This window comes from Streptomyces sp. NPDC007901 (assembly GCF_042959465.1).
Classification (GTDB): domain Bacteria; phylum Actinomycetota; class Actinomycetes; order Streptomycetales; family Streptomycetaceae; genus Streptomyces.
In genome coordinates, this window is record NZ_JBIBKW010000001.1 from 503,857 (window position 1) to 910,700 (window position 406,844).

The window sequence follows — 406,844 nt, forward strand, 5'->3', positions numbered from 1 at the left end:
CAGCTGGATCAGCCAGGGCGTACGGCGTTTCGAGGCGCCGAGCAGCCGTCGTACCGTCCGCGGATGGATCGCGTCGAACGTCGAGCCGTACGACTTGACCCGCGACAGCGGGGCGCCGGGCGCGTCCGCCAGTTCCTCCCACAGGACGAAGGTGTTGGGGTGGGTCTCGACGATGCCGGGGCGGTGCCGGGCCAGCATCGGGCCGACCTTCGCCGGGTCCGGGTCGGTGATCAGCAGCAGGGGGCTGCCGAAGTGCAGCAGGACGCCCAGCAGATGGTAGAAGCGCGAGTGCACGAACGACATGTGCAGCGCCGCGACCTCGCCGCGGGTGGGCCAGCCCATCGCCTGCTGCGGGACCAGCCGGTTCCACATGGTCTGCGGGCAGTGCACGGCGAGCTTGGGGACGCCGGTGGTGCCGGAGCTGTGGGTGATCAGGGCGGGTTCGCGCGGGTGCAGCCGGATCGGCGCCGGGACCTCGGCACCGGAGTGCTCCGCCAGGGAGACCGTCCCGGGGGCCGTGTCGACGGTCAGTGTCTGCCGCACCAGCCCCTTGACGTCCAGGCCCTTGAGTTTCGCCGCGTCCGTGACCAGCCACGGCTCCCGGAGCCTGGTGAGCAGCTGGCCGACCACCTCGCCGGCCAGCATGGGGGAGAGCAGCACGGGCACCGCGCCGATCCGCGAGATCGCGCAGGTCAGCAGCACGATGTCGACGTTGTCGGTCTTGTGGACGACGACCTGCTCGGCGGGCCGCACCCCGGCCGCCCACAGCCGCCCCGACAACTCGTCGACGGCGTCGGCGAGTTCCGCGTAGCTCAGCCGCACGCCGAGGTCGGGGTGGGTGTCCAGGGGCCGGTCGAGGGTGACGAACACCCCGCCGTGCCGCTGGGCCGCCCGCCGGAAGAGCGGGCCGAGGTAGAACCCGCGGTCGCCGATGAGGGACTCCTGCATGAGGGCGTTCCTTTCAGTCGAGGTCACCAGGCGCCCTGGCGGACCAGATGGCGGCGCAGCTTCCCGGTCGGGGTGCGGGGCAGGGAGGACAGGAGGCTGACACTGCGCGGCACCTTGAAGGCGGCCAGGCGCTCCCGGGCCAGCCGCAGCAACTCCTCCTGGAGCCCCTCCGGCGCCGGGGTGACGGCGGGCACCACGAAGGCGCGCAGCCGGGTGGAACCGGTCCCGTCCGGCACCGCCGCCACCGCGACCTCCCGCACCGCCGGATGGGTGCGCAGCACGGCCTCCACCTCCAGCGGGGAGACGGTGATCCCGCCGACCATCTCCATGTCGTCGGTGCGGCCCAGGTGCCGGTAGCTGCCGTCGGGTTCGCGGACCGCCCGGTCGTGGGTGGCCAGCCAGCCGCCGACCAGGGTCCGCGCGGTCTCCTCGGGCCGGTGGAGATAGCCCGGCGTCACCGTGGGGCCGCGCACCCACAGCTCGCCCTCGTGGCCGTCCGGCACCGGCCGTCCGTCGCGGTCGCGCAGCTCCACCTCGAAGCCGGGCACCGGACGGCCCACGGTGCCGGGGTGGTTGTGGTCCAGGCTGTTGGCGCAGAAGGCGTGCCCGGCCTCGGTGGAGCCGATCTGCTCCAGCACCGGCGCGCCCAGCAGCTCCGTGACCCGGGCCCCGAGCCCGGCCGGCAGTCCCTCGCCGGCCGACACGGCGGCCCGTACGGAGGCGAAGCAGGCCTGGTGCTGCCCGGTGCCCCGGTCCGCGACCAGTGCCGCGTACGCCGACGGGACCGAGTACAGCAGCGTCACCCGGTGCCGGGCGACCAGTTCGTCCACGGCGGCCGGCGTCGGGCGCCGGTCCACCAGGACCGCGCTCGACCCCGAGAAGAGCGGGAAGACGAAGGCGTTGCCGAAGCCGTAGGCGAAGTACAGCTTGGACACCGACAGGGTGACGTCGTTCGGGCGGATGCCGAGCAGTGGCCGGCCGATGAGGTCGTGGTACGCGGCCGGGTGGGCGTGGGTGTGCACGACACCCTTGGGCCTGCCCGTCGTCCCCGAGGTGTACTGCACATACAGCGGGCCGTCCGCGTGGACCGGGTGGACGGGCGCCGGTTCGGCGGCGGGCGCGAGCGCGAGCAGCTGGTCGGCGCCGAGCAGGGGGTGGCCGATGAAACGATCCTCCAGGCCCGGCCCCGTCAGACACAGCGCGGCCCCGGTGTCGGCGGCCATGAACGCGTGGTCACCGGCGGGCAGTTCGGGGTTGACCAGGACGGCGACGGCCCCGAGCCGGGCGACCGCGAGAAAGGCCACCACCCAGGCGATCCCGTCCGGCAGCGCCAGCACCACCCGGTCGCCGGGGCCGACCCCCTGTGCGGCGAGGACGGTCGCGGCCCGCGCCCCGAGGTCGTGCACCTCGCCGTGGGTCCAGGCGCGATGGCCCTGGTGGAAGGCGGGCCGGCCGGTCCAGCCGCCGCGCTCGGAGAGGTCTGCCAGCCGGCCGGCCAGGTTGACGGTGTCCGTGCGGTACAGGGGCAGCGTCATCGGGCGGCCTCCCGCACGGCGTCCGCCGCGGCCGTCGCCGTGTGCTCCCGCAGCGCCCGCATCTGCGCGGCCGTCTTCAGCAGCATCTCGTCGTACTCGGCGGCCGGATCGGAGTCGAGGACGATCGCCCCGCCCGCGCCCAGCCGCAGCCGGCCGTCCGCGATCACGGCCGTACGGATCACGATGTTCAGGTCCGCGCCGCCGCTGCACCCGAGGTAGCCGAGCGCCCCGGAGTACACGCCCCGGGCCTCGGTCTCCAGCGAGTCGATGATCTCCATGGTGCGCAGCTTCGGCGCGCCCGTCATCGAGCCGCCCGGGAAGCAGGCCCGCACGCAGTCCACGGCGTCCGTCCCGGCCCGCAGCCGCCCGGTCACCGTCGACACCAGCTGGTGCACGGTCGCGTACGTCTCGGTGGCCATCAGCCGGGGCACCCGGACGGTTCCGGTACGGCAGACCCGGCCCAGGTCGTTGCGGAGCAGGTCGACGATCATCAGGTTCTCGGCGCGGGTCTTGGCGTCCGCCGCCAGCGCGTCCCGCAGCCGGTCGTCCTCGAAGGGCGTCGCCCCGCGCGGTGCCGTCCCCTTGATGGGCCTGGCCTCGGCCACCCCGTCCCGGGTGATCCGCAGGAACCGCTCCGGCGAGGAACCGGCCACGTCCAGGTCGCCGAAGCGCAGGAAGGCCGCGTACGGCGCCGGGTTGACGCGGCGCAGCTCCCGGTAGAAGGCGTAGGGGTCGGCCGGGGCGGGCAGCCGGGCCGCGTCGGTCAGACAGACCTCGTAGCTGGTGCCGGCCCGCAGCTCCCGTTGGCAGGCCTCGATGTCCGCGAGGTAGGTCGCCCGGTCCCGTACCAGCCAGGGCTCGGCGGCCTCCAGGTCCGATCCCCCGGCGGCGGAGGCGGAGGGCGGGGCGGGGCGGCCGCCCGGGGCCAGGAAGGTGAGCTGGGCCAGGGTGGCCTCCAGCCACTCCTCGGCCTCCCGGGCGGCCTGCGGGGTGTCCTCCGCCAGACAGACCGCGTAGGTGACGTCCTCCTCGTGGTCCACGGCGAGCAGCCGGTCCGCGAACAGCCAGCAGGCGTCCGGGGTCTCGGCGCGGTGCCGGTTCGGGGAGCCGCAGTCGGCCTTGGTCTCGTACCCGAAGTAGCCCACATAGCCGCCGGTGAAGTCGAAGGGCAGCCCGTCGGCGTCCACCCGGCGGCTGGTCAGCTGCCGCTTCAGGTAGTCGAAGACGCTCGCCGACACCTTGCGCGCCGGCCGGCCCGCCCGCTCCACCTCGCACCGGCCGGCCGTCACGTCGTACCGCACGAACTCGGCGAGCGGACCGCTGTCGTCCCCGAGGAACGAGAACCGCGACCGGCTCCGCTCGACGAGCGAACTGTCCAGCCAGAAGGATCGGGCCGAGCCCGCGAAGAGACGGCTGAAGGCCGCCTCCGTGTCCACGGCACCGGCGATCCGGCGGGTGTGGAGGCGGTGGGTGGGGCGGGGGCGGTCGCTCTGGAGGGGGTGGGTTCCCTGCCGGGGGCGGTCGCCTCGCCGGGAGTGGTTCCCCTGGGGGAGGTCTCCACGGGAGCGGTCGCCCTGGCGGGGGCGCGGGATGGTCGCGGTGGGGCCTGCGGGGGGTGCGGCGGGTGTGGCGTCGGGGCCGGCGGGTGTGGCGTCGGGGCCGGCGGGTGCGGGTGCGGGTGCGGGTGCGGGTGTGGCTGTGGGTGCGGCTGCGGTGGACGTGGCCGCGGGCTCGGCGGGCACGGCCGGTGCGCCGGATGTGGCGGGTGCGGGCCCCGACCCCGGCGTGGCCGCTGCGGAGCCGAGCGCATCGGGTGCGGAGCCGGGCCTGGCGGGCGCGGACCCGGGTGTGCCGGGCGCGGAGTTGAGCGCACCTGTCCCTGTGCCGACCGCGCCTGTCCCTGAGCCGAGCGCACCTGTCCCTGTGCCAACCACGCCTGTCCCGGGCCCGGGCCTGCCCGTCGCCGACCTGGGCCTCGGGATCACGGCCGAGGTCGGGGGGACGGCGGTGTTCTTGGTGCGGGCTCGGCGGGCTCGGCGGGCCGTGAGGTTGCGGAAGTTGACCAGCATGCGGTGGCCGTACTCGGTGAGCACCGACTCGGGGTGGAACTGCACGCCCCACAGCGGCCGTTCGCGGTGGCGCAGGCCCATCAGGACGCCGTCCTCGGCCCAGGCGGTGGCCTCCAGGGCGGCGGGCAGCGGCTCGTGCACCGCGAGGGAGTGGTAGCGCACCGCCGTGAAGTCCTGGGTCAGTCCCTCGAACAAGTCCCGCCCGTCGTGCCGGACCCGGGTCAGATGCCCGTGTCTCGGCTGCGGCGCGGGCGCCACCCGGGCCTGCTCGCCGAGCGCGATGCCCTGGTGGCCCAGGCACACCCCGAGCACCGGGACGGCGGCCTCGGCGATCACCCGGGCGGAGATGCCGAAGTCTCGGCCGTTTCCCGGATGCCCGGGCCCCGGGGACACCACCACGTTGTCGAACCCCGCGAGACCGGGGAGAGCGGCGAGTGTGCCCGCCCCCTCGTCATTGCGGATCACCACCGGTTCCTCGCCGTTCACCTCGGCGATCAGCTGGAACAGGTTGTAGGTGTACGAGTCGTAATTGTCGATGAGCAGGGTCTTCACCCGCCCACCTCCCTCGGGTAGTTCCCGGGCCTATGCGGCCCGGCGTTTGTGCCGTCCACGCAGCGCCTGGAGCGGTGGATACAGCCATTTCCTGAAGAAACGCTGCAGCCGCGGCATGAGAATCCAGGTGACAAGCGCGGTCACGCAGAGGCAGAGCACCAGAGTGCGAATGAGCGGATTCACGCCGCCGAGATAGGGCAGCACGATCAGATTGAACAGCAGGACCGGTGGAAACACCGCGCTCATGTTGATGAACCACAGTTTCCATTTCGCCGGGGGACTGGGGGGCGGCGGCACGGGCGACGGCCCGGACAGCGCGTCGAACCACTCCTTCGACCCCTGGACGCTACGGCGCCCGGTGGGGCGGGCGATACCGTCCGTGCGGATCTCCCACTGCCCACGGTCCTGGGAGTTCTCCCAGGCCAGCGCCGAGTCCTCGGTGGCGAAGCGATACACGACATGCCATTCCGCCTCCTGGTCGACTAGGACGCCGCCGCCGAGGAACCCCGGCCGGCGGGCGCTCGCGCCCAGCATGGCCCACCCCCACGAGTGGAAGTCGGCCTCGCGACCCGGCATCACGTGATAGGCCACGGTGACGGTGACGGGATTACTGGTCACGGTGTCCTTTACGGAATGGACACATCACGCGTTCAAAGATTCAACGAGATTTTTTGGCGCCCGGAACGTGTCCGGAACGTAACTTTTTATAGCGCTTTCTATGGTGTTGGCGCCTTCTGTCGACCGCTACTTCGGGTAACTCTCCTGGAATTCCAGAAAGTGCTTGCCCGGGGGTCGTGAAAGTTGCACGATCGCCGTCCCGGAACAAAGGAGAGCCGCCATGTCGAGGTACGACTGGAATCTGACGCGAGAAGGCAGCGAGGCAATTGACCAGGCGCGTTCGGTGATCGAATCCGCGCGAAAAGAAGTGACCGCCCACCCGCTTTACCGGCGGATATCCGACCGGGACCGGCTGGCCACGTTCATGACCCACCACGTCTTCGCCGTCTGGGACTTCATGTCCCTGCTCAAGTCGCTCCAGCGCGAGCTGACCTGCGTCGACGTGCCCTGGGTGCCGCACGGCTCCGCCGTCGCCCGCCGGCTCGTCAACGACATCGTGCTGGTCGAGGAGAGCGACGCCCTGAACGGCGGCTTCACCAGCCACTTCGAGCTCTACCGCGCGGCCATGACCGAGGCGTCGGCCGACACCGTCCCCGTCGACACCTTCCTCGCGCTGGTCGCCGAGGGCCACGACGTCCCCGCCGCCCTCCGGGTGGCCCAGGTGCCCGCCCCCGCCGCCGAGTTCGTGCGCACCACCTTCGAGATCATCGACGACCGCCCGCTGCACTGCCGGGCCGCCGCCTTCGCCTTCTCCCGCGAGGACCTGATCCCGGACATGTTCGACCAGGTCGTCAAGGAGGAGGGCACCGACGGCTTCCCGCTCTTCCGCGACTACCTCGCCCGCCATATCGAGGTCGACGGCGAGGAGCACACCCCCATGGCCCTGCAGATGGTCGCCGACCTGTGCGGCACCGACGAACAGCGCTGGCGCGAGGCCGTGGAGACCGTCCTGGTCGCCCTGGAGGCCCGGTCCCGCCTCTGGGACGGGATCACCGACGCGATGGGCTGACCGGCTCCGCCGCCCCGGCGCCGGCGTCCTGCGCACCCGGTGCCTCCCCGAACCGGGCCAGCGCCAGCGCCCCCGCCACGGCCACCGTGAAACCGAGCACCGCGAGCCAGGTGAGCCCCTCCCGGGTGCGGTCGCCGAGCCAGACGACCCCCACCGCGGCCGGGCCGATCGTCTCGCCGATGACCATCCCGGCCGTCGCCGTGGTCACCGAGCCGCGCTGCAGCGCCGAGGTCAGCAGCATGAAGGCGCCGCCGCCGCCGATCAGCAGGGCGTAGGCCGCGGGGTTGGCCAGCAGTTCGGCCGGTTTCAGGGTGTCGATCAGCCGCACCGACACCTCCACCACCCCGAACCCGAACCCCGACCCGAGGCCGAGCAGCAGCGCCCGCCACCGCCCGGACAGCCGCCCGCCGGCGAGCCCGAGTAGCAGCACGCCCACGGCGGCCCCGAGCATCGTCCACTTCAACGTCATGGACCCCGCCCGGTCCCCCTCCGGCCCCGAGGCCAGCGCCAGCATCGCGAGCCCCGCGCACACCACGCCCACGGCGGCCCACTCCGCCCCGGTCAGCCGCACCCGCAGCAGCCGCGCCGCGACCACCGCCGTCACCGCGAGGCTCGACGCGAGCGCCGCGCTCACCGCGTAGATCGGGATCGATCTGAGGGCCAGCACCTGGAACACGAATCCGAGCCCGTCCAGCCCCAGCCCGACGACGTACCGCCACTGCCGCACGGCCCGCAGCAGCAGCGCGGCCTCCCCGCCCGCGCCGTCGCCGGCCGCCCGCGCGGCCATCGCCTGCAGGACCGTCGCCGTACCGAAGCAGATCGCCGCCGCGAGGGCGCACACCATTCCGAAGAGCACAAAAGGACTGTAGGGGAGGGGAGCAAACGGAGATCGGAGCGAAAGCAAGAGCGGGTCCGGGGCGAACCCCGGACCCGCTCTTGCTTTCGCTCCGGTGGGTCAGCTGGCGCCGGCCAGCCAGGCGGTGGCGTTGAGGGCGAGGGCGGCGTTGGTGGCGCCGCTGTCGTTCCAGCCGTCGTACAGCGTGTTGCCGGACTGGCCGGTGCCGTCGTCGATCGGGGAGCTGTCGCCCCAGAAGGCGACGCGCCCGCTGCCGTAGGTGGACGTGGCGAAGAAGGCGCCGGTGTTGCCGGAGTAACCGCTGCGGTACACCAGCCCCTTGACCGCCGAGTTGTCGGCGGGCTTGAGGGTGGCGGTGGTCCCGTTGGCGATCAGGCTCTTGGTGACGGTGCCGAAGGAGCCGTGCAGGACGGCGTTGCCGCTGTCGCTGATGGCCTTCGGGTAGCCGGAGCTGATGTTCAGGGAGTCGATGGAGAGGCCGAACGGGTCGTCGCTGTCCACGCTGTTGTTGGTCATCAGGTCGTTGAGGATCTCGACCGCGTCGTAGCCGTCGTTGTTCCGGTCGGCCCCGGTGTGGTCGGAGATCATGAACAGACCGCCGCCGGCCTTCACGAAGTTCATGATCGCCGTCTTCTCGGCGGTCGTGAACTTGGTGTTGGGCTCGGGGAGCACCAGCGCGTCGAACTCGGACAGGTCGGTCGTCGACGAACCGCCGTACGTCAGCGCGCCGGTGGCCGTCTTCAGGCTGTAGTCGCCGGTCTGCTGCAGGGCCACGCCCCACGACGACAGCGCGCCGGTCCAGTCCGTCTCGTCGGACGGGGAGGAGTCCTCGGAGAGCGGGTCGGGCTTGCTGGTGGAGATGATCCAGTCCGCGTTGCCCGCCTCCTCGGCGTGGCCGTCGTCGAACAGGACGCGGTAGGTGGAGGCCGCGTGGGCGGGGGTGGCGGCGCTGGTGGCCTGGACGGCGGCACCGGCCGCGAGCAGGCCGAACACCGCGGCGGCCGTGGTGAGTCTGCTGCGCGAGGCGGCGAAGCGGGGCATCTGTCATTCCTCCATCGGTGGGGGGCGAGAGGGATGGCGGTGCGGGTACGGCGTCGGTCGTACGCGTCCACGGGGTGGTCTTCGCGCGTAGAGTGGAAGTTGATCGTTCACCCAGGGACAGCTGGACGGTACCCGCGAGGCCCGGAACGCCGACAGGATCTCCCGCCACTTCACATGATTTTCTTACCCGTACATGACAACTCGGAAGTGGCTCGACCCGCTCGTCTAAGCTGTCGTCGAACATCTGGCCGACGATCACACGGGGGAACACGAACATGGCGGACGCACGCCGGCAACTGCGCTCGGGCACGGTCGTCCTCGGCGGGATGGGCCTGCTGGCCGCCGCCCTGACCGCCTGCTCCTCCGACCCCGACAAGCGCTGCGTCGACCGCGACAGCTACACCGCCGCCAAGGGCTACCAGGTCGTCTCCGACAAGAACTGCGGCTCCACCAAGTCCGCCCTCAACGCCGGCTAATACTACGGCGGCAAGAAGAGGAGCGGCTGGGTCAGCGGCGGCTCCTTCACCAAGCCCCGCAGCGGGTCCGGCGGTTCCTCCAGCGGCGGCCACAGCGTCCACCGCGGCGGCTTCGGCAGCGGCCACGGCAGCTCCGGCGGCTGACCGCCGCCATGGAGCGCCGCACCACCGAACCCCGCCCCGACTGGCAGCGGACCGTCGAGGAACAGGGCCTGATCTACCGTTCCTTTGGACTGAGCGGGGGTGAGCCCACTCAGCCGCACGCCCCGAACGGTCTTGGGCGCACTGGTCCCCGGCGTACTCGACCCGGGGCAGCGACACGGATCCTGTCCGTGGTCCGATCCCGGGAGGCCGGCTCCCTCACGACCTGGCCATGTGGGTGTGGCCAGAGGCGACGGGGAGGCCCTGAACCATCACTCCGGTGGAGCAGGGGCCCCGCACGCTGACGCCGCACCCGGTGTCCCAGGTCGCACGATCACCGTAGCCCGAACGGCCCAGACCGCCGCAAGCCCAGACGCCCACCGTCACACGATCGAGTTAAACCACCCTTACGTGCCCTCCCGCACGACCAGCTGGCGACCCCCACCTCCCTGGTGGAGGCGGCCTCGGCCCAGTGGTTCTGGATGGAGGACCGCTTCCCGGGCGCTGACCAGTGGAACAGCCTCCACGAACGCCTGGTCGCCACCTGGCGGAAACAGGCCCGCCTCCTCCCGCCCGGCGCCCCCCTGTACTTCGCCCACTCCGCCGCCGACGAACTCGGCGAGGACCTGATGACGGTCGCCTACCTCAAGGAGACCGCCGAACAGGCCGGCCTCGACACCGACTGGATCTCCATGGAGGAGATCGGCTGGGACACCCTCACCGGCCGCTTCGTCGACAACCGGCTCGGCTTCATCCGCAGCCTCTTCAAGCTCTACCCCTGGGAGTGGCTCACGACCGACGCCTTCGCCGGCCACGTCCTCGACACCCTCGACAACGGCGGCGGCACCGGCACCACCCTGTGGATCGAACCGGCCTGGAAGATGCTCCTCAGCAACAAGGCCCTGCTCGCGATCCTCTGGGAGCTGTACCCCGACCACCCGAACCTCCTCCCGGCCTACCTGGACGGCCCGAGGGAGCTGGCGTCCGGGAGGGGCTATGTCAGCAAGCCGCTGCTGGGCAGGGAGGGTGCGGGCGTGGTCGTACACGGGCCCGGCCACCCTCCCGTCGTACGCGAAGAGCCCTGCTGTTACCAGGAGTTGGCCCCCCTGCCCGACTTCGACGGCAACCGGGTGGTGCTGGGCGCGTGGGTGGTCGGCGAGGAGGCGGCGGGCCTGGGGATCCGCGAGTCACAGGGCCTGGTGACCGATGACTACGCCCGCTTCCTGCCCCACGTGATTCTGCCGGCTTAGGGGCGCGGGGCTGTATCGCATGTGCGGCTACCGCCGCGTGGGCGCGACCAACCCCCACCACCCGCAGTCGCGGACAACCTCGGGCGGCACCCCTCTAGGCGCTCAGCACCCCCCACAACTGCTCAACCCCCCACTCCAGATCCTCCTCCTCGATGGTCAACGGCGGAGCCACCCGCACCGTCGCCCCATGCGTGTCCTTCACCAGCACCCCCCGCTCCAGCAACCGCTCCGACACCACCCGCCCCGACCCCACCCCCGGATCGACGTCCACCCCCGCCCACAGCCCCCGCCCCCGCACGGCCGTCACCCGCCCGCTGCCCGCGATCTCCGCCAGCCGCCGGTGCAGCAGATCCCCCAGCTCGGCCGCCCGGTCCTGGAACTCCCCGGTCCGCAGCATCGCGATCACCTCGAGACCCACCGCACAGGCCAGCGGATTCCCCCCGAACGTGGACCCGTGCTCACCGGGCCGGAACACCCCGAGCACCTCGGCGCTCGACACCACCGCCGACACCGGCAGCACCCCGCCCCCCAGCGCCTTCCCGAGCACGTACATGTCCGGTACGACCCCCTCGTGCTCGCACGCGAACGTCCGCCCGGTCCGCCCCAGCCCCGACTGGATCTCGTCGGCGATGAACAGCACGTCCCGCTCCCGGGTCAGCTCCCGCACCGCCCGCAGATATCCGGCCGGCGGCACGATCACCCCGGACTCGCCCTGGATCGGCTCGAGCAGCACCGCGACCGTGTTGTCGGTCAGCGCGGCCCGCATCGCCGTGAGGTCGCCGTACGGCACGATCTCGAAGCCGGGCGTGTACGGACCGAAGTCCGCCCGGGCCTCCGGATCGGTCGAGAAGCTGATCACGGTCGTCGTACGGCCGTGGAAGTTCCCGCTCGCCACGACCACCTTCGCCATCTCCGCGAGCACCCCCTTGACCCGGTACCCCCACTTCCGGGCGGTCTTCACGGCGGTCTCCACCGCCTCCACCCCCGTGTTCATCGGGAGCACCATCTCCATCCCGCACAGCTCGGCCAGCTCCGTGCAGAACGCGGCGAACCGGTCGTGGTGGAAGGCCCGGGACGTCAGCGTCACCCGCTCCAGCTGCGCCTTCGCCGCCGCCACCAGACGCGGGTGGCCGTGCCCGAAGTTCAGCGCCGAGTAGCCGGCCAGGAAGTCCAGGTACCGGCGGCCCTCGACATCCGTCATCCAGGAGCCGTCGGCCGTCGCGATCACCACCGGCAGCGGGTGGTAGTTGTGCGCGCTGTGCGCGTCGGCGGCGGCGATGAGGGCTTCCGTAGTGGTCACGGCGACTCCAGTGAACGCGGCGAGGTGCCCCCTTTACTACCCTCTGCACCTGCCCGACTGGTGGACGCCGCGGCCCTTGGGCACGGCGTGCCGGGTAGGGTGACCTGCGGGCCGTGACTGGCGCGCTGGGATGGGACCGACCATCGGGGAGCGGCCCGTGCAGGACCGAGTGCCGTGCGCCTGGGCCGAACCGTGAATGCCGAACGCCATGTCCGGAGGTCCCGAATGTCCGACCAGCCCGCACCCCTGTCCACCGAGTCCACCGCGTACCGCGCCGCCCTCGACGTGATCCGCGCGGTCGAGCCGCGGGTCGCCGACGCCATCGGCCAGGAGGTCGCCGACCAGCGCGAGATGCTCAAGCTGATCGCCTCCGAGAACTACGCCTCCCCGGCGACCCTGCTCGCGATGGGCAACTGGTTCAGCGACAAGTACGCCGAGGGCACCATCGGCCGCCGCTTCTACGCCGGCTGCCGCAACGTCGACACCGTCGAGGGGCTCGCCGCCGAGCACGCCCGCGAGCTGTTCGGCGCGCAGCACGCCTACGTCCAGCCGCACTCCGGCATCGACGCCAACCTGGTCGCCTTCTGGGCCGTCCTCGCCGACCGCGTCGAGGTGCCCTTCCTGGCGAAGACCGGCGCCCGCCAGGTCAACGACCTCTCCGAGGCCGACTGGGCCGAGCTGCGCCAGGCCTTCGGCAACCAGCGGATGCTCGGCATGTCCCTGGACGCGGGCGGCCACCTCACGCACGGTTTCCGCCCGAACATCTCCGGCAAGATGTTCGACCAGCGCTCCTACGGCACCGACCCGGCCACCGGCCTGATCGACTACGACGCACTGCGCGCCCAGGCCCGTGACTTCAAGCCGCTGATCATCGTCGCCGGCTATTCCGCGTACCCCCGGCTGGTGAACTTCCGGATCATGCGCGAGATCGCCGACGAGGTCGGCGCGACCCTCATGGTCGACATGGCGCACTTCGCGGGCCTGGTCGCCGGCAAGGTCCTGACCGGCGACTTCGACCCGGTCCCGCACGCCCAGATCGTGACGACCACCACCCACAAGTCGCTGCGCGGCCCGCGCGGCGGCATGGTCCTGTGCGACGACTCCCTCAAGGACCAGGTCGACCGCGGCTGCCCGATGGTCCTCGGCGGCCCGCTCCCGCACGTCATGGCGGCCAAGGCCGTCGCCCTGGCCGAGGCCCGGCAGCCCGCCTTCCAGGACTACGCCCAGCGCATCGTCGACAACTCGCGCGCGCTGGCCGAGGGCCTGATGCGCCGGGGCGCCACCCTGGTCACCGGCGGCACCGACAACCACCTCAACCTGATCGACGTCGAGACCTCGTACGGCCTCACCGGCCGCCAGGCCGAGACCGCCCTCCTCGACTCCGGCATCGTCACCAACCGCAACGCGATCCCGGCCGACCCGAACGGCGCCTGGTACACCTCCGGCATCCGCATCGGCACGCCCGCGCTGACGACGCGAGGGCTGGGTACGGCCGAGATGGACGAGGTCGCGGGCCTGATCGACCGCGTCCTGACCGCCACGGAGCCGGGCACGACGAAGTCGGGCGCGCCGTCGAAGGCCTCCCACGTCCTGGACGAGAAGGTGTCGACGGAGATCGCCCAGCGCGCGACCGACCTGGTGGCGGGCTTCCCGCTGTACCCGGAGATCGACCTGGGCTGAGCCGACCTGCTTTTAGGGGCGCGGGGCCGCATTCATTTGCGGCTCCGCCGCGGGGCGCGACCAGCCACGACGGTGCCGCAGTCCCCCGCGCACCGTAACCGTCCCCCACGGGGGCCATTCCCACCCTCACCCTCTGAGAGAATGGTGAACATGGCCTCTGATCGACCCCGCGTGCTCTCCGGCATCCAGCCCACCGCCGGCTCGTTCCACCTGGGCAACTACCTCGGCGCCGTCCGCCAGTGGGTAGCCCTCCAGGAGTCCCACGACGCCTTCTACATGGTCGTCGACCTGCACGCGATCACGATCCCGCAGGACCCCGCCGACCTGCGCGCCAACACCCGGCTCGCCGCGGCCCAGCTGCTCGCCGCCGGCCTGGACCCGGACCGCTGCACCCTCTTCGTGCAGAGCCACGTCCCCGAGCACGCCCAGCTGGCCTGGGTCATGAACTGCCTCACCGGCTTCGGCGAGGCCAGCCGGATGACCCAGTTCAAGGACAAGTCGGCCAAGCAGGGCGCGGACCGCGCGTCCGTCGGCCTGTTCACGTACCCGATCCTCCAGGTCGCCGACATCCTGCTCTACCAGGCCCACGAGGTCCCCGTCGGCGAGGACCAGCGCCAGCACGTCGAGCTCACCCGCGACCTCGCCACGCGCTTCAACGGCCGCTTCGGCGAGACCTTCACCATCCCGAAGCCGTACATCCTCAAGGAGACGGCGAAGATCTACGACCTCCAGGACCCGTCGATCAAGATGAGCAAGTCGGCGTCCACGCCGAAGGGCCTCATCAACCTCCTCGACGACCCGAAGGCCACGGCGAAGAAGGTCAAGAGCGCCGTCACCGACACCGACACGGTGATCCGGTACGACGCCGAGAACAAGCCGGGCGTCAGCAACCTCCTCACCATCTACTCCACCCTCACCGGCAAGTCGATCGCCGAGCTGGAGCAGGAGTACGAGGGCAAGATGTACGGCGCGCTCAAGACGGACCTCGCCGACGTCATGGTCGAGTTCGTGACCCCCTTCCGGGAGCGCACCCAGCAGTACCTGGACGACCCGGAGACGCTGGACTCGGTCCTGGCCAAGGGCGCGGAGAAGGCCCGTGCGGTGGCGGCGGAGACCCTCGCCCAGGCCTACGACCGGGTGGGCTTCCTCCCCGCCAAGCACTGAGCGGACCGCCGCGGGCGCCGACGGCGCCGGGCGGAGCGCCGGGGGCGCCCGGGGCGCTCCGGGGAGCGCACGGGAGCGCTGCACATCACTTCGGCCACGGCTGCCCGGAAGGCGGCCGTGGCCGTACAGTCGATAGCCGGACGGCCGGGTACGAACCCGACACCGTCCGGCCATCACGACCGACCATCACGACCGACGGGAGATGACGTGGGGACCGTAACGATCGGCGTGTCGATCGCGGTCCCGGAGCCTCACGGCAGCCTGCTCCAGGAGCGGCGCGCGGGCTTCGGCGACGCCGCGGCCCACGGTATCCCCACCCACGTCACGCTGCTGCCGCCCACGGAGATCGCCGAAGGGTCGCTGGCCGCCGTCGAGGCCCACCTGAGCGAGGTCGCCGCGCTCGGCAGGCCGTTCCCGATGCGGCTGTCCGGAACGGGTACGTTCCGGCCGCTGTCCCCGGTGGTCTACGTCCGGGTCGTCCAGGGCGCGGACGGCTGCGCCTGGCTCCAGCAGCGGGTCCGGGACGCGTCGGGGCCGCTCGACCGGGAGCTGCAGTTCCCGTACCACCCGCATGTGACCGTCGCGCACGGGATCGACGAGGCGGCGATGGACCGGGCGTTCGCCGAACTCGCGGACTTCGAGGCCGAGTGGCCCTGTACGGGGTTCGCGTTGTACGAGCAGGGGGCGGACGGGGTGTGGCGGAAGCTTCGTGACTACGTCTTCGGGGGCTCTGTGGTGCCGCCTCAGGTGGGGCATGTGGAGCGGGGGAGTATCGCGAGTCGGTAGGCCGCGGGCCGGTGGGGGTTGATCGCGCAGTTCCCCGCGCCCCTGACGGGGCGCTCCAACTGGCCGGGGCTAGATCGGCAGCCGTCGGAACACCGAACGTGGTGCATGCCGCAGCGCCGACATCACCACCCGCAGCGTGCCCGGTACCCACACCACCTCCGAGCGTCTGCGCAGGCCCAGCTCGATCGCCGTGGCCACCGCCTCCGGGGTCGTCGCGAGCGGAGCCTCCTCCAGGCCCTGCGTCATCTTCGACCGCACGAACCCCGGCCGTACGACCATCACGTGCACGCCCGTCCCGTGCAGCGCGTCGCCGAGGCCCTGGGCGAAGGCGTCGAGGCCGGCCTTGCTGGAGCCGTAGATGAAGTTGGAGCGCCTCGCCCGCTCCCCGGCCACCGAGGACAGCACCACCAGCGAGCCATGGCCCTGCGCCTGCAAGGCCCGTGCGGCGACCAGGCCCGCCGAGACCGCGCCGGTGTAGTTGGTCTGCGCGACGCGTACCGCGTTCACCGGCTCGCGTTCGTCCGTCGCCTGGTTGCCGAGGACGCCGAAGGCGAGCAGGACCATGTCGACGTCGCCGTTGGCGAAGACCTTGCCGAGGGCCGTCTCGTGGGACTCGGGGTCGAGGGCGTCGAAGGCGACGGTGTGGACGTCGGGGCCGAGGGCGCGCAGTTGCCCGGCGGCCCCCTCGAGCGCGGGGGAGGGGCGGCCGGCCAGCCAGACCGTGCGGGTGCGGCGGGCGATCAGCCGGCGCGCGGTGGCCAGCGCGATCTCGGACGTACCGCCGAGGACGAGCAGCGACTGGGGCATTCCGAAGGCGTCCTTCACGGCGACTCCTGAGGGGTGGGGGAGGACGGGGGACTAGAGGCCGAGACGGCGGGAGAGGTCGGAGACGAAGATGCCCCGGGGGTCCGACTCCGCGCGCAGGGCGCGGAATTCGGCGAGCCGCGGGTACATCGCGGCGAGCAGGTCGGGACGGAGCCGGGAGTCCTTGGCGAGGTAGACCCGGCCGCCGGCGGCCGCGACCTCCTCGTCCAGTTCGTCGAGGAAGGCGGCGAGGCCGGGCAGCGCGGCCGGGATGTCCAGGGCGAGGGTCCAGCCGGGCACGGGGAAGGAGAGCCAGCCGGGGTCGGCGTCGCCGAAGCGTTTGAGGACGGCCAGGAAGGACGGGCAGCGGCGCTCGGCGATCCGGGCCACGATCCGGCGCAGGGCGTCCTCCTGGCCGTATCCGACGACGAACTGGTACTGGACGAAGCCGGCGCGGCCGTAGACGCGGTTCCAGTGCGGGACGCCGTCCAGGGGGTGGAAGAACGTGGAGACGCGCTGGAGCTGGCCGGTGCGGGCGCGGGGTGCCTTGCGGTACCAGACTTCGTTGAAGAGGCCGACGGTGGTGCGGCCCAGGAGGCCCTCGGGGACGAAGGCGGGGGCGGCCGGAAGCTGACGGGGGTGGAAGGCGAGTGGTGCACGCCCGGCGCGCGTGCGCTCGCCGAGCGCCTCCCGGGGCGCGTGGTCGCCCCGGGTGAGCACCGCGCGCCCGGTCGCCGCCCCACGGGCGAGCAGGTCGATCCAGGCGACCGAGTAGCGGTAGCGGTGGTCGGTGGCGGTGAGACGGGCCATCAGGTCGTCGAGGTCGGCGGCGCGTTCGGTGTCGACGGACAGGTACGACGTCTCGACGGGGAGGAGGCGGACGGTCGCCGTGAGGATCACTCCGGTCAGACCCATGCCGCCGGCCGTCGCCTCGAACAGCGGGGTGCCGCGGCTCACCGTACGGACCTGGCCGTCGGCGGTGAGGAGTTCGAAGGACAGCACGTGACGGGAGAACGATCCCGAGACATGGTGGTTCTTGCCGTGGATGTCGGCGCCGATCGCGCCGCCCACCGTCACCTGGCGGGTCCCCGGGGTCACCGGGACGAACCAGCCGAGCGGCAGCAGCACCTCCATGAGGCGGTGCAGCGAGACGCCCGCGTCGCAGAGCACGGTGCCGCCGTCGGCGTCGATGGCGTGGATGCGGTCCAGGCCCGTCATGTCGAGGACGACACCGCCGGCGTTCTGCGCCGCGTCCCCGTACGCCCGCCCGAGGCCCCGCGCGATACCGCCGCGCGCCCCGCAGGTGCGGATCGCGTCCGCCGCCTCCTGGTAGGTCCGGGGGCGGATCAGGCGGGCGGCGGTGGGGGCGGTGCGGCCCCAGCCGGTGACGGGGACGGTGGGCCCTCCGGGCATTCCAGGCATGGGAGTGACCGTATCGCTGCCGTATGGGTGTGATGAGCGCCTTGGGTGATTGGTTACGGAATATCACCTGACTCCCCGAAACGGGTGATTATCGGAATGTCGCTCAATATGGTCGTAGCTTTGGCGGGGTGAAGGTGAACAGTGAGTCCAATGGACGACATGGACCACCGGATCCTCTCCGCACTGCACGCCTGCGGTGCCGATCCACGCGTCGCGTCGGCCGCGCGCGGTCTCTCCCTCGCCGGTGAGCACGGCGCGCTCTGGCTCGCGGCGGGCCTCGCCGGGGCCGCCGTGGACGGTGCGCGGCGCGGCGCCTGGCTGCGTGGCACGGCGCTGGTCGCGGGCGCGCACCTGGCCAGCATGGGCGTCAAACGGATCGTGCGCCGTGCGCGCCCCGCGCATGTCCGGCCCCTGGTGCGTACCGCGGGCCGGCACTCCTTCCCCAGCTCGCACGCCACCTCCGCCACGGCCGCCGCCGTCGCCTTCGGGGCGCTCGGCGTGCCCGCCCTCGCGCCCGTCGCGACCGCGATGTGCCTCTCCCGGCTGGTCGTCGGCGTGCACTACCCGACGGACGTGGCGGCGGGCGCGGCCCTGGGGGCGCTCACGGCGCGCGCCGGGGCGCGGTGGATGCGCGCGGGAGTGCCGGGCACCTCGTGCGTGCCGGTAGCGGGTGTCCCGTACACGGGGAGGCGAGCGTGACCGAGACCGCGCAGGCCGCTGCGGAAGCCAGGGCCGACGGGGCTGCTGAAACGAATCTGCACGGGCAGCGCAGCCACCCGGGCCGCTCGCCGCACGGACCGGTACGCGTGCCGGTCACCCCCGCCGGTCTCCTCAAGGGCCTGCTGAGGACCACCCGCCCCAAACAGTGGGTCAAGAACACCCTCGTCATCGCCGCCCCGGCCGCCGCCGGCCAGCTCTTCTCCGTGCACGCCCTGGTCCGCCTCACCCTCACCTTCGTCCTCTTCACGGCCTGCGCCGCCGCCGTCTACCTGATCAACGACGCCCGGGACGCCGAGGCAGACCGCGCCCACCCCGTCAAATGCCGCCGCCCGGTCGCCGCCGGCCAGGTCCCGGTCCCCGTCGCCTACACCGCCGGAGCCGTCCTGGCCGTCCTCGGCCCGCTGCTCGCGGCCCGGCTGACCCCGCCCCTCGTCCCGGCCCTCCTGATCGCCTACCTGGGCATGCAACTGGCCTACTGCGTCACGCTGAAGCACGTCCTCGTCGTCGACCTCGTCGTCGTCACCACCGGCTTCGTGATGCGGGCGGTGATCGGCGGGGTCGCCCTCGGCATCCCGCTGTCCCGCTGGTTCCTGATCACCACCGGCTTCGGCGCGCTCTTCATGGTCGCGGCCAAGCGCTACTCCGAGGCCGTCCAGATGGCCGGAAAGGCCGGTGCCACGCGGGCGCTGCTCACCGAGTACACCACCGGCTACCTGCGCTTCGTCTGGCAGCTCGCCGCCGGTGTCGCCGTCCTCGCCTACTGCCTGTGGGCCCTGGAGAGCCACCGCACCCCCGCCGCGGGCCTGCTGCCCTGGCGCCAGCTGTCCATGGTCGCGTTCATCCTGGCCATCCTGCGCTACGCCGTCTTCGCCGACCGGGGCACCGCCGGCGAACCCGAGGACGTCGTGCTGCGCGACCGCGCCCTCGCCCTGATCGGACTGGCCTGGCTCGCGATGTACGGCCTCGCCGTGGCCCACTGGTGAGCACGGACCGGCGTGAGCTGGCCGGCTTCGCCGCCGTCGGCCTGCTCGCCTACGCCGTCGACCTCGCCCTCTTCAGCTGCCTGCGCGGCCCGGCCGCCCTCGACCCGCTCACCGCCAAGTCCCTGTCCTTCGTGGCGGGCTGCACGGTCGCCTACCTCGGCAACGCGCGCGGCACCTACCGCCACACCCGCGCGACCGGGGTGCGCCCCTACGCCGTCTTCGTCGCCGTGAACCTCGCCGGCGCCCTCGTCCAGCTGCTCTGCCTCGCCGTCAGCCACTACGGACTCGGCCTCACCTCGCAGCGTGCCGACACCGTCTCCGGCGCGGTCGTCGGCATGGCGCTCGCCACAGTTCTGCGCTTCTGGGGAACCCGTACATTGGTGTTCCGCGCGGAGGGCAGAGTCGGGTCATGGACTGGCTGAGAAAACTCCCCGTCGTAGGCCCGCTCGTCGGCTGGCTCATGACCACGCACGTGTGGCGGTCGTACGAGCGCCTCGACGAGGTCAAGTGGTCACGGCTGGCCGCCGCCATGACCTTCATCAGCTTCGTCTCGCTCTTCCCGCTGCTCACGGTGGGCGCCGCGATCGCCGCCGCCACGCTGAGCACGTCGCAGCAGGAGGACCTCCAGAACAAGATCGCCGACCAGGTCCCCGGCATCTCCGACCAGCTGGACATCAACTCCCTGGTCCAGAACGCCGGCACCGTCGGTCTCATCGCCGGCACCGTCCTGCTGTTCACCGGCATCAACTGGGTCGGCCAGATGCGGGACTGTCTGCGCACGGTGTGGGAACTGCCCGACAAGGACCAGAACCCGATCCTCGCCAAGGTCAAGGACACCGTCATCCTGGTCGGCTTCGGCGGCGCGGTGCTGGTCACCCTCGCCGTCTCCACGATCGCCTCGGCGGCGGTCGGCTGGGCGGCCGGCCAGCTCGGCATCCACCAGCACAGCTGGGGCAGCCTGCTGCTCCGTGTCGCCGCCTTCGTCGTCGCCGTGACCGCCGACTTCCTGCTCCTGCTCTACGTCCTCACCCTGCTGCCCGGAGTCGAACCGCCGCGCCGCCGGCTGCTGGTCGCGGCCCTGATCGGCGCGGTCGGCTTCGAACTCCTCAAGCTGCTGCTCAGCGGCTACATCCAGGGCGTCGCCGGGAAGAGCATGTACGGCGCGTTCGGCGTCCCCGTGGCCCTGCTGCTGTGGATCAACTTCACCGCGAAACTCGTCCTGTTCTGCGCGGCCTGGACGGCGACGGAGAGCACCGGCCTGTTCAGGGACGAGTCCGACGGCGCACCAGATCCGGCAGCGGCCACCGGCGGTTGACCAGGAACGCGGCGGCCACCAGCAGCACCAGCGCCCCGCCCGTGATCGCCAGCGCCACCCCGACCCCGCTGGAGCCGTCGGCCGAGGCGGCGGCCACCGGCCGCGAGCTCGCACCGCCGTCCTTGCCCACCGGGGTCGCCGACGGCGTCACCCCCGGCTGGGCACTGGAGCCCACGGCCCCCTTCGGCGGGACCAGCTCACCCACCGGGGTCACCTTGCCCAGCGCCTGGAACCCCCAGTCGAACAGCTTGGCGGTCTCCTTGTAGACCTCGTTGTGCTCCTTCTTCTCCGGGTTCATCACGGTGACCAGCAGCACCTTGCCGCCGCGCTCGGCGACCCCGGTGAAGGTGGCCCCCGCGTTGGTGGTGTTGCCGTTCTTCACCCCCGCGATGCCCGGGTAGACCGACACATCACTGTCCCCGCTCAGCAGCCGATTGGTGTTCTGGATCTCGAAGGAGCCCCGCACCGACTTGCCCTTGGCGTTCTTCGTCGTGTCGCCCGGGAACGTGGCCCGCACGGTCGAGCAGTACTCCCGGAAGTCCTTCTTCTGCAGCCCGGAACGCGCGAACAGCGACAGGTCGTACGCCGACGACACCTGCCCGGCCGCGTCGTACCCGTCCGGACTCACCACATGCGTGTCCAGTGCCTGCAGCTCGTCGGCGTGGTCCTGCATGTCCTTGACGGTCTGCTCGACCCCGCCGTTCATCGCGGACAGCACATGCACGGCGTCGTTGCCGGAGCGGAGGAAGACCCCGAGCCACAGGTCGCGGACCGTATACGTCTGGCCTTCCTTTATCCCGACCAGGCTGGAACCGGCGCCCATGCCCGCCAGATCCGCCGGCACCACCTTGTGCGGGGTCGACTTCGGGAACCGGGGCAGCACGGTGTCCGCGAACAGCATCTTCAGGGTGCTCGCCGGGGGCAGCCGCCAGTGCGCGTTGTGCGCGGCGAGCACCTCGCCGGACTCGGGGTCGGAGACGATCCAGGAGCGCGCGGTGATGTCCTTCGGCAGCACCGGCACCCCGGCGGCCAGGTCGACCTGGGTACCGGGCTGTCCCAGCCGGGTACCGCCGACCGTCGACATGGTCGCGGGCGGCGTGGCCGACGGACTCGTCGAGGGCGACGGCGCGGCGAGCGCGGCCGGGGCGGTGAGCGACAGGGACAGCAGGGCGGCGGAGACGACCAGCAGAGATCGACCGGCGTGAGGCTTCGGAGCGGGCACGGACGAGAACGTACCCGGCACGGACCGCGAAGTCCCACCACCGACCCCACCCCGGGGACGGAACCGGACAGCGGACGGCGATACTGAACCCATGAAGCTCAGCCGTCCGGTCTCCTGGTTCCTGCTCGCGTTCGGGGTGTGGAGCTGGTTCATCTGGATCACTTTCGTCAAGAATCTCGTCAAGGACGGCAGCGGACTCGCCTTCGACGACGGCCATCCCACGGCGTACTTCTGGATCCACCTGACGCTGGCCGTCGTTTCCTTCGTATTGGGGACGGTCATCGGGGTCATCGGGTTGCGCGGAGTACGCGCACTGCGCCGTACGTCATAGAAAGAGGCACGTCAGGGTGATCATCGTCCTCGGGTTCCTCGCCCTGACCGTGGTGACAGGCCTGTACTGGTACCTGTGGCGCCGCCTGGTCCGCGATACGACGACCGGTCCCGGCTGGGCACGCCGCGCGGGCACGAGCCTGTTCGTCCTCGGCCCGATCCTGATGTTCGCGGCCCTCTTCGCAGAGGTCGGCCACGCCCCCTTCCCCCTCCAGCGCACCCTCGCCTGGCCGGGCTTCCTGTGGATGGTCCTCTCCCTGTACCTGCTGCTGGTAGTGGTGGCGGGGGAGGTGCTGCGCCCCCTGCTACGCCGCGCACTGGAGCGCCCCGCCAGGGGCGCGGGGCTGTGTTCGATGTGCGGCTACCGCCGCGTGGGCGCGACCAGCCACGACGAAGCGCAACCGTCCCCACCCACCGAAGCCCCCCTCAAACAACTCACCCGCACCGAAACAAGAACCGAAACCCCCACCCCACCCCCCACCCGCCGCCTCTTCGTCTCCCGCGTGGTCGGCGGCGCAGCCGCCACCGCGGCCACGGCCACCGTCGGCCTGGGAACCTACGGAGTTCTCCGTGGCCCCCGCGTGAAGCGCGTCACCGTCCCCCTCGCCAAACTCCCCAGGGCCGCCCACGGTTACCGCATCGCTGTCGTCAGCGACATCCACCTCGGACCGATCCTCGGCAAGGGCTTCGCGCAGCAGGTCGTCGACACCATCAACGCCACCCGGCCCGACCTGATCGCGGTGGTCGGCGACCTCGTCGACGGCAGCGTGAAGAACCTCGGCCCGGCCGCCGCCCCCCTCGCCCAGCTGTCGGCACGGCACGGCGCGTTCTTCGTCACCGGCAACCACGAGTACTTCTCCGGTGCCGCCCAGTGGGTCGAGGAGGTGCGTCGCCTGGGCCTCCACCCCCTGGAGAACGCCCGCACCGAACTCGCCCACTTCGACCTCGCCGGGGTGAACGACCTCGCCGGCGAGAGCACCGGCCAGGGCCCCGACTTCGACCGCGCGCTGGCCGACCGCGACCCGGCCCGCGCCTGCGTGCTCCTCGCCCACCAGCCCGTCCAGATCCACGAGGCCGTCCGCCACCACGTCGACCTCCAGCTCTCCGGCCACACCCACGGCGGCCAGCTCTGGCCCGGCAACCTCATCGCGGCCGCGGCCAACCCGACGGTCGCGGGCCTGGACCGCTACGGCGACACCCAGCTGTACGTCTCCCGGGGCGCGGGCGCCTGGGGCCCGCCCACGCGGGTCGGGGCACCCTCGGACATCACCGTCATCGAACTCGCGTCGAAGCAGGCCTGACCACCGGACCCCTGTGGAAAGCCTGTGAAATCCGGTCGAAACAAGCGCTCGGTAAGTTCTTCATCATCTAGTCAGATCACTCTTCCCCCACATGAAACACCTGTGGTTAGGTGAGCCGCGTCACTTAGGGGAGTGGCACTTGTGGGGAGGGCACCAACCATGCGATCTGTTCGCATGCGGATTCTCGTGACGCTTCTCGTCCTGGCGATCGTGGGGATCGGCGGCTGGCAGCTGCTGCCGTCGCAGGGGAACAAGAGCAAGACGATCACCGTCGGTACGACCGACGCCGTCACCTCGCTCGATCCGGCAGGCGCCTACGACGCCGGCTCCTGGGCGCTGTTCAACAACGTCTTCCAGTCGCTGCTCGCCTTCGAGCCCGACGGGGTCCAGCCGGTCCCGGACGCGGCCGAGAGCTGCAAGTTCACGGACTCCGGCCTGCGGACGTACCGCTGCGAGCTCCGCGAGGGGATCACCTTCCCGAGCGGCCGGGAGATGACCGCCGAGGACGTCAAGTACTCCTTCGACCGGGTCAAGAAGATCAACTCCGATGTCGGCCCGGCGTCCCTGTTCTCGACGCTCTCCTCGGTGACCGCCTCCGGCCGGACCGTCACCTTCCACCTGTCCTCGCCGGACGCGACGTTCCCGTTCAAGGTGGCCACCGGCGCCGGTTCGATCGTCGACAAGGACAAGTACCCGGCGAACGGCCTGCGCACCGACAACGGGGTGGACGGCACCGGCCCGTACACCCTGACGTCGTACACGAGCAACAAGCGGGCGATCCTGCAGCCCAACACGCACTACAAGGGCGACCTCGGCGGCACCGGCCGCCCCATCAGGCTGGACTACTACACCGACTCGGCCAAGCTCGCCGCCGCGTACAAGGCCAAGGACATCGACGTCGCCACCCGGACGCTGCCGCCGGCCATGGTGTCCAAGCTCAATCCCAGCGACCCCACCCAGCGCGTCACGGAGTCCGACAGCTCCGAGACCCGCAACCTGTACCTCAACACCCGCAAGAAATCGCCCCTGCACGACCCCCTCGTCCGCCGGGCGCTGGCCTGGCTGGTCAACCGCGAGCAGCTGGCCCACACCGTGTACGACGGGACGGTCGAGCCGCTGTACTCGCTGATCCCGACCGGCCTCACCGGCCACACCACGTCCTTCTTCGACCAGTACCCGACGCAGAGCGTCGCCAAGGCGAAGGCGCTGCTGGAGCAGGCCGGCGTCAGCACGCCGGTCGAGTTCTCCTTCGGCTACGGCATCGGCCACGGCTCGGGAGCCGAGGAGGCCGCCGCGCTGAAGAAGCAGCTGGAGGCGGGCGGCCTGTTCAAGGTCGACGTCAAGGGGTACGAGTGGACCGACTTCCAGAAGTCGTGGGCCGAGGGCAAGATGGACGCCTGGGCCGTCGGCTGGGTCGCCGACTACCCCGACCCGGACACCTTCGGCGCCTCCCTGGTCGGCACCGACTCCGTGATGAGCACCGGCTACAGCAACAAGGCCGTCGACCACCTCATCCAGGACAGCCGGCAGTACCCCGACCGCAGCCGCGTCGACCAGGACTTCCGCACCATCCAGACGGACGTGGCCGACGACGTGCCGCTGATCCCGCTCTGGCAGCGCACGGACTACGTCCTCAGCAGCGAGGACATCGGCGGCAGCCAGTACCTCAACGACAGCACGGGCGTGTTCCGCCTGTGGAGTCTGAACTGGATCTGACGCCCCCGGCGGTGGTCCTCGGAGCAGACGTGCTGAGACGCAACTCCTTCCGGCTCCCCCGGCACCCGGCCTCCGTCGGCCTGGCCCGGCACCGGGTCCGGGACCACCTGGCCGACTGGGGCCACGGCCCCGACGACCCGGCGGTCGACGACGCCGTACTCCTGGTCTCGGAGCTGGCCACCAACGTCGTACGCCACGGCCCCCTCCTGGAGCGCGAGTTCGAGGTGGCCGTCACAGCCCTGGCCGACGGCTCGTGCCTGATAGAGGTCTCCGACGAGGGCCGCGTCGAGCCCCGGCTGAGGATCGTCCGAGAGGACGACGAGACGGGCCGAGGCCTCCACCTGGTGGAGACGATCGCGGCGGCCTGGGGGGTGTGGAGCAGAGGCTCGCACGGCAAGACAGTCTGGGTTTTGATCTTGGCCAACCCCTAGTGGAGCGCCCCTTCGGGGGCGCTGGGGGTACCCCCGGCCGAAGGCTGGGGGAGGAACTGCGCGACCAGCCCCCACCGGCCGTCAGCCGAATTCAGACCGATCGCAACGTAACCGTCACGGCCAGCCCCTCCCCAGGCGCCGTCCGCACCCCCACCTCACCCCCATGCGCCGCCACCACCCCCTGCACGATCGCCATCCCCAGCCCGCTCCCCTCCGCACTCCCCACCCGGAAGAACCGGTCGAAGATCCGCGCCGCGTCCTCCTCCGCCAACCCCGGCCCCTCGTCGGCCACACACACCCGCACCACCCCGTCCGACCGCTCCACCCCCAGGGCGACCCCCGCCTCGACCGGCGTATGCGTCCGCACGTTGGCCAGCAGATTCCCCAGCACCTGCCGCAACCCGGACTCGTCGGCCCGCACCAGCACCGCACCCTCCGCCGCCACGACCACCGGCCGCCCCGGCTGCTGCGCCCGCAGGTCCTCCGCCGCGTCCCGCACCAGCCGGCTCACGTCCACGTTCTGGAACCGGATCTCGGGCCGCTGGTCGAGCCGCGCCAGCAGCAGCAGTTCGTCGACCAGCCGCCCCATCCGGTCCACCTCCCCGTGCATCCGGTCCCAGGCCCGCCGCCGCTCCCCGGGCTCACGCAGCATCCCCTTGTCGTACAGCTGCAGATAGCCGCGGATGGCGGCGAGCGGCGTGCGCAGCTCGTGCGAGGCGTCGGCGACGAACCGGCGCAGCTGGGCCGCGCTGCGCTCGCGCGTCCGGTACGCCGTCTCCACCTGGTGCAGCATGGAGTTGAGGGCCAGCCGCAGCTGCTCGACCTCCTGCGTCGGATGCTGGCTGGACGGCACCCGCCGGGTGAGGTCCCCCTCGGCTATCGCCGACGACGTCTCCACCATGTCCTCCAGCGGCAGCAGCCGACGCCGCACGCTGTACATGGTCAGACAGCACAGCAGCGCGAGCAGCAGCGTGCCCACGGCGAAGTCGAGCCTGAGCGCCTTGGCTATGCCCTTGTGGAGCAGCTCGGTCGAGGTGGCCAGCAGGATGTAGGGGCCGTCGGCGAGCCGGGTCGCGGTCACCCGGTAGGACGCGCCGTGCACCTCGACGTCGTACGGGTCGGGCCCGGCGGCGAGGGCGCGCGGGTCGTGCACGGCGTCGGCGAGGGCCCGCTGGGCCTGCGTCGGCTTCATGTCGAAGACGGTGACCGGGTCGCCCTTGGCGTCGATGACGGCGAAGATCGAGTCCGGGGTCGGATCGGACTCGGCGGGGGTGATCCGCTCGCGGATCACGCCGAGCGCGCTCAGCGAGTCGACCTGCCGCAGGGTCAGCCCCGAACTCCCCAGCGAGGTCCGCATCTTGACCAGCTCGGAGTCCACCTGGTCGAGCAGGTACAGCCGCATGCCCATGATGCTCGCCGTGGTCGCCACGATGATGCCGATGGCGAGGAGGCCGACGTTGGCCAGGGTCAGCCCGCCGCGCAGCGAGTGGATCCCGTGCCGGTGCCGGCGCTTGGCGAGGCTCATGTCAGCCCGTATCCGACGCCCCGCCGGGTGGTGATCACCGGCGCTCCCAGGGTGTCCAGCTTGCGCCGCAGATAGCTGATGTAGGTCTCCACGACGGTCGACTCGGACGGCACGTGCTCGTACTGCCAGACATGCCTGAGCAGTTGCTCCTTGGGGACGATCCGGCCGCCGTTGCGCACCAGGAAGCGCAGCAGCGCGTACTCGGTCGGGGTCAGCTCGACCGTGCGGCCCGCGCGGTGCACGCAGTACGTCGTCTCGTCCAGCTCCAGGTCGCCGTAGCGCAGCGGCGGCCGCTGCTGGATGACGTCGGCCGGGCGGGTGCGGCGCAGCACCGCGCCGATCCGGGCGACCACCTCGTCGATGTTGAAGGGCTTGGTGATGTAGTCGTCGCCGTAGCCGAGGGCGCCGACTATCTCGGCGGGCGCGTCCCGCGCGGTGAGGAACACCAGCGCCAGGTCCGGCTGCCGGGCGCGCAGTTCCCGCGCCAGCGCCCGCCCGTCGCCGTCCGGCAGCATCACGTCGAGCAGGGCCGCGTCCGGCCGGGTGCGCTCGGCCAGCGCGAGGGCGTCGCGGACCGTGCCGGCCGTCATCACCTCGAACCGGTGGTAGCGCAGGGCGATGGCGAGGACGTCCGCGATGCTCGGCTCGTCCTCCACGATCAGCACGGTGCTGCCTGGAGCCGTCATGCCCCCAGTATCGACGCCGCCACCGACAGCCGGGGGCGCGCAGCTTTGGAGTTCCTTGAGAGTCATGCGCGCCCCGTGTCCCGGCGCGCGGCCCGCTGCCGATCCTGTTGCCCAGGACCTGGGGGGACCAACCGACCGAAGTGATCTACGACAAGGAGCTGTTGAGCGTGACGGCATTGGCACGGTGGTGCTATCGGCACCGGCTGGTGGTCCTGTTGCTGTGGGTGGGGGCACTCGTCGGCGTGGGCTTCTCGGCCTCCTCGGCGGGCACGAACTACGCGAACGTGTTCTCCCTCCCCGACACGGACTCCAAGACCGCGTACGACCTGATGGAGAAGGCCTTCCCGAACACCTCCGGTGACACGGACACCGTGGTGTGGAAGGCCGACAGCGGCTCGGTGACGGACCAGGCGGTCAAGGACCGCGTCCAGCCGGCCCTCGACAAGATCGCCAAGCTGCCCGGCGTGGGCGCGGTCACCAGCCCCTACGCCGGCGACCGGGGCGCGGCGCAGATCAGCAAGGACGGCAGGATCGCCTACGCCCAGCTGACCTTCACCAAGCGGGCGAACGAGATCCCGAAGGAGCAGGTCCAGAAGGTCCTGGACACCGCGCAGGCCGCCGAACGCGACGGCCTCCGGGTGGAGCTGGGCGGCCAGGCCATCCAGCGCGTCCAGGAGCCGCCGCAGGGCCTGTCCGAGATGGTCGGCATCATCGCCGCGGCCGTCGTCCTGTTCCTGGCGTTCGGCTCGTTCTTCGCGATGACCCTGCCCATCGCGATCGCCGTCTTCGGCGTCGGCATGGGCCTGTTCTCCACCCAGCTGCTCAGCCACGTCACCGACATCCCCGACATCGCGCCGCTGCTCGCCTCCCTGATCGGCCTCGGTGTCGGCATCGACTACGCCCTGTTCATCGTCACCCGGCACCGGCGCGGCATCCTGCGCGGCATGGACCCGGAGGAGTCGGCGGTCACCGCCCTCAACACCTCGGGCCGGGCGGTGCTGTTCGCGGGCGGCACGGTCTGCATCGCGCTGGCCGGCATGCTGGTCACACGCCTGCGCTTCCTGGACGGCGTGGTCATCGGCACCTCCCTCACGGTCGTGTTGAGCGTCCTCGCGGCCACCACCCTCCTCCCCGCCCTGCTCGGCTTCCTCGGCCCGCGCGTCCTCAGCCGCCGCCAGCGCCGCCGGCTGGCCGCCGAGGGCCCGGAGCCGGAGAAGGCGAGCGGCCTGGCGGCCCGCTGGTCGGCGAACGTGCAGAAGCGCCCGCGCCGGATCGCGGCGATCGCGGTGGTCGTCATGGCCGTCCTCGCCATCCCGGTCCTCTCCCTGCGCCTCGGCGCCACCGACCAGGGCAACGACGACGCGTCCACCACCACCAGAAAGGCCTACGACCTGCTCGCCGAGGGCTTCGGCCCCGGCTTCAACGGCCCCCTCCAGGTGGTCAGCGTCGGCGGCGACACGGCGAAGCTGGTCCAGGGCCTGAAGTCGACCCCGGGGATCGCCCAGGTCGCCGAACTGCCCCCGTCGCAGGGCGTCACGGTCATCCAGGTGGTCCCGACCACCTCACCCCAGTCGAAGGAGACCGACGACCTCATCGACACCCTGCGCGACCAGGTGATCCCGAAGGCGGGCGCCGAGGCCCACGTGGGCGGCGTGACGGCGGTGTCGAAGGACTTCGCCTCGGTCACCGGCGACCGGCTCCCGCTCTTCATCGCGACGATCATCACCCTGGGCTTCCTGCTCCTCCTGATCGCCTTCCGCTCCCTCGTGGTCCCGCTGACGGCGGCCCTGATGAACCTGATCGCGGCGGCGGCCTCCTTCGGCGTCCTCGTCGCGGTCTTCCAGTGGGGCTGGGGCCTGGACCTGCTGGGCCTCGGCAAGGAGGGCCCGATCAACGCGTTCCTCCCGGTCATCATGCTCTCCCTGCTCTTCGGCCTCTCCATGGACTACCAGGTGTTCCTGGTGAGCCGGATGCACGAGGAGTGGGTGCACACCAAGGACAACGCGCGGGCGGTCCGGGTCGGCCTCGCGGAGACCAGCCGCGTCATCAACTCCGCCGCCCTGATCATGGTCTGCGTCTTCCTGGCCTTCGTCCTCAGCGGCGACTCGGGCGCGGCGATGGCGGGCGTGGGCCTGGCGGCGGCGGTCGCCCTCGACGCGTTCATCCTCCGTACGGCCCTGGTCCCGGCGGCGATGCACCTGCTGGGCAACTCGAACTGGTGGCTGCCGGCCTGGCTGGACAAGCGGCTCCCGCACCTCGCCGTGGAGCCCCAGGAGACGGCCTCCGGGCCGGCCGAGCCGACCGGCCCGGCCACCGCGATCCACGGCTTCGTCCGCACCCCGGACGGCGACCCGGTGGAGGACGCCTCGGTGACCCTGATGTCCAAGGGCGGCCGTCAGCTGGACCGGGTGACCTCCCTCGCGGACGGCTCGTACATCGTGTCGGTCCCGTCCCCGGGCGCGTATCTGCTCGCGGTGTCCTCGGAGCCGTACGGCTCGAAGGCCCGGCACGTGACGGTGACGGAGGGGCCGCTGGTGTACGACGTGGAGCTGGCGGAGGGGGAGGTGGACGCGGTCAACCGGCCCTGAGGGGGGTCACCGACGCCTGCTGCCCCCCGGATCCGGCAGCACCCGGGTCATCCCCGGCAGGAAGTCCGTGAACAGCTCGTGCACCTCGAGCACGAGCGGTCGTAGCACCCGGAACCGCGCGAGGGAGACGCCTCGCGCGGTCAGCCGGGCCCCCCGCTCGGCCAGCCGGTAGCTGCGCTCTCGCCCCTCGGTCCGGTCGAAGATCCAATAAAGCACCAGGCCCATCTGCGAGAGCCACATCAACTCGGGCAGGATGTCCCGCAGTTCGGGCGCCACTTTGGTCTTCGCCCCGGCGAGCACCTCCCGGTGCACGCTGATCGCCTCCTCGCGCGCGTGCTCGCTCTCCGGGGAGAACGGGCTGAGCGGGCTGTCGGGGTCGGCGGCGTTCTTGAAGAAGTGGACCGCGAACTCGTGGTACGGCCGCGCGATGTCCAGCCATACCTTCAGCACGCCCGAGAGCCGCGCCTCCAGGTCGGTCTCCCGGTCCAGGACCTCGCGGACCGCCACCCGGTGCTCGGCGGCGAGCTGGTCGTAGAAGCCCTGGATCAGGTGTTCCTTGCCGGCGAAGTAGTAGTACGCGTTGCCGACGGAGACCCCGGCCTCCGTGGCGATGGCCCGCATCGTGGTCTTCTCGTAGCCGCGCTCCCGGAACAGCCGCATCGCGGTCTCCAGGATCAGCGCGCGGGTCTGCTCGGACTTGCTCTGGGCAGCGGCCTCGACGGGACCGTCGTTCTTCGCGGACACGGACAGAGCCTAACCAGTGGTGCAGACGCCGCCGGCACAGCCCGGAGGGTCGTAGATCCACCCGATGCCGGGTTCGTACGCCCACCCGTCGCCCGACCACCGCCCCTCGACGAGGCGCTTCGCGCCGCCCCTGTCGATGTCCTCCCGCCGGAAGACCTTCCCGTTCCCCAGCCCGCCCCGCCACCAGGCGGCGGCCAGCACCGCGCCCCGGGCCAGCCGCGCCCCCGCCGGCGTGCTCAGCCGGTGGGCCAGCGGCCGCTGTTCCCGCAGCGCCCACAGGACGACGATCCAGGCGGCGGTGTCCCGGTAGACCTGCCCCGCGTCGCCGACGACGGTGACCTCGTCGAAGGTGGCGGAGTGGTCCAGTGCCGGGAAGCGGGTCCGGGCCTCGTCCGACCCGGCCGGCACGAGCGTGAGCGGTACCAGCTGCGGCTGCCGGGCGAGCCAGTCGCGCAGGTGGGTGCAGAGGGTGCACTCCGCGTCGTAGAGCACGGTGAGCCCGCGGACCGGGACGCGCGCGGCGCCCCGGTCGCCGGTGGCGGTCACGGTGCTCACGCCCCGGCCGCCGGCGCGGTCCAGCCCTGCGGCGGGACCGGCGGGAGCTGCTCCTTCTCCATGACCCCGCGGCGCCGGATCCGGTTCAGCACGTACACGTTGCCGAGGTGCATCACACCGAGCACGAGCAGCACGACCCCGATCTTCGAGGACAGCGCCTCGAAGATCCCGCGGGTGTCCTCGATCGTGTCGCTGGTGTGCAGGTAGAGCGCGACGAAGCCGAGGTTGACGAGGTAGAAGCCGACCACCAGGAGGTGGTTCACGGCGTCGGCGAGCTTCTCGTTCCCCTGCAGGACGTCGGACAGGAAGATCCGCCCGTTGTGGCTGAGTGTGCGGGCCACCCAGATGGTGAGCCCGATGCTGACGAGCAGGTAGATGACGTAGGCGACGACGGTACGGTCCATGCCCCACCCCTTCTTGAACGCGTTCAAAACGCTGACAGGGATGACTGTAGACCTGCTTTTGAACGTGTTCAACTCGGTTGCGGAGTGACCCCGTTCACGCCCGCCGGCCGAGCTCCGGCCGCTTGATGTAGTCGGTGAACCCGAGGACGTTCCCCCAGGGGTCGGCGACCTCGACGGTCCACCCCGTGGCCACCGAGAACGGCTCGTCCAGCACCGCGATCCCGGCGTCCTTGAGCCTGCGCGCCGCGACCCGCGCGTCCGGCACCTCCAGCCACACCCGCGGCGCGGCCCACACCGCCGGCCGGTGCCCCAGCCCCTCCTCGACGCGCAGCAGGATCCCGGGGGTCTCGCCCCCGACCCGCAGCAGGGCGATCCCGCCCTCGTCGAACCGGAACCCGACCGCGAACCCGGCCCGCTCGTAGAAGGTGACTGCGGCCGTGAGATCCCCGACGGGGATCAGCACATTGTCGAAACCGAGCAGTTCGTACGACTCGTCATCTGACATGCGATCAGATTAGGAGCGAAGATGACGGTTGCCGGGCGGGCTGACCGTCGGGTCACTCAATGGGCCGAGACACGGTCCGCCCCGTCGGTACGCTGTGCCCTCGTCGGTGCCGCGCGAGCGAGGGGGCGGGGATGGCTCCGGGAGCAGAGGCCTTCTGCGGCGAGGTACGGGCGGCGTTCGCCGGGGTCGCGGAGCGGCTGGGCCTGGACGGACCGGGCGAGACCGACCCGGACCGGCACCTGGCCGTCGCCACCTACATCGGCCCGGCGGTCACGTACAAGGTCGTCCTCGGCCTCTGGCAGGGTGACGTCGAGATCCACGCCTGCCGCCGCACTGCCCTGACCGAGTGCAAGGTCGGCGTCGAGGGCCTGGCCCTCGCGGCGGGCGTCGTACCCCGCCGCGGCGGGGTCTCCTTCGGCGCCCGCACCCTCCGCCAACTCCGCAGGTCCCTGGCGGGCCAGGTCCGCTACGTCGAACTCGTCCACCCCCTCGTCTCCGGCGACCCCGACACCGCCCTCGCCCTCATGCGCGCGGCAGGCGCCCGCGAGTGGCACCGGCCTGCCGTGAGCTGACCCCGGCGCCGCCCCCATACTGAACACCGCTCAGAACTGTGGTGGTGTACGGGGAGGACGGGGCGCCGTGCGACGAGTGCTGTCGGTGCACTTCGCGCCGTCCGCCCTGTTCGTCGCCGGGGTGCTCGCCCTGATACGCGCGGGCAGCTTCTCGGGGCACAGCGACTGGGGCGCGGTGTGCCCGGCCGATCCCATGGCAGCGCTGGCCCTCCTCACGGCCATCACCGCCACCGCCGCACTGCTCGGCCTGCTGCTGCAGCCATTTCAGGTGCGGGCGGTGCGGGTGCTGGAGGGGTACTGGGACCGCTGGCCGCTCACGGCCCGGCTCGCGGGGGTGCTGGCCGCGCTGCAGCGCAGACGGTGGCAGGCGCTGCGGCGGCGGGCGGTGGCATCCGCGAACGGGGACGCGGACCGGAGAACACGGGCCGACGCGCGCCGTCGCCTCGCCGCCCTGCCGACGGCCGACATCCTTTTGCCCACGGCCCTGGGCAACGCCCTGCGCGCGGGGGAGGTGAGCGCCGGCGAACGCTACGGCCTGACGACGCTGACCTCCTGGCCGCGCATCTACCCCCAGGTGTCCGACCCCCTCGCCGAGGCGCTCCGCTCCGCCCGCGACGCGCTCGACAGCGCCGTGAACCTCTGCTGGGCGTTCTCGGCCCTCACGGCCGCGAGTGCGGTGGCCCTGTACGACGAACCGTCCGCCTGGTGGCTGTGCGCCGCCGGCCTGGTACTGGCGGCGGTGGCGTACAAGGGCGCGGTGACCACGGCGCAGGCCTACTCCGGCCTGATGCACGTCGTGTACGACCTGCACCGCTTCGATCTGCTGGACGCCCTGCACTATCCGCTGCCCGCGGATCCGGCGAGCGCCGAGGCACTGTTCGGCGAGGTGTCGGACGAGTTCACGGGGCGGCGGCGCCGGATACGGCCGTACGGTCACGTGCCGACGGACGACGGCGAAGACTCCACGGAGCCCTAACAGTCGTCGAGGACGGCCCAGACCTTTTGCTGCTGAGTGAGGAGTTCGTCATCCCCGCAGAGCGCGAGAACGGCTGGTGGCAGGCGCCTGAAGGGGCACGCGGGCAGGTGTTCCGTCATGGGGGCTTCGGATGCGTTCAGGAAGGCCCTGGCCGCGGCCGGTCCTTGTTGGAGCGCCGCTTCCCAGTCGTCGATCTCACGTCGGGCGAACTCCTGATTCCGGTATGTGGCCGGGCATTGAAGCTGAGGACACGGCACTACCCCGGGCCCATTGCCTGGCAGTATCACGTCGTAGAGCATCAGCTGGTACCTCCGTCGAGCGACTTGGGTTTGTCCGGAGTTTCGTCGGAGCTCTGGTGGAACAGGCGGTAGATCCACCAAGCCTCGACGAGAGCGCTCGCCAGCGTCATTCCCGAGGCGATCCAGCGCACCACGGCGTGGTTGTCGCGGGGAAACAGAGCGCTGGACACGGCGAGGATCAGCAGCGTGGTGCCGGCGTTGAAGGCGACCACCGCCCGGCGGTTGCGCACTCTCCACTGGATGAAATGCTCACTGTGCTTGGCCAGGGCCGCGCTGCGTTTGGCTTGTTCGTCCGTGTACCAGTCCTGGATCGTCGCCCGGTTGTACAGGTACTTGCGGGCGTCCGCACCGATCTGGATGCTCGCGATCAACGAGATGGAAGAGGCGACGACGAGGAGCAGTGTCACCTCGGGCCATCGGAATTTCGTGCTGTCCACGATGATCACACCGACCAGTGACAGTGCCGCTGCCGACAACAGCGGAGCAGCCACGGTCTGAGTGGAGGTCGTCGCCTCCGCATAACCGAGCGGATACGGAACCCGTGGTCCAATCTCCGGTTTCATGTTCTGTGCCATGAACCGTCCCCCACCTACTGGGCAATGTGCCCGGAGTGTGACAGACGGAACGACTCATTCAGTAGATGGCGATAACCGGCCAGAAACACCAGAGAGCCCCGTTTCCGAAGTGACGGAGACGGGGCTCTGAGGTGAGGGAAAGGGGATCAGAAGCGGCGGGTGATCAGGGCGCGCTTGACTTCCTGGATCGCCTTGGTGACCTCGATGCCGCGGGGGCAGGCGTCGGTGCAGTTGAAGGTGGTGCGGCAGCGCCAGACGCCGTCGCGGTCGTTGAGGATTTCGAGGCGCTGCTCGGCGGCTTCGTCACGCGAGTCGAAGATGAAGCGGTGTGCGTTGACGATGGCGGCCGGGCCGAAGTACTGGCCGTCGTTCCAGAAGACCGGGCACGAGGAGGTGCAGGCGGCGCAGAGGATGCACTTCGTGGTGTCGTCGAAGCGCTCGCGGTCCTCGGCGGTCTGGAGACGCTCGCGCGTGGGCTCGTTCGTGTCCTTCGTGATGAGGAAGGGCATGACGTCCCGGTACGCCTGGAAGAACGGCTCCATGTCGACGACCAGGTCCTTGAGGACCGTCAGGCCCTTGATGGGCTCGACCGTGATCGGCTTCTCGGGGTTGATGTCCTTGATCAGCGTCTTGCACGCGAGGCGGTTCTTGCCGTTGATCCGCATCGCGTCCGAGCCGCAGATGCCGTGCGCGCAGGAACGGCGGAAGGTCAGCGTGCCGTCGACGTCCCACTTGATCTTGTGGAGGCCGTCGAGGACGCGCTCCTTCGGGTCGATCTCCAGCTGGAAGTCTTCCCAGACCGCGTCCGCGGAGACCTCCGGGTTGAACCGGCGGACCCGGAAGGTGACGGTGATCAGGTGGTCCGAGGCCGCGGCCTCCGCCTCCACCTTGTCCAGAACGGGAGTTGCCATCAGTACTTACGCTCCATCGGCTGGTAGCGGGTCTGGACGACCGGCTTGTAATCGAGACGGATGGACTCGGCGCCGTCGTCGCCCACCTCGCGGTACGCCATGGTGTGGCGCATGAAGTTGACGTCGTCGCGGTTGGGGTAGTCCTCGCGGTAGTGACCGCCGCGGGACTCCTTGCGGGCCAGGGCGGAGACCGCCATGACCTCGGCGAGGTCCAGGAGGTTGCCGAGCTCGATCGCTTCCAGCAGGTCCGTGTTGAACCGCTTGCCCTTGTCCTGGATCGAGACGTTCTTGTAGCGCTCGCGCAGCTCCGCGATCTTCTCGACCGCCGTCTTGATCGTCTGCTCGGTACGGAACACCATGACGTTGGCGTCCATGGTCTCCTGCAGCTCCTTGCGGATCGTGGCGACCCGCTCGTTGCCCGTGGAGGTGCGCAGCCGCTCGATCTGGGAGACCACGAACTCGGCCGGGTTCTCCGGGATGTCGACGTAGTCCACCGTGTGCGCGTACTCGGCGGCCGCGATGCCCGCCCGGCGGCCGAACACGTTGATGTCGAGCAGCGAGTTGGTGCCGAGGCGGTTGGCGCCGTGGACCGAGACGCAGGCGACCTCGCCGGCGGCGTACAGGCCGGGGACGACGGTGGTGTTGTCCGAGAGGACCTCACCCTCGACGTTGGTCGGGATGCCGCCCATCGCGTAGTGCGCGGTGGGCTGGATCGGGATCGGGTCCGTGTACGGCTCGATACCGAGGTAGGTGCGCGCGAACTCCGTGATGTCGGGCAGCTTCGCGTCCAGCTGCTCCGGCGGGAGGTGGGTGAGGTCGAGGTAGACGTGGTCGCCCTCGGGACCGCAGCCGCGGCCCTCACGGATCTCCGTGTAGATGGAGCGGGAGACGACGTCACGGGACGCGAGGTCCTTCATGACCGGCGCGTACTTCTCCATGAAGCGCTCGCCGTCCTTGTTGCGGAGGATGCCGCCCTCACCACGGGCGCCCTCCGTCAGCAGGATGCCCATGCGCCAGATGCCGGTCGGGTGGAACTGGAAGAACTCCATGTCCTCCAGGGGGAGCCCACGGCGGTAGACCGCCGCCTGGCCGTCACCCGTCAGCGTGTGGGCGTTCGACGTCACCTTGAAGAACTTGCCGGTGCCGCCGGAGGCGTAGATGACGGCCTTCGCCTGGAAGACGTGGATCTCACCGGTGGCCAGCTCGTAGGCGACCACACCGGAGGACTTCTTGACGCCGTCCTCCTCGGTGATGAGCTGGTCCAGGACGTAGAACTCGTTGAAGAACTCCACGCCCTCCTTGACGCAGTTCTGGTACAGCGTCTGGAGGATCATGTGGCCGGTGCGGTCCGCCGCGTAGCAGGACCGGCGGACTGGCGCCTCGCCGTGGTTGCGGCTGTGACCGCCGAAGCGGCGCTGGTCGATGGTGCCGCCCGGCGTCCGGTTGAACGGCAGGCCCATCTTCTCCAGGTCGAGGACGGCGTCGATGGCCTCCTTCGCCAGGATCTCGGCGGCGTCCTGGTCGACCAGGTAGTCACCGCCCTTGACCGTGTCGAAGGTGTGCCACTCCCAGTTGTCCTCCTCCACGTTGGCGAGCGCGGCGGCCATACCGCCCTGCGCGGCGCCCGTGTGGGAGCGGGTGGGGTAGAGCTTGGTCAGGACCGCGGTGCGGCTGCGCTTCGTGGACTCGATGGCCGCGCGCATGCCCGCGCCACCGGCGCCGACGATGACGGTGTCGTACTTGTGGATCTTCATGATTCGCAGCCCCGTGCCTAGCGGATGTTCGGGTCGAAGGTGAAGATCACCAGCGAGCCCAGCAGGATGGTGAACACCGTGGCCGTGTAGAGCAGGCCCTTGAGCCACAGCCGGGTGTTCGCGCGCTCCGCGTAGTCGTTGATGATCGTGCGCAGACCGTTGGCGCCGTGCAGCATCGCGAGCCACAGCATCAGGAGGTCCCAGACCTGCCAGAACGGGCTCGCCCAGCGGCCGGCCACGAACGCGAAGCCGATCTTCGACACGCCGCCGTCGAGCACCAGCTGGATCAGCAGGTGGCCGAGGACGAGGACGACCAGCACGACGCCGGACAGGCGCATGAACAGCCAGGCGGCCATCTCGAAGTTGCCGCGGGTGGAGCGCGGGGTCTTCTTGGTGCGCTTGCGCGGGGCCTCGATGAGCGGGGCCGGGTTGTCGACGTTGAAGAGGGGGGCGCCCTCGACGGGGCCGACGCCGGCTGCGGGGGTTTCAGTGGTCGACATCTGCGTCAGCTCCCGAACAGGACACGAGCGGCGTGGCCGAGAACGGGGTAAATGGCCCCGGCCATCAGGACGACCCAGACACCGACGACCGTCCAGAGCATCTGCTTCTGGTAGCGCGGGCCCTTCGACCAGAAGTCGACGGCGATGACACGCAGGCCGTTGAGCGCGTGGAAGAGAATGGCGGCCACGAGGCCGTACTCCAGCAGTGCGACGATCGGCGTCTTGTACGTGGCTACGACCTTGTCGTAGTCCTCGGGGGAGACGCGGACGAGAGCGGTGTCCAGCACGTGAACGAACAGGAAGAAGAAAATGAGGACGCCGGTGACTCGGTGAGCCACCCAGGACCACATTCCTTCCCGGCCGCGGTACAGCGTTCCAGCCGGCACGGAAGTCCCTCCGGGAGCGGGGTATCGGGGCCGCGCCGGCTTGTGGGTGTCGGTCGGGCCCGGCCGGGTACGGTCCACCGGCCCCCAGCATCGTAGCGATGCGCTACCGCTGGGCTTACGCCGGGCCTACCGGTGTGATCAAAGTGGCACGCGTATGGGTTAGCCGGGCGGTTTCCGGGGTGGGTTGTTCGGTTATTTGCCGGGTGCGGCACGGTTTGGGCTGGTCGCGCAGTTCCCTGCGCCCCTGAGTAGGGACTCGAGCCGTCCCCTTGCAAGGCGTCGGAGTTCCTCCGCCGCGATGACCCGTTCCTCCTCCGGATCGTTTGTCAAACGTGACCGGATGCCTTCCAGGACGCGGTCCAGGGACTCCTCGGGCGGGGTGGCGCCGAGGTAGATGACGAACACGTGCCCGAACCGGGCCTCGTAGGCCGCGTGTGCCGCGCTCAGGGCGGTGTGGGCGGCGGAGTACATGCCGTCCGGGACGGGCGGCAGACATTCGCCCGCCAGTGCCTCCGCCAGGTCCGCCGGGGACAGGTCGTACGTGGCCTCGTCCGCCGCCGCGAGGAAGGAGTCCGCGTCGGGGTAGGGGCGGTGGTCGGCGATGCGGCGGGACCAGCGCAGGCTGTGGAGGCAGTGCAGGAGCAGCGCGCCGGCCTCGTCGTCGGGGGCGGCGTTGAAGGCGTCCAGCGGGGTGGGGAGATGGGGCACACGGTGGGCGGGCAGCGTGGTTCCTCGCGTCACATGCGGTGTGGCAGGGGATGCTGGGAGAGATGTGTCGTCGACGTTATCCAGGACGTTCACGGTGTGTCCGTTGGTTGCCTGAATTTCACCCGAACGGGAGAGTTTCAGAGCGGGTGGATGACGTCGGTGTGGTGGATGCGTCGTAGGTTGGGGCCGTGAGCCAGCACAGGCGCAGGCCTTCGGGACGGCAGGTCGCGCGGCGGCGGGCGGTGGTCGCCGCCGCCTTCGTGGGGACCGTCGCACTCGGTACGGGCATCGGGGTGTGGGCCGCCTCCGACGACGCCGACGGCGAGACGGCGGCTGGATCGGCCCGGCGGCCCTCCGGGAGCACCCAGGCCGCCTCGTCCGCCGCCCGGGCCGCCACCCCCACGCCCACGCCCACCCGCAGTTACCCCCTCTCCCAGGCCCCGCGCACCATCCCCGCCGTGCGCTCCCACACCGCCGCCCGGGGACCCGGCTGGCGCCCCGCGAAGAACGGGCGGGTCGTGGTGAGCGACCCGGCGCTGGTCGACGAGGGGCGGCTGACGGCGGGCGAGCTGGGGCTGACGTACGCCGGGCAGAAGGGCGCGAACGAGGACGTACGCGCCGGTGATCTGCGGCTCGACCTCGGCGGGACCGGGGACCCGGAGTCGTACACCATGACCGTGCGCGGCGGGTCGGTGCGGATCAGCGGGCCCGGGGACGCGGGCGTCTTCTACGGCACCCGGACGCTGAAGCAGGAGGTGCACGGCGGCGGCACCGCCCCCGAGGGGGTCGTGAAGGACCAGCCGGCCAAGCCGCAGCGCGGGTTCATGCTGGACATCGCGCGCAAGCCGTTCACCGCCGGGTGGATCGAGGCCCGGATGAAGGAGCTCGGCGATCTCAAGTACAACCAGTTCGGGCTGCACTTCTCCGACGACCAGGGCTTCCGGATCGAGTCCGCCACCCACCCCGAGATCGTCTCCAAGGACCATCTGACCAAGGCTCAGGTCAAGAGGATCGTCGCGCTCGCCGCGAGCCGGCACATCCAGGTCGTCCCCGAGATCGACTCGCCCGGCCACCTGGGCGCCGTCCTCGCCGCCCACCCCGAGCTGCAACTGCGCAACGCGCAGGGCGTCGCCGCCAAGGGCGCCGTCGACATCTCCCTGGACGCCTCCGCGAAGCTCGTCGACGACCTGCTCGACGAGTACGCCGACGTCTTCCCCGGCTCCTACTGGAACCTCGGCGGCGACGAGTACCAGGCCCTGACCGTCGCCGACCCGCAGGCCTCCTACCCGCAGCTCGCCGACGCCGCGCGGCAGGCGTACGGCGACTCGGGCACCGTCGCCGACCTCACCACCGGCTGGCTGGGCGACCGCGCCGACACCGTCCGCGCCCACGACCGCACCCTGCGGGTCTGGAACGACGGCTTCTTCCGGGACACCTCCGTGCAGCCCGCCGAGGACCTCCAGGTCGCCTACTGGACCGGCAAGGAGATCGGCGCCCGGCAGCCGGTGGAGTACCTGAGCGCCGGGCGCGAGGTCCTCAACTACAACGACGAGTTCCTCTACTACGTCCTCGGCGAGCCCAACACCTTCGTCTATCCGACCGGGCAGCGGATCTACCAGCAGTGGACCCCGCGCGTGCTGCGCGGCACCACGGCCGTCTCCGCCGCTTACGACGCGCAGATCCTCGGCGGCTCGTTCGCGGTCTGGTGCGACCTCGCGGGCTCCCAGACGCAGGACCAGGTGGCCGCCGGCATCCGGATGCCGCTGCGGGCCACCGCGCAGAAACTCTGGGACCCGCGCACCCCGGCGCTGTCGTGGACCGCGTTCAAGGGACTCGCGGACAAGCTGGGCTGATACGCGATCAGAGGTGGACGTACGGCGGTGGCGGGCCGTATGTTCCGCTTCCGCGCGCGGACCGGGGGAGGGTGCCGTGCCTACCCCGGGGGGACACCGCCTTGATCTGCGCCCGCTGTCACCACTTCGCCGCCGCGCCCGGCGCCACCCTGTGCCACCGCTGCCTGGGCGACTCGTCCGAGCCCGTCCCGGCGTTCGGCAGTTCACCGGGGCTGTGGCTGCGCTCGCCGGTCGGGCTCGGCTGGGCCGCCGTGGTGCTGCTCGGGGTCGTCATCGCCGCCGATCTGTTCGCCGTCTGCGCGGACCTCGTCCAGTACGACGCCGCGGGCGCGCTGGCCGACGGCGAGCCGAGCGCCGCCGCCTTCCGCCGGGCCGAGCGCGCCGACTCGCTCCTGGCCGCGGCCGCCGGGGCCCAGGCCGTCGCGCTGGTCGCCTGCGTGATCGTGTACCTGTGCTGGTTCCAGCGGGTGCGGGCCAACGCCCAGGTCTTCAACCCGCTGGGGCACAGCAGGTCGCCGGGCTGGGCGATCGGCGGCTGGTTCGTGCCTGTGGTGAACCTCTGGTTCCCGCGCCGGATCACCCTCGACATCTGGGACGCCAGCAGCCCCTGGGGCACGACCCGTTCGTACGCGCTGGTCAACGCCTGGTGGACGCTGTGGCTGGCCTCGCTGTTCGCCGACCGTGCCGCCACGACCGGCCACGGCGACACCGAGGGCGCGGCCCAGGTCCGCGACGGCGCCCTGCGGATGGTGATCTCGGACTCCCTCGACATCGCCGCCGCCGTCCTCGCCGTCCTCCTCGTGGTGCGGCTGACCCGGATGCAGCACGAGAAGGCGATGGCGGGCGCCGCCCCGGCCGCGCTCTGACGCACGGCCGCACGCGTCTGGCGGACTGCCCTGCCCCTGTGGTGTATTCGGCCCGGAAGACGAGGGGGAGGGGCCGGTATGGGCCACTGGGGGTATTTCGTCGTCGGACGCGGCGGACTTCCGCCCGACGGGGGCGTGCTGCGGACCTCGGCTCCCGAGGGCTGGCAGGTGTGGCAGTACGACAGCCCGGACGCCGACGTCGGCAGCATGAACGCCCTCGCCGCGCGCACCGGTTCGCCCGCGCTGTTCGGCTATGTGATGGACGGCGCCTGTGTGGTCGTCGAGGCGGCGGGACCGGAGAGCGGCGGCTGGACCACCTGCCTGGGCCGGGCCGCGGCGGGCCGGTATCTGGGGGTCGGCGAACAGGGACTGTCCCTGGAGGACTACTTCCTCGAACCCTGGGACGCCGCCGGCCGCGCCGTCGCCTGGGCGGCCGAGGCCGGGCACACCGTCGGCGCCGACGCGCTCCTCGCCGTCCTGGGCGCCGACCCCGACCCGTCGGCGCCGTTGGCCGAAAACCCCTTCTTCCGGCTGCTCGACCTGCTGGGCGTCGTACCGCTGTGACACTCCCGGCGGATCGCACGCAGTTAGGGGAAGTGCGGGCTCCGTAAAGGTCGGCGCCTTGGTATGGACCGGTGTGGGAGGCGTGGCATGAGCCTGGTGGAGCTGATCGCGCAGGCCGATGAACGCGGACTGGCCGCCAGCGGACTGGCCTGTTTGGATCGGTGCGTGCCGCTGCTCGGCGGGGACGACCTGGTGCTGCGGCCACTGTGGACGAGCCTCGCCGACGGCTCCGACTGGGGCGAGGGACTGGAGAAGGCGCGCGGCTCGCTCGGCACCGGTGAGACGGCCGCCGGGGACGCCGACGAGGCCGAGGTGCTCGCCCGCCGGATGCTCGCCGCCGCGCCCGAGTCGCACGACGGGGCCGGCATCCGGGTCTGGGCCGACGCCTGCTCCGTCGCCTCGCTGCAGATCCACCGGCTCCTGGACCCCGCCGAGGGTGCGGCAGCCCCGGCCGCCGCCCGCCGCGAGGGCGGCGCCGAGGGGATGTCCCCGCTGGTCGCCGCCGAACTCCGGCGCCAGGTCACCGTCCTCGAACTGATCGCCGGCCACGGCGCGGCCGGACTGCGCCGCGCGCTGGACGTCTCCACCGAGGGCCGCCGGGTGCTGCGCGCGGTGGTCTCCCGCCGGGCCCGCGGCCGGGCCTGAACTGCCGGACCTGAGAGATTCCTGTGCGTGCCGTGCGGTGGAGCTGCGGCGGACTTGAGGGGGTCCTGCGCCGGTTGCGGAAACAGCCCGGATCCGGGTGACGAAAACGCCGCTGACCTCGCTCTTCCCTATGTGACAGCCCACTACGTGACAGCACAGCAGCAGCCCAGGCCGCACGCAGCCGGGAAACCGGCCCGCTGGGCGGCGGACGCGGTGGCCATGATGCGCGAGGGTGCGCGGGTCCGGCTCGACTACTCGGCGCAGAGCCTGTGGCGGGTCGACCGGACGATCGAGGAGATACGCCGGGAGGGCGCGCCGTACGACGCCGTGCGGGAGATGCTCCGCGGCCTCGGGGCCTACGCCGGCGAGGTGATCGTCCGGCAGGGCGGCGGCGAATGGTGGGCGTCGGGCGGCGACCACTGGATCCGCACCCACGACGGACGGCTGTGGGACCCCATCGACGAGGCCCGGCGCTGCTACGGCGGCCACGGCTCGCTGCGGCTGCTGTGCCGGGACGCGGTGGCGTAGCCGACCCGGCGCCGGGGTTTCGGCAAAAACCCCGTAATTGGAGACGCGGCCGTTCCCAACTGGCCCTGGCGGAGGCACGATTGACCCATGGCCGAAAACCGACGCTGGTGGGCCCTGGTCGTCATCGCACTGGCCCAGCTGATGGTCGTGCTCGACATGACCATCGTCAATATCGCGCTCCCCTCCGCCCAGACCGCCCTGCACATGTCGGACGGGAACCGGCAGTGGGTCATCACCGCCTACACGCTCGCCTTCGGCGGACTGCTGCTGCTCGGCGGCCGGATCGCCGACCTGGCCGGACGGAAGATGGCGTTCCTGACCGGGCTCGTCGGCTTCGCCGCCGCCTCCGCGCTCGGCGGGGCCGCGGTCAACGAGGGGATGCTCTTCGGGGCGCGGGCGCTGCAGGGCGTGTTCGCCGCGCTGCTCGCCCCGGCCGCGCTGTCGCTGCTCGCGACCACCTTCACCGACCCGAAGGACCGCGGGAAGGCGTTCGGCATCTTCGGCGCGATCATCGGCGCCGGCGCGGCGGTCGGGCTGCTCGCGGGCGGCTTCCTCACCCAGTACCTGGACTGGCGCTGGTGCCTGTACGTCAACGTGCCGATCGCGCTGGTCGCGTTCGCCGGTGCCTGGGCCCTGCTGCCCGGCGGCGGCCGCCACCCGGACGCCCGTCTCGACGTACCCGGCGCCCTGCTCGGCTCGGCCGGCATGCTCGCCCTGGTCTACGGCTTCTCCGAGGCGGAGTCCCGGAGCTGGACCGACTCCCTGGTCCTGACGCTGCTGATCGGCGGGGCCGCCCTGCTCGGCCTCTTCGGGCTCTGGCAGACCCGCGCCCCGGTCCCGCTGCTCCCCATGACCGTGGTCCGCGACCGGCAGCGCATCGGCGCCTTCCTCACGGTGCTGCTCGTCACCATCGGCATGTTCGGCGTCTTCCTCTTCCTCACCTACTACATGCAGCGCGTCCTCGGGTACTCGCCGGTGAAGACCGGCGTCGCCTACCTCCCCATCACCGTCGGCATGGTCACCGGCTCCACCCAGATCGCCGCCCGGCTGCTGCACCGGGTCCCGCCGCGCGTGCTGATGGTCCCCGGGCTGCTGATGGCGGCCGGAGCACTCGCGCTGATAGCCCAGGTCGGGGTCGAACCCGCGTACGCCTCGCACATCCTGCCCGGCATGCTGATGCTCGGCCTCGGCATGGGTACGGCGATGATGACCTCGGTCTCCCTGGCCACCGGCGGGGTCGCCCCGCGCGACTCGGGCGCGGCCTCGGCCACCTTCAACACCGCCCAGCAGGTGGGCGGTTCGATCGGCACCGCGCTGCTCAACACCATCGCCGCGAGCGTCACCACCCGGTACGCCGGCGCGCACGCCGCGAGCATCCCGAACCGGGCGCTGCTCGAGGCGAAGGCCGCGGTGCACGGCTTCAACGTGGCGACCTGGTGGGCGATGGCCGCGCTGCTGCTGGGCGCGCTCGTCGCCGGAGTGGTCGTGAACGCGGACCGGGCGCCCGTCCCGCTGGAAGCGCGGGAGCGGACGCCCGAACCGGTGGACTCGGCCACCTGAGCCGCCTCTGCGGCTACTTGAGGTAAACCAGGCCGTCCGTCGTGACCGTCGGGCGGCCGCTGGTGCCGACCACCACGATCTTCACCGTGTGCTTGGCACTGCTGGACCAGCTCTTGGTCCAGATCGCCTGGCGGTAGGAGGTCGTCGCCGACTTCAGGTCGACGGTCGCGACCTTGGTGCCGTCGACGTACACGTACGCCTGGCCCGAGGTGGCCGCCCGGCTGACCACCCAGGAGGCGGACCGGCCGGTGAAGGTCCAGGTCAGGCTCGCGTTCTTGGAGCCGCTGGAGTACGACTTGCCGCCCAGGTAGTTGGTGGACGAACGGGCCGTCCAGGTACCGGACCTGACGGCCGAGGTCTCCTGGAGGATCACCGGGGTGAAGGACGGCGACGAGGTGCGGGTGTTGCCCGCGTAGTCGGACGCCTTCATCGACCAGGTGGACGCCGAGCCCGGCTTGGCGGTGCGGCTGGAGCTGGTCGTGGTCGGGCCGAAGGCGGCCGTCGTCGGGGAGAGCAGGCTCACCGACTTCAGCGCCGCGTCGTCGGCGGCCTTCCAGCCGAGGGTGACCGGGACGGCGGTGGTGCTGACGGTGCCGGTGCGCAGGGAGAGCTTCGGCGCCGTGGTGAAGGTGGGCGCGGTGGTGTCGGTGACGACGGTGACCGCGGCGGTCGTCGTGGTCCTGCCGGACTGGTGCACGGCCCGGACGGCGACGGTGTGGCTGCCCGCGGCGAGCGTGGCGCTCGCCGAGGTCGCCGTACCGGAGGCGGTGGCGGCCACCTTGCCGTCCACCAGCACCTGGAACGTCGAGATCAGCGAACCGGGCGTGGTCGTCGACCACTTCGCCGTGACCGTGCCCTTGGTGTAGTACGTCGAGCCGGACAGGCCCGCGCCGGACAGCGAGGTGAGCTTCAGGCCCTGCACCGGGCCGGCCGCCCAGGCACGGACGGTCGGCAGCTGCGGGTAGAGCGAGTTGCCGGGGCACTGGGTGTTGTAGCCGTCGCGGTGACCGGAGATCCGGTTGAAGGTGTACGCGGTGCCCGAGGTGAAGGCGGTGCCGAAGTAGTTGGTCTGGGTCGCGCCCGCCGTGAGCTTCACGGTGCCGGCCGGGTCGGCGCCGTACTGGCCGAGCTTCCAGGCCGCGAGCCGGGCGATCGACGTCAGGGCCGCGTCCGTGGCACCGGCGGTGGTGTAGTCACCGAGCACCGCGATACCGGCCGACTCCCGGTTCCAGCCGTAGGTGTGGGCGCCGAGCACCGGCAGGTCGACCCCGCCCTTGCGGCCCTCGAAGATCGTGCCGCACTTGTCGACCAGGAAGTTGTAGCCGATGTCGTTCCAGTGCTCGGTCTGCGTGTGGTACGCGTAGATGCCCCGGACGATCGCCGGGGACTGCGCGCACGTGTAGTCGTTGGTGCCGTCCGTGTGGTGCACGAAGACGGCCTTCACGTCCGCGTTGTAGTCCGACGGGTCCGGGCTCAGCGACTCGTCGGCGCCCCATCCGGCCCGCGAGACGATCGGCGGCTCGGGCACGGTGGACGGCGGAGCGGTGGGGGTACTGGCGGACGCGCTCGCCGAAGCCGAAGCCGAAGCCGACGCCGAAGCCGACGCGGATGCCGTCGCCGAGGGCGACTCGGAGACGGAGGCCGAGTCGCTCGGGGCGGCGGAGCCGGAGGCCGTCGCGGACTCGGCGGCCGAGGGGGACTCGGCGGGCGACTCGGAGTCGGCCGGCGACTGTGAGTCGGCGGGTGACGCGCTGTCACTCGGGCTCCCCTCCACCACGAATCCCGCGGGCTCGGCCTTCGCCTCCGCGTCGGTCACCACCCCGGGGTCGACCAGGTTCACCTGGAGCCCCCTGGGCAGCCCGGAGCTGGTGGAGCCGTCCCGGTGGACGACCTGGACCTGGACGCCGTCGGAGGGGCCGACCCACAGCGGCTCGGAGGCGCCGCGCGCGTCGGCGCCGGCCTCCGGGTCCTCCAGCGGGTCGGCGGCCTCCAGGTCGTGCCAGGCGGTCCACTCCCCGGTGCCGACGGACCGGGTGCGCACCTGGGCCGTACCGTGCAGCCGCTTGGTCGCACCCGTCCACGAGACGCCGAGCAGCGAGAACTGCCTGGTGTCCGTGCGCGGCAGCTTCCGCTCGCCGCTCGCGCCGCCCGTCAGCGCCAGGTCGTACACCTTCACCGGCCGCTTGGCCTGTCCGCCGGCCCCGTGACCGGCGGACGGGCTGGCGACGGCGTACGACACCACGCCCCCGCCGCCCAGGACCACCGCCCCCAGCGTCAGCCACACCCGCCGCTTCACGCTCAGCGGTCTGTACGCACGCTTCCCGCGTGGACTCACTCGTCCCCACCCCTAGAAGAAGACCATCACTGTCACACCTGTCAGGCCCTGTCACGCCTGTCACACAGGCAACGCTTAGACACAGCGTCCGGAGCTGACCAAACGTCACTCACCACAAACGGATCCGGCCGACTGTGACACTTCTGTGAGGCCGGACGCTGGTGATCGTGGGGGCTGTGCGCACCGCCGGACGGGGCGCACGGACGAGGTCGGGTTCGCGGAGCCCGATTCGCACTCGGTACGAACGAGGAACGTGTTGAGCCAGGGAGGGCGGACCCGCCGCGCGCAGGCCTACGACGGCGAGCTCGGCGACGCCGTGGCGCGCGCCCAGGAAGGCGACGAGGCCGCGTTCGCGGTCGCGTACCGGCTGGTGCAGCCCGGTCTGCTCGGCTACCTCCGCGGGATCGTCGGTGACGACGCCGAGGACGTGGCCGCCGACGCCTGGCTGGAGATAGCCCGGGACCTGGGCCGGTTCAAGGGCGACGGAGCGGGTTTCCGGGGCTGGACGGCGACCATCGGCCGGCACCGGGCGCTGGACCATCTGCGCCGGCTGAAGGTACGGCCCCGGTCGACGGCGCTGGAGCAGGACGTGCTGGACCTGCCGGGCACGTACAGCACCCATGACCAGGCCCTGGAGGCGCTCTCCACCGAGCGGGCCCTGGAACTGGTCCGCTCGCTGCCCCGCGACCAGGCGGAGGCGGTGCTGCTGCGGGTGGTGGTCGGCCTGGACGGCCCGGCCGCCGCCCGGGTGCTCGGCAAGCGCCCGGGCGCGGTGCGCACCGCCGCCCACCGGGGGCTGAAGGGCCTGGCCCGGCGGCTGGGTGCGGCGGGTGTGACGCAGGAGGATCCCCGGACGCTGGGGGAGTCGACATGAACGCCAAGGACGGCGCGCACGACGGGAACGCGATGAACGCCCACGACGGCAGGAACGTCAGGGGCGGCAGGAGTGGCCACGACGGGCGGCCGTCGGACAGGGATGGACAGGGACATGGGTGAACGGCGAAGCGACGATGCCGAGCGCGGCCGTCGGCACGCGCACCCCGACGGCGCGGTGCCCGAGGCCGGGGCCGCCGGTCCGGCGCTGGAGGTGCTGCTCGCCGCCGCCATCCGCGGGGACGGCCCCGACACCGAGGGCGAACGGCTGGCGGTGGCCGCGTTCCGGACCGCCCGGGACGCCGGCGCGCACCGGGCGCGGACCCGGCGCCGGGACGACTGGCGCCCGCGCGAGCAGCGGCGCACCCGCCGCTCGGTGAAGGCGACCCTGACGATGGCCCTGGCGAGCCTCACCCTGGGCGGGGTCGCGGTCGCCGCGATCGGCTCGGTGCACTCCTCGGACCACGGCCACGACGACGGCCGGCGGCCCGGCTCCGCGCCGAGCACGCCGGGCGGCTCCGCCGGCCGGCCGGCCACGGACGACCCCGGCACCCCCGGGCGCACCGGCCCGTCCGAGCGCCCCGTCACCGCGCAGGACACCGAGGCCCACTGCCGGGCCTACGAGAAGGTCAAGGACAACGGCCGGGCGATGGACTCGACGGCCTGGCAGCGGCTGATCCAGGCAGCCGGCGGTGAGACGAACGTAACCGCGTACTGTGCCGAGCTGCTGTCCCAGACGGCGACAACCGGGAAGAAGACCGCCAAGCCCGGCAACACGAAGAAGCCCGGCGACACGGGCAACTCGGGCAAGGGCAAGTCCGCGAGCGGCAAGGGCGACTGACTCCGCGAGTCGGCGGCCGGATGATCAACCGGCCCCGGGTGCCCCCGCGTTGGCGCGCCGAGCGGCACCGAGGCAACGGCCGGGGCCGCCACCCCCCACAGGAGAGGCCCCGGCCGTCGCGCGGCACGGACCGCGCGGCGGCCCGTACTCTCTTCAGCGCCATGAGTGCGTTTTCTGTCACACCCCACGGCGTCACGAGTTAGTTGCATCTTGTACGGACATGGACGGGGAACGGATTCAGTGCGTAACGTGCAGTTCGCGCCGGGCCGTAGAAGACGCATGACCACCGCAACCATCCACGGCCCCGAACACCGCAACCATCAATTGAGGAACCACGACGGCGAGGAACCACGTCCGCGAGAGCGGCGCCGGTTTAGGCGCAAAGAGGGATATCGGGTGCTGGGGGACGACGCGGAGCTGACCGCCGCGGTACGTGCGGCACAGGACGGGGACGAGACGGCGTTCCGCGTCGTCTACCGCGCGGTCCAGCCCCGCCTGCTCGGATACGTCCGAACGCTGGTCGGTGACCCGGACGCCGAGGACGTCGCCTCCGAGGCCTGGCTGCAGATCGCCCGGGACCTGGACCGGTTCAGCGGCGACGCGGACCGGTTCCGCGGCTGGGCCGCCCGGATCGCCCGCAACCGCGCCCTCGACCACATACGGATGCGCGGCCGCCGCCCCGCGATCGGCGGCGACGAGACGGAACTGACCGGCCGGGCCGCCGAGTCGGACACCGCCGGCGAGGCCATCGAGGCGCTGACCACCGACTCCACCCTCGCCCTCATCGCCCGGCTGCCGCAGGACCAGGCCGAGGCGGTCGTCCTCAGGGTGGTCATGGGCCTCGACGCCAAGACCGCCGCCGATACCCTCGGCAAACGCGCCGGCGCCGTGCGGACGGCGGCCCACCGGGGCCTGAGGAAACTCGCGGAACTCCTCGGCGCCGACCCGGACAAGGCGGGCGTCCTGGACGCGCTTCCGCCCCAGCGAGAACCGAATGATCGTGCGGTGACGTCCGCGAGTGTGACGCATACGCGTTCGCGGACGCAGAAGGACATGTGATGGCCGACGAGCAGGACAAGTGGCTGAACCGGGCGACGGCGGAACGTCTGCTGCGCGGTGAGTCGCTGGAAGCCGTCGACGCATCCGTCCGTGACCAGGCAGAACGCCTCGCGAGCAGGCTGGGCGCGCTCTCCGTGCCGGCCGTGCCCGCCGACATCGAACTTCCTGGTGAGGAAGCCGCTTTGGCTGCCTTCCGCAAAGCGCGCGAATCCGCCGAGGGCGAGCGGACCGCCCTGGCGCGGCAGCCGGGGAGGACCGGGCGGAGCGCCGACGCGGGGCTCTTCCGGATCGGCGCCGGTACCGGGCCGCTCCGTGCCCCGGGCTGGGCCCGCCCCGCTCGGTTCGCCCTCGCCGCCGCGCTGACCGTCGGCATGCTCGGCGGGGTCGCGGCGGCGGTGGGCACCGGTGTGCTGCCGACCCCGTTCGGCGACGACCGCCCCGCGCCGGGGGCCTCCGTCTCGGCCGCCGGCACCCCCGCGCAGCCGCAGGGTTCGACCTCGCCCGAGTCCCTGCTCGGCGGCGAGACCGGCACACCCTCCTCCGGCACCCCGTCCGGCGGCTCCGGGACGTCCTCGCCCGACCCCTCCGGCAAGCCGCAGGGGCGGGACACCGACTCGGCCGGCACCCCCACCGGCCGGTGGGGCGGTGCGCTGACCTCCTGCCGGGCCATCCTGAACGGCAAGCCGCTGGGCGCCGACCGCAAGCGCACCCTGGAAGGACTGGCGGGCGGCGCCGGCCGGGTGAACAGGTTCTGCAGGACCGTCCTCGGCTCCGGCCTGACCGCCGGCAGGGACGGCACCGTCGGCGACGACAAGGGCGGCTCGGGCGGCGGCCGGGGCAGCGGCAGCGGTCAGGGCGGCGACAACGGCCAGGGCGGTGACGGCGACGGCCGGCCGGGCCGGACCGGCGGTTCCGGCGACGGCAACGGCGAGGGCAACGACCACCACGAGGACGGCGCGGCCTCACCCGCCCCGACGGGCTTCGCACCCCTGCTGCCGAACCAGCCCGTCGCCACCCCCGCCCCGACGTACAGCGCGCTTTGACCTTTAGGTACCGCTGTGACCTGCGGTTTTGAAAGTCGCTGAACTTTTTTCCCGCAGGGTGTGACGTTTTCAGAGGCGGCGGCGCAGTAAAGAGTGAGCCGACTGGTCATCGGCCGTCGCACAGAGCCGGGGTTCCCCCCGTACCTGCGGCTCGTGCATTGGCGCGGGCGGGACACGTTCCCCCGGTCCCGCCCGCGCCCCACACTTCTTCGCGCCCCGCTCACCAGTACACGACGACCTTGTCGCCGTTGCGCACCTGGGCGAACAGCCGCGAGATCGCCGCCTCGTCCCGCACGTTGACACAGCCGTGCGAGCCGCCCGCGTAGCCCCGCGCCGCGAAGTCGTACGAGTAGTGCACCGCCTGGCCACCGCTGAAGAACATCGCGTACGGCATCGGGGAGTGGTAGAGCGTCGAGAAGTGGTGCCGTGACTTCCAGTAGACGTGGAACACCCCCTCACGAGTCGGGGTGAACTGCGTCCCGAACCGCACCGACATCGTCGACACCGTCCGCCCGTCGACCATCCAGCGCAGCGTCCGGCTGGTCTTGCTGATGCACAGCACCCGCCCGGTCAGGCAGCGCCGATCGGGCGCGGCGGCCGGCTGACCGCCCATCAGGTACAGCTCCCACTTCCCCGGCCGGTGCGTCATCCCGACCAGCCGCCGCCAGGTCACGGCGTCCGTCTCACCCGTCCGGGGCAGCCCGCGCTTGCCCTGGAACCCCTTGACCGCCTGGACCGTGAGGTCGTCGTAGGTCCCCGTCGGCCCGTCGAACAGCCAGGCGACCTGGCGCAGCCGGGCCTGGAGCTCCCGGACGCCGGGACCGGTGTCGCCGCGGGTGTACACGATGTGCGGCGGGGTGGTCTCGACGGCGGACGGGGCGGGGGTGGGCTTCGCACCGGCCGTCCTGCCGGGCGGGGAGCTGTGCGGGAGCTCGATGCGGATGGGCGAGTGCCCCTTGGCGTCCCCGCTCGTCGGCTGCGCGGTGCAGCCGACGAGCACGGCGAGGGCGGCGACCGCGACGGCGGGCCGCCCCACGATCCGGGAGGCGTCCGAGAACTCGGTGACCTTCATGCCGAGGATGCTTCCCCGCGTGACCGCCGTCGAACAAGAGGGCATGGTGGGAAGGAGGAGACACACCGGCGTACAGGCGCACTGCGGAGGTCACCCACCATGGCCCGTGAGTCGGAGTCCGGACTGCCCGTCGACCCGGTCTACGGCCCGTCGGCCCTGGCCGGCTGGGACCCGGCGGAGAAACTCGGCGACCCGGGGTCGTACCCCTTCACCCGGGGCGTCTACCCGACGATGTACACCCACCGCCCTTGGACCATGCGCCAGTACGCGGGCTTCGGTACGGCGGCGGAGTCCAACGCCCGCTACCGGCAGCTGATCGCCCACGGCACCACGGGCCTGTCCGTCGCCTTCGACCTGCCCACCCAGATGGGCTACGACTCGGACGCGCCGATCGCGCACGGCGAGGTCGGCAAGGTGGGCGTGGCGATCGACTCGGTCGACGACATGCGGGTGCTGTTCGACGGGATCCCGCTGGACCGGGTGTCGACGTCGATGACGATCAACGCCCCGGCGGCCGTGCTCCTGCTGCTGTACCAGCTGGTGGCGGAGGAGCAGGGCGTACCGGCCGGCGCCCTGACCGGCACGATCCAGAACGACGTGCTGAAGGAGTACATCGCGCGGGGGACGTACATCTACCCGCCCCAGCCGTCGCTGCGGCTCACCGCGGACATCTTCCGCTACTGCCGGACCGAGATCCCGAGGTGGAACACCATCTCCATCTCCGGCTACCACATGGCCGAGGCGGGGGCCTCTCCCGCGCAGGAGATCGCCTTCACCCTCGCCGACGGCATCGCGTACGTGCGCACGGCGGTCGCCGCGGGGATGGACGTGGACGACTTCGCCCCCCGGCTGTCCTTCTTCTTCGTGGCGCGTACGACGCTCCTTGAGGAGGTCGCCAAGTTCCGTGCCGCGAGGCGTATGTGGGCGCGGGTGATGCGGGAGGAGTTCGGGGCGCGGGACCCCCGGTCGATGATGCTGCGCTTCCACACCCAGACGGCGGGCGTCCAGCTGACGGCGCAGCAGCCGGAGGTGAACCTGGTCCGGGTGGCGGTCCAGGGCCTGGCCGCGGTCCTCGGCGGCACCCAGTCGCTGCACACGAACGCCTTCGACGAGGCCATCGCCCTGCCCACGGACAGGAGCGCGCGGCTGGCGCTGCGCACCCAGCAGGTGCTGGCGCACGAGACCGACGTGACGGCCACGGTGGATCCGTTCGCGGGTTCGTACGCGGTCGAGCGGATGACGGACGACGTGGAGGAGGCGGCCCTCGGCCTGATGCGCCGGGTCGAGGACCTGGGCGGCGCGGTGGCGGCGATCGAGCGGGGCTTCCAGAAGGGCGAGATCGAGCGGAACGCGTACCGCATCGCGCGGGAGACCGACGCGGGGGAGCGGGTGGTGGTGGGCGTCAACCGGTTCCGGCTGGACGAGGAGGAGCCCTACGAGCCGCTCCGCGTCGACCCGGCCATCGAGGCCCGGCAGGCGGAACGCCTCGCCCGGCTGCGCGCCGAACGGGACCGGCCGGCCGTCGACTCGGCCCTGGCCGCCCTGCGGAAGGCGGCCGGCGGCGACGACAACGTGCTGCCCCCGATGCGGGAGGCGCTGCGGGCCCGGGCGACGGTCGGCGAGGTGTGCGACGCGCTGCGGGAGGTGTGGGGCGTGTACGTCCCGACCGACGCCTTCTGACCCGGGCCGGAGGCGTTGTCGGACGTCCGTGCGAGACTTCTTCGCATGTTCGGCGTCATCGATCTCCCCACCTATCTGGCAGGACTCGTCCTGATCGTCCTGCTGCCCGGCCCCAACTCCCTGTACGTGCTCTCCGTCGCCGCCCGCCAGGGCGTACGGGCCGGTTACACCGCCGCCGCGGGCGTGTGGTGCGGCGACACCGTGCTGATGACGCTGTCGGCGGCCGGGGTGGCCTCGCTGCTCCAGGCCAACGCCGTGCTGTTCGGGATCGTGAAGTACGCGGGCGCCGGATACCTGACCTGGCTGGCGATCGGGATGCTGCGAGCGGCCCGGCGCATGTGGCGGTCGCGGAGGGAACGGGCGGCGGTGGAGGCGGCCCCGGTCGCCGCCGCGGCGGAGCGGCCGTACCGCCGGGCCCTGGTGGTCAGCCTCTTCAACCCCAAGGCGATCCTGTTCTTCGTCGCCTTCTTCGTGCAGTTCGTCGACCCCGGGTACGCCTACCCGGCCCTGTCCTTCGTCGTCCTGGGCGCCTTCGCCCAGCTGGCCAGCTTCCTCTACCTCAGCGCCCTCATATTCAGCGGCACCCGGCTGGCCGACGCGTTCCGCCGCCGCAAGCGGATGTCGGCGACGGCCACCTCGGCGGCGGGGGTGCTGTTCCTGGGCTTCGCGGTGAAGCTGACGCTCGCCGGCGCCTGAGCGCGGCGGTTCGTGACAGGCCTGGCCATGGTGCGGCCCGCCCATCATGCTGGGACCCGTCCACCAGTGGACCCTCGCCCCATGCCGCCCGTTCCGCCGCGCAGAAGGAAGCAACCGACGATGGCCGACACCCGTGCCGAGAGCACCGCCGGGACACCCGAGGAGACCGAGACGGCCGAGGCGGGGGAGGGGGCCGAGGAGGCAACCGGGGACCGGCCGGCGAGTCCGGAGCGGCTGATCTACTTCTCGGACGCGGTGGTGGCCATCGCGATCACCCTGCTCGCCCTGGAACTGCCCCTCCCCACCGGGGACGTCCACGGCAACGGCGAGGTACTGCACTTCCTGCGCGAGCATCTGTCCGAGTACGCCGCCTTCCTGGTCAGCTTCTGGGCCATCGCCGTCCACTGGCTGATCCACCAGCGGCTGTTCCGGTACGTCACCGGGCTCTCGGGCGGCGCCATCCGGTGGAACCTGCTCTGGCTGCTCGCGATCGTCGTCACGCCGTTCACCACGAAGCTGCTGACCAGCGAGGCCGACGCGTTCCAGGTCCAGTTCATCGTGTACGCGGCCAACCAGGTCCTGACCGGTCTGTTCTTCCGGCTGGCCTTCACGGACCTGCGCAGGTCCGGGGGGTTGCGCACCCCCGCGTCACCGGAGGCCGTGTCGGACGTCATGAGCTGGCTGACCGCGATGATCGTGGCCTTCCTGATCTCGATCCCGGTCGCGCTGGTCACCCACTGGGCGGCCGTGTGCTGGGCACTGATCCCGGCGATACGGGCCGGCCTCCGTCTCCTGCGGCGCACGCCCCGGACCGCCGCCGCGGCCTGAGCCCCGCACCGCGGTCGCCCCCCCCCGGCCCTACCCCGCGTCCAGGGCTCCGGTGCGCGCCGCGTACGCCCGCAGCCCCTCGGCCGTGTCGCCCGCCCAGCCCACATAGCCGTCCGGGCGGACCAGGAACACGCCAGGGCCGTAGGACTCCGGGGCCGGCAGGCCGCGCACCCCGTCGACCGGTTCGGGGGTCAGCAGGGTCCAGTGCGGTCCCCGGAACGCGTCGAACATCCGCACCCCGGCCGCGTTGCGCCCGTCGGGCGCGCGGTCTCCGGCCCGCACCGGGCCGGGGTCCTTCCGGGTCTCCTCCGTCAGCGAGGACTCCCGGTAGCCGAGCCCCAGCTGGACCGTCGCCTCGCCCCGCCGCACCTCGCCCCGGTGCACGCCCGTCGAGAGGTCCAGCATGGCGGCGGCGTTGGCGCGGCGCTCCTCCTCGTAGGTGTCGAGGAGTCCCTCCGGGGCTCTGCCGCCGAGCACCGCGCCCAGCTTCCAGCCCAGGTTGTAGGCGTCCTGGACGCTGGTGTTCAGTCCCTGGCCGCCGGCCGGGGAGTGCACATGGGCCGCGTCGCCGGCCAGGAGGACCCGGCCCGCCCGGAAGCGGTCGGCCAGGGCGGCACGGGGGCGGAAGTCGGAGGCCCAGTGGAGTTCGGTGACATCGGACGCGGCCAGCGGGGCGTACGCCGTCACCAGCCGCCGGACGCCCTCCAGGGACAGGTCGGCGTCCGTGCCCTCCGGCAGCTTCGCCGCCAGCTGGAAGTCCTCCGTGCCGGCCAGCGGGCAGAGCGCCACGCCGTACCCGTCGCCGCCGGCGAAGACATGCCAGTGGTCGCGGTCGAGGCCCCGTACCCGCAGGTCGGCGACCAGATACGGGCTCGGGTCCACCGACTCCCCGGTCATCCCCACGCCCACCGCGCGCCGTACGGCCGACCGCCCGCCGTCCGCCGCCACCACGTACCGCGCGCGAGCCGTCGTACCGTCGGCGAAGCGGACCGTCACCCCCTCCGTGTCCTGCTCCAGGTCCACCACCGCGCGCCCGAACGCGACCCGGCCGCCCAGCTCCCGCAGCCGCGCGTACAGGACCTCCTGCGTCCGCCACTGCGCGACCATCAGCGGTTCGGTGTACGGCGCGCCCTCGTCCGCCGCCACCGCGTCGAACATCGGCCCCGCCTCCTGCCGTTCGCCGTCCTTCCAGACCAGCCGCGGCGGGTAGAGCCCGCCGGCCGCGCGCATCGCCTCGCGCACCCCGAGGTCGTCGAAGACCTCCTGGGTCCGGGGCTGGATCCCCTTGCCGCGTGACCCCGGGAACAGCTTCTCGCCCGCCTCCACGACCAGCGCGTCCACCCCGCGCCGGGCGAGGTCGATGCCGAGGGTGAGTCCGGTGGGACCCGCACCCACCACCAGAACATCCAGCGCATCCATCGCATATCTCCTTAACGTCGTTAAGTGCCGTCGACGGCAAGGCTGCCCTTAACGCTGTTAAGCTGTCAAGTGTGAGTACGGAACGACGCGCACCCCTGGACCGCCGGCGGGTCGCCGACACGGCCCTGCGCCTGCTGAACGAGACCGGCCTCGACGGCCTGACCCTCCGGGCCATCGCCCGGGAACTCGACGTCAAGGCCCCGGCCCTGTACTGGCACTTCAAGGACAAGCAGGCGCTGCTCGACGAGATGGCGACCGAGATGCACCGCCGGATGCTCACCGGCACGGAGCCCGACCCCGCCGACACCTGGCAGGACCGGCTGCGCAGGACGAGCCGCGGCCTGCGCACGGCCCTGCTCGGCTACCGCGACGGCGCCAAGGTCTACAGCGGCTCACGCTTCACGGGCATCGACCACGCCCACCAGCAGGAGGCCGGCCTGCGTGTCCTGACCGAGGCCGGCTTCACCCTGGCCCAGGCGGTCCGGGCGGGCATGACGGCGCACGCCTACACGATCGGCTTCGTCACCGAGGAGCAGGGCGTCCACCCCCTCCCGGGAGAGCGCCGGGAGGGCTACGACCTCGACGAACGCGCCCGCCTGCTCGCCGACTTCCCCCTCTCGGCAGCGGCGGGCCGGGAGATCTTCACCGACCACGGCAGCCACTTCGAGGAGGGCCTGGAACTGGTGCTCGCCGGAATCAGCGCACGGTACAAGATCAACTGACGCGCCCCCCGGTTCCCCAGGGGCGCGGGGAACGGCGCGACCAGCCCCCACCCACCCGCACCCGCCCGACCACAACACCTGGCACCCCCCGTAGGCGCTACCGCACAGCCCTCCGCAGCGCCCGTGTCAGCACCGGCGGCAGCAGATCCACCGCCACCCGCCGCACCCGACTCCGCCCCCGCGGCACCGCCACCGGCGTCACCACGGGAGCCGGCGCCTCCACCGGAGGTTCCGGCAGATCCGCGTACCGGGACCCCGGAAACCCCACCCCCCGCATCCCCTTCGACTTCAGCCGGATGATCCGGTGCCCCGCCGCCTCCTGCATGCTCAGATGGCAGTCGGCCCGCCCCCGCGCCATCTCGATCAACTCCTCCTGCACCGGCCCGGGATCCCCCCACGTCCCGTACAGCTTCTGCGTGCTGAGGCAGACCGGGCTCAGCCCCCGGTTGAGGACCGCCTCCCACGCCGCTATGGAGACGCCGGGCGTGTGCTCGGAGCGGAAGTCGTCGAGGACCACGATCCCGTCGGGCAGCAGCAGGTCGTGCGCCGCCCCTATGTCGCCGTGCACATGCGCGTACAGGTGTGAGGCGTCGACATGCACGAACCGGCAGGAACGGGGCGGGACTTCGGCCGGCACCACGGTGCTGGGGCCCTGCAGTACCCGGGGCAGCTCGTCGTGGAAGGCGAGGTAGTTCTCCTCGAAGAGGCGCCGGGTCAGCCGGCCGTACGACTTCGTGGACTCCGCCCGGTTCGCGTCGTCGGGCGCGTCGCCCTCGAAGAGGTCGCAGACCGTGAAGGACTCGCCGGACCGCAGGTACCGGCCGGTGAAGATCGCGCTCTTGCCCATGTAGACCCCGACCTCCAGGAGGTCGCCGCGCAGGCCGGCGCTCTCCTGCCGGCCGAGGAACCAGTCGAAGAGCACCTGGTCGAGTACGGGGAACCAGCCGGGCACGTCGTCGAGACGGCGGGGCGGGCGGGTCGTTTCCTGGGTGGTGGCCATAGGGGGCGCATGCCCGCCGCACAGCTCCGAAATCGACGGAGAGATGAACGGCGGGCCAAGTCCGCTAAAAGTTAACGGGAAGTGAATTCAGTCCGAATTATGAATTTCGCAATGCCCTTTTCAATCTCGGCCCCACCGGTGTCTCCACGAAACGGTGGATCAGCCAGGCCAGTCCGAGCATTCCGCACACCGTGATCAAAAGGGTGGGCCAGGGCGGTACTGCCCAGCCTCGGTGCAGCACCCGGATCACGAACCATCCGAGGTGTTCGTGCACCAGGTAGAAGGGGTACGTCAGCGCCCCGGCCGTGGTCAGCCAGGGCCAGGACGCCCACCGGGTCAGGCCCGCCGCGACCGCCGCCACCGCGGCGAACGCGAGCGTGACGACCAGCATCACGACGTGCGGGTTGCGGGGTGAGCCGGCGTGCCACAGCCCCTCCGTGGCCATGCGCAGCCCGAGGATCCAGGAGAGCGCCACGATGCCCCAGGGCAGCAGCCGGTTCCCGAAACGGTGGACGAGGTAGAGGGCCAGGCCGCCGACGAAGTACGGGGCGTACCGGGGCATGACGACCAGCTCGGTCCAGGGGCCGCCGGCCGAGGTGCTCAGCACGGCGGCCAGGGTCCACACCGAGCAGAACAGCACCACCCGGCGGTAGGTGACCCCGGGCAGGACGACGAGCAGCGCGAACAGGGCGTAGAAGCGCACCTCGACCCAGAGGGTCCAGCAGACGCCGAGGACGCGGGGCGCGCCCAACGGCTGTTGCAGCATCGTCAGGTTGACCAGGAACTCGTCGGACCGGACCGCGTGCACGACGGCCGGCAGTAGCAGGGACGCGCCGGTGACCAGCACCACGGCGACCCAGTAGGCGGGGTAGAGGCGGGCGACGCGGGAGCGGAAGAAGTCGCCGAGGGGGCGGCCCCAGCTGCTCATGCAGATCACGAAGCCGCTGATGACGAAGAAGAACTCGACGCCGAGACAGCCGTAGACGGCCGCCCCGGACAGGGTCGGGAAGACGTGGGCGGGGTTCTGGTGCCAGGACGCGGAGACCACTCCGCCGCGTCCGGCGTAGTGGTAGAGGCAGACCATCAGGGCGGCGGCGAGCCGCAGTCCGTCGAGGGCCAGAAGTCGGGTGCGGGGGTGCCCGGGTGAGGCCGGGACGACCGGGATCTTCGCAGGCGGGGGCGCCAGTGTGGGGGTCGCGAGAGACATGGTCCGGGATGCCTACCCGGGCCCGGAAGGCTAATCATCCGATCTGTTCGCGAAGTCCCCGGGACGTGGGAAGTCCCATACCGTCACCTGGGGGAATCATAGAAAGTGTGCGGTGAACCTGCTAACCATTCTCTTACCCGTAGGGGTTCGTTAACCATATAGTCGTTTTGGCTTCCTAGTTTCTCCATCCATCCCCCCGATGCGGGTCACCCCACCACACACAGCGGTTGCACAAGCTTTGCTTGGCAAAATCAGGAGAGTTATGACGAGGGTCCAGAACAGGCGGGCACCTGCGCGCGGAGGGGAGCTGGACGACTGCCTACACGCCTGCGCTGTGCACAGCGGCAAAGTGGTCGGCAGCCTCGACCGCCGTCGCGCGGAACTCGCGGAGCAGCTGCGCAAGCTGCTGGTGGTCGTCGCCACGGAAGGCACCACCACGTCCGCGCCCGCCCCGGCCGGCGGTGCGACGGCGCTTCTGAAGCGCGCCGTCAAGGGCGCGGCCAGCCCCTCCGGCGGCATCAACAACGACCTGCTGGACGCTCTGCTCGCGGTCGCCAACAAGGCGCTGGAGTGCGGTTACAACGACGAGCTGAACCTCGCCCTGGTGATCAGCGACACCGTGCTCGCCCAGCGCAAGAACTCCCGCGCCGGCTGGCGGCTGCGCGCCCGCATCCTGGAGGGGCTCGGCGAGGAGCGCGAGGCCATCGAGGCCTACGAGCGCTACCTCGAGCTCACCACCGACGACGGTTTCGGCGTCGCCAACCGGATATCCGGCATGCGCCGTGCCGCCGAACGCGAACGCGAACTGCTCGACCTCCTGAAGAGCCAGGTCCCCGCCGCCGCGGACCACGTCCGGGCGCCCTCCACCGCCACCTGGGCCGAGGGCCTCGCCCTGCAGGCCGTCGGCGACTGGCAGGCCGCCGAGCCCCGCCTGGTCGGCGCGCTGCTCGCCCTCGCCGAGGACGAGGCGCCGGTGAACGACCGGCAGGAGCTGCTCAGCCAGTACCTGGACCTGCGCCTCGCCGAGGGCAACGACGCCGGTCTCACCGAGGCCGTCGGGCTCTACGCCGAGCAGCGCCGCATCCGGATGCGCGGCCCGGTCGGCAACCCGACCGTCGACGGCGTGCAGTGGATCAGCCTCGGCGAGTTCCGCAACCAGATCGCCGGCAAGTCGGTCTGCCTGATCGCCAACTCGGGCCGGGTGGGCGCGAGCGGCATGGGCAAGGAGATCGACAACTACGACCTGGTCGTGCGCTTCAACTCGTACAAGATCGACCCGAAGAACACCGGTGAGCGCACCGACATCCACGTCAGCATCCACAAGCACGCGTTCAACTGGGAGAAGCCGGTGACCACCCGGCTGATCTTCGGTGGCGTCTCGGGCGACTGGAAGCACTCGCTGCGCAACAAGCTGGTGCCGGGCGCCCAGAAGTACCTCGGCGACGAGTCGCTGCGCTGGCCGATGCGGAACATCGGGCAGATCGGCGCCGACGCCTGGTCGGGCATCCCGACCTCCGGCTTCAACATGCTCTGGCTGCTGGACTTCCTGGACGTCAGCCCGACCCTGGACCTGATCGGCTTCGACTTCTACGAGAGCGGCGCGTACCGCGTGCAGGAGGCCATGAAGCTCGCCATCACCTCCGTGCACGAATACACCAGCGAGAAGGACTGGGTCATGCAGCGGGCCCAGAGCGTGACGGACATGAGGATCTCCCTGCGATGACGACCACCTTCACCTCGGCGATACCGAACACCGACGCGACCGCCCTCACCAAGAAGCGCCGGGTCGCCTTCGCGTCCTACGTGGACGAGAACTACCTGCCCGGCTTCCTGGTCCTGCTGCGCAGCCTCGCCCTGTCCAACCCGGGCGTCTGCGAGGACTTCGTCGTGCTCTACGACGACCTGCGCCCGGCCTCCATCGCGAAGATCCGCGCCCTGCACCCGCGCATCGTGCTCCAGCGGGTCAACGACACGCACTACGACTCGTACGTCAAGGGCGACCAGGACAACTACCTGGTCCGCAAGGCGTACTTCATCCTCGACATCTTCCGGCTGCGGGACTACGACACCGTCATCACCCTGGACACCGACATGGTCGTCCTCGGTGGCCTCGGCGAGCTCCTGGAGCTGCGCGAGGGTCTCGCGGCCGTCCCGCAGTTCTTCTACGGGCAGCACAAGCTGAACTCCGGCCTCCTGGTGATCCAGAAGGAGTACCTGTCCGACGAGTTCTGCGCGAGGATCGACAAGACCGGCCGCAGCGGCGACTACGAGCTGGACAAGCACGACCAGGGCATCCTGAACGCCGTCCTGGACGGCGACTTCGTCCGCCTCGACGCCAAGTACAACTTCGTCAAGCGGCGGCTCTCCGGCGACCTCCCGGTCCCCGAGGAGACGAAGATCCTGCACTTCACCGGGCGGCACAAGCCCTGGCAGGGCGGCGAGTCCGGCTACGCGCAGGCCGAGGACCGCTGGCGCGAGTTCGAGATGACCGACGCCGAGTTCCACGCGGCCTACTTCGCCTCCTCCGGCGGCCTCCACCACGACCTGGTCGTCCACTACGGCACCCCGCACGTCAAGCGCACCGGTGACGTCGAGATCGCCCGCAAGGTGGCCGCCGCGCACATCTCGGCCGGCGACTACCAGGACGCCGTGGACGTCCTCAGCAGCGTCCGCATCCCGCTGGACGAGGCCTGGCCGCACGAGGTGCTCGGGCACGCCCTGATGAGCGTCTCCCGCTACGACGAGGCCAAGACCCAGCTGCTGCTCGCCAGCGCCGCCCCCAACCGGGCCGCCACCGCCTTCTCCCGGCTCGCCCAGATCGCCTGGGTGCACGGCGACAACACCGAGGCCCTGCGGTACGCCACGGCCGGTCTCACCGTCGACCCGACCCACCGCTCCAGCCGGCTGTGGGCCCAGCGCGCGGCCGCCGTCCCCTCCCAGGAGCAGGGCAGCGCCGAGGACCAGCTGGCGCACGTCGCGTTCTACATGGACCGGCAGGGCAACGCGGGCGACAAGCTGCTCCCGGAGACCGTCCGCCTCGGCTTCGGCCCGGACACCACCTCCCGGCGCTGGCACTCCGTGCACGCCCACCGCTACTTCGACCAGGCCGCCCTGGAGCGGGTCAACGCCCGCCGGGGTCTGGTCATCGGCGGCGGCGGTCTGTTCATCCCGGACACCATGCCCAACGGCAACAGCGCCTGGCAGTGGAACGTCCCGGACGAGCACCTGCGCGCCATCGACGTCCCGATCATGATCTACGCCGTCGGCTTCAACGCCTTCGACGGCCAGTCCTACCGGGCCCAGCGGTTCAACCAGAGCCTGCGCCTCCTGGTCGAGAAGTCCTCCTTCTTCGGCCTGCGCAACCACGGCTCCATCGCCAAGGTCCGCGGCATGCTCCCGCCGGAGCTCCAGGACAAGGTCGTCTTCCAGCCCTGCCCCACCACGGTCATGCGCCAGCTGGTGGCCGGCTGGAGCGACCCGCTGTACCGCGAGGACACGGTCATGCTCAACGCGGCCTACGACCGCGCGGGGCTGCGCTTCGGCCACGACTACGCGCACTTCCTCGCCGAGATGGCCAAGGCCGTCCGCAAGATCGGCGAGCACACCGAGGTCAAGTGCGTGGCCCACTCCCTCGACGACGAGAAGATCGCCTTCGACCTGCGCCGCGAGCACGGCATCTCGCTGCCGGTCATCCCGATGTACGACTTCTCCAACGACGAGATCCGCGAGACGTACGCCAAGACCCGCCTGGTCATCGGCATGCGCGGGCACGCCGGCATGATCCCGTTCGGTGTCGGAACGCCCATCATCTCGCTCATCTCGCACCCCAAGATGGCGTACTTCCTCAACGACATCGAGCGGCCCGAGTGGGGCGTCTCGGTGCACGAGAAGAACCTCGGCGACATCCTCACCGAGCGTGCCATCGGCATCCTCGACAACCACAGCCGTACCGTCGCCGACGTGCACGACCGGCAGGAACAGCTGTGGAAGGTCACCGAGGACAACCGCGCCACGATCAGGAAGATCCTGGGCAGGTGACGCCGAAGGGGCGGGTCCGATCCGGACCCGCCCCTTGGGGAGCGCCCCAAAGTAACAACGACAAGCCGCGGAACTTACCGGCGAACGACCCGCCGCAGGTTCCGCGCCTTACGGGCCATCCGCCGCACCGTCGCGTTGCGCAACGGGAACGACAACTGCGACGGCACCCCACCAGGCAGCCCGAGCGAGGTCAGCCGCTTGCGCTTGAAGTACCGGATGGTCGTGTCGTTCAGATGCTTCGTCAGATACCGCTCGGTCTCCGCCCGCAACTGCGGATGGATCCTCGGCTGCATCGCGAACCCCACCGCCCGGATCAGCTCGCCGAGCGCCTCGACGCTCATCCGCGGCCGCTGCTCCTCGACCGCCTTGCGGTCGGTGAGCTCGGGGATCAGCGCGTCGACGACGGTGACCGGGACGCGGTTGCTGTTCTCGTACGGCGTGAGCTTGTCCAGCAGGGTGTCGGTGCCGACACAGGCGGTCGGCAGCCCGTACAGCGCCGACGCGGTGAGCAGCGCGGTGGAGAAGCAGCCGACGACCAGGGCGGGACGCATCCGCTGGTAGAGCACCTCGGCGAGGACCGTGGTGTCCAGGACCGTGAGGTCGACCTTGAGCTTCTCGGCCTCCTGCTCCAGGGTCCGGGTGAAGCGGGCCGGGGCGGAGGGGTGCGGCTTGAACACGACCTTGGTGTAGCCGAGTTCGACGGCGCCCTTCAGCATCCGTACGTGCAGGTTCTCCTCCTGCTCGGCGGAGAGGATGCCGAGCGCGGAGAGGTACTGGCCGAGCAGCAGGGCCGGTTCGTCGATCTCGGGCAACTCGTCGCCGCTGGGCGCGAGTTCGGCGAGCACCTTGGTGAAGGCGGCGGTCGGTACGACCTCGCCGTCGACGCCGAACTCGGTGAGCAGCATGGGCTTGAGGCCCGGCACCAGGTCCAGGTGGAGGACCCGGTCCACCCGGGTGCCGACCAGCGGGTCGATCTTGTTGCGGGTCGGGCCGTAGCTCATGAGGCCGTCGGCGTAGACCGTGACCGGGGCGCCGGTGAACATCTGGGTGAGGCTCTGCGAGGGGTTGACCTGGATCGACTCGACGGCGAACTCGACGTCGTCGTCGCCCAGCTGCCACTCGTGGCGCAGGAAGCGTTCCCACAGCGGGAGGTCCTCGGGGCGCGGGGCCCAGCCGCCCGGGTGGAACGGGAAGATCGTCTCGTTGTACGAGATCACGTCGTCGAAGCGGTCGCGCAGCCGCTCGAAGCCGGGCGCCTCGTCCAGGCCCGGGGTGGTCTCGGGGGTCGCCGCGTTGTTGCAGACCAGCAGGATGCGCCGGTCGGCCGGGCGGAAGGCGCCGGAGTCCAGGGCGGCGGCGAGGGTGGCCGTGCCGTAGAGGGTGGACGCCTGGAAGATCTGGGTGGTCACGCGGCGGCTCCCGCGGGGGCGGGACGGCGGCGCAGCCGGCGCAGCTTGGTGGCGCGCTGGAGGTCCATGGAGTCCAGCGCGTCGTCCAGCACGTCCTGCGGCATGCGCCGCAGTGCCGCGGCACTCATTGATTTCAGCTTCTTCGCCACCGCGGGCTCGAACCTTTCGATGGATCCCAGGTGATGGGAAATGATGGCGCAATACGTACGGACGGCCTTCGGCAGGAGCTCCTTCGCGTCCGCGTCCTGTGCGGTTTCCTCGATCACCTGGTCGAACGCGCGAATGAAATCGAGCTGACGGACATCCCCGATCTGCGTGAGTGACGAGGCTACGCCACGCCGATAGAAGACGCCGAGCAGGTTCACCGCGGCGAAGGACTCGGCTTCCCGGTGCAGCTTCCAGATCCACGGCCGGTCCTCGGCCGTCCGCAGGCCGTCCGTGAAATGCACGAGGCCCTTGTCCACCAGACGGCGGTGATAGACCCCCGCCCATGCGTAGGCGTAGTCGACGGAGGTGGTCCGGTCGGTCGGCAGGATCGCGTCCCGCGGGTTGAGCACGACGCCGCGGCGGCCGACCGGCACCCGGTGCACGGTGCGGGCCCGGGCGGTGCACTGCACATGGTCGGTGCGCACGAAGTCGCAGCCCAGCGACTCGATGGCACCCACCAGTTGGGGGTAGTAGCCCGGCGCGAGCCAGTCGTCGCCGTCGAGGAAGGTCACGTACTCACCGCGCGCTTTGTCGATGCCGGTGTTGCGCGCGGTGGCCAGCCCTCCGTTCTTCTCGTGTCTGACATGGACGGCGCCAGGGAGCTCGCGCTCGGCTCGCGCGAGAATCTCTGGTGTCCCGTCGGTCGAGCAGTCGTCGACGAGAATGAATTCGAAGTCCTCACGCGCGTTCGCGCGCAGGCTCCTCAGGGTGTCGGGCGCGTATTGCTGCACGTTGTAGAACGGCACGATGACGGAGAGCTTGACCACGTGGGGGACGTTAGAGGAGCCTCCGTCGTGCGTCTTGACCGCCGCCTTGATACGAGGTGAACGACATGTGGCGAAGTCATGAACCAGGACTTTTTGATGGGTAATCCCGAGCTGATTCGCCGTCCGGAGACGTGTTGTTAACCTTTTGTTGGATTCGGGTTCGGGAGTTCCTCGGAATGGCTTCCTAGCGTCTGGGACGTGCCAGCAAGTGCAACGAAGTCCCTGCGGGTGGCCGTCCTGGCGGATTCCGACACTCGGTGGAAGTGGGGGGCGCTCACCGCGAAGCGTCTGCTCCCCAACGAAAGCGACAGTTCGGACATCCGGCTCGACGGTTTCCTCCTGCGGGGCCGTGCCACCCCCACCGCCCGCCAGCTCCAGGAGGTCGGCGTCCACGCGGACTCGCTCCGCGAGGTGACAGCCGTCGAGTTCCTGCGTGCCATGGAAGCCGGCCCCGGGGACCCCGACGGCGCGGAGTCGTACGACATCCTCGTCCTCTCCCTCGTCGGCGGCGGGGTCCAGGCCATGCTGCACGGGCTGCGCAGCGCCTTCGCCGGCCGGGAGAAGCGGCCCGTCGTCGTCACCGGCTATGTCGGCGTCGTCTACGAGAAGCTCGCCGACGGCCTGCTGCTGCGGCACGGCGCGGACCTGGTCCTCGCCAACTCCCGCCAGGACGCGGACCGTTTCCGCGAGGTGTACGACGGGGTCGGCGCCGACTCCTCGGCGGTCACCGAGGTCGCGCTGCCCTTCCTCGGCGGGGCGCCGTACGAAGGTGAACACGACCCCTACACCGTGGTGTTCGCGGCCCAGCCCTCGGTGCCGGAGAGCCGCAAGGACCGTACCTACCTGCTCAACCGGCTGATCGAGCACGCCCGCAAGCACCCCGAGCGCGAGGTGCTGCTCAAGCTGCGCTCCAAGCCCGGCGAGCACACCACCCACATCGAGGAACTGCCGTACCAGAAGCTGGTCCAGGGCAAGGACGTGCCCGCCAACTTCCGCCTGGTGTACGGGCACATGGGCGAGGTCCTCGACCGCACCGACCTCCTGGTCACCATGAGCTCGACGGCCGCCCTGGAGTCGCTGCACCGGCGGATCCCGACCGTGGTCCTCACCGACCTCGGCATCCGCGAGGGGCTCGGCAACCACCACTTCGTCGGCTCCGGCTGCCTCGCCTCCTGGGACCAGCTCGACGCCGGACACCGCCCGGTGCCCGACGCCGAGTGGGTCTCACGGCAGGGCGTCGCCGCTGGGGGTACCCCCTCTGGGGGAGGCACCTATGAGCAGGCCTTCGACGCGGGCCGCGAGCGGATCGCGAAGCTGCTCGCCCGGCCCGGCGGGCTGCCGCCCCTGAACCCGTACTACACACCCGAGACCGCGTCCGGCTATCTGCCCGGCATCCTGGCCCGCCACCACCTCGGCCCCGACGGCGTACCGCTCCCCGGTGCGCCCGCCGCCGACAAGGCCCCGGGACCCGTCCGCCAGATCGTGCGCCGGGCCGCGCGCGGCGCCTACCGCCACGGCGTCCAGCGGGTGGCCCCCGTGATCCGACGAATGGGAGAGCTGTGAGCGACCGGATCCCGAACCAGGCGTCCTCGGCGCCTGACGGACCTGAAGGAACAGAGCCGATGTCCCACCCCGAAGGGGCCGTACTGCCCCGCGTCCTCGCCGTGATCCCCGCCCGCGGCGGCTCCAAGGGCGTCCCCGCGAAGAACCTCGCCCCGGTCGGCGGCGTCCCGCTGGTCGCCCGCGCGGTCCGCGAGTGCGTCGCCTCCCGCCTGGTGACCGACGTGGTCGTCTCCACCGACGACCAGGCGATCGCCGCCGCCGCCCGCTCGGCCGGCGCCGAGGTCGTGCTGCGCCCCGCCGCCATCGCCGGCGACACCGCCACCTCCGAGGCCGCCGTCCTGCACGCCATGGACGCCCACGAGGCGCTGCACGGCGCCACGGTCGACGTCGTCCTGCTCGTGCAGTGCACCAGCCCGTTCATCGTCCGCGAGGACATCGACGGGGTGGTCGGCGCGATCGTCGAGAACGGCGCCGACACGGCCCTGACCGTCGCCCCCTTCCACGGCTTCGTCTGGCGCGACGAGGTGTACGCCCCGGTGCCGGTCGGCGCCGACGCGGCGTCCGCCAGCGGCGGCTTCGGCGTCAACCACGACAAGTCGTTCCGTCCGCGCCGGCAGGACCGCCCCCAGGACTTCCTGGAGACCGGCGCCGCCTACGCGATGCGCGCCGACGGCTTCCGCGAGCACCAGCACCGCTTCTTCGGCCACACCGAACTGGTGCGGACCGACCCCGCGCGCGTCCTGGAGATCGACGACCACCACGAGCTCGCGCGCGCCCGCGCCCTGGCCCCGCTCTTCGACGCGGACCGCCCCGGCGCCCTCCCGTCCGCCGACGACGTCGACGCGGTCGTACTGGACTTCGACGGCACCCAGACCGACGACCGGGTGCTGATCGACGCCGATGGAAAGGAGTTCGTCTCCGTGCACCGCGGCGACGGACTCGGCATCGCCGCCCTGCGCAAGAGCGGGCTGAAGATGCTGATCCTCTCCACGGAGCAGAACCCGGTCGTCGCCGCCCGGGCCCGGAAGCTACAGATTCCGGTCCTGCACGGCATCGACCGCAAGGACCTCGCACTCAAGCAGTGGTGCGAGGAGCAGGGCATCGCTCCCGAGCGCGTGCTCTACGTCGGAAACGACGTCAATGACCTCCCGTGCTTCGCCGTAGCCGGCTGGCCCGTGGCGGTCGCGAGCGCCCACGACGTCGTACGCGGCGCCGCACGCGCGGTCACCACCCTCCCCGGCGGTGACGGCGCGATCCGAGAGATCGCCAGCTGGATCCTCGGCCCCTCTCTCGATTCCCTCCCGAAGTAAGGACACCCCACAGTCATGAGCAACTCCCGTCTGCGCCAGTTCGGTTCCCGTGAGGTCGGCCCCGGCAAGCCCGTCTACATCTGCGGCGAGATCGGCATCAACCACAACGGTGAGCTGGAGAACGCCTTCAAGCTGATCGACGTCGCCGCCGAGGCCGGCTGTGACGCCGTCAAGTTCCAGAAGCGCACCCCGGAGATCTGCACCCCGCGCGACCAGTGGGACATCGAGCGCGACACCCCCTGGGGCCGCATGACCTACATCGACTACCGCCACCGCGTGGAGTTCGGCGAGGACGAGTACCGCCAGATCGACGAGTACTGCAAGAGCAGGAACATCGCCTGGTTCGCCTCCCCGTGGGACACCGAGGCCGTCGCCTTCCTGGAGAAGTTCGACGTTCCCGCCCACAAGGTCGCCTCCGCCTCCCTCACGGACGACGAGCTCCTCAAGGCCCTGCGCGCCACCGGCCGTTCGGTCATCCTCTCCACGGGCATGTCGACCCCGAAGCAGATCCGCCACGCGGTCGAGGTCCTGGGCAGCGAGAACATCCTCATGTGCCACGCCACCTCCACCTACCCGGCGAAGGCCGACGAGCTCAACCTCCGCGTGATCAACACGCTGGAGAAGGAGTACCCGAACGTGCCGATCGGCTACTCCGGCCACGAGACGGGTCTGCAGACCACCCTCGCCGCGGTCGCGCTCGGGGCGACCTTCGTCGAGCGTCACATCACCCTCGACCGCGCCATGTGGGGCTCCGACCAGGCCGCCTCGGTCGAGCCGCAGGGCCTCACCCGCCTGGTCCGCGACATCCGCATCATCTCCGAGTCCCTCGGCGACGGCGTCAAGAAGGTCTACGACTCCGAGCTCGGCCCGATGAAGAAGCTGCGCCGCGTCACCGGTGTCGTCGCCGAGGCGGAGATCGCCGCGGCCGCCGGCGAGCCGGTCCAGGTCTGATCCTTTTGTTACGACGACGGGACGGTCGTACGTCGATGAGCCCCCGCGCCGGGAACACCGGCCCCCACACACTCGCGTTCGTCGAGAGTCCGGTGCAGCTGCTGAACGTGCTGGAGTGGGCGCATGTCCACGCCCTGCGCGGGGCGGCGGAGCCGGTGCCGACGGTGCCTGCCCAGGCCCGTCGCGCATCGGCCGCCATATCGGCGGCGGCACCCGGCGCGGAACTCACGATCGTCATCCTGGCCCCGACAGACCCCATGACCCGGGGCCAGCTGCGCCGTATGGCGGACCTGGCCCGTGACGAGGGCTACCGGGTCCGCTGGGAGGAAGCACGGGGCGGCACCACCGCCCCCTTCCAGACGATCGGCGGCCTGGCGGGCTCCCTCCGCCGGGCCGACCGGATCGTCATGGGAGACCCGTTCTCCCGCTACGTACAACTGCTCCTGACGATCACCCGCGCCCATGACCTGGTCGTGGTCGACGACGGCACGGCCACGATGGAGTTCGTCGCCCAACTGGCGCGCGGCGAACGCCTGGTGCGCTGGCACCGCAAGGGCGGCAGACCCGGGGCCCGGGACCTGCTGTTCGCCCCGGTGTCCTCCTCGGCCCGCCGCCGCCTCACCCCCAGCGACCGCCGCCGGGTGGAGGTCTTCTCCTCCATGCCGATGACGGAGACGCCGGCCGGGGTGACGGTCACCGCGAACGACTTCGGCTGGACCCGGGCCCGCTTCGGCCCGCCGCGCATCACCAAGGGCGCCGACATGGTCGGCACCTCCCTGGTGGAGACCGGTGTCGTGGACGGCGACCGCTACCTGGAGGCCGTCCAGACCCTGGCGAAGGCGCACGGCGCGACCCGCTACTTCGCGCACCGCCGCGAGAGCACCGAGAAGCTGCACCGCCTCGCGGCCGAGACCGGTCTGGAGATAGTCCGCCCGGACCTCCCCCTGGAGCTGATCGCCCGCCGCGGCCCCATCGGCCGGACCATCCTGAGCTTCCCGTCGACGGTCGTGCACACCCTGCCGCTCGCCCTGGTCGGTACGGGCGTCCGCGTCGCCGTCTGCGACATCGACCCGGCCTGGCTGACGGAGAACGCGTCCCCCCGGGCGCAGGGATTCCTCTCCGGCGTCACCGGCACGGCGAAGGACGTGCACCGACTGGCGGCGGTGACGAGCCTGGCGTAGGGCGCAGGGGCGCGGCGCCCGCCGGCCTACTGGACCACCGGACTACTGCCAGGTGGGCATGACCCCCGCGGGGTAGCGGGAGCCGGCCGCCCCGTGCGGGAGGACCTCCTGGACGCGGGCGAGGTCCTCGGGCGTGAGGACGACGTGCGCCGCGGCCACGTTCTCCGCCAGCCGCCGCGGGCTCCGCGTGCCCGGGATCGGCACGATGTCGTCGCCCTGCGCGAGCAGCCAGGCCAGCGCGAGCTGGGTGACCGTGCAGCCCTTGCCCTCGGCGAGGGCGGTCAGCTCGCGCACCGCGGCGACGTTCTTCTCGTAGTTGCCGGGCTTCCAGCGCTCGTCCATGGTGTGCCGCATGTCGCCCGCCTCGTACTCGGCGGCGGGCTTGACCGCCCCGGTGAGGAAGCCGCGCCCCAGCGGGGAGTACGGCACGAAGCCGATGCCCAGCTCCCGGAGCACGGGCAGGATCTCGGCCTCCACGGCCCGCTCGAACACCGAGTACTCGGTCTGGAGCACCGACACCGGGTGCACGGCGTGGGCCCGGCGGATCGTCTCCGGCCCGGCCTCGCTCAGCCCGAGGAACCGGACCTTGCCTTCGGCGATCAGCTCGCCGACCGTACCCGCCACCTCCTCGATGGGGACGTCGGGGTCCACGCGGTGCTGGTACAGCACGTCGATACGGTCCGTGCCCAGGTACCGCAGGCTGTTCTCGGTGACCTCGCGGATGTGCTCGGGACGGCTGTCCAGAGAGCGTCCGATCTGCGTCGGGTCGGACAGGTCGAAGCCGAACTTGGTCGCGATCAGGATCTCGTCCCGGAAGCCCTTCACGGCCCGCCCGAGAAGCTGCTCGTTGCTGCCGGTGCCCAGGCCGTACAGCTCGGCCGTGTCGAAGAGGGTGACCCCGAGCTCATGGGCCCGGTGGAGGGTGTCGAGGCTGCTCCGCTCGTCCGGGGTGCCGTAGGCCATCGTCATGCCCATGGTGCCGAGACCGATCGCCCCGGCCGCGAGGCCCTGGCCGCCGAGGGTGCGCTGCGGAAGATGTGTGCTGTGCTCTGCCATGCCGTCAACGCTAGGCACGCGGCCCCCGGGGGTCATGGGGCGCCGCTCGCATAGAATTGCCTGATCCTCTCAAGGACCCTTCAGGGACGGAGTGCACTGTGCTGGACCGACTCGTCGCGGCCGTCGACCGGCACAGCGTGGCACCGGGCACGGACACCGCGGTGCCCCGGCTCTCCCTGGCCTCCGTGGACGAGCCGGTCGAGCCCGCCCACCTGCTGTACGAACCGATGATCTGCTTCGTCGCCGCCGGCACGAAACGCACCACCGCGGGGGAGCTGATCCGGGTCGCCCGCCCCGGCGAGATGCTCCTCACCACCATCGACCTGCCGGTCACCGCCGACCTGGAGCAGGTGCCGTACCGGTCCGCGTCCCTGCATCTCGACGGCGAGCCGCTCACCGAACTGCTCCTGGAGCTGGCCGACACGACCCCGACCACCACCCCGTCGGCCGCCCCCGCGCACGTCGCCGCCCCGATGTCCCCCGAACTCGCCGACGCGGTCACCCGCTGGGTCGAACTCCTCGACACCCCCGAGGACATCCGCCCGCTCGCCGCCCGCATCGAGAGCGAGATCCTCTACCGGCTGCTGCGCAGCTCCCTCGGCCCCGTCCTGCGCCAGTGGTCGCTGGCCGACTCCACCGCGACCCGGGTGCGCGAGGTGGCCCGCTGGATCCGCGCCCGCTACACGGAGCCGCTCAGCATCGACGAGATCGCGGCGGTGGCGCACATGAGCCCGGCCGGCCTGCACCGGCACTTCAAGGCGGCCACCGGCATGAGCCCGCTCCGCTACCAGAAGCACCTGCGTCTCCAGGAGGCCCGGCGCCGCCTCGTCGCCGGCGACGCCTCGGCGGCCCAGATCGCCCAGGCCGTCGGCTACGTCAGCCCCACCCAGTTCAACCGCGAGTACCGCACCGCCTACGGCCTCCCACCCGCCCAGGACGCCGCCCGCCTGCGCGCCCGCATCACCCGCACGGTGACCAGCGGGCTGTGACCGCGGCCCCGCAGGGGCGGGAGCGTGCGGCCACGGGGTGCTTTCGCCCGCGGCGGCTGAAGGTCTCCTGTGGGTCCCTGTGAGTTGCTGTGAATGATCAACTTCACCTCGTCACCACATCCGGCATTTCCTATGGTCTGTCCATGCCATATCGAAGACGGTTTTCCCGTACGACCGCACGACATACGGCCGTCGGGCTCTCCCTGCTGCTCCTTGCGACCGGCGTGGCCGAAGTGCCCCGCGGCTCCGGCACCTTCACTGCCGCCAAGCCGGCCCGGGCGGCCCAGCGGGCCGTTCAGGTCGCCCCCGCGGTGGACACGGGCGACGACGGCGCCGCGAAGGCCCTGTCGTTCCTGACACCGGACCAACTCGCGCGCAGGCAAGCCATGTTGTCGGGCGAAAGGGCGGAGCTGACCTCACAGCGCACCGCGGACACCACGACCTACGTCAACCCCGACGGCACGCTCACCACCGAGAGTTATGCCGGCCCCGTCCGGGTCCAGGACGGCGACGGGAACTGGGAGCCGATCGACACCGAACTCTCGGACACGGGACCCGCGTTGGAGCCTCAGGCCGCGGCCGCCGACATCACCGTCTCCGACGGCGGGGACACCAACCTCGCCTCCGTGTCGGCCGACGGCAAGTCCTTCGGGATGAGCTGGCCCGACGCACTGCCCGCACCCTCGGTCGACGGCGACACCGCCTCGTACGACGTCGGCGACGGCCAGAGGCTCACGGTCACCGCGCTGCCGCAGGGTTTCTCGGAGAACGTCGTCCTCGACTCCGCGCCGGCCGACGGCACCGTCTCGTACCGCATCCCCCTGGCCCTGCACGGGCTGACCGTCTCCAAGGCGGCCACGGGTCATCTGCTCCTCACGGACGACGACGGCGACCTGGTGGCCGAGGCACCCGCGCCGATGATGTGGGACTCCTCCAAGGACCCGGCCTCCGGTGAGTCACGGCACCTCGCGGCGGTGGACTACGCCGTCGAGACCGCCGCCGACGGCACCCAGACCCTGGTCCTCACCCCGGACGCGTCCTACTTCGACCAGGATCTGACCTACCCGGTCACCGTGGATCCGACCAGCACCCTCGCGGTCACCACCGACACCTGGGTCGCCACCAACTACCCCGACTCGCAGATCTCCTCGGCCGAGCTGAAGTCGGGCACCTACAACGGCGGAGACACGATCGCCCGCTCCTACCTGAAGTTCGATGTCTCGGACTTCGTGGGCACGGACATCATCGACACCAACCTGGCCCTGTACTCGTACTGGTCGTCCTCCTGCTCGACCGCCGGTTCGGGCACCCAGGTACGCCGCATCACCTCGTCCTGGTCCTCGTCGACGATCGCCTGGGGCAGCGAGCCTTCCTCGACCAGCACCGGCGCGATCACCAGCACGGCCGCCAAGGGCTACTCCGACGACTGCCCGGCCGGCACCGTCAACTTCGACATCGACGACATCGTGCAGGCCTGGGCGGACGGTTCAGCCAACTACGGCCTGAAGATCAAGGGCGTCAGCGAGACCGACAGCCTCACCTGGCGCCGCTGGCGCTCGGCCAACTACGTCTCCGGTGACGGCTCGACCGAACCGCACCTGACGGTGACCTACAACTCGTACCCGAAGACGCCGACTTCGCTGACCCTGTCGCCGAAGACCACGAGCGGCAGCGAGCAGATCGTCACCTCGCGCACGCCCGTGTTCTCCGCCAAGGCCACCGACGTGGACTCCGGCGCCAAGGTCCGTGTCCAGTACGCGATCGAGCCCGACCCGGACTACGCCGACACCACGTACACGCTGACCAAGTCCACCGCGTACGTCGCCTCCGGCAAGGCGGCCGCCCTGACCGTCCCCGCCTCCACGCCTCTGCCCGACGGCACGCACCTGCGCATCCGCGCCCGCGGCTACGACGGCACCGACTACTCCACCGCCTGGACGTCGTGGACGGCCTTCACCGTCGACACCGGCGCCCTCGACATCCCCGAGGTGCCGACCGGACTCCAGGCCGGCGCGACCGAGACCACCACACCGCTGCTCACGGGCGTGGTGAACGCGCCGGGACAGAGGAGCGTCCAGGCGCAGTACCAGTTGTACGACTCCGCGGGCACCGCGGTCGGCACCAGCCCGCTGGGCACCTCCACCACCGACAGCGGCGGCCGGGCCGCCCTCCAGGTCCCGGCCGGGCTGCTGACCGACGGGCAGACGTACTCCTGGAAGATGCGGGCCTGCGTCGGCACCGTCTGCTCGTCCTACACGGCGAAGCAGTCCTTCACTCTGGACGTCGTCTCCGACACCGACACCGAGGACGGCACCACCTCCACCGGTACCGCACCGACCGCCGTCACCGACCTGACGGCTCGTCCGGGCGAGCAAGGCGCGCTCGTCACCTGGAGTCAACTCGCCACCGGCGCCACCGCGGACGAGGACGTCACCTACACCGTCACCGCCCAGGTCAAGGGGAGCACCACGGTTACGGCGACCAAGACCACCGGCGGTGCCTCGGCGGTGTTCACCGGGCTGACCAACGGCACCGCGTACACCTTCACCGTGACGCCCGCCAACAGCTACGGCACCGGTCCCGCCACCACCTCGGCAGCGGCCACCCCGGTCGCGGTCACCGGCGGCACGGCGGCCTACCAGGCCGTGCTCCAGGACTACCTGGAGGCTCAGAACGCCCTGCTCACCGGTGACGCCGCCAACGCGTCGACGGCCGCCGCCGCGACGGACACCGGTGACGGCTTCAGCGGCCTTCTCGACACCGAGCAGACCGTCCCGCTCACCGACCGTGCCTCGCTCACCAGCGGAGACATGGACACCGAGGCACCCACGGTGACCCTGGCCGACGTCCTGGCGATGCCCGACGCGGGCGGCACGGTCACACTCCGGGCGGCCTCGACCGTCGCCTACACCACCACGGCCGGCGTCGACACGGACACGCCCGACGCCACCGACAGCGGGGAGGCCGACACCGGCCTGTACACCTTCACCCCGGGCAGCCCGCCCGCCCTCACCGCCCACACCGACGCCGCTGCCGTCGAGACCGTCGTCAGCGCGGGCGACGAGGCGCTCACCGCCTTCGCCGACCAGGCCTCCGCGGACAGCGGCCTCAGCGACGACGGTGCGCCGGAGGGCGTGACCATGGACGCGGACGGCAACCTCGTCGACGACACCGACACGACGTCGAGCACGTCGACTACGGCGGCGGCCGTGTCCTTCAAGGCCCAGCAGGCCTCGACCGGCATCTCGTGGAGCGGCGTCCGCGCCTACGCCAGGAAGCACTACAACGACTCCGCCGAGTACTCCGAGGACTGCACCAACTTCGCGTCCAAGTCACTCAACCGCGGTGGCGGAATGGCCATGAAGTACGGCCCGGCCTCCAAGCGGGCGAACATCGGTTACTGGTGGCGACGGAGCAAGTACCTTTACGTGCACCCGCAGTCGTACACCTGGGTGGGAGCTCCCTACCTGGCCAACTTCATCTCCACGATGGCGACCTGGAAGTGGCACACCGGCCCGAGCGGCGTCCAGATCGGGGACATCGTCTTCTACAACCAGGACGGCACGAAGTGGTCCGGAATCGACCACACGGCGGTCGTCACCAAGGTCGATTCCAAGGGCAACATCTTCGTCAGCCAGCATGGCAAGAACCGCATCGACTACCCCTTGAAGAAGCAGAAGACGAAGGCCCTGTGGATCGTCACGGTCTACCCCAACTACTAAGAGGAGCCGACCAGATGACCACTCCGATCCTGGCCCCTCCCGAGGGCCGAGCCGTCCTGGTGGGGGAAACCCTGCTCAGCACGGCCTCCGTCGTGTGGTGGACCTGCCTCGTGTGGGCACACCGCAACGTCCTGTACGCCGTCCCCGCAGCCGTGACGCTGATCCTCGCGGTGGTGCTGTCGCTGGCCGTGACATGGACCCTGTGGCTCCGCACCCGACGCCTCGGCGGCGCCGGCCTGGCACTGATCGCCGTCCGTGGCGTGGTGGTGCTGGCACTGTCTCTGCTGATCTTCCACGACCTGTAGTCCGGGTCCGCGGGCGGAAACCCGAGAGCAAGGCGGCCCGGGCCTCGTCGGAGACGGCGAGGTCCGGGCCGCCGGGGTTCCGGACGAGGAAGGAGCGAAGGGGACGGCGGGCCGCCCGGATCAGACGACGGTGATCACGGTCTTGCCGCGGGCGTGGCCCTGTTCCACGTGGCGGATGCCCGCGGCCGTGTCGGCCAGTGGGTAGGTGCGGTCGACGACCGGGGTGAGCCGGCCGGCCTCGACGAGTGCGGTCACGTCGAGCAGCTCCTGGTGGACCGGCCCGTCCGGGACCGAGGGGAGGAGCGGCCGCAGGCGCTGTCGGACGAACGGATCGGCCGCCACGATCCGCAGCAACGAGCCCAGCGCACCGAAGACATGGCCGGGTGAACCGCCGCCGTTGGCCACCAGCGTCCCGGCCGGTGTGAGGGCCCGGCGCAGGTGCCGCAGCGGTCGGCCGCCCACGTTGTCGAGCACCACGTCGTAGCGCTCGCCCCGGTCGGTGAAGTCCTCACGGGTGTGGTCGACGACATGCGCGGCGCCGAGGGACCGCACCAGCTCGACGTTCCGGGTGCTGCACACCCCGGTGACCTCCGCCCCCGAGGCCACGGCGATCTGCACGGCGAAGGTGCCGACGCCGCCCCCGGCCCCGTTCACCAGCACCCGCCGGCCCGCCGCCATCCGGCCCACGGTCCGCAGGCCGCGCAGGGCGGTCACCGCCGCCATCGGCAGGGCCGCGGCCTCCTCGAAGGTGAGCCCGGCGGGCTTCGGCACCAGCAGGTCGGCGGTGGTGCACGCGTACTCGGCGAAGGCGCCGGGACAGAAGCCCAGCACCTCGTCGCCGACCCGCAGCACGCCGACGCCCGCGCCGACCGCCACCACCTCGCCGGCCGCGTCGATCCCGGCCACCCGGGACTTCGGCCGGGTCAGCCCCACGCCCCCCATCAACCGCGCCACATACGGGTCCCCGCGCAGCATGTGCCAGTCGTACGGATTGACGGCCGCGGCCCGCACCCGCACCAGCACCTGCCCGGCCCCGGCCTCCGGTCGCTCGACCTCCGCCGTCCGCAGGACGTCCGGCGGACCGAAGCGCTCCTGCACGATCGCTTTCATCTTCGTCTTCGTCTTCATCGGAATCGCCCCCCTGTCGCGCGGTGTACGGCGTACACCGCCTTGAGGGCAAGGTAGGTGTACGCCGTACACCCGTCAAGGGACCGGGACCGGAACCGGGGTTCAGGAAGCGTTCAGCAGCCGCGCAAGGCCGTCCAGCGTCAGGTCCAGGGCGAACTCGAACTCGAACTGGTCGTCGCAGCCGGACCCGACGACGGACTCCGGGTCGTGGGCGACCGCCATGGCCAGCTCGGCGAGGTGGGGGAAGCGCGCCGCCATCTCGGCGGGTTCGAGCGAGTCCGCGTCCGTATCGGTGTCCGCCGGGCGGCCGGAGTCGTTGTCCACGAACAGCTCCTGGGAGAAGCCCAGCAACCGGCTGCCCATGACATGCAGGGCGTGATGGACCAGGTCGATCGGGAACCCCCCGGCCCGGAAGATCCCGATCATCGAGTCGAGGTACTCCAGGAGGGCCGGGGTCGGGGCGGCCCGCGTCTTCATCCGCGCCTCGATGACCTCGGGCGCCCACGGGTGGCGCAGCAGCATCCGCCGGGCCGACAGCACCCGGCGCCGTACGGCCGCCTTCCAGCCGATCCCCTCGACCGGCGGGTCGATCTCGCCGACGAGGACGTCGATCATGCCGTCCAGCAACTCGTTCTTGTTGGCCACGTGCTTGTACAGCGCCATGGGCACGACACCGAGCGCCTGCGCGATCCTGCGCATGCTCAGCGCGTCGACCCCGCCCTCGTCGGCGAGGGCGACAGCGGCGCTCAGCACCCGGGTCCGGTTCAGGGGCACCCGAGCCCGGGCGACGGCACCGGCCTGCGTGGCGATCTCGACCACCCCTCCCACTCGTCCGACGAATCTACAGGCCCCGGGACAGCGGCAGCCCGGTCACATTCGTTCGACGCGATCCGTCAGTGGGATGACAGCACCCCAGAAGCACCGTGAAGACGGAGACGGAGACCGAGATGACGATGGAAAAGCGTGCGATCACGGCAGAGGCACCGATGGGCCCGCGGATGTCCGAGGACCCCGCCCAGCTCGTCCCCGAACTGGCGGAGGTGTCGGCGGCGCTGTTCAGGGCCGCCGGCAACGGTTCGGTACCGCGCCCGACGATCAGCCTCGTCCAGCTGCGGGCCGGGCAGATCGTCGGCAGCACGTACCTGACGGTTCTGCACACGGGTTTCCTGCGCAAGGCCGGGGAGTCGGAGGAGCGGATCACCTCCGTGGCCTCCTGGCAGGACTCGCCGTACTTCACCGCCCCGGAGCGTGCCGCCCTGGCCCTCGTGGAAGCGGTGCTGCAGCCTTCGGCGGACGGCGAGCGCGTCTCCGACGACCTGTACGCCCAGGCCGCCGAACACTACGAACCGAAGGCCCTCGCCACCCTCATGTTCGTCATCGGCCAGGTCAACTTCTTCATCCCGATCGCCCTGATCGCCAAGCCGGCACCGGGCCGCTCCTTCAACGCACCGTGGAACTGAACCGTCCCGGCACCCGGTAGGAGCCCATCGGCGGGACACGGTCAGGCGGGCTGCCACAGTTCGATTCGGTTGCCCTCCGGGTCGGTGACCCAGCCGAAGCGGCCGATGCCGTCCATGTCCTGGGTCTCCTCGGCCACGTCCGCGCCCTGGGCGCGCAGCTGCGCGAGCATCGCGTCCAGGTCGCGGACCCGGAAGTTGAGCATGGTCTGCTGGGTGTGGGCGCCGAAGTAGTCGGTCCCCGACTCGAACGTCGCGAACACCGTGGGCCCGGTCTCCTGCTGCCACACCCCGTGGTCGTCGACGTCCAGGCCCAGACAGTCGCGGTACCACGCACCCAGCGCCGCCGGGTCGGCGGCCCTCATGAAGTAGCCACCGATTCCAAGCACACGTTCCATGCGGCCATCTTGCCAGGGCGGCGACGAGACGACTCCTTCACGGCGTCCGGAAGCCTGGTGGCCTGTCGTGGGGGTGCGGTGTGGCAGGTGTTCCACGGCCGGACCTGGGAAGTCGGCGGGTGGAGACGCTGTCGCGCTCGGTCGCGGCACGGAGGAAGGCGGTTTCGCGTGCGTACCGTCGGCGTGGAAGAAGAGCTCCTGCTCGTCGACCCGGAGTCGGGTGAGCCCAGGGCGCTGGCGGCGGCCGTGCTGGCGCGGGCCTCGCGCGCCGATCCCGGGCAGGCCGTGTTCGAGAAGGAGCTCTACGGGCAGATGCTGGAGTTCGCCACCCAGCCGCAGGCGGAGATGGCGGAGCTGGGTGAGGAGATCGTCCGGTGCCGTAAGGAGGCCGGCCGGCTGGCCGGGGAGCTCGGGTGTGCTGTTGCCGCGCTCGCCAGTTCGCCGTTGCCGGTCAGTCCCTCCGTGAGTGTGAACCGGCGGTACCGGTGGATGGCCGAGCAGTACGGCATCGCCACCCGGGAGCAGCTGGTGTGCGGGTGCCATGTGCATGTGGCCGTGGACAGCGACGAGGAGGGGGTCGCGGCCCTGGACCGGATACGGCCCTGGCTGCCGGTGCTCCTCGCGATCAGCGCCAACTCACCCTTCTGGCAGGGCGGCGACACGGGTTACGCCAGTTACCGCAGCCAGGTGTGGCAGCGCTGGCCGTCCGCCGGTCCGACCGGGTTGTTCCGCTCCGCCGCGCGGTACCACCGGCTGGTGGCGGACATGGTGGCCACCGGCGTCATCCTGGACGAGGGAATGGTCTACTTCGACGCCCGGCTCGCCCGGCGGTACCCCACGGTGGAGATCCGGGTCGCGGATGTGTGCCTGCGGGCCGAGACGGCCGTACTCGTGGCCACCCTCACCCGCGCCCTGGTGGAGACCGCCGTGCGGGAGTGGCGGGCCGGCCGGGAACCCGCCGACCACGGGGTGGGGCTGCAGCGGATGGCCGGCTGGCGGGCCGCGCGGTCGGGGCTCGGCGGGGAACTGCTCGATCCCGTCACGCTGCGGCCCCGGGCGGCGCGGGCCGTGGTGGGCTCACTGCTCGCGCACACCGAGGAGGCCCTCGCCGGAAGCGGTGACCTGGCAGCCGTCGAGGAGGCCGTCTCGCGCCTGCTGCGGCACGGCACCGGTGCCGACGAGCAGCGGCGGACGAGGGAGCGGCGGTCCGGGAGCCTGCGGGACGTCGTCACCGAGTGCGTGCACCGCACCCAGGACTGACGCCCCGCGAACGGGAGCCATATCCCGCACCCACCCACCCGCCCTCCGTCCGGCCGCGCCCGCTCAGCCCGGCTTGCGGGCCAGGACGAAGGCGCGGGGCCACTTCTCGGACTCGACCGGCTCGCGGATCAGGGTGGCCGCCACGTCCAGGCCGGCCTTGGCGAGCATGTCGCCGACGGCGTACGCGGGGCGCCAGTGGTAGTGGAGGTCGATCTCGTGGCCGAAGCGTTCGGTGAGGTGGAGTCCGGGGGTCTCGCCCTTCTGGAAGGCGAGGAGGACATGGCCGCCGGGGACCAGGACGCGGTGGAAGCCGGCGAAGGTCGCCGGGAGGTGGGCGTCGGGGATGTGGATGATGGAGTAGAGGGCGAGGATGCCGCCGAGGGTCGCGTCCGGGAGGTCCAGGGACGTCATCGAACCCCGGTGGAAGCGCAGGCCGGGGTGGGCCTCGCGGGCCAGGGCGACCATCGCGGGGGAGAGGTCGATACCGAAGGCCGGGACGCCCAGCTCGTCGTTCAGGTGGGCGGTGATGTGGCCGGGGCCGCTGCCCAGGTCGGCCACGGGGGCGGTGCCGTTCGCCTTCACCAGCGCGGCGAAGGCGGCGATCATCGACATGTCCACCGGGCGCTCGGGGAGGCCGGGGAAGGCGGCGGTGTAGTCCTTGGCGATCATGTCGTAGGACGTACGGGTGGTCTCTATGAAATCGGTGGTGTCCGAGTCCGTCACGGTCGCGCACGCTACCGGGCGGACGGGGGCCGTGTGGCGAAGTCGCCGTTCCGTTCCGGTCCTGTTTCGGTGGGTGGACAGGACGGGCGGGATCGTAGTGAGGCGTGGTATCCGTGGAAGAGGAAGCACAGGTTTTACCCAGCTACGTCCGGGGTCATGCCTCCGCGGTCAGATTTTCTTCCCCTAACGGGCTGAACTTTTGTTGATCTCGGGTCAGTTGACCCTCCGGGCGTCCTACCCTTCAGAGGGTGAACCAATTGATGTCCCTAGAGTCCGAGGCCGACCTCCCCGGGGATGTGCTCCCCGGCGTGCTCAGCGAGGAGCTGCACGCCGAACTCGTAGCCTTCCGGCGCGACTTGCACATGCACCCGGAGCTCGGCAACCAGGAGTTCCGCACGACGGCCGCGATCAAGGAACGGCTGGAGCAGGCCGGCCTCCGGCCTCGCGTCCTCTCCATGGGAACCGGGCTCATCTGTGACATCGGGCCGGTGGGGGACGGGCTGCCCGTGCTCGCCCTGCGGGCCGACATCGACGCCCTGCCCATCCCGGACATGAAGACCGAGTGCTCCTACCGGTCCACCGTCCCGGACCGGGCCCACGCCTGCGGGCACGACGTGCACACGGCGGTGGTGCTGGGCGCCGGGCTCGTCCTCGCCGACCTGCACCGCCGGGGGCTGCTGCCGCGGCCCGTACGGCTGCTCTTCCAGCCCGCCGAGGAGGTGCTGCCCGGCGGTGCCGCCGACGCCATCGAGTCCGGGGTGCTGGACGGGGTGGGGCGGATCATCGCCGTGCACTGCGACCCCAAGGTGGACGTGGGGCGGATCGGGCTGCGGACCGGCGCCATCACCAGCGCCTGCGACCGGATCGAGGTGGCGCTGGACGGCCCCGGCGGGCACACCGCCCGGCCGCATCTGACCACCGACCTGGTCACCGCCGCCGCCCGGGTCGCGGTCGACGTGCCCGCGGTCATCGGGCGGCGCGTGGACAGCCGTAGCGGACTGGCCCTGACCTGGGGACGGATCGAGTCCGGGCACGCCCCGAACGTGATCCCGCAGCACGCCGAGCTGTCCGGGACCGTGCGCTGCCTGGACCTGGAGGCCTGGCGGCAGGCGCCGGACGTGGTGCACGCCGCGATCGACGAGGTCGCCACCCTGCACCGGGCCAAGTCGGAGATCACCTACGTGCGCGGGGTGCCGCCGGTCGTCAACGACCCGGTGATCACCGAACTGCTGCGGGACGCGATGACCGCCCGGCGCGGTACCGACTCCATCGAGACCACCGAGCAGAGCCTCGGCGGCGAGGACTTCTCCTGGTACCTGGAGCACGTGCCGGGCGCCCTGGCGCGGCTCGGGGTGCGCACACCGGGCGAGCGGACCGTGCGCGACCTGCACCAGGGTGACTTCGACGCCGACGAGCGGGCCATCACCGTCGGGGTGGAGCTGTTCACGGCCGCCGCCCTGATCGACGCGACCAGGTAGTCGTATCGACGGCGATCTTATGAGGCGGCGGGAGAAACGGTCAGCTTCCCCGCACGTCACGCAAGTCCCCCAGGGGGCGAGAGGGTGCCCGTTCGATACCCCTTCGCCCCCTTGTGTCACCCCGTCGTAACCGGCGGCGGCTGCTTGTAACCCGGAGTCGGCACGGTTCGATAACGGCCCGGAGAAACCCCGTTCCCCTCCCCTTCTACGCGCGTTACTGTGCGCCGAAATCGCCACCGAGGGTGGACGGTTGGGGAAGCGGGCCGATGACGGTGCCGTGGGGACGAAGGGGTGCTTGCTGTGCGTTATATCTCGGGTCGGAGGACTCGGTTCTCCCAAGCTGCGGTGACCGTTGCCGTCATCGCCCTCGCGGCCGCCGGGTGCGGCAAGTCCAGCTCGGACAGCGGTGCCTCCAGCACCAGCCCGTCCGGCAAGTACAACGGCAAGGGCATAGGCCTCGCCTACGACATCGGCGGCAAGGGCGACCAGTCCTTCAACGACGCCGCCTACGCCGGCTTCCAGAAGGCCGAGAAGGATTTCGGCCTCGGCGGCCGGGACGTCGAGCCCGCCGACAACGAGACCGACGCCGACAAGGTGCAGCGGCTCGACCAGCTGGCCAAGGCCGGCTACAACCCGATCATCGGTGTCGGCTTCGTGTACGCGCCGGCGGTCAAGGAGATCGCGGCCAAGTACCCCAAGATCACCTTTGGCATCATCGACGACAACGAAGTGACGGCCAAGAACGTCGTCGACATGGTCTTCGCGGCGGAGCAGTCGTCGTACCTCGCGGGTGTGGCCGCGGCCTCGGCCACCAAGAAGGACCACATCGGCTTCATCGGCGGCGTGGACATCCCGCTGATCCACACCTTCGAGGCGGGCTTCGACCAGGGTGCCAAGTCGGTCAACCCGAAGATCAAGATCGAGTCGCAGTACCTGACCCAGACGCCCGCGGAGGGCGGCTTCTCCAGCCCCGACAAGGGCAAGGCCGCGGCGCAGGGCCAGATCGACGCCGGTGCCGACGTCATCTACCACGCGGCCGGTCTCTCCGGGCAGGGTGTGATCCAGGCCGCCGCCACCGCCAAGATCTGGGCGATCGGTGTCGACTCCGACCAGTACAGCCAGAGTGCGCTCGCCAAGTACAAGGACTACATCCTCGGCTCCGCGCTGAAGAACGTCGGCGGCGCCGTGTACGACCTGGTGAAGTCGGTCCACGAGGGCAAGCCGGAGAGCGGTGTCGTCAACGGCACCCTGAAGACCGGTGGCGTCGGCTTCGCGGACACCAACCCGAAGTACAAGGCCATGACCAAGGTCGTCGCTGCGGTGGAGAAGGCCAAGCAGGACATCATCTCCGGCAAGGTCACCGTCAACACCAAGTAATGCGACATATATATACGGCCGGATGATCGTCCGGCCGTATATGGACGGCCGGACACGCGGCCGCCCCCCCGCCGTTGCAGTCCGTACGCCCCTTGCCTCCTGCAAGGGGCGCACTGCTGTCCGTCACCTTGGCGGTGACTGTGGCCACAGCTAGATAACGGACCGGACATTGGGGGTTTTCCGTCTGGTCTACGCGCGTTACGCTGCCGCGGAACCAGCGCCTGGTTTGGGCGCTTGCACGAAGGAGTCTCGTTCCATGCGCCGGGTGTCCCGAATCGCCGTTGCGGGCGTTGCAACCGCAGCTCTTGCCGTCACCGTTTCCGCGTGCGGCAGCTCGTCCAGCTCGTCCACCGGCAAGGCCGGCGCGTCCAAGGGCGTCGGTCTCGCGTACGACGTCGGCGGCAAGGGCGACCAGTCCTTCAACGACGCCGCGTACGCCGGCTTCCAGAAGGCCAACAAGGAGTTCGGCGTCACCGGCCGGGACATCGAGCCGCAGGACGGCGAGTCGGACGCGGACAAGGTGCAGCGCCTTGAGACCCTGGCCAAGTCCGGCTACAACCCGGTGATCGGTGTCGGCTTCGCCTACGCGCCCGCCGTCAAGGAGGCCGCCGCGAAGTTCCCGAAGGTCACCTTCGGCATCATCGACGACAACCAGGACCAGGCGAGCAACGTCGCGGACATGGTCTTCCACGAGGAGCAGTCCTCGTACCTGGCCGGCGTCACCGCCGCGCTGACCACCAAGTCGAACACCGTCGGCTTCATCGGCGGCGTGGACGTCCCGCTGATCCACAAGTTCGAGGCGGGCTTCGAGCAGGGCGTCAAGGCCACCAAGAAGAACGTCACGGTCAAGGCCCAGTACCTGACCCAGACCGCCCAGGAGGGCGGCTTCTCCAGCCCCGACAAGGGCGAGGCCGCCGCCGAGGGCCAGATCGGCTCGGGCGCCGACGTGGTCTACGCCGCCGCCGGCCTCTCCGGCCAGGGCGTCATCAAGGCCGCCGCCGCGCACAAGGTCTGGGCGATCGGCGTCGACTCCGACCAGTACAACCAGGCCGCGCTGTCGAAGTACAAGAACTACATCCTGACCTCGGCCCTCAAGAACGTCGAGGGTGCGGTCTACGACCTCGCCAAGTCCGTCATCAAGGACAAGAAGCCGCTGTCCGGCGAGATCCGCGGCTCCCTGACCAACGGCGGCGTCGGCCTGGCCGACTCCAACCCGGTCTTCAAGAACAACGCCGCCCTGCAGGCCGCGCTCAAGAAGGCCGAGGCCGGCATCAAGGACGGTTCGATCACGGTCAAGACCTCCTGACCCAGGGGTCATGACCTTGTCGTAGGCATGGTCAAAAGAACGCTGTAATGGCAGCGTTACGGCCACGGAACGGGGTGCGGGAAGGATGTTCTTCCCGCGCCCCCTGCCATAGGTCCGGGGATCTCCACGGGGTCCCGGGCGCGGATCCGAGAGTTCGGTCAGGAAGCTCGGATGCGGGTCCGGGAGATCGGTCGGTGAGCCGGAGAGGGTGTCCGGGAGATCGGCGGAGATCCCGGGGACCGGCGGCAGGGGGAACCCTCGTTCGCGCGGCAGAATGCTCGGAACGGATCGAGAGTCGAAAAAGCTCGGTCAGGTCCGGGCACTATTTAAAGCAGGGGCGCTACGCGCGTAGAGCGACCCCTTTTCCGAGGAGAGTGCGCCATCGACGCGTCCAGCAGCCCTCCGCTCACCGCAGAGACCACAGCCGCGGTCGAGTTGGCGGGGATCACCAAACGATTCCCGGGTGTCGTAGCCAACCACGACATCCACCTGTCCGTCCGCAAGGGCACCGTGCATGCCCTGGTCGGCGAGAACGGGGCCGGCAAGTCGACCCTGATGAAGATCCTCTACGGCATGCAGAAGCCGGACGAGGGCACCATCGCGGTCGACGGCGAACAGGTCTCCTTCTCGTCCCCGGCCGACGCCATCGCGCGCGGCATCGGCATGGTCCACCAGCACTTCATGCTGGCGGACAACCTGACGGTGCTGGAGAACGTCGTACTCGGCAGCGAGAAGCTGTACGGCATCGGCGGCAACGCCCGGAAGAAGATCAAGGAGATCTCCGACCGGTACGGCCTCGGTATCCGCCCGGACGCCCTGGTCGAGGACCTCGGCGTCGCCGACCGGCAGCGCGTGGAGATCCTCAAGGTCCTCTTCCGCGGCGCCAACACCCTGATCCTCGACGAGCCCACCGCGGTCCTCGTCCCGCAGGAGGTCGACGCACTCTTCGACAACCTGCGCGAGCTGAAGTCCGAGGGCCTCTCGGTCATCTTCATCTCCCACAAGCTCGGCGAGGTGCTGTCCGTCGCCGACGACATCACCGTCATCCGGCGCGGCACCACGGTCGGCACCGCGATCCCGTCCGAGACCACCCCGCGCCAGCTCGCCGAGCTGATGGTCGGCAGCGAGCTGCCCACCCCGGAGACCTCCGAGTCCACGGTCACCGACAAGGCCGTCGTCACGGTGAAGAACCTCACCGTCTACGCCAGCGGCCCCTCCCTCGGCGAGGTCGGCGCGCAGCCCGAGACCGCCACGGTCGGTTCGTCCGGCGCCACCGCCCGCGGTGACGTCCTCGACGAGGCCACCGCCCCCGGTGCCGCCAAGCGCGTCCTCGACGACGTCACCTTCACCATCCACGCCGGCGAGGTCATGGGCATCGCCGGCGTCGAGGGCAACGGCCAGACCGAGCTGATCGACGCCCTCATCGGCACCCGCAACGCCGACTCGGGCACGATCGAGTTCCTCGGCGAGGACGTCACCCCCTGGGGCACCCGCAAGCGCCGCGAGGCCGGCGTCGGCTACATCCCCGAGGACCGGCACCGCCAGGGCCTGCTCCTGGAGTCCCCGCTCTGGGAGAACCGCATCCTCGGCCACGTCACCGAGAAGCCCAACGCCAAGGGCTTCTGGCTGGACATCAAGGGCGCCCAGGCCGACACCCGCCGGATCGTCGAGGAGTACGACGTCCGCACCCCCGGCATCGACGTCACCGCCGCCTCCCTCTCCGGCGGCAACCAGCAGAAGCTGATCGTCGGCCGCGAGATGAGCCACAGCCCGAAGTTCCTGATCGCCGCCCACCCGACCCGCGGTGTGGACGTCGGCGCCCAGGCGCAGATCTGGGACCGCATCCGGGACGCCCGCCGCGAGGGCCTGGCGGTGCTGCTGATCTCCGCCGACCTCGACGAGCTGATCGGCCTGTCGGACACCCTGCGGGTGATCTTCGACGGAAAGCTGGTCGCGGACGCCGACCCGGCCACCATCACCCCGGAGGAGCTGGGCTCCGCCATGACGGGTGCCGCGTCCGGCCACCTGGAACACGTAGAGACCGCCCCAGAAGGACACGAAGGCGCCGACGGCCCGGAGGACGAGGCCCGATGAAGAAGTTCGACAAGGAGCGGGTGCTCCTCGCGGTGGCCGGCCCGGTCATCGCGCTCGTCCTGGCGATCGCCCTGACCTCGATCGTGCTGCTGGCCTCGAACCGCAACCCGTTCGAGCCGTACGTGCTGATGCTCCAGCAGCTGCCGTACTCGGACATCCAGGTCCTGATCATCAACCAGGCGGCGATGTACTACATCGCGGCCATCGCGGTCGCCCTCGGCTTCCGGATGAACCTGTTCAACATCGGCGTCGACGGCCAGTACCGCCTCGCCGCCGTGATGACGGCCGTGGTCGGCGCCAACGTGGGGCTGCCCGCCTTCCTGCAGATCCCGATGCTGCTCCTGGTCGCCATGCTCACCGGCGCCTTCTGGGCCGGTATCGCGGGCGTCCTCAAGGTCACCCGGGGGGTCAGCGAGGTCGTCGCCACGATCATGCTGAACGCCATCGCCACCAGCGTCATCGGCTACGTCACCCTCTCCAACGTGTGGGGCGTCCAGGTCGGCAACAACATGACGACCGGCGTGATGAAGAAGTCCGGCTGGTTCCCCGGCATCAACCTGGGCTCCGACGTCGGCGAGATCTACGGCATGGTCTTCGTCGCCATCGCCCTCGGCATCGGCTACTGGGTCGTCCTCAACCGGACCCGCTTCGGCTTCGACCTGCGCGCCACCGGCGCCTCCGAGTCCGCCGCGGCCGCCTCCGGCGTCGACGCCAAGCGCATGGTCCTGATCTCCATGCTGATCTCCGGCGCCGTCTCCGGCCTCGCGGGCCTCCCGCTGCTGCTCGGCGACTCGCACACCTACAGCCTCGACTTCCCGGCCGGCCTCGGCTTCACCGCCATCGGCATCGCCCTGCTCGGCCGCAACAACCCGGGCGGCATCGCCTTCGCCGCGCTGCTGTGGGCCTTCCTCGACAAGGCCTCGCCCGCCCTCGACTACGCGACCCCGGTGGCGTACGAGAAGGAGATCGCCACGATCATGCAGGGCCTGATCGTCTTCTCCGTCGTCATCTCCTACGAAGCCGTACGGCAGTGGGGTCTGCGCCGCCAGCAGCGCCAGGTCGGCGCGGAGCTCGCCGCGGCCGCCGCCCAGAACACCAAGAAGGAGGTGGCGGCCTGATGTCCACCGCGACCATCGCCAAGCCGCAGGCGACCAAGCCCGGCAAGGGCGGCCGCCGAATGTCGCTCCCGGTACTCCTGCTGGTCATCGCCGGCGTACTGATCCTGACCTCGGCCGTGCGCCTGATCACCGGCGCCGACGGCATCACCTCGACCGGCCAGATGTCCACCGCGCTGCGCCTCGCCGTCCCGATCGGCCTCGCCGGCCTCGGCGGTCTGTGGGCCGAGCGCGCGGGCGTCGTCAACATCGGCCTCGAAGGCATGATGATCCTCGGCACCTGGTTCGGCGCCTGGGCCGGCTACCAGTGGGGCCCCTGGGTCGGCGTGGTCTTCGGCATCCTCGGCGGCGCGCTCGGCGCCCTGCTGCACGCCGTCGCCACCGTCACCTTCAACGTCAACCACATCGTGTCCGGTGTGGCCCTGAACATCCTCGCCCTGGGCGCCACCCGCTACCTCTCGAAGTTCACCTTCGAGAACGCCGAGGGCGGCTCCTCCAAGCAGTCCCCGCCGATCGACTCGCTCGGCACGTTCAGCGTCCCGGGCCTGTCCGACTGGCTGGACACGCTCAACCAGAAGCACTGGTTCTTCATCTCCGACATCGCGGGCCTGGTCGGCGGTCTGCTCACCGACCTCTCGCCGCTGACGGTCGTCGCGGTCGCCCTCGTCCCGATCACCTGGTGGGTGCTGTGGCGCACCGCCTTCGGCCTCCGCCTGCGCTCCTGCGGCGAGAACCCGGTGGCGGCCGAGTCCCTCGGCGTCAACGTCTACAAGTACAAGTACATCGCGGTGATCATCAGCGGTGGCTTCGCGGGCCTGGGCGGCGCGTTCCTCTCGATCGTCGCCTCCAACGTGTACCTCGACGGCCAGACCGCCGGCCGCGGTTACATCGGTCTCGCCGCGATGATCTTCGGCAACTGGATGCCGGGCGGCCTCGCCCTCGGCGCGGGCCTGTTCGGCTACACCGACAGCCTCAACCTGCGCGGCGGCACGGTGAACGTCCACGCGCTGATCCTGCTGCTCGCGATCCTGCTGGTGTTCGGCGCCGCGTACCTCGCCTGGAAGAAGAAGTACGTCCCGGCCGTCATCACGATCGTCATCTCGGTCCTGATGTTCGTCTGGTACGCCTCCACCAACGACGTCCCGCGTCAGCTGGTGACCGCGACCCCGTACATCGTCACCCTCCTCGTCCTCTCGCTGTCCGCGCAGTCCCTGCGGATGCCGAAGGCGGACGGCCTGCCGTACCGGAAGGGACAGGGCAAGTGACCGCCGAGGCCGCCGGTTTCGACTGGGAGACGCTGCGGGCCGAGGCGCGGGAGGCCATGTCCCACGCCTACGCCCCGTACTCCGGCTACCCGGTCGGGGTCGCCGCCCTGGTGGACGACGGCCGTACGGTCTCCGGCTGCAACGTGGAGAACGCGTCGTACGGCCTCGGCCTGTGCGCCGAGTGCGGACTGGTCTCCGAGCTGCAGCGCACGGGCGGCGGCCGGCTCACGCACTTCACCTGCGTGGACGGCACGGGCGGGCTTCTCGTCCCGTGCGGCCGCTGCCGCCAGCTGCTCTACGAGTTCGGCGGCCCGGACCTCCTCCTGGACACCCCGGAGGGCGTCCTGCCCCTCTCCGAGATGCTGCCCCAGGCCTTCGGCCCGGCCCATCTCACCAAGTAATCCCGTACGGCCCCTCCCCGCCCGTCCGCGCGGAGGGGCCGTACGCTTCGCACTTCTTCGAAGGGAACGCCATGGCCGCCATGGACGCCATCTCCGTCATCCGCACCAAGCGCGACCGCGGTGAGCTCAGCGACCAGCAGATCGACTGGGTCATCGACGCGTACACGCGCGGCGAGGTCGCCGACGAGCAGATGTCGTCGCTCGCGATGGCCATCCTCCTCAACGGCATGGACCGGCGTGAGATCGCCCGCTGGACGGCCGCGATGATCGCCTCCGGCGAGCGCATGGACTTCTCGTCGCTGTCCCGGCCGACGGCCGACAAGCACTCGACGGGCGGCGTCGGCGACAAGATCACCCTGCCGCTTGCTCCCCTCGTGGCGGCCTGCGGCGCGGCCGTCCCCCAGCTCTCCGGCCGCGGCCTCGGCCACACCGGCGGCACCCTCGACAAGCTGGAGTCCATCCCGGGCTGGCGCGCCCTGCTCTCCAACGAGGAGATGCTGAACGTGCTCGACACCACCGGCGCGGTGATCTGCGCGGCGGGCGACGGCCTGGCCCCCGCCGACAAGAAGCTCTACGCGCTCCGTGACGTCACCGGCACGGTCGAGGCGATCCCGCTGATCGCCTCCTCGATCATGTCGAAGAAGATCGCCGAGGGCACCGGCTCCCTGGTCCTGGACGTGAAGGTCGGCACCGGCGCCTTCATGAAGACCATCGAGGACGCCCGCGAGCTGGCCTCGACCATGGTCGGCCTCGGCACCGACCACGGTGTGAAGACGGTCGCCCTCCTCACCGACATGTCCACCCCGCTCGGCCTCACCGCCGGCAACGCCCTTGAAGTCCGCGAGTCCGTCGAGGTCCTCGCCGGCGGCGGACCGTCCGACGTCGTGGAACTCACCCTCGCCCTGGCCCGCGAGATGCTCGACGCGGCCGGGGTGAAGGACGCCGACCCGGCGAAGGCGCTCGCCGACGGCTCGGCGATGGACGTCTGGCGCCGGATGATCGCGGCCCAGGGCGGCGACCCGGACGCGGCCCTGCCGGTGGCGCGTGAGCAGCACGTCATCACGGCCCCGTCCTCCGGCGTCCTGACCCGCCTCGACGCCTACGACATCGGCGTCGCCGCCTGGCGCCTGGGCGCCGGCCGCGCCCGCAAGGAGGACCCGGTCCAGGCCGGCGCCGGCATCGAACTCCACGCCAGGCCCGGCGACACGGTCACCGCCGGCCAGCCCCTCCTCACCCTGCACACCGACACCCCGGAACGCTTCGAGTACGCCCTCCAGTCGGTCGAGGGCTCGTACGACATCGCGGCGGCGGGCACCGAGTTCACGGCGTCGCCCGTGGTGCTGGAGCGCATCGCCTGACGAGGGTGCGACAAGGCGCTGCCGGGGTGTCACCCCAGCAGCGCCGCAACCACGACCAGTACCGGCACTGACAGCACCGTCGACAGCAGGATCGAGTCCCGGGCGAGTTCCTCACCGACCCGGTAGGTGCCGGCGTACGTGTACAGGTTCTGCGCGGCCGGCAGCGCCGACGTCACCGTCACGTCGAGCAGGGGTGCTCCGTGCAGGTCGAAGACCACTGAGGCCAGCGCCCAGGCGATGAGGGGCTGGCCCACGGACTTCAGGGCGACGGACAGGAACACCGGACCGCGTTCGCGGCCCCGGCCCGGCGGTGTGCTGCCGCGCAGCGAGATGCCGAAGGCGAGCAGGACGGCCGGCACGGACATGTTGCCGATCAGGGTCAGGGGGTCCATGACCGGACCGGGGACATGGATGCCGAGGCCTGAGACGAGGACGCCGCCGAGGGAGCCGACGGCTATCGGATTGCGCAACGGCGTCAGCAGCCGGTGCCACCACGTGCCCTTCTCGCCCATGCCCGACAGGTCGAGGATCGTCAGGGCGATCGGGGTGAGGACGACGACCTGGAAGAGCAGCACCGGTGCCACCAGGGACGCGTCGCCCAGGACGTACACCGCGATCGGGATGCCGAGGTTGCCGGAGTTGACGTAGCTGGAGCAGAGCGCGCCGATCGTGGTGCGGCCCACGCCCCAGTGCCGTACGACACCCACCGCCACGAACGCGCCCGCCGCCGCTGCCGTGCTCAGGGCCGTCACCAGGAGGCGGCTGGAGAAGACCACCGCCAGGTCGGCCTTCGCGAGCAGGGTGAAGAGGAGGGCGGGGGAGGCGACATGGAAGGCGAGCTTGGTGAGGACCTCGCGGCCGTTCACGCCCAGGTGGCCACCGCGGCCGAGTCCGTAGCCGACGGCGATGACGATCGCGATGACCGCGAAACCGCTCAGCACCCCCTGCGCGGGACCCCCCTGGCGGTGGCCGGGAGGCCGTCGGACATCGGGGGCGGTGCTGATCCGTGGGGCATGCAGCTAACCCTCGGGTGTGGTCAGGTGCAGGTCAACGTTGTGATCCTTGTGATCTGCGCGACCATACGGCGACACGCTCCCTACCGATGAGTTGGGCGGCCGTCGGCGGTCTACCGCCCGTGGATGCCGTGACCCCCGCCGTGCTCATGCTGTCGGGCCCCGTCGCCAGGGACGAGGTGCCGGGGCTCTGCGACGACGTGCGTGTGCTGCTGCGGGCCGGCGCGGCCCGGACCGTCGTCTGCGATGTGGGCGGTCTCGGGCCGCCGGGGCTCGCCGCGGTGGATCTGCTGGCCCGGCTGGAGCTGACGGCCCGCCGGGCCGGCGGACGGATCCGGCTGCGGGACCCCGACCCGGCGCTACGCTCCCTCCTCCGTTTCGTCGGCCTTCGCCTCCAGGTGGAGGGGGAGGCCGAAGAGCGGGAACCAGCGCTTGGTGTCGAGGAAGAAGTGGAACCCGGTGAGCCGGCCGTCTGAGATCTCCAGGACCTGGATCGACCAGGGGCTCCAGCCGCCGGTGTCCGGGTCGGGCTTGTACTGGGCGAACCCGGGCAGGCCGTTGACCTGGACCGGGAACAGCCGCGAGCCCTCGCAGGCGGAGCCGATGGTGGTCATGAAGCCGGCGATGTCCTCGTGGCCGGTGAGCCACAGGTCGAACGGCGGCATCGTCATGATGGCGTCCTCGTGGAGGAGCGCCGTCAGCGCCGTCATGTCGTAGCCCTCGAAGGCCGCGACATAGCGTTCCAGGAGCTTCTGCTGTTCCTCGTCGAGGGCGTTGGAGACATCGGCCTCGGCGCCCGACTGCTGCTGCTCGGCCAGCGTGGCGCGGGCCCGCTGCAGCGCGCTGTTGACCGAGGCGACCGAGGTGCCGAGCAACTCGGCGACCTCGCTCGCCTTCCAGGCCAGCACCTCGCGCAGGATCAGCACCGCCCGCTGCTTGGGCGGCAGCTGCTGCAGGGCGGCCATGAAGGCGAGCCGGATGGACTCCTTGGCCACGGCCGCCTCCGCCGGGTCGTGCAGGGACGGCAGCACGCGCGCGTCGGGCACCGGCTCCAGCCAGGTGTTGTCGGGGCGGGGCGAGAGCGCCGCCTGGGCCAGCGGCGTCGACTCGGAGAGGTCCATCGGCCGGGCCCGCTTGTTGCCCGCGTTCAGCATGTCCAGGCACACGTTCGTCGCGATCCGGTACAGCCACGACCGCAGACTGGAGCGGCCCTCGAACTTCTCGTAGCTCCGCCAGGCCCGCACCAGGGTGTCCTGCACCGCGTCCTCGGCCTCGAAGGACGAGCCGAGCATGCGGTAGCAGTACCCGGTCAGCTCGGTCCGGTGCTTCTCCAGTGCGACGTCCAGCTCCGCCGTCGCCGTGCTGTCACTCATTGCCGTCCACCCACCCCTGTGGCCGTTCCTGTCCGCGCGCCGTTGCGCTCCAGCACTTCGGAAGCTACCGCAGCCCACTGACAATGACCCCAGGAGTGCGGAAAAGCCCAGCTCAGACCAGTTGCTCCACACGGCCCTAGCGAAGACGCCCCACTTTGCCAGGTGAAAATTGCTGTACGCCGATCGTCTTCAGGCCTCAGGCGGCCCAGCCGTTCGACCGCTGCCTGTCCTGGCAGTACGAGGCCCGTACCGTCTCGATCTGGACCGTGAGCAGGCGGATGAAAGAGCTCCGAAAGGGTGAGAGCGATCTCCTCCGGCGCGGCGGCAAGTGGTATCTGGTCGCCACAACATGACCAAATACGGGGAGCTCTTACGAGTGGGCGGGGACCAGGGCGCGGCGCGCGGCCAGCGAGCCGAGGACGGTGAGCGTCACGACGCCCAGGATCGCCAGCAGGCCGACGCCGACCGTGCCGGACCAGCCGCTCGCGTGGAAGGCCAGCGCGCCGACCGTGCTGCCCGCGCTGGAGCCGATGTAGTACGCCGACTGGTAGAGGGCCGAGGCCTGGGCCCTGCCGTGGGTCGCCGTCTTGCTGACCGCCGAGGAGGCCACCGCGTGGCCCGCGAAGAAGCCCGCGGTGATCAGGACCAGGCCCAGCAGGACCAGCGGGAGCGAGTCGGCCAGTGAGAGCAGCAACCCCGCGGCCGTCGTACCGCCGCCCAGGTAGAGGGCGCCCCGGCGGCCCAGGCGGCCGACCAGCCGGCCCGCCGTGGACGCCGACACCGTACCCACCAGGTACACCAGGAAGATCGAGCCGATGATGCCCTGGGGGAGCGAGAACGGCTCCTCGGTCAGGCGGTAGCCGATCACCGTGTACACACCGCCGAAGACGGTCATGAAGAGTGCGCCGATCGCGTACAGGCGGCGCAGCAGCGGGTTCGCGAGGTGGTCGCGGACCGTGGCGAGCAGCCGGCGCGGGTGCAGCGAGCCCGCCTTGAAGTGCCGCGGCGCGGGCAGCAGCAGCCGGAAGGCCACCGCGCAGCCCACCGCGATCAGGCCGATGGTGCCGACGGCGACCCGCCAGCCCCACTCCTGCGCGACCCAGCCGGTGATGACCCGGCCGCTCATCCCGCCGACGCTGTTGCCCGCGACGAACAGGCCGATCGCCGTGACCAGCGCCCGCGGCCGGACCTCCTCCGCCAGATAGGCGGTCGCCGACGCCGGCAGCCCGGCCAGCGCCGCTCCCTGCACACCGCGCAGTACCACCAGCACGCCGAGCGAGGGCGCGAAGGGGACCAGCAGACCCACGGTCACCGCCACCGCCAGCGAAGCGGTCATGACCGTACGACGTCCGAAGCGCTCGGACAGCGCGCTCATCGGGATGACGAACAGCGCCAGACCGCCGGTCGCCGCCGCCACCGTCCAGCTCGCGTCGCTCGCGCTCACCCCGAAGCCGTCCGAGATCAGCGGCAGCAGGGCCTGCGTGGAGTAGAGGAGGGCGAAGGTCGCGACACCGGCGAGGAAGAGCGCGAAGCTCATCCGGCGGTAGCCGGGACCGCCCGGCGTCAGACGGGAGTCGGGGGCGGCGAGGGACGGAACGGCGTCCATGGTGGTGGACGCCCCGGTACTGGCGGGAGACATGCTTCGAACGTACGGACCCGCCCGCTGATCCGTCCAATGCATGGAATCGCCATAATCGTTCCCATGGAGCATCAGCAGAGGTCGGCGCGGCGCCTGTCACCGTCCAGTGACACAGAAGACATGACGATGTTGCTGGCTCCACGCCTCGCGTACTTCGCCGGCGTGGCCCGCACGGAGCATGTCACCAGGGCGGCCCAGGAACTCGAGGTCCCCCAGTCCACCCTCTCCCGCGCGATGGCCCGCCTGGAGCAGGACCTGGGCGTCGACCTCTTCGCCCGCCACGGCCGCACGGTCTCCCTCACCCCCGCCGGCCGCACCTTCCTCACCTCGGTCGAACGCGCCCTCGCCGAGATCCGGCGCGCCGCCGACGAGGTCCGCGCCGACGCCGACCCCACCACCGGCAAGGTCGCCTTCGGCTTCCTGCACACGATGGGCGCCGAGACCGTCCCCGGCCTCCTCCACGCCTTCCGCGCCGACCACCCCCGCATCCGCTTCAGCCTCGTCCAGAACTACGGCGAGGCGATGATCGAGAAGCTCCGCGCGGGCGAACTGGACCTGTGCCTGACGTCCCCCGTCCCGGACGCCCCCGACCTCGTCGCCCGCCGCCTCGACGAACAGAAACTCCGCCTGGTGGTACCGGCCGACCACCCCCTGGCCACCCGCCGCCGCATCCGCCTCGCCGAGGCCGCCGACGAGACCTTCGTGACCCTCGAACCCGGCTACGGCCTCCGCCGCATCACCGACGACCTCTGCAACGAGGCGGGTTTCAGGCCGAGGATCGCCTTCGAGGGAGAGGAGGCGGAGACCCTGCGCGGCCTGGTGGCGGCCGGGCTGGGGGTCGCCCTACTGCCCCCACCCGCCTTTCCCCGCCCAGGAGTCGCCGAACTGACGGTCACGGCCCCGAGGGCGGCGAGAGAGATCGGCGTGGCGTGGCTGGAGGGCCATCCGGACACGCCCCCAGTGGCCGCCTTCAAGAAGTTCTTGCTTTCAAGGCGGGGGAGTCTTCTTGCCTAGGGGCGCGGGGCTGCATCTGATATGCGGCTACCGCCGCGTGGGCGCAAGACCACCCACGAACCCGCACCCCGACACCGGACATCAGCCCTTACGAAGCGACCGCCCGAAGCCCGCGGCAAGTGGCATCCGCAACCCGATCGGCGGCGGCGCGGCCAACGCGTCCTCCACCGGCCGCGACACCGCATGCCCGTACAACGCCCCCATCACGAAATCCGAGGCCAGCGCCAGCACTTCGTCCCGGTGCTGATGCAACCCGTGCCCGTCCGAGTGCACCTCGAACCGGCACACCTCCCGGTTGGCCTTCTTCGCCCGCGCCGCCAGCTGGAACGACAGCTCCGGATCGGTCCGTTCGTCGTTCGTGCCGTGCACGAACAGCACCCGCCGCCCCACCAGCTGGCGAACCGGTTCCTCGGGTACCGCCACATCCGCCTCCGGCAGCCAAGGGGCGATGGAGACGACGGAGTTGACGGCCTCGTGCCCGCCCGCGTGCAGCGCGGCCCGGCCGCCCATCCCCACCCCGAGCAGACACACCGGTACATCGCCGTACCGCCGTACCACCTCGTCGGTCGCCCAGCTCGCGTCCCCCGCGAGGTTCGCCTCGTTGCCGTTCCAGCCGCGATAGCGGTAGTGGACGACGTGCGCGGCCAGCCCCTCGTCCCGGCCGTCCCGGGCGAGCCGGCGGCCGAGCGCGCGGACGAAGGCCGTCGCCCATACGAGGGACGGACGGCGCGCGGAGACCTCCTCCCCGCCGGGGAGGAGCAGGACCGCCCCGCTCACCGTCGTCGGCTCCTGGCCGACTGCCCTGCTCAGGCTGGCCGTTCGGACCGGCGTCGCTTGCTCTGCCATGACAGAACAGTGTCAGAAGAAGCGGTGTACGCGACCCGTCCGTGCGGTCACCGTTGCGTATCGACGCAAAGGGAATTCACCGAGTACCGAGCGATCTACGCGCGTAGGAGTTACAGTGCGGAAATGACGAGCCAGAGCACCGCGAACACCCCGACGCCGGAGCAGATCCGCCGGGCACCGAAGGTTCTCCTGCACGACCATCTGGACGGCGGACTGCGCCCCGGCACCGTCGCCGACCTCGCCCGGGAGACCGGGTACTCCGAGCTTCCCGAGACCGATCCGGACAAGCTCGGCATCTGGTTCCGCGAGGCCGCCGACTCCGGCTCGCTGGAACGGTATCTGGAGACGTTCTCGCACACCGTCGGAGTCATGCAGACCCGGGACGCGCTCGTCCGGGTGGCGCGCGAGTGCGCCGAGGACCTCGCCGAGGACGGTGTCGTCTACGCCGAGGTGCGCTACGCCCCCGAGCAGCACCTGGAGCAGGGGCTGACCCTCGAAGAGGTCGTCGAGGCGGTCAACGAGGGGTTCCGGCAGGGCGAGGCCCTCGCCAGGGAGAACGGCCGGCGGATCAGGGTGGGCGCCCTGCTCACCGCGATGCGGCACGCGGCCCGCTCCCTGGAGATCGCCGAGCTCGCCAACCGCTACCGGGACCTGGGCGTCGTCGGCTTCGACATCGCCGGCGCCGAGGCCGGCTACCCGCCCACCCGGCACCTCGACGCCTTCGAGTACCTCAAGCGCGAGAACAACCACTTCACCATCCACGCCGGCGAGGCCTTCGGGCTGCCGTCGATCTGGCAGGCGCTCCAGTGGTGCGGCGCCGACCGGCTCGGGCACGGGGTGCGGATCATCGACGACATCCAGGTCCACGAGGACGGCACGGTCAAGCTCGGCCGCCTCGCGTCCTACGTCCGCGACAAGCGGATCCCGCTGGAGCTGTGCCCGAGCTCCAACCTCCAGACCGGGGCCGCCGACTCCTACGCCGGGCACCCGATCGGGCTGCTGCGCCGGCTGCACTTCCGGGCCACGGTGAACACGGACAACCGGCTGATGTCCGGGACCAGTATGAGCCGGGAATTCGAGCATCTCGTCGAGGCGTTCGGTTACACGCTCGACGACCTGCAGTGGTTCTCCGTCAATGCGATGAAATCAGCGTTCATTCCTTTCGATGAACGCCTCGCCATGATCAATGACGTCGTCAAGCCCGGTTATGCGGAGCTGAAATCCGAATGGCTGTTCCGGCAGACCGCCTCCACCAGCGGTTCTGTCGACTCGGAGGACTGAGCGGGCGTCCGAACGGGGCGCGGAATACGGGCAGGCTTTCACAAGTCGTCCGCATTTCGGTGTTTGCGGCGGGCGGTCCGGCATGTTTACGGTCGTGGACCGCTCAGCGTGTTATCGATCCCCGTCACCGCATTCCAAGGACGCATTAACGATGAAGCAGTCTGCTGCCAAGACCCTCGGTGTCGCCGCCCTCGGTGCCGCCTTCGCCGCCGTCGGCGCGGGCGCGGCCAACGCGGCCCCGGCCGTCTCGGACGCCCCGCAGGTCCTGGACACCGTCACCAAGACGCTGCCCGCCGAGAACGTCTCCAAGGCCCTGCCGGGCGCCGGTGCGGCCGTCCAGCAGGGGCAGACCGCCCTGGGCGCCGGTCTCGCCGCCGCCCACCCGGCCGTCCAGCAGGTCCTCGCCGAGGGCCCGACCAAGCCGGTCGCCGGCCGCCTCGGCGGGCTGCCGCTGCAGGGCCTGCCCACCCACGGCCTGCCGGTGAACGGGATCCCGCTCGGCTGACCCACCCGGCCGACGCGACGCCGTCGGGGCGCCCCGGACGATTCCGGGGCGCCCCGACGGCGTTGTCGCACCAGGGAATTGCCAGGTGCCGGAGGCCCGTCCGTCGAGGGAAGCGGAACCCACCGACGCACGCCGAGTCGGGCGGTACGATTGCTGCGGCGTCAGCGATAGCCAAGCATGCGCCGACTTGAGCAGTGCCTATGTCGCGGCGGGACACGCCGGAGGGGTGACAGCCCGAAAGGGTTCGAGCGCCCGTGAACCTCAGCCCGCGAGGTCTGGAATCCTTCGGCTTAGGCCGAGGGAGGATGTCAAAGCGCGATGTAGAGCAGGAACCACCGGGTCGAGGGGTCGCCCTAAGGGGCGATCCCGACCCTGGGAATCGTCGGGGTACGATCCTGAACCGCTTCCTCCTGGGGGAGGGCCGCAGGACGCAGCCGCTCACCCTGCCGACGGAGTCGGGAGCGGGCCGCCGGAACCACCGCCAGATGCGCGAGGACCACGCCGACGGTGTTGAGGAGAACCGAGTCGACGTCCACCACACGACCGGGCACCCCAGTCTGCAGCAGGGCGATGCCCAGCGAGATCAGGGCGCCCGCGGTGGCCGTACGGATCAGGGAGGCGAGCGGGGAGACCCGGAGTCTGCCGTGGGCCATCGGCAGCAGCACCCCCAGCGGGGCGAGCAGTGCCAGCCCCTCACCGATCCGGTGCGCCGCCTCGCGCCGGCCCAGCGCCAGATCGGCGCGGATGCCGGCGAACGGGTGCAGGTTGGCGGGCATCACCCAGGGCACGTCCAGCGGCCGCAGCATCAACCAGGCGACGAACGCGAGATGTGCGACAAGGAGGACACCCCCTGTCACACGGACGCGAATCCCGGCGCTGCCGCCGATGGAGCCTTGACGCTGCACGCCCCCCAAGACGCGCCCGCGCACACGATCGGTTCCGGATTCGACGATGAGGCCTCGGACACACGGCACGGACAGCGCTTCGTCACGGGCGATCAGGGAGCGCCCCACAGGGGCGCGGGGCTGTGTCGGCATGCGGCCACCGCCGCGCGGGCGCGACCAGCCACACTCCCACCCGCACCCGCCACACAACCCTCCCTGGCACCCCCCAGGCGCCCCAACGCCCCTCACGCAGAAGCGACCTCGCTGGACGGCGGCCAGTTCCCACTCGGCGCGTTCCGGACGGAATCCGTGCACTCGTACCGCCGCAACGGCTCCGTCCCCGGCCCGCCCAGGATCACCGACCCGTCCCCCTCCGCCGCCGCCGAGTCGGAGAGCGTGCAAACGATCTGGGCGAGCGCGTACGACGTCAGCTGCGGCGGCGACGTACTGAGCCGCAGCGTGTCGTCGGGGTCCCCGGGCCGCGGCCCGCCGACGCTCATCCCGCCCCGCACGTACGTCGTGTAGCCGGCGTCCTTCTCGGCGGCCGACGGCGTCTCGGCGAGCTGGTCCAGCAGTCCCTGCGCGACGATCACCCGCCGCTGCGCGTCCGCCGTGCCCTCCGGGACCCGCACCTCCCGGTCCACGGTCACCAGCGAGGAGCCGCACAGCAGGAACACCTGCACCGGCACCCCGCGTTCGGTCTGTGCCGACAGGTCCGGCTGGGCCATCGAGCACGGCACCCGCGACGGCGCCCCGCCGAAGTCGGTCGGCACCTCGGTGGCCCGGATCCCGCACCCGGAGAGCGCCAGCGCCAGCCCGGCGACGGCGAGGAGTCTTCGTACGTGCATCAGGCGTCCTTCTCCCCGGCAGTCCCGGACTCCCCGGCGTTCCCGGCGTTCCCGCCGTCCTTGCTCTCCTCGGCCAGCGCCGAGGCGTCCCGGGGCAGCCGCAGCGTGAACACCGCGCCCCCCTCGGGAGAGTTGGCGGCGGTGATCGAGCCGCCGTGGATCCGGGCGTTCTCCGTCGCGATGGACAGGCCCAGGCCACTGCCCTCGGACCGCGGCCGGGAGGCGCTGGCCTTGTAGAACCGGTCGAAGACGTGCGGCAGCACGTCCTCCGGGATACCGGGCCCGTGGTCGCGCACCGCGATCACCAGATCCTCCCCCTCGATCCGCACCGACACCCGCACCGGCGAACCGCCGTGCTTGAGCGCGTTGCCGATCAGGTTGGCGAGGATGACGTCGAGTCGGCGCGGGTCGAGGCGGGCGTGGATGCCGCGCTCGGCGTCCAGGTCCACCGCGTCCAGCCAGGCGCGGGCGTCGATACAGGCGGTGATCTGGTCGGCGAGGTCCACGTCGTCGAGGACGAGACGGGCCGTACCGGCGTCGAAGCGGGTGACCTCCATGAGGTTCTCGACGAGGTCGTTGAGGCGGCGCGTCTCGCTGACGACCAGCCGGACGGCGGGCTCGATCATCGGGTCCATCGACCCCGACTCCGCCTCCAGCTCCTCCTCCAGGATCTCCGTCACGGCGGTGATCGCGGTGAGCGGGGTCCGCAGCTCGTGGCTCATGTCGGCGACGAACCGCCGGGACGCGTCGTCGCGCGCGGCCATGTCGTCGACCCGTTTCTCCAGCGCCTCGGCCGCGTCGTTGAACGTCCGGGACAGATCGGCGAGTTCGTCGGTCCCGGAGACCTGCAGCCGGGTGTCCAGCTTGCCCTCACCGAGCCGCCGGGCGGCCACCCCCAGCCGGTGCACCGGCTTCAGCACGGTCGTGGCGGCGGCCTGCGCGAGCAGCGCCGAGCCGATCAGCGCCAGCCCGGTGGCGATCCCCAGCGACCACGCCAGCGAGTTGAGGTCCTTCGCCTCCGGCTCCAGCGACTTCATCATGTAACCGGTCGGCCCGCCGCCGATCAGCCGCGTCCCGGCGACGAGATACGGCGTCCCGTGGTCGACGACCCGCTGCCAGTACAGGTGGTACGTCGACTTGTCGGAGTCGGTCACCTTCTGCCGCTTGTCGACGGCCTTGCGCAGCGACGTCGGCACGTCGTCGAGCGCGAACGCGCTGAGCCCGTCCGAACTGCCGTACACCGTCTTGCCGTTGCCGTCCTCACCGACCAGCAGCACGCTGAAGCGCTGGCTGCTGTTGGCCATCTGCCCGGCCGTGCGCTGCAGTTCGTCCTGGGTCGGGTGCACGGGCAGCGCGCCGGCCCGGTTCTGCATCTCCTGCCGGAAGTCGCGCAGCACCGCGTCCTGGGTACGGGTGAGCACGGCCTCGCGGTTCAGCCAGTACGCGATGCCCGACGCGGACACGGCGGCGGTCAGCGCGACGAGCCCGAAGACCACCACCAGCCGCAGCCGCAGACTGGTGAAACGCAGCCGGGACACGGCTCCCTTGCGATCCGAGGCCCAGCCGCGGAAACCCTCTTGCCGGTCGGTCACTGAGGGGCGTCCAGGCGGTAGCCGACACCACGCACGGTACGGATCAGGGTCGGCGACGAGGGCACGTCCTCCACCTTGGCGCGCAGCCGCTGCACACAGGCGTCCACCAGCCGGGAGTCACCGAGGTAGTCGTGCTCCCAGACCAGCCGCAGCAGTTGCTGCCGGGACAGCGCCTGCCCCGGCCGCCGGCTCAGTTCGAGCAGCAGCCGCAGCTCGGTCGGGGTGAGCTGGAGGTCCTCGCCGTTCTTCGTCACGGTCATCGCGCTGCGGTCGATGACGACGTTGCCGAACGTCGCCGAGTCGGTGGACTCCCGCTCCCCGCGCCGCAGCACTGCCCGGATCCGGGCGTCGAGCACCCGCCCCTGGACGGGCTTGACGACATAGTCGTCGGCGCCGGACTCCAGGCCCACCACCACATCGATGTCATCGCTGCGCGCGGTGAGCAGAATGATCGGCAACTGGTCCGTGCGCCGGATGCGCCGGCACACCTCGAACCCGTCGATGCCGGGCAGCATGACATCGAGGACGATCAGATCGGGCCGCTGCTCACGCAACAGCTTCAGACCGTCCTCACCGGTCGCAGCGGTGGCCACCCGGTGTCCCTGGCGGGTCAGAGAGAGCTCCAGGGCCGTGCGGATGGCGTCGTCGTCCTCGATCAGCAACAGGGAAGGCACGGGCTCATTCTGGCCCATGCGGGCCCCGTCGTACGACCTGTGCGGCTGGTAGCCGCTCGCGAACCTCTGTAGCGCCACCACCTGTGCACCATCTGTCGACTCTCTGTGCCGGACCCCTGTGACAGGTCTGTGACAGTCGGCGGATACGGCCGTGAAGGTGGCCCGGCAGAGTTCTCGGCACAGGCAAGCGAGCAAGCGGCCAAGAGCCGGACGGCGCGGAGCCTGGGCAAGCCGAACTACCGGAAGTCCACGACGGGGGGCGCGAGATGAACACGCTGATCGGTCACAGCACCAGCGCAGTGATCACGCGTCTGCACGACGTGCACCGGGGTTCCGAGAGGTCCGGTGCCGTGAGCGGGCGGGGGTGCGCTCGCGGCACCGGGCGTCAGCACACCGGTTACATGACGGTGGTTGACGGCTTCACGGGGGAAGCACACGGGGGATCCGCATACGGGGAGGGCACGGGGGAGCGTCGCTCGCTGACCGAGGCGGAGTTCACCGCCTACGTCCAGGAGCGCCGCGCCTCCCTGTACGCGACCGCCTACCACCTGACCGGCGACCGTTACGAGGCCGAGGACCTGCTGCAGAGCGCGCTGTTCTCGACGTACAAGGCGTGGGACCGGATCAGCGACAAGGCCGCGGTCGGCGGTTACCTCCGCCGCACCATGACCAACCTGCACATCAGCGCCTGGCGGCGCCGCAAGCTCAACGAGTACCCGACCGAGGAACTGCCGGAGACGCCCGGCGACACGGACGCGATGAGCGGCACCGAGCTGCGCGCGGTCCTGTGGCAGGCGCTCGCCCGGCTCCCCGAACTCCAGCGCACCATGCTGGTCCTGCGCTACTACGAGGGCCGCACGGACCCGGAGATCGCGGAGATCCTCGACATCAGTGTCGGCACGGTGAAGTCCAGCATCTGGCGGTCGCTCCGCCGGCTGCGCGAGGACGAGGTCCTCAGCTTCGGCCGTGACGAGGAGAACGCCTTCGGGGAGCTCGTCGCCTGAAGGTAAGGGGATCCGGGGGGATCCTGACGGGGGAAACCGGGGGAACACGGGGGACCTGGGGGAGGGTCCGGGGGGACTCACGGGGGATACACGGGGGACAGACGGGTCCGGGGGGACCCGGGGGAAAGCACGGGGGAGCTCCGCCACGGGGGACACGGGGGTGTTCGGCGGAGCAACGGGGGAAGCGGGACTGGAGGGCCGGGGGGTCCATCCAGTCCCGCTTTTTTTGCGGCTCTTCTACGACTGCCGACTCCTCTACGACGGTTACGCCGGTGCCTGTGTGCGGTTCCGGCTCTGCCGGCCCACCGCGGCCGCCGCCATCCGGCCCAGTGCCTCGTCCCGGTCGCAGGGGTGCGCGCCCAGCGCCACCTGGCGGGCCACGATCGTGCGTTCCGCGCGCATCAGCCGCCAGCCGCGGCGCAGCAGGAACGGCACCGACTTGCGGCCCTCCCGGAGGTCCCGCAGGAAGCGGCGCCGGAACGTCTTCACCGGCCCCCGGCTCAGACACAGCGCGTCGGCCAGCAGCCCGAGCTCGCGGCAGCGCTGCACGATCTCGGCGGCGAAGATGCCCTCCGCGATGAAGAGCGGGGTGCGGCCGATGTCCAGCGTCTCCTCGCCGGTGCGGGCGCTCAGTGATATGTCATATACCGGTACGGCCGCCGAGCCCGTGGCGCACAGCCGCCCGATGGCCTCGACCGCGACCTCCGCGTCCCAGGACTCCGGGTGGTCCCAGTCGATGTCCGAACTCCCCGCCACCGACGGCAGAGTCGGGTCGTCGCCCTCCTTGTAGAAGTCGTCGAGGCGCAGGACGGGCAGCCCGGAACGGGCGGCGACCAGTGACTTGCCCGAGCCCGAAGGGCCGCACAGCAGCACGACACGGGCGGGGGACGGGGGATGAATGCTCACGGAACACCAGTTTGACGCATGGTGGGCCTCCTGCCGACCCCGCAGGTCGGCTTTGGAGCGTGAGTCACACCTCAACTACCCTGTGTGCCGACCTCATTACCCTGCGCACCGGAAGGTGGCACCAGCGATGTCCCGACACGCGTCCTCCCCCAACCCGACCGCTCGGCGTGCCCTGGCCGCCCTCGCCACGGCAGGGGTGGCGCTCGGCGCGGGCGCCGCGACGGCCGCCGCCGCGGACGCCCAGCCCGTACTGGACGTGGTCCGCACCCGGCCCACCTCGCTCGGCCAGATCGACCCGCAGGCGGGCATGCAGGCGCTGGGCGGCGTACTGCCGTACGTCACGGGACCGGTGGCCGGGCTCAAGCCCAACCCCCTGGCCGGGACCGGCGTCGACCCGCTGGACAACGGGGTGGGCACCCAGCTGGCCGACTTCAAGCCGCTGACGTCGAAGATGCTGACCGGGCCGCTGGCACAGGCGCCGTCGATCGGGTCGCTTCCGGTGGTGGGAAAGATCCTCGGAGGCGCCGGGAGCTGAGCGCCCCGCAAGGGGCGCTGGGGGGTACCCCCGGCCGAAGGCTGGGGGAGGAACTGCGCGACCAGCCACGAACGGCCCGCAGTTCCCCCCTCGTAGGGGCGAATCAGTACGAAGAGCCGGACGCTCCCAGCGCCCCCGTCGGGTGCCACACCGTCTTCGTCTCCAGGAACGCCGTCAGCCGCTCGGTCCCCGGAGTCTCGGAGTAATCCACAGGCTGTGGACGCAGGACGCGCTTCAGGTTGTCGGCCGCCGCGATCTCCAGCTCCTTCGCCAGCGCCTCGTCGGCGCCCGCGAGGTCGATCGCGTTGACGTCCTGGTGGGAGGCGAGAGGCGCCGCGATCTCCGCCGTACGGCCGGAGAGGACGTTGACGACCCCGCCGGGCACGTCGGAGGTGGCGAGGACCTCGGCGAGGGAGAGGGCCGGGAGCGGGGACTTCTCACTCGCGATCACCACCGCCGTGTTGCCCGTGGCGATCACGGGGGCCAGGACGCTCACCAGACCCAGGAAGGACGACTCCTGCGGGGCCAGGACGGCGACGACGCCCGTCGGCTCGGGGGAGGAGAGGTTGAAGAACGGCCCCGCGACCGGGTTGCCGCCGCCGACCACCTGGGCGATCTTGTCGGTCCAGCCCGCGTACCAGACCCAGCGGTCGACGGTGGCGTCCACGACCGCGGCCGCCTTGGACTTGCCGAGGCCCTCCGCGTCGGCGACCTCCCGCACGAACTGGTCCCGGCGGCCCTCCAGCATCTCCGCGACGCGGTAGAGGACCTGGCCCCGGTTGTAGGCCGTGGCCCCGGACCAGCCGCCGAACGCCTTGCGCGCGGCGACGACCGCGTCCCGGGCGTCCTTGCGGCTGGACTGCGGTGCGTTGGCCAGCCAGTTGCCCTTGGAGTCCGTCACCTCGTACACCCGGCCGCTCTCGGAACGCGGGAACTTCCCGCCGACGTACAGCTTGTAGGTCTTGAAGACAGTCAGACGCTCATTGGTGCGGTCAGACATCGAGGTACGCCTCCAGGCCGTGGCGACCGCCCTCGCGGCCGAAGCCCGACTCCTTGTACCCGCCGAACGGCGAGGTCGGGTCGAACTTGTTGAACGTGTTGGACCAGACGACACCCGCGCGCAGCTTGTTGGCCACGGCGAGGATGCGGGAGCCCTTCTCGGTCCAGATGCCCGCCGAGAGGCCGTACTGGGTGTTGTTGGCCTTGGCGACGGCCTCGTCCGGGGTGCGGAAGGTGAGGACGGACAGGACCGGACCGAAGATCTCGTCCCGCGCGATCGTGTGCGCCTGGGTGACGTTCGTGAAGAGCGTCGGGGCGAACCAGTAGCCGGAGGAGGGGAGTTCGCAGGCCGGGGACCAGCGCTCGGCGCCCTCCGCCTCGCCCTGGTCGGCGAGGGTGGTGATCCGGGCCAGCTGCTCGGCGGAGTTGATCGCGCCGATGTCCGTGTTCTTGTCGAGCGGGTCGCCGAGGCGGAGGGTGGAGAGGCGGCGCTTCAGGGAGTCCAGCAGTTCGTCGTGGATCGACTCCTGGACGAGGAGGCGGCTGCCGGCGCAGCAGACCTGCCCCTGGTTGAAGAAGATCCCGGTGACGATCCCCTCCACCGCCTGGTCGATGGGGGCGTCGTCGAAGACGATGTTCGCGCCCTTGCCGCCCAGTTCGAGGGTGAGCTTCTTGCGGGTGCCCGCGACGGTCCGGGCGATCTCCTTGCCGACGGCGGTGGAGCCGGTGAAGGCGACCTTGTTCACGTCGGGGTGCGCGACGAGCGCGGCGCCCGCGTCGCCGTAACCGGGGAGGATGTTGACGACGCCCTTGGGGAGGCCGGCCTGGCGGCAGATGTCCGCGAAGAAGAGGGCGGACAGGGGGGTCGTCTCGGCGGGCTTGAGGACGACCGTGTTGCCGGTGGCGAGCGCCGGGGCGATCTTCCAGGCCAGCATCAGGAGCGGGAAGTTCCAGGGGATGACCTGGCCGGCGACGCCGAGCGGCCGCGGGTTCGCGCCGTAGCCCGCGTGGTCGAGCTTGTCGGCCCAGCCCGCGTAGTAGAAGAAGTGCGCGGCGACCAGGGGGAGGTCCGCGTCGCGGGTCTCCTTGATCGGCTTGCCGTTGTCCAGCGTCTCCAGGACGGCCAGCTCGCGGCTGCGCTCCTGGATGATGCGGGCGATACGGAAGAGGTACTTGGCGCGCTCGGAACCCGGCAGCGCGGACCACTTCTCGAACGCCTTGCGGGCGGCCTTCACGGCCCGGTCGACGTCCTCGGCACCGGCCCGGGCGACCTCGGAGAGGACCTCCTCGGTGCTGGGGCTGACGGTCTTGAAGACCTTGCCGTCGGCGGCGTCGGTGAACTCGCCGTCGATGAAGAGGCCGTAGGAGGGCGCGATGTCGACGACGGAGCGGGACTCGGGCGCCGGCGCGTACTCGAATGCGGTGGTCATCTTTTCCTTGGCCATGGTGATCAGTCCACCGTCACGTAGTCGGGGCCGGAGTAGCGGCCGGTGGCCAGCTTCTGACGCTGCATCAGCAGGTCGTTCAGGAGCGAGGAGGCGCCGAACCGGAACCAGTGGTTGTCCAGCCAGTCCGCGCCCGCGGTCTCGTTCACGAGGACCAGGAACTTGATCGCGTCCTTGCTGGTCCGGATGCCGCCGGCGGGCTTCACGCCGATCTGGACACCGGTCTGTGCACGGAAGTCGCGGACGGCCTCCAGCATGAGGAGGGTGTTGGCGGGGGTGGCGTTGACGGCGACCTTGCCGGTGGAGGTCTTGATGAAGTCGGCACCGGCGAGCATGCCGAGCCAGGAGGCACGGCGGATGTTGTCGTACGTCGACAGCTCGCCGGTCTCGAAGATGACCTTGAGCCGGGCGGCGGTGCCGCAGGCCTCCTTCACGGCGGTGATCTCGTCGTACACCTTGCCGTAGTTCCCCGCGAGGAACGCGCCGCGGTCGATGACCATGTCGATCTCGTCGGCACCGGCGGCGACCGCGTCCCGTACGTCGGCCAGCTTCACGTCGAGCGCGGCGCGGCCGGCCGGGAAGGCGGTGGCGACGGAGGCGACCTTGACGGACGAGCCGGCCACGGCCTCCTTGGCGACGGCCACCATGTCGGGGTAGACACAGACGGCGGCCGTGGCGGGAGTCGTACGGTCCGTCGGGTCCGGACGGACCGCCTTGGCGCCGAGCGCCCGGACCTTGCCCGGGGTGTCCGCGCCTTCCAGCGTCGTCAGGTCGACCATCGAGATGGCGAGGTCGATGGCGTACGCCTTCGCGGTGGTCTTGATCGAACGGGTGCCGAGCGAGGCGGCACGCGCCTCCAGGCCGACCGCGTCGACGCCGGGCAGCCCGTGGAGGAAGCGGCGCAGTGTGCTGTCGGACGCGGTGACGTCAGCAAGTGCGTGGGGTGCGGTGGTGGGCATGGTCACCAGCCGAGCATATCTACGCGCGTAGCGGCTGTACACCCCGAGGGAACGGTTCTTGTGGAGGACGGTACGGCCCCGCGCCGCTTCAGGGGCGCTGGGGGAGGAACTGCGCGACCTGCCACGCACGACCCGCTCGCCTACCGGACGCACACCCCACGGCGCCCCCGTGCACGCCTGAGGCAGAATCGGCGACATGACCACGCCCCTCGTCAAGGACCGTATCTACCGCTCGCCCCAGGCGCTGATCGGTGGTGTCCTGCTCCTCGTCATCGTCGGCTGGCTCGGCATCGACGCCCTGTTCCGGGGGCGCGGCCACACTCCCTGGCTCGCGCTCGCCGCGCTCATCCTCATCGTGCCGCTGGTCGTCGCCTTCACGCTCCGCCCGGCGGTGTTCGCGGGCGAGGACCGGCTGCGGGTGCGCAACCCGTTCCGGGTGATCACGCTGCCGTGGGGGGAGATCGCGTCGCTGCGCTCCGGTTACTCGAACGAGGTGATCGTCAAGTCGGGCGCGAAGTACCAGCTGTGGGCGATCCCCGTGTCCCTGCGCAGCCGCAAGAAGGCGGCCCGTCGGCAGGCGCGGGCGGAGACGGACGCGCGGCGCGGTCGGACGGGGTCCGGCGCGGGCACGGGCGGCGGGCTGGGCGGGTTCGGTGGCTTCGGCGGCGGCCTGCGGGGCGCGGACGAGCCGGCCGGGCCGGTGCGCGCGGAGACCGACAAGGTGATGGACGACCTGCGGACCACGCTGGAGACCAGGGGCGAGGCGGAGTCGGCCCAGGGCGAGATCGTGGTGCGCTGGGCGTACGAGGTGATGGCGCCGGCGGTGGCGGGCGCGGTACTGCTGGTGACTCTGCTGGCGGTGGGGTAGCGCCGGTCGGGGGTGCGCCGTAGGGGTGCGGGCCGTTGCCGGGCGCGGGCCGTGAGCGGCTGGTCGCGCCCACGCGGCGGTAGCCGCACATCGATACGGCCCCGCGCCCCTGGGTGGGTCGAGGTGCTGCGTGTCGAAGAGCTCGGAAACGGCCCGGCGCCGTCCAGGTCCGCTCGTACGAAGTCGGCACGTCCGCCGAGCGCCCGGATCCCGTCCACCACCTCCGCACCGCGCCCGGCACCGCGCCCCGAGACGACGACCTGTGCCCCCTCCGCCGCGAACGCCTCCGCGATCGGCCGCCCGATGTTGCTGGTCGCACCCGTCACGAGCGCGGTCTTTCCTGCCAGTCGCATGGCCATGATCAGCTCTCCGTTCCCTGTGGTTCCCCGTCGGGTGCGGACCACTGTGCGTCGAAGAAAAGGACCGGCAAGTCCAGAAACGTGGTGCCTGCGGGGGCTACGGTGCTCCGATGACCGATTCTTCGCCACCCGGCGGCGAGGTTCTCGACGCGCACGAACTGACCGCTCGCTGGACGGACGCCTGGCGGCCGGAGCAGGTCGCGGAGCGGCTGGGCGGGGTCGGTACGCCCTGGTGCGTCGCGGCGGGGTGGGCGCTGGACCTGTTCCGTGGCGGGGAGTCGCGGCGCCATGGTGATCTGGAGATCGCGGTGCCCGCGGCGGGGTTCGCGGAGGTGCGCGACCGCTTTCGTGAGTACGCGTTCGACGCGGTGGGCTCAGGGCGTGTCTGGGCCGCGGCGGGAGACGAGGTGCTCGCGGCCACGCACCAGACCTGGGTGCGGGATCCGGCGAACGGTCAGTTCCTCTTCGACGTCTTCCGCGAGCCGCACGAGGGCGGGACCTGGATCTGCCGGCGGGACGAGAGCCTGCGGCTGCCGTACGGCGCGGTCGTCGAACGCACGGCGGACGGCATTCCGTACCTGGCACCGGAGTTGGTGCTGTTGTTCAAGGCGCAGGGGACGCGGCCCAAGGACCAGGCCGACTTCGACGGGGTGCTGCCGCTGCTGAGCGGGGCCCGGCGCGAGGCTCTCGCCGGGTGGCTCACGCGCGTGGACCCCGGGCATCCCTGGCTGGCGGGACTCAAGGGCCCGGCGAGGGGGTGACGGGAGCCGGTCGGGCCGTGCTCGGCGCCCCCATGGGCAACGTTGTCCCGGTCCGGGTGGGAGCGCTTTCTCCGTGTCTTGCCTACGGGTTACCTAGGGGATACCTCTACATGAAGCGTGGCCCCGGCAGTCAGTTTTGTCCGGGCGCCGCCACCTACGCCTCAGTAGATTGCTGGTGCCGCCCCAGAGTGCCGTACCTGCGGATTTTACTTACCTATTGGGCGGTGGGGGTGGGGACATGGAGCGGTCCGAGAGGGCGGCAAGACCTGCCGCTGGGACGACGGGCATGAGATGCCAGGTGGACATCGACGGGCAGGGCAGGTTCGGCTGGCGCCTGGTGGCGCCGAACGGGAGATCGGTGGCGGTCTCGCTCACCGCGCACGACAGCCACACCCGATGTCGCGCCGCGTTCCACCGCATGTGCGCGTTGCACTCCCGTACGGGGGGCGGAGTGCAGCACGGCTCCGACGGGGGCGGCTGGGTGTGGGTGGTCTGGGACGAGTCCGGCCGTCATCTGGCCGGCTCGGCGCGGACGTACGAGAGGCATGCCACCTGTCGTGCGTCCTACGACCGGTTCCGCGCGATGATCGCCGAACTGGTATATGCCGGGCCCGAGTTATGGGGCGAGTGAGCCAGGGCTGAGCCGCACGTCAACCGGGCCTGGAGAGGCCCTGGTCGGGGACGAGGCGTGCCGGTGCGGCGGGGGCCGATGTTGCCCTTAGGGAACCCGTAGTTCACACCTCAGGATGTGCATGTCAACCGATGACACGGAGTGTCGGGACCGTGCCTTCGCTGAGAAGAACCAGACAGCCGCAGCCCGTGATCGCGGGCGTCGGCTCCATCGACGCCGAAGCCGACGTGGGCGACCCCGACGTACGGCGACGCCTGTACGCCGATCCCGGGCTGCCCGACCGGGTGTTCCGCACGGTGCTGCGCTCGGGCGGCGGGCTCGTGCTGGCCGTGATGCTGCTCGTCGGCGGCTTCCTGCTGTACCGGGCGTGGCTCGCGCTGGACCGGGCCGGCTGGTCCTTCCTGACCACCGCCGAATGGGAGCCGGGCAGCGGGCGGTTCGGTATCGCGGCCGTGCTCGTCGGGACGATCCTGATCGCGGTCGTCGCGGTGCTGGTGGCCGTGCCGCTTGCCACCGGGGCCGCGCTGTACATCTCCGAGTACGCCTCGCCGCGGCTGCGCCGGACGCTGATCAGCGTCGTCGACCTGATGGCCGCCGTGCCCTCCGTGGTCTACGGCCTGTGGGGCGTGTTCTTCCTCCAGGACAAGGTGCTGCCCACGGCCCGCTGGATCTCCACGTACTTCGGCTGGATCCCGGTCTTCGACGTGCAGGGCGCCGACCCCGACGACCCGCTCGCGCCCGAGAGCATCTACACCTCCTCGACGTTCATCGCCGGACTCGTCGTCGGCATGATGATCGCGCCCATCATCTGCTCGATCATGCGCGAGGTCTTCTCGCAGGCCCCCGCCGGTGAGCGCGAGGGCGCCTACGCGCTCGGCGCCACCCGCTGGGGCATGATCCGCAGCGTCGTCCTGCCCTTCGGGCGCGGCGGGATGATCGGCGGCACGATGCTCGGCCTCGGCCGTGCCCTCGGCGAGACGATCGCCATCTTCATGATCATCTCGGTGACCTTCCAGGTCCAGTGGCACATCCTGCAGTCCGGTACCAGCTCGGTCTCCTCGCTGATCGCCCTGCGGTACGGCGAGGCGAGCGAGTTCAGCATGTCCGCCCTGATGGCGGCCGGCTTCTCGCTGTTCGTCATGACGCTGATCGTCAACTTCGCGGCCTCCTCCATCGTCGCCCGCTCCCGCTCGGGTGCGGCGAGCGACGCCTGACGAGCCCTTCCTCCCCGGTATCGCCAACCCCCCCACGGCGCCCGCAGTCCCTTACGCCATACAGGAATGAGCGACCATGACCGTTGCCCCTGAAGCGCCCGGCGCGCGTCAGGCGACCGGACGCCCGAGCACCACCCTGCCGGGCCCGGCCCGCGGCGCCGATCCGGCCGGTGAGCGCCGCCGCGCCCTGACGCAGCTGCACGCCACCGACGTGTACGCCATGGTCGGTGCCGCCACCGCCGCGCTCTCGATGACCTGGCTGCTCTTCCACTGGCTGCTGCCGTTCAACGGCGCCGTCGGCTTCGTCGTCATCGCCTACGTCCTCTTCCTGCTGGTCTACGCGCTGCTGGTCTCCTTCGACGAGGACGGGCCCGCGATCGTCGACCGGATCGCGGCGGCCCTGGTGCGGTCCATGGGGCTGCTGCTCGTCGTGATCCTCGTCTTCGTCGTGTGCTACGCCCTCGTCCAGGGCCGCAAGGCGCTGGTACACCTGAACTTCTTCACCCAGAGCATGGAGCTGGCCGGCCCGCTGGAGCCGCTCAGCGTGGGCGGCGCCCTGCACGCGGCGGCCGGCACCCTGATCATGATCACCATCGCGCTGCTGATCACCGTGCCGGCCGGGCTGGTCTGCGCGGTGTTCCTGAACGAAGTCCCCGGCGCCTACGCCCGGTTCGTGCGGACCATCGTCGAGGCGATGACAGCGTTGCCGTCGGTCGTCGCCGGTCTGTTCATCTACGCCACCGTGATCCTCGGCCTGGGCCTGGACCAGTCCGGACTCGCCGCCGGTCTCGCCCTCTCGGTGATGATGCTGCCGATCATCATCAGGGCCGCCGACGTCGTCATCCGGCTGGTCCCCGGCACCCTGCGCGAGGCCGCCTACGCGATGGGCACGAGCCGCTGGCGCACGGTCTGGCACGTGGTGCTGCCGACCTGCCGCTCGGGTCTGACGACCGCCGTGATCCTCGGCACCGCGCGCGGCATCGGCGAGACCTCCCCGGTCCTCTTGACCGCGGGCTTCACCAACGAGCTCAACCTCAACCCGTTCCACGACCCGATGGTCTCCCTGCCGCTGGTCACCTTCGAGTTCGTCAAGTCGCCCGAGCCGAACATGATCTCGCGCGGCTTCGGTACGGCGGCCCTGCTCATGGCGCTGGTGCTGCTGCTGTTCGTCGCCGCCCGCATCCTCGGCGGCCGCGGCCCCGGCCATCTCACCCGCCGCCAGGAACACCGGCGCGTCCTCGCGTCCCGGCGTGACGCGCGTCGATTCGCCGAGCGCCGCCCGACGGCCGACCTCGTCACCGCCCCCACCGCATCCGATCCCGGGAGTTCGTCGTGAAACCCGCCACTCGTTTCCGTCTGGCGGCCACCGCGCTGTCACTGATGTCCCTGCTGGGCGCCCTGTTCGCCGTCCAGACACCGCCCGCCGCCGCGGCCTCCTACGCCAAGATCACCGGCTCCGGCTCCACCTGGAGCTCCAACGCCGTCCAGCAGTGGGTCCGCAACGTCAAGGCCAACTACGGCATGACGGTCAACTTCACTGCCAACGGCTCCTCCCAGGGCCGTGAGCAGTTCAAGAACGGCACCGTCGACTTCGCGGTCTCCGAGATCCCCTACGGCCTCAAGGAACAGGGCGTCACGGACACCCCGCCGAGCCGCGGCTACGCCTACATGCCGATCGTGGCCGGCGGTACCGCGTTCATGTACAACCTCAAGATCAACGGCAGGATGGTGACCAACCTCCGGCTCTCCGGCGACGTCGTCACCAAGATCTTCACCGGGAGGATCACCCGCTGGAACGACCCCGCGATCGCCGCCGACAACCCGGGCCTGACCATGCCGGCCCGCGCGATCGTCCCGGTCGTCCGCTCCGACGGCTCCGGCACCAGCGCCCAGTTCACCATGTGGATGTCGAAGCAGTACGGCTCCCTGTGGGCCGACTACTGCTCCCGCACCGGCCGCGGCAGCGGCAACTGCGGCATGACCTCCAACTACCCGCTGCTCAGCGGCTCCACGATGATCGCCAAGTCCGGCTCGCTCGGCGTCTCCGGCCATGTCCGCCAGCCCTCCGGCGAGGGCGCCATCACCTACGTCGAGTACTCCTACGCCAAGAACACCGGCTTCCCAGTGGCCAAGGTGCTCAACAAGGACAACTACTACGTCGAGCCGACCGCCGCGAGCGTCGCGGTGGCGCTGACCAAGGCCGAGATCAACGAGAACAAGTCGTCGGTCAACTACCTCACCCAGATCCTCGACGGCGTCTACGCCAACCCCGACGCCCGCACCTACCCCCTTTCCAGCTACAGCTACATGATCCTGCCGACCAAGGCGGAGTCCGGCTTCACCGCCGCCAAGGGCAACTCGCTCGGCACGTTCGGCCGTTACTTCCTCTGCGACGGCCAGCAGCAGGCCGACGACCTCGGCTACTCGCCGCTGCCGAAGAACCTCGTCCAGGCCGGCTTCGACCAGCTCCGCAAGGTGCCGGGCGCGCCCACCGGCAGCATCAACATCAGCACCTGCCGCAACCCCACCTTCTCCGGCGGGGTCAACACCCTGATCAAGAACGCGCCGTACCCCAAGTCCTGCGACAAGAAGGGGACGACGCAGTGCACCACCGGCACGGCCGGCGCGGCGGGCACCGACACCCCGGTGAAGCCGGGCGCGACGGGCGGTGACTCCTCCGGCGGCTCCGGCTCGTCGACCGGCGGTTCGTCCTCCGGCGGTTCCTCCGCCACGGGCGGCACCGGCACCGGCGGAACGGACACCGACGGCGACGGCAAGCCCGACGCGAGCGCCGGTGCCGCCGCCGGGGGTACCTCGGGGGGCACCGTCGACCCCGACACCGGCGAGGTGGTCAGCGGCGACGGGGCGAGCACCGGCGACACGAACGTCGCCGCCAACCCCGTCGCCCTCGCCTCCGACAACAGCCTCGGGATGCGCGGCGCCCTGATGGCGCTGTCCGCCGTCCTGCTCGTCGCGGTGGTCGTCGGGCCACCGCTCACCGCGCGGCTGCTCGCGGCCCGTTCGCGCCGTAAGGGAGAGCTGTGATGAGACGGTCGACGACGGTACGGATGTCACCCGGCCGGCGCCGACGGGTGACCGCGGGGCTGGGGTGCCTGCTGTCCGCGCTGGTGCTGGCGGTGCTCCCGCTGCCCCGGGGCGTGGACCAGGCACAGGCGGCCACCGCCGAGAGCTCGGCGGTCACCAAGAGCGGGGCGAAGGGGACGTACGGCGACGACTTCTCGAACCTCAAGGTCACCGTGCACCAGACGAAGGACCTGACCGGGCAGGGCGTGCGGGTGACGTGGACGGGCGGGGTGCCGTCCGGCAACGCCGAGACGAACTTCCTGTCGATCATGCAGTGCTGGGGGGACGCGGACTCCGGGCCGGACCGTACGCAGTGCGAGTTCGGGCTGGCGGCAGGCGGGCAGAACGGGGACGGCCGGGCCGTGTACCGGGGTGACACCTCGGGCCATGACCCGCTGGAAGCCGATGCCTCGACCCCGGTCGACAAGAACGGCACCCACTATGTGCCGTTCCGGCCGGTCGAGGGGCAGGGGGACCCCACCACGGGCCCCACCGACACCACGTACTTCACCGAAGGGGACACCAACGCCGACCCGTTCATGCCGAACGACGGGGACGGCGGCGGCGACATCTCTTTCGAGCTGAAGTCGGCCGTGGAACAACCGGCCCTGGGCTGCGGCGCCCGCACCACGTCGGCCGGCGCGATCCAGCCGTGCTGGCTGGTGGTCGTGCCCCGCGGTACCCACGACCCCAACGGGCAGACACACACCGGGGGCGCCCAGGTCACCTCCTCGATCAGCCAGTCGAACTGGGACCAGCGCCTCGTGTTCCGGCTCGGCTTCGCGCCGGTCACGGACAACTGCGACGCGGACAAGCCCGAGCGCGGGATCATGGGTTCCGAACTGGCCACCGACGCCATCACGTCGTGGCAGACCGCGCTGTGCAGGACCGGAACCTACCGGTTCAACTTCACCCAGTCCGGTGAGCAGCAGGCCCGGGACGCCGTGAAATCGGGTGACGCGCTGGCGGGGCTCGCCATGACGGTGGACCCCGTCGAACCGGTCGCCGGGGCGGCCCAGGTGGTGCACGCGCCTGTCGCGGTGACCGGGCTGACGATCGGTTTCGTCTGGATGTACGACGCGACGGACGGCACCCGGCCGCTGACGAAGCTCAAGCTCAACCAGAGACTGCTGGCCAAGGTGCTCACGCAGTCCTACCCCTTCAGCGTGGTCAAGCCGGCCAACCAGGTGCCCGAGTACCTCTCCGGCAATCCGGATTCCCTCGTCAAGGACCCTGAATTCCTCCGGCTCAATCCCGATCTCGCGGGTCAGGCGGCCGGCAACGCCCCCTTGGGCCTGGCCGTGACGCTGGCCAACACGGACTCCGCCAACGTGGTGTGGAAATACATTCTGGCGAACACCGACGCGAGAGAGTTCATCGAAGGGAAAGCCGATCCCTGGGGAATGAAGGTCAACCCCTCGTACGAGGACGGGGTGGTCTCGGATTCCCTGGACTTCTTCCCCAAGGCGGACATCGCACCCAGAACACCGGACTGCGGGGGCGGCAGCACCGTCACCACCACGTACACCGGGCTGGACGTGGTCCCCTATGTCAACGACATGCACGATGGGGCGCTGAAGGTACGCCGTGGGGACATCGGCACCGCGTATGACTGCGTCGTCGTCGACAACATAGCGAAATTGACGCCGCTGGGCCGTCCGATCCCGACCAGGCAGCGCCAGTTCGGAGTCGTGGACAACGCCTCCGCGGTGCGTTACCAACTGGGCGCCGCCGCCCTGGCGAACGCCGACGGCGACTACGTCACGCCGACCGACGAGTCCCTGCTCAAGGCCGTCGCCGAGATGCCCGACTCGGACGTGGCCGGGGTCAAGGCGCCCGCCCCCGGAAAAATGAAGGACGGCGCCTACCCGCTGACCGCCGTGGTCTACGCGGCCGCCTCGCTCGACCAGGCCAAGGACGCCCGCCAGGACTACGCCAAGGTGATGCGCTACGCGGCCGGCGCGGGGCAGACCCAGGGCACCGCGAAGGGTGAACTGCCGTACGGCTACGCCCCGTTGCCCGCCGCCATGCGCACGCAGGCGAAGCAGGCCGCCGACCGGCTGGAGAAGGGCACGGCGGACGCCGGCTCGACGACCGGCGGCACCTCCGGAGGCGGCGACGACCTGAGCGGCACCGGCAGTGGCGGTGCGGCGGGCGGCGTGGCCGGCGGCACGGGCACCGGCGGCGACTCCGCCGGTACGTCGGGCGCCGCGGCCGGTGGCACCGGCGCGTCGGACACCCCCCGGCCCTCCGCCGCCCCGAGCGGGACCGACCCGGCCAAGCAGAACGTGGCGCAGTCCGGCGGCGCCACCCCCGCGGAGGTCCTCGGGTTCATCCGCTGGGTGCTGCTCGGAGTCCTCGTCGCCGGCGGCGTGGCGGCCCTCGCGGGGCCGGTGATGCTGCGGCTGTCGGTGCGCCGGACGAACCTCACCGGAGAGAAGTGATCGCCACCCCATGAACGGCGGATTCCCAATTCCGGGGTGAATTCAGCCCCGGGGAATCTGCGAACCACTCGGTGAACTCCCTTGGATTCACCTAGGAAACGGACTCGTAACCTGAAGACCGGTTGGATTTTGTGGCCGCTGGTTCGAGTCTGCGGAATTGTTCTGCGTGGCCGGCCGACGGGTCGGTGGCGAAAGAAAGAATCCGGATTTGCTTGCACGTCCATTGCTTGATCCGTTTCAACGGAGGAGAAATCAAGTGAACGTCAAGTCCCGCGTGCGTATCGGTGCCGCGGTCGGTACGGTCGCCCTGGGCCTGGGTGCCCTGGCCGCCCCCGCCGCCTACGCCGACCCGAGCTCGGCCACCGACTACCGTCAGCTGGCCGGTGTCGGCTCCGACACGACCCAGGACGTGATGAACGCTCTGGGCAACGCGATCACGAACAGCAACGGCAAGGTCATCGCCTCGTGGAACGCCACGGGCACCAGCCCGATCACGACCAAGGCCACCGGCAGCTGCACGATCACCCGCCCCGACGGCTCCGGCGCCGGCATCACCGCGCTGAACACCGCTCTGGACGGCAGCACCGGCTGTGTGGACTTCGCCCGTTCCTCGCGCGGCCCGAACAACACCACCACCACGGACCTGACCTTCATCCCGTACGCCAAGGACGCGGTGTCCTGGGTGAAGCAGGACGGCAGCGCTCTGCCGAGCGACCTGACCACGGCCCAGCTCAAGGCCATCTACGAGTGCACCCTGACCTCGCTCAACGGTGTCACCCTCACCCCGATCCTGCCGCAGTCGGCCTCGGGCACCCGCGCCTTCTTCCTCAGCTCCATCGGCGTGACGACCCCCGGCTCCTGCGTCACCTCGAACTCCACCATCCAGGAGAACGACGGCTCGGTCGTCGACAGCGCGGGCGACATCTTCCCGTACTCCGTGGCCCAGTACACCGCCCAGGAGACCTCCGTGGTGGACGACCGCCGCGGTGACGCCGTGCTCGGCTCGGTGAACACGGTCGCTCCGCGCAACGAGGACGACCTGTCGCTGAACCTCTCCTTCCCCTACCTGAGGAACGTCTACAACGTCGTCCCGACCGCCAAGCTGTCGGACGCGGTGATCGCCGACACCTTCGTGGGCACCGGCTCCAAGGTCTGCGCGAACACCACCACCATCACCGACTACGGCTTCGGCACCCTCGGCAGCGACTGCGGCAGCACCACCCTCAAGGGCGAGAGCTGATCGCCACCCGGTAGCCGCGCAACGGCCGGGCACCCCACGGGTGTCCGGCCCTGTCGGCGTATTCGTCCACGACCCAGACCCCGCGGGGGGACCACCACATGAATCACCGTCTCGCACCACTCAGATCACCGGTGGCGCTGCTGACCGGCATCGCCCTGCTGTGCGCCGCCCTGGCCGGGGTCCTCGCCTTCTCGGGCCGGGCCCACGCCGCCACCCAGCTCGGCAAGTTCACGATCACGCCCACCACGGGCAGCATCTCGACCTACCCCATGATCACGTCGGTGACGACGACCGCCGGCTGCCCCGACGACACCGCCGGCAAGGCGGCCATCCTCAAGGTGTTCAACCCCACGAGCGACACCACGCAGGCCACCCTCGGCCAGGGCGCCACCAAGATCGTGGCCGGCTCGGGTCCCTTCACCATGGACATCACGACCCTGGCCGCCGCGAAGAGCCTGGAGACCCGGCTGCGCACCTGGATCCCCGACGGATCCCTCGACGGCACCTACACCCTGGGCCTGGGCTGCGGCGGCGGCACCGACGTCCCGGTCTTCCTCGCCAAGGTCCGGATCACCGGCGACACCTGGTCCCTGCTCGAACAGCAGGCCACGACCCTCGCGGTGAGCGCGGCCTCCGGAGTCGTCGTGGGCGGCGACCTCAAGCTCACCGCCACGGTGTCGCCCTCCTCGGCGGCCGGCGCCGTGGAGTTCAAGAACGGCGGCACGTCGCTCGGCACGGCACAGGTCACCGACGGCAAGGCCGAACTCACGGTCAAGGCACCGGCGATCGGCGGCCCGCTGCCCTTCACGGCCGCGTTCACCCCCACCGATGCCGACTCCTACTCCAGCGCCGAGGCCGGCGGGACCGCGAACATCGGCTACGTCGTCTCCGCCAAGGACGCCGACGGCAACGCCCTCGCCGACAAGCCGACCCTGTACGTCGGCCAGAAGGTCAAGGTCACCGTCAAGGGCTTCACCCCGGCGGCCGCCGCGCAGGTGACCCTCACCAACTCCACGGCGACCTTCGTGGACGCGACAGCGAACGCCGACGGCGCCGTCGCGGACTACGCGTTCACCGTGCCCAACGCCCTCACCAACGGCGACCACACCCTGAACTTCTCCGAGAAGTCGGGCGTCTACGCGGCCTTCGACTTCGTCAGCACCGACGAGGCGCCCTCCAGCCCCTCCCCCTCCGACAACCCCGACCTCACCGTCACCGACGAGGACGGCAACACCCTCGACACCGACCCGAACCTCGAAGCCGGTCAGAAGGTGAAGATCACCGCCCGTGGCTACACCGCGAGCGCCGCGGTCAAGGTCACCCTCGCCGACAGCGACGCGACGTTCGACGACGCCAAGGCGGACTCCGACGGCACCGTGGAGAAGTACGCGTTCACGGTCCCGAAGGACATCCAGGACGGTGATCACACGCTGACGCTGGCCGAGGACAGGACCGACGGGCACAGCGTGGACTTCGCGTTCACCACCGGCTCCGACGACTCCACCGAGTCCCCCGAGCCCAGCGCCTCCGCCTCGGACAGCGGCGGCACGGACACCGGCGGCACCGGCGGCGGTTCGGACAGCGGCGGCGGCGCGTCCGGCGGATCCGGCGGTTCCGGCGGCGGCGGTTCCATGGCCTCCACCGGAGCCCAGGTCGGCGCCATCGGCCTGGCCTCCCTCGCGTTCCTGTCCGCCGGTGGTGCACTCGTGCTCCACATGCGCCGCAAGGGCCTGCTGACCTTCGGCGGCGACACCCCGCAGCACCGCTGACCGACCGATCGGCCGACGGGTCGGCCCGGGGACACACGCCGACGTGTCCCCGGGCCCGCCCGTTCGCCCAGGACCCGCCAGAGAACCCTCCGCCACGAGGAGCGCACCCCGTGACCACCCTCGCCCCGCCACCGGCCGGCGCGTCGGCGCCCGCCGACGGACCGCCCGCCCCGCCGCCCCCGCCGACCACCGAGCCGCGCCGCCGGACCCCGCGGCCCCCCGCCCGCCCCGGGCTCGCACTCGCCGGGGCGGCGCTGTGCGTTCTCGCCGCCGTGCTCCTCGGCTTCGCCGCGAACCTCACCGTCGTCGGCCACCTCCAGCACGCCCGCGACCAGCAGACCGCCTACGACGAACTGCGCAAGGAACTCGCCCTGGGCACCGCCCCCGTGGGCCAGCGCGACTACGAGGGCAAGCTGCTGAGGACCGGCGCCCCCGTCGCCCTGCTGCGCATCCCCGTCCTCGGCCTCAAGGAGGTCGTCGCCGAGGGGACCACCTCCGAGGTGCTGATGGCGGGGCCGGGGCACCGGAGGGACACCCCGCTGCCCGGACAGGCCGGGACCGCGGTGGTCATGGGCCGCCAGTGGGGATACGGCAGCCCCTTCCACGACCTGCACCAGCTGCCCGTCGGCAGCCGCGTCGAGATCACCACCGGGCAGGGCAGGTCGGTCTACGAGGTCACCGGCGTCCGCCGGGCCGGCGACGAACTGCCCGCGCCGGTCGCCGCGGGACAGGGCCGGCTCACCCTCATCACCGCGACCGGGGCGCCGTACACCCCGAGCGGGGTGCTCCGGGTCGACGCCAAGCTGGTCACCGCCGTGCAGCCCAACCCGCCGCGGGATCTGCGGGCGGGCTGGATCGCCGACTCCGAACAGGCCCTCGGCACCGACCCCGGCGCCTGGCTCGGCGTCTTCCTGTGGACCCAGGGGCTGCTGCTCGCCTCGCTGCTCGCGGTGATCGCCTTCCGCGTCTGGGGCCGCTGGCAGACCTGGATCTGCGCGGGACCGCTGCTGCTCGCGCTGGGCCTCGCCGACTCCCAGTCCCTCACGGCACTGCTGCCGAACCTGCTCTGAACCAACGGCCCACGCACGGAAGTTGACCCACCGCATGTCCGAGAACACCGATCTTGTCGACACCGTCGTCCAGCCGCCCGTCGAGAGCGTCCCCGGCGGCGGACCCCGCTTCGGCGACGGCCCCGCGACCCTGCGCGCCGACGCCGTCTCCGCCTGGTTCGGCGACCACAAGGTCCTCGACCGGGTCTCGCTCACCATGCCCGCCCGCCAGGTCACCGCGCTCATCGGCCCCTCCGGCTGCGGCAAGTCGACCTTCCTGCGCATCCTCAACCGGATGCACGAACTGATCGGCTCCGCCTCGCTGGCCGGGCGGGTGCTCCTCGACGAGGTCGACATCTACGACCGCGGGCGGCGCATCACCCACGCCCGCCGGGAGATCGGCATGGTCTTCCAGAAGCCCAACCCGTTCCCGGCGATGTCGATCTACGACAACGTCGTCGCCGGACTCAAGCTCAACGCCATCAGGACCGGGCGTGACGGCAAGGACGACCTGGTCGAGGAGTGCCTCACCAAGGCGGGGCTGTGGAAGGAGGTCCGGGACCGGCTCCGCCAGCCCGGCGGGGCGCTGTCCGGTGGCCAGCAGCAGCGGTTGTGCATCGCGCGCTCGCTCGCGGTACGGCCGCGGGTCCTGCTGATGGACGAACCGTGCTCGGCGCTCGACCCGACCTCCACCCGTCGTATCGAGGAGACCATCCACGACCTCAAGGACGAGGTGACGATCGTCATCGTCACCCACAACATGCAGCAGGCCGCCCGCGTCTCCGACAACTGCGCCTTCTTCCTCGCCTCGCACGGCACGCCCGGGGTGATCGTGGAGCACGGTGACACGCATGCGATGTTCAACTCCCCCCAGGACGAGCGGACTTCGGACTACGTGAACGGGCGCTTCGGGTGACGGGGGCGGGGGCGGGCGCGAGGGCGGGGTGGGTCGCCGGGGTGCCGGCGGCGGTGCTGCTTGTCGCCGGGTGCGGGGTCGGGGCGGGTGCGGGTGCGGGTGCGGGGTCGGGCGCCAGTGCGGGGGGCGGGGCTGGGGGTGGGGTGCGCGTCTCGGACACCGCTGATCGGGTGGCTACGCCCTCGGCGCCGATGCCGTCGCGGTCGGCTCCGTCGGCGTCCGTCTCCGCCTCCCTCGCGCCGCCGGTGCCCCGTGCCCCGCGGTCCGGCACGCCTCGTCCGTCGGCGAGCGCGAGGAGCCGGGTGCCGGGTCCTGACCTGTCCCGTCGGGTGCCGGTCACGTCGTCGTCCCGGGGTCCTGTCGTCAGTGCGCCGGCCTCGAAGGTGCCGAAGGCCGCGACCGGTACCACCCTCCGGATCGGCAGCTGGTCCGCGGGTGTGGTGCGTGGGGGGCAGGACGAGGTCGACGCCTGCGAGGACGCCGTGCAGTGGGCGGGGCCCGACATCGGCACCGAGGACGGCTACGAGATGCGGACCGTCGTGATCGTCGGTCACGACTACTGCGGGTTCGACCTGTTCGCCACATTGCGCGTCGGTACGAGGGTCACCATCGGCACCCCGCGCGGTACCTGGAGCTACACGGTGTACGCCAACTACGTCGCTCCGGGCCGTGGCGCCCCGGCGGCCGGGCTCTACTGGGGGGACCTCACCCTGCAGTCGTGCGTGGGGCCGGACACGGGGTTCAGTTATCTGGTGCGGGACTGAGGCCGGCGGTCAGGGGGCGCTCGGCCACACCAGGAGCATGTACGCCCCGCAGTAGGCCGAGCCGGCCACCGCCGTCGTCAGCAGGAGCACGCGGGAACGGGTGGAGGCGCGGGCGAGGTACCCGGCGATCGGCAGCAGAAGGGGGAAGCCGGGGAGGAGGAAGCGGGCGCGCGGGAAGTAGACGCCGCCGCTCGCCACCACGATCAGCAGCAGGACCGCGCTGAACACCAGCAGCGGCACCGGCTGGCGGTCCGCCACAGAGAGCCCGAACAGGAGGAGGGACACGACGATCGTGACGCTCACCAGGACCAGGAACAGCTCCGGCCGGGACTGCTGCCCGAACAGCTTGCGCAGCCACCGCAGGGTCTCCGCCCCGCCGTCCAGCTCGTTGTGCCACATCCGCTGTACGGCGAAGTAGCCGTCCCAGCGGCCGAGTCTGAGGCCCACCCAGCCGACGTACGCGCACCAGCCGAGGGGTGCCGTCAGGGCCGCCGTCAGGACGCGGGGCGAGAAGCGGGTGCGGAGGGCGAGCAGTGCGGTGACCGTCACGGCGGCGGCCACGGCGATGCCGGTCGGCCGGGTGAGTCCGGCGAGGACCGAGGCCGTCGCGGCGCAGAGCCAGCGTTCGGTCAGGACCGCGTAGAGGGTCCATGCGGCGAACGCCGTGAAGAGGGACTCCGTGTAGCCCATCCACTGCACCAGGCCCACGGGGAACGCCGCCCACAGCACGGTGAGCAGGACGCCGGTGCGGCGGCCGTGGAGGCGGTCGCCGACCGCGAACACGCCCCAGGCCGCGAACAGCGACGCCAGCCAGGCGAGGGCGAGTCCGGTGCTGGCCCGGGTGCCGGGGGTGACGACCGCGACGGCCTTCACCAGCAGGGGGTACAGCGGGAAGAACGCCAGGTTGTTGTGGTCGTACGCGAGGCCCAGCGTGTGGGTGTAGCCGTGGTCGGCGATGCCCAGGTACCAGCGGGAGTCCCACTGCGTCGCCAGCATCGGCCACACGCCGTGGTGGCGGCGGTGCGCCCAGACGGCGAGGAACGCCAGGCCCGTGAGGCGTACGGCGAGGTACGCGGCGAGGGTGGGGGCCGCGCGGCGCAGGGCGTGGCGCAGCGCGAGGTGGGGGGCGGCGGGGGTGGGGAGGTGGGGTCGTCGGGTGCCCGGGATGTGCCCGCGGGGGGCGGTGTCGGGGGCGGTCGGGGACACGGCGGCGGCTCCAGTACGACGGCTGCGGCGGGCGGTACCGGTTCGCGGTACCGGATCACCGTTCCCCGGGAGCCGGGGCGGGGTGCGGTGGGTGGGGCGGTCGCCGCCGTGAAATCACCCGTAGGGGTGCCCCTGGGCGGAGGGGCACCCCTACGGGGGCGGGGGATGGGGGGAGGGTGGTGGGGTGGGGTGGGGTGGGGTGGGGTGGGGGTGTCCTGTCAGATGCCCGCTGCCGTGGACAGGTCGTGCTTGATCGCCGCGAGGAGGGCGGTGGCCTGCTCGCGGGCCTTGGGCAGGGCGTCGTGGTCGGTCACGGGGACGACCACTTCCAGGTAGCACTTCAGCTTGGGCTCGGTGCCGCTGGGGCGGACGATGACCCGGGCGCCGGTGAGGGTGTAGCGGAGGCCGTCGGTGGGGGGCAGGGTGGCCGTGCCCTGGGTGAGATCCTCGGCCTTGGTGACGGGGAGGCCCGCGAGTTCGGCGGGAGGCTGCTCGCGGAGGCGGCGCATGGCGGCCGCGATGAGGGAGAGATCCTGGACGCGGACCGAGAGCTGGTCGGTGGCGTGCAGGCCGTGCTCGACGGCGAGGTCGTCGAGGAGGTCGAGGAGGGTGCGACCCTCTTCCTTGAGGACCGAGGCCAGTTCGGTGATCAGGAGGGCCGCGGTGATGCCGTCCTTGTCGCGGACGCCTTCGGGGTCGACGCAGTAGCCGAGGGCCTCCTCGTAGCCGTAGCGCAGGCCGTCGACGCGGGCGATCCACTTGAAGCCGGTGAGGGTCTCCTCGTAGGGGAGACCCGCCTTCTCGGCGATCCGGCCGAGGAGGGAGGAGGAGACGATCGACTCGGCGAACACGCCGGTCGCGCCGCGGCGGACCAGGTGGGCGGCGAGGAGGGAGCCGACCTCGTCGCCGCGGAGCATGCGCCATGCGCCGTCCTGCTTGACGGCGGCGGCGCAGCGGTCGGCGTCGGGGTCGTTGGCGATGATCAGGTCGGGGTCGGTCTCGCGGGCCTTCGCGAAGGAGAGGTCCATCGCGCCGGGCTCTTCCGGGTTGGGGAAGGCGACGGTGGGGAAGTCCGGGTCCGGGTCGGCCTGTTCGGCGACGAGGGCGGGGGCGGGGAAGCCGGCGCGGGCGAAGGCGGCGAGGAGGGTGTCCTTGCCGACGCCGTGCATGGCCGTGTAGACGGTGCGGGCGGTGCGGGGGGAGCCGGGGGACAGGACGGCGTCCGTGCGGGCCAGGTAGGCCTCCAGGACGGCGTCGTCGAGGGTTTCCCAGCCGGACTCCGGGCGGGGGACGTCGTGGAGGCTTGCGATCGCCTGGATCTCGGCGGCGATCTCGGCGTCGGCGGGGGGCACGATCTGGGAGCCGTCGCCGAGGTAGACCTTGTAGCCGTTGTCGCGGGGCGGGTTGTGGCTGGCGGTGACCTCCACGCCCGCGACCGCGCCCAGGTGCCGTATGGCGAACGCCAGGACCGGGGTGGGGAGGGGGCGGGGGAGGACGGCGGCGCGGAGGCCGGCGCCGGTCATGACCGCGGCGGTGTCGCGGGCGAAGTCGGCGGACTTGTGGCGGGCGTCGTAGCCGATCACGACGAGGCCGGTGCCCTGGCCCTGGTTCCTGAGGTAGGCGGCGAGACCGGCCGCGGCGCGGATGACGACGGCGCGGTTCATGCGCATCGGGCCGGCGCCGAGTTCGCCGCGGAGACCGGCGGTGCCGAACTGGAGGGTGCCGCTGAAGCGGGCCGACAGTTCGGTGAGGTCGGCGGCCTCGATGAGCTTGGCCAGCTCGTCGCGGGTGTCCGGGTCGGGGTCCTCGGCGAGCCAGGTCCTGGCCCGGGCGATGAGATCGTCTTGCACGGTCGGGTCTCCAGGTCTCGTGTGGATGCCTGCGGCGCCTGCGCGGCTTCGGTGGGGGTGTGCGTAGCGCCTACGGGTGGTGGTGGGTCGGGGCCGGGGGGGGGGGTGTCCGTCCTCGGACCGGCGATGACGCATCTCGGATCGTGAACGACGACGAACGTCGGCCGCTGCGGGCGGACACCCCCCACCCCGTCCCCTTCCCGCCGCGTGCGTCCGCGCCCCGTCAGTGGCACCCCCTACGGCGTCCCTCAGATCCTGCCCAGTACCTGCGCGAGGAGCGATCCCATGCGTGCCGCCGAGTCGCGGCCCGCCTGGAGGACCTCCTCGTGGTTGAGGGGCTCGCCCGTCATGCCCGCGGCGAGGTTCGTGACGAGGGAGATGCCCAGGACCTCGGCGCCCGCCTCGCGCGCGGCGATCGCCTCGAGGACCGTCGACATGCCCACCAGGTCCGCGCCGATCACGCGGGCCATGCGGATCTCGGCCGGGGTCTCGTAGTGCGGGCCGGGGAACTGGGCGTAGACGCCCTCTTCGAGGGAGGGGTCGATCTCCTTGCACAGGGCCCGCAGGCGGGGGGAGTAGAGATCGGTGAGGTCGACGAAGTTGGCGCCGACGATGGGGGAGGTCGCCGTCAGGTTGATGTGATCGCTGATCAGGACCGGCTGGCCGGGGCGCATGCCCTCGCGGAGGCCGCCGCAGCCGTTGGTGAGGACGATCGTCTTGCAGCCGGCGGCCACGGCGGTGCGCACTCCGTGTGCGACGGCGGCGACGCCCCGGCCCTCGTAGTAGTGCGTGCGGCCGAGGAAGACCAGCGCGCGCTTGTCACCGATGGTGTACGAGCGGATCGTGCCGCCGTGCCCCTCGACGGCCGGCGGCGGGAAGCCGGGCAGCTCGGTGACCTGGAACTCGGCGTCGGCAGCGCCCAGGGCGTCGACGGCCGGAGCCCAGCCGGAGCCCATCACGAGGGCGACGTCGTGGGTCTCGGCGCCCGTGAGCTCGCGCAGGCGAGCGGCGGCCGCGTCGGCGGCGGCGTGGGGGTCGCCCTGGATGTCGTCCGGAAGAAGAGATGCGTTCACGCGGATGAGAGTAGCCGGTCTGGGCCTACGCGCGTAGATGACGGAGCTCACGGGATGGCGATCGTTGTCTTGTCGTTTCCAACGAGTGGTGTGACGCGGGTGACCTTTGTGGCGGCTGTGGGGGGTCTGTGCGCCTTCAGCAGGGGCGCTTGCGGAGCTCCATCACGTAGTCGTGGGGGGCGCCGGCCGACTCCGCCGCGTCGGCGATCTCGCCGAGGTAGCGGGCCGAGGGGAGGCCGCCCTCGTAGCCGTCGAGGACGTAGAGCCAGGCGGTCTCCTGGCCCTCCAGGGTGTGGACCCGGACCCGTGCGCGGCGGTAGATGCCCAGGCCGACGCCCTCCCAGCGGTCCAGGGACTCCTCGTCCATCGGGGCGATGTCGTAGAGACCGACGAAGACCTGGGACATCGGGTCCTCGACGATCGTCGCCAGCGCGCCTTCCCAGCCCATGTGCTCGCCGCCGAAGGTCAGCCGCCATCCGTTCAGCCAGCCGGTGGCGCGCAGGGGGGAGTGCGGGGCGCGGCGGGACATCAGCCGTGCGTCGAGATTGCCGGCGTACGCGGCGTAGAGCGACGACATGGGGAGAGGGTACGGCAGCCGTCCCACGGGTCACTCCCGTCCCGGGGAGCGCCGGGTGGCGCCCCCGGGCAGTAGCACCTTGAAGCGTGCGGGACAATGGAGTACGTGACTCGGATCGTGATCATCGGTGGCGGACCCGGCGGCTATGAAGCGGCGCTGGTGGCCGCGCAGCTCGGCGCGGAGGTGACCGTCGTCGACTGCGACGGTCTGGGCGGAGCGTCGGTGCTGACCGACTGCGTGCCGTCGAAGACCCTTATCGCTACGGCCGAGGTCATGACGACCTTCGATTCGTCGTACGAGGAATTGGGGATCATCGTCGCCGATGACACTCCGCCGCTGGAGCAGGCCGCTCGGGTGGTGGGGGTCGATCTGGGGAAGGTCAACCGGCGTGTGAAGCGGCTCGCGCTGGCGCAGTCGCACGACATCACGGCCTCGGTGACGCGTGCCGGTGCGCGGGTCATGCGGGGGCGGGGGCGGCTGGAGGGCATGCAGGCCCTGGACGGGTCGCGGAAGGTCGTCGTCAGCGCGGCGGACGGGAGTGAGGAGACTCTTGTCGCGGACGCGGTGCTCATCGCCACCGGTGGGCATCCGCGGGAGGTGCCCGACGCCCTGCCCGACGGCGAGCGGATCCTGAACTGGACGCAGGTGTACGACCTGACCGAGCTGCCCGAGGAACTCATCGTGGTCGGGTCCGGTGTGACGGGTGCCGAGTTCGCCGGTGCCTATCAGGCGCTGGGGTCGAAGGTCACGCTGGTGTCGTCGCGGGACCGCGTGCTGCCCGGTGAGGACCCGGACGCGGCCGCTGTGCTGGAGGACGTCTTCCGGCGGCGTGGGATGAATGTGATGGCCCGGTCGCGTGCGGCTGCCGCCAAGCGGGTGGGGGACCGGGTCGAGGTCACGCTCGCGGACGGGCGGGTCATCAGCGGTACGCACTGCCTGATGGCGGTCGGTGCCATTCCGAACAGCGCGGGGCTGGGGCTGGAGGAGGCGGGCGTCAAGCTGCGCGACTCCGGGCACATCTGGACCGACAAGGTGAGCCGGACGAGCGCGCCGGGTGTGTATGCGGCTGGTGACGTGACCGGGGTCTTCGCTCTCGCGTCGGTGGCGGCGATGCAGGGGCGGATCGCCATGTACCACTTCCTCGGTGACGCGGTGGCGCCGCTGAACCTGAAGACCGTGTCGTCGAACGTGTTCACCGACCCGGAGATCGCGACGGTCGGGTACACGCAGGCGGACGTGGACGCCGGGAAGATCGACGCCCGCGTGGTGAAGCTGCCGCTGCTGCGCAATCCGCGCGCGAAGATGCAGGGCATCCGGGACGGTTTCGTGAAGCTGTTCTGCCGGCCGGGGACGGGGATCGTCGTGGGTGGTGTGGTCGTGTCGCCCCGGGCTTCGGAGCTCATCCATCCGATCTCGATCGCCGTCGACAACAATCTGACGGTCGAACAGATCGCGAACGCGTTCACCGTGTATCCGTCCCTTTCGGGGTCGATCGCGGAGGTCGCACGGCAGTTGCACACCCGGAAGACCGGCAGCGAACTCTGACGGCCGGAACCGACTCCCCGCTGGTCACGGGGAGTTGTCGAGCATGCGTACGGCATAGTCGGATGGACTGGGCTCTATACCACTTCTGACCCTGCTGTGCGAACAACTTCTGCTATTCGGCGCAAACTGCTGAAAGCAGACGGTCGTTGGGGTTACTGTCAGTTTCGTGTTCGCTGCAGAACGTCGCCAATTGATCCTCGAAATGGTGCGAGCGAACGGGGCCGTGTCGCTCCGTGAGCTCGCCCGCGTCGTCCAGACCTCAGAAGTGACCGTACGGCGGGACGTGCGCGCACTGGAGGCAGAAGGACTCCTCGACCGCCGGCACGGCGGTGCGGTACTGCCGGGCGGGTTCACGCGGGAGTCCGGCTTTCCGCAAAAATCTCATCTCGCGACCGCCGAGAAGACGGCCATCGCCGATCTCGCCGCGGGCCTCGTCGAAGAGGGCGAGGCCATCGTGGTTGGGGCGGGGACCACCACCCAGGAACTCGCGCGCCGGCTGGCGAGGGTTCCCGGACTCACCGTCGTCACCAACTCGCTGTTGGTGGCGCAGGCGCTGGCCCACGCCAACCGGGTCGAGGTCGTGATGACCGGCGGGACGCTCCGCGGGTCCAACTACGCCCTCGTGGGCTCCGGCGCGGAGCAGTCCCTGCAGGGGCTGCGCGTGTCGAAGGCCTTCCTGTCGGGCAGTGGCCTGACCGCCGAGCGGGGGCTCTCCACGTCCAACATGCTGTCCGCCTCGGTGGACAGGGCGCTGGTGCAGGCCGCCGCGGAGGTGGTCGTCCTCGCCGACCACACCAAGCTCGGTACGGACACGATGTTCCAGACCGTGCCCACCGATGTCATCACCCGGCTGGTCACGGACGAGCCGCCGGCTCATGACGACCGTGCCGCCACCGAGCTTCAGGCCCTCGCCGACCAGGGGGTGCAGATCGCCGTGGCCGGGGCGTCCGGAAACCCGGGGGGTGATCAGGTCCCGACGCGCCAGCAACAGCATCAACAGCGTCGGGACGTGTCCCTTCCGGGACCGCGGCGGGGCCAGGTGCCGGGGAACGGGCTGCGTTCGGCCTCGGTGCTGGGAGAGCCGCCGACGGGGGCCGAGCGGGCGCGGGTCGCCGATCTCCGGCGGCGGTGAGGGCGCGCGCCCCTCAGGTCAGTCCTCGCAGCGTCAGCTGCAGCAATCTGTCCGCCAGATCCGGGTCTCCGGGTGACTCCTCCACTGCCAGGGCGATGGCGTGGGTGAGTCGGAGCAGATCACCGATCCGTACGTCCTGTCGTACCGCCCCCGCCTCCTGAGCGCGGGTCAGCAGAGCCGCACCCGCCTCCGTCATCGGGGTGCCGCAGCGGGACAGGGCCGAGTCCGAGTCCGCCGATATCAGGGCCTTCGACAGGCCCCGGTACTCGGCCGCGTGGGTGACCACCTCGCGCAGCCAGGTCAACAGGGCCTGGCAGGGGTGGGAAGCCGACTGCAACTCCCGTGCCCGGTCCAGGAGTTCGTTCACCGCGCCCTCGAAGACCGCGCTCATCAGGGCGTGCCGGTTGGGGAAGTGGCGGTAGAGGGTGCCGATGCCCACGCCCGCCCGGCGGGCCACGTCCTCCAGCGAGGCGTCGGTGCCGTGTTCGGCGAACACGGTGCGGGCCTCGGCGAGCAGCCGGTCGTGGTTGCGGCGGGCGTCGGCGCGCATGGGCCGTTCCAGAGAACTCGGCGCCCGGCGAACGGTCGGATGCCGTTCGCCGGGCGATGCGGTTCGGGGCGTCGTCAGTCCTTGATCTCGCAGATCACGGCGCCGGAGGTGAGGGAGGCGCCGACCTCGGCGGCGAGGCCCTTGACGGTGCCGGCCTTGTGCGCGTTGAGCGGCTGTTCCATCTTCATCGCCTCGAGTACGACGATCAGGTCGCCCTCCTTGACCTCCTGGCCCTCCTCGACGGCGACCTTGACGATCGTGCCCTGCATGGGCGAGGCGAGGGTGTCGCCGGAGGCGACCGGGCCGGACTTCTTGGCGGCGCGGCGCTTCGGCTTGGCGCCGGCGGCCAGACCGGTGCGGGCCAGGGTCATGCCCAGGGACGCGGGGAGGGAGACCTCCAGGCGCTTGCCGCCGACCTCGACGACGACCGTCTCCCGGCCGTTGTCCTCCTCGGCCTCGGCGTCGGCCGGGGCGGCGAAGGGCTTGATCTCGTTGACGAACTCGGTCTCGATCCAGCGGGTGTGGACCGTGAACGGGTCCTCGGAGCCGGTGAGCTCGGGTGCGAACGCCGGGTCCCTCACCACCGTGCGGTGGAAGGGGAGGGCGGTGGCCATGCCCTCGACCTGGAACTCGTCCAGCGCGCGGGCGGCCCGCTGCAGGGCCTCGGCGCGGGTGCGGCCGGTGACGATCAGCTTGGCCAGGAGGGAGTCCCAGGCGGGGCCGATGACCGAACCGGACTCCACACCCGCGTCCAGACGGACACCGGGGCCCGAGGGCGGGTCGAAGCGGGTGACCGTGCCGGGGGCGGGCAGGAAGCCCCGGCCGGGGTCCTCGCCGTTGATCCGGAACTCGAAGGAGTGGCCACGCAGGGCCGGGTCGTCGTAGCCGAGTGGTTCGCCGTCGGCGATCCGGAACATCTCCCGCACCAGGTCGATGCCCGCGACCTCCTCGGTCACCGGGTGCTCGACCTGCAGACGGGTGTTGACCTCCAGGAAGGAGATCGTGCCGTCCTGCCCGACCAGGAACTCACACGTGCCCGCACCCTCGTACGCGGCCTCCTTCAGGATGGCCTTGGAGGCCCGGTACAGCTCGTCCACCTGCGCGTCGGACAGGAACGGCGCGGGCGCCTCCTCGACCAGCTTCTGGTGGCGGCGCTGCAGGGAGCAGTCGCGCGTGGAGACGACGACCACGTTGCCGTGCTTGTCGGCCAGGCACTGGGTCTCCACGTGCCGCGGGCGGTCCAGGTAGCGCTCGACGAAGCACTCGCCGCGCCCGAACGCGGCCACCGCCTCACGCACCGCCGACTCATACAGCTCGGGAACCTCCTCGAGGGTACGGGCGACCTTCAGGCCGCGTCCGCCACCGCCGAAGGCGGCCTTGATGGCGATCGGCAGACCGTGCTGCTCGGCGAACGCGACGACCTCGTCGGCGCCGGAGACCGGGTCGGGGGTGCCGGCGACCAGCGGGGCACCGGCGCGCTGGGCGATGTGACGGGCCGCCACCTTGTCGCCGAGGTCGCGGATGGCCTGCGGCGGCGGGCCGATCCAGGTCAGGCCCGCGTCCAGGACGGCCTGGGCGAACTCGGCGTTCTCCGAGAGGAAGCCGTAGCCCGGGTGGACCGCGTCCGCCCCCGCCTCACGCGCCGCGTTCAGGACCTTGTCGATGTCCAGGTAACTGGTGGCCGGGGTGTCACCGCCCAGGGCGAACGCCTCATCCGCGGCGCGGACATGCAGAGCGTCACGGTCCGGATCCGCATAGACGGCCACGCTCGCGAGACCGGCGTCCCGGCAGGCCCGGGCCACGCGGACAGCGATTTCGCCACGGTTGGCGATGAGCACCTTGCGCACGATTGAGGCTCCCTCCTTGAAACAAGCCGAGTTTAGGGACTGCCGACACGGCACTTCGACCCGTCCCCAATGGTGAGCTTGCCCACACGGAGCGTGATGCGAGGCTCGCCCGACCCGCGAAAGCCCTTGTCGCACCGAGTACGCAGGACTCCTTCGGAAAACCCTAGCCCCGCGATGTGCTCAAGGTCTCTGTGAGAGCGTGCCGCGCCCCACAGCGTTTCTTTGTCGAGTCCCTACGAATGGCCCAACGAATCTTTGCTGCCGCCCGAACCCTTGTCCCCCGGTTTACCCGTTAGTAGCGTTCGCGCTGTCTTGAACGAACTTCAGGTAACACCGGCTCGCAGCGGGTCGGGGACGAAAGTGGGTGGGGACCGGTGGTGCGCAGACCGGTGGCGTGGGTCGTGGCTGTCGTACTCCTCGCCGAGGCGCTCGGGATCGCGGCACTCAACTGGTTCATGGGGGTGGTCGTCGACCGGCAGAACATGTCGATGGCCGGCCTGGACCCGGACAAGATGTCGATGTCCGCGAAGATCGGCGGCGTGGTCTTCGGCCTCTACTTCGCGCTGTGCGCCCTGGTGGCCCTGCTGGTCGCCATCCGCAACCGCGCGCCCGCCGGCCTCGGCCGGGTCCTGCTGATCAGCGTTGCGGTCGTCCACGGCCTGCTGGGCGCGGTGGCCTGGGGCCTGGTCGGCTGGAAGGCCTTCCTGTACATGGTGGTCGTCCTCGCGCTCGTCGTGCTGCTGTTGATGACGTACGACCGTGAGAACGGGGCGGTGGCGGCCGCTGGGGGCGACGCGGGCGGGGGTGACGCCGGTGGGGGTGCGGACGCCTCGGGCTCGGGCTCGGAGGACGGCGGCCCGGCATCGGCACCAGAGCCGGAGCCGGTGACGAAGGACGTGCCGCCCGCCGCTCCGGTCACTCCGCCGGCGCCCACAACTCCGTGATGCCGATGCCCAGGTCGGCCAGCAGCCGGCGGACCAGGGGCAGGCTGATGCCGATCACGTTGCCGTGGTCGCCGTCGATGCCGTCGATGAAGGGCGCGCTGCGGCCGTCCAGCGTGAACGCCCCCGCCACGTAGAGGGGTTCGCCCGAGGCGACGTACGCGGCGATCTCCTCGTCGGAGGGTTCGCCGAACCGGACGACGGTGGACGCGGTCGCCGACACGTACCGCTTGGCCGTCGTGTCCCAGACGCAGTGCCCGGTCTGCAGGGTGCCCGCGCGGCCCCGCATCGACTTCCAGCGGGCGGTCGCCTCCTCGGCGTCCGCCGGCTTGCCGAGGGCCTGGCCGTCGATGTCGAGCACGGAGTCGCAGCCGATGACGATCGCGCCCTGGACGTCCGGACGCGCGGCGACGACGGAGGCCTTGGCCTCGGCGAGGGCGAGGGCCAGGTCGGCCGGGGTGGGGGCGGTGACGGCGTCCTCGTCGACGCCGCTGACGATCACCTCGGGGTCGAGGCCTGCCTGGCGCAGGAGGTTCAGCCGGGCGGGGGACTGGGAGGCGAGGACGAGTCTGCGCATGGCGCCAGCGTATCGGTGGGGGCCGGCAGGGGGGTTCTCACCTCACGCCGAGCACGATCATCGCCAGCAGCATGGCCAGGGCCAGGAGGACGCCGAGCCGCCGGAGGGTGTTCTGCATGTCTCGCAGTTCCTTCGGCGGCTCGTCATCAGGGTCCGACCACAGCATGTCACCAGCGTGTGGCCTGGCCGGGGGTGGGCGCCTGAGTAGGGGTACTCAAATCGGTGGACGGGGTTCCTCTTGAGTGCGCCCATGCGGCGGAGTCGCATATTGATACAGCCCCGCGCCCCCAAGAAGGTGGGTTGTCTCAGCTCGGCCAGTAGGTGCGGGTCCATGCGCCGGCGCCCGGGCGCGGTACCCGGTGCTGGGCGATGCGGGAGGGGTCGGACCAGGCGTCCCTTGTTGTCGGGGGGCCGGCAGGGGTGGCCGCCATGGCCGCTGCCCTTGCCCTTACCACCGCGAGTGCGGCGGCCAGCTCCTCCGGGGTCGGGTTGCCCCGTATGACCTTGATCGTCACAGCGGCTCCTTACAGGGGGATGTTGCCGTGCTTCTTCGGCGGGAGGGACTCGCGCTTGGTGCGGAGCTGGCGCAGGCCCTTCACGACGTGGCGGCGGGTGTCGGACGGCATGATGACGGCGTCGACGTAGCCGCGCTCGGCCGCCGTGTAGGGGTTGAGGAGGGTGTCCTCGTACTCCTGGATCAGGCGGGCACGGACGGCCTCGGCGTTCTCGCCGTTCGCCTCCGCCTCGGCGATCGTGCGGCGGTGCAGGATGTTGACGGCGCCCTGGGCGCCCATGACGGCGATCTGGGCGGTCGGCCAGGCGAGGTTGAGGTCGGCGCCCAGGTGCTTGGAGCCCATGACGTCGTAGGCGCCACCGAAGGCCTTGCGGGTGATGACGGTGATCAGGGGGACGGTGGCCTCGGCGTAGGCGTAGATGAGCTTGGCGCCGCGGCGGATGATGCCGTCGTGCTCCTGGTCGACGCCGGGCAGGAAGCCCGGGACGTCGACGAAGGTGAGGACGGGGACGTTGAAGGCGTCGCAGGTGCGGACGAAGCGGGCCGCCTTCTCGCTCGCCTTGATGTCCAGGCAGCCGGCGAACTGCATCGGCTGGTTGGCGACGATGCCCACCGGGTGGCCCTCGACGCGGCCGAAGCCGGTGACGATGTTCGGGGCGAACAGGGACTGCGTCTCGAAGAACTCGGCGTCGTCGAGGACGTGTTCGATCACCGTGTGGATGTCGTACGGCTGGTTCGCGCTGTCCGGGACCAGGGTGTCCAGCTCCAGGTCCTCGGCGGTGACCGCGAGGTCGGCCTCCTCGGGGAAGACCGGGGCCTCGGAGAGGTTGTTGGACGGCAGGTAGGACAGCAGCTGCTTGATGTACTCCACGGCGTCCTTCTCGTCGCCCGCCATGTGGTGGGCCACGCCGGAGACCGAGTTGTGGGTGCGGGCGCCGCCGAGCTCCTCGAAGCCGACGTCCTCGCCGGTGACGGTCTTGATGACGTCCGGTCCGGTGATGAACATGTGGGACGTCTGGTCGACCATGACCGTGAAGTCGGTGATGGCGGGGGAGTAGACCGCGCCGCCGGCACAGGGCCCGACGACCAGGCTGATCTGCGGGATCACGCCGGAGGCATGGGTGTTGCGGCGGAAGATCTCGCCGTAGGCGCCGAGGGAGGCGACGCCTTCCTGGATGCGCGCGCCGCCGGAGTCGTTGATGCCGATGACCGGGCATCCGGTCTTCAGGGCGAAGTCCATCACCTTGACGATCTTCTGGCCGTAGACCTCGCCGAGGGCGCCGCCGAAGACGGTGAAGTCCTGGGAGAAGACGGCGACGGGTCGGCCGTCGACGGTCCCGTACCCGGTGACGACGCCGTCCCCGTAGGGGCGGTTCTTCTCCAGGCCGAAGTTGCTGGAGCGGTGCTGGGCGAACTCGTCCAACTCCACGAAGGAGTCCTCGTCGAGGAGCAGCTCGATCCGCTCACGGGCCGTCAGTTTGCCCTTGGCGTGCTGCTTTTCGACGGCGCGCTCCGAACCGGCGTGTGTCGCCTCGTGGACACGACGCTGGAGATCCGCGAGCTTCCCCGCGGTCGTGTGAATGTCGATCTCTTCCGGCTCGGACATCGGGATGCGGCTCCCTGCCTGCTCAAAAGGGGGGACGGTTACTCATTCGTAGAGTAGTGGCGTGCCTACCAAACGGCGGTGCGGCGTACACCACACCTAGGGTGGCTTGCATGACGCCGCGAGATGCAGCAGACGAGAACAACCATCGCTGGTCCGACCTGGACCGTCCACCGCTCAACGGTGCCGGGCTGCGCCGGGCCCTGGTGCGGGACGGCGGGCACGAGGGCCTCTACTGCGACGTCGAGGTCGTGCAGCGCACCGGCTCCACCAACTCCGACCTCGTGGCGCGGGCGCTCGCGGGCGGCGCGGACGAGGGGGCGGTGCTGGTCGCCGAGGAGCAGACGGCGGGGCGCGGCCGCCTGGACCGGCAGTGGACGGCGCCGGCCCGCTCGGGCCTGTTCTTCTCGGTGCTGCTCAAGCCGGCCGAGGTGCCGGTGGCCCGGTGGGGGTGGCTGCCGCTGCTGACCGGGGTGGCGGTGGCGACGGGGCTGGCGCGGGCGGCGGGCGTCGACACGGCACTCAAGTGGCCGAACGATCTCCTGGTCACCGTGGGTGACGAGGAACGCAAGACCGGGGGCATCCTCGCGGAGCGGGCCGGCGAGGACGGTGTGGTGGTCGGCGTCGGCATCAACGTCTCGCTCCGCGCCGAGGAACTGCCGGTCCCGCAGGCCGGGTCGCTGGCCCTGGCCGGCGCGGTCAGCACCGACCGGGAGACCCTGCTGCGAGCCGTCCTGCGCTCCCTGGAGGACTGGTACGGGCGCTGGCGCGCGGCGGGCGGCGACCCGGCCGCCAGCGGGCTCCAGGAGGCGTACGCGGCGGGCTGCGCGACCCTGGGACGAACGGTCCGCGCGGAGCTCCCCGGCGACCGGTCGCTCGTCGGCGAGGCGGTGGCGATCGACGGCGACGGAAGGCTGGTGATCGCGACGGGGCAGGGTGTCCAGGAACCTGTGGGGGCGGGAGACATCGTGCACCTGCGGAGCGCCCCGTAAGGGGAGTGCCCCGTGAGGGGCGCGGGGCTGTATGCACGTGCGGCTCCGCCGCGTGGGCGCGACCAGCCCCACTCACCCGCACCCCGAAACTCGACCCCCACCACCCCAATGTCGGCTTACCTCACGAAGTGAGCTACCGCACAGCTGCCGTAGAGTTGAGGCCGGTCGGTATGCGACCGCGGTAGATCGGAAGGGCAGCAGGCGTGACCGTCGACGACACGGGCTCCGGCGAGGGCGCGGACGCCGCCGACTCCGGCGAGGACCCGCTCGCGCTGCGCCTCGAAGGCCTGATCCTCGGGGCCGACCGCCGCTACACCCCTTTCCAGGCCGCCCGCAGCGCCGGCGTGTCGATGGAGCTGGCGTCGAGGTTCTGGCGGGCGATGGGCTTCGCCGACATCGGGCAGGCCAAGGCGCTGACCGAGGCCGACGTCCTGGCGCTGCGCCGGCTCGCCGGTCTCGTCGAGGCGGGCCTGCTCAGCGAGGCCATGGCCGTGCAGGTGGCACGGTCGACCGGGCAGACCACCGCCCGTCTGGCGGAGTGGCAGATGGATTCCTTCCTGGAGGGCCTGACCGAACCGCCCGAGCCGGGCATGACCCGTACCGAGGTCACGTACCCGATCGTCGAACTGCTGCTGCCCGAACTGGAGGAGTTCCTCGTCTACGTCTGGCGCCGCCAGCTCGCCGCCTCGGCCGGCCGGGTCGTGCAGGCCACCGACGACGAGGAGATGGTCGACCGCCGGCTGGCCGTCGGCTTCGCCGACCTCGTCGGGTTCACACGGCTGACCCGCCGGATGGAGGAGGAGGAGCTCGGCGAGCTGGTCGAGGCCTTCGAGACCACCGCCGCCGACCTGGTCGCGGCCCGCGGCGGCCGGCTCATCAAGACCCTGGGCGACGAGGTCCTCTACGCCGCCGACGACGCCGGTATCGCCGCCGACATCGCGCTGCGCCTCGTCGAGACCATGGCGAACGACGAGACCATGCCGGAGCTCCGCGTCGGCATGGCCTTCGGCACGGTGACCACCCGAATGGGCGATGTCTTCGGTACGACGGTGAACCTCGCCTCCCGGCTGACCTCCATAGCCCCCCGGGACGCCGTCCTGGTCGACTCCGCCTTCGCCGAGGAGCTGATCCGCAGCGGTGAGGCGCCCGCCTCGGAGGCGGAGGCCGCCGAGGCCGCGGCCGCCGCCGAGAAGGAGGGCGAGGAACCCCCGACGTACCGCTTCGCCCTCCAGCCGATGTGGCAGCGCCCGGTCCGCGGCCTGGGCGTCGTCGAGCCCTGGCTCCTCACTCGCCGCGACGGCGAGTCGTAGCCGGCCCGGGCCGCCCCGGGCCCTAGCCGCGGCCGGACTGCGGCAGCGGGTTCACACACAGGCCGACGATCGGCAGGCAGACGCCGTCGTCGGGCTGCTGTGTGCTCGGGGCCGGGGCCGGGGCCGTAGTGGGGGTGGCCGCCGGGGTGGTGGCGGCCGGTGCCGGTGGCGGGCTCGTCGGGCGGGCCGGGCCCGTCGGGATGGTGGTCGGGACCGTGGTCGCGCCGGGCAGGGCGGTCGGGGAGGCCGTCGGTGACGGTGCGGTGCGGGGCGCGGCCGTCGGGGTGGGGCTCTCGCCGTCCATGAGGGTGCTCGCCGAGGGCGGGGCCGTGGGGGCCGCGCCGAGGGTCGCCGCCGTGTTCACCGGGCGGTCCGTCGCGTGCGCGGTCGGATCGAGCCGGGGCTCGGCCTCCGCCGTGCCCGGCACCCCGACGCCGCCGCCCTCCGGGGTCATCCGTACGAGGCTCAGCACACCGGCGGCCAGCGCCAGCCCTCCGGCGGCGAGCACCACCTTGCGCGGCCGGGGCTTGCGATGGCGTCCCCGGCGACCGACTGCGGACATTCCTGTCATGACGCTTCCCTCCCCGCATCTTCGCTCCCGTTGCGCGCCCCCGATGCGCCGTGGCGAGCGCACGTTATGCGCTGCTGTGGGGCCTGCGCCGGGAGTCTCCCGGGATGTCACCCGAACGAGGGGGCACGGGACCGGTCGGCGCCCCTTTCCCCGGGGCCGCCCCGGCTGCGATGATCGGGGAGTTAACAAGCGTTAACTCGTGGGTGCGTCGAGCGGAGGGTGACATGAGCGAGGAGCGGTACGGGGAGTTCGTGCTGGTACGGCGGCACGGTCACGTCGCGGAGCTCGTACTGGACCGGCCCAAGGCCATGAACGCGGTGTCGATGGCGATGGCCCGCTCGGTCATCGCCGCGTGCACCGCGCTCGGCGCCGACCGGGACGCGCGCGTGGTGGTGGTGACGTCCTCGCACGAGCGGGCGTTCTGCGTCGGCGCCGACCTCAAGGAACGCAACGGGATGACCGACGCGGAGCTGCTCCGGTCCCGGCCGCTGTCGCGCGGGACGTACACCGGTGTCCTGGAGCTGCCCATGCCGACGATCGCCGCCGTGCACGGCTACGCGCTCGGCGGCGGCTTCGAACTGGCCCTGTCCTGCGATGTGATCGTGGCCGACGACACGTCCGTGGTGGGCCTGCCCGAGGTGTCCGTGGGGGTGATCCCGGGCGGCGGCGGCACGCAGCTGCTGCCCCGCCGCGTCGGCGCGGCCCGCGCGGCCGAGCTGATCTTCTCGGCGCGCCGGGTGGAGGCCGCCGAGGCGCACGAGCTGGGCCTGGTCGACCAGCTGGTGGAAGCGGGCCGCGACCGCGAGGAGGCGCTGGCGCTGGCGGCGCGGATGGCCGCGAACTCCCCGGTGGGCCTGCGAGCGGCGAAGCGGGCCCTGCGACTCGGGCACGGACTGGACCTGCGCACCGGCCTGGAGGTCGAGGACGCGGCCTGGCGGGCGGTCGCGTTCTCGGGCGACCGCGCGGAGGGCGTCGCGGCCTTCAACGAGAAGCGGAGCCCGGAGTGGCCGGGGGAGTGAGGCGCCCCGAAGGGACGCGGGGCTGCAGTCGACATGCGGCTACCGCCGCGTGGGCGCGACCGGCCCCCACCGGCCCGCAGCCGACCCTGCTGCCGCAACACCTGTTCGCCGCACCAATGCCCCGAATCACTCAAACCATCCCTAACCTGGAGTAATGGGTGATGACAACCGGCTCGCCGCCGTAGTGACGCTGGCGCAGGGCATGGCCGCCGCTCACACCCCACGTGAGTGCTGGCACGCCGCCGCGGCCGGTGCCTGCCGCGCACTCGACGGCAGCTTCGCCGCGCTCTCCGTCTGGGAGCGCGAGCTCGGCCGGCTCCGGGTCCTGGTGAACGTCGGCGAGCGCGCCCCGGGCGAGGAGGAGTTCCCGGAGGCCGAGGCCTATCCGGTGCACCAGTTCCCGGAGATCACCGAGTTCCTGCACGAACGCTGGGCGGGCGGCGGCGGTCCCAACGCCTGGGTCGAGACGGCCGAGGGCCCCGCCGCCGGCCGCCCCGGCTACTCGCACCAGCGGGTCGCCGCCCTGCGCCGCCGGGGCCGCGGCTGCTGCCTGGTCGCCCCGATCGTGCTGCACGGCAGGGCCTGGGGCGAGCTGTACGTGGCGCGCGCCGTCCACGCCCCCGTCTTCGGCCGCGGCGACGCCGACTTCGCCACCGTGCTCGCCTCCGTCGTCGCCGCCGGGATCGCGCAGACCGAGCAGTTGGAGGAGGCCCGCCGGCTCGCGTACACCGACGCGCTGACCGGGCTCGCCAACCGCCGCGCGGTCGACGTCCGTCTCGACGAGGCGGTCGAACGGCACCGTGCCGAAGGGGCCGTGGTCAGTCTGGTGGTCTGTGACCTCAACGGGCTGAAGAAGGTGAACGACAGTCAGGGGCACGCCGTCGGCGACCGTCTCCTGGAGCGGTTCGGCTCGGTGCTGTCCCTGTGCGGGGCGATGCTCCCGGGCGCGCTCGCGGCGCGGCTCGGCGGGGATGAGTTCTGTCTGCTGGCGGTCGGCCCGCCGGCCGACGACGTGGTCAAGGCGGCCGGCGAACTCTGCCGCCGGGCCGGGGAGCTGGAGCTCGGCGAGGGGGTCGCCTGCGGGGTCGCCTCGACCGCGGACCCGATCGGGCCGGTGCGCTCCGCCCGCCGTCTGTTCCGGCTCGCGGACGCGGCCCAGTACCAAGCGAAGGCGCTGCGCGCGGACCGGCCGGTGGTGGCGGGCCGGGAGGGCCCGGACGATCCGGTCGTACGGCTGGCCGACGCGCCTCCGCCGGAGCGGGCCGAGCGGCGGAGCTTCCGTGGGCGCCGGGGGCTGTGACGTAGAAGTCATGGAGAAGTAAGGGGCAACCCGGTACCCCACTAGTGACAGCGACTGCATTCAGTGCGTACGCTCCTGAATATGGATATGCACACTGTGGTGGTGGGGACGTCCGGTGTCACCGCGTCCGACGTTCTCGCCGTGGCGCGCGGCGGCGCCCGGATCGAGCTGTCCGCGGAGGCGGTCGCGGCGCTCGCGGCGGCCCGCGAGATCGTGGACGCGCTGGCGGCCAAGCCGGAACCGGTCTACGGCGTCAGCACCGGCTTCGGCGCCCTCGCGACCCGGCACATCAGCCAGGAGCTGCGGGCCCAGCTGCAGCGCAACATCGTCCGCTCGCACGCCGCCGGCATGGGGCCGCGGGTCGAGCGCGAGGTCGTACGGGCCCTGATGTTCCTGCGGCTGAAGACCGTCTGCTCCGGACACACCGGTGTGCGTCCCGAGGTCGCCCAGACCATGGCCGACGTGCTGAACGCCGGGATCACCCCGGTCGTCCACGAGTACGGCTCCCTGGGCTGCTCCGGCGACCTGGCCCCGCTGTCGCACTGCGCCCTGACGCTCTTGGGCGAGGGGGAGGCCGAGGGCCCGGACGGGGTCGTACGGCCGGCGGGCGAGTTGCTCGCCGAGCACGGGATCGCGCCCGTCGAGCTGCGCGAGAAGGAGGGGCTGGCGCTCCTCAACGGCACCGACGGCATGCTCGGCATGCTGGTGATGGCCCTCGCCGACCTGGACATGCTGTACAAGTCCGCCGACGTCACCGCCGCGTTGAGCCTGGAGGCGCTGCTCGGCACGGACAAGGTGCTCGCGCCCGAGCTGCACGCCATCCGCCCGCACCCGGGGCAGGGCGACAGCGCCGCCAACATGCTCGCCGTGCTCAAGGGCTCCCAGCTCACCGGGCACCACCAGGACGACGCGCCGCGCGTCCAGGACGCGTACTCGGTGCGGTGCGCTCCGCAGGTCGCCGGGGCCGGGCGGGACACGCTCGCGCACGCCCGGCTGGTCGCCGAGCGGGAGCTGGCCTCCGCCGTCGACAACCCCGTGGTGCTGCCCGACGGGCGGGTCGAGTCCAACGGCAACTTCCATGGTGCGCCGGTCGCCTACGTCCTCGACTTCCTCGCCATCGCGGCGGCCGACCTCGGGTCCATCGCCGAGCGGCGCACCGACCGGCTGCTGGACAAGAACCGCAGCCACGGGCTGCCGCCGTTCCTCGCGGACGACGCGGGCGTCGACTCCGGGCTGATGATCGCCCAGTACACGCAGGCGGCGCTGGTCAGCGAGATGAAGCGGCTCGCCGTTCCGGCGTCGGCCGACTCGATCCCCTCCTCGGCGATGCAGGAGGACCACGTGTCCATGGGGTGGTCGGCCGCGCGCAAGTTGCGGACCGCCGTGGGCAATCTGGCGCGGATCGTCGCGGTCGAGCTGTACGCGGCGACCCGGGCGATCGAGCTGCGGGAGGGGCTGACGCCGGCACCGGCCTCCCAGGCCGTCATCGAGGCGGCGCGCTCCGCGGGGGTGCGGGGGGCTGGCCCCGACCGGTACCTGGCGCCGGACCTTGCCGCGGCGGAGGAGTTCGTGCGGGGCGGCGGCCTTGTGGCGGCGGTGGAGACGGTCACCGGGCCGTTGCGGTAGTTCGTCGGGCGCGGGGGAGCGTGGGGGCCGGTCGCGCCCCCGCGGCGGCAGCCGCACATCGATACAGCCCCGCGCCCCTACGGGCGCTCAGCCCAGCTTCGCCGACTGTGCCCTGATCACTGCCGTCGGCACGGTGTACGTCTTCCCGGCCATCATCGCCCCGATGTTCATCGTGAAGTACGTGGCGATCGTGTTGCCGTGGCGGACCACCTCGGCGTGCAGGGGGGCCTTGTCGCCGTCCATGTCGGTGATCGCGGTGAAGGCCACGGAGTCGTCGCCCTCGCCCGACGGCTTCACGGAGGTCACCTTGGTGACCTTCTGTTCGTCGCCGGAGGCGCCGCCGGTGAAGCCGGCCGCGCAGGATTCGACCGCTGTGGAGAGGGCCTTGAGGGCCTGTTCGGCGCCGTCTCCGTCGTACGACGACAGGTCGAGGGACGTGATGTCCAGGTTCATCGAGTCCTTGAGGGAGGACTCGAACGTGCCGTCGGCCAGGTCGTCGAGGGAGGTCGCGTCGTCGGTCGGGTCCTTCTTGTCCTCGCGTACCGTGCGGCCGATCTCCGTGGCCGGGGCGGCCGGGGCGAGGCCGGTGAGGACGTAGGCGAGCGGGCGGCACTTCTCGTCGCTGGTCTTGATGGCGCTCCTGCCCGGCGCGGCCTCGCCGACGGCGTTGACCTTGTAGCCGTCCACCTCGCCCTGCGCGAGGATCCGCTGCTTCAGCTGCGCGGTGCTCAGCGCCGGCACCGAGGGGGAGGAGTCCGCGGAGTCCGTGTCCTTCGAACTCCCTTCGGAGCAGCCCGCGATGAGGGCGAGGGACAGCGCGCCGCCGACGGCGAGGGCGCGGATCCGCACGCCCGATGATCTCTTCATGAGAGGACTGTGAGTCCGCGGTCAAAGGACGGTCAAGTTATTTAAAATTCCAGCCGTTCCCGGCGGACCGAATAGACCACGAAGCCCGCGCCGACGGCGAGGAAAAGGGTGCCGCCGACGACGTACGGGGTGGTGTCCGGGCTGCCGGTGTCGGCGAGTCGGGTGGCGTCCCCGGTCGCCTCGGTGGTGGCCTCGGACAGCGCCTTGGCCTGCTGGGTGACCGTGGTCGCCGTACCCTCCGACGTGCCGGTTCTCGCCGTGGCGTCCTGGGACGCGTTGGCGGACGGGACGAACCACAGCGCGCACAGCAGCGTGCCTGCGGCGGTGGCGGTCAGCAACGGGCGGCGAGCGGATGACACGGAATATCGATCCCCTTGTGGCGCTGGCGAATTGGCCGTGTGAGGTGATGTTAGTGAAAGTCGCGGGTCACGGGAAAGTCACGGGAGGTTTCAGTCGTACGCTCCGGGCATGAGCACTCCAGAGACATCACGTTTTGTGCGGCTTCGGGTGGAGCTGGTCGTCGAGGTGGAGGACGTCGACGCGGTCACCAAGGCCGCGCTGCTGCGGATCGCCGACGACCCCGACCTGCCGGGCGAGGAGCGGGCCCATGCCGAGGCCGCTGTGACGGAAGACACCGCCGAGGCCCTCGCCTATCTCGTCGATCCGTTCGACCTGGTCAGCGAGGTGCCGGGAGTCGATCTCCAGCAGGCCTCCTGGTCCAGCGAGCGGATTTCCTACGATCCGGATTCGCCGGACTGGGATCTCGACGAGGATGATGGCGACCGCGACGACGAAGAAGAGGTCGGCATCGGCTGAGCGATCCGGGGAACCTGTGGCCCCGGACGGCAACCGCCGTCCGGGGTTTCGTCGTCTCGGAGGGCGCACAGACCGGTCCCTGCCGCACCAGCCGCCCCGGCGGACGTGGTGTGCCCCACAGATCCGAAGAATGTGGAACGGGGCGGCACGGTCCTGGCGTTGAAGGTTTCTGACGGGGACTCCCGGCGTGTTCGCGGACTCGGCAACGATGGAGAAGCGTGTGATGACGGACAGTAAGCGGCGCAAGGGCCTGGTGGCCGCGTCCGCACTGCTCGGCGGTGTACTGGTGCTCACGGCGTGTTCCGGCAGCGACGACAAGGCGTCCGGCAGCGGTGAGACCTCGCAGTCCCAGGCGGACGAGGCCGCGGCCAAGAAGTCCTCCCAGGCGCAGATCACCATCACACCCAAGGACGGCTCCAGCGGCGCGTCCATCAACAACTCCGCCGCGGTCACGGTCAGCAAGGGCACCCTCACCGGTGTCACCATGACCGCCGCCGACGGCAAGACGGTCGCCGGCGCGCTGTCCGCCGACAAGACGAGCTGGAAGCCCTCCGCCCAGCTGGAGCGGTCCACCACCTACAAGGTCGCCGCCGAGGCCAAGGACTCCGCCGGCCTGGTCGCCCACGAGAACGCCTCGTTCACCACGGTCTCGCCGTCCAACAGCTTCATAGGCTATTTCACCCCGGACGACGGCTCCACGGTCGGCGTCGGCATGCCCGTGTCGATCAACTTCGACAAGGCGATCACCAACAAGGCCGCCGTCCAGAAGGCCGTCACCGTCACCTCCAGCAGCGGCCAGGAGGTCGCCTGCCACTGGTTCTCCACCCAGCGCATGGACTGCCGTCCCGAGGACTACTGGAAGGAGAACTCCACCGTCACGCTGAAGCTGGCGCTCGACGGTGTCGAGGGCGCCTCCGGTGTCTACGGCGTGCAGCAGAAGACGGTCACCTTCCACATCGGCCGCAACCAGGTCTCGTACGTCGACGCCAAGACCAAGCAGATGAAGGTCACCCAGGACGGCAAGGTCGTCAAGACCATCCCGATCTCGGCCGGCTCCCCGGAGAACAAGACCTACCAGGGCATCATGGTGATGTCGGAGAAGTACAAGGAGACGCGCATGAACGGCGCGACCGTGGGCTTCACCGACAGCGACGGCAAGGGCGAGTACGACATCAAGGACGTGCCGCACGCCATCCGCCTCACCAGCTCCGGCACCTTCCTGCACGGCAACTACTGGGGCGCCAAGTCCATCTTCGGCGCGGTGAACACCAGTCACGGCTGCGTCGGCCTGTCCGACACCAAGGGCGCCAACGACACCAGCACGCCCGCCTACTGGATGTACACCCACTCGATCGTCGGTGACGTCGTGGTCGTCTCCAACACCGGCGACAAGACCGTCTCCCCCGACAACGGTCTCAACGGCTGGAACATGAACTGGGCCGACTGGAAGGCCGGTTCGGCCGTCTGAGCCCTCCGTCCGCACGCACCTGAGGCGGCCGCCTCACGCGTTCGTGGCCCCGGTCCCGTGCGCCGAGGCGTGCCTGGTGCGCCAGGTGCTCTTCTTGGCCTGGTTGCCGCAGGTCTCCATCGAGCACCAGCGGCGGTTTCCCGGGCGTGAGGTGTCCAGGAACCAGGCGGCGCAGTGGGTTCCCGAACAGGCGCGCACCCGGTCCAGGGCGGGGGAGGTCGCCAGCACGAGCGCGTCGCGCGCGATGTCGGCGAGCACCGCGCCCACCGGATCCGCGGCGGTGTACGTCACGGTGCCGTCCGCGTCGAGCACCGGCACCGGGGGTGCCGCGGCGGCGGCCTCGTTCAGCAGTCTCCGCTCGTCCGCCGGGCAGCCGACGGGTCCGGCGGGCGAGCGGGCCGCCGTCAACAGGGCGTGCACCGCCTCCCGTACCGCCCGCGCCCGGTGGAGCACGTCCTCGGCCGGGGCCGGGACGGCCGTGCCGGCGGGGTAGGGGCCCAGCTGGGCGACCCAGGCGGTCAGGGCCTCGGGGGTGTCCAGTTCCTCGGTGGCGTCCGCCGTGCCGCGCAGCCGGAGCGTGCGCATGAAGTCCAGGCAGATCCGGCCGGCGCCGGTACGGAAGCGGGGGGCCGGGGGCACGGGCACGGGCGCGTCGGGCATGCCAACCACCCTACTGGGGAACCGGTTTTACTGGTACCGTCGGGAACCGGTTAAAGCGGTTCCCGACGCTGTGCCCTTCTTCTCTCTTCTTCTGTCTTCCTCCCCCTTCCTGGCGAGAGGTGTGCCGTGTCCGCCGGACCTTCCTCCACTGCCGCGCCGGCGCCGAGCCGGCGCCTGATCCTGCTGCTCTCCGTCGCCTGCGGTGTCGCGGTGGCCGACATCTACTTCCCGCAGGCGATCAGCCCGCTCATCGCCGACGACCTGCGGGTGTCCCCGGAGTCCGCGGCCGTCGTGGTCACCTGCGCCCAACTCGGCTACGCGGCCGGCATCTTCCTGCTGGTCCCGCTCGGCGACCGGCTGCGCCACCGCGGCCTGGTCACCACCCTGCTCATGGTGACCTGCGCCGGACTCGTCCTCGCGGGCACCGCGACCTCCCTGCCCGTCCTCGCCGTCGCCGGGGCGCTGGTCGGTCTGACCACCGTGGTCCCGCAGATCCTCATCCCGATGGCGGCGGGCCTGACCGCCCCCGAGCGCCGCGGCGCGGTCACCGGCACCCTGCTGTCGGGCCTGATCGGCGGCATCCTGCTGGCCCGCACCTTCTCCGGCACCCTCGGCGAGTGGCTGGGCTGGCGCGCCCCCTACCTGGTGGCCGCCGGCCTGGTGCTCGTCCTCGGCCTGGCGCTGGCCGCCGCGCTCCCGGCCACCACACCGAGCACCGACCAGCCCTACCCGGCCCTCCTGGCGGCCTCGTTGCGCCTGCTGCGCACCGAGCCGCTGCTGCGCCGCTCGGCCCTGTACCAGGTGCTGGTGTTCGCCGCCTTCAGCGCCGCCTGGACGGCCCTCGCCCTGTATCTCACCGGCCCGGCCTACCACTTGGGCACCCCGGTCGTCGGCGTGCTCGCCCTGGTGGGCGCGGCCAGCATGTTCGCCACGCCGATCGCGGGGCGTCGCACCGACCGGCGGGGGCCCGACGCCGTGAACCTGGTGTGCATGGTGGCTGCCGTCGCCGCCGGCGCCCTGCTGCTGACCGGTCGACTCGGCGGTGCCGTCGGCCTGGCCGGGCTGGGCGCGGGCATGCTCCTGCTCGACGTGGCCGTGCAGTGCGGCCAGGTCGCCAACCAGGCCCGTATCCTCGCCCTCCGCCCCGAGGCCCGCGCCCGGCTCAACACCGCCTACATGACCTGTGCGTTCCTCGGCGGCAGCGCCGGCTCCTGGCTGGGCGTGCGCGCGTACTCCGCCTTCGGCTGGAACGGCGTCTGCGGTCTGGTCGTGCTCCTGTCCGGCCTCGCTCTGCTGCGGCACCTGCTGCGAGCCCGGACGGAGGCACCGCCGCGCGCCGGGGCAGGTGCGCCGCGGACGTCCTCCCGGCCGGCTGCCGAGACGACGGACCGGGTGCCGAGACGGACCGGGTGAGCGGCCCAGGCCGGCAACTCCCGCGACCCGCCCGGCTTTCCATACGCCCCGGGCCGGTGCTGACAGCCCGGTATGGGGACTTTCCTGGCCTCCGTACAGCCTTCTCATGCATCTCTTATTTAGGCCTTATCGAGCCATCACGGTGCGTGCCTAGCTTGCGGGGCATGTTCTTCACCTACCTGAGGCGCGAACTGCGCCGCCGCAGAAAGGCGGCTCTCGTCGTCGCCTCCGGCCTTGCGCTGGGCATCGCACTCGTCATCGTGGTCAACTCCGTGTCCAACGGCATGGGGAAGGCACAGGACAAGGTTCTCCAGTCGCTGTACGGCCTGGGTACGGACATGACGGTCACCAAGGCCGCGTCGGCGTCCACGAGCGCGTCCCAGCGGCCCCGCTTCAACTTCGACGCGCAGAACAACGGCTCGTCGAGCACGCAGAGCAGTGACCGCGTCATCGTTCAGGGCTTCACCACCCTCGCCTCCTCCACCGTCACCAAGGTCGGCTCCCAGAAGGGCGTCGCGACCGCGGTCGGCGGGCTGAACCTCAACGTCGTCAAGATCAGCGGCCAGTTCACCCGCGGTCAGTTCCAGCAGAACGGGAACTCCGGCGGCGGCCAGGGCGGACCCGAGGGCGGTGGCAACGGCCAGCCCCAGGGCGAGGTCCAGGGCGGTGGCGCCAACTTCGACGTCAACTCGTACTCCATCTACGGGACCGACGTCTCCCAGACCGGGATCGGCCCGCTGACCTCCTCGAAGATCACCAGCGGCCGTACCTTCAAGACCACCGAGACCGACGCCAAGGTGCTGGTGGCCGACTCGGCGTACGCCAAGGAGAAGAAGTACAAGGTCGGTTCGACCGTCACCGTCAACAAGGTCAAGTTCAAGATCATCGGCATCGCGACGGCCGACAGCGGTGACGCGGCGGCCAACCTGTACATGCCGCTGAAGCAGGCGCAGACGCTCGCCGACGAGAAGAACAAGGTCACCACGATCTACGTCAAGGCGACCGACTCCAAGCAGATCTCCTCGGTCAAGAAGACCATCCAGAGCAACGTCTCGGGTACGACGGTCACCACCTCCGCCGACCTCGCGGACACCGTCTCCGGCTCCCTGTCCACGGCGTCCTCCCTCGCCACCAACGTCGGCAAGTGGCTGTCCATCGCGGTGCTCGTGGCCGCGTTCCTGGTCGCCGGTCTGCTGACCTCCTCGGCGGTCTCCCGCCGGGTCCGCGAGTTCGGCACGCTGAAGGCGCTGGGCTGGAAGTCCGGCCGGGTCACCCGGCAGGTCGTCGGCGAGGCCATGGTCAACGGCCTGGTCGGCGGTGCGCTCGGGATCGCGCTCGGCCTGGCGGGCGCGTACCTCGTCACCGAGATCAGCCCCACCCTGGAGGCCTCCCTCGGCAGCGGCGGCGGTGGCGGCAACGCGGGCGGTGGCGGCTTCGGCGGTGGCGGCGGTGGCTTCGGCGGCCCCGGCCGGCAGGCCGCCAAGACCCTGGAGGTCGCCCTCACGGCTCCGGTCAGCGTCACCACGATCGGAGTGGCGGTGGGCCTGGCCGTGGCCGGCGGCCTGATCGCCGGCGCGTTCGGCGGCTGGCGCGCGTCCCGCCTTCGTCCGGCGGACGCGCTGCGGCGGGTCGAGTAGCGGTTCCCCTGCCGCGCCGGTGGGGGCAACCCCCAGGGGCGCTGGGGGTCCCCCCCGGCCGAAGGCTGGGGGAGGAACTGCGCGACCAGCCCCCACCGGACCCGCGGCCGACAACGCACCGCCCCACCCCGAACCCTCCCAGGAGCCACCATGTACGAACTCAGAAACGTCACCAAGCTCTACTCACGCGGCAAGGACACGATCCGTGCCCTCGACGGCATCGATCTCACCATCGCCGACGGCGACCGCCTGGTCATCCAGGGCCCGACCGGCGGTGGCAAGTCCACCCTCCTGCAGATGCTGGGCGGACTCGACCGCCCCTCCTCCGGCGAAGTCGTGCTCGACGGCACCGACATGGCCAAGCTCTCCGAGGCGAAGCTCACGTCGGTCCGCAGCGAGAGCATCGGCTTCGTCTTCCAGTCGTTCAACCTGATCCCGACGCTCACCGCCCAGGAGAACGTCGAGACCGCCCTCGTCCCGCTCGGCGTCAAGACCAAGGAACGCCGGGAACGCGCCGCCGAGGCGCTGACGTCCGTCGGTCTCGGCGAGCGCCTCGGCCACCTCCCCGGCGAGATGTCCGGCGGCCAGCAGCAGCGCGTCGCCATCGCCCGGGCCCTGGTCAAGCAGCCCAAGGTCCTGCTCGCCGACGAGCCCACCGGCAACCTCGACGAGGGCATGCGCGACGAGATCATGGACGTACTGGAGCGCATGTGGAAGGAGCACGGGCTGACCTTCATCATGGTCACCCACGACTCCGCGATCGCGAAGAAGGCCCCGCGTCTGGCGACCATCCGCAAGGGCAAGATCACCGTCAAGGAGAACGCCGGCGCATAGCATCGAAGCCCCGCGCACAACCGCGCGGTTGTGTAACGGTGTTCACCCCGGCGCGTAACAGTTCTCACGCACTCTTCTTACCGGCCTCTCATCTCTTGAGCCCACTGATCACCCCCCGGCATACTCCGTATTCCGGGGGGTTGACGCATGCGCGTACGAGACTGCCCCCGGCCGGGTGAACGGGGAATTCGCCCGGCACACCGTCTCCCAGGGGGAGTCTTGCGCAGACAAGTGAAAAGAGCTGCCGCGGCCACGGTGGCCACGGCGGCAGCCGTCGCCCTCGCCGCGGGCATGACCAGCCCGGCCTCGGCGAAGCCGGAACAGCGCGCCGCCGCGACCGCGGCGGCCGCTTCTTCGCTCACCGCCAAGCACCACGTCACCCTCATCACCGGCGACCGGGTCGCCCTCGACGCCAAGGGCCGGGTCGTCGGCCTGGACCGGGCCAAGGGGCGCGAGGACATACCGTTCCGGATCAGCAAGGTCGACGGGCACACCCTCGTCGTCCCCGGCGACGCCGTCCAGCTGGTCGCCTCCGGCAAGCTGGACCAACGCCTGTTCGACGTCACGGAGTTGAACAAGTCCGCGAACCGCAAGGCACAGAAGAACGGCCTGAAGGTCATCGTCGGCTACACCGGTGCCGCCGCGGCCACCAAGGCCGACGTCCGGGACGCGGGCACCCTGCGGCACAGCCTCAGGACGCTCAACGCCGACGCCGTGCAGACCCCGGTCAAGGACACGCCCGAGCTGTGGGACGCGGTCACCAACGGGGACAAGGCCGCCTCCGGCATCGCGCACGTCTGGCTCGACGGCGTCCGCAAGGCCAGCCTCGACAAGTCCGTGCCGCAGATCGGCGCGCCCACCGCGTGGGCGGCCGGCTACAACGGCAAGGGCGTGAAGATCGCCGTCCTGGACACCGGTGTGGACGCCACCCACCCGGACCTCAAGGACCAGGTGATCGAGTCCAAGAACTTCACCTCGGCCGCCGACGCCACCGACCACTTCGGCCACGGCACGCACGTCGCGTCCATCGCGGCGGGCACCGGCGCCAAGTCGCACGGCAAGTACACGGGTGTCGCGCCCGGCGCGAAGATCCTCAACGGCAAGGTCCTGGACGACACCGGCTCCGGTGACGACTCCGGCATCCTCGCCGGCATGGAGTGGGCGGCCGCCCAGGGTGCCGACATCGTCAACCTGAGCCTCGGCGGTTACGACACTCCGGAGATCGACCCGCTGGAAGCCGAGGTCAACAAGCTCTCCAAGGACAAGGGCATCCTGTTCGCGATCGCCGCGGGCAACGAGGGCCCCCAGTCCATCGGTTCGCCGGGCAGCGCGGAGTCCGCGCTCACCGTCGGCGCCGTCGACGGCAACGACAAGCTGGCGGACTTCTCCTCCACCGGCCCGGCCGCCGACGGCTCCATCAAGCCGGACGTCACCGCGCCCGGCGTCGACATCACCGCGGCCGCGGCCAAGGGCAGCGTCATCGACCAGGAGGTCGGCGAGAACCCGGACGGCTACCTGACCATCTCCGGTACGTCGATGGCGACCCCGCACGTGGCGGGCGCGGCGGCGATCCTGAAGCAGGAGCACCCGGACTGGGGCTACCAGGAGCTGAAGTCGGCCCTGACGGGCTCCGCGAAGGGCGGCAAGTACACGCCGTTCGAGCAGGGTTCGGGCCGGATCGCCGTCGACAAGGCCATCAAGCAGACCGTGCTCGCCGACCCGTCGTCGGTGAACTTCGGTGTGCAGCAGTGGCCGCACACCGACGACACCCCGGTCACCAAGCAGCTGACCTACCGCAACCTCGGCACGTCCGATGTGACGCTCACCCTGAAGTCGACCGCCACCGACCCCAAGGGCGCGGCGGCCCCGGCCGGCTTCTTCAAGCTGGGCGCGACCCAGGTGACCGTCCCGGCGGGCGGCACGGCCTCCGTCGACGTCACCGTCAACACCAAGCTGGGCGGCACCCTCGACGGCGCCTACTCGGCGTACGTGACGGCGACCGGCGGCGGCCAGACCGTCCGCACCGCCGCCGCCGTGCAGCGTGAGGTGCAGTCGTACAGCGTCACCGTCAAGCACATCGGGCGCGACGGCAACCCGACGGGCGTCTACAGCACCGCCCTGATGGGCTACTCGGGCATCGGCAACGGACAGGCCATCAACGTCCCGCCGACCGACACCGGGACCACCACGATCCGGGTGCCGAAGGGCACGTACCTGCTCGACGCCTGGATCGCGAAGGACTTCACCACCTTCGACGGCGGTCTCGACTGGCTGGTCCAGCCGAAGCTGAGCGTCACCAAGGACCTCACGGTCACGATCGACGCCCGCACCACCAAGGCGGCCGACATCACCGTGCCGGACGCCCAGGCGAAGCCGCACTCCGCGACGATCGACTACATGTACGACCCGGCCGGCATCGGCTTCGGGATCGGCTTCGACACCTTCGACAAGATCCGGGTCGCGGGTCTGGGCGGTGAGGTCGCGAGCGGTCTGACCCAGACCTGGAGCGGCCAGTTCACCAAGGGTGACAAGGAGGAGTACGACGTCGCCACCAGCGCCCAGGTCAAGAAGCTCCAGGGCGACAAGGTCCGGCACTTCAAGACCGGCGAGCTCGCCACGGTGAAGAACACCGTCGGCGCCTCCGCCTCCAACAAGACCGGCTCGGTCAGCCCGTGGGGCGTCGTCGGCGAGGACTTCGTCGTGGGCGACGGGGTGGAGCAGAAGCTGCCCGGCACCCGCACCTTCCACGTCTCCACCGTCGACGGCGCCCAGTGGGCCTTCGACGTCGCCCAGTACTCCGGCCACGACGCCCAGGGCTTCCCGGTCGCCGACGCCTTCTACACGCTGGGCGACCCGAAGACGTACAAGGCGGGCCAGAGCTACAAGAACACGTTCAACGAGGCGGTCTTCGGCCCGCATCTGTCGTCCGAGTACGGCCTGTTCCGCGACGGCAACCAGATCTACGGTGTGGTCCCGCTGTTCTCCGACAGCGCCAAGCACGCCGGGTCCTCCGACTTCCTGTCGGTGAACACGACCCTGTACCGCAACGGCACCAAGGTGGGCTCCAACAAGGACCCGCTGTTCGGCGGCGAGGCGTTCACCGTGCCGTCCGCCGACGCCGAGTACAAGCTGACCACCTCGGTCATCCGCTCGGTCAAGGTCGCCGCCGCCTCCACCCGGATCGACGCCAGCTGGACCTTCCACTCCAAGAAGCCCAGCGGCGTGATCCCGGCCCAGCTCCCGGCCTCCACCGTCCACTTCGGCGCCAAGACCGGCCTGGACAGCCGCGTCGAGGCGGGCAAGAAGGTCACGTTCCCGGTCACCGTCGAGGGCGCGGCCGCCGGCCGTAACCTGAAGTCCCTCTCGGTGTACGTGTCGTACGACTACGGCAAGACCTGGAAGAAGCTGACCGTCAGCCACGGCAAGATCACCGTCAAGAACCCGGCCAAGGGCAAGGCGATCTCGTTCCACGCCAAGATCGCCGACAAGAAGGGCAACAAGTCGACGATCTCGATCTACAACGCGTACTACGCCAAGTGAGCGCGTCGACCGCTGAGTAGATCCCCCAGCGAGCGGCCCGTCGGAAGCGCGGCTTCCGGCGGGCCGTTCCCCATGCCCGAAGGTCCGTGCCGGCGGCTCAGGGCGCGGGGGCGACCCGGGTGGCGTCCGTGCCCCAGCTGGCCAGCAGCCGCAGCGCCTCCGCCGACGCCGAACCCGGCTCCGCGTGGTAGGTGACCAGGGCCTGGTCCGTGTCGTCCGGCATCCGGAACGACTCGTAGTTCAGCGACAGCTCACCCACCAGCGGGTGATGCATCCGCTTCAGCCCGTGGCTCTTCTCCTTGACGTCGTGCGTCGCCCACAGCCGGCGGAACTCCTCGCTCTTCACGGAGAGCTCGCCGACCAGCGCGGACAGCCGGGGATCGTCGGGATAGCAGCCCGCGTCCATCCGCAGCTGGCAGACGATGTCGATCGCCTTCTGCTCCCAGTCCACGAAGAGATCCCGGTACTCGGGGCGCAGGAACGTCAGCCGCGCCCAGTTGCGCTCCGCGGCCGGCAGCTCCCCCCAGTCACCGAAGACCGCCGCCGCCATCCGGTTCCACGCCAGGACCTCCGAGCGGCGCCCCACGATGTACGCCGGTACGCCGTCCATCGCCTCCAGCAGCTGCGCCAGCGCGGCCCGCACCTGCTGCGGCCGCGCCGACCCCTTCTTCTTGTGCTGCTTGCCCTTGGCGAGGTGTATGAGGTGCGCGTGCTCGGCGTCGGTGAGCCGCAGCGCACGGGCGATCGCGTCCAGTACCTCCGCCGACACGTTCCGCCCGTTGCCCTGCTCCAGGCGCGTGTAGTACGCCACCGACACCCCGGCCAGCTGCGCCAGCTCCTCGCGCCGGAGCCCGGGCACCCTGCGGTGCCGCCCGAAGTCCGGCAGCCCCACGTCCGAGGGGAGCAGCCGGGCCCGGCGGGTGCGCAGGAACTCGCTGAGCTCGGCACGCCGGTCCAGCGACGCCGGTTCGGAGGAGGGCAGGGGATGGTCTTCCATACATCCAGTATTCACGGTCGTACGTACAGGTACCTGACCCCGCCAGTGGTAGGCACGGCAGACGTACGCAGAGGCGGGGGCTGGGTGAGGGACGTAGCGTGGAGGAGTCTGTAAGCGTGCCCGGGGCGGAAGAAGGTGACCGGGCGCGAAGACACCCCTAGGAGAACCCCCCTCATGACCACTGTTGCTGCTTACGCCGCGCCCGCCGCCAAGGCCCCGCTGGAGCGGACCACGATCGAGCGGCGCGCGGTCGGCGAACACGATGTCCTCATCGACATCCAGTTCGCCGGAATCTGCCATTCCGACATCCACCAGGCCCGTGAGGGCTGGGGTACGGCGATCTTCCCGATGGTGCCCGGTCACGAGATCGCGGGCATCGTCTCCGAGGTCGGCCCGGGTGTCACCCAGTACGCGGTGGGGGACCGGGTAGGCGTCGGCTGCATGGTCGACTCCTGCCGCGAGTGCGACAACTGCAAGGCCGGCCTCCAGCAGTACTGCACCGGCGGCGGCGCCACCTGGACGTACAACGGCGTCGGCAAGGACGGGCAGCCCACCTACGGCGGCTACTCGCAGAAGATCGTCGTCGACGAGAACTACGTCGTCCGCATCCCGGACGGCCTCTCCCTCGACGTGGCGGCCCCCCTCCTCTGCGCCGGCATCACCACGTACTCCCCGCTCAAGCACTGGAACGCCGGTCCCGGCAAGAAGGTCGCGGTCGTCGGTCTCGGCGGCCTGGGCCACATGGGCGTGAAGATCGCGGCGGCACTCGGCGCCGAGGTCACCGTGCTCTCCCAGTCCCTCCGCAAGAAGGACGACGGCCTGAAGCTGGGGGCCACGCACTACCGCGCGACCAGCGACCCGAAGACCTTCGAGGAGCTCAAGGGCACGTTTGACATCATCCTCAACACGGTCTCGGCCCCCCTCGACTTCGACGCCTACCTGTCGCTGCTGCGCACCGACGGCGCCATGGTGAACGTCGGCATCCCCGAGGAGCCGGTCCACATCCTCCTGTCCTCCGTCTTCGGCAACCGCCGCACGCTGAGCAGCTCCGGCATCGGCGGTATCCCGGAGACCCAGGAGATGCTCGACTTCTGCGCCGAGCACGGCCTGGGCGCCGAGATCGAGCTCATCGGCGCCGACCAGATCAACGAGGCCTACGAGCGGGTCGTGCACAGCGACGTCCGCTACCGGTTCGTGATCGACACGGCGACGATCTGAGTCACCTCCGTCTGCCCAGCAGATACAGCAGATAGGGACCGCCGACCAGGGAGGTCAGCGCACCCACCGGGATCTCCAGCGGAGGCACCAGGGTGCGGGCCACCAGGTCGGCGGTCACCAGCACGACCGCGCCCGTCAGCGCCGAGCAGACCAGCGGCAGCTGAGGGGTGCGGGTGAGGCGCCGGGCCAGCTGGGGCGCGGTCAGCGCGACGAACCCGATCGGCCCGGCGGCGCCGGTCGCGGTGGCGGCGAGCACGACGCCGAGGGCGGTGAGGCCGAGGCGGACACGGTCGACGCGGACCCCGAGACCGGCGGCGGTCTCGGGGTCGAGCCCGAGCGGCCGCGCCGCCCGGCCCGCCCACACCAGCCCCGGCAGGGCCAGGACGAGGACGACGGCGAGCGGGCCGGCCTGCTCCCGGCCCCGCCCGTTCAGACTGCCGGTCAGCCACAGCTTGACCTGCTCGGCCGCGTCCAGCTCGCTGTCCGTGAGATACAGCTGGACGACGGCGGACAGCGCGACACCGATCCCCACACCGGTGAGCACGAAGCGGGCGGGCTGCATGCCGTGGCGCCACGCGAGGGCGTAGACGAGAGCGGCGGCGACCAGTCCGCCGCCGACGGCCACCACGGGCAGCGCGGCGGGCGACGCGACCACTCCCGTGGCCAGCGCGAGCACGGTCGCGGCGGCGGCGCCGTGCCCGACACCGATGACGTCCGGGCTGGCGAGCGGATTCCGGGTGACGGTCTGCACGAGGGCTCCGCCGAGACCGAGACAGACACCGACGAGGGCGCCCACGACGATGCGGGGGGCGCGGAGCTCGTTGACGATCAGGGTGTACGGGGTGTGCTCGCCGCGGAGGGTGCGCCAGACGGTGACGGGGGAGAGGGAGGTCTGGCCGAGGCAGGCGGAGGCGGTCATCGCGAGGGCGAGGAGGGTGAGCAGGGCGAGGGCGGTGATCGTTGATCGCTTGTGGAGGAGAAGAGAGAAACGGGGGTGGGGGCGTAGTACGACTACTGCCGGCCGGTGGGGGCTGGTCGCGCAGTTCCCCGCGCCCCTGGCGGGGCCGGCGCCGGTGAGCGACACGCCCCGGGTACGCCTCATGTCACGGCTCCTTTCCTTCGTACCAGTGCCACCAGCACCGGCACCCCCACCAGCGCCGTCATGACGCCGGCCGGGACCTCGGCAGGGGCCCGCACCACCCGCCCCAGCACGTCGGCCGCGAGCAGCAGGCCCGCTCCCAGGAGTGCGGACAGCGGCAGTACGCGGCCGTAGCCGCCGCCCCTCACCGCCCGCCGTGCCAGATGGGGGACCACCAGTCCGACGAAGGCGATCGGTCCGGCCGCCGCGACGGCCGCGGCGGTCAGGAGGGTCGCGCCCAGTGCGGCGCAGCCCCGGACGACATGGACCCGGTGGCCGAGTGTGCGGGCCGTTTCGTCGCCGAGGGCCAGTGCGTCCAGGCCGCGTGCGCAGGACAGCACCAGGACCGCGCCGGCCGCGAGGAACGGCAGCATCCGTACGACCGTCGCCGCGTCCCGCCCGCTGAGCGCGCCCACCTGCCAGAACCGGAACTGGTCGAGGGTGGCGGAGCTGGAGGTGAGGACGACGGTCGTGGCGCCCGCGGTCATCGCGGACAGGGCCGTGCCGGCGAGCGCCAGCTTGACGGGGGACGCCCCGCCCCGGCCGCGCGCCGCGATCCCGTAGACGAGGCACGCGGCGGCGACGGCCCCGGTGAAGGCGTACCAGACGTACGCCCCGAAGCCGTGGGCGGAACCGCCGAGGACGAGGGCGAGGACCACCCCGGCCGCCGCGCCCTGGCTCAGCCCGAGGATGCCGGGGTCGGCGAGCGGGTTGCGGGTGACCGCCTGGAGCGTGGCCCCGGCGAGGCCGAGCGCGGCGCCCGCGGTGAGGCCGATCTCGGTGCGGGGCAGCCGCAGGGACCGTACGACCAGGGCGTCCGGTGACGACCCGCCGTGCAGCAGGGCGTCGAGCACGGTGGCCGGCGGTACGGCACGGGTGCCGACGGCGAGGCTGAGCACGGCGACGACGGCCACCACGACGGCGGCCGTCGGCCAGACGAGGACGCGGCGCACTTACCGGAGGTGCTCGGCGAGCTGTCGTACGACGAGACGGGCGGCCGTGGGACCGGCGTTGAGGTACCAGGGGTCGTCGTCGACCTGGACGGCGTGCCCGGCCTCGACCGCCTTCAGGGACTTCCACAGCGGCCCGGCGAGCACGGTCGCCGCGTCCGTCTTCGCCGCGTCGCCCTGCACGGAGTAGAAGATCCAGTCGCCGTCGGCGGTGTCCACCTTCTCGGCGCTGATGTCCTGCGAAATGGCGTTGAACCGCTGGGACTCGGGGCGGGAGAGACCCATGTCGACGGCGATCGAGCCGGTGAAGGAGGAGACGCCGAACATCCGCGTCCGGTCGGGTGTGAAGCGGACCATGGACACCGTGGTCCGCCCGTCCAGCGCGGACCCGCTGGCCTTCGCGTCGGCGGCGATGCCGTCGAGCAGCTCCTGCGCCCGCTGCCCCTTGCCGACGGCGTCCCCTACGAGCAGCAGATCACGCTTCCAGTTGATGCCGTTGCCGGCCGTGACGACGGTCGGGGCGATCTTGGAGAGCTGTGGGTAGAGGTCGCCGAGCGAGTCGTTGACCAGGATGAGGTCGGGCCCGGCGGCGGCCAGCGACTCCAGGTTGGGCGCGGTGCGGGTGCCCGCGTCGGTCATCGCCGCGAGCTTCTCCCTGTCCTTCGGGAAGGCGTCGGCGAGGTAGTCGGGGACGAGCCCGGCGTTGTCGGCGCGGGTGCCGGCGGCGGGGACGATGCCGAGGGTGAGCAGGTCGTCGAGCTGCCCGGTGCTGAGCACGGCGATCTTCCTGGGCTGGGACCTGATGGTGGTCGTGCCCTCGAAGTGGGTGACCGTGCGCGGGAAGACGCCGTCGGTCTCGGTGTCGGAGCCCATGCCGTCGGTGAGGGCGCTCGGCGCGGCGGAGGGGCCCTCGGAGGCGCCGGCGACCTTGTTCACGGTTCCGTCGCCGTGCGCCGAACCGGTACCGCCGTCGCCGCTCTCACCGCCGGACGACGAGCAGCCGGACAGCAGCCCGGCCACCACGGACACGGCGGACAGGGCCAGGACGGCCTTCGACCTCAACGCACGCACGACAGCACTCCCGATCGACGACTAAGGCAAGGCTTACCTTATCTGATGTCGGGAGTACGTTGGACAGGAGGAGGTCCCACGATGACCGTGAACCTGAACCACACCATCGTCGCCGCCCACGACAAGCACGCGTCGGCCAGATTCCTCGCCGACGTCCTCGGACTGGAAGTCAGCCCGGACTACGGCCCGTTCGCCCCGGTCGCGCTGCCCAACGGCGTCACCCTCGACTACATGGACACCCCCGGGAACATCCCGACGCAGCACTACGCCTTCCTCGTCTCCGAGGACGACTTCGACGAGATCTTCGCCCGTATCCGCGACTCCGGCCTCGCCTACTGGGCCGACCCGTCCCACAGCCGCCCCGGCGAGATCAACACCAACGACGGCGGCCGCGGCACCTACTTCGACGACCCCAACGGCCACCGCCTGGAGATCCTCACCAGGCCCTACGGCAGCGGCGGCTGACCCAGCGGCACGGACTCGCCGGGTGCGTAGGACCGTACGACCGCACCCGCCGCGCGCCTTCGTGGCCGTCGTCCGAGGGTCCGGTGGTCGGCCGTACGACGTGCACCGGCCGTACGACGTGCGCGTGCCCGCGCCCGCCGACCCGGCCCTCCCCGCCGTCCACCTCCAGCACGGTGTTCTCGTCGAGCGCGACCCCGTACGGCACCGAGCCGCACGACACGGCCGCGACCAGCCGGCCCAGCGTGCCCCACTGCGCCGCGTGCACGTCCACCGCGAAGGGGACGAGCCCGAGCCCCCGCCGTACCTCGACCTCCTCGAGATCCTCGGCGGTGTCCGGTGGGCAGACCGGGACGCCGTCCACCAGCCAGCCGCCCAGCACGGCCCGCCGGGCGGCGAGGGCGGCACCGGCGGAGAAACCGGCGTACGGGATGCCGTGTTCGGCGAGCACCTCGGGCAGCCGCTCCAGGCAACCGGCGAACACGTCCTGGTAGGCGGGCGTCAGACCGCCGCACACCAGGACCCCGTCCCAGCCGTCCTTCACGAGGACATCCGCCTCGAACCGCCCGCCCACCGGGACCGGCGACGGCACCGGCTCACACTCCCCGGCCCGCCGCAACGCCCCCGCGTACCGCGCGAACTGCTCCTCCCCGTCGCCCTCGTCGACGAGCACACAGCCGATCCGCCCGCCACCCGCGGCCCGCAGCAACGGCCCGTACACCTCGGGCGCGTCCCAGCCCCCGCCGATGAGGAAGACCCCACCGCTCATTCCGTTCCCTCCCCCTGCGAAGCCCTCCGCCCGTTCAGGCGCGCAGGCCCTTGAGGCCGTCCTGTGCGGCCATGACCAGCTCGATGCCCCGGTTGTCGGCGGCGGGTTCGCGCATCTGGTTCGTGACGTACGCGAGCGTCATCCGCTCCTCCGGGTCCACCCAGACGAGGGCGCCGCCCCAGCCGCCCCAGCCGAGGGCGTTGCCGAACAGGCCGTAGCCGAGGCCGTACCGGGCCGGCATGCCCAGCACGCGGTCCTCGCCCTCGAACTGCACCTCCCGCGCCCGTTCGCACCCCTCCGGTGACAGCACGCGCACCCCGCCGACGGTTCCGCCGCAGGCGAGCAGCGACTGGATGAGAGCGACCGAGCGGGCGTTGCCGTAGCCGCTCGCCGCGGGGATCTGCGCGCGCCGCCAGGCGAGGCTGTTGCCGTCCCGCAGGCGGAGGGTGGTGGCGGTGCGGGCGGTGGCGCCGGTGTCTTCGGCCGCTTCGCCGCCCGCCGCGCCGGCCGCGTAGTCCTCGTCCTCGCCGGGCGGCGGCACGGTGAGCGCCACCCGCCCGTCGTGCTCGGCACCCAGCCCGATGTGGAAGTCCGCGCCCAGCGGCCCGGCCACCTCGGCGGCGAAGAACTCGCCCAGGCCGCGGCCGGTGATCCGCCGCACCACCTCGCCCACGAGGAACCCCTGGGTGAGCGAGTGGTACCCGGCGGCGGTCCCCGGCTCCCACCGCGGCGCCTGACCGGCGAGCCGCGCCGTGGCGGCGGCCCAGTCGTACAGCTCCTCCACGGGGCCCTCCCAGTCGGGCAGCCCCGCGGTGTGCGCGAGCAGATGCCGTACGAGCACCCGCTCCTTCCCGGCCGCGGCGAACTCCGGCCAGTACCGCGAGACCGGAGCCTCCGGATCCAGCTCGCCCCGGTCGACGAGCACCAGCGCGCACAGCGCGGTCATCGTCTTCGTCACGCTGTACACACCGACGAGCGTGTCCCGCTCCCACGGCACACTCCGCCCGGCGTCGACGCACCCGCCCCACACGTCCACCACCGGCTCCCCGTCCACGAACACGGCGACGGCACCGCCCGCGTCCCCCTCGTCGAGCAGTCCGGAGAGCAGGGTGGGCACGGCGGCGAAGAGGTCGTCGTAGGACCCGTGAATGTCGGCCATGGGCGCCATTGAGCCCGCCGCCACCCGCCGGACGCAACCGAATTCCCGTCACGCGGTGCGTCGGCGCTGTCACAATGGGGTCGTTCGGGAGGACCGGTCCGGGGGGCCACGTGAACAGTGCTCACTCACTGCACGACGCTCACTCACTGCACGACCTGATCCGGCGCCGCCAGCGGGCACGGTTCGTCGGACGGCAGGGCGAGCTGACCCGGTTCGCCGAGAACCTGGCCTTGCCGCCCGAGGATCTGCGGCGCGCCGGCGCCCTGGAGGACCTGGGCGCGGCCCAGCAGATCGATCCCGACAACACTGTCGTGCCGGCGCAGCGCGCGCTGACATACCTGGCCATCGGGGATGTGCCGTCCGCCCGCGACTGCCTGCGGATCGCGCGGGCACGGGAACCGGAGTCCGGCTTCGCGCTCTACGTCAGCGCTCTCGCCCATCACCAGGAGGGGGACCTCGCCGGGGCCGTCGCCTGTATGGACGCCGCGATCACGGCCAGTCCGCACTATCTGTGGGCGTACGTGGTCCGCGCGATGCTCCGCTTCGCCACCGGAGATGCCGCGGCCGCCCTGCGCGACCTCGACACCGCCGTCGCCCTGGCGAAGTCGGCGCAGGACAAGTACATCAGCCTGGGCTACCGGTTCCTGCTCCGCCATCTCCGACGGGACTACCGGCCCGCGCTCGACGACCTGTTCGCGGTCTGCGACACCCTGAGCGCGGACGAGGCACAGTTCCTCTTCCACCTCCTGCTGGACGCCGACTCCCGTCCGCCGGCCACCCGCCTCATCGCCAGGATGGCGGCCGCCCGGATCGACCCCGCGAACGCGGGCTGGCGGGAGGCGACGAAGAGACTCGTGCGCCTTTTCATCCGCTACTGGGGACTGGACTCGGACACCCCGACCGCGCGACAGCTGAGAAGACGGGGAGGGGTGAGCGCGGCCGAGTTCGTCGGCGCCGAGATCGAGGCGACCGTCCGTAAGCACCTCGGATCCGGTCCGCACGACTTCCCGTTCATGAGACTCGTCTCCTCTGTGCTCGCGTCTCCTTCCGTGCTCTCGTCGTCCGGTGCCGAGCCCCCCCCGTGTGCGGAATTGCGGAGGGTCCTCGCGCGTTGAGCTGGCAGGTGACTGACCGAGCTGACAGATATGGGAGGAGCCGGAATGACTGCGCAGACGCAGCGGGCCGTACTGGCGGGCGGATGCTTCTGGGGGATGCAGGATCTGATCCGCCGGCTCCCGGGGGTGACGGCGACCCGGGTCGGATACACCGGGGGTGACGTGCCGAACGCCACGTACCGTAACCACGGCACGCACGCGGAGGCCATCGAGATCCTCTTCGACCCCGAGAAGACCGACTACCGCGCGATCCTCGAGTTCTTCTTCCAGATCCACGACCCGAGCACCAGCAACCGCCAGGGCAACGACATCGGCCTCAGCTACCGCTCGGCGATCTACTACGTGGACGACGAGCAGAAGCGGATCGCCGAGGACACGATCGCGGACGTGGACGCCTCCGGACTGTGGCCGGGCAAGGTCGTCACCGAGGTGGAGCCGGTCGGCCCCTTCTGGGAGGCCGAGCCCGAGCACCAGGACTACCTGGAGCGCTACCCGGACGGCTACACCTGCCACTTCCCGCGCCCGGGCTGGCGCCTGCCCGCCCGCGCGGAGGGCTGACAGCGCGTTTCCGGAGCGGGGCGGGTGTCAGGACTCGCGGGACTCGCGGACGGGGGCCGTGGCGACCCAGCGCCGATAGGCGTCCGGGTCGACGTTGCTGCCGCACACGATGGTGACCACGTGCCGGCCGGCGAAGCGGTCGCGGTCCTCCAGGATCGCCGCGACGCCGAGGGCGGCCGACGGTTCGACGACCAGGCCGGCCTGGTCGAGGAGGGTCCGCATCCCGGCGACGATCGATGACTCCCGGACCAGGACGGCGTCGTCGGCGACCAGGAGAAGGTCGTCCAGGACGGCCGGGACGGGGTACCGGCCGGCGACGCCGTCGGCGATGGTGTCTGCCGAGTCGGTGGTGACGACGCGGCGCCGGTGCCACGAGTGCGTCATCGCCGGCGCGCCCAGCGGCTGGACGCAGATCACCTCGGCGTGCGGCGCGCAGGCCTTCACCACATGCCCCACACCGGTGGCCAGCGCCCCGCCGCCCAGGGCGATCAGCACGGCGTCGAACGACGGCGCGGCCTCCACCAGCTCCAGGCCGATGGTCGCCGCGCCCTCGCAGGTCTCGAGGTCCAGGCTGTCCTCGACCAGCCGGATGCCGTCGTACCGCGCGATGGCCGCCGCCCGCTCGCGAGCCGCCTCGTGATCGCCGTCCACCAGCTCCAGCCGCGCCCCCAACGCGCGGATGCGCTCCAGCTTGGCCGCGGTCGCGAACCGCGAGGCCACCACGGTCACGTCCAGCCCCCGGCCCCGGCCGGACCAGGCGAGCGCCTGGCCGAGGTTGCCCGCGCTGGCACACACCACGGCCGACGAACCCTGCCCGGCGAGCAGGCTCGCGATCACCTCGGTGCCGCGGGCCTTGAAACTGCGGACCGGGTTCGCCGTCTCGAGCTTGATACTCACCGCGCACCCGAGGACCGGTTCCAGCGCCTCGCAGCGGTACAGCGGACTATCGAGAAAAACCGGGTCGATCACCTGCCGAGCCGCCCGGATCCGGGCGGTGTCGAGGCGCGTCTCCTGCATGACAGAGCAGCGTAGCGCCGCCGGCACGGCCTCCTCCGGCGGGACGGGACATGGGCGTTCCCACGGCGGCGACCGGGTCGCGGACGCCAGGTGACCACCGCTGAGGAGGGCGTGGATCTCGTGGACGGGTGCCGGACGCGCCTTCACCGCGTGCATCGGGAGATGCCGCATACCCTCAGCCCGTTGCCCAGAGCCTCACCGTTGTCTCGACGCCGCAACCGGCGAGCACCCGTCCGTCCGGGCTGAACGCCACCGCGTTCACCGCTCCGTTGTGCCCGCTGAGGGGGGCGGCCGGTCCCCACGGCGGAGGCGGCGACGGCCGTCCCGGGAATGCCATGGTGCAGTCTCGCGCGATCCGCAATCGCGGGGAAGGCGGAGCACCGGCTTCCGCTGTGAGGTCTCGCCCGACGGACGCCCACTCGGTACAGCGCCTTCGACGGCGCTTTCGACGACCCTTCGGCCTGTCCGATTCGCGGCGAGTTGTCTTGCTCGCCCAGTGGGCCGTTGCTAAGCCTTTTGGGCACTCAACCCAAGGGAGCACGCTGTGCATCAAGAGCCCCCTCTTCCCGTTCCTCCCGCTCCTCCGCGTTCACGTGTCCGGGGATTCGTCTGCGCCGTCGTGGCCATCGCCCTCGTGACGCTCACCGCCGCGACAACTCCCCCTGCAACTCCCTCCGAAACTCTCTCCGACGCGCACCCCCGGACCGCGGCGGACCCGGCAGCCGTGGTCCGCGAGTGGAACGCCATCGCCACCGACACGATCAAGACCAGCCTCGGCCCACGCCCCTCCGGGCAGGCGGCGATCTGGGAGGGGTTCGTCTCCGTCGCCGTGTACAACGCCGTGGTCGGGATCGAGGGCGGTTACGCCCTGTACAAGTGGCACGAGCGCGGTCCGGCCAAGGCGTCCGCCACCGCGGCCGCCGCCACCGCGGCCCACGACGTGCTGCTCACCTGCTTCCCCGCCTCCAAGGCGCGACTCGACACCGCCTACGCGGACTCGCTCGCCGCTCTCCCGGCCGGTCACGCCAGGGACCAGGGCGTGGCCTACGGAAAGCGCGCCGCCGCCCGCATCCTCGAACTCCGGGAAGGGGACGGAAGGTTCGCGGACGTTCCCTTCACCGCTTCCCCGGCACCAGGGGTCTGGCGGCCCACCCCACCCGCGTTCCAGCCCTTCATCGACACCTGGCTCGCCAGGCTCCGCCCCCTCCTGCTCTCCTCCCCGCAGCAGTTCCGCCCCGGCGCACCACCCGCCCTGTCCTCGGCCGCCTATGCCGAGGACATCCAGGAGCTGAAGACCATGGGTGCGAAGACCGGCTCGGGCCGGAGCGCGCAGCAGACCGAGACCGCCCTCTTCTTCAGCGGCAACCTGGTCGAACAGGTCCAGGCGGCCGTACGGGACCACGCCGCCCGGCACCGGCTCGGTATCACCGAGACGGCCCGGCTGTTCGCCGCGGTGAACGCGTCGGCGACCGACGCCGCCGTCACGGCATGGGACGCCAAGCTCCACTACGGCACCTGGCGGCCGATCACCGCCATCCGCCTCGCCGACACCGACGGCAACCCCGCGACGACGGCGGACCCTGCCTGGGAGCCGCTGCTCGTCACCCCGTCGCACCCGGACTACGTCGCCGGCCACACGACCGTCGCCGCCGCCGTGGGCCGCGCCCTGACCGGCGTCCTCGGCACCTCGCACATCGACCTCCACGTCCCCTCCGACGCCACCGGCACCACGCGGTTCTACGGATCTGCCGACGACTTCAACCGCGACGTCATCGACGCCCGCGTGTGGGGCGGCGTCCACTCCCGCACCGCGGACGTGGCCGGCTGCCGAGCCGGCGCCCACGTGGCCGCCTGGGCTCTGGCCCACTACTTCCAGCCGACCCCGCCGAAACGAGCGGCTCGGCCCCACACCCTCGCCGAGCCGAAGTGCGGCGAACCCACCGACTGAACCACCGACCCGAGGAGGCCCCGGCACCCAGCCGGGCCTCCGCCCCGGCCTCGAGCACCGGACCAGCGGGCAGACCTCTCTGATCTCATCCGGGCGGACTGCGTGCCTGCCCGTATCGCGGGCCGTCCCGGCGGGCTTGTGCTGCCGTGTGGCCCGCTGCCTCAGACGGCGACGCCAGGTATTCAGCTTCTGCCAGCGGTGTTGACGGATGTGGCAGCCCATGAGGATGCCCGTGGCGTTGCCCCGTAGGTTACTGGAGCTTGAAAGAACGACCAGAGGAGAACCACGGCTGACAGGGTGATGATCACCACTGGGCCTGCCGCTTCGTTGATCCACGCGGCAATGAGGAGGGCTCCGGCTATGACGCCCCACCATTGTCCTAAGTCGCCATGCCTGTAATCGTGGCTATGGGCCCGACGAATCATGCGGCGCGTGGACGGTATGGCCGAAACGGGGATCCAGGACGACCGCCGCGCAGCGGGACGGCTCCCCGGCGCACGGTCAGCTGTGCCGCTGCGAGCAGCACTGCGGCGTCGGTCGGCGCGACCGCTCGGGGGAAGCCGTGGTGGGGGAAGGAAGTCCGATGACGGAGCCCGGTCTGTTCGAGCGGGATGTCGTCGTGGTGGGGCAGCCGAAGCGGTCGCGGTGGCGCAGGTATGTGGGTCCCGACCTGGGGTTGTCCACCGTGGAGGGGGATCCGCTCGCCTGGGTCGCGTACACCGATGACACGTTCTCCGTGCTCACGACGGCGTCGGGCGAGTTCGTCGTCCGTATCGAGCAGTTCGGGCCGGTGGAGTTCCGCTTCACCGATGCCGCGGACCGGGAGGTCGGCACCGCCGGTGCGTGTGGGCGCGTCAAGACCCGGCAGTTCGGTCTGCAGACGGAGCAGGGCCGCCGGTTCCTTCTCACGCGGCTGGGTCTCCTGTCCGCCGAGTGGCATCTCACAGAGACCGATACGGACGAGGGTCCGGCGCCGGAGATGCTCGGCCGGGTCACGGTGAGCACTGTCGACTCGTGGCTCGGGCTGCAGCAGTACGTCGTCGAGCTGGGCCCTGACCTGGACGCCTCCGAACGGCTGGCCTTCGTCGCCTCCGTCGTCTGCCTGCACCGGCTCCGCCGGCCTCCGCGAGACGACGGCTCGTCGGCGTGAGAGCGGCCCGCACTTCCGCCGGGCGTCGGAGAAGCCCGGCGAGGGCGGCCCTGGGGGGCTTGGGGGTACCGCCTGGCAGCCGATGATCACTTGCGGTGATCTCGGGCCGGTCCGGGAAGAGCCGACGGATCCCGGGGGCGAGGCTCAACCGTCCGTCTTTGCCGGCAAGTCCGTTACCCCAGCAAGTGGGCAAGTGATTCGTCGCCGACGGGGTACGGGCGTTCCTGGGGCAGCAGGCGGGCGGCGGAGGCCAGGTCACCACTGCTGACGAGGGCGTGGATCTCGTGGACGAGCGGGGTCACGTCGTGGATGGCGACCGTCCACTCGTCCGCGTAGCGTCGTACGGCCTCACCCGAGAGCCCCAGTTGCAAGGCCCGGTGCGACAGCGGCCGGAGGCGCAGGTCCCGTTCGGGATCCCACTGCACGCGAGCGGGCGCACGCTTCAACTCACGCTGCCAGGCGGCCCGATCGGGGTGCACCTCGCGGGCGTAGCTCGACAGACATGCGTGGCGCAGCGCCCACTCGAATCCGGCACGGCTGATCTCGACAGCCAGAACGGTCTCCTGCCCTACCTTCCCGCCCCAGCCGCACCGGTACATCATCCACAGGAACGTCGGCTTGATCCAGGTCAAGCCTCGCTCACAAACCATTTATGGCGACACCCCGCTGCCGACCGCAGGACAGCGCAACGGGCCATACCTGGAACCTCGAAGCCTGCGCGTGGTGGTCAGCGAGAATCAAGCAGACTGACGACCTCAGCTCTCAGGTCCTTAGCTGATCATCAGTCGCTACTACTGCGACTGTGGCCGGCGCTGCGAGTCCACAGGGACAGGTCGCTGCTCGTCGCTACGGCAAGGGTCTGCCCGGAGGGCGAGAATCCAGCGGCACGGAGCTCGGAGTAGTCGGAGTGGAAGATGTGCCACCAGCGCTCCCCGTGCGGGCCGGAGTGCGGCAAACCGCCGTCGCGGGAGAGCAGGACGCGCTCGTTCGGCCAGGCCGGGGCAACGACCTCCAGCTTCCAACCGTCTCCGCTGGTGGTGTGCAGCCCTCCGCCGAAAAGTCCGGCGATGCGCACCCTGTTTCCGGCGACCGGTCCCAACCCAGGACACCACAGAGCGGGATCCGCGTCGCGGCTACTGTCCTCGGGGTCCGCGTCACGATCCCGCGCGATCTTCTCTCCCGTGGCGGCGTCGAAGAGACCGTGACCGTCGTGCGAGAGGACCATCACCAAGTCCTGGCCGCTGCCGGGGTGCGGGGCGAAGCCGATACCGAGAAGTCCGCCGACCGGGGTGTACGCGATGCGCCGCCAGGGGGCGGGAGCCTGTACCACCGGGGCGGCGAGGAGCCTTTGCCTCATCGCCTGCTGGTACGGGGAAAGCTCCGGCTCAGGAACTGTCTGCTCGACCGGAGGTCCGTCCTTCGTGTACTTCGTCACGCAACCATGATCCACTCTTCGCCAGGCTCACCAGGACGGTTCAGGGATACCCCCGGGCGGTGACGATTCGGGCGGTAGTAGCTGGAGCAGGTCTCGCACGGGTGATGGCGCACTACGTGGGCAGTCCAGCAGCAGCCGTGCGCCATCTGGCGGGTGCCATCGGCTCCGCGCCCGAGAACGTCGAGCCGTATACACGGCCAACTTGCCCGCTCGGATGCCGCCGACGGTACTCGAGACGATCAGTTCGTGCTCTGACATCGACGTGTACGCGTGCCCAGCGGGACCCACTGGCGCCGACGCACCGCTTCGGACAGGCTGCGGCACATGGACTGGATGCCCTTGCTCTCCACACTGGCTGGTGCCGCCATCGGGATTGCAGCCACTCTGATCGCCGATCGCAATCGGTGGCAACGAGAAGAAGACAGGCACGCGCTGGAGATACGGCGCGAGGTGTACACGGTGTTCGTCGCCGCCCTCAAAGACGCGGGTGAAGAGATACGGGCCGTCGCCCTGGGCGATCACATGTCGGCGTCGGCACGTGACGCGGCCGTACGAGAGGCCGTCCGCGGCACCGGCATCTACACAGCAAGTGAACGGCTTTGGCTCGTGGGGCCGCCGCAGGTCGTGACGGCCGGAAACGAGGCGTTCCACGGTCTGCGCGCACTCCGCGACGCCTACGCCCGAGGAATGGCTGTCGGCTCCGCCGAGGAAGCGCCCCTGATAGCGCAGCGGCGCGCGGCCACTGCGCGCATGCGCGACATCATGCGTGAGGACCTGGGCATCGGACCGCTGGGCATCGAGTGATCCTCACCGCTCCCCGAGAATTGCCGCTTCCCGCCGCAGCCTTCGCCCCTGAGGGACGCGCTGCCTATCGACGTCGTCGGCACGACACGATCGTCGTTGCGGCTCGGCGTACTCCGACGCGGCAGGCGTGTTCCGTTCGGCAGGTGCCGGACGCTCTTGCGGAGCTCCCGTGCGCGATCGGAGTGAGCTGTCGGCGGGACAACCGGGGGTGGTGGGTGAGCACATCATCGGATCACGATTCCGAAGGGCCACTGGCCGAATTCGTAGCCCTGAGGCAGGAGATCCTTCAACGGCAGACCACTCAGCACAACATCCCCGCGTTGCAACTGACCATCTCCGGTGCGGTGTTCAGTTTCTCGCGTTTCGTCGAGGACCATGTCGGTATCGGACAGCTGGGCCGTTACATCCGCGAACATCTGAGTCCACGCGTACCGGGAGGCCTCGGCTGGGAATCCTGGGTCGCCCCGGAACCCAGCCAGGTTCGGCATTCCGTGGTTGCTGTGGATCTATGCGTACTTCGTCACCTGTCCAGGGGTAGCGCTGCTCGCTCTCGGAGCGGCAGCTCCCGCAGCGTTCACGACGGACCATGGTCACCAGTCACTCGGTACGACGGTCGGCCTGGTGCTCGTGTGGCTGCTCGGTCTGACAGTGACGGTCCTGTGCTGTCTATTGCTGTGGCGAACGGCCAAGTCCACCCGGGCCCCCGACCCGGGCCAGCGCATCCGCCCACCGGAACCGCCCAGCGAGCCGGTGGACTGACGTCCGAGGACCTGCCTGCCGTCGATCGACGCAGGAAGCCGGGGCGATGCCCATCGGTACGAGACGCCAGGATGGGTGCAGGTCAGAGGCCACCCAAGCCACTGGAGTCTGTGAAAGCGGCTTGATGACCCATGTCAAGCCTCGCTCACAGACCTTCGCCGGACGGAGCGGCGGCACTCTGCTCTCTCCGCGGACTCCCGAGTGCTTGTCCTGGGTGGCAGGATGGTCATCATGGAGATCATTCCAGGACAAGGCGTAGCCCTCGTCAGAATCGGCGATCCGCGATCGCAGGTCGAGGAGCGCGTCGGGTCTCCGTATCACGGCCCGGGTGGACAGCGGGCCGTGTACACCACCTCACCCACACTGGTGATCACCTACGCGGCTGACGAGACGGTCGAACTCGTGGAGATCGGCTACGGCGGCGAAGGCGGCGATGCCGAAGCGCACTACGACGGGGTTCAGCTGACCCATCGCTTTCTGGATGACGTTGTCGCGGACCTCCACGCCCTCGGGCACTCAAGCACACCCTCGGACATCGGCCACGACTTCCACGCCGGCTTCTCCGTGTGGTCCATGCATTCGCTGTGGGCGCGCGACCTCGACCCGGAGGCCGGCGAGGACGACGAACGCGCGGTCTCCGAAGGAGTCTCGGTGGCGCCGTATACGTACTTCACTGAAGGGTAGGGAGAGGCAAGGAAGTGGCGGGCGTGTCCGGCGAGCGAAGGCACTCCGGTGCCACCTCTCCGCAGCTCAGCCAGTGCGCCGGTCCGTGGAGAGTAGCCACTGCCAGCGTTGACGTTCCGTGACGAGGGTGGCGGCCACGAGGAGAGACACGAGGACTGCCGCATAGATGGGCCACGCCAACCATGCGGCGATCGCGGCAGCAGCGAGCTGAAGCAGCACGAGCAGGATCGTGACCGTACCCGGAACAGGGATGATCACCTGCGCCTTGTCTCCCGGAGTGGAGAAGACGGCCGGGAGGCCGATCAGTACCGCCACCGCCAAGACGGCAAGCAGCCATGAGTACTTGGACAAGGCCCAGGGACTGGCCACCCAGGCGACGAGTTCCGCAGCGAAGCGCAGAACGGATGCGATGCGGTCGTCCGGTCTCTCCAAGTTCGCCCCCACAAGCTGTGTCGACCACCAGCGGGGGATCTTACGACCACGCCTTGGTGGTCCACGTCAAGGCGTGTTCACAGACCCTTTCGCGTGGCGGTGTCCAGGGCTCCGTACGCCTCCGTAGAGCCCCCAGTCATCCAGACCGGAGTAAATCAACACGGTGCGGCACGAGGGGGCAGAGAGGGACTCGGCCTCTCTCGCGTACAGGGCGACCAAGGAGTCGTTGCCCCTCCATCAGTTGTCCGTCATCCCCTTGACCTCCGCGACCGGCTCGAAGCCGTCCAGAGCGATCTCATCGACGCGATCGCCGATGACTCTGGTGACCTGCTGCGCCCACATCGACGCATGGTGGGCGAGAGCGACGGACTCCACCCACCCCTCGACGGTTCGGTGCAGGGGCGTTCAGCGATAGCCGTACACCCCGAACTCCCCGCCCGGTCCGATCATGAACGAGTAGGGGGTTGCAGTCCGATCGGTCCCTGCCGGGTACAACCATCCCTCGTTCAGCGAACCCTCTGGAAGATCGGAGTCCAGATACCTGGGTCCACCGTCATAGTGCGGAGCCGGAGGCAGCACGAGACCTCCCCAGCGCTCCTGATACTCCTTCACACGGTTGATCTGCACAGGCGGGACGCCGAGCGCAAGCCACTGCTCCGCAAGCCGGCTGACCGGCGGCACGTCGATCCTGATGCTGTGCGCGGTGATGAACGACCGCGCCCGACGCGTCAGTCCATCGAGTACGGCTTTGCTGAGATGTCGCTCCATGTACCGGACGCTACTTGGCCCGCACGGGCAACTGCCTGCCGTTTGCGGCCGACGTGCTCCGTCGGCTCGGGCAACGGGTCGAAAATCGGTGGTCACCTGAGCTGACCGAGCCCACGCTGTACGCCATGGAAGAACCGCTCCGCAGGATTCGCGCGCTCCACACGGCGTCCACGATCACCGTCTACCAGGCGTACTCCCCTGAGATCGGACTGCCCGCCATCCGAGACGGCCGTTTTCCGGCAGCGTGGAAGCCTGGCCGCATGACGTGGATCAAACCCAGTTTCATGTGGATGATGTACCGGTCCGGCTGGGGTACGAAGGAGGGGCAGGAGACCGTCCTCGCCGTCGAGATCACCCGCGACGGCTTCGACTGGGCACTGCGCCATGCCTGCCTGTCGAGTTACGTCCGCGGACTGCATCCCGACCGCGGCGTCTGGCAGCGTGACCTCAAGCGTGCACCGGCCCGTGTCCAGTGGGATCCCGAACGCGATCTGCACCTGCGTCCCCTGCCGCACCGCTCGCTGCAACTGGGGCTCTCGGGTGAGGCATCGTCGCGCTATGCGGACGAGTGGATCGTGTCCATCAACGACGTGACTCCGCTCGCCAACGAGATCCACGCACTCGTCAGGAACGGTGAACTGGACTCAGCCACCGGACTGCTCCCCCAGGAGCAGGGGTACCCCGCCAGTGCAGAATTCCTGGCCCACCTGTGTCCCTGACCTGCGATCACGGCACAACTGGGGCCATCATCCACGGGTCACATGGCGGCGCAGGTCTGTGAACGCTGCTTGATGACCCATGTCAAGCCTTGTTCACAGCCCATTTGGCGATACTCCTCTGATTTAGCTGGACCAGCATCAGGCATCAGGCGCGTAGTACGCGGCGTACCAGGCCGAGTGCGCTGCTACGGAGAAATCATCGAAGTCGCCGGCCGCTGCGCAGCGGAGCAGTCGTTGCAGTGCCGCTTCGGCTTCGGGCAGACGCCGACTCGACAGGAAGGCCTTGGTCGTGGCCAGTCCGCTGCCGCACAGCAACTGGACGTCGATCGAGCAGTCGGCGTCCATACTGGCGGACTTGGCCTGCCAGATGAGCAGCACGTCCTCGAGGACCGCGGCGTTGAACAGCTGCACACAGCAAAGCTTCATCAGCTCAGTGTCGCCGTCTTTCTGCGCACGCTTCTCCAGCCGCGTGTGTGCGGTGAGCAGACCTCGTACTTCGTCCAGGTTCGCCCCGGTGGGGTGAAGGCCGTACCGGTGCAGGCTCTCGTCGTCGTTCATGGCGGTGATTATCAGGTCGCCGCCGGTCGGGCCCGCTGATAGACAGATGCGATGGCGGATGAGGACGCGCAGGGATTCCAGGCAGGGCAGTCGGGGCTGATCGTGAGGGTTCCGGAGGTGGAGCCCTTGGTGCGAGCATGGCGTGACCGGCTTGATCCCTCAGCCCGAGCGGGCGTTCCGGCGCATGTCACCGTGCTCTTCCCGTTTCTCGACGCGAGCCGCATTGACGAGGGTGTCTGCGCCGCGATCGGCAAGGTACTCGGTCGGCACCAGCCCTTCGAGGCCCGGTTCGACCATTGCGGCCGGTTCCCTGGAGTGCTGTATCTCGCACCCGAACCGGTCACTGGCTTCAGGCGTCTCACCGAGGCGATCGTGGAGCGGTGGCCGGAAAACCCGCCGTTCGGCGGGCAGTTCGAAGATGTAGTCCCGCATCTGACCGTCGCCCAGGGCCAGGACGAGGCCGTGGTGGAGAAGGCCGAGGCCGATCTGCTCACCGGTCTTCCCGTCGTCGCGCAGGTCTCGTCGGTCGACTTGCTGGTCCACGACGGGACGCGGTGGCGGCAGCGGGCTTCCTTCCCGCTGGGTGGATAGGCGCGGTTGCGCAGGTCGATATCGCCTGTGAGTGCACCCAACAGAGTTGATACAGGCCAGGCGTCAGGTATATGTCCCTGGAGGCTGTGAACGCGGCTTGATGGTCCACGTCAAGCCTCGTTCACAGACCTTTGGCTGGTATCGACATGAGGGGCTGCGCATCAAGCGGAACGCGGCCCCGCTCTGTCGCTGACCTTCAATAGCGGTGCGTCGTGTAGGCCACGGCCGTTAGGGTGCGCCGTCATGGGCACGGACATATACGGCGGGATCGAGTTTCGTCATACCTATGCCGGTACCGACGACTACGACGGCGAGCCATGGGTGGCTGCCATGGATCTGTGGCCGCTGTATGACGAGACCGACTACACGGCCTTCGGTCTTCTCTTCGGAGTACGCAACTACGCGGGCTTCCTGCCGCTTGCACCCGCTCGTGGTCTTCCCGCTGACCTGTCGAGCGGTATGCGCTTGCAGCTGGGCTCCTGGATCGAGCGGGGTGAGATGGACGCTGCGAGCTGGGTCAGCTGGGGCGAGCTCGCTTCCCTCGATCCCGCGACCGGGCCTGAGCATTTCGTCGGCCGCGTGACCTGGTACAAGAAGTCGCTGCCGTCGATACTGCACCGCCAGCCGGTATCCCATCAGTGGCCGTCGGAGTTCGTGTCCCTGGTGGGCGTGCCGCCTCTGGACTGTCACAACCCTTCAGAACGTGTTGAGTGGTTCACCGACGATCTGGTCTGTGTCTACGAACCACTGACCGCGGGCGCTGTCTTGGGTTCGGAGACTCAGTGGCCGCACGTCTTCGCTGTGATGAAGGCTCTGGCCGGCCGATTCGGTGACGACGGAGTCCGCTTGGTCGTGGCGTTCGACTGACTGCCGTCCCGTCTCGAAGGATCCGGTCCCATCTCAAGTGGCCTGATCTGACGCTTCGTTGGTCTCACTTGATCTGGTTCGCGATCCTGATCACTGCACTACTCTGTCGAGCCATGAACGCGGACCGCTGGTTGGCAGACACCCGGACCTCCTACGACACGGTAGCGGTCAGCTATGCCGACCAACTACGCGAGGCTCTGGCTGGGGCGCCGTATCTTCGGGCGGCTCTGGCGCTGTTCGCCGACTTGGTGCACACCGCTGGCGGTGGGCCGGTGGCGGACGTGGGCTGCGGACCTGGGCACGTCACCGCTCACCTGCACAAGCTGGGATTGGACGCTTTCGGTGTCGACCTGTCATCCGGAATGATCGACGTGGCTCGACGTGACCACCCCCGCCTGCGGTTCGAGGTGGGCTCGATGACGGACCTCGACCTCGCCGATGCTTCAGTGGTCGGCCTGCTCGCATTTTGGTCGTTGATTCACGTCCCCGACGAAGCAGTGCCCACGGTCTTCGGTCACTTCCGGCGCGTGTTGCGTCCCGGCGGACCACTGCTGCTCGGCTTTCACGTCGGCGACGGGTCGAGGCTGAAGACACAGGGCTACGGCGGCCACCCGATGAACGTCCACGTTCACCGCCGCCGGCCTGACCAAGTGGCGGCCTGGCTACGCGATGCCGGGTTCTCCGTCGAGGCCCACATGCTGATCGACCCCGACGAGAGCGTTCCAGGTGCAGTCCTCTTCGCACGCCGTCAGTCCTAGCCATGTCAGCGGTCCGGTTGCGGCCGACGACACAGCGAAGTCGCGCCACACAACTGGGACAGCCTCCGGCATCCGCTCGCACGGGGCCACATCACTTGAGCTTCCCGGTTTTCCCGCGTCTCAACTGAACTGGCCGCCACAGGCCAGCGGCCCGACTCGGAACCAGATCATTCAAGACGGAACAACTGCGCAGAGCCTCCCCGCAACCCGGCGAGCGATCCCTTGCGTGCCACCACTGCCGTGGAAGGGTCTGTGAACGCGGCTCGAAGACCCACGTCAAGCCTCGCTCACAGACCTTTCCGTGTGCCCAGCCTGCCTGAGTCAGAGCCGGGAGGCTTCCATCATCACGATGGAGACTGCGCCGTCGAGGGCATCTCGCCACAGCGCGGCGCGCTCCTCGTCGCTGGCGACATTGATGACCAAGTCAGCTAGCTCATGAGGTTCAGGCTGGGCAGCGGACCGTCCGCCCGGGGCTTCGACCGGTTCCAGCACCAACCTACGGAGGAGACGGCGAGTCTTGGCATCCAGTTCCTTTAGTACGACCGGGGGGAAAAGCTCGTCGGCGGCGTCAGCCGGCGGAAGGCCCTGAGAAGCGCGTACCTGGGCGTAGGAGCACAACCAAACTGCGGTTATCAACACGGTCAAGGTGCCGTCGTCGAACGTGACCCGTCTTTCCAGGTCGGCCTTGCACGGCTCGCAGCCCTCGTAAGCGGCGGCGAGTGCCTCGGCGATGTTGTTCTCATCTCCGGTGATCATCCCCTGCGCGCCATCGGGCAGGACGTGGCGGCCGTTCTTAGGACATGCGGTGATCTCAGGCGCGCGGGCTGGGCCCTCTACTGGGGCCGAACCAGACTCCTTGCCGGTGTCGAGTCTGTGGAACACCCAAGGGGGGATGCGAGTTCCGCGGTCGCAGGTGTTACACCACCACTGCTCGCTGTTGGTCCGCCGGTAGCCGTTGGTGGTTCCGCAGTGGCGACAGCACATCGAAGGTGTCATGGGACTCCTTCCCCCACATCCCACGCCATTTTCGAGGACAACTCTACGGTTCCATACGTCGCTTCACAGTCAAAGCATGTGCGTTCTCGGTTAGCGAGATGGCCGGCCCACGGACCCTCGCCCCGCGTTTCGAGCCCCGCGAGGCAGCGCCATGAGTAGTCGCCACACTGCGATCCCTCTGGCAAGCCCAACGAACCGAACCCTCGGGAGACCTGTGAAGGTACACCTACGTCACCGGAACGGCACGTTGCACCTCAGTCACGGATGCAGTCTGTGAGCGCGGCTTGATGACTCACGTCAAGCCGTGTTCACAAACCATTTGTCGAGTTGAAGCGGGCTGGAATCGTTGCGTTTGACGGGCGACCCGGCCGTACAGCGGCTATGCGGGCACGCAGTGAGGGGTGGCAAGCAGGGCGCGTAGCGGAGCGGTGTCGGGCGTGTCGGCGACGGCCGCGTCGATGGCATCGTCCATGCCCTTCTCCCACGACTCGGGCAGGAAGAGTCCGGGCTGCCCCGACCAGGCGATGTCCGGTTTGGCGTGTCCGGACTCGGCGAGGCGCAGGTGGACCATGCCCGCGAGTCCGTCGAAGATCTTGGGCCGAATGAAGTTGCGGGCGGACGGCCCGATCAGCCGCGCCGCCTGATACGGCTTGGGCATGCAGTCGGCGACCGCCATCCAGAGCAGGCCGCGGTCGAACGCGTCGAGTATCTCCTCCAAGCCGGGCAAGAGGCCGTCGGCCACCTCCTCGGCCGAGGCATCTCGGCGTACGGCCGCCGAATCACCTGCGCCTTGCGCCGATGAGCGAAGCGCCCTGGCCACGGCGACCCGCAGCGGCCGAGACCAGCCCTCGGCGTCGGCGACCGCGCGGGCCATGACGAGGTCGTCCCAACTCATGCGCCGCAGCCGCGCCGCCTCCTGCGGCAGCGTGCGCGCCTCCAGCGTGGCGAACACCCCGTCGGGGTCGCGCAGCAGGGTCAGCCCGGTCGGCTCGTCGGCCGATTCATCCGGCCGGCCATCGGTGGGCAACTGCTCGACAAAGGCGATCCGCTCGGCTATCGGCGGGTGCGAATCGTACTGGTGCGGCCGCGGCGGACGCTGCCCGGCGGAGAGCGCAGTGAGCCGCTCCCCTGTGCGGGCGGCGAGCAGCCGACGGAAACCGCCGTGCGTCTCGCCAACTGGCGGTAGCGCTCCCAGCGACCTACCCATCGCGGCGTACGTCTCCAGGTAGTGGGTGTAGGCCCCGGTGAGCACCGGAAGCATGCGCAGTGCAGCGGCCGTCGCGTCACGGCCCGCGTGCCGGGCGGCCATCTGGTCCGCGGCCAGCTCCTGGTGGCGAGCCATGGACTGCGAGGTGCGCAGGAACATCCGGGCGTAGCCGACGTACAGGGCACCGATCGCGTAATGCAGCCGGGTGCTGCCCTTCTGGAAAACCTCCACCGTGTGCAGTACTGCTTCCCGGCCGCGCATCGTGACACCGCCGAGCCGAGTGCCGAGGTTGCCGTAGTGCCCGAACTCGTGGGCGAGGACGGCGCGCAGCTGTGGGACGGTCAGCCCGGTGAGCAGCGGCAGGCCCAGGAGCATGCGGCGTCGCCCGTGGAGCAGGCCCAGCAGGCGGCTTTGTTCGGCGACCCCCGCGTTGACCTCAGCGACCAGGTAGAGCTCATCCGGCGGCCGCTGCCCCGTCGCTTCGGCAGCGATCTGTATCTGTTCCCACAGCTCGGGCTGGTCCTGCGGAGCGACCGCCACCGCGTGTGGCACCGGGCCCAGACGCCCGGCCCGTAGAAAGGCGAAGAGACCTCGCAGAATCGCCGCTGCCAGCAGAACGGTGACGGTCAGTACCGTGCCTTCGAACCAGGCCGCCTGCGCCGTGAACAGTCGTGTCATCAGCAGCCAGTCAAGTACCGCCATGGCCGACAGCAGAACCACGCCCATCAGAAAGAAGCCGACCAGCAACGCGAATGCGCGGACAGCACGCAGTCGAAACGTCATCGAGGAATCCCCCACTCACATGGTTCAGCAGCCCGAGGAGGCCAAAGCGCTCGCGGATACTACCTGCAGCTTTCCGAACGGGATACGTGCGGTGTTCGGCTACGTCAGTACCAGCGGACTTGGCCGGCAGCCCCATGGCCCGTGGAGGCGGCGTGGCGGAGAACGCGGAGCGGGCCGTCAAGTAGTTCGTCCGCGTTGTGGTCGGGGTCGTCACCCAAGCCGGTCATCCACGCGTGGATTCGCTCGATCGCGTCGCGACGTGGGGTTCCGGTCAGGACGAGGGTCTCCTCGACCGCGGGCAGTTGAGCACGGACTTGCTCGGCATCGAGAAGGAAGTCCCCGAACCAGCCCGGCAGCCGCAGCGTCGCATCGGGACCCAGTGCGTAAGCCAAGGCGGAGAACGGGTCGGCCTTGCGCGCCGTGGCCACGAACAAGCCCTCCTCCACATCGGGAGGAAACTGATCCATGACCGCGTCACGCAACTCCTCCGCGTGGTCGGAGTCGTCGTGGCAGGCGTCGAAGAGGGCGCTCAGCCGGAAGGCGTCATCGTCGGCGCTCCAATCGCCGGGAGAACTCGTCGACGGAGTGAACATGGACGACTGCGCCTTGCTTCGCCACCAAGCCAGCTCCCCAGGCACGTCAAAGTGCACCGTTGCCGACGCCGAGCTCTGGCCCCAAGCGCTCGGCAAATTCCGTACCTCCTGTTCAGGCACCGCGCCGACGATCCACACACCTGTGACGCTCAACTCCGCCTCCTTCTGCTCTTCCACCCGAACTCGGGCATGTCTCAGCCGCCGGTATGACGGTCGTCCGTACTGCGGGTCCACAGGGAGAGGTCGCTGCTCGTCGCTACGGCGATCGTTCGGCCGGAGGGGGAGAAACCGGCTGCACGGAATGTGGAGTAGTTCGAGTGGAAGAGAAGATGTGCCACCACTCCTCTCCGTGCGGACCCGCGTGGGGGAGCCCGCCGTCGCGGGACAGCAGGACCCGTTCGTTTGGCCAGGCCGGGGTGACGACTTCCAGGGCCCAGCCGTCTTCGGTGGTGGTGTGCAGCCCGCCGCCGAAGAGCCCGGCGATGCGTACGCGGCTTCCGGTGATCGGCCCAAGCCCGGGGCAGGACAGGTCGGCGACCGCGTCGGGGGTGCTGTGCTCGGGAGCGGGGTCGCGGTCCCTGGCGATCTTCTCGCCGGTCACGGCGTCGAAGAGACCGTGCCCGTCGGAGGAGACGACCATCACCAGATCGCGGCCGGTGTCGGGGGCCGTCGCGAAGCCGATCCCGAGCAGTCCGCCTACAGGGACGCCGTACTCGTACTCAAAGACGGGCCGCCAGGGTTCGGGCGCGGGCATCACCGGGGCCGCGAGAAGCCGGTTCCGCATCACCCGCTGGTAGGCCGAGAGTTCGGGCTCATGATCGGACTGCCCGACCGGGGGCGTCTCCTTCGTCCACTTCATCACGGGACCATGATCCTCGCCCCGGCAGGCCGGCCCGAAGGTGGCCTCGGTCCAGCGCGTAGGCATAGGTTCTTGTGGGTTGTGAACGCTGCTTGATGACTCACGTCATCCTGTCCCGCTTCCACGTGGTGGGAAACCTTCCTTCGCGGACGGCGGGCAGACCCAGTTCGGGAGAGTAGGCCTGGTGGACGGTGATGGTGGATGCTCCGTAGGTTGCGCGGATCTCATGTTGCGGTCGTTCCATGAGGTACAGGGTCGGCCCGGTCCGCACGGGCGGCCACCGATTTTCGATGCGGGGATGCAGGGGAGAAGTGTCACTTGGTCAACGACGTGCCGGACGGGCTGACCCGAAGAGCCCGGTCCTTCGTCAGTGTGCACGGCATCAAGGTCGATGTCCGGCCGGTCGCGGAGCACAGGCAGTGGTGGCTCGACCGGGAGGTCCCGTCGGCGGTGATCGACCGGATGGCGGCCTTTCAAGAACGTTGGGGCGGCCTGTGTCTGCCGCCCGCTCCGGCGTACGACGGAGGCCCCAAGTACTTCCATCCCGACGTGCCCGAAGGGTCGCCGGCCGAAGGATGGTCCTTTGAGGCAGGCGACCAACGGACCGCCGTCCCCTACTCGTTCATGATCGGGCCGGGCGGTGAGTTCGGCATCCATGCCGAGCGGTGGACACCCCTGCACGCGACCGTCGAGGGATGGATCGAGTCGCTCGCACTGGCCCACCATGCGTCCATGTGGGCCAGGCAGATCACCAGGGTCACCGGCGACGACGTCGACGGCATCGTCCTGGACGGTTACGAGCCTGTGCACGAGGTGAGGGGACTCGCGGACACCTGGTGGCGGGGACGGGACTCGTTGGTGGCCGTCTACTCCGGCGAGGCCGAGTGCCTGTCCTACCCCCGGGGCCGGACGGCGCTCATCTACTCGGGGCTCGACGAGTGGGGAATGCGCGGGGGAGTCGAGCCGTAGCAAAGCCGCGCACCGGTCTGCGTACTTTCTCCGGCCTGGCCGAACGGCAGGCGGGCGGCGGTCACCGAGTCGACGTGCGGCAACGAGCCCGCGTTCACGGCGACTTTCGGCTGCCAGGCAACCTGAGCCGACTTCTCACCCTTTTCACAAGTGGCACACAAGCACCTCTTCCCGTGCCTGCGAAACGTGCACGAATCGTCCCGACCAGACGCAGAGAGAGCACTCATGACCAGACACCACCCCACTGCCTTACGGCGTTCGGCGATCATCGCCGCCGCCGCCCTCACCGTCGGCGCCGCCGGAACCCTCGCCGCGCCCGGCGCGGGAGCGGCGACACCGGCGGGCACGCCGAAGCTCGCACTGATCGCCGCCACCCCCGCGGTGACCGTCGACCGATGGGAAGGCGAGCCGGGGGTCTACCTGGACCTCGGCACCTACGTCACGGTCGACGGGGGGCCGCTCGAGCTGCGGGTGACGCGCAAGTCCTACAACGACCCCGTCGTCGCGTCGCAGGTGATCCGCTCCGGCGGCCGGACGGTGACCAAGACCCTCCCGAAGGGCCTGGTGAAGGACTTCTCGGGTCTGCCGGGCTTCCTCAAGGTCAGCATCAGCGACGCGTCGGGCGCGAAGGTGGCGGACACCACGCAGTCGTTCTGCCCGAACAACCGGGCGGGCCGGATCCGGCCGGACGCCCCGGCCACCTCGAAGTACCCCGACGGTTGCTCCGACAACCCGTTCGCGCTCGGCGGGGTGTGGGGTGTCGAGAAGGGCTGGGCGGCCGCCACGTCCCAGGGCTTCCGCAGTGACAACGCGATCGACTTGCCGACCGGCGTCTACACCGCGAAGGTGTCGGTGGCGAAGAAGTACCGCGACCTGTTCGGAATGCCGGACAAGACCCAGACCGTCAAGGTGACGGTCCGCCAGCAGGACTCCGGCGGTGGCCAGGGCCTGGCCGGCGCCAAGCGCGGGCAGAAGAACGCGTCGAAGAGCCTGAAGCCGGCCGCCGGACGCCCGGTCGGCAGGGTGGCCGTGGCCGCCGACGTGCCCAAGCCCGACCTGCGTGCCCTCCCCGCGTACGGCATCGCGATCACCGACGGGGGCGAGGGCGGCGAGGGTGCCGTCGCAGGCAAGGATTACCTCGCCTTCAGCGCCACCGTCTGGAACGGTGGCCCCTCGCCGCTGGTCGTGGACGGGTTCCGCAAGCCGGGCGCGGAGAAGATGGACGCGTACCAGTACTTCTACGACGCCAAGGGCAAGCAGGTCGGGTACACACCCACCGGCACCATGGAGTGGGACCCGCGGGACGGCCACCAGCACTGGCACTTCAGCGACTTCGCCAGCTACCGGCTGCTCGGCGCGGACAAGAAGGAGATCGTCCGCAGCGGCAAGGAGGCGTTCTGCCTGGCCAACACCGACGCCATCGACTACACGGTGAAGAACGCCAACTGGCACCCGTACAACACCGACCTCGCCACCGCCTGCGGTGAGGAAACCGCCGTCTCGGTGCGCGAGGTGCTCGACGTCGGCAACGGCGACACCTACAGCCAGTACCGGCCCGGTCAGTCCTTCGACGTCACGGACCTGCCGAACGGCACCTACTACATCCAGGTCATCGCCAACCCGGACCACCGGCTCAAGGAGCAGAGCACGGCCAACAACGTCACGTACCGCAAGGTCGTCCTCGGCGGCACGCCGGGCGCCCGCACGGTGACCGTGCCGAAGTACGGCCTCATCGACGCCCCCTGATCCCCCGGCGGGCGGAGGCAGCCACCTCCGCCCGCTCACCGGCAGGACGCCCCCCGGTTCGTCCCGAACACGTCACTTGGCTTGACCCCCGTCCCACCAAGCCCGCAGTACCCACCCGGGTTTTCGCCGCTCGAAAGGTACTGCTGGTGCCGGCTCTCGATCGGGTAGCGGCTGGTCGCTCCCCGATTGCCGTTTCAGAGGCCGGCGGGGTTTCGAGGCAGCCGGTCTTGGTGGCTGTCACGCATTCGGTCGCGTTCGGCGGAGCTCGTTGCGATGACGTCTGCGCCGCCGTCGTATGGGTGGTGGATGCGGCCGAGTCCGCTGTCGGTGATGATCACTCCACTGAGTACGTCGTCTGCCACTTCGCGGAGGATGCTGTCGACCGTGCCTGGTCGCCAGGGGCGGCGGTCGGCGTAGAGGTGTGTGCAGCTGTGGAGCTCGGAGTCGGGATCGTCGTCGTACGCGAGCGTTGTCCATCGGGTGCCTTGGGGGTGCACCTTGTGCCGCTCTGGGGGGAGTTCCGGGACCGTTCGGTCGCCGTAGGCAGTGCGCAGTTCATGGGCGATCGGAGGGCCCTTCGGGAACTGGCGCTGCCACAGTGCTGACAGACGGTCTCTGTCCAGGTCGCTGCTCATCCCTCGGCCGGAGCCACGCCGATCGGGCAGGACACGCCCGTACCGCCCAACCCGCAGTAACCCGCCGGGTTCTTGTCGAGGTACTGCTGGTGGTATGCCTCGGCGGGGAAGAAGGGGCGGGCTTCGGCGGGGAGGATTTCTGTGGTGATGGGGCGGTGGTGGCCGGAGGCGGTGAGGGAGTTCTGGTAGGTCGTGCGGCCGGCCTGGGCGGTGGCTGCTTGTTCGGGTGAGTGGGTGTAGATCGCGGAGCGGTACTGGGTGCCGACGTCGTTGCCCTGGCGGAAGCCCTGCGTGGGGTCGTGGGACTCCCAGAAGGTCTTGAGGAGGCGGTCGTAGGAGATGAGCTTCGGGTCGTAGACCACGCGGACCGCCTCCGTGTGGCCGGTGAGGCCCGAGCAGACCTCCTCGTAGACGGGGTGCTCGGTGTAGCCGCCCTGGTAGCCGACGAGGGTCGTCCAGATGCCCGCCGGGAGTTGCCAGAACTTTCGTTCGGCGCCCCAGAAGCAGCCGAGGCCGAAGTCGGCGATCTCCAGGCCCTCCGGGTAGGGGCCCTGGAGCGGGGTGCCCAGGACGGTGTGGCGGTCGGGGACCTCGAACGCGGGCCCGGGCCGGCCCCGGAGCGCCTGCTCGGGGGTGGGCAGCTGAGGCGTGCGGCCGAAGAGCATGGGGTCTCCCTGTCGGTCTGGGGACGGGGCGGGTGGGGCGGGGCACCTGCTCTGCTGCGGCACCTGCCCTGCTGCGACACCCGCGACACTGGCGACAACGTGGTGGGTGCCGTGCGTATTTCGTTCAGGCGGGCTGGGGGGCCGGTGGCAGCAGGGCGCGCAGCGGGCCCGTGTCGGGGTGGTCGGCGAGCGCCGCGTCCACGGCGGCGCCCAGCGCGGCCTCCGTGCCCGCCTCGCCGTCGAGGTCCGACGCCGATCCGGGCAGACGCACCGCCGCCGGCCGCGACCAGGAGAACTCCCAGTGCAGCAGCGACCTCGCGCTGAACTCGGCCAGCACCATGCTCTGCAGCGAGTCCCGCAGCACCGGCCGTACGTACTTCCGGAACTCCTCGCCCTGCGCGGCCGCCGCCCGCTCGGACAGCGGCAGCCGCTGGGCCAGCTGCCACAGCTGACCGTCGTCGATCAGCGTGAGCAGCGCGGGCAGGGTCGGCAGGGCCTGGGTGTGGAAGGCCAGCGCACGGTGCAGCGGAGTGTCGAGCGTGGCCAGCCCCACCGCCATCGACGAGTCCAGCAGCGGCTCCCACCCAGGCGCGCGCTCGAACTGCCGTACCTCGTCGCACAGCACCTCGTCCTCCAGCGCGGCCAGCGTCCGGGCCGGGTCGGCGAGCAGCGCGAGCGCCGGGCCGCCGTCCTCGGCGCCGCGCCCGTCGGCGGGCAGCTCCTCGACGCGGGCCACCCGGTCGGCGATCGGCGGGTGGGAGTCGTACGGGGAGGCGGGCTCCGTCGGCAGTTTCTCCCGGAGCCTTGCCAGCTCCGCCTCGCGTGCGGTCAGCATGCGGCCGAAGCCGCCGAAGAACTGTCCGCGCGGCGGCAGTTGGCGGGCCGGGAGGCCGAGTGTCGCGTACGACTCCAGGTAGAAGCCGTGCGCCGCGGCCAGGACCGGGATCTCGCGCAGCGCCGAGGCGGTCGCGTCCCGGCCGGCGATCCGCGCGGCGGCCAGGTCGGCGGCGTACTCCTGCGCGCGGGCCGTCGACAGTGTGGCCCGCATGTAGAGCTTCGCGTACGCCGTGTAGACCGCCGCCATCATCCGGTACGTGAATCCGGCGCCGGCGGTGTCGACCTCCTTCGCCTTCTTGCCCTTCGCGGCCCGCTTGGCGGCGGCCTGCTCCTGCCGGGCGCGCTCGGCCGCCTCCTTGGAGTCGGCCTTCGCGTGGAAGTGGCCGACGGTCCGCCCGATCTGCACCCGGCCGCGCACGACGAGGGCCGACAGCCGGGTGTCACCGCCGGTGAAGTGGCCGTACTCATGGGCGAGTACGGCTCTCAGCCGGGCCTCGGTCAGGCCCGTCAGCAGCGGTACGCCGAGGTAGAGGCGGCGCGGTCCGGGGCGCAGGCCGAGCAGCCGGGGCTCCTCGCTGACCGCCGCGTTGACGTCACCGGTGAGCACGATGGTGTCCGGTGCGGGCGTGCCCGTCGCCGCAGCCAGCTCCCGTACCAGGGCCCACAACCGGGGCTCGTCGGCCTCCGTGACCACGAGGCCGGCCGGGCCCTCGCCCTTGGGTGTGCGCAGCATGAACATGCCCCGCACGATCGGGACCGCCAGCAGCAGCGAGACGATCACGGTCTTCCCGGCGACGGCGCCGGGCGCCCAGCCGAACGCCGCCACGTCGAGCGCGGCCAGCGCCGCCAGCAGGACGAGGCTCAGCAGATAGAAACCGCAGAGCAGAACAAGGGCGCGCAGCGCGCGCAGAGTTGCGCCCATCGGGCAGATCCCCCCACAGGACCCCGGAAACGGGAACCGACAACGAACGACATGCAGAACGGACTCAGCAGAACGGACTCAGCAGAACGGACTCAGCTGAGCAGCGACGCCGGAGTGCCGCCGTTCGCCTCGTATCCCGCCACCGCCAGCGCGCGGTAGAGGGCGAACTCGGCGGCCGGATCGGCGGACAGCGTCCACGGCAGGGCCCCCACATGCCCGTCCACGCGTATCAGCTCGCCCATGGCCTCCGCCCAGCGCTCGGAGCGCACCAGGAAGAACACCAGCAGATGACGGACGTGGGCGAGCATCGGGTCGTCCTGGCGGGCCGAGTGCACCGCGTGCAGGGCGCCGTGGATCGCCTTGGTGACGACCTCGCTCTGGTAGAAGCTCACCACCAGGTTCACCTCGGGGAGGTGCTCGAAGACCGCGAACAGCGGCATCGCGGCCAGCAGCGAGCCCTGCGGGGCGCGTGCGGCGGCGGCCTCGGCGAAGGAGTACGCCAGCTCGCGCGAGCCGTGCCACTTCTCGCACCAGTAGTGCAGCGCCGCCAGATGCGCCCCCATGTGCGTGGGTGCGCGGTCCAGGATCTTCAGCCACAGCTTCTCGAACTCCGACTGCGGGTAGTTCAGCCCGCGCGCCACCGACAGCTCGATGATGTACGGCACCGGGTCGCCGGGGGAGAGCAGCGCGGCCTGCCCGCAGGCGTCCCTGGCCTCCTCCATGATGATCCGGAAGTCGTCGGTGCCCGGCGTCGACGTCCGCCACGCCTGCTGGACCAGGAACTCGGCGTGCACGGCGGCGCCCCCCGCGTCCTTGGGCTGCTCGGCGCGCCACACCCGCAGCCACTGGCCGCCCGGCGTCTCACTGACCCCGCCGGGCCGCTGCTTGAGCTCCAGCGCCGCCGCGCCGGCGAAGGCCTGCACCCGCTGCCAGCGCACCTCGCCCGCGATCTCGGTGCCCGCGAGCAGCTGCGAGGCCGCGCGGTAGTCCTGACTGCGCTGCACGACGTCGAGGACGTCGAGCAGGTCCTGGTCGGGGCCGGGCATGCGGATGTCCAGGTCCTCCTCGCGCACGAAACCGTAGTCCGCCGGGTCGGCGGCGTCCGGGTGGCTCGGGTGGACCCGCTCGATCATGCCGCGCCGCCGCCGCAGGACGGGGAGCAGCGCGAAGCTCAGCAGGAGCAGCGCCATCAGGGTCCAGAGAATCGCCATGTCACAAGCGAACCAGACGGCGCCGGCAATTGGCCAACCGGTGCCCCGGCCTGTGGACGAGCGGCGCCCCGCCCTGTGGACAACGCGCCCGGGCCGCCGGAGCACTAGGCTCGTCAACCATGAGCGACAGGCACCACATCAGTCAGCACTTCGAGACGCTCGCCATCCACGCGGGCAACACGGCGGACCCCCTCACCGGTGCGGTCGTACCGCCGATCTACCAGGTCTCGACCTACAAGCAGGACGGCGTCGGCGGCCTGCGCGGCGGCTACGAGTACAGCCGTAGCGCCAACCCCACCAGGACCGCCCTGGAGGAGAACCTCGCCGCGCTCGAGGGCGGGCGGCGCGGGCTCGCGTTCGCGTCCGGGCTCGCGGCCGAGGACGCCCTGCTGCGCACGCTGCTCAGCCCCGGCGACCACGTGGTCATCCCGAACGACGCGTACGGCGGCACGTTCCGGCTGTTCGCGAAGGTCGTCTCTCGGTGGGGCGTGGAGTGGTCGGTGGCCGACACCAGCGACCCGGCCGCAGTGCGCGCCGCGATCACCCCGAAGACCAAGGCGGTCTGGGTGGAGACCCCCTCCAACCCGCTGCTCGGCATCACCGACATCGCCGCGGTCGCCCAGGTCGCCCACGACGCGGGCGCGAAGCTCGTCGTCGACAACACCTTCGCCACGCCGTACCTCCAGCAGCCGCTCGCGCTCGGCGCGGACGTCGTCGTGCACTCGCTGACGAAGTACATGGGCGGTCACTCGGACGTGGTCGGCGGTGCGCTGATCGTGTCGGACCAGACGCTCGGCGAGGAGCTGGCCTACCACCAGAACGCGATGGGCGCGGTCGCCGGGCCGTTCGACTCGTGGCTGGTGCTGCGCGGCACCAAGACGCTGGCGGTGCGCATGGACCGGCACAGCGAGAACGCCACGAAGATCGCCGACATGCTGAGCCGGCACGCGCGCGTGACGCGGGTCCTGTACCCGGGCCTGCCCGAGCACCCGGGGCACGAGACCGCCGCCAAGCAGATGAAGGCCTTCGGCGGCATGGTGTCCTTCCAGGTCAGCGGTGGCGAGGAGGCGGCCGTCGAGGTCTGCAACCGCGCCAAGGTGTTCACACTCGGCGAGTCCCTGGGCGGTGTCGAGTCGCTGATCGAGCACCCGGGCCGGATGACGCACGCCTCCGCGGCCGGTTCCGCCCTGGAGGTGCCCGCCGACCTGGTGCGGCTGTCCGTGGGCATCGAGAACGTCGACGACCTGCTGGAGGACCTGCAGCAGGCGCTCGGCTAGATCACCGGCTCATCACCGGCTGACCACCTGCTCACCGTCGGTTCACCAGCCGACGACGGGCGGGGTCGTCGTGGACGGCGGTTCCGCCCACGGGTGGACCGTCGCCGCCCAGACGGTGAACGCCACGGCCGCCGCGCACAGCAGCAGCCACAGCAGGCGGCGGGCCCGGCGCCTGCGCCGCAGGAGGCGACCGCCCCGGCGCAGGGCCTCGCCGTAGAGGTCGGGCGGCAGCGGGGGCGGTGTCCGTTCCATGATCCGCCGGGCGGCGGCCTCGCGTTCGACGCGGTTCACGACGGCGCCACCTTCGCCCCCACCACCCTGGGCGCGGCCTTCCTCGGCGGGTGCAGCAGGGTGGCCGTCGCCCGTTCGCAGAGGATGTGCACGCGTTCGGTGGGCAGGCCGAGCAGGGCCGCCGTCTGCTCCTCGGCGACCCCCTCGTACAGGCGGAGCACCAGGATCAGGCGTTCCCGTGGGGTCAGGACGGCGAGGGCGCTGCGGGGGTGCGGCCGGGTGCGGCTCAGCGGGCCGCCGTACTCGTGCCACGCGGAGTTCGCGAAGCGCAGGGCGAGGAACTGCCGGGCCTTGTCGTACGGGTCCTCGCCGTGCAGCCGGTCCCAGCACGCGTACGTGTGCGCGAGCGCACGGGTCAGCAGGCGGCGCGCGCGGGGGTTGGCGTCCGGGGCCTCGGCGGTGAGCAGGGTGGCGGCATGCAGCAGCCGTCCTGCCGCGCCCGCGACGAATGCCTCGAACTCCCGGGCCCGGCAGGCGTCTTGGAACGCCTGCCGATCGCGCACCGTGCCTCCCCGTCCACGGGCCCCCGGGACACGGGTACGGCGGGGCCCGGTCTCATATGAGGCCAGGGGCAGGCCCACGGTCAAGAGCCGCGCAGCACACGCGCGTGCCGGACACGCGGGTTCCCGTGCGCGGCGGCTGCACGAGGGCCGGTGGGTTCCCGTGCGCGGTGGCGGTACGAGGTTCGGCGGGCGCTCGTACGCCGTGGCGGTGCGCGGGGCGGGCGGTCAGGTGGCGGGCGGGGTGTCCGTGCCGGGCGGTACGGCCATGCGCGCGGAGAGGGCGGTGTTGAAGCGCGTGAGCAGCGCGCAGAACGCCTCGCGCTCCTCCGGCTCCCAGTCCTGCGTCAACTCCGCCATCAACTGGCGCCGTGACGAACGCACTTCCTCCAGCCGGGACAGCCCGCGCGGGGACAGCTGCAGCACCACGGCCCGCCCGTCCTCGGGGTGCGAGGTGCGCTTGACGAGCCCGGTGTCGACCAGCGGAGCCACCTGCCGGGTGACCGTCGAGGAGTCGATCCCCATGCTCGCGGCGAGCGCCTTGACCCCCATGGGGCCCTCGTTGTCCAGGCGGTTGAGCAGCAGATACGCGGCGCGGTCCATGGAGTTGCGCACCTGTCCGACACCGCCGAGCCGGGTCTGTTCGGCACGGCGGGCGAACACCGCCACCTCGTGCTGCAGCGTGTCGAGAAGACCGCTGTCACCGACGGTCGTCATGTCCATCGACATTTCAGGTGTTGTGGGCATGGCCGGGGGCTCACTTCATGAAGAGTGCTGTGGTGGGGGACAGAGTACGCGGACGGGGGGCGAGCCGTACCGGCGCTGCGCAAACCGGTCTCGGAGCTTGGTCACACCCGCGGCGGCGGCCTGTGAACTGCGAGACTTGAGTCATGAGCTACGGCACGGCTGACTCCTTGCGCCCCGTCACCCTCGACGACGTACGCGGCGCCCAGAAGATGCTCACGGGTGTCGCGCGGGCGACCGCGATGGAGGGCAGCAGGCACCTGTCCCAGCTGGTCGGCTCGCCGGTGCACCTCAAGTGCGAGAACCTCCAGCGGACCGGTTCCTTCAAGCTGCGCGGGGCCTACGTCCGGATCGCCGGGCTGCTGCCCGAGGAGCGGGCCGCCGGGGTCGTCGCCGCCAGTGCCGGCAACCACGCCCAGGGCGTGGCGCTGGCCTCGTCGCTGCTCGGTGTGCACGCGACGGTGTTCATGCCCAACGGCGCCCCGCTGCCCAAGATCAGCGCCACCCGGGAGTACGGCGCGGAGGTGCGGCTGCACGGCCAGGTGGTCGACGAGACGCTGGCCGCCGCCCAGGAGTACGCGGACGAGACCGGCGCGGTCTTCATCCACCCCTTCGACCACCCCGACATCATCGCTGGTCAGGGCACCGTCGGCCTGGAGATCCTGGACCAGTGCCCGGAGGTCGGCACGATCGTCGTCGGGGTCGGCGGCGGCGGGCTCGCGGCCGGGATCGCGGTCGCGGTGAAGGCGATCAGGCCGGATGTGCGGATCGTCGGCGTCCAGGCGGCGGGCGCGGCCGCGTACCCGCCCTCGCTGGCGGCCGGGCACCCGGTCACGGTGCGGCACCCGGCGACGATGGCCGACGGCATCAGGGTCGGACGCCCCGGTGACGTGCCGTTCACGATCGTCCGGGATCTCGTCGACGAGGTCCGCACGGTCAGCGAGGACCAACTCTCCGCCGCGCTGCTGCTGTGCCTGGAGCGGGCCAAGCTGGTCGTGGAACCGGCCGGCGCCAGCCCGGTGGCGGCGTTGCTCGCCGAGCCGGGCGCCTTCCCCGGACCGGTGGTCGCGGTGCTGTCCGGCGGCAACGTCGATCCGGTGCTGATGCAGCGGGTGCTGCGGCACGGCATGGCCGCGCAGGGCCGCTACCTGGCGGTTCGGCTGCGGCTGACCGACCGGCCGGGTGCCCTCGCCACGCTTCTGGGGGTGTTGTCAGTGGTCGACGCTAACGTCCTGGATGTGAGTCACGTCCGGACCGACCCTCGGCTCGGGCTCGCGGAGGCGGAGGTCGAGCTGCACCTTGAGACCAAGGGACCCGCACACTGCGTCGAGGTCGGCCACGCCCTGCGCGAGGCCGGATACACGGTCATCGACTGAATTCCGCCAGAATCCGTTCATTCACTCGTTCGGGAAAATCCGTCGACGGACGCGATACATCGCGTTATGGTGTGCCGCAGGGTTGTGGCCGTGCCCGCCTGCCGTCCCGCCGGCGAGAAACCATAGGCGGCCCCAAGAGTGCGAACCAAGCCCTTTTCCGAAGCATCCCCAACGACGTGGAGACTGATATGCCAGGCGCCATCTATGCCGAAGGCCTGGTCAAGACCTTCGGCGACGTAAAGGCACTGGACGGCGTCGACCTCGATGTCCCCGAAGGCACGGTCCTCGGACTGCTCGGGCCGAACGGCGCGGGCAAGACCACGACCGTCCGCTGCCTGACCACCCTGCTCCGCCCCGACAGCGGCAAGGCCGTCGTCGCGGGCATAGACGTGCTGAAGCAACCGGACGCCGTACGCCGCTCCATCGGCCTGTCCGGACAGTTCGCGGCGGTCGACGAGTACCTGACCGGCCGCGAGAACCTGCAGATGGTCGGCCAGCTCTACCAGATGAAGGGCAAGCAGGCGAAGGCCCGCGCGGTCGAGCTGCTGGAGCAGTTCCATCTCACGGACGCCGCCGACCGCCCCACCAAGACCTACTCCGGCGGCATGCGCCGCCGCCTCGACCTCGCCGCCGCCCTGGTCGTCTCACCGCCCGTGATGTTCATGGACGAACCCACGACCGGCCTCGACCCGCGCAACCGCCAGCAGCTGTGGGAGGTCATCAAGGACCTCGTCTCCGGCGGTACCACCCTGCTGCTCACCACGCAGTACCTGGAGGAGGCCGACCACCTCGCCCACGACATCGCGGTCGTCGACCACGGCCGGGTCATCGCCAAGGGCACCTCCGACCAGCTCAAGGCCCGCACCGGCGGCGAGCGCGTCGAGGTCGTGGTGCACGAGCGCGAGCACATCCCGACCGCCGCCGAGGTGCTGGCCGGCTTCGGCAAGGGCGAGACCTCCGTCGAGGAGCACACCCGCAAGCTGACCGTGCCCGTCACCGGCGGCGCCAAGCTGCTCGCCGAGGTCATCCGCGAGCTGGACACCCGGGGCATCGAGATCGACGACATCGGCCTGCGCCGCCCCACCCTCGACGACGTCTTCCTGTCCCTGACCGGACACGCGGCCGAGGAGAGGTCCGCGGACGACGGCGAAGCGGGCGGCCAGAAGAACACCCGCAAGGACAGCCGCAAGGAGGCCGTGAAGTGAGCGCCGTGAACGACTCCATGGTGGTGGCCCGCAGGAACCTGATCCGCATGGGCCGGATTCCCGAGATGCTCATTTTTGGGCTGATCCAGCCGATCATGTTCGTGGTGCTGTTCACCTATGTGTTCGGCGGTTCGATCACGGTCGGTTCGTCCAGTTCCACGCAGGCCTACCGCGAGTTCCTGATGGCGGGCATCTTCGCGCAGACGGTCACGTTCGCCACGGCGGGCGCGGGTGCGGGTATCGCCGACGACATGCACAAGGGGCTCATCGACCGGTTCCGGTCGCTGCCGATGGCGCGTGGTGCGGTCCTGACCGGGCGCACCCTCGCCGACCTGGTGCAGACGGCGCTCACCCTGGTGGTGCTGGCGGTCGTCGCGCTGATCGTCGGCTGGCGCACGCACGAGAACCTCGGCAAGGTGCTCGCGGGCTTCGGGCTGCTTCTGCTGCTCGGGTACGCGTTCTCGTGGATCGGCGCGCTCATCGGCCTGACCGTGCGCACCCCCGAGGCGGCGACCTCGGGCGGTCTGATCTGGCTGTTTCCGCTGACGTTCATCTCGAACGCGTTCGTGGACGCGAACCATCTGCCGGCCTTCCTGCGGCACATCGCGGAGTGGAACCCGTTCAGTGCCACGGTGCAGGCGTGCCGCGAGCTGTTCGGCAACCTTCCGCCGGGCTTCAACGCGTCCGACGCCTGGCCCATGCAGCACCCGGTCTGGGCCTCGCTGATCTGGTCGGTCGTGATCATCCTGGCCTTCCGGACGCTCGCGGTCCGCAAGTACCGCCGGGCAGCCGGCTGATCACGGCGGCCCGGCACACCGGGCCTACCAGGCCACCGGCAGCTCCAGCGGGAACCGCCTGATCGTCTTCGTGTCCCAGCGCAGTTCCTGCGGCTCCACCGCGAGCCGCAGGCCGGGGAATCTCTCCACCAGGCGGCCGATGGCCACCTCCAGCTCCGCCATGGCCAGCGGCATCGCGATGCACCGGTGTCCGCCCCAGCCGAAGGTCATGTGCGGAGCGCTGGGCCGGTCCAGGTCGATGACATGCGGGTCCGGGTAGCGCTCCGGGTCACGGTTGGCCGTCAGGTACGACACGTGCACGAAGTCGCCCGCCCTGATCCGCGCACCCTCCAGTTCCACGTCCTCCAGAGCCACCCGGGGGATTCCGACGCCCTTGCGGAACGGGATCCAGCGGAGCAGCTCGTGCAGGACGTCGGTGATGCTCTCGGGCCGGCGCCTCAGGTGCCGCATCAGCTCGGGACGGGTCAGCAGCAGATAGGTGATGTTGCTGATCTGGCAGGTCGCCGTGTCCTGGCCGCTGAGCGCCAGCGTCAGCGCCATCACCGCCAGCTCCCTGTCGTCGAGCTGCTCCTCGCCCTCCCGCGCCGCGGCCATCACGCTGATGAGGTCGGGGCCGGGTGAGGTCCGGCGCTGTGCGACGAGTCCGGCGAAGTACTCCGTCACCTCGGTCTTGGCCCTCGCCGCGGCCTCCTTGTTGCCCGCGCCGACGACGAGCAGCTGGAGCACGGAGGCCTGGATCCGGGGCCAGTCCTCCCGTTCGACGCCGAGCAGGTCCAGGACGGCGTGCTGGGGCAGCTTCTCGGAGAGGTGCCGGACCAGGTCCGCCGGCGCGCCCTCCTTCTCCATGCCGTCCAGCAGGCGGTCCGTGAGCCAGCTGATCCGCTGCCGCATCTCGTCGACATGTTGCTGGATGAAGGCCTGCGAGGCCAGGTGGCGGACGCGGCTGCTGTGCGGCGGGTCCACCACGTTGATCGATTCCGGCGAGACGATGGGCTCCGCTGTCATCCGGGGGTAGTCGTGACCGATGACGCCCGCCCTGCTGAACCGGGGGTCGATGGTCACCTGCTTGACGGCGTCGAAGCCGGTGACCAGCCAGGCGTCCGCGGCGCCATAGGGGAGCCGGATGCGCGCGGGGGAGCGGCGCCGCATCAGGGCCGCGAGCTCAGGATCGAAGTCGAGTGCTTCGCTGAAGTCGAACGAGCAGGTGATTGTCTCGTTGTCCGCGGCCATCAGCCGGTTCCTCCAGGCATGGGTGCGACGTCGGCGGTGCGGAGGCGGTCGAGCCTCCTTGCAGGATGCAAGCACGGGATACCGCCTCGGTCGTTGACCGGCACAGGTGCACCCGGCCAGGTGGGCTAACACCAGGGCCCCGGCTCAGGGCAGGGTCCAGAACCGGACCGTGACGAGGTAGAAGACGACGGCCCAGACGGCCACCGCCACCGCGACGATGCTCAGGCCGCGGAGGTTGCTCCGGCCCGCCGGCTCCTCGGGCGGCGGTCGCAGCCAGCGCCCGAGCAACGGGTTCACGTAGTAGGGCATCGTCAGGAAGCTCATGAGGAAGCTCGACAGCAGATTGCCCACGAGCAGGCCGATCCAGAGCTTCAGATGTAGCGGGGACAGCGCGAGCGTCAGCAGGACGACGGTCGGGTACAGGCCGACCCAGATGGCGAGGGAGGTCCTGGTCTCGGAGGGCGGCGGCGGTGCCTCCTTGCCGTTGCCCTCGAAGGCGAACCAGCTGCCGAACGAGTTGTCGATCGTCCGGAGGGTGAAGTCGCTGAACTTCTCGCCCTCGGCCAGGATCTCCCGCCGCTGGGGCGAGGTCAGCCAGGCCTCGAGGTGCTCGGCGTTGTCGTAGCGGTACAGGGTGGTCCATTCCTCCTGGAGCCCCTCGACGGGGCGGAAGAGCTCGGTCCCGCGGAACCCCTCGAACCTGCTCTCCTCCTGGACCATGTGGCGCTGCCAGTCGAGGAAGTCGTCGACCTGTTTCGGGTGGACGTGGTGCGTGACCACCACGGTGACCAGCGGATCCAGTGACTGGGTGCCGCTGCTGACCACCTGCTGGGTGGCCGGCCCGTCGAAGTACTCCGTGCCGGCGTCCAGATACGTCTGCCTGGTCCCGCTGTTGATCCACGCCTGCAGATGGGCCACCGAGTCGAACCGGTAGACGATGACCCAGTCGGGCTGCAGGGGGGTCGGCGGGGAAACCTCGGCGCCGAGGAACCCCGGGTAGGAGGAGGCCGCGGTGTTGAGGCCCTCCTGCCAGGACTCGAACTCCCGCTCCCGCCCCGGCAGGACCTTCTGGCCGATGATCGCCGTCGCCGCCGCGGCCACGTTCTTCTCGGCGTTCATGACGGCTCAGCCCGCCGGCACCGACTGCTCCGCGGGGAGCCGGCCGTAGACGCGTTCCGGGGTCAGCGGCAGCGCGCGGTAGCGGACGCCGGTGGCGTCGTGCACCGCGTTCGCCAGCGCCGGGGCGACCGGGTTGATGCAGCACTCGGCCATCCCCTTCGCCCGCAGGGGGCCCACCGAGTCCGCCGAGCCCACCAACAGGACCTCGGTACGGGGGATGTCGGCGTAGGTGGGGATGCGGTAGTTCCGCAGGTTCGGGTTGACCATGACGCCGTCGTCGTCGACGTGGTGGTTCTCGGTGAGCGCGAAGCCGATGCCCTGGGCGACACCGCCCTCGATCTGGCCCCGGACCTGCGCCGGGTTGATGATCACCCCGGCGTCCGCCGCCTGCACGCTGTGGAGGATCCGGATCTCGCCGGTCACCCGGTGCACGGCGACCCGGAACCCGTGTGCGTTGGAGGTGATGCTGCGGGGCGAGCCGTAGGCCTTGCGGGCGGCCGTGAAGCGGATGCCACGGCCGCGGGCCAGCGCGACGAGTTCGGCCAGCGACACCCGCCGGTCCCCGCAGCGGACACCGTCGTCGTCCATCGTGCAGAGCACGACATGGACGCCCGTGTGGGCCGCGGCGAACTCCAGGATGCGGTCGCGCACGGCGCCTGCAGCCCGCAGCACCGCGTTGCCCGCCACGAAGAGGCCCGCGCTCGCGAAGGCGCCGGTGTCGAAGCCCGTGCGGTCGGTGTCGGACTGCACCAGACGGATCCGCGAGGGCGTCGTGCCCAGCTGGTGGGCGGCGATCTGGACGTGGGCCGTGGAGGTTCCCTCGCCGAACTCGACGGTGCCGACGGCCAGTTCGTAGATCAGGTCGTCGCCCAGGGTGACCCAGGCCTCGGAGAGGTGGTCCGTCGGGGGCGCGGTCTCGTGCAGGGAGCTCGCCACACCGGTTCCGAGGAGCCACTCGGGACCGGGAGGCGGCCGGCCGGCCGTACGGGCCAGGGCGGTGCCCACCAGGTCGAGGCACGTGGCCAGTCCGTCCTCGGTGAAGATCACGTCGTCGGGGCCGTCGTGCAGGGCGACCAGGGGTTCGCCCGGCCGGACGATGTTGCGCCGGCGCAGTTCCAGCGGGTCGAGGTGCAGGGCGCGGGCCAGTTCGTCCATCGCCGACTCCACGGCGAAGGCCGGCTGGGTCATGCCGTAGCCGCGCAGCGCCCCGCTCGGCACGGTGTTGGTGTAGACGGAGTACGCGTCGTACTTCTTGTTGGGGCAGCGGTAGATCATGACGGCGGCGCTGCCCGCGTACGCGGTCTCGCCGCCGTGGTTGCCGTAGGCGCCCGTGTTCGACACGTTGCGCACCTGGAAGGCGGTGAGCGTTCCGTCGGCCTTCGCGCCGAGCCGGACCGTCAGGGTCATCGGATGCCGCGGCGAGGCCGTGGTGAACTCCTCCTCACGGGTGAACTCCAGACAGGTGGGCCGCCCGGTGTCCAGGGTGGCGAGCGCGACCAGGTCCTCCGTGATCACTTCCTGCTTGCCGCCGAACCCGCCGCCGACGCGCTTGCAGAACACCCTCAGCTGGTCCGGGCGCAGCGCGAACAGGTACGCCAGCTTGACCTTCGCGATCGACGGCGACTGCGAGCTGGTGCGGACGTTCAGCCGCCCGTTCTCCATCCAGGCGATCGAGCCGTGGGTCTCCAGATGCGCGTGCTGCACCCGCGGGGAGAAGTACGTGCCCTCGTGGATCACGTCGGCCGCGGCGAATCCCGCGTCGACGTCGCCGATGTGCGAGTGGAGTTCGAGCAGGATGTTGTGGACGGGGTCGCGGGCGAACGGATCGTGGGAGCCGTGCAGCTGGGGCGCGCCGTCGGCCATCGCGGCCTCGGGGTCGAACACCGCGGGCAGCACCTCGTACGCGACCGCGAGCCGCCGGCAGCCCTCCTCGGCCGCCCCGACGGTGTCGGCCAGGACGGCGGCGACGCGCTGGCCGGCGAAGCGGACCGTGTCGTCGAGGACGTAGGTGTCGTCCGGGTCGACCAGGTGGTCGGTGTGGATCGCCGTGCTGAAGCGTCTGCGCGGTACGTCCTCCCAGGTGTAGACCCGGTGCACGCCGGGCACCGCGAGGGCCGCGCTCTTGTCGGTCGAGAGGATCCGGGCGTGCGCGTGGGGCGAGTGCAGCACCTTGAGGTGCAGCATGCCCTCGATCTTCGTGTCCATGGTGAACTCGGCGTGCCCGGTCACCACGTCGTGGCCGGCGGGCGCGCCGACGCTGGTCCCGACGGCCTTGCCCGGTGCCGCCGTCTCCACCGCGGTGACGCCCTTCACGGCGTCCTCGATCGCCCGGTACCCGGTGCAGCGGCAGAGGTTGCCCTTCAGCGCCCGGGGCAGATCGGCCTTCTGCTCCTCGGTGAAGGTCGCCGACGTCATGATCATGCCCGCGGTGCAGAAACCGCACTGGAACCCCGGGGCGTCCTCGAACTGCCGCTGCATGGGATGCGGGGCGCCGGGCCGTCCGAGCCCCTCGATCGTGGTCACCTCCCGGCCGTCCGCGCGGAAGGCGGGGGTGATGCAGCTGTGGACCGGGGTGCCGTCCAGCCACACCGTGCAGGCGCCGCAGTCGCCCGCGTCGCACCCCTTCTTCACACCGAAGTGGCCGAGTTCGCGCAGGAAGGTGCGCAGACACTGGCCCGGGGCAGGTTCCCGGTCGAAGGTCCGGCCGTTCACGACGTACGTCATGGCAGGTCCCCAGCCGTGAGCTCGCGGCGGATCTCCTCGGCGAAGTACCGGGTCAGATGTCTGCGGTGGTCAGGGGTGCCGTTGGGGTCGGCGAACCAGACGCCGGCCGGCAGGGCGTCGACGCGCTGCCGCAGGGTGTGGGCGTCGGGCAGCGAGTCGAAGGCGAGGCGGACCGGCCGCGTGGTGCCGGCGGTGACGGTGAGCAACAGGTCGTTCGCTCCCGGCCGTTGCGTGCCGACGAGGAACACCGTCGAACGGCCGAGCCGGGTCAGCGTGAAACGACGGTGTGCGGTGCGCTTGCGCAGCGCGTGCGCCGGAACCGTGACGCGCCGCAGGATCTCCCCGGGGGCGAGGACGTTGCGGTGGTCGCCCGTGACGAAGTCCAGGGCGTCGACGGTCCGCACGGAGCCGTCCGGAGCCCACAGTTCGTACCGCGCCTCCAGCGCGACGGCCAGTGTGATCATCGGGCCGGCCGGCAGGGACATGCAGATGTTGCCGCCGACGGTCGCCGCGTTCCAGACCTTGAACGAGGAGAGGAACGCCTCACAGCTGCGGCGGAAGAGGATCGCCGCGGTCCACTCCGGCGGCCAGGGGAACGCGTACAGGTCGCGCACGGTGCAGGTGGCGGCGATCTCCAGGCCCTCGGCCGTCGGGACCAGGGGCTCCCAGCCCAGCGCCGTCAGGTCGATGAGCCGCCGCAGGTCCGGCTGGTCCGTGGAGTAGAGCCAGGTGCCGCCCGCGAGCCAGGCGTCGCCCTCGTGCCAGTCCGTGCCCGGCCGCTCGGAGGGGCGCCGGACGACTTCGGTGATGGTGCTGAGGTCCATGGGAACCGACCTACCGGAGAACGGAGCTGAGGTACCGGTGGTGACGGAGGCGGTTGTCGCATTTTATCGCAGTATGCGCACCCCTGATGGGTGAGGCGGCGGCACGACAAGGCCCCCGGCGTCACGCGGACACCGGGGGCGGACGGCTGTCGTGCCGGTCGGGATCAGCCCGAGTACGGCTCGGCCTTGAGGATCTTCACCGAGGCCTTCTTGCCGTTCGGCAGCTCGTACTCCGCGTCCTCGCCCACCTTGTGACCGATCACGCCGGTGCCCAGGGGGGACTGCGGGGAGTAGGTCTCGATGTCGGCGCTGGCGTACTCGCGCGAGGCGAGGAGGAACGTCATGGTGTCGTCCTCGTCACCGTCGAAGGCGATGGTCACCACCATGCCGGGCGCGACGGCGCCGTCCGCCGAGGTCGGAGCCTCGCCGACCTTGGCGTTCTCCAGGAGCTGGGTCAGCTGGCGCACACGGAGCTCCTGCTTGCCCTGCTCCTCCTTGGCCGCGTGGTACCCGCCGTTCTCGCGCAGGTCGCCCTCCTCGCGCGCGGCCGCGATCTTGGCGGCGATGTCCGTGCGCGCAGGACCAGACAGGTACTCCAGCTCGGCCCTGAGCTGGTTGTACGCCTCCTGGGTCAGCCAGGTGACGTTCTCGCTGGTCTGGGTCACAGGTGCTCCTCGTCGGTACTGGGAATACAAAGCATCGCCCTACCCAGAAGCATGTTCCTTCACGGAAGGGCGAAACCACGAGCCTAACAATTCAACGGCGGAAGGGGGAGGACATAAGCCATCAGAATCACGTCAACGCAGGTCAGCGTCTACGTATTGTGGCTGACGTCAGTCGGCGTGGCAGCCGAGCAGCTCCGCCGTGGTGCCCCGGGCCGTCGTACGGAGCGTGACCACCTTGTCGATCTGGGTCGCGGAACCGGTGAAGCGGAAGTCCGCCCGGCCCACCTCGGAGCCGTCCGCCGCCTGGGAGCGCAGGGTGCAGTAGCCGGAGGTGCCGGAGTCCTTGTGGACCTCGAGATGTACCTTGACGGCGTCGGCGGAGGCGTCGAAGGTGACGACCTGCGCGCTGATCCTGCTCTCCACGACGTAGTGGTACGCCCAGTACCCGACGAGGACGAGGAACAGGGCGCCCAGGATCACACCGGCGGTCCTGAGCCTGCGGTCGGCGCGCTCGTCCGAGGTGCCGCCGTAGCGCCCCTCGGGCAGCCGCGTACTCGCGGTACTCATGATCGACCTCCCGGCAAGAACCACCCCGGACCCGGACCCCGGAATTATTCGCCCCCCGCTTCGGTCACTATAGAAGCCGCCGATTGCCCCCGAGCTACCGGGGCGCCGACTTACCAAGGATTGAGTCTTGACTGACCAGCTGCGACTGATGGCCGTCCACGCCCACCCCGACGACGAGTCGAGCAAGGGCGCGGCCACCATGGCGAAGTACGTGTCCGAGGGGGTGGACGTGCTGGTCGTGACCTGCACGGGCGGGGAGCGCGGCTCCATCCTCAATCCCAAGCTGCAGGGCGACAAGTACATCGAGGAGCACATCCACGAGGTACGCAAGAAGGAGATGGACGAGGCCCGCGAGATCCTCGGGGTCAAGCAGGAGTGGCTCGGCTTCGTCGACTCCGGTCTGCCCGAGGGCGACCCGCTGCCCCCGCTGCCCGAGGGCTGCTTCGCGCTGGAGGACGTCGACAAGGCGGCCGGCGAGCTGGTCCGTAAGATCCGCGCGTTCCGCCCGCAGGTGATCACCACCTACGACGAGAACGGCGGCTACCCGCACCCCGACCACATCATGACCCACAAGATCTCGATGGTGGCCTTCGAGGGCGCGGCCGACGCGGAGAAGTACCCCGAGGCCGAGTTCGGCCCCGTGTACCAGGCGCGGAAGCTCTACTACAACCAGGGCTTCAACCGCCCCCGCACCGAGGCGCTGCACAACGCCATGCTGGAGCGCGGCCTGGAGTCGCCGTACGGAGACTGGCTGAAGCGGTGGAACGAGTTCGAGCGCGCCGAGCGCACCCTGACCACGCACATCCCGTGCGCGGAGTTCTACGAGATCCGTGACAAGGCGCTGATCGCCCACGCCACGCAGATCGACCCCGACGGCGGCTGGTTCAAGGTCCCGATGGACCTGCAGAAGGAGGTCTGGCCGACCGAGGAGTACGAGCTCGCGAAGTCGCTCGTCGACACCTCCCTACCCGAGGACGACCTCTTTGCGGGCATCCGCGACAATGCCTGACATGAGCGCAAGCCTGGCACTGACGCACCTCGTCCCCCTCGCCAAGGAGGTCGACGAGAACAAGGTCACCCCCGGCGTCCTCGGCTTCATCGTCTTCGCGGTGATGGCGGTGGCGGTCTGGGGGCTGATGAAGTCCATGAACAAGCACATGCAGAAGGTCGACTTCAAGGAGTCGTCCCCGGAGTCCAGGGCGGACTCCGGGACTCCGGCGGCCGATCCCAAGGTCTGACCGGCGTCACGCGCCGCCCGGCACCGGCACCCCCATCACCTCACGGGAGTGCCGGCTGGGCACCATGCCCAGCCGCCAGGCCTGCCAGCCCGCCTCCAGGTTCACCCCGCGCTCAAAGAGCAGTCCGTACGCCGTGACGTACTCGGTCAGCTTCTCGTCGCGCAGCGGGTGGGCGTTCCGGGCGAGCTGGGCCAGGTCCTCCTGGGCGACGGCCGTACCCACCTCCACGCCGCCGGGCGCGGCGTAGGGGAGCAGGGTGCAGCGCAGGAAGCGCGCCCAGTCCTCGCCGCGGCGGTCGCCGTAGGACGTGAACAGGGTGATCGCCTCGTCGCACAGGGCCAGAGCCTGCTGGGTGCGCGTGTTGCCGGCGTCGACCACCGCCAGCTCCAGGCAGGTCCAGGCCTCGCCGTGCACGACGCCGATGCGCTGGAAGTCGGCGCGGGCGTCGACGAGGAGCTGCCGGGCGAAGCCGGAGTTGCGCAGCGAACCGGTCTGGGCCGCCCGCTGGTCCCGGGTGACCCGGGCCGAGTGGTGGCGGGCACAGGCCAGCCCGTAGACGTCCCGCATCCGGGAGAACATCGTCCGCGAGCGTTCCAGCTCGCGGACCGCCCGGTCCAGGGTCCCGGACTCCTCCAGGGCCTGGCCCAGGTAGTAGACCGTCCAGGCCTCGCCGCGCGCGTCCTCGTTCTCCCGGTGCCGGGCGGCCGCCTGCCGCAGCCCGTCGACCGCCGGTGACGCGTCGCCGGCCACCAGCCGGGCCCGGGCCAGCTGGGTCAGCGCCCAGGCCTCGCCACGGGCGTCACGGGTCCGGCCGTAACGCTCCAGCGCGGCCCCCAGCTCCCGCTCGGCACGCGGTACGTCACCCATCCGCAGCGCCAGCTGGCCGAGCTGGAAGTGCGCCCAGGCCTCGCCGTGCACCGAACCGCCCTCGCGGTGCTGGACCAGCGAGCGGGTGAGCAGGTCCATGGCCTCCGGCAGCCGGGCCCGGTCGCGCTGCACCGCCGCCAGCGCGTGCATCGTCCACGCCCGGTCGGTCGCCAGCTCGGGCGCCGCCTGGAGATCCAGCGCCTCCTGCAGCTTGGCCGCCGCCTCGGTGAGGTTGCCCTGGTGGTGCAGGGTGATCCCGAGCGAGCACAGCGCACGTGCCACGCCGGCGTCGTGGTGCGCCTCCCGGTAGAGGTCGACCACCGAGGTGAGGGTGGTGCGGGCCTTGTCCAGCTCGCCCAGCTGACGGGCCGCGATACCCGTCCGCCACTGCACCGAACGCACAAGGAGGCCCTGGTCGACAGCCTGGGCCAGTTCGCTGATCTCACCCAGCCGGTAGAGGTCACCGCGGAGCAGGCAGTAGTCGCACAGGGCGCCCAGCAGGTTCTGCACGGCCGCCTGGTCGACGCCCTCCGCGTGCCGCAGCGCCGCCGTGATGAAGCTCGACTCGTCGTCCAGCCAGCGCAGCGCCTCGTCGAGCGAGGTGAACCCGTGCGGGCTGAACCGGTCCGAGCGGGTCGACATGTTGCCGTCCACCAGCCGCAGCACCGAGTCGGCCAGCTCCGCGTAGTTCACGATCAGCCGCTGCTGCGCCGCCGTCCGGTCGGCCGGCTCCTCCTCGTCCAGCAGGCGGGCCTGCGCGAAGGACCGGACCAGGTCGTGCAGCCGGTAGCGGCTGCCCCGGACGTGGTCGATCAGGCCGGCCCGGGAGAGCGTCACCAGCTGGCGGGTCGCCTCCGCCTCGTCCGCGCCCAGCAGGGCGGCCGCGGCCGCCGCGCCCAGCGAGGCCCGCCCGGCCAGCGCCAGCCTTCTGAGCAGCCGGCGCCCGGTGTCCGACTGGTCGGTGTACCGCAGCCACAGCACCCGCTCCACCGGCCCCACCGGGCCGTACGCGCCGAGATCCGTGGCCAGCTGCAGCGGGGAGCGCGAGCCCAGCGACGAGCCCGCGACCCGCAGCGCCAGCGGCAGCCCGCCGCACAGCTCCCGGATCCGGTCCGCGGACTGCGCGTCGTACGGCCCCGACACGTCCTGCGCCGAGGCGTCCAGCAGCTCCTCCGCGCCCGCCGCGTCCAGCGCGGTGACCGGCAGCTGGTGCACCCAGGCCGGCAGGTCCAGCGGCAGGTCCAGCTGCTCCCGGGCCGTGACCAGGACCAGGCTGTCGGAGCGTTCCGGGACCAGGGTGCGCACCTGGTCGGAGTCCGAGGCGTCGTCCAGCACGATCGTCACGGCGAGGCCCGCGAGGTGCTGGTGGTACAGCTCGCTCAGCCGCTTGAGCTGCTGGTCGGGGGAGGAACGCTCACGGAACAGCAGCTGCTCGCGCGGCGCCCCCAGCCGGTTGAGCAGATGCAGCAGGGCGTCCCGGGTGGGCAGCGGCGCCTCGCCTTGGCTGTCCCCGCGCAGGTCCACCACGACCGCACCCCGGAAGAGGTCCTTCAGCTCGTGGGTGGCCCGGACCGCGAGCGCCGTACGCCCGGAGCCCGGCTCCCCGTACAGGACGACGACCGTCGGTCGGGTCTCGGTGGTCGCCCGGGCCGCCTGCGCCCACTGCCGGATCCGCGCCAGTTCCTGATGCCGGCCGGCGAACGGGCCGTCCGATTCGGGGAGCTGGCCGAAGGACTGCTGCAGCACCGTACGCCTGCGGGCCGCCGCGCTCTTGTCCGCGCCGCGCAGCCCTGGGGCCTGCTTCTTCGGCCCCGTGGACGCGCTGAGCACCCGCTGCTGGTCCAGGAACGGGCGGATGCCCCGCACCTCCAGCGCGGTCAGCCACTGCAGCCGCAGCTGCTCCGGACCGCCGGGCTGACCGGCCGCGCCGGCGTGGTGATGGGCGGCGGGCAGATGCGAACCGGCGACCTTGACGACCGTGGCGGCCGCGCCGATCACCCCGACGGCCACGCCCGCGCCGAGCGCGGTGCCCGCACCGGTGCCCAGGGAGAGGTCGGCCACGGTGGCGGCGACCGCCGCGACGGCCGCGACCAGCAGCGGAGTTCCCGCGCCGTCCCGGGCGTACCGCTGGCCGAAGCTCTGCCGGCCCGCCTCCGACGCGTCCAGGGCGTGGGTGTAGGCCTCGTACTCCTCGGCGGCCGTCCGCTCCATCTCCTCCAGCCCGCCGCGCGCGCGTGACAGCAGCACCTGCCCGTCGACGCGCCCGCCCGCACGGCGGACCTCCTCCTCCACGGCCCGTTCCAGCAGCCGATCGGCATCGGCCCGGTGGGCGTCCCGCATGTCCCGTCCCCCTCCAGCGGCAACTCCGTTGTGTACGAGTGTCCTTGTGAAGGGGCGCGATGGCGAGGGGGCGACGATCAGGTGGCGCGTGAGGAATTGGTGCGGACCCAGCCCTTGGACAGCGCAAGGAACACACAGGCCGCCGCGAGTCCCGCCTCCGCGACCGCGCTCGCCAGGGCTTCCAGCAGCTCCGTGCCCACCGCCGAGGTCGTGATGTCGAACCACGCGTCCAGGACCGCCACCGAGGCCGTGGCGGAAGCGGTCAGGCGGGCCCTGGGATCACCGCGCAACCCCAGTAAGGCGGTTGTCGCGCAGCCGAGCGCCATCAGCACGTCCAGGCCTATCCAGGCCAGGGACCAGTTGTGCACCTCGGTCTTGGCGGGCAGCGTCAGCGCGAGCACCACCATCCACGGCACGAGCAGCACGGAGGACGAGCCGAGCAGGATCAGGGCCCACCGCTTCGTCCGCTTCATCAGCCGCGCCTTCGTCGTAGTCGACCTTTGCAACGCGATCAGCCCCCGTCTTGTTCCGTCCCGCCGCGGTCCTTCCGCATGCCCCCACGCTAGACCGCAGAGAAAATTCTGCAAAGAAAATTCGGCAGACATCGGGGATGTCTCAGGGTTCTCAGGGTTACGGTGGATCCATGACCGACGGCACGTCCGAGATGACCAGCGTCGAACGCACCGCCCTCTACAAGTCACTCGGCAACCCGCTGCGCCGCCGGATCCTCGACTACCTCGGCCGACACGGCGAGGCCAACTCCACGGTGCTCGCCCGCGAACTCGGCGAAAGCTCCGGCACCACCAGCTACCACCTGCGCAAACTCGCCGAGCAGAAGCTCATCGAGGAGATCCCGGAGAAGTCGGGCGGCCGGGAACGCTGGTGGCGGAGCCTGCCGTTCAGGCACACCACCCCCGACCCGGCCACGATGGCCCCGGAGGAGTACGCGGCGGCCGAGCAACTCGCCCTGCTGAAGATCGAGCTGGACACCCGGCTCTTCCGCCGCGCCCACCAGGAGTACCGGGGACCGGAGGGCTGGGCCCAGGTCCGGCGCGCCGGCACCTGGATGACCAAGGACGAACTCCACGCCTTCGTCCGCGGCTACCAGGAACTCCTCGACCGGTACGGCCACCCCGGCGAGACGGCCCCCGACGGGGCGCGCCGGGTCGACCTGCGCTTCTATGCGGCCCCGGACCCCGTGGGAGAGTGGGAGGGTGAACCGACTGGCCCATGAGACGTCCCCGTACCTCCTCCAGCACGCCGACAACCCCGTCGACTGGTGGCCCTGGTCGGCCGAAGCCTTCGAGGCCGCGCGGACCGCGAACAAGCCCGTTCTGCTGAGCGTCGGATACAGCTCCTGCCACTGGTGCCATGTGATGGCCCACGAGTCCTTCGAGGACCGCGCCACCGCCGACTACCTCAACGAGCACTTCGTCAGCGTCAAGGTCGACCGCGAGGAACGGCCCGACGTCGACGCCGTCTACATGGAGGCCGTGCAGGCCGCCACCGGCCAGGGCGGCTGGCCCATGACCGTCTTCCTCACGCCCGACGCCGAACCCTTCTACTTCGGCACCTACTTCCCGCCCGCCCCCCGCCACGGCATGCCCTCCTTCCGGCAGGTCCTGGAGGGCGTCCGGGCCGCCTGGACCGACCGGCGGGACGAGGTCGCCGACGTCGCCGGGAAGATCGTCCGGGACCTCTCCCAGCGGGAGCTCAGCCACCAGGGCGACGGGCCGCCCGGCGAGCAGGAACTCTCCCAGGCACTGCTCGGGCTCACCCGCGAGTACGACGCGCAGCGCGGCGGATTCGGCGGCGCCCCCAAGTTCCCGCCGTCCATGGTCCTCGAGTTCCTGCTGCGCCACCACGCCCGCACCGGTGCCGAGGGCGCGCTGCAGATGGCCGCCGACACCTGCGAACGGATGGCCCGCGGCGGCCTCTACGACCAGCTCGGCGGCGGCTTCGCCCGCTACTCCGTCGACCGCGACTGGGTCGTGCCGCACTTCGAGAAGATGCTGTACGACAACGCCCTGCTGTGCCGGGTCTACGCCCACCTGTGGCGGGCCACCGGGTCGGAGCCGGCCCGCCGGGTCGCGCTGGAGACCGCCGACTTCATGGTCCGCGAACTCCGCACCGACCAGGGCGGGTTCGCCTCCGCCCTCGACGCGGACAGCGACGACGGGTCCGGCGCGCACGTCGAGGGGGCGTACTACGTCTGGACGCCCGCCCAGCTCGGCGAGGTCCTCGGCGAGGACGCGGACCTCGCCGCCCGGTACTTCGGCGTCACCGCGGAGGGCACCTTCGAGCACGGCCAGTCCGTTCTGCAACTCCCGCAGCAGGAGAATGTGTTCGACGCCGGGAAGGTCGAGTCGGTCAGGCAGCGGCTGCTGGCCGCACGGGCGCGGCGCCCCGCCCCCGGCCGGGACGACAAGGTGGTCGCCGCCTGGAACGGCCTCGCCATCGCCGCGCTCGCCGAGACCGGCGCCTACTTCGACCGGCCCGACCTGGTCGAGGCCGCCCTCGGCGCCGCCGATCTCCTCGTACGCCTGCATCTCGACGACCACGCCCGGATCGCCCGCACCAGCCGCGACGGCCGGGTCGGGGCCAACTCCGGCGTGCTGGAGGACTACGGCGACGTGGCCGAGGGCTTCCTCGCGCTCGCGTCCGTGACCGGTGAGGGGGTCTGGCTGGAGTTCGCCGGGCTGCTGCTCGACCATGTGCTCACCCGCTTCACCGACCCGGAGAGCGGTGCCCTCTACGACACCGCGGCCGACGCCGAGCGGCTCATCCGCCGCCCCCAGGACCCGACCGACAACGCCACCCCCTCCGGCTGGACCGCCGCCGCGGGGGCCCTGCTGGGCTACGCGGCCCACACCGGTGCCGAGCCGCACCGCACCGCGGCGGAACGGGCGTTGGGGGTCGTGAAGACGCTGGGCCCGCGGGTGCCGCGCTTCGTCGGATGGGGGCTCGCCGTCGCCGAGGCGCTGCTCGACGGACCGCGCGAGGTCGCGATCGTCGGGCCCGGGGCGGACGACCGCAACACCACCGCCCTGCACCGCACGGCACTTCTCGCAACCGCCCCGGGCGCGGTCGTGGCCGTGGGGACTCCGGAGAGTGACGAGTTCCCGCTGCTGGCGGGCCGGCCGCTCGTCGACGGCGCGGCGGCCGCGTACGTCTGCCGCCACTTCACCTGCGACGCCCCGACCACCGACCCGGAGCGGCTGAAGGCGGCCCTTCAGAGCTGAAGGCGAAGGGGGCAGACCTGACAGGTGAACAGACGGTCGGAATTGTGCGTCTGTTCGGATAGATACCGCTTACGGCAGTGCCGTTCCGAAACATGCTATTTATCGGAACGGCTCCCCTGCTTCACAGAACCCCCCTAGGCTCTCCACAGATGCGCGACGGGTGTGACTCAGCGTCGCGTACAGGGGGCTTTGGGATCTGGGGGGATCTTTCCTTGCTGACGTCTGTCTTCATCGCTGCCGTTTCACTGGCCTTGTTCTGGATGGCTGCCTTCACTCTCTGGTGGCAGATGCACGCGTGGCGTACGCCCGAAGTGCTGGCCTCCACCCGGTTCGGCAGACCCGACGGCGACGAACACCTGTCGTTCTCGCTGCTGCTGCCCGCGCGGCACGAACAGGCCGTGCTCGACCACACCATCCAGCGACTGCTGGAGTCCAGCCACACCGACTTCGAGATCATCGTCATCGTCGGCCACGACGACCCCGAGACCACGGCGGTCGCGGAGCGGGCCGCCGAGCGCGACCCGCGCGTCCGGGTCGTCGTCGACACCCACGAGAAGAAGAACAAGCCGAAGGCCATGAACACGGCGCTGCCGCACTGCCGCGGCGACGTCGTCGGGGTCTTCGACGCCGAGGACCAGGTCCACCCGGAGCTCCTCGCCCACGTCGACCACGCCTTCCGCACCACGGAGGCCGATGTCGTCCAGGGCGGCGTCCAGCTCATCAACTTCCACTCCAGCTGGTACAGCCTGCGCAACTGCCTGGAGTACTTCTTCTGGTTCCGCTCCCGGCTCCACCTGCACGCGCAGAAGGGGTTCATCCCGCTCGGCGGCAACACCGTCTTCGTACGGACGGCCGTGCTCAGGGAGGCCGACGGCTGGGACCCCGACTGCCTGGCCGAGGACTGCGACCTGGGCGTACGCCTCTCGTCCGTCGGCAAGAAGGTCGTCGTCGCCTACGACTCCGACATGGTGACCCGGGAGGAGACCCCGGGCTCCCTGATGTCCCTGCTCAAGCAGCGCACCCGCTGGAACCAGGGCTTCCTGCAGGTCTACCGGAAGCAGGACTGGAAGCAACTCCCGGGCTTCGGCCAGCGGTTGCTCGCCCGCTACACCCTGATGACACCGTTCCTGCAGGCCTTCTCCGGCGTGATCATCCCGCTCAACGCGGCGGTCGCCCTCTTCCTCGACGTCCCCGTCGGGATCGCCTTCCTCACCTTCCTGCCGCTGGTCACCGCCGCCGTCACCTTCGTCTTCGAGGTGGTCGGGCTGCACGACTTCGGCAAGCAGTACGGGCTGCGCGTCCGCTTCGTGCACTACGTGAAGCTCGTCGTCGGCGGCCCCTTCTACCAGGTCCTCCTCGCCGGAGCAGCGATCCGCGCAGTGTGGCGTGAGCAACGCGGCCGGAACGACTGGGAGTTGACCACTCACGTCGGCGCGCACCTCACCGCGGCCGAGACGATCCGAGAGGACGTTCCTGCGTGACCTCCACCCTTCCCGCGGTGACCGCTCCCAAGGTCCCCGCGCAGCACCGACCTGTGCCCACAACAGGTCCGACCGGTCGAACGTCCCCGCCGCTCCGGCTCCGCTCCTCCCGCCCGGACCTGCTCCTGTGCGGGGTCCTGCTGGTCGTGATCCTCGTCGTCCAGGGCTGGAACATCGCCGACTACCCCACCCTCAGCGACGACGAGGGCACCTACCTCGCCCAGGCCTGGGCCGTCCAGGAGGGCCGGGGCCTGGCCCACTACACCTACTGGTACGACCACCCGCCGCTCGGCTGGATCCAGATAGCCCTGCTCACCTGGATACCCTCCGCCCTCGACCCCTCCCTGATGACCGTCGGCTCGATGCGCGTGGCGATGCTCCTGGTCAGCGGCGCCAGCGCGGTCCTCGTCTACGTCCTCGGCCGCCGCCTCTCGCTGCCCCGCTGGGCGGCCGGACTCGGCATGGCCCTCTTCGGACTCTCGCCGCTCGCGGTCGTCCTGCAACGCGAGATCTTCCTCGACAACATCGCCGTGATGTGGCTGCTGCTGGCCTTCTGCCTCGCCGCCTCGCCCAGCCGCCATCTCTGGCACCACTTCGGCGCCGGACTCGCCGCGGCCGCGGGGGTGTTGACCAAGGAGACGATGCTCGTCGTCCTCCCCGCCCTGCTGGTCACCATGTGGCGCCACGGCCATGCCGACACCCGCAAGTTCGCCCTCACCGGCGCCATCACGGCATGCACCCTGGCGGGCCTCTCCTACCCCCTGTTCGCCCTCCTCAAGGGCGAGTTGCTGCCGGGCGCCGGCCATGTCTCCCTCTGGGACGGCGCCAAGTACCAGATGTCCCGGCCCGGTTCGGGCTTCATCCTGGACACCACCTCCGGCTCGTACGGAGTGCTGCACTCCTGGCTGTACTACGACCACGTGCTGCCCGTCGGCGGCCTCGCCGGAGCCCTGCTCCTGATCGTCGTGCACCGCTGGTCGGTCACCGCCCGCGCCCTCGCCGGACCGGCCCTCGCCGTGGTCATCCTGACCGCCGTCGCCATGCGCCCGAACGGCTATCTGCCCGCGATGTACATCATCGGCGCGCTGCCCTTCCTGGCCCTCGTCCTCGCCGGCGCCACCGCGTCCGTCGCCCACGCCACCCTGCGCAGGTGGCGTGCCGAGAGCGAGAAGCGGGCCCTGACCTACGGCCGGTACGCGCTGGCCGTCGTACTCGCCCTCGCCGCCGGCGCATACGTCGTACCGAAGTGGTACGACGGAGACCACACCGCCGTCACCGCCGACGCCAACGCGCCCTACCGGCAGGCCTCGAAGTGGCTCGGCAGCAAGGTCGCCGACCCCGCCGACACCCGCGTCCTCGTCGACGACGCGCTCTGGCTCGACCTCGTCCACCAGGGCTACCGGCCCGGCCTCGGCGTCATCTGGTTCTACAAGGCCGACCTCGACCCGGCCGTCACCAAGACCCTGCCGCACGGCTGGCGCGACCTCGACTACGTGGTCGCCTCGCCGACGGTACGGCGGGACGCCCGCGACCTGCCCAACGTCAAGGCCGCGCTCCGGCACTCCACCCCGGTCGCCGTCTTCGGCACCGGTGCCGACCGCATCGAGATCCGGCAGATCGCAGGGGGCGTCCGATGAGCGGCCACGAGTACACCGTCCCCGTCCCGGGGCTGAAGGCCACCGAGGTTCCCGAGCCGGGCGCCGTCACCATCGTCGTACCGACCTTCAACGAGTCGGGGAACGTGCGGCAGCTGCTGCACCAGATCACCGAGTCGGTGCCCGCCCGGCTGCCCTGCGAGGTCGTCTTCGTCGACGACTCCACCGACGACACCCCCGAGGTCATCCGCGAGGCCGCGCAGGACTGCCCGTTCCCGGTGGCCGTGCTGCACCGGGAGGAAGCGGTGGGCGGACTCGGCGGCGCGGTGGTGGAGGGGCTGAAGGCCGCCACCTCCGACTGGATCGTGGTCATGGACGGCGACTGCCAGCATCCGCCGTCCCTGGTACCGGAGCTGGTGGCCACAGGGGAGCGGAGCAACGCCGGGCTCGTCGTCGCCTCCCGGTACATCAAGGGCGGCAGCCGGGCCGGGCTCGCCGGCAGCTACCGGGTCGCCGTCTCGCGCGGGGCGACCTGGCTGACCAAGTCCCTCTTCCCGCGCCGGCTGCACGGCATCAGCGACCCGATGAGCGGCTTCTTCGCGATCCGGCGGAGCGTGGTCACGGCGGACGCGCTGAAGCCGCTGGGCTACAAGATCCTGCTTGAGCTGGCGGTACGGAGCCGGCCCCGTGACGTCGCCGAGGTCCCCTTCGTCTTCCAGGACCGGTTCGCCGGGGAGTCCAAGTCGACCGCACAGGAGGGCCTGCGCTTCCTGCGCCATCTGGCCGGGCTGCGCACCGCCTCGCCGGCCGCCCGCATGATCGGCTTCGGGCTGATCGGCCTGAGCGGCTTCGTGCCGAACCTCGTCGGGCTGTGGGCGCTGACCGCCCTCGGCCTGCACTACGTCCCCGCCGAGATCCTCGCCAACCAGCTCGGCGTCGCCTGGAACTTCGTCCTCATCGAACATCTGCTGTTCCGCGACCGGCGGGCCCATCGCCGCTGGTGGGACCGGGCCGGCCGGTTCGCGCTGCTCGCCAACGCCGACCTGGTGCTGCGCATCCCGCTGATCGCCCTGTTCGTCGGCCGGTTCGGGATGGGGGCGCTGCCCGCGACCGCGCTGGCGCTGGTGACGACGTTCGTCCTGCGCTTCGTGGGGACCGAGGCGCTGGTGTACCTGCCGCGACGCAAGAAGGACGCAAGGAGAGCCGCGTGAAACCGTACCGAAGAAGGACGGCACTGGTCGGGGTGGGCGCCCTGACCGCCGGACTGCTGCTCACCGCACCGCAGTCCGCCGAGGCCGCCAACCTCGTGAAGAACCCGGGCTTCGAGACGACGGGTACGGACGGCATGCCGTACTGCTGGGAGAAGTCCGGCTGGGGCGACAACGACTTCGACTTCGCGACCGTCGCCGACGCCCACTCCGGCTCCGCCGCGATGAAGGTGACGCTGACCCGCCGGGTCGACGGCGACCGCAAGGCCCTGATCACCGAGTCGACCGACTGCGCGCCCGTCGTCACGGCGGGCAAGCAGTACGACCTCTCGCTCTGGTACAAGTCGACGACCCCGGACACCGCCGTCACGCTGTTCCGGCACGACACGACGGCCGGCTGGCAGTACTGGACCGACCTCAAGACCCTCGACATGGCGTCCGCGTACACCCAGGCGACGGTCCGCACCCCCGAGGTGCCCGCCGGTACCGACCGCATCACCTGGGGTGTCTCGGTCTACGGCACGGGCTCGGTGACGACGGACGACTACGCGATGGACCAGGTGCCCGACGTCGTGCCGCCGGCCTCGTGCACGGGCACCACCACCCAGTGCGCGGACGGCAGTTGGGAGGTCCTCCCGACCCAGAACCCGGTCCGTTCCATGCACTCCGTCGTCCTCAACAACGGCAAGGTGCTGCTGATCGCGGGCTCCGGCAACAGCGAGGAGAACTTCGCGGCGGGGAGCTTCACCAGCGCGGTGTACGACCCGGCGAACGGCACCTACAAGGTGATCCCGACGCCGAAGGACATGTTCTGCTCCGGGCATGTGCAGCTGCAGGACGGCCGGGTGCTCGTGATGAGCGGCAACAAGGCCTATCCGGTCGCCGGCGGGCACGGCTACGAGGGATACAAGGACTCGTACATCTTCGATCCGGTCACCGAGACCTACAGCAAGACCAACGACCTGAACGACGGCCACTGGTACCCGTCGGCGACCGAACTGGGCAACGGTGACGTCATCTCCTTCGGCGGGCTGCGGGAGGACTCCTCGGGGTCGGTGACGGCGGAGTACTGGTCCGACGCCCAGCAGGAGTGGCTGGGCCTGGGGGACGTGCACCAGACCTGGTCGTACTGGGGGCTGTACCCGTCGATGATCCTGATGCAGGACGGGCGGCTCTTCTACTCCGGCAGCCATGTCTTCGGCAACAACATCCCCGGGACCGGCTCCGCGATCTACGACTACGACGCCAACACCGTCACCCAGATCCCCGGGCTCCAGAACAAGGACGAGCGCGACCAGTCGGCGAGCGTGCTGCTGCCTCCGGCGCAGGACCAGAAGGTGCTCACCCTGGGCGGCGGCAACATCGACTCCAACCCGGACGCGAACCGGCTGACGGACGTCATCGACCTCAAGGCCGCGAACCCGTCGTACGTCGCCGGGCCGCCGCTGCCGCAGGGCACGGTGGACCTGGGGAACGGCAAGGTGGCCGAGACCGGGAACCAGGGCAAGATGTACGTCTCCGCGGTCCTGCTGCCGGACGGCAACGTGCTGGAGACGGGCGGCGCGCTGCACAACCGGGCCGATCCGGTGTACGAGTCGTCGCTCTACGACCCGGACACGAACGCGTTCGACTCCGTGGCCGCGGACCCGGAGGCCCGGGGGTACCACTCCTCGGCGTTCCTGCTGCCCGACGGGCGGGTGATGGCCACCGGCGACAACCCCGGCAACGGCACCTGGAACCACAACGTGTCGATCTACTCGCCGCCCTACCTGTACAAGGGCACCCGGCCGACGATCACTTCCGTCATCAACCAGGAGTGGAAGTACGGCGACACCCAGCGGATCACCGTCGACCGGCCCATCGCCAAGGCGGAGCTGATCCGTCCGGCGGCGGTCACGCACTCGTCCGATCCGAACCAGCGGTTCGTGGACCTGCCGTTGTCCGTCGACGGCAACAACGTCGACCTCAACGTCACCAGCAACCCGAATCTGGCGCCGCCCGGGTGGTACATGCTGTTCGCGGTCGACGCGAACGGGGTGCCGTCGGTGGCCAAGTGGGTGCATCTGCAGGGGCCGGCCGCGCTCGGGGACGCCTCGGCGCACGTCCACTCCTTCGCGGACGCCCTTTCGGGGGAGACCTCGGGGGCGGGGAAGAAGCGGGCCTCGCAGCCGGTGAGTACGACGATCTCCGGGTGCGACCGGCACTACGGGTCGGTGAACGTGTGTGTGCCTACGGCGTTTCCGAGTTCCGTGAAGAAGACGGCGGCGGCGCGGTGTGCGTGGTTGAAGACGAACCAGTACGGGCGGTTGAAGGTGAACGGGAAGGACGATCCGCTGGGGCTTGACCGGAATCGGGACGGAGTGGTGTGCGAGCGGGCTGACGTGCGGTAGTCGGCCGCCCCTGACGGGGCGCTCCAGGAAGGGGCGTTGAAAGGTCAGGGGCGTTGGAAGGTGAGGGCGCGTTCCACGATTGCTTCCAGTTGGTCGTGGTGCGCGCCCTTCCAGTAGGCGCGGCCGCACTCCGTGCACTGGGCGAAGACGTCGTACGAGCGTTCCGTGCCGCCCTTCAGCTGGTCGGCGACCTGCTCCTTGGTGGCTTTCTCCAGCAGGCCGTTGCAGGCCGTGCAGCGGGTCCAAGGGCGCAGTTCGGGGCGGAAGCGGTCGAGGATGTCGTGGAGTTGGTCGTCGGGGGCGGTGCTGTAGACGTAGGCGCCGGCCCAGAGTTCGCGGCGGCGCAGCAGGCCCCGGTCGCGGCTGAGCATCACGCGCTTCTCCGTCGCCGAGCGGGTCGCGAGGGCGGGGTCGCCGATGTCGGTGGACTCGTAGGCGGTGTCGACGCCGAGGAGGCGGAGACGGCGGGCGAGGGTGCCGAGGTGGACGTCGAGGAGGAAGCGGAGCGGGGCGCCGGGGACGGGCTGGGGGCGGGTGACCGGGCGTACGGTCACCCGCTCGCCGTGCGCCGGGATGTGGGCGACGGGGACTTCGCGGCCGTCCACCAGCAGGGCGCCCACCTCGGTGAGGGGGACGCCGAGGGACTCGATGACGTGGCCGAGCGTCGAGACGCCGTCGACGGCGAGCGGGTGGGTGCCGGCGCGCCGGGCGTGCGGGACGAACAGGGCCAGCTCGGGGGCGACTTCGACGTGGATCTCGGAAGCGTTCACCTGGTCAGGATGGCATGGGCGACGGCCGTGACCTCAGGGGTTTTCGGTGGGCAGGCCGTGCTCGATGACGTTCAGGGCGCGGTCGACGAGGGACTCGAAGTCGTCCTCGTGCTCGTTCTCCGCCCAGTACATCGAGGTCTCCATGAGCCCGCCGATGATCGACATCGCGTAGACCCGGACCTCCAGGCTCTGCGGGTCCCGGCCGGTGCGCTCGCCGATGGCCCGGCAGAGCATGCGGCCGGTCTCCGACATGCTCTCCATCATCCGGGAACGGACCGCCGGGACCTCGGCCATCAGCCGGGTGCGGAGCCGGGAGACCCGGAGGGGTTCCTTCATGCCCAGCTGGACCGCCCGGCGCATCACATGGCGGAGGGAGTCCGGCCACGGCTCGTCGCCGGGCCGGGACCGGAGCTCCTCCACCATGAGCGGGTCGTACTCGTCGGTGAGGACGATGTCCTCCTTGGTCGGGAAGTACCGGAAGACGGTCGACGGTGACACCTCGGCCCGCTCGGCGATCTGCTCGATCGTCGTGGCGTCGTAGCCCTGCTCCTCGACCAGTGCGTAGGTCGCGGAGCGGATGGCCTCGCGGGTCTTGATCTTCTTCCGTTCGCGCAGGCCGAGCCGGGGGTTGTCGGCGGCGGAGAGGGAGGTGTCTGGTGCCGTCATGCTGGTCATTGTCCGGCATCGGCGGTGGCGGAGGCCACGGCCGGGGACTCGTTCCCCTCGGTACGGCGGTCGGTCGGGGCGTTGGGCAGGAGCGCGGCGGCCGGCAGCGCGGTGGCGAGTGCGGCGATGCCGCAGACCAACAGGACCAGGCCCATGCCGTGGACGTACGAGGCGTTCGCCGAGGCGACGAGGTGGGTCGAGCCGGTCTTCCCGGCGACCAGGTGGGCGGCGACGACGGACTCGCCGGCGGTGTGGCCGAGCGGGGCGGGCAGGCCGGTGATGTCCAGGCGGTCGCGGAAGGCGCCGGCCAGCAGGCTGCCGAGCAGGGCGATGCCGATGGCGCCGCCGACCTGGCGCAGGGTCATCAGCAGCCCGGAGCCGCTGCCGGCCCGGTCCGCGGGCAGGGCGGCGAGCGCGCCGTCCATCGAGGGGACGACGGAGAAGCCGAAGCCGAGGCCCGCGACGGAGAGCCACAGCGCGGTGAAGCCGTAGCCGTCGTGGACGGTCGTACGGCTGCCGAGGAGGGCGGCGAAGGCGAGGACGACCAGGCCCGCGGCGACCACGGCCCGGGCCCCGAAGCGTTCGACGAGCGGCTGCGCGGCCCGCGCGGCGATGATCAGGCCGCCCATCATGGGCAGCATGCGCAGGCCGGTGCCGAAGGCGTCGTTGCCGAGGACCGCCTGGAGGTAGGGCGGCAGCACGAACATCAGGCCGGAGAGCACGAACATCACCAGGGTCGCCGCGGACGCGTTCAGCAGGAAGCCGCGGTGGGTGAGCAGCGCCATGTCGAGCATGGGGCGCTCGACCTGGCGTTCGCGCAGCACCAGGGCCCCGACGAGGACCACGGCGAGGGCGAACAGGGCCAGGACCAGCGGGTCGCCCCAGCCGCGGTCGGGGGCCTCGATGATCGCGTAGATCAGGGCGCCGAGGCCGGTCGCGGTGAGCACGGTGGACAGGACGTCGACCTTCGGGGAGGCGGGGTCGCTGGTCTCCGGGAGCAGGAAGACGCAGGCGGCGACGCCGATGGCGACCATCGGCACGTTGATCAGGAAGACCGAGCCCCACCAGAAGTGGTTGAGCAGCCAGCCGCCGATGATCGGGCCGAGCGGCAGACCGAGCGCCGAGGCGGCGGAGACGATGCCGACGGCACGGGTGCGCTCGGCCGGGCCGAACAGCGAGGGCAGCACGGACATCGCCAGCGGCATGACCAGGGCCGCGCCGACGCCCATCACGGTGCGGGCGGCGATCACCCAGTTCACGTCGCCGGCGAGGGCGCCGATCACCGAGCCGCCCAGGAAGATCACCAGACCGGTGACGAGCATCCGGCGGCGGCCGAAGCGGTCGCCGAGCAGTCCGGCCGGGAGCATCAGCGAGGCGAAGACGACGACGTACGCGTCGGCCATCCACTGCTGCTGGCTGGTGGTGGCGCCGAGCTGCTCGGCCATGGTCGGCAGCGCCACGTTGAGGATCGTGGTGTCGAAGCCGAGCACCAGCATGCTCGCGACCAGGGCGCCCAGCGCCCACCAACGGCGGGGGTCGAGACGTGTCTCTTCGGTATGAGTGACAGTAGCCATGAAATGAGAGTAGCTCTCAAAATCGAGGGACTGTCAATGGGGAGTCGATGTCAGGGCATGAAAAAGTGGCCACGGCTGGGGAGCCGTGGCCACTCGGAGGAGGGGTGGGGGAGCTACGCGTGCTGGTACGCCACCAGGGAGATCCCCACGTAGTGGACGACGAACGCGGCCAGCGTGAGGGAGTGGAAGACCTCGTGGAAGCCGAAGTAGCGCGGGGACGGGTTGGGGCGCTTGATGCCGTAGATCACGCCGCCCGCGCTGTAGAGCAGGCCGCCCACGATCACCAGGACCAGCACGGCGATGCCGCCGGTGCGCATGAAGTCGGGCAGGAAGAAGACCGCCGCCCAGCCCATCGCTATGTAGCAGGGCGTGTACAGCCAGCGCGGGGCGCCGACCCAGAACACCCGGAAGACGATGCCCGCGGCCGCCGCGCCCCAGATGCCCCACAGCAGCCACTGCCCCTTCGCTCCGGGCAGGAGCAGCATGGTCAGGGGCGTGTAGGTGCCGGCGATGATCAGGAAGATGTTGGCGTGGTCGAGTCTGCGCAGGATGCCGTCCATGCGCGGGCTCCAGTCGCCCCGGTGGTACAGCGCGCTGACGCCGAACAGCAGGCAGGCCGTCAGGGCGTAGATCCCGCAGGCGATCCGGCCGCGCGGTGAGTCCGCGAGGGCGGTGAGGACGAGTCCCGCGATGAGTACGGCCGGGAACATGCCCAGGTGCAGCCAGCCGCGCAGCTTGGGCTTGACCTGTTGTGACAGGGAGGAGAGCGCGGCGGGGGCGGACGCAGTCATGCACCGCATCGTACCTACGGAACCGTAGGTTACGGGTCGGTCTCGCTCGATGACCTTGCCGGAGTGGCCATCGTCTCATGTCTCCCCGGCGCCTGGGTGGTACGTGGGCCCCGCATGGACGGGTGAGGGCAAAAAGATCTCAAGTTGAACTCAATGTGGACGCAAAGAAGCGCAGGAAAACACGGAAACCGTGGTGTTCCTCACGTCGCTCATCTGTGACTCCCTCTGGACAGATGGGTGATCGAGTCGGAGGATCAAATGAGTGCGGTCGGCACCGGATGAGCGGCTACGAAGCATCCGGGTCGCGGCCCCCACGGGGCAATGAGGTCCTCAGCGGACCAAAAAGATCAAAAAAACCCTCATTTAGGAGCAATCGTGGCGCGCGACATCGCGGCTCCCACCACCGTCATCCCCACCAACCATCAGGAACTGATCTCGTGGGTCAACGAGATCGTCGAACTGACGCAGCCGGACAGCGTGGTCTGGTGTGACGGATCCGAGGCCGAGTACGAGCGACTGTGCGAAGAGCTCGTGGCGAAGGGCACCTTCAAGAAGCTCGACCCGATCAAGCGCCCCCACTCCTACTACGCGGCCTCCGACCCGACCGATGTCGCCCGGGTCGAGGACCGCACCTTCATCTGCTCCGAGCAGGAGAAGGACGCGGGCCCGACCAACCACTGGAAGGATCCCGCGGAGATGCGGGAGATCTTCTCCGGTGAGCAGGGCCTGTTCCGCGGCTCGATGAAGGGCCGGACGATGTACGTCGTCCCGTTCTGCATGGGCCCGCTGGGCTCGCCGCTCTCCGCGCTCGGCGTGGAGATCACCGACTCCGCGTACGTCGCCGTCTCCATGCGCACGATGACGCGCATGGGCCAGGCGGTCCTCGACGAACTCGGTGACGACGGCTTCTTCGTGAAGGCCGTGCACACCCTGGGCGCCCCGCTCGCCGAGGGCGAGGCGGACGTCCCCTGGCCGTGCAACCGGACCAAGTACATCTCGCACTTCCCCGAGTCGCGCGAGATCTGGTCCTACGGCTCCGGCTACGGCGGCAACGCCCTGCTCGGCAAGAAGTGCTACGCCCTGCGCATCGCGTCGGTGATGGCACGCGACGAGGGCTGGCTCGCCGAGCACATGCTGATCCTCAAACTGACGCCCCCGCAGGGCGAGTCGAAGTACGTCGCCGCCGCCTTCCCGAGCGCCTGCGGCAAGACCAACCTCGCCATGCTGGAGCCCACCGTCTCCGGGTGGACCGTCGAGACCATCGGCGACGACATCGCCTGGATGCGGTTCGGCGAGGACGGCCGCCTCTACGCGATCAACCCCGAGGCCGGCTTCTTCGGCGTCGCGCCCGGCACCGGTGAGCACACCAACGCCAACGCGATGAAGACGCTGTGGGGCAACGCGGTCTTCACCAACGTCGCCCTCACCGATGACGACGACATCTGGTGGGAGGGCATGACGGAGGAGACTCCGGCCCACCTCACGGACTGGAAGGGCAACGACTGGACGCCGGGTTCCGAGACCCCGGCCGCCCACCCCAACGCCCGCTTCACCGTGCCCGCCGCGCAGTGCCCGATCATCGCGCCGGAGTGGGAGGACCCGAAGGGCGTGCCGATCTCGGCGATCCTCTTCGGCGGCCGCCGCGCCACCGCCGTACCGCTGGTGACCGAGTCCTTCGACTGGAACCACGGTGTCTTCCTGGGCGCCAACGTGGCCTCCGAGAAGACCGCCGCCGCCGAGGGCAAGGTCGGCGAGCTGCGCCGCGACCCGTTCGCGATGCTGCCGTTCTGCGGCTACAACATGGGCGACTACATGGCCCACTGGATCGACGTGGCCAAGGACAAGGACCAGGCCAAGCTGCCGAAGATCTACTACGTCAACTGGTTCCGCAAGAACGACGCGGGCAAGTTCGTCTGGCCCGGCTTCGGCGAGAACTCCCGCGTCCTGAAGTGGATCGTGGAGCGGCTGGACGGCAAGGCGGCGGGCGTGGAGACGCCGATCGGTGTGCTGCCGACCCGGGAGGCCCTCGACACCAACGGGCTCGACCTCGCCGACAGCGACCTCGACTTCCTGCTGACCGTCGACAAGGAGGTCTGGCGGGAGGAGGCGGCGCTCGTTCCCGACCACCTCAACACCTTCGGCGAGCACACGCCGAAGGAGCTGTGGGACGAGTACCGGTCGCTGGTCGAGCGCCTGGGCTGAGTCCCGTACGAAGGACTCCGCGGCCGGTTGGGGGATGTGCCCTGACCAGCGATCGTCACGACCGGCCGCGGTGTGAACCGGCGAGGCCGCGCACAACGGCGTGTGCGGCCCACGGGCCTGCCGTCACCTGCTCCGTTCGCCTTGACGGTCGCGGGGACGGCAGGCCTTCGCCTGTGTGGGTGGGGCCCGGTCGCCCGCCCGGCTGATTTCCTGCGGCCGGTGGGCGCAAGGCGGCTCGTGGCGAGCCGACCCGGGGACCGGTGCCGGAACGCTGGCGGCCGTGATCACACCATATGTTCGGTCGTTCACACCTGGTGTTCGATCGCTCACGGTCCGCGCCGGAACCGTGACGGCCGCCCTCCTGGCGCTCGTCCTGGCCCTGCCCGGCACCGCGGTCGCCGCCCCCGGCGACCTGGACACGGGCTTCGGCAACGGCGGCACGGTCCTCACCGACGTCGGCTCCTCCGCCGACGACTCGGTACCGGAGAGCGACTTCGCGCTGACCCGGCACAACCCCGACGGCACCCTGGACCCGGGCTTCGGGGGCGACGGCAAGGTCACCACCCCCATCAACAACATGATCACGGACGGCGACCTCCAGTGGAGCGAGGCCCACGCCGTGGCGCTGCAGCCCGACGGCAAGATCGTGGTGGCGGGCGAGGTCGGCTCCACCCGCGGTGTCCGGTCCGCCCGTGCTGCGGCACACGGTGGCGAGGTCGCTCGATCGGGTGACGCATGGTGAACGTACGGTGGGCAGTCGGACGCGTGTGTAAGTTCGGTGATCGTGAAGCTGGTGATGCAGGTCCGATTGCTGCCGACGCCCGTGCAGGCGGCGGCGCTGGAGGCGACCCTGCGTGCCTGCAATGAAGCGGCAACCTGGGCCAGCGGCGTTTCGAGAAGGACGTGAAGAACAACTTCGCGCTTCGCAAGCACACCTACAGTGAGATCAAGGCCCGCTGGGGGCTGGGCGCGCAGGCAGCCCAGCACGTCATCAAGAAGACCTGCGACGCGTACGCCACACTCAAGGCGAACCTGAAGGCCGGCTACCTGGGCAGGCCCGGCTCGAAGCGGTATCGCAGGGCTGTGGAGAAGCCGGTCGCCTTCCGTCCGCAGGGCGCGCAGCCTTACGACGACAGGATGCTGTCCTGGCAGATCGACCGGCGCCGGATCTCGATCTGGACTACCGCCGGGCGGATCAAGGACGTGGCGTTCATCGCCTCGCCGGAGCAACTGGCCACGCCGGCGCTCTACCGCAGAGGCGAGTCTGACCTGGTGTGGCGGGACGGCATGTGGTTCCTCAACGCCACCTGCGAGGTGCCCGAAGCGCCACCGAACACCGATCCGGTGGACTTCCTCGGCATCGACCTGGGCATCGTCAACATCGCCACCACCAGCGACGGTGGCATCATGGCCGGACGCGAACTTAACCGCATCCGCACCCGGGCGCGCACGCTCCGCGCCAAGCTGCAGAAGAAGAACACCCCGTCCGCCAAGCGACGTCTGAAGAAACGGCGGCGCAAGGAAGCACGGCGGGCACGGGACATCAACCACAAGATTGCCAAGTATGTGGTGGCCGAGGCAATGGGGGTACCTCCCACGCCCTTAAGGCAGTGGGGGAGCACCGGTCGTGGGATTGCCCTGGAAGACCTGACGGGCATCCGTGAACGGGTACGGCTTCGAAAGCCCCAACGGGCCACCCACTCCAGCTGGGCCTTCGCCCAGCTGGGGCAGTTCATCGCGTACAAGGCCCGCCGTGCGGGGGTGCCCGTGGTGTATGTCGATCCGGCATACACCTCCCGCACCTGCGCTGAGTGCGGGTACGTCGACAGGGCGAATCGGGTGAGTCAGGCCTGGTTCGCCTGCCGGTCCTGCGGATTCGTTGATCACGCAGACCGGAACAGCTCCCGCAACATCCGCGCCCGTGCGTGGGAGTTGTGGCGACGCGGGGCGCAGTCAACCGCCCCAGAACCACTCCCCGAACCGGGGCGTGGGACAGGACGCAAACGCAGCACCGCCACCAGTGGCGCCCGTTGTGCAAGCCCGGGACTAGTCCAGGGGTGTTGACTTGTTGCGGTCCTCCAGATACCGGGTGTGCGTCTCCTGGCGGCGGGCCTCGGCGTCCCTGAGGTCGGCCGCCAGCCGTTCCGCCTCCTCCTTCAGGAGGGCCAGCTGGCGCTCCAGGTGCCGCTCCGGCGGCTCCTGCCCGGGGGCCAGGCGCGTCCACCACCGGGTGCGGACGAAGCTGTCGACCGCCTCCGGGATGTCCTGCCGTACCGTCCGCGACAGGACATGGACGCTCTCCGGGTCCTGGGCGAGCAGCTCGGCGGGCCGGCCGGGATCGAGCAACGCCGTCAGCAGGTCCGTCAGTTCCGCCAGCCGCGCCTCGGTCGAGGCCGGCAGGCCCACCTCCGCCAGATAGGTCTCCAGCTTGCGGAAGTCCGCCCGCACCTCGCCCAGCTGGGCGGACGGGGTCGGGAACTCCGGCAGCGGCGGGCGTTCCGGCGGGGCGATCAGCGCGCCCGCGCCGTACAGGCCCGCCACCACGACCGGCCAGTACGTGCCCGCCACCCCGGTGAAGGTCAGGACCAGGCCGACGAGTCCGGCCGCGCCGCCCGTGAGGTTCTTCCGGGACTCGAGGTAGGCGAGGACCCCATGGGTCTTATTGGTAGCCACGGATCTCCTCGAAGGCGCCGTCCAGGGAGCCCTGCTGCGCGTCGAAGAGACGGCCGCCGGTCAGGGTGGCGATGTGCTGGAGTTCGGCGCGGGAGGAGTCGCCGAAGAGGATGGGGAAGACGGGGATCTGCTGCCGGTCGGCGGAGAGCTTGTTGTAGAAGGCGTCGAAGTCACCGACCTTGGCGCCCGTGGTGTTCTCGCCGTCGGTCATCAGCACGATCGACGTGAAGGTCTCCTGGGAGGGGTTCAGCTGCGCGTACGCCTTCTCCAGGGAGGTGTAGATGGCCGTGTTGCCGTCGGCGTGCAGGGCGTCGGTGTCCTTGCGGATCGCGGCGAGGTCGGACTTGTCGTCGACCACGTGGGTGCTGACGCTCTTCACGTCCGAGCCGAACGGCATCAGGGTGACCTCCTCGCGGTCGCGGAAGTCACCGGTGAGGCCGGTGAGGGCGGCTTTCAGGCGGGAGAGGCGGTCGCCCTCCATCGAGCCCGAGGTGTCCAGGACGTAGACGGTGCGGGAGGGCCGGCGCAGGTCGTTCTCGTAGGCGGAGATGAGCCCGTCGGCCACCGACTGGCTGCCGGGGAAGGGGAGTTCGCGGCGGCGGCTGGTGTCGAGGCCGGCGGCCGGCGGGACGGCGGCCACCACCGGGCGGCGGTGCGTGGTGTCCGTGATGAGTTTCTGCACGGCCGCGGTGCGCAGGTCCTCCGTCACCCGGCGGACGTCCTCGCGGGTCGCCGAGGAGGTCGAGGCCAGGGAGGAGAGCGGGTAGTCGGCGGTGACCACACCGTCGGTCGGACGGATCACCGTCAGGCCGGGGATCTCCTGGAGGACCGACTCGTAGTTGAGCAGCGCGTCGACGTTGCCGCGCCGCTTGTAGGCCGAGGCCAGCCAGCCGGAGGAGCCCGAGGTCAGGGTCTGGCCCTGGAAGAACTTCTTCAGCCGGGGCGTCGCCTTGGTGACGTCGTCGTCCGTGAGCGCCGACTGGGCGCCGGAGAGCGCGGAGGCCACCGAGACCAGCGTGGAGAAGCCGGAGTTGGAGCGGGCCGGGTCGGTCATGCCGTACGTCAGTCTGCCCGCCTCGACGGCCTGCTCGACCTGGGACCAGGTGACGGCGGCCGGCTTCCAGCCCAGCGACCGGACGGTGGCCGTCTTCACGCCGATCGCGACCGGACTGGACATGATCGAGGTCTCGGAGACGACCTTCTTCGCCGCCTGAGGGCGCAGCCGCAGGTAGTCGTCGGAGGACAGCCACAGCGCGTCGTACCTGCCGTCGACCTTCCCCTTGGCCAGCAGGTCGACGGCGTCCAGGGTGCCCATGTAGGTCGGGCGGATGGTTACCCCGGTGTCCTTGCGGACGCGGTCGAACACGGCGGTCATGTCGCTGAGTTCGGAGGAGGCGAGGACCCGCAGGGTGCCCGCCTTGGGGGCCGTGGAGTCGTCGTCGCCGTGGTCCTCGGGGGTGCAGCCCGCCAGGACGACGGCCGCCGTCGCGAGGAGGGCGGAAAGGGCGTGGAGCGTGCGTCTGTTCATGCGAGGCCGCCCTCCAGCGCGCCCTTCGCCCGGCTGCGCTCCAGGTAGGCGCTCGCCTGCTGGAGTTCGTCCGTGAGGGACTGCACGGTGTTCGCCATCACCTCGGTCGCCTGCACCTTGTAGGTGTCGATGGTGTCGAGGGTGCGGTAGATCTGCTGGAAGGCGGCGCGCAGGGTCTCGGCGCCGACCGCCGGGTCGGCCGCGATCCGCTGGATCTCGCCGCTCTGCGTGGCGAGCATCTCGGCGTTGCCGCGGATCAGGTCCTCCGTCGTCCCGCGCAACGCGTTGACCTGCTCGATGACCTTTTTCTGGTTGTCGAGCGCGGAGGCCAGCATCACCGAGATGCGCAGGGCGGACACGGTGGTGGTGGCGGCCCGCTCGACGCCCTTGATCAGCTCGTCGTTGTTGCGGCGTACGACGTCCATCGCCAGGTAGCCCTGCGCGGAGACCGCGAGTTGGGTGAGCAGGTCCTGGTGCTTCTGCCGGACCGGGAAGAGCACGTCCGCGCGGACGGCGTCGGCCTCCTGGGGGTCCGTGAGCCGGACGATGTGCTGCTCCACGGCGGTGTCCAGGGTCTGGGTGAGGACCACGTACTCCTGGAGCTTGCCCATGGTCTCCCAGAGCCGGACCCGCTCGGTCTGCAACGCGGCGTTGTCACGGCGGAGTTCGTCCTGCCCGCCGCGCAGCGACCCCACGATCTTGTTCAGCGTGCCCTGCGCGGTGGCGTATTTGGCGACGTGGTCGCGGAGCTTGTTGCCGCCGGGCAGCCGGGAGAGGAACGTGCGGCCCTTGCTCGCGGGCAGGTCGCGCGGGTCCAGGTCCTCGACGACCCGGCGGAGTTCGACGAGCGAGCCGGCCACCTTGGTCTGGGCGTCGCCGCCCTTGTCGGGCAGGCTGCGCACCGCGCGTTCCAGCATGCGGTTGGACTGCGAGGCGGCGGTGCGCATCTCGCCGGCGCCGAGGCCGGTGATCTCGCCGACCTTGCTCGCGAACTCCGGTGACCGGGCGTCCAGGGCGGCGAGGTCCCGGACGTAGCCGGCGGCCTTGTGCGCCATGTCCGCACGGACGCTGTCCTCCACGGGCACCAGTCCGCCGGCCTTCTCCCGCGGTACGGGCGCGACGGCCTCGGGCGGGGTCAGGGTGAAGACGTCCTCGCCGCTGAGGGTGGGCGCGTGTTCACCGCCGCTCGGTGTCATCTTGTCGAAGTTGCTCACAGGATCCCCCCGTCAGCCGCGCGCCCGGCGGGCCATCTCGTGCAGCACCGCGGAGGTGGGCACGGGCGCCTGCCGGACGCCGGTCAGTGTCTGGTTGAGGTAGGCGGCGTGGTCGGCGGTGGCCCTGACGAACTCGGCGGAGTCGCCCTGGGGCCGGAAGCCGTGCTTGACGGCGAGCTTGCGCAACGTCGGGTCGGTGCTGAGGAGTTGGCCGAGCCCCCGGCCGGCGTCGTCCAGCGGCACGATCGTGTGGTCGCTGTTGACCGTGGTGTCCGGGTAGAGGACCACGAGGTCGTCGGCGCCGTGCTGTTCGGCGAGCAGCGACACCACCTGCGACTCGTACAGGCACACCAGCGGGTTGCCGGCGCCGCTGATGAAGTCCCGGAACACCGAGTCGCTGCTGGGCTGCTGGGCGCCCTGGACGCTGACGAGCTTGTGCAGCAGCGGGGCGGTCCTCGCGACCTCGGCGGTGCTCGCCACCACCCGGCCGCCGTTGGCGACATAGGAGGCGGCGGCCAGGTAGAGGGCACCGGAGTTGGAGGTCTCGGGGTCGGTGCTGGTGATGTACAGCGTCCCGGTCAGCTCTCCGTGCGCCTTGGCCCCCTTCAGCTGCTGCCAGGTGCGGTCGTGCTCGGCCGCGGCCAGGTAGGCGCTCATCTTCAGGGTGCCCTTGCCCTTGCCGTCGAGGACGGCGAGCCCGTTGGCGGCGAGCACCTCGGCCGCGCTGCGGTGGGCCACCACCACGAGGGGCGAGTAGAAGGGCCGGGGGAGGGGCTGGCGGGCGTGGTACTTCTCGGCCAGCTGGTCGGCGGGTGCCGAACTGGACGGGAAGGCGAAGTCGTAGCCCTTCAGGTCCAGGTCCTCCATGGCCCAGGACCCCGACGCCTCCGTCTTCACGGTGTAGCCCTTGGCGGCGAGGGCCTTCACCACATCGGGATCGGCGAAGAAGTCCGACTTCTCCGAACCGATCACACCGCGCACGGTCTTCGTTGCCGTGCCCTTGTCATCCCCATGTCGGCCTGCGACGACGGCAGCCACCACGCCACCGATCAGCAGCACCGCCAGGATGATTCCCGCGATACGTCTCACGCGGGGGAGCGTGCTCACGGAACCCCACGTTCCTGGGCGTCCGGGGTGAACGGGGGGTGAATCGGACGTCCCGGATTACAACGGGGGGACGAGGATCGAGCAGAGGTGCGCCGACCGCGCGGGCCACCGGGGGGCGCGGGAGGTCAGGAGGGTATGGCAACCCGGTCCGCGCGTCGCTGCGGGAGCGCGCGGACCGGGGCCGTTCGGGGGTGCGGGCGGGGGGTGCCCGCTGGGGTGTTGCGGGTCAGCCGGCGGTGGTGAGTTCCGTCGCCGCCGCGTGTGCGTCCATGCGCTCCGCGGCGAGGATCGCCGCCGCGGTGTCGGCGCGGGACGCCGCGACCACCAGGGCCCGGCCCGCGAGTGCGTGGGCGCGCTCGTGGAGCGCGGCCGGCTGCCCGACCGCCGCCGGCGCGCGGACCGGGGTCCGTCCGCCCCGCAGCCGGGCCACCTGCTCGGCCAGCCGGGTCGCGGCCGCGTCGAGGTCGGTGGACGGCGTGCGGGAGCGCAGCTCGTCGGTGACGGCGAGCAGTGCCGCGAGATGTCCCGCGAGCTGGATGTCCAGCTCCTCCTCGCGCGTGCGGTGCGGGAAGTCGGAAGGGGCGCCGGCCATCGTGCTGTGCACCGACTTGGTGCGGATCGGTTCGTACATGGGAGATGGCCTCCTGTGCTGTGACAGGAAACCATCCTAGCTTAGATCTCGTCTAAAGTTGACCCGTGTCACGGTCGGTGGCCCGGCGGCTACCTATGGCTGGCCGTACCCGTCCAGGAACCGGCCGATCCGGGTGATCGCGTCCCGCAGGTCGCCCACCGTCGGCAGGGTCACCACCCGGAAGTGATCCGGCTCCGGCCAGTTGAAGCCGGTGCCCTGGACGACCATGATCTTCTCCTGCCGCAGCAGGTCCAGGACCATCTGCCGGTCGTCCTTGATCTTGAAGACCTGGGGGTCGAGCCGCGGGAAGAGATAGAGGGCGCCCTTGGGGCGGACACAGCTCACGCCCGGGATCTGGGTGAGCAGCTCGTAGGCCGTGTCCACCTGCTCCTTCAGCCGCCCGCCCGGCAGGACCAGGTCGTTGATCGTCTGGCGCCCGCTGAGCGCGGCCACGACACCGTGCTGGCCGGGCATGTTCGCGCACAGCCGCATGTTCGCGAGGATCGTCAGGCCCTCGATGTAGGAGTCGGCGTGCGCGCGGGGGCCGGAGATGGACATCCAGCCGACCCGGTAGCCGGCCACCCGGTACGCCTTGGACATGCCGTTGAAGGTGAGGGTGAGCAGATCGGGGGCGACCTTGGCGGTCGGGGTGTGCGTGGCGCCGTCGTAGAGGATCTTGTCGTAGATCTCGTCCGAGCAGACCAGCAGGTTGTGGCGGCGGGCGATGTCGGTCAGCCCGCGCAGCATCGCCTCGTCGTACACCGCGCCCGTCGGGTTGTTCGGGTTGATGACGACGATCGCCTTGGTGCGGTCGGTGACCTTGCGCTCTATGTCGGCGAGGTCGGGCATCCAGTCTGCCTGCTCGTCGCAGCGGTAGTGCACGGCGGTGCCGCCGGAGAGGGAGACCGCCGCGGTCCACAGCGGGTAGTCCGGCGCCGGTACGAGGACCTCGTCGCCGTCGTCCAGCAGGCCCTGCATCGCCATCACGATCAGCTCGGAGACGCCGTTGCCGATGAAGACGTGCTCGACGTCGGTCTCGATGCCGATGGTCTGGTTGTGCATGACGACCGCGCGCCGGGCGGCCAGCAGGCCCTTCGCGTCGCCGTAGCCGTGTGCCGAGGAGACGTTGCGGAGGATATCCTCCAGGATCTCCGGCGGGCACTCGAAGCCGAAGGCGGCCGGGTTCCCGGTGTTCAGCTTGAGGATGCGGTGCCCCGCGGCCTCGAGCCGCATCGCCTCCTCGAGAACCGGTCCCCGGATCTCGTAACAGACATTGGCGAGCTTGGTCGACTGGATCACCTGCATGCCGCTGAGCTTACGGGGAGGTAACACGCGCCGTGTCGTGTTTTCCGACACGTGAGACACGGGCGTGGTGCGCGCGGGGCCCTGCCGGGGTCCCGCCGGGGTGCCGGTGAGGCGTCGGTGCGGCCCGGCGGTTTGGCCTGTTATCGCCGGTAGCTGTCTCAAAGGCTCCTCCCCTCCCTACAATCCGCGTCCATGCCGAGACCTGCCGAGGACGAGACCGGGGCGCCCAGCGTCTACCAACCCCAGGGCGAACCGGCCCCCCCGTACGGCGAGTACCGGGACCCCGCGTCCGCGCACGGCTGGCTCAACGCATACGACGAGACGCGCGAACTGCCCCGGATCGCCTCCACCGCTCCGCAACCGGGCCGCGCGGACCGGCGGCGGGCGGCCCGCGACACGGCCGCCCGGCGCTCCAGGCGCGTGGCGGTCGCCGTGGGGGCGGTGGGTGCCGCGTCCGTGGCCGCGCTGATCGCCGGCTTCGCCCTCTCCTCGTCGCCCGACGGCACCCAGGGAGAGCAGGACCGTACCGGGCACGCGACGGACGGGTCCTCGACGCGGGCGCAGGCGCCGGAGGGGGGTCCGGGCAGCGCGTCCGCCGCCTCGCCCTCGGTGAAGTCGGCCGCGCCGGTCGCGCGGACCCCCTCGGCCCGGGCCACCACGCCGACGGCCGCGGCCTCCACGGCCGGGGCGTCCGCGTCGGCGAGCGGCTCGCCGAGCGCCACCTCGACCCGCGGTGCGAGTACGACGCCGACGCCGACCGCCACCGCGGCGACGTCGGCCCCGACCTATCCGGGGCACGGCTGGGGGCACGGGCGGGGCGGCGGCGGCAGGTCCCACTAGCGGGCCGTACGGAAATCCGCCAACGCCGGGCCGGAAACAACTCCTTGCTCTCGCGGCCTGTTGTGCTGAGAATGCACATGACAAAAACAACGGGTGGCCGGAAGATCTCCGGTCACCTCGTCGTATAGAGGGGACCCCCACATGAACAAGCCTCTCGTCGCCGCGCTCGCCTCCCTGGCCATCACCGGGATCGGCACGGCACCGGCGGTCGCCGCACCGCAGGCCAAGGCGGCCGCGGCGGTGACCGTCAACTTCGCGGGCACCGTCTCGCTCAGCAACTGCTCCGGCTCCGTCATCCGCTTCCCGAACTCCGCGGACACCGACCCGGCCCTGGTGCTGACCAACGGCCACTGCCTGGAGACCGGCTTCCCGGACCCCGGCGAGGTCATCACCGGCCAGTCCTCCAGCCGTACCTTCGGACTGCTGAACTCCTCCGGCACCCGTGTCGCCACGCTCCGCGCCAACCAGGTCGTCTACTCGACGATGACCGACACGGACGTCACGATCTACCGCACCACCACGACGTACGCGGCGATCAAGAGCTCCTACGGCATCAGCCCGCTGACCGTCAGCGACACCCACCCGACCGCCGGCACCGCCATCAAGGTCGTCTCCGGCTACTGGAAGACGATCTACAGCTGCAACATCGACGGGTTCGTGTACCGGCTGAAGGAGGGCGACTGGACCTGGAAGGACTCGGTCCGTTACACCTCCGCGTGCAACACGATCGGGGGGACCTCGGGGTCGCCGGTGATCGACACCACCACCGGGCAGGTCGTCGCCGTCAACAACACGGGCAACGAGGACGGGGAGCGGTGCACCGTCGACAACCCGTGCGAGGTGGACCAGAACGGGACCGTGACGGTGCGGCAGGGGATCAACTATGCCGAGGAGACGTACAACATTCCGGCGTGCTTCACGACGGGGAATGCGCTGAACCTGAGCGCGAGTGCGTGCACGTTGCCGAAGCCGTAGGGGGGTCCGGTTTTCGGGTGCGGGTTCGGTGGGGGCTGGTCGCGCCCACGCGGCGGAGCCGCACATCGATACAGCCCCGCGCCCCTAAAGGGGCGCTCTTCGTACCGCTCGTCCAGCCAGTACGTCCGTCCTGTGGCCGTCCTCGATCACGAAGCCGCCGTTGATCAGGACGTGGGGGATGCCTGTCGGTAGCCGGCGGGGCTCTTCGAACGTCGAGCCTGCCGCCACTGTCGTCGGGTCGAAGAGGACGAGGTCGGCGCGGTGGCCTTCGCGGATGAGGCCGCGGTCCGGTAGGCGGAGCCGGGCCGCGGGGCGGGAGGTGAGGTGGGCGACGCACTCCTCCAGGGGGAGGATGCCCAGGTCCCGTACGTAGTGGCCGAGGTAGTGCGGGAAGGTGCCGTAGGCCCGGGGGTGGGGCTTCGCGCCGTGCAGGATGCCGTCCGAGCCGCCGGTGTGGACGGGGTGGCGCATGATCGTGCGGACGTTCTCCTCGTGGCCCACGTGCTGGAGGATCGACGGAGCGAGGCGGTCCGCCAGCAGGAGGTGGCGGGCCGTCGTCCACGGGGTCTCGCCTCGCTCTCGCGCCGACTCCTCGACCGTACGGCCGACGAAGTCCGTCAGCGCCGGATCGGCCACGCCCGAGATCTCGATCGTGTCCCACTCGATGGGGACGCCGTGGCAGCCGTCGGAGCCGAGGGCCTCCAGATGGTGGCGGATGCGTTCGGATGTGTCGTCGTCCGCCAGGCGGGCCAGGGCCGCCTCCGGTCCGCCCTCGTTCGCCCAGCTCGGCAGCATCGCCGCGAGGGTGGTGCTGCCGGGGGTGTAGGGGTAGGTGTCGAGGGTGATGTCGGCGCCGGCGGCCAGGGCCTCGTCCAGGAGGGACAGCAGCTCGGGTGCCCGGCCCTTGTTCACGCCGAAGTTCATGGTGGCGTGGGCGAGATGGAGGGGGCAGTTCGCCTCTCGGGTGAGGGCCAGCATCTCCTCGTAGGCCTCGAGGGCTCCCGCGCCGTACGAGCGGTGGTGGGGGCAGTAGTAGCCGCCGTACTCCGCCACCACCCGGCACAGCTCGGTCAGTTCGGCGTCCTTGGCGTACATGCCGGGGGTGTAGGTCAGGCCGGAGGACAGGCCCACCGCGCCCTGTTCCAGGCCCTCCGCCACCAACTGCCGCATCCGGTCCAGCTCTTGTGGTGTCGCCTCGCGGTCCTCCCAGCCGACGGCGAGTGCGCGGACCGTGCCCTGGGGGATCAGATAGGCCGCGTTGACCGCGATGCCCCGGTCGAGACGGTCCAGGTACTCGCCGACCGACCGCCAGTCGAAGTCGATGTCGTCGCCGTGGCCGTTCCAGCCGGCGATCGCCCGGCGGACCTCGGCCAGGGTGCGGTCGTCGACCGGGGCGTACGACAGCCCGTCCTGCCCCAGGACTTCGAGGGTGACCCCCTGCGCGGCCTTGGCGCTGTGGTCGGGGTCGCGGAGCAGCGCCAGGTCGCTGTGCGCGTGCATGTCGATGAAGCCGGGGGAGAGGACCAGGCCCTCCGCGTCCAGTTCGCGCACCGCGCGCGGGCGCTGGCAGCCGGCCGCCGCGGCCTCCTTGACGATCGACACGATCCGGCCGTCGTCGACCACCACGTCCGCGCGGTAGGAGGGTGCGCCGCTGCCGTCGACGACGTCCGCGTCCCGGATGACCAGATCCTCCACTGGGCGCTCCCTAGAAGTAGGTGCGGATGTAGTCGACGACCGTTCCGTCCGCCTCCGCGACCGGGATCAGCTGCCACTTGTCGAACGAGGTGCACGGGTGGGACAGGCCGAGGCCCACCCAGTCCCCGACCTCCAGATCCGCCCCGGGAGCGGTGCGCAGCCAGGTGTGCTGGTCGGAGAGGCCGGTGACCTCGATGCCGGTCGCCGGGCGCTCGCCGCCCTCCCGGCGGACCACCTGGGCGAAGGGGAGGTGGAGGTCGTAGGCCGCGTCCCGCTTGCCCGCGTTGGCGAAGGCCTGCTCGGGGGAGGGACGGGAGACGACCTGGGCCCAGAGCCGGAAGGCCGGTTCCAGGGCGCCCTCCCCGGGGACCCGGTTGAAGGGGGTGATCTCGCGGTAGTGGCCGTCGTCGTGCGAGACGTACGCGCCCGAGCGCAGCAACTTCAGGACGGGGCGGGAGAGTTCGGGCACGGTGGCGAAGACGTCCGCCACCGCGTCGAACCAGGCGCTGCCGCCCGCGCTGACGACGATCTCGTCCGTCCCGGCGAACCGTCCGGCCCCGTCGAACTCCACGGCGAGCGCGACGAGGCGGCGCAGATAGGCGTGCACCCGGTCCGGGTCCGCCTGCGGCACCTCGCCCTCGTACCCGGCCACCCCCACCAGCCGCAGGGTCTCCGTCCCGGCCACCGCGTCGGCGACCGCCGCGCACTCCGCCTCCGTACGGACGCCGGTGCGGGCGCCCTCCCCTGCGGCCAGCTCGACGACCACGTCCACGGGACGCGAGGTCCCCTTCAGGGCCGCGTCCATCAGGCCGACCCCGCGCACGGAGTCGACGTAGCAGACGAAGCGGAAGTCCGCGTCCCGCTCCAGCTCGGCGGCGATCCAGCGGAGCGCCGGGGCGTCCACGAGCTCGTTGGCGAGGAAGACCCGGCGGGTGCCGAACGCCCGCGCCACCCGCACCTGGTGCGGCACGGCGAGGGTGATGCCCCACGCCCCGTGCTCGACCTGGCGCTGGAACAGCTGCGGGGCCATGGAGGTCTTGCCGTGCGGGGCGAAGGCGAGGCCGTGCCGTGCGGCGTACGTCTCCATCAGCGCGAGATTGTGCTCCAGGCGCTCGGCGGACAGGGCCAGCACCGGAGTGGCGAAGCCGTCGGAGAAGAGGTTGCGGCGCTGGGCGGCCAGCTCGCCGACGGTCAGTCCCTCGGCGTCCGGCGGAAGACCCTTGAAGCGGTGGTCCACGCGCTCCTCCGCGAGCCGCGCGAGCGCTTCGGTGCCGGGGTCGAGGGTCACGGAGCCTCCCTGATCGGGGTGGTTGCAGTATGTGCAACGTCCATTGCGTATATCGCTTACCGCTGTCTAACATCCACGCCAACGCCGGGTCAATGGAGCCCGCAACGACCCTTCCCCGACGACGAGGAGCCCGACCATCGTGAAGGCCACGGACGCGGTCGACGCCGTTGACGCACCGGACGTCGTCGCGCTCGGCGAGTCCATGGTCACCTTCCTGCCCAGCCGGCCGGGCCGCCTCGCGGACGTACCGTCCTTCGACCGTGCGATCGGCGGCGCCGAGTCCAACGTGGCCTGCGGGCTGGCTGCCGCCGGCCACGCGGTGCGGTGGGTCAGCCGGGTCGGGGCGGACGGGTTCGGCGACCACCTGGTCGAGACGGTCGCGTCGTACGGCGTCGACGTCTCGTACGTGGACCGCGATCCGGCCCGTCCGACGGGGGTGTACTTCCGTACGGCGGAGGACCGGACGACGGACGCGCACGAGGTGGCGTACTACCGGGCGGGGTCGGCGGCGTCGGTGATGTCGGTGGCCGACGTGGACCTGGCGGCGGCGCGTGCGGGGCGGATCCTGCATCTGTCGGGGATCACGGCGGCGCTGTCGGAGGGCTGCCTGGGGCTGCTGCGCGAGCTGACGGCTCCCGCCGGGGGGCGGCCGGTGGTGTCGTTCGACGTGAACCACCGGCCGGGGCTGTGGACCGGTTCCGGCGGCGCGGAGGTGCTGTTGGAACTGGCTCGGCGGGCCGACATCGTCTTTGTGGGGGAGGACGAGGCGGAGCTGGCGTGGGGGGTGACGGGAGGGCCGTCGGCGGTCCGGGAACTGTTGCCGGAGCCGGGGGTATTGGTGGTCAAGGAGGGGGCGAAGGGGGCGACGGCGTTTCAGCGGGGTGGTGCGGGCGGTGCGTCGGCCGCGGGCGGGTGGGGGCTGGTCGCGCAGTTCCCCGCGCCCCTTGCGGGGCGCAGCGGCACCCCGCAAGCGCGGGCGAGCGAAACCCCGCCCCCGGCCGACCCTCACGGCACCTTCGAACCCGCCCCCGCCGTCGACGTCGTAGCGACCGTCGGTGCAGGGGACGCCTTCGCCGCCGGATTCCTCTCCGGCGCCCTGCGCGGACTGCCCGTACGGAAGGGACTCCGGCTCGGGCATCTCTTCGCCGCCGCCGCCCTCACCACCCCCGCCGATCTCGCCCCGCCGCCCGCCCGCGACACCACCGACCGCCTGATCGGTCTCGACGACGCCGCGTGGGAGAGACTTCGACTCGGCCCCGGCTGGACGCAAGCCGGTATGGCCGAACAGGAGGTACGCACCCCATGAGCCAGACCGTCGACCGAGCGCTCAGCATCCTGCCCCTGCTCGCGGAGGGCCCCGCCGACCTCGGCCGGGTCGCCGACCGCCTCGGCGTGCACAAGTCGACCGCGCTGCGGCTGCTGCGCACCCTCCACGAACACGGCCTGGTCTACCGCCAGTCCGACCAGCGCTACCGCCTCGGCGCCCGGCTCTTCGCCCTCGCCCAGGAGGCGATGGAGAACCTCGACATCCGCGAGATCGCCCACCCCCACCTGGCCCGCCTCAACTCGGCCTGCGGACACACCGTGCACCTCGCCGTGTTCGAGGAGGGCGAGGTCCTCTACATCGACAAGGTCGAGAGCCGCTACCCGGTGCGCATGTACTCGCGGATCGGCAAGCCCGTCGCCATCACCGTCGCCGCCGTCGCCAAGCTGCTCCTCGCCGACCTGCCCGAGCCCGAGCGGCGGGCCCTCACCGACAAGCTCGACTACCCCATGTACACGGCCCGTTCGACCCCCACCGCGGAGGCCTTCCGCAAGGAACTGGCCCGGGTGCGCGAACAGGGCTGGGCCACCGACCTCGGCGGCCACGAGGAGTCCATCAACTGCGTGGCCGCACCGATCCGCGGTGCCGACGGGCGCGTCGTCGCCGCGATGTCGGTCTCCGCGCCCAACGTCGTCGTCACCGCCGACGAACTCCTCACCCTGCTCCCGCAGGTGCGCCGTACGGCGGACGCGATCAGCGGCGAGTACTCAGGCAGAACCCCGATCAAGGAAGCCGGCAACTGATGACCGAGAAGATCGCCCTCACCCCCACGACCCACACCACCCCGCCCGCGAAGTTCTCGCACGGGGTGAAGAAGGGCAACATCCTCCAGGTCGCCGGCCAGGTCGGTTTCCTGCCGGCCGAAGAGGGCAAGCCCCCGACCCCGGCCGGACCGACGCTGCGCGAGCAGACCCTCCAGACCCTCGCCAACGTCAAGGCGATCCTGGAGGAGGGCGGCGCCTCCTGGGACGACGTGATGATGATCCGCGTCTACCTGACGGACGTGGACCACTTCGCGGAGATGAACGGCATCTACAACACCTACTTCGAGGAGCAGGGCCTCACCGCCCCGCCCGCCGCCCGCACGACCGTCTACGTCGGTCTGCCCGCCGGCCTCCTCATCGAGATCGACGCCCTCGCCGTACTCGGCTGACGTCCCCGCAGCACCCCCCGCACCACCCCCGCACCACGGCACGGCACCCCGCACGGTCCCGTGCCGCGCTCCCCCCTGCCCGAAAGCACCATGTACTTACGCAGAGGACCCCCACATGTCCCTACCGCTCGCCGCCCCCACCACCCCCGCAGCCCCACCCCACACCGGTGGCCTGCTCCTCCTCCTCGACGGCACCGCCGGTCTCCTCACCGTCGCCGCCATCGGCATCGCGCTTCTCCTCTTCCTCATCATCAAGGCCCGGCTGCAGCCCTTCGTGGCCCTGCTCGCCGTCTCCATAGCCGTCGGCCTGCTGGCCGGACTCTCGGTCACCGAACTCTTCGGCACCGTCCAGCGCTCGGACGCGGTCTCCACCGTCGAGTCCGGAATGGGCGGCATCCTCGGCCATGTCGCGATCATCATCGGCCTCGGCACCATGCTCGGCGCGATCCTCGAAGTCAGCGGCGGCGCCGAGGTGCTGGCCACCCGGCTCCTCAACCTCTTCGGCGAGAAGCGCGCCCCGCTCGCCATGGGCCTCACCGGCCTCATCTTCGGCATCCCGGTCTTCTTCGACGTCGGCATCTTCGTGCTCGCCCCCCTCGTCTACGCGGCGGCCAAGCGCGGCGGCAAGTCGATCCTGCTCTACTGCCTTCCGCTCCTCGCCGGTCTCTCCATGACCCACGCGTTCCTGCCGCCGCACCCCGGCCCGGTGGCCGCCGCCGCGCTGCTGCACGTCCAGCTCGGCTGGGTCATCCTCATGGGCGTCGTCTGCGGCATCCCGGCGGTGCTGGCCGCCTGGGCGTTCTCGGCGTGGATCGGCAAGCGGATCTTCGTCGCCGTACCGCAGGACATGGTCGAGGCGGCGGAGGAGGCCAAGCAGGCTGTGGTGGCGGAACAGCGGGCGGCCGGGGTGGAGCCCCAGGAGCAGCCGGTCCCGCTCGGCACGGTCCTCGCCATCATCGGCACCCCGCTCGTCCTCATCCTCGCCGCGACCTTCTCCTCCATCGCCCTGGACCCCTCCACCGGCCGCTCGGTCATCGAGTTCTTCGGCACGCCGATGGTCGCCCTCACCCTCGCCCTGGTCCTCGCCTACTACCTGCTCGGCATCCGGCGCGGCTGGTCCCGCAGGTCCCTGGAGACCGTGTCCACCGCGTCCCTCAAGCCGGTCGGCAACATCCTGCTGGTGGTCGGCGCGGGCGGCATCTTCGGTGCCGTGCTGAAGGCCAGCGGGGTCGCCCAGGCACTCTCCGACACCTTCAACGGCGCCGGCCTCCCGGTGATCGTCCTCGCCTACCTCATCTCCGTCGTGCTGCGGGTCGCGCAGGGCTCGGCGACGGTGGCGATCGTGACGACGGCCGGCATCGTCGCCCCGCTGCTCGCCGAGGGCGACCACTCCCAGGCCTTCGTGGCCCTCGTCATCATGGCCGTCTCGGCGGGCTCCATCTTCGCCTCGCACGTCAACGACGGCGGCTTCTGGATGGTCGCCAAGTACTTCGGCATCAGCGAACGCGACACCCTCAGGACCTGGACCGTGCTGGAGACGGTGCTGTCGGTGGTGGGATTCACGGTGGCGGCCGTGCTCAGCGTCTTCGTGTAGGCGCGTTCGTGTAGGCGTCTCATAACGAAGTTGGGGCTGGCTGTGTCCGGCACAGGTTCTTCGACCATACTGCCCGCTGTGGAGCAGCGCATAGGAGCCAACAGCAAGCCCCTGGAAGGCGCCGGATTCGACCCGGCCTTCATCCCCGGGCTCACCTCGCCCGCGTCCGCCGAGCCGGAGGACGCGGCGCCGGAGGCCGCGGCGCCCGAGGCCGCCGAGGCCAAGGCCGCCGAGGTGGAGGAGGCCGAGGCGAAGGCCGTCGAGCCGGAGGCCGAGGACGCGGCGGACGACGCCGAGGAGGCGGAGCCCTCGGAAGGGCCCGCCTTCGAGGCCGCCGACCGTCGCGCGCGGATAGTGGCGGACGCCACCGGTGTGCGGCTCGCCCTCGACGAGGAGAAGTGCGAGTTCCGCTGGGAGGAGATCGGGGCGGTCGAGACCGAGGCCCCGCGCTTCGGCAAGCGGTTCACGATCACCGTCCACACCCCGGACCGCCGCTGGTACCCGATCGAGATCGAGGCGACGTCCCGGGCCCGCTTCAAGGAGTGGGAAGAGCAGCTGGACGCGGTCCTGGACGCGTACTTCGACGACGGTGCCGACACGTCCGAGGACGACACCGACACCGACGCCGAGTAGAGGTACCGGTCAGCTGCAGTACTGGGCTTCCTTCCCGATCGTCCGGTACACACAGTCCGCGTTCTCCAGCAGCTGGAACACCGCGTCCCGGTTCCGGGAGGTCTCCCGCTCGATCACCTCGTCGGGCGGGTAGAACCCACCCCCGGAACTGGACGTCGGATACATCTCGAAGGTGTAGTCGAAGATCCTCTGACTGCCCCACAGATAGTCGTCGATCGACCCGTCCGTGATGTACAGATCGCTCGACTGCTCCGGCGTGTAGCCGTTGCTCGCCGCCATCTTCTGGCCCAGCGCCTTGAACGCGGCGGCGTCGTCCGCGGTCATCCCGGTCGCCGTGTCCGCCGTCGTGTACCCGTACGGCCACAGCACCAGTTCGCTGTACGTGTGGAAGTCGATCCCGGCCTTGATCTGCTGCTTCCCGCCGACGACCCGGCTGCGCACGAAGTCGGCGACCACCTTCACCTCGGGCGCCGACTCGGCGGACGCGCCCCGGTAGGTCTCGGACGACGTCGAGCCCGACGAGCCGCCGCAGCAGCCCCACTTGTAGTTCCAGTTCCGGTTCAGGTCCGTGCCGACGTACGACGAACCGGAGTTGGGCTGCCGGTTCTTGCGCCAGGACCGGTAGGAGCCGGTGGCGATGTCGTACTCGCCGCCGTCCGGGTTGAGGTCCGGCACGATCCAGATCTCGCGGCTGTTGACGATGTTCGTGACCCGGGAGTCGGAGCCGTAGCCGGCGCCCAGTTCGCGCAGCAGGTACAGCGCCATCTCCACCGTGAGGTGCTCGCGGGCGTGCTGGTGGAAGGTGAGCAGGACCTCGGGCTCGTTCTCGTCCGTCGCCACGTTGTCGCTGACCTTGATGGCCACGATGTCCCGGCCCTGGTACGACTTGCCGATCACCTGCTTGCTCATGATGCCCGGGTAGGCGGCCAGCCGCTGGTCGATCTCGGCGTTCATCTCGGCGTAGTTGTGGTACTTCGAGTCGGCCGTCGGGAAGTCGAACAGCCGCAGCGCGTCGGCGGCGGACGACCGGTCCGGGGCCGCGCCCAGCGGGGTGACGTCGTAGCCGAGCCGCTTGAGCGCCGCGATCTGCGCGGCGCGCCCGGAGACGACCACCGTCTCCTCGTCGGCCTCGTCCACGGTGACACCGGTCTGCTGGATGGCCGCGCGGGTCACCGGGGTGGTGTGCTGGTGGATCTCGTACTGCCGGACGTCGTCGGGCGAGGGTGCCGCCGGCCGCGCGCTGTCGGCGGTGGCGTGGGTCGCCGTGGCCGACAGCGGGGCCGCGAGGGCGAGGGCCAGCAGGGCGCCGAGCGCGGCGGTCCGTCTGCCGCCGCGGGTACCGGAGCCGCGGATGCGAAGTCGCATGAAGTCTCCTAGAGGGGGAGGTGGGGGTGGTTCAGTGCGACGGTTCTGTGCCTTGCGGGTCTTCTCTGTCCTCTGTGGATCTGTGAACTTGCTGTGCGGGTGCCGCTCATCGTCTGGGAATGGCATGGACAGGTCAAGACGGTAAAATCAGCCGCTCCCGGCGCAGCGTAAATCAGCCCCTTGGCACAGCCGTGTAGCCCGGCCTGTGCGATCGGCCGCGCAGTGTACGCCGGACCCCGCCCGCGCAAGCAGCCCCCGCCGAAGTACACCCACCCGCGTGACGCCGGTGTGCGTTCCCCCGGTCCGCCGGGGGACGGTGGACGGACGGCCAAGAGGAGGGCTGGCTGATCATGGGCGGATCAGCGCCGCGCGGGGGCTGCCATCTGCCGGTCGAGACGACCAGCTTCGTCGACCGGCGCACCGAACAGAACGCGGGCCGCGAGCTGGTGGCCAAGGCCCGCCTCGTCACGCTCACCGGACCCGGCGGCGTCGGCAAGACCCGGCTCGCCGCACACATCGCCGGCCGCGTCGAACGTGCCTTCCCCGACGGCATCCGCTATGTCGCCCTCGCCGGTCTGCACGACCCTGAACTGGTCCCGCTGGCCGCCGCCGACGCCCTCGGGCTGCACGACCACTCCGACCGGCCCCCGCTGGACACGCTGGTGGAGCGGCTCCGCGAGCGCCGGCTGCTGCTCGTCCTCGACAACTGCGAGCATCTCCTCGCCGCCTGCGCCGGCCTCGCCGCGGCCCTGCTGCGCGGCACCACCGGTGTCCGGGTCCTCGCCACCAGCCGGCACCGCCTCGGCCTCACCGAGGAACACCTCATGGAGGTACGACCGCTGCCGGTCCCCGACCCGGACGGCGACCTCTCCGCCGCCGAGGCGCACCCGGCCCTCGCCCTCTTCGCCGACCGCGCCGCCGCCGTACTCCCCGGCTTCCGGCTCACCCCCGCCAACCGGGGCGCCGTGGCCCGCCTCTGCCGCCGCCTCGACGGACTCCCGCTCGCGATCGAACTGGCCGCCGTACGGATGCGCGTCCTCGGCCTCGACCAGCTCCTCGCCCGCCTCGACGACCGCTACCGCCTCCTCACCGCCGGCAGCCCGGCGGCCCTGCCCCGCCACCAGACGCTCCGCGCGGCCGTCGACTGGAGCCACGACCTCTGCACCGAGCAGGAACAGTCCGCCTGGGCCCGCCTCTCCATCCTCCCCGGCAGCTTCGACCTGGAGACAGCCGAGGCCGTATGCAGGACACCGCGTGCTGAAGCGGGAGCTGACGTCGGCGCCGGACTCAGAACCACAGCGACCGCCCCCACCCCCCTCGACGCCCTCGAAGTGGTCGCCGGGCTGGTCGACAAGTCCGTGCTCGTTCGTGAGGAGGGCGTGTCCGGTGCCGGGGTTCGTTACCAACTGCTCGACACCCTTCGGCATTACGGTCTGGACCGGCTTCGGGAGCGGCCCGGTGAGGAGGTCGCCGCGCGGCTTCGGCATCTGGGGCGGGTTCAGGCGCACGCGTCCGCCTGTGAGGCGGCGTGGTTCGGGCCGGGGCAGCGGGAGATCGTGGCGCGGCTCCGGGCGGACCAGGACAATCTGCGGGCGGCCCTCGACTTCTGTCTGGGCGCCGGCGGCGAGGCCCGCGCGGGGCTGCGGCTCGCGGGCACCCTCTGGTTCTACTGGCATGCGTGTGGCGCCCCGCGGGAGGGCCGGTACTGGCTCGACCGCGCCCTGGACGCCAGCCCCGAGCCGACCCCCGAACGGGCCCGCGCCCTGTGGGTCTCCGCCCTGCTGGTCGGCAGCCCCGAGGACCTCACCCGGGGCCTGCGCCGCGCCCGCGAGGCCCGGGCGCTCGCCGAGCGGCTCGGTGACCAGGCGGAGGCCGCCCACGCCGACTACGTGATCGGCGTCGTCCAGCTCTTCGCCGACGACCTGCCCGCCGCCCGCGCCCACTACGAGACCACCGTCGCCCGCGGCCCCGTACCCGGCCAGCACCTCAGTCTGCGCGGCCTGGACCTGGTCGAACTGGCCTGCGCCCACGCCTTCCTGGGCCGGGCCGACCGGGCCACCGCCGTCTGCGAGGAGGCGCTGCGGCTCTGCGAGGCGCACGGCGAGGACTGGGTCCGCTCCTACGTGCTGCGCATCCTCGCCCTCGCGCACGCCGTCCGCGCCGACTGGCGCCGCGCCGAGCCGCACGCCCGTGAGGCGCTGCGCCGCAAACGCGAGGTCCACGACGTCATCGGCATCGGGCTCACCCTCGACCTGCTCGCCCGGATCGCCGACGGCCTCGGCGCCGCCGAGCGCACCGCCGTCCTGCTCGGCGGCGCCGACCGGGTCTGGTCCGACATCGACCGCGACCGCTGGGGCTCCACCGCCCTCAACTCGGCCCGCCGTGACTGCGAGACCCACGCCCGCGCGGCGCTGGGAGCGGTGGCGTACGAGCGGGCGTGCGGCCGGGGCGGGGCGCTCGACCTCGCCGGGATCACGGGCTTCGCCCTCGACGAGCAGCCGCGAATACCCGACTTGCGGCCGGAGGTGCGGACCGCACCCGTCCGGCTCACCCGCCGGGAGACCGAGGTCGCCGAGCTCGTCGCCGAGGGGCTGGGCAACCAGCAGATCGCCGACCGCCTGGTCATCGCCCGCCGCACCGCCGAGGGCCATGTGGAACGCATCCTCGGCAAGCTCGGCTTCAGCAACCGCAGCCAGATCGCCGCCTGGGTGACCGCCCGGCGCTGACGCACAGGAGACCCGATGAGTAGCAGTACCAGCGTGCATCCCGCCGCGGCTCAGGGGCAGTTCGACCACCGGATGGCCGTCTTCGGCTCGGACGACGCGTTCGTCGCCGCCGCCCTGCCCTTCCTCGCCGAGGGGCTCGCCGCCGCCGACGAGCCCCCGCCCGTCGCCATCGCCGCCCCCGCCCGGCTGGCCGCCCTGCGGGACACGCTCGGCAGCGACGCCAAGGAGGTCGGTTTCATCGACCACACCGACTGGTACATCGGTACGGCCGCCAACGCGGTGGCCCAGGGCGCCGGTTACCTGGCCGCGCACGCCGGGCCCGGCGGCCGTATCCACCTCCTCATGGAGCCCGACTGGGCGGGCCGCGCGGGGCGTTCGGCGCGGGAGAGCGCCGAGTGGATCCGCTACGAGTCCCTCGCCAACCTCCTCTTCGCACCCTTCGCCACCACGGCGCTGTGCGCCTACGACACCCGGACGGCGGGCCCGGCCGTCGTCGACGCGGCCCGCCGCACCCACCCGGGTACGGGGGTGTACGAGCAGCCGCCCGTGCTGGTGCGCGAGCTGGACGCCGTACCGCTGGCGCCGGTCCCGCGGACGGCCGAGCGGCTGCCGGCCCCGGAGGCGGTGGACGCCTGGTCGGCCGGGCTCGGACTGCCCGCGGCGGACGCCGCGTTGTTCGCCCGGGCGGTGGTGGAGGCGGCGGCCGCGCACGGACCGGTGATCGAGATCCTCGCCTGGGGCGAGGCCCCGGCCTGCCTGGTCGAGCTGCGGTTGTGCCGGGCCGTGGACGATCCGCTCGCCGGGTTCGTGCCGCCGCCGGGCGGTGCACCGGAGCCGGGGCAGGGGCTGTGGTTCACACGCCAGGTGTGCGCGTACGTCGATGTCCGGGACGGGGCGCCGGGGGACGTGGCGAAGATCCGCGTCCAGTACGCGTGAACGAGATGCCGTACGCGCGTACCCCCGTATCGGCGCATACGCGGGTATCGGATCAGGTATTCCTCCCCGTGCGCGGGGAGGCGGGCACCGGCACGCTGGTGGGCATGCTGCAGCCCTCCGGGAGTCGGCTCCCGGACGCCGGCCCCCCGTACGCCGAGTACCCGCAGCCCCCGACCAGGGCCGGGCATCTCAGCGTCGACTACGACCCCCGGCCCACGGCGGCGCGCGAGGCCCGGGTGGCGGTGCGACGGCAGCTGGAGGAGTGGGGGCTGGCGGACCAGGGGGAGGTGGCCTATGTGGCGGAACTCCTGGTCGGCGAGCTGGCCGCGAACGCGCTGTGCCATGCGGAGAGCCGGTTCCGGCTCACCCTGTGGGCCTCGCACGGCGTGCTGCGCTGCGAGGTCGCCGACGAGGACCACCGTCCTCCGAGGCTGCTGGACGCGGGCCTCTCGGAGGGCGGCAGAGGGATGTACCTGGTGGATGCGCTTGCCCGGCGCTGGGGCTGTCACCAGGACGGGCCGGGCAAGACGGTGTGGTTCGAGCTCGGTACCTGCGGGTGCGACGGATGCGGTCGGCGACAGCCGTAGCACCCCACAGCCCGGGTCCCGGCGGCCTGCCCGGCCACCGGGACCCACCCACGTGTTACGGCGCTACGGCGTCACGGCAGGGCGTGGACGTGGGCGCCCACCGAGGACGACCACGCGTTGCCGGCCGCCGCGTCCCAGTTCGTCGACCAGGTCATCGCGCCCCGCAGGTCGGGGTACGCCGTCGACGGCTTGAACGAGCCGCAGTTGGTGAGCTTGGTCAGGCAGTCCAGGGCGTTGTTCACCACGGTCGGGGAGACGTAGCCGCTGCCCGCCGCGCTGGTCGAGGCCGGCAGGCCGAGGCCCACCTGGGACGGGGCCAGGCCGCCCTGCAACTGGATGCAGGCCAGCGCGGTGAGGAAGTCCACCGAGCCCTGGCTGTACACCTTGCCGTCGCAGCCCAGCATCGAACCGCTGTTGTAGTACTGCATGTTGACGACCGTGAGGATGTCCTTGATGTTCAGGGCCGTCTGGAAGTACCCGTTGGACGTCGACTGCATGTCGATCGTCTGCGGGGCCATCGTGATGATCAGGGACGAGCCCGCCTTCGACGACAGCGAGCGCAGCGCCTGGCTCATGTAGGTGGCGTTGATGCCGTTCTCCAGGTCGATGTCGACGCCGTCGAAGCCGTACGTCTGCATCAGCGAATAGACGGAGTTGGCGAAGTTCGTCGCGGACGCCGAGTCGCTCACCGAGATCGTGCCGTTCTGGCCGCCGATGGAGATGATGACCTTCTTGCCGGCCGCCTGCTTGGCCTTGATGTCGGCCTTGAACTGGTCGACCGTGTACCCGCCGAGCCCGGAGGAGTCGAGGGTGAAGCTCACCGCGCCGGGTGTGCTGGTCGCGTCCGCGAAGGCGACGGCGATGATGTCGTAGGAGGACGGCACGTCCGAGATCTTCTGGACGGTGGCGCCGTTGTTGAAGTTCTGCCAGTAGCCCGTCACCGCGTGCTTGGGCACGGAGCCGCCGCCACCCGTGCCGGTCGCGGTGGTCGTCGCCGTCACCGCCGTCGACTTCGCCGACTCACCCGCCGAGTTGGTCGCGGTGACCTGGAAGGAGTACGACGTCGAGGCCGCGAGTCCGGTGACCGTGGCCGAGGCGCCGGTGACCGCCGAGACCTTGGTGCCGTTCTGGTAGACGTTGTAGCCGGTCGCGCCGGACACCGCGCTCCAGGACAGTGAGGCCGAGGAGGACGTCGTACCGGAGACCGCGAGGCCGGTGGGGGTGGCCGGGACGGTCGGGGCCGGGTCGGTGCCGCCTCCGCCGTCGGGGCCGTAGACCGAGAAGTCGTCGGCGTAGTAGGCGGGCTGGCCGTACCAGCCGTGCGTCCAGACCGTGACCGAGGTGGTCGAGGCGCCGGTGGTGAAGGTCGTCGACAGCTGCGTCCACGTCGTGTTCGGGGTCCAGGTCGACACGTCCGTGGTGCCGGTGCCGGTCACACCGAGGTAGGTGTAGGAGCCCTGCACCCACGCGCTGAGCGTGTAGGTGGAGTTGGCCTTCACCGCCACCGTCTGGCTGCACTGGGCGTAGTCCTGCCCGGCCGGGGTCGCCTTCAGCGCGGCGGCGCCGGAGTGGACGGGGGAGGAGACCGTCGTACCGCTGCCGTTGGAGCAGGTCCAGTTGGCGAGGGCCGACTCGAAGCCGGCGTTCTTCACGTTGTTGACGTCGGCGGCGGAGGCCGGGGCGGCGGACAGGCCCGCCATCGCGAGGGCCGTGGCGAGGGCGGCCACGGCCGACCAGGTGCGGATGGCTCGCCGTCCGGCATACCGGGACGCGAGTCGGGGGATGAGTCTGGGCATGACAATCAAGGTGGTCCAGACCAATTCAACTGTCAATAGGTCCAGACCAAATTCAAAGGGAGGGGCGGGGAGGGCGAACCGGCCTCGGTCATCTGCTCAACCTGTCCTGATTTGGCGCTACTTGTGTGGTCACGGATCCCAGACAGCTGCACAAACGCTGTTCTCCGGTCACAGAGGCGTGGTTACAGTGCTGAGGTAGTCACGCAATGAAGTCGTCCCGGCTCATTGGAGTAACACCGGTGGGCCGCCGGGGTGTGAACAGCGGGGAGCTGCCGGTGCCAACTGCCATTGCCGTGACCAGCGCCGACATGGCGCTGCCGGCGCAGGACGAGCGGACCGTGCCCGCGGTCGTCCTCCGCGACCTGGACCGGCGCCCCCTCGACCAGACCCTCGCCGAGTTCACGGCCCTCATCGAACAGCACGGGCACGTGATCGTCGTCTGCTCGGCCGCCGTACCGGAGCCCGTGACCCGGCGCCTGTACACGCTCCGCTCCCTGCTGGAGAGCGACCGCATCGCGCTGTTCCGCCCCGACCTGCCGCCGCTCGGCATCGCCGTCCTGGCCCGGCAGTTGCGGCAGCTGGCCTCCTGCGACCTCAGCCCCGGCGTGCTCGCGTCGGCCGGCCGGCTGCTCACCCACTACATCCACGCCGGCGCGGTCCTCGGCTCGGTCGCCAGACTGGACCGCGTCCCGGTCACCCTCAAGGCGCACGCCAAGTCCTGGATGCCCGGCACCCAGTTCGGCGTGATCGCCCACCCCGAGCCGCAACTGGTCCGGATCGGCCCGGAGGCCGCACTGAACGGCCCCGAGTTCAGCACCTGGATGCTGGTCGCCAAGGGACAGCTGCAGTCGGACTGGGTCGCCGGGCTCGCCAAGGCCTGGGGCGCGTACGGACTGCGCGAGACCCCGCTGCCCGCCGAGTCCGCCGACTGGTGGGGCACCGGCCGGATGATCGAGTTCACCAGCTACCTCGCCGACCTGTCGGTCCTCTACCAACTGGTCACCTCGGTCCGGCAGACCAGCTGCCACTGGTGCGGCATCGACGTCATCGGCGACCGCTGCGTCTTCTGCTCCGCCACCCCGCCCGACTACGACCCGCCGGCGCCCCGCGCGCTGGAACAGCGCACGCCCGCCTGACACCCCGGGCCACCCCGCACCACTCCCCGCTCGGCTCCCTCACTGCCCCCACTTCCCCGATGAGGTCGCACGGTCCATGAACTCCCGTCAGCGCCGCGGCGTGATACTCCTGATCCTGTCGGTGATCTGCGCGCTCGCCGCGTTCGCCGGTGTGCTCTCGGTCATCGACAACGCGAAGTCCGAGGTCGGTCCCAAGGTCACCGCGTACGAACTCCGGTCCGACGTCACGCCGTACACCACGCTGAGCCCGAGCCAGTTCAAGAGGATCGCGCTGCCCAAGCGGTGGCTGTCCGCCAACGCGGTCACCAGCCTCAGCCAGATCCAGGGCAAGATCGCGGTCACCACGCTGAAGAAGGGCTCGCTGCTCCAGACCGACATGATCGTCGACCAGCCCGAGCTGAAGCCGGGCGAGCAGGAGGTCGCCATCATGATCGACGCGGCCACCGGCGTCGCCGGCAAGATCACCCCGGGCTCGCTGGTCAACGTCTACGCCACCTTCGAGGGCAGGCAGCAGACCGACCCCGACCAGTCGAAGATCATCGTGACCAACGCCCGGGTCCTCGACGTCGGCCAGCTCACCTCACTGGAACCCGACAACAAGAACCAGCAGCCCACCGACGCCGTCCCCATCACCTTCGCGCTGTCCACGCTCGACGCCCAGCGCCTCACCTACGCGGAGTCCTTCGCCCAGCGGGTCCGGCTCGCCCTGGTCGCGCCCGGCACCACGACCACCGTGCCGGACAAGGACCGTACGTACGAACTCGCGACGGACAAGTGAGAGGCGCCCCGCATGCCCATCAGGATCCTCCCCGCCGTCGGTGACGCGGACGCCGTCCGCACCCTGGTCTCCCTGCTCAGCCAGCTCCCGGACACCGAACCCCTGCCGCCCGTCGTCGACTCCACCCAACTCGTCGACACCCTGGCCCGGGCCGCCGCCGAGTCCGTCGACGAACTCCCCGAGGTCGTCGTCGTCCACGAACGCATCGGCCCGGTCCCGGCCCTGGAGCTGATCCGCGAGGTCGCCCTGCGCTTCCCCGCCGTCGGCGTCGTCCTCGTCACCACCGACACCAGCCCCGGCCTGTTCGCCGCCGCGATGGACTCCGGCGCCCGCGGACTGGTGGGCCTGCCACTCAGCTACGAGGAACTCGCCGGCCGCGTCCAGGCGGTCGCCCAGTGGTCCACAGGCGTACGACGCCACCTCGGCCACGGCGCCGACGTGTTCGCCGGCGTCGGCGGCACGGTCGTGACGGTGAGCGGCGCGAAGGGCGGGGTCGGCGCCTCCCTCGTCGCCATCCAGATCGCCCTCGCCGCGCAGGCCTCCGGCCACCCCACCGCCCTCGTCGACCTCGACCTCCAGACCGGCGACGTCGCCTCCTACCTGGACGTCCAGTTCCGCCGCTCGGTCGCCGACCTCGCCGCCGTGGGCGACATCTCCCCGCGCGTCATGGCCGAGGCCGTCTTCCGCCACGACTCCGGGCTCGCCCTGCTCCTCGCGCCCGCCGAGGGCGAACGCGGCGAGGAGGTCACCGACCGCGCCGCCCGCCAGATCCTCAGCGCCCTGCGCTCCCGCTACGAGATGGTCATCGTCGACTGCGGCGCCCAGCTCGGCGGCGCGGGCGCGGCGGCCGTGGAGACCGCCGACATGGCGCTCCTCGTGACCACACCGGACGTCGTCGCCGTCCGCGCCGCCAAGCGCACGGTCCGGATGTGGGACCGGCTGCAGATCCGCAAGGCCGAGGAGACGACGGTCGTGGTCAACCGGCACACGAGGAGTACGGAGATCCAGCCGGCCCTGATCCGGCGCATCACCGGCACGGCGCTGGCGGGCACCGCCATCCCCGCCAACTTCAAGGAGCTCCAGGGCGCGGTGGACGCGGGCCGGATGCACGAACTGGACGCACGGAGCACGGTCAAACAGGCGATGTGGGCGCTGGCGGGGGAGCTGGGGCTCGTACGCAGCGGAGAGGCGGCGCCACCACGCAGGGCCGCGAGGGCGCGTGCCGCGGAGCGGGGCGCGGTGGGGTTCAGACGGCGGAAGGAACTTCCGTGAGGTGCCGTGGGGTGAGGTCGGGGTCGGGTTCGGGGTCGGGTTCGGGGTCGGCCGGTCGTCGGTCGGTAAAAGCAGGGCGCCAGGGTGAGCGCCCCTTCAGGGGCGCGGGGAACTGCGCGACCAGCCCCCACGCACCCGCACCCGACCGACGACCCACCTCCCCCTCCCGGCCCGCACGCGACCGCGGCCAGGTCTCCATAGAACTCCTCGGCATGACCCCGATCATCATCCTCACCCTCGTCCTCGTCTGGCAGGCCGTCCTCACGGGATACGCCTTCACCCTCGCGGGGAACGCTGCCGACGAAGGCGTACGCGCCGGCACGGCCGTCCCCCGGGCGGAGCGCTACGCGGCCTGTCAGCGCGCCGCGCTGGAGGACCTCTCCAGCGCCTGGCGGGAGGGAGCCACGGTGGACCAGTGCGGCGGCACCGGCACGGTGACCGCGGACGTCTCCCTACGCGTCCCGGTCCTCTTCCCCGGCACGATCGACTTCCCGGTCACGGTCCACGGCCACGCCGGCACCGTGGAGGAGGTGAAGCGCTGACATGCCCCGTCTCCGGCGCCCCCGCGACCGCGACCGCGGCCAGGTCGCCATCGAGTACCTCGGCTTCGTCCCGATCCTGCTCCTCGTCGCCCTGGCCGGCATCCAGCTCGGCGCCGTCGCCTACGCCGCCGAGCAGGCCGGCACGGCGGCCCGGGCGGGGGCCCGCGCGGCCTCGCTGCAGGAGGACGTCGGCGCGGCCTGCGCGAGCGCCGTCAGCGGCGGGATCGACGTCAGCTGCGCCTCCTCCGGCGGCGGCGACTCGGTCACCGTGACCGCCACGGTCCACATCCCCAAGATCGTCTGGGAGCTCGGCAACGCCACCAAGTCCGCCACGATGCCCGTCGACCACTGAACGTCGAGCACTGAACGAGGAGCACGGCAACCATGAGCGTCTCTGATCAGCTGAATGATCCTGTGTCAGACGTACTGTCCGGGATCTGTTCCCACCGGGGCGGGGAAGCGTGAGCGTGGAGATGGAATCCCGCGCCCAGTGCTGCTCCGCGTGGCCTGTGTGGGCCGCATGGGGGTCTCCCCGGCCGGGGGCCGGCGGTGGGTGTGCTGATCGTCGTCACGCCCTGGTACCGCTGGGCTGCGCGGGGCAGCTGCATCCGGCCCGGTGGTACGTGTCCCTCCGGACGCTGGCCCGCCAGACCCGAAGGGCTGGTGGGGGAGGGTACCCTGCGTCGCCTGGGCGCGGGGCGTGTGCGTCGTTGCCGGGTGGGACCTGTCTTGGACCGGTCCGTCCGGCTGGCTTGTGGCGCGGTTGGAGTGATGACCGCCTGCGCTTCGAGATTGTCCACGACTGCGCGGACGACCATCTGCCCGGTGGTGCGGTCGACGACGGTCATTGTTTGGTGGGTAAGGCCACGTGCGGCGATGCGCCGCCACGCACCGGTGTCGCGGTCGCCCTGCCAGCCGCAGCCGTCACGGTCGGGACATACGGCCCACTTCCAGCCCGGGGCGCTGGGCCGGTCGGGTGCCTTGCGGTGGCGCAGCGGGGTGAGGCACCGGGGGCATTGCTTGGAGGTGTTCCGGGCCGGGACGGTGACGATGGCGATACCCACCTCGGCAGCGAGGTGCCGCATGTGGTTGGCGATCTGCCCGCGTACCTGCTGGGACAGGCGGGCCTTCATGGTGCGGCCCATACCGCGAGCCTCCAAGGAGCGCAGGTCTTCGAGGTAGATGACCGTGGCACCGGCCGTGATGGCCTGATCCACGGCCCAGCGGGCCGCGGCCCTGGCCAGGGCATTGTTGAGGTTCGATCTGCGCTCGAACACCGCGTGGGTCTCGCTGGTCAGGACCGTGAGCCTGGAGGCCAGGGGATGTTCGGCGTCTTCGCCGATGAGCCGCTGGTAGTGGTCGGCTTTGGCATGCAAGCACTCGGACAGGCGGCGCAGCCGGTGCTGCTTGGCCAGCACGCCAGCGGCCCGGAACTGCGCGCCGGTGCCGAGAGCGGTGATGCGGTCGTTGTAGTGCAAGCGGGCAGCGCCCGCGCTGAGGAGCGTGTTCAGGCCCCAGTCCACGCCCAACGCGACCCGGTGGCCGGAGCGCTGGGCCTTTGGAACGGCGTGGGTGAAGGCGAGGTCGGCGCGAACTACTCCCTGGTGGAGGCGCAGGGTGGGCAGGTGCAGCGCCGCGTGGGCCGGGATGGTGGGCGGCAGCGCGATCGGACAGGACACCCACGTCCAGTCCCGGTAGGAGTGCGGGGCAGGGCAAGTGGGCAGCTGCAGGCGCAGCAGTGCCCGCGCGGAGTCGTCGCCGCGTTCGATGGTGGCCTGCTGTCCGTCGCATGCGGAAAGCAGCAGCATGCGCGCGGCGCGCGGCGTTGCCTCGGCTTCGAACACGTCGCCAGGCAGTCGCCCGTGCTTGCGCTCGAACGCGGAGATCTGCCGGGTGCGGGACTTGATGACACTTCCTGGCAGATGTTGCCCGCCCGGCACCGCCGCGCGTACGGCATCCCATTCCTCAGGAGTGCGTCTGTCCGGATCGGCGGGCCATGTCGCCAGCACACCGGAGGTGAGGTCGGCCCGCCACTTCGCGGAGCGCAGAGTCCGTCCGGCCTGCTCCTGCGCCATGCGCACGAGACGGTCGTTGACCTGGACGCCCTCCGGCGCGGCAGCCGCCCAGCCCAGGCGGCGCAGTGCCATCCAGGCATTGGACGGCAGCTTCCTGCCGCCCGCGTCCTGACCGGAGGCCAGCACATCCACATCGGTGCTGTTCCAGTGCGTGGCCAGCAGATCGGACGTCAAGCCGGACACCAGGTCGGCCGCCCAGCCAACCCGAACAGTCAGCACAGCAGCAGGCAGGAGTTCGCCGCTCTTCTCATCCCGCCCGGTACGCAGCACACCACGGGCACACGCGGTACGGAAGGTTTCGCCCTCGGAGACCAAGAGTTTCCGGCTCATCGTTGCCTCCTCCCACTCGTGGTGCTGTCATCCGATCAACGACACCCTCCCTGAAAGGTCACGCATTCGATCCGCGCACTTACATCCGACGCCGAGGTCGGTGCCGAACACAAGGCATCAGTCCGATGACTGAGGCATCACTACGGATCCCGAAGGAAACGCATGAGCCTGCGGGCACGCATCAACTCCCCCGAGGAGAACGGCAGCCGGGGCGAGGACGGCCACCTGGTCTCCTCGTACCGGGCCAAGCTCCTGGAGGAGATCGACCTCGCGGAGATGAGCGCGCTGGCCGCCGCCGAGCGCCGGGCCCGTCTCGAACGCGTCCTCGGCCACATCATCAGCCGCGAGGGCCCGGTCCTGTCGACCGTCGAACGCTCCCAGCTGATCCGCCGGGTCGTCGACGAGGCGCTGGGGCTCGGCATCCTGGAGCCGCTCCTCGAGGACGCGTCGATCACGGAAATCATGGTGAACGGCCCCGACGCGATCTTCGTCGAACGCGGCGGCCGCGTGGAGCAGTTGCCGCTGCGCTTCGTCTCGGCCGACCAGCTGATGCAGACCATCGAACGGATCGTCTCGACGGTCAACCGCCGCGTGGACGAGTCGAACCCGATGGTCGACGCCCGCCTCCCCTCCGGCGAGCGCGTCAACGTCATCATCCCGCCGCTCTCGCTCACCGGCCCGATCCTCACCATCCGCCGCTTCCCGCGCTCCTTCACCCTCCAGGAGCTGATCGCCTTCGGCTCGCTCGACGAGCACATGGTGTTCCTGCTGGCGGGCCTGGTGCAGGCGAAGTTCAACATCATCGTCTCGGGCGCCACCGGCACCGGGAAGACGACCCTGCTGAACGCCCTGTCCGGTCTCATCCCCGCCCACGAGCGCATCATCACCATCGAGGACTCCGCCGAACTCCAGCTCCAGCAGTCGCACGTGGTCCGTCTGGAGTCCCGCCCGTCGAACGTCGAGGGCAAGGGCCAGGTCACCATCCGCGACCTGGTCCGCAACTCGCTGCGGATGCGCCCCGACCGGATCGTGGTCGGTGAGGTCCGCGGCGGCGAGTCCCTGGACATGCTGCAGGCCATGTCGACGGGCCACGACGGCTCCCTCGCCACCGTCCACGCGAACAGCGCCGAGGACGCGCTCACCCGGCTCCAGACCCTGGCCTCCATGTCGGACGTGGAGGTCCCCTTCGTCGCCCTGCACGACCAGATCAACAGCGCGGTCGAGGTCATCGTCCAGCTCACCCGGTTCGCCGACGGCGCCCGCCGGATCACCGAGATCGCGATGCTGGACAGCCACGGCAGCGAGCCGTACCGGCTGGTGACGGTCGCCCGCTTCGACGCCCAGCCGATGACCCACGACGGCCATGTCCACGGCGTCTTCCAGTACTTCCCGCTCCCGCGCCGCACCGCCGACCGCCTCTACATGGCGAGCCAGCCGATCCCGCAGGCGTTCGGCGTGGCCCAGCACTTCGACCAGCTCACCACCCGAGAAGCCCGGTAGGCGGCCCATGTCCCTCCACGACCTCGTCTCCCTCACCACCGGCGTCACCCTGCTGGCGGGCCTGCTGGCCGTGGTGGGCCTGCACACCTACGCTTCCGGCCGGGCCCAGCGCGCCGCCCTGGTGGACCGTCTCTCCTACACGGGCGAGGCCCCGCTCAGCGGCCGCCGGCGCCGCTTCCGCAACCTGGACCGCCGGCTGCGCGGCACGGGGATCGGCCGTCGCCTCGAACTCCGGCTGGCGGCCACGGGCCTGGACGTCACCCCGGGCGAGTTCTTCGTCTACATGCTGGCCGCGGTGGTCGCCCTCTGGCTGATCGGCCAGGCCGCGCTGGCCCCCTTCTTCGGCCCGATCGCCGGTCTCCTCGGGGTCTTCGCCGCCGTCCAGTTCCTCAACTGGCAGCGGCAGAAACGCATCGAGCGGTTCATCAACCAGCTCCCCGAACTGGCCCGCATCCTGGCCAACGCCACCCACGCCGGCCTCGCCCTGCGCACCGCGATCGGCATGGCGGCGGAGGAGCTGGAGGCCCCCGCCGGTGAGGAACTGGCCAAGGTCGCCGACCAGTTGGCGATCGGCCACTCCATGGACGACGCCCTGGGCGAGCTGGCCGACCGGCTCCCGTCCCGCGAGCTGGTCGTGCTGGTCACGACCCTGGTCCTCTCCAACCGGGCGGGCGGCCAGGTGGTCAGCGCGCTGCGCAACCTCACCGAGACCCTGGAGGAGCGCAAGGAGACCCGCCGCGAGATCCGCACCCAGCTCTCCCAGGTGACGATGACGTCGTACGCCGTCCCGGCCCTGGGCATCGGCGCCCTGTTCCTGATGAACGGCGTCAAGGACGGCACCCTGGACCGGATGACGGGCACCACGCTCGGCCAGGCGGCCGTGCTGATCGCCTTCGGGCTGTACGCGGTCGGGTTCGTCCTCATCCGCCGTCTGAGCCGGATCGACGTGTAGGTGGAATGTGATATGGCACTGGACGGTATGTGATGGGTGATATGTGACATGGCACTGATCCTGGCCCTCCTCATGGCCCTAGGCGTCTGGGGCGCCTTCGCCGGCCTCCGCATGTACCGCGCGGACGCGAAGCTCCCCGCCGACCTGGCGATCGCCCTGGAGGTGGGCGCCACCCGCACCGGCGCCGCCAACTCCCTCGTCGACCGCATGGGCATGCGCTACGCCCCCGCCGTCCTGCGCCTGATGGGCCCGCGCCTGGTGACCCGGTACCGCCGCAGGATCGACCTGGCGGGCAACCCCGGCGGCCTGACCATCGACCGCTACGCGGCCCGCCGCGCGGTCTACGGCGCGCTCGGCGGCGTGGGCTGCCTGGTCTTCCTCCTCCGCGGCCAGTACCTGATGGCCCTGATCCTGCTGCTCTTCGGCGCGTTCTGGACGGAGGTCGGCATCTGGTCGGCGATCCGGATCCGCAGGGACGTCATCGAACGCACCCTGCCGGACTTCCTGGACGTCCTCGCGGTGGTGGTCGGCGCGGGCCTCGGCTTCCGCCAGGCCCTGGACCGGGTGGCCACGCACTACGAGGGCCCCTGGGCCGACGAACTCCGCATCACGCTCCGCCAGATGGACCTGGGCATGAGCCGCCGCCAGGCCTTCGCGGAGCTCAGACGGAGGAACGACTCCGAGCAGGTCGCCATGTTCGTGACGGCGTTGCAGCAGGGCGAGGAGCTGGGCGCGCCGATCGTGGACACCCTGGTCGCGCTGGCCAAGGACATGCGCCGCACGGACGCCCAGAACGCGCGCCGCAAGGCGGCCCGGGCGGTCCCGAGGGCCACGCTGATGATCACCACGTTCATGGTCCCGGCGACGATGCTGCTGCTGGCCGCGGGCCTGCTGCTGGGCTCGGGGGTCGACTTCGGGTCGATCACGGGGAAGTAGGCGGGGCGACGGCCATGGCGACCAGGGAGGACGACGGGAAGGTCGGGACGCGGGTCGAGCTGCGGGCCCTGCAGGCCATGTGCCGCCAGGTCTTCGGCTTCCGCCTCGCGATGATCGCCGTGGCGGCCCCCGCGGCCCTCCTCAACGCCGCCCCCGGCCTGGGCGCCCGCCTGGTCGGCTCGGCGGTGGTCGTCACCTTCATGATCTCCTACGTCCTCTTCCGCGACTGGCAGCGCTTCGGCCCCCTCCTGCTCCGCCACCCCACCCTCCTGGCCGCCGACACCGTCTTCGGCTCCTTCCTCCTGATCTCGGCGGGCCCCGACACCACCCTCGCGTACGTCAGCGTCTGCACACCGCTGCTCGCCGGCCTCCTCTACAGCTGGCGCGGAGCGGCGGTCTTCGCCTCGTTCCAGTCCCTGATCCTGCTTCTCGTCCAGGAGACCCTGAAGCAGCACGCGAGCGTGGCCGAGTCCCTCCTGCTGCCCGGCCTCTGTGTGATCACGGGGGCGATGGGCTCGACCCTGCGCACACTGATGCTCCGCTTCGGCACCGCCACCGAGGCCCTGGCCGAGACCCGCTCCCGGCTCGCCGCGACGGAGGCGGTGAGCGCCGAACGTGCCCGGCTGGCCCGCGAGATGCACGACTCGCTCACCAAGACGCTGTACGGCGTCGCGCTGATCGCCGACGGCCTCGCGGAGTCGGCGTCCGCGTCCCCGGACCGCCTGGACCCGGCCCTCATCCGCCGGCAGGCGGAACTGGTCGCGGACGCGGCGCGCAAGGCGGCGGCGGAGTCCCGCGACCTCCTGACGGACCTGCGCGCCGGCACGGACGACACGCCCCCGGACGTACTGGACGAACTGCGCACCCTGACGGGCGACTTCACCGCCCGTACGACCCTCCCCGCCACCTACGACGGCCCCGCCGCCCCCGTCCCCCTGCCCTCCGCCACCACCCGCCAGCTGCTCAGCGTGGCGGCGGAGGCGCTGGAGAACGCGCACCGGCACGCGCGGGCGACGAGGGTCGACGTACGGGCCGAGACCACCCCCACCCACCTGGTGGTCACGATCCACGACGACGGCCGGGGGCTCCCCCCGGACACCACCCTCGAAGGCCTGCGCCGCACCGGCCACTTCGGCCTTCTCGGCATGACGGAACGCGCGGCGTCGGTGGGCGCCCGCATCCGACTCACCACCGACAAGGGCACCCAGGTCCGAGTGGAGGTGCCCCTGACATGACGGAGCCGAGGGGAGGCCCCCCGATGCCGTACCACCCCTTCGAGGGAGACCAGGAGCATCCGCCCCCGCCCCTGCGGGTCCTGGTGGCCGACGACAACCCGGTGATCCGCGCGGGCCTGACGGCGGTCCTCTCCGCCTCGGACGACCTCACGGTGGTGGCGGAGGCCGACGACGGCCGCGCCGCCTACGAGGCCGCCCTGCGCCACCGCCCCGACGTCATCCTCCTGGACGTCCGCATGCCGGGCGTCGACGGCATGGCGGCCCTGCCCCACCTGGTGCGCCTGGCCCCGGTCATGATGCTCACCTATAGCCACGAGACGGAGATCGTGCAGGAGGCCGTCCGGCTGGGCGCCGGGGGCTACCTGGTCCACGGCGAGTTCACCACCCAGCAGCTGACCGAGGCGGTACGGGACGTGGGCGGAGGGCGCCCGCACTTCACACCGACGGCGACGAACGCGTTGCTGGCACATATCAGAGACCACGCAACTGCACACGCGAAACCCGAACTCCGTTTCCTGTCCGCGCAAATCTCTTCACAAAACCTTTCGCAACTGCAATCCTCTAGGGGGCAGTCGGCACAGTCCCGGTTTCAACTGAGCGGCAGAGAGGCGGAGATCATGGACCTCATCGCGTCCGGCATGAACAACCAGCAGATCGCCGCCGTCTGCTTCATCAGCGAGAAGACGGTCAAGAACCACATCAACCGCATCTTCGCCAAGCTCCACACCACCACCCGCGCCCAGGCGACGGCCAAGTGGCTGGGGGTGGCCTGAGATGAACAGGATGAACTGGGTCCGCATTTGGGCCCTGGGACCCTCCGCCGATGGGTATGTTCCGTCGTACGTTGCGACGATCGGAACCGAACCCGGAGGGGAGCACCATGAGCGACCTGATGCTGAGGATGCTTGTCGCGATGCAGCGCCGCGCCGACGACCGGGGGCAGACCGCGGTCGAGTACCTGGGGATCATCGCGGTGGTGGTGGCGATCGTGCTGGCGGTTACGGGTACCAGCATCGGCAACGCGATCTTGCAGGCCATCCTGAACAAAATCGGCCAAATCGTGTGACGCGCGTCCGCCGTTACGGCGACTCCGGGCAGGCCTTCCCCATCTACATCACGGTTGTGGGGGGCCTGCTCTTTCTCGCGTTCGCCTACCTCGCGGTCGGCCAGGCCGCGGTGAACCGGAACGGCGCTCAGACGGCCGCCGACGCGGCGGCGCTCGCCGCGGCCATGAAGACCCGTGACGAGCTTGCGGACCAGTGGGTGACGGACGTACTCGACCCGACCAAGTGGCAGGACATCTTCGACGGCAATGTGACGGTGGTCGGCTCGTGTTGGCGTGCCTACGAACTGGCCGCTCAGAATGATGCGACGGCACAGTGCACGGCCGCGTCGCCGCTGAGCTACAAGGTCGACGCCGAGACGAACAAGACCGTCGGCGATTCCGTCGTACCGGGTACCGAGAACATGAAGTCGACGGCACACGCCACCGCCGTGATCGAGCCGCTCTGCACATTCACGTTGTCCGGTCCGGGCGGCGTACTGCCGGAACTCACCTGCAAGGACCGCAACTGGACTCTGGACCCGGCCGATCTCAGCGATCTCCCGGGCCCCGAGGACCTCTTCGACGTCCACCTGGCCGACTGACAAACGGAATCGACGAGTGAAGGAGGAGGCGGAGCGATGAGTGTTCGGTTCACTGCGAAGGCCCGCAAGGGGACGGTCGCCTTGGCCGTCGCGGTCGGCCTAGCCCTCGGCGCGGCCGGATGCGGCGGTGGAGATGGCGGTGGTGACAAGAAGCCCGGATCGTCGGCATCGGCCTCCAACAGCACCGGCTCCCAGCCGAGCGCGCAGGACGGGCAGTCCGCGACGCCCCTCGCCGAACTCTCGGGTCCCTCCGGGCTCCTCCTCCAGGTCACTTCCGCGGTTCGGGACTCGGGCGGCTTCCTCACCGTCAACGCGAACATGAAGAACGACGGCTCCCAGACGGTCGTGGTCCCGGTGGCACTGCGTGGCGACGAGACGGAGATCGTCAAGCACGGTACGTCGCTCGGCGGTGCCACGCTCGTGGACTCCCAGGGCAAGAAGCGTTACTACGTCCTGCGCGACACGGACGGACGACCGCTCACCACGACCGATCTGAACCAGATCCAGGCCGGCCAGACCATCCCCGTCTTCATGCAGTTCCCGGCGCCGCCGACCAGCACCACCGAAGTCACCCTCCAACTCCCCACCTTCTCCAGCGGCACGATCAAGATCTCCGGGTGAGGGCGAAGTGACCACACCACGCCTGCCCCTGACGCTGAGCGCGGCCACGATCCTCGTGGTCACGCAGCTCTACGGTGCGACGGCCGCGAACGCCGACGGCGGCGACCCGAGCGTCCCCCCGGGCACCGAGCCCTCCGCCTCCGCCCCCGTGAAGATCGACCCCACCGATCCCGACCTCAAGCTCCCCGAGGGCGCCACCCTCGCCGAGCCTAAGGTGCTGGACATCAAGTCGGTCGTGGAGGACCAGAGCGGTGACGAGCGGCGGGAGGACACCAACGCGGACGTGACCTTCGCCCTCCAGGCCGAGGTGCTGTTCAGCAAGGACAGCGCGAAGCTGAGCGCGGCGGCGAAGGCGCGGATCGACGCGATCGCGGACGAGATCAGGAAGCAGAACGCGACCCAGGTCCGCGTCTTCGGCTTCACGGACAACCTGGGTTCCTCGGCCCACGGAGACGTCCTCTCCCGCCAGCGCGCCAACGCCGTACAGGGCGTCCTCGACCAGGACCTGAACGACCCGAACATCACCTTCGACGTCCGCGGCTACGGCGAGCAGTACCCGATCGCCGACAACTCCACGGAGGAGGGAAGGAAGAAGAACCGGAGGGTGGAGGTCACGTTCCCCCGGACGGGGAGCTGATGCGCGGTGCGTACTCGGGGCCCGACGAAGCCGTAACCAGCTAGCCGCCGTGGCGGAGGTGGGTGGGATCGGTCTCCGCGCTCTCATGTAGGAAATGGCGGCACAGACTCTGGCCCCGAGCAGATCAGGCCACGGGTCGAGCGCACTCGTGCCCTGCTCGCCAAGCGGTTCGGGCGATACGTGACCGACGAGCAGTCCGCAGAGGTGCGGGCCAAGATGCGGGACGCCGGCGCCGCCCACCGGACTGGACCGCTGACGGAGAGTTGTGGCGACGGTCATAGTTCCTGGAGCGCGTCCAGGGCGTACGCCTTGGTCACGGGGCCCTCCAGACATGGGCCTTGCACGCCTACCTGTGCTGGCGCAACGCCAACGCCCGCCACCGCGACGTCCTGGCTGCCGAACGCAAGGAACGCGCCCGCATCCGCAGCGGGAAAGGCATCCGCTGGGGTGGACGTCCCCTCACCACAGCGTGAGCGCACTTCCTACCCAGTGCGCAGCTCATCGTGAAAGGCTGGACGCATGATGGGGGGACCGTCTGAGAACCCAGAACTCTGGGCATTCCTGGAGTCACTGCACCGCGGCGAGTTCCTTTCCGGCACCGTCACAGCGATCGAACGGTTCGGAGTGTTCGTGGCGCTGGACGACGGGCCCGCCCACCCGGTCTTCCCCGGCGTCGGATTCATCTCCTTCGCTGAACTGTCCTGGCGACGTTTCGAGGCAGCCTCCGACGTCGTGCAGATCGGACAGCGCGTCTCATGCGAGTTCCTCCAGTTCGACACGTGGAACCTGGAGGCCAGACTGTCCTTGAAAGCCACACAGCCGGACCCCTTTCAGGTATTCGCCGACACCATCGCGGTGGGGCAGAAACTGCCTGGCCAGGTCACCAAGCTGATCCCGTTCGGCGTCTTCGTCCAGGTCGCCGACGGAATCGAGGGACTGGTTCACCTGCGAGAGCTTGCCCGGACACCGGTGGAGACTCCATCAGATGTCGTCCAGGTCGGCGACAAGATCACGGTGGTCGTCACCGAGATCGACCGACAGCGACGCAGGCTAGCCCTCTCCCGACGACAGAGCTCATCCGCCGGCGTGTGACGCGCTGCGTTCCCGCGACAGTTCCCTTGCGCGAGTGCCGCTGAACGTCTGTTCAGCCACAGGAAGACACACGCCCCAGGCCGGTGAACCTTTGCGGTCACAGCACCAGAGCCACCCTGGCCGAGGTTGTCCGCGTCAGCCAGGGCGACTGGGGATTCGGCGAGGCAAGGCAACCAGGCGGCGGCACCCGCGTGTGGGCGGTACTGCCACGAGCGCGTGCCGGTGCACACCCCGGCGTCAGAAGGGTTGGCCTACTCCACCTCGATCGTCACCCGCGTGCTGGCCTTCATGCCCCAGGTCGCCATGGCCCCGGCCTCCGCCTCCAGTACATGCCGGGAGCGCAGACGGGGCCGGCCCAGGCGGCCGGGGCGCATGGTGCGCACGGCGATCACGGTAAGGCGGCGGTCGAGATAAGCGACGTCGATCGGGATGCGCATCCGGAACGTGTGGATCCCGTTGGCGGGGGACAGCAGGATCGCACCCTCAAGGCCATCACGCCCCAACAGCCCTTTGGCGCGGGCGCGATAGGAGGTGGCGATCTCCAAAGGGACGGTCGCCTTCGTGCCACCGTGCCCATGTACGACCAGCGTTCCGAATCCGTTCCGCCAGCGTCCCACTGCAGGTACCTCCCACCGCCCGGCAGTTGCATGCGTGACGTGAACGAACGTACAGGAATTGGTGTAGGCGGTTGGTACCTGATCAGTCACCGCTGCGGCTGCTGGTTGGGGGGCGGGTTACCGAATGCCGCTGCGGTTGTTGGCCGTGGTCGGCTGGTGTGTCGTTCGATTGGGTGAACGGGACTGCTTCTTGGGGTGTTGCGCGGGTGGGGAATGCATGATCGGTGGTGGCGGGTTCGTTCGAGATGCTTGGGGGGCTGGTGGCACGCAGGCGGGGGAGGAAGCGCGTGTTGCGCGTGCTGGCTGCCCCGTTCACGGTGGCCGCTCCGTCAGGGGCGAGGATCCGGGACCGGCTGAAGGACCTGACAGTGGTGGACGTGAAGGTTCTGGCACTGGTCGGTGAGCACTTGGGCCGCCATCAGCGAGCGGATCTGGCCGTCCGTGTCCGGATCGGAAACGTCCCGGCGAAGCAGACCGGCCGCGCGGGGCGGAAGAAGCGGTTGACGGCCCTTTCCTCGTCTCGGTGGGCGGGGGCGATGACTCGGGCTTCGGAGGATCAGTACCAGCTGTCGATGCGCTGCCTGGCGGATGAGCGGGCAGGTCTGCGGCGCCGGATCCGCAAGATCGGGCAGCGGCTGGCGGTGGCATGCGGGCAGAAGCATGGCCGGGTACGTGGTTACGCCGACCGGGCCGAGCGCTGGCAGAAGCAGCGGCACCTGAGCAAGCTTGAGGCCCGTCTTGTGGTGGTGGAGCAGCAGATCGAGCATGGGCGCCCCGCGATCACGCTAGGCGGGCGCAGGCTGGCCGGGACCCGTCACCACCTCGCCGAGGCCGGCCTGACCGAGGCCGACTGGCGAAAGCGGTGGGCTGCTGCCCGGCTGTTTCTGACCGCCGACGGGGAGTCCGGTGCCCCGCACGGCAACTACACCATCACCGTCGATCCCGAGGACGGCTCGGTCACGTTGGTGCTGCCGGAGCCCCTGCGGTATCTGGCCAACGCCCCGCGCGGCCGCTACCGGCTTGCCTGCACGGTCACCTTTCACCACCGTCATGCCGAGTGGCTGGACCGGGTCAGCGCCAACCGGGCCGTTCGCTACGACATCGTGCATGACGCCGCGCGCGACCGCTGGTACCTCGACGCCTCCTGGTCCACCAGCACTCCTGTCGTTCCGACGCCGGAGGAGATCCGGGCGTCCGGCGCGAAGCTGCTGGCTGTTGACCTCAACGCCGACCACCTCGCCGCCATCGTTCTCGACCCGCACGGCAACCCGGTCGGCGAGCCGCGCACGATTCCGCTGGAGTTGACCGGTTCCACCACTACCAGGGACGGGCGGCTGCGAGCGGCGATCACCCGCCTCATCGCCGTTGCCCACGACAACGGCTGTCCAGCGATCGTGATCGAGAACCTGGGCTTCGCCGACGCCCGTGCCACCGGCCGGGAGACCATGGGCCGTGGGCGCGGGGGCAAGGCCTTCCGTCGCACGGTCGCAGGCATCCCCACCGCACGCTTCCGGGAACGGCTGAGCTCCATGGCCCACCACCAGGGCCTGGCTGTCATCGCGGTGGACCCCGCCTACACCAGTATCTGGGGCGGGACGTACTGGAAGCGCCCGCTCCAGCAGCAGACCAAGACCATCGTCACTCGGCACCATGGTGCTTCGGTGGCGATCGGACGGCGCGGCCTGGGACACAGGATCCGGCGTCGGCCAGGTGTGACCGCACCCGACCAGAGGATCGGGCGACGGAGAGCTACCGGCCAGGCCGTATCCCTGGCCAGGCCGCGCGGGACCACGGGCCCACCCAGGACAGCGGGCACGCCTCACCAGGGCGGCAAGACCCGACCGTGCCGAAGTGGCCAGCTCGTGCTGTTCCCGGACCTCGAAGACCGTTCGCGAGGTCACCGGGCCCCAACCGGCCCGGTTCGCGAGGAGTTGGCCAACATTGGCCAACTCCCTCAGGAATGGTAGGACGTCCCCATGACTTCACTCGGTGCTGTGTTCCGTCCCCAACTGCCCCCCGAGCGGCTGCGCGATGTGGTCCGGCTCGCTGACGAGGTGGGGCTGGAGGAGTTGTGGCTGTGGGAGGACTGCTTCCGGGAGGGCGGGATCTCCACGGCCGCCGCCGCGCTCGCCTGGAGCGAGCGGGTGCGGGTCGGGGTCGGCCTGTTGCCCGTGCCGTTGCGGAACGTGGCCATCACCGCCATGGAGGCGGCGGCGCTGCACCGGATGTTCCCGGGGCGTGCCGTCCTCGGCGTCGGGCACGGTGTGCAGGACTGGATGGGCCAGGTCGGCGCCCGCGCCGAGTCCCCGCTGACCCTGCTGCGTGAGCATCTCGACGCGTTGCGCGCGTTGCTGCGCGGGGAGCGGCTCACCGTCGCCGGGCGGTACGTCCGGCTCGACGACGTCGCCCTCGACTGGCCGCCGGCCGGTCCGGTCCCGGTGTTCGCCGGCGGCGAGGGTCCCCGCACGCTCCGCCTCACGGGTGAGGCCGCCGACGGGACCATCATGACCGCCGCCACCTCGCCCGACGGCGTCCGCCGGGCGCGCCGCCTCATCGAGGAGGGCCGGGCGGCGGCGGGGCGGGACGCGGGCGAGCCGCACCGGGTCGTCGTCTATCTCCTCACCGCCACCGGCCCGGACGCCGCCGCCCGGCTCCGGGCCGAACTCGTCGCCGAGGGGCTGGAGTCCGTCCCCGACCTCGGTGTCGCCGGAGACGCGGACGCCGTCGCCAAGGCCGTGCAGCGGCTCGCGGAGGCCGGCGCCGACAGCGTCGTCCTCCAGCCGACGGCGGACGAGCCCGACCCCGAGGGCTTCGTACGGTTCACCGCGGAGGAGGTCCGGCCGCTCGTGCCGTGAGGCCGACGGCGTTGTCAGTGGCGGGTGCCACACTCGCCGCATGACGACCGACAAGAGGACCGACGAGGCAACCGACAGGACGAACAGCGACGTCCGGCTGCGGCCCGTGCTGGACGACGACCTCGAACTCTTCCTCGCCTACGAGCACGACCCGGAAGCCGTCCGGCGGTCGAGGTTCACGCCCCGGCCGCGGGAGGCCTTCCTCAAGCACTGGAGGGAGCGGGTGCTCGGGGACCCGACCGGCAGGGTGCGGACCGTCCTCGTGGACGGGGCGGTCGCGGGGAACATCGTCGCCTGGTGGGAGGGGGAGCGCCGGTTCACCGGGTACTGGCTGGGGCGGGCCTACTGGGGGAGCGGCGTCGGCAGCCGCGCCTTCGCCCTCTTCCTCCAGGAGGAGACCGTACGGCCCCTGTACGCCGACCCCTTCGCGGAGAACACCGCCTCCGTACGGCTGCTGGAGAAGAACGGCTTCGTCCCGTACGGCGACCCGGAGCACCCCGTGGACGAGGAGGGGTACGTCCTGCTCGTGCTCGGCGGTGGCGGCTCCCCTGACGCCCCCTGACCCCGTCAGGCCGTGTCCGTCACCCGCGGGTGATCACCCGTCGCCCCGTCGATCAGCTCCCGCACGATGTCCATGTGCCCCGCGTGCCGGGCCGTCTCCTCGATCATGTCGACCAGGACCCAGCGGAGCGAGACGGTGATGTCGCGCCAGGACGGCCGGCCGAGGGTCTCCAGCGGTCGTCCGGCGATCACGCGGTCGGCGGCGGCGCGGGCCCGGCCGTAGAAGTCGACGATCTGCCGGGTGGTCTCCCCGGGGCCGACCGTCATGTCCTCGGTGGCGGGGTCGAACCACAGCGGCTCGGCCTCCTCCCCGAAGGACTCGACGAACCAGCCGTACTCCACCGAGGCCAGGTGCTTCACCAGCCCGAGCAGGTTGGTGCCGGACGGGGTCATCGGGCGGCGCAGCTGTTCGTCGTCGAGGCCCTGCAGTTTCCACAGCACCGCGTCCCGGTGCCGGTTCAGGCTCGCGTGCAGGGTTTCCTTCTCACCGGCGGTGTACATCTCACTGGTCGTCATGGCGGGGGAAATTATCAGCGGCCACTGACAACCGGCTGGGAGCATGCCGACCATGACAGAGCAGCAGCGCTCCTTCGAGGACCTCGTCGCCGAGGGCACCGCCGTGCCGACCGAGGGCTGGGACTTCTCCTGGTTCGAGGGCCGCGCCACCGAGGCGCGCCCCTCCTGGGGCTATGCCCGGGCGGCCGGTGAGCGGCTCGGCCGGGCCGCCGCCGCGCTGGACATCGAGACCGGCGGCGGCGAGGTGTTCGCCTTCGCCCTCGGTACGGCGGCCCCGCACCGGCCGGCCCTCCTCGCCGCCACCGAGGCCTGGCCGCCGAACGTGGCCAAGGCGAGCGCCCTGCTGAGCCCCCGCGGTGTGGTGGTCGTCGCCTCGTCCGAGGGCGCCCCGCTGCCGTTCGCCGACGAGACCTTCGACCTGGTCCTCAGCCGGCACCCGGTGCGGGCCGACTGGACCGGGATCGCGCGCGTGCTGCGGCCCGGCGGCACCTACTTCGCCCAGCACGTCGGGCCCGCCAGCGCCTTCGAGCTCGTCGAGCTCTTCCTCGGCCCGCAGCCGGAGGCCGTCCGCGCCGGCCGCGACCCCGCCCGCGAGCGCGCGGAGGCGGAGGCGGCCGGGCTGGAGATCGTCGGCCTGCGGGCCGAGCGGCTGCGGATGGAGTTCCACGACATCGCCGCCGTCGTCCACTTCCTGCGCAAGGTGGTGTGGATGGTGCCCGGGTTCACGGCCGAGGCGTACGAGCCCGAACTCCGCGCCCTGCACCGGCGGATCGAGAAGGAGGGCCCCTTCGTCGCGCACAGCGCCCGGCACCTCTTCGAGGCCCGCAAACCGGCGGTCCGGGCCTGATGCACCGGCCTTGGAATGCCAGGCGGCGAAGAATGGCCAAGAACCGCCGTTCGGCTCCCCGGACGTGCCCCCGGCCCCCAGCCACCCCAAACGATCAACACCGGGCATGTCGTGATGCTCTGGTCCAATAAGGTCAACCTGTGCCGTAGCTCGTAGATCTACGCATAAGCGAACGCGAGACCCGTCCGTTCATGTTCCATTTCCACGGAGTTCCCACATCGTTACCACCATCGCTTCGCATGAACCTGTCCGTTCACGTAAGTTCAGACCAAGGTAATTCGCGTGAGCAAAGCTGCGCGGTCGGCACCGCGCAGTGGAGGGGGCTGCGCGGTGCCGTGTTGCCCCGCGGGTCCGCGTCAAGCCGCCGTTCGCAGCGGGGGTAGCCCGTCGGAGGGACGGGCGGACAACCCGCCGAGGCGTCCCCAAGACGGCCCAAACCCTCTTGATCTCCCCGTATGCGGCCACTTTTCCTGGGATTCCGCTGCGAATCGGCCATGCGAGGCCCTTGGATCCAGCGCTTCTGGCCCATCGGGGCGTCGCCGGACGACTCCGGAGAGTAGTTGTGGCACGCCGATGCACGCAGCATCACTTACAAAGGGTTATGGTGGAAACCCCCCCTCGGGCCGGTCCGTCTCCCCCCCACGGACCGGCCCGTTTTTTCTGCCCCGGTTCTTGAGCGTCCCGTCAGGGGCGCGGGGCTGTGACGATGTGCGGCTGCCGCCGCGTGGGCGCGACCGGCCACCCCCCACCCGCAGCCGCGCGACAACCGCACCCTCCTCCCCCCTGGGCGCCATCCCCACCGAACCCCCCTCAACTCCCAGCGGGGTAGGCTTCGGCGGGCGGACCCCCGCATCCGAATCACGAGGGGCGGACTCAAGTGACCCTGCGCGACAAGCTGCGCGGCCTGCTCGTCAGGCTCTACGCACGCCGGGTGGAAGGCCACCTGGACCACGCTCAGGTGCCCAAGCACATCGGCGTCATCATGGACGGCAACCGCCGCTGGGCGAAGGCCGCCGGCTCCAGCACGGTCCACGGCCACCGCGTCGGCGCCGACAAGATCGAGGAGTTCCTCGGCTGGTGCTCGGAGACGGACGTCGAGGTCGTCACCCTCTGGCTGCTGTCCACGGACAACTTCGACCGCGCCAAGGAAGAACTGGTCCCCCTCCTCGGCATCATCGAGGACGTCGTCCGCACCCTCGCCGCCGACGGCCGCTGGCGCGTCCACCACGTCGGCACCCGCGACCTGCTGCCCTCCCCGATGCAGACGGCGCTCAAGGAGGCCGAGGAGTCCACCGCCCACGTCGACGGAATACTGGTCAACGTCGCCATCGGCTACGGCGGCCGCCAGGAGATCGCCGACGCCGTCCGCTCGATGATCCTCGACGCCCACGACAAGGGCGTCGCGATGGACGAGCTCGCCGACTCCGTCGACGTCGACATGATCGGCCGTCACCTCTACACCGGCGCCCAGCCCGACCCGGACCTGGTGATCCGCACCAGCGGCGAGCAGCGGCTGTCCGGATTCATGCTCTGGCAGACCGCGCACTCCGAGTACTACTTCTGCGAGGTCTTCTGGCCCGCGTTCCGCAAGGTCGACTTCCTGCGCGCCCTGCGGGACTACGCGGCCCGGCACCGCCGCTACGGCGGGTGACGCCATCGTGACGGCGGACGTCAACACGGCATACGACCCCCGCCACCGCCGCCACGCTGGATAACCCCGTCATTACGGTGGATGACCCCACCTCGCCCATGAGGCGTAAATCACCCGTTTCGGGGCGTGAGTAACGTGGAGTTCACCTGCGCGTCGTTGCAGTCCGTGGCATGGCGGCGCATGTTCGAGGGCATAAGGCAAGCAGGTCGATGCCCGAACCACGGGCATCGGATCTCAGTGGGCGGCTCGGGGCCGTCCACCCGGGAGGCCCTTTGCACCAGCCCGACCGTGCGGTCACGGCACGGAAGAAGCAGCGGGGGGCCGGTTTTCGGCCCGTGCAGGGCGGCCGTCAACCGGTCCAGCTCCTCTTCGTCGCTCCCCGACCTCATCCGAGGGGGTACGTCCTTCCGTGGTGACCAGCACAACGCGCCGCAAGTCCGACCGGCGCACCTATGTTCTCGACACCAGCGTCCTGCTGGCCGATCCGAACGCCATGGCCCGCTTCGACGAGCACGAGGTCGTGCTCCCGATCGTCGTGGTCACGGAACTGGAGGCCAAGCGGCACCATCCCGAACTCGGCTACTTCGCCCGGCAGGCCCTGCGCCTGCTCGACGACTACCGGGTCCGGCACGGCCGTCTCGACGCCCCCATCCCGATCGGGGACCTCGGCGGCACGATCCGTGTCGAGCTCAATCACTCGGACCCCAGCGTGCTGCCGAGCGGCTACCGCCTGGGGGACAACGACTCCCGCATCCTCGCGGTCGCCCGCAACCTGCAGGCCGAGGGGTATGACGTCACGGTCGTCTCGAAGGACCTGCCGCTCAGGATCAAGGCCTCGTCGGTCGGCCTCCTCGCCGAGGAGTACCGCGCCGAACTCGCCATCACGGGCACCTCCGGCTGGACCGGAATGTCCGAACTGACGCTGTCCGGCGAACAGGTGGACATCCTCTTCGAGGAAGGCCATGTGTACGCGCCGGAGGCCGCGGACCTCCCCGTGCACACCGGCCTGACCATCCAGTCGGAGCGCGGCAAGGCGCTCGGCCGGGTGACGGCCGAGGGCAACATCCGTGTGGTGCGCGGCGATCGTGAGGCGTTCGGCATCAAGGGGCGCAGCGCCGAGCAGCGGATCGCGCTCGACCTGCTCCTCGACCCGGACGTCGGCATCGTCTCGATGGGCGGCCGGGCCGGCACCGGTAAGTCGGCGCTGGCGCTGTGCGCGGGCCTGGAGGCGGTCCTGGAGCGCCGCCAGCACCAGAAGGTGATGGTCTTCCGTCCGCTGTACGCGGTCGGCGGCCAGGAACTCGGTTATCTGCCGGGCTCCGAGGCGGAGAAGATGAGCCCCTGGGCGCAGGCGGTCTTCGACACGCTCTCCGCGGTCACCAGCCGCGAGGTCATCGAGGAGGTGACCGCCCGCGGGATGCTGGAGGTGCTGCCGCTCACCCACATCCGCGGCCGCTCCCTCCACGACGCCTTCGTGATCGTCGACGAGGCCCAGTCGCTGGAACGGAACGTCCTGCTGACCGTTCTGTCCCGGATCGGCGCGAATTCACGGGTGATTCTGACCCACGACGTGGCGCAGCGGGACAACCTGCGGGTGGGGCGTTACGACGGTGTGGTCGCCGTCGTCGAGAAGCTGAAGGGGCATCCGCTCTTCGCGCACGTCACCCTGACCCGGTCCGAGAGGTCCCAGATCGCCGCCCTTGTGACCGAAATGCTGGAGGACGGACACATCTGATCCGTGTGTCCAAGTTGGGTTGATTACCCGTCGGTTGGCGCCGTCCGGCAAAGGCCTTGAGCCTAGTCGGGCGGCGCCTTCGCGCGTGCTGCTTTCCTGAAATCCCCTGGGGGAAACAGGATGTGAGCTTTCACACGCAACTCAGAATTGCCACCCGGCGTCTGGTTACGGCAGAGTCTCACTCCTGTCAGGCCCCGCATACGACACACCTGTACCCCCAGCGGTACGGAAACACAGCAGCACCACAGCTAATTCCATAGCGACGTCGTATGCCGCCCGAGCACCACGCGGCGCTCCCTCCGGGGAGTTGCCCACCGGGCCCGTGTCTCCCGTGACCCAGTAGTGAGGAGGCCAGCGCCAGGGGCAAGATTGCGTCCGCCAGGGTCACCGAAGCGGGCGATGCTGGAAGGAAACCGTGTGAGCCGGATTTCGGTCCGGGGATTCGCAGTGGCCTCGGCCACCGCGGTCACCGCTGTCGGAAGCGTCGTCGGTGTTGCCTCGGGCAGCGTGGCGCAGCCGAACAACGACGCAGAGGCGACAGCAGCCGACACCACGCTGCTCGCGGACCTCCCCGCGGGTCAGCAGGCGACGGTCCAGACCGCGTCCCTCACGCAGCAGGCCGACGCCGTGGCCATCCAGGCCGACGCGACCGCCAAGAAGGACGCCGAGCAGTCCGCCCGTGTGGCGGCCGCCAAGAGCGCCGAGGCCAAGAAGGCCGCGGCCGAGAAGGCGGCCAAGGAGGCCAAGGAGCGCGCCGAGGCGAAGGAGGCGGCCAGCCGGTCCTCCGCGTCCAGCTTCCCGGTCCAGAGCTCCTACACCGTGGCGCAGATCCAGGCGATGGCGCAGCAGATGGTGGCCAGCGGCCAGTTCCAGTGCTTCAGCAACATCGTGGACCACGAGTCCGGCTGGAACTACCGGGCGGTCAACGCCTCCTCCGGCGCCTACGGCCTCTTCCAGGCCCTGCCCGGCTCCAAGATGTCGTCCGTCGGCTCCGACTGGCAGACGAACCCGGCCACGCAGATCAAGTGGGGCCTCAACTACATGAACTCCCGCTACGGCAGCCCGTGCGAGGCGTGGTCCTTCTGGCAGGCGAACCACTGGTACTAGAGCCCACTCGGCTTCTCAACCTTTGACAGCCCCTCCCCGTCCTAGGGGGAGGGGCTGTCGCCCTGTACGGTCGGACCGAACGACTCCAGGGGGGAGTGGTGAGGAGCACCCGGGGACGCGGGGGAAGAGGGCGGATCATGTCGCGAGTGCCTCAGTGGCTCGGCCGGCTCGGTGCCGGCCTGACCGAGATGGGCGAGCGATTGGACGAGCGCCGGGCCGAGGTGGAGCGCGAGCAGACCGAGCCCGAGCCGTCCGCTCCGGCGGTGCCCGCGCCGGCGCCCGCACCGGAGACCCCCGTCGCCGTCGCCGCGCCCGCGCGGAAGCCCGTACCGCGTCCCGACCCCGTGACGGCCATCCCCTGGGGGGTGCGGGTCGCCGCCGAGGCCGGCTGGCGGCTGCTGGTCCTGGCCGGCACCGTCTGGATCCTGATGCGGGTCATCAGCGCCGTCCAACTCGTCGTCTTCGCCTTCGTCATCGCGCTGCTGATCACCGCCCTGCTGCAGCCCACGGTCGCCTGGCTCAGCCGCTCCGGGATGCCCCGCGGCCCGGCCACCGCGCTCACCGCCATCTCCGGGTTCGTGGTGATCGGCCTGCTGGGCTGGTTCGTGACCTGGCAGGTCATGGAGAACATCGACACGCTCTCCGACCAGGTCCAGAACGGCATCGACGACCTGCGCGACTGGCTGCTCAAGGGCCCCTTCCACGTCACCGACAAGCAGATCAACCAGATCGCCAAGAACCTCCGCGAGGCGATCGGCGCCAACACCGACGAGATCACCTCGTTCGGGCTGGAGGGCGTGCAGGTGGTGGTGGAGGCCCTGACCGGCATCCTGCTGGTCTTCTTCTCCACGCTCTTCCTGCTGTACGACGGCGCGCGCATCTGGCAGTGGTTCCTGAAGCTGGTGCCGAGCGCGGCCCGGGAGGGCGTGGCCGGCGCCGGCCCGCGCGCCTGGCGCACGCTGACGTCCTACGTCCGGGGGACGGTGCTCGTCGCCCTCATCGACGCCATCTGCATCGGCCTCGGCATCTACTTCCTGGACGTGCCCATGGCCGTCCCGCTGGCCGTCTTCATCTTCCTGTTCTCGTTCATCCCGCTGGTCGGCGCGGTGGCCTCCGGCGCCCTCGCGGTGGTCGTCGCGCTCGTCACCCAGGGCGTGTTCACCGCCGTCATGACCCTGGTCGTGGTCCTCGCGGTGCAGCAGATCGAGGGTCACATCCTCCAGCCGTTCATCCTCGGCCGCGCGGTCCGCGTTCACCCCCTCGCCGTGGTCCTCACGGTCGCGGCTGGCGGCATGGTCGCGGGCATCGGCGGCGCGGTGGTGGCCGTACCGCTGGTCGCGGTGATGAACACGGTGGTCAGTTATCTGCACCAGTACTCGCGCGAGCGATACGTGGACGTGGACGAGGGTGTGGAGCCCGAGGACGTGGAGCCCGAGGATGCGGAGCCCGAGAACGCCCCCAGTTCGATCAAATGAGTGTCGAACAAAGTGATTTGAGCGGCCGAACATTCCAACTTCCGTCAGCTCGGGACAGCTGGGAAATCCCCGGCTGAAATATGCCATCGAACTGATACACATACCTCCTCGGTGCGAAAGCGCGAAAAAGAGGGGGGGCGATGTCGGAGGTTCGGGATCCCCTCGGCAGGGCCGGTTACGGCCGGCTCGCGCACGCCCTCATCGCGTGCGGGCGCGAGGGGTTCAGCGGCGAACTGCGAGTGCCGGGCAGCCCGGGCGGCGCCTTCCATCTGCGCGGCGGCCTGGTGGTCGCGGCCGACAGCCCCGGCTCTCCCGGCCCCGAGGCGCTGCTGCTGCGCTCCGACCGTATCGACGGCGAGCAGTGGGCCGAGCTGGTGCGGGCGTCCGGCGGGGCGCGCTGGCCGGTGGCCGGCCTGATCGCACGCGGCTACGCGGGAGCGGCCCAGCTCAGAGTGGTGTGCGTGATGGCGCTGCAGGACGCGGCCTTCGCCATCGTGGCCGGCCGGGTGGACGGCTGCGAGGCCGTCCTCGGCACCGAGCCGTACGCCCCCGTCGCCGTCGGCGAGGCCCCCGCCCGGCTGCTGCAGGAGGCGAACCGCAAGCTGGCCGCCCTGGCCGCGCTGCCGCACCCGGTGCGCCCCGACCGGGAACGCCCCCGGCCCGTCTCCCTCGCGGCCGACCGTCCCCGCACCCCCCTGCAAGAGGAGCTGCTGAGCCACGCCGACGGCCGCCGCACCGCCCGTGACCTTGCCTTCCGTACCGGCCGCGGGGTCTACACCGTCACCGTGGAGGTCGCGCGGATGCTCGGCGAGGGGCTGCTGGAGTGTGCCGCGCCGACCGCCCCCATCCGGATGCCGGTGGCGGCCCCCGTCGTACGGCACCGGGAACCGCCGCCTCCGCCGCCGCCCCCGGAGCCGATCACGGTCCCCGCCCAACTGCCCCGCCGTGAGCCCGGCGCCAGCGGCATCACCGAAGCCCTCGGCCCGCAGAAGAGCGGGGCGAGCTGGAAAGGGTTCTTCCGGCTGCGGCACGGAACGGCCAAATGAAAACGGAACGGCGGAATGAAAAAGGACGCGTCGACCGCCGCAGCGGTCGAATTCAGTCAGGAACGAGGGAGTTGAGCACATGAATCATGAAGCCCTGGCGCAGGAAATGCGCGGGCTGCGCGAACGGGTCACCGGAATCACCGACACGGCCCTGGCGGCCGCCGACGGAATGCTCATAGCCGCCGACACCGCCGATTCCATCGACCCGGAGGGCCTCGCCGCCCTCGCGGCCGCCGGCCTCGGCCTGGCGCGCCGCACCGCCGAGGCCACCGCGCGCGGTGTGCTGCGGCAGACGGTGACGTACGGCAGCCACGGCTGCGTGGCGTTCTACGCCGTCGGCGACACCGCCCTGATGGTCGTGCTCGGCGACGAGGGGATGGACCTGGACCGCCTGCACCGGGCGACCCATCCGGCCCTCGACCGCATCGGCTCGATCCTCACCGCGAAGGCACCAGAGGGAGTGTGAAGGGATGGCGACGAAGCGTATGGCCACGGGGTTCTCCGACCAGGTGATGAGCCTGGTCAAGTCACTGCGGAACGAGACGCCGGAGTGCGTCGCGTCCGGGGTGGTCGACATGTCCACCGGGATGCTGCTCTCGTACGAGACGATCGACAACCATCCGCCCGAGGTCCTGGACCTGCTGGCGGGCGCCACCCTGGACCTGTTCCAGGGGCGCACGGTCGTGATGATCGAGGACGTCTTCAAGGAGCGCCGCGGCATCACCGGCGACAACCACTTCTTCCAGGAGATCCTGGTCAACAGCGACAACCTCACCCACCTGTTCATCCGCATGAACGAACAGCAGGACGTCGTGGCCGTGATCGTCTGCCGCAAGTCGGTGAACGTCGGCATGCTGCTCGCCCAGGCCCGGAGGGTGGTGCGGGAGCACAGCCTGTGACCGCGCGGCACGTGGGCCCCTCCCGGCGGGGGAGGGGCCCACGTGCCGTGCGGCGAGGACCGGCCGGCGCTACTCGGTGCGCAGGCCGTCCGGGCGCATCAGGCGCAGCAGCGCCGGGAGGCTGAGCAGGGTCACGGCGAGCACGATCGCCGCGCCGATGCCGGTCATGGACAGCACGCTCGCCCAGTCCACCCGCAGCGGCACCGCCGTCATCTTCATCAGCACCCCGCCGAGCGCCAGCCCGACCGCCATGGCGAGCAGCAGGCCCAGCGCGATCGGGATCGCCGCCTGCCACAGCACGGACAGCGTGAGGGTACGGCGCCGGGTGCCGAAGGCGATCAGCGCCGACAGCAGACGCTTGCGGTCCCGCAACTGCTCCAGCTGGGAGACCAGCAGGCTCGCCCCGATCAGGGCCAGGACGGCGGCGGCACCGACGAACAGGCCGGTGCGGATGGCGCCGTACTTCTCGTCCCGGGTGGTCGCCGTCCACGTCCAGGCGTAGGTGAGCGGGGCGATGCCCATGGCGACGGTGCGCACCTGCTCCTCCGCGTCCGGCACCGCCGGGTCCAGCCGCAGGTACACGCTGCCGCGCAGGGTCGTCAGCGCCTTCGCGGGCAGCGCGGACGGGGTGACCAGGATCCCGCTGAGGTCGGTGTTGAGCGCGTCCTTGCGCGTGGTCACCTTCGGCAGCTTCGCCGGCACGGTCCAGGGGACCTCGGCGCCGGGGGTGTCGTCGGCGTAGGACGGGGCGACCACCACCGAACGGCCCGGGGTCAGCAGCTTGCGCGCCGCCGGTTCGTCGGCCCAGTCGGCGGACAGGAAGGCGTCCCCCTCGCGGCAGGAAGGCAGGGCCGCCACCTCGCGCAGGGCCGCGCAGTCACCGACGATGACCTGCATGGTGTAGTCCGGGTCGTGGCGCTGCACGGCGTACTCCGTCCGGGACAGCGCCGCCGCCGCCTTCACCCCCTTGGTCCGCTTGAGCGCGGCCCCCGCGGCGGCCACCTGGACGCCGTCCGGCAGGTCCACCTCCATCTGGGCGCGGTTCGGGTCCTGCCCGGTGTCCTTGGTGTAGTCGGCCTGGACGCCGGCGAACAGCATCTGGAGGGCGATCGCGCCGGCCACCGCGACCGCGACGCCGTTGACCATCCGGGCGGCCGTACCGCTGCTCAACTGGAGCCTGCGCACGGCCAGTTGCCAGGAGACGGCGCCGTCGCCGAGTCGGGCCACGGTGCGCTCCACCACCCAGGGCAGCAGCGCGGTGATGCCGACCAGCAGGGCCAGGACGCCACCGATGACCAGGTACTGGTTGAAGTTCCCGTTGTCGCCGCCCTGCCCGATCATCGGGGCGAGCATCGCGAGGCCGCCGACCGGCAGCAGCAGCCGCCACCACAGCCGGCGCCGGGTGGGCCGGGCCGTGCGGACCACGCCGAGCGGTTCGATGACGACCCGGCGCAGCGCGAACAGGGTGACCAGGACCGCGGCCGCGGGCACCGCGAGGGCGACCAGCGTGGCCAGAGCCGGCGTCGGGTTGAGGTAGTCCGGGTAGATGCTGACGTCGAACAGCTCGATCGTGGCCGCCGCCTGACTGCCCAGCAGGAAGAACCCGGTGCCGAGCACCAGGCCGAGCACGGAGCCCGCCATCGCCTCCCCGGCGGCGATCCGGCGGACCATCCGGCCGTCGCAGCCCACCAGCCGCAGTGCCGCGAGCCGCTGGTCGCGACGCTCACCGCCGAACCGTACGGCGGTGGCGATGAAGATGCCGACCGGGGCCAGCAGCACCACGAAGACGAGCAGCACGAGCAGCAGCAGGATCGGGTCGAGCCCTTCGGACGACTGGCCGGAGACGTCCCCGAACCGCTTGACGCGGCCCACCTCGGGGTTGTGCCCGATCTGCCGGTCCAGCCCCTTCGCGCCCATGTAGTAGGCGAGTTCGGTCGGTCCGATCAGCCCCCGCTCCCCGATCGTGCCGACCACCTTCGCGGGCAGCCGCTCGCGCAGCAGCCCGTTGCCGGGCGCCTTCAGCAGCTTGTCCAGGGCGGGGGAGACGTACATCTCGCCGACCGCCGGGACGCGGTCGATGCCCACCGGCACCGGCGCGTGCGGCCCGTCCGGGGCGACCAGCCGGGCCCGGATGTCCGCGCCGTACCACGAGGTGTTCACATGGGCGACGACGATCGTGTCGTCCGCCGCCGGGATCTTCGCCGGGGTGATCGAGAAGTCCTGCCGCGCGTCCTCCTTGGCGTGCCGGGCGTCCAGGATGTTGGGCACCGCCGAGGTCAGCAGCAGCAGTGCCACCCCGAGGCCCACCCCGACCGCGGTGAGCACCGCCCGGATCCAGCCCTCGCGCCCGCCCGTGAAGGCGAACCGCGCCCCCATGGCCAGATCCCCGGCCCAGCGCCGCCCCCCGCTCATACGGTCCGCTCCATGTCCCGGGACTTCCCGTCCCGTACGACGATCTCGCGGTCGGAGTAGGCGGCCACCCGTGCCTCGTGCGTGACGAGCACGACGGCCGCGTTGGTGGAGCGGGCGGCGTCGGTCAGCAGCTCCATCACGCGCTCGCCGTTGAGGGAGTCCAGCGCGCCGGTCGGCTCGTCCGCGAACAGCACCCGCGGCGAGGTCACCAACGACCGTGCCACCGCGACGCGTTGCCCCTGGCCGCCGGAGACCTCGCCGGGCCGCTTCTTCGCGAGCTCGTCGACCTCCAGGCGCTGCATCCAGCCCAGCGCGGTCTTCTCGGCCTCCTTGCGCGAGGTGCCGTTCAGCCGCAGCGGCAGCGCCACGTTCTCCACACAGGTCAGTTCCGGCACCAGCTGCCCGAACTGGAAGACGAACCCGAACTCGGAGCGCCTGAGCGCGCTGCGCTCGGCGTCGTTCATGGTCGCCATCTCCCGCCCGGCGTACCGGATCGACCCGGCGTCGGGCGGCACGATCCCGGCGAGACAGTGCAGCAGGGTCGACTTCCCGGACCCGGACGGGCCCATCACGGCGACGACCTCGCCGGGATGTATGGAGAACCCGGCGCCGTCTAGGGCGACGGTCGGGCCGTAGGCCTTGCGCAGGCCCTCGGCGGCGAGCAGCGAACCGGCGGGGGCGTTCACCTGGCCACCTCCGCGCGGAGCTTGTCGAGCCGGGCCGCGGTCAGCTCCAGCCACCGCAGGTCCGCCTCCAGGTGGAACAGCGCGTGGTCGCAGACGAGCTGGTCCGCGAGATCGCCGTGGCGCTTGCGGTCGGTGAGGATCCGCATGCTGCGCAGGTGCTCGGAGCGCTGGCTGTCGAGGATGTCGCCGGCGTTGCGGTGCGTCAGCAGCGCCAGCACGACCTTGGTGTACAGGGTCGACTGGAGGTACTCCTCCGGCTTCTCCGGAGTCGCCAGCCACTTGTCGACGTCGGTGACGCCGGCGTCGGTGATGGCGTACCGCTTGCGCTCGGGCCCGCCGCCCGCCTCGATGCCGTCGACTTCCACGAGCCCGTTCTTCAGCAGCCGGGACATCGTCGAATAGACCTGGCCGTAGTGGAGCGGCCGGTCGTGACCGAACTTCTCGTCGAAGGCCCGCTTCAGGTCGTAACCGTGGCGCGGGCCGGACTCCAGGAGCCCCAGAAGGGTGTGACCGATGGACATGCCAGCACTCTACACACGGTGTATACGCGGTATGTATACGCGCAGTGTGCAGATCATGGCGGGGTGTGTGTCCCCGCAGGTCGAGGCCGATTGTCACGGTTCTGCGACAGCGGAAGTCCGCCGATGTCACAGGAGCGGGGGCCTGCTTCGTCATCTCCTTCGTGAGTCGGTTTCCCGGATCCGGAAGGTGATGACCGTGCGGGTGTTCGTGGCAGGTGGCAGCGGGGTTCTGGGACGGCGGCTGGTGCCCCGGTTGGTGGCGCGGGGGCACCGGGTGACGGCCACGACGACCAGTGCGGCCAAGCTGGGGCTGCTGAGGGAACTGGGCGCGGAGGGGGTCGTCATGGACGGCCTGGACGCGCTCTCGGTCGGGGCGGCGGTGGCCGAGGCCCGCCCGGACGTGATCGTGCACCAGCTGACCGCGATCTCCGTGGCGCACGCGGGCAAGCCCGACATCAAGCACCCCGACCGCTGGTTCGCCCTCACCAACCGGCTGCGCACCGAGGGCACCGACCATCTGCTGGCCGCCGCCGAGGCGGCCGGCGTCCCGCATGTCGTCGCCCAGAGCCACGCCAGCTGGAACGGCATCCGCGAGGGCGGCTGGGTGAAGACGGAGGAGGACCCGCTGGACCTGATGGAGGGAACGCCCGCGCACGGCGGCATGCTGGCCCTGCGTCACCTGGAGGACGCGGTGCTGCGGGCCGGCGGCGCGGCCCTGCGCTACGGCGCCTTCTACGGCCCGGACGCCATCGACGACCAGGTGACCCTGGTCCGCAGGCGCCAGTACCCGCTGGTCGGCCGCGCCACCGGGTACAGCAGCTGGATCCACCTCGACGACGCGGCCGACGCCACCGTGCTGGCCGTCGAGCAGAAGGCGCGGGGCGTGTTCAACATCGTCGACGACGAGCCGGCGCCGGCCGCCGACTGGCTGCCGTATCTCGCCGAGTGCGCCGGGGCGAAGCGGCCCTACCGGGTGCCGGTCTGGCTGGCCCGGCTGCTGGCCGGCGAACAGGCGGTGGTGATCATGACCCAGGGGCGCGGCTTCTCCAACGCCAAGGCCCGGCGGGAGCTCGGCTGGGAGCCGCGGTACCCGTCCTGGCGGCAGGGGTTCAAGGAGGAGCTGGCATGACCCGGGACGAGGAGTTCGAGGAACTGCGCCCGCTGCTGTTCGCGATCTCGTACCGCATCCTGGGCAGCGTCGGCGAGGCCGAGGACGCCGTCCAGGACACCTGGCTGCGCTGGACGGCCGCCGCGACGCGACCCGCCTCGACCCGGGCCTACCTCTCGGCCGTGGTCACCCGGATCTCGATCGACGTCCTGCGCTCCGCACGGGTACGGCGCGAGGAGTACGTCGGCGCGTGGTTCCCCGAGCCGCTGCTGACCGACCCCTACGAGGACCCGGAGCGCTCCGCCCAGCTGGCCGACTCGGTCTCGATGGCGGCCCTGCTCCTCCTGGAACGGCTCTCCCCGCTGGAGCGGGCGGTCTTCGTCCTGCGCGAGGTGTTCGGCTTCTCCTTCGGCGAGGTCGCCACGGCCGTGGAGCGCACGGAAGCGGCCTGCCGGCAGCTCGCCGTCCGCGCCCGCCGTCACATGGAGGCCGGCCGCCCCCGCTTCGAGGCCGACCGCAAGGAGCGCGAGGAACTCGCCGGACGCTTCTTCGACGCGTTCCGCGAAGGAGACGTGGAGGGCCTGCGGGCACTGCTGGCGGCCGACGTCCGGGTCACCGGCGACGCGGGCGGCAAGGCGCCGCTGTGGGGCGAGGCTCCGCTCGTCGGCGCGGCCCGGGTGGCCGAGGTGATGGAGGTGCTCCTGCGGCGGTTCCGCGCGGCGGGCGTCGTACTGGAGCCGCACGAGGTGAACGGGCAGCCGGGCGCGGTCCTCCGCGACCGTGCGGGCAGGGTCGTCAGCATCATGGCCCTCGACATCGCCGACGGCCGCGTGCAGGCCATCCGCTCGGTCCTCAACCCGGACAAGTTGGGGCATGTGGGTCCGGTGGTGGACGCGTGGGCGCTGTCCAGGGAGGTGGGATCGGACTGACGGGGAATCCCGAGGCAACCCTCCGCCTGCTCTGCTCGTCGGTTCCGTTGGACGGGGTGCTGATTGTCACGTCCGTAAAAGGACGGATCGTGCGCTCTTTGTCATAGACAGCGGTGTTAGTTTTCTGGACTGACCTGAGCCACGTACTTGTGTGACACCCGTACACACGTGTGACAGCCGAGACGAAGCGGAGCAGACGGACTCATGGGACGAGCGGAAGAGAGAAGAGCGCGACAGCGTGGCGGCCGCCGCGCCGCGCCGCCCCGGCGCCGCCCGTCGCAGCAGCCCGAGCCCGAGACGCCGGCGACGGCGGGCGGCACCACCACGGTGGTCGAGTCGCCGGAGGCCGAGGGCGGCACCCGCGCGGAGCGCCGCCGGGCCGCCGCGAAGAAGCCCGGCAAGGACGGGAAGAGCGGCAAGGTCGGCAAGGACGGCAAGCCCGTCCGGGGCCGCATACGCAGGCTGTTCACCTGGAAGAAGATGCTCGGTGCCTTCTTCGCCTGCTGTCTGCTGGGCATCGGCGCGTTCATCCTGCTGTACGTGATGGTGGGCGTCCCCGAGGGCAACGCGCTCGCGCAGACCCAGAGCAACGTCTACAAGTACAGCGACGGCTCGGTCCTCGCCCGCAAGGGCACCGTCAACCGCGAGATCGTGGACCTCTCCAAGGTCCCGAAGGAGGTCCAGCACACCTTCGTCGCGGCGGAGAACAAGACCTTCTACAACGACAACGGCATCGACCTGAAGGGCATGGCCCGCGGCCTCTACAACACCGTGCGGGGCCGCGGCACCCAGGGCGGTTCGACGATCACCCAGCAGTACGTCAAGAACTACTACCTCGACCAGGACCAGACCGTCACGCGCAAGCTGAAGGAACTGGTCATCTCGCTGAAGGTGGACCGCGAGAAGTCCAAGGACGACATCCTCGCCGGCTACATCAACACCAGCTACTACGGCCGGGGCGCCTACGGCATCCAGGCCGCCGCCCAGGCCTACTACCGCGTCGACGCCCAGGACCTCAACGTCCAGCAGGGCGCCTATCTGGCCGCGCTGCTGCAGGCGCCGAGCCAGTACGACTGGGCGGTGGCCGGGCCCATCGGCAAGAAGCTGGTGCAGCAGCGCTGGAACTACGTCCTGGACAACATGGTCGGCCAGGGCTGGCTCGACAAGTCCAAGCGGGACGACATGAAGTTCCCGATCCCCAAGGCCCCGAAGGCCGCCTCCGGTCTGGAGGGCCAGAAGGGCTACCTGGTCGAACTGGCCAACACCCAGCTGGAGAACCAGCTGATGAAGGCCCAGGGCATCACCAGGTCCGAGGCGGAGGCCCTGGTCGTCGACCAGGGCTGGACGATCACCCTGAACATCGACCCGAAGAAGCAGACCAAGCTGGAGGCGGCCGTCAAGAGCCAGCTCACCAGCAAGCTCGACGGCAAGAAGCGCAAGGTCGACAAGAACGTCCAGGCGGGCGCCGTCTCCGTCGACCCCAAGACCGGCAAGATCGTCGCCCTCTACGGCGGTGTCGACTACTACAAGCACTACACGAACAACGCGACCCGCGCCGACTACCAGCCGGCGTCCACCTTCAAGCCGATCATCCTCGCCGCCGCGGTCGACCAGAACGCCGAGACGCAGGGCGGCAAGGCGATCAACGCCAACACGATCTACGACGGCACCAGCGGCCGCGCGGTCAAGGGCAGCGACATCGCCTTCGCACCGCCGAACGAGGACGACGCCGACTACGGCAACATCACCGTGCAGACGGCGATGAACAAGTCCGTCAACTCGGTGTTCGCGCAGATGGGCGTGGACGTCGGCATGAAGAACGTGCTGAAGACCGCCGACGACCTCGGCCTGGACACCTCCGACCTCCAGGCGGTGCCCGCGATGACCCTGGGCACCATGGGCGCGAGCCCGCTGGAGATGGCCGGGGTGTACGCCACGCTCGACAACCACGGGGCGAAGGTGACCCCGTCGATCCTCGCGTCGGCGGAGAAGACCGGCAAGAAGGTCGACCTGCCGAACCCGATCGGCGGCCAGGTCATCAGCCGCACCACGGCCGACCAGGTGACCTCGGTGCTCACCGGTGTGGTCGACGACGGTACGGCCAAGCTCTCGGTGGCCCAGAACCCGCTGCGCAAGGGCCAGCAGGTGGCCGGCAAGACGGGTACCTCCGACTACAACAGGTCGGCCTGGTTCACCGGTTACACGCCGGACCTGGTCACCTCGGTCGGCCTGTTCGGCGAGGACGCCAAGACCCACAACCAGGTCTCGCTGACCGGCGCCACGGGTCTGATCCCCGGCACCGGCCGGATCAACGGTGGCGGTTACCCGGCACAGATCTGGGCGGCGTACACCTTCGGCGTCACGAAGAAGCAGAAGTTCGACCTGAACACCACGCTGGGCGCGGCGGTCAAGCCGACGGCGACCCCGACGTACAGCTCCACCCCGTCGGAGACCCCGTCCGAGACTCCGAGCCAGACGCCGACCAAGTCCGCGACCCCGTCCCAGACCCCGTCGCAGACCCCGAGCCAGAGCCCGACCAAGTCCGCGACGCCGACCACCACCGCCCCCTCCACCCCGGTGGAGACCCCGACCGGCGACATCACCGACAACCCGCTGGACCCGGCGGACGGCCAGTAACGAACGACCGGCACCCGATGTCCCGAGACGGGGCCATCGGGTGCTTCGTCGGGCCCGGGAACTGCGCGACCAGCCACAGCCGGTCCGCAGCTCCCCGACGACCTGAAGCCCTGCGGCGCTATCTGTTCAGCTCGAACCAGACGACCTTCCCGGTGCTGAGCCGGGTCGCTCCCCACCGTCTGGCCAGTCTGTTGACGAGGTACAGGCCCCGGCCGCCCTCGTCCGTCGCCCGTGCCTGCCGCAGCCGCGGCAACTGGGGCACGTCGTCACCCACCTCGCACCGCAGTACGTCGGTCCGCAGCAACCGCAACGTCACCGGCCGCGAGGCGTACCGCACCGCGTTGGTGACCACTTCGCTGACCAGGAGCTCGACGGGGTCGGAGAGTTCCTCCAGCCCCCAGCGGGCCAGCGCCCGCCGCGCGAGGCGCCGGGCCCGGCCCGGCGCCGCGTCCTCCGGCTCCAGGAACCAGTACGCGACGTCGCTCGGCGCGATCCCGTCGAACCGGGCCGCGAGCAGCGCGATGTCGTCGTCGCGGTCACCCGGCCCGAGCATGTCGAGCACCTCGTCGCACAGCGCTTCGAGCGGCGGCGGATGATCCGGCCCGGTCAGCTGGGCCGTCGCGGCGAGCTTCTCCCGCAGCTGCTCTATGCCGGTCCACACGTCCCGCAGCCGGGACTCCACCAGACCGTCGGTGTACAGCAGCAGCGTCGCCCCGGCCGGCGCGTCCAGCTCCACCGCCTCGAAGTCGACCCCGCCGACCCCGATCGGCGCCCCCGCGGGCACCCGCAGCACCTCGGCACGCCCGCCCAGGTGCAGCAGCACCGGCGGCGGATGCCCGGCGTTGGCGATGGTGATGCGGTGCGCCACCGGGTCGTAGACGGCGTACAGGCAGGTCGCCATCCGGTCGGAACCGAGCCGCTGGGCCTGCTCGTCGAGGTGGTGCAGCACCTCCTGCGGCGGCAGGTCGAGCCCGGCCAGCGTCTGCGCGGTGGTCCGCAGCTGCCCCATGATCGCGGCCGAGGTCATCGAGTGCCCCATGACATCGCCCACGACCAGCGCCACCCGGCTCCCCGGCAGCGGGATCGCGTCGTACCAGTCACCGCCGACCCGCGCGGTCTCCGCGGCCGGCAGATAGCGCGAGGCCAGCCGCACACCCGTGGCGCTCGGCAGGTTCTCCGGCAGCATGGTGCGCTGCAGCTCGTCGGCGATGTAGGCCTCCCGGCCGTACAGCACCGCCTTGTCGATGCCCAGCGCGCTGTGCGTGGCCAGCTGGGCGGCGACGAGGAGATCGTCGGCCTCGAACGCGAGCCGCTCCGGGCGGCGCAGGAACAGCGCCGCGCCGATCACCCGGCGGCGGCCGCGCAGCGGGGCGAGGATCGCGTGCTGGGCGCCCGGTACGAGCGACTCGTTGCCCTCGCCGAGGAGTTCGGGGAGGGCGGCGCGCGCGGCGGGGGAGTCGGCGAAGACCGGCCGTACGCCCCGCAGCACCTCGTTCAGGGCGCCGCCCGGCCGTACCTCGCACAGCTCCGCGGTGAGCGCGGCCAGGCCGATGTCGGCCGGATCCGGTTCCGGCACCGGCAGCGGCGGGAAGCCGCCCTCGGTGTCCCGCTCCTCCGGGATCCGGTCGGTGCGGCGCAGTCGCAGCACCACCGGACCGACGGGCCGTTCGTCGCCGACCGGCAGCGGGTCGCGCAGATAGACCAGGATCGCGTCCGAGAAGGTCGGCACGGTCGCCCGGCACAGCCCCATCACGATCTCGTCGAGATCGATGCCCCGGGCGATCCGCCGGGTCGCGGCGCCCACGAACCGCAGCCGGTCGCCGTCCCGCCGCATCGGCATCGGCCGGCCGGGCGGCAGCCCGCGTCCGCTGCGGCGCTCCTGGGGGCCCACCGCCCGCTCCGGCTCGGCGCCGGGCTGCGGGGGGATGCCCTCCGGGGTGGGGCGCGGCCGGTGTGGATCGGGCTCAGCGCTGGTGGGCTGGGCGTGCTCGGGGCCGTTGACGGAGTGCTCCTTGGACGTACTGGTACCGGGACCGGAGGGCGTCTCGCCCGCACGGGCCTGCGCCGGTAAGCCGGCGGCACCGAGCGGCGGGGACTGCGCCTGGGTCTGTCCCTGTGGTGGTGGCTGCGAGGAACGCAGGAGCGCCCCGCGGGCCTGAGCGGGGTCGGCGCCCGGCTGTGGGCGCTCGTAGGAGGTGGGGTGCTCCGTCACGCGAGTCGAATCCGTCCGTCCGGGGCTGCGCGCCGCGCGCGCAGATGGTCCCGCCGAAGTCCCGATACCCGGATTAGGTGCCCCAGGAACGGAATTCCGGCGTGGCTGGAGGCTGTTCCTGTGCCACCGGCGAACGATCTGCGGCCCGCGCGCCGTTCGCCCGTGCTGCCCTCGTACCCCTCGCTCACGTCCTGCCGCCCCTCGGTGACGTTCGGTCAAGCCCGGCGCATGATCCGGGAGTTGTGCTCACGCTTCCTTGCGGAGGACGATCCTACGGTTGTGGACCGGGGGCGCATCAAGGGTCTCATGAGGACACGTGCGCGGGCGTACGGTCCCAGTCCTCCGGCAGTGACGGTACCGCCCAGGACGGGTCCGGGCGCCAGTGCTGCCAGCCGTCCGAGAAGGGCGGCTCCCAGGCCCGTACGGCGGAGACCGCGGCCAGGGGCCCGCCGCCCGTACCGTTTCGGCCGTCTGAGCGTCCATCAGGCCGTCCCGCTGGGCCTGCGCGAACTCGTCCTCGTCGAGCCAGCGCCAACTGCGGTCCGGGTGCACGGAGATGTCCAGGAAGTGGTCCTCCGAGTCCACTCCGCCGCCCCAACGAACGAGCGGCTGCTCAAGATTGACGTACCAGTTCTTGAACCGCCAGCCCGGCTCCCAGAACAGCCACACCGACCAGGGCTGACCGGGCCGGGCCAGCTTCAGCACGCCCGTGCCGTGCCAGTGGCCGCGGGTGACGGTCCGGGGCTTGGTGTAGCGGGACTCCAGCGGCTCCTCACCGACAGACGAGCCGTCGGCGAGCACGGGCCGGACGCACTCGGTGCCGGGGGCCAGCCAGACGGCGAGCAGCTCCTCGTCGTCCCGGACGACGGTGACGGGGCGCGCGATGTGGAAGCCGGGCCCGGCGTTCTCCCGGTACCGCCACAGGATCCGGCTGCCCGGAGCCCAGAAGCCGGTCCCGTTCCCGGTCGCACCGCCCGTTTCCCCGCGCGTCACGCGTCTCACCGCTCCACCGTCTGCCATGCACAGATATTAGGTGCCACAGGCATACGACGCTGCGGCGGACGTCACGGTTCTGGCCGGGCGGCGCGAAACGTTCGTACCCGGTTACGGCCGCGTCATCCGCAGGACATCCAGCGCCTCGTCCAGCTGCCGAACGGTCAGGTCGCCCCGCTCGACGTACCCGCCGTCGAGGACGACCTCACGGATCGTCCTACGTTCCGCCAGCGCCTTCTTGGCCACCTTGGCGGCCTCCTCGTACCCGATGTACTTGTTGAGCGGCGTGACCACGGACGGCGAGGACTCGGCGTACTCCCGGGCCCGCTCCCGGTTCGCGGTGATCCCGTCCACGGTCCGGTCGGCGAGCAGCCGCGACACGTTGGCGAGCAGCCGGACGGACTCCAGCACGTTCTTGCCGATGACCGGAAGCATCACGTTGAGCTCGAAGTTGCCGGCCGCCCCGGCCACGGCGATGGTCTGGTCGTTTCCGATCACCTGCGCGGCCACCATCAACACCGCCTCGGGAATGACCGGGTTGACCTTGCCCGGCATGATCGAGGACCCCGGCTGCAGATCCGGCAGGGCGATCTCGGCGAGCCCGGTGCGCGGTCCCGAGGCCATCCAGCGCAGATCGTTGGCGATCTTCGTCAGGCCGACCGCGATGGTCCGCAGCTGCCCGCTGGTCTCCACGATCCCGTCCCGGGCGCCCTGCGCCTCGAAGTGGTCGCGGGCCTCGGTGAACGGCAGCCCGGTGGCCCGGGCGACCTCCTCGATCACGGCGGCGGAGAAGCCGGGCGGGGTGTTGATCCCGGTCCCGACGGCGGTGCCGCCCAGCGGCAGCTCGGCGAGCCGGGGCAGCGAGGCCCGCAGCCGCTCCACCCCGTACCGCACCTGCGCGGCGTACCCACCGAACTCCTGTCCCAGGGTCACCGGAGTGGCGTCCATCAGATGGGTCCGCCCGGACTTCACGACGTCGGCGAACTCCTCGGACTTCCTGGTGAGCGCGTCGGCGAGGTGTTCGAGGGCCGGGATCAGGTCCCGGGTCACGGCGGCGGTGGCGGCGATGTGGATCGACGACGGGAACACGTCGTTCGACGACTGCGAGGCGTTGACGTGGTCGTTCGGGTGGACGTCCCGCCCGAGCCGCTCGGTCGCGAGCGTCGCGAGAACCTCGTTGGTGTTCATGTTCGAGGAGGTCCCGGAGCCCGTCTGGAAGACGTCCACGGGGAACTGGTCGTCCCAGCGCCCCTCGGCCACCTCGGCCGCCGCCTCCTCGATCGCTTGGGCCAGGTCCTTGTCGACCACCCCCAGCTCGGCGTTCACCTTGGCCGCCGCCCCCTTGATCCGGGCCAGCGCCTCGATGTGCGCGCGCTCGATCCGCTGCCCGGATACGGGGAAGTTCTCGACGGCCCGCTGCGTCTGGGCCCGCCACTTGGCGTGGGCGGGGACCCGGACCTCGCCCATGGAGTCGTGTTCGATGCGGTAGTCGCTCATGCCCTTGTCAGCGATCGGGGCGCGGCGGTTGTTCCGGACCGTGGGCCCATTGGCACCACCGACGTCACCGGGTCGGGGGACCGCGCCCCCGCCCGCCGGGCGGTACATCACGGACAAATGTGAATATCGACCCAAGGTGGCTCGGCGACTCCCGCCGTCACCACGGCTGGCAGGAGGACCAACCGATGAACTTCACTCCCAAGGGTCTGCTCGGCGCCATCGCGGCGGTGTCCATAGGCACGGCGACCCTGCTGGGTGCGGGAGCCGGCACCGCAGGCGCAGCGGGCGGTGCCCACCGGGCCCACTGCGACCGCGCCGAACGCCCCGTCTGGAGCGGCGACCCCAGCCGCAACATGACCGGCCACGGCTGCAGCCTGCCGTCCGGCGAGCGCCGCTGGTACCGCGTCGAGGTCGACGATCTCGTGGAGGCCCACCACAAGACGGACTACCTCGCCGGCCCGGTCGACCGCACCGAGAAGCTGCACGACCGGACCATCCGATGCATGGGCTACACCGCCGACGGCGACACGGTGAACTGGTTCGGCTGCGTCCCTCACTGAGGCGCGACGGCACCATCCAGCCCCCAGGACGGTGCGCAGGCGGGGGCGAAGGGGGCGCGGCCCCCTGGTGACGGGACGGGTAGGGGCGGCGGGGGCGAGATCCGCTCCCCGCCGCACCCGAGGCACTACGCCAGCCCGGGTCCCCGGACCGGAATCGTCGTGAACGTCGGCGCGGGCGCCGGGTCCTGGAAGAAGTCGTTGCCCTTGTCGTCGACGACGACGAACGCCGGGAAGTCCTCGACCTCGATCTTCCAGACCGCCTCCATGCCGAGCTCCTCGTACTCGACGACCTCGACCTTCTTGATGCAGTCCTGGGCGAGCCGGGCGGCCGGCCCGCCGATGGAGCCGAGGTAGAAGCCGCCGTGCGCGTCGCACGCGTCGGTGACCTGCTTGCTGCGGTTGCCCTTGGCGAGCATCACCTTGGAGCCGCCGGCGGCCTGGAACTGCTCGACGTAGGAGTCCATACGGCCGGCGGTCGTCGGGCCGAAGGAACCCGAGGCGTAGCCCTCGGGGGTCTTCGCCGGACCGGCGTAGTACACCGGGTGGTCCTTCAGGTACTGCGGCATCTCCTCGCCCGCGTCGAGGCGCTCCTTGATCTTGGCGTGCGCGATGTCACGGGCCACGACCAGCGGACCGGTGAGGGAGAGCCGGGTCTTCACCGGATACTTGGTCAGCTCGGCGAGGATGTCGTCCATCGGCTGGTTGAGGTCGATCCGCACCACGTCCTCGTCGGACAGGTGCTCGTCGGTGGTCTCGGGGAGGAACCGCGCGGGGTCCCGCTCCAGCTGCTCCAGGAAGACGCCCTCGGCGGTGATCTTCGCGACGGCCTGGCGGTCGGCGGAGCAGGAGACCGCGATGGCGACGGGACAGGACGCGCCGTGCCGCGGCAGCCGCACCACCCGCACGTCGTGGCAGAAGTACTTGCCGCCGAACTGCGCGCCGATCCCGATCTTCTGCGTCAGCTCGAAGACCTTCTGCTCCAGGTCCTTGTCCCGGAAGCCGTGCCCGAGCTCCGAGCCCTCGGCCGGGATCTCGTCCAGGTAGTGCGCGGAGGCGTACTTGGCGGTCTTCAGCGCGTACTCGGCGCTCGTACCGCCGACGACGATCGCCAGGTGGTACGGCGGGCAGGCCGCCGTACCGAGCGAACGGATCTTCTCCTCCAGGAACTTCATCATGGAGGCCTCGTTGAGGACCGCCTTCGTCTCCTGGTAGAGGAAGGACTTGTTGGCGGAGCCGCCGCCCTTCGCCATGAAGAGGAACTTGTAGGCGCCGCCGTCGGTGGCGTACAGCTCGACCTGGGCCGGCAGGTTCGACCCGGTGTTCTTCTCCTCCCACATGGTGAGCGGAGCCATCTGCGAGTAGCGCAGGTTGAGGTTCAGGTACGCGTCGTAGATGCCGCGGCTCAGCGCCGCCTCGTCGCCGCCCTCGGTCAGCACGTTCTGCCCGCGCTTGCCCATGACGATCGCGGTGCCGGTGTCCTGGCACATCGGCAGCACACCCGCCGCCGCGATGTTCGCGTTCTTCAGCAGGTCGAGCGCGACGAACTTGTCGTTGCTCGACGCCTCCGGGTCGTCGATGATCCGGCGCAGCTGGGCGAGGTGGGCGGGCCGCAGGTAGTGCTGGATGTCGTGGATCGCCTCCTCGGCGAGCTTGCGCAGTGCCTCCGGCTCCACCTTGAGGAACGTCCGCCCGTCCGGTCCCTCGACGGTGGACACACCCTCCGAGGTCACCAGCCGGTACGGGGTGGTGTCCTCGCCCTGGGGGAGCAGATCGGTATACGCGAACTCAGGCATCTCAGCCCATTCCTCACTCTGACGGACGGCCGCCCGCCGACGCTGGCGGGCGCTCACCAGCGTAGAACCTGCCGCTGACGGAGAGCCTGTGAGGTAAGGCTCAGTTCGAGAACCGCACCGGTTTTCCACAGGTCGCGACGAGGGGTAGTCGCGATCTATCGCGTTTCGGTACTCTGCTGCCGTGGACCTTCAGAAGCAGACCCTTCAGGAGCGTGCCGGAGCGCCGGTGGCCGAGTTGCGCGCCTCGGACGCCGACCGTGACCGTATCGCCGACATCCTGCGCGAGGCCCTCGCCGAGGGGCGCCTGACCGCCGACGAGCACGCCGAGCGCGTGGAGGGGGTGCTGAACGCAAAGACGGTGGGCGAGCTGGAGGTCTTCATACGGGACCTGCCCGCGGCCCACGCCGGCCCGGCCGGCCCGGCCTACACCCCGGTCCCGCCCCGGCCGACGCCCGGCGCCATCCCCGTCGAGGCGGACAGCAACGTGGTGGCCGTGTTCAGCAGCGCACGCCGCCGCGGCCGCTGGCGGGCCGGCCGCCGGCTGCACGCGTACGCCGTCTTCGGCTCGATCGAGCTCGACCTCACCGAGGCGATCTTCGAGTACCAGCAGGTCGTCATCAAGGCCGTCTCGGTCTTCGGCGACGTCCAGATCCGCGTCCCGGAGAACGTGTCGCTGCGCGGCACCGGCGGCGGGGTGCTGGGCAACTTCGAGGCGGACACCCTGGACTCGGTCGACCCCGACGCCCCGGTCGTCTACGTCGACGGCTGGGCCGTCCTCGGCAACGTGGAGGCGCGGCCGAAGCGCGGGAAGCTCATCGAGGACATCCTGGAGCGGGTGCAGGACAAGGTCGACAGGAAGTTGCGCAAACACCTGGACCGTTGACGGTCGCGAATCCCTCCACGGCGAGCGGCGCCCGGGGGTGTGAACAAGCCGCCGCACGACGGCCGTTGGGGACGCTGTGCATAGGCCCGCGCACAGCGGGTAGGCCTTGCTGCATCGTCTCTCGCTCGCGAAGCCGTCGTCAGGAGTAGACCGTGCTGCAACCGCCGCATTCGTCCCTGCAGGTCGCTGCCGTTCCGGCCCAGCGGGTGCCGGTGCGGGACAGGGACCAAGACGCACCCTGGCACACCGAGGCGGTGTGCCGGCGCGACGAGGCAGGCCTGTTCTTCGCACCCTCCAAGGAGCCCACCGCCGCCCGGCTGTCCCGGGAGGAGGCGGCCAAGCGGGTCTGCGCCCGCTGCCCGGTGATGGTCGAGTGCCGCGAACACGCGCTGCTCCAGCCCGAGCCCTACGGCGTCTGGGGCGGCCTCACGGCAGCCGAGCGCCGCGTGGTCCTCGCCCGCCGCAGGCGCCGCGACATGGAACTCAAAAAGGCAGCACGAGCGACGGCAGCAAACCGCATACCCCAAGCAGGCTGACAAAAGGCGCCCTCTCCGCACAGAGGGCGCCTTTTGAATTCCGCAGAGGGCCAACGCGCCCCTTGGGGGCGCGGGGCCGTGTCGATCTGCGGCTGCCGCCGCGCGGGCGCGACCAGCCACCGCACACCCGCAGTCGCCGACGCACCGGCAGCCCCTCCCCCGAAGGCGCCGCAGCCCTACTTCGCCTTGTCGAAATCGATCGTGCTGTACGCCCGCAGCTTGCGCAGCCGATGCTCGGAGTCGATCCGCCGCACCGTCCCCGACTTCGACCGCATCACGATCGACTCGGTGAGCGCGGTCTCCGACCGGTACCGCACCCCGCGCAGCAGCTCTCCGTCGGTGATCCCCGTCGCGACGAAGAAGACGTTCTCCCCGGTCACCAGGTCCTCGGTGGTCAGCACCCGGTCCAGGTCGTGCCCGGCGTCGATCGCCCGCTGCCGCTCCGCGTCGTCCTTGGGCCACAGCTTGCCCTGGATGGTCCCGCCCAGGCACTTCACCGCGCAGGCCGAGATGATGCCCTCGGGCGTGCCGCCGATGCCGAGCAGCATGTCGACGCCCGTGCCCTCGCGCAGCGCGTAGATCGAGCCGGCGACGTCACCGTCGGAGATCAGCTTGATGCGGGCCCCGGCCTCCCGGATCTCCTTGATGATCCCTTCGTGCCGCGGCCGGTCGAGGATGACCACGGTCACGCCCTCCGGCGAGGACCGCTTCGCCTTGGCGACCCGGCGGATGTTGACGGAGATGGGCGCGTTGATGTCGACGAAGTCCGCCGCGTCCGGGCCCGTGACCAGCTTGTCCATGTAGAACACGGCGGACGGGTCGAACATGGCCCCGCGCTCGGCCGCGGCCAGCACGGAGATCGCGTTGGGCATGCCCTTCGCGGTCAGCGTCGTCCCGTCGATCGGGTCGACGGCGATGTCGACCTCGGGCCCGGTGCCGTCACCGACGTGCTCCCCGTTGAAGAGCATCGGTGCTTCGTCCTTCTCGCCCTCGCCGATGACGACCACGCCGTTCATCGACACGGTGGAGACGAGGGTTCGCATGGCGCGCACGGCGGCGCCGTCGGCGCCGTTCTTGTCGCCGCGGCCCACCCAGCGACCCGCCGCCATCGCGGCGGCTTCGGTCACCCGGACGAGCTCCAGGGCGAGGTTGCGGTCGGGGGCCTCGGAGGGGACATCGAGTTCGGACGGCAGGTGATGATGATTCTCGGTCATCGGAGCGCACCTTTCTGATACGACGACGGCCGGATGAGGGTTTCCCGTCGACTCTATCGTCAGGCTGACAAAATGAGCAGGGGACCCCACGGATGAGCGCAAGGGGCACCTGCGACGATAGGGGGCGTGGCAGGCACGAACGGCAAGCAGAAGACGGTCCGGGACATGATTCTCTCCCTGGCCCTGATCGGTCTCGCGGCGGGCTTCATCTACCTGCTCGTCCCGCACGACGATCACGCTCCCGACATCCAGCGCGTCGACTACCGGGTCGAGCTGCTGACGGCACGGCGCGCGGCGAGCTATCCGGTGGCCGCGCCGGAGGGCCTGTCCGCCGACTGGAAGGCCACCTCGGTCCGTTTCCAGGGCGAGGACGGCGACCGCTGGCACCTCGGCTACCAGACCCCCGACGGTCAGTACGTCCAGATCGAGCAGTCCACTCAGAAGCCCGCGGACTTCATCACCGACGCCAGCCAGGGCGCGACGGCCACGAAGAAGACCGAGAAGATCGGCGACCGCACCTGGACGCACTACACCGGCGGCCGCTACGACGCCCTGGTGCTGGACGGCACCCCCGGCTCCACGACGGTGGTGGCCGGCACCGCCTCCTTCACCCAGCTGACGAAGATGGCCGCGGCGCTGAAGATGTCCTGACGCCCCTGACCTGACGCGAGAGGCCCCCGGCGCCGTTGCCGGGGGCCTCTCGCGTCAGGTCAGGGGCGTGACTCAGACGGTCGTGATGACGTCGTCGTAGTCCAGTCGCGGGGAGCGCGGGAACCAGGCGTCCGGGCCCGGCTTGCCGATGTTGACGACCATCAGCGGGGCGTGGTCGTCGTCCAGGAACTCCTTCTGGACGCCCGCGAGGTCGAGGCCGGTCATCGGACCGGCGGCGAGACCGGCGGCGCGGACGCCGATGATGAAGTAGGCGGCCTGCAGGGTGGCGTTCAGGGCGGCGCTGCCCTCGCGCACCGCGCGGTCGCCGAAGACGGCGTCCTTCGCCTGCGGGAAGTGCGGGAAGAGGGCCGGCAGCTCCTCGTGGAACTCGTTGTCCGCGGACAGGATCGCGACCAGCGGGGCGGTGGCGGTCTTCTTCTGGTTGCCCTCGGCCATGTGCCGCACCAGGCGCTCACGGGCCTCGGGGGAGCGGACCAGGGTGACGCGCAGCGGCGACTGGTTCATGGAGGTCGGGCCGAACTTGACCAGGTCGTAGATCGCCTGGACCTGCTCGTCGGTCACCGGCTCGTCGGTGAAGGTGTTCGCGGTGCGGGCCTCGCGGAACAGCAGGTCCTGGGCGGTGGGGTCAAGGACGAGAGACATTGCGGAACTTCCTCGGGGGGTGACGTCCGATCCGTACCGGACCGCGGTCCGGATAGGCTGACGGCATCACCGTACGCGAGGAAGGTTCAAGTTTCAACAAAAAGCGGGGCGTGGTGATCCACTTCACATTCGCCCGCCCGTTCACTCCTCCTCGGCGGTCTCTTCCTCCCCCTCTTCCTCGGCCAGCGCGGCGTCCAGCCGGGCCCGCGCACCCTCCAGCCACCGCCGGCACACCTTCGCCAGCTCCTCGCCCCGCTCCCACAGCGCGAGGGACTCCTCCAGGCTCGTCCCGCCGGCCTCCAGCCGCCGTACGACCTCGATCAACTCGTCCCGAGCCTGCTCGTAGGAGAGCGCTTCCTCGGTCCTGCCGCTCATGCACTTGCCTTTCTGATCCGCCCGTACGACAACGCCCGGGACATCGCTCTAGCCATCGACCCGCACCGTGAACTCACCCTCGGCGACCCGTGCCCGCAGGGCCTCGCCCGGTGCCGCGTCCGCCGGGTCCCGCACCACCTGGCCGTCGTCCTTCTGCAGCACGGCGTACCCGCGCTGCAGCGTGGCCGCGGGGGAGAGGGCCACCACGCGCGCGTGCGTGTGCGTCAGCTCGGAGTCGGCGCGGTCGAGCAGGTGCCCGACGGTGCGCCGGGAACGGTCGACCAGCGAGGCGATGTGATCGGCCCGCTCGTCGACCATCCGGTGCGGGTCCTCCATGGCCGGACGCGCGAGCGTATGCGCCAGCCCCCGCTCCTCCCGCGCCACGAGCCCGTCGACACACCGCCGGGCCCGGTCCCGCAGCATCCGCACCCGCTCCAGCTCCTCCCCGACATCCGGCACGACCTTCTTGGCGGCGTCGGTGGGGGTGGAGGCGCGCAGGTCGGCGACGTAGTCGAGCAGCGGGGTGTCCGGCTCGTGCCCGATGGCGGACACCACGGGCGTACGGCACTCGGCGACCGCCCGCACCAACTGCTCGTCCGAGAACGGCAGCAGATCCTCCACGCTGCCGCCCCCGCGCGCGACGATGATCACATCCACCTCCTCGATCGCGTCGAGCTCCTTGACGGCCTGCACGACCTGCGGCACGGCGTGCACGCCCTGCACCGGCACGTTCCGCACCTCGAACCGCACCGCCGGCCACCGGTGCCGGGCGTTCTCCAGGACGTCCCGCTCGGCGGCCGAGGCCCGCCCGCACACCAGCCCGATCAGCTGCGGAAGGAACGGCAACGGCTTCTTCCGCCCGGCGGCGAACAGCCCCTCCGCGGCCAGCGTCTTCTTGAGCTGCTCCAGCCGCGCCAGCAACTCCCCGACCCCGACGGGCCGTATCTCGACCGCCCGCAACGACAGCTGTCCGCGCGGCGCGTACCACTCCGGCTTCGCGTGTACGACGACCCGGGCGCCCTCCCCGACCACATCGGCCACGGTGTCGAACACCTGCCGGAAACAGGTGACGCCGATCGAGATGTCGTACGACGGATCCCGCAGGGTCAGGAACACCACCCCGGCCCCCGGCCGCCGCGACAGCTGGGTGATCTGCCCCTCGACCCAGACGGCCCCGAGCCGGTCGATCCACCCGCCGATCAGCCGGGAGATCTCACCGACGGGGACAGGGGTCTCGGCGGACGTGTTCAAAGCCATGCGGCGAGCGTAACGGCGCCGACTGACAGCACCCGCCCTCCCGCCCAGCTCAACTGCCCGCGCCCAGGTCGGCTGCCCGGCAACCCCCGCAGCGCCACCGGCACCGTCCCGCGGCCGTATGTCTCCCGCTCGTCCGTTCTTCCGCCGGTCTCCCCGGGATCGTCACCCGGACGCGATCTTCGACCCCCCGAACGCGGCCTTACGATGGGTGCCATGACTGCTTCGCCTGGCCGCCGTGTCCTGCTCGCCGCCCCCCGTGGCTACTGCGCGGGTGTGGACCGCGCCGTGATCGCCGTCGAGAAGGCCCTGGAGCAGTACGGGGCCCCGATCTATGTCCGGCACGAGATCGTCCACAACAAGTACGTCGTGCAGACCCTGGAGAAGAAGGGCGCGATCTTCGTCGAGCGGACCGAGGAGGTCCCGCCGGGGAACATCGTGATGTTCTCCGCGCACGGCGTCGCCCCCGTCGTCCACGACGAGGCCGCACGCGGCCGGCTCGCCACCATCGACGCCACCTGCCCGCTGGTCACCAAGGTCCACAAGGAAGCCGTCCGCTTCGCGGGCGAGGACTACGACATCCTCCTGATCGGGCACGAGGGCCACGAGGAGGTCATCGGCACCTCCGGCGAGGCCCCCGACCACATCCAGCTGGTCGACGGCCCCGCGGACGTCGCCAAGGTCGAGGTCCGCGACGAGTCCAAGGTCGTCTGGCTCTCCCAGACCACCCTCTCCGTCGACGAGACCATGGAGACGGTCGACGCCCTCAAGGAGAAGTTCCCCCAGCTCATCTCCCCGCCCAGCGACGACATCTGCTACGCCACGCAGAACCGTCAGCTCGCCGTGAAGCAGATGGGCGCCGAGGCCGAACTCGTCATCGTGGTCGGCTCCCGCAACTCCTCCAACTCCAAGCGGCTCGTCGAGGTCGCCAAGCTGGCCGGCTCCCGCGCCGCCTACCTGGTCGACTTCGCCGGCGAGATCGACGAGGCCTGGCTGGAGGGCGTCACCACGGTCGGCGTCACCTCCGGTGCCTCCGTCCCGGAGGTCCTGGTCGAGGAGGTCCTGGAGTGGCTCGCCGGGCGCGGCTACGGGGATGTCGAGATCGTCAAGGCGGCCGAGGAGTCCATCACCTTCTCGCTGCCCAAGGAACTCCGCCGTGACCTGCGCGAAGAGGCGGCCACTCTGGTCGCCGAGCGCGGCGGCAGCGGCGCCGGGGCGTGAGGGCCGGTCGTACGACGGTGTGACCGCGGGCCGTCCGGCGTCGTGACTGTCAGTCGTACGACGTAACGTGGAGCCATGCAGATCTTCGGTGTGGACATCGGTGGTTCCGGGATCAAGGGCGCTCCCGTGGACCTGGACAAGGGCGACCTGGCCCAGGAGCGGTGCAAGGTGCTCACCCCGCATCCGGCGACGCCCGACGGCGTCGCCGACGGGGTCAAGCAGGTCGTCGACCACTTCGGGTGGAGCGGCCCGGTCGGCCTCACCTTCCCGGGGGTGATCAGCGACGGCACGCACATCCGTACGGCGGCGAACGTCGACAAGAGCTGGATCGACACCGACGCGCGGACGCTGTTCAGCGAGCGGCTCGGCGGTCTCCCGGTGACCGTGGTCAACGACGCGGACGCGGCCGGGGTGGCCGAGGTGGAGTTCGGCGCCGGCCGGGGCCGCAAGGGCGTCGTCCTCCTCCTCACCTTCGGCACCGGCATCGGCAGCGCCCTGTTCGTCGATGGCGAGCTGGTCCCCAACACCGAGCTGGGCCACCTGGAGCTGGACGGCCACGACGCGGAGAAGAAGGCCTCCAGCAAGGCCAAGGAGGACGAGGACCTGAGCTGGGAGCACTGGGCCCACCGGGTCAACAAGTACCTGGCCCACGTCGAGATGCTGTTCACCCCGAACCTGTTCATCATCGGCGGCGGGGTGAGCCGCAAGGCCGACAAGTTCCTCCCGTACATCAAGGGCATCAAGGCCGAGATCGTGCCGGCGCAGCTGCAGAACAACGCCGGGATCGTGGGCGCGGCGATGCGCGCGGCGCACCACGCGTCCTAGCCCGTCCGGCCCGTCCGGCCCGTCCGGCGGACCGCCGGTCAGCCCCTGAACCGGCGTCGGCGTCGGATCAGCCGGATCCGGCGGACGATGACGATCACCCCGGCGATCAGCGTTCCGCCGTAGAGCCAGCCGGCCTGTGTGGACAGGGCCGTCACCAGGCCCATCAGGCCGCCGAGGAAGCCTCCGCCGCCGTCGGAGACGGTCAGCAGGCCGGCGGCGAAGGCGATCGGGACGACGACGGGGGCGGTCAGCAGATCGCCCCCGCGCACCCACAGCGCGGTCAGCGCGCACACCGGCAGGAACAGTACGCCGTACACCGTCAGGGACGCGCCGAAGAGCAGGTCGTCCAGGAAACCGAGCAGGAACATCGCGGCCAGGCAGAACAGGCCGCAGCCGAGCCCCGTGAGCCGTGGGTTCGGCAGCCTCTTCGGACCTTCCGCCGGCGCGGTGCGGGACCTTCCCCCGGCGGGCCGGCGCTCGGCCGTCGCCGGCCGCCGTCTGGCCTGCGGTGGCAGCGGCGCCCGGGGGGCGCCACGGCGTGGGCCGTGCTGTCGGGGTCGGGTCCTGTGATGCTCCACCGGACCAACTTAGGTCGGTTAATGTGCCCAATCGCGACCCGGACACGCCGAAACCAAGCCGAAGAGCAGAGCCTGTCCAGGTGTTCGACGCGGCCGCCGGCCCGGGGCCCCGAACCCCGTAAACTGGTGGATCGGCCGGCCCGCCGGCACTGGCAGCCCCCCGGCTCACTCACCCACTCACTACGGGAAGTCGCAACGTGTCGCTCACGATCGGAATCGTCGGCCTGCCCAATGTCGGCAAGTCGACCCTGTTCAACGCCCTGACCAAGAACGACGTGCTGGCGGCCAACTACCCGTTCGCCACGATCGAGCCCAACGTGGGTGTGGTCGGCGTCCCCGACGCCCGTCTGACCAAGCTGGCCGAGATCTTCGCCTCGCAGCGGATCCTCCCCGCCACGGTCGACTTCGTCGACATCGCGGGCATCGTCCGCGGTGCCTCCGAGGGTGAGGGCCTGGGCAACAAGTTCCTCGCGAACATCCGTGAGTCCGACGCGATCTGCCAGGTCATCCGTGCCTTCAAGGACGAGAACGTCGTGCACGTCGACGGCAAGGTCTCGCCGAAGGACGACATCGAGACGATCAACACCGAGCTGATCCTCGCCGACCTCCAGACCATCGAGAAGGTCCTGCCGCGCCTCCAGAAGGAGTCGCGCATCAAGAAGGACGTGGCGCCCAAGGTCAAGGCCGTCGAGGAGGCCAAGGAGATCCTGGAGAAGGGCGACACCCTGTTCTCCCAGGGCATCCTCCAGGGCTCGGACCGCGCCGAGCTCCTCCACGACCTGCACCTGCTCACCACCAAGCCCTTCCTCTACGTCTTCAACGTCGACGAGGACGAGCTGACCGACGACACCTTCAAGGCCGAGCAGCGCGCCCTGGTCGCCCCCGCCGAGGCGATCTTCCTCAACGCCAAGCTGGAGCAGGACCTCGCCGAGCTCGACGAGGCGGACGCCCTCGAACTCCTGGAGTCCGTCGGCGCCGAGGAGCCCGGCCTCGCCACCCTTGCCCGCGTCGGCTTCGACACCCTCGGCCTGCAGACCTACCTCACGGCCGGCCCCAAGGAATCCCGCGCCTGGACCATCAAGAAGGGCGCCACCGCCCCCGAGGCCGCCGGCGTCATCCACACCGACTTCCAGAAGGGCTTCATCAAGGCCGAGGTCATCTCCTTCGCCGACCTCGTCGAAACCGGCTCCGTCGCCGAGGCCCGCGCCAAGGGCAAGGCGCGCATGGAGGGCAAGGACTACGTCATGCAGGACGGGGACGTGGTGGAGTTCCGCTTCAACGTGTAGTCGTCGCCTCACCTACGCAGGTCAGCAGGGGTCCGACCGTTCGAGGTCGGACCCCTGGCCTGTTCCCGTGCGGGCTCGCGGGACAGGGGTACCTACTAACGTCATTGTTGCTAACATTGACGTTAGTGTCATGCGTGGAGGTGGGCGGCCATGGTGGACTTCGTGGGGCGTCGCCAGGAGCTGGCGATCTTGGAGCGGGAGCTGCGGAAGGTGGCGGCAGGGGTCGGCGGGGAGCGGCCCGGTCGGTGCGTGATGTTGCGTGGGCGGCGACGTGTGGGCAAGTCGCGGCTGGTGGAGCGGTTCGCGGAGCGCTCGGGGGCGCCGTTCCTCTTCTATGCGGCGACCGGTGCGTCCCTCGGGGATGATCTCGCGCGGCTCGCCAGGGACGCTCAGGCGTCGACGCTGCCGATGGCGCGGCTCGTGGCCGCCGCGCGGCCGGAGAGCTGGGATGCCGCGTTCGATGTGCTGGCCGCGGCGCTGCCCGCCGACCGGGCGAGCGTGCTGGTCATCGACGAGGTGCCGTACCTGATGGATGCCGAGGGCGCCTTCGAGGGGATGCTGCAACGGGCCTGGGATCGGCTGCTGGAGACCAAGCCGGTGCTGCTGGTTCTCATCGGCTCGGATCTGTCGATGATGGAGGCCCTGAACAGCTACGGGCGCCCGTTCCACCAGCGCGGCCGGGAGATGGTGCTGGGACCGCTGAACCCCGCCGAGGTGGGGGAGATGCTCGGGCTGGAACCGGCGGAGGCCTTCGACGCCGCGCTGGTCACCGGCGGGCTGCCGCTGATCTGCGCGGAGTGGCCGCGAGGTGCGGGGCTGTGGGACTTCCTCGACGAGGCGCTGAGCGACCCGGTCTCGGCCCTGCTGGTGTCGGCCGAGCGCTCGCTGGCCGCCGAGTTCCCTCCGCAGGCCCAGGCGCGTACGGTGCTGGCGGCCATCGGCAGCGGCGAGCGGACCTTCACCAACATCGCCCGGGCGGCCGGCGGAATCGGGGCCACGCCCCTGCAGCGAGCGCTGGAGCTGCTCACGGAGAAGCGGATCGTCGCCGCGGAGCTGCCCGTGTCGCTGCGGCCGTCGAAGGACCGCCGCTACCGGGTGACGGATCCCTATCTGAGGTTCTGGCTGCACCTGCTCGGCCCGTCCATGGAGGAGATCGAACGGGGGCGGGGCGATCTGACCCTGGCACGCATCCGGGAGCACTGGACCAGCTGGCGCGGCAGAGCCGTCGAGCCCCTCGTCCGGGAGGCCCTGGCGCGGATGCTGCCCGACGACCGGCTGCCCGCGGCCCCCGCGGTGGGCGGTTACTGGACCCGCACCAACGATGTCGAGATCGATGTCGTCGGGGCCGACCGCGCCCCCGTCGCCCAGGAGTTGTTCTTCGTCGGCTCCATCAAGTGGCTGGAGCGGTCGCCCTTCGACCGACACGACCTGGCGGCGCTCCACCGGCACCGGGCCGCCCTGACCGGAGAACCCGTTCCGGTCGTGGCGGTCTCGCGCAGCGGGGTCGACTGTCCGGGGCTCGATGCCGCCTACGGCCCCGGCGATCTGCTGGCCGCTTGGTCGCGGTGAGCGGTGAGCGGTGAGCGGCGGACGGCAGGCGAGGGGCCGCTGAGTCGTTCCTGTCGTGACCCCGCGCGTCGGCGGTCCCTCAGCGGACGTCGACGTAGTCCGTGACCCTGGCGCTGTTGAGGTAGTGGTCCCCGGTCTGGCGGTCGAGGGCGATGGCCCAGGTGCCGTCGCGGTCGGCGGTGACGCTGCCGAGGAGGTGGCCGTGACGGTCGGTGGCCAGGTCGGTGACGAGACGGTAGGTGCGGGAGCCGCGGGGCTTGAAGTAGAGGGAGGGCGTGCCCTTGGCCAGGGGCTTCCAGGTGGTGCCCTTCTTGTACTGGAGGGTGCCGCCGAAGGTGACCGGGTGCCCCTTGCGGACCGGGTCGGGGGAGACGTGGAAGCCGGTGACGCGGGTGGCGTAGCGGTAGAGGTGGACGGGCTTGCTGGTGCTGGTCGCCAGGTCGGGGTTGCCGTCGAAGCGGGCCCGCCAGTAGGCGTCGGTGTCCGGCGCGGTGAGGGTGCGGGCGAACGTCTCGTCCATCAGCGGCTTGTTGTGGCGGACCGTGAAGGGAACGGTCGCGGCGTTCTTCCAGCCGGTCCTGCCGTCCTGGGAGTACTGCAGGGTGACGGTGGGCCTGGCGGGCCACTTCGCGCGCGCGTCCTCGAAGAGGACGTACCCGGAGGCCTTCAGGGACCCGTCGTCGTTCAGGAACGCGCCCATGTCGGTCTCGGTGGTGTAGGCGACATGCAGGCTGAAGGGCTCGGCGGCGAGCTGCTGAAAGGGCAGGCCGTCGGCCCCGGCGAAGAGTTCGGCGTCCGGGGCCGGGTTCTCCGAGGAGACGTGCAGCGTGTAGGAGCCGTGGCTGTCGGTGGTGGTCTCGCCGGCCACGACCCCGTCGCCCTGCAGTGTGATCGCGGTGTGCGGCAGCGGCTGCCAGCCGGCGGTGGTCTGGATCTCCGCGCGGCCGGTGACGGTCCCGGTGGTGCCCTGCTTCAGGTCCAGGGCGTGGGTGCTGGCCGTGAAGCGGACCGGTGCCTGCGTGGTGTGCAGGTACTGCGGTGACGTCGGCACGTCGACCGCCCCCGGGTGGGCGCTGGAGGCCTGCGGCGCGGCGGAGAACTGGACGTACGGTGCGGTGGGCACGAAGGCGGTGGTGAAGCGGCCGTCGGCGCCGGCGGTCGCGGTCAGCCGGCCGTGACCGGTGTCGACGGCGACGGTCGTCCCCGCGGTGGGCTCGGGGGCGTCCGGGTCCCGGGGGTCCTTGGCCACCACGGTGCCGCCGACGGTGACCTCCTGGTGCAGGTAGTCCGGCACGCTCGGGGTCGCGGTCAGGTCGGGGATCGTGACGGTGGTCCGGTACTCCAGGGGGTACGGGGAGACGACACCGGCGACGGTGGCCCCGGAGGCGTCCTGGAGGTCGACGGTCACCCGGTAGTCGCCGAGGTCCGCCAGGTGGACCGGCGCCCGCCAGGTACCGGACCGGGCGTCCTGCCCCAGGTACTGGGTGAAGTCCTCGGTCGATCCGGCCTCCGGTGCCCCGTCCGGCGCGTCCACTGCGGTGAAGTGGGCCGTGATACGGGTGATCGGGCTGTCGGAGTGCGCCGTCACGAAGAGCATGCCCGGCTGGCTGTACCAGCCGTCGGCGACGGTCAGCACGGGGCCGCCGGCGGCGCCGTCCGCGTGGGCCGGGGCGAGCCCCGTGAACAGCGAGGCGGACAGCGCGGTCGCGGTGGCCGCCGTCAGGAAGATGCTGCGTCTCATGGTGCTCCCCCGGAGGATCGGTCGGCCGCGCACGGGAACGCGCGCCCGGGAACGCGCGGACGGGGAAGGGCAGTTCCCTGTGGCGTTCCTGTGCCGGTCATGTGATCGAGAACTGTAGCGGTGCGCCAGGTGGGGCCCGGGAGGCGGGTGCCCCGTACAACCGGTGGGGCCCGCGGGGGCGGTGGGAGGATGGGGGAACGGCGAGAGGCGGGGGGCGGGCGCGTGGGGCGGGACGAGCGGGACGTGGTCGCGAGGGGCGTGCGGCTGGCCGAGGCGGCCCGGAACGTGGTCGGCGACCACGGCAGGGCCGTCGAGGCGGTACGGGCGGTGCTGACACCGATTCACGACGCGGCGGTACGACGGGAACTCGACGCCATTCCGGTCGCGCGGCTGCGGGACGTCACCGGAGGGCGGCTGCGGCTGGGCGGCGTCGAACAGAGCGGGCTGCGCACGGTGGGCAGCGTGCTCGACGCCGGTCCCTACCGGCTGCGGCAGATTCCCGGTGTCGGCCAGCGCACCGTCGACCAGATGCTCGCCGCGGCCCGCAGGCTCTCCGAGGCCGCGCACGAGACCGTGGCCGTCCATATCGACGTGGACCGGCCGGAGCCGGACACCACCGCGCTCGTCACGGCACTGCACACCCTCGTGGAGGCCGGCCCGGACGCGCGGCGCGCCGTCGACCGGGCGGGTGCCCTGGCGGAACGCCTGGACCCGCTGCTGGCCGACGCCAGGCCCGCCGCCGGGCGGCTGCGGATGCTGCTGGCGGGCCGGAAGAAGAAGGCCCGCGCGCTGGCGGCGGTGACCGCGATCCGCGCGCTGGCGGACGAGGCGGAACGGGCCCGGCTGCCGGAACTGTTCGCCCAGGCCTCGGTGGACCTGCTCCGCGGCCCGGCCTCCGACCTCGCCGCCTGGGCGGACTTCGAACTCCGCTCCGCCGAGTACTACAGCCTCCTCGCGCAGATCTCCGGACGGGCGCCCGACGCGGCCGCCGCCGAGGGCTTCCTGCCCGACGAGGTCGCCGAACGGGTACGGACCCAGCACCTCGACGACACCCACCGGCGGGTCTCCCTGCGCGGCTACCAGGCGTTCGGCGCACGGTTCGCGCTCGCCCAGCGCAAGGTGATCCTCGGCGACGAGATGGGCCTCGGGAAGACCATCCAGGCCATCGCCGTCCTGGCCCACCTGGCCGCCGAGGGGGAGAGCCACTTCATGGTCGTGTGCCCGGCGAGCGTCCTGGTGAACTGGACCCGGGAGGTCGAGGCCCGCAGCGCCCTGCGCGTCCTGCTGCTCCACGGCCCCGACCGGCACGACGCCTTCGCCGACTGGAAGGGGCGCGGCGGGGTCGCCGTGACCACCTTCGACGCCCTGCGCGGATTCCCTGTACCGGGCGGCGGCGAGGTCGGCCTGTTCGTGGTCGACGAGGCGCACTCCGTGAAGAACCCGAAGGCCAAACGGTCCCAGGCGGTCGCCGAGTGGGCGGAGCGCTGCCCGCGCACCCTCTTCATGACGGGCACCCCGATGGAGAACCGGGTCGCGGAGTTCCGCAGCCTGGTCGGGATGCTGGACGGCGGGGTCGCGGACGCGCTGGGCGAGGGGGACGCGCTGGCCGGCTCGGTCGCCTTCCGCAAGGCCGTCGCCCCCGTCTACCTGCGGCGCAACCAGGAGGACGTGCTCACCGAACTCCCCAGCCTCCAGCACACCGACGAGTGGGAGGAGCTGAGCGCCTCGGACGAGGAGGCGTACCGGGAGGCCGTGCGCGCCGGCAACTTCATGGCGATGCGCCGGGCCGCCTATCTGCGCCCGGAGAAGTCGGCCAAGCTGGAGCGGCTCCGGGAGATCGCCCGGGAGGCCGGCGAGAACGGGCAGAAGACCGTGGTCTTCTCCTACTTCAAGGACGTCCTGGGCGTGGTCCGGGAGGCGCTCGCCGACGGCAGCGCGCTCTTCGGCCCGCTCACCGGCGCGGTCCCCGCCGCACGGCGGCAGCAGATCGTCGACGACTTCGCCGCCGCCCTGGGTCCCGCGGTGCTCCTGGCGCAGATCCAGGCGGCGGGCGTCGGCCTCAACATGCAGGCCGCCTCCGTGGTCGTCATCTGCGAACCCCAGATCAAACCCACCATCGAGCACCAGGCGGTGGCCCGGGCCCATCGCATGGGCCAGGTCAGACCGGTCCGGGTGCACCGGCTGCTGGCCACCGGGGGAGTCGACGAGCGCCTGGTGCGGATGCTGGAGAAGAAGACCCGCCTCTTCGACGCCTACGCCCGCCGCAGCGCCGTCGCCGAGGCCACCCCGGACGCGGTCGACGTGTCGGACACCGACCTGGCCCGCCGGATCGTCGAGGAGGAACAGGCCCGCCTGGGCATGGCGGACGGGACCCCCGTCGCGACAGCGGAGGTGTGAGAGGCGTGACCGTGGTCCACGCGCTGATCCACCTGCACGACTTCGACGACGGGAGCGCCGACTTCAAGCTGATCGGGGTCTACTCGTCGGAGGGGAGGGCGGCGCGTGCCCGGGCCGTGAGCGCCGGACTCCCGGGGTTCCGCGACTCCCCGGACGGCTACGACGTCCTCCGGCTGGAGGTCGAGCCGGCGGGGGCGGAACAGGGGCCTCTCCCCGGGGAGCTGCACCTGCTCTTCCGGATCCTCGAGTCCGACCGCGGCGAAGAGGTCCTCGTCCTGGGCGCGTTCCGCTCCGAGGAGCGGGCCCGGGCGGCGGCTTCGGCCTACGCCCAGGGCCCGCCGGAGGCCGAGCTGGAGGTCGCCCCGGTGGGCCTCGACGAGAGCACCTGGACCGACGGGTTCTTCACCTGCTGGTCCGACGAGCAGTAAGCCCCCTCCCCCCTCCGCCGGTCCACGGTCCCTACGCCGACTCCCGCAGCCGCAGTTGCGCCCCCACCGTCAGTTCGTCCGGGGGCAGCGGGCCGGTCCCGGTGAGCAGCCGTGCCGCCTGTTCGACGGCGAGCGCGCCGAGACCGCGGGTGTCCAGGGCGACGGTGGTCAGCGGCGGCTCGACGAGGGCGCCCAGCCGCAGCCCGTCGAAGCCGATCACGGCGAGGTCCCGGGGCACCTCGCGGCCCAGCCTGCGGGCGGCCCGCAACGCCCCGATGGCGATGATGTCGTTGAAGATGAAGACCGCGGTGAGGTCCGGGTGCCGGCCGAGGAGTTCCTGCAGCGCCTGCTCCCCGCCCTCGACGCTCTGGTCCGCGCGGGCCACCGCCCCGGAGTCCAGTCCGCACGCGGACATCGCGCCGTCGAACCACTCGTGCCGCACGCTCGGCTCGGACCGCTCCGCGTGGTCCAGCATGCCGATGTTCCGGTGGCCCGCCCCGGTGAGGTGCCGTATCGCCGCGTGGACGCCCGCCTCGCCGTCGATCCGGATCGAGCTGAACCGCTCGGTGCGGTGCTTGCGGTCGATGAGGACGACGGGCAGCCCCCGGGTCAGCCGGGCGATCTCGTCCTCGGGCAGGCTGAGGTAGCCCACCACGGCGTCCACCTGGGAGGCGATCACCTCCAGGGTGCCCCGCTCCTCCTCGACGCGGTCGCCGGTGTCGTACACGACCACGTGCCAGCCGCGTCCCCGGGCCGCTTCCAGCGCGGCGGCGGCGACCTCGGTGAAGAACGGGTTGAGCAGATCGGGGATCACCAGTCCGACGCTGAACGTGTCCTGCCGGACCAGCCCCCGGGCGAACCGGCTGGGCCGGTAGCCCAGTTCGAGGGCCGCGTCGAGGACGCGCTGCTTGGTGGAGACGCCGATCTCGCCCTTGTCGTTGAGCGCCCGTGACACGGTCTGCCGGGACACTCCGGCGGCCTCGGCCACATCGTCGATCGTCACCCTGCGGGGTCCGGTCCCCGACGACGCCATCACTCACCTCCGCGTAATTGCCGACGCGCCCGCGTCGCAGGGACACCGAGTATGCCCCCCGTCCGCCGTCCTGAGTCTTGACACTCGGCCGGAGCGGAGCCCACACTCCCAATCGATTCCCGTTACCGCTCCCGTGAGCGCTCACGGTACCGCTCCCGGCCCCTTATTCCAACCAGAAGGCATCCGCCTCCAGGTGTCAACGTCGACCCGCCTGACAACGTTTGCCAGGCGATCTCTGGAACGGAAGATATGAGCAGCACAGCCACGAGAACCCGCCTCGCCGTCGCCGCCGCCACGGCCGGCATCGTCGTACTCGCCGGATGCTCCTCGTCCGATTCGTCGGACAAGGCGTCGGCCGCCTCCTGCGCGCCCGGCAAGGGCAAGGTCACCCTCCAGTACTGGAACACCGTCAACGGCATGGACAAGGTCGTCGACCTCTGGAACCAGAAGCACCCCGACATCCAGGTCGAGACGAAGAACATCTCCAACGACCAGTACGGCGCCATCGGCAACGCGCTGAAGGCCGGCAAGGCACCGGACCTCGCCCAGGTCGGCTACGACGAGCTGCCCACCCTGCGCTCCCAGGACGCCTTCGTGGACGCCTCGGCCTGCAAGGCCGCCACCGCCGCCGAGTCGAAGTTCGTCCCGTGGACCTGGTCGCAGTCCAGCTTCGGCGGCACCGGGGTGTTCGCCCTTCCGCAGGACACCGGCCCGATGGCCATGTACGTCCGCACGGACCTCTTCAAGAAGTACGGCGTCGCGATCCCGACGACCTGGGACGAGTACGAGAGCGCCGCCGCGAAGCTGCACAAGGCGGACCCGAAGCTCACGATCACCTTCTTCGACCCGAACAACGCCGAGTGGTTCAACGGGCTCCTGTGGCAGAACAACGCGAACATGTACAGCTACTCCGGTGACCAGTGGCACGTCACCGTGGAGTCGGACAAGAGCAGGGAAGTCGCCGACTACTGGCAGAAGCTGATCGACGACAAGCTCGTGCGCACCGACCTCGCCAACGGGTCGACGCAGATGTTCGCCGCCTACCAGGACAACCAGATCGCCACCCAGATCGGGGCCGCCTGGGGGTACAGCGGTATCCGGGACAACCTGCCCAAGCAGGCCGGGAAGTGGTCGATCGTCCCGATGCCGACCTGGGGCGCGAACGGCACGTCCGGCGACTGGGGCGGCTCGACCGTCGCGTTCATGAAGGGCGCCAAGCACCTGTACGAGTCGGTCGAGTTCAACACCTGGCTCAACACCGACCCCGAGGCCCTCGCGATGGAGAACCAGCTCGGCGGCCTGTACCCGGCGGCCGACGACGGGCTGAAGCTCCCGGCGCTGTCCAAGGGCGTGCCGTACTACGACAACGAGAAGATCTTCGACGTCTTCGCCGAGTCGTCCAAGAAGATCGACACCGACTTCGCCTGGGGCCCCACCCAGAAGACGGTGAACCTGGCGCTGCAGGACGCGATGGCCAAGGCGGCGGCCGGTGACGGCACGCTCACCGACGCCCTCGCGACCGCCCAGGCCGCCGCGCTGAAGTCGATGAAGGACCAGGCGATCCCGGCGACGGCAGGCAAGTGACCGCTCGATGACCGACATCGCCACCCGTCCCACCGACGCGGTGCCCGCACCGCCCCGGGGCCGCCGCCGTCCGCGCCTGGACGTCGGCGGCCCCCGGGCCGGCACCGTCGTCGCGTTCCTGACGCCCTTCTTCCTGCCGTTCGTGCTGTTCTACCTGGTGCCCATCGGCTACGCGCTGTGGCAGAGCTTCCGCGTGGTGCGCCGCTCCGGCGGCCAGTACGGCACCTCGTACACGACGTTCGGCGGCTTCGAGCAGTACACGCAGGTGTTCCAGAACGACGAGTTCTGGTCCAGCATCGGCCGCATCGGCCTGTTCGGCATCGTGCAGGTGCCCGTCATGCTGTTCGCCGCGCTGGTCATGGCGCTGCTCCTGGACACCCCCCTGCTGAAGCTCAAGGGCTTCTTCCGCGTGACCGCGTTCATGCCGTACGCGGTGCCCGGTGTCATCGCCGCGATCATGTGGTCGTATCTGTACTCGCCGCAGCTCAGCCCGGTCGTCGACCTGCTGAACGGCATCGGTCTGCACCCCGACTTCCTGGGCCCGGGTGCCGTGCTGTGGTCGGCGGCGAACGTCTCCACCTGGCTGTGGACCGGCTACAACATGCTGATCATGTTCTCGGCGCTGCAGTCCATCCCGCAGGAGCTCTACGAGGCCGCGCGGATCGACGGGGCCGGCAACTGGACCATCGCCTGGCGCATCAAGGTCCCGATCATCGCCCCGTCCATCGTCATGACCACGGTCTTCTCGATCATCGGGACGCTCCAGCTGTACTCCGAGCCGGCGGTGCTGCGGCAGATCTCCTCGAACATCTCCAGCACGTTCACCCCGAACATGCTGGCGTACACCGTGGCGGTCGGGAACAACTACCAGCAGGCCGCCGCCATCTCGGTGGTCATCGCGGTCATCACCTTCGTCCTGAGCTTCGGCTTCATGCGACTGACCTCGAAGAGGGCGGGACTGTGAGCAACCGACCCCGTGTCCAGGAAAGCGGCATGAGCCGGACGGCCGTCATGGCCCTGATGTTCGTGCTGGCGCTCTACTTCCTGCTGCCGCTGTACTTCCTGATCGTCGCGGCGACCAAGCCGCAGGGCGACCTCGCCGCCACCAACGGCCTGGTGTTCTCGCACTTCCAGCTGTTCGACAACCTGCGCACCCTGTTCACCTTCAACGACGGCATCTTCGTCCGCTGGATCCTCAACACCGTCGTCTACGCGGTGCTGGGCGCGGCCGTGGGCACCCTGATCTCGGCGTTGTGCGGCTACGCGCTCGCCAAGTTCCGCTTCCGCGGCCGGGAGTTCCTGTTCTCGGTCGTCCTCGGCGGGGTGCTGGTCCCCTCCACCGCGCTGGCGCTGCCGCTGTTCCTGCTGTTCTCGCAGGTCGGACTCGTCAACACCTACCTCGCGGTGTTCCTGCCCAGCATCGTCAGCCCGTTCGGCGTCTATCTCGCGCGGATCTTCGCGAACGCCGCCGTGCCGCAGGAACTCATCGAGTCCGCGCGGCTCGACGGCGCCGGCGAGTTCCGCACCTTCTTCTCGGTGTCGTTCAAGCTGATGTCGCCGGCGCTGGTGACCATCTTCCTGTTCCAGTTCGTCGGCATCTGGAACAACTTCTTCCTCCCGATGGTGATGCTCCAGAAGGAGTCGCTGTTCCCGATCACGCTCGGCCTGTTCACCTGGAACGGGCAGACCGCCCGCTCCCCGCTGCTCCAGGAGTCCGTGATCACCGGCTCGCTGGTGTCGATCGTGCCCGTGATCATCGTGTTCGTGCTCCTGCAGCGGTTCTGGCGCACCGGCCTCGCCGCCGGCTCCCTCAAGTGACCCCCCACTCACCCCCACGCACAGAAGGCGTTCCCCACCATGACCGACCCGGCTGTCTTCGTGCCCCACTTCCACTGGGACCGGGAGTGGTACGAGCCGTTCCAGGTGTTCCGGCATCGGCTCGTCACCGCCCTGGACACCGTGCTGGAGACGGCCGAGTCGGACCCGGACTTCCGGTTCACCGTCGACGGGCAGATGGCCGCGGTCGAGGACTACCTGGAGATGCGGCCGGAGAATCGTGACCGGGTCGCCGCACTCGTCCGGGAGGGGCGGCTCGCGGTCGGCCCCTGGCTGATCCTGCTCGACGAGTTCCTCTGCTCCGGCGAGACCATCGTCCGCAACCTCCGGATGGGGTGGGCGGCGGCGGAGCGGCTCGGCGGCGCGATGCCGATCGGCTATCTGCCGGACATGTTCGGCCACATCGCGCAGATGCCGCAGATCCTGGCCCGGGCCGGCATCGAGCACGCGGCGCTGTGGCGCGGGGTGCCCGGCTCGGTCGACGGCCACGCCTTCCACTGGCGCGCGCCCGACGGCTCCGAGGTCCGCACCGAGTTCCTCTTCGACGGCTACGACAACGGCCTCGACGTGCTGCTGGTGCCGGACCGGATCCGGCAGGCGCTCGCCGAGTACGCCCAGATGACGGCCGAGCGGTGGGGCGGCGACCCGGTCCTCGCCATGTCCGGCACCGACCACAACGCGCCCGACCCGCGGCTCGCGGAGTGGCTGCGGCAGGCGTCCACCGAGGAGCGGCCGATCACCGTCGCGACGCTCGACGAGTACATCCGCAAGCACGTCAGGGACGAGGCGACCGCCGTCGTCACCGGTGAACTCCGCAGTCATGTCCGGGGCAACATCCTGCCGGGCGTGCTGTCCGTACGGCTCGGGCTCAAGCAGCGGATGGCCGTGGCGGAGCGGACCGTGGACCACGCCGAGCGGATGAACGCCCTGTGGTCCGGGCGCGACGACTCCGGCTTCCTCGATCTCGCCTGGCACAAGATCATCGAGTCGACCGCGCACGACTCGGTGGTCGGCTCCGGCACCGACGAGACCTGCGACCAGGTCGCCGCCCGCCTCGCCGAGGCCGCCCAGACCGCCCGCGCCGTCCGGGACGCGGCCCTCGCCGAGCCCGCGGCCCGGGTGCCGAGCGACGGCTACCTGGCCGCCAACCCGCTGCCGTCCCCTCGTACCGCACTGGTCGAGGTGGACGTGGTGGCCGCACCGGAGGGGAGCGCGCTCGTCGCGACCACCGCCGACGGCTCGGCGCACCCCGTGCAGCTGGTCGCGCAGGCCCCGACCGTCCTCAGCGACGAGCGGCTCGACGCCTCGCAGCTGGAACGCGTGCTCCGCCGGATCCACCGCCGTGAGCTGTTCGGGCTGCTCATCGACCGCTACGAACTCACCCCGAACGCGCTGGTCTTCCATCTCGCCGAGGTGCCGGACGGCCCCTTCGACCTGATGACCCTGCGCGGCGAGGCGGCCGCCGCGGCCGCCGCCCACCCGGGGGAGTGGCGGGTGCGGACCCTGGCCCAGCCCCGGGCCACCGCGCTGGTGGCGCTGCCGGTCCCCGCCACCGGTCTTGCCGCCTTCCGGGTCGGGCCGGGCGAGGGACCCGCCGCCCCCGCGCCGCGGCCGGTGACGGCGACCGCGGACACCCTCGCCAACGGCCTGGTCGAGGTCGCCGTCGCCGCCGACGGCACCCTGGACGTGACCGGCGTCGACGGCACCGTCCTGACCGGAGTCGGCCGGCTCGTCGACGGCGGCGACCGCGGCGACAGCTACAACTACGCACCCCCGGCCCACGACGTGCTGGTGTCCGAGCCGACACGGGTCGCCGTCGAGCTCCGCGAGGACGGCCCGCTGCGCGCCAGGCTGCTGGTCACCCGGGTCTACGACTGGCCGGAGGCGCTCGTCGCCGAGGACCGCGACCGGCGCGCCGCCCGCACCGTGCCCACCCCGGTGGAGACGCTGGTGGAAGTACGCGCGGGCGAGCCCTTCGTCCGGGTCTCCACCGCGTTCCTCAACCGCTCCGCCGACCACCGGCTGCGCCTGCACGTACCGCTGCCCCGGCCCGTGACCACCTCCGCCTCGGCCGGACAGTTCGCCGTCACCGAGCGCGGACTCACCGCCGAGGGCGGCTGGGGCGAGCACCCGATCCCGACCTTCCCCGCGAGCACCTTCGTCTCGGCCGGCCCGGCCACCGTGCTGCTCGACCACTCCGCCGAGTACGAACTCGTCGACGGAGGCCGCGAACTCGCCGTCACCCTGCTGCGCGCCATCGGCTCGATCAGCGTCAACATCCACCCCCTGCGCGACGAACCCGCGGCGAGCGAGATCCCCGCCCCGGGCGCCCAGGACCTCGGCATGCGCATCGAGAACCGGTTCGCCGTGCTGCCCTGGGCGTCCGGCTGGCAGGGCGCCGACGCGGTCGCGCTCGCCGAGGAGTTCCGCGGCGACGTCCTGGTCACCCGCGGCACCGCGCCGTCCGGCGGCCACCTGCCCCCGGACACGGCCGGCCTGCGGGTCGACGGCCGGGACGTCCAGGTGTCGAGCATCCGCCGGGTCACCGACGACCCGCACGGGCCCGGCATCGAACTCCGGCTGGCCGCGCTGAGCGACACCGCGCGGGCCGTCCGGGTGACCGGCGCCTTCACCGCGGCCACCACGGTCGACCTGCTCGGCCGGCCGCTCGCCGCCGAGCCGGTCCGGGACGGACTCGACCTCGTCCTCGGGCCCTGGGAGATCCGCACCGTCGTACTCCGCTGACCCACCACCCCCCCCATCACCGAGAAAGTTGAGCACTCTTGCCCTCCCAGCTCTCCGCGTACGTATCGGACCCCGCCCCCTGGCACGGCGCCCTGCGCCCGGCCCGCTCGTGGCTGCACTCCGACGCCCCCTCTCGCTCGCTGAACGGGCTCTGGCGCTTCCGGCTGTCGCCCACGGCGGCGGTGGCGGAGGACTTCCCGTCCGAGGACTTCGACGACCACGGCTGGGACAGCATCCCGGTGCCCGCCCACTGGGTGCTGGAAGGCGACGGCGCCTACGGCCGGCCCGCCTACACGAACATCCAGTTCCCGTTCCCGATCGACCCGCCGCACGTCCCCGACGAGAACCCCACCGGCGACTACCGCCGCCACTTCGACGTCCCCGACGACTGGTCGGACGCCGAACGGATCGTCCTGCGGTTCGACGGCGTCGAGTCGCTGTTCAAGGTGTGGGTGAACGGCGTCGGGATCGGCAGCGCCAGCGGCAGCAGGCTGGCCCACGAGTTCGACGTGACCTCCGCCGTCCGCCCCGGTGCCAACGTCGTAGCCGTACGGGTCCACCAGTGGTCGGCGGCCAGCTACCTGGAGGACCAGGACCAGTGGTGGCTGCCGGGCATCTTCCGGGACGTCACCCTGCTCGCCCGCCCGGCCGGCGGCATCGAGGACGTCTGGCTGCGGACGGCCTACGACGACGGCCGCGGCCGGATCGAGGCGGAGGTCACCGCCGACGCGGCCGCGTTCCCCGTCACCCTGCGCATCCCCGAACTGGGCGTCGAGCAGGTGTGGGCGACGGCGGCCGACGTGGCGCCCGTCGACCTCGCGCGCGTCGAGCCGTGGTCGGCCGAACTGCCCCGCCTGTACGACGTCACCGTGTCCTCGGCCGCCGAGACCGTTGCCCTGCGGGCGGGTTTCCGCACGGTCGAGATCCGGGGCGACCGGTTCCTCGTGAACGGCCGCCGGGTCGTCTTCCACGGGATGAACCGGCACGAGGCCCACCCCGAGCGCGGCCGGGTCTTCGACGAGACGCACGCCCGCGCGGACCTGGCCCGGATGAAGCGGTTCAACGTGAACGCCATCCGCACCAGCCACTACCCGCCGCACCCCCGGCTGCTCGATCTCGCCGACGAACTCGGCTTCTGGGTCGTCCTCGAATGCGACCTGGAGACCCACGGCTTCGACAAGGTCGGCTGGACCGGCAACCCGACCGACGACCCGGCCTGGCGCGCGGCCTGCCTGGACCGCATCGAGCGCACCGTCGAACGGGACAAGAACCACCCCAGCGTCGTGATCTGGTCGCTCGGCAACGAGGCAGGGACCGGCGCCAACCTCGCCGCCATGTCCGCCTGGGTGCACGCCCGCGACCCCGAGCGCCCCGTGCACTACGAGGGCGACTACACCGGTGACTACACCGACGTCTACTCGCGCATGTACGCGACGGTGCCCGAGACCGAGCAGATCGGCACCGACGGCTCCACCTTCCCGCTGCTGGGCTGCACCCCCGCCCAGGGCGCCCGGCAGCGCACCAAGCCGTTCCTGCTCTGCGAGTACGCCCACGCGATGGGCAACGGCCCCGGCGCCCTCGACCAGTACGAGGAACTCGTCCACCGCCACCCCCGGCTGCACGGCGGCTTCGTCTGGGAGTGGCGCGACCACGGCATCTCGGCCACCGCCCCGGACGGGACGCCGTACTACGCCTACGGCGGTGACTTCGGGGAGGTCGTGCACGACGGCAACTTCGTGATGGACGGGATGGTGCTCAGCGACGACGTGCCGACGCCCGGCCTCCACGAGTTCAAGGCGGTCGTGCAGCCGGTCCGGTTCGCCTTCGACGGCGGCAAGCTCGCCCTCACCAACCTGCGGCACTCGGCCGACACCTCCGACCTGCGCTTCCGCTGGCGCGTCGAGCACGACGGAACCCCCGTGGACGCGGGGGAGTGGGAGGTCCCGGCCGTGGCGGCGGGCGAGTCGGCGCGGGTGGCGCTGCCGCCGGTCGCCGTGGCGGCCGACGCCGAGACCTGGCTGACGGTCGAGGCCGTCCTGGCGACGGAGACGGCCTGGGCCCCCGCCGGGCACGAGATCGCCACCGCCCAGCTGGACTGCTCGGCACCCCGTCCCGTCCCCGCCGTACGGCCGCGGACCGGCTGGCGGCCCGCCGAGGGCACGCTGACGCTCGGCATCGCCGAGTTCACCGGCGGCTCCCTCACCCGCCTCGCCGGGCGCCCCGTGACCGGCCCGCGGCTGGAACTGTTCCGGGCGCCCACCGACAACGACGAGGGCACGGCCGACCGGCTGGAGGGCAGCGACGCCAGCCTCGCCGACGTGTCCAGCGCCGAGCTGTGGCGGCGCGACGGCCTCGACCGGCTGACCGCGCGGCGCGTCAGCGTGGAGCAGGCCGCCGACGCCCTGCGCACCGTCGACCGGGTCTCGGCCGCGGACTCCGCCCTGTCGGTGACGGTGGAGTCGGTCTGGACGCTGGACGACGGCGAGCTGGAACTGCGCGTGGAGATCCAGCCCGCGAGCGGCTGGCGGACGGTGTGGCCGCGGATCGGGGTGCGCTTCGAACTGCCCGACGGGAGGGCCCCCGTGGACGGCGCGGAGTGGTTCGGCCTCGGCCCGCTGGAGTCCTACCCCGACAGCCTGCGCGCGGCCCGCACCGGACGCTTCTCGGCCGGCGTGCGGGACCTCTCCGTCGACTACGCGCGCCCCCAGGAGACCGGCCACCGCTCCCAGCTGCGCCGCCTCACCCTGACCAGCGACGGCACCGCGGCCCTGCGCGTCGAGGCCCTCCCCGACACCCGCGGCCGGCGCCCCGGCTTCACCCTCGCCCGGCACACCCCGCAGCAGATCGACCGCGCCGCCCACCCCTTCGAACTCCCGGAGTCCACCGCCGGCCACCTGATCGTCGACGCGGCCCAGCACGGCCTCGGCTCCCGCGCCTGCGGACCGGACGTCTGGCCCGAGTTCGCCCTGCGCCCGGAGGCCCGGACCCTCAGGCTCCGCTTCACCGGCGGCGCCTGAGCAACAGAACCCGACAGGTCTTTCACAGTCCGCACCCACGCGTCTCACGGCCGGAGGTGGACGGTCACCGGCCATGACGTTATCCACCGGTACCCCACGGATCCTGGCCGTGGACGACGAGGAAGACCTGACCGACCTGCTGGCCACGGTGCTGCGCGCCGAGGGCTGGCAGACCGGCCGGGCGCTGGACGGCACGGCGGCGGTCCGGGCGGCCCGCGGTTTCCGGCCCGACGCGGTCGTCCTGGACCGCGGGCTGCCCGACCTGGGGCCCACGCCGGCGAGGTGCACCCGCTCCGGAAACCCGTTGGACGTGAACTCCCCTTCGAATGAGGGAGGCCGGCCGAGCAGGTCGAGTGGCCGCGCCCCGAAGCGGCGCTGGGGGCACCCCCGGCCGAAGGCCGGGGGAGGAAATGCGCGACCAGCCACGACGGCGTCGCAGCCGAACGACGGCGCATCGCGGCCCTTCCAGCGGTGCGCTCAGCCCGTCGCCGTCGGCTCCGTCACCCACCCCGCCGCCAGGATCAGCCGCGCCTTGCGGTGCACGGCGAGGAAGCCGAACGGCCGGTCGAAGGCGGCCCGCACCACGGTGGACTCGTGCCGCTGCTGCGGCGGGCCGCCGCCCGGCGCCGCCACCACCGCCGTCACCGCGGCGGCGCGGAAGCCCAGCGGCCCGAACTCGGCGACGGCGGACTGCCCGGCCGCCCCGATGGCGAGCGGTGCGGGGCTGATGCCGGGGAAGTGGCCCTCGCGGGCGTTAGCAGCCGTGGACAGGCCGAACAGGCCGTGGAGTTGGAGCAGATCGTGGTCGGCGCGGACGGCGAAGGCCGGGGTCGTCACATCGAGGCGGATCGGATCGGGGGTGACGGACGGCTGCCGCTCCACGACCACGCCCGGTCCGGCGGGCCCGTAGGGGAGACGGCCGCCGGTCGTGACCGGGAGGGCGCGTTCCAGGACGGCGATGCCCGTGTGCAGCACCTGTCCGGGCGCCATCCCCTCCGCGCCGAGCAGGAGGTGGACGTCGATGCCGTTGTCGCCCGGCACCTTCAGCGTGGTGACGTGTCCGTCCGCTCCGACGGCCACCCCGATCCGGTCCGGACGGACGCTGCTGCGGTGCAGACCGGCCAGTGTCCGGCCCTGCCAGGGCCCGGAGCCGGGCCGCAGCACCGTCTCCCGGAACGGGTGCCGCCAGTCCGTGCGCAGCGCCAGCGCGGTCGCCAGCACCATCCGCGCGCCCTCGGCCGGCTTGACCGGCATCCGCTCGACCAGCCCGCCGGTGCGCTTCGCCGCCCACTCGTCCAGCGCCTCCTGGGAGGCCGCCGCATCGGGGCCGAGCACCCCGTGCGCGTCGGCCGGCAGCCCCGCCGCCCACGGCTCACGCACCTCCAGGGCCCGGTCGGTCCACAGCCCGAGGGCCGACTCGACGCCGGACATCGCGTCGAGCCCGGCGAGTAACTCCCGCGCACCGGCGACCGCTTGGTCCGTCGGCATCCCCACGGCGCGGGTCAGCTCGTCCCGGGCGGGTCCGCCGGCGCCGTCGGCGAGAAAGGCCAGCAACGGCCAGACACCGGCGGCCGAGAAGACCGTGCCCTGTCTGGTCTGCCGCGCCCAGCGCGCGGTGAGCGCGTTGACGGCGCTGACGGTGTCGTTCATTCGTCGTCCTCCCAGGAGTGCTCGGGGAAGGGCAGAGAGCCGAAGGGACGGCCGAAGGCCAAGGCGCCCGGCGAGGCGGCCGCCTTCCCCACCCTCATTCCGCCCCCGTTCACGGCGCGCTTACGATGCGCGCAGTCGTACGTCAGTCCAGCCGTCCGTTTCCGCGCGGCCCGACGCCCCCTCAGGAGCACGGTACCGGTGTCCATACCTCCGCCCCCCGGCCCCCACCAGCCACAAGGGCCTTATCAGCCGCCTCAGTCGGGCCTGCCGCAGTACCCGCAGTACCCACAGGCGCCGTACGGGCAGCAGCCGCCCCCCTACGGGCAGCAGCCGCCGTACCCGGGGCCGTACCAGGGCTGGGGGCAGGGCTACAGCCCCTACGCCGTCCCGGCGCCCGTCAACGGGCTCGCCATCGCCTCCCTGGTGCTCGGGCTGCTGTGCTGCCTGCCCGGGGTGGGGCTGGTGCTGGGGCTGGTCGCGCTCGGCCAGATCCGCCGGCGGGGCGAGCGGGGCAGGGCGATGGCGGTCACCGGGTCGGTGTTCTCCGGGCTCGGGCTGGCCCTGTGGGTGCTGGTGCTGGCCACCGGCGGTGCGGGCGACTTCTGGGAGGGCGTCAAGGAGGGCGCGAACGACAGCTCCAGCCTCTCCCTGTCCACCGGCGACTGCTTCAACACCCCCGACGGCACCCTCACCGGCGACCTGGTCTCCGACGTCACCGTCGTGGACTGCGCGAAGGCGCACGACGGCGAGGTCTTCGCCACCTACCGCCTCAAGGGCTCGTCCTACCCGGGCGACGACAAGGTCGGCGACTCCGCCAGTGACCGCTGCTACGGCCTGGAGGACGGGTACGCGATGGACGGCTGGGCGATCCCCGGCGATGTCGACGTGTACTACTTCACGCCCAGCGAGGACAGCTGGCAGTACGGCGACCGGGAGGTCGCCTGCGTCTTCGGCAACACCACCGAGGGCAGGACCCTGTCCGGCTCGCTGCGCAACGACGAGAGCGTGCTCGACGCCGACCAGGTCGCCTATCTCGACGCCGCGCACGTCCTCAACACGGCGCTCGACACCGTCCCCGACGCGGAGTACGTCGAGGACGACCTGCCCGGCTACCGCGACTGGGCGGACCGGGTGACCACGGCCCTCGCCAGGCAGACCGCGATGCTGCGCGCCCACACCTGGGACCAGGGCGCGAAGCGCCCGGTGGACGACCTGGTCGCGGACCTCGGCAAGGCCCGCGCGGAATGGGCGAAGGCCGCCAAGTCCACGGACGTGGACGCCTATTACGGCCACTACGACAAGGGCTCGGCGCTGCTCGACCCGAAGCGGACGGTCACCGCCCGCAAGGCTCTGGGCCTCGCCACGACCCCGCCTTCGTACGACGACGGAGGAAGTGGCCCCGGCAGCGGAGGAAGTGGCTCCGGCATGGAGGTGTGATCGCGGCTATAACGGGGAGAAAGTGCCTGCGTAAAGCCTCCCCCGGCCCTATGTCATCACATCGAGTGATTCTCTGGCCTTTGCTTGCACGGCACAACCCACGGTTGCCAGGCTGTAGCTGTCTGTACAACCTGATGGGAGCGGCCAGTGACTTTCGGTGAGCAGCCGGCGTATCTGCGTGTCGCGGGTGATCTCCGCAAGAAGATCGTCGACGGTTCGCTGCCGCCTCACACCCGGCTCCCCTCCCAGGCCCGCATCCGCGAGGAGTACGGCGTCTCCGACACCGTCGCCCTGGAGGCCCGCAAGGTGCTGATGGCCGAGGGGCTGGTCGAGGGCCGCTCCGGCTCCGGGACCTATGTGCGCGAGCGGCCGGTGCCCCGGCGGGTGGCCCGCTCCGGGTTCCGGCCGGCCGGAGGTGCCACCCCGTTCCGCCAGGAGCAGTCCGACGCCGCCGCGCGCGGCACCTGGGAGTCCAGCAGCGAACAGGCCGAGGCCGGCGCCGCGATCGCCGACCGGCTCGGCCTGCACCTGGGCGACCGCGTGATGCGCACCCGGTACCTGTTCCGGGACGCGGGCGAGCCCATGATGCTCTCCACCTCCTGGGAGCCCCTCGCCGTCACCGGCCGCACCCCCGTGATGCTGCCCGAGGAGGGCCCGCTCGGCGGGATGGGCGTGGTCGAGCGGATGCGCGCCATCGACGTCATCGTGGACAACGTCACCGAGGAGGTCGGCGCCCGCCCCGGCCTCGCCGAGGAACTGCTCACCCTGGGCGGCGTCCCCGGCCATGTCGTCCTGGTGATCCAGCGGACGTACTACGCCTCCGGCCGCCCGGTGGAGACCGCGGACGTCGTCATCCCGGCCGACCGCTACCGCGCCTCGTACCACCTGCCCGTGAAGTAGCGCACACCCTTGCGATAGTTGACGCTTTCACCGCCGAGATACGGACCCGTGCCCCGCCGTCGCGATCCGGCCGTTCTCCCAGGTGGCCCCGGCTCTTCCCGGTATGCCCGCGACCCGAAGCTGGAGGCGCGCGAACGGCGCACTCGTCATCGTGCGCCCCCACCGTTCTGGCTGGTTGCGTACCTCTTTGTGAAAAGACGTATTCGCTGCGTAAAGGTTAGGCGTACGCTCGGGCATATGCGGAGTGCGGTTTCCTTAGCGGGGCGGGGATGGGCGGGAGCCGGGAGAATCGGAGGGGCGCGATGACGGAAGGCACGGTCTCTCTCCCCTGGCTTGTCATACGGCAGGACGACAACGGCAATCGCTACCGGGTCGGCCGGTACGCGACCCGGGCCGAGGCGCAGAAGATCGCCGACAGTCTCGACGACCGCGGACACAAGCAGCTCTACTGGGTCGAGCGCATCGGCCACAGCAACGGGGACGGCGTCAGCCGTAACTGACCCTCCCGTAGGCTCCGGCCCATGAGCGAACGGATCGTGGTGGTCGGAGCCGCCCTGCTCGATGCCGGCCGCCTGCTCGCGGCCCGCCGCAGCGCGCCCCCGGAGCTGGCCGGCCGCTGGGAGCTTCCCGGCGGCAAGGTGGAGCCCGGCGAGACACCCGAACACGCCCTCGTGCGCGAGCTCCGCGAGGAGTTGGGCGTGGAGACCGAGACGCTGGCGCGGGTGCCGGGGGAGTGGCCCCTGCGGGACCCCTACGTCCTCCACGTCTGGACGGCCGCCCTCCACCCCGGTTCCCCCGGCCCCAAGCCCCTCCAGGACCACGACGAACTCCGCTGGCTGACACCGGACGAACTCTGGGACGTCGACTGGCTGGACCAGGACGTCCCGGCGGTACAGAAGATCGCCGCGACCTGGAGCGCTCCATAGGCGCGCGGGGCCGTATCGAATGTGCGGCTACCGCCGCGTGGGCGCGACCAGCCCCCCTCCTACGCCGTTCGCACCACAGTGCGCCCTCCCGTGCGGTACTCCATCCCGGATATCGGGTATGTGCCCATTAACCCCATGAAACCGGACATGGGCGGGCACGCTGCACGGGAAGTGATCGGTGTGATCGACACCGAAGGTGACACCGCCGAGTGGACCTTTCCCGCGGAACCGGGCGCCGTGCGCACCGCCCGTACCGCGGTCCGAGACCAACTGCGCGGCTGGGGCCTCGACACCCTCGCCGACGTAACCGCCCTGCTCGTCAGCGAGCTGGTCACCAACGCGCTGCGGCACGCCACCGGCCCCATCGGCGTCCGCCTCGTCCGCCCCGCCGACCTCGCCGACACCCTGCGCGTCGAGGTGTCCGACCCGCTGCCCGACCCGCCGCTCGAACGCGCCGCCAGTCCCGACGACGAGAGCGGCCGCGGCCTCCAGCTGGTAGCCGGCTCCTCGCGCAGCTGGGGCACCCGGCCCGGCGACACCGGCAAGACGGTCTGGTTCGAGCTGGCCGTACCCGGGTGAACGGGGTGAACGGGGTGTACACGCCGTACCGCGTCGTCCACTCGCGGGAGTGGCCGGGGAACGGGTGCCGGAGTGCGTGATTCGACGGCGTGTTCCCTGGTTAGAAGACTGGGAGTGTTGTCACGGTCCGGTCCGGAAATCGCCTGGACCGTGCTGTGATCGTGAACACCGTGTCAGGCGGCACCGTAGTGCTGGATACTGCGGGCAGCCGCATCCGGTGACCGGTGCCGGGCGCGGTGAGCTGGAGGGGACGGTTCGCGTGAGCGAGATACCAGCTGAGGCCACGGAGTCCGAGGACCCGTCGGACGGCGTGAGGGCGGGGACCGCGGAGGTCGTCGCGGCCCCTGGCGACGCCATGTGGCAGAGCAGTCCGCCCGGCTCGATCTACGACTACATCAAGGTCGCCTCGTTCTCCATCGGCGCAGGTGGCCTGGTCGACCAGTGGAGCCTCCGTGCCGAACAGGTCTTCGGCATCCCCGCGGAGCGCGCCGTCGGCATGGATCCCATCGAGGCGTTCGTCGACCCCGACCTGCGCGAGCGCGGCCAGCGGAAGATGGCCGAGATCCTGGACGGGCGCGAGTGGACCGGCGTGGTGCCGTTCCGGATGCCCGACGGCCCGGACGGCGAGCGCGGCGAGGAGGGCCTCGCCGAGGTCTACGTCATGCCGACCCGCACCGCCGAGGGCGAGCACGCCGCCGTCTGCATCGTGGTCGACGTCCGTACCCTGCGCAGAATCGAGACCGACCTGGCGGCCTCGCAGTCGATATTCGGTCAATCTCCCTTCGGCTTCCTGCTGATCGACCCCGACCTGCGGATCCGCCGCGCCAACGTGCGGTTCTCCTCCATCTTCGGCGGCACCCCCGACGACCACCGTGGCAAGGGCGTCCACGACTACCTGCCGCGCTCCGAGGCCGAGCGGGTCGCCGCCACCCTGCGCCGGGTCCTGGAGACCGGCAACTCCATCACGGACATGCACGTCACGGGCTTCGTGCCGGGCTCCGAGGAACGCCGGCACTGGTCCATCAACCTCTACCGGGTGCACAGCGGCACCGGCCGCCCGATCGGCATCGCCTGGCTCGGCCTGGACATCACCGCCCGCCGCGCCGCCGCCCGCGAGGCCGCCGCCGCCCGGCGGAATCTGGCCCTCCTCAACGAGGCCGGTGCCCGCATCGGCAACTCCCTCGACCTGGAGACCACCGCCCGCGAACTCCTCGACGTGGTCGTGCCCGGCTTCTGCGACCTCGCGACGGTCGACCTCTACCAGGGCCTGCTGGCCGGCGACGAGACCCCGCCCGGGCTCGCCGACGGCAGCGCCGAGCTGCGCCGGGTGGCCTTCGCCAGCGCGGTCTCCGACGAACCCTTCGTGGGCGGCGGCGCCCCGGTCGCCGTCGGCGCCGTCCACCACTACCCCTTCAACTCGCCGTGCGCGGACGCCCTGCGCACCGCCCGCCCGCAGCACGTGCCGGCGGAGGAGGGCGGGCTCGTCCAGTCCACCCTCGCCGTCCCGATGGTCGCCCATGACACGGTCGTCGGCCTCGCCCAGTTCGCCCGCACCAAGGGCAGCGAGCCGTTCGGTGACCGCGACCGGGACCTGGCCGTGGAACTGGCGGCCCGTGCCGCCGTCTGTATCGACAACGCGCGCCTGTACCGCCGCGAGCACGAACGCGCGTTGATACTGCAGCGGTCCCTGCTGCCGCCCGGCGACCCCGAGGCCTCGGGCCTGGACATCGCCTGCCGCTACCTGCCCGGCAACGCGGCGACCGAGGTCGGCGGCGACTGGTTCGACGTCATCGAACTCCCCGGCCACCGCACGGCGCTGGTGGTGGGCGACGTGATGGGCCGCGGCCTGCGCGCGGCGGTCGCGATGGGCGAACTCCGTACGGCGGTCCGCACCCTGGCCCTGCTGGACCTGGAACCGGCGGAGGTCCTCTCCGCGCTGGACGAGATCGCCCGCGGCCTCGGCACCCCCGGCGGAGTCCAGCAAGCCACCCGCACGGCCCGCCAGCCCCGCGACGCCGACCTCTCCGAGGTCTACCTCGCGACCTGCGTGTACGCCGTCTACGACTCCGTCACCAGGCGCTGTACGTTCGCCAACGCCGGCCACCTGCCCCCTGTACTGGTCGAACCAGGCGAGGACGCCCTGATGCTCGACGTGCCGCCCGGCATGCCCCTGGGCGTCGGCGGCGAGCCCTTCGAGGAGGTCGAGGTCGAGCTCCCCGAAGGCGCGTTGCTGGCGCTCTACACCGACGGCCTGGTCGAATCCCGCGACCACCCCCTCGACGAGGGCCTCCAGGCGTTCGTCGGCGCCCTCACCGACCCCTCCCGACCGCTGGAGGACGTCTGCGACCACGTCCTCAACACCCTCGACACGCACCACGGCGAGGACGACATCGCGTTGCTGATGGCACGTGTCCAGGGGCTGCCGGCCGACTCGGTCGGCGACTGGACGCTGCCGCGCGAGCCGCGCAGCGTGGGCCGCGCCCGTGAGTACGCGCGCGGCCAGCTCCTCACCTGGGACCTGGAGCCGCTGGTCGACACGGCCGAACTCCTGGTCAGCGAACTGGTCACCAACGCCCTGCGGTACGGCGAGGGCGAGATAAGGCTCCGCCTGCTGCTCGACCGCACCCTGGTCTGCGAGGTCTGGGACTCCGGCCTGGTCCAGCCCAGGCGCCGTAGGGCCCGGGACACCGACGAGGGCGGCCGGGGGCTGCAGCTGGTCGGCCTGCTCAGCGCGGCGTGGGGCTCACGCCGGACGCCGCGCGGCAAGACGGTGTGGTTCGAACTGCCCCTGCCGGACGGGGAGACGGGCCTGACCGACCCTGCGGAGGCTCTGCTCAGTCTGTTCTGAGAAGGGGCGGTTCCCGCCGGTTGTCCGGTGCCGCACGGTGGGGGTCGCTCGCGCAGTTCCCCGCGCCCCTAAAGGGGCTTTTAGGGGCGCGGGGAACTGCGCGACCAGCCACAACCCACCCACAGCCGCCCGACAACCCGCCGCCCCACCCCCTACCGCGCTACCCCAACCGACCCCGCGTATCCGGCCCCCCGAACGCCACCACCGGCCCCCCGTCGGCCTCCTCACCCAACTGCACCCCCCCGAGCACCGCCCCCGCCACCCCGCTCCCCTGGGCGGCGCCCTCCCCGGCGAACGGGTTCCCGTGCGCCCGCACATCCCGCTCCGCCAGCTCCCGCGCCTTCCGGGCCAGCCGGTCCGCGTCCGCCGCCCCAGCGCCCCGCGCAGCGGCCAGCAGGGCCCGCGCCTCCGTCCCCACCGCCGCCCGGTGCGTGCCCACGAAGTCGTCGGCGGCGCCGCTCGTGCTCCGCGCCACCAGCTCCGCCCCCGCCGCGATCACCCCGGACCGCCCGCCCCCGGTCCCCTCCACCGCCCGCACGACCCGGCGCAGGGCGTCCAGCGGGTCGTGGGGCCCGCCCGTCAGCTCCTCCCGTACGGCGGCCAGCACCCCGTCCGCGTGGGTCAGCCGCGGCGGGAAGCCCGTCGCCCGCACGGCCGCCAGTTCCGCCTCCGCGCCGGTGAGGGCGGCCGGCAGCAGCCCGGCCGCCGTGCGCAGTTCCTCCGTCAGCCGGGCCACCCCGCCCAGCAGCACCCCGGCCTGCGCCACGGCGCCCTCCGCGGCGCGCAGCCCCCGCCGGAATCCGTCACCGTCGCCCGAATCGTCGTCCCGGCGGGCCCGGTTGAGCCGGGAGGTCGCGAACACCAGCCGGTCCTTGGCCTGTTCGACGTATCCGACGACGGAGGCGACCGCGGACGCCCCGTACCGCCGCTCCGCCTCCGTGAGTGCCCGCTCCACCCCGCCCGTCCGCCCCGCCAGCTCCCGGAACCGGCCCTCGGCCACCGCCAGCGCGTCCCCCGAGCCCCACTCGGCGTCGAACCCCTCCGCCTCCCCGTCCAGTTGCCGCCCCGCCTCCGCGCACCGCCCGACCACCCCCACCAGCGCCTGCCGCCGGCCGGCGGGATCCTCCGGGATCCCCTCCTCGTACCGCCGCCATATCGCGAACGCGGCCGTCAGCTCGGTCTCGGCCACCCGCAGGGCCCGCAGGACCGGCTCGGCCGCGGTCACGTACCCGAGCGCCTCCCGGCTGGTGCGGACGCAGTCGTCGGCGAGGACCAGGGACGCGCGGGCCTGCCGTTCGACGTCGACGGGGGACGGCGCCGGCGGGGCGGGGGAGACGAGCCCCGGTGTGGTCCGCGAACGGGCCCGGCGTATCCGCCGTACGTAGCCGTAGCCGCCGAGCGCCCCGGCCGCCGCCACGGCGACGAGGGGCAGCACGTAGTCGGCGGCGGAGGCCCCGTCCGCCTCGGCCGTGACGACCGTCCCGCCGCGGGCCGCGGGAACCGGATCTTGAGTGGTGCTCGTCATCACCGGCAACACCAGCCAGACCACCCCGGCCGCCCCGCCCAGCACCGCGTGCCCCACCCGCACACCTATGTGCCCGGTGGCATGCCTCGGCCGACCCCGGAACAAGGATGACGTCACATTTCGGAGCGTATGGGCAGCAAGTCCGGTTCGCGACCTGGGCGAGGGCAGGCGGGGGACGACGAGAACAGGGGGACCGAGCATGGAACGGAGCACGGAGGAGGAGAACAGCCCCGCACCCACCACCGAGGAGACGGAGCCCACGGGGCCGGAGAAGCGGGAGAAACCGAAGAAGTCGACGAAACCCTGGATCCGGCGGACTCGGCGCATCGCCCTCGCCGCCGTACTGCTCCTCCTGGTCCCCCTCCTCACCGCCGAAACCGCCCTCCGTATCAACTACACCGGCGACCCGAAGGCCGGCACCCGCACCCGGGACAAGGACGCCCTCTGGCTCGGTCACGCCTGGGTCGACGGCCGTAAGACCGACGCCGACGTCACCGCCCTCGCCGAACGGCTGGCGGACACCGGCATTCGCGACCTCTACGTCCATGCCGGACCACTGGAACACAACGGCACGCTGCCCAAATCGGCCTATCCCAAGGCGCGTTGGCTGATAACAGCCGTGCATCGAAAACTCCCCGGCGTCCGGGTCCAGGCCTGGCTCGGGGACGAGATCGCGCCCGAGAAGCCGGACGCCATGCATCTGGAGCGGAGCGCGACCCGGGCCGCCGTCGTCGCCTCCACCCGGCAGGTGGTCGCCGCCGGGTTCGACGGGGTGCACTTCGACCTGGAGCCCCTGCACTCCGGCGACCGGAACTACCTCGCCCTGCTGGACGCCCTGCGCCCCGCGACCCCGCTGCTGTCCGTGGCCGCCCACCAGATCGACCCGCTCCCGGCCTTTCACTCCTTCTGGGGTACCGTCACCGGCCATCCCAAGTGGTGGTCGCAGGAGTATTTCGGGCAAGTCGCCCGCCGGGTGGACCAGATCGCCGTGATGTCGTACGACACGATGCAGCCGCTGGAGAGCCTGTACGGCGGGTACGTCGCCCAGCAGACCAGCCTGGCGATCGAGGTCACCCCGGCCGGGACCGATCTCCTGATGGGGCTGCCCTTCTTCCACGAGAACCGGTTCGGGCACCGGGCGCGCGCGGAGACCGTGCCGGCGGCCGTGCGCGGGGTTCGGCTGGGACTGTCACGGACGGACGCGGATCGCGCTAACTTCGGCGTCGCGCTGTACGTCGACTTCGCCGCCACCGAGGATGACTGGACCTCTTATCGGAAGGACTGGGTTCGTACGCCATGACAACCGCTCGTGCCCACCTCACCCGTGACGACCTCGCGCCGCTCGCCCGCGAGGCCCTCGGCCGTGCCCCCGCCGCCGTCACCCGGCTGCGCGGCGGCTCCAAGAAAGGCGTCTACCGGCTCGCCCTGGACAACGGAAGGAGCGCGATCGCGTACGTCTGGTCGCCGGAGGAGGACTACTGGGGCCCCGCCGACGCCGACATCCGCGACCCCTTCGCGCACGCCTCCGGGCTCGGGCTCTTCCTGTCCGCCCACGACCTGCTGACCGAGCTCGGCGTACGCACCCCGCGGCTGCTCTTCGCCGACGAGGACGCCGAGCACCTGCCCGCGTACGCGGCGGTCGTCGAGGACGTCCGGGGCGGCAGCCTGGAGATGCTGCTGCGCAGCGACCCCGGCGCGGCCCGGGTGCCGCTGGCCCGGCTGGCGGGGACGCTCGGCGCGCTCCGGGAGTGCGTCTCGGCCGGGTACGGCAAGGCCGCCCTGGTCGAGGAGGGCAGCAAGCCGATCGGCAACTCCTGCGAGCAGGTCGTCGCGGACCGCGCGGTCCACGACATCGCGGAGGTGGCCGCACGCGACCCCCGGGTGCGTGCGGTCCGCGACGCGCTGGCCGAGCGGGTGCACCAGCTCTACGACAGGATCGAGCCGCGCGAGCACGCCTCCCTCGTGCACGGCGAACTCGGCCCGGACCACGTCCTGGTGACCGAGGACGGCGATCCCGCGCTCATCGACATCGAAGGCCTGATGTACTTCGACGCCGAATGGGAGCACGTCTTCCTCCAGCTCCGCTTCGGGCCCGCCTACGACCTGCTGCGCACCGCCGACCTCGACGAGGACCGGATGGAGCTGTACCGGCTCGCGATGCACCTGAACCTCGTCGCCGGGCCGCTGCGGCTGCTCGACGGCGACTTCCCGGAGCGCGAACCGATGCAGGAGATCGCCGAGTCCAACCTCCGGCGGGTGCTCAGCCTCCTGTCGGGCGCCTCCTGATCTTCGAGCCGAGCCACACCAGCGGGTCGTACTTGCGGTCGACGGCCCGCTCCTTCAGGGGGATCAGCGCGTTGTCGGTGATGTGGATGCCCTCGGGGCACACCTCCGTGCAGCACTTGGTGATGTTGCAGTAGCCGAGGCCGTGTTCGTCCTGGGCCGTGCGCTTGCGGTCCAGGCCGGAGGCGTCCGCCGCGTCCAGCGGGTGCATGTCCAGTTCGGCGACGCGCATGAGGAAACGCGGGCCGGCGAAGGCCGTCTTGTTCTCCTCGTGGTCGCGCACGACGTGACAGGTGTCCTGGCACAGGAAGCACTCGATGCACTTGCGGAACTCCTGCGAGCGGTCCACGTCCTCCTGGAACATCCGGTACTCGCCGGGGGCGACCCCGGCGGGCGGCACGAAGGACGGGACCTCCCTGGCCTTCTGGTAGTTGAAGCCGACGTCCGTGACCAGGTCGCGGATGACCGGGAAGGCGCGCAGCGGGGTGACCGTGATGGTCTCGTCCTGCTCGAAGACGGACATCCGGGTCATGCACATCAGGCGCGGGCGGCCGTTGATCTCCGCCGAGCACGAACCGCACTTGCCCGCCTTGCAGTTCCAGCGGACGGCCAGGTCGGCGGCCTGGGTGGCCTGGATGCGGTGGATGATGTCGAGGACCACCTCGCCGTCGTTCACCTCGACCTTGAAGTCCTCCAGGCCGCCGCCCTCGACGTCGCCCCGCCACACCCGGAAGTGGGCCGTGTAGCCGCTCATTCGTACAGCTCCTCTTCGGCGAGGTACTTGACCAGCTCCTCCTTCTCGAAGAGGGCGAGCAGGTCGGTTCGGATGGGGTCGGTGGTCTCGCGGGTGAGGTCGATCTGGCCGCGCTCCGGGTCGGTGGCGGCGAGCCCGCCGGTGGGGTCCGCGAGCCGGCAGAGCAGGTTGACGGGGCGCCAGCGGCGGTCCATCGTCGGGTGGTCCTCGCGGGTGTGGCCGCCGCGCGACTCGGTGCGCTCCAACGCCGCCCGGGCCACGCACTCGCTGACCAGCAGCATGTTCCTGAGGTCCAGGGCGAGGTGCCAGCCGGGGTTGAACTGGCGGTGCCCCTCCACCCCGGCCCGGCGTGCCCGTACCCGCAGCTCGGCGAGCTTCTCCAGGGCCTGCTCCATCTCGCCCTCCCGGCGGATGATGCCGACCAGGTCGTTCATGGACTGCTGGAGCGCCTGGTGGAGGGTGTACGGGTTCTCCGGCGGGCCGGAGTCCGGTTCCTGGCCCTCGGCGGAGAAGGGCCGCAGCGCCTCGGCGGCCGCCGCGTCGATCTGCTCGTCGTCCACCGCCGGCCGCTCGTCGAGGTCCGCCGCGTGGTCGGCCGCGTGCCAGCCCGCCCGGCGCCCGAACACCAGCAGGTCGGAGAGCGAGTTGCCGCCGAGCCGGTTGGAGCCGTGCATCCCGCCGGCCACCTCACCGGCCGCGAACAGCCCCGGTACCCCGCGGGCGGCGGCGGTGTCGGAGTCCACCGCGACCCCGCCCATCACGTAGTGGCAGGTCGGCCCGACCTCCATCGCCTCCGCCGTGATGTCGACGTCCGCCAGCTCCTTGAACTGGTGGTACATGGACGGCAGCCGGCGCCGGATCACCTCGGCCGGCATCCGCGTCGACACGTCCAGGAAGACCCCGCCGTGCGGGGAGCCGCGGCCCGCCTTTACCTCGGAGTTGATCGCGCGGGCGACCTCGTCGCGGGGGAGCAGCTCCGGGGGACGCCGGTTGTGGTCCGGGTCCTCGTACCAGCGGTCGCCCTCCTCCTCGGACTCGGCGTACTTCTCCTTGAAGACGTCCGGGACGTAGTCGAACATGAACCGCTTGCCCTCGGAGTTGCGCAGCACCCCGCCGTCGCCGCGCACCGACTCGGTGACCAGGATCCCCTTCACCGACGGCGGCCAGACCATGCCGGTCGGGTGGAACTGCACGAACTCCATGTTGAGCAGCGGCGCCCCGGCCAGCAGGGCGAGCGCGTGCCCGTCCCCGGTGTACTCCCAGGAGTTCGACGTCACCTTGAAGGACTTGCCGATGCCACCGGTCGCGATCACCACGGAGGGCGCTTCGAGGACGAAGAAACGGCCGGTCTCCCGCTCGTACGCGAAGACCCCGGAGACGCGTGTGCCGTCCTTGAGGATCCGGGTGACCGTGCACTCCTGGAAGACCTTGAGCCGGGACTCGTAGTCACCGGTCTCCTTCTTGTCCTCCTGCTGGAGCGAGACGATCTTCTGCTGCAGGGTCCTGATCAGCTCCAGGCCCGTGCGGTCGCCGACATGGGCCAGGCGCGGGTACTCGTGGCCGCCGAAGTTGCGCTGGGAGATCTTCCCGTCCTTCGTGCGGTCGAAGAGGGCGCCCCAGGTCTCCAGCTCCCAGACCCGGTCCGGGGCCTCCTTGGCGTGCAGCTCGGCCATCCGCCACTGGTTGAGGAACTTGCCGCCGCGCAGGGTGTCGCGGAAGTGGACCTGCCAGTTGTCGTGCTCGTTGACGTTGGCCATGGCCGCCGCGATCCCGCCCTCGGCCATCACCGTGTGCGCCTTGCCGAACAGCGACTTGCAGATCACCGCCGTACGGGCGCCCCGCTCGCGCGCCTCGATCGCGGCGCGCAGTCCGGCCCCGCCGGCGCCGACGACCACGACGTCCCACTGCTGCCGCTCCACCGCTGACATCAAAAGCCCCTGTCCTTAAAAGAATCGCGGATCGTCGAAGACACCGGACGCGAGCAGATAGACGTAGAAGTCGGCGAGCGCCACGCTCACCAACGACGCCCAGGCGAGCTGCATGTGCCGGTTGTTGAGCCGGCCGACGAACTGCCACGCCTTGTAGCGCACGGGGTGTTTGGAGAAGTGCTTGAGCTTGCCGCCGACGATGTGCCGACAGGAGTGGCAGGACAGGGTGTACGCCCAGATCAGCACGATGTTGACCAGGAAGACCAGGGTGCCGAGGCCCATGTGGCCCCAGTTCTCGTGCGTGTCCCGGAAGGACAGGACCGTGTCGTAGGTCAGCACACAGGCGACCAGCAGCGCGAAGTAGAAGAAGTACCGGTGGACGTTCTGCAGGATCAGCGGGAAGCGGGTCTCACCGGTGTACTTCGCGTGCGGCTCGGCCACCGCACAGGCCGGCGGGGAGGCCCAGAAGCTGCGGTAGTACGCCTTGCGGTAGTAGTAGCAGGTCAGGCGGAAGCCCAGCGGGAAGATCAGGATGATGATCGCCGGGGAGATCGCCCACCAGCTGCCGAAGAGGTCGGCGTTCGGGCCGGACGGCATGGTCTTGCAGTTCTCGGCCAGACACGGCGAGTAGAACGGCGAGACGTACGGCGCCGAGTAGTAGTGCGCGTTCGAGAAGGCCCGCCACGTCGAGTAGACGACGAACGCGAACAGACCGGCCGCGGTGACGGCGGGTGCCAGCCACCAGCGGTCGGTCCGCAGGTGCGGGGCGGAGATCGCGGCGCGCGTACGGGCTCGTACGCCGCCGCTGTTCGGATGTGGTTCCGTACCAGTGGCCAACGGATGACTCCGGTCGGGTCGGGGATCTTGGGCCTGCGGGCGGCGCTCCTAGGGTGCGCGCCGGTCGCGGGCGCCGAGACCCTCGTCGTCCGTGTCCGTCCACAGGTTGATGTCGTACGGATCGTCGGAGATGGTGACGAGCTCGGGGCGCTTGCCCGGGACGCCGGAGTTGGCCGTCTCCCGCAGCAGTGCCACGCTCTCGCGCAGGTGATCGGCGTCGGCACGGACGCGGCGCATCTCCAGTCCGCCGCTCCCGAGCTGCTGCTCCAGGCGGCCGACGGACCGGTTCAGGTCCTCTAGGCAGCGCTGGACTGACGTCAGGTCGTCGTGCACGGACATGACGTGACCTCACTTCCGGACCCCGTGGTCCTGGGTGGCAACGTTCATGCGCCTGCGAGTGTTGCGCGTCACACCTGCCGATGTGAAGCCATGTGCAGCGATTGGCGGATTGCGCGCCTCCGACGCACGCCCGCACGCGCTCTGTTTGCGCCGGGATTGCGCCGCACGGGTGGGGTTTGGCAGCCCCCGCCGCCGTGTCGTCCCCGGCCGACGGACCCCGTCCATTTCAGTGGGGTCCGTACTTCTACGTACATGTGATCAACTCCAAAATACCCCCAAATGTGAATAAAGCGCACTCGTGTCACGGGGCCTTCCGGAGGTAGCAGAGATGTCTCATCACGGTGTCGGGTCGCGCCCCGTAGGGGCGCGGGGCCCCATTGAATGTGCGGCTACCGCCGCGCGGGCGCGACCAGCCACAACGGCGCCGCAGCCGAACAACAACCCCTCACGGCACCGCCAGCGCAGCGCCCTCGCGTTTCTCGCGGCCGGTGCCCTCGCCGTGCCCCTCCTCGCCGGCTGTGGCTCCGACGAGGAGAAGAGCAAGCCGCTGGCCGTCCAGGACATCGCCGCGGTCGGCCGTGACGTGGTCGCCGAGGGCGGCACGCTGAAGATGGCCGTGGACGCCGTACCGGAGACCCTGAACACCTTCCAGGCCGACGCCGACGCGGGCACCACCCGTATCGCCCAGGCCGTCCTGCCGTCGATGTTCACCATCGACGCCGAGGGCCGCCCGGTCCGCGACCCGGACTACCTGGAGTCCGCGAAGGTCATCGAGACCGAGCCGCGCCAGGTCGTCCTGTACAAACTGAACCAGCAGGCCGTCTGGAGCGACGGCCGCGAGATCGGCGCCGCCGACTTCGCCGCCCAGTGGCGCGCCCTGTCCGGCAAGGACTCCGCCTACTGGACCGCCCGCAACGCCGGCTACGACCGCATCGGCAAGATCGAGCGCGGCGCCAACGACCTGGAGGTCCGGGTCACCTTCGACCGGCCGTACGCGGACTGGAAGTCGCTGTTCTCCCCGCTGTACCCGAAAGAGGTCATGGGCACCCCGGACGCCTTCAACGACGGCGCCCGCCGGAAGCTGGCGGTCACCGCCGGGCCCTTCCAGGTCGCGAGGATCGACGCCGCGAAGAAGGACGTGGCCCTCACCCGCAACCCGCGCTGGTGGGGCCGCCCGGCCAAGCTCGACGAGATCGACCTGCACGCCGTCCCCCGCGGGCAGCGGGCGTCCGCGCTCGCCGACGGCACGGTCGACGTCGCCGACATCGACGCCTCCGAGGCCGAGCGGATCATCATCGCCGGCCGCGAGAAGGGCACCTCGTTGCCCCTGCAGGGCGCCGGGAAGACCTCCGCCAAGAAGCTGCGGTCCTGGGCGCTCACCCTCGGCATGGACGAGGAGAAGCTGCCCGACGGGCCGAAGAAGCTCGGCAGGACCATCGCCAAGTGGCTGGAGACGCAGCACGAGCTCCGCGACTTCGACGTCCGCAAGTCGCTGGAGCCCGCCTACACCCAGCTCGCCCTCAACGGCTCCGAGGGCCCCCTCGCCGACGAGCGGGTCCGGCGGGCCGTCGCCCGCGCCCTCGACCGCACGGCCCTCGCCAAGCTGGTGCTCACCCCGCTGGGGCTGCCCGCCGTCCCGGTCGGCAGCCATGTCGCCCTCTCCGGTCAGCCCGCCTACGCCGACAGCAGCGGGGCGATCGGCGGCCTCGACACCCACGAGGCGCAGGCGCTGCTCGCCGACGCCGGGTGGGTGGCCGGCGGGCCGATCAAGGCCGGCGGCAAGGCGGCCGGCGCGGAGACCGAGAAGAAGGGTGCCAAGGGCGACCAGTCCGACGGCGGGCACGACGGGCAGTTCATCGTCGGCGAGGACGACCGGGACCCCGACGGCAAGGACACCCGCGACCACCAGAAGGACCACGCCCACGGGCAGCCCGGGGCGTACGCGCCGAAGGGCACGGCCGCGCCCAAGGGTGCGCAGGCCGCGTCCGCGCCGCTGGCCAAGGACGGCAAGGCGCTGAGCCTCCGGTTCGTGGTGCCCTCCGGGCCGGGGTCGGAGACGCTCCAGTCGGTCGCCGGGCGGATCCGGCAGATGCTGGCGGCGGTCGGGATCCAGGCCGAGATCAGCAAGGTCTCCGACGACAGCTACTTCAAGGACCACATCGCCTCCGGCCAGTACGACCTCGCGCTGTACTCGTGGCCGTCGTCCGCGTTCCCGGCGACGGACGCGCGGCCGATCTACGCGAAGCCGGTGCCGGCGGCCGACGGGTCGCTGAACGTCGAGCAGAACTACACGCGGGTCGGGACCGACCAGGTGGACCAGCTCTTCGACCAGGCGCTGGGGACGCTGGACGAGGACGAGGCGGACGGGCTGCTGCGGAAGGCGGACTCGCGGATCTGGGCCTCGGCGGGGTCGCTGCCGCTCTACCAGAGGCCGCAGATCGTCGGCGCCCGGAAGGGGCTGGTGAACGTGGGGGCCTTCGGGTTCCAGACGCCGGTCTACCAGGACATGGGATACCTGAAGAAGGGCGCGAAGGTGTCGGCGAGCCCGAGCAAGGGGTAGCGCTCTTCGGTTCGTGGTCGGGTGCGGGTGTGTGGGGGCTGGTCGCGCCCACGCGGCGGAGCCGCGTATTGATACCGCCCGCGCCCCTGGTTTCTCCGGTGATCGCTCATTGATATGCGGCCTGAGCTGCATATATGTAGCCCCGCGAGCCGCCGGTCGATTGGCCCCGTACCATGGGGTGAGGCCGTGGCGTGTTCAGCCCGGCAGGGTCCGCGTAACACCGATGTACGCGCAGGCCCCTTCCTCATACTCCGGGAGTACGCCGCACTATGGCCACGCGCCACGACATCCGCAACGTCGCCATCGTCGCCCACGTCGACCACGGCAAGACGACCCTCGTCGACGCCATGCTGAAGCAGGCCGGTGCCTTCGCGGCGCACGCCGCCGAATCGCTCGACGACCGAATGATGGACTCGAACGACCTGGAGCGTGAGAAGGGCATCACGATCCTGGCCAAGAACACGGCCGTGAAGTACCACCCGAAGGATGGCGGCGACGTCATCACCATCAACATCATCGACACCCCGGGCCACGCCGACTTCGGTGGCGAGGTCGAGCGCGGTCTGTCGATGGTGGACGCGGTGGTTCTGCTCGTCGACGCCTCCGAGGGTCCGCTGCCGCAGACCCGCTTCGTGCTGCGCAAGGCCCTCCAGCAGCGCCTGCCCGTCATCCTCTGTATCAACAAGACGGACCGCCCGGACTCCCGGATCGACGAGGTCGTCAACGAGACCTATGACCTCTTCCTGGACCTGGACGCCGACGAGGACCAGATCGAGTTCCCGATCGTCTACGCCTGCGCGCGTGACGGTGTGGCCTCGCTGACCAAGCCGGAGGACGGCACCGTCCCGGCCGACAGCGACAACCTGGAGCCGTTCTTCTCCACCATCCTGTCGCACGTCCCGGCCCCCGAGTACGACGAGGCGGCCCCGCTCCAGGCGCACGTCACCAACCTGGACGCCGACAACTTCCTCGGCCGTATCGCGCTGCTCCGCGTCGAGCAGGGCGAGCTGCGCAAGGGCCAGACCGTCACGTGGATCAAGCGCGACGGCACGATGTCCAACGTGCGCATCACCGAGCTGCTGATGACCGAGGCGCTCACCCGCAAGCCCGCCGAGGTGGCGGGCCCGGGCGACATCTGCGCCGTCGCCGGTATCGCGGACATCATGATCGGCGAGACCCTCGCCGACACCGAGAACCCGATCCCGCTGCCGCTGATCACGGTCGACGAGCCGGCGATCTCGATGACCATCGGTACGAACACCTCGCCGCTGGTCGGCCGGGGCGGTACCGGCAAGGGCGCCGACAACAAGGCCGCCGTCAAGGACCGCAAGGTCACCGCCCGCCAGGTCAAGGACCGCCTCGACCGCGAGCTGATCGGTAACGTCTCCCTCCGCGTGCTGGACACCGAGCGCCCGGACGCCTGGGAGGTCCAGGGCCGTGGTGAGCTGGCGCTCGCCATCCTGGTCGAGCAGATGCGCCGCGAGGGCTTCGAGCTGACCATCGGCAAGCCGCAGGTCGTCACCAAGCAGGTCGACGGCAAGACGTACGAGCCGGTCGAGCGCATGACGATCGACGTGCCGGAGGAGCACATGGGCGCGGTCACGCAGCTCATGGGCGTCCGCAAGGGCCGGATGGACAACATGTCCAACCACGGCTCGGGCTGGGTCCGCATGGAGTTCGTGGTGCCGTCCCGCGGTCTCATCGGCTTCCGTACCGAGTTCCTGACGCAGACCCGCGGTACGGGTATCGGGCACTCCATCCACGAGGGCCACGAGCCCTGGTTCGGTACCCTGCAGACCCGTAACAACGGCTCGCTGGTCGCCGACCGCTCCGGTGCCGTCACCGCGTTCGCGATGACGAACCTCCAGGAGCGCGGTGTGCTGTTCACCGACCCCGGCACCGAGGTGTACGAGGGCATGATCGTCGGCGAGAACTCGCGCTCCGACGACATGGACGTCAACATCACCAAGGAGAAGAAGCTCACGAACATGCGGTCGTCCTCGGCCGACTCGTTCGAGGCGATCGTCCCGCCGCGCAAGCTCTCCCTGGAGCAGTCGCTGGAGTTCTGCCGTGACGACGAGTGCGTCGAGGTGACCCCGGAGGCCGTTCGCATCCGCAAGGTGAACCTGGACGCCCGCGAGCGGGCCCGCGCCGCCAGCCGCGCCAAGCACGGCTGATCGCAGGACACCTGAGCCCGGGTGCCCCCATGATGGGGGTGCCCGGGCTTTTTGCAACCCGTTTTCCGATGGACAGCAGGCGGGCGATCTTCAGCCATTGTCCGAAATGCGGAGATCCGCGCCCGATAGCCATGTAACAAGTCCGTTTCGCGGCCTTCTCCCGTCGAACGCTTTGTCCATTTTTCGGAAGAACTACGCATCAGCTGTGACTGAATTGAGATTTAAAGACAGTGGTCGGCACCTTGCTCATGGCAGATAGTTAGCCGCGTAGCGCTCGGGTCAATGGGTCTCGCGCTGTGGGGACAGCGCCCGACTCACGAGCACCAGGGGGTGTCTGACCCTCCGTCAGGGGTGTCGGAGGGTGAGGACGGAACCTCCTGTTGGTGAACACGTGAAGTCATGAGGAGAAGTCCCATGTGCAGTGTCACAGGCACCAGGTGGATTCCGTCACCCGTCGTGTCCGGTCACCCTTGTTCGTCCGGTGGTTGGTCCTGAAGAAGCGGTCGGCCCTCTAGCGCCGCCGTACGCCTACGCGCGTCCGGCTGCGGGCTTCTCCCGTACCCCGGGGCGCCCTGACGCTTCATCAGAACATGCCTCCGCGGCCGCGCCGACCCCGGCCGGCCGCCGGTTCGGCACATCCACACCTGTGAATTGGACGAACTGTGACAAGTCCTACGGACATTGAGGGTGGCGGGAGGCCGGTCGCCGTCGACGGCGGTCCGCAGCCCGACGCGAAGACCCAGGTCAAACAGCTGGAAGGCCGGTCTCCGGGCCAGCTGATGTGGATGCGCTTCAAGCGCGACCGCACCGGCGTCATCTCCGCCTACGTCGTGGGCTTCTTCTTCCTGATCGCCGTGCTCGCCCCGCTGATCTCGAAGGTGTACGGCAAGAACCCGTACACCGTCTACGCGGACGAACGTCCCGAACTCTTCGACAGCGCGGGCGTGCCGATCCAGCCCAACGGCGGTATCAGCAGCCAGTTCTGGTTCGGTCTCGAACCGGGCAACGGCTACGACGTGTTCACCAAGCTGATCTACGGCATCCGGACCTCGCTGATGATCTCCGTGGCGGTGACGATCGCGACGGTGCTGACGGGCATCCTGCTGGGCACCGCGGCCGGCTACCTCGGAGGCAAGTCCGACTACTGGATCGGGCGGGTCATCGACTTCCTGCTCGCCTTCCCCGCGCAGCTGTTCTTCATCGCCAGCATGCCGGTCGTGGTCTCGCTCTTCGTGAGCCCGCGCGACGAGACACCCACCTATGTGCGGGTGGTCGCCCTGATCATGGTGCAGTGGTTCCTCGGCTGGATGAGTCTCGCCCGCATCCTGCGCGGTACCTCGCTGGCGCTGCGGGAACGCGAGTTCATCGAGGCGGCCAAGGTCAGTGGGGCGTCGCCCGGGCGGATCATCCGCAAGGAGATCCTGCCGAACCTCGTCACCCCGATCCTCGTCCAGTCGACGTACATGCTGCCGAACTTCGTGACCGCGGAGGCCGGGCTGTCCTACCTCGGGGTGGGCATCGTCGAACCCACCCCGGACTGGGGCCAGATGTTCTCCAAGGCCTCCACCGAACTCGTTCTGCAGAACGACATCACCTACATGTTCTTCCCCGGCGTCTCGATGATCATCTTCATCGTGGCCTTCAACCTGCTCGGGGACTCGGTCCGTGACGCGTTCGACCCGAAGACGGCGCGCTGACCGATCGTTCGTGGGCGTCCTCGCCCGGATACCGCACGGCAATTCCCTTTGTGTACCGGTGACACGGAGATAGGTGGAAATTCAGTGATGAGTAGGGGCGGACGCCACGCATACACGGTGGTCTCAGTGCTCGCGGCCGGAGCTCTCGTGCTCACCGGTTGCAGCAAGGGCGGCAGTGATGCGAGCGACGACAGCAAGAAGGACCAGGACAACGCCAAGGCACAGCAGGCGGCCATCAAGTTCGGCGACGCGGCGGACTCCACGGGCCCCGCGAAGCAGGTGCCGGGCGCCAAGAGCGGCGGCAAGATGGAGGTGCTCCAGCGTGACAGCTACGCGCACCTCGACCCGGCCCAGATCTACGTCTCCGACGAGGGCTCCCTCGCGAACCTGATCCACAGAGGGCTGACGGGCTACAAGTCGACCGACGACAAGGGCGTGGGCCACGAGGTCGTCGGCGACCTCGCGACCGACTCCGGCACCACCACCGACGGCGGCAAGACCTGGAAGTACACCCTCAAGGACGGCATCAAGTTCGCCGACGGCACGCCCATCACCTCGGCGGACTTCCGGCAGACCTATGAGCGGCTCTTCGCGCCGTTCATCAACCAGGGCCCGACCTACCTCCAGCAGTGGCTGGCCGACACCACCGGCGCCGACTACCGCAAGCTGCTGCCGGACGGTCCGTACAAGGGCAAGCACCTGCCGGACAGCATCCTGGAGACGCCGGACGCCAAGACCATCGTCTTCCACTTCAAGACCGCCCACCCCGACCTGCCGTACGCCCTCGCCATGGCGGGCTACGCGGTGGTGTCCAAGAAGGGCGACACCCAGGCGAAGTACGACAAGAACCCGGTCACGAGCGGCCCGTACAAGATCCAGTCGTTCAAGTCCGGCAAGTCGATGGTCCTGGTCAAGAACACCAACTGGGACCCGAAGACCGACCCGATCCGCAACCAGTACCTGGACGAGTTCGACTTCACCTTCAACCAGCAGTACGAGACGTCCACGAAGGCCCTCCTCGCGGACACCGGCGCCGACCAGACCGGCGTCAGCTTCAACAACCAGGTCGACGCGGGCAACCTGTCCAAGGTCCTCAGCGACTCGACCCTCAAGGCCCGTACGGTCGCCGGCTACCAGCCGTACGTGGGCCAGATGAACATCAACATGAACCACATCAAGGACAAGAAGATCCGTGAGGCCATCGCGTACGCGCTGCCCATCACGCCGTTCATCCGCGCCTACGGCGGCAACGACGCCATGGAGGTGGCCGGCGGTCTGATCTCCCCGACCGTCACCGGCTACGACGCCAAGTTCGACCCGTTCGGCAAGAAGGCGAAGCCGGCCGGCGACCCGGACAAGGCCAAGAAGCTCCTCACGGAGGCCGGCAAGGTCGGCATGAAGCTGACCTTCGGCTACATCAACACCCCTGAGGGCCAGCAGTACTCCACGGCCATGGCGGCCGGTCTGAAGAAGGCCGGCTTCAACGTCCAGCGCCAGGAGATCCCGGCCGAGACGTACTACGACCAGATCGGCAAGGTCGACAACAACTACGACATCTACCACACCGCCTGGGGCGCCGACTGGCCGTCCGCCTCGACCGTGATCCCGCCGCTGTACGACGGCCGCGCGATCGCCGACGGCTCGCCGAACTACTCGCACGTCAACGACCCCAAGGTCGACAGCGACATCGACGCCGCCAACGCGCTCACCGACCCGGCCAAGTCGGCCGCGGCCTGGGAGAAGATCGACAAGTACCTGCTCACCGACGTCGTGAACGCCGTTCCGACCGCGTACTACAAGCAGGTCCAGATCGCCGGCTCCAAGGTCGGCGGGCTCGTGTACGACAACGTGATCGGCGGCATCGACCCGCGTCGCCTCTACATCAAGTAACCGCCGCCGTCGGTCCGGTACCCGGTACGTCCGTCCGCCCCGCGCGGGTGACGGCGTACCGGGTCCCGCCCGGCCCGCCGACGCGAGAGAGCTGCCCCTGTCATGCTGCGTTTCCTCGTCCGCCGGACCCTCGGTGCGATCGTCATCCTGTTCCTGCTGAGCATCGTCACGTTCCTGCTGTTCTTCGGGATGCCCCGGGACCCGGCGCTGCTGATGTGCGGCAAGACGTGCAACCCGACGTCGCTCGCGAACATCCACCATGTGCTCGGCCTCGACAAGTCGATCCCCGAGCAGTACGGGATCTTCCTGCACAACCTGGTACTGGGCAGCAACCAGTTCGACCAGGGCCCCTGCCCCGCCCCGTGCTTCGGGTACTCGTACCACACCAACGACCCGGTCTGGCAGACACTCATGGACCGGCTGCCCACCACGGTCTCGCTCACCCTGGGCGGTGCGGTCTGCTTCCTGATCATCGGTCTCGGCACCGGCCTCACGGCCGCCTGGAAGCGCGGCACACTGATCGACAAGACCGCCACCGCCGGGGCGATGGTGCTCAGTTCGATGCAGATCTACTTCCTCGGCCCGCTCGCGCTGGCCGTCCTCGTCTACCAGACCCACTGGTTCGACAAACCGGCGTACAACAACTTCACCGCCGACCCCGTCACCTGGTTCGCCGGGCTGATCATCCCCTGGGTGGTGCTCTCCACGATCTTCGCCGCGCAGTACACCCGTATGGCGCGCTCCGCGATGATCGAACAGCTCCAGGAGGAGCACGTCCGCACGGCCCGCGCGAAGGGCATGTCCCGGCGGTACGTCTTCTTCCGCTACGCCTGGCGCGGCTCGCTGATCCCGATCGTCACCATCTTCGGCATCGACCTGGGCTCGCTGCTCGGCGGCGCCATCATCACCGAGTACACCTTCGGTCTGCCGGGCCTCGGCCAGCTCGCCGTGCAGTCGGTGTTCTTCAGCGACCTGCCGCTGCTGCTCGGCGTGATGCTGTTCTCGGCCGCCATGATCCTGCTCTTCAACATCATCGTCGACGCGGCCTACGCGTTCATCGACCCGCGCGTCCGGCTGGCCTAGGCCGGACAAGAGGAGAACCGTCGTGACCACTCTGACCAAGGGCGCCGGCACCCCCGTACCGGCCGACGCGGGCAGCTTCCTCTCGGTGCGGGATCTGCACGTCAGCTTCAAGACCGAGGACGGCGTGGTACGGGCCGTGGACGGCCTCTCCTTCGACGTGGAGCGGGGCCGCACCCTCGGGATCGTCGGCGAGTCGGGCTCCGGGAAGTCGGTCACCAACCTGACCGTCCTCGGCCTGCACAACCCGCAGTTCACCACGGTCGAGGGCGAGATCCTGCTGGACGGACAGGAGCTGATCACCGCCCGCGAGTCCGAGATGGAGAAGCTGCGCGGCAACAAGGTCGCCATGATCTTCCAGGACCCGCTCACCGCGCTGTCGCCGTACTACACCGTCGGCCGGCAGATCGCCGAGCCGTTCATGAAGCACCGGGGCGCCTCCAAGCGGGCGGCCTGGGAGCGGGCGGTCGAGATGCTCGACAAGGTCGGCATCCCCAACCCGAAACAGCGGGCCAAGGACTATCCGCACCAGTTCTCCGGCGGTATGCGCCAGCGCGCGATGATCGCCATGGCCCTGGTCTGCGACCCCGACCTGCTGATCGCCGACGAACCGACCACCGCCCTGGACGTGACCGTCCAGGCGCAGATTCTCGACCTGCTCAAGGACCTGCAACAGGAGTTCGGATCGGGCATCATCTTCATCACCCACGACCTGGGGGTGATCGCCGACATGGCCGACGACATCATGGTGATGTACGCGGGCAGCGCGGTGGAGCGCGGCTCGATGGACGAGGTCCTGCGCGCGCCCCAGCACCCGTACACCTGGGGCCTGCTGAACTCGATGCCCCGTCTGGACTCCGACCTGTCCACCCCGCTGAGCCCCATCCCCGGCTCCCCGCCGTCGCTGCTGAGCCCTCCGAGCGGCTGCCGTTTCCACCCCCGTTGCACGTTCCAGGACCGGGTCGGCGGCGCGCGCTGTGTCACCGAACGCCCGCTGCTGGCCCCCGACCGCTCCGCGGCCTGCCACCTCACCGCGGACCAGAAGCACACCATCTTCCTCGAAGAGATCAAGCCCCGTCTGGGCTAGGAGACGACACGTCATGACCCAGGACACGGTCCTTCCCGCCCCCCGCGAGGCGACCGCCGGCGAACCCCTCCTGGAGGTCTCCGGTCTGACCAAGTACTTCCCGGTCAAGGGCGGCTTCCCGATCCGGCGCACGGTCGGGCACGTCCAGGCCGTCGACGGCATCGACCTGACCGTGCGGGTCGGGGAGAGCTTCGGCCTGGTCGGCGAGTCGGGCTGCGGCAAGTCGACGACCGGCCGGCTGATCACCCGCCTGCTGGAGCCGACCAGCGGCTCGATCGCCTACCGGGGCCAGGACATCAGCCACGCCTCGCGCCGCCAACTGGCCCCGATCCGCTCCGAGATCCAGATGATCTTCCAGGACCCGTACTCGTCGCTGAACCCGCGCCAGACGGTCGGCAAGATCATCTCCGGCCCGATGGAGATCAACGGCATCGAACCGGACGGCGGCCGCGAGAAGCGCGTCCGCGAGCTCCTCGAAATCGTGGGCCTCAACCCCGAGCACTACAACCGCTTCCCGCACGAGTTCTCCGGCGGCCAGCGCCAGCGCATCGGCGTCGCCCGGGCCCTGGCCCTCGAACCGAAACTGATCGTCGCCGACGAGCCCGTCTCGGCCCTCGACGTCTCCATCCAGGCCCAGGTGGTGAACCTGCTGCAGGAAGTGCAGCGTGAACTGGGCATCGCGTTCCTCTTCATCGCCCACGACCTGGCGGTGGTACGGCACTTCTCGCAGCGCGTCGCGGTCATGTACCTCGGCAAGATCATCGAGGTCGGCGACCGGGAGGCGATCTACAACCGCCCCCGCCACCCCTACACCCACGCCCTGCTCTCCGCCGTACCGGAGGTCAACCTCACGGCCGAGCCCGACGCGGCCGGCCGCGAACGCATCCGCCTCGCCGGAGACGTCCCGTCCCCGATCTCCCCGCCCTCCGGCTGCCGCTTCCGCACCCGCTGCTGGAAGGCCCAGGACAAGTGCGCCACGGAGGAACCCCCGCTGGTCCGCATCTCCGGCAACCACGAGGGTCACCTCACCGCCTGCCACTTCCCGGAGGAGCCGACGACGGAGGCCCGCGACGAGGACATCGTGCTGGACCCGGCGCTGGCGGCGCTGGAGGAGGACTAGCCGGCCAGCCGGGGCGTGGCGATGGTGATGATCTCGGGGCAGCCGGGAGCCAGCGGTCCGCGCCCCCAGTCGCCGTACTGCTCGACGACCTCAAGCCCGGCGTCGCCGAGATGGTCGGACAGGCTGTCGGCGCCGAGGAAGCGCAGGGTGGAACGGGACACCCGGGGCTGGGACCAGGGTCCGCCCTCATAGGTCTCCGTGAAGGTCACCCGGTCTCCGCCCGGCGTCCCCTCGACCTCGTGCCAGACCCGGACCGGCCGGCCGTCCGGGCCGGTGACCCGGTGCACACGGTCGGGCGTCCAGCGCTCCCAGGCCCGCGCGGCCGGGTTCCGGGTCTCGAACACGAACCGTCCGGTGGGGGAGAGGGCGGCGCGTACGGCGGCCAGCGCGGCCCGCAACTCCTCGTCGCCGACCAGCTCCTGGAAGGCGTGGCCGGTCATCACGACGAGGTCGAAGCCGTGGCCGTCCCACAGCCGGGAACGCAGATCGCCGAGAACCCATTCGACGGCGGGTTCCCCGCGCCGGGCCTGCACCAGCATGGCCGCCGCCGGGTCCAGCCCCATCAGCCGCCCCCCGTGCCCCTCCCCACGCGCCCGCCGCAGCAGCCGGCCGGTACCGCAGCCGACGTCGAGCACGGACCCGGCCGACATCACCAGATCCAGGTAGAAGTCGTCACCCGGCCCCCACGGGTTGAGGCTGTCGTAGAGCGCGGCGAGTGAAAGATCCGCGAACGAATGATCGACCACCGCGGCAGTGTGGCACATGATGTTGAACGAGGGGCCGAGAAACGGCTTTCTTCTTGACTTTCCATCAACTTGCCGTGCGGTGAGGGTCTTTGAGCGCCGCGAGGAAGGGGGCGAAGGCGGAGGTGGGGAAGGTGAGGGTGGCGGCGGTGGGGGTTTTGGAGTCGCGGAGGGATATGTGGGCGGGGGAGGTGGCGATCTCCACACAGGCGTTGCCGTCGCCGCTCCCGGAGTAGGAGGACTTCCGCCAGTTGGACAGGGTGGTCACTGTGTGCCTCACAGTTCCTTGATCAGCCTGTGGATGAGGTCACGCGATCGTGCGGGGTCGAGTGACGCCCCCTCAACTCTACGGAAGAGTGTTCGGAAGACCCCGAGTTGCGCTTCGGCGTCGATGAAGAGGGAGCCGTGAGGGCCGTCGCGGACTACGGTGTCCAACTTGGGGACGCGGCCGCCGGAGTAGGCCATGGCGGCGGTGATGTCGGCGAAGTCCTCCAGTCCGAAGGGGATGACGCGCACCGTCACATGGTCTGCTTCCGAAAGCTCCAGGATGTGAGCCAGCTGGGTCAGGTTGGCGGCACGGCCCCCCACTCTGATCCGCAACGCCGCCTCGTGCACCAGCGTCTCGTACGGCACGGGGTCCGCACGCTCGATGATGACCCGTCGCCGCATTCGATGGCGGACACGCAACTCGGTCTCGTGCGGAGGCAGTTCGGGAAGGCGGCGGGAGAACAATGCCCGCGCGTAGTCCGCGGTCTGAAGCAGGCCCGGGACATGCAGAAAGTCCACGTCCCAGCGGTGGGCCGCGTGGTACTCCAGCTCGGACAGGTCCAGGAACGGGGTGGGCAGCAGCCCCCGGTACTCCTCCCACCAGCCCTTGGTGCGGTCCGTCGCCATGGTCGCCAGAGCGTCGATCAGTTCATGGTCCGAGCAGGCGTAGTTGGCCGCCAGTCGGCGAAGCCGGTCCTCGCTGACGCCGGTGATGCCCGCCTCGATCTGGCTCATCTGGACGGAGTTCACCCCGAGCAGGCTCGCCGCCTCCGTTGCCTTGAGCCCTGCGGCTTCGCGGAGCTTCCGGAGCTCGGCACCTAGTCGTACCTGACGTGCGGTGGGGTGCCGTCGTGCCGGCAACGCGTCCCCCTTCGTTCAACTGCCCTGGTGAGCCCGACTCGTTCGGAGTCAGAATACGCGACCGGCTTGCTCGGACTGAAATTTATGCCCTACGTTCGGTGACGTAACGAGCGCACTGCGGAAGCGCACCGCAGGGTCATGCGGCGATGCCACCGTGCGTGAAATCCCTTCCACCACCCCGGAGTTGATGACGCATGCCCGAAACCTGGGACTACACGCTCTCCGTCCCCAACGACCTCAGAGCGGTCACTGTCTGCCGCCGCACCCTCCGCCTGATCCTGACGATGCACGGCCTGATCGGCCTCGCCGACACGGCGGAACTGCTGGCGGCGGAGCTGGTGTCGAACGCCGTACGGCACACGAAGGGGCCGGCGGCGTTGAGGGTCCGGCGCTCCAGGGAGGGGGTGGTGTGGATCGGGGCGTGGGATGCGGATCCCGTGCCTCCGGAGCCGCCTGGGTCGTTGGAGGGGGTGACGGGCCTCGAAGAGGCGGGGCGGGGGTTGGGGCTGGTGGTGGCGTGTGCCGACTGCTGGGGCTGGCAGCCGTCCGCTCGGTTCGGGGAGCGGGGCAAGTACGTGTGGTGTGAGTTGGGGGTGGCGTGATGGTGGGGACGACGCACGAGTCGTTGCACCGGATCTTCCAGAAGGATCCGGGGCTGCTGACCAAGGCCTTGCAGAAGGTGCTGGGTGTCGAGTTTCCCGAGCCTCGGGAGATCGCGGCGATGAACGTGGACCTGACGGAGATCGAGCCGGTCGAGCGTCGGGTGGACACGTTGCTGCGGGCGGAGACGGAGGAGAAGACGTATCTCCTGGTCGTCGAGTCGCAGGGAAAGACGGACGACCGGAAACGGGGGAGCTGGCCGTACTACCTCGCATACCTGCATGAGAAGTACCGGTGTGAGCCGGTACTGATCGTGATCACGCAGAGCAGTGCGACGGCGAAGTGGGCGTCACGCCCCATCCAGCTGGGCTTCCCGGGGTGGGAGTCGCTGATCGTGCGTCCGTTGGTGTTGGGGCCGGACAACGTGCCGATGATCGCTGATGAAGGGGAGGCGGTGGCGGATCCATCCCTTGCGGTGCTGTCGGCCATGACGCACGGCAAGGGGAGGAACGCGGCGGCCATACTGGAATCGGTGGCAGCCGCCCTGAAGACCCTTGACAGTGACAGTGCCGCGGCCTTCGCGCAGTTCGTCGACTCGTGCCTGGCTGATTCCCGGGCGAAGCAGATGTGGAGGGACCTGATGACGGACATCCAGTACTTCTGGCGGCATCCGCTGGCGGAGCAGGTGCGGGAGGAAGGGCGCGAGGAAGGGCGGGCCGAGGCCAAGGCCGAGACGGTTCTCCAGATCTTGGAGTGGCGCGGGATTCCGGTGAGCCTGTCCGTTCGCGAGCGGGTGACGGCCTGTACGGAGTTGGACCGGCTGGAGGTCTGGGCCCGGCGTGCGCTCCAGGTCGCGGATTCCGCGGAGCTGTTCGTCGAGGAATGAAGAAAGGCCCGCACCGGGGAAGGTGCGGGCCGATCTCCCCTGGAGCGGACGTTCAGGGCTCGGGTCAATGGGCCGGTGAAAGTCCGTTCCGCAGGCGGCGGCTGACGGAAAGGGGTGTGTCAGGCCGCTGCCTCGGGGTCCTTGGCGAGGCGCGGGGCGGGAACCGTGTCCTGCACCTCCGGGTAGTGGCAGGCGGTCAGGTGACCGGCCTTGTTGCCGTCGGCCTGGACCAGCGGCGGGGCCTCCGTCGCGCACTTCTCCGTGGCCTTCCAGCAACGGGTGCGGAAGCGGCAGCCGGACGGCGGGTTGATCGGCGACGGCACGTCTCCGACCAGGCGGATGCGCTCGCGCGGCTCCGCCTCCACCGTCGCCTCGGGTACGGCGGACAGCAGGGCACGGGTGTAGGGGTGGCGCGGGTTGTCGTACAGGTCCTCGCGATCGGCGATCTCCACGATCTTACCGAGGTACATGACCGCGACGCGCTGTGAGAAGTGCCGCACGATCGCGAGATCGTGGGCGATGAAGACGAACGCGATCCCGAGTTCCTTCTGGACCTTCTGGAGAAGGTTGACCACCTGGGCCTGGATGGAGACGTCGAGGGCCGAGACGGGCTCGTCGGCGACGATCAGCTTCGGTTCGAGGGCCAGGGCCCGGGCCACGCCGATGCGCTGGCGCTGGCCGCCGGAGAACTCGTGCGGGAAGCGGTTGTAGTGCTCGGGGTTGAGGCCGACGATTTCGAGGAGCTCACGGACGCGGTTCTCGCGGCCGCCCGCCGGGTTGATGCCGTTGATCTCCATCGGGCCGGAGATGATCTTGCCGACGGTGTGGCGGGGGTTCAGCGAGGCGTACGGGTCCTGGAAGATCATCTGGATCTCGGAGCGGACCGGCGCCAGTTCCCGGCGGCTGGCGTGGGTGATGTCCTGGCCCCGGTAGCTGACCTTGCCGGCGGTCGGCTCCAGCAGGCGGGTGATCAGCCGGCCGGTCGTCGACTTGCCGCAGCCGGACTCGCCGACCAGACCCAGGCTCTCGCCCTCGGAGACCTGGAAGTCCAGCCCGTCCACGGCCTGGACCGCGCCGACCGTGCGCCGGATCGGGAAGCCGCCCTTGATCGGGAAGTGTTTGGTCAGCCCGGAGACGTCCAGGAGGGGAGTGGTGTTGCTCATGGTGGTGAAATCCCGTCTCTTGTACGTCAGTGGCCCTTGGCCGCGGCCAGGTCGGCGAGGTGCTCGGTCCGCTGCTCCTGGGTCAGGTGGCAGGCGCTGCCCCGGCCGTCCGCGATCTGCAGGACCGGGCTCTCCGTGGCGCACCGGTTGCCGCCGACCTTCTCGGCGAAGGCGCAGCGCGGGTGGAAGCGGCAGCCGGAGGGCGGGTTGAGGAGCGAGGGCGGGGAACCCGGGATCGGGTTCAGCGGGACGTCCACCGGGCCGTCCAGGCTCGGCATGGAGCCCAGCAGACCCCAGGTGTAGGGGTGCTGCGGGCTGCGCAGCACCTCCTCCTTCGTGCCGCGCTCCACGCACCGGCCGCCGTACATGACCAGCACCTCGTCGGCGATGTCCGCGATCACGCCCAGGTCGTGGGTGATGAAGATGATCGCGGTGCCGAACTCCTGCTGGAGGTCCTTGAGGAGGTCCATGATCTGGGCCTGGACCGTCACGTCGAGCGCGGTGGTCGGCTCGTCGGCGATCAGCAGCTCGGGGTCGCAGACCAGGGCCATGGCGATCATCGCGCGCTGGCGCATACCGCCGGAGAACTCGTGCGGGTAGTTGTCCACCCGGCTCTCCGGCTGCGGGATCCCGACCCGCCGGAGCATCTCGATCGCCCGCTCCCGGGCCTCCTTCTTGGAGGCGCCCTTGTGCTTGCGGTACACCTCGCCGATCTGCGCACCGATGGTGTGGTACGGCGACAGCGAGGCCAGAGCGTCCTGGAAGATCATCGCCATCTTGTTCCCGCGGAGCTTCTCCAGCGTCTTCTCCGGAGCGCCGTTCAGCTCCTGGCCGTCCAGCTCGATGGAGCCGTCGACCGTGGTGCTGTCCGGGTGGTGCAGTCCCAGGATGGTCAGGTTGGTGACCGACTTGCCGGACCCCGACTCGCCCACGATGCCGAGCGTCTTGCCGCGCATGAGGTCGAAGGAGAGGCCGTCGACGGCCTTGACGACGCCGTCCTCGGTCGAGAAGTGCACCTTCAGATCCTTGACGGACAGGAAGGGCTGCTGATCGGTGCTCGTCACGGGGACGCTCCAGAGGGGGTGATGCGGGGGGTAGCGAGGGGTAGCGAGGGCGGTGCGGGGTCAGGCGAGCCGGATCCGCGGGTCGATCAGCGCGTAGACCGCGTCGACGACGATGTTGGCGATGACCACGAAGGACGCCGTGATCACCATGACGCCGAGCAGCATGGGCAGGTCGTTCGTCGTCACGGACTTCACCGACAGCATGCCGATGCCCTGCAGGCTGAAGGTCTTCTCGGTGATCATCGCGCCGCCGAGCAGCACACCCATGTCGATGCCGAAGATGGTGACGATCGGGCCCATGGCACCGCGCCAGGCGAAGCGGAAGAAGACCTTGCGCGCGGACATGCCCTTGGCGCGGGCCGTGCGTACGTAGTCCTCCGAGAGCGTCTCGACCAGTTGGGAGCGCGTCATACGGGTGTAGTTGGCGGTCCAGATGAGCGCCAGCACCAGCCACGGCAGCAGCAGGCCGTTGAACCAGGAGACCGGGTTGCTGGTGAAGTTCGTGTACGACGGCTGGTCCAGGATGTGGAACTGGTACACGAAGAAGTACAGGGCCAGCGTGCCCACGAAGTAGATCTGCATCGACGAGGCGATGAGCGAGGCGCTGCTGGCGATCTTGTCGGTGGCCTTGCCCTGCTTGACGGCGGCGAGCATGCCGGCGCCGATACCGAAGATGAGGAAGACCACGGACGAGCCGATGGCCAGCGAGAACGTCGTCGGGAACCGGTCGAGGATCGTCGAGAGGACGGGCTCGCGGTTCACGAACGAGTAGCCCAGGCAGGGCGCGTTGCAGTGGCCGAAGGAGGAGTAGTCCCGTCCCACGAAGATGGCCGAGAGCCAGTGCCAGTACTGGACCGGCAGCGGCTCGTCGATCCCCATGTTGTGGCGGATCAGCTGGAGCGTCTCCGGGGTGCAGAGCTTGCCGCAGGCGATCCGGGCCGGGTCGCGCGGCACCGCGTAGAAGAGCATGAACGTGATCACGCTGATGATCAGCAGCGTGACCACGGCGCCGAGGAGCCGGCGGACGAGGAAGCGAAGCATGGGGGTGGCTTTCCTGGGAGGGCCGTCGTGTGGAGCGGGCCCGACCGGGGGTGACCCGGGGGGTCCGGTGGACGAGCCGAGGGTGGGGCGGCCGGAGCCGCCCCACCTCTCAGGTGATGGATCAGGCCTTGACGTACAGCTTGTAGAGCATGCAACCGTCGAAGTTCGGGTCCATCTTCACGTTGCCGAGCTTGGAGCCGTGCAGGTACAGACGGCGCATGTAGACGTCCGGGATGAACGCGCCGGTCTCGGTGACCTGCTTGTCCAGGGCGGCCCACAGGGCGTTGGCCTTGTCGTTGTCGGTCTCGGCGGTGGCGGCCTTGATGGCGGCGTCCACGGCCGGGTCCTTCAGGTGCGAGTAGTTCGAGCCGCCGTCGGTGATGTTGGAGCTGTCGAACAGCGGCTGGAAGACCGAGTAACCGGTCGGCCAGTCGGAGGACCAGCCACCCCAGTAGATGTCGTACGGGTTGGCGACCTTGCCGGTCTGGTCGTACCAGGTGGTCGAGTCGATGCCCTTGGTGACCACGTCGAAGCCGGCCGCCTTGAGGGCGTTCTCGATGACGACCTTGATCTTCGCCTGGGTGTCGTCCTGCTGGTACGCGTAGACGATCTTGGCGCCGGTCTTGCCGGCCTTCTCCAGGATCTTCTTCGCGGCCGCCGGGTCGCCCGCCGGGTTCTTCAGCTTGCCCCAGACGTCCTGCGACTTGTAGCCGGCGACGAGCGGGCTCATGATGCCGGTCGCGTAGTCACCGCGGACCGAGCCACCCTGCAGCTGACGGATCGCGGCGGTCGGCCAGGCCTTGATGATGGCCTCGCGGACGTCCTTGTCGGCGATCCGGGTGGTGTTGATCCAGTACACGCTGACGCCGCTGCTCAGACCCTGGAAGATGCGGTCCTTGGCGTCGGTCTGCGCCTTCTGGACGCGCTCCTGCGGGATGGTGCGCCAGGAGACGGCGTACTGGTCGTTGCCGGAGTCGGCCAGCAGCCGGTCGATCGCGGTGAGCTGCTCGATACCGAAGGAGAAGTCGAACTCGTCAGGGTAGGCGTTGCGGATCGGGTCCGTGTCGGCGTCCCAGTGCTCGTTGCGGACGAGGACCATCGACTTGTCGGTGACGTGCGACTTCACCTTGTAGGGGCCGTTGGAGAACGGCTTCTTGTCGTAGTCCTGCTTGGTGTCGTGCTTGACCGGGGTCGGGGCGTACGACTGCATCGCGACGACGTAGTTGAAGTCGGGGCGGGCCTCGGCGAGGTGGAAGGTGATGGTCTTCCCGCTCGTCGTGATCGACTTCAGGTGCTTGTTCGAGTACGGGCCCGAGTAGGACTTGCGGTAGTCCGTGGAGCCGGTCAGCCACGTCTGGACGTACATGGCGCCCTCGGTGATGTAGCTGGCGAAGGCACGCTCGAAGCCGTGGCGGACGTCGTCGACGGTGACGTCGGAGCCGTCCTCCCACTTGACGCCGTCCTTCAGGGTGAAGGACCAGGTCTTGCCGCCGTCCTTCATGGTGCCCGTGTCGGTGGCGAGGTCGCCGACGAGGGTCTGGGAACCGTCGTCCGCGATCTTGTAACCGGTCAGGGTGCGGTTGATGACGATGACCCCGAGGGAGTTCCAGGCGTAGTAGACGCGCTGCGGGTCGAGGTGCGAGAAGTCGTCGTCGTTCAGAAGGTAGACCTTGCCGCCCTTCTTCGCGCCGGTGACCTCGGGAGCCGGGCCCTTGGAGTCCTCCGCCGTGCCGATCTTGACCGTCGTGGTCTGCGCCTTGGCGGCCTCCTGCTTGCCGCCGCTGCTGCCGCCGCTGCTGGAGTCACCGCTGCTGCACGCGGTCAGCACGGAGCCCGCCGCGGCCGCGACACCGGTGGCTATCAGGAAGTTTCTGCGCGAGAAGGACATCGCAATCCTGCCTAGGTGAGAGTTGATGAGAGAAGTCCGGCACCCGGCGTCTTTGCCGTGGTCCTGAAGAGGGCCGGACGGTCAGCGCTTGGTCTTCGGGTCGAGGGCGTCACGCACCGAGTCGCCGAGGAGGTTGAACGCCAGCACGAAGATCACCATCGCGAGGCCCGGGAAGAGCAGGAAGGTGATGTCGTCCTGGTAGTACTTGGCGGCATTGCCGATCATGACGCCCCAGTCGGGGGTCGGGTCCTGGATGCCGACGCCGAGGAACGCGAGTCCCGCCTCCGTGGTGACCATCAGCGGCAGGTTGAGGGTCGCCTGGATGAGGATCGGAGTCCACAGGTTGGGCAGCAGTTCCTTGAAGATGATGCGTGCCGGGGACGCGCCCGTGACCTTGGCCGCCTCGACGAACTCCCGCTCTCGCAGCGCCAGCACCTGGCCGCGCAGCAGGCGGGCGATGGAGGCCCAGCCGAAGACCGTAAGCAGGCCGATGAGGCAGGCGACGATGAGCCAGGTCGGCGTGTTCTCCTCGGGCGTCACGAACAGGGCGAGCACCACGGGCGTGAAGGCCACGAAGAACAGCTGGGAGGGGAACGCCAGCAGGATGTCGATCACACGGCCGATGAACCAGTCCGTCTTGCCGCCCGCGTAGCCGGCCGTGATGCCGACCACCACACCGATGACCACCACGAGCAGCGTGATGGCGGTGGCGATCAGCAGGGAGTTGCGGATCCCGTACAGCAGGAACGTGAAGATGTCGCGGCCCAGCTGCGGCTCGATGCCGAACCAGAAGTCGCTGCTGATGCCGCCGTTCGGCTTGACGGGGAAGCTGTTGTCCCCGAGCAGGCCGGGCGTGTTCAGCCCGTACGTCGTGTACGGATCCTTGCCGTACAGCTTGGCGATGAGCGGAGCGGCCAGGGCGATCACGAAGAAGAAGATCACGATGACCGCGGATATGACGCCCGTGCGGTCCCGCTTGAAACGGCGCCACGCGAGCTGTCCCGGCGACCTGCTCTCGTTGCCCTTCGAGCCGTCAGAAGTGATCGACTTCTTCTCGGTCTCGTCGGTCACCTCGAGCGGGGCAGCCGCGGATGGAGTTGGGGGGGTCATGGTGCTCCTGGCCCAAGGGAGGGTCTGATGACTCCGCAGGGCACACTCCCCTACGGGCTACGCCGGACTTTTTCAACGCAATTCATTCAAGGTCAATAAATTCTCGGTCGACTTGGGGTTCTCTTTACTTTCTTTGCCTGGTCTTGACCATTCCGTAGCTACGCGGGTAGCGCCTTGTGATCGCACCGTGCTTTAGTTCGGGCGAACTGCGCGAAACGGGCAATGAGTTCGTTATGCGGACGCGAGGGTGCCGAAATGCGTACATCGGCGGGCCGCAATCCAACGTTTCGGCATCGTTACGCGGAGATCCATTGCGTCGCCGCCCCAAGATCCCCGGAGGGCTCCAGAGGGCCTGTCTGCAATCGGGTGACGTGTCCCTCTAAAGGTCGTCATGGGGTCCTCGCAAGGCCTCCGTTCGGCGCACCGGGTGAGCGGTATCGGCCGATTGTGTCGATATTGACCGGTAACGGATCACCCTTCACGGAGGAGGCACGCCATGCGTTCAGCCACGCCCGCCCGATGGGCGGCCTGCGCGGTGGTGACGGCGCTCGCCGCCACGGCCTGCGGGGGCGGCGGCAGCAGTGGTGGCGGAGGCGGCAGCGGTGTGCTCAGCTCCTCCTGGGGCGACCCGCAGAACCCCCTGGAGCCGTCCAACACCAACGAGGTCCAGGGCGGCAAGGTCCTCGACATGATCTTCCGGGGCCTGAAGAAGTACGACCCGAAGACCGGCCAGGCCCAGAACATGCTCGCCGACAAGATCGACACGAGCGACTCGCAGAACTTCACGATCACCCTCAAGGACGGCTGGACCTTCTCCAACGGCGAGAAGGTCACCGCCAAGTCCTTCGTCGACGCCTGGAACTACGGGGCGAGCCTCAAGAACAACCAGAAGAACGCCTACTTCTTCGGCTACATCCAGGGCTACGACAAGGTCCACCCGGACACCGGCACCCAGACCGCCGAGATCCTGAGCGGACTCAAGGTCCTCGACGACAAGACCTTCACCGTCCAGCTGAACCAGAAGTTCTCCGGCTTCCCCGACACCCTCGGCTACGCGGCCTTCGCCCCGCTGCCCCAGTCCTTCTTCACCGACCACGCCGGCTGGCTGAAGCAACCGGTCGGTGACGGGCCGTACAGCATCGACTCCTACACCAAGGGCTCACAGATGGCCCTGAAGAAGTGGGCCGGCTACCCCGGTGCCGACAAGGCGCAGAACGACGGGGTGACCCTCAAGGTCTACACGGACAGCGACACCGCCTACACCGACCTGATCGCCGGCAACCTCGACCTCGTCGACGACGTGCCCGCCTCGCAGCTGAAGAACGTCAAGAACGACCTCGGTGGTCGTTACATCAACACCCCGGCCGGGATCATCCAGACGCTCGCCTTCCCCTACTACGACAGCGCCTGGAACCAGAGCGGATCGGCGAAGGTCCGCACCGGCCTCTCCATGGCCATCAACCGGAAGCAGATCACCGACACCATCTTCCAGAACACCCGCACCCCGGCCACCGACTGGACCTCGCCGGTGCTCGGCGCCGAGGGCGGCTTCAAGGAGGGGCTGTGCGGGAGCGCCTGTGACTACGACCCGGCCCAGGCCAAGAAGCTCGTCCAGGAGGGCGGAGGACTGCCCGGCGGACAGCTCAAGATCACGTACAACGCCGACACCGGCTCGCACAGGATGTGGGTGGACGCCGTGTGCAACTCCATCAACAACGCGCTCGGCAACGACAAGGCGTGCGTCGGGAACCCGGTGGGCACCTTCGCCGACTTCCGCAACCAGATCGGCCAGCACAAGATGACCGGCCCGTTCCGCGCGGGCTGGCAGATGGACTACCCGCTCATCCAGAACTTCCTCCAGCCGCTCTACTACACCAACGCCTCCTCCAACGACGGCAAGTGGTCCAACAAGGACTTCGACAAGCTCGTCGACCAGGCCAACGCCGAGACCGACACCGCCAAGGCCGTGTCCACCTTCCAGCAGGCCGAGGGGGTCGTCCGCGACAACATGGCGGCCATTCCGCTCTGGTACCAGAACGGCAGCGCCGGCTACTCGGAGCGGCTGTCGAACGTGGCCCTCAATCCGTTCAGTGTTCCGGTCTACAACGAGATCAAGGTGAGCTGAGCCGGCATGGGACGCTATGTCGTCCGGCGGCTGCTCCAGATGATCCCGGTGTTCGTCGGGGCCACGCTGCTGATCTTCCTGATGGTCAACGTCATGGGCGACCCGATCGCCGGGCTGTGCGGCGAGCGCGCCTGCGACCCGGCGACCGCCGCCCAGCTGAAGAAGGAGTTCGGCCTCGACAAGCCGGTGTGGCAGCAATACCTCACCTATATGGGGAACGTCTTCACCGGCGACTTCGGTACGGCGTTCAACGGGCAGCCGGTCACCGAGCTGATGTCCACCGCGTTCCCCGTCACCATCCGGCTGACGATCGTGGCGATCCTCTTCGAGATCGTCATCGGCATCACGCTCGGCGTGCTCACCGGTCTCAAGCGCGGGCGGCCGGTCGACACCGGCGTGCTGCTGGCCACCCTGGTCGTCATCTCCGTACCGACCTTCGTCACCGGTCTGCTGCTGCAGCTCCTGCTCGGCGTGGAGTGGGGCTGGATCAAACCGTCCGTCTCCCCGGAGGCCACCTTCGGCGAGCTGATCGTGCCGGGACTCGTGCTCGCCTCCGTGTCCCTCGCGTACGTGACGCGACTGACCCGCACCTCCATCGCGGAGAACAAGCGGAGCGACTACGTCCGTACGGCCGTCGCCAAGGGGCTGCCGCGCCACCGGGTCATCACCCGGCATCTGCTGCGCAACTCCCTCATCCCTGTGGTCACGTTCATCGGCACCGACATCGGCGCGCTGATGGGCGGCGCCATCGTCACCGAGCGGATCTTCAACATCCACGGCGTCGGCTACCAGCTCTACCAGGGGATCCTGCGGCAGAACACCCAGACGGTGGTCGGCTTCGTGACCGTCCTCGTCCTCGTCTTCCTGGTGGCCAACCTCCTCGTCGACCTCCTCTACGCCGTACTCGACCCGAGGATCCGCTATGCCTGAGCAGCCGTTCGAGCCCGACCGGGCGATCGCGGGCACCGGCGCGGGCGGGGCGATGGACCTCGCGACGAGCGAGGCCGAGACGCTGGAGCGGACACCGGGAGGACCGCTCGGCACCGGCCCGGCGGCCAAACCGCGCTCGCTGTGGTCCGACGCCTGGCGGGACCTGCGCCGCAACCCGGTCTTCATCATCTCCGCGCTCGTCATCCTCTTCCTGGTCGTCATCTCCCTGTGGCCCTCGCTCATCGCCTCGGGCAGCCCCCTCAAGTGCGACCTCTCCAAGGCCCAGGAGGGCTCCCAGCCGGGCGCGCCCTTCGGATACGACGGGCAGGGCTGCAACGTCTACACCCGGACCGTCTACGGGGCCCGTACGTCCGTCACGGTGGGCGTCTGCGCCACGCTCGGGGTCGCGCTGTTCGGGTCGGTGCTCGGCGGGCTCGCCGGGTTCTTCGGCGGTGGCTGGGACGCGATCCTGTCCCGGATCACCGACGTGTTCTTCGCGATCCCGGTCGTCCTCGGCGGTCTCGTCCTCCTCTCCGTGGTGACCAGCAACACGGTCTGGCCGGTCATCGGGTTCATGGTGCTGCTCGGCTGGCCGCAGATCTCCCGGATCGCCCGCGGCTCGGTGATCACCGCCAAACAGAACGACTACGTCCAGGCCGCCCGCGCCCTCGGCGCCTCCAACGCGCGGATCCTGCTGCGGCACATCGCGCCCAACGCGGTGGCCCCGGTGATCGTCGTGGCGACCATCGCGCTCGGCACCTACATCGCGCTGGAGGCGACCCTGTCGTACCTCGGCGTCGGCCTGAAGCCGCCCAGCGTCTCCTGGGGCATCGACATCTCCGCCGCCTCCCCGTACATCCGCAACGCCCCGCACGCGCTGCTGTGGCCCTCCGGGGCCCTCGCGCTCACCGTCCTGGCCTTCATCATGCTCGGCGACGCGGTGCGCGACGCCCTCGACCCGAAGCTGAGGTGAGCGCCGCCGTGCTGCTCGAAGTGCGCGACCTGCACGTGGAGTTCCGGACCCGGGACGGCGTCGCCCATGCCGTGAACGGCGTCTCCTACGCCGTCGACGCGGGGGAGACGCTGGCCGTGCTGGGCGAGTCGGGGTCCGGCAAGTCGGTGACCGCCCAGGCGGTGATGGGGATCCTGGACATGCCGCCGGGGCGGATCGGCGGGGGCGAGATCCTCTTCCAGGGGCGGGACCTGCTGAAGCTGAAGGAAGAGGAGAGGCGGAAGATCCGGGGCGCCGGGATGGCGATGATCTTCCAGGACGCGCTGTCGGCGCTGAACCCGGTGCTGAGCGTGGGCGACCAGCTCGGCGAGATGTTCGTCGTGCACCGGGGGATGTCGAAGAAGGACGCGCGGGCCAGGGCCGTCGAGCTGATGGAGCGGGTGCGGATCCCGGCCGCCGCCCAGCGGGTGCGGGACTATCCGCACCAGTTCTCCGGGGGCATGCGCCAGCGCATCATGATCGCCATGGCGCTGGCCCTGGAACCGGCGCTCATCATCGCCGACGAGCCGACGACGGCCCTGGACGTGACCGTCCAGGCCCAGGTCATGGACCTGCTCGCGGAGTTGCAGCGCGAGTACCACATGGGGCTGATCCTCATCACCCACGACCTCGGCGTGGTCGCGGACGTCGCCGACCGGATCGCCGTGATGTACGCGGGACGGATCGTCGAGTCGGCACCCGTGCACGACATCTACAAGGCGCCGGCGCACCCCTACACGCGCGGGCTGCTCGACTCCATTCCGCGGCTGGACCAGAAGGGCCAGGAGCTCTACGCCATCAAGGGCCTGCCACCCAACCTCCTGCACATCCCTCCGGGGTGCGCCTTCAACCCGCGCTGCCCCATGGCCCAGGACGTCTGCCGCACCGACGAACCACCGCTGTACGAGGTGGATCAACACCGGGGCAGCGCCTGTCACTTCTGGAGGGAGTGCCTCAATGGTTGACGCCGTGGTTGAGCCGATCCTGGAAGTGAGTGGACTGGTCAAGTACTACCCGTTGACCCAGGGCATCTTGATCAAGAAACAGGTGGGCTCCGTCAAGGCCGTTGACGGTGTCGACTTCACGCTCAACAAGGGAGAGACCCTCGGCATCGTCGGGGAGTCCGGCTGCGGCAAGTCGACCATCGCCAAGATGCTCGTCCACCTCGAACGGCCGACGGCGGGGTCGATCAGGTACAAGGGCCAGGACATCACCAAGCTGGGCGGACGGGCGCTGAAGGCGGTCCGCCGCAACATCCAGATGGTGTTCCAGGACCCCTACACCTCCCTCAACCCCCGGATGACCGTGGGCGACATCATCGGCGAGCCGTACGAGATCCACCCGGAGGCGGCCCCCAAGGGCGACCGGCGCCGGCGGGTCCAGGACCTGCTGGACGTCGTCGGTCTCAACCCCGAGTACATCAACCGCTATCCGCACCAGTTCTCCGGCGGCCAGCGGCAACGCATCGGCATCGCGCGCGGGTTGGCGCTGCGCCCCGAGGTGATCGTCGCCGACGAGCCGGTCTCCGCCCTCGACGTGTCCGTGCAGGCCCAGGTGATCAACCTGCTGGACCGGCTCCAGAAGGACTTCGACCTGTCGTACGTCTTCATCGCGCACGACCTGTCGATCGTGCGGCACATCTCGGACCGGGTCGGGGTGATGTACCTCGGACGGATCGTGGAGATCGGCAAGGACGAGGAGATCTACGACCACCCGACCCACCCCTACACCCAGGCGCTGCTCTCCGCGGTGCCGGTACCGGACCCGGAGGCGCGGGAGCACCGGGAGCGGATCATCCTGAGCGGGGACGTGCCGTCGCCGACGAACATCCCGTCCGGGTGCCGGTTCCGGACCCGGTGCTGGAAGGCGCGGGAGCGGTGCGCCGTGGAGGTGCCGCTGCTTGCGGTCCCGGAGGAGTTCCGGCTCGCGTCGGGGCCGGCGGCCCATGACTCCGCCTGCCATTTCGCGGAGGAGAAGCAGGTGGTGCCACCGGAGGAGCCGGCTCAGGAGGCGCCGGACGATCTTGGTGACGGGGGTGTGTAGCGGGGCATATCCGGGCCAATCGCGTTAACACGCAGGCAACTTCTCCGACCCGGTCTCGATATACGGACGCGGCACTCTAATGAGCGTACGGCCGTGCGGGTGCCGTAAACGGGCCGGGGCGCGCCATGTCGCCCCGGCCCGTTGCCGTACCCCTAGCCGACGAGCCCCAGTGACCTCTTCAGGAAGTCGAGCTGGAGCAGCAGCAGGTTCTCCGCCACCTGTTCCTGCGGGGTCATGTGCGTGACGCCCGAGAGTGGCAGCACCTCGTGCGCGCGGCCCGCCGCGAGCAGGGCCGAGGAGAGCCGGAGCGAGTGGGCCACCACCACGTTGTCGTCCGCCAGGCCGTGGATGATCATCATCGGGCGGTGCGGGTCGGCCGCGTCGACCAGGCCCTCGTCGTCGATCACGGAGTTGCGGCGGTAGACCTCCGGCTGCTCGGCCGGGTTTCCGAGGTAGCGCTCCTGGTAGTGGGTGTCGTACAGGCGCAGGTCGGTCACCGGGGCGCCGACCACCGCCGCGTGGAAGACGTCCGGGCGGCGCAGGGCCGCGAGGGCGGCGAGGTAGCCGCCGAAGGACCAGCCGCGGATCGCCACCCTGGCGAGGTCCAGGGGGAAGTCGGCGGCGAGCGCCTGGAGCGCGTCGACCTGGTCCTCGAGGACGGTCGCCGCAACCTCGTCCTTGATGGACTTCTCCCAGGCCGGGGAGCGGCCGGGGGTGCCCCGGCCGTCGGCGACGATCACCGCGAAGCCCTGGTCGGCGAACCACTGCGAGGTGAGGTGGGCGTTGTGCGCGGCGACCACCCGCTGGCCGTGCGGACCGCCGTAGGGGTCGAGCAGAACCGGAAGGGGAGTGTCCCCGTGGTAGTCCCGTGGCATAAGCACGGCGCACGGAATTCGGCGTGCGCCCCCCTCGGTGAGCGTCACGCGCGGGGACAAACCGGGATCTTCGGCGTACGACGTGACAGTGGCGACGGCCTTTCCGTCACTCAGCACCTGGACGCGCGCGCCTGGACGGTCCAGGGCGGCGGACACCAATACGGTCACGCCCCCGGCGCGCACCGCCGTGTGCACGCCAGGCTCCTGTGACACGCGCTCCACGCCGAGTTCGTTGACCCGGTAGACGTGCACCTCGCCGATCTCGGGGGACTCGGCCTCCTCGCCGGCGGACGCGGAAACCAGCACGTCATCGGCGGTCACGTCGAGCACCGCACGGATGTGCAACTGGGCTCCCGTGAGCGGTCGTTCACCCACCGCGAGCACCCGGGCCCCACCCTCGTCGGCGATCCGCACCAGCTGTCCTGAGGGGCTCCAGCAGGGCACTCCTGCGAACAATTCAAGCCATGTTGGATCTTCGTCGGCATGCACCATCCGGGTCGCCCCCGACCCCGGGTCCACGGCGAGGAACAGCTGGCTGCGCTGGTCGCGCGCCTGTACGAGCAGTAGCGGTGCACCCGCCTCTGACCAGTGCACATGCGCCACATACGGATAGCGCGCCCGGTCCCAGGAGATCTCCGTGCGCTCCCCGTCCAGGCTCTGGACGAACAGCCGTACGTCCGCGTTCGCGGTGCCCGCCGCCGGGTAGGCGACATGATGTGGCTCACGCTCGGGGTGGGCGGGGTCGGCGATCCACCACCGCCGTACCGGCGTGTCGTCCACGCGCGCCACGAGCAGCCGGTCGGACCGGGGGGACCACCAGAAGCCGCGCGAACGGCCCATCTCCTCGGCCGCGATGAACTCGGCCAATCCATAGGTGACCTGTTCCGACTCCGGCTCCGCCAGCGCCCGGTCGCCCTCGCCCTCGGCGCCCACCACCCGCAGGGCGCCCTCCGCGACGTACGCGACATGGCGGCCGTCGGGGGACGGACGGGGGTCGATCACCGGTCCGGGGACGGTGAGTTCGCGTGCCGTGCCGGCCCTGAGCTCCGCCGTGAAAAGCCGCCCTGACAAGGCGAAAGACGCCAGCTCCAGGGCCGCGTCGGTGGCATAGCCGACGATGCCGGCGCCGCCCTCGCGGCTGCGTTCACGTCGGGCCCGCTCCTGTGGCGAGAGGTGCTCCTCGGTGCCGTCGAGCAGGGCGCGGGGGTCCGCCGCGAGGCGCTCCCGGCCCTCCGGTACATCGAGAACCCACAGGGAGTTGGCCCGGTCCGTACCGGAACCCGAGCGCAGAAACGCCACGCGGGAGCCGTCGGGGGCCACGGTGAACGCGCGCGGCGCGCCGAGCGTGAAACGCTGGGTGCGGGCGTGGCGGCGGGGGAATGAGACAGCCTCGGTCGTCATGCCCCGACCATATTGGCCATGCGCCCCCTTGTGCGGCCGTGCGCCGAGCGATGCGCGAGCACGCATAGTTATGATCACTACCGCTGAGTGGGTATGAACCTGCTGGCTTGAGCATGGAATTGCTGTACCGATCTACAACCCCCATACCCGAACCCCCCGCGTCCCTGGGATCTTTGGAGGTGAGCCGCCGTGGCACTCTCGATTTCGGCGGTGGTGCTGCTGGCGATCATCGTCTTCTTGTTGATCAAGAAGTCAGGTCTGAAGGGCGGCCATGCGGTTGTCTGTGTCCTACTCGGCTTCTATCTCGCCTCGTCGACGATCGCGCCGACGATCAGCGATCTGACGACCAACGTGGCCAGCATGATCGGCAGCATCAAGTTCTGACCCCGGCCGGTCGGGCGCCGGGGCTGCGCGGCACTGTCGGTGTCGTTTCGTAGGGTGGGGCCATGACGGAAGACCCTGCCCGGCGCCTGCTGCTCGTGCACGCACACCCGGACGACGAGTCGATCAACAACGGCGCCACCATGGCCCGCTACGCGGATCAGGGCGTCCATGTGACGCTGGTCACCTGCACGCTCGGCGAGGGCGGCGAGGTCATCCCGCCCGAGCTGCGGCATCTGACCGGCCCCGCCCTGGGCGAGTACCGGCTGGGCGAGCTCACCGCCGCCATGGGCGCACTCGGCGTCGGCGACTTCCGGCTGCTCGGCGGCCCCGGCCGCTACCGCGACTCCGGGATGATGGGCCTGCCCGGCAACGACGTGCCCGGCTGCTTCTGGCAGGCCGACCTCGACGAGGCCGCCGGACACCTGGTCGAGGTCATCCTGGAGACCCGCCCCCAGGTCCTCGTCACCTATGACGACAACGGCGGATACGGCCACCCGGACCACATCCAGGCCCACCGGGTCGCCATGCGGGCCGTCGCCCTGGCCGCTGAGGCCGGCCATCGCGTCCCCAAGGTCTACTGGAACCGCGTGCCGCGCTCGGTCGCCGAGGCCGCCTTCGCCCGGCTCCAGGACGAGCTGCCGGGGCTGCCCTTCGACAAGCCCGCCGCCGTCGACGACGTACCGGGCGTGGTCGACGACCACCGGATCACCGCCGAGATCGACGGCACCGCGTACGCCACCGCGAAGACCGCCGCGATGGCCGCCCACGCCACCCAGATCGAGGTGGCGCCCGGCGGGGCACCCTGGTTCGCGCTGAGCAATGAGCTGGCCCAGCCCGTATTCACCACCGAGTACTACGAGTTGGCGGTCGGCGAGCCGGGCGCGGCGCGCGAGACCGATCTCTTCGCCGGTATCGGGGAGGCGTCATGAGTTCCGCCGGACGTGGATCGATGCTCGCGCAACCGTTGCAGGCGCCCTCCGCCGGGCGGGTCGCCGCCCTGATCGGGCTGATCGTGCTCGGCGCCGTGGTCGGCGCCGCCGGAGCCCTGGTCCAGGCCGGCTGGTTCCCGGGCGGGCTGCTGCTCGCCCTGGCCGGTGCCGCCGGGCTCTTCCTCGGCGGCTCCCGGGTCACGGGCAGCCGCGGCGGGGCCGTGGCGCCCGCCGCCGGCTGGGTCGTCGCCGTCATCTTCCTCACCGCCAGCCGGCCCGAAGGGGACTTCCTGTTCGGCGCGGGAGTGGGCTCGTACCTCTTCCTGCTCGGCGGCATGGCGCTGGCTGTGATCTGCGCCACAATGGGTTTGGGGCGGCAACCCGACGCCGACGACGCCCGACTTGGCAAGTGACGTACCACTTCGCCATGGGGCGCACGTGCGAGTCCGGTGTGGGTTTCCCCAGCGGTCATGGGATAAGCGCCAGATGTGGCCAGTATGGTGGTGCGCGCCGCCGAGCCGCCCTCGCAAGGTCGCCACGGGCGGTGGAGCCAACCGGGAGAACCTGCCTTGAGTCGTGAAACTGACACTCCGTCCTCCGGACCCAACGGGCGCGGCGGAGCCGCATACCCCTCGGGCACGCCGCCGTACGGGACCCCCATGGTTTCCGACGACGGTACGGACGCGAGCCGTTCGGCCGCGCAGCCGGAGGAGCGCAAGACCGAGACCACGCTGACGACCCGGATCCGGATCAACATCCCCGGATCCCGGCCGATTCCGCCCGTGGTCGTCCGTACCCCCGTCACGGACGCGGCCGAGGCCGGCGTGAGTGAGGAGACGGGCACGCACGCGATGCCGGCGGCCCCCGCCATGGCCAACGGCACCACCGAGCCGCCCGCCGCCGATCCGGCGCCCGCGCCCGCCCCCGACGAGAAGGCCAGCGACTGGTTCGCGCCCCGCAAGTCCGGCCCCGCCAAGGGCCCTCAGCGCGGCGGCGCCACCAACGGCGCCGGTACGCCCGGCACTTCGCCCGCCGCCCCGCCGAGCGGCCCGGCGGCCCCGGGCGGTGCGCGTCCGGGCGTCGGCCGTCCCGGCGGTGTCGTCGGCTCCATGAGCGTGCGGCCCGGTGCCACGAACGGCGCGGGGCTGCCCACCGGCGCGACCGGCGGCCCGGTGGCCCCCGGGCACGGTGGCGGCACCGGCTCCTTCGACGTGACCGAGGCGCTCGCCGCGGGCCCGCTGGGCGGCTCCCGGGGCGGCGCGCAGGGCGGCGGCGAGACCCGCCGCGACGAACTCCCGTACTTCTCCGACAACGGCGGCCAGAACGGTGCCCCGGCCGGCCCCGGGGCGCCCGGCGGCGGCCCGGCCGGTCCCGGCGGCCCCAGCGGCTTCAACGGCCCCGGCCTGCCCGGCGGCCCCGGCGGCCCGCAGGGCCCGGCGGGCCCCACCGGCGGCCCGGTCACCGGCGACGGCCCGTTCGTCCCGCCGGCCACCGGCGGCGAGCCCTTCGGCCGCGGTGAGCCCTTCGGCGCGCCGAACGGCACCGGCCGCCCGGGCGTCGGCCCCGCCGCCCGCCCGGGCGCCCAGGCCGGACCCGGCGCGCGCACCGCCCCCGCCGGTGCCGGCCTCGGCCCCGGCGGCGGCCTGAGCGACGACACCGCGATCCTCACCCCGCAGAAGCCCGCCCCCGAACCGGGCACGCCCGGCTACGGCGCACCGGCGGACAACGTCTCCGGCCACACCGTCACCAGCGGCATCCCGGTCGTCCCGCCGGGCGCCGGCTCCCCGTTCGCGCCGGGCGCGCCCGGCGACGGGCCGCTGCCGCACACGCCCCCGAAGCTGCCCGAGCCGGTCTCGCCGCCGCCCGCCGGGTCCAAGGGGAAGGCCAAGGCCAAGAAGAAGCGGAGCAAGCTGCCGCTGCTCGTCGGTGTCGTGGTGGTCGCCGGCCTCGGCGTCTACGGCGCCGGGCTGCTGATGAACCACTCCGACGTGCCCAAGGGCACCACCGTGCTCGGCGTCGACATCGGCGGCGGCACCCGCGACGACGCCGTCAAGAAGCTCGACGACGCCTTCGGCAAGCGGGTCAACCAGCCGCTGAAGCTGTCCGTCGACGGCAAGACCGTCTCGCTGCCGCCGGACCAGGCGGGCCTGCAGTTCGACATGCAGAACACGGTCGAGGCCGCCGCCAAGAGCGACTACAACCCGGTCTCCGTGATCGGCTCCCTGTTCGGCCAGAAGCGGGTCGTCGCCCCCGTCATGCCGGTCGACGAGGAGAAGCTCCAGGCCGCCCTCAAGGACCTCGGCGGCAGCTCCGGCTCCGTCACCGAGGGCACCATCAAGTTCACCTCCGGCAAGGCCGTCGCGGTCTACGGCAAGGCGGGCAAGGGCATCGACGCGGCCGGCTCCACCAAGGCGATCGAGCAGGCGTACGAAACGATGGTCGAGACCGGCACCGCCTCCGCGGTGAGCGTCCCGACGACCACCGTGCAGCCGACGGTCTCCAACGCGGAGGTCGACCGCGAGATGAAGGCGTTCGCGGAGCCTGCGATGTCCAAGAACGTCATTGTGCAGACCGACGCGGTGCACAGCATTCCGTTCGGTGCTCTGTCCCTGCCGAAGATCCTCAGTTTCAAGGCCATCGACGGCAAGCTCGTGGAGACGTACAACCTAGAGGCGCTCAAGAAAGCGTACGGCAGCACCTTCGACGGCGTACTGATCACCCGAGCCACGGGACAGAAGACGGCCGTCACGCCGCAGGATGTCGTTTCCGCGCTCCGCAAGGCCCTGGTCGGCAAGACGGCGGCGGAGCGCATCGGAGTCATCGACACCAACCCGAACTGACGCTTCGCAACGGGGTGTCCGGTGCTCGCCGGGCACCCCCTTCTTTGTGGTCCGCGATCTGCGTCAGCGGTGCCGATCGGCTTCTAATTAAAGAGAGTTGAGCCTGTGAACAGTGCTACGGTGCTTCGGCTCGCTGCAAGATCAACGTCGTTTCGGTAACCGACTCGGACAGGAATCTGCATGCACTCGATCCGTCGCGCCATGGTCTTCCTCTCCAGCTTGCTCATGCTCGCCGGAGCCGGTTTGTTCCTCGCGTCCCCGGCGCAGGCCGCCACCTCGTGCTCTGGCACCATCACCTACGACGGGACCGTCTCCCGCAGCGGCAGCGTCATAGGTGAGCTGGTCATCTACTACAACAGCAGTAACGGCGGCACCAACAGCGCCTGCTTCTACCACCGCGGTGTGTCCTACGGCGTCGCGGCCTCCACCTCCGTGCAGATACTCCGGTGCTCGCAGACGTCGGGCACAGGCGACGCCTGTCATATAGCCGCCACGTCGCCCGTGGACCAGGGTTCCTACTCCTACCAGGCTGGTCCGGTCGGAGTGACCGGTACAGCGAACTACTGTGTCTCGGCGATCGGAGACGTCTGGTGGGGCGGTAAGGACTACTACGTGGACAGCGGCACGCGAGGATGCTGATCAGCGTGTCCTGAGGAATGGAGCCCAGGGGGCGCCCGGTACCCGCCGGGTGCCCCCTCTTGTCGTGTCAGGTGCTCCTCATGACATCTGTCATGCGGCTCTCCGGACGGTCGGCACTGCCCCCGGCCCCGCCCTCGCCGCCAGCATGGACGCATGACAACGACAGCGGCGACGACGGCCACCGGGACCCCGGTGGTGGTCGGGTTCGAGCAAGTGAGCAAGACCTACGGGAACGTGCGGGCCGTCGACGGGCTCTCGCTGCGGCTGCACCCGGGGGAGACCGTGGCCCTGCTCGGGCCCAACGGCGCGGGCAAGTCGACCACGCTCGACCTGCTGCTCGGCCTCAAGCAGGCCGACGCCGGCACGGTCAGCGTCTTCGGCACGAGCCCGCGCGAGGCCATCGTCGCCGGACGGGTGGGCGCGATGCTGCAGAGCGGCGGCCTGATGGACGAGGTCACCGTGCGCGAACTGGTCAAGCTCGCCTGCGACCTGCACCCGAAGCCGTACAAGGTCGCCGACGTCCTTGCCCGCGCGGGCATCTCGCAGATCGCCGACCGCAAGGTCAACAAGCTCTCCGGCGGCCAGTCCCAGCGCGTCCGCTTCGCCCTCGCCACCGCCGGTGACAGCGACCTGATCGTCCTGGACGAGCCGACCACCGGCATGGACGTCTCCGCCCGCCAGGCGTTCTGGGCGACCATGCGGGAGCAGGCCGACCAGGGCCGTACGGTCCTCTTCGCCACCCACTACCTCGAAGAGGCCGACGCCATCGCCGACCGGGTGCTGGTGCTGCACCGGGGCCGGCTGCTCGCCGACGGGACCGCCGCCGAGATCAAGGCGAAGGCGGGAGCGCGGCGGATCTCCTTCGACCTGGAGGGCGAGATCGACGAGGCGCCGCTGCGGGCGCTGCCCTTCCTCACGGTCATCGACGTCAGCGGCCAGACCGTCCGGATGCAGTCGTCCGACGCCGACGCCACCGTCCACGCGCTGTACGGCCTCGGCGTCTACCCCCGCAACCTCGAAGTCGCCGGGCTAGGCCTGGAGCAGGCGTTCGTCGCCATCACGGAGGCCGAGGAGGCCAAGCAGTCATGAACGCGCTCATCAAGCTGGAACTCGCCCGCGCCCTGCGCAACCGCAAGTTCCTGTTCTTCTCGGTGATCTACCCCTCGATCATCTTCCTGCTGGCCGCCGGCCAGGGCGGCACCGGCGGCACCGTCGACAACTCCGGCCTGTCCGTCGCCGCCTACGTCATGGTCTCCATGGCCTCCTTCGGCGCCCTCACCGCCGTCCTGATGGGCAACAGCGAGCGCATCGCCAAGGAGCGCGAGAGCGGCTGGGTACGACAGCTGCGGCTGACGACCCTGCCCGGCCGCGGCTACGTGCTGGCGAAGACGGCGAGCGCGGCCGTGGTCAGCCTGCCGTCGATCGTCGTCGTCTTCCTGGTCGCCGCGACCGTGAAGGACGTACGGCTGGACGCCTGGCAGTGGCTGGCGCTCACCGGCGCGATCTGGGCCGGCAGCCTGGTCTTCGCCGCGCTCGGCGTCGCCATCGGGTACCTGGCGAGCGGCGACGCGGTCCGCCCGATCACGATGATCACCTACTTCGGCCTGTCGATCCTCGGCGGCCTGTGGTGGCCGTCCTCCTCCTTCCCGACCTGGCTCCAGGACATCGCGAAGTGGCTGCCCACGCACGCGTACGCTGCCCTGGGGCGGGCCATCGAACAGAGCCAGGCCCCCAAAGCCCAGGACATCGCCATCCTCGTCGTCTTCTTCGCCCTCTTCGTCGGCGGCGCGGCCTGGCTGTACCGGAAGGACACGCTGAAGGCGTGAGCACCATGACGGAAGACCTGCGGTCCGAGGACGAAGCCCGGGCGGACCGGCTGGTGCGGATCGGCCAGCCGCCCCGCAGCCGGGGCGAGGCGATGCGCAAACTGGTGTGGATCCTGCCCTGGCTGTTCTTCCTCGCCTCCCCGGCGCAGGACCTGGCCTCCGGCCACCACTCCACCGGGGCCACGGCGGCCGGCTGGGCGGGTCTGACGGCCTTCGTCGGGATCTACCTGACCATCGTCTTCCGCTCCATGGGCAGGCCCTTCCGGGGCGGGATCGTCACCGCCGCGATCGCCGTGGAGTGGACGCTCGCGGTCACCCTGGCCTTCAGCCTCGGCGGCTCCTGGTTCGGCCTGTTCGTGTACGTCTCCGTGATGTGCGGAGTGACCTTCCCGCTGCGGGTCGCCTACTGGACGATCCCGCTGACCACCGCCGCCATGATGGGGGCGGGCTGGTACCACCACGACACGGACGAGGCCTGGGGCCTGTTCCTCGTGGTGCTCCTGGTCGGCTTCTCCATGACCGGCGTACGGCAATTCGTCGCCACCACCGTCGAGTTGCGCAAGGCTCGCGCCCGGGTCGCCCAACTGGCCGCCAACGAGGAGCGGTTGCGCCTCGCCCGCGACCTGCACGACCTGCTCGGCCACTCGCTCTCCCTCATCACCCTGAAGAGCGAGCTGGCCGGCCGGATGCTCCCCGACCACCCCGACAAGGCGGCCCAGCAGGTCTCCGACATCGAACAGGTCAGCCGCCAGGCCCTGGTGGACGTCCGGGAGGCCGTCACCGGCTACCGGCGGCGCCGGCTCGCCGCCGAACTGGCCGGTGCCCAGGTCGCCCTGACCGCCGCGGCGGTCACCGCCGAGGTCCCGGTCGACCCCGACCTCACCGGCGTATCCGAGGACTGCGAGGCGGCGCTCGCCTGGGCGCTGCGCGAAGCGATCACCAACGTCGTACGGCACAGCGGCGCGAGCGTCTGCACGGTCGAGCTGCTGCGCCGTCAGACCCTGGACGGGCTGGTCCTCGAACTCGCCGTCGAGGACAACGGATCCGGCGGCTCGGGCAAGGGCCCCGGCAACGGTCTCACCGGGCTCACCGAACGCCTGGAGAAGACGGGCGGCACGCTGGAGGCGGGCCGGGTGAAGCGCGGTTTCCGGCTGGTCGCCCGGGTGCCCCTCGCCTCCGGCCTGGCCGTAGGATCCGGTGCATGAGCAGCACGATCAAGGTCCTCCTCGCCGAGGACCAGTCGATGGTCCGCGAGGCACTGGCGGCCCTGCTGGGACTCGAGGACGACATCGAGGTCGTGGCCCAGGTCGCGCGCGGCGACGAGGTGCTGGCCGCGGCCCGGGCGAACGACATCGACGTCGCCCTGCTCGACATCGAGATGCCGGGCTGCACCGGCATCGAGGCGGCCGCCCGGCTCCACGAGGCGCTGCCCGCGGTGAAGCTGGTCGTCCTCACCACCTTCGGCCGTCCCGGCTACCTGCGCAGCGCGATGGAAGCGGGCGCCGACGCCTTCCTCGTCAAGGACGCCCCCGCCGCCCAACTCGCCCAGGCCGTCCGCAAGGTCCTCGCCGGCGAACGCGTCATCGACCCCACCCTCGCGGCAGCGGCCCTGGCCGAGGGCGCCAACCCCCTCACCGACCGCGAACGCGAGGTCCTCCGCGCGGCGGCCGACGGCTCCACCAACGCGGAGTTGGCAGCGGCGCTGCACCTTTCCCAGGGGACGGTACGGAACTACCTCTCGACGGCGATCCAGAAGCTGGCCGTCCGCAACAGGGCGGAAGCGGTCCGCATCGCGCGGGAGAAGGGCTGGCTGTAGGCCGGTTCGGGGGTTGCAGAGACCGGCGGTGACGTGTCGGCGCCGGCAGGGCAGCCAACCAAGGGGCGCGGGGCTGCATTCGATGTGCGGCTACCGCCGCGTGGGCGCGACCAGCCACAACGCACCCGCACGCGCCCCACCACACGCACCCCTACGGCGAACAGGCCCCCAACCCCCCTCAGTTGAGACGAGCCCGAGCCGCCCGCGCCTCCCCCCGCACCTTCTCCGCCGCCCCCTCGTCGACGACGTCGATCAACCCCGCGTACTCCTCCAACTCCTCGGCCCCGTCGACGAAGTCACCCCGCTCGACCAGCAACCGCGCCCGCTCGTACCGCAGTCGCGCAGGATGCGACGGCAGCAGCAGCGAGAGGTCCACCGCCCACAGCCCCACCTCCGACCGCTCGGGACGGGCCGCCGCCCACGCCCGTACGTTGTTGAGGATTCGGCGTACGACGTCCAGGGGATCGGCCGGCTCCAGCATCGCCGGTTCCAGCGGCACCCCCGCCGCCCCCACCACCAGCATCTCCGCGTCCGCCCCGGTCAGCACCCGCCCCCCGTCGAACGGATCGGCCAGCACCTGCTCCGCCGCCGCACCGAAGCCGACCACGAAGTGCCCCGGCAGCGCGACGCCGGACACCGGTGCCCCGGCCCGCCGGGTGACCTCCAGCCACACCACGGACAGCAGGATCGGCAGCCCGCGCCGCCGCCGCAGCACCTCGTGCAGCAGCGAGGACTCCAGCCGGCGGTAGTCCGCGGCGGCGCCATGGAAACCGAACCGTTCGCCCAGCACCCGGCGCGCCGCCGCGGCCCAGTCGTGCGGCCCGCCCGGCCGGTACGGCAGCTGCCCGGCCAGCCGGTCCAGCTCCATCTGCGCGGCGTCGATCCCGTCCTCGTCGAGCGAGCCGTCGGCCGCCGCGCCCAGCAGCAGGCAGAGCATCGCCAGATCGGGCCGCTCGGACCGCGCCTCCTCGGCGAACCGCCCCCGTACCTCGGCGGCCCGCTCGGACGACGGCGGGCATGGATGTGGTCGACGGGAGTGCATAGCTGTCTCGTGCCCCTTCGGAATGATCCGTACCGCTGTGCCGCCCGGACTCAGCGCCCGTCCGCCCCCGGCTCGCGGTAGTAGTGGTACGCGTGGTGCGCCGCGAAGCCCAGCCGCGTGTACATCGCCCGAGCCGCTTCGTTGTCCGTCTCCACCTGGAGCCAGGCGGCCGACGCGCCCTCCTCCAGCGCGCGCCGGGCGAGCGCGGCCATCACCTCGCCGGCCAGCCCCCGCCGTCGTAGCGCCGGATCCACCTCGACGGCGGCGAACCCGGCCCACCGGCCGTCCACCACCAGCCGCCCGATGGCCGCCGGAGCCCCACCTTCTGCCCCCGGCACGGTCGCGAACCACACCGAGGGCCCGCTCCCGAGCACCTGCAACGCGACCTCGCTCACCCCTTTGCGCTGGTAGCGCGCCAGCCAGGCCTCGTCGGCCTCCCGGGCGAGCGCCACCCCGGCCCCCTCCGCCCGGTCCGCCACCGGCGCCAGCCCCCCGACCCACAGCTCCGCGCTGACCTCACGCGTCCACCCCCGCCGCTCCAGCTCCGCGCAGAGCAGCTCCTGCGTGCCCTCGGCGCCGGTCGCGGTCTGCACGTACGCGGGCAGCCCCCGTACGCCGTACCACCGCCGTACGGCCTCCAGCGCCGCGTCGAGCGGCAGCCCGGGATCGCCGAGCGGCAGCACGCTGTTGGCCCGCCGGGTGAACCCTCCGGATGCCCGCAGCTCCCACGCGCCGAGCCGCTCGCTCTCCACCGGCCGCCAGCCGCGCGCGGCGACCCGCGCGAGTTCGTCGTACGTCGCCGCGGGCCCCCGGCGGCGCGCCGGGGCGGCCGGCACCACCTTGCCCGCCACCAGCGCGGACGCCGGTATCCGGACGGTCGCCCCGTCCCGCCGTGTGATCGTCAGCACGCCGTCGTCGTCCCATGATGTGAGAACACCCACCGTGTCGGTGAACTTCTCCTCGGGGACGTCATTCCCGGTCAAACGTCGCACGGAGACCCGTTTACCCACGTCAGCAGCGGTGATGCGGACCTCGAAGCGTCCCGCGGCAGAGATTTCCACTGGTCAGTTCACCCCTCCTGTTCGGATCATGCCCAGGAACGGAGATACTAGAGGCGGGCATCGACGACGCCGCGCTCCCGCGCGCCAGGCGGCGGAGCCTACGGAGGCCCGCCAGCGCCCAATCGAGGAGGAACGACAGCGTGACCTACGTCATCGCGCAGCCTTGTGTCGACGTGAAGGACAAGGCGTGCATCGAGGAGTGCCCGGTCGACTGCATCTACGAGGGCCAGCGGTCCTTGTACATCCACCCGGACGAATGCGTCGACTGTGGTGCCTGTGAGCCGGTCTGCCCGGTCGAGGCGATCTTCTACGAGGACGACACTCCGGAGGAGTGGAAGGACTACTACAAGGCCAACGTCGAGTTCTTCGACGACCTCGGCTCCCCGGGCGGCGCCAGCAAGCTGGGCCTGATCGAGCGCGATCACCCGTTTGTCGCCGCGCTGCCCCCGCAGGCCGAGTAGTCCGTACCGGCGGCCCGCCGCATCATCGTGCCGCCTCGGTCCCGTACGCCCTGATCACGCCCGATCGGCGCCGTACGGGACCGAGGCGTTTGCCGTACCGGCCGTCGTCAGTCGTACCGGTCGTACCGAAGAAAGTGAGCCACCCACCGTGTCCGCAGTCTCCGACCGTCTGCCCACCTTCCCCTGGGACAAGCTGGAGCCGTACAAGAAGACGGCAGCGGCGCACCCGGACGGCATCGTCGACCTGTCGGTCGGCACCCCGGTGGACCCGGTCCCCGACCTGATCCAGAAGGCCCTGATCGACGCGGCCGACTCGCCCGGCTACCCCACGGTCTGGGGCACCCCGGCGCTGCGCGACGCGATCACCGGCTGGGTCGAGCGCCGCCTCGGCGCCCGCGACGTCACCCACCGCCACGTCCTGCCGATCGTCGGCTCCAAGGAACTCGTCGCCTGGCTCCCCACCCAGCTGGGCCTCGGCCCCGGCGACAAGGTGGCCTACCCGCGCCTCGCGTACCCCACCTACGAGGTCGGCGCCCGCCTGGCCCGCGCCGACTACGAGGTCTACGACGACCCGCGCGACCTCGACCCGGCGAACCTGAGGCTCCTCTGGCTGAACTCCCCGTCCAACCCGACGGGCAAGGTCCTCTCCCAGCAGGAACTCACGGAGATCGTCGCCTGGGCCCGCGCCCACGGCGTCCTGCTCTTCTCCGACGAGTGCTACCTCGAACTGGGCTGGGAGGCCGACCCGGTCTCCGTCCTGCACCCGGACGTCAACGGCGGCTCCTACGACGGCATCGTCGCCGTCCACTCCCTCTCCAAGCGCTCCAACCTCGCCGGCTACCGCGCGGCCTTCCTCGCCGGCGACCCCGCGGTCCTCGGCCCCCTCCTGGAGATCCGCAAGCACGGCGGCATGATGACGTCCGCCCCGACGCAGGCGGCGGTGGTGGCGGCCCTCTCCGACGACACCCACGTCCAGGAGCAGCGCGAGCGCTACGCCTCCCGTCGTACGGTCCTCCGGGAGGCCCTCCTGTCCCACGGCTTCCGCATCGAACACAGCGAGGCCAGCCTCTACCTGTGGGCCACCAGGGACGAGTCCTGCTGGGACACGGTGGCCCACCTCGCCGAGCGGGGCATCCTGGTGGCACCGGGCGACTTCTACGGCGAGGCGGGCGAGAACTTCGTACGCGTGGCCCTGACGGCGACGGACGAGCGCGTGCGAGCGGCTGTGGAGCGGCTCGCCTGACGGACGCGGCTCTCTTGAAGCCGGTCCCAGCCGGAGCGCCCCTTCAGGGGCGCGGGGCTGTATCAATGTGCGGCTCCGCCGCGTGGGCGCGAACAACCCCCACCGGCCCGCACCCGACGCACAACGAAAAGGGACCCAGGAAAGACCCCGGGCCCCTTCTCAACTCACCGGCGTGTCGGCGTCAGCCACCCAGCGGCAGCCCCTTCACCGGCAGCCCGCCCTTCGCGAGCCCGTCCGTCGGCAGCCCGCCGCCCTTCGTCGCGGTGGACGCCGTGTCACCCAGCAGCCCACCGGCGGAGCCTGCCGCGTCGCCCGCGGTGTGCTGCACCGCCGGCGCCGCCTTCTTGACGGTCTTGCCACCGGTCTTGCCCGCGGCCGGCACCGCCGACTCGACGGCCTTGCCCCCGGTGTGGCCGACGACCCCGGTGACGTGCTGCGCCGCACCGTCGGCGGTGTTGCCGACGCTCGCCCCGTCCAGGGCGGTCAGACCGCCCAGGTCGGGGGTGGCCGGCAGACTCGGGGCCGCACTGGCGGAGCCGGCCGCACCGACCCCGGCAGCCGCTCCCGCTGCGACGAGCAGCGCGGCACGGGCGATCCGGCGGGTCAGAGGGAGGGACATGATGCTCCATTCGACGGGAGGGAACGTGATCGCCGTGACTACCGCTCGAAGCCCGCGAAGGTTGCGGAGGCCCAAGGTAAAGAATTGATAATGCATCGCATTATCGGGTGTGGAGAAAAACGGGCAAACAGTGACCTGTCGGTGCCTCCGCAGAATCCTTACGGCTCAGGGTTCCCAAGGGATTTCGCGCATGCGGGAGTGACCGTGCCAAAACCTGAGCACGCCACCTGTGTGTTCCGTCCGCGCCGACCCGCCGGAGTGAAACCCCGAACTACTGCCCGGTGACGATTCGCACCGAGCCCGCGGAGTTCTCCGCGCCGCCCGTGCCCTGCGTACCGGCCGCCGCCTGCCACCGGCTGTCCGTGCTCCCGGCGGCCCACTCCCGGCCCGCGTACGACACCCGCTGGATGTGCAGCGCCGAGGCGTTGGCCACCGCCCAGTGCGCCAGCTGCCAGCCGCGCTCGCTCTCGGTACGGCCCGCCTTGTCGGTCTTCTTCCCCTCCGGCACCGGCACGGTCACGGTCCGCCCGTGCGCCGTGGCGGTCACGCTCGGCGTCGGCGTCGGCGACTTCGCCGAACTGCCGTTGACCTCGGCGCCGGCCTCCTCGACCGCGTCCCGCCCGAAGTCCCGTACGAGGGCGGTGCGCACCGCGTCCGGACCGGTCGCCGTCGCAGCCGCCGCCTCGGTCGTGGCCGCAGGCCGCCCGTCACAGGTCAGCGTGGCCGCCGCCTGCCCGGTCAGCGCCGCCGCGAGCAGCGTGGCGTCGGTCTCGTGCTTGGCGTACGCCTCGGGGTAACCGCTGCGCTGCACGCGCTGCGCGGCCACCGTCAGCGGCAGGCTCTCGTAGTCGGCCACCTTGGCCAGGTGGGCGTAGAACATCCCCGCCGCGTACGCCGGGTCCAGGATCTGCTTCCCGGTGCCCCAGCCCTGCGAGGGCCGCTGCTGGAACAGGCCCAGCGAATCCCGGTCGCCGTGCTCGATGTTGCGCAGCCCCGACTCCTGGATCGAGGTCGCCAGCGCGATGGCCACCGCGCGCTCGGGCATACCGCGCCCGGTGCCGACGGCGGCGATCGTCGCCGCGTTCACCGCCTGTTCGGGCGTGAACTGGTACGACTCGCCGTCGCTGCGGCCCGAGACGACCTTGCAGCCCTCGGCTCCGCCGCCTCCGGTCACGTACTGGACGACCAGATAGGCCGCGACGGCACACAGGATGAGCAAGCCGGACACGAAACGCAGGAGGCGACCGCGACGCTTGGGACGGTTGGGGGACGGCTCAGGCACGCGTACAACATACTGGAGAGTACGAGCCGCCCACCGCCGGGTCCGGAAGCCTGTGAATCAGCCCGGAGGATGCAGAGCGCTAGGGTCGAGGTCATGGCCGACACCTCGCTGGACCTCGCCTCGGACGCCGCCGTGCTCACCGCGCAGCTCGTCGACTTCGCCTCGGAGAGCGGTACCGAGAAGCCGCTCGCGGACGCGATCGAGAGTGCGCTGCGCGCGCTGCCGCATCTGACGGTCGACCGGTACGGCAACAACGTGATCGCCCGGACGAACCTGGGCCGGGCCGAGCGCGTGATCCTCGCCGGTCACATCGACACCGTCCCGATCGCCGACAACGTGCCGTCCCGGCTGGACGAGGGCGGCGTGCTGTGGGGCTGCGGCACCTGCGACATGAAGTCCGGCGTCGCGGTCCAGCTGCGCATCGCGGCCACCGTCCCGGCCCCCAACCGCGACCTGACCTTCGTCTTCTACGACAACGAGGAGGTCGCCGCCCACCTCAACGGCCTCAAGCATGTCGCCGAGGACCGTCCGGACTGGCTGGAGGGCGACTTCGCGGTCCTCCTGGAGCCCTCGGACGGCGAGGTCGAGGGCGGCTGCCAGGGCACCCTGCGGGTGCTGCTGAAGACGAAGGGGGAGCGCGCGCACTCGGCGCGCTCCTGGATGGGCTCCAACGCGATCCACGCGGCCGCCCCGATCCTCGCCCGCCTCGCCTCGTACGAGCCGCGCTACCCGGTCATCGACGGCCTGGAGTACCGCGAGGGCCTCAACGCGGTCGGCATCTCCGGCGGCGTGGCCGGCAACGTGATCCCCGACAGCTGCGTGGTGACCGTCAACTTCCGGTACGCGCCGGACCGGTCGGAGGCCGAGGCCCTCGCCCACGTCCACGAGGTCTTCGCCGACTGCGGGGTCGAGGAGTTCGTGGTCGACGACCACAGCCCCGGCGCCCTGCCCGGCCTCTCGCACCCGGCCGCGGCCGCCTTCATCGAGGCGGTCGGCGGCACCCCGATGCCCAAGTACGGCTGGACCGACGTCTCCCGTTTCTCGTCCCTCGGCGTCCCGGCGGTCAACTACGGCCCCGGCAACCCGCACTTGGCGCACAAGCGGGACGAAAGGGTCGAAATCGCCAAGATCCTGGCCGGCGAGGAGCGTCTGCGCACCTGGCTGACCAGCTGAGTCACACGGCGCCGCTTCGCACCGGACATGCCGACGTCCCGCGCCTGTAACCCGCGCGGATCTACGCTGAGGTGGAAACACCTGCAAGCGGAGGGAGCGCTTATATGCCTACCGGTAACCCTGAGGGGAAGAAGGTGCCGCCGGACGAGCAGCGCCTGGGACCGGTCCTCCGACGGCGCGGTCAGGTGACCGCGAGCACGACGGACCAGCGCCTGCTCGACGCGGGCGGACCCTCCGACTGGGTGCACACCGACCCCTGGCGGGTGCTGCGCATCCAGTCGGAGTTCATCGAGGGCTTCGGCACGCTCGCCGAACTCCCGGCCGCGATCAGCGTCTTCGGCTCCGCGCGGACACCCGTGGACTCGCTGGAGTACGAGGCGGGCGTGAAGCTCGGCCGCGGCCTGGTCGAGGCCGGCTGGGCCGTGATCACGGGCGGCGGCCCGGGCGCGATGGAGGCGGCCAACAAGGGCGCCCTGGAGGCGGGCGGCGTCTCCGTCGGCCTCGGCATCGAGCTCCCCTTCGAACAGGGCCTGAACCAGTACGTCGACATCGGCCTCAACTTCCGCTACTTCTTCGTGCGGAAGATGATGTTCGTCAAGTACGCGCAGGGCTTCGTGGTCCTGCCCGGCGGCCTCGGCACCCTCGACGAACTCTTCGAGGCCCTCACCCTCGTCCAGACCCAGAAGGTCACCCGCTTCCCGATCGTCCTGTTCGGCAGCGCGTACTGGGGCGGCCTGGTCGACTGGCTGAAGAACACCCTGATCGCCCAGGGCAAGGCGTCCGAGAAGGACCTCCTCCTGTTCCACGTCACGGACGACGTGGACGAGGCGGTGGCCCTGGTCTCCAAGGAGGCGGCCCGCTAGGAGCGCCAGGGGGAAGGCGGCCCGGGGCCCGGCGCGGACGACGGACTACGCCAGCCCCCGCCGCGCCACCGCCGGCGGCCGGTGCCCGGCGATCGACGCCACCATGTCCAGCACCTGCCGGGTCTCCGCCACCTCGTGCACCCGGTACACCTGCGCCCCCAGCCATGCCGACACGGCCGTGGTCGCCAACGTACCGATCACCCGTTCCTTCACCGGCCGGTCCAGGGTCTCGCCCACGAAGTCCTTGTTGGACAGCGAGACCAGGACCGGCCATCCCGTCTCCACCATCTCGCCCAGCCGCCGCGTCGCCTCCAGGCTGTGCCGCGTGTTCTTCCCGAAGTCGTGCCCGGGATCGATCATCACCGACTCCCGGGGCACCCCCAGCGCGACGGCCCGCTCGGCCAGCCCGAGGGTCACCCGCAGGATGTCGGCCACCACGTCGTCGTACGTCACCCGGTGCGGCCGGGTCCGGGGCTCGGCCCCTCCCGCGTGCGTGCAGACCAGCCCCACCCGGTACCGCGCCGCGACCTCGGCCAGCCCCGGATCGACCCCGCCCCAGGCGTCGTTCAGCAGATCCGCCCCGGCCTCGCAGACGGCCACCCCGACCGACGCCCGCCAGGTGTCCACGCTGATCACGACGTCCGGGAAACGCCTGCGCACCTCCGCGACGAACCCGACCGTGCGCCGTGCCTCCTCCGCCGCGGTGACCTCCTCGCCCGGCCCGGCCTTCACCCCGCCGATGTCGATGATCGCGGCCCCCTCGGCGACCGCCTCCTCCACGCGCGCGAGGGCCGGCTCGTCACGGAAGGTCGCCCCCTGGTCGTAGAACGAGTCCGGGGTCCGGTTCACGATGGCCATGATCACCGGTTCGTGGGGCGCGAATTCCCGCCTGCCCAGCCTGAGCATCGCCTGTGACCTCTCGTAGTAAGTCCCTCGGTACGGCCGCCTGCGACCCTAACTGTCAGACTCGCATGGCACGATCGGACACAGACACATTCGACACTGAGCAAGCCTGGGAGCCACCGCGATGGTTATGTTCCTGTTCCTGGTCGTCGCGCTCGCGGTCGTGGTCGCCGCGGTCACGCTCTCCGTGGTGAGCGGCGGCGAGAGCGGCCCGCTGCCCGAGGTGGCGCCGGAGCGGCTCCAGGACCCGCTGCCCCCGGACCGCCCGGTGAACCGCGCGGACGTGGAGAGCATCCGCTTCCCGCTCGCCCCGCGCGGCTACCGCATGGCGGACGTCGACGACGCGCTCAGCCGCATCGGCGCCGAGCTCGCGGAGCGGGACGCCCGGATCGCCGACCTCGAGTCCGCGCTGGCCGGCGCCCAGGCCGCGCCGCACAGCGCGCACACCTCCCACACCTCGCTGGACAAGCCCGAGCCGGGGGACCGGCCGTGACCGACGGAGCGGCCCTGGCCGGCCCGGACGGCGGACTGCGCTGCCCCTGGGCCCTGTCCACCGAGGACTACGTGGCCTACCACGACGAGGAGTGGGGCCGCCCGGTCCACGGCGACGACGCCCTCTACGAACGCCTCAGCCTGGAGGCCTTCCAGTCGGGCCTCTCCTGGATCACGATCCTGCGCCGCCGCCCCGGCTTCCGCGCCGCCTTCGCGGACTTCCGCATCGAGAAGGTCGCCACCTTCACGGACGAGGACCGGGATCGGCTCCTGGCCGACCCCGGCATCATCCGCAACCGCTCGAAGATCGACGCGACGATGGCCAACGCGAAGGTCCTCGCGGAGTGGGAGCCGGGTGAGCTGGACACCCTGATCTGGTCCTTCGCCCCCGCCCCGGGCACCTATCCGGCACCCAGGACCCTGTCCGACGTCCAGGCGGTCACCCCGGAGTCCACAGCCCTGTCCAAGGCCCTGAAGAAGCGCGGCCTGCGCTTCATCGGCCCGACGACGGCCTACGCCCTGATGCAGGCCTGCGGCCTGGTCAACGACCACTTGGAATCATGCGTGGCGAGGAGCGACCCGCAAGGGGCGCGGGGCTGAGTCGATGTGCGGCTGCCGCCGCGTGGGCGCGACCAGCCCCCACGCACCCGCAGTTCCCCGCGACGAGTCACCGCCCCAAATACTTCGGCTTCTCCTTGTTGACGAAAGCCTGCACGGCAATGGCGTGATCCTCGGAGGCGCCGGCCCGGGTCTGCAGCTCGTCCTCCTTGTCCAGCGTCTCGTCCAGGGAATGATCGAGGCCGAAGGACACCGCCTCCTTCAACGCCGCGTAAGCCACTGTCGGACCGGTGGCCAGCGCCCGCGCCACCTTCTCCGCCTCGGCCCGCAGCTCGGCGGCCGGCACGACCTTGTTCGCGATGCCCAGCTCGTACGCATCCTGCGCGCTGATGCTCCGAGGGAAGAACAGCAGGTCAGCGGCCCTGCCCGGCCCCACAACCCGAGGCAGCGTCCACGAGACCCCGGAGTCGGCGGTCAGCGCCACCCCCGCGAACGACGTGTTGAACGCGGCCGTATCGGCGACCACCCGGTAGTCCGCGGCGAGCGCGAACCCGAACCCGGCCCCGGCGGCGACCCCGTTCACCCCGGCCACCACCGGCTTCGGCGCCGACACCAGCGCCCGCACGATCGGGTTGTAGTGCTCCCGGACCGTCGTCATCGTCTGCCCGCCCCCGGTCTCCCGGTCGGACGCCAGCAGCGTGATGTGTTCCTTGAGGTCCTGCCCCACACAGAACGCCCGGTCCCCGGCCGCGGTCAGCAGGATCGCCCGGACGTCCGGGTCGGCCGCCGCCTGCTGCGCGGCGTCCCGAAGGGCGACCTTCGTCGCGATGTTGAGCGCGTTCATCGCCTCGGGGCGGTTGAGCGTGATCGTCGCGAGCCCGTCGCTCACTTCGTAGAGCACGGTGTCGGCCATGGTGCGTCCCCTCCGTCGTCATCGTCGTCGCGGCTGACGTACCGCTCAGTACGTCGATGCCCGAAGGACAGCATGGCGGAGATCGCCGTCCGGGGACCGGACCCGACGTGTGACCTGCGTCAAAGAAAACTGGAGCCGACTCGGTCGGCGTAAGGACGTGCGTCGGCGCAGTATCGCAGTCACATCGCCGAATTGAGTGGTTTTGCTCGCGTGCGTTGCCCAAGCGATGCCGACTGATGTTGGTCATCGGGTCCTGAGATGCGGGATAATGGCTTGGAAGCAATGTGTTCGATGCCGGTGTCGCGTGTCCGCTCGGGATCACGCGTGCCCTCGAGGGCCGTCGGTAGACGATGAGCTGTTTTCAGGAAGGGGAACGAGCATGGCGGCCATGAAGCCGCGGACGGGTGATGGCCCGCTCGAGGTGACCAAGGAGGGGCGGGGCATCGTCATGCGCGTTCCGCTCGAAGGCGGCGGTCGGCTCGTCGTCGAGCTGACCCCTGACGAGGCCGCGGCGCTCGCCGACGCCCTCAAGAACGTCGTCGGCTGAGGCGTCAGCGACCATACCCTTTCGGCCGCCCCGGTACCGCACGCGGTGCCGGGGCGCAGCCGTGTCTGGGGGAGGTGTCCGCCCGTTGTCAGGGGGAGGCGCCCGCAGGGTTCAGCGCTTGACCGCGCAGAGCAGCCCGTCGCCCACCGGCAGCAGCGACGGCATCAGCTCCTGGCTCTCCCGGACCGTGCGCAGCAGTTCGCGCAGCCGCAGCACCTCGGTGGGCTGCGGACCGGAGTCGACCGTGCGGCCGTTGGCGAAGACGCCCTCGAAGACGACCAGTCCGCCCGGGCGGAGCAGGCGCAACGATTCAGCGAGGTAGTCGGAGTACTCCTGCCGGTCGCCGTCGCAGAAGACCAGGTCGTAGCCGGCGTCCGCGAGGCGGGGGAGCACGTCGAGGGCGCGGCCGGGGATGAAGCGCGCCCGGTTGCTGGCGAAGCCGCACGCGCGGAAGGCGTGCCGGGCGAACTGCTGGTGCTCCGGCTCGGGGTCGACGGTCGTCAGGACGCCGTCCGGGCGCATGCCGTGCAGCAGATACATGCCGGACACCCCGCAGCCCGTACCGATCTCGGCGACGGCCTTGGCGTCCACGGAGGCGGCGAGCAGACGCAGCGCGGCGCCCGTGCCGGGCGACACCGAGCGCAGCCCCGCCTCGCGGGCCCGGTCCCGGGCCCAGCGCAGTGCTTCGTCCTCGGCGACAAAGGCGTCGGCGAACGCCCAGCTCGTCTGCCGGTTGCCGGTAATGACCCTCTCCTGTCCCCGTGGTTGCCTGGGCGTGACTGTATCCGTTGGCACCGGGAACCCGCAGATGGGACCAGGCGTTTATGGGGGTGTAGGACAAGGCGGGGGGACACGAATGGATCACGATGACGAGCGGGCGGTCGAGCAACCGCTGATGCGGACGGACGAGCCGGGTCAGCACAGATCAAGTTCTTGTAAAACCGCTTATCCGGTGCTAACGGGCGAGGTGGCTATGGTAGGGGCTCCACTGGACACCACCAGAGCCGACAGGGGAGGTGCGGCCGCGCCTGGGGATCGGAGAGGAGTGCTGCGGCGCTTCCTCGGGTCGGCAGGCAGGCCGAAATCCGTGAACGACACCGCTGCTGACCCCAGCCACGCCGACGCGCTCGGCAGGGGCGAGGACCGGACCGCGACCTTCTCCACCGACGCGGACGGGCAGGCATGGACTCCGCCCACGTGGGAGGAGATCGTCAGCACGCACAGCGGCCGCGTCTACCGCCTGGCCTACCGCCTCACCGGTAACCAGCACGACGCCGAGGACCTCACCCAGGAGGTCTTCGTCCGCGTCTTCCGCTCGCTGTCGACCTACTCGCCGGGCACCTTCGAGGGCTGGCTGCACCGCATCACCACCAACCTGTTCCTCGACATGGTCCGGCGCAAGCAGCGCATCCGCTTCGACGCCCTCGGCGAGGACGCGGCCGAGCGCCTGCCCAGCCGCGAGCCCACCCCCTCGCAGGCCTTCAACGACGCGCACTTCGACGCCGACGTCCAGCAGGCCCTGGACACCCTCGCGCCCGAGTTCCGCGCCGCCGTCGTCCTGTGCGACATCGAGGGCCTGTCGTACGAGGAGATCGCCGCGACCCTGGGCGTCAAGCTCGGCACGGTCCGCTCCCGGATCCACCGCGGCCGCTCCCAGCTGCGCAAGGCCCTCGCGCACCGCGACCCGGGGGTCCGCAAGGCCGAGCGCCGCTCCTTCGTGCCCCGTGTTCCCGCACTGGGAGGAGGGGGCGCGACCGCGTGAGTGGATCACGACCGAAACCCGCCGAGCGTGCGCTCGCCGAACAGCATCTAGGAGACCGACTCTCCGCCCTGGTGGACGGAGAGCTCGGTCACGAGTCGCGCGAGCGTGTCCTCGCCCACCTGGCCACCTGCGCCCGGTGCAAGGCCGAGGCGGACGCCCAGCGCGCGTTGAAGAGCGTCTTCGCGGAGGCCGCCCCGCCGCCGCCCTCCGAGAGCTTCCTGGCCCGCCTCCAGGGCCTGCCCGGGGGCGACCCGGACGGCGGCTCGCCGTTCGGCGGGGGAGGCCCCACGGGGCGCGGAGCCGCCGGCGGGATCTTCGGTGTGAGCCGGGAGGACCGCTTCGAGTTCGGCTACGTCCCCGCCCGCCCGCACGACCCGGCCGCGGTCGCCGACCGGGGCTTCCGTATCCACCCCGTCGGCCGCCCGGACGGCGACCGCTCCGCCTCGCGCGGCATGCGGTTCGCGTTCGTCGCCGCCGGCGCCGTCTCGCTGGCCGCCGTCGCCCTCGGCGGGGTCACCGCGGGCATGCCCGGCTACCCGGCCGCCGACGCCCGTTCCACCGGCGGCGGCAGCGTCGCCCCGGCCGGCACGGCGGGCACCGGCACCTCCGGCGCCGCCGACTCGCAGCGCCGCCGCTCGCTCAGCCCACTGCTGGCCTCCGGCACCCTGCTCGGCGGCACGACCGCGGTCCCCACCTCGGTCTCCGCACCGCTGCTCCCCGGGGTCCCCTCCCCGGCCGCCGGGCAGAAGGCGCTGCGCGCACTCACCGCGCCGGTCATGGCCGGCGCGGCCGCGGTCTCCCCGCTGATACGACCGCTGACCGCCAGCCCGCCGTTCGCCCTCACCTCGTGGAACGCCCCCGAGGCGACCGGCAACGGCCTGTTCGCCGTACCCGTCCCCGACACGACCTCCGCGCCCTCCTCCCCGTCCCCCGCTCACTCCCGCTCCTCGCGCACGGCCCACTGACCGGCCGTACCACCTGCTGAACGCTCCTGCCGGGTGGCCCGTGAACCTGGTTGAATCCTGTGAACCAGCCATGCCCGTGATGCTGTCCCGGGCACGGATTCGACCTTCCGCGAGGCCGCCCGTGCAGGGGGCCGTGGTCAGCCCACGAGGAGAACATGGACGAGGGGATACCGACGTCACCGGAGACACCCGGCGACGCGGTGCCTGCCACGGGGGAGCGGGCGAAGGAGGTGCCACCCGTCGCGCCGAGCGAGGCGGCCGTGGACACCGACCGCGACTTCGAACTCGCGCGACCGGGGGCGACCCCGGGCGCGAGGAGCGTCCGGGAGGTCCCCGAGGGCTTTGCAGGCTCAGATGGCGGTGAGCGCGGCGGCTCCGGGGGCGATGGCGAATCCGCGCGGGCGGCCGTCGCATCGGCCGGAGCCGTCCAGCAGGTCTCCGGCGACGGTGACGGCCAAGGCGAGGTCGGCAGCGGCAGTGTCGGCGAGGGTGCCTTCGAGCTGACGCCGCCCGTCAGGGACGCTGACCGCCCGCAGGAGCCCCGGCACGCGCCCGACCCCTACGGCACCCCGCCGTACGGCCGGCCGGGCCCCTGGGCCCCCTCGCCGCCCGTCCAGCACCCGGCCGCGCCCGCGCCCGCGCCCGCGGCCGCCCAGCAGCCACCGCCCCTGCTCCTGCCGCTCGACGCACCCCGGGACGCGCGGGCACCCCTCCAACAGACCGATGCGGTCGCGCCGTGGGAGCGGCGCCGGACGCGGAGCCGGCGGACCTTCGTGGCGGGCGCGTTGCTGCTCGCGGTGGTCTCCGGTGCCGTCGGCGGGCTGATCGGCGCCTATCTGGAGCGCACCGGCGGGCTGGAGTCCGTACAGCTGCCCCAGCCCGGTCCGCCGCCGCCCGGGCGGCCGCCCGGCAGCGTCGCCGCGATCGCCGCGCGGGCCCTGCCCAGCGTCGTCACCCTGCAGGTCACCGGCGCCGGCGAACAGGCCACCGGCACCGGCTTCGTCCTCGACACGCGCGGGCACATCCTGACCAACAACCACGTCGTCGCGCCCGCGGTGTCCGCCGGCGGCCGGATCACCGTCACCTTCAGCGGCGGAACCGCCGCCAGGGCGACCGTCGTCGGCCGTGACACCGGCTACGACCTCGCCGTGGTCCAGGTGCACGGCGTGCGCGGCCTCACCCCGCTGCCCCTCGGCGACTCCGACGCCGTCCGCGTCGGCGACCCGGTCGTCGCCATCGGCGCCCCCTTCGACCTGCCGGGCACCGTCACCGCCGGGATCATCAGCGCGAAGGAACGGCCCATCACCTCGGGCGGCGGGAGCGGCGACGGCAGCGACGTGTCGTACGTCGACGCCCTGCAGACCGACGCCCCGATCAACCCGGGCAACTCCGGCGGGCCCCTGCTGGACTTCCACGCCCGGGCCGTCGGGGTGAACTCCGCGATCCGTTCCGCCGACGGCCAGGACGGCTCCGGCGACGGACAGGCGGGGTCGATAGGGCTCGGGTTCGCCATACCGATCAACCAGGCCAAGCGGGTCGCCGAGGAGCTCATCGCCACGGGGAAGGCGACCCACCCGGTCATCGGGATCACCCTGGACATGGACTACACCGGCGACGGCGCCCGGATCGAGGCCAAGGCCGCCGACGGCGGTCCGGCGGTCACCGCGAACGGCCCCGGCGCCCGGGCCGGACTGGAGGCGGGCGACGTCATCACCGCGCTCGACGGGCAGCCCGTCCACTCCGGCGAGGAACTGATCGTGCGCACCCGGTCGTACCGCCCCGGCGACCGGCTGAGCCTGACCGTCGAACGGGCCGGCGCCGAAAAACGGCTCACGCTGGTCCTCGGCTCTTCGGACAGGAACTGACAGAAACCTCACAGGCGAGACCCCGTCCGTGCCCCGACTAGGCAAACAACCCGGAAAACCGGTCGTACACACGCAGTCGGACACCTCGGGACGGTACCGGTCGGACAGGTCCGCCGGGTACCGTGGACCCGGCCCGGACCACGGAACAGCCGCAACAGCGACCGGAGGGCCGAGGACCGAGGACATCGCAAGGAGCTTCAGGTGTTCAATGACATAGGACCACTCGAGCTGGTGACGATCATTGTGCTCGCCGTGCTCGTCTTCGGTCCGGACAAGCTCCCGAAGGTCATCCAGGACGTCATGCGGACCATCCGCAAGATCCGGGAGTTCTCCGAGAGCGCCAAGGCGGACATCCGCCAGGAACTGGGCCCGGAGTTCAAGGATTTCGAGTTCGAGGACCTCAACCCCAAGACGTTCATCCGCAAGCACATCGACGGTGACGAACTGGGGCTGAAGGAGATCCGCAACGGCTTCGACCTGAAGAAGGAGATGGCCGAGGTCACGGACGCGGTGCACAGCCGCGAGACCGACTCGCCCTCTTCGGGAAGCGGCCGGATCGACATGACCAAGAAGCCCGAGGAGCCCGGCAAGGACGACCGTCCGCCGTTCGACGCGGACGCCACCTGAGCCTCCTCACCCACCTGGGCCTGAGCGGCGTACGTGACGCGTTTCATAGCGCATGTGCGCCGCTCAGCCCTCTCCCACGGCTTGAACCCGCCGCCCGTGCGACCCACGCACCGGGCGGTTTCGCTGCTGGTCCCAGCGAGGTGGATATGCTGCCGAGTTGTTGTGCGGACCGGACGAGTGCGCCCGAAGGGGGGCGGGCCGCCCCGGACCGACTGGAGCAAGGAGGCGTCCGGGCAGATGGAGACGACAAGTCGGGTGGGCGGACAGACACCGGTCGCGGAGAACGGACAGCAGGTCCCCTCCGCCCGTCGTACGGTCGACGGCTACCTGCTGGCGCACTTCCCCTGGTACGGCCTCGACGAGGCGTTCACGGGACCGCGCTGGCTGATGCAGGTGGGTACGGCGGCCGACGGCGCGGTGGAGCACGGTTCGATCGGACACGGCGACGAGCCGTCCGTACGCAATGAGCACCTCGCCTCGTCCGTCGGCGAGCCGAGGGAGAAGTTCGCGGTGGTCGTGACCGTCGCGGCCAGCCCGTCCCGGCGGAGCGCCGACGGTACGGGCCTGCTGGAGGCCACGACGGTGTCGTCCGCCGCGTGGCTGGCGGGCGTCGGCCTGCTGTCCTTCACCTGGCCGGGCCAGATGGACCACAGCCTCCGGGACGACTGGCTGGAGCAGCAGACCGAGACGGCCTGGGAACTGGCCGACGACCTGGCGGGCGACGCCTGGTCGACGCTGTCCCTCCCGGTCGACGGCGTGCCCACCCCCTTCCACTACCGGGAGTCCGAGTTCGGCTGGGTCCTGGCCGGCTCCACGTCGGAAGGGGTGCACCTGGGCGCGTACGGGCGCGGGATGAGCGCGTACGGGCTCGGCTTCGCGATGATCAAGGACATCGCGGCGTACGCCTGACGGGGCCGCCGCGTCCACGACCGGTGACCCGGGCCGGGACCCGTCCTAGTGGCGGGCCTTGGCCAGGGTCGTCACGATGGTCACGATCACCGCCATCTGGGCGAAGAGCCACGCGACCTGACCCGACAGACCGCGCAGCTGGTAGATCGACTGCAGCAGGGCGAAACGGCTCGGCCAGTACTGCTGCTCCTTGCGGAACGTCGCCAGGTCCATACAGATGCTGGTGAGGGTCAGCACGGTGAGCATGAGCACCGAGTACAGGAGCAGCGGGACGAAGTCCGTGTCCGTGAACTGGATCAGCAGGGCGGTCAGACAGGCCGGGACGGCGTAGGCGAACGTCAGGCTCCACGCGCGCAGGGGGCTGCCGCCGCCCGGCAGCAGGCGCCAGAGCGCGCCCAGCACGAATCCGGCACCGACCCAGGCCGCCTGGTAGGCGACGGAATTGGCGACGACGTTCGGAATCGCGGTGGGTTCGTAGGTGAGTGTCGTCGCACTCCAGGCCCCGGCGGCGTCGAGATACAGCAGGGCGCCGGAGGCCGGGAGCCCGAACCAGAAGGCCAGGCGGGCGGCGCGTATGGCGTTGGACCACCAGTGAGCCTGCGGCCCCCAGGCCAGGGCGGCCCCCAGGACGGAGAGGTGCTCGGGCGGCTTCTTGCCCTCGCAGCCGTCGACCAGCCACTGGCGTAGCCCGCGCAGTCTTCCCTCCAGCTCCGCGCTGGTGACCGCGCCGCCCCGCCCCTGGTCCAGCAACCGCTGCTGATGGTTGACGCCGCGGTACTCACGGGCCTTTTCCAGCAACTCACCGCGACGCTTTCCCGTGCTCAGCCGGTTCCGGTAGAAGTGATCTCCGAGCCGGCTCAGCACCGACCACCGCCGTCCCGCGGCGAGCACCAGGAAGAGCGAGCCGATGTTCAGCACCAGCCACATGCTCCACTGGGCGGTCGTCCCCGAGATCCTGGCGCCCCTGAGGCCCACGGTGAGGGCGAACACCGCGGCGATCAGCAGGAAGTCGGCCCGGTCCGGGCCCAGACCCGCGTGCTCGCCCTTCTGGCCGGCGTGATGGCGCTGGGACTTGGAGCGGTGGTGCAGCAGCGCGAAGAGGGCGACCCCGGTCAGGGCCCAGCTGTAGGAGAAGATCCACATCAGGTAGGTGAAGGAGAAGTTCGCCAGGTAGTCGTTGACGTAGTGGCCGTGGCTGCGCGTGCCCCTCTGGTCGGTGAGCCAGGCGACGCGCTGCCACTGGTGTTCGTTGACCCACCAGAGGCAGGTGTGCAGACAGCCGGCGATGATCCACAGCGGGGCCGAGACGCCCGCGACGCAGCGGACGGGCGCCTTGTTCCAGGTCTTGACCCAGGCCTTCGGAAGCAGTCGCCCTTCGGACGCGAAACGCCACGCCCATGCGGCCATCGCGGCCAGCCACAGCCACAGGGTCGTCAGACCCATGAGCGCGTACCCGATCCGGCCGAGGGCCGTCGGCATGGTCGTCTCCGGTGACAGGTCGGGCGGCAGGTCGAAGAGTTCGGGGGCCAGCACCACGAGCATGCCGAGCGCGGCGGTGACCGTGGCGAGCCCGATGACCGTGCGTGCCTGGCGGCGCCGGCTCGCCTGCGCCTTGGGGCCGTCGGGTGCCGTCGGCCCCGGACTCCAGGGACGGGCCACCAGGACCAGGGCCCATCCGGTCACGAGGCAGCCGAGGGTGCGCCATCGCGAACTGACGTGCGGCTGCGAGAGGACCAGCACCAGGATCACGGCGACCGCCCCACTCAGCAGCGCCCACTGCAGCAGCGCCCGCGCGGGGTTGTCGGCGCGGCCGCCGCCGGCGGTGACGGCGCCGACGTCCTGTGCCCCCGGCGCGGAGGAACGCTGGTGCCGCAGCGCGGCCAGGGCGATCATGACGGAAGCGCACACCCACCAGGTCGCCACGCCCACCGAACTCCACCGGGAGTCGTCGTAGGCCAGGATCCAGGAACGCTTCCAGGGGAGGTCGCCCTCGATCGAGATCTTCTCGGGCCGCTCGTACCGCCACACCAGGGTCTTGCCGTCGGAGGAGATCGCCTGTCCCGAGTGGTCGATGAACCCGAGGCCGCCGAGATCGGCCTCGACCCGGTACCACGCGATGTTCTGCAGCGCCGACGGGTGCAGGGAAGCCATCCACGTGTGTCCGTGGTCGTTGTCGATGGTCCAGGGCCCGAGCAGAATCGGCGCGTGGCTCTTGATCCAGCCGAAGCAGTCGTACTGCACCTTGACCGTGGTCGCGTCCGCGGTGACGAACGGTTCATGGTAGAGCCATTCGTCCTTCCGCTGGGAGTTGTCCGGCCCGCGCAATAGACAGCGCATTGCCGTGCGGTAATCCCTGGATTCCTTGTCGGCGGTCAGCTTCCGCGCCAATTCCCAATCATTTATGGGAACAATGATCGTCATGTATGAGGATACTTTGACGTATTCCTTGCCGTGCTGGTCGAATCGGATCCGCGCATTCACGCTGCTTGAATCGAGTTCCTTCGTCAGGCAGGTGTCGTGACCGCCCGACTGTGCGGCCGCCGGTGCAAGCCCCCACCATGTCACCGCCAGCACCACCAATGACAGCAGTCCGAACCATCGCCTCATCGCCCCGACACCTCCTCACCGGCGAAGTTAGACACACGTTCTAGCCATCACCCCGGGACACGCGACAGCGGACCGCCCGCCCCACTCCTTCGGCCCGGTCTCCGGAATTGCAGGAAATCTGTCAGTGGCTGATAATGGAATCCGATGACCGTCAACAATTCGACCGTCAACTATTTTGGCGAGGGGTCATGACCGAGACATCGCTGTCCGCCCTGCGGAAACGTTTGCCTCGCTTTACGGAGGCCGAAGGGCTGGGTCCCGCGGACGCGGAGTTCGTCCGGGATCTCGTGGGTGTGCTGGCCAAGCACGGCAATCTGGACCGCTTCGGTCTCTGCCTTCTGCACGACCATTTCCCGCTGGCCGAGGACGAGGTCCTGGTGGAGACCAACGACCCCCGGGCCCGCACGCTGAGCATCCATGTGGAGAAGGCGGACCGCACCGGGCACGCCAAGGCCTCGCAGTGGCGGTTCGTCCGGCATGCCGAGCGCGCGGGGGGCGCGGAGCCCGACGGCGGTTCCTATGAGGAGATCCTGCTCTGCACGGTGCTGGACCTCTGTCCGGGCAGCGAGGGCGACCACGCCCACTGACCGGGACGGCATACGACGAGGGGGCGCCGTCCGTCACGGACGGCGCCCCCTCGTCGTAGAGGTCAGAACTTGTTCTTGGGCGTGATCCCCAGAGACAGGCCCGAGAGGCCGCGCTGGCGGCCGCCCAGTTTTCCGGCGATGGCGCGCAGGGCCGAGCCGGCCGGGCTGTCGGGGTCGGTCAGGACGACCGGCTTGCCTTCGTCGCCGCCTTCGCGGAGGCGGACGTCGATGGGGATGTTGCCGAGGACCGGGACCGTCGCGCCGGTGGTGCGGGTGAGGCCGTCGGCGACCGTCTGCCCGCCGCCGGTGCCGAAGACGTCGACCATCTCGCCGCAGTGCGGGCAGGGCAGGCCGGACATGTTCTCGACCACGCCGACGATCTTCTGGTGGGTCTGGACCGCGATGGAGCCGGCCCGCTCGGCGACCTCGGCCGCCGCCTGCTGCGGGGTCGTGACGACCAGGATCTCCGCGTTCGGGACCAGCTGGGCGACCGAGATGGCGATGTCACCGGTGCCCGGCGGGAGGTCCAGGAGCAGGACGTCGAGGTCGCCCCAGTAGACGTCCGCCAGGAACTGCTGCAGGGCGCGGTGCAGCATCGGGCCGCGCCAGACCACCGGGGCGTTGCCCGGGGTGAACATGCCGATGGAGATGACCTTCACGCCGTTCGCCGACGGCGGCATGATCATGTTCTCGACCTGGGTGGGGCGGCCGTCCGCGCCGAGCATGCGCGGGACGCTGTGGCCGTAGATGTCGGCGTCGACGACACCGACCTTGAGGCCGTCGGCGGCCATCGCCGCGGCGAGGTTGACCGTGACCGAGGACTTGCCGACGCCGCCCTTGCCGGAGGCGACCGCGTAGACCCGGGTGAGGTTGCCCGGCTTGGCGAAGGGGACCTCGCGCTCGGTCTGCCCGCCGCGCAGCGCGGAGGCCAGCTCCTTGCGCTGCTCGTCGCTCATCACGTCCAGCGTGACGTCGACACGGGTGACGCCGTCCACCCGCGAGACCGCCTCGGTCACCCGCTGGGTGATCGTGTCCCGCATCGGGCAGCCGGAGACCGTCAGGTACACGGTGACCGCGACCGCGCCGTCCTCCCCGATCTCCACCGATTTCACCATCCCCAATTCGGTGATGGGTCGGTTGATCTCCGGGTCGTTCACCGTCGCCAATGCCTCGCGCACCGCGTCTTCGCTAGCCATACACACGATGGTACGGCGAGGCGCATGCCCCCTATAACGCCCCTCAGCGGTCGTCTACGTCACGCCTCGCCGACCGTTCTGCCGGGAATACGGCATGTTCGTGATGCCCGTTCCGGCGTTCGTCCATCACTTTCAACAGGTCCTGCAGCTCGGAACGGATCCAGTCCCGGGTCGCCACCTCGCCCAGACCCATCCGCAGAGCGGCGATCTCCCGGGTCAGATACTCGGTGTCGGCGATGGACCGTTCGTTCTGCTTGCGGTCCTGTTCGAGGTTGACCCGGTCGCGGTCGTCCTGCCGGTTCTGCGCGAGGAGGATCAGCGGGGCCGCGTAGGACGCCTGCAGGGACAGCACCAGAGTCAGGAAGATGAACGGGTACTCGTCGAAGCGCAGCCTGCCGGGCGCCGCGATGTTCCACACCACCCAGACGACGACCACGATCGTCATCCAGACGATGAACCGCCCGGTGCCCAGGAACCGCGCGATGCGCTCGGACAGCCGCCCGAAGGCCTCCGGGTCCCACTCGGGCAGCAGCCTGCGCCGCGGCGGGCGCGGCTGGTCCAGCCGCACACCGCGCGGCCGGGTGGCGGCGGTGGCACCGGACGGCGTGCGCTCGCGGCCGCTCTCGCGTTCAGGCGCCATGGCTCCCCGCCCCCTTCTCCGCCGCCGGCTCCTGCGTCGTCTGCTCCTCCTCGTCGAGGTGGAACTCGGTCTCCCGCCAATCGTCCGGCAGCATGTGGTCGAGGACGTCGTCCACCGTCACCGCGCCCAGCAGCGACCCCGTCTCGTCCACCACGGGCGCCGCGACCATGTCGTACGTGGCGAAGAACCCGGCGATGATCGGGAGCGTGGCCTCGGGGTCGAGCGGTTGCAGGTCGTCGTCGGCGACCAGCGAACTGACCAGGGTGTACGGGGGGTCCCGCAGCAGCCGCTGGAAGTGGACGGTGCCCAGGTACTTGCCGGTCGGGGTCTCGTCGGGCGGACGGCAGACGTAGACCTGGGCTGCGAGGGCCGGGGAGAGGTCGGGGTTGCGGACCCGGGCGAGGGCGTCGGCGACGGTGGCGTCCGGCCGCAGCACGATCGGCTCGGTCGTCATCAGCCCGCCGGCCGTGTGTTCCTCGTACGACATCAGGCGCCGCATCTCGGCCGCGTCCGCCGGCTGCATCAGGCTCAGCAGCCGTTCCTTGTCCGGCTCGGGGAGTTCGGAGAGCAGGTCGGCCGCGTCGTCCGGGTCCATGGCCTCCAGGACGTCCGCCGCCCGCTCCTCCTTCAGCTTGCCGAGGATCTCGATCTGGTCGTCCTCGGGGAGCTCTTCGAGGACGTCGGCCAGCCGGTCGTCGTCCAGCGCGGCGGCCACCTCCGCGCGGCGCTTCGCGGAGAGGTGGTGCAGCACGTTGGCGAGGTCGGCGGGGCGCAGCTGCTCGAAGGTGGCGAGCAGGCTCTCGGCGCCCTGGCCGTGCTCCTCCAGGGAGAACCCGGTGACCTGCGACCACTCGACGGTGATCGACTCTCCCCTGGTCCGCCGGAACGTTCCCGTCCGTCCCTTGCGGACGAAGACCCGGTCGACCTCCCACTCCCGGCGGGCCGGCCGCTGCTGCACGCGCAGGTCGAGGACGGTGACCTCCTCGCCGGTGTCGGCCAGCCGGACCCGGCGGTCGAGGAGTTCGCCGAAGACCAGACGCTCGGTGGGGCGCTGCTCGAAGCGGCGGACGTTGAGCACACCGGTGGTGATGACCTGGCCCGACTCGATACTCGTCACCCGGGTCATGGGCAGGAAGATGAGGCGCCGGGTGGACAGTTCGACGACCAGGCCGAGCAGCCGCGGGGGCTTGCGGCCCACGCGCAGCATGACGACGAGGTCCCTGACGCGGCCCACCTGGTCGCCGTTGGGATCGAAGACGGCGATGCCGGCGAGGTGCGAGACGAAGATCCGGGGAGCGCCGGCTGCCATGGGTTCGCTTCCTTTGCCTACCGAAGTTCCACTTGCTGGATTTCCTGCCCTTTCTGCCCGCTCGGTGGGCTTCAGGCTAGCCCGTACCGATCGGATACGCCCTGGTGGGCGGTCCGGACGGACCGGCTCCGCCGGGTGGGCGACACACCGGTACGCTGCGGTACGCCGAGCCGGACCCGACAGAAAGGTGGCCCTGTCCGTGACCGCGATTGCTCCGGGCCGTACCCCTCGCGCCGTGCTGGTGACGGCGGTGTGCGCACTGGCCGTCCTCACGGGATGCAGCGAGGATCCGGACGCCGGGACGAACGGGGTGGGCAAGCTGTCCGCGGACGTGATCCAGTCGAAGACCCGCGCGGCGGCGACGTCGGTGGCGACGGTGCGGATGGCGGGGACGGTGGTCACGAGCGGGCGTACGTACGAGCTGGACATGCGCCTGAACGCGGACGGCGGGACCGGGTCGGTCACCTCGAAGGGGGCGACCTTCCAGCTGGTGCGGGTCGGCAAGACGCTGTATCTGCAGGCCGACGCCGGGTTCTGGAACCACGCCGACGGCAGTGACACGGCCGCCGCGGGCAAACTCGACGGCAAGTACGTCAAGGTGCCGCGGAGCGACCCGGCGTACAAGAAGTTCAGCGGCTTCACGGACAAGGACGTCCTCCTCTCGGGCCTTCTCACGCTGCACGGCTCCCTCGCGACCGCCGGCCACCACGAGCAGTCCGGCACCCCCACCATCCGCATCACCGGCGACAAGGGATCGGGCGGCACCCTCGACGTCTCCCTGCAGGGCAAGCCGTACCCGCTCCGCCTGGAGCGCGGCGGCGGCGCCGGCACCCTCACCTTCTCCGAGTGGGGCAAGGACTTCAGCGTGGCCGAGCCGGAGAAGGGCGACACGGTGGACTACGGCAAGCAGCTGCCGACGTCCTGAGGGGCGGCGTCGGGGTGGCAGCAGGTTCGGCACCGCCGGTCACCACCGCGGGGGCCGAGCGCCGCCGCGGCGGACCGATGGGACCGGGGGTACGTTCCGATTCCGCCGTGACGGTGATCGGCCACGACGGCGGTGGCCGGCGGTGCCGAACTGCGCGCGGCTCTCGGCTACTTGCTCTTTCTCCGTTTGGCGAGCAGGCGTGGGAGGCCCGCCGGGATCGGGCGGCGGGTCGTGGCCGGGGTCGGGACCGGTGCTTCGGCGAGGTTTCCCGGCGGTACGGGCAGGACCGCTCCCGTCGGGGTCAGGCGGAGCACCCGGGACTCCCGGGCCCACCGCTCCGTCATCGCCTCGCCGTCGGGTGCGTTGAGGCGTTTGCCCTTGAGTTCCGCCACCGCGGCGTCCCACTGCGGGGTGCCGGCGGGGAGCTCCGCGACCGTCGCCGTCCAGGTGACCAGCCGGCCGCCCTTGTCCTTGCTGCGGACGGTGACCTCCGCCGTGCCCCCGTCGGCCAGCCCGGCCAGCGGCTGCTCGGCGCCGTCGCCGACCAGGCACACGCCGCCGTCGGCCCACGCGTGCCACACCGCACGCGCGGCCGGCGCCCCGGCGCCCCGGACCCAGATGAGGCCGGACTTCTTCGTGGCCTCCTCGACGAGGGCCTGGTCGAGCAGCTCGCTTGTCATGGCGCCCACCCTAGAGCCAGCCGTTGCGCTTCAGGGTGCGGTGGATGCCGAGGCAGATGACCATGGTGATGCCCATGATCACCGGGTAGCCGTACCGCCAGTGCGTCTCGGGCATGTACTTGAAGTTCATGCCGTACACCCCGCACACCATCGTCGGTACGGCGATGATCGCGGCCCAGGACGTGATCTTGCGCATGTCCTCGTTCTGCGCCACGGACGCCTGCGCGAGGTTGGCCTGGAGGATGGAGTTGAGGAGTTCGTCGAAGCCGACGACCTGCTCCTGGACGCGGGCGAGATGGTCGGCGACGTCCCGGAAGTACTTCTGGATGTCGGGGTCGACCAGCCGCATCGGCCGCTCGCTCAGCAGCTGCATGGGGCGGAGGAGAGGCGACACCGCGCGCTTGAACTCCAGCACCTCGCGCTTGAGTTGGTAGATGCGCGCCGAGTCGACGCCTCGGGAGACCCCGCCCCTGCGGCCGGGCGTGAAGACCTCGGTCTCCACCTCGTCGATGTCGTCCTGCACGGCGTCGGCGACCGCGACATAGCCGTCGACCACGTGGTCGGCGATGGCGTGCAGCACGGCCGAGGGGCCCTTGGCGAGCAGCTCGGGGTCGTCCTGGAGCCGGTGCCGCAGCGCCCGCAGCGAGCCCTGGCCGCCGTGCCGGACGGTGATGAAGAAGTCCCGGCCGGTGAAGCACATCACCTCACCGGTCTCCACGACCTCGCTGTTGGCGGTGAGCTGGTCGTGCTCGACGTAGTGGATGGTCTTGAAGACGGTGAAGAGGGAGTCGTCGTAGCGCTCCAGCTTCGGGCGCTGATGGGCCTGGACGGCGTCTTCCACGGCCAGCGGGTGCAGCCCGAACTCGCTCGCGATACCGGCGAATTCGGCCTCGGTCGGCTCGTGCAGACCGATCCACACGAACCCGCCGTCCCGGCGCACCAGGCGCATCGCCTCGTGCGGGGTCAGCGGCTTCGCCGTCTCGACGCGCGCGCCGTCGCGGTACACGGCGCAGTCGACGACGGCCGACGGCGTACCGGGGTCGCGGGTGGTGTCGTACGCGCCGGTGTCCGGGCGCAGGCTCTTGCGGAGCGAGGGACGGGACGGGCGGACCACGGCGCGCAGGTCGCGGATCATCGACATGGGCAGGCTCCTTCGCGACAGGCAGCGAGAGTTCGCCGGCGAACGGGTGGAACTACCCGGAATGGGGACGTCCTGACTGCGGATGTTTGGCACGTCCACAAAGCGGGGAGCACCGCACCGTTGCGGTGGCGACATCGCTACTGATTCGGATCAGACGAACGGATCCAGACAGGCCCGGAGCGGACCGGTCAGAGGGATCAGGCAAGCGAAACGAAGTGCTCTTCCGAACGACAACGCGCACAAGAAGGCGGCAGCCAGCCAGAGAAGAAATCAGAGGCAGGAAGAGCGAGTGGTACTGCACGGGTGACTTCGATCCATGACAGCCCCACCTCCTCCAGCCGGTCCCTCGTAAGGGAGTCCTGTCGGCGTCGGGGGCTTACCGCGACGCTCTGCGCGCTGCCCCGACCACCGCGGCCAGACTAGCAGCAGCCCTCAGTGTCAAGGCGCCGCTTTGCCCGCTACTGACGAGTTCTATGCTCACGACATGGCTGATGTTCTTCCTCTGGTCGAGGCCCGGTTGACCACCACTCTCGGCGAACCGGACGCACGCGCGGCGGTCACTTTCCTGGGTACGGACCCCATCGAGGTGCTCCGTTTCCACGAGGATCTCCAGGGCGAGAACGTCGTCCGCTACGCCACGCTCGGCATGTCCGCGCACCCCATGACGGACCCCACCGCGATGGTCGCGGACCCCGTCAAGGGACCCCGCGCCGAGCTGGTCCTCTCGGTCCGCGCCGGGCTCGCCGAGACCGACAAGGTGCTCCGCGCGCTCGCCGTCCTCGCCGCGTCTCCGCAGGTCGAGGGCCTGATCGTGGCGCCGGGCGCGTCGCTCGACGTCGGTGAGCCGCTGTGGCCGGGGGCGCCCTTCACCTCGGTCCTGGTCGGTGAGCCGGGCGGTCTCGTCGAGGATCTGGAGCTGGACGAGCCGCTCGATCCCGTACGGTTCCTGCCGCTGCTGCCGATGACGCCGAACGAGGCCGCCTGGAAGCGGGTGCACGGCGCGCAGGCCCTCCAGGAGCGCTGGCTCGCGGGCGGGACGGACCTCCGGCACCCGAACCGGAAGTCCGTGCCGCTGGACTGACGGCGCTTGGTGAGCAAGCTCACCAAGCGCCGCCCGGAAGGCGTCAGTTGGCAAAGCGCCGGCAGAGGTCAGTTGGCGAAGACCGTGACGCCGTCCTCCGTGGCGTGCCGGGGTTCGAGTTCCTCGGCATCGTGGGTGAGGGCGTTCCGTCGTACGTACACCACGGCCGCGCCCAGGACGGCGGTGGCCGCCGCCACCACGAACGGGATGTGGATGTCGCTCCACTCCTCGATCTTCGGCGCGAAGTAGGGAGCGGCCGCGGCGGCGAACCAGCGGACGAAGTTGTACCCCGCGCTCGCCACCGGGCGCGGCGCGTCCGACACGCCGAGGGCCAGTTCGGTGTAGACGGTGTTGTTCACGCCGATGAACGCGCCGGACAGGATCGTGCAGACGATCGCGGCGGTGTGGCTGCCGTAGCCGAGGACGAGGACGTCCACGGCGAGCAGCACGAGCGAGCCGCCCAGCACCTTGAGCGAGCCGAAGCGCCGCTGCATGCGCGGGGCCACGAGCACGGAGAAGACGGCCAGCAGGACGCCCCAGGCGAAGAAGACCGCGCCCGAGCGGTACGGGGTCATGTTCAGCACGAACGGGGTGAAGGCCAGCACGGTGAAGAACGTGTAGTTGTAGAAGAACGCGGAGACGGCGGCGGAGGCGAGGCCGCCGTGGCCCAGCGCCCGGAGCGGATCCAGGATCGACGTCTTGCGGGCGGGCTTCGGCTGTTCCTTCAGGAACGCGGTGATGCACACGAAGCCGACCGCCATCAGGGTGGCGGTGCCGAAGAAGGGGTAGCGCCAGCTGAGGTTGCCGAGCACCGCGCCGAGCAGGGGGCCGCAGGCCATGCCCAGGCCGAGCGCGGACTCGTAGAGCAGGATCGCGGAGGCGCTGCCGCCGGCCGCCGCGCCGACGATGACCGCGAGGGCCGTCGACACGAACAGGGCGTTGCCGAGGCCCCAGCCGGCCCGGAAGCCGACCAGCTGGCCGACCGTGTCGGAGGTGCCGGCGAGTCCGGCGAAGACGACCACGAGGGCGAGGCCGAGCAGCAGGGTCCGACGGCCGCCGATCCGGCTGGAGACGAAGCCGGTGAGCAGCATCGCCACGGCGGTGATCAGGAAGTACGAGGTGAAGAGCAGGGAGACCTGGCTGGTCGTGGCGTCCAGGCCCTTGGCTATGGAGGGCAGGATCGGGTCGACGAGTCCGATGCCCATGAAGGCGACGACGGACGCACCCGCCGTCGCCCACACGGCCTTCGGCTGTCGCAGGATGCTGCCCGCCCCGGCGTCGAATGGGTCGTCCATGCGCTTCCTCCGCTTCTTGCTGCGTGCCGATTTGGTTGGCGTATACACATAGTAAGTTAGGGCGGCTAATTAATGCAAGATACATCTAGTTGCGCCCGGTGAACGGGTCCGTCCGGACGGGTGATCGTCCTTGACGTGGGGGATCCGGGGTAGGACCGTGGGGCCCTATGAGGGGCGAACCCAGTTGCCCGAAGTGTGGTGGCCGGGTCAGGGCTCCCGGACTCTTCGCCGATACCTGGCAGTGCGATGTGCACGGGACCGTGCATCCGGTGCAGCCCGTGATCCCGCCCAGCGTCGAGGCCCTCGGTGTCGTGGTGCACCGCACGCAGGTCCCGGTGTGGATGCCCTGGCCGCTGCCGGTCGGCTGGCTGTTCACGGGGGTGGCGTGCGCCGGTGACGACCGCAGCGGCGGCCGTGCCACCGCCGTCGCCTGCTCGGGACCCGCGCCGCTCGGCGGGATAGGGGAGATGATCCTCGTCGCCGAGGAACTGGGGGTCGGACTCGGGGCGCGGTACGCCGGGATCGACGGACCGGATCCGGGACCGTACATGAGTGTGGAGAAGCCGCCGCAGGCGAAGGTGCTGGCCGCCGGGCGGCCCGCGCCGCTGTGGCATGTCTCCGGTGCGCCGGACGACCGGGCCGTCTTCGCGGGTGAGGCCCGGGGGCTGTGGCTGTGGGCGGTGGTCTGGCCCGAGCAGACCGGGCTGCTGATGTACGACGAACTGGTGCTCACGGATCTGCGGGACGCGGGGGCGGAGGTGGACCTGGTGCCCTGCGGCGCGCTGTCCCCTCGATTGCTCGAACCGTGAGGGGCGCGTTCTCCTGTGCGTTGGCTGTACGGGGTGCCCCCCGCTCTCGGGTGTGACAGGGCACCCTCTGCCGACGGCTATCCTTGACGTGTCCCTACCCGTGCCGTCCCGCTGGAGTCCGCGTCGTGCGCATCGATCTGCACTGCCACTCCACCGCCTCCGACGGTACGGACACCCCGGCCGAGCTGGTGCGCAACGCCGCCGCTGCCGGGCTGGACGTGGTCGCGCTGACCGATCACGACACCACCCGTGGATACGCCGAGGCCATCGCCGCGCTGCCCGCGGGGCTCACCCTGGTCACCGGGGCCGAGCTGTCCTGCCGTATCGACGGCGTCTCCATGCACATGCTGGCCTACCTCTTCGACCCCGAGGAGCCCGACCTGCTCGCCGAGCGCGAGCTGGTCCGGGACGACCGGGTGCCGCGTGCGCAGGGCATGATCGCCAAGCTGAACGCGCTCGGCGTGCCGGTCACCTGGGAGCAGGTGAAGCGGATCGCCGGCGACGGTTCCGTGGGGCGGCCGCACGTCGCCTCGGCGCTCGTCGAGCTCGGTGTCGTGCCGACCGTGAGCGACGCCTTCACCGAGGAGTGGCTGGCCGACGGCGGCCGGGCCTTCGTGGAGAAGCACGAGACCGACCCCTTCGAGGCGATCCGGCTGGTCAAGGGGGCCGGCGGGGTGTGCGTGTTCGCGCATCCGGCGGCCGCCAAGCGCGGGCGCACCGTACCGGAGTCCGCGATCGCCGAGCTGGCCGCGGCCGGTCTCGACGGCATCGAGGTCGACCACATGGACCACGACGAGGACACCCGCGCACGGCTGCGGGGGCTCGCCGGGGAGCTGGGGCTGCTGGTCACGGGGTCGTCCGACTACCACGGCAGCCGCAAGACGGTGACGCTCGGCGAGTACACCACCCACCCCGAGGTGTACGGCGAGATCACGCGCCGGGCGACCGGGGCGTTCCCGGTGCCGGGGACCGGCGGAGCCTGAGGCTCGGCCCTCGCACCCACGTCCCTTTCTCCCGCAAGGCTTGTAGCACACCCATGTTCGACGTCGCCGTCTTCGGCTCTCTCTTCCTGACCCTTTTTGTCATCATGGATCCCCCCGGGATCACCCCGATCTTCCTCGCCCTCACCTCCGGCCGGCCCGGCAAGGTGCAGCGCCGGATGGCCTTCCAGGCCGTGTGCGTGGCGGGCGGTGTGATCACCGTCTTCGGACTGCTGGGGCACCAGATCCTCGACTACCTGCATGTCTCGGTGCCCGCGCTGATGATCGCGGGCGGACTGCTGCTCCTGCTGATCGCCCTGGACCTGCTCACCGGCAAGAACGACGAGCCGAAGCAGACCAAGGACGTCAATGTGGCCCTGGTGCCGCTGGGCATGCCGCTGCTGGCCGGTCCCGGTGCGATCGTGTCGGTGATCCTCGCCGTGCAGAAGGCCGACAGCGTCGCCACGCAGGTGTCCGTGTGGACCGCGATCCTCGCCATCCATGTCGTGCTGTGGCTGGTGATGCGCTACTCGCTGCTGATCATCCGGCTCATCAAGGACGGCGGCGTGGTCCTGGTGACCCGGCTCGCCGGCATGATGCTCTCCGCGATCGCCGTCCAGCAGATCATCAACGGCGTCACCCAGGTGATCAAGGGGGCGTGAGCCCCGGCGAACCCGGACCCGACCCGGACCCGGAAACGCGGAACCCCCGCACGGCGTCGATGCCGTACGGGGGTTCCGAAGACTGTGCGGTGCTCCGCGCGTCGGTGTGTGGGTGGTGCGTCTCTCGTTACGAAGCCTGGTTCTCGGCCGGTCGGATCCACAGGCGCTGCCCGATGGCGGCGGCCTGCTGCACGATCCTGTTGACGGAGGCGGCGTCCACGACAGTGCTGTCCACGGTGGTGCCGTCGATCTCGTCGAGTCGCATGATTTCGAAGCGCATGGCCTCTCCCTTCGTCTCGTGTTCCGTCTGAGTCAACGGCTTGCGTGTTACAAACATTCCCTACGCTAAAGAAATTTTTCGAACGTCTAATTACTGACCGGTACGAGGTCTTGAGGAGACTGACCGGGACCGGTTGTGTTCGCAGCGTGACCGCCGGGACAATGGAGGCGATGAACGACGACCTCGCCGCCCTCCAGGCCCGTATCGACCGCACGAACGAGCTGCTCACCCGCATGCTCGCCGAAGTGGCCAAGACGCCCTCGACGCACGCCATCTTCGTGGACGCGGGCTACCTCTACGCGGCCACGGGCCGACTCGCCGCCGGGACGGAGGACCGCCGCGCCTTCGACCTCGACGCCGAGGGACTCATCGAGGCACTCATCGACAAGGCGCGCCAGATCTTCGCGGACAGCCGGCTGCTGCGCGTCTACTGGTACGACGGCGCCCGCCGCCGCATCCACACCGCCGAGCAGCAGGCCATCGCCGAGCTGCCGGACGTCAAGGTCCGCCTCGGCAACCTCAACGCCAACAACCAGCAGAAGGGCGTCGACTCCCTGATCCGCACCGACCTGGAGTCACTCGCCCGGCACCGCGCCATCAGCGACGCGGCCCTGCTCGGCGGTGACGAGGACCTGGTCTCCGCGGTCGAGGCCGCCCAGGGCTACGGCGCCCGCGTCCACCTGTGGGGCATCGAGGCCCCCGAGGGCCGCAACCAGGCCGAGCCGCTGCTCTGGGAGGTCGACAGCCAGCGCACCCTCGACCTGGAGTTCTTCAAGCCGTACGTCTCCAGACGCACCGCCCCCGCCTACGAGGCGGGGGCGACCAGACCCACCCGCGAGAACGTCCGCTTCGTCGGCGCGCAGATCGCCGCGAAGTGGCTCTCCGCGCGCGGCCGTGAGTCCCTCGTCGAGCTGCTGCCCGGCCATCCCTACCTGCCCGGCTCCGTCGACCAGGACCTCCTCGTCGAGGCCGAGGGCATGCTCCAGTACTCCCTGCGCGGCCAGGCCGACCTGCGCCGCGCCCTGCGCGACGGCTTCTGGGAGCACCTCCAGACGCAGTACTAGTCCCCCGGTCCTCTAGTCCTTGTGGTCGGCGTCGTCCCAGAAGGCGGCGAGCGCCTCGGCGGTGGGGGCCGGCTGCTCGGTGTTGGGGGAGTGCTCCGCCCCCTCGACGACCGTCCTGCGCGCCCGCAGCCGCAGCGCCATCTCGTCCAGCAGGGGTACCGGCCAGGTGTCGTCCCGCGCGCCCGACAGGACATGGAACGGCAGCGGTACGGCGGCGAGTTCGGCGACGCGGTCCGGCTCGGTGCACAACTGGCGGCCGGTGGCGATGAGTTGGGCCGGCTTGTTGCCCAGCCAGCGGCGCCGCAGATCCTCGGCGTCCTCCAGGTCCCGCGCCAGGTCCTCGTCCAGCTCCTCCGGAGCCTCCGGCGCCTCCATGGCCTGCATGGCGTCCCAGACCTCGGCCATCGACATCACGGCGAGCGCGTCCCGCAGCAGCTTCACCCGCTGCTGCTGGGAGGTCGAGATCTGCGCCGGGCCCGAGGCCATCAGCGTCAGCGAGCGGAACGGCGCGTGGTCGAGCAGCACGGCCGCGCGCGCGATCTGGCCGCCGAGGGAGTGCCCCAGCAGATGCACCGGGCGGCCGTCGCCGACCGCCGCCGCCTGTGCGAGCACATCCCGCGCCAACTCCTCCTGGGCGTAAGCCGATTCGTCGGTCTCCGGACCGTCCGACTCGAACTGTCCGCGCCCGTCCACGGCGACGGTCCGGTACCCGCGCGCGCCCAGTGCCCCGAGCAGCGGACTGAAGTCCTCCTTGCTGCCGGTGAATCCGGGCAGCAGCAGCGCGATCCCCTTGGGCTCGGCCCCGGCGGCGACGGGCGCGTCGAAGACGGCGAACTCACCTCGCGCGGTGGCGAGCGCGTACGCGCGGGCACCGGCGGGCGGGACAAAGGTACGAGGCCTGCTCATGGGGAGAGGTTATCCGGAGGCCGGCGACGGCCCGGAAGACGGTGGGTGAACCCCGTGGCCCCGTGGCCCCGGGCGTACGAACGCCGACGGCCCGGCCCACACGAGGTGGGCCGGGCCGACGTGGCGCGTGACGCGATCAGGCCTCGGGAGCCGCGGCGGCGGCCTTCAGGGTCCGGCGGACCCTCGGCTTCGCCTCCGCGTCGGCCGTCGCCTCGACGGGCTCGGCCGCCTTGCGCGTCGTACGACGCCTCGGCTTGGCCTCCTGCTCCTCGCTGGCCTGCGCCGGAATCTCCGCCGGGGCGGCGGCTGCCGTCTTGCGGGTCCGGCGGGGCTTGGCCTCGGCACCTTCGGCGGTGTCGACGGCGGCCTCGGCGGTCTTCCGGGTGCGGCGCGGCTTGGGCGCGGCCTCGGCCTCGACGGTCTCCGGGGCGGCGGCTGCCGTCTTGCGGGTGCGACGGGGCTTGGCCTCGACGGCCTCGGCCGTGTCCACCGCGGTCTCGGCGGCGGCTGCCGTCTTGCGCGTCCGGCGGGGCTTGGCCTCGGCACCTTCGGCGGTGTCGACGGCGGCCTCGGCGGTCTTCCGGGTGCGGCGCGGCTTGGGCGCGGCCTCGGCCTCGAC

General features: G+C 70.8%; 367 protein-coding genes, 9 pseudogenes and 1 riboswitch (1 of these 377 running past the window's edge). Of the genes and pseudogenes, 218 read left to right on the plus strand and 158 right to left on the minus strand.

Annotation, left to right across the window (positions count from 1 at the left end; all coding sequences use genetic code 11):
• The 4 genes in view from ACFZDK_RS02505 to ACFZDK_RS02520 are tightly spaced (at most 30 nt apart) and all read right to left on the minus strand, a layout consistent with a single transcriptional unit that may run on beyond the window.
• On the minus strand, window positions 1-948 hold the 5' portion of the coding sequence (locus ACFZDK_RS02505; RefSeq protein WP_390968977.1) for an AMP-binding protein. It extends 603 nt beyond the left edge of the window; only the first 948 of its 1,551 coding nucleotides appear in the window; its start codon is at window positions 946-948; the stop codon falls past the left edge of the window.
• 23 nt (window positions 949-971) lie between these two features.
• Complete coding sequence (locus tag ACFZDK_RS02510) at window positions 972-2,483, minus strand: benzoate-CoA ligase family protein (RefSeq protein WP_390968979.1); 1,512 nt, start codon at window positions 2,481-2,483, stop codon at window positions 972-974.
• Window positions 2,480-5,104, minus strand: a complete 2,625-nt coding sequence (gene pabB, locus ACFZDK_RS02515; RefSeq protein WP_390968981.1) for an aminodeoxychorismate synthase component I — start codon at window positions 5,102-5,104, stop codon at window positions 2,480-2,482. The genes ACFZDK_RS02510 and pabB overlap by 4 nt, the downstream gene beginning before the upstream one ends.
• A 30-nt stretch (window positions 5,105-5,134) precedes the next feature.
• On the minus strand, window positions 5,135-5,722 hold the full coding sequence (locus tag ACFZDK_RS02520; RefSeq protein ID WP_390968983.1) for a hypothetical protein: 588 nt from the start codon (window positions 5,720-5,722) through the stop codon (window positions 5,135-5,137).
• A 220-nt stretch (window positions 5,723-5,942) separates the two neighbouring features.
• Here ACFZDK_RS02520 and ACFZDK_RS02525 point away from each other — a divergent pair, with 220 nt between their 5' ends.
• Window positions 5,943-6,731 (plus strand): DUF3050 domain-containing protein, encoded by a 789-nt coding sequence (locus tag ACFZDK_RS02525; RefSeq protein WP_390968985.1) that lies wholly within the window; start codon window positions 5,943-5,945, stop codon window positions 6,729-6,731.
• Here ACFZDK_RS02525 and ACFZDK_RS02530 read toward each other — a convergent pair.
• Both ACFZDK_RS02530 and ACFZDK_RS02535 read right to left on the minus strand, forming a co-directional pair.
• Window positions 6,712-7,575, minus strand: coding sequence for a DMT family transporter (locus ACFZDK_RS02530; protein WP_390970062.1), 864 nt, complete (start codon window positions 7,573-7,575; stop codon window positions 6,712-6,714). The genes ACFZDK_RS02525 and ACFZDK_RS02530 overlap by 20 nt on opposite strands.
• Before the next feature lie 114 nt (window positions 7,576-7,689).
• Window positions 7,690-8,628: pseudogene (locus ACFZDK_RS02535) on the minus strand (hydrolase); the annotation flags it as partial.
• Between the two features lie 275 nt (window positions 8,629-8,903).
• On the opposite strand from ACFZDK_RS02535, the pseudogene ACFZDK_RS02540 reads away from it, so the two are divergent.
• Window positions 8,904-9,248: pseudogene (locus ACFZDK_RS02540) on the plus strand (hypothetical protein).
• Window positions 9,249-9,679: 431 nt separating this feature from the next.
• Window positions 9,680-10,495, plus strand: a pseudogene (locus tag ACFZDK_RS02545) (glutathionylspermidine synthase family protein); the annotation flags it as partial.
• A 94-nt stretch (window positions 10,496-10,589) separates the two neighbouring features.
• Here ACFZDK_RS02545 and rocD read toward each other — a convergent pair.
• Window positions 10,590-11,795: an ornithine--oxo-acid transaminase gene (gene rocD / locus ACFZDK_RS02550; protein WP_390968986.1), complete on the minus strand. Its 1,206-nt coding sequence runs from the start codon at window positions 11,793-11,795 to the stop codon at window positions 10,590-10,592.
• A gap of 103 nt (window positions 11,796-11,898) precedes the next feature.
• Window positions 11,899-11,988, plus strand: a riboswitch (ZMP/ZTP riboswitch).
• Window positions 11,989-12,020: 32 nt separating this feature from the next.
• On the opposite strand from rocD, the gene ACFZDK_RS02555 reads away from it, so the two are divergent.
• The 3 genes from ACFZDK_RS02555 (at window position 12,021) to ACFZDK_RS02565 (ending at window position 15,425) form a co-directional block, all read left to right on the plus strand.
• The gene (locus tag ACFZDK_RS02555) at window positions 12,021-13,475 is read left to right on the plus strand and encodes a glycine hydroxymethyltransferase (RefSeq protein ID WP_390968987.1); all 1,455 of its coding nucleotides are present in this window, start codon (window positions 12,021-12,023) and stop codon (window positions 13,473-13,475) included.
• A gap of 150 nt (window positions 13,476-13,625) precedes the next feature.
• On the plus strand, window positions 13,626-14,639 hold the full coding sequence (gene trpS / locus ACFZDK_RS02560; protein ID WP_390968989.1) for a tryptophan--tRNA ligase: 1,014 nt from the start codon (window positions 13,626-13,628) through the stop codon (window positions 14,637-14,639).
• A 207-nt stretch (window positions 14,640-14,846) separates the two neighbouring features.
• Window positions 14,847-15,425: a 2'-5' RNA ligase family protein gene (locus ACFZDK_RS02565; RefSeq protein WP_390968991.1), complete on the plus strand. Its 579-nt coding sequence runs from the start codon at window positions 14,847-14,849 to the stop codon at window positions 15,423-15,425.
• A 69-nt stretch (window positions 15,426-15,494) separates the two neighbouring features.
• Here the strand turns inward: ACFZDK_RS02565 and ACFZDK_RS02570 are convergent, their stop codons facing one another.
• Both ACFZDK_RS02570 and ACFZDK_RS02575 read right to left on the minus strand, forming a co-directional pair.
• Entirely contained in the window at window positions 15,495-16,250 is a 756-nt protein-coding gene (locus ACFZDK_RS02570) for a decaprenylphospho-beta-D-erythro-pentofuranosid-2-ulose 2-reductase (protein WP_390968993.1), read from the minus strand.
• Between the two features lie 33 nt (window positions 16,251-16,283).
• Entirely contained in the window at window positions 16,284-17,651 is a 1,368-nt protein-coding gene (locus tag ACFZDK_RS02575) for an FAD-binding protein (RefSeq protein WP_390968995.1), read from the minus strand.
• 150 nt (window positions 17,652-17,801) lie between these two features.
• Between ACFZDK_RS02575 and ACFZDK_RS02580 the strand changes: the two genes are divergently transcribed.
• The 4 genes from ACFZDK_RS02580 to ACFZDK_RS02595 are packed head-to-tail and all read left to right on the plus strand — an operon-like array spanning window position 17,802 to window position 20,669.
• Window positions 17,802-18,350 (plus strand): phosphatase PAP2 family protein, encoded by a 549-nt coding sequence (locus ACFZDK_RS02580; RefSeq protein ID WP_390968997.1) that lies wholly within the window; start codon window positions 17,802-17,804, stop codon window positions 18,348-18,350.
• Window positions 18,347-19,354, plus strand: a complete 1,008-nt coding sequence (locus tag ACFZDK_RS02585) for a decaprenyl-phosphate phosphoribosyltransferase (protein ID WP_390968999.1) — start codon at window positions 18,347-18,349, stop codon at window positions 19,352-19,354. The genes ACFZDK_RS02580 and ACFZDK_RS02585 overlap by 4 nt, the downstream gene beginning before the upstream one ends.
• Complete coding sequence (locus ACFZDK_RS02590; RefSeq protein ID WP_390969001.1) at window positions 19,351-19,776, plus strand: GtrA family protein; 426 nt, start codon at window positions 19,351-19,353, stop codon at window positions 19,774-19,776. The genes ACFZDK_RS02585 and ACFZDK_RS02590 overlap by 4 nt, the downstream gene beginning before the upstream one ends.
• The gene (locus ACFZDK_RS02595) at window positions 19,764-20,669 is read left to right on the plus strand and encodes a YhjD/YihY/BrkB family envelope integrity protein (protein WP_390969004.1); all 906 of its coding nucleotides are present in this window, start codon (window positions 19,764-19,766) and stop codon (window positions 20,667-20,669) included. Before ACFZDK_RS02590 ends, ACFZDK_RS02595 begins: the two co-directional genes overlap by 13 nt.
• Here the strand turns inward: ACFZDK_RS02595 and ACFZDK_RS02600 are convergent.
• A complete protein-coding gene (locus ACFZDK_RS02600) occupies window positions 20,617-21,891 on the minus strand; it encodes a D-alanyl-D-alanine carboxypeptidase family protein (protein ID WP_390969006.1) in 1,275 nt (424 codons plus the stop codon). The genes ACFZDK_RS02595 and ACFZDK_RS02600 overlap by 53 nt on opposite strands.
• A gap of 91 nt (window positions 21,892-21,982) precedes the next feature.
• On the opposite strand from ACFZDK_RS02600, the gene ACFZDK_RS02605 reads away from it, so the two are divergent.
• The 4 genes from ACFZDK_RS02605 (at window position 21,983) to ACFZDK_RS02620 (ending at window position 25,669) form a co-directional block, all read left to right on the plus strand.
• Window positions 21,983-22,222, plus strand: coding sequence for an SCO4848 family membrane protein (locus ACFZDK_RS02605; RefSeq protein ID WP_294011328.1), 240 nt, complete (start codon window positions 21,983-21,985; stop codon window positions 22,220-22,222).
• Window positions 22,223-22,238: 16 nt separating this feature from the next.
• Window positions 22,239-23,522: a metallophosphoesterase gene (locus tag ACFZDK_RS02610; RefSeq protein WP_390969009.1), complete on the plus strand. Its 1,284-nt coding sequence runs from the start codon at window positions 22,239-22,241 to the stop codon at window positions 23,520-23,522.
• 159 nt (window positions 23,523-23,681) lie between these two features.
• Window positions 23,682-25,238 (plus strand): ABC transporter substrate-binding protein, encoded by a 1,557-nt coding sequence (locus tag ACFZDK_RS02615; RefSeq protein ID WP_390969011.1) that lies wholly within the window; start codon window positions 23,682-23,684, stop codon window positions 25,236-25,238.
• A 29-nt stretch (window positions 25,239-25,267) separates the two neighbouring features.
• Window positions 25,268-25,669: an ATP-binding protein gene (locus tag ACFZDK_RS02620; protein ID WP_390969013.1), complete on the plus strand. Its 402-nt coding sequence runs from the start codon at window positions 25,268-25,270 to the stop codon at window positions 25,667-25,669.
• A gap of 91 nt (window positions 25,670-25,760) precedes the next feature.
• On the opposite strand, the gene ACFZDK_RS02625 is transcribed toward ACFZDK_RS02620, so the two are convergent.
• Together ACFZDK_RS02625 and ACFZDK_RS02630 are read right to left on the minus strand one after the other, a co-directional pair.
• A complete protein-coding gene (locus ACFZDK_RS02625) occupies window positions 25,761-27,194 on the minus strand; it encodes an ATP-binding protein (RefSeq protein ID WP_390969014.1) in 1,434 nt (477 codons plus the stop codon).
• Window positions 27,191-27,880 carry a response regulator transcription factor gene (locus tag ACFZDK_RS02630; RefSeq protein ID WP_355728761.1) on the minus strand — a complete coding sequence of 230 codons (690 nt, stop codon included), beginning with the start codon at window positions 27,878-27,880 and terminating at the stop codon, window positions 27,191-27,193. The genes ACFZDK_RS02625 and ACFZDK_RS02630 overlap by 4 nt, the downstream gene beginning before the upstream one ends.
• A 176-nt stretch (window positions 27,881-28,056) precedes the next feature.
• Between ACFZDK_RS02630 and ACFZDK_RS02635 the strand changes: the two genes are divergently transcribed.
• Window positions 28,057-30,468, plus strand: a complete 2,412-nt coding sequence (locus ACFZDK_RS02635; protein WP_390970064.1) for an MMPL family transporter — start codon at window positions 28,057-28,059, stop codon at window positions 30,466-30,468.
• Between the two features lie 6 nt (window positions 30,469-30,474).
• Here the strand turns inward: ACFZDK_RS02635 and ACFZDK_RS02640 are convergent, their stop codons facing one another.
• From ACFZDK_RS02640 to ACFZDK_RS02655, 4 genes are all read right to left on the minus strand, one after another.
• The gene (locus ACFZDK_RS02640) at window positions 30,475-31,212 is read right to left on the minus strand and encodes a TetR family transcriptional regulator (RefSeq protein WP_390969016.1); all 738 of its coding nucleotides are present in this window, start codon (window positions 31,210-31,212) and stop codon (window positions 30,475-30,477) included.
• A gap of 9 nt (window positions 31,213-31,221) precedes the next feature.
• Window positions 31,222-31,767: a DCC1-like thiol-disulfide oxidoreductase family protein gene (locus ACFZDK_RS02645; RefSeq protein ID WP_390969018.1), complete on the minus strand. Its 546-nt coding sequence runs from the start codon at window positions 31,765-31,767 to the stop codon at window positions 31,222-31,224.
• Window positions 31,764-32,171 carry a hypothetical protein gene (locus ACFZDK_RS02650; protein WP_390969020.1) on the minus strand — a complete coding sequence of 136 codons (408 nt, stop codon included), beginning with the start codon at window positions 32,169-32,171 and terminating at the stop codon, window positions 31,764-31,766. Before ACFZDK_RS02650 ends, ACFZDK_RS02645 begins: the two co-directional genes overlap by 4 nt.
• Window positions 32,172-32,265: 94 nt before the next feature.
• On the minus strand, window positions 32,266-32,676 hold the full coding sequence (locus ACFZDK_RS02655; RefSeq protein WP_390969022.1) for a VOC family protein: 411 nt from the start codon (window positions 32,674-32,676) through the stop codon (window positions 32,266-32,268).
• 131 nt (window positions 32,677-32,807) lie between these two features.
• On the opposite strand from ACFZDK_RS02655, the gene ACFZDK_RS02660 reads away from it, so the two are divergent.
• Both ACFZDK_RS02660 and ACFZDK_RS02665 read left to right on the plus strand, forming a co-directional pair.
• On the plus strand, window positions 32,808-33,248 hold the full coding sequence (locus ACFZDK_RS02660) for a hypothetical protein (RefSeq protein ID WP_390969024.1): 441 nt from the start codon (window positions 32,808-32,810) through the stop codon (window positions 33,246-33,248).
• A gap of 67 nt (window positions 33,249-33,315) precedes the next feature.
• Window positions 33,316-34,224, plus strand: coding sequence for a hypothetical protein (locus tag ACFZDK_RS02665; RefSeq protein WP_390969026.1), 909 nt, complete (start codon window positions 33,316-33,318; stop codon window positions 34,222-34,224).
• Window positions 34,225-34,522: 298 nt separating this feature from the next.
• Here the strand turns inward: ACFZDK_RS02665 and ACFZDK_RS02670 are convergent, their stop codons facing one another.
• The 6 genes from ACFZDK_RS02670 to ACFZDK_RS02695 all read right to left on the minus strand — a co-directional run bounded on the left by ACFZDK_RS02670 (window position 34,523) and on the right by ACFZDK_RS02695 (window position 39,390).
• Window positions 34,523-35,098, minus strand: coding sequence for a hypothetical protein (locus ACFZDK_RS02670; protein ID WP_390969028.1), 576 nt, complete (start codon window positions 35,096-35,098; stop codon window positions 34,523-34,525).
• Window positions 35,099-35,244: 146 nt separating this feature from the next.
• Window positions 35,245-36,009: a succinate dehydrogenase iron-sulfur subunit gene (locus tag ACFZDK_RS02675; RefSeq protein ID WP_390969030.1), complete on the minus strand. Its 765-nt coding sequence runs from the start codon at window positions 36,007-36,009 to the stop codon at window positions 35,245-35,247.
• Window positions 36,009-37,763, minus strand: a complete 1,755-nt coding sequence (gene sdhA, locus ACFZDK_RS02680) for a succinate dehydrogenase flavoprotein subunit (protein WP_390969032.1) — start codon at window positions 37,761-37,763, stop codon at window positions 36,009-36,011. Before sdhA ends, ACFZDK_RS02675 begins: the two co-directional genes overlap by 1 nt.
• 17 nt (window positions 37,764-37,780) lie before the next feature.
• On the minus strand, window positions 37,781-38,263 hold the full coding sequence (locus ACFZDK_RS02685; protein WP_384561478.1) for a succinate dehydrogenase hydrophobic membrane anchor subunit: 483 nt from the start codon (window positions 38,261-38,263) through the stop codon (window positions 37,781-37,783).
• A gap of 5 nt (window positions 38,264-38,268) precedes the next feature.
• Window positions 38,269-38,649: a succinate dehydrogenase, cytochrome b556 subunit gene (gene sdhC / locus ACFZDK_RS02690; protein ID WP_043406142.1), complete on the minus strand. Its 381-nt coding sequence runs from the start codon at window positions 38,647-38,649 to the stop codon at window positions 38,269-38,271.
• 192 nt (window positions 38,650-38,841) lie between these two features.
• Complete coding sequence (locus ACFZDK_RS02695; RefSeq protein WP_390969035.1) at window positions 38,842-39,390, minus strand: 2-oxo-4-hydroxy-4-carboxy-5-ureidoimidazoline decarboxylase; 549 nt, start codon at window positions 39,388-39,390, stop codon at window positions 38,842-38,844.
• A gap of 209 nt (window positions 39,391-39,599) precedes the next feature.
• Between ACFZDK_RS02695 and ACFZDK_RS02700 the strand changes: the two genes are divergently transcribed.
• The 6 genes from ACFZDK_RS02700 (at window position 39,600) to ACFZDK_RS02725 (ending at window position 45,373) form a co-directional block, all read left to right on the plus strand.
• Window positions 39,600-41,210, plus strand: a complete 1,611-nt coding sequence (locus ACFZDK_RS02700) for a family 20 glycosylhydrolase (protein ID WP_390970066.1) — start codon at window positions 39,600-39,602, stop codon at window positions 41,208-41,210.
• 101 nt (window positions 41,211-41,311) lie between these two features.
• A complete protein-coding gene (locus tag ACFZDK_RS02705; RefSeq protein ID WP_390969037.1) occupies window positions 41,312-42,076 on the plus strand; it encodes a DUF4328 domain-containing protein in 765 nt (254 codons plus the stop codon).
• A gap of 78 nt (window positions 42,077-42,154) precedes the next feature.
• Window positions 42,155-42,640 (plus strand): hypothetical protein, encoded by a 486-nt coding sequence (locus tag ACFZDK_RS02710; protein WP_390969038.1) that lies wholly within the window; start codon window positions 42,155-42,157, stop codon window positions 42,638-42,640.
• 87 nt (window positions 42,641-42,727) lie between these two features.
• Window positions 42,728-43,285, plus strand: a complete 558-nt coding sequence (locus tag ACFZDK_RS02715; RefSeq protein WP_390969040.1) for a hypothetical protein — start codon at window positions 42,728-42,730, stop codon at window positions 43,283-43,285.
• Window positions 43,286-43,432: 147 nt separating this feature from the next.
• Window positions 43,433-43,813, plus strand: a complete 381-nt coding sequence (locus tag ACFZDK_RS02720) for a hypothetical protein (protein ID WP_390969042.1) — start codon at window positions 43,433-43,435, stop codon at window positions 43,811-43,813.
• An 87-nt stretch (window positions 43,814-43,900) separates the two neighbouring features.
• Window positions 43,901-45,373: a DHA2 family efflux MFS transporter permease subunit gene (locus tag ACFZDK_RS02725; protein ID WP_390969044.1), complete on the plus strand. Its 1,473-nt coding sequence runs from the start codon at window positions 43,901-43,903 to the stop codon at window positions 45,371-45,373.
• Between the two features lie 13 nt (window positions 45,374-45,386).
• Here ACFZDK_RS02725 and ACFZDK_RS02730 read toward each other — a convergent pair whose 3' ends face one another.
• Window positions 45,387-47,669, minus strand: a complete 2,283-nt coding sequence (locus ACFZDK_RS02730; protein ID WP_390969046.1) for an N-acetylmuramoyl-L-alanine amidase — start codon at window positions 47,667-47,669, stop codon at window positions 45,387-45,389.
• A gap of 295 nt (window positions 47,670-47,964) precedes the next feature.
• Between ACFZDK_RS02730 and ACFZDK_RS02735 the strand changes: the two genes are divergently transcribed.
• From ACFZDK_RS02735 to ACFZDK_RS02750, 4 genes are all read left to right on the plus strand, one after another.
• Window positions 47,965-48,582, plus strand: coding sequence for a sigma-70 family RNA polymerase sigma factor (locus tag ACFZDK_RS02735; RefSeq protein WP_390970068.1), 618 nt, complete (start codon window positions 47,965-47,967; stop codon window positions 48,580-48,582).
• A gap of 114 nt (window positions 48,583-48,696) precedes the next feature.
• Window positions 48,697-49,422, plus strand: a complete 726-nt coding sequence (locus ACFZDK_RS02740; protein ID WP_390969048.1) for a hypothetical protein — start codon at window positions 48,697-48,699, stop codon at window positions 49,420-49,422.
• A gap of 396 nt (window positions 49,423-49,818) precedes the next feature.
• Window positions 49,819-50,481, plus strand: a complete 663-nt coding sequence (locus ACFZDK_RS02745) for a sigma-70 family RNA polymerase sigma factor (protein ID WP_390970070.1) — start codon at window positions 49,819-49,821, stop codon at window positions 50,479-50,481.
• Window positions 50,481-51,524, plus strand: a complete 1,044-nt coding sequence (locus tag ACFZDK_RS02750) for a hypothetical protein (RefSeq protein WP_390969050.1) — start codon at window positions 50,481-50,483, stop codon at window positions 51,522-51,524. The genes ACFZDK_RS02745 and ACFZDK_RS02750 overlap by 1 nt, the downstream gene beginning before the upstream one ends.
• A 220-nt stretch (window positions 51,525-51,744) precedes the next feature.
• Here the strand turns inward: ACFZDK_RS02750 and ACFZDK_RS02755 are convergent, their stop codons facing one another.
• Complete coding sequence (locus tag ACFZDK_RS02755) at window positions 51,745-52,596, minus strand: L,D-transpeptidase family protein (protein WP_390969052.1); 852 nt, start codon at window positions 52,594-52,596, stop codon at window positions 51,745-51,747.
• 99 nt (window positions 52,597-52,695) lie between these two features.
• On the opposite strand from ACFZDK_RS02755, the gene ACFZDK_RS02760 reads away from it, so the two are divergent.
• From ACFZDK_RS02760 to ACFZDK_RS02770, 3 genes are all read left to right on the plus strand, one after another.
• Window positions 52,696-54,276 (plus strand): methylmalonyl-CoA mutase family protein, encoded by a 1,581-nt coding sequence (locus ACFZDK_RS02760; protein ID WP_390969054.1) that lies wholly within the window; start codon window positions 52,696-52,698, stop codon window positions 54,274-54,276.
• Window positions 54,277-54,321: 45 nt separating this feature from the next.
• Window positions 54,322-54,972, plus strand: a complete 651-nt coding sequence (leuE, locus tag ACFZDK_RS02765; RefSeq protein ID WP_390969056.1) for a leucine efflux protein LeuE — start codon at window positions 54,322-54,324, stop codon at window positions 54,970-54,972.
• Between the two features lie 120 nt (window positions 54,973-55,092).
• Complete coding sequence (locus tag ACFZDK_RS02770) at window positions 55,093-55,800, plus strand: TMEM175 family protein (protein ID WP_390969058.1); 708 nt, start codon at window positions 55,093-55,095, stop codon at window positions 55,798-55,800.
• 30 nt (window positions 55,801-55,830) lie between these two features.
• Here the strand turns inward: ACFZDK_RS02770 and ACFZDK_RS02775 are convergent, their stop codons facing one another.
• Window positions 55,831-57,219 (minus strand): FAD-dependent monooxygenase, encoded by a 1,389-nt coding sequence (locus ACFZDK_RS02775; protein ID WP_390969060.1) that lies wholly within the window; start codon window positions 57,217-57,219, stop codon window positions 55,831-55,833.
• Between the two features lie 71 nt (window positions 57,220-57,290).
• Here ACFZDK_RS02775 and ACFZDK_RS02780 point away from each other — a divergent pair, with 71 nt between their 5' ends.
• Window positions 57,291-57,941, plus strand: coding sequence for a TetR/AcrR family transcriptional regulator C-terminal domain-containing protein (locus ACFZDK_RS02780; RefSeq protein WP_390969062.1), 651 nt, complete (start codon window positions 57,291-57,293; stop codon window positions 57,939-57,941).
• Between the two features lie 97 nt (window positions 57,942-58,038).
• On the opposite strand, the gene ACFZDK_RS02785 is transcribed toward ACFZDK_RS02780, so the two are convergent.
• A complete protein-coding gene (locus ACFZDK_RS02785; RefSeq protein ID WP_390969064.1) occupies window positions 58,039-58,941 on the minus strand; it encodes a class I SAM-dependent methyltransferase in 903 nt (300 codons plus the stop codon).
• A gap of 97 nt (window positions 58,942-59,038) precedes the next feature.
• Window positions 59,039-60,148: an acyltransferase family protein gene (locus ACFZDK_RS02790; RefSeq protein WP_390969066.1), complete on the minus strand. Its 1,110-nt coding sequence runs from the start codon at window positions 60,146-60,148 to the stop codon at window positions 59,039-59,041.
• A gap of 334 nt (window positions 60,149-60,482) precedes the next feature.
• Between ACFZDK_RS02790 and ACFZDK_RS02795 the strand changes: the two genes are divergently transcribed.
• Both ACFZDK_RS02795 and ACFZDK_RS02800 read left to right on the plus strand, forming a co-directional pair.
• On the plus strand, window positions 60,483-61,871 hold the full coding sequence (locus ACFZDK_RS02795; protein ID WP_390969068.1) for a glycosyltransferase family 29 protein: 1,389 nt from the start codon (window positions 60,483-60,485) through the stop codon (window positions 61,869-61,871).
• On the plus strand, window positions 61,868-64,186 hold the full coding sequence (locus ACFZDK_RS02800; protein ID WP_390969070.1) for a glycosyltransferase: 2,319 nt from the start codon (window positions 61,868-61,870) through the stop codon (window positions 64,184-64,186). The genes ACFZDK_RS02795 and ACFZDK_RS02800 overlap by 4 nt, the downstream gene beginning before the upstream one ends.
• A gap of 74 nt (window positions 64,187-64,260) precedes the next feature.
• Here ACFZDK_RS02800 and ACFZDK_RS02805 read toward each other — a convergent pair whose 3' ends face one another.
• Together ACFZDK_RS02805 and ACFZDK_RS02810 are read right to left on the minus strand one after the other, a co-directional pair.
• Window positions 64,261-65,595 (minus strand): polysialyltransferase family glycosyltransferase, encoded by a 1,335-nt coding sequence (locus tag ACFZDK_RS02805; RefSeq protein WP_390969072.1) that lies wholly within the window; start codon window positions 65,593-65,595, stop codon window positions 64,261-64,263.
• Window positions 65,592-66,569, minus strand: coding sequence for a glycosyltransferase family 2 protein (locus ACFZDK_RS02810; protein WP_355715687.1), 978 nt, complete (start codon window positions 66,567-66,569; stop codon window positions 65,592-65,594). Before ACFZDK_RS02810 ends, ACFZDK_RS02805 begins: the two co-directional genes overlap by 4 nt.
• Before the next feature lie 198 nt (window positions 66,570-66,767).
• Between ACFZDK_RS02810 and ACFZDK_RS02815 the strand changes: the two genes are divergently transcribed.
• From ACFZDK_RS02815 to ACFZDK_RS02830, 4 genes are read left to right on the plus strand one after another with little or no spacing between them, the layout of a single operon-like run.
• Window positions 66,768-68,132, plus strand: a complete 1,365-nt coding sequence (locus ACFZDK_RS02815; protein ID WP_390969074.1) for a DUF6716 putative glycosyltransferase — start codon at window positions 66,768-66,770, stop codon at window positions 68,130-68,132.
• A 59-nt stretch (window positions 68,133-68,191) separates the two neighbouring features.
• Window positions 68,192-69,442, plus strand: coding sequence for a cytidylyltransferase domain-containing protein (locus tag ACFZDK_RS02820; protein ID WP_390969076.1), 1,251 nt, complete (start codon window positions 68,192-68,194; stop codon window positions 69,440-69,442).
• Between the two features lie 15 nt (window positions 69,443-69,457).
• Entirely contained in the window at window positions 69,458-70,393 is a 936-nt protein-coding gene (locus ACFZDK_RS02825; protein WP_390969078.1) for an N-acetylneuraminate synthase family protein, read from the plus strand.
• Window positions 70,394-70,428: 35 nt separating this feature from the next.
• A complete protein-coding gene (locus ACFZDK_RS02830) occupies window positions 70,429-71,574 on the plus strand; it encodes a hypothetical protein (protein ID WP_390969080.1) in 1,146 nt (381 codons plus the stop codon).
• A 42-nt stretch (window positions 71,575-71,616) separates the two neighbouring features.
• On the opposite strand, the gene ACFZDK_RS02835 is transcribed toward ACFZDK_RS02830, so the two are convergent.
• The gene (locus ACFZDK_RS02835) at window positions 71,617-72,630 is read right to left on the minus strand and encodes an aldo/keto reductase (RefSeq protein WP_390969082.1); all 1,014 of its coding nucleotides are present in this window, start codon (window positions 72,628-72,630) and stop codon (window positions 71,617-71,619) included.
• 98 nt (window positions 72,631-72,728) lie between these two features.
• Here ACFZDK_RS02835 and ACFZDK_RS02840 point away from each other — a divergent pair, with 98 nt between their 5' ends.
• The 3 genes from ACFZDK_RS02840 to ACFZDK_RS02850 all read left to right on the plus strand — a co-directional run bounded on the left by ACFZDK_RS02840 (window position 72,729) and on the right by ACFZDK_RS02850 (window position 77,646).
• Complete coding sequence (locus tag ACFZDK_RS02840; RefSeq protein WP_390969084.1) at window positions 72,729-73,619, plus strand: AraC family transcriptional regulator N-terminal domain-containing protein; 891 nt, start codon at window positions 72,729-72,731, stop codon at window positions 73,617-73,619.
• 143 nt (window positions 73,620-73,762) lie between these two features.
• The gene (locus ACFZDK_RS02845) at window positions 73,763-77,341 is read left to right on the plus strand and encodes a DNRLRE domain-containing protein (RefSeq protein ID WP_390969086.1); all 3,579 of its coding nucleotides are present in this window, start codon (window positions 73,763-73,765) and stop codon (window positions 77,339-77,341) included.
• Between the two features lie 14 nt (window positions 77,342-77,355).
• Entirely contained in the window at window positions 77,356-77,646 is a 291-nt protein-coding gene (locus ACFZDK_RS02850; protein WP_390969088.1) for a hypothetical protein, read from the plus strand.
• A gap of 120 nt (window positions 77,647-77,766) precedes the next feature.
• On the opposite strand, the gene ACFZDK_RS02855 is transcribed toward ACFZDK_RS02850, so the two are convergent.
• Both ACFZDK_RS02855 and ACFZDK_RS02860 read right to left on the minus strand, forming a co-directional pair.
• Complete coding sequence (locus ACFZDK_RS02855; protein ID WP_390970072.1) at window positions 77,767-78,756, minus strand: zinc-binding dehydrogenase; 990 nt, start codon at window positions 78,754-78,756, stop codon at window positions 77,767-77,769.
• A gap of 120 nt (window positions 78,757-78,876) precedes the next feature.
• Window positions 78,877-79,593 (minus strand): TetR/AcrR family transcriptional regulator C-terminal domain-containing protein, encoded by a 717-nt coding sequence (locus ACFZDK_RS02860; RefSeq protein ID WP_390969089.1) that lies wholly within the window; start codon window positions 79,591-79,593, stop codon window positions 78,877-78,879.
• Window positions 79,594-79,727: 134 nt separating this feature from the next.
• Here ACFZDK_RS02860 and ACFZDK_RS02865 point away from each other — a divergent pair, with 134 nt between their 5' ends.
• On the plus strand, window positions 79,728-80,234 hold the full coding sequence (locus tag ACFZDK_RS02865) for a carboxymuconolactone decarboxylase family protein (RefSeq protein ID WP_390970074.1): 507 nt from the start codon (window positions 79,728-79,730) through the stop codon (window positions 80,232-80,234).
• 41 nt (window positions 80,235-80,275) lie between these two features.
• Here the strand turns inward: ACFZDK_RS02865 and ACFZDK_RS02870 are convergent, their stop codons facing one another.
• A complete protein-coding gene (locus ACFZDK_RS02870) occupies window positions 80,276-80,629 on the minus strand; it encodes a VOC family protein (RefSeq protein WP_390969090.1) in 354 nt (117 codons plus the stop codon).
• A 168-nt stretch (window positions 80,630-80,797) separates the two neighbouring features.
• On the opposite strand from ACFZDK_RS02870, the gene ACFZDK_RS02875 reads away from it, so the two are divergent.
• Window positions 80,798-81,889, plus strand: coding sequence for a glutamate--cysteine ligase (locus ACFZDK_RS02875; protein ID WP_390969092.1), 1,092 nt, complete (start codon window positions 80,798-80,800; stop codon window positions 81,887-81,889).
• 63 nt (window positions 81,890-81,952) lie between these two features.
• Here ACFZDK_RS02875 and ACFZDK_RS02880 read toward each other — a convergent pair whose 3' ends face one another.
• Window positions 81,953-82,612 carry a methyltransferase domain-containing protein gene (locus ACFZDK_RS02880; RefSeq protein ID WP_390969093.1) on the minus strand — a complete coding sequence of 220 codons (660 nt, stop codon included), beginning with the start codon at window positions 82,610-82,612 and terminating at the stop codon, window positions 81,953-81,955.
• Between the two features lie 260 nt (window positions 82,613-82,872).
• Here ACFZDK_RS02880 and ACFZDK_RS02885 point away from each other — a divergent pair, with 260 nt between their 5' ends.
• From ACFZDK_RS02885 to ACFZDK_RS02920, 8 genes are all read left to right on the plus strand, one after another.
• On the plus strand, window positions 82,873-84,090 hold the full coding sequence (locus ACFZDK_RS02885; protein WP_390969095.1) for an amidohydrolase: 1,218 nt from the start codon (window positions 82,873-82,875) through the stop codon (window positions 84,088-84,090).
• Between the two features lie 345 nt (window positions 84,091-84,435).
• A complete protein-coding gene (locus ACFZDK_RS02890) occupies window positions 84,436-85,467 on the plus strand; it encodes a BMP family ABC transporter substrate-binding protein (RefSeq protein ID WP_390969097.1) in 1,032 nt (343 codons plus the stop codon).
• Window positions 85,468-85,723: 256 nt separating this feature from the next.
• Window positions 85,724-86,773 (plus strand): BMP family ABC transporter substrate-binding protein, encoded by a 1,050-nt coding sequence (locus ACFZDK_RS02895; RefSeq protein WP_390969099.1) that lies wholly within the window; start codon window positions 85,724-85,726, stop codon window positions 86,771-86,773.
• 381 nt (window positions 86,774-87,154) lie between these two features.
• Complete coding sequence (locus ACFZDK_RS02900; protein ID WP_390970076.1) at window positions 87,155-88,867, plus strand: ATP-binding cassette domain-containing protein; 1,713 nt, start codon at window positions 87,155-87,157, stop codon at window positions 88,865-88,867.
• Window positions 88,864-89,985, plus strand: a complete 1,122-nt coding sequence (locus ACFZDK_RS02905; RefSeq protein ID WP_390969102.1) for an ABC transporter permease — start codon at window positions 88,864-88,866, stop codon at window positions 89,983-89,985. Before ACFZDK_RS02900 ends, ACFZDK_RS02905 begins: the two co-directional genes overlap by 4 nt.
• Window positions 89,985-91,247, plus strand: coding sequence for an ABC transporter permease (locus ACFZDK_RS02910; protein WP_390969106.1), 1,263 nt, complete (start codon window positions 89,985-89,987; stop codon window positions 91,245-91,247). The genes ACFZDK_RS02905 and ACFZDK_RS02910 overlap by 1 nt, the downstream gene beginning before the upstream one ends.
• Window positions 91,244-91,648, plus strand: a complete 405-nt coding sequence (locus ACFZDK_RS02915) for a cytidine deaminase (protein ID WP_390969108.1) — start codon at window positions 91,244-91,246, stop codon at window positions 91,646-91,648. Before ACFZDK_RS02910 ends, ACFZDK_RS02915 begins: the two co-directional genes overlap by 4 nt.
• An 80-nt stretch (window positions 91,649-91,728) precedes the next feature.
• Complete coding sequence (locus ACFZDK_RS02920; protein WP_390970077.1) at window positions 91,729-93,006, plus strand: thymidine phosphorylase; 1,278 nt, start codon at window positions 91,729-91,731, stop codon at window positions 93,004-93,006.
• A gap of 29 nt (window positions 93,007-93,035) precedes the next feature.
• On the opposite strand, the gene ACFZDK_RS02925 is transcribed toward ACFZDK_RS02920, so the two are convergent.
• On the minus strand, window positions 93,036-93,947 hold the full coding sequence (locus ACFZDK_RS02925) for an AEC family transporter (RefSeq protein WP_390969110.1): 912 nt from the start codon (window positions 93,945-93,947) through the stop codon (window positions 93,036-93,038).
• Between the two features lie 161 nt (window positions 93,948-94,108).
• On the opposite strand from ACFZDK_RS02925, the gene ACFZDK_RS02930 reads away from it, so the two are divergent.
• Window positions 94,109-94,495, plus strand: coding sequence for an STAS domain-containing protein (locus tag ACFZDK_RS02930; RefSeq protein WP_390969112.1), 387 nt, complete (start codon window positions 94,109-94,111; stop codon window positions 94,493-94,495).
• Here ACFZDK_RS02930 and ACFZDK_RS02935 read toward each other — a convergent pair.
• Together ACFZDK_RS02935 and ACFZDK_RS02940 are read right to left on the minus strand one after the other, a co-directional pair.
• A complete protein-coding gene (locus ACFZDK_RS02935; RefSeq protein ID WP_390969114.1) occupies window positions 94,379-95,392 on the minus strand; it encodes an RNA polymerase subunit sigma-70 in 1,014 nt (337 codons plus the stop codon). The genes ACFZDK_RS02930 and ACFZDK_RS02935 overlap by 117 nt on opposite strands.
• Window positions 95,393-95,762: 370 nt before the next feature.
• Window positions 95,763-97,031, minus strand: coding sequence for an MFS transporter (locus tag ACFZDK_RS02940; protein ID WP_390969116.1), 1,269 nt, complete (start codon window positions 97,029-97,031; stop codon window positions 95,763-95,765).
• Between the two features lie 63 nt (window positions 97,032-97,094).
• On the opposite strand from ACFZDK_RS02940, the gene ACFZDK_RS02945 reads away from it, so the two are divergent.
• Window positions 97,095-98,045, plus strand: coding sequence for a LysR substrate-binding domain-containing protein (locus tag ACFZDK_RS02945; RefSeq protein WP_390969118.1), 951 nt, complete (start codon window positions 97,095-97,097; stop codon window positions 98,043-98,045).
• Between the two features lie 81 nt (window positions 98,046-98,126).
• Here ACFZDK_RS02945 and ACFZDK_RS02950 read toward each other — a convergent pair whose 3' ends face one another.
• Window positions 98,127-98,891: an alpha/beta hydrolase gene (locus ACFZDK_RS02950; protein WP_390969120.1), complete on the minus strand. Its 765-nt coding sequence runs from the start codon at window positions 98,889-98,891 to the stop codon at window positions 98,127-98,129.
• Window positions 98,892-99,014: 123 nt separating this feature from the next.
• Here ACFZDK_RS02950 and ACFZDK_RS02955 point away from each other — a divergent pair, with 123 nt between their 5' ends.
• Both ACFZDK_RS02955 and ACFZDK_RS02960 read left to right on the plus strand, forming a co-directional pair.
• Window positions 99,015-100,172, plus strand: coding sequence for an adenosine deaminase (locus ACFZDK_RS02955; RefSeq protein WP_390969122.1), 1,158 nt, complete (start codon window positions 99,015-99,017; stop codon window positions 100,170-100,172).
• A gap of 151 nt (window positions 100,173-100,323) precedes the next feature.
• Window positions 100,324-100,677, plus strand: a complete 354-nt coding sequence (locus ACFZDK_RS02960) for an ATP-binding protein (protein ID WP_390969124.1) — start codon at window positions 100,324-100,326, stop codon at window positions 100,675-100,677.
• 353 nt (window positions 100,678-101,030) lie between these two features.
• Here ACFZDK_RS02960 and ACFZDK_RS02965 read toward each other — a convergent pair whose 3' ends face one another.
• From ACFZDK_RS02965 to afsQ1, 4 genes are all read right to left on the minus strand, one after another.
• Entirely contained in the window at window positions 101,031-101,582 is a 552-nt protein-coding gene (locus ACFZDK_RS02965; protein WP_390969126.1) for a VanZ family protein, read from the minus strand.
• A 224-nt stretch (window positions 101,583-101,806) separates the two neighbouring features.
• Window positions 101,807-102,409, minus strand: a complete 603-nt coding sequence (locus tag ACFZDK_RS02970; protein ID WP_390969128.1) for a hypothetical protein — start codon at window positions 102,407-102,409, stop codon at window positions 101,807-101,809.
• Window positions 102,409-104,001, minus strand: a complete 1,593-nt coding sequence (locus ACFZDK_RS02975) for an ATP-binding protein (RefSeq protein WP_390969130.1) — start codon at window positions 103,999-104,001, stop codon at window positions 102,409-102,411. Before ACFZDK_RS02975 ends, ACFZDK_RS02970 begins: the two co-directional genes overlap by 1 nt.
• The gene (afsQ1, locus tag ACFZDK_RS02980) at window positions 103,998-104,675 is read right to left on the minus strand and encodes a two-component system response regulator AfsQ1 (protein WP_177232965.1); all 678 of its coding nucleotides are present in this window, start codon (window positions 104,673-104,675) and stop codon (window positions 103,998-104,000) included. Before afsQ1 ends, ACFZDK_RS02975 begins: the two co-directional genes overlap by 4 nt.
• 266 nt (window positions 104,676-104,941) lie before the next feature.
• Between afsQ1 and ACFZDK_RS02985 the strand changes: the two genes are divergently transcribed.
• The gene (locus tag ACFZDK_RS02985) at window positions 104,942-105,679 is read left to right on the plus strand and encodes a SigE family RNA polymerase sigma factor (RefSeq protein WP_390969132.1); all 738 of its coding nucleotides are present in this window, start codon (window positions 104,942-104,944) and stop codon (window positions 105,677-105,679) included.
• Between the two features lie 264 nt (window positions 105,680-105,943).
• On the opposite strand, the gene ACFZDK_RS02990 is transcribed toward ACFZDK_RS02985, so the two are convergent.
• Window positions 105,944-106,585 carry a uridine kinase gene (locus ACFZDK_RS02990; RefSeq protein WP_390969134.1) on the minus strand — a complete coding sequence of 214 codons (642 nt, stop codon included), beginning with the start codon at window positions 106,583-106,585 and terminating at the stop codon, window positions 105,944-105,946.
• A 127-nt stretch (window positions 106,586-106,712) separates the two neighbouring features.
• Between ACFZDK_RS02990 and ACFZDK_RS02995 the strand changes: the two genes are divergently transcribed.
• Window positions 106,713-107,120 carry a hypothetical protein gene (locus ACFZDK_RS02995; protein WP_390969136.1) on the plus strand — a complete coding sequence of 136 codons (408 nt, stop codon included), beginning with the start codon at window positions 106,713-106,715 and terminating at the stop codon, window positions 107,118-107,120.
• 103 nt (window positions 107,121-107,223) lie between these two features.
• Here ACFZDK_RS02995 and ACFZDK_RS03000 read toward each other — a convergent pair whose 3' ends face one another.
• From ACFZDK_RS03000 to deoC, 3 genes are read right to left on the minus strand one after another with little or no spacing between them, the layout of a single operon-like run.
• Window positions 107,224-108,120: an aldehyde dehydrogenase family protein gene (locus tag ACFZDK_RS03000; RefSeq protein WP_390969138.1), complete on the minus strand. Its 897-nt coding sequence runs from the start codon at window positions 108,118-108,120 to the stop codon at window positions 107,224-107,226.
• A complete protein-coding gene (locus ACFZDK_RS03005) occupies window positions 108,113-109,549 on the minus strand; it encodes an aldehyde dehydrogenase family protein (RefSeq protein ID WP_390969140.1) in 1,437 nt (478 codons plus the stop codon). Before ACFZDK_RS03005 ends, ACFZDK_RS03000 begins: the two co-directional genes overlap by 8 nt.
• Before the next feature lie 20 nt (window positions 109,550-109,569).
• A complete protein-coding gene (deoC, locus tag ACFZDK_RS03010; RefSeq protein WP_390970079.1) occupies window positions 109,570-110,523 on the minus strand; it encodes a deoxyribose-phosphate aldolase in 954 nt (317 codons plus the stop codon).
• A gap of 196 nt (window positions 110,524-110,719) precedes the next feature.
• Between deoC and ACFZDK_RS03015 the strand changes: the two genes are divergently transcribed.
• On the plus strand, window positions 110,720-111,391 hold the full coding sequence (locus tag ACFZDK_RS03015) for a PH domain-containing protein (RefSeq protein ID WP_390969142.1): 672 nt from the start codon (window positions 110,720-110,722) through the stop codon (window positions 111,389-111,391).
• A gap of 154 nt (window positions 111,392-111,545) precedes the next feature.
• Here ACFZDK_RS03015 and ACFZDK_RS03020 read toward each other — a convergent pair.
• Window positions 111,546-111,750 (minus strand): annotated as a pseudogene (locus ACFZDK_RS03020) (SDR family NAD(P)-dependent oxidoreductase); the annotation flags it as partial.
• 110 nt (window positions 111,751-111,860) lie between these two features.
• Between ACFZDK_RS03020 and ACFZDK_RS03025 the strand changes: the two are divergent.
• From ACFZDK_RS03025 to ACFZDK_RS03075, 11 genes are all read left to right on the plus strand, one after another.
• Window positions 111,861-112,511: a nucleotidyltransferase domain-containing protein gene (locus ACFZDK_RS03025; RefSeq protein ID WP_390969144.1), complete on the plus strand. Its 651-nt coding sequence runs from the start codon at window positions 111,861-111,863 to the stop codon at window positions 112,509-112,511.
• Window positions 112,512-112,797: 286 nt separating this feature from the next.
• Window positions 112,798-113,142 (plus strand): hypothetical protein, encoded by a 345-nt coding sequence (locus tag ACFZDK_RS03030; RefSeq protein WP_390969146.1) that lies wholly within the window; start codon window positions 112,798-112,800, stop codon window positions 113,140-113,142.
• 152 nt (window positions 113,143-113,294) lie between these two features.
• The gene (pstC, locus tag ACFZDK_RS03035; protein WP_390969147.1) at window positions 113,295-114,356 is read left to right on the plus strand and encodes a phosphate ABC transporter permease subunit PstC; all 1,062 of its coding nucleotides are present in this window, start codon (window positions 113,295-113,297) and stop codon (window positions 114,354-114,356) included.
• A gap of 76 nt (window positions 114,357-114,432) precedes the next feature.
• Window positions 114,433-115,692: a phosphate ABC transporter permease PstA gene (gene pstA / locus ACFZDK_RS03040; protein WP_390969149.1), complete on the plus strand. Its 1,260-nt coding sequence runs from the start codon at window positions 114,433-114,435 to the stop codon at window positions 115,690-115,692.
• The gene (gene pstS / locus ACFZDK_RS03045) at window positions 115,689-117,401 is read left to right on the plus strand and encodes a phosphate ABC transporter substrate-binding protein PstS (RefSeq protein WP_390969150.1); all 1,713 of its coding nucleotides are present in this window, start codon (window positions 115,689-115,691) and stop codon (window positions 117,399-117,401) included. The genes pstA and pstS overlap by 4 nt, the downstream gene beginning before the upstream one ends.
• On the plus strand, window positions 117,401-119,884 hold the full coding sequence (locus ACFZDK_RS03050) for a hypothetical protein (protein WP_390969152.1): 2,484 nt from the start codon (window positions 117,401-117,403) through the stop codon (window positions 119,882-119,884). The genes pstS and ACFZDK_RS03050 overlap by 1 nt, the downstream gene beginning before the upstream one ends.
• A 256-nt stretch (window positions 119,885-120,140) precedes the next feature.
• Window positions 120,141-121,124: a substrate-binding domain-containing protein gene (locus tag ACFZDK_RS03055; protein ID WP_390969154.1), complete on the plus strand. Its 984-nt coding sequence runs from the start codon at window positions 120,141-120,143 to the stop codon at window positions 121,122-121,124.
• Window positions 121,125-121,222: 98 nt separating this feature from the next.
• Window positions 121,223-122,893 carry a hypothetical protein gene (locus tag ACFZDK_RS03060; RefSeq protein ID WP_390969156.1) on the plus strand — a complete coding sequence of 557 codons (1,671 nt, stop codon included), beginning with the start codon at window positions 121,223-121,225 and terminating at the stop codon, window positions 122,891-122,893.
• Between the two features lie 110 nt (window positions 122,894-123,003).
• Window positions 123,004-123,963, plus strand: a complete 960-nt coding sequence (locus tag ACFZDK_RS03065) for a sortase domain-bontaining protein (RefSeq protein ID WP_390969158.1) — start codon at window positions 123,004-123,006, stop codon at window positions 123,961-123,963.
• A 34-nt stretch (window positions 123,964-123,997) separates the two neighbouring features.
• Window positions 123,998-124,858 carry an ATP-binding cassette domain-containing protein gene (locus tag ACFZDK_RS03070; RefSeq protein WP_390969160.1) on the plus strand — a complete coding sequence of 287 codons (861 nt, stop codon included), beginning with the start codon at window positions 123,998-124,000 and terminating at the stop codon, window positions 124,856-124,858.
• 302 nt (window positions 124,859-125,160) lie between these two features.
• The gene (locus ACFZDK_RS03075) at window positions 125,161-125,622 is read left to right on the plus strand and encodes a hypothetical protein (protein ID WP_390969162.1); all 462 of its coding nucleotides are present in this window, start codon (window positions 125,161-125,163) and stop codon (window positions 125,620-125,622) included.
• A 9-nt stretch (window positions 125,623-125,631) separates the two neighbouring features.
• On the opposite strand, the gene ACFZDK_RS03080 is transcribed toward ACFZDK_RS03075, so the two are convergent.
• From ACFZDK_RS03080 to ACFZDK_RS03095, 4 genes are all read right to left on the minus strand, one after another.
• The gene (locus ACFZDK_RS03080; RefSeq protein WP_390969164.1) at window positions 125,632-126,828 is read right to left on the minus strand and encodes a hypothetical protein; all 1,197 of its coding nucleotides are present in this window, start codon (window positions 126,826-126,828) and stop codon (window positions 125,632-125,634) included.
• 218 nt (window positions 126,829-127,046) lie between these two features.
• Window positions 127,047-128,678, minus strand: coding sequence for a phospho-sugar mutase (locus ACFZDK_RS03085; protein ID WP_390969166.1), 1,632 nt, complete (start codon window positions 128,676-128,678; stop codon window positions 127,047-127,049).
• 248 nt (window positions 128,679-128,926) lie between these two features.
• The gene (locus ACFZDK_RS03090; RefSeq protein WP_390969168.1) at window positions 128,927-129,751 is read right to left on the minus strand and encodes a purine-nucleoside phosphorylase; all 825 of its coding nucleotides are present in this window, start codon (window positions 129,749-129,751) and stop codon (window positions 128,927-128,929) included.
• Between the two features lie 136 nt (window positions 129,752-129,887).
• Window positions 129,888-130,328, minus strand: a complete 441-nt coding sequence (locus tag ACFZDK_RS03095; RefSeq protein ID WP_390969170.1) for a gamma-glutamylcyclotransferase — start codon at window positions 130,326-130,328, stop codon at window positions 129,888-129,890.
• A gap of 96 nt (window positions 130,329-130,424) precedes the next feature.
• On the opposite strand from ACFZDK_RS03095, the gene ACFZDK_RS03100 reads away from it, so the two are divergent.
• Together ACFZDK_RS03100 and ACFZDK_RS03105 are read left to right on the plus strand one after the other, a co-directional pair.
• Window positions 130,425-131,873 carry an NAD(P)H-quinone dehydrogenase gene (locus ACFZDK_RS03100; RefSeq protein ID WP_390969172.1) on the plus strand — a complete coding sequence of 483 codons (1,449 nt, stop codon included), beginning with the start codon at window positions 130,425-130,427 and terminating at the stop codon, window positions 131,871-131,873.
• 166 nt (window positions 131,874-132,039) lie between these two features.
• Window positions 132,040-133,005, plus strand: coding sequence for a DeoR/GlpR family DNA-binding transcription regulator (locus ACFZDK_RS03105; protein ID WP_365694779.1), 966 nt, complete (start codon window positions 132,040-132,042; stop codon window positions 133,003-133,005).
• Window positions 133,006-133,018: 13 nt separating this feature from the next.
• Here ACFZDK_RS03105 and ACFZDK_RS03110 read toward each other — a convergent pair whose 3' ends face one another.
• Window positions 133,019-133,555, minus strand: coding sequence for a TetR family transcriptional regulator (locus ACFZDK_RS03110; protein ID WP_390969174.1), 537 nt, complete (start codon window positions 133,553-133,555; stop codon window positions 133,019-133,021).
• Between the two features lie 74 nt (window positions 133,556-133,629).
• Window positions 133,630-135,402: a biotin carboxylase N-terminal domain-containing protein gene (locus ACFZDK_RS03115; RefSeq protein ID WP_390969176.1), complete on the minus strand. Its 1,773-nt coding sequence runs from the start codon at window positions 135,400-135,402 to the stop codon at window positions 133,630-133,632.
• A gap of 374 nt (window positions 135,403-135,776) precedes the next feature.
• Here ACFZDK_RS03115 and ACFZDK_RS03120 point away from each other — a divergent pair, with 374 nt between their 5' ends.
• The gene (locus ACFZDK_RS03120; protein WP_390969178.1) at window positions 135,777-136,346 is read left to right on the plus strand and encodes a hypothetical protein; all 570 of its coding nucleotides are present in this window, start codon (window positions 135,777-135,779) and stop codon (window positions 136,344-136,346) included.
• On the opposite strand, the gene ACFZDK_RS03125 is transcribed toward ACFZDK_RS03120, so the two are convergent.
• From ACFZDK_RS03125 to ACFZDK_RS03140, 4 genes are all read right to left on the minus strand, one after another.
• Window positions 136,318-136,920: a Maf family nucleotide pyrophosphatase gene (locus tag ACFZDK_RS03125; RefSeq protein WP_390969180.1), complete on the minus strand. Its 603-nt coding sequence runs from the start codon at window positions 136,918-136,920 to the stop codon at window positions 136,318-136,320. The genes ACFZDK_RS03120 and ACFZDK_RS03125 overlap by 29 nt on opposite strands.
• A gap of 37 nt (window positions 136,921-136,957) precedes the next feature.
• Window positions 136,958-137,086 carry a morphogenic membrane protein MmpB gene (gene mmpB / locus ACFZDK_RS03130; protein WP_355728804.1) on the minus strand — a complete coding sequence of 43 codons (129 nt, stop codon included), beginning with the start codon at window positions 137,084-137,086 and terminating at the stop codon, window positions 136,958-136,960.
• A 139-nt stretch (window positions 137,087-137,225) separates the two neighbouring features.
• On the minus strand, window positions 137,226-137,435 hold the full coding sequence (locus ACFZDK_RS03135; RefSeq protein WP_390969183.1) for an acyl-CoA carboxylase epsilon subunit: 210 nt from the start codon (window positions 137,433-137,435) through the stop codon (window positions 137,226-137,228).
• Between the two features lie 9 nt (window positions 137,436-137,444).
• Window positions 137,445-139,040, minus strand: a complete 1,596-nt coding sequence (locus ACFZDK_RS03140) for a carboxyl transferase domain-containing protein (RefSeq protein WP_390969185.1) — start codon at window positions 139,038-139,040, stop codon at window positions 137,445-137,447.
• 110 nt (window positions 139,041-139,150) lie between these two features.
• On the opposite strand from ACFZDK_RS03140, the gene ACFZDK_RS03145 reads away from it, so the two are divergent.
• Together ACFZDK_RS03145 and ACFZDK_RS03150 are read left to right on the plus strand one after the other, a co-directional pair.
• Window positions 139,151-140,029 carry a biotin--[acetyl-CoA-carboxylase] ligase gene (locus ACFZDK_RS03145; RefSeq protein ID WP_390969187.1) on the plus strand — a complete coding sequence of 293 codons (879 nt, stop codon included), beginning with the start codon at window positions 139,151-139,153 and terminating at the stop codon, window positions 140,027-140,029.
• Between the two features lie 203 nt (window positions 140,030-140,232).
• On the plus strand, window positions 140,233-141,339 hold the full coding sequence (locus tag ACFZDK_RS03150) for an adenylate/guanylate cyclase domain-containing protein (protein WP_390969189.1): 1,107 nt from the start codon (window positions 140,233-140,235) through the stop codon (window positions 141,337-141,339).
• A 22-nt stretch (window positions 141,340-141,361) separates the two neighbouring features.
• On the opposite strand, the gene ACFZDK_RS03155 is transcribed toward ACFZDK_RS03150, so the two are convergent.
• On the minus strand, window positions 141,362-141,901 hold the full coding sequence (locus ACFZDK_RS03155) for a hypothetical protein (protein ID WP_390969191.1): 540 nt from the start codon (window positions 141,899-141,901) through the stop codon (window positions 141,362-141,364).
• A 233-nt stretch (window positions 141,902-142,134) separates the two neighbouring features.
• Here ACFZDK_RS03155 and ACFZDK_RS03160 point away from each other — a divergent pair, with 233 nt between their 5' ends.
• The 3 genes from ACFZDK_RS03160 to hutH all read left to right on the plus strand — a co-directional run bounded on the left by ACFZDK_RS03160 (window position 142,135) and on the right by hutH (window position 145,855).
• Window positions 142,135-142,929 carry an enoyl-CoA hydratase-related protein gene (locus ACFZDK_RS03160; RefSeq protein ID WP_390969193.1) on the plus strand — a complete coding sequence of 265 codons (795 nt, stop codon included), beginning with the start codon at window positions 142,135-142,137 and terminating at the stop codon, window positions 142,927-142,929.
• 154 nt (window positions 142,930-143,083) lie between these two features.
• The gene (locus tag ACFZDK_RS03165) at window positions 143,084-144,229 is read left to right on the plus strand and encodes a diguanylate cyclase domain-containing protein (protein ID WP_390969195.1); all 1,146 of its coding nucleotides are present in this window, start codon (window positions 143,084-143,086) and stop codon (window positions 144,227-144,229) included.
• A gap of 87 nt (window positions 144,230-144,316) precedes the next feature.
• Entirely contained in the window at window positions 144,317-145,855 is a 1,539-nt protein-coding gene (gene hutH, locus ACFZDK_RS03170; protein WP_390970081.1) for a histidine ammonia-lyase, read from the plus strand.
• An 87-nt stretch (window positions 145,856-145,942) separates the two neighbouring features.
• Here the strand turns inward: hutH and ACFZDK_RS03175 are convergent, their stop codons facing one another.
• Both ACFZDK_RS03175 and ACFZDK_RS03180 read right to left on the minus strand, forming a co-directional pair.
• On the minus strand, window positions 145,943-146,722 hold the full coding sequence (locus tag ACFZDK_RS03175) for a hypothetical protein (RefSeq protein ID WP_390969198.1): 780 nt from the start codon (window positions 146,720-146,722) through the stop codon (window positions 145,943-145,945).
• Between the two features lie 41 nt (window positions 146,723-146,763).
• Window positions 146,764-147,081, minus strand: a complete 318-nt coding sequence (locus ACFZDK_RS03180; RefSeq protein WP_390969200.1) for an LAETG motif-containing sortase-dependent surface protein — start codon at window positions 147,079-147,081, stop codon at window positions 146,764-146,766.
• Between the two features lie 109 nt (window positions 147,082-147,190).
• On the opposite strand from ACFZDK_RS03180, the gene ACFZDK_RS03185 reads away from it, so the two are divergent.
• Together ACFZDK_RS03185 and ACFZDK_RS03190 are read left to right on the plus strand one after the other, a co-directional pair.
• Entirely contained in the window at window positions 147,191-147,538 is a 348-nt protein-coding gene (locus ACFZDK_RS03185) for a hypothetical protein (protein WP_390969202.1), read from the plus strand.
• A 223-nt stretch (window positions 147,539-147,761) separates the two neighbouring features.
• Window positions 147,762-149,006 carry an Ig-like domain-containing protein gene (locus ACFZDK_RS03190; protein ID WP_390969204.1) on the plus strand — a complete coding sequence of 415 codons (1,245 nt, stop codon included), beginning with the start codon at window positions 147,762-147,764 and terminating at the stop codon, window positions 149,004-149,006.
• Window positions 149,007-149,039: 33 nt separating this feature from the next.
• Here the strand turns inward: ACFZDK_RS03190 and ACFZDK_RS03195 are convergent, their stop codons facing one another.
• On the minus strand, window positions 149,040-149,666 hold the full coding sequence (locus ACFZDK_RS03195; protein ID WP_390969206.1) for an ABATE domain-containing protein: 627 nt from the start codon (window positions 149,664-149,666) through the stop codon (window positions 149,040-149,042).
• 126 nt (window positions 149,667-149,792) lie between these two features.
• Here ACFZDK_RS03195 and ACFZDK_RS03200 point away from each other — a divergent pair, with 126 nt between their 5' ends.
• The 4 genes from ACFZDK_RS03200 (at window position 149,793) to ACFZDK_RS03215 (ending at window position 157,090) form a co-directional block, all read left to right on the plus strand.
• On the plus strand, window positions 149,793-151,079 hold the full coding sequence (locus ACFZDK_RS03200; protein WP_390969208.1) for an MFS transporter: 1,287 nt from the start codon (window positions 149,793-149,795) through the stop codon (window positions 151,077-151,079).
• A gap of 164 nt (window positions 151,080-151,243) precedes the next feature.
• Window positions 151,244-152,716: an ABC transporter permease gene (locus ACFZDK_RS03205; protein WP_390969210.1), complete on the plus strand. Its 1,473-nt coding sequence runs from the start codon at window positions 151,244-151,246 to the stop codon at window positions 152,714-152,716.
• Between the two features lie 150 nt (window positions 152,717-152,866).
• Window positions 152,867-153,550, plus strand: coding sequence for an ATP-binding cassette domain-containing protein (locus tag ACFZDK_RS03210; protein ID WP_390969212.1), 684 nt, complete (start codon window positions 152,867-152,869; stop codon window positions 153,548-153,550).
• A gap of 231 nt (window positions 153,551-153,781) precedes the next feature.
• Window positions 153,782-157,090, plus strand: coding sequence for a S8 family serine peptidase (locus ACFZDK_RS03215; RefSeq protein WP_390969214.1), 3,309 nt, complete (start codon window positions 153,782-153,784; stop codon window positions 157,088-157,090).
• A 97-nt stretch (window positions 157,091-157,187) separates the two neighbouring features.
• On the opposite strand, the gene ACFZDK_RS03220 is transcribed toward ACFZDK_RS03215, so the two are convergent.
• Complete coding sequence (locus tag ACFZDK_RS03220) at window positions 157,188-158,087, minus strand: helix-turn-helix domain-containing protein (RefSeq protein ID WP_390969216.1); 900 nt, start codon at window positions 158,085-158,087, stop codon at window positions 157,188-157,190.
• Window positions 158,088-158,261: 174 nt separating this feature from the next.
• On the opposite strand from ACFZDK_RS03220, the gene ACFZDK_RS03225 reads away from it, so the two are divergent.
• Window positions 158,262-159,305 (plus strand): alcohol dehydrogenase catalytic domain-containing protein, encoded by a 1,044-nt coding sequence (locus tag ACFZDK_RS03225; RefSeq protein WP_390969218.1) that lies wholly within the window; start codon window positions 158,262-158,264, stop codon window positions 159,303-159,305.
• Window position 159,306: 1 nt separating this feature from the next.
• On the opposite strand, the gene ACFZDK_RS03230 is transcribed toward ACFZDK_RS03225, so the two are convergent.
• Genes ACFZDK_RS03230 through ACFZDK_RS03240 form a run of 3 tightly spaced genes read right to left on the minus strand, consistent with a single transcriptional unit; the run spans window position 159,307 to window position 162,455 of the window.
• Window positions 159,307-160,407, minus strand: a complete 1,101-nt coding sequence (locus ACFZDK_RS03230) for an iron chelate uptake ABC transporter family permease subunit (protein WP_390969220.1) — start codon at window positions 160,405-160,407, stop codon at window positions 159,307-159,309.
• On the minus strand, window positions 160,404-161,396 hold the full coding sequence (locus ACFZDK_RS03235; protein WP_390969222.1) for an iron chelate uptake ABC transporter family permease subunit: 993 nt from the start codon (window positions 161,394-161,396) through the stop codon (window positions 160,404-160,406). Before ACFZDK_RS03235 ends, ACFZDK_RS03230 begins: the two co-directional genes overlap by 4 nt.
• A complete protein-coding gene (locus ACFZDK_RS03240; protein ID WP_390970083.1) occupies window positions 161,397-162,455 on the minus strand; it encodes an ABC transporter substrate-binding protein in 1,059 nt (352 codons plus the stop codon). It abuts the gene before it with no gap.
• A 90-nt stretch (window positions 162,456-162,545) separates the two neighbouring features.
• Here ACFZDK_RS03240 and ACFZDK_RS03245 point away from each other — a divergent pair, with 90 nt between their 5' ends.
• A complete protein-coding gene (locus ACFZDK_RS03245; RefSeq protein ID WP_390969224.1) occupies window positions 162,546-162,929 on the plus strand; it encodes a VOC family protein in 384 nt (127 codons plus the stop codon).
• Here ACFZDK_RS03245 and ACFZDK_RS03250 read toward each other — a convergent pair.
• Window positions 162,901-163,695 (minus strand): hypothetical protein, encoded by a 795-nt coding sequence (locus ACFZDK_RS03250; RefSeq protein ID WP_390969226.1) that lies wholly within the window; start codon window positions 163,693-163,695, stop codon window positions 162,901-162,903. The two genes, ACFZDK_RS03245 and ACFZDK_RS03250, sit on opposite strands and share 29 nt — an antisense overlap.
• Window positions 163,696-163,729: 34 nt before the next feature.
• Window positions 163,730-164,854, minus strand: coding sequence for a serine hydrolase (locus tag ACFZDK_RS03255; RefSeq protein ID WP_390969228.1), 1,125 nt, complete (start codon window positions 164,852-164,854; stop codon window positions 163,730-163,732).
• Between the two features lie 110 nt (window positions 164,855-164,964).
• Between ACFZDK_RS03255 and ACFZDK_RS03260 the strand changes: the two genes are divergently transcribed.
• Together ACFZDK_RS03260 and msrA (ACFZDK_RS03265) are read left to right on the plus strand one after the other, a co-directional pair.
• A complete protein-coding gene (locus ACFZDK_RS03260; RefSeq protein WP_390969230.1) occupies window positions 164,965-165,969 on the plus strand; it encodes a tetratricopeptide repeat protein in 1,005 nt (334 codons plus the stop codon).
• A gap of 45 nt (window positions 165,970-166,014) precedes the next feature.
• Entirely contained in the window at window positions 166,015-166,527 is a 513-nt protein-coding gene (gene msrA / locus ACFZDK_RS03265) for a peptide-methionine (S)-S-oxide reductase MsrA (protein WP_390969232.1), read from the plus strand.
• Window positions 166,528-166,554: 27 nt separating this feature from the next.
• Here msrA (ACFZDK_RS03265) and ACFZDK_RS03270 read toward each other — a convergent pair whose 3' ends face one another.
• The gene (locus tag ACFZDK_RS03270; protein WP_390969234.1) at window positions 166,555-167,544 is read right to left on the minus strand and encodes a pyridoxal-phosphate dependent enzyme; all 990 of its coding nucleotides are present in this window, start codon (window positions 167,542-167,544) and stop codon (window positions 166,555-166,557) included.
• A gap of 175 nt (window positions 167,545-167,719) precedes the next feature.
• Complete coding sequence (locus tag ACFZDK_RS03275; protein WP_390969236.1) at window positions 167,720-168,094, minus strand: hypothetical protein; 375 nt, start codon at window positions 168,092-168,094, stop codon at window positions 167,720-167,722.
• Window positions 168,095-168,163: 69 nt separating this feature from the next.
• Here ACFZDK_RS03275 and ACFZDK_RS03280 point away from each other — a divergent pair, with 69 nt between their 5' ends.
• Window positions 168,164-169,492 (plus strand): vanadium-dependent haloperoxidase, encoded by a 1,329-nt coding sequence (locus ACFZDK_RS03280; RefSeq protein ID WP_390969238.1) that lies wholly within the window; start codon window positions 168,164-168,166, stop codon window positions 169,490-169,492.
• A gap of 583 nt (window positions 169,493-170,075) precedes the next feature.
• Window positions 170,076-170,642, plus strand: a complete 567-nt coding sequence (locus ACFZDK_RS03285; RefSeq protein WP_390969240.1) for a hypothetical protein — start codon at window positions 170,076-170,078, stop codon at window positions 170,640-170,642.
• A gap of 173 nt (window positions 170,643-170,815) precedes the next feature.
• Here ACFZDK_RS03285 and ACFZDK_RS03290 read toward each other — a convergent pair whose 3' ends face one another.
• Window positions 170,816-171,292 carry a DUF4291 family protein gene (locus tag ACFZDK_RS03290; protein ID WP_390969242.1) on the minus strand — a complete coding sequence of 159 codons (477 nt, stop codon included), beginning with the start codon at window positions 171,290-171,292 and terminating at the stop codon, window positions 170,816-170,818.
• A 131-nt stretch (window positions 171,293-171,423) separates the two neighbouring features.
• Window positions 171,424-171,999, minus strand: coding sequence for a hypothetical protein (locus tag ACFZDK_RS03295; RefSeq protein ID WP_390970085.1), 576 nt, complete (start codon window positions 171,997-171,999; stop codon window positions 171,424-171,426).
• Window positions 172,000-172,401: 402 nt separating this feature from the next.
• Between ACFZDK_RS03295 and ACFZDK_RS03300 the strand changes: the two genes are divergently transcribed.
• Complete coding sequence (locus ACFZDK_RS03300) at window positions 172,402-172,881, plus strand: hypothetical protein (RefSeq protein WP_260327972.1); 480 nt, start codon at window positions 172,402-172,404, stop codon at window positions 172,879-172,881.
• A gap of 224 nt (window positions 172,882-173,105) precedes the next feature.
• On the opposite strand, the gene ACFZDK_RS03305 is transcribed toward ACFZDK_RS03300, so the two are convergent.
• Complete coding sequence (locus tag ACFZDK_RS03305) at window positions 173,106-173,258, minus strand: hypothetical protein (protein ID WP_390969244.1); 153 nt, start codon at window positions 173,256-173,258, stop codon at window positions 173,106-173,108.
• Between the two features lie 118 nt (window positions 173,259-173,376).
• Here ACFZDK_RS03305 and ACFZDK_RS03310 point away from each other — a divergent pair, with 118 nt between their 5' ends.
• Together ACFZDK_RS03310 and ACFZDK_RS03315 are read left to right on the plus strand one after the other, a co-directional pair.
• The gene (locus ACFZDK_RS03310; protein WP_390969246.1) at window positions 173,377-173,640 is read left to right on the plus strand and encodes a hypothetical protein; all 264 of its coding nucleotides are present in this window, start codon (window positions 173,377-173,379) and stop codon (window positions 173,638-173,640) included.
• Window positions 173,641-173,871: 231 nt separating this feature from the next.
• Window positions 173,872-174,324 (plus strand): hypothetical protein, encoded by a 453-nt coding sequence (locus tag ACFZDK_RS03315; protein ID WP_390969248.1) that lies wholly within the window; start codon window positions 173,872-173,874, stop codon window positions 174,322-174,324.
• Window positions 174,325-174,390: 66 nt separating this feature from the next.
• Here the strand turns inward: ACFZDK_RS03315 and ACFZDK_RS03320 are convergent, their stop codons facing one another.
• The 3 genes from ACFZDK_RS03320 to ACFZDK_RS03330 all read right to left on the minus strand — a co-directional run bounded on the left by ACFZDK_RS03320 (window position 174,391) and on the right by ACFZDK_RS03330 (window position 175,524).
• Window positions 174,391-174,756 carry a hypothetical protein gene (locus ACFZDK_RS03320; RefSeq protein WP_316779214.1) on the minus strand — a complete coding sequence of 122 codons (366 nt, stop codon included), beginning with the start codon at window positions 174,754-174,756 and terminating at the stop codon, window positions 174,391-174,393.
• Window positions 174,757-174,993: 237 nt separating this feature from the next.
• Window positions 174,994-175,131, minus strand: a complete 138-nt coding sequence (locus ACFZDK_RS03325; protein WP_390969250.1) for a hypothetical protein — start codon at window positions 175,129-175,131, stop codon at window positions 174,994-174,996.
• Window positions 175,132-175,161: 30 nt separating this feature from the next.
• On the minus strand, window positions 175,162-175,524 hold the full coding sequence (locus tag ACFZDK_RS03330) for a hypothetical protein (RefSeq protein WP_390969252.1): 363 nt from the start codon (window positions 175,522-175,524) through the stop codon (window positions 175,162-175,164).
• Window positions 175,525-175,649: 125 nt separating this feature from the next.
• On the opposite strand from ACFZDK_RS03330, the gene ACFZDK_RS03335 reads away from it, so the two are divergent.
• On the plus strand, window positions 175,650-176,243 hold the full coding sequence (locus ACFZDK_RS03335) for a DUF4291 family protein (RefSeq protein ID WP_390970087.1): 594 nt from the start codon (window positions 175,650-175,652) through the stop codon (window positions 176,241-176,243).
• Between the two features lie 138 nt (window positions 176,244-176,381).
• Here ACFZDK_RS03335 and ACFZDK_RS03340 read toward each other — a convergent pair whose 3' ends face one another.
• On the minus strand, window positions 176,382-176,801 hold the full coding sequence (locus ACFZDK_RS03340) for a hypothetical protein (RefSeq protein ID WP_390969254.1): 420 nt from the start codon (window positions 176,799-176,801) through the stop codon (window positions 176,382-176,384).
• 51 nt (window positions 176,802-176,852) lie between these two features.
• Here ACFZDK_RS03340 and ACFZDK_RS03345 point away from each other — a divergent pair, with 51 nt between their 5' ends.
• From ACFZDK_RS03345 to ACFZDK_RS03355, 3 genes are all read left to right on the plus strand, one after another.
• Complete coding sequence (locus tag ACFZDK_RS03345) at window positions 176,853-177,392, plus strand: 2'-5' RNA ligase family protein (RefSeq protein WP_390969256.1); 540 nt, start codon at window positions 176,853-176,855, stop codon at window positions 177,390-177,392.
• A 243-nt stretch (window positions 177,393-177,635) separates the two neighbouring features.
• Entirely contained in the window at window positions 177,636-178,259 is a 624-nt protein-coding gene (locus ACFZDK_RS03350) for a hypothetical protein (protein WP_390969258.1), read from the plus strand.
• A 113-nt stretch (window positions 178,260-178,372) separates the two neighbouring features.
• Window positions 178,373-179,017 (plus strand): methyltransferase domain-containing protein, encoded by a 645-nt coding sequence (locus tag ACFZDK_RS03355; protein ID WP_390969260.1) that lies wholly within the window; start codon window positions 178,373-178,375, stop codon window positions 179,015-179,017.
• A 321-nt stretch (window positions 179,018-179,338) separates the two neighbouring features.
• Here ACFZDK_RS03355 and ACFZDK_RS03360 read toward each other — a convergent pair whose 3' ends face one another.
• The 5 genes and pseudogenes from ACFZDK_RS03360 to ACFZDK_RS03380 form a co-directional block, all read right to left on the minus strand.
• On the minus strand, window positions 179,339-179,899 hold the full coding sequence (locus ACFZDK_RS03360; protein ID WP_390969262.1) for a hypothetical protein: 561 nt from the start codon (window positions 179,897-179,899) through the stop codon (window positions 179,339-179,341).
• Window positions 179,900-180,392: 493 nt separating this feature from the next.
• Window positions 180,393-182,018: a M48 family metalloprotease gene (locus ACFZDK_RS03365; protein WP_390969264.1), complete on the minus strand. Its 1,626-nt coding sequence runs from the start codon at window positions 182,016-182,018 to the stop codon at window positions 180,393-180,395.
• Window positions 182,019-182,107: 89 nt separating this feature from the next.
• Window positions 182,108-182,773 carry a hypothetical protein gene (locus ACFZDK_RS03370; protein WP_390969265.1) on the minus strand — a complete coding sequence of 222 codons (666 nt, stop codon included), beginning with the start codon at window positions 182,771-182,773 and terminating at the stop codon, window positions 182,108-182,110.
• 17 nt (window positions 182,774-182,790) lie between these two features.
• Window positions 182,791-183,455 (minus strand): annotated as a pseudogene (locus ACFZDK_RS03375) (hypothetical protein).
• Window positions 183,456-183,555: 100 nt separating this feature from the next.
• Complete coding sequence (locus ACFZDK_RS03380; RefSeq protein ID WP_390969267.1) at window positions 183,556-183,699, minus strand: DUF4291 family protein; 144 nt, start codon at window positions 183,697-183,699, stop codon at window positions 183,556-183,558.
• Between the two features lie 74 nt (window positions 183,700-183,773).
• On the opposite strand from ACFZDK_RS03380, the gene ACFZDK_RS03385 reads away from it, so the two are divergent.
• The 3 genes from ACFZDK_RS03385 (at window position 183,774) to ACFZDK_RS03395 (ending at window position 186,775) form a co-directional block, all read left to right on the plus strand.
• Window positions 183,774-184,424 (plus strand): hypothetical protein, encoded by a 651-nt coding sequence (locus tag ACFZDK_RS03385; RefSeq protein WP_390969269.1) that lies wholly within the window; start codon window positions 183,774-183,776, stop codon window positions 184,422-184,424.
• A gap of 225 nt (window positions 184,425-184,649) precedes the next feature.
• Window positions 184,650-186,170, plus strand: coding sequence for a lysyl oxidase family protein (locus ACFZDK_RS03390; protein ID WP_390969271.1), 1,521 nt, complete (start codon window positions 184,650-184,652; stop codon window positions 186,168-186,170).
• Window positions 186,171-186,316: 146 nt separating this feature from the next.
• Window positions 186,317-186,775: a hypothetical protein gene (locus tag ACFZDK_RS03395; RefSeq protein WP_390969273.1), complete on the plus strand. Its 459-nt coding sequence runs from the start codon at window positions 186,317-186,319 to the stop codon at window positions 186,773-186,775.
• A gap of 26 nt (window positions 186,776-186,801) precedes the next feature.
• Here ACFZDK_RS03395 and msrA (ACFZDK_RS03400) read toward each other — a convergent pair whose 3' ends face one another.
• The 3 genes from msrA (ACFZDK_RS03400) to ACFZDK_RS03410 all read right to left on the minus strand — a co-directional run bounded on the left by msrA (ACFZDK_RS03400) (window position 186,802) and on the right by ACFZDK_RS03410 (window position 190,440).
• Window positions 186,802-187,470 carry a peptide-methionine (S)-S-oxide reductase MsrA gene (msrA, locus tag ACFZDK_RS03400; protein WP_390969275.1) on the minus strand — a complete coding sequence of 223 codons (669 nt, stop codon included), beginning with the start codon at window positions 187,468-187,470 and terminating at the stop codon, window positions 186,802-186,804.
• A 124-nt stretch (window positions 187,471-187,594) separates the two neighbouring features.
• Window positions 187,595-189,229: a M48 family metalloprotease gene (locus ACFZDK_RS03405; protein ID WP_390969277.1), complete on the minus strand. Its 1,635-nt coding sequence runs from the start codon at window positions 189,227-189,229 to the stop codon at window positions 187,595-187,597.
• 92 nt (window positions 189,230-189,321) lie between these two features.
• A complete protein-coding gene (locus ACFZDK_RS03410) occupies window positions 189,322-190,440 on the minus strand; it encodes a hypothetical protein (RefSeq protein ID WP_390969279.1) in 1,119 nt (372 codons plus the stop codon).
• Window positions 190,441-190,559: 119 nt separating this feature from the next.
• On the opposite strand from ACFZDK_RS03410, the gene ACFZDK_RS03415 reads away from it, so the two are divergent.
• On the plus strand, window positions 190,560-191,717 hold the full coding sequence (locus tag ACFZDK_RS03415) for a cystathionine gamma-synthase (RefSeq protein WP_365687146.1): 1,158 nt from the start codon (window positions 190,560-190,562) through the stop codon (window positions 191,715-191,717).
• A gap of 42 nt (window positions 191,718-191,759) precedes the next feature.
• Here the strand turns inward: ACFZDK_RS03415 and ACFZDK_RS03420 are convergent, their stop codons facing one another.
• From ACFZDK_RS03420 to ACFZDK_RS03430, 3 genes are all read right to left on the minus strand, one after another.
• A complete protein-coding gene (locus ACFZDK_RS03420; protein ID WP_390969281.1) occupies window positions 191,760-192,008 on the minus strand; it encodes a hypothetical protein in 249 nt (82 codons plus the stop codon).
• A complete protein-coding gene (locus ACFZDK_RS03425) occupies window positions 192,005-192,511 on the minus strand; it encodes a sigma factor-like helix-turn-helix DNA-binding protein (protein ID WP_390969283.1) in 507 nt (168 codons plus the stop codon). The genes ACFZDK_RS03420 and ACFZDK_RS03425 overlap by 4 nt, the downstream gene beginning before the upstream one ends.
• Before the next feature lie 225 nt (window positions 192,512-192,736).
• The gene (locus ACFZDK_RS03430; RefSeq protein WP_390969285.1) at window positions 192,737-193,237 is read right to left on the minus strand and encodes a MarR family transcriptional regulator; all 501 of its coding nucleotides are present in this window, start codon (window positions 193,235-193,237) and stop codon (window positions 192,737-192,739) included.
• Window positions 193,238-193,398: 161 nt separating this feature from the next.
• On the opposite strand from ACFZDK_RS03430, the gene ilvA reads away from it, so the two are divergent.
• The 3 genes from ilvA to ACFZDK_RS03445 all read left to right on the plus strand — a co-directional run bounded on the left by ilvA (window position 193,399) and on the right by ACFZDK_RS03445 (window position 196,630).
• The gene (gene ilvA, locus ACFZDK_RS03435) at window positions 193,399-194,628 is read left to right on the plus strand and encodes a threonine ammonia-lyase (protein WP_390969287.1); all 1,230 of its coding nucleotides are present in this window, start codon (window positions 193,399-193,401) and stop codon (window positions 194,626-194,628) included.
• A 188-nt stretch (window positions 194,629-194,816) separates the two neighbouring features.
• Complete coding sequence (locus ACFZDK_RS03440; RefSeq protein ID WP_390969289.1) at window positions 194,817-195,833, plus strand: ATP-binding cassette domain-containing protein; 1,017 nt, start codon at window positions 194,817-194,819, stop codon at window positions 195,831-195,833.
• Window positions 195,834-195,850: 17 nt separating this feature from the next.
• Window positions 195,851-196,630 (plus strand): ABC transporter permease, encoded by a 780-nt coding sequence (locus ACFZDK_RS03445; protein WP_390970089.1) that lies wholly within the window; start codon window positions 195,851-195,853, stop codon window positions 196,628-196,630.
• Window positions 196,631-196,654: 24 nt separating this feature from the next.
• Here the strand turns inward: ACFZDK_RS03445 and ACFZDK_RS03450 are convergent, their stop codons facing one another.
• The 6 genes from ACFZDK_RS03450 to ACFZDK_RS03475 form a co-directional block, all read right to left on the minus strand.
• A complete protein-coding gene (locus ACFZDK_RS03450) occupies window positions 196,655-197,860 on the minus strand; it encodes a cytochrome P450 (protein WP_390969291.1) in 1,206 nt (401 codons plus the stop codon).
• A 144-nt stretch (window positions 197,861-198,004) separates the two neighbouring features.
• Window positions 198,005-198,979 carry an antibiotic biosynthesis monooxygenase gene (locus ACFZDK_RS03455; RefSeq protein ID WP_390969293.1) on the minus strand — a complete coding sequence of 325 codons (975 nt, stop codon included), beginning with the start codon at window positions 198,977-198,979 and terminating at the stop codon, window positions 198,005-198,007.
• Between the two features lie 6 nt (window positions 198,980-198,985).
• Window positions 198,986-201,703, minus strand: coding sequence for a molybdopterin cofactor-binding domain-containing protein (locus tag ACFZDK_RS03460; RefSeq protein WP_390969295.1), 2,718 nt, complete (start codon window positions 201,701-201,703; stop codon window positions 198,986-198,988).
• Window positions 201,700-202,527: an FAD binding domain-containing protein gene (locus ACFZDK_RS03465; RefSeq protein WP_390969297.1), complete on the minus strand. Its 828-nt coding sequence runs from the start codon at window positions 202,525-202,527 to the stop codon at window positions 201,700-201,702. Before ACFZDK_RS03465 ends, ACFZDK_RS03460 begins: the two co-directional genes overlap by 4 nt.
• A 164-nt stretch (window positions 202,528-202,691) precedes the next feature.
• Window positions 202,692-203,192 (minus strand): transcription elongation factor GreA, encoded by a 501-nt coding sequence (gene greA / locus ACFZDK_RS03470; RefSeq protein ID WP_365687113.1) that lies wholly within the window; start codon window positions 203,190-203,192, stop codon window positions 202,692-202,694.
• A 168-nt stretch (window positions 203,193-203,360) separates the two neighbouring features.
• Window positions 203,361-203,759, minus strand: coding sequence for a DUF4307 domain-containing protein (locus tag ACFZDK_RS03475; RefSeq protein ID WP_390969300.1), 399 nt, complete (start codon window positions 203,757-203,759; stop codon window positions 203,361-203,363).
• Between the two features lie 127 nt (window positions 203,760-203,886).
• Here ACFZDK_RS03475 and mca point away from each other — a divergent pair, with 127 nt between their 5' ends.
• Window positions 203,887-204,768, plus strand: a complete 882-nt coding sequence (gene mca, locus ACFZDK_RS03480) for a mycothiol conjugate amidase Mca (protein WP_390969302.1) — start codon at window positions 203,887-203,889, stop codon at window positions 204,766-204,768.
• Window position 204,769: 1 nt separating this feature from the next.
• Entirely contained in the window at window positions 204,770-204,997 is a 228-nt protein-coding gene (locus ACFZDK_RS03485; RefSeq protein WP_359222184.1) for a hypothetical protein, read from the plus strand.
• Between the two features lie 6 nt (window positions 204,998-205,003).
• On the opposite strand, the gene ACFZDK_RS03490 is transcribed toward ACFZDK_RS03485, so the two are convergent.
• Together ACFZDK_RS03490 and ACFZDK_RS03495 are read right to left on the minus strand one after the other, a co-directional pair.
• A complete protein-coding gene (locus ACFZDK_RS03490) occupies window positions 205,004-208,204 on the minus strand; it encodes a tetratricopeptide repeat protein (RefSeq protein WP_390969304.1) in 3,201 nt (1,066 codons plus the stop codon).
• A 77-nt stretch (window positions 208,205-208,281) separates the two neighbouring features.
• Window positions 208,282-208,677 carry a hypothetical protein gene (locus tag ACFZDK_RS03495; protein WP_390969306.1) on the minus strand — a complete coding sequence of 132 codons (396 nt, stop codon included), beginning with the start codon at window positions 208,675-208,677 and terminating at the stop codon, window positions 208,282-208,284.
• Between the two features lie 170 nt (window positions 208,678-208,847).
• Between ACFZDK_RS03495 and ACFZDK_RS03500 the strand changes: the two genes are divergently transcribed.
• The 6 genes from ACFZDK_RS03500 (at window position 208,848) to ACFZDK_RS03525 (ending at window position 218,120) form a co-directional block, all read left to right on the plus strand.
• Window positions 208,848-209,438 (plus strand): helix-turn-helix domain-containing protein, encoded by a 591-nt coding sequence (locus ACFZDK_RS03500; protein ID WP_390969308.1) that lies wholly within the window; start codon window positions 208,848-208,850, stop codon window positions 209,436-209,438.
• Window positions 209,419-211,446: a DUF255 domain-containing protein gene (locus ACFZDK_RS03505; RefSeq protein WP_390969310.1), complete on the plus strand. Its 2,028-nt coding sequence runs from the start codon at window positions 209,419-209,421 to the stop codon at window positions 211,444-211,446. Before ACFZDK_RS03500 ends, ACFZDK_RS03505 begins: the two co-directional genes overlap by 20 nt.
• Window positions 211,447-211,658: 212 nt before the next feature.
• Complete coding sequence (locus ACFZDK_RS03510) at window positions 211,659-212,927, plus strand: glycosyltransferase (protein ID WP_390969312.1); 1,269 nt, start codon at window positions 211,659-211,661, stop codon at window positions 212,925-212,927.
• Window positions 212,924-214,564, plus strand: a complete 1,641-nt coding sequence (locus ACFZDK_RS03515; RefSeq protein ID WP_390969314.1) for a phospholipid carrier-dependent glycosyltransferase — start codon at window positions 212,924-212,926, stop codon at window positions 214,562-214,564. Before ACFZDK_RS03510 ends, ACFZDK_RS03515 begins: the two co-directional genes overlap by 4 nt.
• Complete coding sequence (locus tag ACFZDK_RS03520) at window positions 214,561-215,733, plus strand: glycosyltransferase (protein ID WP_390969316.1); 1,173 nt, start codon at window positions 214,561-214,563, stop codon at window positions 215,731-215,733. Before ACFZDK_RS03515 ends, ACFZDK_RS03520 begins: the two co-directional genes overlap by 4 nt.
• A complete protein-coding gene (locus tag ACFZDK_RS03525; protein ID WP_390969318.1) occupies window positions 215,730-218,120 on the plus strand; it encodes a galactose oxidase-like domain-containing protein in 2,391 nt (796 codons plus the stop codon). Before ACFZDK_RS03520 ends, ACFZDK_RS03525 begins: the two co-directional genes overlap by 4 nt.
• Window positions 218,121-218,164: 44 nt before the next feature.
• On the opposite strand, the gene ACFZDK_RS03530 is transcribed toward ACFZDK_RS03525, so the two are convergent.
• The 4 genes from ACFZDK_RS03530 to ACFZDK_RS03545 form a co-directional block, all read right to left on the minus strand.
• Window positions 218,165-218,890, minus strand: a complete 726-nt coding sequence (locus ACFZDK_RS03530) for a Mut7-C RNAse domain-containing protein (protein ID WP_390969320.1) — start codon at window positions 218,888-218,890, stop codon at window positions 218,165-218,167.
• Between the two features lie 33 nt (window positions 218,891-218,923).
• The gene (locus ACFZDK_RS03535; protein WP_390969322.1) at window positions 218,924-219,565 is read right to left on the minus strand and encodes a TetR family transcriptional regulator; all 642 of its coding nucleotides are present in this window, start codon (window positions 219,563-219,565) and stop codon (window positions 218,924-218,926) included.
• The gene (locus tag ACFZDK_RS03540) at window positions 219,562-221,130 is read right to left on the minus strand and encodes a DHA2 family efflux MFS transporter permease subunit (protein WP_390969324.1); all 1,569 of its coding nucleotides are present in this window, start codon (window positions 221,128-221,130) and stop codon (window positions 219,562-219,564) included. The genes ACFZDK_RS03535 and ACFZDK_RS03540 overlap by 4 nt, the downstream gene beginning before the upstream one ends.
• Before the next feature lie 113 nt (window positions 221,131-221,243).
• Entirely contained in the window at window positions 221,244-221,930 is a 687-nt protein-coding gene (locus tag ACFZDK_RS03545; protein WP_390969326.1) for a hemolysin III family protein, read from the minus strand.
• A gap of 366 nt (window positions 221,931-222,296) precedes the next feature.
• Between ACFZDK_RS03545 and ACFZDK_RS03550 the strand changes: the two genes are divergently transcribed.
• The 3 genes and pseudogenes from ACFZDK_RS03550 (at window position 222,297) to ACFZDK_RS03560 (ending at window position 226,187) form a co-directional block, all read left to right on the plus strand.
• Window positions 222,297-224,123 (plus strand): phosphoenolpyruvate carboxykinase (GTP), encoded by a 1,827-nt coding sequence (locus tag ACFZDK_RS03550; RefSeq protein WP_390969327.1) that lies wholly within the window; start codon window positions 222,297-222,299, stop codon window positions 224,121-224,123.
• Window positions 224,124-224,469: 346 nt separating this feature from the next.
• Window positions 224,470-224,865, plus strand: coding sequence for a hypothetical protein (locus tag ACFZDK_RS03555; protein ID WP_390969329.1), 396 nt, complete (start codon window positions 224,470-224,472; stop codon window positions 224,863-224,865).
• A 42-nt stretch (window positions 224,866-224,907) separates the two neighbouring features.
• A pseudogene (locus tag ACFZDK_RS03560) lies at window positions 224,908-226,187 on the plus strand (RNA-guided endonuclease InsQ/TnpB family protein).
• Here the strand turns inward: ACFZDK_RS03560 and ACFZDK_RS03565 are convergent.
• The 6 genes from ACFZDK_RS03565 to ACFZDK_RS03590 form a co-directional block, all read right to left on the minus strand.
• Window positions 226,170-226,796 (minus strand): hypothetical protein, encoded by a 627-nt coding sequence (locus ACFZDK_RS03565; protein ID WP_390969330.1) that lies wholly within the window; start codon window positions 226,794-226,796, stop codon window positions 226,170-226,172. The pseudogene ACFZDK_RS03560 and the gene ACFZDK_RS03565 overlap by 18 nt on opposite strands.
• Entirely contained in the window at window positions 226,783-228,324 is a 1,542-nt protein-coding gene (locus tag ACFZDK_RS03570) for a substrate-binding domain-containing protein (RefSeq protein ID WP_390969332.1), read from the minus strand. Before ACFZDK_RS03570 ends, ACFZDK_RS03565 begins: the two co-directional genes overlap by 14 nt.
• The gene (locus ACFZDK_RS03575) at window positions 228,321-229,520 is read right to left on the minus strand and encodes a toxic anion resistance protein (protein ID WP_390970091.1); all 1,200 of its coding nucleotides are present in this window, start codon (window positions 229,518-229,520) and stop codon (window positions 228,321-228,323) included. The genes ACFZDK_RS03570 and ACFZDK_RS03575 overlap by 4 nt, the downstream gene beginning before the upstream one ends.
• A gap of 30 nt (window positions 229,521-229,550) precedes the next feature.
• Window positions 229,551-230,627 carry a hypothetical protein gene (locus ACFZDK_RS03580; RefSeq protein WP_390969334.1) on the minus strand — a complete coding sequence of 359 codons (1,077 nt, stop codon included), beginning with the start codon at window positions 230,625-230,627 and terminating at the stop codon, window positions 229,551-229,553.
• Between the two features lie 244 nt (window positions 230,628-230,871).
• A complete protein-coding gene (locus tag ACFZDK_RS03585; protein ID WP_390969336.1) occupies window positions 230,872-231,276 on the minus strand; it encodes a hypothetical protein in 405 nt (134 codons plus the stop codon).
• Between the two features lie 93 nt (window positions 231,277-231,369).
• Window positions 231,370-232,581, minus strand: a complete 1,212-nt coding sequence (locus tag ACFZDK_RS03590) for an aminotransferase class I/II-fold pyridoxal phosphate-dependent enzyme (protein ID WP_390969338.1) — start codon at window positions 232,579-232,581, stop codon at window positions 231,370-231,372.
• A gap of 192 nt (window positions 232,582-232,773) precedes the next feature.
• On the opposite strand from ACFZDK_RS03590, the gene ACFZDK_RS03595 reads away from it, so the two are divergent.
• A complete protein-coding gene (locus tag ACFZDK_RS03595) occupies window positions 232,774-233,421 on the plus strand; it encodes a hypothetical protein (protein WP_390969340.1) in 648 nt (215 codons plus the stop codon).
• Between the two features lie 141 nt (window positions 233,422-233,562).
• Window positions 233,563-234,396 carry a trypsin-like peptidase domain-containing protein gene (locus tag ACFZDK_RS03600; protein WP_390969342.1) on the plus strand — a complete coding sequence of 278 codons (834 nt, stop codon included), beginning with the start codon at window positions 233,563-233,565 and terminating at the stop codon, window positions 234,394-234,396.
• A gap of 84 nt (window positions 234,397-234,480) precedes the next feature.
• On the opposite strand, the gene ACFZDK_RS03605 is transcribed toward ACFZDK_RS03600, so the two are convergent.
• Both ACFZDK_RS03605 and ACFZDK_RS03610 read right to left on the minus strand, forming a co-directional pair.
• Window positions 234,481-236,091: an amidohydrolase family protein gene (locus tag ACFZDK_RS03605; RefSeq protein WP_390969343.1), complete on the minus strand. Its 1,611-nt coding sequence runs from the start codon at window positions 236,089-236,091 to the stop codon at window positions 234,481-234,483.
• Between the two features lie 10 nt (window positions 236,092-236,101).
• The gene (locus ACFZDK_RS03610) at window positions 236,102-237,379 is read right to left on the minus strand and encodes an alanine racemase (protein WP_390969345.1); all 1,278 of its coding nucleotides are present in this window, start codon (window positions 237,377-237,379) and stop codon (window positions 236,102-236,104) included.
• 202 nt (window positions 237,380-237,581) lie between these two features.
• On the opposite strand from ACFZDK_RS03610, the gene ACFZDK_RS03615 reads away from it, so the two are divergent.
• The 5 genes from ACFZDK_RS03615 to ACFZDK_RS03635 all read left to right on the plus strand — a co-directional run bounded on the left by ACFZDK_RS03615 (window position 237,582) and on the right by ACFZDK_RS03635 (window position 242,083).
• On the plus strand, window positions 237,582-238,685 hold the full coding sequence (locus ACFZDK_RS03615; RefSeq protein ID WP_390970093.1) for a PfkB family carbohydrate kinase: 1,104 nt from the start codon (window positions 237,582-237,584) through the stop codon (window positions 238,683-238,685).
• The gene (locus tag ACFZDK_RS03620; RefSeq protein ID WP_390969347.1) at window positions 238,682-239,446 is read left to right on the plus strand and encodes an IclR family transcriptional regulator C-terminal domain-containing protein; all 765 of its coding nucleotides are present in this window, start codon (window positions 238,682-238,684) and stop codon (window positions 239,444-239,446) included. Before ACFZDK_RS03615 ends, ACFZDK_RS03620 begins: the two co-directional genes overlap by 4 nt.
• Window positions 239,446-239,856, plus strand: coding sequence for a Rid family hydrolase (locus ACFZDK_RS03625; protein WP_390969349.1), 411 nt, complete (start codon window positions 239,446-239,448; stop codon window positions 239,854-239,856). The genes ACFZDK_RS03620 and ACFZDK_RS03625 overlap by 1 nt, the downstream gene beginning before the upstream one ends.
• 115 nt (window positions 239,857-239,971) lie before the next feature.
• Window positions 239,972-241,450 carry a gluconate:H+ symporter gene (locus ACFZDK_RS03630; RefSeq protein ID WP_390969351.1) on the plus strand — a complete coding sequence of 493 codons (1,479 nt, stop codon included), beginning with the start codon at window positions 239,972-239,974 and terminating at the stop codon, window positions 241,448-241,450.
• Between the two features lie 78 nt (window positions 241,451-241,528).
• Window positions 241,529-242,083, plus strand: a complete 555-nt coding sequence (locus tag ACFZDK_RS03635) for a hypothetical protein (protein WP_390969353.1) — start codon at window positions 241,529-241,531, stop codon at window positions 242,081-242,083.
• A 9-nt stretch (window positions 242,084-242,092) separates the two neighbouring features.
• Here the strand turns inward: ACFZDK_RS03635 and ACFZDK_RS03640 are convergent, their stop codons facing one another.
• Window positions 242,093-243,448, minus strand: coding sequence for a M14 family zinc carboxypeptidase (locus tag ACFZDK_RS03640; protein WP_390969354.1), 1,356 nt, complete (start codon window positions 243,446-243,448; stop codon window positions 242,093-242,095).
• Window positions 243,449-243,798: 350 nt separating this feature from the next.
• Here ACFZDK_RS03640 and ACFZDK_RS03645 point away from each other — a divergent pair, with 350 nt between their 5' ends.
• The 3 genes from ACFZDK_RS03645 (at window position 243,799) to ACFZDK_RS03655 (ending at window position 247,697) form a co-directional block, all read left to right on the plus strand.
• Window positions 243,799-246,174, plus strand: a complete 2,376-nt coding sequence (locus ACFZDK_RS03645) for a LuxR C-terminal-related transcriptional regulator (protein ID WP_390969356.1) — start codon at window positions 243,799-243,801, stop codon at window positions 246,172-246,174.
• A 15-nt stretch (window positions 246,175-246,189) separates the two neighbouring features.
• Window positions 246,190-247,110, plus strand: a complete 921-nt coding sequence (locus ACFZDK_RS03650) for an MEDS domain-containing protein (protein ID WP_390969357.1) — start codon at window positions 246,190-246,192, stop codon at window positions 247,108-247,110.
• A gap of 68 nt (window positions 247,111-247,178) precedes the next feature.
• The gene (locus ACFZDK_RS03655; protein WP_390969359.1) at window positions 247,179-247,697 is read left to right on the plus strand and encodes an ATP-binding protein; all 519 of its coding nucleotides are present in this window, start codon (window positions 247,179-247,181) and stop codon (window positions 247,695-247,697) included.
• A 71-nt stretch (window positions 247,698-247,768) separates the two neighbouring features.
• Here the strand turns inward: ACFZDK_RS03655 and ACFZDK_RS03660 are convergent, their stop codons facing one another.
• Window positions 247,769-249,493, minus strand: coding sequence for a glycosyl hydrolase family 18 protein (locus tag ACFZDK_RS03660; RefSeq protein ID WP_390969361.1), 1,725 nt, complete (start codon window positions 249,491-249,493; stop codon window positions 247,769-247,771).
• Between the two features lie 308 nt (window positions 249,494-249,801).
• On the opposite strand from ACFZDK_RS03660, the gene ACFZDK_RS03665 reads away from it, so the two are divergent.
• From ACFZDK_RS03665 to ACFZDK_RS03685, 5 genes are all read left to right on the plus strand, one after another.
• Window positions 249,802-250,629: a hypothetical protein gene (locus ACFZDK_RS03665; RefSeq protein WP_390970095.1), complete on the plus strand. Its 828-nt coding sequence runs from the start codon at window positions 249,802-249,804 to the stop codon at window positions 250,627-250,629.
• Window positions 250,630-250,705: 76 nt separating this feature from the next.
• On the plus strand, window positions 250,706-251,407 hold the full coding sequence (gene cpaB, locus ACFZDK_RS03670) for a Flp pilus assembly protein CpaB (RefSeq protein ID WP_390969362.1): 702 nt from the start codon (window positions 250,706-250,708) through the stop codon (window positions 251,405-251,407).
• A gap of 12 nt (window positions 251,408-251,419) precedes the next feature.
• The gene (locus ACFZDK_RS03675) at window positions 251,420-252,679 is read left to right on the plus strand and encodes a P-loop NTPase (protein ID WP_390969364.1); all 1,260 of its coding nucleotides are present in this window, start codon (window positions 251,420-251,422) and stop codon (window positions 252,677-252,679) included.
• A 212-nt stretch (window positions 252,680-252,891) separates the two neighbouring features.
• Window positions 252,892-253,221 carry a pilus assembly protein gene (locus tag ACFZDK_RS03680; protein ID WP_390969366.1) on the plus strand — a complete coding sequence of 110 codons (330 nt, stop codon included), beginning with the start codon at window positions 252,892-252,894 and terminating at the stop codon, window positions 253,219-253,221.
• 1 nt (window position 253,222) lies between these two features.
• Entirely contained in the window at window positions 253,223-253,573 is a 351-nt protein-coding gene (locus ACFZDK_RS03685; protein ID WP_390969368.1) for a TadE/TadG family type IV pilus assembly protein, read from the plus strand.
• Between the two features lie 46 nt (window positions 253,574-253,619).
• Here ACFZDK_RS03685 and ACFZDK_RS03690 read toward each other — a convergent pair whose 3' ends face one another.
• Window positions 253,620-255,626 carry a zinc ribbon domain-containing protein gene (locus tag ACFZDK_RS03690; RefSeq protein ID WP_390969370.1) on the minus strand — a complete coding sequence of 669 codons (2,007 nt, stop codon included), beginning with the start codon at window positions 255,624-255,626 and terminating at the stop codon, window positions 253,620-253,622.
• Window positions 255,627-255,788: 162 nt separating this feature from the next.
• Between ACFZDK_RS03690 and ACFZDK_RS03695 the strand changes: the two genes are divergently transcribed.
• From ACFZDK_RS03695 to ACFZDK_RS03745, 11 genes and pseudogenes are all read left to right on the plus strand, one after another.
• Window positions 255,789-257,126, plus strand: a complete 1,338-nt coding sequence (locus ACFZDK_RS03695) for an ATPase, T2SS/T4P/T4SS family (RefSeq protein WP_390969372.1) — start codon at window positions 255,789-255,791, stop codon at window positions 257,124-257,126.
• A gap of 7 nt (window positions 257,127-257,133) precedes the next feature.
• On the plus strand, window positions 257,134-258,078 hold the full coding sequence (locus ACFZDK_RS03700) for a type II secretion system F family protein (protein WP_390969373.1): 945 nt from the start codon (window positions 257,134-257,136) through the stop codon (window positions 258,076-258,078).
• Between the two features lie 48 nt (window positions 258,079-258,126).
• Window positions 258,127-259,014, plus strand: a complete 888-nt coding sequence (locus tag ACFZDK_RS03705) for a DUF5936 domain-containing protein (protein WP_390969375.1) — start codon at window positions 258,127-258,129, stop codon at window positions 259,012-259,014.
• Window positions 259,015-259,028: 14 nt separating this feature from the next.
• Window positions 259,029-260,249 carry an ATP-binding protein gene (locus tag ACFZDK_RS03710; RefSeq protein WP_390969377.1) on the plus strand — a complete coding sequence of 407 codons (1,221 nt, stop codon included), beginning with the start codon at window positions 259,029-259,031 and terminating at the stop codon, window positions 260,247-260,249.
• Window positions 260,250-260,272: 23 nt separating this feature from the next.
• A complete protein-coding gene (locus ACFZDK_RS03715) occupies window positions 260,273-261,022 on the plus strand; it encodes a response regulator (protein WP_390969379.1) in 750 nt (249 codons plus the stop codon).
• Window positions 261,023-261,129: 107 nt separating this feature from the next.
• Window positions 261,130-261,315 (plus strand): hypothetical protein, encoded by a 186-nt coding sequence (locus tag ACFZDK_RS03720; protein WP_390969381.1) that lies wholly within the window; start codon window positions 261,130-261,132, stop codon window positions 261,313-261,315.
• Window positions 261,312-261,896 carry a pilus assembly protein TadG-related protein gene (locus ACFZDK_RS03725; RefSeq protein ID WP_390969382.1) on the plus strand — a complete coding sequence of 195 codons (585 nt, stop codon included), beginning with the start codon at window positions 261,312-261,314 and terminating at the stop codon, window positions 261,894-261,896. Before ACFZDK_RS03720 ends, ACFZDK_RS03725 begins: the two co-directional genes overlap by 4 nt.
• Window positions 261,897-261,932: 36 nt before the next feature.
• Window positions 261,933-262,517 carry a hypothetical protein gene (locus ACFZDK_RS03730; protein WP_390969384.1) on the plus strand — a complete coding sequence of 195 codons (585 nt, stop codon included), beginning with the start codon at window positions 261,933-261,935 and terminating at the stop codon, window positions 262,515-262,517.
• A 7-nt stretch (window positions 262,518-262,524) separates the two neighbouring features.
• Window positions 262,525-263,154, plus strand: a complete 630-nt coding sequence (locus tag ACFZDK_RS03735; protein WP_390969386.1) for an OmpA family protein — start codon at window positions 262,525-262,527, stop codon at window positions 263,152-263,154.
• 323 nt (window positions 263,155-263,477) lie between these two features.
• Window positions 263,478-263,627, plus strand: a pseudogene (locus tag ACFZDK_RS03740) (IS630 family transposase); the annotation flags it as partial.
• Between the two features lie 46 nt (window positions 263,628-263,673).
• Window positions 263,674-264,246, plus strand: coding sequence for a S1 RNA-binding domain-containing protein (locus ACFZDK_RS03745; protein WP_390969387.1), 573 nt, complete (start codon window positions 263,674-263,676; stop codon window positions 264,244-264,246).
• Between the two features lie 251 nt (window positions 264,247-264,497).
• Here the strand turns inward: ACFZDK_RS03745 and ACFZDK_RS03750 are convergent, their stop codons facing one another.
• Window positions 264,498-264,863, minus strand: coding sequence for a DUF192 domain-containing protein (locus tag ACFZDK_RS03750; protein ID WP_390969389.1), 366 nt, complete (start codon window positions 264,861-264,863; stop codon window positions 264,498-264,500).
• Between the two features lie 287 nt (window positions 264,864-265,150).
• Here ACFZDK_RS03750 and ACFZDK_RS03755 point away from each other — a divergent pair, with 287 nt between their 5' ends.
• Genes ACFZDK_RS03755 through ACFZDK_RS03765 form a run of 3 tightly spaced genes read left to right on the plus strand, consistent with a single transcriptional unit; the run spans window position 265,151 to window position 268,280 of the window.
• The gene (locus ACFZDK_RS03755; RefSeq protein WP_390969391.1) at window positions 265,151-266,830 is read left to right on the plus strand and encodes a hypothetical protein; all 1,680 of its coding nucleotides are present in this window, start codon (window positions 265,151-265,153) and stop codon (window positions 266,828-266,830) included.
• 9 nt (window positions 266,831-266,839) lie between these two features.
• Window positions 266,840-267,718 (plus strand): LLM class flavin-dependent oxidoreductase, encoded by an 879-nt coding sequence (locus ACFZDK_RS03760; protein ID WP_390969393.1) that lies wholly within the window; start codon window positions 266,840-266,842, stop codon window positions 267,716-267,718.
• Window positions 267,719-267,758: 40 nt separating this feature from the next.
• Entirely contained in the window at window positions 267,759-268,280 is a 522-nt protein-coding gene (locus ACFZDK_RS03765) for a GNAT family N-acetyltransferase (protein ID WP_390969394.1), read from the plus strand.
• 5 nt (window positions 268,281-268,285) lie between these two features.
• Here the strand turns inward: ACFZDK_RS03765 and ACFZDK_RS03770 are convergent, their stop codons facing one another.
• A complete protein-coding gene (locus ACFZDK_RS03770) occupies window positions 268,286-268,795 on the minus strand; it encodes a DinB family protein (protein ID WP_390969396.1) in 510 nt (169 codons plus the stop codon).
• A gap of 52 nt (window positions 268,796-268,847) precedes the next feature.
• Here ACFZDK_RS03770 and ACFZDK_RS03775 point away from each other — a divergent pair, with 52 nt between their 5' ends.
• The 8 genes from ACFZDK_RS03775 (at window position 268,848) to ACFZDK_RS03810 (ending at window position 277,555) form a co-directional block, all read left to right on the plus strand.
• Window positions 268,848-269,642 (plus strand): methyltransferase domain-containing protein, encoded by a 795-nt coding sequence (locus tag ACFZDK_RS03775; protein ID WP_390969398.1) that lies wholly within the window; start codon window positions 268,848-268,850, stop codon window positions 269,640-269,642.
• A gap of 877 nt (window positions 269,643-270,519) precedes the next feature.
• Window positions 270,520-271,293, plus strand: a complete 774-nt coding sequence (locus ACFZDK_RS03780; protein ID WP_390969400.1) for an isoprenyl transferase — start codon at window positions 270,520-270,522, stop codon at window positions 271,291-271,293.
• 409 nt (window positions 271,294-271,702) lie between these two features.
• Window positions 271,703-273,028, plus strand: a complete 1,326-nt coding sequence (locus ACFZDK_RS03785) for a PhoH family protein (protein ID WP_390969402.1) — start codon at window positions 271,703-271,705, stop codon at window positions 273,026-273,028.
• A 417-nt stretch (window positions 273,029-273,445) separates the two neighbouring features.
• Window positions 273,446-274,135: a transglycosylase SLT domain-containing protein gene (locus ACFZDK_RS03790; protein WP_390969404.1), complete on the plus strand. Its 690-nt coding sequence runs from the start codon at window positions 273,446-273,448 to the stop codon at window positions 274,133-274,135.
• A gap of 137 nt (window positions 274,136-274,272) precedes the next feature.
• Window positions 274,273-275,610, plus strand: a complete 1,338-nt coding sequence (locus tag ACFZDK_RS03795) for an AI-2E family transporter (RefSeq protein ID WP_390969406.1) — start codon at window positions 274,273-274,275, stop codon at window positions 275,608-275,610.
• A 140-nt stretch (window positions 275,611-275,750) separates the two neighbouring features.
• Window positions 275,751-276,656, plus strand: a complete 906-nt coding sequence (locus tag ACFZDK_RS03800) for a MarR family transcriptional regulator (RefSeq protein WP_390969408.1) — start codon at window positions 275,751-275,753, stop codon at window positions 276,654-276,656.
• A gap of 79 nt (window positions 276,657-276,735) precedes the next feature.
• Complete coding sequence (locus tag ACFZDK_RS03805) at window positions 276,736-277,122, plus strand: roadblock/LC7 domain-containing protein (RefSeq protein WP_390969410.1); 387 nt, start codon at window positions 276,736-276,738, stop codon at window positions 277,120-277,122.
• A gap of 4 nt (window positions 277,123-277,126) precedes the next feature.
• Window positions 277,127-277,555, plus strand: coding sequence for a hypothetical protein (locus ACFZDK_RS03810; protein WP_390969412.1), 429 nt, complete (start codon window positions 277,127-277,129; stop codon window positions 277,553-277,555).
• Between the two features lie 69 nt (window positions 277,556-277,624).
• Here the strand turns inward: ACFZDK_RS03810 and ACFZDK_RS03815 are convergent, their stop codons facing one another.
• The 3 genes from ACFZDK_RS03815 to ACFZDK_RS03825 are packed head-to-tail and all read right to left on the minus strand — an operon-like array spanning window position 277,625 to window position 281,174.
• On the minus strand, window positions 277,625-279,967 hold the full coding sequence (locus tag ACFZDK_RS03815; RefSeq protein WP_390969414.1) for an FtsX-like permease family protein: 2,343 nt from the start codon (window positions 279,965-279,967) through the stop codon (window positions 277,625-277,627).
• Window positions 279,964-280,653 carry an ATP-binding cassette domain-containing protein gene (locus tag ACFZDK_RS03820; RefSeq protein WP_390969416.1) on the minus strand — a complete coding sequence of 230 codons (690 nt, stop codon included), beginning with the start codon at window positions 280,651-280,653 and terminating at the stop codon, window positions 279,964-279,966. Before ACFZDK_RS03820 ends, ACFZDK_RS03815 begins: the two co-directional genes overlap by 4 nt.
• Window positions 280,650-281,174 carry a helix-turn-helix transcriptional regulator gene (locus tag ACFZDK_RS03825; protein WP_390969418.1) on the minus strand — a complete coding sequence of 175 codons (525 nt, stop codon included), beginning with the start codon at window positions 281,172-281,174 and terminating at the stop codon, window positions 280,650-280,652. The genes ACFZDK_RS03820 and ACFZDK_RS03825 overlap by 4 nt, the downstream gene beginning before the upstream one ends.
• Window positions 281,175-281,364: 190 nt before the next feature.
• Between ACFZDK_RS03825 and ACFZDK_RS03830 the strand changes: the two genes are divergently transcribed.
• From ACFZDK_RS03830 to ACFZDK_RS03840, 3 genes are all read left to right on the plus strand, one after another.
• Window positions 281,365-282,303: an NAD-dependent epimerase/dehydratase family protein gene (locus ACFZDK_RS03830; protein WP_390969420.1), complete on the plus strand. Its 939-nt coding sequence runs from the start codon at window positions 281,365-281,367 to the stop codon at window positions 282,301-282,303.
• Window positions 282,300-283,211, plus strand: a complete 912-nt coding sequence (locus ACFZDK_RS03835) for an RNA polymerase sigma-70 factor (RefSeq protein ID WP_390969422.1) — start codon at window positions 282,300-282,302, stop codon at window positions 283,209-283,211. Before ACFZDK_RS03830 ends, ACFZDK_RS03835 begins: the two co-directional genes overlap by 4 nt.
• Before the next feature lie 204 nt (window positions 283,212-283,415).
• Window positions 283,416-285,848 carry a transglycosylase domain-containing protein gene (locus ACFZDK_RS03840; RefSeq protein ID WP_390969424.1) on the plus strand — a complete coding sequence of 811 codons (2,433 nt, stop codon included), beginning with the start codon at window positions 283,416-283,418 and terminating at the stop codon, window positions 285,846-285,848.
• A 118-nt stretch (window positions 285,849-285,966) separates the two neighbouring features.
• Here the strand turns inward: ACFZDK_RS03840 and ACFZDK_RS03845 are convergent, their stop codons facing one another.
• The 3 genes and pseudogenes from ACFZDK_RS03845 to ACFZDK_RS03855 form a co-directional block, all read right to left on the minus strand.
• Entirely contained in the window at window positions 285,967-288,060 is a 2,094-nt protein-coding gene (locus ACFZDK_RS03845; RefSeq protein ID WP_390969426.1) for a SpoIIE family protein phosphatase, read from the minus strand.
• Between the two features lie 304 nt (window positions 288,061-288,364).
• Window positions 288,365-289,080: pseudogene (locus tag ACFZDK_RS03850) on the minus strand (DUF402 domain-containing protein).
• 84 nt (window positions 289,081-289,164) lie between these two features.
• Window positions 289,165-290,550: an aspartate ammonia-lyase gene (locus ACFZDK_RS03855; RefSeq protein WP_390969428.1), complete on the minus strand. Its 1,386-nt coding sequence runs from the start codon at window positions 290,548-290,550 to the stop codon at window positions 289,165-289,167.
• A gap of 185 nt (window positions 290,551-290,735) precedes the next feature.
• On the opposite strand from ACFZDK_RS03855, the gene ACFZDK_RS03860 reads away from it, so the two are divergent.
• On the plus strand, window positions 290,736-291,110 hold the full coding sequence (locus tag ACFZDK_RS03860; RefSeq protein ID WP_390969430.1) for a hypothetical protein: 375 nt from the start codon (window positions 290,736-290,738) through the stop codon (window positions 291,108-291,110).
• Window positions 291,111-291,235: 125 nt separating this feature from the next.
• Here the strand turns inward: ACFZDK_RS03860 and ACFZDK_RS03865 are convergent, their stop codons facing one another.
• The gene (locus ACFZDK_RS03865) at window positions 291,236-292,903 is read right to left on the minus strand and encodes a FumA C-terminus/TtdB family hydratase beta subunit (RefSeq protein ID WP_390969431.1); all 1,668 of its coding nucleotides are present in this window, start codon (window positions 292,901-292,903) and stop codon (window positions 291,236-291,238) included.
• A 181-nt stretch (window positions 292,904-293,084) separates the two neighbouring features.
• On the opposite strand from ACFZDK_RS03865, the gene ACFZDK_RS03870 reads away from it, so the two are divergent.
• Window positions 293,085-293,786, plus strand: coding sequence for a DUF1707 domain-containing protein (locus tag ACFZDK_RS03870; RefSeq protein ID WP_390969433.1), 702 nt, complete (start codon window positions 293,085-293,087; stop codon window positions 293,784-293,786).
• A gap of 152 nt (window positions 293,787-293,938) precedes the next feature.
• Window positions 293,939-294,322 (plus strand): WhiB family transcriptional regulator, encoded by a 384-nt coding sequence (locus ACFZDK_RS03875; protein WP_355718226.1) that lies wholly within the window; start codon window positions 293,939-293,941, stop codon window positions 294,320-294,322.
• 176 nt (window positions 294,323-294,498) lie between these two features.
• Here the strand turns inward: ACFZDK_RS03875 and glpX are convergent, their stop codons facing one another.
• Complete coding sequence (gene glpX, locus ACFZDK_RS03880) at window positions 294,499-295,536, minus strand: class II fructose-bisphosphatase (protein ID WP_390969436.1); 1,038 nt, start codon at window positions 295,534-295,536, stop codon at window positions 294,499-294,501.
• Between the two features lie 126 nt (window positions 295,537-295,662).
• Here glpX and ACFZDK_RS03885 point away from each other — a divergent pair, with 126 nt between their 5' ends.
• Window positions 295,663-296,187, plus strand: a complete 525-nt coding sequence (locus ACFZDK_RS03885; RefSeq protein ID WP_390969438.1) for a DUF4245 family protein — start codon at window positions 295,663-295,665, stop codon at window positions 296,185-296,187.
• Window positions 296,188-296,259: 72 nt separating this feature from the next.
• Here the strand turns inward: ACFZDK_RS03885 and ACFZDK_RS03890 are convergent, their stop codons facing one another.
• The 3 genes from ACFZDK_RS03890 to xseA form a co-directional block, all read right to left on the minus strand.
• Window positions 296,260-296,850: a malonic semialdehyde reductase gene (locus tag ACFZDK_RS03890; protein WP_390969440.1), complete on the minus strand. Its 591-nt coding sequence runs from the start codon at window positions 296,848-296,850 to the stop codon at window positions 296,260-296,262.
• Between the two features lie 141 nt (window positions 296,851-296,991).
• Window positions 296,992-297,225 carry an exodeoxyribonuclease VII small subunit gene (locus tag ACFZDK_RS03895; RefSeq protein ID WP_390969442.1) on the minus strand — a complete coding sequence of 78 codons (234 nt, stop codon included), beginning with the start codon at window positions 297,223-297,225 and terminating at the stop codon, window positions 296,992-296,994.
• Between the two features lie 48 nt (window positions 297,226-297,273).
• Window positions 297,274-298,482 (minus strand): exodeoxyribonuclease VII large subunit, encoded by a 1,209-nt coding sequence (xseA, locus tag ACFZDK_RS03900; protein ID WP_390969444.1) that lies wholly within the window; start codon window positions 298,480-298,482, stop codon window positions 297,274-297,276.
• Window positions 298,483-298,686: 204 nt separating this feature from the next.
• Here xseA and ACFZDK_RS03905 point away from each other — a divergent pair, with 204 nt between their 5' ends.
• Window positions 298,687-299,700, plus strand: coding sequence for a 4-hydroxy-3-methylbut-2-enyl diphosphate reductase (locus ACFZDK_RS03905; protein ID WP_390969446.1), 1,014 nt, complete (start codon window positions 298,687-298,689; stop codon window positions 299,698-299,700).
• Between the two features lie 75 nt (window positions 299,701-299,775).
• Window positions 299,776-300,525: a polyphosphate--glucose phosphotransferase gene (gene ppgK / locus ACFZDK_RS03910; protein WP_390969448.1), complete on the plus strand. Its 750-nt coding sequence runs from the start codon at window positions 299,776-299,778 to the stop codon at window positions 300,523-300,525.
• A gap of 38 nt (window positions 300,526-300,563) precedes the next feature.
• On the opposite strand, the gene ACFZDK_RS03915 is transcribed toward ppgK, so the two are convergent.
• Window positions 300,564-300,893, minus strand: a complete 330-nt coding sequence (locus ACFZDK_RS03915; protein ID WP_390969449.1) for a DUF6542 domain-containing protein — start codon at window positions 300,891-300,893, stop codon at window positions 300,564-300,566.
• Between the two features lie 407 nt (window positions 300,894-301,300).
• On the opposite strand from ACFZDK_RS03915, the gene ychF reads away from it, so the two are divergent.
• Both ychF and ACFZDK_RS03925 read left to right on the plus strand, forming a co-directional pair.
• Complete coding sequence (gene ychF / locus ACFZDK_RS03920) at window positions 301,301-302,389, plus strand: redox-regulated ATPase YchF (protein WP_390969452.1); 1,089 nt, start codon at window positions 301,301-301,303, stop codon at window positions 302,387-302,389.
• Window positions 302,390-302,539: 150 nt separating this feature from the next.
• Window positions 302,540-303,958, plus strand: coding sequence for a DUF234 domain-containing protein (locus ACFZDK_RS03925; RefSeq protein ID WP_390969454.1), 1,419 nt, complete (start codon window positions 302,540-302,542; stop codon window positions 303,956-303,958).
• Between the two features lie 79 nt (window positions 303,959-304,037).
• Here the strand turns inward: ACFZDK_RS03925 and ACFZDK_RS03930 are convergent, their stop codons facing one another.
• Entirely contained in the window at window positions 304,038-305,699 is a 1,662-nt protein-coding gene (locus ACFZDK_RS03930) for a hypothetical protein (RefSeq protein ID WP_390969456.1), read from the minus strand.
• Window positions 305,700-305,921: 222 nt separating this feature from the next.
• Between ACFZDK_RS03930 and ACFZDK_RS03935 the strand changes: the two genes are divergently transcribed.
• The gene (locus ACFZDK_RS03935) at window positions 305,922-308,096 is read left to right on the plus strand and encodes an SNF2-related protein (protein WP_390969458.1); all 2,175 of its coding nucleotides are present in this window, start codon (window positions 305,922-305,924) and stop codon (window positions 308,094-308,096) included.
• A gap of 5 nt (window positions 308,097-308,101) precedes the next feature.
• Window positions 308,102-308,524, plus strand: a complete 423-nt coding sequence (locus tag ACFZDK_RS03940) for a hypothetical protein (protein ID WP_390969460.1) — start codon at window positions 308,102-308,104, stop codon at window positions 308,522-308,524.
• A 31-nt stretch (window positions 308,525-308,555) separates the two neighbouring features.
• Here ACFZDK_RS03940 and ACFZDK_RS03945 read toward each other — a convergent pair whose 3' ends face one another.
• On the minus strand, window positions 308,556-309,557 hold the full coding sequence (locus tag ACFZDK_RS03945; protein WP_365686878.1) for a LacI family DNA-binding transcriptional regulator: 1,002 nt from the start codon (window positions 309,555-309,557) through the stop codon (window positions 308,556-308,558).
• A 249-nt stretch (window positions 309,558-309,806) separates the two neighbouring features.
• Between ACFZDK_RS03945 and ACFZDK_RS03950 the strand changes: the two genes are divergently transcribed.
• The 5 genes from ACFZDK_RS03950 to ACFZDK_RS03970 are packed head-to-tail and all read left to right on the plus strand — an operon-like array spanning window position 309,807 to window position 318,739.
• Window positions 309,807-311,141 carry an ABC transporter substrate-binding protein gene (locus ACFZDK_RS03950; protein WP_390969461.1) on the plus strand — a complete coding sequence of 445 codons (1,335 nt, stop codon included), beginning with the start codon at window positions 309,807-309,809 and terminating at the stop codon, window positions 311,139-311,141.
• 7 nt (window positions 311,142-311,148) lie between these two features.
• A complete protein-coding gene (locus tag ACFZDK_RS03955) occupies window positions 311,149-312,105 on the plus strand; it encodes an ABC transporter permease subunit (RefSeq protein WP_390969463.1) in 957 nt (318 codons plus the stop codon).
• A 29-nt stretch (window positions 312,106-312,134) separates the two neighbouring features.
• Complete coding sequence (locus ACFZDK_RS03960) at window positions 312,135-312,959, plus strand: ABC transporter permease subunit (RefSeq protein WP_390969465.1); 825 nt, start codon at window positions 312,135-312,137, stop codon at window positions 312,957-312,959.
• 39 nt (window positions 312,960-312,998) lie between these two features.
• Window positions 312,999-315,722 carry an alpha-mannosidase gene (locus ACFZDK_RS03965; protein WP_390969466.1) on the plus strand — a complete coding sequence of 908 codons (2,724 nt, stop codon included), beginning with the start codon at window positions 312,999-313,001 and terminating at the stop codon, window positions 315,720-315,722.
• Window positions 315,723-315,760: 38 nt separating this feature from the next.
• Entirely contained in the window at window positions 315,761-318,739 is a 2,979-nt protein-coding gene (locus ACFZDK_RS03970) for a glycoside hydrolase family 2 TIM barrel-domain containing protein (protein ID WP_390969468.1), read from the plus strand.
• Between the two features lie 477 nt (window positions 318,740-319,216).
• Here the strand turns inward: ACFZDK_RS03970 and ACFZDK_RS03975 are convergent, their stop codons facing one another.
• Window positions 319,217-320,389: a serpin family protein gene (locus ACFZDK_RS03975; RefSeq protein WP_390969470.1), complete on the minus strand. Its 1,173-nt coding sequence runs from the start codon at window positions 320,387-320,389 to the stop codon at window positions 319,217-319,219.
• Window positions 320,390-320,587: 198 nt separating this feature from the next.
• Between ACFZDK_RS03975 and ACFZDK_RS03980 the strand changes: the two genes are divergently transcribed.
• The 6 genes from ACFZDK_RS03980 to ACFZDK_RS04005 all read left to right on the plus strand — a co-directional run bounded on the left by ACFZDK_RS03980 (window position 320,588) and on the right by ACFZDK_RS04005 (window position 327,079).
• A complete protein-coding gene (locus ACFZDK_RS03980) occupies window positions 320,588-321,826 on the plus strand; it encodes a septum formation family protein (RefSeq protein ID WP_390969472.1) in 1,239 nt (412 codons plus the stop codon).
• A gap of 147 nt (window positions 321,827-321,973) precedes the next feature.
• The gene (locus ACFZDK_RS03985) at window positions 321,974-322,726 is read left to right on the plus strand and encodes a GntR family transcriptional regulator (protein WP_390969475.1); all 753 of its coding nucleotides are present in this window, start codon (window positions 321,974-321,976) and stop codon (window positions 322,724-322,726) included.
• A 302-nt stretch (window positions 322,727-323,028) separates the two neighbouring features.
• Window positions 323,029-323,226, plus strand: a complete 198-nt coding sequence (locus ACFZDK_RS03990; RefSeq protein WP_390969477.1) for an SPOR domain-containing protein — start codon at window positions 323,029-323,031, stop codon at window positions 323,224-323,226.
• A 21-nt stretch (window positions 323,227-323,247) separates the two neighbouring features.
• Window positions 323,248-323,652 carry an NUDIX domain-containing protein gene (locus ACFZDK_RS03995; RefSeq protein WP_390969479.1) on the plus strand — a complete coding sequence of 135 codons (405 nt, stop codon included), beginning with the start codon at window positions 323,248-323,250 and terminating at the stop codon, window positions 323,650-323,652.
• A gap of 135 nt (window positions 323,653-323,787) precedes the next feature.
• Window positions 323,788-324,231 carry an ATP-binding protein gene (locus ACFZDK_RS04000; RefSeq protein WP_390969480.1) on the plus strand — a complete coding sequence of 148 codons (444 nt, stop codon included), beginning with the start codon at window positions 323,788-323,790 and terminating at the stop codon, window positions 324,229-324,231.
• A gap of 259 nt (window positions 324,232-324,490) precedes the next feature.
• Window positions 324,491-327,079 carry a SpoIIE family protein phosphatase gene (locus ACFZDK_RS04005; RefSeq protein WP_390969482.1) on the plus strand — a complete coding sequence of 863 codons (2,589 nt, stop codon included), beginning with the start codon at window positions 324,491-324,493 and terminating at the stop codon, window positions 327,077-327,079.
• A 160-nt stretch (window positions 327,080-327,239) separates the two neighbouring features.
• Here ACFZDK_RS04005 and ACFZDK_RS04010 read toward each other — a convergent pair whose 3' ends face one another.
• Window positions 327,240-328,721: a hypothetical protein gene (locus ACFZDK_RS04010; RefSeq protein ID WP_390969484.1), complete on the minus strand. Its 1,482-nt coding sequence runs from the start codon at window positions 328,719-328,721 to the stop codon at window positions 327,240-327,242.
• Window positions 328,722-328,803: 82 nt separating this feature from the next.
• Here ACFZDK_RS04010 and ACFZDK_RS04015 point away from each other — a divergent pair, with 82 nt between their 5' ends.
• The gene (locus ACFZDK_RS04015; RefSeq protein ID WP_390969486.1) at window positions 328,804-329,904 is read left to right on the plus strand and encodes a hypothetical protein; all 1,101 of its coding nucleotides are present in this window, start codon (window positions 328,804-328,806) and stop codon (window positions 329,902-329,904) included.
• Window positions 329,901-330,890, plus strand: coding sequence for a phosphotransferase (locus tag ACFZDK_RS04020; RefSeq protein ID WP_390969487.1), 990 nt, complete (start codon window positions 329,901-329,903; stop codon window positions 330,888-330,890). The genes ACFZDK_RS04015 and ACFZDK_RS04020 overlap by 4 nt, the downstream gene beginning before the upstream one ends.
• On the opposite strand, the gene ACFZDK_RS04025 is transcribed toward ACFZDK_RS04020, so the two are convergent.
• From ACFZDK_RS04025 to ACFZDK_RS04040, 4 genes are read right to left on the minus strand one after another with little or no spacing between them, the layout of a single operon-like run.
• The gene (locus ACFZDK_RS04025; protein ID WP_390969489.1) at window positions 330,865-331,641 is read right to left on the minus strand and encodes a succinate dehydrogenase/fumarate reductase iron-sulfur subunit; all 777 of its coding nucleotides are present in this window, start codon (window positions 331,639-331,641) and stop codon (window positions 330,865-330,867) included. The two genes, ACFZDK_RS04020 and ACFZDK_RS04025, sit on opposite strands and share 26 nt — an antisense overlap.
• Window positions 331,638-333,569: a fumarate reductase/succinate dehydrogenase flavoprotein subunit gene (locus ACFZDK_RS04030; RefSeq protein WP_390969491.1), complete on the minus strand. Its 1,932-nt coding sequence runs from the start codon at window positions 333,567-333,569 to the stop codon at window positions 331,638-331,640. Before ACFZDK_RS04030 ends, ACFZDK_RS04025 begins: the two co-directional genes overlap by 4 nt.
• A 15-nt stretch (window positions 333,570-333,584) precedes the next feature.
• On the minus strand, window positions 333,585-334,406 hold the full coding sequence (locus ACFZDK_RS04035) for a hypothetical protein (RefSeq protein ID WP_390969493.1): 822 nt from the start codon (window positions 334,404-334,406) through the stop codon (window positions 333,585-333,587).
• Between the two features lie 48 nt (window positions 334,407-334,454).
• The gene (locus ACFZDK_RS04040) at window positions 334,455-334,745 is read right to left on the minus strand and encodes a hypothetical protein (RefSeq protein WP_390969494.1); all 291 of its coding nucleotides are present in this window, start codon (window positions 334,743-334,745) and stop codon (window positions 334,455-334,457) included.
• Window positions 334,746-335,073: 328 nt separating this feature from the next.
• Here ACFZDK_RS04040 and ACFZDK_RS04045 point away from each other — a divergent pair, with 328 nt between their 5' ends.
• From ACFZDK_RS04045 to ACFZDK_RS04075, 7 genes are all read left to right on the plus strand, one after another.
• A complete protein-coding gene (locus ACFZDK_RS04045) occupies window positions 335,074-337,305 on the plus strand; it encodes an ABC transporter substrate-binding protein (protein WP_390969496.1) in 2,232 nt (743 codons plus the stop codon).
• 269 nt (window positions 337,306-337,574) lie between these two features.
• Complete coding sequence (gene typA / locus ACFZDK_RS04050) at window positions 337,575-339,482, plus strand: translational GTPase TypA (protein ID WP_390969498.1); 1,908 nt, start codon at window positions 337,575-337,577, stop codon at window positions 339,480-339,482.
• 662 nt (window positions 339,483-340,144) lie between these two features.
• A complete protein-coding gene (locus ACFZDK_RS04055; protein ID WP_390969500.1) occupies window positions 340,145-341,179 on the plus strand; it encodes an ABC transporter permease subunit in 1,035 nt (344 codons plus the stop codon).
• Window positions 341,180-341,266: 87 nt separating this feature from the next.
• Window positions 341,267-343,069: an ABC transporter substrate-binding protein gene (locus ACFZDK_RS04060; RefSeq protein WP_390969502.1), complete on the plus strand. Its 1,803-nt coding sequence runs from the start codon at window positions 341,267-341,269 to the stop codon at window positions 343,067-343,069.
• A 102-nt stretch (window positions 343,070-343,171) separates the two neighbouring features.
• On the plus strand, window positions 343,172-344,152 hold the full coding sequence (locus ACFZDK_RS04065) for an ABC transporter permease (protein ID WP_359222820.1): 981 nt from the start codon (window positions 343,172-343,174) through the stop codon (window positions 344,150-344,152).
• Between the two features lie 22 nt (window positions 344,153-344,174).
• Window positions 344,175-345,236: an oligopeptide/dipeptide ABC transporter ATP-binding protein gene (locus ACFZDK_RS04070; RefSeq protein ID WP_390969505.1), complete on the plus strand. Its 1,062-nt coding sequence runs from the start codon at window positions 344,175-344,177 to the stop codon at window positions 345,234-345,236.
• A gap of 13 nt (window positions 345,237-345,249) precedes the next feature.
• Window positions 345,250-346,356 carry a dipeptide ABC transporter ATP-binding protein gene (locus tag ACFZDK_RS04075; protein ID WP_390969507.1) on the plus strand — a complete coding sequence of 369 codons (1,107 nt, stop codon included), beginning with the start codon at window positions 345,250-345,252 and terminating at the stop codon, window positions 346,354-346,356.
• Here the strand turns inward: ACFZDK_RS04075 and ACFZDK_RS04080 are convergent.
• From ACFZDK_RS04080 to ACFZDK_RS04090, 3 genes are all read right to left on the minus strand, one after another.
• Window positions 346,353-347,102: a methyltransferase domain-containing protein gene (locus ACFZDK_RS04080; protein ID WP_390969509.1), complete on the minus strand. Its 750-nt coding sequence runs from the start codon at window positions 347,100-347,102 to the stop codon at window positions 346,353-346,355. The two genes, ACFZDK_RS04075 and ACFZDK_RS04080, sit on opposite strands and share 4 nt — an antisense overlap.
• 64 nt (window positions 347,103-347,166) lie before the next feature.
• Window positions 347,167-347,367, minus strand: coding sequence for a DUF397 domain-containing protein (locus ACFZDK_RS04085; RefSeq protein ID WP_390970097.1), 201 nt, complete (start codon window positions 347,365-347,367; stop codon window positions 347,167-347,169).
• Between the two features lie 8 nt (window positions 347,368-347,375).
• Complete coding sequence (locus tag ACFZDK_RS04090) at window positions 347,376-348,227, minus strand: Scr1 family TA system antitoxin-like transcriptional regulator (protein WP_390969511.1); 852 nt, start codon at window positions 348,225-348,227, stop codon at window positions 347,376-347,378.
• 194 nt (window positions 348,228-348,421) lie between these two features.
• On the opposite strand from ACFZDK_RS04090, the gene ACFZDK_RS04095 reads away from it, so the two are divergent.
• Window positions 348,422-348,829 carry an ATP-binding protein gene (locus ACFZDK_RS04095; RefSeq protein ID WP_390969513.1) on the plus strand — a complete coding sequence of 136 codons (408 nt, stop codon included), beginning with the start codon at window positions 348,422-348,424 and terminating at the stop codon, window positions 348,827-348,829.
• A complete protein-coding gene (locus ACFZDK_RS04100) occupies window positions 348,829-349,713 on the plus strand; it encodes a hypothetical protein (protein WP_390969514.1) in 885 nt (294 codons plus the stop codon). The genes ACFZDK_RS04095 and ACFZDK_RS04100 overlap by 1 nt, the downstream gene beginning before the upstream one ends.
• A 119-nt stretch (window positions 349,714-349,832) precedes the next feature.
• On the opposite strand, the gene ACFZDK_RS04105 is transcribed toward ACFZDK_RS04100, so the two are convergent.
• The 5 genes from ACFZDK_RS04105 to ACFZDK_RS04125 form a co-directional block, all read right to left on the minus strand.
• Window positions 349,833-350,876: a dipeptide ABC transporter ATP-binding protein gene (locus tag ACFZDK_RS04105; RefSeq protein ID WP_390969516.1), complete on the minus strand. Its 1,044-nt coding sequence runs from the start codon at window positions 350,874-350,876 to the stop codon at window positions 349,833-349,835.
• 26 nt (window positions 350,877-350,902) lie between these two features.
• A complete protein-coding gene (locus ACFZDK_RS04110) occupies window positions 350,903-351,940 on the minus strand; it encodes an oligopeptide/dipeptide ABC transporter ATP-binding protein (RefSeq protein ID WP_390969518.1) in 1,038 nt (345 codons plus the stop codon).
• A gap of 60 nt (window positions 351,941-352,000) precedes the next feature.
• The gene (locus ACFZDK_RS04115) at window positions 352,001-352,981 is read right to left on the minus strand and encodes an ABC transporter permease subunit (protein ID WP_390969520.1); all 981 of its coding nucleotides are present in this window, start codon (window positions 352,979-352,981) and stop codon (window positions 352,001-352,003) included.
• Between the two features lie 121 nt (window positions 352,982-353,102).
• A complete protein-coding gene (locus tag ACFZDK_RS04120; RefSeq protein WP_390969522.1) occupies window positions 353,103-354,869 on the minus strand; it encodes an ABC transporter substrate-binding protein in 1,767 nt (588 codons plus the stop codon).
• Window positions 354,870-354,950: 81 nt separating this feature from the next.
• Window positions 354,951-355,940, minus strand: coding sequence for an ABC transporter permease subunit (locus ACFZDK_RS04125; RefSeq protein ID WP_390969524.1), 990 nt, complete (start codon window positions 355,938-355,940; stop codon window positions 354,951-354,953).
• Between the two features lie 535 nt (window positions 355,941-356,475).
• Here ACFZDK_RS04125 and ACFZDK_RS04130 point away from each other — a divergent pair.
• Genes ACFZDK_RS04130 through ACFZDK_RS04150 form a run of 5 tightly spaced genes read left to right on the plus strand, consistent with a single transcriptional unit; the run spans window position 356,476 to window position 362,068 of the window.
• Window positions 356,476-358,104: an ABC transporter substrate-binding protein gene (locus tag ACFZDK_RS04130; protein ID WP_390969526.1), complete on the plus strand. Its 1,629-nt coding sequence runs from the start codon at window positions 356,476-356,478 to the stop codon at window positions 358,102-358,104.
• A gap of 6 nt (window positions 358,105-358,110) precedes the next feature.
• Window positions 358,111-359,034 carry an ABC transporter permease subunit gene (locus tag ACFZDK_RS04135; RefSeq protein WP_390969528.1) on the plus strand — a complete coding sequence of 308 codons (924 nt, stop codon included), beginning with the start codon at window positions 358,111-358,113 and terminating at the stop codon, window positions 359,032-359,034.
• Window positions 359,027-360,007, plus strand: coding sequence for an ABC transporter permease subunit (locus ACFZDK_RS04140; protein WP_390969530.1), 981 nt, complete (start codon window positions 359,027-359,029; stop codon window positions 360,005-360,007). The genes ACFZDK_RS04135 and ACFZDK_RS04140 overlap by 8 nt, the downstream gene beginning before the upstream one ends.
• 8 nt (window positions 360,008-360,015) lie before the next feature.
• Window positions 360,016-360,990 (plus strand): oligopeptide/dipeptide ABC transporter ATP-binding protein, encoded by a 975-nt coding sequence (locus ACFZDK_RS04145; RefSeq protein WP_390969532.1) that lies wholly within the window; start codon window positions 360,016-360,018, stop codon window positions 360,988-360,990.
• Window positions 360,983-362,068, plus strand: coding sequence for a dipeptide ABC transporter ATP-binding protein (locus ACFZDK_RS04150; protein ID WP_390969533.1), 1,086 nt, complete (start codon window positions 360,983-360,985; stop codon window positions 362,066-362,068). The genes ACFZDK_RS04145 and ACFZDK_RS04150 overlap by 8 nt, the downstream gene beginning before the upstream one ends.
• A 152-nt stretch (window positions 362,069-362,220) precedes the next feature.
• Here the strand turns inward: ACFZDK_RS04150 and ACFZDK_RS04155 are convergent, their stop codons facing one another.
• Entirely contained in the window at window positions 362,221-364,344 is a 2,124-nt protein-coding gene (locus ACFZDK_RS04155) for a prolyl oligopeptidase family serine peptidase (protein ID WP_390969535.1), read from the minus strand.
• 189 nt (window positions 364,345-364,533) lie between these two features.
• Here ACFZDK_RS04155 and ACFZDK_RS04160 point away from each other — a divergent pair, with 189 nt between their 5' ends.
• The 9 genes from ACFZDK_RS04160 to ACFZDK_RS04200 all read left to right on the plus strand — a co-directional run bounded on the left by ACFZDK_RS04160 (window position 364,534) and on the right by ACFZDK_RS04200 (window position 372,778).
• Window positions 364,534-364,728 (plus strand): hypothetical protein, encoded by a 195-nt coding sequence (locus tag ACFZDK_RS04160; protein ID WP_351745642.1) that lies wholly within the window; start codon window positions 364,534-364,536, stop codon window positions 364,726-364,728.
• Between the two features lie 62 nt (window positions 364,729-364,790).
• Complete coding sequence (gene mshB / locus ACFZDK_RS04165; protein ID WP_390969538.1) at window positions 364,791-365,657, plus strand: N-acetyl-1-D-myo-inositol-2-amino-2-deoxy-alpha-D-glucopyranoside deacetylase; 867 nt, start codon at window positions 364,791-364,793, stop codon at window positions 365,655-365,657.
• Complete coding sequence (locus ACFZDK_RS04170; RefSeq protein ID WP_390969540.1) at window positions 365,654-366,070, plus strand: DUF6113 family protein; 417 nt, start codon at window positions 365,654-365,656, stop codon at window positions 366,068-366,070. Before mshB ends, ACFZDK_RS04170 begins: the two co-directional genes overlap by 4 nt.
• A 156-nt stretch (window positions 366,071-366,226) precedes the next feature.
• Window positions 366,227-368,497, plus strand: a complete 2,271-nt coding sequence (locus ACFZDK_RS04175; protein WP_390969542.1) for a hypothetical protein — start codon at window positions 366,227-366,229, stop codon at window positions 368,495-368,497.
• Window positions 368,498-368,677: 180 nt separating this feature from the next.
• Window positions 368,678-369,136 carry a hypothetical protein gene (locus tag ACFZDK_RS04180; protein WP_390969544.1) on the plus strand — a complete coding sequence of 153 codons (459 nt, stop codon included), beginning with the start codon at window positions 368,678-368,680 and terminating at the stop codon, window positions 369,134-369,136.
• 153 nt (window positions 369,137-369,289) lie between these two features.
• Window positions 369,290-370,225 (plus strand): ATP-binding cassette domain-containing protein, encoded by a 936-nt coding sequence (locus ACFZDK_RS04185; protein WP_390969546.1) that lies wholly within the window; start codon window positions 369,290-369,292, stop codon window positions 370,223-370,225.
• Complete coding sequence (locus ACFZDK_RS04190) at window positions 370,222-370,962, plus strand: ABC transporter permease (protein ID WP_390969548.1); 741 nt, start codon at window positions 370,222-370,224, stop codon at window positions 370,960-370,962. The genes ACFZDK_RS04185 and ACFZDK_RS04190 overlap by 4 nt, the downstream gene beginning before the upstream one ends.
• A 5-nt stretch (window positions 370,963-370,967) precedes the next feature.
• Window positions 370,968-372,167: a histidine kinase gene (locus ACFZDK_RS04195; RefSeq protein WP_390970099.1), complete on the plus strand. Its 1,200-nt coding sequence runs from the start codon at window positions 370,968-370,970 to the stop codon at window positions 372,165-372,167.
• On the plus strand, window positions 372,164-372,778 hold the full coding sequence (locus ACFZDK_RS04200; protein WP_359226437.1) for a response regulator transcription factor: 615 nt from the start codon (window positions 372,164-372,166) through the stop codon (window positions 372,776-372,778). The genes ACFZDK_RS04195 and ACFZDK_RS04200 overlap by 4 nt, the downstream gene beginning before the upstream one ends.
• 178 nt (window positions 372,779-372,956) lie before the next feature.
• Here ACFZDK_RS04200 and ACFZDK_RS04205 read toward each other — a convergent pair whose 3' ends face one another.
• A complete protein-coding gene (locus ACFZDK_RS04205; protein ID WP_390969551.1) occupies window positions 372,957-373,820 on the minus strand; it encodes a tetratricopeptide repeat protein in 864 nt (287 codons plus the stop codon).
• A 50-nt stretch (window positions 373,821-373,870) separates the two neighbouring features.
• Window positions 373,871-374,881 carry a GNAT family N-acetyltransferase gene (locus ACFZDK_RS04210; protein WP_390969553.1) on the minus strand — a complete coding sequence of 337 codons (1,011 nt, stop codon included), beginning with the start codon at window positions 374,879-374,881 and terminating at the stop codon, window positions 373,871-373,873.
• A gap of 140 nt (window positions 374,882-375,021) precedes the next feature.
• On the opposite strand from ACFZDK_RS04210, the gene fdxA reads away from it, so the two are divergent.
• Together fdxA and ACFZDK_RS04220 are read left to right on the plus strand one after the other, a co-directional pair.
• Window positions 375,022-375,342 (plus strand): ferredoxin, encoded by a 321-nt coding sequence (gene fdxA / locus ACFZDK_RS04215; protein ID WP_079659886.1) that lies wholly within the window; start codon window positions 375,022-375,024, stop codon window positions 375,340-375,342.
• 148 nt (window positions 375,343-375,490) lie between these two features.
• The gene (locus tag ACFZDK_RS04220) at window positions 375,491-376,585 is read left to right on the plus strand and encodes a bifunctional succinyldiaminopimelate transaminase/glutamate-prephenate aminotransferase (RefSeq protein ID WP_390969556.1); all 1,095 of its coding nucleotides are present in this window, start codon (window positions 375,491-375,493) and stop codon (window positions 376,583-376,585) included.
• A gap of 181 nt (window positions 376,586-376,766) precedes the next feature.
• Here the strand turns inward: ACFZDK_RS04220 and ACFZDK_RS04225 are convergent, their stop codons facing one another.
• The gene (locus ACFZDK_RS04225) at window positions 376,767-377,204 is read right to left on the minus strand and encodes an ATP-binding protein (RefSeq protein ID WP_355722783.1); all 438 of its coding nucleotides are present in this window, start codon (window positions 377,202-377,204) and stop codon (window positions 376,767-376,769) included.
• A 271-nt stretch (window positions 377,205-377,475) separates the two neighbouring features.
• Window positions 377,476-378,432, minus strand: coding sequence for a heavy metal transporter (locus tag ACFZDK_RS04230; protein ID WP_390969558.1), 957 nt, complete (start codon window positions 378,430-378,432; stop codon window positions 377,476-377,478).
• A gap of 147 nt (window positions 378,433-378,579) precedes the next feature.
• Here ACFZDK_RS04230 and dapE point away from each other — a divergent pair, with 147 nt between their 5' ends.
• Entirely contained in the window at window positions 378,580-379,659 is a 1,080-nt protein-coding gene (gene dapE, locus ACFZDK_RS04235) for a succinyl-diaminopimelate desuccinylase (RefSeq protein ID WP_390969559.1), read from the plus strand.
• 104 nt (window positions 379,660-379,763) lie between these two features.
• Window positions 379,764-380,522, plus strand: coding sequence for a TIGR00730 family Rossman fold protein (locus ACFZDK_RS04240; protein WP_390969560.1), 759 nt, complete (start codon window positions 379,764-379,766; stop codon window positions 380,520-380,522).
• A gap of 45 nt (window positions 380,523-380,567) precedes the next feature.
• Here the strand turns inward: ACFZDK_RS04240 and folP are convergent, their stop codons facing one another.
• Window positions 380,568-381,428: a dihydropteroate synthase gene (gene folP, locus ACFZDK_RS04245; RefSeq protein WP_390969561.1), complete on the minus strand. Its 861-nt coding sequence runs from the start codon at window positions 381,426-381,428 to the stop codon at window positions 380,568-380,570.
• Window positions 381,429-381,549: 121 nt separating this feature from the next.
• Between folP and ACFZDK_RS04250 the strand changes: the two genes are divergently transcribed.
• Window positions 381,550-381,918, plus strand: coding sequence for a DivIVA domain-containing protein (locus ACFZDK_RS04250; RefSeq protein ID WP_390969563.1), 369 nt, complete (start codon window positions 381,550-381,552; stop codon window positions 381,916-381,918).
• Window positions 381,915-382,517: a DNA-3-methyladenine glycosylase I gene (locus ACFZDK_RS04255; protein ID WP_390969566.1), complete on the plus strand. Its 603-nt coding sequence runs from the start codon at window positions 381,915-381,917 to the stop codon at window positions 382,515-382,517. Before ACFZDK_RS04250 ends, ACFZDK_RS04255 begins: the two co-directional genes overlap by 4 nt.
• 67 nt (window positions 382,518-382,584) lie before the next feature.
• Here ACFZDK_RS04255 and ACFZDK_RS04260 read toward each other — a convergent pair whose 3' ends face one another.
• Entirely contained in the window at window positions 382,585-383,388 is an 804-nt protein-coding gene (locus ACFZDK_RS04260; protein WP_390969567.1) for an enoyl-CoA hydratase-related protein, read from the minus strand.
• 379 nt (window positions 383,389-383,767) lie between these two features.
• Between ACFZDK_RS04260 and ACFZDK_RS04265 the strand changes: the two genes are divergently transcribed.
• Window positions 383,768-383,935: a DUF3117 domain-containing protein gene (locus tag ACFZDK_RS04265; RefSeq protein ID WP_069751535.1), complete on the plus strand. Its 168-nt coding sequence runs from the start codon at window positions 383,768-383,770 to the stop codon at window positions 383,933-383,935.
• Between the two features lie 111 nt (window positions 383,936-384,046).
• On the opposite strand, the gene ACFZDK_RS04270 is transcribed toward ACFZDK_RS04265, so the two are convergent.
• Window positions 384,047-384,730 carry an O-methyltransferase gene (locus ACFZDK_RS04270; RefSeq protein ID WP_359226459.1) on the minus strand — a complete coding sequence of 228 codons (684 nt, stop codon included), beginning with the start codon at window positions 384,728-384,730 and terminating at the stop codon, window positions 384,047-384,049.
• A gap of 250 nt (window positions 384,731-384,980) precedes the next feature.
• Between ACFZDK_RS04270 and sigE the strand changes: the two genes are divergently transcribed.
• From sigE to ACFZDK_RS04295, 5 genes are all read left to right on the plus strand, one after another.
• Window positions 384,981-385,697, plus strand: coding sequence for an RNA polymerase sigma factor SigE (gene sigE, locus ACFZDK_RS04275; protein ID WP_390969570.1), 717 nt, complete (start codon window positions 384,981-384,983; stop codon window positions 385,695-385,697).
• The gene (locus ACFZDK_RS04280) at window positions 385,694-386,662 is read left to right on the plus strand and encodes a zf-HC2 domain-containing protein (protein ID WP_390969571.1); all 969 of its coding nucleotides are present in this window, start codon (window positions 385,694-385,696) and stop codon (window positions 386,660-386,662) included. The genes sigE and ACFZDK_RS04280 overlap by 4 nt, the downstream gene beginning before the upstream one ends.
• Before the next feature lie 155 nt (window positions 386,663-386,817).
• Complete coding sequence (locus ACFZDK_RS04285; RefSeq protein ID WP_390969573.1) at window positions 386,818-388,527, plus strand: trypsin-like peptidase domain-containing protein; 1,710 nt, start codon at window positions 386,818-386,820, stop codon at window positions 388,525-388,527.
• Window positions 388,528-388,728: 201 nt separating this feature from the next.
• Window positions 388,729-389,154, plus strand: coding sequence for a sec-independent translocase (locus ACFZDK_RS04290; protein WP_359226465.1), 426 nt, complete (start codon window positions 388,729-388,731; stop codon window positions 389,152-389,154).
• 237 nt (window positions 389,155-389,391) lie between these two features.
• Entirely contained in the window at window positions 389,392-390,063 is a 672-nt protein-coding gene (locus ACFZDK_RS04295; protein ID WP_390969576.1) for a hypothetical protein, read from the plus strand.
• A 45-nt stretch (window positions 390,064-390,108) separates the two neighbouring features.
• Here ACFZDK_RS04295 and ACFZDK_RS04300 read toward each other — a convergent pair whose 3' ends face one another.
• Window positions 390,109-392,670 carry a DUF6185 family protein gene (locus ACFZDK_RS04300; protein ID WP_390969577.1) on the minus strand — a complete coding sequence of 854 codons (2,562 nt, stop codon included), beginning with the start codon at window positions 392,668-392,670 and terminating at the stop codon, window positions 390,109-390,111.
• A gap of 188 nt (window positions 392,671-392,858) precedes the next feature.
• Here ACFZDK_RS04300 and ACFZDK_RS04305 point away from each other — a divergent pair, with 188 nt between their 5' ends.
• Window positions 392,859-393,257, plus strand: coding sequence for a hypothetical protein (locus tag ACFZDK_RS04305; RefSeq protein WP_390969580.1), 399 nt, complete (start codon window positions 392,859-392,861; stop codon window positions 393,255-393,257).
• Window positions 393,258-393,319: 62 nt separating this feature from the next.
• On the opposite strand, the gene ACFZDK_RS04310 is transcribed toward ACFZDK_RS04305, so the two are convergent.
• Genes ACFZDK_RS04310 through ACFZDK_RS04320 form a run of 3 tightly spaced genes read right to left on the minus strand, consistent with a single transcriptional unit; the run spans window position 393,320 to window position 396,402 of the window.
• On the minus strand, window positions 393,320-394,453 hold the full coding sequence (locus ACFZDK_RS04310; protein WP_390969582.1) for a P-loop NTPase: 1,134 nt from the start codon (window positions 394,451-394,453) through the stop codon (window positions 393,320-393,322).
• Window positions 394,454-394,496: 43 nt separating this feature from the next.
• Window positions 394,497-395,093, minus strand: coding sequence for a DUF1003 domain-containing protein (locus ACFZDK_RS04315; protein ID WP_390969584.1), 597 nt, complete (start codon window positions 395,091-395,093; stop codon window positions 394,497-394,499).
• Window positions 395,083-396,402, minus strand: coding sequence for a magnesium transporter MgtE N-terminal domain-containing protein (locus ACFZDK_RS04320; protein ID WP_390969586.1), 1,320 nt, complete (start codon window positions 396,400-396,402; stop codon window positions 395,083-395,085). Before ACFZDK_RS04320 ends, ACFZDK_RS04315 begins: the two co-directional genes overlap by 11 nt.
• A 199-nt stretch (window positions 396,403-396,601) precedes the next feature.
• Between ACFZDK_RS04320 and ACFZDK_RS04325 the strand changes: the two genes are divergently transcribed.
• Complete coding sequence (locus ACFZDK_RS04325; protein ID WP_390969588.1) at window positions 396,602-397,327, plus strand: hypothetical protein; 726 nt, start codon at window positions 396,602-396,604, stop codon at window positions 397,325-397,327.
• 167 nt (window positions 397,328-397,494) lie between these two features.
• On the opposite strand, the gene ACFZDK_RS04330 is transcribed toward ACFZDK_RS04325, so the two are convergent.
• The gene (locus ACFZDK_RS04330) at window positions 397,495-398,007 is read right to left on the minus strand and encodes a hypothetical protein (protein WP_390969590.1); all 513 of its coding nucleotides are present in this window, start codon (window positions 398,005-398,007) and stop codon (window positions 397,495-397,497) included.
• Between the two features lie 10 nt (window positions 398,008-398,017).
• On the minus strand, window positions 398,018-399,148 hold the full coding sequence (locus ACFZDK_RS04335; RefSeq protein WP_355722836.1) for a magnesium and cobalt transport protein CorA: 1,131 nt from the start codon (window positions 399,146-399,148) through the stop codon (window positions 398,018-398,020).
• 484 nt (window positions 399,149-399,632) lie between these two features.
• On the opposite strand from ACFZDK_RS04335, the gene ACFZDK_RS04340 reads away from it, so the two are divergent.
• Window positions 399,633-400,229: a suppressor of fused domain protein gene (locus tag ACFZDK_RS04340; protein ID WP_390969592.1), complete on the plus strand. Its 597-nt coding sequence runs from the start codon at window positions 399,633-399,635 to the stop codon at window positions 400,227-400,229.
• Window positions 400,230-400,297: 68 nt separating this feature from the next.
• On the opposite strand, the gene ACFZDK_RS04345 is transcribed toward ACFZDK_RS04340, so the two are convergent.
• Window positions 400,298-401,524, minus strand: coding sequence for an MFS transporter (locus ACFZDK_RS04345; RefSeq protein WP_390969594.1), 1,227 nt, complete (start codon window positions 401,522-401,524; stop codon window positions 400,298-400,300).
• Window positions 401,525-401,691: 167 nt separating this feature from the next.
• Between ACFZDK_RS04345 and ACFZDK_RS04350 the strand changes: the two genes are divergently transcribed.
• The 3 genes from ACFZDK_RS04350 (at window position 401,692) to ACFZDK_RS04360 (ending at window position 403,975) form a co-directional block, all read left to right on the plus strand.
• Window positions 401,692-402,333: a DUF6758 family protein gene (locus ACFZDK_RS04350; protein WP_390969596.1), complete on the plus strand. Its 642-nt coding sequence runs from the start codon at window positions 401,692-401,694 to the stop codon at window positions 402,331-402,333.
• A 125-nt stretch (window positions 402,334-402,458) separates the two neighbouring features.
• Window positions 402,459-403,316, plus strand: a complete 858-nt coding sequence (locus ACFZDK_RS04355; protein ID WP_390969597.1) for a PHP domain-containing protein — start codon at window positions 402,459-402,461, stop codon at window positions 403,314-403,316.
• A 53-nt stretch (window positions 403,317-403,369) separates the two neighbouring features.
• Window positions 403,370-403,975: a MarC family protein gene (locus ACFZDK_RS04360; protein ID WP_355722849.1), complete on the plus strand. Its 606-nt coding sequence runs from the start codon at window positions 403,370-403,372 to the stop codon at window positions 403,973-403,975.
• Window positions 403,976-404,102: 127 nt separating this feature from the next.
• Here ACFZDK_RS04360 and ACFZDK_RS04365 read toward each other — a convergent pair whose 3' ends face one another.
• Window positions 404,103-404,255 (minus strand): hypothetical protein, encoded by a 153-nt coding sequence (locus tag ACFZDK_RS04365; protein ID WP_390969600.1) that lies wholly within the window; start codon window positions 404,253-404,255, stop codon window positions 404,103-404,105.
• A 170-nt stretch (window positions 404,256-404,425) separates the two neighbouring features.
• Between ACFZDK_RS04365 and ACFZDK_RS04370 the strand changes: the two genes are divergently transcribed.
• On the plus strand, window positions 404,426-405,319 hold the full coding sequence (locus tag ACFZDK_RS04370; protein WP_390969602.1) for an NYN domain-containing protein: 894 nt from the start codon (window positions 404,426-404,428) through the stop codon (window positions 405,317-405,319).
• A gap of 12 nt (window positions 405,320-405,331) precedes the next feature.
• Here the strand turns inward: ACFZDK_RS04370 and ACFZDK_RS04375 are convergent, their stop codons facing one another.
• Window positions 405,332-406,225: an alpha/beta fold hydrolase gene (locus ACFZDK_RS04375; RefSeq protein WP_390969603.1), complete on the minus strand. Its 894-nt coding sequence runs from the start codon at window positions 406,223-406,225 to the stop codon at window positions 405,332-405,334.
• 136 nt (window positions 406,226-406,361) lie between these two features.
• A pseudogene (locus ACFZDK_RS04380) lies at window positions 406,362-406,844 on the minus strand (hypothetical protein); the annotation flags it as partial.

Coding starts and splice junctions, on each gene's coding strand:
- ACFZDK_RS02510 (WP_390968979.1), bottom strand. CDS start 2,483: ATGACGCTGCCCCTGTACCGCACGGACACCGTCAACCTGGCCGGCCGG.
- ACFZDK_RS02525 (WP_390968985.1), top strand. CDS start 5,943: ATGTCGAGGTACGACTGGAATCTGACGCGAGAAGGCAGCGAGGCAATT.
- ACFZDK_RS02530 (WP_390970062.1), bottom strand. CDS start 7,575: ATGGTGTGCGCCCTCGCGGCGGCGATCTGCTTCGGTACGGCGACGGTC.
- ACFZDK_RS02555 (WP_390968987.1), top strand. CDS start 12,021: ATGTCCGACCAGCCCGCACCCCTGTCCACCGAGTCCACCGCGTACCGC.
- trpS (WP_390968989.1), top strand. CDS start 13,626: ATGGCCTCTGATCGACCCCGCGTGCTCTCCGGCATCCAGCCCACCGCC.
- ACFZDK_RS02575 (WP_390968995.1), bottom strand. CDS start 17,651: ATGCCTGGAATGCCCGGAGGGCCCACCGTCCCCGTCACCGGCTGGGGC.
- ACFZDK_RS02580 (WP_390968997.1), top strand. CDS start 17,802: ATGGACGACATGGACCACCGGATCCTCTCCGCACTGCACGCCTGCGGT.
- ACFZDK_RS02595 (WP_390969004.1), top strand. CDS start 19,764: ATGGACTGGCTGAGAAAACTCCCCGTCGTAGGCCCGCTCGTCGGCTGG.
- ACFZDK_RS02605 (WP_294011328.1), top strand. CDS start 21,983: ATGAAGCTCAGCCGTCCGGTCTCCTGGTTCCTGCTCGCGTTCGGGGTG.
- ACFZDK_RS02615 (WP_390969011.1), top strand. CDS start 23,682: ATGCGATCTGTTCGCATGCGGATTCTCGTGACGCTTCTCGTCCTGGCG.
- ACFZDK_RS02625 (WP_390969014.1), bottom strand. CDS start 27,194: ATGAGCCTCGCCAAGCGCCGGCACCGGCACGGGATCCACTCGCTGCGC.
- ACFZDK_RS02630 (WP_355728761.1), bottom strand. CDS start 27,880: ATGACGGCTCCAGGCAGCACCGTGCTGATCGTGGAGGACGAGCCGAGC.
- ACFZDK_RS02650 (WP_390969020.1), bottom strand. CDS start 32,171: ATGGACCGTACCGTCGTCGCCTACGTCATCTACCTGCTCGTCAGCATC.
- ACFZDK_RS02655 (WP_390969022.1), bottom strand. CDS start 32,676: ATGTCAGATGACGAGTCGTACGAACTGCTCGGTTTCGACAATGTGCTG.
- ACFZDK_RS02660 (WP_390969024.1), top strand. CDS start 32,808: ATGGCTCCGGGAGCAGAGGCCTTCTGCGGCGAGGTACGGGCGGCGTTC.
- ACFZDK_RS02670 (WP_390969028.1), bottom strand. CDS start 35,098: ATGGCACAGAACATGAAACCGGAGATTGGACCACGGGTTCCGTATCCG.
- ACFZDK_RS02675 (WP_390969030.1), bottom strand. CDS start 36,009: ATGGCAACTCCCGTTCTGGACAAGGTGGAGGCGGAGGCCGCGGCCTCG.
- sdhA (WP_390969032.1), bottom strand. CDS start 37,763: ATGAAGATCCACAAGTACGACACCGTCATCGTCGGCGCCGGTGGCGCG.
- ACFZDK_RS02685 (WP_384561478.1), bottom strand. CDS start 38,263: ATGTCGACCACTGAAACCCCCGCAGCCGGCGTCGGCCCCGTCGAGGGC.
- ACFZDK_RS02710 (WP_390969038.1), top strand. CDS start 42,155: ATGGGCCACTGGGGGTATTTCGTCGTCGGACGCGGCGGACTTCCGCCC.
- ACFZDK_RS02715 (WP_390969040.1), top strand. CDS start 42,728: ATGAGCCTGGTGGAGCTGATCGCGCAGGCCGATGAACGCGGACTGGCC.
- ACFZDK_RS02725 (WP_390969044.1), top strand. CDS start 43,901: ATGGCCGAAAACCGACGCTGGTGGGCCCTGGTCGTCATCGCACTGGCC.
- ACFZDK_RS02740 (WP_390969048.1), top strand. CDS start 48,697: ATGGGTGAACGGCGAAGCGACGATGCCGAGCGCGGCCGTCGGCACGCG.
- ACFZDK_RS02750 (WP_390969050.1), top strand. CDS start 50,481: ATGGCCGACGAGCAGGACAAGTGGCTGAACCGGGCGACGGCGGAACGT.
- ACFZDK_RS02755 (WP_390969052.1), bottom strand. CDS start 52,596: ATGAAGGTCACCGAGTTCTCGGACGCCTCCCGGATCGTGGGGCGGCCC.
- ACFZDK_RS02760 (WP_390969054.1), top strand. CDS start 52,696: ATGGCCCGTGAGTCGGAGTCCGGACTGCCCGTCGACCCGGTCTACGGC.
- leuE (WP_390969056.1), top strand. CDS start 54,322: ATGTTCGGCGTCATCGATCTCCCCACCTATCTGGCAGGACTCGTCCTG.
- ACFZDK_RS02770 (WP_390969058.1), top strand. CDS start 55,093: ATGGCCGACACCCGTGCCGAGAGCACCGCCGGGACACCCGAGGAGACC.
- ACFZDK_RS02775 (WP_390969060.1), bottom strand. CDS start 57,219: ATGGATGCGCTGGATGTTCTGGTGGTGGGTGCGGGTCCCACCGGACTC.
- ACFZDK_RS02785 (WP_390969064.1), bottom strand. CDS start 58,941: ATGGCCACCACCCAGGAAACGACCCGCCCGCCCCGCCGTCTCGACGAC.
- ACFZDK_RS02790 (WP_390969066.1), bottom strand. CDS start 60,148: ATGTCTCTCGCGACCCCCACACTGGCGCCCCCGCCTGCGAAGATCCCG.
- ACFZDK_RS02800 (WP_390969070.1), top strand. CDS start 61,868: ATGACGACCACCTTCACCTCGGCGATACCGAACACCGACGCGACCGCC.
- ACFZDK_RS02820 (WP_390969076.1), top strand. CDS start 68,192: ATGTCCCACCCCGAAGGGGCCGTACTGCCCCGCGTCCTCGCCGTGATC.
- ACFZDK_RS02825 (WP_390969078.1), top strand. CDS start 69,458: ATGAGCAACTCCCGTCTGCGCCAGTTCGGTTCCCGTGAGGTCGGCCCC.
- ACFZDK_RS02830 (WP_390969080.1), top strand. CDS start 70,429: ATGAGCCCCCGCGCCGGGAACACCGGCCCCCACACACTCGCGTTCGTC.
- ACFZDK_RS02835 (WP_390969082.1), bottom strand. CDS start 72,630: ATGGCAGAGCACAGCACACATCTTCCGCAGCGCACCCTCGGCGGCCAG.
- ACFZDK_RS02845 (WP_390969086.1), top strand. CDS start 73,763: ATGCCATATCGAAGACGGTTTTCCCGTACGACCGCACGACATACGGCC.
- ACFZDK_RS02850 (WP_390969088.1), top strand. CDS start 77,356: ATGACCACTCCGATCCTGGCCCCTCCCGAGGGCCGAGCCGTCCTGGTG.
- ACFZDK_RS02855 (WP_390970072.1), bottom strand. CDS start 78,756: ATGAAAGCGATCGTGCAGGAGCGCTTCGGTCCGCCGGACGTCCTGCGG.
- ACFZDK_RS02865 (WP_390970074.1), top strand. CDS start 79,728: ATGGAAAAGCGTGCGATCACGGCAGAGGCACCGATGGGCCCGCGGATG.
- ACFZDK_RS02870 (WP_390969090.1), bottom strand. CDS start 80,629: ATGGAACGTGTGCTTGGAATCGGTGGCTACTTCATGAGGGCCGCCGAC.
- ACFZDK_RS02885 (WP_390969095.1), top strand. CDS start 82,873: ATGTCCCTAGAGTCCGAGGCCGACCTCCCCGGGGATGTGCTCCCCGGC.
- ACFZDK_RS02895 (WP_390969099.1), top strand. CDS start 85,724: ATGCGCCGGGTGTCCCGAATCGCCGTTGCGGGCGTTGCAACCGCAGCT.
- ACFZDK_RS02905 (WP_390969102.1), top strand. CDS start 88,864: ATGAAGAAGTTCGACAAGGAGCGGGTGCTCCTCGCGGTGGCCGGCCCG.
- ACFZDK_RS02910 (WP_390969106.1), top strand. CDS start 89,985: ATGTCCACCGCGACCATCGCCAAGCCGCAGGCGACCAAGCCCGGCAAG.
- ACFZDK_RS02920 (WP_390970077.1), top strand. CDS start 91,729: ATGGACGCCATCTCCGTCATCCGCACCAAGCGCGACCGCGGTGAGCTC.
- ACFZDK_RS02930 (WP_390969112.1), top strand. CDS start 94,109: ATGAGTTGGGCGGCCGTCGGCGGTCTACCGCCCGTGGATGCCGTGACC.
- ACFZDK_RS02935 (WP_390969114.1), bottom strand. CDS start 95,392: ATGAGTGACAGCACGGCGACGGCGGAGCTGGACGTCGCACTGGAGAAG.
- ACFZDK_RS02940 (WP_390969116.1), bottom strand. CDS start 97,031: ATGTCTCCCGCCAGTACCGGGGCGTCCACCACCATGGACGCCGTTCCG.
- ACFZDK_RS02945 (WP_390969118.1), top strand. CDS start 97,095: ATGGAGCATCAGCAGAGGTCGGCGCGGCGCCTGTCACCGTCCAGTGAC.
- ACFZDK_RS02950 (WP_390969120.1), bottom strand. CDS start 98,891: ATGGCAGAGCAAGCGACGCCGGTCCGAACGGCCAGCCTGAGCAGGGCA.
- ACFZDK_RS02955 (WP_390969122.1), top strand. CDS start 99,015: ATGACGAGCCAGAGCACCGCGAACACCCCGACGCCGGAGCAGATCCGC.
- ACFZDK_RS02960 (WP_390969124.1), top strand. CDS start 100,324: ATGAAGCAGTCTGCTGCCAAGACCCTCGGTGTCGCCGCCCTCGGTGCC.
- ACFZDK_RS02970 (WP_390969128.1), bottom strand. CDS start 102,409: ATGCACGTACGAAGACTCCTCGCCGTCGCCGGGCTGGCGCTGGCGCTC.
- ACFZDK_RS02985 (WP_390969132.1), top strand. CDS start 104,942: ATGAACACGCTGATCGGTCACAGCACCAGCGCAGTGATCACGCGTCTG.
- ACFZDK_RS02995 (WP_390969136.1), top strand. CDS start 106,713: ATGTCCCGACACGCGTCCTCCCCCAACCCGACCGCTCGGCGTGCCCTG.
- ACFZDK_RS03000 (WP_390969138.1), bottom strand. CDS start 108,120: ATGTCTGACCGCACCAATGAGCGTCTGACTGTCTTCAAGACCTACAAG.
- ACFZDK_RS03005 (WP_390969140.1), bottom strand. CDS start 109,549: ATGACCACCGCATTCGAGTACGCGCCGGCGCCCGAGTCCCGCTCCGTC.
- deoC (WP_390970079.1), bottom strand. CDS start 110,523: ATGCCCACCACCGCACCCCACGCACTTGCTGACGTCACCGCGTCCGAC.
- ACFZDK_RS03015 (WP_390969142.1), top strand. CDS start 110,720: ATGACCACGCCCCTCGTCAAGGACCGTATCTACCGCTCGCCCCAGGCG.
- ACFZDK_RS03025 (WP_390969144.1), top strand. CDS start 111,861: ATGACCGATTCTTCGCCACCCGGCGGCGAGGTTCTCGACGCGCACGAA.
- ACFZDK_RS03030 (WP_390969146.1), top strand. CDS start 112,798: ATGAGATGCCAGGTGGACATCGACGGGCAGGGCAGGTTCGGCTGGCGC.
- pstA (WP_390969149.1), top strand. CDS start 114,433: ATGACCGTTGCCCCTGAAGCGCCCGGCGCGCGTCAGGCGACCGGACGC.
- ACFZDK_RS03050 (WP_390969152.1), top strand. CDS start 117,401: ATGAGACGGTCGACGACGGTACGGATGTCACCCGGCCGGCGCCGACGG.
- ACFZDK_RS03060 (WP_390969156.1), top strand. CDS start 121,223: ATGAATCACCGTCTCGCACCACTCAGATCACCGGTGGCGCTGCTGACC.
- ACFZDK_RS03070 (WP_390969160.1), top strand. CDS start 123,998: ATGTCCGAGAACACCGATCTTGTCGACACCGTCGTCCAGCCGCCCGTC.
- ACFZDK_RS03095 (WP_390969170.1), bottom strand. CDS start 130,328: ATGTCGTCGCTCTACGCCGCGTACGCCGGCAATCTCGACGCACGGCTG.
- ACFZDK_RS03100 (WP_390969172.1), top strand. CDS start 130,425: ATGGAGTACGTGACTCGGATCGTGATCATCGGTGGCGGACCCGGCGGC.
- ACFZDK_RS03110 (WP_390969174.1), bottom strand. CDS start 133,555: ATGCGCGCCGACGCCCGCCGCAACCACGACCGGCTGCTCGCCGAGGCC.
- ACFZDK_RS03125 (WP_390969180.1), bottom strand. CDS start 136,920: ATGCGCAGACTCGTCCTCGCCTCCCAGTCCCCCGCCCGGCTGAACCTC.
- mmpB (WP_355728804.1), bottom strand. CDS start 137,086: ATGCTGTGGTCGGACCCTGATGACGAGCCGCCGAAGGAACTGCGAGAC.
- ACFZDK_RS03140 (WP_390969185.1), bottom strand. CDS start 139,040: ATGTCCGAGCCGGAAGAGATCGACATTCACACGACCGCGGGGAAGCTC.
- ACFZDK_RS03145 (WP_390969187.1), top strand. CDS start 139,151: ATGACGCCGCGAGATGCAGCAGACGAGAACAACCATCGCTGGTCCGAC.
- ACFZDK_RS03155 (WP_390969191.1), bottom strand. CDS start 141,901: ATGTCCGCAGTCGGTCGCCGGGGACGCCATCGCAAGCCCCGGCCGCGC.
- ACFZDK_RS03160 (WP_390969193.1), top strand. CDS start 142,135: ATGAGCGAGGAGCGGTACGGGGAGTTCGTGCTGGTACGGCGGCACGGT.
- ACFZDK_RS03165 (WP_390969195.1), top strand. CDS start 143,084: ATGGGTGATGACAACCGGCTCGCCGCCGTAGTGACGCTGGCGCAGGGC.
- hutH (WP_390970081.1), top strand. CDS start 144,317: ATGCACACTGTGGTGGTGGGGACGTCCGGTGTCACCGCGTCCGACGTT.
- ACFZDK_RS03175 (WP_390969198.1), bottom strand. CDS start 146,722: ATGAAGAGATCATCGGGCGTGCGGATCCGCGCCCTCGCCGTCGGCGGC.
- ACFZDK_RS03185 (WP_390969202.1), top strand. CDS start 147,191: ATGAGCACTCCAGAGACATCACGTTTTGTGCGGCTTCGGGTGGAGCTG.
- ACFZDK_RS03190 (WP_390969204.1), top strand. CDS start 147,762: ATGACGGACAGTAAGCGGCGCAAGGGCCTGGTGGCCGCGTCCGCACTG.
- ACFZDK_RS03195 (WP_390969206.1), bottom strand. CDS start 149,666: ATGCCCGACGCGCCCGTGCCCGTGCCCCCGGCCCCCCGCTTCCGTACC.
- ACFZDK_RS03205 (WP_390969210.1), top strand. CDS start 151,244: ATGTTCTTCACCTACCTGAGGCGCGAACTGCGCCGCCGCAGAAAGGCG.
- ACFZDK_RS03210 (WP_390969212.1), top strand. CDS start 152,867: ATGTACGAACTCAGAAACGTCACCAAGCTCTACTCACGCGGCAAGGAC.
- ACFZDK_RS03220 (WP_390969216.1), bottom strand. CDS start 158,087: ATGGAAGACCATCCCCTGCCCTCCTCCGAACCGGCGTCGCTGGACCGG.
- ACFZDK_RS03225 (WP_390969218.1), top strand. CDS start 158,262: ATGACCACTGTTGCTGCTTACGCCGCGCCCGCCGCCAAGGCCCCGCTG.
- ACFZDK_RS03230 (WP_390969220.1), bottom strand. CDS start 160,407: ATGAGGCGTACCCGGGGCGTGTCGCTCACCGGCGCCGGCCCCGCCAGG.
- ACFZDK_RS03245 (WP_390969224.1), top strand. CDS start 162,546: ATGACCGTGAACCTGAACCACACCATCGTCGCCGCCCACGACAAGCAC.
- ACFZDK_RS03250 (WP_390969226.1), bottom strand. CDS start 163,695: ATGAGCGGTGGGGTCTTCCTCATCGGCGGGGGCTGGGACGCGCCCGAG.
- ACFZDK_RS03255 (WP_390969228.1), bottom strand. CDS start 164,854: ATGGCCGACATTCACGGGTCCTACGACGACCTCTTCGCCGCCGTGCCC.
- msrA (WP_390969232.1), top strand. CDS start 166,015: ATGACTGCGCAGACGCAGCGGGCCGTACTGGCGGGCGGATGCTTCTGG.
- ACFZDK_RS03270 (WP_390969234.1), bottom strand. CDS start 167,544: ATGCAGGAGACGCGCCTCGACACCGCCCGGATCCGGGCGGCTCGGCAG.
- ACFZDK_RS03275 (WP_390969236.1), bottom strand. CDS start 168,094: ATGCACAGCGTGCTCCCTTGGGTTGAGTGCCCAAAAGGCTTAGCAACG.
- ACFZDK_RS03285 (WP_390969240.1), top strand. CDS start 170,076: ATGACGGAGCCCGGTCTGTTCGAGCGGGATGTCGTCGTGGTGGGGCAG.
- ACFZDK_RS03290 (WP_390969242.1), bottom strand. CDS start 171,292: ATGGTTTGTGAGCGAGGCTTGACCTGGATCAAGCCGACGTTCCTGTGG.
- ACFZDK_RS03295 (WP_390970085.1), bottom strand. CDS start 171,999: ATGAGGCAAAGGCTCCTCGCCGCCCCGGTGGTACAGGCTCCCGCCCCC.
- ACFZDK_RS03300 (WP_260327972.1), top strand. CDS start 172,402: ATGGACTGGATGCCCTTGCTCTCCACACTGGCTGGTGCCGCCATCGGG.
- ACFZDK_RS03305 (WP_390969244.1), bottom strand. CDS start 173,258: ATGGTCCTCGACGAAACGCGAGAAACTGAACACCGCACCGGAGATGGT.
- ACFZDK_RS03315 (WP_390969248.1), top strand. CDS start 173,872: ATGGAGATCATTCCAGGACAAGGCGTAGCCCTCGTCAGAATCGGCGAT.
- ACFZDK_RS03330 (WP_390969252.1), bottom strand. CDS start 175,524: ATGGAGCGACATCTCAGCAAAGCCGTACTCGATGGACTGACGCGTCGG.
- ACFZDK_RS03335 (WP_390970087.1), top strand. CDS start 175,650: ATGGAAGAACCGCTCCGCAGGATTCGCGCGCTCCACACGGCGTCCACG.
- ACFZDK_RS03340 (WP_390969254.1), bottom strand. CDS start 176,801: ATGAACGACGACGAGAGCCTGCACCGGTACGGCCTTCACCCCACCGGG.
- ACFZDK_RS03345 (WP_390969256.1), top strand. CDS start 176,853: ATGGCGGATGAGGACGCGCAGGGATTCCAGGCAGGGCAGTCGGGGCTG.
- ACFZDK_RS03350 (WP_390969258.1), top strand. CDS start 177,636: ATGGGCACGGACATATACGGCGGGATCGAGTTTCGTCATACCTATGCC.
- ACFZDK_RS03355 (WP_390969260.1), top strand. CDS start 178,373: ATGAACGCGGACCGCTGGTTGGCAGACACCCGGACCTCCTACGACACG.
- ACFZDK_RS03380 (WP_390969267.1), bottom strand. CDS start 183,699: ATGGAACGACCGCAACATGAGATCCGCGCAACCTACGGAGCATCCACC.
- ACFZDK_RS03390 (WP_390969271.1), top strand. CDS start 184,650: ATGACCAGACACCACCCCACTGCCTTACGGCGTTCGGCGATCATCGCC.
- msrA (WP_390969275.1), bottom strand. CDS start 187,470: ATGCTCTTCGGCCGCACGCCTCAGCTGCCCACCCCCGAGCAGGCGCTC.
- ACFZDK_RS03405 (WP_390969277.1), bottom strand. CDS start 189,229: ATGGGCGCAACTCTGCGCGCGCTGCGCGCCCTTGTTCTGCTCTGCGGT.
- ACFZDK_RS03410 (WP_390969279.1), bottom strand. CDS start 190,440: ATGGCGATTCTCTGGACCCTGATGGCGCTGCTCCTGCTGAGCTTCGCG.
- ACFZDK_RS03415 (WP_365687146.1), top strand. CDS start 190,560: ATGAGCGACAGGCACCACATCAGTCAGCACTTCGAGACGCTCGCCATC.
- ACFZDK_RS03430 (WP_390969285.1), bottom strand. CDS start 193,237: ATGTCGATGGACATGACGACCGTCGGTGACAGCGGTCTTCTCGACACG.
- ilvA (WP_390969287.1), top strand. CDS start 193,399: ATGAGCTACGGCACGGCTGACTCCTTGCGCCCCGTCACCCTCGACGAC.
- ACFZDK_RS03440 (WP_390969289.1), top strand. CDS start 194,817: ATGCCAGGCGCCATCTATGCCGAAGGCCTGGTCAAGACCTTCGGCGAC.
- ACFZDK_RS03445 (WP_390970089.1), top strand. CDS start 195,851: ATGGTGGTGGCCCGCAGGAACCTGATCCGCATGGGCCGGATTCCCGAG.
- ACFZDK_RS03450 (WP_390969291.1), bottom strand. CDS start 197,860: ATGGCCGCGGACAACGAGACAATCACCTGCTCGTTCGACTTCAGCGAA.
- ACFZDK_RS03455 (WP_390969293.1), bottom strand. CDS start 198,979: ATGAACGCCGAGAAGAACGTGGCCGCGGCGGCGACGGCGATCATCGGC.
- ACFZDK_RS03460 (WP_390969295.1), bottom strand. CDS start 201,703: ATGACGTACGTCGTGAACGGCCGGACCTTCGACCGGGAACCTGCCCCG.
- ACFZDK_RS03465 (WP_390969297.1), bottom strand. CDS start 202,527: ATGGACCTCAGCACCATCACCGAAGTCGTCCGGCGCCCCTCCGAGCGG.
- ACFZDK_RS03475 (WP_390969300.1), bottom strand. CDS start 203,759: ATGAGTACCGCGAGTACGCGGCTGCCCGAGGGGCGCTACGGCGGCACC.
- ACFZDK_RS03485 (WP_359222184.1), top strand. CDS start 204,770: ATGAGCGCAAGCCTGGCACTGACGCACCTCGTCCCCCTCGCCAAGGAG.
- ACFZDK_RS03490 (WP_390969304.1), bottom strand. CDS start 208,204: ATGCGGGACGCCCACCGGGCCGATGCCGATCGGCTGCTGGAACGGGCC.
- ACFZDK_RS03495 (WP_390969306.1), bottom strand. CDS start 208,677: ATGAAGCGGACGAAGCGGTGGGCCCTGATCCTGCTCGGCTCGTCCTCC.
- ACFZDK_RS03500 (WP_390969308.1), top strand. CDS start 208,848: ATGACCGACGGCACGTCCGAGATGACCAGCGTCGAACGCACCGCCCTC.
- ACFZDK_RS03520 (WP_390969316.1), top strand. CDS start 214,561: ATGAGCGGCCACGAGTACACCGTCCCCGTCCCGGGGCTGAAGGCCACC.
- ACFZDK_RS03535 (WP_390969322.1), bottom strand. CDS start 219,565: ATGACCAGCATGACGGCACCAGACACCTCCCTCTCCGCCGCCGACAAC.
- ACFZDK_RS03540 (WP_390969324.1), bottom strand. CDS start 221,130: ATGGCTACTGTCACTCATACCGAAGAGACACGTCTCGACCCCCGCCGT.
- ACFZDK_RS03545 (WP_390969326.1), bottom strand. CDS start 221,930: ATGCGGTGCATGACTGCGTCCGCCCCCGCCGCGCTCTCCTCCCTGTCA.
- ACFZDK_RS03570 (WP_390969332.1), bottom strand. CDS start 228,324: ATGAACAGACGCACGCTCCACGCCCTTTCCGCCCTCCTCGCGACGGCG.
- ACFZDK_RS03575 (WP_390970091.1), bottom strand. CDS start 229,520: ATGACACCGAGCGGCGGTGAACACGCGCCCACCCTCAGCGGCGAGGAC.
- ACFZDK_RS03585 (WP_390969336.1), bottom strand. CDS start 231,276: ATGTACGAACCGATCCGCACCAAGTCGGTGCACAGCACGATGGCCGGC.
- ACFZDK_RS03590 (WP_390969338.1), bottom strand. CDS start 232,581: ATGCAGGTGATCCAGTCGACCAAGCTCGCCAATGTCTGTTACGAGATC.
- ACFZDK_RS03595 (WP_390969340.1), top strand. CDS start 232,774: ATGCCGAGACCTGCCGAGGACGAGACCGGGGCGCCCAGCGTCTACCAA.
- ACFZDK_RS03600 (WP_390969342.1), top strand. CDS start 233,563: ATGAACAAGCCTCTCGTCGCCGCGCTCGCCTCCCTGGCCATCACCGGG.
- ACFZDK_RS03615 (WP_390970093.1), top strand. CDS start 237,582: ATGGTCACCTTCCTGCCCAGCCGGCCGGGCCGCCTCGCGGACGTACCG.
- ACFZDK_RS03620 (WP_390969347.1), top strand. CDS start 238,682: ATGAGCCAGACCGTCGACCGAGCGCTCAGCATCCTGCCCCTGCTCGCG.
- ACFZDK_RS03625 (WP_390969349.1), top strand. CDS start 239,446: ATGACCGAGAAGATCGCCCTCACCCCCACGACCCACACCACCCCGCCC.
- ACFZDK_RS03630 (WP_390969351.1), top strand. CDS start 239,972: ATGTCCCTACCGCTCGCCGCCCCCACCACCCCCGCAGCCCCACCCCAC.
- ACFZDK_RS03640 (WP_390969354.1), bottom strand. CDS start 243,448: ATGCGACTTCGCATCCGCGGCTCCGGTACCCGCGGCGGCAGACGGACC.
- ACFZDK_RS03645 (WP_390969356.1), top strand. CDS start 243,799: ATGGGCGGATCAGCGCCGCGCGGGGGCTGCCATCTGCCGGTCGAGACG.
- ACFZDK_RS03650 (WP_390969357.1), top strand. CDS start 246,190: ATGAGTAGCAGTACCAGCGTGCATCCCGCCGCGGCTCAGGGGCAGTTC.
- ACFZDK_RS03660 (WP_390969361.1), bottom strand. CDS start 249,493: ATGCCCAGACTCATCCCCCGACTCGCGTCCCGGTATGCCGGACGGCGA.
- ACFZDK_RS03665 (WP_390970095.1), top strand. CDS start 249,802: ATGGCGCTGCCGGCGCAGGACGAGCGGACCGTGCCCGCGGTCGTCCTC.
- cpaB (WP_390969362.1), top strand. CDS start 250,706: ATGAACTCCCGTCAGCGCCGCGGCGTGATACTCCTGATCCTGTCGGTG.
- ACFZDK_RS03675 (WP_390969364.1), top strand. CDS start 251,420: ATGCCCATCAGGATCCTCCCCGCCGTCGGTGACGCGGACGCCGTCCGC.
- ACFZDK_RS03680 (WP_390969366.1), top strand. CDS start 252,892: ATGACCCCGATCATCATCCTCACCCTCGTCCTCGTCTGGCAGGCCGTC.
- ACFZDK_RS03685 (WP_390969368.1), top strand. CDS start 253,223: ATGCCCCGTCTCCGGCGCCCCCGCGACCGCGACCGCGGCCAGGTCGCC.
- ACFZDK_RS03690 (WP_390969370.1), bottom strand. CDS start 255,626: ATGAGCCGGAAACTCTTGGTCTCCGAGGGCGAAACCTTCCGTACCGCG.
- ACFZDK_RS03695 (WP_390969372.1), top strand. CDS start 255,789: ATGAGCCTGCGGGCACGCATCAACTCCCCCGAGGAGAACGGCAGCCGG.
- ACFZDK_RS03700 (WP_390969373.1), top strand. CDS start 257,134: ATGTCCCTCCACGACCTCGTCTCCCTCACCACCGGCGTCACCCTGCTG.
- ACFZDK_RS03705 (WP_390969375.1), top strand. CDS start 258,127: ATGGCACTGATCCTGGCCCTCCTCATGGCCCTAGGCGTCTGGGGCGCC.
- ACFZDK_RS03710 (WP_390969377.1), top strand. CDS start 259,029: ATGGCGACCAGGGAGGACGACGGGAAGGTCGGGACGCGGGTCGAGCTG.
- ACFZDK_RS03715 (WP_390969379.1), top strand. CDS start 260,273: ATGCCGTACCACCCCTTCGAGGGAGACCAGGAGCATCCGCCCCCGCCC.
- ACFZDK_RS03720 (WP_390969381.1), top strand. CDS start 261,130: ATGAGCGACCTGATGCTGAGGATGCTTGTCGCGATGCAGCGCCGCGCC.
- ACFZDK_RS03730 (WP_390969384.1), top strand. CDS start 261,933: ATGAGTGTTCGGTTCACTGCGAAGGCCCGCAAGGGGACGGTCGCCTTG.
- ACFZDK_RS03745 (WP_390969387.1), top strand. CDS start 263,674: ATGATGGGGGGACCGTCTGAGAACCCAGAACTCTGGGCATTCCTGGAG.
- ACFZDK_RS03760 (WP_390969393.1), top strand. CDS start 266,840: ATGACTTCACTCGGTGCTGTGTTCCGTCCCCAACTGCCCCCCGAGCGG.
- ACFZDK_RS03765 (WP_390969394.1), top strand. CDS start 267,759: ATGACGACCGACAAGAGGACCGACGAGGCAACCGACAGGACGAACAGC.
- ACFZDK_RS03770 (WP_390969396.1), bottom strand. CDS start 268,795: ATGACGACCAGTGAGATGTACACCGCCGGTGAGAAGGAAACCCTGCAC.
- ACFZDK_RS03775 (WP_390969398.1), top strand. CDS start 268,848: ATGACAGAGCAGCAGCGCTCCTTCGAGGACCTCGTCGCCGAGGGCACC.
- ACFZDK_RS03795 (WP_390969406.1), top strand. CDS start 274,273: ATGTCGCGAGTGCCTCAGTGGCTCGGCCGGCTCGGTGCCGGCCTGACC.
- ACFZDK_RS03800 (WP_390969408.1), top strand. CDS start 275,751: ATGTCGGAGGTTCGGGATCCCCTCGGCAGGGCCGGTTACGGCCGGCTC.
- ACFZDK_RS03805 (WP_390969410.1), top strand. CDS start 276,736: ATGAATCATGAAGCCCTGGCGCAGGAAATGCGCGGGCTGCGCGAACGG.
- ACFZDK_RS03810 (WP_390969412.1), top strand. CDS start 277,127: ATGGCGACGAAGCGTATGGCCACGGGGTTCTCCGACCAGGTGATGAGC.
- ACFZDK_RS03815 (WP_390969414.1), bottom strand. CDS start 279,967: ATGAGCGGGGGGCGGCGCTGGGCCGGGGATCTGGCCATGGGGGCGCGG.
- ACFZDK_RS03825 (WP_390969418.1), bottom strand. CDS start 281,174: ATGTCCATCGGTCACACCCTTCTGGGGCTCCTGGAGTCCGGCCCGCGC.
- ACFZDK_RS03830 (WP_390969420.1), top strand. CDS start 281,365: ATGACCGTGCGGGTGTTCGTGGCAGGTGGCAGCGGGGTTCTGGGACGG.
- ACFZDK_RS03835 (WP_390969422.1), top strand. CDS start 282,300: ATGACCCGGGACGAGGAGTTCGAGGAACTGCGCCCGCTGCTGTTCGCG.
- ACFZDK_RS03840 (WP_390969424.1), top strand. CDS start 283,416: ATGGGACGAGCGGAAGAGAGAAGAGCGCGACAGCGTGGCGGCCGCCGC.
- ACFZDK_RS03855 (WP_390969428.1), bottom strand. CDS start 290,550: ATGAGCGACTACCGCATCGAACACGACTCCATGGGCGAGGTCCGGGTC.
- ACFZDK_RS03860 (WP_390969430.1), top strand. CDS start 290,736: ATGAACTTCACTCCCAAGGGTCTGCTCGGCGCCATCGCGGCGGTGTCC.
- ACFZDK_RS03865 (WP_390969431.1), bottom strand. CDS start 292,903: ATGCCTGAGTTCGCGTATACCGATCTGCTCCCCCAGGGCGAGGACACC.
- glpX (WP_390969436.1), bottom strand. CDS start 295,536: ATGACCGAGAATCATCATCACCTGCCGTCCGAACTCGATGTCCCCTCC.
- ACFZDK_RS03890 (WP_390969440.1), bottom strand. CDS start 296,850: ATGTCTCTCGTCCTTGACCCCACCGCCCAGGACCTGCTGTTCCGCGAG.
- ACFZDK_RS03895 (WP_390969442.1), bottom strand. CDS start 297,225: ATGAGCGGCAGGACCGAGGAAGCGCTCTCCTACGAGCAGGCTCGGGAC.
- xseA (WP_390969444.1), bottom strand. CDS start 298,482: ATGGCTTTGAACACGTCCGCCGAGACCCCTGTCCCCGTCGGTGAGATC.
- ACFZDK_RS03905 (WP_390969446.1), top strand. CDS start 298,687: ATGGGTGCCATGACTGCTTCGCCTGGCCGCCGTGTCCTGCTCGCCGCC.
- ppgK (WP_390969448.1), top strand. CDS start 299,776: ATGCAGATCTTCGGTGTGGACATCGGTGGTTCCGGGATCAAGGGCGCT.
- ACFZDK_RS03915 (WP_390969449.1), bottom strand. CDS start 300,893: ATGTTCCTGCTCGGTTTCCTGGACGACCTGCTCTTCGGCGCGTCCCTG.
- ACFZDK_RS03925 (WP_390969454.1), top strand. CDS start 302,540: ATGGTGGACTTCGTGGGGCGTCGCCAGGAGCTGGCGATCTTGGAGCGG.
- ACFZDK_RS03930 (WP_390969456.1), bottom strand. CDS start 305,699: ATGAGACGCAGCATCTTCCTGACGGCGGCCACCGCGACCGCGCTGTCC.
- ACFZDK_RS03945 (WP_365686878.1), bottom strand. CDS start 309,557: ATGGCGTCGTCGGGGACCGGACCCCGCAGGGTGACGATCGACGATGTG.
- ACFZDK_RS03950 (WP_390969461.1), top strand. CDS start 309,807: ATGAGCAGCACAGCCACGAGAACCCGCCTCGCCGTCGCCGCCGCCACG.
- ACFZDK_RS03955 (WP_390969463.1), top strand. CDS start 311,149: ATGACCGACATCGCCACCCGTCCCACCGACGCGGTGCCCGCACCGCCC.
- ACFZDK_RS03960 (WP_390969465.1), top strand. CDS start 312,135: ATGAGCCGGACGGCCGTCATGGCCCTGATGTTCGTGCTGGCGCTCTAC.
- ACFZDK_RS03965 (WP_390969466.1), top strand. CDS start 312,999: ATGACCGACCCGGCTGTCTTCGTGCCCCACTTCCACTGGGACCGGGAG.
- ACFZDK_RS03975 (WP_390969470.1), bottom strand. CDS start 320,389: ATGAACGACACCGTCAGCGCCGTCAACGCGCTCACCGCGCGCTGGGCG.
- ACFZDK_RS03990 (WP_390969477.1), top strand. CDS start 323,029: ATGACGGAAGGCACGGTCTCTCTCCCCTGGCTTGTCATACGGCAGGAC.
- ACFZDK_RS03995 (WP_390969479.1), top strand. CDS start 323,248: ATGAGCGAACGGATCGTGGTGGTCGGAGCCGCCCTGCTCGATGCCGGC.
- ACFZDK_RS04000 (WP_390969480.1), top strand. CDS start 323,788: ATGAAACCGGACATGGGCGGGCACGCTGCACGGGAAGTGATCGGTGTG.
- ACFZDK_RS04015 (WP_390969486.1), top strand. CDS start 328,804: ATGGAACGGAGCACGGAGGAGGAGAACAGCCCCGCACCCACCACCGAG.
- ACFZDK_RS04020 (WP_390969487.1), top strand. CDS start 329,901: ATGACAACCGCTCGTGCCCACCTCACCCGTGACGACCTCGCGCCGCTC.
- ACFZDK_RS04025 (WP_390969489.1), bottom strand. CDS start 331,641: ATGAGCGGCTACACGGCCCACTTCCGGGTGTGGCGGGGCGACGTCGAG.
- ACFZDK_RS04030 (WP_390969491.1), bottom strand. CDS start 333,569: ATGTCAGCGGTGGAGCGGCAGCAGTGGGACGTCGTGGTCGTCGGCGCC.
- ACFZDK_RS04040 (WP_390969494.1), bottom strand. CDS start 334,745: ATGTCCGTGCACGACGACCTGACGTCAGTCCAGCGCTGCCTAGAGGAC.
- ACFZDK_RS04045 (WP_390969496.1), top strand. CDS start 335,074: ATGTCTCATCACGGTGTCGGGTCGCGCCCCGTAGGGGCGCGGGGCCCC.
- typA (WP_390969498.1), top strand. CDS start 337,575: ATGGCCACGCGCCACGACATCCGCAACGTCGCCATCGTCGCCCACGTC.
- ACFZDK_RS04060 (WP_390969502.1), top strand. CDS start 341,267: ATGAGTAGGGGCGGACGCCACGCATACACGGTGGTCTCAGTGCTCGCG.
- ACFZDK_RS04065 (WP_359222820.1), top strand. CDS start 343,172: ATGCTGCGTTTCCTCGTCCGCCGGACCCTCGGTGCGATCGTCATCCTG.
- ACFZDK_RS04075 (WP_390969507.1), top strand. CDS start 345,250: ATGACCCAGGACACGGTCCTTCCCGCCCCCCGCGAGGCGACCGCCGGC.
- ACFZDK_RS04095 (WP_390969513.1), top strand. CDS start 348,422: ATGCCCGAAACCTGGGACTACACGCTCTCCGTCCCCAACGACCTCAGA.
- ACFZDK_RS04100 (WP_390969514.1), top strand. CDS start 348,829: ATGGTGGGGACGACGCACGAGTCGTTGCACCGGATCTTCCAGAAGGAT.
- ACFZDK_RS04105 (WP_390969516.1), bottom strand. CDS start 350,876: ATGAGCAACACCACTCCCCTCCTGGACGTCTCCGGGCTGACCAAACAC.
- ACFZDK_RS04115 (WP_390969520.1), bottom strand. CDS start 352,981: ATGCTTCGCTTCCTCGTCCGCCGGCTCCTCGGCGCCGTGGTCACGCTG.
- ACFZDK_RS04120 (WP_390969522.1), bottom strand. CDS start 354,869: ATGTCCTTCTCGCGCAGAAACTTCCTGATAGCCACCGGTGTCGCGGCC.
- ACFZDK_RS04130 (WP_390969526.1), top strand. CDS start 356,476: ATGCGTTCAGCCACGCCCGCCCGATGGGCGGCCTGCGCGGTGGTGACG.
- ACFZDK_RS04135 (WP_390969528.1), top strand. CDS start 358,111: ATGGGACGCTATGTCGTCCGGCGGCTGCTCCAGATGATCCCGGTGTTC.
- ACFZDK_RS04140 (WP_390969530.1), top strand. CDS start 359,027: ATGCCTGAGCAGCCGTTCGAGCCCGACCGGGCGATCGCGGGCACCGGC.
- ACFZDK_RS04150 (WP_390969533.1), top strand. CDS start 360,983: ATGGTTGACGCCGTGGTTGAGCCGATCCTGGAAGTGAGTGGACTGGTC.
- ACFZDK_RS04155 (WP_390969535.1), bottom strand. CDS start 364,344: ATGACGACCGAGGCTGTCTCATTCCCCCGCCGCCACGCCCGCACCCAG.
- mshB (WP_390969538.1), top strand. CDS start 364,791: ATGACGGAAGACCCTGCCCGGCGCCTGCTGCTCGTGCACGCACACCCG.
- ACFZDK_RS04170 (WP_390969540.1), top strand. CDS start 365,654: ATGAGTTCCGCCGGACGTGGATCGATGCTCGCGCAACCGTTGCAGGCG.
- ACFZDK_RS04180 (WP_390969544.1), top strand. CDS start 368,678: ATGCACTCGATCCGTCGCGCCATGGTCTTCCTCTCCAGCTTGCTCATG.
- ACFZDK_RS04185 (WP_390969546.1), top strand. CDS start 369,290: ATGACAACGACAGCGGCGACGACGGCCACCGGGACCCCGGTGGTGGTC.
- ACFZDK_RS04190 (WP_390969548.1), top strand. CDS start 370,222: ATGAACGCGCTCATCAAGCTGGAACTCGCCCGCGCCCTGCGCAACCGC.
- ACFZDK_RS04195 (WP_390970099.1), top strand. CDS start 370,968: ATGACGGAAGACCTGCGGTCCGAGGACGAAGCCCGGGCGGACCGGCTG.
- ACFZDK_RS04200 (WP_359226437.1), top strand. CDS start 372,164: ATGAGCAGCACGATCAAGGTCCTCCTCGCCGAGGACCAGTCGATGGTC.
- ACFZDK_RS04205 (WP_390969551.1), bottom strand. CDS start 373,820: ATGCACTCCCGTCGACCACATCCATGCCCGCCGTCGTCCGAGCGGGCC.
- ACFZDK_RS04225 (WP_355722783.1), bottom strand. CDS start 377,204: ATGTCCCTCCCTCTGACCCGCCGGATCGCCCGTGCCGCGCTGCTCGTC.
- dapE (WP_390969559.1), top strand. CDS start 378,580: ATGGCCGACACCTCGCTGGACCTCGCCTCGGACGCCGCCGTGCTCACC.
- ACFZDK_RS04240 (WP_390969560.1), top strand. CDS start 379,764: ATGCCTACCGGTAACCCTGAGGGGAAGAAGGTGCCGCCGGACGAGCAG.
- folP (WP_390969561.1), bottom strand. CDS start 381,428: ATGCTCAGGCTGGGCAGGCGGGAATTCGCGCCCCACGAACCGGTGATC.
- ACFZDK_RS04250 (WP_390969563.1), top strand. CDS start 381,550: ATGGTTATGTTCCTGTTCCTGGTCGTCGCGCTCGCGGTCGTGGTCGCC.
- ACFZDK_RS04260 (WP_390969567.1), bottom strand. CDS start 383,388: ATGGCCGACACCGTGCTCTACGAAGTGAGCGACGGGCTCGCGACGATC.
- ACFZDK_RS04265 (WP_069751535.1), top strand. CDS start 383,768: ATGGCGGCCATGAAGCCGCGGACGGGTGATGGCCCGCTCGAGGTGACC.
- ACFZDK_RS04285 (WP_390969573.1), top strand. CDS start 386,818: ATGGACGAGGGGATACCGACGTCACCGGAGACACCCGGCGACGCGGTG.
- ACFZDK_RS04295 (WP_390969576.1), top strand. CDS start 389,392: ATGGAGACGACAAGTCGGGTGGGCGGACAGACACCGGTCGCGGAGAAC.
- ACFZDK_RS04300 (WP_390969577.1), bottom strand. CDS start 392,670: ATGAGGCGATGGTTCGGACTGCTGTCATTGGTGGTGCTGGCGGTGACA.
- ACFZDK_RS04305 (WP_390969580.1), top strand. CDS start 392,859: ATGACCGAGACATCGCTGTCCGCCCTGCGGAAACGTTTGCCTCGCTTT.
- ACFZDK_RS04310 (WP_390969582.1), bottom strand. CDS start 394,453: ATGGCTAGCGAAGACGCGGTGCGCGAGGCATTGGCGACGGTGAACGAC.
- ACFZDK_RS04315 (WP_390969584.1), bottom strand. CDS start 395,093: ATGGCGCCTGAACGCGAGAGCGGCCGCGAGCGCACGCCGTCCGGTGCC.
- ACFZDK_RS04320 (WP_390969586.1), bottom strand. CDS start 396,402: ATGGCAGCCGGCGCTCCCCGGATCTTCGTCTCGCACCTCGCCGGCATC.
- ACFZDK_RS04330 (WP_390969590.1), bottom strand. CDS start 398,007: ATGACAAGCGAGCTGCTCGACCAGGCCCTCGTCGAGGAGGCCACGAAG.
- ACFZDK_RS04335 (WP_355722836.1), bottom strand. CDS start 399,148: ATGTCGATGATCCGCGACCTGCGCGCCGTGGTCCGCCCGTCCCGTCCC.
- ACFZDK_RS04340 (WP_390969592.1), top strand. CDS start 399,633: ATGGCTGATGTTCTTCCTCTGGTCGAGGCCCGGTTGACCACCACTCTC.
- ACFZDK_RS04345 (WP_390969594.1), bottom strand. CDS start 401,524: ATGGACGACCCATTCGACGCCGGGGCGGGCAGCATCCTGCGACAGCCG.
- ACFZDK_RS04350 (WP_390969596.1), top strand. CDS start 401,692: ATGAGGGGCGAACCCAGTTGCCCGAAGTGTGGTGGCCGGGTCAGGGCT.
- ACFZDK_RS04360 (WP_355722849.1), top strand. CDS start 403,370: ATGTTCGACGTCGCCGTCTTCGGCTCTCTCTTCCTGACCCTTTTTGTC.
- ACFZDK_RS04365 (WP_390969600.1), bottom strand. CDS start 404,255: ATGCGCTTCGAAATCATGCGACTCGACGAGATCGACGGCACCACCGTG.
- ACFZDK_RS04370 (WP_390969602.1), top strand. CDS start 404,426: ATGAACGACGACCTCGCCGCCCTCCAGGCCCGTATCGACCGCACGAAC.
- ACFZDK_RS04375 (WP_390969603.1), bottom strand. CDS start 406,225: ATGAGCAGGCCTCGTACCTTTGTCCCGCCCGCCGGTGCCCGCGCGTAC.